The following is a 461,373-nucleotide window of genomic DNA, read 5'->3' on the forward strand; positions in this document are numbered from 1 at the left end:
CTGTTAAAGCGGCTTTTCCAGAGTACCGAAAAGACCCGGTTTTTTATGGATCTTGATAGTGGCATGAAGGCAGCCTATCTATCTGCTTTTCGTGAGATGGTTGCCGAAGGTAATTCGGACGGTTTTCTGATCCGAGCCGCGAAGAACAAAACTGTTGATGAAAAAGAAAAGATCGTCGCCAGATTCCGGAAAATGGTTTCGGTTATGTCCGGGGTGCCACTTCGTAGCCTGACCTATCAGGATATCGTTGATGTTTCGAACAACATCATACTGGAGCGTCTTCAAAAACCGATTCGGATTCCAAAGTCTCCTGAGAAATGGATTGAGCATCCAGGTGCCTCGATGGCAGAGCCAGAAAAAATGGTGGCAGCAATCACTGATGTTGAAAGGCTTGATCGTGAGCACCAGGCAAATTTATATAGGATTGCGACGCTGGCACCGGTTGATCGCTTTTTCATGAAGATTCGTCGATTCTCGACATATTTTGAGAGACCTTTCACTTCGGGAACCAGCAAAGGCAGAACCTGGTATGGCTACTCAGCCTACGATCCCACCATGTATACCATGATTGGTGAGATTTTCCGGGTCTACTACAACTACTGTAGCGAAAAGAAGACAGGTCAAACTCCAGCGATGAGGCTTGGGCTCGCGAGAGGTCCAGTCGAAGTGAAAAAAATCGTTTATCTCAATAACCGGCGTTAGACAGGGATTTATTCTCAAGATATGTTCAGAAATTTTGACAAAAAAAGAGCCAGTGATTATCGGTCACTGGCTCTTTTTATTTTGGCCGCCCCGGAAGCGAGCACCACTTAAGGTAAACGGCTTGGCTTGATCTCCCGTTTTTCAGCCCAGGCTGACAGCTTGCCGCTTATGTACTCAGGTCCGTTGTCACAGCGGATAGAACGCGGTTTACCCCGCCACTCAATGATCTGCTCCAGTGATCGGATAACCCGCTCTGCCGGAAGCGAGAAGTCCACTTCGATGCCAAGCCCCTCGCGGTTAAAGTCATCGATCACATTCAGCAGCCGGTAACTGCGTCCGTCGTTGAGCTGGTCGTGCATGAAGTCCATCGACCAACTGTCGTTGATCATTTCCGGCACAGCCAATGGTTCCGGCTTTTCACGAACCAGACGCTTCTTGGGCTTGATGCGCAGATTCAGTGTAAGCAATGGGATGGACTCCTCCTCACCTCACCGGCATCTACGTGGCAAAATGGTGAGTGATTAGCCAACCATCATGAAGATGAGGAGAAGCCCAAGTGAACATTATCCGTGTCGGTGTTGATATTGCCAAATCAGTTTTCCACGTGCACGGCGTAGACCGTCACGGCCAAACTCGATGGCAAGGCAAGTATTCTCGCAGCAAGTGGCTTGATGCCCTCAGCCGAAAAGTACCGGCCGGCGCCGAGATTGGTATGGAAGCCTGCGCGTCATCACACCACTGGGCTCGGGAACTCCAGAAGCGGGGGTATCATGTTCGGTTGATTGCCGCCCAATTTGTCAAACCTTACGTCAAGAGCAACAAGAACGACCGAGTAGACGCGGAGGCAATCTGCGAAGCCATGAGTCGCCCGAACATGCGATTTGTCGCTCCAAAGACGGTCGCTCAGCAGGATATTCAGGCTGCACATCGGATCCGGGAAGAGCTTGTGGGGCAGCGCACGGCCAAGGCCAACCAGATCCGGGGTTTAGTGGGCGAGTACGGTATTGTAGCGCCAGTGGGCATCCAGCAGCTGCGCCGGGCCTTACCAGGCTGGCTTGAAGATGCTGAGAGCGAGCTTACCGATAGTTTCCGCATTCTGCTCAATGGGTTGGCCGAGGACCTCCGGCATCTTGATGATCGCATCACAGCCCTTGATGACCGGATCACTGAGAGTGTCAGGCAGGATCCTGTAGCAAAGCGCTTAATGACATTACGCGGCGTGGGGCCGCTCACAGCCAGTGCCTTGGCAGGTGCCCTGGGCGACGGGAAGGCCTTCCGCAAAGGACGAGACTTTGCCGCTTCTCTTGGATTGACACCTCGACAGCACAGCACCGGGGGACGGGATCGTCTGTTAGGGATCAGCAAGCGCGGCGACAGTTACCTGCGCAAGCTGCTCGTTCACGGAGCACGGGCCGTGTTGCGTCATGTTGAGAGCAAAGACGACGGACTGAGTCATTGGCTCAAAGCCCTTGCCGCCCGGAAGCATGTCAATGTGGCAACGGTGGCATTGGCCAACAAAACAGCCCGTATTGCCTGGGCGCTGGTACACAACGAGGAAGCCTATAACGAAGGGCTCTCAGCGGCAGGAGTTTGAGTGGGTAGCTGCAAGGCTGAGTGTGCCAGGGTAACAACCGGCAACTTTTCAGGAGACGTCCAACACCACGATTGCATGGCATTTTGATTGATGGCGAACAGGTCGAACCGGCGCTGGGAAACCCCTAATGAACGTGGAGCCTTGAGCTCGTGTAAGCGATTGGGAACCAGTGCGCGGATAGCCCATCAGGGTCCGATGCCTACAGGGACGGCATCATTAAAGAGACCGAATACACGTAGGCAGTCGTACCTTAGTCGCGATCAGACAAAGTGCTTGCAATAGAGGAGGAGTCCATACACGTTCATTCCACGACGTAGTTGACCTACTTCACGTCACGCAGTGGCCTCATAACTCCGGCGAGACCTTGTACTGTTTGGTGCCGTCCTCGGCTAACACGATCACACTCTTGCGGTTGATCTTGGTGACGATGCCCAGCACGGGTCCGTCCCGGCCCTCGAAGGTCACTTTCAGGCCCACCCGCAACTGGCTCAGCGCCTGCAGATTTTCCTGATCCCACAGTTCGTCGATGCGCCGGCAGATGTATTGGTTCAGTTCCAGCAACTGGTCGATGCTCATGTCTTCAATGCGCATGAACGGCCTCCGGCTGTTTGCTCTGTCGGCCAGGATGGCGCGGATCGATCAGCGCCCGTAGCGGATTTTCGGCAAACCGAGTTTTCCAGAGTCGCGGTGTCAGATCCACCACTTCACTGGCCGGATGCTGGCTGATGCGTTGCAGCACGTCCACCAGGTAAGTGTAGGGGTTAATATCGTGCAGCTTGCAGGTGCTGATCAGGCTCTGGATGATGCCCAGGTGTTCCGCGCCCAGTTCGGTCCAACTGGCTGTTTGCGGGATCACTGCGCAGTGGTCAACGGGCAGCTGCGGTCATGACACTGATCCAGTCAGCCAAGCTGAACGGCCATGATCCCTATGCTTACCTGAAAGATGTGCTGACCCGCCTTCCGACGCAGAAGAACAACGCCATCGACGAGCTATTGCCCCACAACTGGAAGCCGGCTATACCTGACAAGGTGTGATGGGCGGCCGCTTAGTACGCCAGGAAAAGCTGGCAAAAGATAGTGGGTGAAAGTCCCGCACGGGGTAAGGCCTAGCCAGCTGCCCCGGCCCCGAGTCATGCGCACCCGATCGCGAGGTCGCGTGTGAAGTGTTGACAGGGGAAACCATGGGCTCGGTATTGAGCTGCGAAACCCAATTCTGGAGAGCGGATGTTGTTAAGCGAAACAGAAGGCAACAATCATCTCAGCGCGATGGCAAGCTGTGGTGGCACTCCACGCAGTCGTAGACCCGGTGCACGTGGTGACGTCTTTTGTGCGGAACCTGGGAGGTCTCACCCACCCCGGCATAGCCGAGGCGACTTACCGAAGGGTAACACCGCAGGATGAGTATGAACGTGGGTGAGAAGTCGGATCCGGTCGTAGTACCTGAGAAGATCTCGAACAACGGTGCGAAGGTACCTGCGGAGAGATTGGAGGAAAGGACCGGACCCAAGGGAAACGGTCAGCGAGCCGCCGCAGTCTGGACTCAGAGCCAGGTCGCTGCGTCGCCCGGTTTGCTGACCGTGCGCCAGGCGGCGCAACGGAACAAAGAAACTCGCTTCTCTGCGTTGCTACATCATGTTGATATTCCGCTGTTACACCAAAGCTACTTTGCGCTCAAGCGCAGATCGGCCGCTGGTATAGACGGAGTGACATGGGAAGCGTATGGGAGCGAGCTAGATGCGAGGTTAGAGAATCTCAACCGCCGTATCCACAAGGGGAGCTACCGAGCCAGACCCGCAAGGCGGGTTTACATTCCGAAGGCGGATGGTTCGACAAGGCCCCTTGGCATCCAGTGCCTGGAAGACAAAATTGTTCAACAGGCAGTGGTGTTCGTCCTGAATGCGATCTACGAGCCGGACTTTATGGGGTTCTCCTATGGTTTTCGGCCGGGTCGAGGACAACACGACGCACTGGATGCGGTACAGGCGGGACTTTATAGGAAGAAGATCAACTGGGTCCTGGACGCAGACATCCGTAAATTCTTCGACAGCATGTCGCACGAATGGATGATGCGATTCCTGGAGCACCGTATCGCGGACAAGCGCTTATTGCGCTTGATTCGGAAGTGGCTCACTGCCGGAGTGCAGGAAGATGGGCAGGTAATCAGAAGTGTGAAGGGCACTCCGCAGGGAGCTGTCATATCACCGGTACTCGCCAACATCTACCTGCACTATGTCTTCGACCTATGGGTCGATACCTGGCGAAAGAGGAGAGCGTATGGCGATGTGGTGGTCATACGCTACGCTGACGACACAGTGCTGGGATTCCAGTACGAGCGTGATGCGTACACCTTCAGGCAAGCCCTTGCTGGCAGGCTAGCTAAATTCGGTCTGGACTTACATCCCGATAAAACCCGGCTGATCCAGTTTGGCCGTTTTGCGTCGGCGAAGCGTCGGCAAAGGGGGTTGGGGAAGCCGGAAACTTTCGAGTTTCTGGGCTTTACTCACTATTGCACCCGATCTCGCCAAAATGGCTGGTTCAAGATTGCCCGCGTAACGTCGCGCAAGCGACTGCGGGCGCAGTTGCGGGCGGTAAAAGACGCCCTGCGACGGCGAATAAATCGGCCCATTGGCGAAACCGGGCGCTGGCTCCGCCGCGTAATCCAGGGGCACATGAACTACTTCGCCGTCCCTGGAAACGGGGAGAGGGTGTCGGGGTTCGTGTTCCGGGTATCTCGGCTATGGCTCAAGATGCTCCGGCGTCGAAGCCAACGCCACCGAATGCCCTGGTCACGCTTCGCTGCGATCCGTAACTTCTTCTTTCCGAAAGTCCGTATCTTGCATCCACAACCGTTGCATCGTTTTGACGCCAGAACCCGAGGGAGGAGCCCAGTGCGTTAGCAGCGCACGCTGGGATCTGTGCGGGGGGTGCTGAGTGATCAGCATTCCTACCGCGACCGTTTGTCAGCCATGCAGTTCTGCAAGCAAGACCATATCGGCTACGCCAGTTTCTGCAACTGGCGCAAGCGCCTGTCCGATCCGTCGACTGATGAGTCGTCAGGTTCCGCTGAAGCCGGTTTTCTGGATGTCTCATAGTTGGTGGGCAGGTCTCCATCATCCGGTCCGGGCTGGAACATTGTGCTTAGCCTCGGCAACGGCGCCAAACTGCGGCTGAGCCAGCACGGATGATCGGGCTCGATAGCCAGGCGCGCATCTGGCTGTGTGCCGAGCCCACCAACATGCGCAAATCGTTTCGGGGCCTGAGTGCCCTGGTCCGGGCGGCGACAACTTCGCCAGCACTGCTGCTTTACGCTCATCGGAATAACGAGGCACTATCAACACCTGAACCGCCAAACTGGTTAAAAATTAAGTAGTGCCAACTATCCTGCCAGAGGGGGCATGGCTGAATGAGGTGGGGGGCTGGTTTGGTCAGCTGGAACGTCGTGCTTTATACCGTGCATTTTCACAAGTGTGGGCGAACTCAAAACGGCGATTCGTCGCTTTATCAAGACTCATAGTGAGAAGTTGGCAAAGCCGTTTCGCTGGCACAAGAGTGCAGAATCGATTATGACTTCCGTGGCGCGAGCAAAACTGAGTGTTATTGATAATAAATAAACGGATTACCCAGACAGATCACTAGTACGTTAATGACGCTGCCGTACGATTTAATTGAACAGAAGATGCAATACAAAATCCAGCCTTTGCAATCCTAGGATAAAGAGTGCACTCACTGGATAGTGATTCCCGGGACGGCCCTTCAATATGAAATCATAAAAAGGAGGGTGGTCCATGCACAATAATCTGATAGCAAAAGTAGGCGGTCTAATCGAAACCGATGAAGAAAAAGGCCTGTATCGTGGTCGTCGCGACATGTTCACTGATCCCGAGTTGTTCGAGCTGGAGATGAAGTACATCTTCGAAGGCAACTGGGTATATTTGGCGCATGAAAGCCAGGTTGCAAACCCAAACGACTATTTTACTGGTTATATCGGACGTCAGCCCATCGTCATTACCCGCAATAAAGATGGTGAGCTGAACTGCTTTATCAATGCCTGCACCCACCGTGGCGCTGTTCTTTGTCGCAAAAAAAAGGATAACAAGGCGGTTTTAACCTGCCCTTTCCACGGCTGGAGCTTCAATAACTCCGGAAAGTTGGTCAAGGTCAAGGATCCCGACAATGCCGGCTATCCGGATTCCTTTAACTGCGAAGGCTCTCATGACCTAAAAAAGGTGCGTCTGGAAAGCTACAAAGGCTTCCTTTTTGGCTCGCTGAATGATTATGTCAAACCGCTGACTGAACATTTGGGCGAAGCCGCCAAAATTATCGACATGATTGTAGATCAGTCGCCGGAAGGTCTGGAGGTGTTGCGTGGCTCATCGACTTACGTCTATGACGGCAACTGGAAAATGCAGGCCGAGAATGGTGCTGATGGGTACCACGCATCTGCTACTCATTGGAACTACGTTGCCACGGTGGCTCGTCGTAAGGCCGGCATGTCCACTGATGATGTTAAGGCGATGGACCTATCCACCTTTAATAAGCAAACCGGTGGATTCTATGCCTTCGAACATGGCCACATTCTGCTGTGGATGGACTGGCCTAATCCGGAGGATCGCCCATTGTACTATCGCCGAAACGAACTTATCGAAAAGTTTGGCGCTGATCGTGCCGACTGGATGATAGGCAAGTTGCGTAACCTTTGCCTGTACCCGAACGTATTCCTCATGGATCAGATGAGCTCCCAGATTCGTCACTTCCGTCCAATCTCCGTGGACAAGACCGAGGTCACCATATACTGCATCGCGCCCAAGGGGGAAAGTGCTGAAGCGCGTACCCACCGCATCCGTCAGTATGAAGACTTTTTTAACGCTTCCGGCATGGCGACTCCGGACGACCTAGAAGAGTTTCGTGCATGCCAGGAAGGTTTTAAGGCCATGAAGCAACCTTGGAATGACCTAAGTCGTGGTGCTGAACACTGGATCGATGGGCCGGACGAAGGGGCGAAGAGTATCGATTTGCACCCTATGATGAGTGGTAAGAAGTCTGAAGATGAGGGTCTGTTCATTGCTCAGCACCATTACTGGCAACAAATGATTGCCGAAGCGGCGCGCAAGGAAAAGGGAGAGCAACCATGACAATCAGTTACGACGAGATCCGTGATTTTCTGCATTCTGAGCAGCGTGCGCTGGATGACAAGGATTATAATCATTGGCTTGAGCACTACGATAAGAACTCTGAATTCTGGGTACCATGTTGGGATGTGGACGGCGGGCTGACGGAAGATCCGCAGTCAGAGATGTCGTTGCTCTATTATGATAAGCGGGATGGAATTGAGGATCGTGTTTTCCGCATCCAGACAGAGCGTTCCAGCGCCAGTTCGCTGCCGGAGCCACGTACTCAGCACATGTTGAGCAACCTGGAGGTGCTCGCTGCATCGTCCAATGATGCAGAAGTGCGCTACAGCTGGATGACCCACAGCGTACGTTATAACAACGTAGATACCTATTTCGGTACCGCGTTTGTTACGCTGATTCGTGGTGAAGACGGCAAGCTGAAGATTAAGCGCAAGAAGGCTGTGCTGAAGAACGACTACATCCACCACGTTGTGGATATCTATCACCTTTGAATTCGTTCCGATATATTAGCCTCGTGGTTATTTCTGTCAGTCAGCATACAGCAACCACGGGGCTTTCAGCCGATATTTCCAGATCTGAATTACCCGGTTTAATAACAAGCGCCTCTCGGTGTGTCGTCGGCACCCTTGAAGGGGCCTGAGGTAGCAAACAGTGTATAAAGTAGCGCTCAATTTTGAAGATGATGTAACTCGATTTATTACCACGCTACCGATGGAAACGGTGGCCGATGCCGCTTATCGTTCCGGAATCAATGTTCCGCTCGACTGCCGTGACGGTGCCTGTGGAACCTGTAAGTGTCACTGCGAATCGGGCAGCTATGAGATGGATGGCTATATCGAGGATGCGCTGTCCGATCGGGAAGCCGAACAGGGGTATGTTCTGACCTGCCGCATGATTCCGGAGTCGGATTGTGTCGTTACCGTGCCGGCCTCGTCAGAAGTCTGTGTGCGCAGCCAGAAGGCCGACGTGCATGCCAGGCTGACTGAGATTAACCGTCTGTCTGACTCCACCCTGTCCTTTACCGTTTCCGGTGATCAGGTGCGGGCCATGCATTTTCTGCCGGGGCAGTATGTCAATGTACAGGTGCCGGGGACTGACCACTGGCGTGCCTACTCCTTCAGCTCCATGGTCAATCAGGCCGATGAGTCGGTGTCTTTTCTGATCCGGGTGGTGCCCGAAGGCTTGATGAGCACCTACATGACGGAAAAGGCCAGCGTGGGTGACAGCATAACTCTGCGCGGTCCCTTTGGCAGCTTTTACCTGCGTGAAGTGAAGCGCCCGGTACTGATGCTGGCTGGGGGAACGGGGCTGGCACCCTTCCTGGCGATGTTGGAAAGCATTCAGCAGGACGGAAGCGCCTATCCGATCCACCTAATCTTCGGCGTTACGCACGACGTTGATCTAGTCGAGCTGGACAAGCTTAAAGCTTTCGCCGGGGCCATCGACAACTTCACATTTGGTGTCTGCGTGGCCTCAGACGAGAGCAGTTGGCCGCAGAAGGGTTACGTCACAGATCATATTGAACCTGGCCATTTGAATGATGGCGATGTCGATATCTATCTGTGTGGTCCGCCGCCGATGGTCGAAGCTGTTAGCAGCTTTGTGCAGGAAAGGGGTAGTCAACCGGCCAGCCTCTACTATGAGAAGTTTACGACCAGCAAGTAAGGAAAGCTAAATGAGAGGTGAACGTTTTGAAAACCGCGTCGCTATTGTGACTGGAGCTGCCCAGGGTATCGGTCGTGCCGTTGCCCTGCAGATGGCCGCCGAAAAAGCTAGCCTGCTGCTGGTGGATCGCTCCGAGATCGTCAAAGAGGTGGCAGAGGAGGCTCTGGCCGCCGGTGCGGCAAACGTCCAGACCAGCATCGTCGATCTGGAGCAGTACGCAGGTGCCTGCAAGGCAGTAGATTCGGCGATAAGTCATTTTGGCCGTATCGACATTCTAGTCAATAACGTCGGCGGTACGATCTGGGTTCAGCCCTATGAAGTCTACGAGGAAGTGCAGATCGAAGCCGAGATTCGTCGCTCCTTGTTTCCGACCCTTTGGTGCTCCCATGCAGTTCTGGCGCAGATGCAAAAACAGCAAAGTGGAGTGATCGTAAATGTGTCATCCCTCGCAACTCGAGGCACTAACCGTGTGCCCTATGCTGCGGCCAAGGGGGGCGTAAATGCTTTGACCGTGTGCATGGCGTTTGAAAATGCCAAATACGGCATCCGTGTCAATGCAGTAGCACCGGGTGGCACTGATGTTGGCGAGCGGCGGATTCCGCGTAATAGTGAAACCATGAGCCAATTGGAGAAGGAGTGGTATCAGGCCATCGTTGATGAGGCTACCGAATTGAGCTTCATGAAGCGCTACAGCGTTCCGGAAGAGCAGGCCAATGCCATACTTTTTCTGGCTTCAGACGAGGCCTCGTATGTTACAGGTATGGTACTACCGGTGGGCGGCGGTTATCAGGGGTGACCCTTTTTTTCCAATCAGGAGTCACGCACGGATTTCGTCTGTGGTTGGGTAGTGCGCGTTCGCCTTAAGAAGGTAGTTTCGGGCAGTAGCCTGTTGGACTTAATATGGAAAAACTCTCGGCAGCGGCTGACGGCGCGGTAGACAGGCGGCGCTCGGCTCTGTTCAAGAAGATTTGACCAGGAGGTAGCATGGCCGTGTTTCAGGTAGTTAACCGCACGACGGGAGACCACTTTACCTGCCAGGAGGGCCAGAGTGTGCTCAAGGCCATGGAGCAGAGGGACCTGAAGTGTGTTCCCGTGGGCTGCCGGGGTGGTGGTTGCGGATTTTGTAAGATTCAGGTTCTGGAAGGGCATTTCGAGTGCGGCAAGATGAGCAAGCGGCACGCCCCGCCTGAAGCCGTTGAAAAAGGGGAAGTTCTGGCCTGCCGGATCTACCCACTGACTGATCTGATCATTGAGTGCGTGCCTCTGCCTGAGGCGGCACCTGCGAAGCAAACAACAAAAAACCGTTGAGGTAACTGTCATGAAAAAAGGTGTAATGCGTCCCGGCCACGTTCAGATCCGTGTTCTCGATATGGATGAAGCTGTCAAACACTACACGGACCTGCTGGGCATGATCGAAACCGACCGCGACGACCAGGGCCGTGTCTATCTGAAAGCCTGGACCGAAGTGGACAAATTTTCTGTGGTTCTGGTGGAAGTCGACGAGCCGGGCTGCGACTTCATGGGCTTCAAGGTGGTGGACGAAGCCGCCCTGAACCAGTTGGAAAAAGACCTTGTGGATTACGGTGTTGGGGTTGAGCAGATACCGGCGGAAGAGCTGAAAGACTGCGGTCGCCGCGTTCGCTTTACTGTGCCCTCCGGGCATGCCTTTGAGCTTTATGCTGACAAAAAGTACACCGGTAAGTGGGGCGTATCCAGCGTCAACCCGGAAGCCTGGCCCCGTGGCCTGCAAGGCATGAAAGCCGTGCGTTTTGACCACTGCCTGTTCTACGGTCCCGAGCTGGCCGCCGTTTACGACATCTTCGTCAACGTACTGGGCTTCCATCTGGCCGAACAGGTGCTGGACCCTGAAGGCACCCGCGTAGCGCAGTTTCTGACCGTCTCCATGAAGGAGCACGACGTGGCCTTCATCCACCACGAGGAGAAAGGCAAGTTCCACCACGCCTCTTTCTACCTGGATACCTGGGAAGCCGTGCTGCGGGCGGCGGATCTGATCTCCATGACCGATACCTCCATCGATATCGGCCCGACCCGCCACGGTCTGACCCACGGCCAGACCATCTACTTTTTCGACCCGTCCGGCAACCGCAACGAAGTGTTCTGTGGCGGCGATTATTTCTACCCGGATCACAAACCGGTCACCTGGAAGACGGAAGAGCTCGGCAAAGCGATCTTTTATCACGACCGGGCACTGAACGAACGTTTCATGACGGTTCTGACGTGATCTCGAACGGATGAAACAGGACTTAGCAGCAATGAAAGACATCAAGCACTACATCAACGGGCAGTACGTTGGCTCAGCCAGTGGCAAGCTGTTCGAGAACGTCAATCCCGCCAACGGTAAAGTGATCAGCAAGGTCCACGAAGCCGGAAGGGAAGAGGTTGACGCCGCAGTGCAGGCCGCAAAGGCCGCATTGCGGGGGCCTTGGGGCAAGATGACTCTGGAACAGCGTACCGCCATTCTCCATAAGGTGGCGGACGGTATTAATGCCCGTTTTGATGAGTTCCTGGAGGCGGAATGCCTCGATACCGGCAAGCCCAAATCTCTGGCAAGCCACATCGACATTCCCCGGGGCGCCGCCAACTTCAAAGTGTTCGCGGACATGATCAAGAATGTTCCGACCGAATCTTTTGAAATGCCCACGCCGGATGGCACCGGTGCACTGAATTATGCCGTTCGCCGCCCCAAAGGCGTGATTGGCGTGATCAGCCCCTGGAACCTGCCTCTGCTGCTGATGACCTGGAAGGTCGGACCAGCCCTGGCCTGCGGGAACACGGTGGTGGTCAAACCCTCTGAGGAAACTCCGACCACGACCGCCCTTCTTGGCGAAGTGATGAAAGAGGCCGGTGTTCCGGACGGTGTCTATAACGTGGTCCATGGTTTCGGCGGAGATTCTGCCGGTGCCTACCTCACCGAGCATCCACTGGTCGATGGCTTCACCTTTACCGGCGAGACCGGCACCGGGGAGGTCATTATGAAAGCCGCCGCCAAAGGTATCCGGGATATTTCCCTGGAGCTCGGTGGCAAGAATGCCGGCCTGGTGTTTGCGGACTGCGATATGGACAAGGCTATCGAAGGCACCATGCGTTCCGCGTTCGCCAACTGTGGCCAGGTTTGCCTGGGTACTGAGCGGGTTTATGTTGAGCGGTCGATTTTTGACGAGTTTGTCCGCCGCCTGAAAGAAGCGGCGGAGGGCCTGAAGATCGGCCCTCCAGACGATGCGGACGCCAATATGGGACCGCTGGTCAGCCTCAAGCATCGTGAAAAAGTCCTTTCCTACTACCAGAAAGCCGTGGATGACGGGGCAACTGTCGTGACCGGTGGCGGCGTTCCCGATATGCCGGCAGAACTGGCCGGTGGTGCCTGGGTGCAGCCGACTATCTGGACCGGACTGGCTGATGACTCGGCGGTGGTTACCGATGAGATCTTCGGTCCCTGCTGCCATATCCGTCCTTTCGATACCGAAGAGGAAGCGATCGAGTTGGCTAACAGCCTGCCCTATGGGCTGGCCTCTGCGATCTGGAGCGAAAACATCACCCGTGCGCATCGGGTTGCGGGTCAGATTGAAGCCGGGATTATCTGGGTGAACAGCTGGTTCCTGCGGGACCTTCGCACGCCCTTTGGTGGTAGCAAACAGTCGGGCATCGGACGTGAGGGTGGCGTTCACTCTCTTGAGTTCTACACCGAAATGAAAAATATCTGCGTGAAACTGTGAGCCGATTTATGACTACACCTGAAAATAGCCCGGAAATCGGGCGTGAGATAACCGCCGCCGGCTACCGCACCAACGTGCATGACCACGGTGCCGACAATGCTAAGAGTGATGTCCCGGTCATGATGATCCACGGGTCCGGGCCAGGTGTTACTGCCTGGGCCAACTGGCGCCTGGTGATTCCGGAGCTGGCGAAGAATCGCCGTGTGGTGGCCCCGGACATGCTCGGCTTCGGTTACACCGAACGCCCGGAGGACAACACCTACAACCGTGAACGCTGGGTGGCCCACGCCATCGGTGTTATGGACGCGCTGGACCTGGAGAAAGTGAATCTGGTGGGCAACTCCTTCGGTGGCGGCTTGGCTCTTGCCCTGGCCATCGAGCACCCGGAACGGGTGCGTCGTCTGGTGCTGATGGGCTCGGTTGGCGTCAGCTTTCCGATTACCGAAGGGCTGGATGAAGTCTGGGGCTACGAGCCGTCCCTTGAAAACATGCGCCGCCTGATGGACGTGTTTGCCTTCAACAAAGGCCTGCTCACCGATGAACTGGCCGAGATGCGCTACCAGGCCAGCATCCGGCCTGGTTTCCAGGAGTCTTTTGCGGCCATGTTCCCGGCTCCGCGCCAGCGCTGGGTCGACAACCTGGCCAGCAGGGAAGAAGACATTCGGGCACTGCCTCACGAGACCCTGATACTGCATGGTCGTGAAGATGAAGTTATCCCTCTGGAGGCATCACTCAAGCTGGCAGAACTGATCGACCGCGCCCAGCTTCACGTGTTCGGTCGTTGTGGCCACTGGACCCAGATTGAACATGCCGACCGTTTCGCCCGGCTGGTCAACGACTTTCTGAACGAAGCCGATCAAGCGGCGGAAGGAGCTGAATAATGGAACAGTCACGAATCCAGGCGCTTGGCGATGAGCTTTACCAGGCCATGCTGAGTCGGGAGGCGGTAGAGCCGCTGACCAGCCGCGGTGAGGACATCAGCATCGACGATGCCTACCACATTTCCTTGCGCATGCTCGAACGACGTCTGGCGGACGGGGCATCCATCATTGGCAAGAAGATCGGTGTTACCAGTAAGGCCGTGCAAAACATGCTCAACGTTCACCAGCCAGACTTCGGTTATTTGACCGACGACATGGTGTTCAACAGCGGCGAAGTCATGCCCATCAGCGATCGCCTGATTGCACCCAGAGCGGAGGGTGAAATCGCCTTCATTCTGAAGAAGGATCTGATCGGCCCGGGCATCACCAACGCCGATGTGCTGGCCGCCACGGAGTGCGTTATGCCCTGCTTCGAGATTGTCGATTCCCGCATCCGCGACTGGAAGATTGCCATTCAGGACACGGTGGCCGACAACGCCTCCTGCGGCCTGTTTGTACTGGGTGATCAGGCGGTGTCTCCCCGCAAGGTGGATCTGGTGACCTGCGGCATGGTGGTTGAGAAAAACGGCAGTGTACTCAGTGCTGGTGCCGGTGCAGCCGCGCTGGGGTCCCCGGTGAACTGCGTGACCTGGCTGGCCAATACCCTGGGCGAGTTTGGCATTTCCCTGAAGGCTGGCGAAGTGATTCTGTCCGGTTCTCTGGTACCGCTGGAACCGGTCAAGGCAGGCGATTACATGCGGGTGGACATCGGTGGTATCGGGAGCGCCTCGGTGCGCTTTGCCTGATCGAAAAGAGCAATGAGGAATAGGCAATGAGCAAAAAACTGAAAGCAGCCATCATTGGCTCGGGCAACATCGGTACCGACCTGATGATCAAGATCTTGCGCAATGGCAAGAACATTGAAATGGGGGCCATGGTCGGCATCGACCCGGAATCCGACGGTCTGGCCCGCGCCAACCGCATGGGCGTGGCCACGACCCACGAAGGTGTGGACGGACTGGTGAAAATGCCGGAATTCGCCGACATCGACATCGTGTTTGATGCCACCTCCGCCAAGGCCCATATGCACAACGAAGTGTTCCTGCGTGGCCACAAAGAGAATATCAAGATCATTGATATGACGCCGGCGGCCATCGGTCCCTACTGCGTGCCGGTCGTGAACCTGGAGCAACAGCTTCAGGAAGGCAACGTCAACATGGTCACCTGCGGCGGCCAGGCCACCATTCCCATGGTTGCGGCGGTTTCACGAGTGGCCAAGGTGCACTACGCCGAAATCGTGGCGTCCATCTCATCGAAGTCCGCCGGCCCCGGCACCCGAGCCAACATTGACGAATTCACCGAAACCACCTCCAAGGCCATCGAAGTGGTCGGCGGCGCCCAGAAGGGCAAGGCCATCATCATCCTGAACCCGGCCGAGCCTCCGCTGCTGATGCGGGATACCGTGTACGTACTTTCGGATGCGGCAGACAAGGCGGAAGTTGAGGCTTCCGTGGAAGAAATGGTGAAGGCCGTGAACAGCTATGTGCCGGGATATCGCTTGAAACAGAAAGTGCAATTTGACGACATTCCGGCCGATCAGCCCATGAACGTCCCGGGCCTTGGTCGCTTCAGCGGCCTGAAGACCTCCATTTTCCTGGAAGTGGAAGGTGCCGCCCATTACCTCCCGGCCTACGCCGGCAACCTGGACATCATGACCTCTGCAGCACTTGGCACCGCTGAGCGCATTGCCGAATCGCTGGTCAACTGAGGAGGAAAAAACGATGACTTTTAATCCTGGCAAGAAACTCTACATCTCCGACGTGACCCTGCGCGACGGCAGCCACGCCATCCGCCACCAGTACTCCATCAAGAACGTGCAGGACATTGCCCGTGCCCTGGACCAGGCCAAGGTGGATTCCATCGAAGTGGCCCACGGCGACGGCCTTCAGGGCTCCAGCTTCAATTACGGCTTCGGCGCCCACACCGATCTGGAATGGATCGAAGCGGTGGCCGAAGTGGTGACCCACGCCCAGATCGCCACTCTGCTGCTGCCCGGCATCGGTACCGTCCATGACCTGGACAACGCCTACAACGCCGGTGCACGAATAGTGCGAGTAGCGACCCACTGCACCGAAGCCGATGTGTCCAGACAGCACATCGAACATGCCCGGAAGCTGGGCATGGACACCGTCGGTTTCCTGATGATGAGCCACATGCAGACCCCGAAAGGTCTCGCGGAACAGGCCAAGCTGATGGAAGACTACGGGGCTACCTGCCTGTACGTGGTCGACTCCGGCGGCGCCATGAACATGAACGACATCCGCGACCGCTTCCGGGCCCTGAAAGACGTGCTGAAGCCGGAAACCCAGACCGGCATGCACGCTCACCACAACCTCGCCCTTGGTGTGGCCAATTCCATTGTTGCCGTCGAAGAAGGTTGCGACCGGATTGATGCTTCCCTTGCCGGCATGGGTGCCGGTGCCGGCAACGCCCCGCTGGAAGTCTGTGTGGCCGCCTTTGACAAGATGGGTTGGGAGCACGGCACGGATGTCTACGCCCTGATGGACGCGGCCGACGATATTGTTCGCCCGTTGCAGGACCGCCCGGTACGGGTGGACCGTGAAACCCTGGCGCTGGGTTACGCCGGTGTCTATTCCAGCTTCCTGCGCCACTCCGAAGTGGCGGCGCAGAAGTATGGGCTGAAGGCCGTGGATATTCTGGTTGAGCTTGGCCGCCGCCGTATGGTGGGTGGCCAGGAAGACATGATCGTGGATGTGGCGCTGGATCTGCTGGCCGCCCAAAAGGAGCAAAACGCATGAGCAAAACATTGAGCCGCGAGCAGATGCTGGCCCTGGCCGAACATGTGGAAAACGCCGAACTGCAGGCCCATGACATTACCAAGGTCACCAATGATTACCCGGATATGACCTTCGAGGATGCCTACGACGTTCAATGGGAAATTCGCCGCCGCAAGGAGGAGCGGGGCAACAAGATCGTTGGTATGAAAATGGGGCTAACGTCCTGGGCCAAAATGGCACAGATGGGTGTCGAGACCCCGATCTATGGTTTCCTCGCCGATTATTTCAGCGTGCCAGATGGCGGCGTGGTCGACACCAAAGAACTGATTCACCCGAAAATCGAGGCCGAGATTGCCTTCGTCACCAAGGCACCCCTGAAAGGGCCAGGGTGTCACATTGGCCAGGTTCTGGCAGCGACCGACTTCATGATTCCTGCTGTGGAAGTGATCGATTCCCGTTATGAGAATTTCAAGTTCGATCTGGTGAGCGTGGTTGCCGATAACGCTTCGTCGACCCGCTTTATAACCGGTGGCCAGATGGCCGACGTTGCGGACGTGGACCTGAAAACCCTGGGTGTGGTGGTCGAGAAGAACGGCGAAGTGGTCGATGTGGGCGCAGGCGCTGCCGTGCTGGGCCATCCGGCCTCCAGCGTGGCCATGCTAGCGAACCTGCTGGCCGAGCGGGGCGAACACATCCCTGCAGGCACCTTCATCATGACCGGTGGTATCACCGCCGCCATCGCCGTGGAACCCGGTGACAACATCACTGTGCGTTATCAGGGACTGGGAACCGTTTCCGGACGATTCATCTGACTCTGACAAGGAGGCGTTATGCCCATTGCTCAGCTTTACATTATTGACGGTAGAACGGACGAGCAGAAAGAAACCCTGATCCAGGAAGTGAGCGAGGCCATGGCCCGCTCCCTGGATGCCCCCATGGACCGTATCCGGGTAATGATCACCGAGATGCCGAAGCAACACTTCGGTATTGGTGGTCAGTCGGCCAAAAAACTGGGGCGGTAGACAGGTGAGCAAACTGCCAGTGCTGTACCTGTCCTGCGAAACGGAAGCCCTGACCGGTCCCAAGGGACAGGAGAGTCTGCGCCGACTGGTACCGCGGGATCAAGTCGTGGACAGCGTGGCTTTTATCACCTCAGAGGAAGGCGGCGCACAGCCGAACATACTTCACCAGTGTGGTGAGGGCGTTCTGGCCAGGCGCCTGCAATCCGACATGAAGGCGCGGGGGTTTGAGGTTGCCGTCAATGGTTCGCGGGAGCCCGGCCTCAAGCTGCTTGCCGAGAGCATGATACAGCTGGTGCCCGCGGAGGTGATTGAATTGCGCCTCAATACCGGGATGGCCAGTGAGCATTATCGGGAGATCGGCCACTGCATTGAAGCATTACGGGATCAGGGTGTATTACTGATTTGCCTTGACCGACTGGACGCCAATGGCAATAACGCCAGCTATCATCAGCCCCACGACAGCTATATCCGGAACCTGATCCGGCAGTGGGAGGATGAGCAAAGGTGGGTGAATGCGATGTCGAACTCAAGCCTCAGGGGAGGTGGTTCGTACGCCACCAATGGCAGCCCCGTGGCAGAACCGACATTATGTATCCTCAATACCGCCTTCAGCCTGGGCGGAATGAAAGCGCCCCAGCGCCTGTTCGGGTTTTCCCTGAATCAGAACAGGCAGTCCCTCGCAGGTTATGGTTGGATGCAATAAACTACGGAAAAAACAAAGGATTCCGTAAATGCTCAAACTGTTGATGGTGGGTGCCGGCGGCATTGGTGGTTACTACGCAGCAAGGTTTCTGGAAGCAGGGCATCAGGTTGTACTTACAGCCCGCGGGGCTCATTTGCATGCGCTTAAGCGGAGCGGCTTGACAGTCCACTATGAAGGTCGCGAGCCGGTCCATATGGCGGCTGCTCATGACCATCAGGAACTTGTCACCCGATATAAGTCTGACGAGTTTGACCTTATCATCATCACACTCAAAGCCACGGCAACAGTTTCGGTGGTGAGTGAGCTCGGCGACTGGCTGAAGCAGGGACGGGCACCCGTGCTTTCCTTGCAGAACGGAGTCGATAATGAACCACTGCTAGCGAAAGCAGTTGGTGCTGAAAGAGTCATCGGTGGACTTGCGGTCCTTATAGGAGGACACATTGCGAGGCCGGGCGTTATAGAAGCCGAGGGCCTCGCGCAAATCGTGATGGGGGAATGGCCCAAAGTCAGCGGTAGGCAGGATTCCCGAACTCCGCTACTCAAGATCCTGGTTGCCGCTTTTAATGATGCCGGTATTCCAACTAGGTATTCCGATAACATTAACTATTAGCTCTGGCGTAAACTCCTGATTAATAACGGGGTTAACCCACTCTCTGCCCTTACTGGCTTGGATACTCGAAGCCTTACCCATCACCCCGGATTCAGAAAAATCGTGTATGGAATGATGGCTGAAACCGTCGAAGCCTCAAAGGCAGACGACGTGAATCTCGGAAAGAAGGACCTGGGCGAGATGTTTGAGCTGATCAGTAGCTTCAATGCGATCAAGACGTCAATGCTTGTCGATAGGGAAAGAGGTCGCCCGCTGGAACTGGATACCATTGCCGGGGCGGTACTGCGACGCTGCGAGCGTCTGGGGATTAAGGCTCCCTATACTGAGGCAGTCCACACATTATTGATGCACTCAGGTGATTGAAACCTTGGGATGAATTCATTGACGGGCGGGCATTGAAGCAACCGGAGGCTTGCCTGCGCTCGCTATTTGAACCTGTCCCAGTACGGAGGTTCGCCGAAAAAACTGTCGATAAAGTCGACAAAGCTAGGAACCTTGCTTGCCAACAACTGCCGGTGTGCATATACCGCATAAAGTACCATGGGCTCTGGTTCATGCTCTGGCAGGACGACCTTCAGTTTTCCTTCCCTGATCGCCGCCCCAGCAATGAAGGTGGGCTGCAGGGCGGTGCCGGCTACGGCAATCGCCGTTTCTATCAATACGTCACTGTTATTGCTGATCATCTCCCTAGTTTCGTCGCGACCACTGCCTTGTAGCCACTTCTGTACCGTGTGATCTGCATCCAGGGTAAGTAGTCGCCCCTGAAAAATAAAAACCTGAGTAAATGCAATTATTTACCGTGAATCTGGGGTATACAATCCACCATAAATTTACCCGTTTCGCTCAAAAACCGGGAAAATGCCCATGATCCGTAAGCGGCCGATAATCCCATCTTGAGCCAGGCGCTGCCGCCGTCAGGATAGTGTCCACTTATTTTCTAGTGGACACTTAACATGAACGAAGTAAGCGTAACCAAGCCCTACCAACGCCGTCGCCGGTTTTCCGGGGAATTCAAAGCCCAGATTGTTGCTCAATGCCTGGCACCTGGTGCCTCCGTTTCCCGGATCTCCCTGGATAACGTCCTCAACGCCAACATGGTCCGGCGCTGGATGAGTGAAGCGCAGCGAGCGGATAAAACACCGGAATTTGTACCGGTCAAACTGCCAGCGGCAACCTCAGCACCGAGCAACCCGTCGGTCTCGGACAAGCGTAGCACCATCCGCATTGAGATTCCCCGCGCCGGCGGTGCGGTCGTGGTGGAGTGGCCTGCGGAGCAGGCTCACCAGTGTGCTGCCCTTTTGCGGGACCTGTTGGGATGATACGCATCGACGAGATCTGGCTGGCCACTGAGCCGCTGGATATGCGGGCGGGGCCCGACAAGGCCCTGGCCCGGGTTATTCAGGTGTTTGGTTCAGCCAGACCCCATTGCGCCTACCTGTTCGCCAACAAAAGGGGCAACCGGATGAAGGTACTGATCCACGATGGCCTCGGCATCTGGCTCTGCGCCCGCCGGCTGAACCGAGGCAAATTCCACTGGGGCGAAACCTGGCGCGGTGAGCAACTGCGCCTGACCGAAGAGCAGTTGTCCGCCCTGGTTCAGGGCCAGCCCTGGCAACGCCTTGGGGCCGACGGCGTTATCTCCATCCTGTAACCACAAGTGCCGTGATGCCGCTATAGCCAGAACCGCGAATCGCTTGCCGCACAGGGACTTGGCATATTAGGTGGCATGACTCAGCGCCCCGACATCAACCAACTCTCTGCCGATCAGCTCCGTGCCCTGGCGACGGAACTGATGGACTCTCTGGACGCCAAGGATCAAGTCTTGGGCCTGAAGGAGCGAGAGTTGGTGCGCAGCAACGCCATCATCGAGAAGCTGACCCACGAAGTAGCCATCCTCAAGCGTCACAAGTACGCCAGGCGCAGTGAACAACTCGATGCGGATGGTGCTACGCTTGTCCGAGACCGATTGGTTGCCCGATAAAGCAGTTGCCACAGGCAGATTAACCGGAACAAATCCCGGCGTTCCTGGTGTTTTATTCGCTCGCTGCGCGCCCTTCATCCAGCGCCGGACCATGTTGGCGTTGAGACCGTTATCCAGTGAGATCCGGGAAACCGAAGCACCGGGTTCCTGGCACTGGGCAACAATCTGAGCTTTGAATTCCCGAGAAAACCGGCGACGGCGTTGGTAGGGTTTGTTTACGCTTAATTCTGCACTTCCCCCAATACGCATGACACACACGACCCATCTGAGTCTTGCGATCCTTCCGATCGCTCACCGGATCGGGCCCTTGAAAAAACCACAAAACGGAAGTTCGGTGAGGCTTTGGCCCTTGTCTTGGCGAAGCTGGCGAATTCTGAGATTTGATCGGCCGTCACCTTCTCGTCGGGGCCTACCTCTACAGTGCCCGCTGACAGAGATACCAGTGGAAAACGGCAGGGCTGGCCGTTTCGGTCTTCGGATTCAATAAACCCGCTTTTCAGTATGCAATCGCTGTAAAAGCGCCGGCTTCGTTCGGCGAATAGTGACTGTACGGTACCAGCATTATAATTAGCTGAGGACGAAGAGCTGATGACGACAAAATCGTCCCCACCTATGTGCCCGACAAAGTCATCACTGGCATGGAATACCTCTTTCAAAAGCTCAGCCAGCAAAACTATTACCTGGTCACCAACCCGGTAGCCGAGGACATCGTTCAAAGGTTTGAACATGTTGGGGTACTAGGGATTTTCCGTCCAAAAACGACAAAAATCGCTGAAAGCCCCGCCATCCGTGGCCTCTCAGGGAGTATTACTATTACCGAACCGGTAAATATCCCTCGATTGTGCGCATCAGTTCCTCCAGATCCGGTAACTTTTCACTCAATTCGAAGGTATAGATACCCTTTAAGTTGATGTTATACCAAGCCACTGGAGAAGCCTGTTTGACTATCTGTATTCGTTTATCGTCATTCTGATATTCGAAGCTGGTAAGCAGCTGGCTGAGTATGCTGGAGTTAAAATAGATGATGGCGTTGGTGACCAGACGTGCACATTCGTTCCAAAGTTGGATTTCTTCATCAGAGCTACCCCGGAACTGATCCCCATTGACGTTACTAATCGCTCGACGCAATTGGTGATAGGCCTCCCCCCGGTTAAGGGCGCGCTGAACATAGTTGCGCAGACTGGCATCATCGATGTAGTTAAGCAGGTAATTCGCTTTTACCAGGCGATTGTACTCGGTCAGGGCCTCCAACAAGGGATAGTTTTTCTTGTATCCGGAGAGTTTCCGAACCAACGTGGCCTGTGTTGTCTTTCGTTCTTTGAGTGACACTGCGATTCGTTGGATAGTGTCCCAGTGCTGCATGATACGTTTGGTGTTGATGGGCTTTTTCAGGTGTAGCTGGATTCTCTGATCCTTCCCTTCCTTTACATCAAACATCTCATTGATGACGCGGCCAACCTGCGCGTAGCGCGGCGCAAAGCTGTAACCGAACAGATCCAACAGAGCGAAGTTGACGTGATTGACCCCATGGGTATCGGTAGAGAGGACATCCGGAATGATCTCGGAGCTGTTGTTCATCAGCAAGTCAAAGATGTGGTGGGATTCGTGTTCATTCGCACCGATCACCCTGGCGTTAACGGCAGCGTGATTGGCGATTAAGCTCATGGCCGAGACGCCTTTCTGAGTGCCAAAGTACTTCGATGAGTAGCGCGTTTTGAAGGTTTCGCGCCGAGCCTCGAACTTTTGGCCATCGGCACTGGCGTGGATAATATCCTCTTGGATGTTGTAATGCTTGAAGATGGGCAGCTTGGCCGTCGCGTTGTTGATGTTATCGCTGGCTACATTCAAAGTTTCCAGTCGTAGATAGTTTGCCTGGATGGTGCTGAGTTGATCATAGGTGCGATCGGAGATTTGAGCCATGCCGTAGATGCCTTGGTTTGTCGCATTTCCCACCAGAATCGCTAGCAGGTCATATTCGTGGACTCGGCTCTTGGACTGGGAACCCATTACATGTTCAAAGCAATCAATGAACCCTGTGTCGCGGTCAACCATGCGCAACACATCGGCGACGCCCGTCGTCGGTATCTGCTGGAAGAAGGGGTTGTTGACCAGGTACTTTTTACTCGCTGTCGGTAACCGCCATAAGCGCTTACCCTTGGGATTGCGCAGGATGATATTACGGTTATCATCTTGTTCCAGGTAATCACTGACCTCATGAAAACGGATCTCCAGATCCCTGGCCATTTGCTCGATCAGTTTATGCGGTTCAGCGGTCAATTTTGGTAGCTGGGTTTGATCCAGCAACTCAGCCTTTTCTCTTTGCCAGCGTCCTCGACTCACCAGATCAGCCTCCAAAGCCCGGTATTTAACGACATTCGGCAAGGTCAGTTGCCCATTCAATCGGTCAGGGATTTGTAGATACAGGTACCATTCGTAGCGACCTGGGTTAAAATTTCCGCCCTCGTCCTGCAAGAAAGGCAACTGTTTTTTGGGTGGCAGCCGGCCGTCTATATTTGCCGTTGAGATGACTCCTGGGGCTGAGAAGTCAAGTCGGGCGTGATCCAGTACTGCTGCTAGGCGTTGAGTGCCCTCACTGCCTTCGAAGCGCAGGCAAAGAAACAGCTGCCGGAGCAAACCTTCCCTTAAGCTATCTCTCTGGTCATAATACTGCCACGTAGCTTCTTCAACGGAACGCTTTTGTTCATTCAGAAACAGACAGACGGACTCCAGGTCTTTCTCCGCAAGAAGCTTCAGGGCTTTCTGCTTTACCGACCCAAACGGTTGCTGTTGATCAATGCTGCCATCAATGAATAGGTGCAGAACTTCTGCCGCCTTGCTGACATTTTTAGCAGCTTTTTGCCAGTCCTTATAAACTGCTTCCTGCGCATAGGTCTTGGCTTTTTGCTTGATCTGTCGGACATGATGAACAAAACCATCAGCTATGCGCTCCAATGCCTGCTGCCAGCGGGACTGCAGATAGCACAGGAGATAAAGCCGCTGATTGCCCACAGACTGCCGTTTCATCTTGGCACCATAGTAGTCGACCCGCTCAGCAAGATGTTGTTGATTTTTCTGGGACAACGATAGTCCGCTCAAGAGGGAATTCACTTCCGGCATCCAGTGCTGGATATGGAAATGTACGGCCAGCTCCTTCTCCAGCTCGGTACCAGTAAAGTTACGGGCATATTGACGCAACTGTCGTAATGTAAGCGTTCCGTCACCATTTACAAGGGTGGCCAATGCTTGTTTTAAATCCGGAGACAGCTCAAATTCTACGTGGGTAATCAGCCGTTCTTGTTCCTGACCAACAACCTGGCTGATGATTTTTTGCAGTGTGCTGTAGGCTGGGATCGCAATTTTCTGCCCTGACAAATACTCAATGGCTGCATCGAAGAGGTATCTCGGAGCAGACCAAGCTTTGGCCTGCTTGATTAGGTGGGCTACCAAGGCAGATTCATGGCCTTTAGAGCTCCAGCGCTGGTATTCACAGAGTTCGAATATCCGCTGGTAAATCCGCTCGTTTTCTTTCTGAGATAGATTGAACGGCCTAAAGCCCGGTCCTGGTAGTACTGTTTGGTGGACGTGCTTGAGATCATGTTTTATCTGATGAAAACCAAGGTTTAGCGCGACAGGCTTAGCCTTAAAATAACCCAACAACAAGAAAAACATGTAGCGCTGGCCACGATTTCGGAATTTATTGCCAACTGCCAGTTCCTTGTCGTTAAGAGAGAAAAAGAATCGTTGATCGTTAGATGTGAAAATTGGGGGGCCGTAAAAATCATCTTGTTCTGCATCAGACAGGATCTGAACACGTTCTTCATATGCCATATTTTTAGCCTAAAAAAGCTAAATTTTAACCAAAATCGGTGTAAATATGGACTTCAGAGAAAGTAATACCATTTGGGAGACTACGGATGGCGGGGGCTACAGCGTTTTTTGTCGTTTTTGGACGGAAAATCCCTAGTACCCCTTATGCGTTAAGTAAGCAAACACTTCTAAAGTTACTTCCGATATTGCCGAAACGAACATAAGACAGGACAGACTATAACAATTTATTGTACCTATTGGCACCGCAGGCCTTTTGACGCAGCATTTTACAGCGCGCTCGCCAGTTTATAGAGAAATTCAGCTCTAGTGGGCCTCACTTGTTAACGAGAAGGACAACGGTTTCTATGTATCTGGAGCACTTCGGACTAAAACGCTTACCTTTTTGCATTACCCCGGATGCCAGAGCCTTCTATCGTGGCAGCGATCGCGGTGTTGCACTTCAGGCCCTGTGCTTTGCCATAAGCCGGGGGGAGGGGATTACCAAGGTTGTAGGCGAAGTGGGTACCGGTAAGACTATGCTCTGCCGTATGCTGCCTCTGGCTTTGAAAACCAAGTTTGATTGGGTTTATCTACCTCATCCCAGTCTGTCACCAGAGCACATCTTGCACACCATTGCCTATGAATTGGGTGTCAATATAGGCGACCGAGACGACAAGTTAGCGGTGATGCGTAAACTGCAAAAGACCTTGCTAGTTCGCCATGCTAAGGGCCGGCACGTGGTTGTGCTGATCGAAGAAGCCCAGGGTATGCCCATCGAAACCCTGGAAGAAATTCGCTTGTTAAGCAACCTCGAAACAGATCGCCACAAGCTGATACAAATAGTCTTGTTTGGCCAGCCCGAACTCGATGAGAAGCTTTCGGCGAGCCATATCCGTCAGTTGAAGGAGCGAATTTCGTACAGCATACAGTTGCAACCGCTGTCACAAGCCGAGGTATTGCAGTACGCAAATTTTCGCCTGCGGGCTGCCGGTTACCGTGGCCGAAACCTATTCGACCGACGTAACGCCAAGCTCCTGTACAAGTACTCTGGTGGCTTAATTCGCCGGATAAACATCCTGTGCGACAAAACGCTGCTGAGTGCCTATGCCCATAACCGGTTAGAAATAGCCGGTCAAGACATCCGTTCGGCAGCCCAGGATTGCCGTTACAAGCCTCGCTGGTATTGGATGCCGATGCTCCGGGTAGCAGTACTCGCTGCTTGCTGCATTTTAGGAGGTGAATATACGGGTACAGGGATAGATCGGTTAGGAGAAATGTATGATCAAGCCGGTTAACGCCGTTGGACTTGGTGCGCTTTGTTGGTTGCTAACGGCCTGCCAATCTATACCGCCAACACAAGCCAACAGTACGACAACTGAGCCAGCTAAAACACCAAATGCTGCCATTCCGCAACCTGTTCGAGGAACCCCCTCACTGCCAATTCCGGCATCCAAGCCGGATATCTCTGAATCGATACACACCGTGGTTGTCAGCGATGTGCCCTTGCGTGAGTTGCTGTTTTCATTGGCCAGAGACGCCAAGCTTGATCTGGACTTGGACGTTGCCGCCAAAGGTCTAGTGACCATTAACGCCATAAGGCAACCGCTATCACTTATTTTGGAGCGTATTGTTGCCAGCAACGATCTACGCTATAGCATCAAAAATAGCGTGCTAAAAATTGAAAAAGACACTCCGTTTATTCGAAACTACGCAGTAGACTACCTCAATATCACGCGTAGCGCGGTGGGCAAGGTCAGCGTTTCCACCCAGATCAGCGCCACCGGCCAAGGTGCCGGAGATACCGGCGGCGAGTCGGGCAGTGGTGATAACAATTCGTCCACCAAGGTAGAGAATATATCTGAGCACAATTTCTGGCTTGCTCTGGAAAACAACATCGCTACGGTACTGGGCGCTACATACGAAGGTGAAACCCACCCGGATATTTTTCTCAATCGCGGGGCGGGCCTTGTCGGCGTACGTGCTAACAGTCGCAAACACCGCGAAATTCAACAGCTTATCGATGAGATTCAGAACAGCAGCCAAAGGCAGGTTTTAATTGAGGCAACTATCGCTGAAGTTACCTTGAATGATAGCTTTCAAGCGGGCATTGATTGGTCTCAAGTCTCTCAAGATGTCGGCGACGCTTGGTCGCTAAGCCAAAATATGACCGATATTTCACTATTCGATCGACCGAGCTTTAATTTCACGGTAAATCGAGATAAAAGTAACGGCGATTCTTTGCAAGGTACGCTGAGTGCGCTGGAAACCTTTGGTGATGTTCGAGTTATGTCCAGCCCCAAAATCATGGCCATGAACAACCAAACTGCACTACTAAAGGTTGTAGATAATCTTGTGTACTTCACGGTAGATGTGAACATCGACGAGGGCGATGACAACTCCGGTAGGTTATACACCTACGAATCCGAAATTCATACTGTACCTGTAGGTTTTGTTATGGGTGTAACGCCGTTTGTCAGTGAGGCTGGCGAGGTTACGCTCAATGTACGCCCCACCATTTCTCGAGTTATCGGCCAGCAAAGAGATCCAAACCCGGCCTTGGCGGAAGCCAATGTTGTGAGTGAAATTCCGATTATTCAAGTTCGCGAAGTGGAGTCTATATTAAAAGTTAACAGTGGTGATGTTGCTGTTATCGGCGGGCTAATGCAGGACGAGAAAAAGAAGACCTCTCGAGGAGTTCCGGGCATCTCTCGCATTCCCTATGTAGGTTCATTGTTTAAATACCAAGATGACAACAAAAACAAGACAGAGCTCGTTATATTTATAAAGCCAGTGGTTGTGAGGCAAGCCAGCATAGATAAAGATCTGCGTGGCTTCCGAAAATTCTATAACGAGATCAGTGCGCACTAGGTTGGATTAACAATAAATCGTTTCCTACGATGGGAGTTGGGCCGAGCATGCTGTATCAGGAAGACAACTAATCTACGCGTTAATGCCTTATGAGTTTATTATTGGAAGCCCTAAAGAAAGCCGCATTGGAGAAGCAGGAGAAAAACCAGCTAACCTCCGGCAATACAGCGCTACAGACTGAGGAATTTAAGCCAGAAGATCTTCAACTGGCTGACTCCTTGGGTGAGTTGTCGCCAGAGTTTGAGGCCGCCAAGCAGTCGGTAGAGGAAAGCCTAAATAAAGCGGAAGGCTTTACCCAGCGATTAACGCTGGCCGCACAAGCGACACAAGGCACAACCCGAGCGCTGAGTGATACACCGCAATTAGATATTGATATAAACCATAGCGAGTCCTCTTTATCGCTGGACCCTACTGAGTTCGAGATTTTAGAGGATCTGCCGCAAAACACACAGACGGATGTCTGTGAACAATCCATAGGCTCTGAGCTAACTTCGATCGCGATCGAGCAGCATAAATTCACCGTTAGTGAAGGAGAACTCGAAGGCAACGTTGAAACAGAGCAAGAGTCCAAACAGGAAAATACACAATTCCAAGTAACCCAAACAGATCGAAAGTTTGAGCCGAATCAAGACGATGCTGCGCAAACCGTTGGTGGCGATTCAACCGATCAAGATGCTTTGGCTGCCGTCGACGATCTTGAGCGGGCAGGTGATGCAGTCGAAAAACCGTTGCCGGATCACCAAGATGAGTTCGGTAACCTAGATGGTGTAAATCCCGACCCTCGACAGGAAAAACTGGCCCGCATACTCCAGCTTACTGAACACGCCGAGACCAAAAGACGTCAAAAAAAATGGCTATTATCGGCCGCCGTGGTGTGCGCCTTATCAGGCTCCGTTGCCTACTATAGCTTGGAGCGTTATAAAGAAATTTCTACCAGCGTGTTAACACCTCAGCTTGCGATAGATTCAGCCGCTCAAAATCAAAATAATGAAAGCTTGGTTAAGCCAGAGATTACAGAACCGACTCAGCTTAAGCAACAGGATGTCACCTTTCAAGAATCTACCGTTCTGGAATCTACCCGGCGAGAATCTACTCAGCAAGAATCCGCCCACCAACAAACCAATGTACAGACTGCCGTGGTTGCTGAAGGAGATCGGCCAGCGATTAAGCAGAACACCGGCAAGATTTCGCACTCTTTATTTGACGATAGAGCGCCCAAAAGACCTGCTACCAAAGCCCCCGCGGGTGCTTACCAAGCGCATTTGGCAAGGCACCACGGGATACAGCTCTCGGCTACGGCTGTCGCCACCTCAACACAATTCAACAGTAAAAAATCGTTCACAGCAGCGAAGGACAGTACAGCTATTTCGACAGTTAATCTACCAGCCTCTAACGCTCCACAACAGACTTTGGCTGATACTATCAGCGCCGGTTATTTGGCTTGGCAACAAGGTAATTGGACCAAAGCTGAACAAGCTTACGATTACGTTCTGGAACGGGCGCCAACTTCCAGAGACGCCCTATTAGGCGCCGCGGCGGTAGCGCAGGAATTAGGTAAAGAAGCGAAGAGTTTAGCCTATTACCAACGAAGACTGGAAATAGCGCCAAAAGATGAATACGCATTAGCTGGTCTATTAAACCTGGCCAATGTCGGCGTGGTTAATCATCGATTCGAAAGTGAATTAAACAATCTAATTGCGGAATATCCATCCGCTGCGCATTTGCATTTTCTCAAAGGCTCTCTCTACGCGTCCAAGCAACAATGGTATCCGTCCCAACAAGCCTTTTTTAATGCCTGGAAATTAGACGGCAAAAATCCCGACTACGCATTTAACCTTGCGGTGTCAATGGATCATTTGGATTTACCCTCGGAGGCGTTGGTTTATTATCGAACCGCTTATGAGCTCGCCCAACATAATCGCCACAACTTCGATACCAACCATGTACAGCAGCGAATTGAGCAGCTAATCGAGTTACGCTAATGACCGGAAAGGTAAAAAAAAGGCTAGGGGATCAGCTCATTGACAAAGGCTTGGTAACGAAGGACCAAGTCGAGATCGCCATCACTGAGCAGAAAAAGCAAAACAAGCAACTGGGTAATGTACTTGTAGAGCTGGGCTTTGTTACCGAGGCCGTCATTCGGGATTGCCTAGGTGAAGCGCTGGGAAAGGAAAGTATCGATCTTTCTCAAGTGGTGCCAGACGAAACCGCGTTAAAGTTAATTACCAAGCAGATAGCCACTCGTTACACGGTGTTACCTGTACATTTTTCGGAAGAAACTAAACAACTCCAGCTCGCCACTACCGATATCTACGATGTTATTGTTCTAGACAGAATACGAGCCAACCTGCCACGAGAGATTCAACTGGTTCCGCTGCTGGCAGCTGAAACCGAAATACGCCACGCTTTAGATCAATTCTACGGCTATGAGCTGTCCGTAGACGGCATTCTGCGAGAGATTGAAACCGGAGTTGTCGATTACCAAAGCCTGGATGCAGGTGGTGAAGAATACAGCCAGCCTCTAGTGCGCCTGGTGAACTCTATTTTATCGGATGCTGTAAAGCGTGGCGCATCAGACATACATTTTGAGCCAGAAGCCGCATTTTTAAGGCTACGCTATCGAATTGACGGTGTATTAAGGCAAGTTCGTTCACTGCACAAAGACTACTGGTCCGCGATTGTTGTCCGCATCAAAGTTTTGGCAGGGCTAAATATCGCCGAAACACGATCGCCACAAGATGGCCGAATCTCTTTAAAAGTGGGCGGTAGAGCCATTGATTTCCGGGTGTCATCTCAACCCACTACCCATGGCGAAAACCTTGTGTTACGTGTGTTGGACAGAGACAAGGGCATAGTGCCACTGGAAAAACTCCAAATACATGAGCAAAACCTAGACCTATTAAAATTACTGATGGGCCGACCCGAGGGCATCATTTTGGTTACCGGCCCAACCGGTAGCGGAAAGACTACGACGCTGTATTCCATGCTGAATTACCGCAAATCAGTAGAGGTCAATATCATGACATTGGAAGACCCGGTGGAATACCCAATGGATATGATCAGGCAAACCTCTATCAATGAGGTGTCGAAAATGGACTTTGCCAGTGGTATTCGTTCCTTAATGCGGCAGGACCCAGACATTATTTTGGTCGGTGAGGTACGAGATGAATCCACCGCAGAGATGGCACTGCGAGCTGCTATGACCGGCCACCAAGTGTTTACCACGTTACACACAAACTCGGCTTTGGGGGCAATACCTCGGCTAGTTGATATTGGAGTAAAGCCAGAAATAATGGCGGGTAATATCATTGGTATTCTTGGTCAGCGACTCATTCGCACACTGTGTAAACACTGCAAACAAGAAAAGGTCTCCGAGGATTACGAAAATATTATTCTAGGCCAAAGCCAATCGGTAACCCTGCACGAAGCCGTAGGCTGCGACCATTGCAACAACACCGGATACAAGGGGCGAGTATCTGTACTGGAAGTGCTTAAGTTTGACGAAGATCTGGATGAATTGGTTGCACAACATGCCTCAATGCGGGACTTAAAACGCCACGCGGCAGAAAATGGATTCCGAACCATGGCTGATGATGGCGTTGAAAAAGTATTAGCCGGCATAACAACCATTGAAGAACTCAGCCGGGTAGTGGACCTTACCGCTAGGTTAGCGCTCTGATGCCAAAATTTAAATATACAGCTATAGACGCCACCGGTAAAAAAGTCGTCGGCACTATGCAGGCCAACAATCTATTGGATGTCGAATATCGATTGGACAACCTAAAGCTGGATTTGGTCACGTTAAAAGAGCTGTCTGCCGGCGGGCAGACACTGCGTGGTGGCAAACTGTCACGTAAAGATATCATTAATATGGTGTTTCAGCTGGAGCAACTGACAAAGTCCGGGGTGCCTTTACTCGATGGCTTAGCCGACCTACGAGACAGTACGCCGGCGGGATATTACCACGACATACTAACCAGCATTATGGAGAGTATTGAGGGCGGTAAAACCTTTTCTGACGCCCTAGAAGGGTTCCCCAATGACTTTGACCATGTGTTTGTTTCATTGATTAAGGTCGGTGAAGAATCTGGGGAACTAACCAAGATACTGGGCGATATGTGTCAAACCCTTCGGTGGACAGACGAGTTGGTAGCCAAGACCGTTAAAATATTAATGTATCCTGCCATCGTTGGCGTTGTTGTAATGGCGGTTACTACCTTTCTAATGATCTATTTGGTGCCGCAAATTGTGCCATTTGTGAAAGACATGGGCTCCACAGTTCCCAAGCATACGGAAATTTTGATCGCGGTGAGTAATTGTTTTGTCGCCTATTGGTGGGTGATCATACCAACACCTGTGGCAATATTTTACGGATTGAAACTGTTATCGGCTAACAACAGAAACATAAAATACAAATTGGATGCGCTCAAACTTAAGCTGCCTATTTTTGGCTCTATTACCTACAACCTAAAGATTGCCCGCTTTGCCAATTACATGGCATTGCTCTATTCCTCCGGTATAACCGTAATCAACTCTTTAGATATCGGAAAAGAGCTGGTGAACAATCTAAAAATGGCCGATGCCATTGAGGAAGCCAAAGCCAAAATATCCGACGGCACCAGTATCAGCGAGAGTTTTGCAACAGTGAATATCTTTCCCCCCTTAGTCATACGGATGCTCAGAGTGGGCGAAAACACGGGCAATCTAGACGAAGCTTTAATCAACGTACGTTACTTCTACGACAGAGAAGTACAAGAAACCATCGATAAGATTGAACCAACAATCAATCCCTTGTTAACAGCCGTTATGGGCCTGTTACTGGGCTGGATTATGCTGGCTGTGCTTGGGCCAGTTTGGGATGCGGTAGCATCGGTGTCTTAATATGGAAAAGATTTTTTATATCTCCACAGACGGTATGAAGGTCTACGAATGGCGCAACAATAAGCTAGTCGATACCGTAATGTTCTACAAAAATTGCGAAGATGTGGAATTATTAAAGCAATATCTATCCTTTGGCGTAAAAAGGCCTGTAAGGCTTATTGTTGATTTAATAGAAGAGGAATTTAAAACCGAACGAATACCCCAGCTAAGAGGTAGCGAACGTAGAAATGTAGTCAATCGGCTATTAGATCGACACTACAGAGATATCGACTACATCACCGTACGTTCCAACGGGCTATTAAAAGCGGAAAGAAAAGAAGAAGAGCTACTTATCTGTTCGTTGGTGAACTCAGACAATGTCCACTATTGGCTAAATATACTGGAGGAATATGAAGTTCCGATCTCCGGCATATTCTCCGCGCCACTGTTGCAAATAGATGCCGTTCGGCAACATACAAAAGCAAACAGCAACATGTTATTGGTTTCCAGTGACACGGCTTGGTGCCAAAGAGAAACCTTTTTTAAAGCCGGTCAGGTTAAGTTTTCACGTTTAGAAAAACTCGAGCACAACTTACATCAATCTGATAACGCTGAATTAATCGTGCAAAACCTGGTCCGCGGCACCGAGCAAATTCGCCATTATCTCACCAACCAGAGAGTCTTAGGTTTTACCGACCAATTAACCGTGATTTGCGTTGTCGCTAAGGCGGCAAAAGAAGAGTGCAAACGGCTGCTTGCGCAGCATCAGAGCGATTTAATCAACTATAGCACTATAGACGATAGTAGTTTGATCAACAGCGCAAAGGCGCCCCTTCGCATCGGACAAGGTAACGATACATTACTCGCTTGGTGTGCCTCTAAAAAACCGGTACTGGCTAATGATTACGCAACCTACACTAACAAAAAGCGGTATTTTAGTTATGTGGTTGATTCTGGCATTCGGCACGGCGCAGCGCTGGTTTGCGTAGGCCTGTTGGCATTTGCGGCTATTCTAGCAATAGATGCCTACACTATTACTCAGAAGACCGAACAAGTCTGGCAAGAACAGACTCGATTAATTAATGAATACGATGATGTCTACGCGCCTAAAGAAGAGAGTATTGCCATCGCGCCTCGGATTAAAGACAGTATTGAATTAATAGAACATTATAATATCGCCGCCGAAGTGCGGCCACAAGCGTATTTTCCAGTCATCGCCGATGTCTATAGTGAACCTCTCTTTAAACACATACGTTTAGATAAGGTCGCCTGGTCAAAACACGCCGCATCGTCCATACCAGAATTGGTTTCTATGGCATACGGGGTTACAAACTCATCCGATAGCGTAGCGGACGATGACGAATATACAGAAGGAACGTTTCATGACAACGCAAACGATACCGAGCTTCCTGTATTGCGGTTATCCGGTGTGTTCAAAAATCAAGAACAGGCCTATGGTACAACCGTCTCTTTAATGGAACAGTTCATCGAGGCTATATCCAGTATTAGTGAAGTAAAAGAGCTTCATTTGATCTCTACTCCTGTGGAAATACGGCCCGAGTACACCTTTAGTGACAAAGTAGGTACACAGGTCGTTAAAACTACTGCCATTAACAACTATGAATTCCTCCTAGTGCTTAAGCCGGAGGTTAAATGGAACATCTAACCAAAGCGGCTGGCGATCTATTTAAAACCATTGATTGTCGTAAGCACAGAAACAGTTTAATTGCCTGTGTTGTCTGCAGTGTTATTAGCATTGTATTTCTTCTGCTAAAATCTAACGCAGCTGATAATTACACTGCGGCCATGTCGGAAATGCAGGTTCAAGCCGATATTAACGAAGAAGCTAAGCTCAACTTAGAGATGTACGAGGTATACAATAAACTACACCTAAGTTATATCAACCAAGGGGTAGTGGGTAAGCCAGATCGATTACAGTGGCTTTCGCTGATTCAGCAATTAAGTGATCAGTTGGGAATGGGGTATGTCGACTATACGTTAAATCCATCGGTTAAACATACAGACCCACTGAGTGATACGTTCTATGAGCCAATCGCGGGGCACCTAACCGAATTGAATATTATATTTTCGGTGACCAATGAAGTCGTGTTTATGCAGTTTTTAGAAGCCATTCGCCTAAACGCCAAAGGCGTATTCAGCTTAGAGAGCTGCACACTGGAAAGGAACAGTATCGATCAGCTCACAGATGAAAACGAGGTTGGTTTCAGTAGTAACTGTCTCCTAGTCTGGCACAATCTGGACAATGTAACTGTTTCACAACAATCAGAGACTGAAGATGTTTAACGCTCGCTCCGCTCTATTTATTTGTTTACTGCTTGCCACGTTTCGCTGCTCAGCAGAGCTAGCCATTCCAAACATCGAGATCGGGCGGTTAATGACAACACCGGAATCTAGGGCGGCAATAGTGGCCGCGAAAAAAGTCTCAACCGAGAGAAAAACGGCCGTGAATGAAAAAGCCGGCGGAGAATCCGCCCGTAAGAAACCATTGAAGGTTTTTGGTGTTGTAACCTCCGACAACGGAGATCGCCACGTTTGGATTAACCAGCCCGGTACCTGGCAAAAAAGTAATAAAGACACAGCGACTGCATTAGCCCATACCGAAGACTCGGTATTAATATCAACTTCCCAGGGAAAGGTTCAGGTAAAAGTAGGGCATACTTTGAAATCAAACCTAACAACCGTAGAAAGCTATTTAAATACAAACCAATAAGACCAGACCTATAAGCCAGAGGCTATAAACCAGAGTTAATAAACCTAAAACTTAAAACTTAAAACTTAAAACCTAAAATCTAAAATCTAAAATCTAAAATCTAAAATCTAAAACCTAAAACCTCGAAGCTAGAAATCTATAGGCGATGGAAAATTCAACTCAAACCAAATTAGCGACTAACGTAAAGCGCCAGTCAGGAGCGGTATTGCTTTTAATGCTGTCCGTGGTGTTAGTCATCGCCACAACGGCGGCTGTTGGTAGAGTTTCTCTGTCGGAGATCAAGCTACACAGGATAGCCAATAACAGCTTGAGCATGTTGAATGCAAAACAAGCTCTACTCGGCTATGCATTAAAAGAAACTACCATTGGTGCCTTACCTTGCCCAGATACAGACTTTCCCCCTGACGGCCTAGAGAATTTAAGTTTGGGGCAATGCTTCGCCTTGGTAGGCTGGTTACCCTACAAAACGTTAAATGTACCACCACTTTATGATGCCAGTGGAACACTGTTTTGGTATTCCGTGGGCGTTGATTTTACCACCAGCACATCCATCAGCGTGGCACAGCCGTTAACCATTAACGGAAGTAGAGCGGTTGCAGCAGTTATATCCGCAAATCAGCCTTTACCGGGGCAGCCTAGAACAACATCTGGGATTAGGCAGTATCTTGAGGGTACCAACAGCAATGGCGATATTACTGTATTTGAGCAAGCGCTATCTGACACAAACAACGACCTTGTGTTAGCAGTTGTAGAATCCGATTACTGGCCGGTTGTTGAACAGTTTAACCTTGCTTCCCTTGCGTCACTTTTATCGGCATACAAAGATGCCTGCGGGACCTATCCGTGGGCAGCGAATTTTTTTGCCAGCACTGGCGACAGTGTGGATGGGCTATTTTCAGGCAGTTTCCCAATGGATAGCGCGTCACCCAATGATTGGGGCGAGGGCTGCGCTACTGGAATTGAGCCAACACAGTCTCAAAAGGACAAATGGCGCAGCCAAATATTGTATTCCTTTTGCGCACCAACCAACGGAGACTGCCTTGAGGTGTCTGGCAATGGCGGTCAATTTGCCGATGCCATGCTGGTGTCGCCGGGCACGCCTTTAGTGGGGCAAGTACGCACAGTTACAACGTTAAGTGCCTATTTTGAAGGCAATAACGCAAACGCATCTACTCCGTTTTCATATCTACCTGCAAGCCAGCATTCATCTTTATACAACGACGTGACCTATTTCATCGATGACTAAACACCCACTGCAATCCGGTTTTTCCTTAATCGAAATCGCCATCGTATTGGTTATTGTTGGTGTTTTACTGGGCGGCATTATTACACCGATGGCCAGTCAGCATCAGCAAAAAAAGATAAAGGAAGCTGAAACGCAATTGGAAGACATTTATAGAGCCTTACTGGGTTTCGCCATTTTGAATGACCGCTTACCATGCCCAGCAACAACCGCCTCAAACGGCCTAGCGGCACCTAACGGGGCCACGACCAATTGCACCCAAGAGCACGGATTTATTCCTGGCAATACCTTGGGGTTTGACGCTTTACAAAATGCCAATTCGATCACCACGGATCCTTGGGGTAATCCAATCCGGTACAGCCTAACCAATTTCGACTCTGGCGCCTTCTCAGATCAAATTACAGTCAATCAATCTTCTGGCGATTATACGGTTTGCCAAGCCTCTTCTTGTGCCGCCGATGAAGTAATTACGGACAATGCCACCGCAATTATTTGCTCCTTGGGCAAGAACGGAGCTCAACCCATTAATTCTCAAAATCAACGCGAAAACACGGATGCAGATATTCGTTTTGTACGTGCCGAATTTTCAGAAGCCGCTGGTAGCGAATTTGATGACATTTGTCGCTGGATATCGCCAAATGTACTCGCTTTAGAATTATCCCGTGTAGGTAAACTATAATTTTAATACTCAAATTCCTCGGTTCGTTTAACCATAAAAGTGCCGTTTTATTAACAACACCAACTAGAATTGCAGGTAACGTAAATGCGACATAAAAACCCCACTAAGCAATCCGGTTTTACCCTTGTGGAGATTGCCATTGTTCTCGTCATCATCGGACTGTTGTTGGGTGGTGTATTAAAGGGTACCGAATTAATTGAAAACTCCAAGGTGAAACGCGGAGTTAACGAAATCAACGGTATCAGTGCGGCTTATTACACTTATATTGATCGGTTCAATCGGGTTCCTGGTGATGATGGAGGCACGGCGCGATTGCGAACGCGAGGAGATAATTGGGCAAATGTTGATCGTTCCGGAGATAGCAACGGGATGTTGACGGCTAATCGCAATACAACTTGGGCGCCCACAGGTGAAGCTGAAGCTTTCTGGCAACATTTACGTGCTGCAGGGTTTATCACCGGTGAAGTAGGGCTACGTGGAGCGCAGGCACTACCAAGAAATGCCTTTGGTGGTTTAATTGCGGTTGTATCCCAGCCAGTTAATGGCGGCTTACAGGGCTTAAAGGTGTGTTTAAGCCAGGTGCCCGGGAAATCTGCACGTGCTATAGATACCCAAATGGACGATGGTTTAGGTGCATCCGGAAAAACCCGCGCAACCCAAGGCAACGGTAATCGTAACCCTAATAATTCAGCTTTAGCCACCGAATACAGCGACGATTTAAGTTACACCGTTTGTACTCAAGTGTAATCCCTCAATATCCTAAAACGGCAGGATGCCGTTTTAGGATTCTCCCAGTCACTTCTTAAAAATTTACGTTCAAACGCAAGCCATAGGTTAACGGCGCACCGTAGGTGGTCATTGCCATGCCCATAGGGGAAGCCTGTGTTGCTTCAATTCTGCGTTCGTCTTCTAAATTAAGGCCGTACCCAGTTACACTCCATTTGCCTGAAGTCGCCTCCAGCGTTAAAGAAAGGTCGGTGGTTGTGTAGGCCTCTATACGCTCATGCTCAAGGTTCCAGAACCCTGTAACTTGGTCATCTACCCAACGTGTGTTTAGGCTGGCGATCAAGTCAACGCTGCCCAGATTTACAACCTGCTCAATACCCAACCCTAAAGTCAGCTCCGGTGAAAACACAGCATCGTTGCCTGAGCAGTTAAAATCCAACGTTGGTGTTCCGTCGCTGGTCGCACCAGTGATTGTGCTAGGGCAGTTAATGTTGTCTCGCGGCGGCGCCGATTCAAAGTGTAGATCGTCGTAGGTTGCGTTTAAGTACTGAGCTTTAAAATTCAACGTTGTTGCTTCGGCCACGGCCCAAATTGCATCAATGTCCACACCTTTGCTGGTGGCGCTGCCCACATTATCCGTTAGGTTTTCCAATACGCCGTCAGCCAACGTGAAATAGCTGATTTGCTGATCTTCATACTGCCAGTAGAATAGTTCGGCGTTGAGTTGCAGGGTATTGTTAAAGAAGCGGTTCTTAGAGCCAATGGTAAATGCATCTAAATACTCAGGGTCGTAGGTGGGGGCAGCAGCCAATTGGAAGCCACCACTGCGGTAGCCAGTCTCATAGCTGGCGTACAGCATGGAATCTTCTCCTACATCCCATTCCATGGCTAAACGATAGGTAAACTCGGATTCGCTGTAGGAGTCATCGGTTTCCGTATTCACATGCAAAATGGTACCAACACCGGTGGTCAGCGGAATAACCGTAACGTGATCGTTTACCGGTATAAACGCAGCAGCCCAACCCTCATCGGCCAACCAGTTATCGGCTTGTGCCACTGTGTCTAAGGTTGGATAAACTGGCAAATTACCCGATGTGGCACAGCCCAAAGCGAAAGAGTCCGGCGGGGTTACCAGCCCGGGCGGCGGTGCACCACAGAAAGTAATGTAGTTATCAATAGCGCCTTGCATGGTTTTTTCGTCTTTGGTGTAGCGGGCACCGGTTACCAAACGAAGATCATCCGCCAGGTGCCAAGTAAACTGACCAAAGGCTGCTAAAGATTCTGAATCTTGAGAGAATTCTTGGAGTGGTAACACATATTCCTGGTTAAAGGTGTTATCGCCCTTAATACTTTCTTCTATGTAATAGGCTCCAACGATATAATCAGCGGTTTCCCCAATACTGCTGCTATATCGCACTTCCACCGACGCTTGGTCGTCCTCTTCGGTAAACCAACCACTGTTAAAGCCGGGCACCCCAAATTTTGAATCCTGCTCGCTTTTTCTCCACGCGGAGATTAGCGTCAGTGTGCCACTGTCCAATTCATAGGTTATTTCAGCGTTAACACCAAAAAATTGGTTATCAACATACCAGTTATCTTGGATGGGATTTAAAAAGCCAAAGCCTGGAGCGCCCAATAAGGTTGTACGATAGGCGTTAGCTTGTGCGGTATTCATGCCGGCATCAATATCCAAACCCGATTCCACCAAAGCGTAATCGCCAAGTCCCTGGGACATGTAATTGCCCGTATAGGTAGCGCCGCTACCAACACCGCCGATATCTGTGTAATCAAAACCAATGCGTATTGACAACGCATCACTGGGCTCGGTTAACAGCTGCGCACGAAAAGACTGGGTATCGTCGTCAGAGGTACCATCATCATTGTAGCCATCGCGTTCTTTATTGTTGCCCGCAAAGCGCAGAGCGGTGTTATCGCCAAGGGCGATATTGATACCCGCTTGGATCTGAGTGTTGTTAAAATTACCGCCTTCTAAGGTAGCAAAACCAGAGGTCTCACCTAAAACCGGTTTGGCAGGCAGAATATTAATGGCGCCGCCTGTGGCGTTGCGGCCATAGAGTGTTCCTTGGGGGCCTTTCAGTACTTCTACACGTTCCAGGTCATAAAAACTGGAGCCGCTGGCCGCAGAGGCGCGGCCCATAAATACGCCGTCGTAGCTCATCGCCACCGCCGGGTCTATGTATGCGCTATTGGTTCTATTGCCAACACCGCGAATATACAGCGCCGAAGCGCCACCACCGCCATTATTGATCGTCAGTGCTGGCACGGCCTTACTAAGTTCGTAAGCGTTGGTGATACCACTTTTTTGAAGTCCTTGCCCGGTAACGGCTTCAATGGCAATAGCAGCATCTTGTAATGATTCCGCCTTACGTTGTGCAGTAACAACAATTTCTTCTAATTGAGATTCCGCCTGAATGGCAACGCTTAGCGGTGCGAACACCATCGATGCCAAGGTGGTGGAGATGGAGCGGGGCTTGCAATGCATGCTGATAAACCTCTTACTATTATTTTTAGTATGTCGTAAGCACTTTTGAGGGATAACAATTACCTGCAACAGCGTTTACTGAGGCGTTCAGGTTATCAGCTCATATTCACCGTCAATAATTGTTCTTACAAATACCGGCTATTCAATGCCCTTATAGAGCTTCGACGCGATCCCCTCAAAAACCTACTTCTGCACAGCGGCATAGACGCTGGCCATGAAGCAATTAGCACACTTAAGCCATTGTTTTTATTAAATATTGTGGCCGAACTTTTACTAACCACCACATTGCCTTCTATTTATGGCTAGCCATTCATTACGCCGATGTGGCGTATTGATGGTAACTATTTGTTAACCGCCTGTTGCCTACTTAGACTGCGCAGGTAAGCACATTAAAAACCATAAAGCGGATAATTAGTGATGGAAATAGTCGGCCTAGATTGCCTAGTTTTTGGTGTCGAAGACACCGTCGCCTGCAATGAATACCTACAAGATGCCGGACTTATCGCGCAGGACGTCTCGGAAAGCGGTGGTGAATTCGCAGCTTTAGACGGCACAAGCGTAATGATTCGCTCCGTAGATGACCAGAACCTTCCTAAACCCTTAGCCACCAATAGCTCCCTTCGAAAAACCATTTACGGTGTTGCTGACACTGCCACACTGCAGGCTGTTTATGATGAGTTATCGAAAGACAGGTCTGTTGAACGACTTGCGGATGGCTCAATTGAAACCACAGATGACAGCGGCTTTTGCCTTGGGTTTCGAGTGACTGTTCGTAAAAAATTACAGCTAAACGGCGAAAAAATTAATTCTCCCGGAGCCATTGGTGGCCGGGCAGTAAACGAAATCGGCGCAGACCCAGATGCCGGCACACCGACTCCTATTACGTTATCTCATGTTGTGTACTTTGTCCCCGACGTTAAAAAAGCCGAGAGTTTTTACATAGATCGTTTAGGTTTTCGTGTGGCAGATCGCTTTACTAATTTGGGGCCATTTCTACGCCCACAGGGTACCTTGGATCACCACTGTCTGTTTTTGATCGAAACACCGCCAGAAATGCAAGGTGTAGAGCACTTCACCTTCCATATGGCCGGCCCCAGTGAATTATTGCGGGCGGGCAAACAATTCCAAGATAAAGGCTACGAAACCTTTTGGGGGCCAGGGCGACACATCTTTGGCTCCAATTATTTTTGGTATTTTAATAGCCCAATGAATGTGCACTTTGAGCTGGATGCCGATATGGATCTACACGATGATAACTGGCAGCCGCGAGCCGTTGATGCCGCTAAGGATACATCGCAGATCTTTAATTTTACTCTGGTAGAAAATTGGCAGCCCGGCGGCGATCCGCACTAGCACGGTGGATAAAAAAATAAAGCTTGGCTTACTCGCCGATATACCTATCGGCGACGCCCGGGGTTCCGATCCACTTAATACCGGTAAAGATCAGCTCTTTGTGGTGAGGCAAGGCAACACGTATTTTGCTTACCTAAATGCTTGCCCACATAAAGGATATGAGGGCACATCCCTTTGCTGGAAAAAGGATCGATTTCTAAACCCGGACAAAACCAAGATTGTCTGCAGTGGCCATGGTGCACATTTTTCAATAGCCAATGGCCAATGTGTGGCCGGCCCCTGTAAAGAACAACAGCTCACCAGCGCAACGGTTATTAATGACGATGGCGTACTGTACTGGCTAAAACAATAAAAAGTTGTGGAGTATTTGAATGAGTATACCGATCAAAAGCGCCTTAATTATCGGTGGTGGTTTTTCTGGGATGTCGGCGGCGATTGCACTGTCTCGCATCGGTGTTGAAGTCACGCTAATAGAGATAGACCCAAATTGGCGTACGGATGGCGCTGGCATTACCGTAAGCGGCCCGTCCATGAGAGCCATCGAAGCACTGGGATTGCTACCGGTATTCTTACAAAATGGCTGTCTTCACGAAGCGCTAGACGTGTTTGACGCAAAAGGCGACTTATTAAAGCAGATACCCATGCCTAAGGTCCCCGGCAGCGATATCGTAGGCGGTGGCGGTACCATGCGACCAGCCTTTGCCAAAGCCATGGGTGAGGTTGTTCGTTCCATGGATATCTCTGTAAAACTGGGTGTTACTTACACCAGCATCAGTGATGGTGAAGACCAGGCAAGGGTAACCTTCAGTGATGGAAGCGACGACAATTTTGACCTGGTGATCGGCGCCGACGGTGTGTTTTCCAGTGTACGGAGGGACTATTTCCCTGGAGCGCAGGAGCCTAAATACACAGGGCAGGGCGTTTGGCGGGCAGTGATTCCACGGTTTGGTGTCAAAAACTCCATGCAATACCTCGGTAAGAACAGCAAATTTGGTTTTACGCCGGTGTCGGAGGACGAAATGTACCTTTACTACACCCAAGCCCGGCCAACCAAAGAGCGCATACCAGACGACCAACTTTTACCGCAGTTGAACGCCTTGTTGGCAGAATATACCTCGCCAATAACGCGAGATATTAGTGCGACGCTTACCGATTCCTCTCAGATTCTTTATCGGCCGCTTGAGGGCATGTTAATGCCAAGGCCCTGGTATCGCGGCCGTTTACTGCTTATCGGCGATTGTGTGCACGCAACCACGCCGCACCTGGCATCTGGCGCGGGCATGGGCCACGAAGACGCCGTGGTATTGGCCGATGAGTTAAGTAAGGGAGGCGAGTTAATCAGCGGATTGGAACGGTTTCAAAACCGGCGCTGGGAACGCTGCCGCATGATTGTTGCTAACTCTCATCGCTTGGGAGAAATCGAGATCGAAGGCGGCTCGCCCCAGGAACACACCCAAATTATGGCCCTAACCATTTCAGCACTGTTAGCGCCGGTATGACCAATAATCTTAGCGGCAAAACTGTTCTAGTCACGGGTAGCTGCGGTGGTATCGGCCGAGCCGTCGTCCAAGATTTACTGGCAGCGGGTGCCTGTGTGATCGCAACAGATCAATCACCAAAAGATCTAACCAGTCTACGTAATGACCTGGTGAACAACGGTGATTTCCCCCAAGATAGACTGGTTACTTTCGATGCCAATTTGGCCGATAAAGAATCGATACAAAGATTAGTCGATGTCACATTTGAGCAATCCAACTCAATCTACGGTTTGGTATGTTGTGCGGGCATGGAAGGGCACGTTGGATCACTGCTGCAAGTGAGCCAGCAAAACTGGCAAAAAACACTGGATGTCAACCTGAGCGCCAATTTATGGCTCACCCAAGCCTTGGCGCCGGTAATGCAGGCTAATCACGATGGTGTCATTTTATTTGTCGGTAGTATCGCCGGGCAACGCGGTAACAAAGCCATTGGCGGTTACGGCGTTACCAAAGCGGCACTGGGGCAGTTAGCGAGAAACCTGGCCGTGGAGCTTGGCCCAGACAATATTAGAGTCAACACCATCGCCCCTGGGCTTATTGAAACACCGTTGTCTAAACATCTGCTGGTGGATGAGGACTTTATGGCACGGCGCTTGGCCATGACGCCACTAAGGCGTGTAGGGCAACCAGATGAAATTGCAGCATTGGCGGTATTTTTACTGTCACCAGGTGCCGCTTTTATCACCGGGCAAACCTTGGTAGCAGACGGTGGCACACTAATTACCGATGGAAACTAGGTAAAAAAGCCGATTAACCTCAAACTTAGAAGCTGAAAACGGCTCAATCATTAGTTACGGTAATTGTTTAACAAGGAACCAACCATGCGCCTAAATCGCCTGGATCTGAATTTATTAGTGGCTTTAGATGCGCTTTTATCCGAGCGCAGCATCACCCGAGCTGCCGAGCGTATGCACCTAAGCCAACCGGCCACCAGCGGCGCGCTGGCCAGGCTGCGAGATTTTTTTGATGACGAGCTGTTAGTCCGTGTGGGCGCGCAGATGATGCCAACTCCCTTGGGAGAAAGCCTACAAGCACCGGTGCACAATATTTTGCTGCAAATTCAAGCTACCGTAGAGCGGCGCTTAGAATTTAACGAGGCTGAATCCAACCGTAATTTTCGCTTATTAATGAGCGATTACACATCCACCACTTTCATGGCGGGCATGGTTGAACAACTAGCCAACGTGGCGCCAGGTGTGTGCTTAGAGTTTTACGCTCCAACCAATAATCCCTGGGAAAAACTCGAACAAGGGGAGGTGGACTTTTTAATCATGCCAGAGCATGTGCTGTCCAGCAGCCACCCAACGCAACACCTGTTTGATGAAGGGTTTGCGTGTATTGCGTGGGATAAAAACTCAGCCATAAACGACTCTATTTCCGTTAAACAATTCTTGGATTTAGGCCATGTTTCGGTGCGCTTTGGTTCACAGAGAACACTGAGCCAAGACCAGGTGATATTAAAAGAACAGCACGGGCTTGAGCCCAACGTAGAGATCGTTGCCTCAACCTTCGGTGCCATACCGCAATACTTGGTGGGCACTCAACGAATCGCCACGGTTTACCGCCACCTTGCCGAAACCTGGACAAAATATCTGCCGTTAAAAATGGTACCGACACCGGTGGACATGCCCACCATCCCTTGGGGAGTGCAGTGGCATAAATTCCGAGATTTAGACCCTGGCATACAGTGGTTAAGAACGAAAATTATTAACCACGCCGAGCAATTTAATGGAGCGTAGAGTTGGTTGAGAGCGTATTTGCACAGATCACTGTCGATCACCAAGTGCAGTTGGTACAACAAGAGATAGGGCCACCAGCACCCGGCGAGGTACAAGTTAAAGCACTGTACAGCACCATTAGTGCAGGCACTGAAAGTGAACTCATCGCTGGCCACATACTGCCTTTGCCGCAGCCACTGGGTTACAGCCTCTGTGGCGAAATTACACAGATTGGTGAGGCTGTACGGGGTTTTTGTGTTGGCGACAAAGTCGTGGCAACGACCACCCACGCCAAAGTGCAAAACCTCGACCATCGAATGCTTGCTAAGGTGCCTAGCGGCTGCCCAGCAGACGCGGCAGCCTTTTTTAATTTGGCTCACACCCACTGTACGGAATACGGCGTACTAACCTTACACTGGGCGAGCCCTGCGTGATTCTAGGCCAAGGCTTGGTGGGCTTACTGACAACCGCGCTGGCTAAAGCCATCGGTGCTGGCCCCATAATCTGCAGCGATTTCGACGATAACCGGCTGGCGCTTGCGCGTAGCCTGGGCGCAGATTGCGCAGTTAACACCGCCTCTTCACATCAGGCCCTAACCCAAGCACTAAGCGATTACGATTTAGCCACTATACCCGTGGTATTTGAGGCAACCGGTGCCCGCCGAACCCTAGAGCAAGCCGTGGAATTACTGGCTGAACAAGGCCGGCTAATGATGCTGTCCCAGGGTGACGGTGAAACCCTGCCCAACATTGCTCAAGGTTTGATGATGAAAGGGGCCACGCTTATCGGTGGTTATGTAAATTCCAAGCCCTACGCGCTCTTTAGAAGCGATTTAAAAATAAAACAGCGGTGGCCACCTCAATATGATGGTGATGTCAATAAAACAGAGAGCCATCAATACAACACAAGCTTGGATGACATAACCACCTTTTTAAAGCTCATATCGCTTAACCGTATCGACCTAGCGCCACTGATAACTCACCGGTTTCAATGGCAAGACCTACCAAAGGCCTACCAGCAAGTCACCGCACGCGACGCCAGTTTGGTGGGCGGTGTTATTGATTGGAGCAACCCCTAACATTCGCCTACGCAATAGGGATAATTCACCAAAACAAATATCTGTCTAATACTACCCGCTTTAAAATAACAATGATAATAATCAGCAATACTGAGGAGTAGAATATGGCAAACAGTCACACCGGAAGGGTGGCAGTGATAACCGGTGCTGCCGGCGCACTGGGTAAAGCCTTCGCACTGGCGTTGGCTAAGAATGGTTGTGATGTGGCGATAGCCGACATCAACGATGCGTCCTCTGTGGTAGCAGAAATTCAAACCCTAGGCCAAAAAGCGTTCAGTGAAATCTGTGATTTGAGCGACGCTCGTGCCATCGCCGTTTTTGCCGATAACGTGCTGAGCCGTTTTGAAAGGTGCGATATCTTAATTAATAATGCGGCCTTTATGCCGGTTATCCCTTTTGCCGAACTCACCTTAGAGACCTTTAGAAAATTTGAAGCCATCAATGTTGAGGCCGCTTTTTTGTTGGCTCAACATTTTACGCCCGGTATGCAAGAGCGCAAATACGGCCGTATATTACAAATTGCTTCCAGTACCACTGGCTCACCAATGCCAGGCTTTACCAGTTACGTTACCACCAAAATGGCCGGTATTGGATTAACTCGGGCCCTGGCAGCGGAGTTCGGCAACGACGGCATTCTCTGCAACGCGTTATCCCCGGGCTTAACCAAAACCCCGGAATCCGCCAAAAACTTGCCCCCAGAATTGTTTGATGCTGTTCGCCACCAACAACTTATCAATACCACGGAAGAGCCAAAAGACCTGGTAGGGGCAATGCTTTTTTTAACATCAGAGGCCTGCGGCTTTGTAACCGGGCAATCCATCAATTGCGATGGCGGTATACAATTTTAGGATTATAAAAATGAAACTAGCGACTTTAAACAATGGCACGCGAGACGGACGCCTGTTAATTGTATCCAAAGACTTGACCCAAGCTGTGTACGCAAGCTCTATAGTCGACACCATGATAGAGGCTATCGAAAACTGGGCCGATGTAGAAACTGCGTTAACTCAAAAATACAAACATCTAAACGATGGCAGTTTGAAGGAGTCCTTCAAATTTAACCCAGAAAAAACCATGGCTCCCTTGCCGCGCTGCCACCAGTTTGTGGATGCGTCCGCGTTTTTAAATCACGGCAATATCATGGAGCAAGCCTACGATCTGGACGTAAAAAAGACGCCAGGCATCCCAATTATTGTACAGCGCCAAAGCGACGATTTTTTAGGCCCTCATGAGGATTATCCTTTTCCCAAGGAAGAAGACAACTGCGATTTTGAAGGTGAATACGCGGTCATCGTCGATGATGTACCCATGGGGCTAAGCCCGGAAGAAATAGAGCCACACATCAAGCTTGTTACCATCATCAATGATGTCAGTATGCGTGCGCATTTGTTTCGCGAACTGGAAATGGGCTTTGGTTTTATTAATGCCAAGCCTGCTACGGTTTTTGCACCGGTTGCGGTAACGCCGGATGAGCTGGGCTCCTCTTGGAGAGATGGAAGAATTCACCTGGATATGAACGTACAGCGTAACGGCGAATGGTTTGGCAACCCCAATGGCGCCGGTATGGATTTCAGCTACGGTGAGATCCTTAGCCACTTATCCTACAACAGAAACCTGGGGGCTGGCACCATTATCGGCTCTGGCACGGTGTCTAGCAAAGATTGGAAAACCGTTGGCTCCGCATGCTTAGCCGAACGGCGCGCGCTGGATATCATCGAGTTTGGCGAATGCAGAACGGAATTCTTGAAGTATGGCGAGCGCATGCGTTTTGAGGTGTTCGGTGAAGACGGCGGCTCGGTGTTCGGGGCAATTTATCACAAGATGGTGCCCTGTTCTAAATGATGTTCTACATCAAAACCAATAACGGAAAAAGGCCTTCAGTTGAAGGCCTTTTTTAATGGGTTACGATCTGGGTTCTTCCACAATTTCTATCAAGTTGCCCGCACAGTCTCGTATAAAACAGCCTTTGCCAAAATCCTCCCGGACGATAAACGCTATATCGGCGTTTTTATTTTCCAGTTCCGCAATCGTCGCTTCAAAGTCATCCACCTGAAACGCCACGTGTTTATTACCACAGGTGTTTAAGTCTGTTATTGGCATACGGCGCTCGTCCGGCAGTGGACGAGAATCGGGCTTGCAGAATATTTCGAACCTTAAATCACCGTTTCTTACTATGGCCACTTTTGCGTTGGCCGGCGGTATCTCAAAGGTTCTTTCAAGCTCAAAGCCCAGTACCTCGCGGTACCAGGTAATCGCTTGTTCGAGGTTTGGAACGTTCACACCGCCGTGATGAAATCGTAAATCCATTAATCCATCTCGTTAAAGGTAGCAGCACACCAGTCGGCTATGTAATCTCGCATACCGGTGCCGTTATCCGCGCCACAGTGCTCAATTTCAAAGTCTTTTTTGGTAAAAATTCTAAGGTGCCTTTTGCTGCTGTTCACGGCTTGATCGTAGGAACGATGGGCATTGTTTACCGGGATTTGTCGGTCGCCTTCGCCATGGGTAACAAGGAAGGGCATGGTCATCTTCTCGATTTGACCGTCCAAGGTTACCTTGTCCATATCGGCCATAAAGCTGTCCATGTTGTCTTTACCCCATACCCATAAAACGTGATCCCAGTAGTGAGGTACGGGGTTTTCACCTTCACGCTCTAAGCGTTCGTGCTGGCGCTGGCCCCAAACATGGTTGGCGCCCATAACCGCACACAGGGCAAAACGAGGTTCATTGGCCGCGGCGCGCGGCGCGTAGTAGCCACCAAGGGACAAACCGAACATGCCAATTTTATTGCCGATGACGTCGCTGCGTGTTTGCAAATATTCTAGCGCCGGCGTTGCCCAGGCTTCGGTATTGTACACTGCGGTTAATTCTCTTAGACGCAGCGCCTCGCCGGTTCCTGGTTGATCAATAAACAACGTATTGATACCGCGCTCAAGGTTAGATTGGCCGTGACCTCCCAGAATGATTTGTTCCTTCATGGAGTCCAGACCGTTGCAGGACACCAGAGTTGGCCTGGGGGTACCGCTACCATCGTGATAAAACGAACCAGTGAACGAGGAATCACCGTAGGGGATCTCAACAAAGTCAACATGCAAGCCGCGGCATTTAACGTACTTTTTAAACATGTCCAGGCCTTTGGCGTAGGCTTCCCAGCGTGGCGCGTAATCACGAGATTGCATACGTTCTGCGGACAGATAATAAGTACAGGCGCGGCCGTATTTGGTACCCGCTGAGAGCTTGTATCCCTCTTGTTCATCTGCCAATGCGTTAGCTTCAACCTGCTGGGCCACCTTTAGCCAGCTATCAAACATGACTTCGGTACCGGCATCATCACCATTCTTAGCGGCATCCATAATAGGGCGATTAGCTTCGTCCACTTCACCGTGGTTGCCACCACAAATCAGAGTCAGGTTGGTTTGTAAATTCCAAACATAATTGCCGGGAAAGGGCTCAAACATTGTTTACTCCAGTATTTTTTATATCAGCTATTCGGCGGTCCAGCCGCCGTCGATAAGTAGTGTTGTTCCAGTCATCAAGGCAGAAGCATCGCAGGCCAGAAAAACAACCGCGCCCATCAGATCTTCAACCGTACCCAACCGACCCAATTTTATTTTAGCCAATACCGATTGCAGGAACTCCTGGTTTTCAAAAAAGGGTTTGGTCATCGGCGTTTCAATGAAGGTTGGCGCAATAATGTTGCTACGGATTCCGTGTGCCGCAACATCTAACGCTAGGGCTTTATTGAAACCCTCTAACGCCCATTTTGATGCACAGTAGAGGGTTCTATTGGGGCCGCCAACGTGGCCCATTTGTGAGCCAATATGAATGATCGAAGCTGCCTTTTCGATGGCAACCATTTTTCTAATGGCTGCTTGGGTGGTGAATACCAGGCTTTTCAGATTTAAATCTAAAACTGCGTCGTAGTCGTCTTCGGTAACCTCTAGTATCGACTTTGGGCGGTTGGTCCCGGCGTTGTTCACCAGAACGTCGTAAGCTGGCTCTTGCTCAAAAAACGAAGCGACAGCCTGGTGATTGCTGACATCCAGTGTCTTGTAATCGGCTAGGCCACCACTGCTGTTTATTGCTTCGGCCAGCTTGGCTATTTCTGGTTCTGTTCTCGCCACGAGGGTCACTTGAGCACCGGCCGCAGCCAGTGCAACGCTTAACCCCGCGCCAATACCTCGGCCGGCACCGGTTACCATGGCGCGTTTACCGTAAAGCGAAAAAGAGGGTGTTTGCGGAAGAGTACTCATCGTTGTGTCGCCTAAGCTTTTGTCCCGGCGCTCGGTTCGGCAGTACCGGCGTAAGGTACTTCTCTATGGCCATAGCGACGAACACGGATATTGGCTTGTTCGCCATGACCGGCAAAGCCTTCCAGGCCACACAGCCGTGAGCAATACTCGCCCACCAACGCCGAAGCCTCATCGGTGTTCACTTTTTGATAGGTGCAGGTTTTAATAAATTTGCCTACCCATAGGCCACCGGTGTAACGCGCGGCTTTTTTGGTTGGTAATGTATGGTTGGTGCCGATGGCTTTATCGCCGTAGGCGACGTTGGTTCTTGGGCCAAGAAAGAGTGCGCCATAGTTGGTCATGTTGTTTAAGAAGTAGTCTGGGTCTTTGGTCATCACCTGCACATGCTCAGAAGCGATGTCGTCGGCAATTTCCACCATTTCTTCGTAACTGTCAGCAGCGATGACCTCACCAAATTCCATCCAGGCGCGTCGTGCGTGGTCGGCAGTAGGTAGAATTTCAAGCAGCCGCTCGATTTCTGCCATGGTTTCTCTGGCTAGTTTTTCTGAGTTGGTTAACAAAATCCCTGGGCTATCTGGGCCATGCTCAACTTGGCCGAGAATATCGGTAGCGCACAATTCGGCGTCCACGCTTTCATCAGCGATCACTAGGGTTTCTGTTGGCCCGGCAAAAAGGTCTATGCCCACTCGGCCGTACAGCTGACGTTTTGCCTCAGCCACAAATGCGTTGCCCGGTCCTACCAGTATATCCACTGGGTCTATGGATTCGGTACCCAGCGCCATGGCGCCCACGGCTTGGATACCGCCTAAGGCGTAAATAGCATCGGCGCCGGCCATATGCTGCGCAGCAACAATAGCGGGTGCAGGTTTGCCATTAAAAGGTGGCGCACAGGTTACCACGCGCGGTACACCGGCAACTTTAGCGGTTATCACCGACATGTGAGCACTGGCCAGCAGAGGATACTTGCCGCCAGGCACATAACAACCGGCAGAATTCAAAGGAATGTTTTTATGCCCCAACACGACACCGGGTAAGGTTTCCACTTCGACATCTTTCATGGAGTCTCGTTGAATCTGGGCAAAGTTTTTAACTTGTGCCTGGGCAAATTCAATGTCTTTTATATCCTGGGCTGATAGGGTATCCATACAAGCCTGAATTTCTGCTTGGGATAGTTGGTAATCCTCGCGATCCCAGTTATCAAACTTTATAGATAAATCACGAACTGCTGCGTCGCCTCGCTGCTCAATATCAGCTAAGGTTGATTCTACAATTTCTCTTACTTTTTTGTCCGCATCGGCTTTTACAGAGGCCTCAGTACCTCGTTTTAACCAATTCGCCATGTTGTCACCTCAATGTGGTAATAATTAAAATGCGTTGAATACGTGCTCGGTGTGAACCACCTTAGGTGGGGCGGCAAAAAAATGGCTTGCCAATTTACGCCACTGTTGGAAATTATCCGTTGCTCTGAATAGTTCCATATGGTGGCGCACAGATTGCCAACCGACAACCAGTAAATAGCCATTGTCTTTTTCTGCGATTTTATCCAACCTAAAGCTCAAACAGCCTTCAGCGGATTGGAAGTAGGGCGCAGCTTCAGCCACGGCTTTTTCAAAGTCGATATGTGAGTTAGGTATAATTTCTATTTCAGCTAGTTCGTAGATCATCGTCGAGTTCCCGGGTGGTTTGGCCACACTTTTTATGCGCCAACTTTGCACCACCGGGGGAAATTGGGTCAAGCTTGGGCGCATTCGTTGTTTGGAAGTTGTCTATTGATAAATTCGATGGCAATCAGTGAGTTATCATTTGGTGCCATGTTTCGATTCCATTAGCATGAGGTCACTGCACAAACCACAATTCAAGAATAAGGAGTAAACCCGTGCGTGTGACTGTAACTGGAGCCAGTGGATTCGTTGGCCAGGCACTGTGCAAGCAAATTTTAGCAAGCACTGATTGGGCGCTGACCATGGTGGATTTGGATCTGACCTGGGCAAAAAGCCTGGATTACAATCAATTAAAGCTCGTAGAGGGTGCACTGCAAAGTGAAGAGGTGCGGCAGGCAGCGGTCGGGGCTAGCGTTGATATATTATTCCATCTAGCGGCCCTTCCAGGTGGCGCGGCTGAACAGAACCCGGGTTTATCAAGGCAAGTAAACTTAGACGCCACATTAGATTTGATTGATCTCGCTGCCAGCAAGGGTAATAAGCCGAGAGTGGTTTTTACCAGCACAATAGCCGTGCTGGGTGCGCCGCTTCCGAGCCCAGTGAATGACCAATGTCGATTGGCGCCGGCAATGATCTACGGCACACACAAGGCTATGGTGGAAATGGCTCTAGCCGATCTGCACCGGCGCGGCCAGGTTGATGCGGTTTGTATTCGACTACCCGGTATCGTTGCCAGGCCGGCAGTAGCCAGCGGCTTAAAATCCGCTTTTATGAGCAATGTTTTCCACGATTTAAAGGCAGGCCAAGCCTTTACCAGCCCGGTGGGGCCAGATGCTACCCTGTGGCTAATGTCCGTTAGCCAATGCGTGGCTAACCTTGTGCATGCTGCAACGGTTGAGTCAGGCCGCTTACCTTCTAACCGCGCCGTGACTCTACCAGCATTACGCCTGACCATGACAGACTTGATTGAAGAGGTGCTTTTACAAACCGGTGCCAAAAGCGATTTGATCACTTATGAGAAGCAGCCAGACCTACAAGAACACTTTGGTACTCATCCACCACTGATTACCGCCGCCGCCGATCACGTGGGCTTCAAGCACGACGGTGATGTGCAGGCGTTAGTCAGATCGGCTTTGTCGAGTATCTAGCGCGTATTTTTCGCAATCGGAGCTGTAAAGTAAGGAAGCTTTTATGTCAGTGGTATTTGTACTCTAGATAGCCAATATTCATTGATACAATTTGTCGCCCTGGTCCTAGGGCGGTAACCTCAACCTTCACTCTATAAATCAAATTCTTATAAAACTAATGTTATGTCTCATAAAACAAAATCACTGCCCCCCGTTCGGCGCCTAGTAACAGGCCACAGAAACGGCCGCGCAACCTGCATTAGCGATGCGCAATATGAAACCAATCTAATCCCAAGCGGCGATGCGGAGATGGCGCTAATCTGGACGGCGCCAGACCTACCAGTGGACAACAACGATAGCGTTGATGGTCGCGAACGCGACGCCGGCGTTACCTTAAAAGGCGGCTCTGTTATCCGAGTCGTGGATATGTTGCCGGGCGCAGCATCGCCTATGCATCGCACAAACAGCTTAGACTACGGTATTGTGATGTCTGGGCAGTTGCAATTAGAACTAGACGATGGCGAAATCCATAGCCTAAAGCCTACGGATATCGTGGTTCAGCGTGGCACGATCCATCGCTGGGTAAACCCGAGCGATAGCGAAACCTGCCGAATTGTATTTGTGCTAACCGAAGCTACTGCAGCCATCGTCGACGGCGCTCCCTTGGAAGAAGTCCATCCCTAGGCGTTAGTTTTAAATCGACTACTCACACCAGTCCTGGTGCCGACTGCCGGTTAAAAACCAGGCTACAACGCTACAATCATTCTCTCTTTGCACGGATATTTCCGTGCTTTTTTATATTCTCAGTACAACATCCTATTTTGGGTATTAGCTCAACATCAGTGTTGATCTACAGAACATTGCCATTCGGTTCGAACCATCACCCCACGCAATAATCGCTATTTGATATCACGATTAGTAACCACAGGGTGGTTTCGATAAGATTCTAGTTTAAACATAAATAATAAGCGTTTGGAAAGAGGTTATCGGTGATGTCCGAGTACGATATCGTTGCAATGGGGGCCGGGCATAACGGCTTAACTACCTGTGCTTATCTGGCCAAAGCCGGTAAGAAAGTGCTACTACTGGAGCGCAATTGGTACCCCGGAGGCGGCGTTTCCACACAAGAAATCCTAACCCCGGGCTACTTCCATGATCTGCACTCCAGTGTGCATATTATGATTCAGGGTAATCCAATGATCACCCAAGATGAGCTGGGCTTAATCAGCCAACATGGGCTGAAATATAAATATTCAGATACTCCTCATGTAACCATTTTCCCGGACCAAGATGTCTTGGTTACCTACAAAAGATATCGACAAAACCTGCGAAAGCATTGCCAAGTTGTCGGCCAAAGACGCTGAAAGCTACCGCACGTTTGTGGCAATGAGCCAAAGCGTTTTACCGCTTTTTGTGCCCGGTTTATACAAACCAGCCCCGCCATTGGGGCAACTCATGGCCATGTTAGACAGCAACGATGAAGGCCGTTTGATGCTGGATTACATGCAGCGCAGCAGTATGGATATCTTAAACCACTGGTTTGAAAGCGACCGTCTCAAAATACACCTTTCGCGTTTGGTGTCTGAAAACCTCCAGCTACCCGATGAACTGGGTACCGGCATGGGCATGTTACTGATGCCGGGTATTATGCACACCTACGGAGTGTCTCAACCCTATGGCGGCAGTGGAAAATTAACCGAGGCATTAATTAAGTGCGTTGAACACCACGGCGGTGAAATCCGCCTTAACGCTGAAGTTAAAAAGATACTCACCTCCGGCGGTAAAGCCGTGGGCGTTGAGATGTCTGACGGCGAAAAAATAATGGCTAAGGATGCCGTTATTGGTTCCATGCATCCACACAAATTAAGGCAGTTTGTCGATGGTGTGGAAGAGCCAGTTTTGGCACGCGCAGAAAAAACCACCTTGGCGCCGTTTAGCTTATTCGTTTGCCACTACGATCTAAAACAAAAGGTAGAATTCAAAGCTAAAGACCCCGCTGTAAAACAGGCCATTATGTTGACGTTGGCGGCAACAGATAACATGCGAGAAATGCAAGAAGACTACGACAGCCTAAAGCAGGGTAAAATTTCTAAGCGACGTTTATTAGCCGGTAATGACGAAAGTCACAGCGATCCGAGCCGCGTACCACCCGGAAAAGGAATGTGGCACAGCACTGGCTTTGCGCCGTTTAGTTTGGCAGAAGGCGGTTCTAGCCGCTGGGATGAATTCTGCGAGGAATTTGGTGAATTACAACAAGCTGGCTTCCAAAACTTTTTGACCAATCTCACACCGGACAATATCGTCGCCCGTAAATTCTGCTCGCCAATGGATATGGTAAGAGATTCGCCCAACAGTTTTGTTGGCGGCGACGTGCACGGCTTAGCGCCATACTTTTATCAATCCGCCGGCCACCGTCCAACCCCCGATTTGGGCCAATTTAAAGTCCCCGGTATTGAATCACTCTATCTGGTAGGGCCGTTTATGCATCCTGGTGGTGGCGTATTTGGCGCTGGGCGAGCTACCGCAATGGTGATGTTTGAAGACCTAGGTATGAATTTCGACAGCACCGTGGGCGGTCAAGTGGATGCAGATTTGCCCGCCACAAAAACCCGTCCGGCGGCACCCAAAGATAATATTATGCGTTTATACGATGATCAAAGCGATGAGATCATGGCGGTTAATAGCATCGACACCCAGGGTGATGAAATTGTTATTAAAGGCAAAACCTTCGGCACCATGCCATTGGTAGCAAGGCTCGGTCCTGCGGATTTAAGAAAAGCCTTAAAACTGGCCTTAAGCCCGAAAAAATTGGCCTCAATTGTATCAATGCTGTTTAAGAGGTAGCGCTCGCTATCGAAAACGTACTGAGGTAACTGATTAAAAGCCAAATAAATCGAAAAGTACAAGCCCAATCAATAAAGGATAAGAAAATGGGAACAGGTAAAACAGCAGGTAGTCTACAAGGCGTTATGTTGATATTTCCCATAACGCTTACCGTCATGGGGGCGGTGTTACTTGCCCCTATCGTACCCCAGTTAATGGCGGAATTTGGGCACGTGCCCAATGCCAATTATTGGGTACCATTGTTATTGTCGCTACCGGCAATTTGCATCGCACTGGGCGCTCCAGTGGCTGGCTGGCTCGCCGACAGGGTAGGCCGCAGGCGGTTATTGATAATGGCAATGGCGGTTTATGGCGTGTGCGGCGTCGCACCTATACTGACCAACAGTTACTGGACTATCTTTGGCCTTCGCATTGGTGTTGGCGTGTGCGAAGCCATCGTCATAACCTGTTCGACAACCTTAATCGGAGATTATTTTAAGGGCGATCAGCGCGATAAATGGCTGGGCAGCCAAGCGGCTTTGGCGTCGTTCAGCGCAATGTGCTTGTTCCCAGTGGCTGGATTTTTGGGTCAAAATTTTGGATGGAAAGGCCCGTTTGCGCTTTACGCAACCAGTTTTATCTTTATGCTCGGTGTGGTTCTGTTTACCTGGGAGCCAGATTCCTCTCTCAACCCAGAAGCTGAGAGCAGCGCCCCTAAGGAACCGCTACCCTGGAAACATCTACTGGTTGTTTGCTTCTTTACGGTGGTTGGCGGAATACTGTTTTATATTCTGCAGTTCCAGATGAGTTCCGCTTTGGCACAGTTTGATATACAAAGCGCAACCACCACTGGGCTATTATTGTCTTTGGCCAGTATCGGTGTTCCCTTGGGGGCCATTTTCTACCGCTTCGCCCATCGCAAACTCTCCACAAAAGCCTTGTTAACGTTGGAATTTGGAATTTTAGGCGTTGGCTTTATTTGCATGAGCCACGCACCCAACTACCCAATGTTTGTCGCCGCCGGGTTAATCAATCAATTTGGTGCCGGTATGTTATTACCTACCTTACTCACTTGGGCGGTTTCTCCGTTGGCGCATTCCATTCGTGGAAAGGGTACGGGCATTTGGCAGTCGACCTTCGCCTTTGGTCAATTTGCGACTACCTTATCGTTTGCCTGGGTGTTTTCCATGGTCGGTCAGGACAATATCTTGGCCACCTTCCAGGTCTTCGGCGCAGTTGCCATCGTAGTCTGTTGCATCAGCTTTTTACTGCTACCAAAGCAAATCTCTTATGCGCCACTGGCAACCAGTGGCCATCACTGAGTAAACTGAAGTGGGGGCCGCAAAGGCCCCCAGGTTTTAGCTCTAGGTACACCTCACTAGATCACAACCGTTCAGATAACCACTCACTAGATTGTCAGCACTATCTCAGGGTAACTTCTCTTCAGCTCCACAATTTGGTTCATATTTGAACTTTTCCCACACAATTCTCTTGTGCCCAAATCCCCACCGCTCTAATCTTTACCTGTTTTCCCTTGTTATGCACTTTTCACTGTTTATTCTCTCTGGGCACAAACAGTGGTTTACGACACAACAATAATAAATAGGCTAGGGGGCTCGTCTTGAGCGATTACGTCATTCCCAATCTCAGTAATGCCTGCCGGATTCTGCGTCTATTGGTGGACACCGGCAAAGGGCTATCTCGCGATGAGATTGCCGATCTTATCAATATCCCTCGGTCCAGTACCTACAGAATTCTTCAAACCTTGGTAACGGAGAACTTCGTAGAGCATCGTAAGCGTCGATATCACCCAGGTGCAGGTCTGTACACATTGGGTATGCAGCTTAGCTCGGTAGACAGGCTGCGCCCGTTATGCCGACCGGTTTTACACAGCTTATCGCAAATTACGGGGTTCACGGCCCACATTGCCATTCCCAGTGGCTACCAGGTACTGCTATTGGAGGTTTGCGACAGCCCTAATTTGCTCCGGGTCGCTTCCAGAGCGGGCGCTGTTGCACCCATTCATGTGGCGGCTACCGGTAAAATATTCTTGTCCTATTTATTTGCCGATGATTTGGAAACCATTGCGAACGAAATAGGCTTTGCACGCTTCACCGACCGCACGTTGACCAGCGTTGAAGAAGTCCACAAGGAAATAAACGCCACCTTAAAGCGCGGCTATGGCATGGACGAGCGCGAATACAATGACGATGTGCGCTGTCTGGCTACGCCCCTATTTGACGCCTCAGGAACGGTTATCGCAGCTATAGGCGTAACTTCACCCATATCTCAATTTCCAAAATCCGACATTCAGGAGGTTGCCAAAACCGTCAAGGAGCATGCACTGCGCTGTTACAAACTGCTTAAAGGAGAAGAGGTAGGGGCGGTCTAAACCACCGCCGAGGGCTCAACCGGTTTGGTTTGGTCCATATTTGAACTCAATTAAAAATACACCGGCTTCTACCCCGCCGTGCTGATGACACCGCTAAATCAGCCGCGTATAACATTCAATAAAAGTGTTGCTAGCAATTTAAAACGCTTGCAACGCCCAACAATAATAACAATAGAGTGTTTTATGGATCGGCGAAGTTTTATAAAAAACGGCGGGTTAATAGCAACAGCGGTACCATTAGGTATGGCGGGCAGCAGCAAAGCTGTTCAGCGCGAAACAGCAAAACGTACCCCCAGCGAAAGCCTGGTATGGCTAGATACTCAACCCAATGCAGAACTCAACCGCGGTGCTGTTTGGGGTATGCCCTGGGCCCAGGGTGAGCTCGATACCGAACACGCGTTGATGCTGATAAATGAAAGCGGTAAACCAGCACCCATGCAAACCTGGCCAATGGCCTACTGGCCAGACGGCAGTGTTAAATGGACGGGCCACGCCGTCTGCAAGGCGGCTGATTTAGGGCCGCATTTTAGCATTCGCCGTGGCTCGGCATTGTCATCAATGAAAGAGCTATCAAACACAGACCCATCAAAAACAGAGCCATCAAAAACCGAGTTAAGTATACATTCGTCGGCCGATCAGCTCGTCGTTAATACTGGCTCAATCCAAGCCAGCATTCCGAAGCAAGGCAATTTTATTATTGGCGAGGTACAACGAGAAGGACAAACCATCGCTAAAAACGCCATCTTTGTAGGCAGTGTACAAACCGAACCAAACGGAACCGATAGTGCAAACAGTATTAAATTCAAATCTGACATTAGCGCCGTAGAAATTGAACAATCCGGACCGCTGCGAGCAGTCATTAAAGTCACCGGCGAACACCAACGTGAAGACCAATCCCAATGGCTGCCTTTCACCGCACGGCTAATTTTTTTCGCCCACAGCGATGAAATCCAAATCAATCAAACGTTTGTGTATGACGGCAACGAGCAAGAGGAGTTTATTACAGGGCTAGGCCTGCAGTTTGTTGTTTTACAACGCGACCCTCTGTACAACAGGCACGTTCGATTTGTAGGTGGTAATAATGGCTTATGGGCAGAGTCGCCCAAAGGGATTACCGGTTTGCGCCGTGACCCAGGAGCAGACGTTAGAAGGGCGCAGATAGAGGGCCGAACTACTCCCCCGCTTGAACAGTGGAACCCAAGAGTGAAAGACGGCTTGCACTGGATTCCCACATGGAACGATTACACGCTAACTCAATTGTCCGCCAACGGATTTGTTATTCGCAAGCGCACGAAAGAAGGCCACGCCTGGATAGACGCCGATCAAGGCCACCGCGCTGCAGGGACGGCTTACCTAGGGGGAAGCAGTGGTGGTGTCTTGTTTGGCATGCGCGACTTTTGGCAACTGCACCCGGTACAAATAGACATTCGCGGGGCGGGCCAACCGGAATCGGAAGCAACACTTTGGTTTTGGTCCCCCGAAGCGCAGCCCATGGATTTACGTTTTTACCACGACGGCCTAGGGCAGGACACCTACGAGCAACAACTGGATGCCCTAAACATAACCTATGAAGACTATGAACCAGGTTTTGGTTCGCCCGTTGGTGTCGCTAGGACCACAGAAATTACCTTAAAAATCACCGGCGCCACCCCGTCACGCAGCCATGTAACGCAGTGGGCACAGCAAATTAGCCAGCCACCTCAAGCCGCCTGCCAACCAGAATATTATTTAAACGCCGGCGTATTCGGCGGTCTATGGAGCCTGCCGGATAGATCCACCGCAAAAAAAGCTGCCATTGAAGACCGGTTAGATTTTCAGGTGGATTATTACCACGGCCAAGTTGACCAACGTCATTGGTATGGCTTTTGGAATTACGGCGACATAATGCATACCCTAGACATAGACCGCCATGTTTGGCGCTACGATGTGGGAGGCTATGCTTGGGACAATTCTGAATTATCGCCAGACCTATGGCTGTGGTATTCATTTTTGCGCACGGGTAGCGGCAAAACGTTTCGGTTGGCGGAGGCCATGGTACGTCACACACGTGATGTGGACATCTATCACCTCGGCGACTTTAAGGGTTTAGGTACACGCCATAACGTGCAACACTGGGGCTGCAGCGCGAAGCAATTGCGCATCAGCACAGCAGCCTACCGCAGGTTTCATTATTACCTCACCGCCGATGATCGCACCGGTGACGTGTTAACAGAAGCCACACAAGCCGATAGCGCACTCAGTACAGTGGACCCTATCCGAAAACTCCCCAACACAGAGGCAATGCCAGGCACTGATCGGATTCAAGTGGGTACAGATTGGAGCGCTGTGGCTGCTAACTGGCTAACCGCTTGGGAGCGTACCGGAGACCCAAAATACCGGCAATGGTTAACCCAGGCTATGCAGGCCATTGGCCAGCATCCACAAGGGTTTCATGCCGGCACCTTTGGCTACGACATCAATCAACACAGGTTGTTACCGGCACCGGATTCTGGGCCCAAGGTATCGCACCTAAGCGCCGTTTTTGGCTTGGTGGAAATTAATGCTGAGTTAATCCAATTAATCGACATTCCCGAGTATAAAGCAGCTTGGTTGGAATACTGTCGTCTCTATAACGCCAGCGCCGAAGAGCAGCAAGCCTCATTAGGGGAAGTTTTCAACAATCATCTACGGGCGCCTCATTCACGTTTAACCGCGTACGCCGCGGCACAAAAGGATTCTAAAGCACTAGCCAAGCGAGCCTGGCAGGAATTCAATGCCCAGCAAGAGTTTGCCGGTTTATGGCAGGGTGAGCCCTGGTTGGTGCAACAATTGAGTGGGCCGGATGTGCTAAACCCAACTACGGAAGTGCCTTGGTTATCCACCAACGATGCCGCGCAATGGGGATTAGCCGCAATCCAGAATTTAGCTCTGGTAGGCGATTACCTAGATTGATAGCCCGTACAACAACATAACTTTGAATAAAGGAAGTAGCATGCCTAATTTGGTAAACAACATTCCAAAACAACAGGTAACCAACGCAATTAATAACCTGGTTGATAATTTAATCAACATAAAAGACGAAACCGGCGAGTTTTTATTAAAGTTAGAAGACGGCCGCGTAATAGATACTAAAGGTTGGGCGGGTTGGGAGTGGACCCATGGCATTGGTTTATACGGGCTATTAAAGCATTGGGACATCACCGGTGATGAGAGCTCAAAGAACATCATAGAGCAATGGTTTAACGATCGACTGGCCGAGGGCACGCCTACTAAAAACGTCAATACCATGTCGCCGTTTTTAACCATGGCCTATCTTTACGAGCGCACCGGTGAACGATCCTACTTACCTTATCTAGATGTGTGGGCACAATGGGTAATGCGAGACATGCCTCGCACCACCGAAAATGGCCTACAGCACATCGTTTATAATTCTGAAAATTACCAACAGCTGTGGGACGACACATTAATGATGAGCGTTCTACCGCTGGCAAAGATTGGCTTACTCCTCGATAGGCCACATTACGTGGAAGAAGCTAAGCGCCAGTTTATGCTGCACGTAAAATACCTGAGTGATCGTAAAACTGGCTTGTGGTTCCATGGCTGGACCTTCGACGGCAACCATAATTTCGCCGATGCCTTGTGGGCCCGCGGCAATAGCTGGGTAACCATTTCAATCCCCGAATTTATCGAACTGTTGGACTTACCCCAAGACGACGGCCTGCGTATGTTTTTACTGGAGACACTAGAGGCTCAAGTAAAAGCTCTCCAAAAAACACAACACGCCAATGGCCTGTGGCATACCTTGTTGGACGACCCAGACAGCTATTTAGAGGCATCGGCCGCCGCCGGCTTCGCCTACGGTATTTTAAAAGCCATACGCAAGGGCTACCTAGGAACTGAATACGAAGCCTGTGGAATACGTGCGGCCCAAGCGGTGCTCGATAACATCAACCCCGATGGTGAACTGCTCAATGTGTCCTTCGGCACACCGGTATTCGACACCTTACAGGGCTATAAAGATATCCCGTTAACCTCTATGCCCTATGGTCAGTCCATGGCCATTTTGCTGTTGGTGGAGTTACTAAACTATTACATCTAGTAATTCTACTAACAAAACGTAGTAAACCGTTTGATCTTCATAAAATGGCAGGGACGCTGTTTAAACCATAAAAATAACCAGCCTCGGATCTTATAATGATAAAACGCGAACTAAGACCTATCAATTACCTAGCCTATGGCCTAAACGATGTGCTGGGAGCAGGCTCCATGGCCGTGATAAGCGGCTGGATTTTGTTTTTCTACACAACGTTTTGTGGTTTAAGCACGGTACAAGCGGCCTCTATTTTTGCCATTGCCCGCATACTGGATGCAGTGGCCAGCCCGCTGATAGGTCATATAAGCGATGGCTTAGGCAATACGGCGTTGGGCAAACGTTTTGGTAGAAGACGTGTTTTTCTTTTGTTTTCCATACCTCTGCTACCGAGCTTTGCGCTTATGTGGGTTTCTGGGCAGGAGTATCTGTACTATTTGATCACCTACGTATTTTTTGAGCTGGTTTATGCGTCGGTTATTATTCCTTACGAGACACTCGCAGCAGAGATGACCGATGACTTTAAAAAGCGCGCAAAGCTTGCCGGCGCACGAATATTAACGGGTCAAATAGCGGCCATATTCGCCGGAATCCTACCTGCCTGGATTGTTAGTGTGGTTGGCGGTAAAGATTCAGCCAGTACGTTTTTGATCATGGGTATCATCTTTTCCGTCACTTTTATGGCCATGGTGTTTATGGTGTGGTTCTTTACCTGGGAGCGCCCGGCAGAAGACGCACACACTCCCTCGCAAACGGTTAGCAATAGACAATGGACACTACTCGGCACCTTAACCACGTTATTTAAAAACCTATCATCCACATTGAAAATTCGCGCCTTTCGCCTACACCTAGGCATGTATCTGGGTGGTTACATCAGCCAAGATGTTTTTAACGCTGCGTTCACCTACTTTGTTGTGTTTGCTATTGGCGGGAGCGTGGCCGTAGCCTCGCAGATGATGGGGCTAACCTATTGCGCGCAGTTGGTCGCCGTAGCGGTAGCCATTCCCTTAGTCATCCGGTTAGGGCCAGCGCCAAGTTATCGTATAGCGGTAGGGTTTTATATCGCCGGTATTTTTGCGCTACTGGGGTTATTTTGGTGGGTAGCCGAATTTAATTTCTACCTTTTGGCTGGGGCTTTGGTCTTAGCTGGCTTCGGCCGAGGCGCACTTAATTATATCCCGTGGAATACCTATAACTACATGGCCGATGTGGACCAAATTGTAACCGGCAAGCGCCGTGAGGGAAGCTTTGCAGGGGTTATGACCTTCGTAAGAAAAGCCACCCAGGCTGCTGCAGTCATGTTTGTGGGTATCGTATTGGAAGCAGGCGGTTTTGCTAGTGGTGCTAGCGAACAGTCGCAACAGGCGATAACCACCATCGTCGCAACGTTAGTCATTGGGCCGGTAATCGTGTTACTACTGGGCTATTGGGTATCCACCAAATTTAGAATCAATAATGAAACGCACACGGTTTTGATGGCTGAAATAGAGCGCTTTAAACAAGGTGTCATATCCCAACCGAGTGACGAAAACAAGCAAATCGTAGAAGATTTGTCGGGTTGGCGATACGAGCAAATGTGGGGCAATAATGACCTATGCGAAGTCGAACCGTCGATAGAAACCAATAGGAATCGCAATGAATATAAACCAACTGTTTAGCTTAGAAGGTAAAACGGCGCTAGTAACCGGAGCCAGTCGTGGCTTAGGTAAGGCCATCGCTGTTGGCTTGGCTCAAGCGGGCGCTGACGTTATTTGCTCAAGTTCGAAACCTGGGGGTACGGCAAAAACACGCAGTGTTATTGAGCAACACAACCGTAAGTGCTATGAGGTCGCTTGCGACCTTAGCAGCCCAAGCGACGTTATCGCGTTGGCGCAAGATGCCCTCAGCTTAACGGGCACTATAGATATCTTGGTCAATGCCGGCGGCACCATAGCGCGAGCCCCTGCAGCGGAATATTCCCTGGACCAATGGCAAACCGTTATTGATACTAATTTAACCGCAACGTTTGCGCTTAGCCAGCAAGTGGGCAGGGCGATGCTTAAGCAATCCTCCGGCAAAATTATAAATATCGCGTCCATGCTTTCCTACACCGGTGGAATTACCGTACCAGCGTATACCGCCAGCAAACACGGTGTGGTGGGTGTTACCAAGGCACTAGCCAACGAATGGGCCAACGCCAACGTGCAAGTCAACGCTATCGCTCCGGGGTATTTTCGCACCGATAACACCCAAGCCCTGCAGGATGACCTCCAACGTAACGCAGAGATACAAAAGCGGATTCCAGCAGGGCAGTGGGGTTTGCCGGAACAACTTATTGGCGCCGCTGTCTTTCTAGCGAGCCCCGCCAGTGACTATATCAACGGCCACGTTTTGGCGGTTGATGGTGGTTGGTTAGCGAGATGAGGTATTAGGATGGAAAAAATCGCATTTGTTATGCAATTAAAGGCTGGACATGAACAAGAGTACCAGCAGCGCCACGACGCTATCTGGCCAGAGTTGGTAGTGGAATTAAAAAACGCCGGGATACACGACTACACCATATTCCTACACCCCACCACCTTGCAGTTATTTGCCGTTTTAAAACGCAGCCCAAGCCACACCATGGATGATCTTCCCAGCCAACCCATTATGCAAAAATGGTGGCAAGCAATGGCCGATATTATGGAAACCAACGCTGACGCGAGCCCAATAGCGACGGATTTAACCAACGTCTTCCATTTAGATTAGTAGCCGCTGTGAACTATCAATCGGTTAGGTTGCCAGTCCTTGGCTTGTTGCTGTCAACGCTGGTGTTGATACTGCCCGACACGCTGTTGGCCGCGTCGCCTTGGTCAGAAAAAGGTACTCTTTTGTACCAATCACCGATGAGATCACCCGAGGATCTTAAAGGGTGGATTATGGAGGGGCCAGGGGTCGCGCAGTTTAATAAAGGTTGGATGGAGCTGTTGTCGCCAGAAGAATCCGGCCATCACGTTTACTGGTGCCCTTATTCATTCCCCAAATCATTCGTCGCCCAATGGCAGGTGCAAAACCTGGCGCCTGAAGCCGGGTTGGTTATTGTTTTCTTCGCCACTAGTGGGCTAAAAGGCGAAGACATATTTGATGCGTCCCTTATGCCCAGGGACGGTACATTTGATCAGTACACCCTAGGTGACATTAAAAGCTACCACATTTCATACTATGCCAATGCAGCGCACAACCCGGCCAGAGGCCACGCCAATTTAAGAAAGAACAACACCTTCACACTGCTACAGCAGGGCAAAATAGGTATTCCAACCCAATCCTTACAAGTACACGACATTACCCTGGTGAAAGACGATGCCCACATTAGCCTTTTTGTCGATGATCGACTGGTCATTGATTACACAGACAATGACGGGGCTAACGGCCCCGCACTAAGAAACGGTAAGATCGGCTTCAGGCAGATGAAATGGACTCATTTCCGCTACCGAGACTTTAAAGTGTTTGCCTTAAAGCCTGGTAGCGCAAATTGAGTCGGTTTTGACTGCTGCAATAGCAGCTGTTAGTTTAATTAACGCACCTTAGTTGATATTACTGCTGTACGACAAAGATGGCTTTCAGCTCTTTTTCTGTCGCTGTTTTAGTTGCTTGGCTTTAGTTGCTTAGCATACGGCTGCTCATACAACCTGGTTCCCGTAGCTTTGTATAGTGCATTTGCCAGTGCCGGAAAAACAGGTGGGAAGGGCGGTTCGCCAAGTCCCGTCGGATCCACCAGATTCTCTACAAAGCTAACGTGAATTTCCTTGGGCGCCTCCTTCATTCTGATCATCCGGTAGCGGTCGAAATTACTTTTATCCGGCACGCCATCGGTAAAGGTCATTTCACCGAACAAGGCATTGCCGACACCATCGATTACAGCACCTTCTACCATATTGATGGCAGCATCGCGGTTGACAACGATGCCGCAATCCATCGCACTGAAAACCTTGTCTACCGCTAGGTTATCATCGACGATGATAACTTGAGCTGCGTAAGAATTATGACAAAAATACGCGGCCACGCCTTTGTTAACGGACTTCGGAAGTTTATCCCAGCCTGAGCTTTCACGGGCTAACTTTAAAACCCCCGCATAGCGCTCTGGGTCGTAATCATTTTTCTCACCCACGGGGTTATCCTTGGCCCGCTTTAAAAGCTCTAGGCGGAAATCAATAGCATCGGCACCCGCCAATTCAGCTATTTCATCCAAAAACGATTGCTCCGCCGAGGCCATAAAGTTAGACCTTGGTGCGCGGAAGGCACCCGTCGTAATATTGGAATCTATGGCTTTGGCTTCTGCGAGGTAATTATCTACTGCACCAGCAGGGAAGCGATCCGCTGCGATGCAGTGTTCAGGAATGCCAGTGCCGCTAACTCGATAGGCTACCAATTTGTTGTTTTTTAATGCACCCTTAATTTTTACCGAATAGGTAGGGCGGTAAATACCCCCTGTCATATCGTCTTCTCGGGTGTACATTAACTTCACAGGAGCCTTTACGGCTTGCGAAATAGCAGCAGCCTCAACCAGATAGTGTGAATAAGCCCGGCGACCAAAACCGCCCCCCATACGGGTAAATTCTATTTCGATATTATCCTGTGGGATATTTAGCCTTGCCGCTAATGTGCCCTGGATAAACACCGGAGCCTGTAACGGGCCGGCCACATGTACTGAAGTACCCTTCACGCTGGCGTAGAAATTCATCGGCTCCATAGTGTTGTGAGCCAGATAAGGGGCAGTGTAAGTGCGTTCCAGCACTGTGTCGGCAGTATCAAACGCTGCATTGATATCTCCATCCGCACGCAATACCTCCATATCGCCGCCATTTAATACGGCCTGCATCTGCTGGGTATGGGAAGTGGAACTCTCCAGGCCTTGCGGGTAGAACCTTGGGGTTTCGGTTCCAAAAAGTCTGATCGTCTCATTAATGGCTGGCCTCAACGACCATTCGGCCGTCAATGCTCGCTTGGCTTTGAGAACCTGCCAGGTTTTGAGCCCGACTATTGCGACGAGTTTGGGGAAAGCGTTGCTATCGAAGTAATTGTTTTGGTAATCCGGTTTTACCGTTTCGAAGGAAAACGCATCAACGATGCCATCCATTTTTTTAATGGCCGCAAGATTAGCGCTAGCTAACTCTTGGCCAAAGGCCGGTGGGTGCACAATCATGGCAACCAGTGTCCCCTCGGTTTTGTAGTCCAGACCAAACAACGGCTTGCCAGTGACGATATCCTCACCCACGGTGTTTTTCTTGGAGTTACCAATCAATTTAAAGTCGGCTTTGTCTTTTAAGCTAACCTCCTCGGGAGTACTTAATTTAGCGGCGGCACTTGCCATAGCGCCATAGCTACTTTGTTTACCACTGCTGTGATGCCGTAAAACGCTTTGTTCAGTTGATATTTCACTGGCTGGCACCTGCCATTGCTGCGCTGCCGCTGCCACCAACATTTGCCTAGCACTGGCGCCTGCTACCCGCAAGCTATTCCACGCCTGGTGGATAGACTGACTGCCCCCGGTGAACTGGCGGTCATAGGCTCGCGCATCATAATTAGCTTGCTTAGCAATTACACGCTGCCAGTCAGCGTCCATTTCCTCAGCCAAAACCATGGGCATAGACGTCATCACGTTTTGACCAAACTCTGGGTTGGGAACCATGGCCGTAATGTCACCTGACGGTGCAATAAGTAAGTAGGCGTTGAGTTTTAGTGCTTGCTCATCGGGTTTATTGCGCTGTTTGAATTCTGTTTTATCTGTCATGTCTGCTGACCAAGCAAAATTTATCATCAGGCCGCCACCGGCAGCCGCACCGGCTTTAAGAAATTGCCGTCGGCCTACGGCTGTTTTGATCGTCGTAGTCATTTCGCTTCCCCACCGGCAAGTGATTGAATCGCGGTTTTGATTCGGCCATAAGTACCACAACGACAGATATTACCGTTCATAGACTCTACGATTTCGTCTTCACTGGGGTTAGGATTTTTTGCCAGCAGGGCGGAGGCGGACATTATTTGACCAGCCTGACAATAGCCACACTGAGCCACATCGTGTTCCAGCCAAGCTTTCTGAACAGGGTGACTAGCGTCCTCGGACAGCCCCTCGATGGTTGTTACCTTGCTTTCGCCTACCGCGGAAATAGGTAAGGAACAAGAGCGCACCGCGCTGCCATTAAGATGAACAGTACAAGCACCACATTGAGCTATGCCACAACCAAACTTTGTACCTACAAGGTCCAAATCGTCCCTTAACACCCACAATAGCGGAGTGTCTGCATCCGTAGTAATTGTTTGTTTTTCATCGTTGATATTCAGTGTATAGGTAGGCATTGATACCCTCGTTGTTATTGATATTGGCTGAGCGTTATCATTTTATTAGGCTCTGCACGGCATTGAGCTTTTAAATTACGTAAGTTGTTAAAGCAATGGTTTGTAAAAACACAGTAAAAGAGCATGGTAAACGGCCAAGCCGCATACAAACTATTAGAGCCATTCATAGCAGTTATGAACGAGGCTAGCGGGTATAATCCCGATCATGAAATTACACTGGCCACTTTCTTACTTACTGCATTAGCAAGTCAGGCTTATAACGAATCGAAGCTCTGGTATTGCTTAGGCAATCGCAGCTCTAACAAGTTAAAGACGAGGCTATGCTATCAGCCCAGGCAAGACAACACTGCAACCAACACTCAATAGGAATGGGCAAGAATTGGGGAGGATCAGCCAATAGCCGGTGAATTGGCTTATTGCATCAGATATTGGCTGAGTTGTTCGGCGGCGATTTGCGCGTTCAATTGAGCGCCGGATTGGCTGGTATGGGTGTGCTTGTCAGCAAAGAGAGCCTCTACGGCCGTTATGCCCAGTCTATCGTATTGGTTAGCCACTAATCCGAACAAATCTACCACGGGAACACCTGCGGATTCTGCCACGGATGTTGCCCAATCGGGATACGCGCTTTGATCTCGCTGTATTGTGTTACTGTCACTGCTCCACAGCTTACGCGGCACCGGCGTGATAACAATGGGCGTTACCCCCTTAGCCTTTGCATCACTTATGTATTGCCTTAGGTAGTGGCCGTAGCTGTAGACTGTTTCTTGCTGCCCGGTGAGCAGATTAAACACGGTTTGGACCTGTGAATCTATACCGTCTAAGCTTCCCCGAGCTCTGCGAGTGTCGTTAACAGGCGAGGCATCGTTATGGCCGAATTGGATCGCTACATAGTCACCAGGGCGCATCATATTCAGTGATTTGTGCCAATGGTTGCCGGTAATATAAGTTCTACTGCTAAACCCACCGATGGCACGGTTTACAACATTAACTGGAATGCTGGCTAAGTAATCTGCTAAAAAACTACCCCAGCCCCACTCACCATTACTACCATCGGCTGTACCATTTCTCACGGTGGAGTCACCAACCAGAAACAACGTAGGCTTTTGTTTGTCTTGGATAACAGGCAAGCGTAGAAATGCCCAATGATTACTAGCGACATCTTGCCCCAATGCCGAATAGCTGTCACTGGGTAGAGTAGGGCGCAAGCCCTTCACCCAATTAACAATCGTTCGTGCATGAATGTGTGCTCCCGTTTCATTAAAGTGAGCGTAGTCTTTTTCGTATATCGTATCGGTTAGCTCTTTACCCAGGTGTTCGAAAATATCCGCGGCTTCGTTGGTTAGGTCTATATAATCAATACCGTTAGTGGCCGCTAACGAATGTAGCCAAGCGCCGTACTCCCCAGAACCTCGCTCTATACGATTATTCTGCCAAAGATTTCTCACCGTTAATGATATTAAAATTGGCCGGGCCTGCTTTTGTTTGACTTCGTCAATCATCTTTTGGATATAGTGGCCAAAGGTATACACCACCTCTGGCTCACCGGTGAGCATGTTGTCGATCTGTCGGCTCTCTTCACCCAACCCAGGCAGGCTTCCCCTAGCCCTGGTAGAGTCATTAACTGGGCTGGCATCGTTATGGCCGAATTGAATTACCACAATATCACCGGCGTTAACATCGGTGATTAATTTCTGCCAATGGCCCTCGGTCATAAATGTGCGCGAACTCCTTCCACCGCGGGCGCGGTTATCGATACGCACTTTATTAACTTCAAAATACTCTTGCAAAACCCCACCCCAACCTTGTTGTTCTTTGTTATCGTAGCTGGCTGCGGTTGAATCGCCGGCGATAAATAGAATAACCGGCACTTTGCCGTCGGTTGAGTCTTCTGCTTGGCTTGTCGCTACCATGCTTAAAACAGTGAACAGAGCGAATAGTAACTGAGTTTTCAATGGCAGTTTCCCTCAAGCGGTAATAAGGTAAGGTCAGAAGTAGACTTTAACGTGTCTTCGAGCAGGCATAGGGTATTGTTGCTAGCCGTTATTTCTTCTGTTTTATTTAATAACCGTACATCCAATGTAAGCTCGTCTCCCACAGTCTCTGATGGAAGCTCAACAGCCACTACTTGGGAATCTTCCCCGTTTTCACTCATGGCCTGCATGGGTTTCAGTTTAAATTGTTGCAACTTTTCGCCGGCGCTGTTTTTGATTAACAATAGCCCCGGAGGTGTTGGTACTGAACCAAGGCTATGAATTGTTACGTCGAATGCAAGTCGGCCATTGGCCCGGTCAATGTTGTTGATATCGCCGGGCTCTATGCCGATATCCGGGTAACTGTTCACCGGTGATAGAGCAGATTGTCGTTTTAGGGTAACCATTTGTAGTTGATGTGGCGGCAGACTAATGTCTACTGTACGGGCTCGGCCGAATTCAACGCTCGGTGCTTGCCTTTCCGTATCTAGGCCTTGTTCTCGCGCGTTTGATGTCACTGACCATATGCCATGCTCGACATCCCACCCCGTGGCTGATGCCACAATCGGTGTGTCTTTAAAATTATAAGCCAAGAAGGTCATTTCAGTTGGTTTGTTGATGGCAAATAAAATAGCCACATCCTCACCCGACACTTCAACCTGCCGCCAGCTCTCTGTGTTGTTTTTGAGATCGTTCTTCTGGTTAAACTGCCAAGACACCAAGTTACCCGGGTAATAGGCGTTTCTCAGGTGCGCCACACCTCCCAATCGACTTCTTTGCAGCGATTCCGTTGGCATTGCCACCCTGTCAGTCCACGCCTCGGCCTCGGTTAAATACGGCAGCCTGGTTTGTTGCATGGCCAGCTCGCGCTGGTGTAACTGTGCAATGTTGTTGGTATCTCCGGTGGCTTGCCAACGAGCGAAATCCACCAAGCTCTGTGAGTCCATTCCACCCAGATTAGCATCAATGTAATTTTGGGTACCGGAGATTTCACCGCTGGAGATCTTATGCATTAGCGATTCACTGGCTCCTAGCTGACTAAGAATATTGGCATTTAATGCCCCAATGGTTGTTAAATCTATTGACTCAATTAGTCTGATGACGGGCGCTAGGTAACGCTGATTGTTAGTCCAGCGATAGGCGGCCCAAAAATTATGTAGTGCCAACCCAGCACCACGGCCCTGGCCTTGATCCGACCGCCAGAGGATAGTTTTAGGCAGCGTGCCCTGGTCACCAGCATGTGCAAGCCAACCATCTAGTGCACTGAGTAAAAGACTACGGGTAGCAGGGTGGTTGTTATAATCCACCAGTAACAAACCTGGGTGCGTTATTAAAAAGGACCGATCAGTCTGTTTATTGTATTTTTCGCTTTGATCGATATCGCTGGCGCTAAAGTAATTCGAAATAAAATGGCTGTGGCCCTGAGTATTTTTTTGTATCAACCTTGGGTAGTTCTGTGCTACCGCCAAAGCCTGGTGAATTACCGAGGGTGAACCCCAATTTAATTGTAGTGCCTGGGCAACGGCGTTGGTACCTTCCTCATAGGCATGCAGTTCGTCTGTTTTTAAGGTGTTTAAGCCTTGTTGCCATAAGCCGTTATTGTAACTGGCTTGCAGTAGCATTCGTTGAGATCGCCGTATTTTTTCATAATTTACCCCCATTAAGGCCAGGCCAACCCAGTGATTGGTTAGATCGGTGTCATCGGCTATACCACCGCCGAATTCACCCATAGCCGGGCCGCTGGTAAGCTGCCGGTGATCTATCCACCAATTTACAAACGCTTTATACAGCTGTAAATACTCGCGTTGAAGGACAGCCCAAGCAGGTGCACCAGAACTAGAAGGCTTATCAATAAAGCCAGTAGGGCGTTGCTCTGGATTTTTCTCGTACCACAGTGATCGGCCCAATGGGTTGGTCGGGTCAACCTTTAGCAGCTCGTTTATATCACGCTCAAATCGCTCCCATAGGGGGAACAATCGCACATTGGGTTGCTCTTCCACAAGGTTGGCCAGGTTATCACGTGCCTGTTCCAGCCGAAGTGCCCGGTGGGAGGCAATTGCATCTTTATAGGGTTTAAACCTTAGGCTAATTTCCATGCCCTTGAGTAGCTGGCTGTTAAACGCCGGTTGATTGGACGCCAAGGTTAAATACAGCGGTTTACCGGTTGGTAAAATGATGTCCTGGCTGTCCAACCAGACAGTCTGAGGGGAACCTGGCGCTATGGGGAGGGTTATATCAATGAGATCTCGCGCCGGCCAGTTAGGGTCTTTTAGTCGTATGTTTATCGGTATGACGCCATAGTCTTTTGGTGTCCCATTGTCGTTTAGTATCCGACTGTCGTTTACTATCAAAGGCAGAGCAGGTAGTGACAACAGCACGCCATCTAAGCCGGCGTGCAGATTCTGCCAAGTATAAGAAAAACGAGTAGGGGCGCCGCCTGTTGCCACCGTACGAAAATCTGCCGGCAATACCACATGCACCAATGGTAAACCTGCGTCGTGCGGCTTTGAGGGCGGAGACACCTTGGGCTGCTGTCGCAGATTCGCTGCTTTAGGGAGGGCTACTAATAGATTTTCCCGTTCCCGGGCTAGGTATCGCTGTTCAATAAATGTCTGCAGAGGCGCTAAATTTGCAAACTGCGAAATATCGCCCGTAGGAATGGCTTGGTAATTTAACGCTATCCCATGCTTGGGCAACGCTACTGCTCCAACGTGATAAACACCCAGTTCGTTGATCGGAACACCTGGGCTGTCATTGACTAATTCTAAGTTGCCTCCGGTACGGACTCTGCCCAAATTAAGACTGGTTTTTGGCAATGGAGTACGGTGCTCTACTAACAACTGCGACCCATCGGTTTGCCTCGTTTTAAAGACGCCTTGGGCGCTGCCAAAAACCTCAATCCAATTCCAAGGCTCGTTGGCTAAACTAATTTGGTATTCGCTACCGGACGATGAGTAGAGATTCCAATCTGGCAATATAAAATAATCGCTCCTGCCTGGTAATTTAGAGCGGTTATACATTCCCGGCCAGGAGGTTTCTCGAATCCCATCTACACCTTTAAACACTGTCTGCTTATTATCCCGCGCGTCTAAAGTTGCTACTTTTTTAACCCCTATAACGTCGTTGGGTTTAATTAAAAGGGGTTGGTTGTAGCCTTCAAACCCTTGCTGTGTATTCCAATGGCTGAGCAGTAGTTGATTGTTTAATGCTGGTTGCGGTTGAATACTCCTATTATTAAACAACCGCTTTACGTTGTTGTCTGACAACATGACATCAAACGTTTTTACGTCATCTAACATACCAGTGCGGTCAAAACTAAAACCAGACTCGACCTTCCAGGGGGCTATTATGCGTTGCATAGGCCCCATGCCCCAAAGCTCTTGATCTAGATGGGCAAGCTGCTGTTTTTCAACTAACAATTCGCCGTTGAGCCATAGCTTTATTCCCCATCGTTCGTCCCAAGCAAAGGTAAGATGCTGCCAAGTATTTAGCAACGTTGGCGATAGTACCGCGGATTTAATTCTAATCCGAGCTTGGCCAATATCAGTGACGAAGGCTTCAAACCCGTTCCCGTTCCAATCAATTCTCAACCAATCAAAATCCCAGGTTGAACTGTCCGCACTGCTCACCCTGAAAATGGGCATGGGCGAGTTTTGATGATCTTCTTGTGTTCTAAAGAAAAACGCTAAGGTGCCTTGTCGGGCATAAAGGTTGCCACCGGCCGGCCAAGATAGGGCCAACTTTGATGAAAGATTAAGCACCGAGCCTCGTCCGACGGCCTCAGTTACATTAACGCCGCTTGCAAAGATAGGGTTTAGCCTTCCAGAAGACGTTATTGCTTGTAGCCCACGCTCACCGTCAATGCGCATTAATTCGTGAGCCGATAGCAAAGGAGGCTGCGCATCAGCGCGGACAAAAGCGGTGAAAATTACTAGCACTGCACACAAAGTTCGTATTGCTAACATCTCGTTTACCAAGTATTTTTATTCTTATTCAGTCTTCATGTTAAACAACCAGCGTTGCAAAAGCCGTTTTAATGTCAGGTGTCATTATACTGCTTGATTTAGTGCCTTAAAAACTGATCACAGGTGATCTTATATGCTTAATTTCAGGCCCAGCATTGTTGTGTTGGCTATTGCGTTTGGTGTAATGGCCATTACAACCTCAATCCAAGCTGGCGATACAAAAGCCAGCGCTAATTACAAAAAGAATAAAATCCTACAGCCAGGGCGCACAATCGTAGACTGCGTTCCAAGCACTTACTTTAATGGCATTAATGACCAGCTAGTGCTGAAAAACGAATTATTGGCGCAGGCGGCGGAATTCACAGTTGAAGCCATTATTTACCCCCTAAACGCGTTTAAAACCAGCCCACAGCCCAGATTTGTGCATCTGGAATCTCCAACCGACCCCAGTCACCGCTTAACCATGGAGCTCAGAATCACCGATAATCGTACTTGGTATTTCGATACCTTTATTAGCTCACCAAAAGGTGAGTTGGTGTTAATCGATTCCAGCAAAACCCACCCGGTGGACCAATGGCATCACATCGCTATTAGTTACAAAAAAAGGCGTTTAACCAGCTATATTGATTACTCTGTTGAGTTACAAGGAGACACTGCATTTAAACCCTTTACCGAGCCACAATGGGTATCCGTCGGAGCTCGTCTAAACCAAGTGTATTGGTTTAACGGCTATATCCATAGGATAGAGGTTACTCCTAAAGCACTATCTTCCCGCGACTTTAAGCTGTCTATACCGCACTGTTAATATCGTGCACTCCGCACGTTACCCAGGTGAACTTCACCTAAGCCATTACTGCCATTTATATGCACATCACTAGCATCTTCAATTACCAGCCAATCGGCCTGCGCTTTCGGTTGCGTATTGACCCGCTGCACGCTCACTGAGTGTGTTTTGGCAAGGTATACACCGGCGCGGGTATCTTTGTGATCATTACTGATTTCAACGTCACTCAGGTTAATACCTTTACCATGCAGAATGTAAGCGCCGTAGGCCGGTAGTACGCCAAACATGCTCGGCTCAGGGTAACCTGCAGCAGCTAGGTATTCGCCCTTACTGTGCAGATACTTTTGTTTATCAAAGAAAAAGGGGTTAACCAAATGATCCGGTTGATCTTCAACGTCCGACCAAGTCAAACCGCTATTCGGTTCAATACGAATATCCTTCAAAGTAACATTTTCCACCGGCGATCCCGGTAACCCGGCGATGATTACCGGGTAGGTACTGTTAACATTACTGGCTATCACATTACTGACTTTGACGCCGCTGATTCGCCCGGGCGCAATGCCCGTGGGGCCGCGTAACCGAGCCCCCAGGCGAATAAATATGGGGGAACTGCTTACGTCTCGCATAGTGAGATTGCTGGCTACCACATTGGTGATTGAACCACCGTCTACGGTTTCTATAGCCAACCCTCTTGAGCGATCAAACACAATATTATTCAGTGTAATATTGTGAAAGCCACCATTGGACTCCGTACCCAGTTTGATGCGCCCCGTAGGGCCGTCGCCATCCGGCGCGCGGGTTGTGGTAGTTTGATAGGTTCCATCTAGAACCGTACCCACATCGTAGCCACTAACAATACTGTTGCTTATGGTGACGTTTTCAGTAGGGATTGCTGCGCCTAACACAAAGGAGCTTTTGAGAACGATTGCGTCGTCATTGGGAGAATTAACCACAACATTGTTGATTCGCACATTTTTGCAAACATCGATATCGATACCATCACGATTGCTGTCAATGATTACACTATCAATTAGCAGGTTGTTGATTCCTGTTGCCAGCACGGCGAAATGGCCGCCGCGCAGTATATTAATATCCCGCAACGCGATATTTTTTCCGCCCTTAATAGCAAGTGTTTTATTGCCCGGCTGCCGGCTGGGCTTCGGCCCTAAGGGTGGGTAAAGCCCTTTCCACAAACCACTGCCGTCAATTAGGCCACCACCGGTCAATGTAAAATGGGAGATGTCCTCGCCCCAGATTAAACTGTTGCGAAAGTGACTGTGACCAAAATCTTGGTACTTGTGGGTATCCCCCCAAATATTGGGCTCGGGCGCATGGTATCCCTGTGAATGTTCGTTTGGATTGGCCGCCAACAAGGTTGCGCCAGGTAAGATTTTAAGAGTGATATGGCTAAACACCTGCAGGCTGAAACTTAGGTATACGCCACTGGGAATCCAGACCTCTCCGCCACCAGCCTCATTAGCAGCGTCGAGGGCGGCTTGTATTGCTGCGGTATCCAACCTTTTTCCATCGCCAATTGCACCAAAATCCATGACGTTATAAACAGCATTATTACGGCTAACATTGAGCACTTTTTTACTCTGGTGGTTGGGTTGTGCAAGCAGAGGGGCTGAAGTGCACAGAAGCAGTAAAAGGCAGGAAACTCTGCTTGCGAACAATCTCATTTAGATCACAATCTCACTCGGGCTTATAGTTTGATAATAAATAAGAGAGAACCACCAATGCGGTGCATCGGTGGTGATAGCTTTTTAAACTGAATTACATTGAATAAGTGAAGCCTGCGGTAAGCTCACGGCCGGAGTATCGGTTCTCACTTAAACGACCGGGACCATTCAGGTAGACATTGCCTTCCTCGGTGAGGTTACGAGCATCAACATAGAACTTAAAATTCTCCAACGCACCTTGAGGCCTAAAAACAACTTTCGCATCTAGGAACCCAGCATCGTCCACATACACTGGGTTACCGCCACGGTCTGCGGGGATGTGCAAATAGGCATCGCGGTAGTTATAGGCCAGTTTTACACTGAGCATATCCGTTTCGTAAAACAAGGTGATGTTGTAGCTGTCTTCAGACTGAGAGGGCAACGGTAATTCTTCATTGGTTAGCTGATTAAACAGCCCGGTGTCTTCGCCCTCGAGGTGGGTGAAGTTGGCACTAACGCCGGTATTTTGCAAAATGCCAGGTAAACTACTGAAAAAAGTCGAAGCTGTAAGCTCGTATCCTTCCGTAGTTGCTCCGGAACCATTCACCACCTGAGTGACATCATACAAAGTGCCGTCGTTAAAATAGTTAACACCGAATTGCTCGTCTCGCTCCAACACCCAGGTATCCAGCTCTTTCTTGAATAACGCCGCAGACAAGAAAGTGTCTTCGGTTGCGTACCAGTTTATGGCTAGATCCAGCTGTTTGGCTCGATAGGGATCCAATCTAGGGTTACCAGCACTACAGGTATTGGTGTATCCCAGGTTGAGGGACTCCGTATCCAACCGAATAAGACAGGTGGCAGCGATATTTAAGTCTTTACCTTTTGGGTGAGCCATCACTTTGGCAGCGCCGGCGTACAAGATCAGTTGGTCCGGAATGATTCCGAGGTTCACGTTTAAACTGGGTAAAAAGTCGCTGTAGTCGTTGGAGAGAGTACGTTCATCGTTATAGGCCATTGGGTGATTCGGGTCTAAAACGTTACCCAAGGACGGGTCTGATGGATCAACATCCACTTGAACCTCAACCAATGCATTACCAGAAGTATCGGCTTCAGTACGAACATAGCGCGCACCTACGTTACCCCATACAGGCAAACCCGCGACCTCCGTGGCAAAATCCAACTGTAAATACAGTGCCTGGATATTTCGTTCAACATCGTAATAAGATACTTCAGGGATGGCGAGTTCATCAGCGGAAATATTACCCGCATGGGTGGCCAAGAAATCGTTATAGAAACCAGCGGCATTAAACCCTAACCAGCCATCAATAACCGGTACGCCGGCATCGTAGCTGCCCAAGAAGTTATCTAGCATATAAGAATTACGGCTGATTAGCGCAGCGTTTTCTTCCAGCGTCCAGGTATCACCGCCGTAATCGTTACCAATAATACGTGTTATGCGTCGGTCCGAACGGGAGTAACCGATATCTTCTTTACTGATCCTAAATCCAGTTCGCAGTTTTGTGATAAAACCGTCGTCGAAGTTGTAGGTAAGGTCCAACTTAGCCGTGGTTAGCTCATCTTTGGTTTCTATGGGTTTGTCGTAAATACGCGAGTAAAACCAATAGGACTCTGGCTCGTTCATAGTGAACGTTTGTGATGGGTCTGCACTGTTTAGTCCGGTATCTAAATCGTAAACCGGTGAACCATCGCCAGAGAACTCCGCCAATACGTTGCCCACGCCATTGGCATTAACCCGCGACTCACGTTGATAAATCTTTTGATCCTGTGTGGAATGACCAATTGAACCTTGTATATTGAGGTTACCGGCATCAAAATCGAATCCCGCATCGAATATACCCGATTCTAGCTTCCAATCGTTATGCACCGCACGGTTAACAATGGTGGCTTCTTCGGTAACGAACGACGAGGCATTGTGGTTAGCGCCCACGGTAAAGCTGTTAGGGTCCAAATTGCTTTCGCTGGCTACCTCTAGTTGCATGTTGCTGTCTACCTGTACAAAATCCCGAGTATTGTAGGTGTAACCAACGTGAGCGGATAACGAATCCGATAACTCAAATTGCAACATGCCGTTAGCGCTTAAACGATCTTCGTCTCGCTCCCATATACTGGTGCGAGGAATACGCGCTCGGAAGTCGTACCACTGTGCTTCACAGGTTGAGTCTGGGCAATTGGCTACGTCGGTTATGTTAGCGTAATCTGGGTCTTCAAAGGTTTTATCTGGCGAATTATCGTAATCCGCTTGCCGAACCCACTCTGTGTTACGCAAGGCATGGTAAGTGCTCTGCCGATCAGCCATGGTAACGTTTAATAAGCCACCCACTTTTTCAGTAAATTTATAAACACCGGTTAAGTTGTACTTTTGGCTGTTCGCCTCCATCAGATCGTTGTACTGGTTCTCAGCACTGAGTTGAAAATAGTGCTCGTCAAAGTCGTTCGGTTTGCGCGTGACCACCTGAATGGTACCGCCGATGCCGCCCTCGGTAAGCCTGGCTTCTGAACCTTTGATCACATCCAACGCTTTAACCAATTCCGACGCCATGCTGGCAAAATCCACCGAGCGCCCGGCGCTGGCAAATGGGTCTGATGCTCCGATGGCGGCTTGCCCATTGACCTCTACGTTCACTAACTGCGGTTCTACACCGCGAATACTAACGCTGGTTCCCTCGCCAAATTCACGGCCTATCTGCACACCGGTGACCCTTTGCAAGGCCTCACTGACGTTTTTATCAGGAAATTGGCCGATGTCTTCAGCCACAATGGAGTCTGTAGCCGTGCCGGCAGCTTTTTTGCGATCGATAGCACTTCGCATACTGGCGCGTATTCCAACCACCTCAACTTCTTCAATGGCGGCAATGGGCATAGACTCGCTTTCCGCTTCGTCGGCGGACTGTGCCAAAACCGCATGGGCACCCAATGCTAGGCTACCGGCTAGCGCACAGCGAATGCCGTAAGCAAGCCCGGATTGTTTTAGCATTAGCGGTAGAGAAGGGGTATAAGCAATTGATTTAACGATGGTTTTATTCATACAGGATGAACCTCTCAGCAACCGGTTATTAGTTTTTATAGTGCTGCCGTGCGGTTGTATTTGAATGCTTGCCTGAGCAGATTTGCACGCAAATGACGTTTTTCGCCGCCGGTTGATCAAAATATCCCACAGCTCAATCATTGCGGCAAAGTCTAAATGAATGGGAGTTCATATATGAACCAAAAAGCGTTTTTTCGTCGTTTAACGCTGGTGTTTAAGATAGCGTAGCTACCATAAATGAACTGTTTAAATTCTCTTTTCAAATAAAAGGATAAAAACGTGATTGATTTTTTTAAAGCCGACCAACATCCGTACGAAGACATAGGCGGAGGTCTATCTCGTAAGTTGGTCGGTCACACCAACGAATTAATGGTGGTGTACGTTCAATTTGCAAAAGATGCCATCGGCGAAGTACACCACCATGAAGATCACGACCAAATTGCCTACGTTTTAAAAGGCAGTTTCAAAGTACAATTGGCGGAAACCATGGAATACTTAAAAACAGGGGATGCTTTTGTTGCGCCAAAAAGGGTGAGCCATGGTGTTGTTTCACTGGAGGAGGGCAGTGTTTTACTGGATATATTCTCACCAAGACGCATGGATTTTCTGATTAATCCGCAAGCATCCCAGAAGCATGCGAAGCGTTAATATTTACGGGCTAAAATTTAGATAGTGCGCACTACGCGCACATCATTCATATCATTTACTACAAGCCAAGCCATGCGCTAAAATCTTTTCCCAAGTCGTGAAAGCCCCTCCAAGTAGCGCCGTGGACGGTAGATCTCAGAGTTAAAATACTAATAGAATTTTTTCAATAGAAATCTCATAACTTTACGCTACTCTATCGAAGCTCAAGAATGGCTAATCACCTAAAATACGTCTTAATTTAGTGATGAACACTTCGGCCAGTGGCGATGTTTTTTGTGCTTTGAGCTTTGCAATATAAATTTTTGTTAATGGCAATGGCATGTCGCGAATAGTTATTTGGCACATGCTACCATCATTGAGTTCGGGCAAAACAAATGATTCAGTGAAGATAGCAATCATGTCGCTGTTAATGACGGCTTCTTTTACAATATGGTAATTATCACAAATAAGCTGGTTGGAAAGGCTAATATCGTTGAGTACCGCAGGTGCAACCGAGCTAGCCCAAGGAAACCCCTCCAGATCTCTTTGAAATATTTTTTTGCATTCGAGTAACGGATGGCCTCGCCGGCATGCACAAACGGGTTCTAACGCACCTATGGTTTGAACGTCCAGATCGTCACTGGGCTCTATATAACTTTCAGGGTAAGCAATAAGTTCTATTTCGTCGTTAAAAAGGCTTTGAATCAATGCGTCTCCTGGCCGCACAACTGATTGCAAAGACACTGGCTGAGAACCCATAAAAAAATCACCAGCCAGGCGGCCCAGAACTTGGCTTGCTAAAAGTGGCGCAATACCAACTGATAAAGCGCCGGCAAGCCCTGCACCAAATAACCTAAAGTTTTTGTCTAATGCTTTTAAATGCTGAACTGCGGGGCCGGACAGGTTAATAATTTGCTTACCCGCAGAGGTCAACTGAACGCCCCGGCCCATTCTGTTGAACATCTGAAAGCCGTAATAATCTTCAATCGCCGCAATACTCCGGCTCAGCGCAGGCTGACTGATATTGAGTTCTTCTGCAGCTTTAGAAAAACTACCGGTTTTGGCCACGGTGAGCAGCTGTTGTAATCGCCCAATAGATATGTCCATATTGCATACTTATCTCTGTATTTTGCATTGGACAGCATACCATGTCGGCCACATACTCAATCAATTGGGGCCTGTATACATAAGCTATTTCCAAGTGGCTCTTACGTCCCCGTGCGGTCAACTGATTAAAAGGCGCTACATTTAAGTAATCGCATTTAACTATAAAAACGCATCTATAAAAAAGAGGGTAGGCGTGTTTAAGCAAATTTGTTTTTTTCGAAAGAACCCCAACATGAGCGCTGAGGCGTTTCTTGATTACTATGAAAACCAGCATTCTCAGTTGTCAAAGCGGCAGGGCAGAGCGCCTTCAATCCCCAATGCCGTTCGTTACGTAAGACGCTACCTAGTGCCAGAAAAGAATCCCGTCACCAACGAAATTCATGATCCCGGTTACGATTGCATCATGGAAATTTGGTGGAAGAGCCGAGAAGACTTTGAAGCGTCTCAAAGGGTGATCAGCTCTCCAGATCGCATAGATTTTGTTAAAGAAGATGAAGCCGTTCTGTTCGCAAGCCATGCCAACCCAGTGTGCAGTGTGATTGAATACGACTCACCCATGGGACCAAACGGGGAAAGCACACACGTTAAAGTAGTCCATCTGTGATATTCGAACCAAGGCAAATAACACTGGGTGCTATTTATAATAAGAGGAATAAGTAATGAGTGACGAATCCGCCGCCGCAATCTCCGCCACTCGTAGAGACTGGGTTACAGAACACCGAGAAATGTATCTTAAATCCGGCGGTAGCCAAGGTCATATAGTCGACATCACCGCCGTGGGTGGCCGGCAGTTTGCTACACACTGCCTCATCAAGTACCAAGGCCGAAAAAGCGGTAAAACGTTTATCACCCCGCTTTGTTATGCTGATATTGGCGGTGAAGTTGTAATCTGCGCCTCAAAAGGCGGTGCAGATCATCACCCCGCTTGGTACCTAAATTTAATCGAGTTGCCGCAGATAGAGTTTCAAATTGCCACTCAGGCGTTCCGCGGCATCTGGCGAGAACCCGAGACTAAAGAACGAGAACGAATTTGGAATTTCTTCACTGACTGCCATCCGTTTTACAGCGACTACCAGGAATCCACCGATCGAACTCTACCGCTGGTGATGTTTACCGCCCATGAAGAAATACCGGTGTTTACGCTGTCCGATGCCACAGGCGTACGTAACATTTAACGGATCTCACCGAAACTCATATTTTCAGGCATCACTTTTACTAGCGTAGGGCTCATTCTATGTCGAAGACATTAGACACCTCCGATATCGACCAGTATTTGGGGCACGAAATAGACCCCTCACCAATACGTGAAGCAATTAGCAATAATGACATACGCCGATGGGTTCATGCGATGCATTACGCCAATCGCTTACATTACGACCCTCAATACGCCTTGGAGAGTCGATGGGGGAAAATAGTAGCACCCCAAAGCTTTGCTATCACTGTTGATGATGGACATGGCGCCGCGCCAGCTTGTGTTGGTAAAATACCAAATTCGCACCTATTGTTTGGTGGTGACGAATGGTGGTTTTACGACACTCCCATATGCGCGGGGGACTTCATTTACAACAAACGAATACCCTTTGACTATGTTGTAAAAGATACCGGGTTCGCAGGCCCAACTTGTTTTCAGCGTGGCGACAACCATTACTCAAATCAACATGGCCAGCCAATTGCGAAGCAACGATCAACCGCTATTCGTTATTTAGCAGAAGCTGGCGGTGAATCTGTGGATGAAAACAGTTTTGACGAGCCGTCTTGGACAGAGCAGTCGCTAACAGATTTAGAAGCTAAAAAATTCAGTTGGATTAAAATGCTCCATGACCTAGGCCACAAGGAGCGTTGGTGGGACGATGTAAATGTTGGCGATACGCTGCCCCAACGCGTATTTGGCCCTCATTCAATTGCGAGCTTTACAACTGAATGGCGCGCATACCTTGTAAACACCTGGGGTACTTTGGATTTACGGCACAATGACTTGGAAGCGCTTGGTTTCACCAAGGAAATGGCCGGATACGAAAACGACCCTGAAATGCAGCTGATAAACCCAACACTAACCGACGGCGCTTACTACGGGCCGTCCCGTGGGCATTTATTCCCAAACTGGGCTCGCCGCATTGGAATGCCACGCGCCTATGGCTACGGTGCTTCCATGGGCTCGTGGGTAACGGATTATTTATCTGGGTGGGCCGGTGAGTACGGAAGGGTAGTGCATTCCATTGCTAACTATCGAGGTCCAGCTTTATCCGGCAACACCACAGAACAAACTGCAGCGGTGGTTGATAAGTTCGTGGATACTGATGGTCAGCATATTATTCGGGTCAAACACACTATGACTTGCCAACGTGGAATCGTCATGTGTTCGGGTATCGCCGAAATACAGCTACCAAAGAAAAATCTATGTTAGCTACCATATTGAGCCACTGCAGACTCCTTTTACTAAATGGTGCGCGCCACGCAGTTAAATCTCCTCCATAAAATCCAAGGTGCCCTGCTGACGAATAACACGCCGGTGCTGGGCCCACAACTCACGGATACGCTCTTTATTTAGTTGCTGGCGATCCACCAGTACCCGTGTGTTTAACTCGCCCACAGGGGTAGGGCTAGGCACTTTAGCAAAAACGAATTGGTTGCTGATTAAATCCAAGAAGGGGCCCGCTTTACTCGTGGGCATAATAAAAATCAGCTGCAAACCTAGGGTTTCGGTGAGGTAGCCTATTACCTCACGGGAGCGAGTCTCGTCCATGTGCATAAAGGCTTCGTCTACGATTACCATGCGCAGGTGGCTATCACCTTCATTAAAACGAAAGGCGCTGGTGATCGCGGCCGCTCGGATAATATAAGCTGGCGTTTCCAGTTGGCCGCCAGAGCCGGTGCCATACTGGCTTAGGCGTATTGGGGCCTTGTTAGCAGGGTGCTTTAAAATATCGTAGCGACGATAACGCCGGTAATCACTGATGCGCTCCAATTCACGTAACGCCTGCTGTTCGTCGCCATCCAGCAACAAGCTGAGCAGGCGGTCCCTAATCTGAACGGCGTCTTTTGAAAGGGTACTATCGAATAAACTGGCGCCATCGCCCAGATTGGGAATGTCTATGACCTCTCGAAAGAAATCCCAATATTCTTTAAATTCCGGTAGCCATTCCCACTCAAAGGTAAAATATTCCCGGTCAGCACCAAAGCGGTGGTGTTGTAATTCCTGGTTGAGACTTTCTAGTAAACGCTCACCATCGCGTATGGCTTGGTGGATTTCGTTACATAAATCACTTACAAAGGTGGTATTGAAGGAGTCGCGTAGGCTGGCCAATTGCTCTTGCTTGGCTAGCAAAACGTTGTTGTTGAGCCTGTTGTACAAGCTGTCCACCTGCTGCTGCAATTGGCGGACATGGCCAAAAAAACCGGCACTGTGGAGGTCTTCAGCGGAATCCGCCATTAATTGATCGGCAGGCTGGGCTTGCTGATTGTAGTGTTCCAGCACTTTTTGCAATTCAACGCAGGCTTTATTGAGGCATTTGGTCAAAAACTCCTCTTGCGCGCTAAAGTCAATTTCCGAATGAACTTGCAATAGCTGATCGTCCATTGCCTGAATACAAGGCATCACGTCCAAGCCAGGCCAATATTGCGTTGTTGCTAGCAGGTAGGCCTCTGCATTGTCTTTATCTTCCAGTAACTGATCTCTACGATTGGCGAGCTTGTCGATGGACTGGTTGCAGCTACGCAGCTGTTCATCCAGCTTACCGCTTTCAGTATCCAAGGCTCGGCGTTCGCTATCAAGATTATTGAACTGCGCTTGGATTTCATCTCGCTGTTGCTCCAACGCCTGGTGGTCGCTTAGGTCCAAGTTAGCAATTTCATTTTCTATCGCTTCCAGCTGTCGCTGAGTATCCAGCAAGCCGCTAAAACAAGTCGACCAAGCCAAGGGCTTAAAGCGCGCTGCCTGGGCAGATAATTGCTGTACTGATTGATAGGCATCGTTAGCCGTTGTTAATTGCTGTACGGCATCTTGTAGAGATTGCCTTTGGGCTTGCAAATTACGCTCACGAGCGGCCTCGCCAAACACTAATTGGCTGTCGGCAAGGTCACAGCGAAACAACGCGTAGTTGCCAGAGCCCATACCCTCGGCGGTAATACCGCGACGGGTTTTGCGCAGTTGTTCGGCGTCGTCCACTTGCACAACACTGCCATAGGAGGCCTTTAGATAGTGCTCTGCGGTGCGGTGGCTAAAGCGCATGGCGTGAAAAATGGAGTCGGCCGGTAACGATTGCTGCGCGGCATCTTGCTTGGCTTTGTTGCCCTGAATGACGCGGGCACTGTTGCGCTGTTTGACCTTAAGGCGCCGCACGATGCTGATGGCCTCTGCTTCGTAGTCTTCCTCCACTAAAATGCCGAAGCGAGCGCCGCCGATATAACCTTCGATAGCCATTTGCCAATCGCTGTCGAGTATCTCTACGTGGTCGCAAAGCACCCGTGGGTCGGCCTGAGGGCATTCATTGCGAATAGCCTGGACCGCGTCCTCTACGTAGCGTGGGTAATTGACCTGGTTAGCCTCAAGGTTGGTAATGCGCTGCTGAATCAGTCGCTCTTGCTGCTCTAACCCTTTCAGGGTGTTGGCTCGATCATCCACCAATCGATCCAGTTTGCGGTTTAGAGAGTCTGTCGCTTCGCCGGTTAATTGCTGCTCAGCATCGTGTAGCAAGTCGGCGAGGCGGTTGTGCAACTGCTCTTCCTTGTGCACTCGGCTTTGGCCAGCCTCCAAGGGCGACAAATCGATCCAGTCACGCCCAAACACCTGATTTACATCGGGCAGTTCACTGGCGTCCAGCGCTTGCAGCTCTTTACTGGTTTGGCGCCAAGCGTTGCTGGAAAATTCTTTCAGTTCCAGCTCAATACTGTAGCGGCTCAATAGAGATTGAATGTTGCGCAGTGCATCGAGATTGGTATTGCGTTGTTGATCCTGCGCCAACAACGGGCCCACGCCTTCAGTGAGTTGGTTTGATAAAGACTCTTTTTTCTGCTCCATCTCATGTTTGTTACGCAGAGCAGGGATGCCTTGAATTTTCGCCTCTAAAGAAACCAGCTTTTGGTGGCTCTGTTCAACTCTCAGGTCCAATTGCGCTTTTTGCTCTTCAACGGCCCGCAAACCTTGGTTGAGTGTTTTTTGGTTATCTTTCTCGGTCAAATACTGCTTTTGATTCAACTGGTATTGTTGCGACGCAGCGCCATAGCTCAGAGCCGTTCGCTCTAACCATTTATCGAGATAATCATTGGCCTGTAATTTTGCTTGCTCCAGCAGTTGCACGCCTTGGCGCAACTGATTCGCCTCTTGCTCCATGCCATGTACCGTGCGCAATAAATCCCGGATGCGACGAATGGTGTCGCCCATATCGTGGGCTTCCAGCACCTCAGACGCCACAAACTGATCAATGGATTCCACGGGTTTATAGGCCATAAAGCGTGCGAAGGTACGCGCGGCGTTTTTAGCATCTTGCTGAGAAACGGCATCACGCTTACCTCTTAGGGCGCCATAAAGCCGGGCCAAGTAAGCGCCTTTTTTATCGTAGGTTTCTACCGATTGTTTGCCAAATTCTTTGCGCAGTAATTTGGGCAGTTCCGTGATGGGGGTAGTGTGCTTGCCGTCAGGATAATCACGCACAAAGTGAGACAGGCTGAGCATTTCATCGGGCACAATCATCAGTAACAGCTCGTCCTGCCTAGCCTGATTGCTGGAGCCGGCGCGGTCGAGATGGGCGCGCACACCAATCACCGCGGTAAAGGCTTCTGCGGTTTCTCCCTTGGTAGGGTGAAATACGCCCGCTATATAGCCATCGGTATCCCAGGGGCGAGAAAAGGCGCCATCGTCACAGCCAAGCACATAAGATGCAAGGGTTCTAACTTGCTTACCGCCACGACCTTTTTGCGTGGTTTCATCCTGGCCGGGGTTAAAATTAAACAAGTTATCAAACGCAGCTGTCATCAGCGTTTGCAAAGCATCGGCGGCGGTGGTTTTGCCAGACCCATTGCCGCCGGAGAATAAATTCACAGGCCCGTATTCTAGCTCTTGGGCAGGTAGGTTGCCCCAGTTAACTGTGATAGATCGTTTTAAGTACATAATTTAAGTCTAGAAAATTTACTCAGGCGGGTTTTCTGGCAGCTTATTGAAAAAACTGCTCTCGTCTATATCGGTAGTAGATGGCTGATCTATCTCACTACTAGGCTCTTGCTCGGCCGGAAGCGTTTCTTCAATCAACTGCGCCAGTATTTTATCGGTGACTAAAGTGGTGATATCCGGGCGAATGGTAATCCAAGCTTCTGCGTCTTCCATAGCATCATCGTTACCACTGCGAATTAACCGCAGCTGTCTCAGCTTTCTAAACAGGGAACGCCGGTCTGTGGTTGACTCCGGTAAAGGACGGTTGAGCAGGTTTTTGCAGGCTAGGTTAAGCGCCTCCATTGGTAGCACAACCTGGCCTTGTTCATCAATCTGACCTTCGCGTAACGACTTATCGTATTCAGCGCGTAACACCAAAATAGTGGCAACTTCCTGTTGCGAAAGTCGCTGGCGTAGGCCGGTGTTAAAGCTGTCATCGCAGTCACTAAGACCTGGAACATCAGCCCCAGGCGGAAATAATCTCACGGATTGAAAACGCGACTCATGCAAGATGCGAATGTGTAAAACTACCAGATATTCTTCTACTAAATCGTGCACTTGCAGATAGCGGTCATAAAGCTCCGCTTCTTTTTTGCTTTCGTTACGGCACAGCACGGTGTGATCCAGCAACCGAATCATCAGCTCAGAAAACAAGGGTAGGGTGGTGCCTCGTGCTTCCAAGGCGGTGTTAAGAGGTTCAGTGATTATCATCTTGTTCCAGTGTTAACAAAAAGCCATCACGGCGGTCAAAATAGTGCTCATCGGTAATGGGTTCACTAGGTTCAATGCGCAGTTTAAATCCGGCTGCGCAATGGTCGGCGCCGCCCAATTCAATAATGTGGCTTAGCGCTAACAGATCGGTGGCACTGTTGATAGGAAGGTTGCGGCTGTCGATATGGTTACCGGCATCCAGAGCGTTGCGCAAATAATCTCGCATGGCACCGCCATTAATATTGAATGCTTTTTCCAGTAACTGTTGGACGGCTAACTCTCGTCGAATTTGGTCATCAGGAGCATCCAATTCATGGATCTGGCTCTGCACCGTGCGTTTTGGTGCTCTTTCACGCAGGAGAACCTGTGCAGGGTCTATCAACCCAAAACTGACGCCGGCCATTGCATTACCAGCGGTTTCCATGCTGCGCTGGAAGTCGGTTTCATCCAAGTCCGATAATTTTCGGCACAAACCCACTAAGTCGCTGTGCTGTTGGTTGTGCAGGTAGCTCAGCTGCTGAATGATGATTTTGGCCCGCCGAGTAAAGCCTTGCAGGGCTCGGCGCAACGCCGGCAACATGATCTCAGCGGCGTTACGCATACGAGTTTCGATGCTTTCGAGCAGCTGGAACAATACCGAGCTATCCTGGCTAACGATTAGCTCCGGCGCCACCCGGCGCAGCTCAAGCTCGGCGTTTCTTTTCCACGCTTTGGGCCGTTTTCTAATCTTATCGATGGTGCTCTGAATGCGATCTCGGTGTTTTTCGACGCTGTCTGCCGACATCCTTACGGCAACGTCTGGCTGGAATCGTTTTTCCATAAAGTCGAAAAATTGATCACTGGCTTGCTGCACCAGCTGCTGGGCTTCCACCTCTTTCACTAGCTCGCGCTTGCGTTCCTCCAGCTCTGCAATAATGTCGGAAAAATCTGAAATAATGCGCTCTGAATGCTCGTGGGCGTCGATGAGATCGTATACCTCTCCACGGTCTAGGAATGCCACTAAGGAATTCAGGGTATTACGAGTGTTACGGTGGCGAGTGCGAACACTGCGGCCATCCACCTCAACCAGTGTTTGAGTGAACAGCCGGCCAGTTCGGCTAAAGGGGTAGGTGGACTGAAAGGAGGCTTCGTCCTTATCGCGCTTTAACCAGCCATGCTCCACCAAAGAATTGAGAATCCAGCCGGCTTGTTCGCGGTTACCGCTAAATCGGCCGACGTCATCGTTGCCCTCAAGCACTGGCGCACGCTCCAAGGCCTCCACAAACACATCCAGCACCTGATCCCGTTTCAGGGATTCACCATAGTCGGCCTGGGAGCTGTAAAGCCGTTCGTGCAACAAACGTAGGCATTCCACCACTTGTTCACGGTACTTGCCGGTGAGAGGCCTAAACAGTTGAGACCGATCGTCGCTGAAAAACATGCATTCTCTATCACATTCAACGGCTGCCTATTCAGCCGGGGCTGAACTTTATCACCAAATGGTGCAGAAAGGTGGCGGATATAACGCACAAGGAACTTCACCCAACCGAACCTTTACTAATTGCCATTAAGTAAAGAAAAGGGTATCTTTACTGAACCCATCATAGTAAAGAGGTGTTCCATGCCAAAAGTTAGCGCTAAAAGACAGATTACCCTGCCAATTGAGCAATGCAAAGCAGCAGGTATAGAGCCGGGCGATGAATATGATAGCTACGTGGACAACGAAGGCCACATTACTATCGTGAAGAAAGTTGCAGGATCTGCTAAAGGTCTTTTGAAGCGGATGACCGCTGACAAACGGTATACCGATGAGCAATCCTTACATAGTGGCCTTTCTCAATGATTGCGATCGATACCAATATTTTATTGCGGTACCTGCTCGATGACGACAATGCTCAGTCGACGCTCGCAGCGGATCTGATTCTCGGCGACACCACGGTACTCGTTACCGATGTAGTGTTGGCAGAAACTATCTGGACGCTTAAGGGCAAACGCTACAACGCGGACAAAGAGGCTATCATCAAAGTCGTACATTCCCTGTTCGAAGAACCAAACGTCGTCTTTGAAAGTAGGCAAACAATTTGGCGAGCGGTAAACGATTTCAAAAATGCAAAATCAGTTAAGTCTGGCGGTAAGCGTAAAGAGGCTGATTTTCCCGATGCCCTGATTATCAATAAAGCTAGGTATGTAGCGAGTGAAGCGGCAACAGAATTTGAGGGAGTCTATACCTTCGATGTTGCTGCACAACAGATACCAGGCACGAAGAAGCCATAGCTGTAAATCATCACATGGGGAGATAGTTGAAATAAACAAGAGTGATCTAATGTAAATACCATTCAAACTAGTTGCCTTTTTAGAGTAACTAGGGCCTGTTGACACTAATTTGGCACCACTGCTGGAGACTTTCTAATGGTCGGTGGTTCTGACTGCTTGATGAGTGAATTTCGTTGATGACTTGCATAAGTAAACGTCTTTCTACTTAGCTAAGAAAAACATAGGCCGCGATGGTATGTGTAAACAAGCCCCCCCCAATATATCCTATACTCTTTAGTATTGGACATAGCGTAATGGTGGCTAGGGAAATCCTAAACAAAACTTCAAAATCCACCATAGCGGGGTACTAGGGATTTTCCGTCCAAAAACGACAAAAATCGCTGAAAGCCCCGCCATCCGTGGCCTCTCAGGGAGTATTACTATTACCGAACCGGTAAATATCCCTCGATTGTGCGCATCAGTTCCTCCAGATCCGGTAACTTTTCACTCAATTCGAAGGTATAGATACCCTTTAAGTTGATGTTATACCAAGCCACTGGAGAAGCCTGTTTGACTATCTGTATTCGTTTATCGTCATTCTGATATTCGAAGCTGGTAAGCAGCTGGCTGAGTATGCTGGAGTTAAAATAGATGATGGCGTTGGTGACCAGACGTGCACATTCGTTCCAAAGTTGGATTTCTTCATCAGAGCTACCCCGGAACTGATCCCCATTGACGTTACTAATCGCTCGACGCAATTGGTGATAGGCCTCCCCCCGGTTAAGGGCGCGCTGAACATAGTTGCGCAGACTGGCATCATCGATGTAGTTAAGCAGGTAATTCGCTTTTACCAGGCGATTGTACTCGGTCAGGGCCTCCAACAAGGGATAGTTTTTCTTGTATCCGGAGAGTTTCCGAACCAACGTGGCCTGTGTTGTCTTTCGTTCTTTGAGTGACACTGCGATTCGTTGGATAGTGTCCCAGTGCTGCATGATACGTTTGGTGTTGATGGGCTTTTTCAGGTGTAGCTGGATTCTCTGATCCTTCCCTTCCTTTACATCAAACATCTCATTGATGACGCGGCCAACCTGCGCGTAGCGCGGCGCAAAGCTGTAACCGAACAGATCCAACAGAGCGAAGTTGACGTGATTGACCCCATGGGTATCGGTAGAGAGGACATCCGGAATGATCTCGGAGCTGTTGTTCATCAGCAAGTCAAAGATGTGGTGGGATTCGTGTTCATTCGCACCGATCACCCTGGCGTTAACGGCAGCGTGATTGGCGATTAAGCTCATGGCCGAGACGCCTTTCTGAGTGCCAAAGTACTTCGATGAGTAGCGCGTTTTGAAGGTTTCGCGCCGAGCCTCGAACTTTTGGCCATCGGCACTGGCGTGGATAATATCCTCTTGGATGTTGTAATGCTTGAAGATGGGCAGCTTGGCCGTCGCGTTGTTGATGTTATCGCTGGCTACATTCAAAGTTTCCAGTCGTAGATAGTTTGCCTGGATGGTGCTGAGTTGATCATAGGTGCGATCGGAGATTTGAGCCATGCCGTAGATGCCTTGGTTTGTCGCATTTCCCACCAGAATCGCTAGCAGGTCATATTCGTGGACTCGGCTCTTGGACTGGGAACCCATTACATGTTCAAAGCAATCAATGAACCCTGTGTCGCGGTCAACCATGCGCAACACATCGGCGACGCCCGTCGTCGGTATCTGCTGGAAGAAGGGGTTGTTGACCAGGTACTTTTTACTCGCTGTCGGTAACCGCCATAAGCGCTTACCCTTGGGATTGCGCAGGATGATATTACGGTTATCATCTTGTTCCAGGTAATCACTGACCTCATGAAAACGGATCTCCAGATCCCTGGCCATTTGCTCGATCAGTTTATGCGGTTCAGCGGTCAATTTTGGTAGCTGGGTTTGATCCAGCAACTCAGCCTTTTCTCTTTGCCAGCGTCCTCGACTCACCAGATCAGCCTCCAAAGCCCGGTATTTAACGACATTCGGCAAGGTCAGTTGCCCATTCAATCGGTCAGGGATTTGTAGATACAGGTACCATTCGTAGCGACCTGGGTTAAAATTTCCGCCCTCGTCCTGCAAGAAAGGCAACTGTTTTTTGGGTGGCAGCCGGCCGTCTATATTTGCCGTTGAGATGACTCCTGGGGCTGAGAAGTCAAGTCGGGCGTGATCCAGTACTGCTGCTAGGCGTTGAGTGCCCTCACTGCCTTCGAAGCGCAGGCAAAGAAACAGCTGCCGGAGCAAACCTTCCCTTAAGCTATCTCTCTGGTCATAATACTGCCACGTAGCTTCTTCAACGGAACGCTTTTGTTCATTCAGAAACAGACAGACGGACTCCAGGTCTTTCTCCGCAAGAAGCTTCAGGGCTTTCTGCTTTACCGACCCAAACGGTTGCTGTTGATCAATGCTGCCATCAATGAATAGGTGCAGAACTTCTGCCGCCTTGCTGACATTTTTAGCAGCTTTTTGCCAGTCCTTATAAACTGCTTCCTGCGCATAGGTCTTGGCTTTTTGCTTGATCTGTCGGACATGATGAACAAAACCATCAGCTATGCGCTCCAATGCCTGCTGCCAGCGGGACTGCAGATAGCACAGGAGATAAAGCCGCTGATTGCCCACAGACTGCCGTTTCATCTTGGCACCATAGTAGTCGACCCGCTCAGCAAGATGTTGTTGATTTTTCTGGGACAACGATAGTCCGCTCAAGAGGGAATTCACTTCCGGCATCCAGTGCTGGATATGGAAATGTACGGCCAGCTCCTTCTCCAGCTCGGTACCAGTAAAGTTACGGGCATATTGACGCAACTGTCGTAATGTAAGCGTTCCGTCACCATTTACAAGGGTGGCCAATGCTTGTTTTAAATCCGGAGACAGCTCAAATTCTACGTGGGTAATCAGCCGTTCTTGTTCCTGACCAACAACCTGGCTGATGATTTTTTGCAGTGTGCTGTAGGCTGGGATCGCAATTTTCTGCCCTGACAAATACTCAATGGCTGCATCGAAGAGGTATCTCGGAGCAGACCAAGCTTTGGCCTGCTTGATTAGGTGGGCTACCAAGGCAGATTCATGGCCTTTAGAGCTCCAGCGCTGGTATTCACAGAGTTCGAATATCCGCTGGTAAATCCGCTCGTTTTCTTTCTGAGATAGATTGAACGGCCTAAAGCCCGGTCCTGGTAGTACTGTTTGGTGGACGTGCTTGAGATCATGTTTTATCTGATGAAAACCAAGGTTTAGCGCGACAGGCTTAGCCTTAAAATAACCCAACAACAAGAAAAACATGTAGCGCTGGCCACGATTTCGGAATTTATTGCCAACTGCCAGTTCCTTGTCGTTAAGAGAGAAAAAGAATCGTTGATCGTTAGATGTGAAAATTGGGGGGCCGTAAAAATCATCTTGTTCTGCATCAGACAGGATCTGAACACGTTCTTCATATGCCATATTTTTAGCCTAAAAAAGCTAAATTTTAACCAAAATCGGTGTAAATATGGACTTCAGAGAAAGTAATACCATTTGGGAGACTACGGATGGCGGGGGCTACAGCGTTTTTTGTCGTTTTTGGACGGAAAATCCCTAGTACCCCCGGAAGACCGTCAACAGGAACGCGAACAATTCCGTACAACCAATCAGCAGATGCAGGATCAGCTTCAGGAGTTGCGTGGCCATCTTGCACAAGCAGAGATTCGATTATCCGAACTGACTGAAACTAATAGACGACAGCAACAACGCACCGAGGAACTCGAACAGATCAGTACAGGGTTTAGTCGTGAATTGAGCGAAAAAGCCAGGAACATCGAGAAATTGAACAACGAGCTTGAAGTGGCACTATCGAAGAGCCTGGAGCATCAGCAGCAAAAAGATAAACTAACCGAACAGTTAACAGCGATTGAACGCCAGAAAGCAGCTGCTGATAAAGAAGCAGCTTTACTATCACAATCTCTGGAAACCGCCAAAGCTACACTGAAAGCAGCCCAAGATAAAATGATGATCCTTACCGACGAAAACAAGCTAATCCTTCAGGAAAAGGCAGTCGTACAGGGGCAATTTAAGCAGCTACAGTCTTCGCTTTGATCCCGAAATTGTACTGCGCAATAGGTTGCATTACCTGTAATATGCGTAATTGTAGTTTTTTCAAGTAGGCAGGCTTATGATATTAATCAGTTCGATAGACAGTACGCGGCAGAAGAATGTCATCATATCTTTTTATTATCAATAGGTTATCTGCAAAGTGGCCAGTTTCAACGCTTTTACCGGCCGGACCTCAAATAGTTCAAATAAACGTGACTTTTAAAGACTGATAATGCACTCGCCTAGTCGGATAATATTATTAGTCTTCTGCTAGTAGATCTTAGCTTCCCCTGGTGGGCGGTTCTTGAAGCGCCGATGTACCCACATATATTGTTCAGGGGCGCTGCGTATTCCCTCTTCTATCAGGGCATTGATCTTCGTTGCGTCAGCAATGTCATTACCTGAAGGAAAGTCATTAACAGGTAGGATTTCTATACGGTAATGACGACCTTCATTTTCCCGATAATGGTGAATCATTAATACTTTGGCCCCCGTGATTTTTGCAATAGTTGATGTTCCCGTCACCGTTGCCGCTGACAATCCAAAAAAGGGAGCAAATACAGCGTTTTTTGTTCCATAATCTTGATCGGGTGCGTACCAAACCACATAGCCATCGCGTAAACGGCGTATTAATTTTTTAAATTCTTTCTTTTCTATCGGCTCACCATAACGAGAGCGTCCTTGAGTCAGGAAAAAATCTAACACTGCGTTATTATTTTTTCGATACAGAACATCCATTTGACTAAAATTGGTAAACAACACACCGGCGAAGTCTAAAGTTGTAAAATGAGAACCGACTAATAAAACCCCTCTTCCATTAGATTGTTCTTGCTCTATATATTCAAGCCCAACAACACTCACCAAATGTTGTAAATCAGTCGGATTTTTAAACCATCCAGAAATCGTTTCCAATAAACCGATGCCTTGATCTACCATTGTCCGATAAACAAGTTTTTTTTGCTCATCATCGCTAAGTTCGGGAAAGCAAAGGCGAATATTGGTCTCACAAATATGACGACGGCGTTTAATCAATCGAAAAGCTAGAGATCCGGCTACTTTACCAAGACGTATAATGACCCGGTGAGGTAGAAAGCTTGATGTGGAAAGCACTCCCAAAATCAGCCAGCTGGACCAGTGGCGAGGGTGCAACAGCTCTTTGGGTATGCCTTTAATGTTCATGCTAAACTTCGACCTTATCTTTTGTTTAGAAAAGGTCAGGATAGATTCCGTGTTATGTACGGAGTCAAGCGCTTAATGAATGATGGCAATATTTAGCAGACGACTATTATGGTTGTAATGAATCAATGATGGGGCAATGGCTGTCATCCTGATTGCTATCACACTGCTCTACAAGCTCGGTAAGAGCACTTTCCAAGCGCTGTAAATCGGCTAGCTTTTCTTTTACGGTAGCCAATTTATGTTCAGCAACTTCCTGAACCTGGTAGCACGGGGTGTCATTTAGTTGAATCAAATTGGCGATTTCATCTAAGGTAAAACCCAATTCTTGTGAACGCTTTATAAAACGAATCCGATTTATGGTCTCTACAGGATAATGACGATAACCTTTTTCAGGCTTGAAGGGCTGCTTAATTAAACCGCGTCGCTCATAAAAGCGTATGCTTTCGATATTGACGCCAAGCTCTTTGGCGACTTTGCTGATTGTTCTTGTCACTTGTTGTGTCCTGTGGTCACCCATATTCCTGCTAGAGAATGATTATTGTTTGTCTTGATAAAATATCGTAAAGAGAATTTATCAAAATACAGTCAGCATTTGTTTTTTCATATTTTCCAGAACTTTTCTAGCGAGACAAACAGAGATCTGTCTGCCATCAGCCCAGAAAAAGACGCCATTGCTGCTTCAAAATTACTTAACCAACGTTGGAAATGCATTTCCTCAAATGCGTGAACAGCGTTAATTGTCCTGTGTAGCTTAATCAAGTGGTTATTATACTGAGCGTTTCCGAAAAACATTTTCTGCCAATACAAACTAATAGTTTGCAATTGCTCATTAATATCAATTAATGCATGTTCCAAAAATACGGGTGCCATAACACTATCATCAAGCAATTTCCCATAAAAAGAATGCGCGAACCTATCAATATTTTTTACGGTATCAAATTGTGTTGATTCATTGAAGTACGTCAATGAATCAACAGCACACGCCTAAATAGGAGGCTAACCCAATAACACCAGCAAATGCCAGTATCATCATTACTGCTTCTATACCATCTTTTCGCCTTAGGTACGCATTTCTTATTGCTAACATTTTGTCACCTTGAAATTGAAGCTTACTCCCGTACTATAAAGGCCGTACCATGATACGGTGTCAATAAAAAATCGAGACAATAATCGTCGGGCAAAGTGCTGTTAACAAATACTGTTGTTGCCATATTTTTAACTTCCAGGCTTGACGCCGTACCGTACTACGGCTGATAAAATTCTCACAATTTAGACCACTAACTATAAAACCGAAATACCGAGGCTGATATTCATGAGTAATTGCTGTAGCAAACCTAAAACAACCAAAGCGAACTGTCCGAGTTGTGATGTAATACAAAAATCTGTTGCTTTTGAGACCTTGTTACACCATGTTTCTTCTCCCTTAAACCAAGAAATTCAACCACAAACTTATTATTTCTGCTCCAATCCGCAGTGCAAAACGGTGTATTTTGGAGAGGATGGTCAGCTTATTTCTGTAACACAAGTACGAGGTGTTGTAGGTCAAAAACAAAAATTAGAATCACGACCAATTTGCTATTGTTTTGATGTAACAGCCCAGCAGGTGCTTGATGAAATTACCACCACTGGCAAAAGTACATCGAAAGCCTTTGTCATTGCTCAGACTAAGGCGAAATCTTGTGCTTGTGATATTCGTAACCCTTCAGGCGCCTGTTGTTTGGCAGATTTTCCTACCTAAAATAAAAGGTCGTTGCTGTTGTGAACGTTATTTAGAAAGAAGCGGTAATCTGAAGCCGGATTTAGATTAGTTACAGAACGAACACTTACGAGGATTAAGTTATTGGAATTACAAATAGGAGAACAGCAAAATTGAAGCGTTCTCTATGAGTCACCACGGTAAGTATTGTTAAAAGCAATTAACTATCGATAAATGACGCGGTCATATATGTGTAAGCATCATGGGACGGAATTAATCAAAATTATTAGGAATAACGAACATGCTGTCTCTGGCATCTACATTAAGTTTTGCTCTTGTCGCCGGAATGAGTATACCTGTAGGGGCATTGATCTCGACCAATAAGAGGCTAAGATCTTACTGTTGCCAACATGAGATTGACAGTTATGTTTCTTACTTTGGTGGTGGAGCGCTGCTAGCTGCAATAGCGCTTGTACTTGTACCTTACGGTATAGAACACACCACAATTCCTGATGCCACAGTAGCATTTTTGGCCGGAGGAATTGTCTTTTGGCAACTTAGTTCATGGATGAGGCGTAGACGTAATACCATATCTCAATTTCTTGGAATGATATTGGACTTTATCCCGGAGGGAATAGCGTTAGGCGCAGCTGCGGCAACAGGCTCGAATACAGGGTATCTGCTCGCTGCGCTGATAGCACTACAAAACATGCCGGAAGGTTTTTCAGCATATCATGAAATGAACTCGGGCGGCGTAACAAAAATAAAACTTTGGGTGATTTTTCTTACGGTTCCAATAGTGGGGCCGCTCGCGGCATGGTTGGGCTATACTTGTTTGTCAGCAAGTAATCATGTTCTGGGATTGATCATGCTATTCTGCAGTAGCGGTATCATTTATCTAATTTTTCAGGATATTGCTCCAGCGGCTCATCTAAAAGATCAAGACTTCCCAGCAATGGGTGCCGTAACTGGTTTTTTACTGGGCATGATCGGAACTATGCTAATACACTGCTGTCCCGTTAACTTTCATATGAGCGCCATCTGATTTATATCAGGCAGGCTATTTGGCGGTGTATCGCCTCTCAACAAGGCCATTAGGTCTCTTTTATCAAAAAGATTAAGCTGTAATAGGCGCAGTATCTGCTGCATACTTCTTGTAAGCTTCGACTGAAACTTTAAAAAGGCAATGAGCAAATAAACACACATTGCGACCCAGATTTGAGTCATTACAGCGTTCTTGCTCGTACCAATAAACGATGTTACTTTTAAGTTCTGCTTGATCCACTTAAAGAACAACTCTACCTGCCATCGGGCTTTGTAAATATCGGCAATGGTCTTGGCGGCCAATTTGAAATTGTTTGTTAAAAATACATAGTGCTTACCCGTCTCCGCATCTTTATACCCCACCCGTCGTAATTGAACGGGGCATTTTTTGGAGACATGAGGGCCGGTGAACTCGATCGTTTGATCACACGTCAATCCTTTGCCTTTCAGTACGGATCGACGTTCAATAATACGAAATTTCGCATTGCTCTTAAGCCGGGTGACGAAGAAAATCTCCTTATCTGTCAACTGCTTATACCAAGCGTAATCATTGTACGCTTTATCAATCGCAACAATACTCCCCTTAGGGAAGTTGAGCATACGACCTACCGTGACATCGTGTTTCTTCCCTTCCGTGATGGTCACAAACTCGGGTAAGTAGCCGGCATGATTCAAGCCAACGTGCAATTTCACCGCGCCTTTGGTGGTGCGAAAGTCAGCCCAGGGAAACGCTGACAAACACAAATCGATGGTCGAGGCATCCAGCGAATATAGCGGGTGGTTAAATTTGAAATTATGATCAGGCACCACGCTTTGGCAGCGCATTAACAGCTTTCCAAACAAAGCTTCGTACAGGGCATAGGGCTTATCTTCATTGATGCGCGATAGGTTAGACCGCGACAGCTTGGCGCTGCCCAGATGGTAAAGGCGATGCATTTGCGCCGACATATTATCCACGATATCGCGCAAGCTGTTTCGACCAGACAATTGGGCCATCGTCAGTGACACAAACTGCGACCAGCGAGAGGCTTTACGGAAGGCACGGCCTGAATGATGTTGTTTGGCAAGGGTCTCAAATTCATGTCTCGGAACAAGTTTTAGTATTTGTGAAAGAATGGTATTACAATGCGCCATGGTCTGGTTCCCCCTATTAATACGCTGTTTTCTAAGCAATCTCATTGTATCAATTGCGGCGGAATCAGACCTTCTTATTTCTCCTTAACGGGACAGCAGTGATGCTAATACATTGATTTTCTACTTCAATCCACAGTGCGAAAGGGTTTATTTTGGAGAGCAAGATTGATGTCCGACCGGTAAAAGCGTCAAATCTAGCCAATCTACCAAAATGCTCAGTGTGGTATGGAGAAAATGCAGCCATATGCTCCCGAGTGATGTGGTGCCCTTACGACTTCAATTGATTAAATGCCTCTGTCATCGCATTCACGTTGTACAAGATTGCAAACAAAATGGTTGTGCTTAACAGTTTTACTTTGCCCATGTTTCAAATTAGCTGGTATTTTCCCACCGTTGGCGAAGAACAGCCAACGAGCAAACTCAATGAACTCTTCACTTTTACAAGTAGCACCTGGGGTCTGGCGATCATCTGCAGGATTTACCGATGAGGAAAAATAAATCCCGTAGAGATGATCGCCAGACCCCAAATAGAATAATTTTTTTTGCAAATAACTGATATCTGCTGGATGCGTCAGCGGATTAGTCTTGAAAGACTGAATCAATGATTGGACTTCATTCCATCTTTCACCGTTTTCCAGCAGAAAAATGAACAGTTGGTGGAAAACATGGCAGTGATCACCACTCAGAAAGCAGAAGTGGAGAAGCAAGTGGCTGTGTTATCCCAGGCATTGGAGGTCGCCAAAGCTGAACTAAAAACCTGCCGGGACAAGATTGTATTTCTGACTGACGAGAACAAAATAATAATTCAGAAAAGGTGATGATTCAGGGGCAATTCAAGCAACTACTGGCTCGCTATGATCGCGTTAGAGCCAAACTTGCCAAATTTGTCGGTTCTTCCACAGGCCCCCAATGAGTTCCTGAAAAAGCGGGCGAGTCAGCAAGCCCAGCAATCCATCAATAGAACCTGGGTGGCACTCGATGATGAAATGGTGGATTTTCATCCAACGCCAATAGTTGGGTTTTACACTCTAACCAGTTGTACGGTGGCTCATACAGACATCCAGGGGAACTATCCCCACTACCCATTACCCGCTTTTAAGTTAGCCTGGTTCGGTGTTCATAATGAATATCAGGGCACTCCAATGCGCGTTGGTGAAGAACTGCTAGTAGAGGCACTGCTTCAGTCTTGGGAGCTCTTTACCCACACTCAACTAGGTGTTGCCTTAGTTGTTGACCCGTTAACCCAGAAAAGTGAAGACTTTTTCCGGAAATACGATTTCCAGGAAATTGGGCGCTCTTTCCATGGTCAAGAAACTCTCTATTTGCCGATGAGAAAAATCCGACAGATGATTGAAGCGGATCTGCTTCTGGGGGCCGAGGAAAAGTTTGGCTCAAGAACGAAAGCTGAACGTTGGTTTGATACACCTGATTCACTGTTTGGTGATCTCTCGCCTCGAAAGATGATCGATGTAGTCGGTGGCGTCGGCATTTTGGAAGATGCGATCTATGAGAGTTGAAGGCGGCGCGCGTCAGCTCTGATTCTTGTTTACAGATCAGTTTCAGCTTCCTGAGCTGTTTTTACGCTATCGGGGGGAATGACATGCTCAGCGCCTGGATCAAGTTTCGAAACCAGGTTGTGTACCAGTTTTCCCTCCACTTGGCCACGTGATCTCCTGTGTCACAGACGACATGGCCCGCTTACCAGCAGGCAATAGCAGTGCCAGAGCCAGAACCTTTCGTGCCCCAGTAAAGGCCGCCATCGTATTGAAATTGGTCGTAGCGAGTCGGAAGTTGTTCGATTGGGCCTCGGTGCTCCATCAAAAGGCTACGCGGGCACCATTGAAAAATTTAAGTTGAACTGCCTGGGCTAATAATCAGATTTCCATTTAGTAGCACAATGAATTCAGACTATCCTTAATTTATCTCGTAAAAACAATGAGTTAAAATATTATAGATTAATAGAATAGGATTTTTATTTGCAATAGCCTAGAGTGATCAATGGTAACTGGATCCAGATGGGAAGATGCGTATGTCGATCAATGACCTTCTGAAACGTAGCTCCTCCCATGGTACGGAGGAAGCAGAAGTAGCTTTCTTCTCAGCTATAGAGGCTTGTGGCCTGTTCCTGAATCAGTGACTCTACGCTTGAATATACTCACCCGGGCAGGACTCAAGCCAATTTTCCCTGGAATCTAGCCAAAGCCGGTTTGTTGATGGCGGAAATGCCTAGGACAGGTTCGGTCAGCTGCCCGAGATTGATTATTTTGAGACCGGAGCCTGATGTTCCTACAATACCCGATTGCCCCGGCACAGTTTCCGGGTGATCCCAGGGTGAAGGCCGTTATTGAGCTGGCTTATCCGGAGGCTGATTCGCTAACACGGTGTCACGTCTCAAGACGAGGTGGCTGCAAGAGCGCCAAGATTGGCGTCGCCGTGAGCTGAGAAGAAGCGCTCATCTACTGGTGGACGGATGGTGTCTACAGCAATGGTTGTCTAGATGACAGGCTCTGCCTGTTGGTGATCATAGGAGTTACCGAGTATGGCCACAAGGAACTGGTCGCGGTTGAAGATGGCCATCGGGGGTCTGAAGCCAGCTGGCGAGAGCTGCTCACCGGCTTGCGGGAGCGGGGCCTGGATTATGCCTCCAAGCTGGCCGTAGGCGACAGGGCTCTGGTTTCTCTATCTGGCGAAGACCCGTGAGGGCGCTCACAAAGCCTTTGACAGCACCTTGAAGCGATTCCGGGACAAGTACCCGAAGGCCATGGAAAACCTTGAAAAGGATCGGGATGAACTGCTCGCCTTTTACGACATCCCGGCAGCGCACTGGATTCATTTGCGGACCACCAATCTGATTGAGTCCACCTTCGCCAAGGTAAGGCTGAGTACAAAGCGAACCTGGTCCTGTGGCAACCCGACACCACGTTATCGATGGTGTTCAAATTGCTCCATTCCGTTCAGAAACGCTGGAAGCGGATCAAGGGGTTCAACCAACTGAAGCTGGTGGTGAACAACGTCCAGTTTCGGGATGGAGAACGCGTGGATGATCAATCAATCTGGCAGAGACGCCGCCTTATGGCCATTTGCCAGATTTGATAATAACTCCAGATAGTGCGGATTGATGTGTAATCAAAAAAAGGGGCGTTGCAACCCCTCCCAAATTTACCCATAATTAAAGCGTTGACAATAATTACAACATACGGTGCAAGCCATGTTATCAAACGTGCTCAGTAATGCCGTGGTTTTTGCTCAGGCACACCCGCTAGAAGTATCCGATTACTTCAGTCGTCATGTCGGGCACCACATACTGGAATTTGCGGATCGGGTTTGCAGTCGCACGCAAGCCTCTCGCCTCAATTACCGTGATTTCGCTGGCCTCGGGCTGTCATCCATCAGCTACGGTGATAAGGTGAATGTTCGTTGTCCCGAACCTCGAGAGATCTACCATTTTCAGTTTGTGGCCCGAGGTGAATGCCTTTGGCGCTTCCCGGACAAGAACATTCGGCTGTTGCCTGGTCAAGCACTTATGGTTAATCCCTATGATCAAGTATCGCTAACGTATTCTGCTGATTGCGAAAAAGTTATTGTTACAGTGCCTCCAGCGCTGATCAACGAAATATGCCTTGATCAGGCAGGCTCATTGCCTCGTGAAGGGGTTAAGTTTTCATCTGATGTTATAGACTTGAGTGAATCGGCATGTTTCCTGAGGTTGCTGGATGTGCTGTTAGCAGAGGCCAATGGCAGCGAGTTGGGTCTGGAGCATGTGCAGCGGCCCTATCGCGAAATTCTGATCCGCAAGCTGCTGCATCAGTTCAGCAGCAATATTGCCTCCGAGCATGACCTACACGCCAATGATCCCAGTTTTTGCCACCTCTTGGCTTACATCGAGACCAATATCCGCGCTGACCTGAGCGTTGAAGAACTGGCGCAGGTGGGGAATGTGAGTACCCGCACCGTCTACAACTTGTTTGCCAAGTATTTTAGTGTGACGCCGAAGCTGTTCATCAAGCAAGCCAAGCTGAAAAGCCTGCGTGAAGATTTGGCCGGTGGCAAGGCTATTCGCAATGTGACGGAAGTTGCTTTGGACTACGGCTTTACCCACCTTGGGCGTTTTTCATCCGACTATCGCAAGATGTTTGGTGAGCTGCCGTCGGAAACGCTGCAGCGCAGGCGCTGAAGCCACTGAATGCCACCAAGTGGTAGCTCACTCGGTTAATATGAGCGGCACGCCTGATTTAGGCGTGCCGTTTCAGTTGTGGCTGACCGCAGATCTCATCCGTGACCTTCTGTACGCAGGTTATCAGCTGTTGCCGTAGCGGTGAACCCGAGGTGATGTCGGTGTCGCAGGCCATCCCTATCAGGCTGACGGCCGATGAGATGTGGCCGTTGATATCGTAAATGGCGCTGCCCGCCACGTTCAGGTCCGGTAAGTAGTCGCCGTAGAAACAACACAGGTTGTCGTTCCTAACCTGAAGCAGGTGTTGTCGAAACTGTTCGCGCTCAAGGGCACGGCCGCCATGACGAGGCAGGGCCGGTGGATGCTGGAAAAACTGCTCCAGTATCTCTTCACGGCGCTCATGGGGTAGGCTGGCAAGGAAAATTCGGCCTGACACTGAGAAGAAGGGAGACAGTTCCAGCCCCAACCGTATATTGACAGCGACGGGAGAGGTGGAGTCCAGCCATTTGATTACCAGCGGCGCATGGCCGTTCCAGATTGTCACCGATACGGTCCTGTTGCTGGCCTTATTCAGCTCTTCAGCCGCACTGAAAACCAGTCGAATCGGATCGATGCGGCGAATGGCTGCTACTCCGAGTGTCAGGCAGGATCTGCCCAGCGTGTAGCCGTTGCCGGTGTCATGAGCGATATGGCCCATGCGCAGCAGGCTGACCAAGTACTTGTGCAGTCGGCTGGGCGAAAGCGACAGCCGGTCGGACAGGTTTTTGAGGGTCACGGGCCTGGGTGACTCTGCAATGGTATCCAGAATTCGCAAGCCGATCTCAAGAGAACCGATCCCTTGACGTGGGGGGTTGGCATTTTTTTCTATTTCTGCAGTCATAGGCGGGGTCCCTGTAGTGCTGCTTGGATGGGGGATTGTACTCGTAACCGATCCGGATCGGGTGGCAAGTAAGTTGTTCAGACAGCGAGGTTGGACTCAACCTCGTCCAGCCGTGCCATCAGCTGCTCGGAATTGTCACTGAATATCAACCTGCCTTGGTCACTTGCCGCCATATATCGCTCATTTCACTGAATGCTTATCCGGGACTCTGGGAATAATTCAGGCTGTTGCTTTCGGTGTTGTTAATAGTGTGATGCATTCCAAAATATAACATTTGCAGTACCAGGACAAAGAATGCGCTGTCCGGATAGTCACCCCAGGGGACTTATATCATTATCAAGAAGAATAAAGGAATCCACGCAAGGCAATCGAATGGCAAAAGTAGGCAGCGTTATCAAAGACTACGACGAAAAACACCTTTGTCGTGACCGTTGGGGCATGGTTGTTGATCCTGAGTTGTTCGAGCACAGACGAAGAATGCGGGGGGGATAGTAACGTCTGTCTGGCGCATGGAAACCAGGGCACAATTTTAACAGTTAGTCCAAGACGCAATCTGGTCAGAAGGTTAGGCAGTAGTGCGTTCTCGTATTCCGCTTGACTCCGGGGTCGGAATGTATTTGATGCGGGCGCAATAATCAATAACTATTAAATGTCGAGGGGGAGTGATGCAGCAAGAAAGAAGAGAGGCCTCTATTTGGTCTGGAAAAGTGTTCAGCTCTGGGTGGGTAGAAGCGCGGGGTGGTGTCTGTGATGTTACCGATCCATCCAATGGCGATCTGCTTGGCGTTACGGGCATTGCAAATGGTGAGGATGTCGCCGCTGCTGCGCAGACAGCCAGGCGAGCTCAAAAGGGGTGGGCTGCAATACCCTTCAGTGAAAGAGCCGAGATTGTACGAAAGGCTGCGGAAAAACTGAAAGAGCGCGAAAATGAGTTCGCCGATTGGAACGTTCGGGAATGCGGCGCGATTCGACAGAAAGGCTTGTGGGAGGCCGGGATTACCTATCAGCAGATGCATCAGGCTGCGAGTTTGGCGTTCTTGCCTGATGGTACGTCGTTTCCATCGGCCGTTGCAGGGCGGCTGAACCTTTGTCAGCGAGTTCCAGTTGGCGTGGTCGGTGTGATTGCACCGTGGAACTTCCCGCTGTTCCTGTCTATGCGTTCGGTAGCGCCAGCGTTGGTGCTGGGTAATGCCGTAGTCTTAAAACCCGACCCTCAGACTGCCATCACTGGAGGCGCGCTCATTGCTGAGATATTTTCCGAGGCGGGTTTGCCAGATGGCGTTCTCCACGTCCTTCCGGGGGGGGCAGAAGCGGGGGAGTCAATGGTGGCGAGTCCAGAAATTGACATGATTTCTTTTACCGGGTCGACCCAGGTGGGTCGGTTGATTGGAGAGAAATGCGGGGGAATGTTGAAAAAGGTTGCGCTTGAGCTCGGCGGAAACAATGTCCACATCGTTTTGCCTGATGCAGATCTTGATGGAGCCGCCAGTTGCGCTGCATGGGGCACATTTTTACATCAGGGCCAAGTGTGCATGGCCGCTGGGCGTCATCTGGTGCATCGTGACATTGCGCAGGAATACGCAGAGAAACTTGCGCTACGTGCTCGGAATCTGGTGGTTGGAGATCCGAAAACGGATCAAGTACACCTCGGTCCTCTTATCAACGATAAACAAGTGGCACACGTCCATGCTCTCGTAGAATCTGCGCAAAAGGCCGGCGCAAAGATCTTGGCGGGAGGTGCCTATCAGGATCGCTACTACCAAGCTACCGTGCTCATGGACGTAACGCCGAAAATGGATGTTTTCAAGTTGGAAACTTTCGGCCCAGTGGCACCAATCACAGTTGTCGACAGCGTAGAGGAAGCCATCGAATTGGCAAACAGTTCGGAATATGGCTTGGCTGCGTCTATTCACACTAAGTCCTTGGCGACGGGTCTGGAGATTGCGAGGAACTTAAAAACAGGGATGGTTCATATCAATGACCAGCCGATCAACTGTGAGCCACATGTTCCTTTTGGAGGAATGGGAGCCTCGGGTAGCAGTGGAAGGTTTGGCGGACTTGCGAGTATTGATGAATTTACTCAGTCTCAATGGATCAGCATGGTTGAAAAGCCCTCCATTTACCCCTTCTGACCTGGTTGGATAGGTCAGGTTAAACAAAACCTTTGATGATTAATATATTTGATAATCCGTTATTACAATAAATAAAAGGAGGAAAATATGGATACCATTCGTTACTACCTGATTCCACTTGTCAGCGCTTGCGGGGCATTGGGCTTTTATTATGGAGGAGATTGGGTTTGGCTCGGGGCTGCAACCTTTCCCTCGCTGATGATACTGGATGTTTTGTTACCTAGGGATTATGAAGAGAGAAAGGTAAGTCCTTTTTTTGCAGACCTTACTCAGTACCTGCAATTACCATTAATGATTGCTATGTATGGGTTTCTTATTTTCGGCGTCAGGGAAGGAAGGATTGACCTTGGTGAACCCGTGCAATTTCTGGGAAGCATTCTTTCTTTGGCTTGGCTTAGTGGGGTACCTACACTTCCAGTTTCGCACGAATTGATGCACCGGCGGCACTGGTTGCCGCGGAGAATGGCGCAATTATTGGCAACCTTTTATGGTGATCCAAACCGAGATATTGCTCATGTCAACACGCATCACCTAGAGCTCGACACGCCGCTGGATAGCGATACCCCATTCCGTGGCCAGACAATGTACAGTTTCGTGGTCAGTGCAACGGTTGGTTCCGTCATGGATGCAGCAAAAATTGAAGCTGAGACCTTGCGTCGAAAAGGAAAGTCGCCGTGGCATTTGTCAAACAAAATGTACCAGTATGTCATGCTCCTGATCGCTCTGCCTGGCGTGGTAACTTATTTTGGAGGGGCAGAGTCGGGACTGGTTACAATTATTTCAATGCTGATTGCGAAAGCGATCGTTGAGGGCTTCAATTATTTTCAACACTATGGGTTAGTGCGCGAAATCGGCCACCCTATCCTCCTGCACCACGCTTGGAACCACATGGGAATGATCGTCCGCCCGCTGGGATGCGAGATCACGAACCATATTAACCATCACCTTGACGGCTATACACGGTTCTACTACCTGCACCCGGAAAAGGAGGCTCCCCAGATGCCCTCACTATTCTTGTGCTTTCTGCTTGGACTTGTTCCGCCTCTTTGGGAGAATCTCGTTGCAAAGCCGAAATTGAAGGATTGGGATCTGCAATATGCCACGCCCGGTGAGCGAAAGTTGGCCATGGAGGCTAATAAAAATGCCGGATGGCCACAGTGGATACCAGAGGCAGCTTAATAATTTTATTAAACTGATGGCGGTTCATGTCTAGCAATCTCGACTGAAAGCATTGGGATTGCTAGCACTTGATTGGGAAGAATGGCCACGAGGTTAATAGCAGTCAACGTATAGAATTTTTTTGATGTTGGCCGTAGAAGCCTATGGAGCAAAATGGCTCTACGGCCTTTTTTGTCAAAAGAATTTGTGTGCCGGCGGACGCATCATCTCCCTGTTGCCATAAACGCCTGGAACAAAGATATCGTTCTGGTATTTTCACAAGTAATGACCACGAAATTTTAATGATGGACGCTTGAATATGTTTGAGAAAATCATTGGCCTATTTGCGCCTTCTCGAGAGCTAACTGTTTCTGTGAGAGGGCAAGGAGTGGAATTTAAAGTTCCACGAGGTCAGACGATTTTGGAAAGTGCACTGCATCATGGCCTGGCGTTTCCACATGATTGCAAAGTCGGAAGCTGTGGTTCGTGTAAATATAAACTGGTCTCGGGGAAGATAAGCGAACTGGCATCATCTGCTATGGGACTAAGTGGTGATTTATATCAGTCTGGGTATCGGTTGGGTTGCCAGTCTATACCTAAAGAAGACCTGGAAATTGAACTGGATTCAGAACTCGGAAGGGCCATTGTTCCGGAAGAGACGATAGCCTTGATCAGTGAACAGAAAACTCTGGCACACGATGTAATCGGATTGACTCTCATGCCAGAAAAACCAATAGCTTTTAATCCTGGTCAGTATGCTGATATTGAATACACAGAACTGTCTGTTGTAAGAAGTTATTCATTTTCGACCCCCGCCCAAGCTGACGGCAGCCTGAACTTTCATGTCCGCCTAGTGCCAGGAGGCGTTTTCAGTGGTTGGCTATTTGGTGGTGATCGAACTGGGACCACCGTTACGTTGCGAGGCCCGTACGGACAGTTTGGGTTCCATGAAAGCGACGACGTGATGGTCTGCGTGGCTGGTGGAACGGGGCTCGCACCCATTAAATGCATTTTGGAGAGCATGACCGGAACCCAACGCGAGCGTGATGTTTTCTTATTTTTTGGGGTGCGGCAGCAGCGTGATTTATATTGCCTTGAACAAATTCAAGCGCTTCAACGGGATTGGGGTGGACACTTAGAGCTTATTCCAGTGTTGTCCGAAGAACCGGCGACATCCTCCTGGAAAGGGAAACGAGGCATGGTGACTGAATATTTTCAAGAATATCTGCAGGGGCGGTCGTGTGAAGCATACCTCTGCGGGCCACCGCCGATGGTTGACGCGGCTGAGACCGAGCTTCTTCGACTTGGTGTGGCGCATGGATCGATATATGCAGATCGTTTTTACAATCGAACCGCTGCGACCGCGCAATAGTGCCAGGAGTGTAAGGGGGAATTACCTTTTTGGTTAAGCACATCCGGAAAAGAGTGTGTTGAGCTTGGCGAGAGATGATGAGTGGTTTTTAAACTGTGTGATGATTCAAAAACGGAGACCAAAATGAAAATAAAAGCAGCAGTTGTTCGTCAAAAAAGTGGTCCATTTGAACTCGAAGATTTAGTCCTTAATGAGCCTGCTGAGGATCAAATTCTGGTTCGAGTGGTTGCGACGGGAATGTGTCATACCGATCTGATTTGTCGTGATCAGCATTACCCGGTTCCTCTCCCGATGGTGTTTGGGCATGAGGGGGCTGGCGTGGTTGAGAAGGTTGGATCTTCTGTCAAAAAAGTACAACCGGGCGATCATGTTGTTCTGACTTTTTATACTTGTGGTGGTTGTGAAGCATGCCTTTCCGGTGATCCCACAAGTTGTGCCAACTCTTTCGTCCCCAATTTTATGGGGCGCTCAGTTACCGGTGAGTGCACCATTCACGAACACAATGGAGAGGAAGTTGGGGCGAGTTTTTTTGGGCAGTCTTCCTTTGCGACCTATGCTTTGTCTTACGAACGCAACACTGTGAAGGTCACTAAAGACGTCCCACTTGAACTCCTTGGGCCGCTCGGGTGCGGCATTCAGACGGGCGCAGGGTCTGTTCTTAATGCACTCAATCCTCCTGCGGGCTCCGCTATCGTGATCTTTGGTGCTGGGGCCGTAGGTCTTTCTGCAGTGATGGCTTCCGTCGTGGCCGGATGTACGAAGATTATCTCCGTCGATGTCAAGGAAAATCGCCTGAAATTAGCTCATGAGCTTGGGGCGACCCACGTGATTGATGCAACAAATACTGATCCAGTTGAGGAGATCAAGAAACTGTGCGCTGATGGGGCTCCGTATGTGCTGGAAACCAGCGGTTTGCCTTCCGTGCTGTCGCAAGCGATCTTGAGCTCCGCCGTAGGTGGTGAGATCGGTATTGTTGGTGCACCACCAATGGGGACCACAGTCCCTGTTGATGTTAATTTTTTACTATTTAACCGTAAGCTCCGAGGAATTATTGAGGGTCAAGCTGTTTCGGATATCTTTATTCCAAGATTGGTGGAGTTGTATCGCCAAGGAAAGTTTCCGTTTGATAAATTAATTAAATTTTACTCATTTGATGAAATTGATCGAGCTGCGGAAGATTCGGAAAAAGGAATAACACTTAAGCCGGTAATTTGTATCGTTTAAAGGGATAAGAGTTCCTTCAAGCCTCGGTGCGCTGTTCTTACGGATAGCGTACAACCTCCTAATAAGTCGAAAGGCTTATAAATCCAGTTTTATGCCGTTTATGCTAAAAGGAGGCATGATCGGTTGATAAGCTGAAATCATGGTTCATTAAACAAAAATAAAAAGGTGGTGAAAGGATATGCGATTTAAAATATTCAATAAATGCATTATCGGTCTGGTTCTGTATGTGATCTCATGCTACGCGGTAGCGACGGAGGGATTGTTTCTAGAGGGATTTGGAGCGATTTCCAGGGGTATGGGAGGAACGGCCGCATCTCATTATGTCGGGCCTGCGTCAATGATGGTTAACCCGGCGACGATGGGTTTGTCCGATACGACAGGTGAAGTGTTGCTAGGGTTCGACCTGATTACTACGGATATTAGCGCGACGAATCTTGGCACAGGTGAAAAGGTATCATCGAGTACGCACTCACATAATCGAGGGCCATATGTAGCCCCTCAGATTGCTTTCACCAGTAAAGTTTCAAATTGGACCTTTGGTGCGGGCATGTTTGCTCAAGCTGGAGTGGGTGTTGAATATGGTGAATCTAGCTTTTTGTCGCGCGGCGATATTGGTGAGACGGGCTATGCTGCCGGTGCTGATACGGGGCTCGAGAATGCAAGTCGTCTGTTTATTCTCGACATACCGCTTGCTGCGAGTTTTAAGGTTAATGACGATCTCTCCGTCGGTGCAACCCTGGATGCAAAGTGGACAGGTTTGAATCTTGATTATTTGTTTGGAAGTAAACAGTTGGGTAGTCTCATTGGGGATGGCCGCGCGTCCGGGTCGCTACTGGGATTGGTCGGGACTTTACCTGATCCACGCGGAGTACACATAAGCGTCAGCAAAAACAAAGAAGTCTCAAGTGGTGTTGATGGTTGGGGGTACTCGGGTAGATTAGGTATGGCGTACAAGGTGACGCCCAAAACAAATTTGGGCATTTCCTACATGTTCAAGAGTAAAATGAACGATTTGAAAGGGAACGGAACGGTCACTGCGGTTGACGGTATCGTGGGAAATATACCTATTGAAGGACAAGTACGAGTTTTGGATTTTAATAGTCCTGCCAAATTGGATGTAGGGGTGAGTCATCAATTCACTGACAAATTCCTGGTCGCTTTAGATCTGTCTCGGGTTTTCTGGAAGGACGCCCTGAAGGATATTAAGGTGGGGTTTGCCAGTGACGCCGGAGATGTTGATCTGAAGCTTCCTCAGAATGCCAAGGATCAAACGATAGTGGCGATTGGAGCGTCGTATGCCGCGACCCAAAATTTAACGTTGCGGGCAGGATACCGTCAGGCTACGCAGCCATTCAATGATGAGGGGTTGTTGGCCCTGATTCCAGCAGTTCTGAAGAGGCATGCAACCTTAGGCATTAGCTACCAAGTTTCAAAATCAGGCAGGTTCGATGCCGCATACTCTCGAGCCTTTGAGCATAGCATGACCAACCAATCGGATTTTAACACCTCATCAGCTGTCAGGTCGTCCATAGCGCAAGATAATTTTGTTTTTGGCTATACCCATTCATTCTAATTAGAATTTACTACTTCGTGCGTAAGTAAGCGGGAATGTTTATGCAGGTTCGTCCGAAGCTTCTGGAAGTATTGGTTGGCGCACTTCCAAGATTCCGTTAAAGCACCAGATGAACGACCTGCTGAGAGATCAAAACTAGAAGACACTGTTGTCGTGTGCGGTTGAAGAACCGCAATCATCCCGGCACCATTCCCAAAACTACGCTCCACGCGGAGAGCAAAAATTTCACCATAACTCAGACCATCGGAGTGATAAGCCAGGTTCTCAAAGCCTCGGAACCGTTTGCAACGCGCTCAGAGAATTCGACAGAGGACTCTGCGTCTACGGAAGCGTCGGACTGACCCTTGCGAAGAGCCCAGAGGGGTCGATAATGGTTATGAACGGTTTTGTCGATGGGATCGACTCTAACGATTTCAAGATGAAGATAGTGTCAGCGATCCGATGCGGCGAATCAGTGATGACTGAGCGAATCGATGATCTTTGCGACGCAAGTGGCAAAGTCTTGGCCGGCCTGCGTCTGATGAGTATTTTCCAAGTCAAAGACAGAAAGATTACCGCTTGGCGTGACTATTTCGACACAGCACCATTCAAGGGCTGAGGTATTTTTGCTCGTTTATAGGAGGACGGCTATGGTTGTGCGCTGATGGACCTTAGCCGCGCTTCGTGTCCCAAAATGGCGTGAAACGCGATTTAGTTACGGAGTCGGTCACCCCTCGTTTCTACGCTGTATTGTGCGATAGGGCGGGGTGTTTGGGGGCGGTCAGTTCTGACCGTCATTCTAAAAACATTACAAATTGAGGATGAATCGATGGAACTTATACAGTGGGCATTCTGGGTGCTGGCTGCTGCTGCTGCGGGCGGGCTGCTGTTCGCGCTGCTGTCGGCAATGAAGGTGCGTTATCCCTCATGGTTCGGCGTGGGGCATGGCGTGCTGGGCTTTGTCGGTCTCATAATGCTGGGATATGCCTTGTATACCGCCGGACCCGACGCCACGATTCCGCAGACCGCATACTGGGCGCTCGGCCTGCTGGGCGCGGCGTTTCTGGGTGGGGCGTTGTTTTTTGGCGTGGTGTTCCGCCAGGCCAAACCCTGGTGGGTGATCCTGAGTCACGGCGGCTTGGCGCTGGCCGGCGTCGTCGTGCTATTTTTTGCCGCTTACTGAGGTGGGGCGCGTCCCTTCCTGGCGACTTGCACCATTACTGAGCCTCCGGGCCGTCGACGTGAGCAACCTGTCGTTTTCGGGGTATTGCGAAAAGGTAATTCCCCCATTTTTAACGGAGTTCAAAAGTAGACCTCAGGCCAGCATGGCCAACTTCTGTTGAGGAGTAATTCCTCCGAGTCCCATATTGGGTCGTTCGTGATTGTAGTGCCAGAGCCAGCGAGTGGCATAATCCTGGACTTCTTCGGTGCTGTCGAACAGATATTGTGCCAGCCAATCGTAACGGACCGTTCGGTTGTAGCGTTCGATATAGGCGTTCTGCTGCGGCTTGCCCGGCTGGATAAACGCCAGCTTGATCTCAAGCCGTTTACCTTAAGTGGTGCTGGCTTGGGTGACAAGGCCGACGAAAGCGCTATACTACTGGATATCCAGACAGTATGGCGCTTTTTTTATGGGTTCGATATCTGGCCAGCAGCAACATCCCCGCATCCCTCTTCCAGTGGCTGGCATTCAGGTCAATGGGTGCCGCAATCCGACATGTGAAAGCTTTTTGGCACTGACTCCTGTCAAAAATTCTGATGGAGCAGTTGAAGTTAGCCTCGGCGCTTACGAGAAAGGGAGTGGTCTCTTTCAAGTGTCCGGAACCGGTAAAGGAACCTCATCGATTTTCTGTTTAAAGTGCCGTGAGAAAAAGCGCGATGGACTTGAGGTTGGCGCAATTTCTACCTCACTGAAAAGCAATCAGGCTGTGGTTGAAGAGTTAAACCGAATTTCACGTCATTTAGATCCAAAGATGCCTTCTTGTCCAAATGCCGACTGTGATAGCAATATAGGTAACGTCGCCGGATCAGTCAAAAGAAATGGCCGAACGGCATCCGGCAATCAGCGCCTGAAATGTGGGGTTTGCGGCAAAGGTTTTACATCGCGCCCAAAAACCCGGAAGCATTCCAAGCCTCACATTGACATCCAGATACTTAAGCTTCTCGTTAGCAAGGTTCCTATTCGCAGAATCGCGTTCCTCTGTGACATATCCACGAAAACTGTTTACGACAAGATTCGGTTCCTCTATCGGCAGTGTCAGGAATTTTCAGCCGGTAGAGAAAGGGATCTTGAGAACAGAGCGTTCAGGAGAATGTATTTTTGCACGGATCGTCAAGTTGTGGTGAGCAACTGGACCAAGCGAGAGGACAAACGAAATTGCGATATCTACGGGATTGCTACAGCGTGCAAGGATACCGGTTACGTATTTGCCTTTAACTTTAATTTCGACGGCAGTGTCGATGCAGAAGAAATTGAGAAGGACGCTGAGGCGATTGGCGAATATGAAACCCCTCGACACCACCGAAAGTACGCCCGTGTATGGCTACGGCAAGAGTTCAATGAGTATTTGAAAGGGCTCCCTTCGAAACAGGACCTCCCAGTTGGAGGAAGCTTGAAGGATGAGGTCCAAATAAGGACTCTTGCCGACCAGAAATTGAATCTAAGTGACTCATCGGAACACTTTGACCGCACCAATATTCTTCCGCCCAAAGGTGTGCTGATTCACAATGAGTACACGATGATGGCACATTTCTTTCTGTTAAAGCGGCTTTTCCAGAGTACCGAAAAGACCCGGTTTTTTATGGATCTTGATAGTGGCATGAAGGCAGCCTATCTATCTGCTTTTCGTGAGATGGTTGCCGAAGGTAATTCGGACGGTTTTCTGATCCGAGCCGCGAAGAACAAAACTGTTGATGAAAAAGAAAAGATCGTCGCCAGATTCCGGAAAATGGTTTCGGTTATGTCCGGGGTGCCACTTCGTAGCCTGACCTATCAGGATATCGTTGATGTTTCGAACAACATCATACTGGAGCGTCTTCAAAAACCGATTCGGATTCCAAAGTCTCCTGAGAAATGGATTGAGCATCCAGGTGCCTCGATGGCAGAGCCAGAAAAAATGGTGGCAGCAATCACTGATGTTGAAAGGCTTGATCGTGAGCACCAGGCAAATTTATATAGGATTGCGACGCTGGCACCGGTTGATCGCTTTTTCATGAAGATTCGTCGATTCTCGACATATTTTGAGAGACCTTTCACTTCGGGAACCAGCAAAGGCAGAACCTGGTATGGCTACTCAGCCTACGATCCCACCATGTATACCATGATTGGTGAGATTTTCCGGGTCTACTACAACTACTGTAGCGAAAAGAAGACAGGTCAAACTCCAGCGATGAGGCTTGGGCTCGCGAGAGGTCCAGTCGAAGTGAAAAAAATCGTTTATCTCAATAACCGGCGTTAGACAGGGATTTATTCTCAAGATATGTTCAGAAATTTTGACAAAAAAAGAGCCAGTGATTATCGGTCACTGGCTCTTTTTATTTTGGCCGCCCCGGAAGCGAGCACCACTTAAGGTAAACGGCTTGGGGCGAACCCGGTTTTTTAGGAGGCGGCTTTGGCTTACTGAGCAGCCAAGTAGGTTTCCAACTGGTCGGCGGTGCCAATCAGGTTGCCGTCGATAAATACCTGTGGTGTGGTACCGGCACCGGTGACCGCCATCAGGCTGGAGAAGCTGACGCCGGCCTTGCCCAATTCGATCTCTTCGTATTTCAAGCCTTTTTCAGTCAGCGCATTTTTAGCGCGGGTGCAGTGTGGGCAGCCGGGCTTGGTAAACAGAGTCACACGCTTGGGTTGCTCCGCTTCTGGGTTGATGTAGTTCAACATGGTGTCGCCGTCAGAAACCTCGAAGGGGTCGCCGGGCTTTTCTGGCTCGATAAACATTTTCTCGATAACGCCATCTTTGACCAGCATGGAGTAGCGCCAGCTGCGCTTGCCAAAGCCAAGGTCGTTTTTGTCCACCAGCATGCCCATGCCATCGCTGAACTCACCGTTGCCGTCTGGAATAAAACGGATGTTTTCAGCGTTCTGATCCTTCTGCCAGGACTGCATAACGAAGGCATCGTTCACAGAGATACACACAATGTCATCCACGCCGTTGGCTTTAAACACCGGCGCCAGCTCGTTGTAGCGCGGCAGGTGAGTAGAGGAGCAGGTGGGGGTGAAGGCGCCGGGTAGGGCGAATACAATTACGGTCTTGCCGGTGAACAGCTCGTCACTGGTGACGTTTTCCCAATCGTTGCCTGAGCGTGTGCGGAAGGTGACGTCAGGTACTTTTTGGCCTTCGATATTCTTTAACATGATTTTCCCTCGGTTGTTTGATGTTGTTAGTTACAGCGCCGTGGTGCGGCCCAGCTAGCGGGTGAGTGCTACTGGGTGAGTGCGCTGCCATGGGTGTCACATTAACGACAGGCGGTCGTTAATTAAATTCAATTAAAAATATTGCCTCGATAGTTTGTTTAAATATATCGAAATGTGGCGTTTAATTGTGTGGCTCTATGGTGTTTCTTGCGGGTCAACATCCAGGCTCCAGCGCAGGTCTTTGGGCACCTTTGCTGAACTCAAATAATGTACGGCCACGGGCAGTACTTGGTGCAGTAATTTACGCTGGCTGCATTTCAGTTGCAGTACATAACGGAAGCGTTTGTTAACGCGCTCCATAATGGCCGGCATTGGCCCCAGGTACTGATTGTGTGGGTTCGGGGCAAAGGCGTGTTGTAGGGCGTTCTTTAGCCCTTCGAGCAATGCCGTGGCCGGCTGTGGGAAACTGGCTTCCACTTTGATGATGGCCATATAGCTAAACGGTGGCATGGAAGAGCGCATGCGTTCCTCCATCAACAAATCGGCGAAGGCACGGTAGCCGTGGCTGAATAATTGAGTAAACAGTGGGTGGTCCGGGTGGTGGGTTTGAATCAGCACGCGGCCGGGGTGGTCGCCGCGGCCGGCCCTGCCTGCCACCTGCAATAACAGTTGGCCGGTGCGTTCACTGGCGCGAAAATCGGCACCAAAAAGGCCGTTATCTGCGTTCAGTACCACCACCAATGTCACATTGGGAAAGTGGTGCCCCTTGGCCAGCATTTGCGTGCCAACCAATATGCAGGGCTCACCGGTATGGACTTGCTCTAGAAGTTGGTCGAAGGCGTTTTTGCGGCCTGTAGTATCGCGATCTATACGTATGACTTTGCTGCGCGGGAAATGCTCGCTAAGCATTTGTTCTGCTTTTTCGGTGGCAGCGCCCAGGTAGAGCAGGTTTTGGCCGAAGCACTCCGGGCACTGCGATAGCGGTGGCCGCTGGTAGTCGCAGTGGTGGCAGCGCAGGTGAGCTGGATGGTTGTGGGCCGTTAGGTTGCTGTCGCAGTGTTTGCATTGGGCCTGCCAGCCGCAATCGTGGCACAGCACCGTGGGGGCGAATCCGCGTCGATTCACAAACACCAGGGCTTGCTGGCCGGCGCCCACGGTTTTGGCAATTTCCGTGAGTGCGTGCTCGCTGAAACCATCGATTAAACTCTCTTGCTTAATATCGAATAATTCGATGTCGGCATGGCTGGCACCACCGGGGCGGGCGTGCAGCTGCCAGTGGGTGAAGCGGCCGTGATTGATGTTGCTGAGCGTCTCTAGGGAGGGCGTGGCGCTGCCCAAAATCACCGGAACATCGGCTTTTTGAGCGCGCACAATGGCCAAGTCCCGAGCTGAGTATCGCAGGCCATCTTGCTGTTTAAAGGAAAGGTCATGCTCCTCGTCGATGACGATCAACCCCAGTCTGGGCAGGGGCGTGAATACCGCCGAGCGGGTACCAATTACGATATCGGCATCTCCGGCGCGGGCACGCAGCCAGTGCTGGGCGCGTTCGGTATCGTTCAGCCCCGAATGCAGGGCGACGATGTTGGCTTTGAAGCGTTGATGGAAGCGAGCCAGTGTTTGTGGGCCTAGGCTGATTTCTGGGATGAGTACCATAGCCTGTTGCCCGCGCGCCAAGACCTGGGCGATGGCCTGCAGATAGACCTCGGTTTTGCCGCTGCCGGTAGCGCCCTCCAGCACGGCCACGGAAAATGCGCCATAGGCAATTTGCGATACCACCGCCGCCTGCTCGTCGGTGAGCGGATGCGGTGCCGGCTTGGCCTGCGGTTGGCCGGCGTTTGGGGGTGTGTCGGTCAGTTCGGCCAAACCCTTCTGTGCCAGGTTCCTAAGGCTGTCCCGGCCTAGGCCGTGCTCGGCTAGTTGGTCATCGGCAATGGTGCCCCGGGCGCGCAGTTGTTGCAGTGCTAGCTGTTGCTTAGGGGCGCGCTTTAGGCCGTCATCCGGCAGGCCCTTGCCTTGGACGGTGAGCTGCCAATGCTTGGGGTAAGTAATGCTTGCCTGCGCACCTAGGCGCAGCTTTTTTGGCAGGCAGGTAGCAATGGTCTCGCCAATGGGGTGTTGGTAATAATGGCTGGCCCACTGGCAAAGGCTTATGAAGTCGGCATCGAGCAGTGGCTCGTCGTCCAGCACTTTATCGATGCGCTTGAGTTTGGCGGGCAGCTCTTGGGTTTGGTGGCGTTGGCAGACGACACCTACGAGGATGCGGCCGTTGCCCCGGCCAAAGGGCACCTGCACCCGAGCCCCCACTGCGATCGGTCCGTGGCCTTCTGGCGGCAGATAATCGAAGAGGGTACGCAGTACAACAGGCAGGGCGATGGAGTAATAAGCGGGCACGAACGAGCCAATCAAAAAAATTGTTTAAAAGTTATACTTGCCAAGGTGGCGGATTCTGATACCATGCGCCCCCTCTTTGAAAACGCTTAACATTAACCGTTGTGCGGTGCCCAACACAAGCTTGGGTGGCGGCACAAAAACGAGTGAGCTAACGACTATGAAAGCCGATATCCACCCAAATTACAGCGAAATCACCGCCACTTGTGGTTGTGGTAACACCATTAAAACCAAGTCTACCTTGGGCAAAGACATCCACTTAGATGTTTGCTCTTCTTGCCACCCTTTCTACACCGGTAAGCAAAAAGTGGTAGATACTGGCGGTCGTATCGATCGTTTCAACAAGCGTTTTGGCGGCCGCATCAAGAAGTAATCTTGATTGCCTCCAAAATCGAAAAAAGCGCCATTCGGCGCTTTTTTTTCGCCTGCTGTTTGCCCGTTGGGGCAATACAACTGGCTGTTTAAAACAGCTCTTCAATGGAGTCGGCCACCTTGGAAGTGCCTTGGTTGCCTTCGATGGCGGCGGGTGCCATTTCTTCTCGGAAGACTTCAAAGATAGCGTCTGGGTCTCCGGGCAGGGCTCGCTCGCCGGTATCGGGATTAATTTTTACGGAAACAATGCCATCGGGTTGGCGTGGTAGATATTCGGGAACTCCGGCCAGGGCATCGCGCATAAAGTCGATCCAGATGGGCAGCGCCGCCGAGCCACCGAACTCGCGCGTGCCTAGGTTTTGGTTTTGGTCAAAGCCCAGCCAAGTGGTGGCAACGAGGCTGGCGTTGTAACCCGAGAACCAAGCGTCTGTGGGGCCGTTGGTGGTGCCGGTTTTGCCCGCTAAATCGCTGCGTTTTAACACTTTTGCCTTGCTGCCGGTGCCGCGGGTGATGACATCGCGCAGCATGGAGTTGATCAGGTAATTGGTGCGCTCGTCCATCACCCGCTCTGCTTCTGGTAGGGGCTGTTGCAGAAGCTCTTCTTCAGTCAGGGCGGCGGCTTCTTCGGTTGCGCTTTCTTCCAGGGTTTGCGCGTAAAGCGGATCGTCTTGTTCAACCTTAACTTCCGAAATCTCTTGGTTGAGTTGGCTTTCGGCTTCGGCCAATTGTTTTTGCTCTAGGCATTGTTCATCGCACACAGTGGCAGGGCGAGCTAGGTCAATTAATTGATTGTCGCGTAACACGCGCTCAATTAAAAATGGCTCAACGCGATAGCCACCGTTGGCCAGAATGGCGTAACCGGCGGCAACTTCCAGTGGCGTTAGTGCCGAGCTACCCAGCGCCAGTGATAGATCGTGTGGGAATTGGCGCGTGTTAAAACCAAATTTGCCCAGTTGCTTGATGGTGGTACTAACACCAACGCTGCGCAGAACTCGAATTGAAACCAGATTGCGCGAGTTGTACAGGGCTTTACGCAATCGTGTTGGGCCATAGAATTTGCCGGTGGAATTTTCTGGCCGCCAAGTATCTTCAAGATTGGCATCGTCAAAAACGATTGGTGCGTCGTTAATCACCGTGGCAGGCGTGTAGCCGTTTTCCAGTGCAATACTGTAAATAAACGGCTTAAAGTTAGAGCCCGGTTGACGGGTGGCTTGCACGGCGCGGTTGTAGTGGCTTTGGCCGAAGTCGTAACCACCCACCATGGCGCGTATCGCTCCATTTTTTGGGTCCAGGGCAATCAGTGCGCCCTGGGCCTGGGGTATCTGCGAGAATTGCCATTGGTCGTTTTCTCGCTTAACGCGAATAACGTCACCTGGGTTTAAAAATTCCTTCAGCGTTTCGTAGGCCGGACCGCGTCTGTTTTCGTTGATAAACGGCCGTACTTTTTCCAGCCCTTGGGTTTTATCTAGGCGAATTAACTCATTGTTACCCAGTAAAGCTTCGAGATTTTCGTCGCCCACTTTGGTGATCACGGCCGGGTAGCGGTCGGCGTAGGTGGGCAGCGCCTGTAACTGTGCCACCCAGTCTTCCAGCTCGTAACGCGCGGACTGAAACGCTACCAGTGTCTCGTCGTCGGTGCTTGGTCGCTCGGTGCCGGCATCGATGGCGGTGCTGGCTTGTTCGGACTCTGTTTCCAGCTTGGGGGCCAACGTGCTGAGTGCAATTAATTCCTTGCCCACGGCCTGAGGGGTAAAGCTGGTTTCTGGGCCACGATAGCCGTGTCGCACATCGTAGGATTCTAGCCCGTTGATGATGGCCGCTTCAGCGGATTTTTGTAACCGGCTATCTACGGTGACAAAGGCTTGATAGCCATCGGTATAGGCGGCCAAACCGTAGCGGTTGATCATTTCTTTGCGCGCCATTTCTGCCACGTAGGGGGCGTCTGTGGTGATGATGGAGCCGTGATTTTCTGCGGTAATAGGCGCCGCCACGGCCTCTGCGTATTGGTTCTGATTAATGTGACCTAAGTCACGCATGCGCGAGAGAATCCAATCGCGGCGGATCAGTGCGCGGGATGGGTTGGCAATGGGGTTGTAAGCAGAGGGTGCTTTGGGCAAGCCGGCGATCATCGCAAATTGCGCTAAACTCAACTCATTGATGTTTTTGCCGTAATAAATCTGTGCGGCTGCTTGAATTCCGTAGGCGCGGTTGCCGAGATAAATTTTATTGAGATACAGGGATAGAATTTCTTCTTTTGTGAGTTCCCTCTCAATTTGCAACGCCAATAAGATCTCGTTGAATTTTCTGGTAAATACTTGATCACGGGTGAGGAAAAAATTTCGAGCCACCTGCATGGTGATGGTACTGCCACCGCCTTGAATTTCACCGGTTTGTACCAGTTGCGTAACGGCGCGTAACAAGCCTTTAATGTCGACCCCACCGTGGGCATAGAATCTGTCATCCTCGGCGGACAATATGGCGTCTATGAATGGCTGAGGGATTTCCTCGAAGGTGATTGGGCTGCGGCGCTTTTCACCAAACTCGCCGATCATTTCGCCGTCTTGGGAATAGATGCGCAGCGGAATTTGATAGTCGGTGTCCTTGAGGGACTCCACCGGCGGCAAGTTGGGTGCCAGGTAGAGATACATACCGGCCAAAGAAATACATAGTCCGCCGATAACAGTAAGGGCGGACCAGAAAAAGAAAGAAAGTACTGACTTGGCTCGAGGCATGAGTGACTGGCGAAAAGAGTGAATTGAGTGGTTAAACGTGAGTTAGATCATTATAAGAGCTTTTTGTTTCATTAACTATTGGTTCTTATATTGCACCTTCATTTTAAAGTGCTATAACATAAATTCTAGCTAAGTGGCGGAAATAGATAGGAAAATGGGTATTCTCGGTATCTTTGAAAGCAAGCCAAAACCGGTGCTGGGGCTGGACATCAGCTCCACCGCCATCAAGCTTGTAGAGCTAAGCCGGCAAGGAAGCGGCTATCGTGTAGAAAGCTACGCGGTACGCCCATTGCCGCCCAATGCTGTGGTGGAAAAAAACATCAACGAGGTGGAGGCCGTAGCCGAAGTGCTGCGCAACCTGGTGGTGTTGGGTAAAACCAAAATTAAGAATTCCGCAGTGGCGGTATCTGGCTCGGCGGTCATCACTAAGAATATCGAAATGCCCAGTGGCTTATCAGACGATGCGCTGGAAACCCAGATCACCCTAGAAGCCGACCAGTACATTCCATACCCCTTAGAAGAGGTTGCCTTGGACTTTGAAGTTCAAGGCTCCTCGGCCACCACCGAAGGCCAAGTCGATGTGTTGCTGGCGGCCTGCCGCCGTGAGCACGTTGATTTGCGAGTTGAGGTTTTGGAGCAGGCAGGCTTGGAAGCCAAAATCATCGACGTTGAAGCCTTCACCATGGAGCGTGCCTTTGGCCTGATCGCGGATCAGCTTGAGGAGCATGATGATCAAGTCATCGCCATTGTGGATGTGGGTGCCACCATGACCACCCTCAGCGTGCTGGTAAGCGGCAAAACCGTGTACACCCGCGAGCAGTTGTTTGGTGGTAAGCAGTTGACTGAAGAAATCCAGCGCCGCTACGGGTTATCCACCGAAGAGGCCGGCTTAGCCAAGAAGCAGGGCGGCCTGCCGGATGACTACCAGCTTGAAGTATTAGAGCCTTTCAAAGAGGCGGTAGTGCAACAGGTTACCCGCTCACTGCAGTTCTTCTTTTCCTCCAGCCAGTATAACGACGTTGACCACATTGTGTTGGCCGGCGGTGTTGCTACCTTGGAAGGCTTGGCCGACTTGGTGGAGGAGAAGCTGGGCACTCAAACCACCGTGGCCAACCCGTTTGCCAAGATGTCGGTGTCGTCTCGGGTGAACTCCGTCAATTTAGCCAACGATGCCCCGGCGCTGATGATTGCCGTTGGTCTGGCTTTGAGGAGCTTCGAATAATGGCAAAGATTAACCTCCTGCCCTGGCGCGACGAGCTGCGGGCAGAGAAAAAGAAACAGTTTTACACGGTGCTGGTGGCTGTAGCCGCCCTGGCCGGGGCCGCAGGCTTTGGCTGGATAAGTTTTGCAAATGGTCAGATTGACGCGCAAAAGTTGCGCAACGATATGCTCAACCGAGAAATCGCCGACCTGCGCAAACAGGTAGATGAAATCAAAGAACTGAAAAAACAGCGCAACGCCTTGGTTGATCAGATGCAAGTCATCCAAGACTTACAGGGTAACCGGCCACAAATTGTGCGCGTGTTTGATGACTTGGTGCGCAAAGTTCCGGATGGCGTCTACATCACGGAATTAACTCGTCGAGGCCCTAAAATGTCGTTCACCGGCGTGGCCGAGTCCAATAACCGAGTGTCGTCTTTGATGCGCCAGCTGGATGAGTCCCCTTGGTTTAATTCGCCTAATCTGCTGAGTGTGAACAAAATTCGCCAAAATGGCGATGACTCCAGCCCCAACCGTTTCAACATGACGGTAAAAATTTCCACGCCGAAAGCAGCTGAAGAGGAGGGCGCATAATGGCACTTTCCGATACCCTAGATCAGCTCAAAGATTTCGATGTTAACGATCTCGATTTCGAGCGCATCGGCTCCTGGCCGCTGGCAGGCCGTATCTTCATTTGGGTGGTGGCCTTCGCCCTAATTGTGGGCGGTGTTTACATGTTTAAGGTTAAAGACCTCAACATGGAGCTGGAACGCAACCAAAAGAAAGAACAAGAGCTGCGCACTACCTTTAATCGCCGCGCCCACGAGGCCGCCAACCTGGAAGCCTACCGTGCGCAAATGGCGGAAATGAATCAAGCCTTCGGTGCCATGCTGAATCAGTTGCCGAAAGAATCCGAAGTGCCGGGTTTGTTGGAAGACATCACCGATCGTGGCGCCACCGCTGGCTTAGAGATAAAAAGTATTAAGCTCGAAACCGAACAAATGAAAGAGTTTTACGTAGAGCTGCCGATATCCATTCATGTGGTTGGCACTTACCACCAATTGGGTGCCTTTGTTAGCGGTGTTGCAGGCTTGCCTCGGATTGTTACCCTGCACGATTACACCATCAAAAAAGCAGAGCGCGGCACCTTGGATATGACCATCCAAGCCAAAACCTACCGCTACAAGCCGCAAGAGTAGGAGCGCTGGAAATGGATATTACCGTGTTAAAACAGATTGTAATGGCGCCTACCCAGGTTCGATTGCCGGTTGTGGTTACCCTGGCGGCACTGTTGGTGTCGGGCTGTGGTGGTGATAGCAATGCCGATCTTAAGCAGTTTATCGACGAAACCAAACGCCGGCCGGCGGGCGCCATCGAACCCTTACCCAGTTTTCGACCCTACGAAGCGTTTACCTATTCGGCATCTACCGAGCGCAGCCCCTTTGAACCACCGGTTAAGGCGCTGGATTTGTATTACGGGTCGGGTAACAGCAACATTAAGCCGGATTTAACTCGGCGCAAAGAATACCTGGAAGATTTTCCATTGGAGTCCTTGCGCATGGTTGGCACTTTGGAGTTAAACAAAACCCTTTGGGCTTTGATTGACGATCGCCAGGGTGGCATTCATAGAGTGCGCAACGGCAATTATTTAGGACGTGATCACGGGAAAATCGTTGCCACTACGCCGGGGCAATTGACCGTGGTCGAAATTGTATCCGACGGTCTCGATGGCTGGGTGGAGCGGCCTCGTACCTTAGAGCTTTCAGTGCAGGAATAAACTATGTTTAAGTTAAACTTATCTGTCGTAACGAGACTGTGTGGCGCGCTTGTCGCGTTGGTCGTCGCCAGCATGAGCCACGCACAGGGACTGGTATCGTTAGACGACATTCAGTTTTCTTCCCTGCCCGGGCAAAAATTTGAAGTTAATCTTCAATTTAACCAGCCGCCGGAAGACCCTGTGGGTTATATCATCGAACAGCCGGCGCGCATTGTGTTGGATTTCCCCAATACCGCCAGCAAGCTGGACAAAAAGCGCTATCCCCTGGCCTTTGGCAATGCCGAAAGCGCCATTGTGCTTACCGCTGAAGACCGCACCCGTCTGATTTTAAATCTGACCGAGGCCTCGGCTTACTCAACGCAAAAAGACGGTGCTAACTTCTCTATCATTGTGGGTTCAGAGGGCACCAGTACCACCACTGCGCTCACCAGCACCGCAGGCAACGTTGAGGCGGCGGTAGCGTCACCTAAGCCCACCTACGCGGTGGGCCAGGTGAACATTACCGATGTTGATTTCCGCCGTACCGAAGCCGGTGAAGGCCGCGTGATCATTCGTCTGTCTGACCCGGCCGTAAATGTTGATGTGGAAGAGACCGCCTCGGGTATTGAGGTGAGTTTCTTAAACGTTAACCTGCCGGATGAATTCCGTCGCCGCTTAGACGTGACCGATTTCGCCACCCCGGTGAGCTTTATTGACACCGATAGCCAGGCGGGCATCACCAAAGTAAAAATCGACCCTCAGGGCGAGTACGAGTACTTGGCCTACCAGGCCGACCAAGAGTACGTGATCAGCGTCAAGCCGCTGACCGCTCAAGAGGAAGAAGATCGACGCACCAAGTTCCAGTTTGTGGGTGAGAAGTTATCGCTTAACTTCCAGGACATTGAGGTGCGTGCCGTATTGCAGTTGATTGCCGACTTCACCGACCTTAACTTGGTGGCAAGTGACACCGTATCTGGCCGTATTACCCTGCGCTTGGAGAACGTGCCTTGGGATCAGGCGTTGGATATCGTGCTGAAAGCCAAGGGCTTAGATAAGCGCCAAATTGGTAACGTGCTAATGGTTGCCCCAGCCCAGGAGATCGCCAATCGCGAGCGCCAGGAACTGGAAACCCGCAAGCAGTTGCAAGAGCTGGCACCCTTGCGCACCGAGCATATCCGTATTCTGTATGCCAACGTTAAAGAGCTGTTTGAGTTATTCGATGTAGGCCAAAACGGCCGCAACGGTAACGGCAGCAGCAGTAGTGGTCGCCGCAGCGAGACCGCCACCGCCAGTATTCTGTCCGAGCGCGGTAGCGCCATCATTGACGAGCGTACTAACTCGGTCATCTTGACCGACACCGAAGACAAAATTGCCGAATTCAAAGTGTTGATCAGCCAGATCGACATCCCAATTCGTCAAGTGTTGATCGAAGCTCGTATCGTTACCGCCAGTACTGACTTCTCCCGCGACCTGGGTGTGCAGTGGTCCACTGGCTATCTGGACACCAACGATAAAGGCAGTGCCTACGTCGGCGGTAACACCGCGCAAGATTTGGCCTTCGACAGCGGCGTGCTCAGCGGTGACTTTGGCGCTGTGGACCTGGGTGCTACTGGCCCGGCCGGCGACATCGCCTTCGGTTATGTAACCGACAACTTCCTGGTGGACTTAGAACTGTCGGCCCTAGAGTCCGAAGGCTTTGGTGAGGTCATTTCTCAGCCTAAAGTGGTTACCGGTGACAAGCAAACCGCTACCATCCGCTCGGGTTCCGAGGTGCCATTCCAGCAGGCTTCTTCTAGTGGTGCTACCACCACGGCCTACCGTGAAGCCACTTTACGCTTGGAAGTAACGCCGCAAATCACCCCGGATGACCACATTATTTTAGATTTGGCGGTTAACCAAGACGCCATCGGTGAGGTGGTTGCCTTCGGTGCGAGCAGTGCGCCAACCATTGATGTGACCGAAGTAATTACCCAAGTGCTGGTAAAAAATGGCGAGACCATCGTGTTGGGTGGTATATTCCAGTCCGTAGAAACCAACTCAACCACCAAGGTGCCGTTGTTGGGTGACATACCAGTGGTCGGTAACCTGTTTAAACGTAAGCAGCGCGATACCGAGAAAAACGAACTGCTAATCTTTATTACGCCTCGTTTGCTGGAGCAGCCCGTGCACCGCCAGTAGGCATAATAAAGTAGCAGTGGACGACAGCAGTAATATCATCCTAGTAGGGCCGATGGGGGTGGGAAAATCCACCATCGGCCGATTAATAGCCCAAGCCACCCGGCGCCAATTCAAAGATACCGATCAGGAAATTGAAGAGCGCTGCGGTGCCGATATACCCTGGATTTTCGATATTGAGGGTGAAGAGGGCTTCCGCAACCGCGAGGCCACGGTGCTGCGCGATCTAATCGCCGAGCCGGGCTTAGTGCTGGCCACCGGCGGTGGCATCGTAACCCGCCCCGAAAACCGTGAACTGCTGCTGAAAAACGGCAACGTGGTTTATCTCACCGCCAGTATTGATCAATTGGTAAAACGCACCCGCAAAGATCGCAAGCGCCCTCTGTTACAGGTGGATGATCCTCGGTCCAAGATTGTCGAACTGATCAAAGCCCGTGGCCACTGGTACGAAGAGGTGGCCCAGGCCAAAGTCATCACCGACCACAAATCGCCTAAAACCGTAGCGGATTCCATCCTTTCTCAGCTAAAGTTGGGCGAACGCGTCTAGGCTGAGCTGCATCTCCCGGCCGTAGTATCAAATCAACCGGCCCTAGATTAGTGTCAATAGGCTGTAGGGCCTGTTGACGCTAATTTGGAGCCTCTGTTGAGTCAGGAAATAGTCCAATCTAGGCGCGAACCGCGAAGTTTGGTGGGCCCAAATAAGCGGTGAGCAACAACGAGTGGGCTATTTCCTGGCTCAACCCGAAGGGCTAGGGCTGGGCGCCCCCGACCCGCTTCCCGCTCAACGTTGTTGCCAATCGCTTATGTAGGCCCACTACATTTCACTCTTGGCGCCTAGTTGAACGATAAGCTACCCGGGGCGCGTAGCCTCTAGCAGTGGTGCCAAATTAGTGTCAACAGGCCCTAGTATGATAGATTCCCCGCTACGAAAACGGGGGTGTCCTACCATGAAGCAACTCAACGTAGATTTGGGTGAGCGCAGTTATCCAATCTATATTGGCTCGGTGCTGAAACAAGACGGCTTACTGGCTAAACATATCAAAGCCAAGCAAGTGTGCGTGGTGTCGAACACCACGGTTGCGCCCTTGTACCTCAAGCTGATCCGCAACAGCCTGCCTGATCATTCAATCATCACCATCAACCTACCGGATGGCGAAGAGCACAAAGATCTCACCACGCTCAACACCATTTTCGATACCCTGCTGACCAATCGCCAAAACAGAACCACCACCTTAGTGGCTTTGGGGGGCGGCGTTGTGGGTGATATGACCGGTTTCGCTGCGGCCTGTTATCAGCGCGGTGTGCCCTTTGTGCAGGTGCCCACCACGTTGTTGTCCCAGGTGGATTCCAGTGTGGGTGGCAAAACCGGCGTTAATCACGCCCAGGGCAAGAATATGATCGGGGCTTTTTACCAGCCCCAAGCGGTGCTGGCTGATACCGATGTGCTGCTAACACTGCCAGAGCGGGAGCTTTCCGCCGGTATTGCGGAGATCATCAAATACGGTTTGATCTCCGATGCCGAGTTTTTTGCCTGGCTTGAAGATAATATGGATGCCCTGCTGGCGTGTGATAAACAGGCTCTAGGCCACGCAATTCACCGCTCTTGTGAGATCAAAGCCGAAGTGGTGGCCCAGGATGAACGCGAAGGGGGGATTCGCGCCATCCTAAATTTAGGGCATACTTTTGGCCACGCCATCGAAACCGCCATGGGTTACGGTGTTTGGTTGCACGGCGAAGCCGTTGCTGCCGGCATGTTGATGGCGGCGGATCTGTCTCGACGTATGGGTATGCTGGATCAATCCGTGGTTGATCGCACCCAGGCATTGTTGCTGAAGGCCAAGTTGCCCGTAGTAACACCGGCCGAGATCACCGATAAGCAATATTTGAGTTTGATGTCGGTGGATAAAAAAGTATTGGATGGCAAAATCCGATTGGTATTATTGAAAGGTTTGGGGGAGGCGATGGTCACCAGTGAAGTGCCCAAAGTCCTGTTGCACAAAACCATTCAGGTTAGCCGTTTGCCGGCCGAGCAAGCTCGCCGGTAATTGAAGGCGCACATCAACAACGAGAAAAAACCTTTCATGTCCCACGACCCTGTGGTTAATGATGCCCTGACAGAATTGGGACTGTCGGGCTCGCCGTTTACGCCTGGTGACTGCGCCAGTGCAGATTTCATATCACCCTTGCGCGAAAACCAAGTGCAGCGGGCGGCCCACCTGTGCCGCTACGGTGATCAATTACTGGTGGTGGTTGGCGGTAAGGGTGCGGGTAAAACCTTCTTTTTAACCAAGTTGTCTTTGGATTTAGCTGAAATACCTCAGCTGGTAATGATGGATGCGGCGGATTACGCCGAAGCCGAGGACGAGTTTTGGGCTGCTCTGGTAGCGCAATTGGGCGCGCAATCTCTGTCCATGTCCGACAGCGTTGGCGCGCAGATCGCCGCCATTCGTAAGCACTTAGCCCAATGTGAAGACCCGCCGGTTTTGTTGTTGGATAACGCCGAGGCATTCAGCGATCAAGTGCTGGCCGTTTTACTCAGTCTGATGTCGTCGGGGGCCCAGGAGTCGGCGTTAAAGTCGGTCTTGGCTGGCAGCAGCAAGTTGGTGGAGCGTTTGGATGCGCTCAACAACATCGAGGTCATGATCTACGACCTCGAATTGGCCGTGGTTACCGTGGAGCAGTGGCAAAACTTTTGCGATATTCAGCTGCGCTTGTATGGCTTGTCCGGTGACAGCCCCATAACCGAGGATGTGTTAGAGGGCATTATTAGCGATGCCGGCATTAACGTAAGAAAGATATTTGAGCAGCTGGATGACCAGTTGCGGGAGGAAAGAGTGACATCAATACCGGAAAAGGGAAGTCTGGGGTTGCCGCCAATGCACTTGGCTTTGATCGTTGGTTTGGTGGTGTGCCTATTGTTGATGGTATTGGTGGGCGAGCGTCTATTTGGCGGTGAAGAGCCGGCTACTGCGCCCACCTTTGAGAAACAAGCCGATGTGGTGGTGTACGATTCCAAAGGCTCTGCAGCCCAGGCCGCTAACGAGGCCAAAATAGCCCAGGACATGGCCAGCGATATCACCAAGCAGGATGCCAGTAACCTGGATTATGATGCCAATGGCTCGGACAGCGTCCAGCCGATTATTGCCAATCGTGCAGCAGAGGCGGAACCGCAAGTGGCCGCAGAGGTGTCCCAGGCGATTACCGAGGCCATTAACGAGCAGTCCGAGGCGGTTGCTGAGCCCTTGGTGACCGGTCAGGCGCAACAAGGTACGCCAATTGCATCTGGAAATGCGACAGAGGCGACACCTGAGCAAGATATTCGGTTGGTGCCGCCAGAACAAGCGCAACCGGTGGAGTCGGCACCGGCGCCGTCGGCTAGGGCGCCAAGCTCCATTAATGATCTGCCTGATGGTCGCTACGTATTACAGATATTAGCCGCCTCAAAGGCCGAGGGTTTGCAGGCTTTTGTGGATGATCAATCTAACCGTGATTCACTGCGTATCGCAGAGATTAAACGCGGCTCTGGAAGTTGGTTTGTGTTGCTGCAGGGCAACTATGCCAGCCCAGAAGCGGCGCGATCTGCAGTGAAATACCTGCCAAAAGACCAACAAAAAGACGGTGTTTGGCCAAGAAAGACCGAAGATATAAAGCGGATTTTGATTGAAAATCAGTAAATTTCAGCCTTAATCGGCGAAGATCAAGACATTTAAACGTTAACTTCTGCTTGGTGATTGCCATGATCGTGCCAAGCGGGTAACATCGTGCGCCCTTACGCTACTGGCCCCATTCTTTTTGGGGCCTTTTAGTCTGGTGCCAGCGGTTCGGGAGGCTGGCACAGGCCCGTCCTGCGCTATCTGGTAAACCACTTGCATTAGCGTCGCCGACGACCGTCGTTCATTCCCGTAGCAACAGCGAGAGACCGTCCTATGAGCCATGGCCTCTATAACATAGATGAGTTTAAGGATAACTGTGGATTTGGCCTTATTGCCCACTTAAAGGGCAGAGCTAGCCACAAGTTATTGCAAACTGCCATTGAATCCCTCACTTGCATGACCCACCGTGGCGGTATTGCCGCCGATGGGAAAACCGGTGATGGTTGCGGCCTATTATTGCAAAAGCCAGATGGCTTTTTGCGCCAAGTTGCCCAGAGCGACTGTGGCCGCGAGCTGGATGCCAGCTACGGCATCGCTTCTTTGCAGGTCAACCAAGACGCTGCCAAGGCAGAGCACAGCCTCGCGGTAGTCGCTGAAGAGCTGGCCGCCGTAGGCTTGAGCGACGTATTTTGGCGTGACATTCCGGTGGACCCTAGCTGTTTGGGACCGCTGGCATTGCAGTCGATCCCTGTGTTTAAGCACCTGTTTATTCAGGCCGGTGATCTCGACAAGCAGCACCTAAACGCCAAGCTGTTTATGGCTCGCCGTAAGGCTGAAATTCGCCTGGCGGAAGACGCCTCGTTTTACATTGCCAGCCTCAGTGAGAGCGTGCTGTCCTATAAAGGCCTGATGATGCCGGTGGACATCGACAAGTTCTACCTGGACTTGGCCAATGACCAGATGGAAACCGCGATTTGCGTGTTCCACCAACGTTTCTCTACTAACACCTTGCCGCGTTGGCCGCTGGCCCAGCCATTCCGCATGATTGCTCACAACGGTGAAATCAACACCATCATGGGTAACCGCAACTGGGCGGTGGCGCGTACGCCTAAGTTTGTCAGTGAGCTATTGCCAGACCTTGAAGAAATTACCCCACTGGTAAACCGCGACGGCTCTGACTCTTCTAGTTTGGATAACATGCTAGAAGTCCTGGTCACTGGCGGTATGGAGCTGCACCGCGCCGTTCGCATGCTGGTGCCGCCGGCATGGAACAACGTCGAAACCATGGACCCAGCCCTGCGTGCATTCTACGAGTATAACTCAATGCACATCGAGCCCTGGGATGGCCCAGCCGGTTTGGTAATTACCGACGGCCGCTACGCCGTGTGTACCCTAGACCGCAACGGCCTACGTCCATCGCGCTGGGTAATCACCAACGATGATCACATCACCGTGGCCTCGGAAGTGGGCACCTACAATTACGATCCTAAAGACGTGGTTGCCAAAGGCCGTTTGGGCCCTGGCCAAATTTTGTCTGTGGATACCGAAACTGGTGAGTTGTTCCACACCGAAGACGTCGACAATCAACTGAAAAACAGCCACCCCTACAAAAAGTGGCTGCGCTCCCGCGCCCTGCGTTTAGAGTCCACACTGAATGCCGAGCCAGAAGAAAAATACCTGGATACCCAGGGTACTCATGTCGCCATGAAAATGTTCGGCGCCTCCAGTGAAGAGCGTGACCAGGTACTGCGACCCATGGCCGAAGGTGGCCAAGAGGCGGTAGGCTCCATGGGGGATGACACGCCCATGGCAGTGCTGTCGGCCAAGGTACGCACGCCCTACGATTACTTCCGCCAGCAGTTCGCCCAGGTGACCAACCCACCCATCGATCCGCTGCGCGAAGCCATTGTTATGTCTCTGGAGACCTGCATCGGCCGCGAGCTATCGGTGTTTGAGGAGTCCTCCGACCACGCCGACCGCATCATCTTAACCTCTCCGGTATTGTCGCCGGCCAAGATGCGCGCACTGGAAGACAACAATCGACCGGGTTACCAAGCCCAGCGTTTTGGTCTGAACTACAACCCCGGCGAAATTGGTCTTAAGGCTGCCATTGAGCGCCTGTGCAAAGACGTAGAGCAGGGCGTACGTGGCGGCACGGTTATCGTGATTCTGTCCGATTACGGCGTAGAAAAGGGCCAGTTGCCCATCCATGCGTTATTGGCCACCGGCGCGGTGCACCACCATCTAACTAAGGTGGGCCTGCGTTGCGATGCCAACATTATCGTCTCCACCGGTACCGCCCGTGACCCGCATCAGGTAGCGGCTTTGGTAGGCTATGGCGCCACCGCAGTATTCCCTTACTTGAGCTACCACATCCTCAACGATTTGGTGCACACCCACGAAGTACTGGTGGACATCGACACTTCGTACAAAAATTACCGTCGTGCCATCAACAAGGGCTTGATGAAAATCCTCTCTAAAATGGGGATTTCCACCGTCGCTTCCTACCGTGGTGCGCAGTTGTTCGAAGCTATTGGCTTGGCCGATGAAGTGGTCGACCTATGCTTCACCGGTACGCCAAGCCGTATTAAAGGCGCCGAGTTTAGCGATATCGAAGACGATGCCCGCCTAATGGCCGCCGATGCGTGGATCAACCGCAAGCCCATCGCGCCCGGCGGTATCCTGAAATACATGCACGGCCAGGAATACCACGCCTACAACCCGGATGTGGTGCACGCCATGCATAAAGCGGTGAAATCCGGCGATTACAACGCCTGGCGTGATGTGGCCACTCTAGTAAACGAACGACCAACCGCAACCTTGCGTGATCTGCTGACCTTTAAGCCCGGCTTGCACTCTGTTCCTTTAGAGGAGGTGGAGCCCGTCAGTGAAATCGTCAAGCGCTTTGACTCGGCAGCCATGTCCCTGGGTGCCCTGTCACCGGAGGCCCACGAAGCCCTGGCCGAAGCCATGAATACCTTGGGTGGCCGTTCTAACTCCGGTGAGGGTGGTGAAGACCCGGCCCGCTATGGCACCATTAAAAGCTCCAAAATTAAGCAGATCGCCTCTGGCCGATTTGGTGTGACACCGCACTACCTGGTGAACGCCGAAGTACTGCAAATTAAAGTGGCCCAGGGTGCCAAGCCCGGTGAAGGCGGCCAACTGCCCGGCGGAAAGGTCAACGAACTAATCGCCAAGCTGCGTTATTCCGTGCCCGGCGTTACCCTAATTTCGCCACCGCCTCACCACGATATTTATTCCATCGAGGATTTGGCTCAGTTAATCTACGATCTTAAGCAGGTTAACCCTAAGGCATTGGTCTCCGTAAAGTTGGTATCTCGCCCCGGCGTCGGCACCATCGCCGCCGGAGTGGCCAAGGCCTACGCCGATTTAATTACCATCTCCGGTTACGACGGTGGTACTGCGGCCAGCCCGTTAACCTCAATCCGTTACGCCGGTTCGCCGTGGGAGCTGGGTCTAGCTGAGACCCACCAAACCCTGCGCGCCAACGATCTGCGTGGCAAGGTTAGGGTACAAACCGATGGCGGCTTAAAAACCGGTCTGGATGTGGTTAAAGCGGCTATTCTAGGTGCAGAAAGCTTCGGCTTTGGTACCGCGCCTATGGTAGCTTTGGGGTGTAAATACCTGCGTATTTGTCATCTCAACAACTGCGCCACCGGTGTCGCTACCCAGCGCGATGATCTGCGTCAGGACCACTACATCGGTACCGTGGAAATGGCCAAGAACTTCTTCACCTTCGTAGCCGAAGAAGCCCGTGAGTGGATGGCCATGATCGGCGTGCGCAGCATCGGTGAACTGACCGGGCGCGTAGAGCTGCTCGAAGCCATTGAAGGCAATACCAAGAAGCACGGCAAGTTGGATTTAAGCCCCATTTTGCACACCGACGACTTCCTAAAAACCAAGCCGCAGAGCTGCCAGGTAGAGCGCAATGTGCCGTTTGATACCGGTGCCAAGGCTGAAGAAATCGTCGCGGCAGTACTGCCCGCTATCGAGTCTAAATCCGGTGGCGAATTTAACTTCCACATCACCAACTGTGACCGCTCCATCGGTGCCCGGGTGAGTGGCGAAATCGCCAAGCGTTATGGCAACCAAGGCATGGCCAATGCGCCCATTAAACTGAACTTAACCGGTGTGGCCGGCCAAAGTTTTGGTGTGTGGAACGCCGGTGGCTTGGAGTTGTATCTGGAAGGCGACGCCAACGATTACGTGGGTAAAGGCATGGCTGGCGGTAAAATTGTGCTGCGGCCACCCGAGGGTTCCAGTTTTGCCAGCCGTGAAACCAGCATTATGGGTAACACCTGTTTGTACGGTGCCACTGGCGGTAAATTGTTTGCCGCAGGCCGCGTCGGCGAGCGTTGCGGTGTGCGTAACTCCGGTGCCCACGTGGTAGTGGAGGGTGCGGGCGATCACTGCTGTGAATACATGACCGGCGGTGTGATGACGGTGCTGGGTGAAACCGGTGTTAACTTCGGTGCCGGTATGACCGGTGGTTTCGCCTACGTACTCGACCAAACCAACACCTTCGTGGATAAATACAACCACGAATTAATCGAGATCCAACGTATCCACAGGGAAGCCACCGAGGGCCATCGTCATCACCTACGTAAGGTGATTGAAGAATTTGTCCAGGAAACCGGCAGCGCGTGGGGTCAGGAATTGTTTGAGGACTTCGAAGACTACCTCGGCAGATTCTGGCTGGTTAAGCCCAAGGCAGCTAACTTGGCTGGCTTGCTGAACAGCGTGAAAAAGCGCGGCGAATAAGCCGCCAACCACGCCCAAGAATTCGGAGGTACTAACCGTGGCAGAACGTCTAGATAACAATTTTCAGTTTATTGAAGTGGGTCGTGTAGACCCACACAAGAAGAACATCCATACCCGCAAACACAAGTTTGTGGAAATTTACGAGCCCTTCTCGAAAAATCAGGTAGAGAACCAATCACACCGCTGCTTAGCCTGTGGTAACCCCTACTGTGAATGGAAGTGCCCGGTACACAATTTTATTCCTAACTGGTTAAAGTTGGTAAGCGAAGGCAACTTGTTTGAGGCCGCCGAACTCAGCCACCAAACTAACTCCTTGCCGGAAGTGTGCGGCCGAGTATGCCCACAGGATCGCTTGTGTGAAGGCGCTTGTACGCTGAACGACGGCTTCGGTGCAGTAACCATTGGTAATGCCGAGAAATACATCACCGATACCGCTTTCGCCATGGGTTGGAAGCCGGACATGTCCAAGGTGGTGCCCACCGGTAAGCGCGTGGCTATTATTGGCGCCGGGCCGGCAGGCATAGGCTGTGCCGACGTACTAGTACGCAATGGTGTGCGCCCGGTGGTGTTCGATAAATACCCAGAGATCGGCGGCCTGCTAACCTTTGGTATTCCAGAATTTAAACTGGAAAAATCGGTGATGACCCGCCGCCGTGAAATCTTCACCGCCATGGGTATCGAGTTCCGATTGAATACCGAAGTGGGCAAAGATATTGCCATGCAAAAACTGCTCGACGACTACGACGCAGTGTTTATGGGTATGGGTACTTACAATTACATGAAAGGCGGCTTCCCCGGTGAAGAACTGCCCGGCGTGTACGATGCGCTGCCGTTTTTGGTGGCCAATGTAAATCGCAACCTGGGCTTTGAAAAAAGCCCGGCCGATTTCATCGACGTAAAAGGCAAGCGTGTTGTGGTGCTCGGTGGTGGCGATACCGCCATGGACTGTAACCGTACCTCCATCCGTCAGGGCGCCAAAAGTGTTACCTGTGGCTACCGTCGGGATGAAGAAAACATGCCGGGTTCCAAACGTGAGGTAACCAACGCGCGCGAGGAAGGCGTTAAATTTTTATTTAACCGTCAGCCCATTGAAATCGTCGGCGATGGCAAAGTTGAAGGCGTTAAAATGGTCACCACCCGCATGGGTGAGCCCGATGAAAACGGTCGTCGTCGCGCAGAGCCAGTGCCGGGCAGTGAAGAGGTCATTAACGCCGATGTGGTATTGATTGCCTTTGGTTTCCGCCCAAGCCCAGAAAAATGGTTTGATGACCACGATATCGAAGTCAACGATTGGGGCGGCGTGGTTGCAGAAGAAGAGCAGCAGTTCAAGTTTCAAACGACCAACCCCAAAGTATTTGCCGGTGGTGATATGGTGCGTGGCTCCGACCTAGTGGTAACCGCCATTTGGGAAGGACGCCAAGCCGCAGAAGGCATACTCGACTACCTAGAAGTGTAAGCACTTCAGCGCACAAAAACACAGGGCTTCGGCCCTGTTTTTGTATGAAATAAATGAGGCCCGTAAAATTGTACTGGCCATGATCACAGCAGTGAGTTCAGCATGAGCGAATTAAAAAACGACCGATTTCTCCGCGCATTAATGAAACAACCCGTGGACGTTACCCCCGTGTGGATGATGCGTCAGGCCGGCCGCTATTTGCCAGAGTATCGCGCCACCCGCGCCAAAGCCGGTGATTTTATGAGCCTGTGCCAAAACGCTGAGCTCGCCTGTGAGGTAACTCTGCAGCCGCTGGCGCGTTACCCGTTGGATGCGGCAATTTTATTTTCCGATATTTTAACCATCCCCGATGCCATGGGCTTAGGCTTGTATTTTGAAACCGGGGAAGGCCCCCGCTTTAAAAAAGCCGTGACCAGCGTGGCAGATATGGAAGCGCTGCCGGTGGTAAATGCTAAGGCCGATTTGGGCTACGTGATGGATGCGGTGAGTTTGATACGCCGAGAGTTAAACGGTCGAGTACCGTTAATTGGTTTTACAGGTAGTCCATGGACGTTGGCCACCTACATTTTAGAAGGCGGCTCTAGTAAAGATTACAGAGCCACCAAGGCAATGATGTACAACGAGCCGGAAGCCTTTACCCGTTTGCTGGATAAACTGGTGGTTTCCATCATCGATTATTTAAATTCGCAAATTGCTGCTGGTGCCCAGGCGGTACAGATTTTTGATTCCTGGGGTGGTGCGCTGTCCCACGCTGCTTACCGAGAATTTTCGTTAAATCCCATGCAGAAGATTATCGCGGGTTTAACCAAGCATAACGATGGCCGCGACGTGCCGGTAATTTTATTTACCAAAGGTGGCGGCCAGTGGTTGGAAGCTATGGCAGACAGCGGCGCCCACTGTTTGGGTTTGGATTGGACCACTGACATCAGCCAGGCCCGGGCCAGAGTGGGTGACAAGGTTGCTCTGCAAGGCAACATGGATCCAGCCATCCTATACGCTAAGCCCGAGCGCATTCGCCAGGAGGTGGGTAATATTCTCGCCGGTTACGGTACCGGAACCGGCCATGTTTTCAACCTAGGCCACGGTGTTACACCTCAGGTAGATCCGGCCCACGCCGGTGCGTTCTTTGACGCGGTACACGAGCTTTCTGGTCAATACCATAACGTTTAATCAAATCGCCGGCCGTTACTTCCACGGGGCCAGCGTATTCTTTAGTCGCCTCGCGGGTTAGGAACTGTTAATCCGCAGGTTACTCCCTTCGCGCTGCTTTTGCTTACCCTGCCAGAGCACGTCCATTTACAGCCGCGCACTTAGTCGATTTCGTTGTTGATTGTTAACCTTTTATAAATCATCCACAGGGTCGCCTCTTTAGTGTTAACATTGTGCATATTAGTGTTAAGTCATGTGTTAACCGTTTGCCCATTATTTAGCCGCTCTTGTCTTGGGAGAGTCTTCGTTATCCAGGGAAGCCGGTACTCTATAGTGTGTATAGGGCGGTGTGCAGCCGATTTGTTGCGTAAGCACAGCGTTGTTACAGCGGGTTTTGGCAGCGCAAGGACCAAGCTGAATCTATTGCTAGTGGGTGAAATTTTTGGGTGTAAAGCAGGTTAAGGTCGATGTGAACGAGTTGTTGGTGGGCATGTTTGTGTCCGGCCTCGATCGCCCATGGAGCCAAACCCCCTTTCCGTTGCAGGGCTTCTACGTCCGTGACTTGGAAGAGATCCGCGAGTTAAAAGCCCATTGCCGCCATGTCTACATCGATATGGTGAAGGGTAAGGGGCCGGTGGAAACTAACCTCAAAACCCTGGCACCGCGTAATGGCGGGGTTAAACAGCCGCTGTCTCGGGCCGGTAAAAGCGATCGCTCCAAAATTGACGTGGGGCCGCTAAAAATAAGGCGCAACGCCTATGGCCCGGTGGAACAGCCCCTAGGCTCGGAAATTAACAACGCCAAACAATTACACTCGCGTGTGTACCATGCGGTGACCGAAGTGGTATCACAAATTGGTAACGGCGATTCCGTTCCCATCTCTGAAACAAAGCGCTACGCCAGTGATATGGTAGACAGCGTGCTGCGCAACCCAGACGCCTTTACTTGGTTAACCCGTGTCAAAGAAGTCGACGAGCACACCTACGCTCACGCCGTGCGCTCGGCGGTTTGGGCCATTGTATTTGGCCGCCATATCGGTTTATCCATGAATGATTTGAACACCCTGGCCATGGGGGTGTTGCTAAAAGATGTGGGCAAAACTCGGGTAAACAAAAAATTACTCAGCCGCGCCGATCTCAACCAAGATGAACTTAAAGAGTTTGAAAAGTTCATCGACCATGGCGTAGAAATCCTACGCACTACCCCCAACGTTGAGCCGCGTATGATCAGCGTGGTTAAAACCCACTGCGAGCGTATTAACGGCAGTGGTTTTCCACAGCATTTACGCGGCGATAAAATTCCACTGTTGGGGAAAATCGCCGGCATCGTTACCTACTACGACAGCGTGGTAAACGCTCGCGGCCAAGCCCAACCGCTGGCACCTTCCAAGGCCGTGGCGAAACTGTATGAAATGCGCGACATCGAATTCCAAGAAGAACTAGTAGTGGAATTTATTCGCGCTATTGGTCTTTATCCAACGGGTACCTTGGTTGAATTATCCAATGGTGAAATCGCCGTGGTGGTGGAACAAAATTTTGCCCGCCGGTTAAAGCCCAAGGTTATGGTGGTAATGGATGCGCTGCGCGAGCGGTTGGATAATCCTCGTTTACTGGACTTGGCCGAGCTTGAAGAGCGCCATAAAAAAATGGTGGAGTCCTCGCGCACGCTGGTGGATGTTGAAGTGGTGGAAATCGCCCGGGATTTAGAGCCCGGAAAATTCGATATCGACATCGCGCAAATTCGTGACCAATATCTCTTTAGACAAGTGGGTAAAACTAAAAAGAGCTTGTTTTCCTTTCTTAAACGGCAAAAATAACGCCGTATTTATTGCGTCTTCGCAAATTGTGCTCGGTAGCCCGAGGGCGAAATCCCCAAGATTTTATTAAAGTGATGACGCAACGTAATCGCGTTATTAAAGCCGGTTTGCTCGGCGATTCGGTCCAGTGGCAAGTTGGATTCTTCCAGCCTTTGTTTGGCCATATTAAGCCGCTGCATAATCAACCACTGGTTGGCCGATAGCTGAAAACTGGCTCGAAATTTACGATCAAAAGTTCGGCGAGACATGTTGGCCTTTTCTGCCAGACGATCGATATCAATGTCGCGATCCAAATTGGCCAGAGCCCAATCCAAAGTGGCACTGAATTTAGACGGTGTTTTTTGCATGGGTGTTTCCACAAATTGACTTTGCCCGCCTTGGCGCTGGGCGGAAATTACCAGGCGCCGGGCGACTTGGTTAGCAATTTGATAACCGTGGTCTTGGCGAATAACCTCTAGCCCCAAATCTAAACCGGCGGCACTGCCCGCTGAACAACCAATTTGGCCGTCAAACACGTACAACACATCCTTGGCGAATTGCACTTGGCCGAATCTCTGCTGAAACCGCTCGGAGAAGCGCCAATGGGTGGTGGCCTTTTTGCCGTCTAATAATCCGCACTCGGCCAATAAAAACGCCCCGGAACAAAATGAAATAATTTGGCAGCCGGCGGCGGCGGCTGCTTTTAGGTGGCGGTGAGCCGGGCTGTTGTGGTGTGGTTTTTCTGCCGTGGACCAGTGCGGCACGACGATTAGATCGTAGCCTGAGAAATCGCTCACCGTGTGTGCGTGAATGCCCACGCCGGCGGTGTAATTGAGCGGGCTGCTGGCCAAGCTAATCACTTGGCAATGGTACCAATTGTCAAACTCCGGCCGGGCTAGGCCAAACAATTCCACGGCACTGCCTAGCTCAAACAGGGCGCCGTTGTGGCTGGCCAAAATGCCGACTCGCTTGTTGTAGGCGGTTTGCTGTGAACACTCCTCTGGCGCGTATTGAATTGGGCTATGTATTGGCATATTGGCCTCGGTTGGTTGTGGTTCTGGCTTTCGCCTACCGGAACTGATTGGTGGACACAGATTAAAAGGTGAGTTGAGGTGTGTCTGCGGTTTGGGTAGGTATTGGCTCAATATTATCGATAGTTGTCAAACAAGCCAATATGATCGCCAACACAGAACCAGCACAATGCCCACATCGATTACGAACAACCGATGATTAACAAAAGAGATATTCAAGGAGATTACCATGCCATCTGCCGTTGCCAGACCTGCCGCCGCCCCCAGCCCAGAAGCCTTAGCCCACTATGAGAACCTATTGCGCTTTGAGACTGACTGTTGGGATGTAAACCACGCCGTGAGCAATAGCCGACAGGACTTCGTTTTGCTGGATGTAAGAGGTGAGGCGTTGTATGAGAATGGGCATTTACCGGCTGCAATCAACATTCCGCATCCGCAGTTAAGTGAAGCGCGTTTAGCGAGCTACCCAGCGGAGACTTTATTTGTTGTCTACTGTGCTGGGCCCCATTGCAACGGAGCCGACAAGGCCGCAGTGCGCCTAGCTAAATTGGGGCGCCCAGTGAAGAAGATGATTGGTGGGGTGACCGGTTGGTTAGACGAAGGTTTCGAGCTTAATCAGCCGGTAGTTTAAGCCAAAGTTGAAAAGCGGAAAGGCTGCCGTTTTAGAATAATAAGCTAGTTAGCAGAGGCCGTATCGTTGGTGATAGGCATCTCATCGGCGGGCAGCGCAGGCTGGGCCTCAGTGCGTTTGTTAGAGGGCTTAATGGCCCTCAGGTAGTAAGTGCTCACCCAACCGTGCTTGGCCGGTGCCGGGTCGCTGCCGGGGAAGTACATGATTTTGGTCCAGTCGCCTTGTGTCTCAACCACGCCTACCACGGTATAACGTGGTAGTGACACCACCACAGAGCCCTCTGGTGCTATGCGCACATTCAAGGCGGTGGCGGTGGTTTGAGCCAAGGGTAATGCATAGGTCGCTTGGGCCAAGATCAAAAGCACTAAAGTCGCTAAAATCCGTTTCACGTTGTTCTCCAAAATAGTCGCCATTGGAAAGTTTGATCTGGTTCACAATTCGCGCATTCTACTCCGTTTAGCGCGTAATAAAACCTCAAACTGTAAAAAAAGTATGAGCTGCCAAAAAAAGCGGATATTTGTCAGGAATTATAAAAACTGACTGGAATTAGCCGCAGTATTTTTATGTGTAAATTCTAATAAGCGACTGTTTTATAAGGGCTTTCTCAAGCATCGGCGACGGGCATTGGCATCGCGTTAAGTTCGATTCCATCACAGTAGTTAACGTGGGTGCAAGTGCCAAAAAGTCGTAATCTAGGCCAGTTGGGCTATTTTCCGACCAGTGGTAGGGTGTCCTGTGCATTTAGGGTTCCAGCGCTCTAGCAGTGACTCATATGAGTAATTGTTCGAGTAGCCGATGCCGTGTATGGTTTTCGTCCCGAACTACAAAACGAAAGACCTGCCGTGAACGAATCTATACCCCTAATGCTGGCCTTGATCGGCCTAATTGGCTTTGCTTGCCAGTGGATTGCCTGGCGCGTGCGATTGCCCGCAATTTTATTTCTCCTGGCCGCAGGCATCATCATGGGGCCCTTTACTGGGGTGCTCGACCCAGACGCTCTATTTGGTGATCTGCTCTTCCCGCTTATTTCACTGTCCGTTGCCGTGATTCTATTCGAGGGCAGCCTTACCTTGGATTTTGACGAGATCCGAGCGCAGAAGGGCGTGGTGCAGCGGCTGGTTATAATTGGTGCCGGAGTGAGCTGGGTGTTGGTGGCCCTGGCAACCCATTACCTGTTTGGTCTAAGCTGGGAACTGAGCGTGCTGTTTGGTGCGCTCACCGTGGTTACCGGCCCCACGGTGGTGGTGCCCATGTTGCGCACGGTTCGGCCCAATGCCGCCATTGCTAACATTCTGCGCTGGGAAGGGATTCTCATCGACCCCATCGGCGCGCTGTTTGTGGTGGTGGTTTATGAGTTTATTATTTCTCAAGGCCAAGCCAGCGGTTTTAGCCACAGCCTAGTGGCGTTTTGCAAAATTATCGGCGTGGGCTCCGTTTTGGGCATCGGCGGTGGTGCCGCTCTGAGTGTGGTACTTAAGCGCTTCTGGGTGCCGGAGTATCTGCAAAATTTGGCCACCCTGTCTTCCGTGTTTGTGGTGTTCACCGTAGCCAATGCCTTGGCCCATGAATCTGGTCTATTGGCGGTCACGCTGATGGGCATGTGGATGGCCAATCAAAAGAATCTCCACATTTCCGAAATCCTCAACTTTAAAGAGGATTTAACCGTGGTGTTGTTGTCCGGTCTGTTTATTCTACTGGCGGCAAGGCTGCAATTACCGGAAATTCTCGCCCTGGGTTTTACGCCATTGGTGTTGTTGGCCGTTATGCAATTTGTGGCTCGGCCTGCATCCGTGTGGGCATCCGCCGTGGGCAGCGATCTTACTTGGCAAGAAAAATCTCTCCTGTCTTGGATTGCACCGCGCGGTATTGTTGCCGCTGCGGTATCGGCGCTGTTTGCCATTCGTTTGGAAGATGCCGGCCTAGAAGACGCGGGTGTTTTGGTGCCGCTCACCTTCATTATTATTGTCGGTACCGTGGTGCTACAAAGCGCAACGTCTCGGCCAATCGCTCGCTGGTTGGGTGTATCCGCCAAACGCCCGGAGGGCTTTATTGTGGTCGGTGCCAACCCCATTGCCCGTAGAATTGCCCAGGCTTTAGGCAAACACAAGGTGCGGGTTCTGCTCACCGACTCCAACTACGAAAATATTAAAAACGCCCGCATGGATGGGCTAGAAACGTTCTACGGCGATCCGTTATCCGATTTTGCCGAGCAGCGCTTGGATTTGGATGGCATCGGCCGCCTGCTGGCGTTATCGCCGGAGCGCAATAAAAACACCGTTGCGGGTATGCACTACCGCAATGAGTTTGGCGCTACAAAGATTTATACCGTCCAAACCAGCGCCGAAACTAAACTGTCTGAAAAACATCAGCAGGGCACAGAGAAGCGTGGCTACATTGCTTTTAACGACGAGCTAACCTACGGCAAATTGGCCAGCTTATTGGCCAGGGGCGCAGAGATACGCTCCACTAAAATGACCCAGGAATTTAGCTTTGACGATTTCAAAGCTACCAACGCCGGCAACGTTATTCCAATGTTCAGCGTCGACCCAGAAGGCAAAGTGGAAGTGTTTGTGGACGAGGGTCACTTTGTTCCCGAGCCGGGTTGGAATGTGATCAGCTTGTTTAAAGAAGTGGAATCGGTAGAGGAAGCCGCCAAAGCAAAAATGGCTAAAAAAGCCGAGAAAGCTGAAAAGGTTGAGAAAGCAGAAAAGGCTGAAAAGGCCGAGAAAACCGAACACACTGAACAAGGGGATAAGCCCAATCCCTAGGGGGTGTTGGCCGTTCCCAGAGGCTGGTGTGAATGGCCTAGCCACTTTAATCAATTAACGGTTACCGAGGATTGTGATGCGTCAAGGAACGACTAAACCCGCTCTGAACAGCGCCTTGGATTCCCGCCAAGCCGAGGACAACACTCCAAGGTTGCAGCAGTGGGCGGCCGCGGTGGTGGCCACCGGATTTACGGCATGTGTCGTTACCCTGGGCGCTTTATTGATCACCAGCGTGGGGCAAATACAAGACATACTGGTGCAAGTGGATCAATCCACCCATTTATTACACCGTATAGGTTTGGTGCTGGCGGGCTGCTGGTTTTCTATGATTTGCTGGTGGTCGGCGCGCTTTGTGTTCGAAGCCATGGCCAAGGCGCAGCCCGGTAATCAGTCGCAATTGGTCACCAAATCCGTGGTGATTGTACTACCTGCCGCGCCCGGTATTTCGTCTACTATCACCCGGTATCTGCCGCGTTGTTACGCCGCCATTTTGCCTTTGGTGATCGCCGTGCAGTCGGCTCGTAACGGCCTTTGGCAGGTGTTTACCATCAATCTATTGGCGGTATTAATTCCGGTGATGGCGCTGGTGATTTATCGGCGCAAACTCACCCAATGGTTAGAGGCTCGGTATTTTCTCAGTAGCCGAAGGGATTGGCACCACGAAATAATTAACCCCTATTTTTGGGGCTGGTGCGCCATGGTTTTGTACGGTGCCGTGGCCGTATGGGCTCTGGCCAACCCCTATACTATCGGCCATGCCTTAGGGGCCTTTTTTGTGGTGTATTGGGGGCTGGGCAGTATTTTATTCCAACTGGTGGTGGCCATTTGTGTGGTCTTGCCAGCGGCTCTGGCGCTTGGCAAAAAATTGCTCACCCATCTATGGCCGGAACAAGCAACACGTTTACAGCGTTGGTCACAGCACCGTTGGTTAGCACCTCCCTATCCTGTATTGCTGGTAGTAGCACTGTGCGCTGGAGGCAGTGCCGTTTTCTTCGATACTGACAATCATCATGTTAGGCGCATGGACAGTAGCACTGGCTATGCCTACGCCGACTTTGATGCCGCCTGGCAACACTTTACCCGCAATTTAATCCAGCAGGGCTTGCCCGCCGCAGGCAGTGAGGACCGAGTTTATCCGGTATTTTTTGTGGCCAGCCAAGGCGGTGGTTTGCGGGCTGCCTATTGGGCGTCCCAAGGGTTGGCGGCGTTAACCAGCGAAATTCCCGGCATCAGTAATAACTTGTTCTCCTTGGCGGGGGTGTCCGGTGGCAGCGTGGGCAATGCATTTTTCGCGGCTGCCCTGGCTGGCCAAACCCAGCCGGCGAATTCGCACTGTGACCCGCAAACTGAGCGCTTGCCCTGTTTGTTGGGGTTGGCCGTGGGGCAGGATTATCTATCTCCGGTGTTAACGTCGTTTTTGTACAACGACATGCTGTACCGATTTTTTCCAGTGGCGGGCTGGCCATTTCTCGCCCGTGACCGAGCCGCGGTGTTGGAAACATCCTGGGAAAATGGGTTTGCCCAAATATTTGGTGGCAACCAATTGAGCCAGCCAATGCAACAAATTTACCGCCAGCAGACGCGTTGGTTGCCTCTGTTGCTGAGCATGGGTGCCCATCAGGAAACCGGTGCCCGGCTGATAACCGCCCCCTTCGATATCGACCCCACTATTTTTGTCGACCACTACAACACCTACCGTTTAATGGGCTGCCATAGCGATGCTGGTTTGCAGTGCGATGTGCGGGCCAGTACCGCAGCATTAAACTCCGCTCGTTTTCCCTACGTAACCCCCGCCGGTACCTTAGCCACCAGTACGCCTTGGCATCAAAAAGACCACATTATTGATGGCGGCTATGTGGAAAATTTTGGCCTCATGGCCACCCAGCAGATGATTCATTATTTGCACAGAACCCAAAAGCTGGTGCTGCAAAAGGATGGTAATACAATTACCTTGATGCCGGTAATTTTGGTATTCAGTAACGATATGGACACAATGCCAGCGCTGCTGAATCATCGTCGAACCGTGCCGTACGTTAACACGGGTAGCTTTGCCTTTAACGAACTCACCAATCCTATTCAGGGTTTAATTGCCAACCGAACCGCGCGTTCCGTGCAGAGCCTTACCCAGGCTATTGCCTGGCAACAACACTACAGTGAGCAACAGTATTTTGCCGAATTCTCCTATCCTCAACCCGATGACCAGGAGCACTCGCTACTGCGAGATTTTATCGTGTTGCAATTGCAGCCCGATCGCGATGGGGACGTGGATACCTTAGTGCCCCTAGGCTGGTGGCTATCGGAAAATAGCCAATCCTTTATGGCAAAAAAGCTGCGTGAGCCTGACTATCGCCCCTACCAGTTAATTCAACAAATAAAGCAACATTTGGTGCCAATGGAAGAGGGTTAAAGCTTTTTTATACCGGCAGGGCTAATAATAAAAACGAGACCTGGTGCCCAAAACCGATGAGATAAAAACCTTCCAAAGTGCACTTAAATTCCCATAAACCGTGATGCGGTAGTTGCTTTGTAAAAAGCGGCGTTTTGCAATTGTGTGTAAACGCTCTGGGGAACGATATGGAAATCCGTCAACGAAGGTACCCGTCTCGCAAGTGTATTAATGTCTCGCCATTCTTTTTATTGGTGACAGCAGCCTGTTTGGTTGCGGTTTCTGTATGTCAGCCGGCCTGGGCGCTGTCGTCTAAAGAGGAGCTGGCTGCGTGCAAGGCATTACTTAAATCGGGCTTGCGGCCGGTGGCGGAGGAACGCAGCGAGCGGTTCCAGGGAAAACCTGGTGACGACGCCCTGCTATGTCGAGGCGGTGAACAGGCTATGGTAGGCAAGGATTTCCCATGGGTGGATTGGTCAAATTATTGGGCCACGGCGGATACCAGTTCCAAACAGGATGGCCGAGAAGCGCGAACCTTTATAGGCGAACATTTAAAGCCCAACGGGCGCGGCATCGACGGCGCTTTAATTGACTTAGAATACCAACGTATCGAGTTAATTAAGTTTAATTTATTTGATAACGCTACCTACCGCGACTACCTCATTCAGGATGCCAGCGGCGAAGGTGTGGTGCGACGCCAATGGGATGCCATGCGTCTGCCAGCCAGTGATCCTAATTACCAGTCCGTTGGCGGAGACGGCAGCCAGCAGTGCTCCGGTGAGCTAATTCGCGGTCGCACTTTGTCTGGTATTTGCAATGACCTGTGGAACCCCAAAATGGGCGCTACAGGTATGCCCTTTGCCCGCAATGTGCAGTTTGAATCTACCTTCCCGGACGCCTATTTAACAGAACTAACCCGCAATCGTCACAGCGACGCTGAAAATGGCCAGCGCATTGGCTTACTAAAACCCGATCCGCAATTAATTAGCCGAACGCTGTTTTCCCGAGACCAGAGCCAACCAGAATTGTGCAACCAGGGGCAAGGGTTGGCCTCCGACCCTTCCGCTGCTCACTGTGATTACCAAAAAGCACCGTTTTTTAATGTATTGGCGGCTTTTTGGATTCAGTTTATGACCCACGATTGGTTCTCTCATATGAGTGAGGGCCGAAACGCAGCAGAAACTATGGCCGTGGGTTGCGACAGTGATGAGGCGGTAGCGGCGGGATGTCGGCCGGGCGATGTCGCCGAGAAATCCTTAGTCGCAGAAGAGGGCATGCCACCGCAGTACCACACCAAAGGTGAAACCTATTGGACCCGTGCGCCTAAAACCACGGCCAACACCGTTACCGCGTGGTGGGATGCCTCGCAAATATACGGCTACGACTTGGCCTCGGAGCAGCGCGTCATCCGAGACCCTGGCGACCCAGCCAAGCTGGCGCAACCGGAGGGTTACTTGCCGCTGTTGGAAGCGTGTCGCGAGTGCCCCAGCCAACCCCAGTGGCAGGGCCAGGAGAGCGCAGCCTTTCCGGATAACTGGAGCATTGGCATGAGCTTTTATCACAATGTGTTTGTGCGCGAGCACAACCAGTTTGTGGATGCATTTCGCGCTCGTCAACGACAAACACCGGATCGGGACTCGGGCCTACGCAACCCCAGCAAACCCAATGCGGTGATCAGTTACGCCGCAGCCAGCGACCAAGAGATATACCAAGCGGCACGCTTGGTGGTGTCCGCCATGATCGCAAAAATCCACACCATTGAGTGGACACCGCAATTGCTTTACGGCGAGCCATTGCAGCGGGCCATGAACGCCAATTGGGATGGGCTATTTGATCATCAAGAAAATCGTGTTTCCAAGGTGCTTAACCGTATTTTAGACCGCGAGCAGAATTTTCTTAGTCGTGCCACCGCCACGGTCGCCGGCTGGTTGGGGCAGCATGGTCAAACCGACAAGGCCAATAGCTGGTATTCGGTGTTGGCCTCAGGGGCGGGTATTTTTGGCCTGGGCAATCGGCAAGAGACAGGATGGTTGTGGTGGCGACGGGACGCTTGGGACATTGCAAACCCCGAGCACGTCAACGGTGGCGTAAACCATTTTGGATCGCCGTTTAATTTCCCGGAGGAATTTCCCACAGTGTATCGATTGCACCCACTGGTGCCGGATTTAATAGAATTTAGAGAGGTAGGTGCGCCCAATACCATCGCGCAAAAAATTCCTGTCATCGATACCTTCCGTGGTAAAGCTAGCGCCGCCATGCGCGAGCTAAAAATTGAAAACTGGGCGTTGAGTATGGGCCGCCAGCGGCTAGGCCTATTGCATTTAAACAACCACCCCATGTTTTTACAAAATCTACCCATGCCACATTTACAGTCGGAAACCGGAAAATTGGATATTGTGGCCTTGGATATTATCCGCGACAGAGAGCGCGGTGTACCGAAATTTAATGAGTTTCGTCGTCAAATTGGCCTGCGCACGCTCACCAGTTTCGATGACTTTATTAATCTAACGCTGCCGGAGGATTCCGCTGAACGAGCCCAGCAAGAAGGTGTGGTAGCAAAGTTGCGAGTAATCTACGGCACCCATCTGTGTGATCAGAGCAAAGTAATTAGCGTGGTGCAAAACGACGGTAACGGCAAACCCATTAACGACTGTTTTGGTCAACCAGATGGCACCCGGGTGGATAATATTGAAGACGTCGATACGGTGGTGGGCTGGCTGGCGGAGTACACCCGGCCCCACGGTTTTGCCATATCTGAAACGCAATTTCACATTTTTATTCTCAATGCTTCTAGGCGCTTATTCAGCGATCGATTTTTTACCTCGAGTTTTCGGCCGGAGTTTTATTCGCAGTTGGGCTACGACTGGGTTATGAACAACGGCTTACTTGAGGACTGCCCCTATCCGCTGGAGGGCGATAGCCAATGCCTGGAGCCGGAGTTATCCAACGGCCACAAGGTTACCGTGTCGCCTTTAAAGCGGTTGCTGCTGCGCAATCTGCCAGAGCTTAGCGAGGAGCTAATGCCCGTGGTTAATGCTTTTGACCCCTGGGCTAGGGACCGAGGTGAGTATTACTCCTTGGAATGGAAGCCCATTGCCGGGGCTGAAAGCGACCCTGCATTTAATTAACCACCTCAGGTGCGCTGTTTGTGTATTGGTGTTGTGGCGGGTATCTAACACCGGGATTAAAGAAATTCTCAAAGTGGCGAGTAACACACTGTTAGAAGGTTGCCACATCGACAGATAAAACGAAAAAAAATTGCGGTATGAAAAAATTTCTAGCCATTTTATCAACTTTACTATGTTGCGCCGGGTGTCAGCCAGATTTGCCACTGTTGCCTTTGGGCGAAGAAGGGCCGGGTGCGGGCGAGGCCAAAATTACCGAGGCGCTGATTGCCGCAATTACTGAAGCCAGTAAACAACAGGCCGGTGCTGACTTTATGCCCCGGTTTAACCAAGTAAAAACCCACGCCTGTTTGAATGGCGTATTTTGGGTCAGTGAAAACCTACCCAGTGAATTTCAGCAGGGCCTATTTCAACCCGGAGCGCGTTACCCAGTCACAGCCCGCTTTGCCAATGCCAGAGAATGGGATGACAGAAAAAAAGATTTTCGCGGCTTGTCATTAAAGTTAACCGGTACGCCTGGCCAACCACTGTGGGGGCAGCCCGGTGAAACCGACTTTTTACTAAACAGCTACCCGCAATTGTTTGCGGCCACACCGCAACACTTTTTGGCTTTTGTTCAAGCGTCGGTAGATGGCAAGCCCTGGCGCTATGTTGTGAATCCATCGCACTGGTACTCGTTGCCCATTATTTTAAAGGGGCGGCAAAAAGTAAATAGCGTGTTAGAAACCAGTTACTACAGTACCACCCCTTACCAGCTGGGGCAGGGAACACGTCAGGCGGTAAAATACGCGGTATCGCCTTGCGGAAGCCAACCCATTATGGGGTTTGATGCGCGCGATAAAGATTTTTTGTCCGCCAATATCGAACGGCACCTGGACATACAGGCAGCCTGTTTTCGATTTGGAGTGCAATTGCAACGAGATAGCCGAAAAATGCCCATAGAAAACGCCTCGGCCCTGTGGCGGGAGCAAGATTCACCCTTTAGGCCTTTGGCGACCATAACCTTTACCAACCAAAAAATCTTTGGCGAAGCATTGTACCAACGCTGTGAAAATATGAGCTTTAATCCCTGGCAGGCCAGCGCCGATCACCAACCGCTAGGGGGAATTAATCGGGTACGAAAAGCAGTTTACAGCGAGATAGGAGAGTTAAGACTACAGCACAATATGTCCAATCAAGGGCATTAGCGTGGCAACCATTCTTATAACGGAGCACGGACATGCACCCCACAATCGCCGCATGGTTGGAATCGTCGCCGAAGCAACTAGACGAAATCTACCGCACAGCATCGGCAGGCAATATTCCTACGGGGGATACTGCCGGTACCGCTATTTTGGCCGGTAAAGGCCAGGTCACACAGTGGGTAGCAAAGTTGGCAGCGTGGCTTTTTTGGCGCGGTAAAATATTCGATATGTTCGCCGACGATGGCGAGAAGGGCATTTTGGTCAACAAAGTAAGCTGGTATAGCGTAAGCTTAATCGTTGCTAAAGTGTACCGGCAAAATAGCTGGCTGGACGGTGCGCCCTGCATTGTTATTGACTACGCCAGCACCTCGCTCTTAGCCCGTAAAATTCGCGATGAAATCCGCGAGGTTGAACCCGGTGTTTGGCTGGGCAATGTTTGGTGGGGCAAAACCCACATACTGAACTTTGCCCTCAGCCAAAAGACCGTGCAAGGCTAACCAACATGGCCATGGGTGAGTTGCGGGCGGTTAAAAAAACTCTGCGCTGGCTTAGCTATACCGCCTTGGCTCTCATTGTTATAGCACTGGCTTACGGTGTTGCGCGATTTGCGCCTAATCATCCACAAAGCACCTCTTCCGCCGAAGAGCATTTTAAATACGGATCCCTGGGTGGCGATCAGTTTACGGGTATCCCTGTAAAACTTTGGCAGGCCATGCCGCTGGTTTGTGCTAACACCTTGCACGAGCTGGCCGGCGGCAGGCTACCTAAGGACTACCTGGACCGAGTGGCGCAATACTATGGCGACGAGCGTGACCACAAATCTCGTCAACAACTCGCCCGAGAAGGCTACAAAGCGCTGGGTTTTATTTATGAAAAAACGCCCAGTGGTGAGGAACGCGCTTTACCCGTAGGCATGAGCCGACGCCACAGCCTGGGCCTGGATAGAACCTACTTAAATTGTGCCGTATGCCACACCAGTACCGTGGTGCCCGAGGTCGGCGATGCAGCCCAACTGGTATTGGGAATGCCGGCAAATTTATTTAACTTGTACGATTTTGAGCAGTTTATGATGCGCTGCATGGCCGAGGGCAGTGGCAGCCGAATTGTCCAGTTGGATTTTATCGCCGAAATGGAAAGCCTCTACGGGCGCTTAAATACGGTGGACAAACATATCGTTTACCCGTTGGCCATTTGGGCGTTGCAGGACACCATGCACTTTTTGGCCAACGTGGCGGGTTTTTCTCAACTTCAGCCACACTGGGGGCCAGGCCGTAACGATACCTTTACCAACAATAAAGTCTTCTTATACGGCTACGACTGGCGCAGCCGCATACCCGATTGGCACAGCACGGGGCGAGTAAACCCAGACGATATCGGTATCGTGGATTTTCCGTCGACCTGGTTGCAGGGCAAGCGTCAGCATCGCGACGACGGCCAGCCCATGCAATTGCATTGGGATGGTAATAATAGCAAGGTCGAAGAGCGAAATTTAAACGCTGCTGTGGCCACGTCTTCCCTGCCGGCCACTATTGATTATGCTGCGTTGGAGTGTATAGAGCAGTGGATGGAAACCTTAGAACCTCCGCGCTACCCGCTGCCGGTGAACCAACCACTCGCCGCGCAGGGCGAGCCGATATACCGCCGATATTGCGCTGACTGCCACGGCGCCAGTGGTCGGGATTTTAGTGGCCAGTATGTGGGCCACGTTACCCATATTGATGAGATTAAAACCGATCGCTATCGGTTGGACAATTACACCCCAGAGCTGGCCTTAAATATGGCCACCACCTACGCCGATACCGTGCGCACAGCTCGCGACCACACTTGCCCTGGTGGCGATACCTACCAAGCGGATAGTGCCGAGCGCAATTACCGCTACACCCACTACCGAAAAACCCGAGGCTACGCCAATGCCCCGCTTGATGGTGTGTGGGCACGGGCACCTTATTTGCACAACGGCTCTGTGCCAACCTTATGGCATCTGTTGCAGCCCTCGGCGTTGCGGCCAAAACAGTTTTACCGAGGCAACAATTTATTACACCCAACCGAAATTGGCTTTGAATATCGCTTCGCAACTAACAGCCAAAATCAAACCCTGTTTTTATTCGATAGCGCCATACCCGGTAATGGCAACTGGGGCCATGAGGGTAAAGCCTACGGCACGGAACTAAGCGATAGCGAAAAATACGCTTTGTTGGAGTATTTAAAAACGTTTTAACACTGAGCTGTATTATTTTAATGTGCTTCCACCCGTAGGGACGTTGGCCCAGAAAACAGTTAGCTCAGAAAACAGTTGGCCCAGAAAACAAACGTTAGGAGATAGCATGGCAACTTTAATCAGCGTGTTAAAACAATACCGCTATGCTATAGCAGGCTTTCTACTCCTGGTTTTAATTTTAGGCTACGTAGCTTGGGACCGTGGCTTTCGCCAATTGCCTCAGCCGGACTGGGTGTTCGCCGACGAAGACACCCGTTACAAATACGGCTCCATTGGTGCTGAGTATGACGCGGGAATTCCCTACTGGATTTTTCAAGTGCTACCGCGGGTATTTCCGGAGAAATTACCTGGCCCTGGTGGCTATGCTTCACTTGGGGTACCCTGGGAAGAGGGGCACGAACTGCCTATAGGCTTTGCCAAAAAAACCATCGGCTTTGCCCGGGTAGGCAACAACTGCGCTGTTTGCCACACCGCACAATACCGTTTAAACGGCGAAGATAAACCTGTCTTTGTACCAACAGGCCCCGGCCATACCAGTAACGTAGAGGGGTTTTTTACCTTTCTAATTGAGTGCGCCAAAGACCCGCGCTTTAACGCGGAGAATATTTTGCCGCAAATATTACTCAGCACTAAACTCGATTGGATTGATACCCTGCTGTACAAATATTTTATTATTCCCATCACGCGCAAACGATTGCTGGAAATGGAATATCAATTTACCTGGATGTTTAATCCAGAGTATCCGCACTGGGGGCCGGGCCGTGACGACCCCATGAATCTCACCAAATATTTTATGATTGGCGTAGAGCCTCCGGACGACGGTACCCATGGCCCTACTGATTTTCCGGCAATATGGCAGTTGGCAAAATACAAAAACGCTCCAAACACCGACAACCCCAAGCGATTAAACTACGCCGGCGATACCTGGGATGCCGAGTCTGTGGTGATTGATTCTGCACTGGGGATTATTGGTGCCGAGCCAAAAGACCTAAACCAATTTAATGCCACCATGGTGTGGTTGGAACAATATCTCAGCGCTTACCCGGCGCCAAAATACCCACTGCCCGTTGATGCAGACAAAGCCGCACTGGGCAAGGTTATTTATGACAAGGTCTGTGCCGCTTGCCACGCGGCGGTTGGCGATAAAGTAGGCAGACCGTTGCCCATAGCCGAGGTGAACACCAGCCCAGAACGATTGGCTACCTGGGGTAAAGACTACGCCATTAAGGCTAACCGAATTGTTACCGAGACGGGGATCGCGCGGCGCGGGTTGGTTGAAGAAGACCCCATTGGCTACAAGGTGCCTTATTTATACGGCCTCTGGCTAAGAGCCCCCTACCTACACAATGGCTCCGTGCCAACCCTGCGCGATTTACTCACACCGGCGCAGCAACGGCCCACGTCGTTTTATCGTGGTTACGATGTTTTGGATGCTGCCAACGTCGGCTTTGTAACCTCCGGTGCCAAGGCCGAAGCGGCGGGCACTTACTTTGATATTCAAGGTAAAGGCAACTCCAACCAGGGCCACGAGTTTGGCACCGACTTACCAGAAGAAGAAAAGAACCAGTTGTTGGAGTATCTCAAAACATTATGATTCTGTTAGTCAGAAATAAGTTCCAAAGCTAAAAAAGAATAACTATTTAAATTTCGCTTATTAATCCTACGCCTGGGCTTGCTGTAAAAAGGTTGCAAGTTTCATTCCCCCCAAAATATTGGTTTTTTATTTCAAAAAAACAATTTTACACAGGCTTGTTGTCATCAAATGCCTGAGATTTATTGTGAGCAGCCACCACAAATAAAAAGACAATCGCCAAGACAATTAAGAGGGTAGGTTTATGAGTGACAAAGAAAGTCCATTTCATTTTGGTATGTTCACAAGTGATGACGTAAGAACCGCGCATATTTCCGGGCCCACCTTCTCCAATAAAAAGGTTAGCTATTGTGTGGTGGACGGGCGTTGTTATGTTGAAGGTTGCATTGATATAGGCAGTGTAGAGGAAGTCGCAGCTCAAGAGCGGAGTCTTGCGGTACAGGATAAATCTTCATTAGAAAAAGGCGTCGGTCGTAGCGGAGATGAATATCGTTGGCCGAATGGTCTAATTCCCTACCTCATAGACAGCACATTGCCATCTCAGTCCAGAGTAACCAGTGCCATTGCGCACTGGGAAACCAATACGAAGTTTCGCTTTATTGAGCGCACAAGTACTAACGCCAGTAGTTATCCTAATTACATTCGATTCCGACCATCTACCGGATGCAGTTCCAGTGTTGGTATGCGAGGTGGTGAACAATTTATTAATTTGGCCAGTGGTTGCAGTACCGGAAGTACTATTCACGAAATTGGTCACGCGATTGGCTTATGGCATGAGCAGAGTCGGGAGGATCGCGATAATTACGTGACCATTAATTGGGATAATATCGAAAGCGGGAAAAGCCATAATTTTGATCAGCATATAACTGATGGTGACGACCTTGGTAGCTACGATTTCGGCTCTATCATGCATTATAGCGAATACGCCTTTTCTAAGAATGGTGAGCCAACCATTACCACAAAACCAGCAGGCCAAGCTATCGGTCAGCGCGCAGGGTTGAGTGCGGCTGATATCGCAGCTGCCCATGCGTTGTATAAATTTTGGTATTCGAATACCGCGGTTTTACAAACCTACAGTACCTACCATTCAAAAAATGCGTGGGGATATTTACAGGGATTGGGTTGGCGAAAAATCTATCCAGACAACGCATCCGCTGTGTCTAATGTTTTTGTAGCTTTGTGCGAGGCCAAAGCCAACGGTCGTAACACCAATGTGTACGCTGATGGCGAGCATATTTATCGCGCGTATTTAAACTAAGCAGTATTGTGAGGGAAGCAGGGAGCTAATTAAGATCGGCGGTCGTTCCTCATGGATGTGGGTTGTCGCCAATAAATCCTATATTAATCTGGAGAAATCCTATGTGGACTAATAACGTAGTTGTAAACCAAACCTATTGCACTCATCACGCCGAAAATTGCTGGGCTAGCATTGCCGGCAAGGGCTGGATAAAAATTAAAACCGGTAACAGTGACGGTGTGACCAATACTTTTATTTTACTAAGTGCTGCAAAGGCCAATGGCCGAAATGCCAGCGTCTATATTGTGGATAACTTAATTGAGCGTGCGTACTTACTTTGATGTGGCGCCTTATGGGTGAGATTCCATTCAAGATTGCAACCCAACCTAGCAAAAAGGAGTTCAACTATGAATCCAATTATTCATATTAATATGTACGCCGATGGCAGTGTATCGACCAAGAGCATAATGGGGGGTGGCGGCGATGCAACGCAAGAGGTTCCGCCTCCACCTTCCAATATCGATGTGTCCAATGGTGCTACGTCGTCTATTGATGCTGCTCCTGCCCCAACAGCTTTTCCGGAGCAAGCTGCGAGTACAGTAAGCACAGAGGCGCCGGGCCCCGAGACTGATATGGTGCAGAGTTCTGCACAGATCGATTCTGCGCCGCCACCGGTCGAAGTGGAGCGGCGCAACGATGATATCAACAGTGCGCCACCACCAGACTTCATGGCAAACAAGATGGCTGTCAATTCGGTAACGCAGGAACCGCCTGGGCCAGAGTTGTGATTTGGTAACTCCAATAACTGTAAAGGAGTAAAGTATGTGTCACGAACAATGTTTGTGTGTGGTGCCTCCCAGTCCTAAGTTGGAAGAGGATATCTACCGCGCGAAGAAATTTAAAGATCTCAATAAGGTGCTGGACAATTCATTCAGCTTTGATGTACTTGATTTGCGCAGTGCTGAGGCGATATTTTCTCGCCCAGCGAGAACGCGAGCTCATACCTTAATTGCTGCTAACGTCGACAGGGCACCAATTACCGGCACACGCAGAGCGCTGGTGGTGATGGTAGATTTTAATGATCAAGTGGCCACTCAAGCGCCGCAGCATTACTCGGATATGCTGTTTTCTGCCGGCACATACGCCACCGGCAGTATGCGGGATTTCTACCGGGAAGCCTCGTATAACCAGTTGGACGTAGTTGGGTCCGTGCATGGGTGGTATCGAGCACCACAAACAAAAGACTATTATACCAATGATGATTATGGCTTTGGCGCCTATCCTCGTAATGCGCAAAAGCTGGCTGAAGACGTCATAGACCTAGCAGCGCCCCACGTCGATTTTTCTGATTATGATAACGATGGGGATGGTATTGTTGAGGCTCTGGTTATTATTGTTGCCGGTTCAGGCGGCGAGGTGACCGGCGACACTGGGGATATCTGGTCGCACAAGTGGGGTATTAACCCCAAAAATTATAATGGCGTTTCCATTCAGACCTATTTTATGGCGCCAGAAGATGGCAAAGTCGGTGTGATGTCCCACGAGCTTGGACATCTATTAATGAAGTGGCCAGATTTGTACGACACCGATTATTCTTCTCGGGGTACCGGTCGCTGGGATTTAATGGCTGGTGGTAGCTGGAACAATGGTGGCGATACTCCCGCCCACCCCACGGCTTGGTGTAAATTAAAGGCCGGTTGGATCACTCCTAAGGTTGTGTATGACACTCAACAATCGGTAGAGATAAAACCTTATCACAGCAGTGGTGATGTCTATAAATTACCGGTGGGTTCAGAAGACAGCAAAGAATATTTTCTGGTTAGCAATCGCCAGCAATCCAGGTTTGATACGTATTTACCGGGCGGCGGCTGTATTATCGAGCACGTGGACGATAACCAAAGTAATAACTCCGATGAGTCGCACTACCTGGTGGATATTGAGCAGGCAGATGGTTTAGCCCAGCTCAATAGCAACGCAAACTCTGGTGATGCCGGCGATGCATTTCCGAACGGTGGCAACACTGTATTTGATAAAAATAGTACGCCCAGTAGTAATGCGTATTCTGGTGCGGGCAGTGACGTTTCCGTCTCAGAGATCGCAATTGATGGCGATTTGGTTCAGGCCATTATTAAAGTCGGTAACGTGACGAACACTACCAAGACTTGGCACAACTTTATCGAGGTTACTTCGGTTTACACTACCTATCACAGTCAAAATTGTTGGGCGGAGTTCGCCGGTTTCGGTTGGCGGAAGGTAGAAACTGGTAATGCTGCTGGTGTTACTAGTTCGCTGGCAGTATTGTGTGAGGCAAAGGCCAACGGTTCTAGAGTAAATGCGTATTTAGACGACGAGAAAATCTATGGGTTGTATTTAGTCTAGATATCCACAGCTTAAGAGTTATTGCATGCCCTGCAGTCTATTGACGACAAACTAGGCGATCAAATGTAATGCTTTCGCCCATATGGCTGCTAGCTTTATGGGCATTTTTTTAGATTTCAAGCCGTGGCATAAACCGTTGCATGAACTTCCCGCTTAGGTTGCGAAGCTTGAGATGGTTATACTTGAAAGATGAAAAAGACCGGAATGTGGCCCGCCGATGTAAGATGCCTCCGCGTCTATCACTGTGCCTGTATCCAGCTGAACGGTGGGATTAAAAGTAAATCCATCCACCACCGAGCCAAGGTAGCGGCTAACAAAATCAGGACCGTCCAAACTTACTGTCTGGGTTATCACCAGGGATAGCTCCCATTTGTCAGCAAATGCTTTTGCTGGATGGGCGGACTCTATACGCGCTTTAATTCGTGATAGGTTGGGCGCTGCGGGTGTGTTGGCCGGTGTCATATGATATCCAGTATCAATGGTTGAATGTTGCTTAATAGGTTTGTGATAGATGGGTATCAACTATCGCACTTCGATCATTGATATTACGGCTTTTATAAGTCTATCAGTACTTAAAGTCCTATGGTTTCTAATGTTTGTTTCGTTTCTATGAATAGGTGGCGAGTGTAATTGCTGCCAAATCTATTCAGGAGTAAGCCATGAAAGTAACCCTCGTAGGATTAGGTCATGTGGGCAAAAGCTTGGCCTTTGAGTTGGCTACCAGTAGTTTTGTGGATGAGTTGGTATTGATGAGCCGCAACCAAGAAGCGGTGATGGGCGAAGTGTTGGATCTGCGCCACGGCCAATTGTTCGTAGAAAAACCCACGCGTATTATCGCTGGCGGCGACGAGGATTCCGCCGGCTCGGATATTTTGGCCATATGCGCCTCAGCGCCCACGCCCCCGGGTATGAAAGATCGGATGCAGTTGGCGCCTAATAATGTGGCGCTATTGCGTTCGTTACTGCCACCGCTGGCCGGTTTATCGCCCAAGGCTAAAATCGTGATGGTTTCTAATCCCGTGGATGTGTTAGTGCATTACGCTTTGGAAATTACCGGTTTTTCACCTCAGCAGGTGATGGGTACCGGCACGCTGGTGGATTCGGCGCGATTTCGGCAACTGCTGGCCGATGAAATCAATATCCACATGGAAGACATCCGAGCTTACATATTAGGTGAGCATGGCGACAGCCAATTTCCGGCCATGAGTTGCGCCGACGCCGGTGGCGAACCCTTGGCGCCCACACCGGCGCGCTACGCGCTGTTTGAACAGGCATCAAAGGCGGGGTTTGAGGTGTTGCGGCGTAAGGGCTACACCAACTACGCCATTGCTTTAGCGGCGGCCAAAATTATTGAGTGTATTGCACGGGATACCAAACACACTCTGCCCATCAGTATTGCCGTGGACGGCTTTTTGGGCGTTAACGAAGTGTGTTTAAGTTTGCCCGCGGTGGTGGGCAGAGGTGGCGTAGAGCAGATTTTACACCCATTGCTGGATGCCAAAGAGCAGGCCGATTTTCGGCACAGCGCCGAGCTGGTGAAAAAGGTGATTGACGCTTGCCGGTGAACAGGCAAATGGTCTGCGGCCTAAATCAAGCGTTGAGCTCCAAGCAATAAGCTCAGGCCTTGCTCGCAATTCCCGTATTACCTATCACCTTCTCTTTTCGGCGCCCTCGGACGATAAGTTTATGGGTTATGTCGAATTAATTTAACCACATGTCGTCTTCGGCGGCGCTGCACCAGTAATGCTGGGGGTAGCACCGCTGGGAAAAATCCGCCGCCAATTGCTCGGCGGTTTCGCGGTGCAAGGTGGTAATCATTAATTGATTGCCATTGGCGTCTCGGCGCCACACTTGCCACTCGGTGAGATCTCGGGATGTGCTGTCGTTGTATGAAGTCATAGTCAGTTAGAGCTATTGTATTGTGCGAAAACTTCGGCGCCCGTCATGTCTTTAGTGCTATTCGCAAAGTCGTAATACGCGGGCTTTTCATCAATAAATATCTGGTGGTCAAACGCCACATCAGACACCGTAAATAAACCGGCTGGGTAGACGTAGTGCTCGCTGCCCAACAGGTGGTAGAACAAGTGCGTGCCGCAGTTAGAACAAAAGCCGCGCTCGGCCCACTCGGAGGACTGGAAACGCTGTACGTTGGCTTCGCCCTCTATTTTGCTATCACCGGCAGGCGTCAGTGCCAAAAATGGCCCTCCGCCCCATTGGCGGCACATGCTGCAATGGCAGGCACCCAGTTGTGTATTCAGCGTAGCGCTGATGCTCACCTTGCCGCACAGGCATTGGCCTTGGGCGTCAATGGTTTGTCGCGCTTCGGAGTTGCTGCAATCGTCTGTGGTGTTATTGGCATCACTCATTACAGCGTCCTTCTGCGTTAGTGGCCTTTATTTACCATGGTCTTAACGAGAGTTTACGCAAATTGACTATTACTTGTCACTAATGTGGACGCCAAAAAACGGCAAAAATTTGACTTAATATTCGTGCCGCAATCGGGTTGACTAGATTTTCGCCATTTTTTTGGCTGCTAGGCTTAAAAGCAAAGAAGTCGAAGGTGGGAATAAGTCGAGGCAGTGCTGAGTAAGGAATAGGCTGAGATAATGGCGAGTAGAGAATGGGTGCGTCATTAATAAGAATGAGCGCGCCACTTCCAGGGGCGCTTAAAGCAAGAGAGCTAAAAGCAACAACGCGGCCGAAGCCGCGTTGTTAAAAGCCGCCAAGAGCGATTAAAACTAGTCTTTTACTTGGAACTGAGCCGGGTCAAAGTAGCTTAGACGCATGGTGATCTCGCCGGACTTTTTCAAATCCATGACAATCATCATGACATTCAAAAAGCCTTTTACCCGCACACCGGCGGGGATATCAAACAATACCGAACCCTGGTTGTCGGAACGGATGCCCAGGTCTTGTTTGGCGCGCAGGCGAGGCCCGATTTTTTTCACCAATTGGTCTACCGAGGCGCGGAACACATCGCTGTTAAAGCCGGGGCCGTCGTAGGCGGAGTAATCTAAAGCCAGGTTCAGTGTAATTTTGGCTTGCTGGCCAATGTTAATGGCACCTAGGGCGATTTTATCGCCAGCCTTCAGGCGTTTAAACAGGTTTTTGGCGTTCTCTTTTTTGGCCTGCAATACCAGTTGTACCAAAATGCCACAACCTAAATCCAACACGCGGGGTAGGTCTACGCGTACTTGGTTGGGTGCATTCACCGTACTGCTGTGCTTGATTTCAATGTTAGAAAAGTCTTGCTCGCCGGCGGGTGCTACTGCGGCTTCGGGGTTGCCTTGTGAAGCTTGAGGTTCTGGGCTTTGGTTTTCTGCGCTCATATTGTAAAAGCTGATATTTATGGTGTAAGAGTGCGCCGCAGGTCAGCAGCGCGTGGATTAATAGAAGTGAACTCGCTTACTTGGCGCGCTCTTCCAGTACCGCAACGGCGGGTAACACTTTGCCTTCTACGTATTCCAAAAAGGCACCGCCACCCGTAGAAATGTAGGACACCTTATCGGCGATATGGTATTTGTCCACCGCCGCTAGGGTGTCGCCACCGCCGGCGATGGAGTAGCCGAGGCTTTCGGCAATGGCCAAAGAAACCGCTTTGGTGCCGGCGCCAAATTGATCAAATTCAAATACGCCCACCGGGCCATTCCAAATAATGGTTTTAGCGGTTTTGATCATCTCAGCCAGGGCATTGGCGGAGTCTGGGCCAATGTCAAAAATCATATCGTCGTCGGCAACGTCGTCGGTGGATTTTAGCGTGGCTGCAGCGGATTCAGAAAACTCTTTACCGGTAACCACATCGGTGGGTACGGGGATGGAGCACTTATCCATAAGAGCCTTAGCGGTGCCTACTAGATCGGCTTCGTACAAGGATTTACCCACTGGCTTGCCCGCGGCAGCCAAAAAAGTATTGGCAATACCGCCACCCACGATTAACTGATCGCATTTTTCCGATAAGGTTTCTAGCACTTGCAACTTGGTAGAAACTTTAGAGCCACCCACGATGGCGAGCATTGGCCGGGCCGGGTTGGCCAATGCGGTTTGTAGAGCGTCTAGTTCGGCAGCCAGCAGTGGGCCGGCGCAGGCCACGGGTGCAAATTTAGCGACACCATGGGTAGAGGCCTGGGCGCGGTGGGCGGTGCCGAAGGCGTCCATAACAAAAATGTCGCACAGAGCGGCGTACTCTTTAGCCAGTGCTTCGTCGTCTTTTTTCTCGCCCTTATTAAAGCGTACGTTTTCCAGCAGTACCAAGCTGCCCTCGGCCACATCCACACCCGCGCGGAAGTCTTTAATCACGGGTACATCGCGGCCCAATAGCTCGGCTAGGTGATCAGCAACAGGCGCCATGGAGTATTGCTCTTCGTACTCGCCTTCGGTGGGGCGGCCCAGGTGGGACATCACAATCACTTTGGCGCCGGAGTTCATGGCGTGTTGGATGGTGGGTAGAGCGGCGCGGATGCGGGCATCCGAGGTTACCTTGCCGTCTTTGACTGGTACGTTTAAATCTTCACGTATGAGTACGCGCTTTCCGTTTAGGTCGAGATCCGTCATGGATAGTACAGTCATGGTATATCTCCAATTAAGTGCTTAGATTTGTATTCGGTTCAACGCTTAGCTTGCGTCAATCTGTTGTTGTGTTGGTGCAAGCCGAGTGCGGTATTGCTGTTTTTTAATGCCACTGGCGGGCCCAAAAGCAGGCTACGTCAATCATCCGGTTGGCGTAACCCCACTCGTTGTCAAACCACAGATGCAATGCCAGTAATTTGCCTTCAGCCACGCGGGTTTGGCTGGCGTCCACTATGCACGAGCGCGGGTCGTGATTGAAGTCGCAAGAGGCAACCGGTTCATTTACATACCCCAACACGCCAGCAAAACGCTGTTGTGCGGCGGACTCTAACACTTGGTTTACCTCATCGGCAACGACCTCGGTGTTGAGTTGCAGGGCGCAGTCGATGGCGGAAACGTTCATCGTTGGCACGCGCATGGCCAAGCTTTGAAATTTACCCGTAAGCTCCGGCAAGAACCGTTCTATGCCTTTATCCAGGCCAGTGTCCACCGGGATGATGCTGGCAAAGGCGGAGCGAGTTTTGCGCAGATCTGTGTCGTGGTAGGCATCCAGCACTGGCTGGTCGTGCATGGCCGAGTGAATGGTCCAGGTGGTGCCGGCATTAATGCCAAAGGCGCGGTGTAGGGTATCCACCACCGGAATCAAACAATTGGTGGAGCATGAACCGGTGGAAATCACCCGCTCCAGGCCGGTGAGAGTCTGGTGATTAAAGCCGTACACAATGGTGGCGTCCACCTCGGCGGTGGCCGGGTGCGAAAATATAAACCGCCTGGCGCCTTGGTTGAGATGAGCCTCGGCCAGGTCGCGCTCATTGCCACTGCCGGAGCAATCCAGCACCAAATCGATATCCAGTTCGGCCCAGGGCAGTTGGCTTATGTCGGCCTGGTGCAGCAGGGTAATGCCCGGCTCGTCGTTTATCCAGAGTTTGCCGTCACGGGCCTGCGCGCTGCCTTGGAAGGGGCCGTGGGTGGAGTCAAATTTGGTGAGGTGGGCGATGGTTTTGTCGTCGGCCAGTTCGTTAATGGCGACAATTTTTAGGGGGGTATCGGTGGTGCTGGAGTGAGTTAGGCCGCGTTGGTATAGGGCGCGCAGTACGCAGCGCCCTATGCGGCCGTAGCCATTGATCGCTAGGCGGATGGTCACAGAACCGCGTTAACCGCCGCAACGACGTTGTCTTGGGTGAAGCCAAAGTGCTCCATTAGCACGCCGCCAGGGGCGGATTCACCAAAGGTGGACATACCCACTACGCGGCCATTTAAGCCCACGTACTTCCACCAGAAATCCTGGTGCAGGGCTTCAACCGCTACGCGGGCAGTGATGCTGGCGGGTAGTACGGCTTCTTTGTACTCGGCGCTTTGGGCTTCAAAGGCTTCGGCGCAAGGCATGGATACCACACGCACTGGGGTGCCGGCATCGGTAAGCTGCTTGGCAGATTGTACTGCTAGGTCTACCTCGGAGCCGGTGGCAATGATAATAGCCGCAGGCGCTGTGGCAGGCTCAACCAATACGTAGGCACCTTTGGCAACGTCGGCCAGCTGGGCTTCATCGCGGGCTTGTGGCGCCAAACCTTGGCGCGAGAACACCAGGGCACTCGGGCCATCGCGGCGCTCAATGGCGGATTTCCAAGCCACGGCCGATTCCACGGCATCACAGGGGCGCCAGGTTTGCAGGTTGGGGGTGGCACGCAGGGCAGTGACTTGCTCTACCGGTTGGTGGGTAGGGCCGTCTTCACCCAAACCGATGGAGTCGTGGGTGTAAACAAAGATGCTCTGCTGCTTCATTAATGCTGCCATGCGCACGGCATTGCGGGCGTATTCCATAAACATTAAGAAGGTGGCACCGTAGTTAACAAAACCACCGTGCAGGGCGATGCCGTTCATCATGGCGCTCATGCCAAATTCGCGCACACCGTAGTACAGGTAGTTGCCGCTGGCGTCCTCGGCGGTTACGCCTTTGGCGCCTGGCCACAGGGTAAGGTTGGAGCCGGCCAAATCGGCAGAGCCGCCCAGTAGCTCGGGCAGTACTTCGCCGTAGGCGGCGATGGCGTTCTGAGAGGCTTTACGCGAGGCGATCTTCTCGCCCTTGGCTTGGCACTCTTTAATAAAGGCATCGGCTTTCGCGGCAAACTCGGCGGGCAGATCTTGCTTCACTACCCGGCGTTCAAATTCCGCAGCCAGCTCCGGGTGGGCAGCGCGGTAGGCGTCGAATTTGGCCTGCCAGTCACTCTCTGCCTGGGCACCGGCTTTTTCAGCGCTCCAGCCGTCGTAGATATTCTGTGGAATCTCAAACGGGGCGTGTTCCCAGTTGATGGTTTTGCGTACTAGAGCGATTTCGTCGTCGCCCAGTGGCGCGCCGTGGCAATCTTCTTTGCCCTGCTTGTTGGGTGAGCCAAAACCAATCACGGTTTTACAGCAAATTAGGGTGGGTTTGTATTGCTCTTCACGGGCGCTTTCGATGGCGGCTTTAATAGCGTTGCTGTCGTGGCCATCTACGCCGGGGATTACCTGCCAGCCGTAGGATTCAAAGCGTTTGGGGGTGTCGTCGGTGAACCAGCCTTCGACTTCACCGTCGATGGAAATGCCGTTGTCATCGTAGAACACAACCAGCTTGCCCAGGCCAAGGGTGCCGGCCAGGGAGCAGACTTCGTGGGAGATGCCTTCCATCATGCAGCCATCGCCCATAAATACGTAGGTGTAGTGGTCTACCACATCGTGGCCATCGCGGTTGAACTGGCCGGCCAAAATCTTCTCTGCAGCTGCCATACCCACGGCATTGGCAATACCCTGGCCCAGTGGGCCGGTGGTGGTTTCCACACCCGGCGCATAGCCGTACTCGGGGTGGCCTGGGGTTTTAGAGTGCAGTTGGCGGAAGTTCTTCAGCTCTTCGATGGGCAGTTGGTAGCCAGTGAGGTGCAGCAGCGAGTAAATCAGCATGGAGCCGTGGCCGTTGGACAGTACAAAGCGGTCGCGGTTGGCCCAATCCGGGTTGGCGGGGTTGTGCACCATGTAGTCGTTCCACAGCACCTCGGCGATGTCGGCCATGCCCATGGGCGCGCCAGGGTGGCCGGAATTCGCTTTTTGGACGGCGTCCATACTTAAAGCACGTATGGCGTTGGCGAGTTCTGTTCGGGATGACATGTGGAGCGGCTCCTGTAAATCTGTGTGTAAAAATTGCCCGGATTCGACGCGGGCGCCATTTTCCCTTAGCTGGCCCAGGAGGTAAACCGCTAATTTGGCTAAAACAGCAATTAAGTCCAGCGATTGGCGCGCCTGTAGCAGGCTTTGGGTTGTATAAACACCTCCTTATATGACAGGCGCAGGTAACCCGCTGTTTGGCTTTGATGGTATCGGTGGGGGAATGCGGATTATCGCTTGCTTAGCGTTGGAGCACACGCCAGGGGGGCTCAAGGCAGTGACCTTAAAACTGCCTTAGTTGGAAGTTGACCCCGTGCGGGGGTTAGGTGGCAGTGACGCCCTAAAGCTGATTGTTGGCACCCGCTGACCTTTATCGTTGAGCGAAGGTTAGCCAAATTTTTGTGATCCTATTTAAATACGTGACCTTGTTAGCGTTATCGAGTCGGTCACACAAATCCTATTTGCTTTTCTAATCCCATTAATCTGTGAAGCTGTTTGGTTTATGGCTTGTGAAACTGGTTAACATCGCCATCAAATTCCCAGACGCAAAAATCTTTTTTCGCGTTTTCTGAGTGTTTCTTCAAATTAATTCTCAGCGTTTTGTTGTGCTAATAAAAAGAATTATTCGTCACCGAACTCGTTGTTTTCTGAGCGTGGCGGGACACGTAAGTCACATAAATTGGTGTTTTTTGTCATTTTAAGGAGGGGTAATGCTTTTTGGTAAAGAAAGACGTCGTACTTTTGGGTTGGCAGCTTTAGCGTTTTTAACGCTACCGGTAAACGCCGATGTGCCACCATTAAGTGTCAGTGGTAATCAAGTTCTCAGTGGCGGTGAAGTTGCCAGCTTTGCCGGCAACAGTTTCTTTTGGAGCAACACCGGCTGGCAGCAAGAAAAAATGTATAACAGCGCCGTGGTGCAGTGGCTCAAACAGGATTGGAATACGAAGATTGTGCGGGTGGCGCTGGGGGCAGATGAAGGTGGCTCCTACTTGGAGGACCCGGTGGGCAATTTACAGCGTATACAAACCGTGGTCGACGCTGCCATTGATAACGATTTGTATGTAATTATTGACTTTCACTCCCATCATGCCGAAGACAAAAAAGACGTTGCCATTAACTTTTTTACTCAGATGGCTGAACGTTATGGTGACAATAACCACGTTATCTATGAAATCTACAACGAGCCCCTGCAGGTAAGTTGGTCCCAGGTGATCAAGCCCTACGCTCAAGACGTGATCTCAGCTATTCGTGCGATTGATCCGGATAATCTTATTGTTGTGGGTACGCCTACCTGGTCGCAAGACGTGGATGTGGCATCGCAAGATCCAATCGACGGAACCAATATTGCTTATGCGCTGCATTTCTACGCCGGTACCCATGGCCAATTTCTGCGCGACAAAGCCCAAACTGCGCTCAATAACGGCGTTGCTTTAATGGTAACTGAGTGGGGGGCGGTGAACGCCGATGGTAACGGTGGTGTTGCCCAGGCCAGCGTAAATGAATGGATGTCTTTTTTAAGTGCCAATAACCTAAGCCACGTTAATTGGGCGGTGAGTGATAAAAACGAAGGTGCATCCATTATTTACCCGGGGGCGAGCCCCACCGGTAACTGGAGTGCGGCGGATTTGACCCCTTCCGGTACAGTGGTAAAAGGCATTATTTCTAACTGGGCGGGCGCCGGCGACGATAACGGTGATAACGGAGCTGGAGGCAATGGCGGCGGGGCAGGTACCGGTGGCGGCGGTGATAACGGAGGTGGCGATAATGGCGACCCCGAAGCAGACGTTACTTGTGAGCACTTGTTGGTAAGCCAATGGCACGGTGGCTTTCAAGGCGCTGTGCGCATCACTAATCACAGCAGCAGCCCGATTAATGGCTGGCAGGTGCATTGGAACTACAGTGACAACACTATCATCACAAACAGTTGGGGCGGAAATGTATCCGGTAGTTACTCGGCCAGTAATGTCGATTGGAACGCAACCGTTGCACCGCAACAAAGCGTAGAAGTTGGCTTTATCGCCAGCGGCTCGGGGAATGTGAGCGAAGTAACCGGTGAAATTTGTGGTGCAGCCACAGGAGGTGGTAATGAAGAGGTTGACGATGACTTACCAGCGACGGATAAAGAGGCAGAATCCGCTGTGCAGCGAGATATCACCAATGATTGGGGAAGCGGTTATTGTGCGGACGTGACTGTAAGCAACCCAAGCAGCGCGCCATTAATCTGGTCTATTGAGTTGCCCGTGGATGGTGTGGTGGATAACGCTTGGAACACAACCTGGTCACAAAATGGCTCGCTTTTACTGGCCTCTGGTGTCGATTGGAATGCAGAACTGGCCGCTGGTGAACAAACGCAATTCGGTTACTGCGCGCATTATTAATTGGCTTTAAAGGTCCGAGCACGCTCGGACCTTTCCTGCTTTTTAAAAAATAATTATTGGCGAATCAATTCAAACACCTGGTTATTGTTACCACTGATGCATTGCCACTGCGTTACATTGGCACCATCCTCGGTAGATAAGCCGGCTACATCCGCGCACAGCTCGCTGTTTCTGTTAATAATGCGCCACTTGCCAGAGCCAGCACTTTGAAATCTAAACTGCTGGTTGTAGCCGCCCCAGTAATGCCACAGCATTAAATTTCCGCCGTTTACCGTTGAAAAAGAATCCACCTCCAAACTGGAATTCGGAGCGCTAGCCGGGGATAGTCTGTGCCAAACACCATCCACCGGTGTGATCTGCCATTGCTGGCAGGCGTTATTCAGCCATGTCCACTGTTGAATATTAGTGCCATCCGCTGTTGCGCAATTGGCAACATCAATCGTCTTACCGCTGTGCACTGGCTGAATACGATAAAGCCCATTAACGGTGCCATTGTTGTCGTTGCTACCAGGAGGAGTGCCCACCGCGTCACAGCCGCTGACTCGCAGGCTGGAGTTACTGGTGCGCACCAACTGGCAATTGGGGTTGCCATTACTCACCGAACCAGACAACACATGGGTGTTGTCGGCATCTTCCAAAAATATGCCTTGTTTGAAGCTGGTATCGATATCCACCGAGTTCACCGTGGTGCCATGGCTACCGGAAACACTAAAAAAACCGCGGCCAGAATTACGAGAAATCACTCGCTCTACATTAACGTTCGGGCCGTTGTTATTGGCCACGCGGAAAGTCGCATAGCCGCCACCCCAATTGTTGTTGTAACCATTAACCGTACCCACAGAGCCATTGCGTGAATCATTTAACAGCAGGCCACTGCCACCGGAGTTGGTTACGGTAACATCCCCGATGCTAAAACCATCCACGCTGTAGGTTTCGATGGCATGGCCAGCTGAGCCATTGACGTTAATAGTGCCTCGTAGGGTTAGGTTAGACGCCGGGCCGGTAGAGGCATCCACGCGTATGCCCAGGCCCACCGGGTTGTTGTTATCCAGATCCATATTAATGTTCTCAAACACAATATCGGAACAGCCCCTAAACCAAAAGCCATAGCGGGGATTGCCCGTAACGGATAGGTTGCGCACGGTGACATTGTTTTTGCGGTCGCAGTAGATGGGCACCACCAGCTCGCCCCCGTTGGCGTGTATTTGATGGCCGTGAAAATCCAAAGTTTGATTGGAATTTGGCCGTATACCGTAAACATTACCGCCGTCCGGCCCGCTTTCACCGGAATTGCGGATATTAATGACACCGCTGCCTGCGTTATTAATGGCTGCATTCATCGCATCAAAAAACCGATCGCCTTGGTAAACTGCATTACCCTCCACCCGTGCCGACCAAGAGCCATCGCTTAATTTACTCACCTCTGCATCGGCACTGGCTTGGGCGTGCCAGGATAATAGAATTAGCAAGACAGAGCTTGTTTTAATCTTCATATAGTTTTCCTATGTTTGTTTATATGGTCCTCGTATGACTAGTGCCGGTGTGGTGAAGTGGTCGAAACCACTTTTATTCTTTTGTTATAGTGCAGTGAAAGGCCCGGGCGCGTTAATCCTCTCGCGCCAAAACCGCCCAGAGCACTTATTGCTCTGGCGAGCCAGTTTTATCATTAAGCTATTAATTATTATCGTACAGAGTTGGCAATGACTTGCTTTGAGGAAGCGGATTTAGCGTTGTGAGAACAAGTGCTCAGGGAGTTTATCGTTATTTAATTGTTTTCGATTAAGCTAGGCGCATGCTTGATGTGTGATGTTAATGCATAATTAAGGCTGGCTTTCAGAAATTGAGCATGTTGTTCGAAGATGCTGATAAGTTTAGCCGGCATTTGTATGTGAGGGATTTAGAATGTTCGAAGGAAGTTGAGATTTACAGGCCAATTCTCAGGGCGTGTGTATTTGGCCTCTGCTCACCTGGCCTTTGTGTTTTATCATCATTAAGGTATGTCCCAATTGATCGAGGGATGGTTCATTCTTTACGCAGCCGATTTTTGCCAAGCTAGCTAAATCCTTCGCCTAAAATAGTCAATAAATTACGCTAGCTCAGCAGTGATTGCGTTATTGATCAATAGTAAAACGAATACGTTCTGTTACGACATGGCTTTCTACGGGTTGGCCATCTTCGCTCATCGGGCGATAGCGCCAACCTTCCACTGCCTTAATCGCGGATCTCTCGAATACGTTTTCAGGGTCGGCTGCGACCACTCTTATATTTTTGGTGGTGCCAATGGCGGTAACCACAAATTGAACATCAACGTAACCTTGGGTTCCCGCCGCTAAGGCCCGGCGAGGGTACACAGGTGGTACCATAACCTGTTTTACTAGCATGCTGTTGTTAAAGGTAATGGTCTCATTATTGGGTGGGGTAACCGTTGGCTTAGTTAGGTTCATACCCGTGCCTTGCGGTAAGGACTGTGGCGTAACTTGTCTATCCACCGTTGGCGGTGGTGAGGTTTTGATCTTTCTGGGAGGTTCAATAGTGGTTTCAATGGGGGCTGGTTTGGGTAGTACGATCTCCGCTATCTTTATCGGAGGTTTTTCATCGGGCAGCTCGTATTCGCGAGCAATTAATAAATACATGCCTATGAATAAAGCCATAGTCAGTGCCCCTGCTAGTGGCAAAGAAAGCGCGTATTTTGAAGCTTCCAGAGGCGAGAATTGAGCAGTTAATGTTGACATAGGTATTTCCTTTTATTGGTTGGGGAGGGGGCGATTGAAAAACCTAAATTCAAATATCTGAAGTAAGCAGTTAGCCACTACAGGTCTATTATCTAGCAAAATGGGTTTAAAGCGGCTGGATTTAATCGCGGCTATTACGCTGTTTTCAAACAGATGTGCGGGATCTGCGTTTACTATGGCTATATTGGTTGCGTGGCCAGTGATATCAATGGAAAAACGCACTTCCACTCTGCCGGATGCACCCATTTGCGCTGCTTCTTCTGGGTAGTCTGGCATTACCTGTTTTTCGGCCAGCCAGCCACGGATGGTGATGATTGGTGCTGGCCAGTTATGACCACCGAAATTTTCTGGTGAAACCGATCCTACAACATTTATTTCCTCTTGCAATGGTGAGGGAAATGTTAATTTTAGATTCGGAATTGGTGACGGTGTTTTGGCGGGTAGGTAGTTATCCCGTGTTAACTGGGTGGGCGGTCGATTTATGGATATTCCGACCGCGGCCGGCATAGTTATCGATGCATCGGGTTTAAAGGGGATCCACTGCCAATGGATCAGTACCATTGGCGCTAACCAAATTGCGAGCAGCAGCCCGGTATAATTTCTCTCAATAGGTGTGAGTCGGCTATGGTTATTGAGCGTTGCCAATACGCTGTTTAACCTGTCGTAAAAATGGCTGCTGGCCGCAGCTTGTACCGTGGTTGTTGCCTGAGATGCCGTTTTAATCGCCAACAATAGTTCGGCGTATTGAGCGGGTAATAAATGATTGCGCTCAAAGTCTAATAGATTTAATGCTATGTCGTCGGCTGCACGTTCGGCGCTGGCCTGTATCGATTTTAGCCAACTCCACACCGGGGGAAGAGGCCAAAAGATACAACAAACCGCAAAAGCACATTGTTGTGTTAGCCAATCTTGCCGGTAGCAATGGGCACACTCGTGCGCGAGAATAATTGTTTGTTGCTCTTTATCCAGTTTTAAAAAACCTTGCGTTACCACCAAACGGTGCTCACCCCTTAGGGATGGCCGCCAAACATAGGCTGATACACTGGCTGTCGGCGCAACCAAATACTTACTTCGTCCTATTCCAAGCGAGTTTTGCAACGCGGCCAAGTTGTTAGCCAAATTTGTAGGGGCTAGCTCATAGTTTTGTTCAGAGTTATATAACGCAACCAAGCTAAGTACGCGATAACACAGGCAGGTTAGGGCAACGCAAGTATAGAATGCGAGCAACAACAAAAGCGCTTGCCAGCTCATTGGTTGGAATAAAAAACCAGAAATTGGCACCGGTGTTGGCAACGTTAGCCCGGGTAGAAAGGCGGAGAGTAGCACTAGGGGAAGTAGTAACAATAGCCCGGTAGAATAGAAGTTCTGCCAACTGGCTGACTCCCGGCTAAAATTGTCGGTAACGTATTTTCCTACGATGCACAAAAGCAAAGGCTTAATCACTAAAATAAGTAGTAGATCGAGCGGTATCATAGGTGTTATTCACTTATTTATTATTGTTTTTTATTGCGTCTATTTTAGCTTGGATCTCGTCCATTTGTTGAGCGGAAATTGCGTCCTTCTCTGCCCCAAGAAGCGCTGCTACAGCGGCACCGGGAGATCCGTTAAAAAAAGTATTTATCAGTTTTTTAAGGGCGGTTTGTGCAGCCTCTTCTCTTTCCGTTATTGGGCTGTATACGTATTTGTTACCTTGGCGCTGATACGCCACTTGTTTTTTTTCGACCATGCGATTGAGCAAGGCTCGAACAGAAGAGTAGCTCGGCGCCTGGTCGAGATGCGCTTGAACATCAGCCACAGAGCCACTGCCCAACTGGAACAGTATTTCGATAATTTGCCGTTCACGGCGGCTCATTTGCTTTAACGTATCTTTGGTCATGACTTAGTCCGAATATACAAGATGCTAAATTTGTAGCATGTGCTAAAAATTTAGCACTTTGGCAGGTAATGTCAAGTCCCGTAACAGGTGTGCGTGAAGGGGGGCGTTGATCGGCGTTAGTAAGAAGAATTTATCTTGGTTGATTTACTGCCAATGCGCTAAGCACTGATTGCATGTATCAATTCCAGTCTTCACCATGTTTGTAGTGTGCGCTAGCACATTGTTGCGGACCTCCCTGAGCGTTTGAACTTGCCAATAGGAGAAGCTGATGAGTTATAGCAATAGTTAAATGGGAGGACCTTAGAGTGTCCGAACTACGCAGTATGACAATAGGCATACGTCGTGGGTGAGCATAACAGCCTCTGATGTGCCGTTTAGAAACTGTATTCCAGCTCCAACTGGATTAACTTCTGTGGCGCGCCTTCAAAGTCTTTGGTCCTTGAGGCTTCTAAAATACCGTACAGCGAGCGCCACAGGTTGGCCTGGTAGGCGAGGCCGATCAGTTCGCTATCCATATACAATTGTTCGGCATTTTGGCTTTGGCTCCACAGTAGTGCTAGTGCGCTTTCCTCGCCGGTATCCAGGCCAATTTCGATGTGCCAGGCACTGGGTTTCGCAGGCCAGGTGATGTCGCCATCCAGGTCACCTTCTTCTAAATGTTTTAACGCCTGTATGTATTCAGCGCCTAGCCACCAGCCGTCGCCTTCGTAGCTGGCGTAGGTTGCCAGGCCGGGGATGCTGCGTAGGCCGTCGTGGGGGATAAACGGGTCAGCGTCGGCGATATGCGATACCCAGGAAATACCCAAGTAACCGTCGTTACCGTTGACAGAAAAGTCGACGCCATAACGATTTTTTTCATAGATCAACTCTTCGTCATCGTCGTCATCATTACCTTCGATGTAATCGTAGGCCTCGCCGCGATAGCCAAACACTCGTGCGCTGAGGTTGTTGGTTTCTGCCGACAGCATCAGCATTTGGTCGCTGCTGAGGCTACCCAAATCTTCGGTTAACGCGATGGACAATAAATTGGTATCGTAGGAACCAAAATAGGCGTACTGACTGCCGTAACTTAATTGGATGTTGTGGCGTTTGTTGAGTATCCAGTAGGCGTAATATTCATCGAAGTCCAGCTGGCTTTCGGTATCTTGCCATAGTGTGGTGTATAAACCGAAACGTTTAAATTGTGCGGTAATTTCTGAGTAGAAATAGGGTTGGTCGGAATCCAGTCTGCCGCCGTCGGCGGCCGAGCCCTCCAGCACAAAGGGCGCTACCAGGCCACCAGAGATTGCCAAGAATGTGTCCTGATTGGGCACGGGTATTGGAGAGTCTGTTTCTATTCTCGCACGGTCTATTTTGGTGGCAGTATCAGCACTGGGTGTGACGCGTTGTTGCCGAGTTGCCACCAAAGTGGCTGGGGTTTTGGGTTGGAAACGGTTAAATACCTTTGGTGGCGGTATGGGCTGCGGGGCATTGGAGGGTAGTTTGATGTAATCGTCGGCGTGACCAGTGGCCAGGGTGCTAGCCGAGGCTAGGCACCCTAAGATAAGCGCGCAGGCACGCTTACATTTAACACCACCGCGAAAAAACATTAGCCGTCCAAGGCCGTTCGGGCCACCAAGTCGGTTTCTTTGGGCGGGGGAGGCACCGAAACATCGGTGAGCGTGGCTTTTGGCTTTTTAAGCTCGCGATGTTGGTATTGCGCTGCCTGCTCATTAAGCAGTGCGATGGGCTCCGCCGGATTACCGCGCCATGCGGTTTGGTGGGTTAAGGTTTCCCCTTTCATAACAAAGGCATCGGCGCCGGCCAAAATGTTGTTCTCGGTGCGCACGCCATAGTGTAAAAACGCTTGCACATCCAGTACGCATTGGTGGCCTACTTTAATATGGTCGGATTTGAAAATACCGTCTTCCAAGGAGTGCGACTGCATAAACGAGTGCGCGTTAAGGTTGCAATAATCGCCGTATTCCACCAACGTTTTTTCCGAGATGCCAACGCCGTCGTCAAATACCATTTTGCCCACTTTAATACCCAGTGCGCGGTTAAGGAGGTTACGCATTGGGGTGCCTTTCCACATCCGTTTCAATGGCGTTTCACTTAATTTCCAATAGCGCTCCACCGACCAATAGCGTGGGTCGTAAATGGATACCAGCATGGGCTGCATTCGGCCAAAGCCCAAGGCTGCGCGCTCAACAAAAATAAACCAGGCTAGGGTAAATGCCAACTCTGCCATTAGCGCCAGCAGCCAGACGCCTGCGCCGTACATGTTATCCACCACGGCGGCTACGGAGGCTATTACCACCGTGCCGTACATGGCCACTAAATTGGAGCCTAAAAACAGCAGCATGCTAATAATATTGTGGCGATTTTTGGCCCCCAGACGCTGTTCTCTAAGGCGCGATTCCGAGGCAGTTTCGATGCCCTCGGCGGATTCCACTGCGCGGGGGATTTCAAAGCTGGGCGAGCCTAACAAGCCGGTATTTTCTTTGATTTTACCGTCTATGGGTAACATCACTTTGGTGGCCAGCAGGCAGTTATTGCCCACCTGCGCCTCTGCTGGGTAGTAGAGCGCGTTGCCCATAAATAAATCTCGGCCAATGTTCACCGGCTGTAAACAAAACGCGGTGCTGGACTCTTGAAGGTTTAAGATTTTTAAACCGTCGGACACCATGGTGCGTTCGCCAATGGAACACAGTAACGGGTTATCTTGTTGCTGGTTTACGCCAAAGTTGGAGCCGGTTTGGAATACCTTGCCCAGCTTGTAGCCCAGCCACTGCATGTAGGTGGTGACGTAGGAGCTATCGCCAAACAGTGTGGTGTAAAACGGGATATTGCTTACCCGTTTTATATACCGAGCCACGGCGTAGTGAACGCCATACATCACATACTGCTTACCCGGTTTAATAAATCGGTTAGCAATACGGGTAAAACAAAACGTGCTGGCAAGCCCTGCGATAAGGGTGCCAAAAAATAACACGGCCACCTCGTCGAAAAGGGTGATAAACGACGTTGCCGATAAATTTTCGAACTGCGGTAATGCCAGCCAGGATGCGAACCACCACAGGACCACCACAAAGGCCGGCGTTAAAATCCAAAATGGCAAAATCAATTGCGACAGTGAATACAACACCAATCGGCTGCGGCTAACCTGCTCGCTGCCGCCGTAACGAAAGTTAGACTCTGTGGGGCTGGCTGGGTTGCCGTGGTAGCTGGCGTTGGCACAAATGGCTTGGCCCTCGAGCAAACACGAGGCGTGGGCCAACTGCGCGTTGTCGCCCATGCGGGTATTGATATCCAAAACCGATCCCTCGCCCACTACCACATTACTGCCAAGTTCAATGGTGCCGGTGATTAAGCGATTTGAGCGCGCTTTGTAGGTGGCCAGTATGGAATCCTGCCGCACCACGGTGTGATCGCCTATGGCAATCAAATCGGTACATAGGGGCATTTCACGGCACTCTATCACCACGTTGTTGCCGATTCTTGCGCCCAGCATGCGCAGATACACGTTGTACAGCGGGGTGCCGCGAAACATCAACATAGGGCTCATTTGTACCAGTAACCGAGCCAGCCAAAAACGAAAGTACTGACGGCTCCACAGGGGAATTTGCTGTTGCTGCCAGCGGCCAATTAACAGCCATTTGGCGGCCACGGAGAAAGCCGTCCAGCCGATAAAGGTGGCGCTTCCGGCAGCGGCAGTGCGAGTAAATACGCCAACCGCAGAATCTGCTTCAGTAACCCAGCCAATCACCGGCCAGCCCAACGCCACCGTGGCTACCATTACCGTGAGATACACGGCCATTTGGGCACAGCCGCACAGCCAGTAGGCTATTCGTCCGGGCGTATACCAAGCCTCTTGGTGAACGCCCAGGTTGGCATCGGCTTGGCTGCTGTTCAGTGTCTCGGCCAAGGCGGCCACCGTGGGGCTGGTGTAAAAATCTTTAATGGCGATGGCGTGTTGCGGTAGGCGCGCACGCAGTGTTGCGCCCAGCTTGGCCATAAGCAGTGAGGTTGCGCCCAGGTCATCAAAAAAGTGATCCTGCACCGAGACTTTATCCAGTTGCAGTAATTCGGCCAGGGCATGGCAGATTTCTCGCTCCAGCTCGGTACTGGCTTCTACGTGTACCCGATTACCGGCGTTCATGCGCTGCCCCTGGGGTTTGGGCAGCGCCTTGCGGTTGGCCTTATCGCTGCTGAGCATGGGTATGGTGGCCAAGGGCTCGTAATACGCTGGCACCATGTAAGCGGGCAGCTCTGCTCGTAAAAACGCGACTATTTCGTCTTGGCAGGGTGGGGCATCACCGTTGCCCGCAGTGTAATAGGCCACCAGTTCTTTGGCCCCCGGCATGGGCTCAAAGGTATCTACCACGGCCTGGCCAATACCGGGTAGGCGCAGCAGTGTGGATTCGATCTCTGTCAGCTCTATTCGATAGCCGCGCACCTTAACCTGCAAGTCAATGCGGCCACGATATTCTACATCGCCCCTGGGGTTGATTGCGCCCAGGTCGCCGGTGCGATAGATCATGCCACTGGGGTTGTTGGGCACGTTGATGTGGTCTGGGATAAACGCTTTGGCCGTTTGCTCGGGCCGATTTAAATAGCCCTGGGCCAGGCCAATGCCGGCAACACAGATTTCACCCTCCTGGCCCATTGGCAATAAGGCTTGGGTGTCTGGGTCGAGCACCAAAACAGTATAGGTGGGTAAGGGTTTACCAATAGTAACGGCTTCGCCCGGTTGGGAAAATTTTAAGGTGGCGGTAACGGTGGTTTCTGTTGGCCCATAGGCGTTTAAAATGGCGCGCTGGGGCGACCACCAACGTTCGATTAAATCCCTGGGGCAGGCCTCGCCGGAAACAATCAGCAGCCTGAGTGCTGGCAAATCTTGGTCGATGGTTTGTAGCAGCGTGGGTACACAGCACATGGCCGTGGCTTGGTTGGTTTGCAAAAACGTGTGTAGGTCGTCACCCAGAAGACTGCTGCCGGTTTGATTGGGCAGCAGGGTGGCGCCCACGGCCAAGGGTACCCAGATCTCTTCAACGGCAAAATCAAAGGCGATGGTTAACCCTTGGTAAACTCGATCGTTGCTTTGGTAGCCATACACCTCGCAGGCCACGGCAATAAAATTCACTATATTGGCCTGGCTTATGGGGACGCCCTTGGGTTTACCCGTGGAGCCTGAGGTATAAATAATATAGGCCAACTGCGAGTCACAGGCTGCGTTGGCCAACGCCGGGCGCAGGCTAGAGCATTGGGCTAAGGCCTGGCTTATGTCATCCAATGCGATTACTGCAATGTCGAGCTCAGTGAGCGGCTCGCCAAATTGCTTCTGCGTTAGCAATAATCTGACCTTGGCGTCTTCTACAATGAAATCGATGCGATCTTGCGGAAAGGATGGGTCTAGAGGTACGTAAGCGGCGTGTATTTTTTGCACCGCCAGCATGGCGATGTAACTCCAGGCGCTCTTATCCAGCAATAAGGCGATAACATCACCTGGGCCGTAGCCTTGTTGCATTAGCCAGTGAGCCAATTGATTGGCCCGTGCGTCCAACTGCGGGTAGGTGAGACAACCCTCTTGGCTATCCACCGCCAAGTGATCACTCTGGCCGCTGCCGATGAACTCATCCACTTTCGTCTCAAATAAATGGTGCATGCGCAGGCCCGGCTGCCAGCGCGAGTGGTTGTTAAAATCGGTTTGTACTAGCAAACCACGGGTGGCCATTTCGGCATCGAATTGGTTGAGTGAGGTCATAATAAAGTGGGGCGGCCTGCTGCCGCCCAAATATAAAAAGAAATGAACTACAAAAGAGTGACGTTAATAAGCGCTTGTTACAAATTAATGGCGCTGGCGAGCGCTACATCGTTACGCTGAGTGTCGAGATCTACTTTGATAGGGCTAACCGAAGGCCGTTTTCCGGTAACTTGGCGCACGCTGCGCTGCAATATTTCTAAGCCGTTTACCAAAGTGGTTTCAGGTGTGTTGAGTGGCGCCAACACCTTAACCACTTCATCATAGGGGCCGCTGGTTTCAATAACTAAGCCGTGGGCAAAGCACTGCTTGGTTATTTTACTGGCAAGTTGGCCGCAGCCAACGTCGATGCCATTCATCATGCCTCGTCCTTTTAAGCGGGCATTGGGGATAAGATCAATCAAATCTTGCAAGTGACTGCGTACGATTTCACCGTTGCCAGAGATTTGCTGTTGAAACACATTGTTTGACCAGTATTTCTCTAGGGTAACCTGGGCAGTAACAAATGCGTGGGTGTTGCCACGGAAAGTACCGTTATGTTCGGCTGGTTGCCATTGATCCAGCTCTGGTTTTATCAACACCAGAGCCATAGGCAGACCGTATCCGGAAATAGATTTCGATAGGGTAACCATATCCGGTGTAATGCCTAGGGTTTCAAAACTAAAAAAGCTGCCGGTACGGCCACAGCCAGCTTGTATGTCATCCACAATCAATAGGATGCCATGCCGCTGTGCGATTGCTGCCAGCTTTTGTAGCCAGGCAGCGCTTGCGCAATTTAAGCCGCCTTCACCTTGCACGGTTTCTAAAATAAACGCGGCAGGGGTTTCCACACCACTAGAGGGGTCGGTAATCAGTTTTTCAATCATTACCGTCGTGTCTATGTCGTCACCATAATAACCATCGAACGGAACCCGGGAGACCCCGTGCAGAGCCTCGCCCATTCGGTTGTACTTATTACCTGTGGCCGCTAAAGCACCCAAGGTAACGCCATGGAAACCATTGGTAAACGACATTACCGTGTTGCGGCCGGTTACTTTACGAGCCAGTTTCAGTGCAGCCTCAACCGCATTGGTGCCGGTTGGGCCAGTAAATTGCACTCGATAATTCAATTGGCGCGGGTCAAGAATTAAGCGCTTAAAGCTCTCAATAAAGCGTGCTTTGGGTGTACTGTAGAGGTCGAGACCCGCCGATAAACCACTGGTTTCAATGTGATTTATCAACGCGCGGCTCATGTCAGGGTCATTGTGGCCATAGTTTAAACTGCCGCAGGCGGCTAAAAAGTCAATGTATTCGCAGCCATCGGTATCGGTAAGGATTGCGCCAGAAGCAGAAGCAAACACAGTATCAAAACTGCGGCAATAACCACGCGCGTCTGATTCGGTGTTATTTATAACATGTCGACCATCGTTGGTATCCATAACCTTCCCTCGGTTCTCTTATCAAGCGTAATGTGGTTGGCTTCTTACCTCAGGTATGGGTAAGAGGTTTATAATTAAGTTTGCTTATTTTTTGTTGCAGGTTTTTTTAAGCAGAGCCTATCCAACGAAGACAGGGATAGCCTTGTGGTTATAACTAAAAATTTAAGAGTTGGCTTGTGCCTTCGAAAGGCGGGGCGAATTTAACGCGATTTATTTTAAAAGCCTAATTTTTTTCTTATTCTTAATCATTCTTAACTAATGAGCCTGGGCGGCCAAAAAAATTAAGGGGGTTTTTATCAGAGCTTTGTGAAAAGATTGTGTCCGCCAGGTTTGCGCTGGCAAAAAAAATCTGTTTTGCAGTGACATCTGTTAGATGGCGATTTATCGTTTGGTTATTCCGTATTCAAATAAAATGCGCCGTTTATAAAATAAAGCGGCGCATAACGTTAAAAATCACGTCGTAATGTAAAATATTTATGCAGTATTACTTGCTTGCGAACAATGCAAAAACAAAAAAATACAATTGCTGACAAACTTACCCGTCAATTAAACTTTTAACATCGGCCAAAGTCAGGGCTTTGCCACCAACACCCCACTGACTATCGTTAACCTCTTTAATAATTACCCAGGTAACTTCTCGTAGCTTTTCGCTGGTGGTCTCTGTTACGGATTGCGTAATCCTTTCAATAAGCAGTTCAGATTGCTCTGCGGAAAGCTCGTTCTTAAAAGTAGTAACTTCTATCAATGGCATTGTTTGCCCCTTTTTATCAAAGTGTTAACTGGATTTTCTCTTGGTCTAGTAAAGCGCTTGCAGGCTGCTTTACACCGAACGTATTCAGTGCGCGGCGGCTGTGAATTGCTCCGCAGTTTGTTTCGCTTGGCTAATCGCCGCCTGCTGTTGGGCAGCCGGGTCTTCCGTTAGCAGCGACGGTTGGTAGCGAATGGGTTTTACATCTGTGATACCAATGGTTCCTAACCACCAGGCAAGGTAAGACGATTGGAAATCACTGCCGTACTTGGCCGGGGCACCCGGAGCAAACACACCACTGGTGTACACCACGGTGGCTGTTTTGTTTTCCAGCAGGCCAAAATAGCCCTGGGCTGGATCGAATCCAAACAACAGGCCGGGCTGTGTGATCAAGTCAATATAGTGTTTCAGTTTATAGGGCACGCCACCGTTCCACATGGGCACAGAGATGACGTACTCATCGGCCTGTGAAAAGCGCTCGCAAATAGCCACTACTTGGTCCCAGGCTGATAAGCGTTGCTGGTCCATTTCGCCAACCCCGAAAAACGTCATCTTGGCGGCGGCTTTGTCGCCGTCGAATTCGGGTAACGGGGTACGCCACAAATCCAAAACATCCACTTTAATTTGCGGGTCGATTCGTGTTCTGGCTTCTATGTAGGTATTGGCCACCTGGGTGGATTGCGAATCCGTACCTCTTGGTGAGGCGATGATTTGCAGAATGTTAGTCATGTGATTACCTGCTGATAGTGTGTAGGGTGAGTTGAGCAGAGAGTTAACAAGTAACCCCCTAAGTTGGTTTACGCAGGTTATAATACGTAGGCGTGTGGCAAGGGTTACCGAGCCATGTGGCAGTTTTCTGATTTCATAGAAAGACGGGAGAAACTTGTGAGAAATACCGAATTATGACGACAGGTAATCAATTGCCGCCGCCATTTTTCATTGCTGACCACCCGGCCTTGGATTTTTTGAACAGTGTCTGTGCGCCTTGGGGGGAAGACATAGAATGGCTGGCCGATGGTTTGGCGTTGATAGCGTGGATGCAGGCTGCCGGTGTGCTCGGCCTCGAGGCTGGGGGGACATTGGTGGATCATCACCCGCCAGCCAGCTTAGACCGCACAGCCGTGCAAGCGCGCCGGCTGCGAGAGCAATTTAGGCAGGTGGTGGAGACCAACGCCGGTGCGGTGTTCCCCTCGGAGCAGCTATCGTTATGCGAGCCGTTTAATCAACTGCTCGCTGACGACCGCCAACACCTACAATTGGTTGATGCCGGTACCGATGGCGTCGCGTTACGATGGCAGCGTGAGTGGCAAACACCTACCCAGTTACTGATGGCGCTGTCCCAGGTCTGCATGCAACTTGTGGCATCCTCCCAACTGGCTCAAGTAAAACAATGCCAAGGGCAGGGATGTACGCTTTGGTATGTCGATAATTCGAAGAACCAACAGCGGCGTTGGTGTTCAATGGCGGTGTGCGGTAATCGAGCCAAGGCGGCTGGCTACCGGGCGCGGACACAAAAGGAATAGAATGCATGAAAACAATTGGTCTGCTGGGCGGCATGAGCTGGGAATCCACCGCCAGCTATTACGCAATCATTAACACGGCGGTTAAAGAATCTTTGGGTGGGCTACACAGCGCCAAAATCTGTTTGTACAGCGTAGACTTTGCCGAGATAGAGGCGCTACAAATGGCGGGTGACTGGCAGCAAGCAGGGCACTTGCTTGCGCAAGCGGCAAAGAATATCGCCGCCGCAGGCGCGGAAGGCCTGCTGATCTGTACCAACACCATGCACAAGGTGGCAAACCAAATTGAGGCGGCTATCGATATCCCTTTGCTTCATATCGCTGACGCCACCGCCGAAAAGCTGCTAACCGATGGAGTGCAGAAGGTGGGCTTGCTGGGCACGCGCTTTACCATGGAGCAGGACTTCTATAAATCCAGGCTTATGGAAAAGTACGGCATTGATGTGCTGGTGCCAACTGAACCAGAGCGGCAGTCAGTGCACGATATTATTTATACCGAATTATGTTTGGGGAAAATTAACGTCAGCTCTAAGCAGCGATATCTAGAGGTGATAGCACAATTACAGCAGCGCGGCGCCGAGGCCGTTATCTTGGGCTGTACCGAAATTGCTCTGCTGGTTGAGCAGAGTGATACTTCGATGCCTTTGTACGATACCACCCGCATTCATGCGCTGGCCGCGGTAGAGTGGGCGTTGGCCAATCAGTAGTGTTGCCATCCCGCCACATTAGCCTCCGCCATTAAAACCCATTCGACTATTAAAACCTCAAAACCTATATCAAAATATTTTGATATAGCCCTTGGGGCAGTGCTACACTTGCCCCCATATGAGCGCAAAAACCCCGGAATTCGACCCCGCAGACGGCCTGGCCGCTTTCCTTAAGGCCGCTGGAGACCCTCTGCGAGTGCAGATCTTGCGCGTTTTGGCGCAGGATTCCTTCGGTGTGATGGAACTGGCTAGCCTGTTTGACGTGAAGCAGTCCGGCATGAGCCACCACCTCAAATTGCTGGCCCACGCGGGCCTGGTAGCTACCCGGCGCGAGGGTAACTCTATCTTCTACCGGCGTGCGTTGGCAGGGGCATCGCCCTATGCCGCGTTACAAGAGTCGCTCTACCGCCAAGTGGATAGCCTGGCCTGCGAGGCCCCGGTGCTGGCGCGCTTAGAGCAAATCCGTAGCGAGCGGGTGATTAGCTCCCAGGCGTTTTTTAGTGACAACAGCGATAAGTTTCGCAGTCAGCAAGATTTGATCGCCAGCTACCCGGTATACGCCGAGCAAGTTACCGAAATGCTGCAGCAGGTGATTGGCGATGCCCGCCAGTCGGCGCTGGAAATCGGCCCAGGCGAGGGTGAGTTTTTGTCCGTACTCAGCCCCTTGTTCGAGCAGGTTTGGGCCATCGACATCAACCAAGCGATGTTGGACCAAGCCGCCAAGCGGGTTGAGCAAGAGCAGCTAGCCAATGTCACACTGAAATTGGTGGCAGGCGAAAACCTAAGCCAAGCGTTGGCCGGCGGCATTGATATGGCGGTGGCCAACATGGTGTTGCACCACGTGCCATCGCCGGCCACGGTGTTTCAGAGCTTGGCCCAAGTACTGCGCGCTGATGGTTCGTTTATCGTTACAGATTTGTGCCTGCACGATCAAAACTGGGCGCGAGAGGCCTGCGGTGATGTTTGGTTGGGGTTCGACCCCGACGAACTCAGCCAATGGGCCGAGGCGTCCGGTTTTAGTGTGGGCAAAAATATTTATTTTGCGTTGCGCAATGGTTTTCAAATACAAGTTAGACAATTTATTAAATGCCGGTGATTGCACCGAGTAACGAGGAATATTTTTAATGTCTGAATACGCAATCTTTACCTCCGAGTCGGTATCCGAAGGTCACCCCGATAAAATGGCGGATCAAATATCCGATGCCGTATTGGATGCCATATTAAAAGACGACCCAGATGCCCGCGTAGCGGTAGAAACTCTGGTAAAAACCGGTATGGCCGTGGTGGCTGGTGAGGTTCGCACGCACACCTATATCGATTTAGAAGATTTAATCCGCGATGTGATTTTAGACATCGGCTACAACTCCAGTGACGTTGGCTTTGACGGTGCCAGCTGTGCGGTACTTAATGCCATCGGCAAGCAATCCGTGGATATAGCCGTGGGTGTTGATGAAGCCGAAGACAAAGACATGGGTGCTGGTGACCAAGGCCTAATGTTTGGCTTTGCTACTAACGAAACCGATGTGCTTATGCCAGCGCCTATTTACTATAGCCACCGTTTAGTAGAGCGCCAAGCGTTATTGCGGAAAAATGGCACCTTCCCCTGGTTACGCCCGGATGCTAAAAGCCAGGTAACTCTACGCTATGAAAACGGCAAGCCAGTGGCAGTGGATGCCGTGGTGCTTTCTACTCAACACTCTGAAGATATTAAACTGACGGAACTGCGCGAAGCTATATTAGAAGAGGTGATCAAGCCGGTACTGCCACAAGAATGGCTGCACGCCGAAACCCTTTACCACATTAACCCCACCGGCAATTTTGTTATCGGTGGCCCCGTAGGCGACTGCGGTTTAACCGGCCGTAAAATTATTGTGGATACCTACGGTGGTATGGCTCGCCACGGTGGTGGCGCTTTCTCCGGTAAAGACCCATCCAAAGTGGACCGCTCCGCAGCCTACGCCGGTCGTTATGTGGCGAAGAATATTGTTGCCGCAGGCCTGGCCGATAAATGCGAGATTCAAGTGTCCTACGCCATTGGTGTGGCCGAGCCCACGTCTATTTCAATCAATACCTTTGGCACCGGCAAGCTCAGCGATACCGAAATTGTTGCACTGGTACGCGAGCACTTTGATCTGCGCCCGCGAGGCCTGATTCAAATGTTGGATCTTAAGCGCCCCATTTACCGAGACACCGCCGCCTACGGACACTTTGGCCGCGAGCTGGATAATTTTACGTGGGAAAAAACCGATAAAGCCGACGCTTTGAAAAAAGCCCTCTAACAAACTGACTCGCTGGGGTTTGCGTACAGTCTTGGCAAACCCAGCCTACGACCCAAACACATTCGGAGTTACAGCATGAACGCGATACAAGATTTTACCGACTACAAAGTTGCCGACATTAGCCTAGCCCAGTGGGGCCGCCGCGAGATAGAAATCGCCGAAGGCGAAATGCCCGCATTGATGGCGCTGCGCGCAAAATACAAAGCCGAACAACCCCTGGCCGGTGCTAAAATTATGGGTTGTATCCACATGACCATTCAAACCGCCGTGTTAATCGAAACCCTGGTGGATTTGGGTGCCCAAGTGCGTTGGTCCTCTTGTAATATTTTCTCTACCCAAGATCACGCCGCCGCTGCCATCGCTGCTGCGGGTATTCCTGTATTTGCTTGGAAGGGCGAAACAGAAGACGAATTCAACTGGTGTATTGAGCAAACTATTTTGTCCAAAACCGGTGGCAGTGAAACCTGGGATGCCAACATCATTTTAGATGACGGTGGCGACTTAACCGCCATGGTGCACGACAAGTACCCACAAATGTTGAGCACCATTCATGGTATCTCTGAAGAAACCACTACCGGTGTACACCGTTTATTGGAAATGATGGAAAAAGGCGAGCTTAAGGTGCCCGCCATTAACGTTAACGATTCCGTTACCAAATCCAAAAACGACAACAAATACGGTTGCCGCCATTCACTAAACGATGCCATCAAGCGTGGTACTGACCACTTGCTGTCCGGTAAAAAAGCGCTGGTTGTTGGTTACGGTGATGTGGGTAAAGGTTCTGCTGCGTCTTTACGCCAAGAAGGTATGATCGTAAAAGTCACCGAGATCGACCCAATCTGTGCCATGCAAGCCTGTATGGATGGTTTCGAAGTGGTATCGCCTTACATCGATGGTAACAACACTGGCGACGTAAGCTGCATCGACAAAGCCTTGCTGCAGAATACCGACCTGGTAGTAACCACCACCGGTAACGTCAACGTGTGTGATAAAAACATGCTGCAAGCACTTAAGAGCGGTGCGGTGGTTTGTAACATTGGCCACTTCGATAACGAAATCGATACCGCCTACATGCGCGAAAACTGGCAGTGGGAAGAGGTTAAGCCCCAGGTACACCGCGTGGTTCGCAACGCCGATACCAACGACCACTTGATTTTATTATCCGAAGGCCGCTTGGTGAACCTGGGTAATGCCACGGGTCACCCATCGCGCATTATGGATGGTTCATTCGCCAACCAAGTGCTGGCGCAAATTTACTTGTACGAGAAAAAATTCGCTGACCTGCCAGAGGCAGAAAAAGCCGAAAACATCTACGTAAAAGTTCTGCCTAAAAAATTAGACGAAGAAGTTGCTGCCGATATGGTGCGTGGTTTTGGCGGTGTGATCACCAAAATGACCCAAACCCAAGCCGATTACATTCGCGTGTCGGTAGCCGGCCCATTTAAGCCAGAAGACTACAAATACTAATTGGTAGGTTTACGTAAATAAATGGGCCTTGTCTGCCTTTTAGGTAAGGCCCAGTGAGAACATCATGACAGACGACATTCGCATCAGTTTTGAATTTTTTCCGCCCAAAACGGAAAAAGGTCGAAACAACCTTAATAATCTGCGCGACGCCCTGGCGGCCTACAAACCGGAGTTTTACTCGGTAACCTACGGCGCCGGTGGCTCCACGCGAGATAACACCAAAAGCATTGTGTGTGACTACAACCAGCTGGGTCACAACACCGCGCCGCATCTATCCTTTGGTGGCGACAGCGAAGAAGCCATGCTGGATTTAATTCGCGAATACCGCGATGCCAATGTTAACCGCATTGTGGCCCTGCGCGGCGATCGCCCCTCCGGTATGGGTGGTGCTTACAATATGGTGTACGCCAACGAACTGGTGGCGTTTATCCGCGAGCATTTCGGCAAGGATTTTCACCTCGAGGTAGCCGCCTACCCAGAGATTCATCCAGAGGCGAAATCCTACAGCGAAGACATTCAATACCTCAAAGGTAAGTTCGACGCCGGTGCCGACAGCGCCATTACCCAGTATTTTTACAACCCCGATGCCTACTTCTATTTTGTCGACCAATGCTTGGCCGCGGGTATCGACAAGCCCATCGTGCCCGGCATTATGCCTATCACCAACTACGCCAATCTGGCGCGTTTTAGCGATGGCTGTGGCGCAGAGATTCCCCGGTGGATGCGCAAGCGGCTAGAAGCCTTCGGCGACGATACCGACAGCATTAAAGCGTTTGGTATCGATTTGGTATCCGATTTGTGTGAAATGCTGCTGGATAACGGCGCGCCGGGTATTCACTTCTACACCATGAATCAACTCGAGCCCACCCAAACTTTACTGAAAAACCTGGGCCTGGAACCTGCCTAATGCGGCTGCCTAGGCTGTACAGTGCCGAGCCCATTAAGGGCACCGGCACGCACCTACTGGGCGCGAACAGCGCCCATTACCTGGCCAAGGTGTTACGCATGGGCGTTGGCCGCCCCCTCATTATTTTTGACGGCAGCGGCGGCGAATACAGCGCAGAAATCACCGCGCTGGAAAAAAAATCCGTTACCCTCAGCGTAAACGAATTCTTCCCTGAAACCCGCGAATCCAATCTGCCCATAGAGCTAGTCATTGGCATATCTCGCGGTGAACGCTTTGATTGGGTGTTGCAAAAAGCCACCGAGCTTGGCGTAACCAAAATCACCCCCCTGTTTAGCGAACGGGTAGAGGTAAAACTCAGCGGCGAGCGGCTAGAGAAAAAGCTCGACCACTGGCAGCAAATCACCATCAGCGCCTGCGAACAATGCCAGCGCACCATCCCCCCCTTATTTAATACACCGCAAACGTTGCACCAATGGCTTAGTGAAAACCAAGCTCAGCTACGCTTTGTGCTGCACCACCGCACCGACCAACCGTTGAAAGAAATAGCCCCGCCGCCGCAGTCAGTATCCATCCTGGTGGGCCCAGAAGGCGGCTTAAGCGAAACGGAAATCGAACAAGCGGTGGCCGCGCAACACAAACCCCTGCGCCTAGGCCCCCGAGTTATGCGCACCGAAACCGCTCCGGTTGCGGCGCTATCGCTGCTGCAGTTTTTGTGGGGTGATTTGGGTTAAACTGAACCCGGACCTTTTAGTGGGGCCTAGCAAGCCTTGAGCTAAAACATGGTGAAGTCATTGAATAAAAGGATTTTAAAGTGAAACGCCTCAACAGTTGTGTCTTGTTAATCTTGGGCATCTCAGTGCTTCTATCCTGTGACAGTAAGTATTACCCGGGCTTTTGCTGTGCTAAACCGGTGCCTGATGCTCGCATTGAAATTAGACTCAAAGAGCCGATGTTATTTGCAGAGTTATACCCTAGATACGCGAAAGCGGCGTCGTCTGCCGGTTTTAATTATTTAGAACATTATGACAGTATTCTAACCCTAGAAGATGTTACTAAAGAATATTACGCTGGAAATATCAACACAGGAATAATGAAATGGTGGGTGGTACCGGCTGAAAGTATTCGTGCTAATAGAGATAAAAAACCTCCACTTCGTAAAAAGATGCCCTCCTACCGCGTTTCTTTTATGGAATATTATTTAGTTAATGGAGAAAGGGATTTAGCTCAGAGGCTAGTTTCATCTATTACCTTTGTTTTTAGAGCGGGGCGGTTAGATGGCTTTACGATTGATCATTGGGCCGTAATCTTTAAATTCTATCGTGAATCGATACCTGATTCCTTTGAGGGGGTATATTCTGATTTGAGCATATCCCGTCACCCCGCAGTCTTCACCGATGATGAAACTCTCGCTCAGATACAGAAAGAAACAGATTTCGATATCCCGGTCAGATATTTAGAGCGAAATGAAGAGCCTTAGATTCGTTCGCGAGTACTAGGTCCGCTCAACCTATTTAATACATGATGGCGTCAATATCGTCACAGCAACTGATCGCTATTTTCCAAGTAGCAGCCATAAACCATACTCATGTACACCATTGTCTTGTATTGGCGCCCATTCTATTAGAAGCGCTGTCGATGCGTTGAGAACTATTCGGTGTATTGAGGTTGCGCCAGCATCTGCCTCAAACTACTAACACGCAAGTACGTTCAGTCGGTTATATAACCTCAAGCACATTTGTGACGTATAAATTTCCACAGTCTGTAGGAATTGCTGCATCCCTCTGCTCCTGTGCTACGCTTTATTGCATAAACAGCCGACAATCCAGCGAGATCACGCCCTAGGCGATTTTTATAACTAATTTTACTATCGTATTACACGTGATGTTGTTCGGCGCTGCGCGTCTTGTGCTATTGAGCGTTATTTAGCTGCTGGGTAAACTATTTGGGATAGGCCATGCAAAGACCCGTGTTAGCGTTTGTCGATGATGAAAAAAATGTCATTGATGGCTTGCGACGACTATTGCGCGGATATCGCAAAGAGTGGGACATGCGTTTCTATACGAGCGCCGATGAAGCTTTAGCCGACATGGAGGGCTCGCATTTTGATGTCGTGGTCAGTGATATGAGAATGCCAGGTATCAATGGCGGCCAGTTTTTAAAAGCGGTACAAGCGCAATCTCCGGATACATTTCGTATAGCCTTGTCGGGCTACGCAGACTCCGAGCTAACCCTAGCGTCCATTCACGCTATTCATCAATTCATTAACAAACCTGCATCGGCAGACACAATCGCTAAAGCACTGCAGCGTGCATTGTTTACCTGCAGTTGGCTGTCTAATCAAACACTCAAAGATGAACTTGGTGCAATCGAAAATTTGCCGGCATTGCCCAGTGTTTACAATGAATTGATGGCGGATATTCAATCCGAGAATAGTACAGCTAACAGCTTGGCAGTAATCATTGAACGAGATCTCGCCTTAACGACAGAGATATTGCGCATCGTTAGCTCATCATTTTTTGGATTGGTTACCCATGTGGCTAGTACATCCCATGCGGTGTCTTTGTTAGGCCCTGAGGTAATAAAAAATATCGCGCTCGTCAGTAGCGTTATCAAATCATTACCTTGTGATGATCGCAATATCGATCGGCTGGCCAACATTAGCACTCGCGCACACAGTAGCGGTGTGTTGGCAAAAAAGCTCATACGAGCTTTGGATGCGACGGTTAAAGATCAAGACCATGCCCATCTTGCGGCGATGTTGTCTCAGCTGGGCGAGTTGGTTCTTCTACAATACCGAAATCCCCCTAGTAACGACGTCGATACGCCGTTAGTCGGTGCGTATTTATTAAGTGTTTGGAATTTACCTTTCGCCATTATTGAAGCCGTTAGGTGGCATCAAAATCCCGGCATTAGTGAGTTTAAAGCCGATACTGTACTCGCAACCGTGCACGCTGCGTGGGCGTTTCACCAGTGCATGGAGGATCACGGGCGTATCTGCCCGGATTACCCCCTGTTAGACACTGAATATATACAATCCAGCTTTGGTAGCGAGGTATTGGAAACCTGGTTGGCCGAGGCCAATGATTTTTTCACAAGTGAAGGTTGACATGGAAAAAATCCTATTTGTAGACGATGAAGATAAAATACTAGAGGCCTATCGACGAACACTGCGTAAAAACTTTAAGGTTTATACCGCGCTGGGGGCCAAAGAGGCCATGGCCGTCTGTAAAAAAAGCGGTCCCTTTCCGGTAATTGTTGTTGATATGCAGATGCCTGAGGTTAATGGTGTGCAATTGTTACACCGGATAAAAACCAAATATCCAGAATCCGTTCGAATAATGCTTACAGGCAATGCGGACCAGCAAACGGCGATAGATGCCATCAACAAGGGCGATATCTTTAAATTTTTAAATAAGCCATGCCCGCCGGATAAAATGGTTACTGTGCTATCAGAAGCTGTTAATACCTATCGCGCTAAGCGGCTGGAAAAAGACCTACTAGAAAGTACCGTCAAAGGCAGTATCGCCCTGTTGGTTGAAGTACTGGCCGTTGCAAACCCAAAAGTATTCGGTAGATCATTACGTATCCATTATTACGCTCGGCGGTGCCTGCAGATATTAAAGCGAAACGATACGTGGGAAATAGAAGCCACTGCTTTATTATCTCAGGTGGGTCTTATCACCTTGTCAAATACCGTGCTCGATAAGGTGTTGGTTGGCTCTCCTCTAACGGAAGAAGAGCAGGAAGTGTACGACCAACACCCTAAAGTGGCAGAAAAAATAGTCGCCAAAGTGCCTAGGCTGGAGAACATCGCAAGCTTAATTGGTCGATCTGAGTTAATAAAAAGTAGGGATACATCAGTGGAGTCGGGTATTCCCATCGCTCTCAGGATGCTTGCCATAATAATAGATCTAGTGGCCGCTGAGTCGCGTGGTGTTAGCTCCGTTGAGGCTATATCCATATTACAAGCTAGCGAGGCAAAGCAATACGATGTAGAGGTGATGCGGGCATTAGCCCTAGTGGTTGAGTCGCAGGAGGAGCGCAAAGTCGTTGAGATCAATGTCGCTCAGCTCGAAGAAGGTATGATCATAGCGAAGTCAATCAGTACCCATGCGGGGGCCTTGTTACTGGAGTCAGGCCAGATGGTTACCGACTCTAATATCACTCGGTTGCTCAATTTTGCTAAGAGCCATGAAATACCGAGAAATATATTTGTTTCCATAAGCGAATGACGTCTCAACGAAAAAATAGATAGTGTGTAGCAGACAGTTGCTAGGTATAAAACAATGAACAGACTGTGGTGGGGTCAGATTCAGAACTTTGACGGCTACGTCGAATTAGTTGGAAGCTACAACCTCAGCTTGGTCGTGCTATCGGTGCTGGTGGCTTCTCTAGGAGCCTTCTCCGGTCTTATTATTAAAGATCGTATAATAGCCAATGGTAGTCGGCAAACGTCTTCCATCTGGATTAACTTTGGCGCCTTGGTGCTGGGCTTGGCTGTGTGGTCCATGCATTTTACGGGTATGCTGGCGTTTGTTTTACCCGTGGAAATGGCATTCGATCCATTCATAACGTTTGCTTCTATTATTCCTGTATTGGTCGGTGCAAATTTCTATCTTCGCATTGCGGTGCTGAATAAATCGGGTTTTTGGTGGATTCAGTTGCAATCGCTGGTGTTTGCCTTGGGCGTCGGGTCCATGCACTACATCGGTATGGAGGCCATGAAGATGAACGTCATTATGGTCTACAGTTTGCCGTTGTTTATTAAGTCGATTTTAGTTGCCCATATTTTGGCCGCCATTGCAACTTATACTCATAGGGTATTTAACACTGACGAGACCTCCAGTTTCATAAAACGAGCTATCGTGGCGGTGATAATGGGGGCGGCTATATCCGGCATGCACTACACCGGCATGAAAGCATCAAGTTATTTTGTAGCGGAGGGAGACCTAGCTGCCTTACACAATATGGGTCATCAGCATTGGGAGATGGCATTTTTTATTGTGATTGTGGTGGTTATATTTGTAGGTATCAGTGTGATTGGAACAGTGATGGATCGCAATTTACAAATAGCGATTGAGTCAGCCGATATCTCTAAGTTGCGAGAAAAGACCGTGGTCGATTCGCTTTCAGATGCGCTTTTAGTCGTCGACGATCGAGGCCTCGTAGAAAGTGCAAACAGTTCCGCCATCGTTCAATTTGGTTTCGATGACATACGTATTGAAGGTCAACCACTGCGGGCGCTGTTACCTCAGTTTACATACGCAACGTTACTTGAGGATGTGCGCGCTAGTTCTCCCCAATTAATTGGCACGCCAATTGAGACCCAAGGTATACGTAAAGATGGGGTGGAATTCCCTGTGGATGTGATTTTTTCCACAATGGCGTCTGGCACCACTGTTTTTTTTAATGCCGTCATTCGTGATATTTCAGAGCGAAAGCAAATTGAGCAAAGGTTGATGCAGTCACAAAAACTAGAAGCCATAGGGCAGCTGTCCGCCGGTGTCGCTCATGAAATCAATAGCCCGGTTCAGTTTATTTCAGATAATACCTATTTCTTAAAAGATGCCTTCGAGGAAATGTCTGATGCTATACGGGCGATTAGTCGTTTGGCCAATACGGGTGAAAGTCAAGCTGCCCAAGAGTCAATAGAGCAAATTCTATCAGTTATCAGCGAACTGGACTTTGATTACCTTGACGAGGAAATACCTAAAGCGCTGTCTCAATCACTGGAGGGAGTGGAGAGGGTGTCGACGATCGTCGGTGCGATGAAAGTGTTTTCCCACCCGGGTGAAGTTGAAAAACAATTGAAAGACGTTAACGCTATTGTCGAGTCCAGTGTCACACTATCGCGCAGCGAATGGAAATATTGTTCTGAGATGGAGCTCGATCTTACAGAGGATCTGCCTACGGTTGAGTGTAATCACTTAGAGATCAGTCAGGTAATTATTAATATTATCGTCAATGCTGCCCACGCAATTGAAAGCTCTCTAGAGGGCACAAAGGATAAGGGCAGTATCAGAATTTCCAGTTCGCTACAGGGCTCTCACGTAGTGGTTGCCATCACTGATAATGGCGGCGGTATGCCAGAGCATGTTAAGCGGCGAGTATTCGACCCATTTTTTACTACCAAAGAAGTCGGCAAAGGTACCGGTCAAGGTCTAGCGATTTCCTACAGTGTCATAGTCGAAAAGCATGGTGGTGAGTTGGTTATTAACTCTACCCTTGGGCAGGGCTCGATATTTGAAATTAAACTGCCGGTAGGCAGTGTGTAGAGCGATTGTGTTGACCTTTTGTAAGAAAATTGATCACCAGACAGTATATCAATCCTTGGGGAATGTAGGGCGTGAAAGCGTTGGACTGGCAATATCTTACATTGTAACTCAGGTATAAATCGGCTTAGTTACAATAAGATAATTCTGCTTCCATCGGCAGCGAGGTTCGTAAAAGGGTGTCTCACGCCATAAATTATGGCATTTAACATTACTTCCATTCATATCGAATCATAAACGTTCCAGTTGAATAGCGCATGACGACCTATTATTCCAATCATCAGTCCTCTCTCAGCTGGTAAGTTAGACGTTCACTGAAAGCGGGCTAGCCTTTAATTTTAATCTATCTTACTGTGCAGCCCGGCCTGCGAAATATATATTTTCTGTACTTATAGCAGTGTTCATCAGTGTCTGGCCAGAAGGGGGCAAGCGAAATATAAAAAATTTCCGCTATGTTGCGTAAATTGCGAGTTCTACGTTTACGAATGAGGCGAGGTTAGTGCTCCCCGATTGTAGCAGGGTGGTTATCACACTGATTGTGGTGAGACGGTGTTAACTTAGGAAATCAGTAATATTTTTCTGCACGCCCACCTTTGTATTATGCGCTATACAACTTTGCCTTTGCAGTGCTTTCATTGCTATTGTGTTTGTAAAATGATCTAACTCGAAAGAAAGCTAGGAACGCACATTGTCGGCTAACTCTGGAGTTAGAACGAATCCGATAGTAGGATGTGAGCTAGTCTCATAGAGGATTTATTTTTATGCATCCTGACGAAATTCAGAACGTATTTCCGTTTCACGAAATTTACACAAAGGGCCTTTGGCCCTCTCTAAACTCGAAAGACAGGTCCTTCGAACCTTTATCGCTTGGGAAAGAGCCCTCTCCGGGCGCCAATATTACGGTTCTGCAGCCTACTCCAGAAGAAAAGGACTACCTTTTTAGTAATCTGTGTCGCTTTAAACCGATGCGGTTACAGTGTGATTTTAGGTGCGATCAGAAAGCTTTAGAGTCCATCACTCAGGCCAGTTCGCTGACGGGGTTAGAATTTGGCGTTGCGTCAACCTTTTGTGATATATCGTCGATCGCTAGGCTATCTAGTTTAGAAGAGCTTTATTTTTCTACGGCGAACAAAATTAGTGATATAAGCTGTCTTTCGCAGATGGATCATCTAAAAAACTTGGCGTTTCAAGGGGCATATAAATCTGTGGCGGATTTCGCCAGCGTCGAATTGCCTAGAAATATACAAACTTTGGTCTTTTCAGGTGGTGATACGTCTAAGGTCGCAGTTAGTAATTTAGAGTTTATTGGCCAGTGTAAAAAATTACGATATCTGGCTCTTGTTCAACTTAAAGTTCGGGGCCGGGGACTCAGTTCGTTGATTGAGTTACAGTCACTTGAATATCTTTACCTAGATTTTTACCGGCTCAGAGACTGGTCTCTTAGTGACTACCGACTTTTATACGAAGGTTTGCCAAACCTCAAAAGCGATTTTGTTCGCCTAGCGGCTACTGACACGGAATTTCAGAAACTTCACAAAATTAAATGATAAAGCCAAGTGTTAGTCTCAGTTTGCCCCGAAGAAGGTTTAACCCAAGTGTAAATAGTATGCTGGCGCGAGCTAGCGCGAAAAAAATGACAGGGCCGTGTTTCAAGAAGGTTTCTCGGCTAGGTTTTTGATTGTATGGTTGAAATGGTGTCTTGCCTTCCCTTCCCAGTGGTCTATTTGGCGTATGTGATGACAATACAGGTTTGAGTTGAGTATATATTGTGAAACAAAGTGAATATAAATACTGCGCGGAAAAATTGCATGAAGCCTACTGTTCCTATCCTGATATGGAGAAGACGTGGGCCTACCCAAAAATAGGTTCGGGCGATAGCGTGTTGCATGAAGGTGTTGATGTATCTACGTTGACGAAAAATCTATTCTTTTCAATGCCACTAAATAAAAAGCATTTGCCTTGTATGTTGGAAATGCTGAGGGAAATTAAGCCAAAGAGTTTATTTTGCAAGCAGCGTTTTGGTCAGGCGGTATTTGATGAGTTTATGAAAGTACCTTCGTTAGAGCAGGTCTGTTTTCGTTCGCCGTTGTCAATCGACAATATTGAGGGACTCTGTGAGTTGCCAAATTTAAAACTATTTAATATGAGTGGTGCGAATAAGCTCCTCAGTTTTGAGCCTTTGGCTAAACTTAAGCTGAAGAAGTTAGCGCTCAATGGCACCTACGCCTCTATAGAGCAGCTGTCTTCAATCAAACTGCCAGAGGGCCTAGAGGCTCTATCTTTTTCGGGCACCGGTAATAAGAAATCAGTAATTGAAGATTTGGAGTTTGTAGCAGAATGCGCTTCTCTAAAATTCGTTGCACTATTTCAGTTAACAGTAGTAAACGGCGGTTTGAAGCCCTTGGCTCGGTTAAATAATCTAGAATATCTGTCCCTGGACGATTATCGTTTGAAAGACTGGTCTTTAGAAGATTATAAATACATTCACTCTAGGTTACCCCAACTAAACCCCATTACCATAAAACTTGCTGCTACAGACGAGGAGTTTCAAAAACACCATCGGATTCGGTAATCTGCTCACGCGGTTTTCAATGTTAACGATTTACCCGCTGTCTTCTGAGAAATGTTTAGTCGATCGCAGCGTCCCTGCCGCGTGTAAAGTGTACTAACTCAAATGATGTACTTCCTGCAGGCCATACACCGGCGTGTTTAGTCCCTCCATTCGCGCCTTAATTTGCATGGATAAATACAAGCTGTAGTGGCGGCTTTGGTGTAGGTTGCCGCCGTGGAACCAGAGGGCCTGTTGTTGCGTGGGTTTCCACATATTGCGTTGTTCGCCTTCCCAGGGGCCTGGGTCTTTGGGTGTGTCGGAGCCCAGCCCCCAGCATTTACCAACTTTGTCCGCCACCTGTTGCGAGATCAATTCCGCTGCCCAGCCATTCATGGAGCCAAAGCCGGTTGCGTAGACTATGAGGTCCGCCGGTAACTCGGTGCCATCGTCCAAAACCACGGCGTTTTCTGTGAGATGCGATATCTGGCCGCTGGCCAGTTTTATGTCGCCGTTGGCTACCAGCTCGCTGGCACCGATATCGATATAGTAGCCGCTGCCTCGGCGTAAGTATTTTAAAAATAAGCCGGAGCCATCGGCGCCCCAATCCAGTTTAAAGCCGACGTTTTCCAAGCGTTGGTAGAACTCCGCATCTTGCTCGCGCATTTGATCGTACAGCGGAATGTGCCACTGGTGCATAATTCGATAGGGCAGGGAGGCGAAGATTAAATCGGCCTTTTCGGTAGACATGCCGCCTTGCACCGCCTCTTCTGAATACAGTGAGCCCAGGGCAATTTTCATTAGGCTATCGGAGCGCACAATATGGGTGGATGAGCGTTGTACCATGGTTACATCAACATCGTTTTCCCACAGTGCCGCGCAGATATCGTGGGCGGAATTATTGGAACCGATAACCACTACTTTCTTACCTTGGTAGGCATCGGGGCCGGGGTGGCGGGAGCTGTGTTGTTGTTCGCCGCGGAAGGTGTCCTGGCCTGGGAAGCTGGGGATATTGGCTTTGCCCGACATGCCCGTGGCCAGGATCAATTGTTTGGGGCGCAGGGTGACGGGTTTGCCATCACGTACGACATCCACCAACCATTCGCCGGCTTGTTCATCGTAGTGGGCATTTTCGCAGCTGGTGCTGCTCCAGTAATTTAGCTCCATTATTTGGGTGTACATTTCCAGCCAATCGCCCAATTTATCTTTAGGCGTAAATACTGGCCAATTGCTGGGAAATTTTAAAAAGGGCAGGTGATCGTACCAAACCGGGTCGTGTAAGCAGAGCGACTTATATCGGTTGCGCCAGGAGTCACCGGCGCGGGGATTTTTCTCAATGATAATGGTGGGAATATTGAGTGCTTTTAACCGTGCGCCGAGAGCGATACCGCCCTGGCCTCCGCCGATGATCACACAGTAGGGTTGCTTGGTGTAGCCCAGCTCGGCGGCTTCCTGTTGTTTGTCTTCCAGCCAGGTGGTGCGCTGTTTGTCATTGCCGTGCTTGGCGCCCATGGGGCGATTAAAAAACGTGGGTGACTCAAAGCCTTTAAGCTCCTGCAGTGTTGTTAGCAGTGTCCACACTTTGCCGTCCCGCAGGCGCACTAAACCGTAACCACGGCCGGCGGCGGTTTCAAAATTAAACCAGGCTTCGATGGCACCATCGGTTTCGGTAACGGCTTCGTGTTCCGCCAAACTGAAGTTTTTTGGTTGCACGGAGGGTAATTGCGCATCGAGCATATCGCGCACGGCAGCGGGGGATTCAACGGTTTTTAAATTCCAGGTAAAGGCAACTAGGTCTCGCCAGTAGCATTCTGGATGGAACAGTGCGGCTACGGCTTCGGTATCACCGGCCTGTAGCAGTTCGCTAAAGTTTGCAAGAAAAGTATTCGCCTGTTGTTCGATCATGGTTATTGTCCTCTAGAGTTATTATGTTGGCCGTAGTGGGCGCGGTTAATACGGCTAACGGGTCTAGAGCAACGCCTGTGCCCAAAGTAAAAAAGTGCGTAAATAGCTGATTTTCTTAGCTTCTTTGACGCTGACTTGTTTTGAAGAGCGTGGCAGGGTGTGGCGCTGGCTGTGGCATGCAACACGGCTTGCCACAGTTTTTGAGTCTTAATTGGTGGGGTTTTTACGGCGCAGGTGGCGGTAGATGGTTGAGCGATCTACACCCAGCTTTCTGGCGGCGGCGCTGACATTGCCATCGCATTCAGCAATGGCTTGTTCAATACTGCAGCTTTGCTGGCGTTGAAGCCCCTGGGGCACTCGGCGCAATAAACGCTCGGGTAACTGCGCGAGCGTTAGCCTGTGGTCGTCGCTTAGCAGCAGGGCAAAGCGCAGGGTGGTGTCCAGCTCGCGTATGTTGCCGGGCCAGGCATACTGCGCAAAAAACTCGGTTACTTCCGGGCTAAGCTGGGCATTGACGGCATGCTTTTGCGCCAATACTTGAGCCAAAGGTAAAAGGTCCTCTCGCTCGCGCAGGGCCGGCAGCCAAAATTCCGCACCCGCCAGGCGGTGATATAGATCGTTGCGAAAATCGCCGCTGGCCATGCGAGACTCTAAATTGTGTAAAGTGGCCGATACCACGCGGATATCCAGTGGCGTAGCGCTGGTGGCGCCCACTCGCAGCACTTCCCCCTCGGAAAGAACCCGCAGTAAACGGGCCTGCAGGTTACTCGGCATATCGCCAATCTCATCTAAAAACAGCGTGCCGCCATTAGCGGATTCAATCAGCCCTGCGCGGCCTTTACTGGCGGCGCCGGTGAAGGCCCCGGGGGCGTGGCCGAATAATTCTCCTTCGATTAACGACTCTGGAATGGCGGCGCAGTTTACCGCCACAAACGCTCCCGGTCGGCCAGATGCCGTGTGAATGGCCTGGGCTAAGCGTTCTTTACCGGTGCCGGTTTCGCCTTGCAGCAACACCGGCAGGTTGGTTTTGGCCACGCGGCTGCACTGCTGTAGCAATGCCGCCATGCGTTGGTCGCCCCAGTGCAGCTCGGCAAACGCCGGGTGCGGTTCTGCGTTGTTGCTGCGTGTGCGGCTGGGCAGGCTAAGGCTTTGGTTTAGAGGCGTCCAGTCCGGCCCCTGGAGGCGCGCGTACCAGCTGCTGTTGTCAGTGGCCAGCAGCATACGCTGGGCAGGCTCTCGGTTGCGTGCCAGGCGGGCTAGGTGTTCGGCATCGGTTTGGAAGAACCGGCTAATGGGTTGCCCCAGTAGCTTCCGTGGTTGCCGCCAGGAGCAGCCCATCAACGCGGCTAGCTCTCGGCAGGCGCTGTGGGTCATGCCCACCAGGCGGCCATCGGCATCCAGGGCAATAGCGTGCTCTGGGTCTACGTCTAAAAAGGCCGGCTGGCGAGAAAAGCACAGTACCCAGCCGCGCCGCTGTTCGTGCATGAGGTTGGCCAGCTCAACGTGGCGAGCAGACTGCCGCACTAGGTGCAGTGCAAGATTTTGGCTGATTTTGGGGCCGGGTGGCCGCAATAGGGATATGTCTAATACCGCTGCCAGATGCCCGTCCGGATTGTAGATGGGCGCGGCGGTGCAGCTTAAGGGCATGTGGGCGGAGTCAAAGTGATCTCCCTGATGGATGGTCAGCGCTTCTCCGGTGACGATGCAAGAGCCGACACCACAGGTGCCAGCTCGGGCCTCAGACCACTCCGCGCCTAGGTACAAGCCTGCTCGGCGCAGCTCCGATTCAAACCGGCTATCGCCAAAGTAGTCGATGGTTACGCCTTCGTTGTCTGCCAGCAACAGCACGTAATCGTGGCCGGCCACCTGGCGGAATAATTCGTTCAGCCCGTGGCGGGCAATATGAATTAGGCGTTCGTTGCGCTGGCGGTGCTCGCGCAGGCATTGCGGCGACACAATATGCGCCGGCACCTGTTGTGACGGGTCCAAACGGTAATCGGACACGCAACGAATCCAGGAATTAACCACGGTGGCATCGCGCTGGGATTGCTGCCCATCGAGCACCTGCTCGATTTCCGTGACGTGACGAACTTGGTTAGAAACAGCCATAAGCACCTCGTGCTTAGGACAATCGCCATACAGCCGGTCGATAATCGCTATTATTTGTTATTGTTATCCTGAAACAGCATCTTTGATGTTTCGCGGAGCCGTTAATTCTCTTTTTATTGCTAGCCAATTCAATCACTTGGCCATTGAAACTAGAAGCACTTCTTAGTTCCAACGCCGTGCGGGGCCCGTTGGCCGGATTTTATTTGTGCGCGGCATTTTGCCGGTACTTACGCTAATGGCCACTATAACGAGTGGGGTTTGTTGCTGTCAAAGTGGCTGCTGGTGGTGATCTGTTGTCTAGGGATGCGGCGATTTACGCTCTGGTGTGATTATCATTGGTTCAGTCAGTCATTAACTTCTGATTCGATCTGTAGGCTTTTAGGAAAATGTGAGTTTAACTGAGGTGAAAAATGGACTTATCCAAATTCTTTAAGCGATTGATGCCACAGCGGGATGTGCCGGGCGAGAAAGAGCCGGATGACGAAACTAAGAATACGACTGAAATGCTACATCAAGCCATGGATCTTGCGGGTGACGAAAATTACCTTGCCGCAATAGATTTGTTGTCAGAAGTGATTTCCATCGACCCTAATAACGCCCAAGCTTGGTTTGAGCGGGGAATGGCAAATCTCGAATTGGATAATGATAATTCTGCTCTGAGCGATCTAGACCGCGCATTAGAAATTGCCCCAGATTTCCCCGGCGCGCGCGAGTGGCGTGCTCGATTATTGAGTTCTCTTGGTCGCTTCGAAGAAGCGGCCCAAGAGCAGAAAGCAATTCTTGAGCGCAGTGCCGGTGCTAAGGAATCGGCTGGTGTTAATCCTCAGGCTTGGGCGGATTGTGCCTCGTCGTTTATTGCCGCACAAAACAACGAGCAGGCGGTAGCGCTATTGGAGTCGTATTTTTCTCACCACAGTGCTTATGTAAGCACCTATGCAGTTTACGAAACCGCTCCGATGCGTGCGCTTTCCAAATTGTTAATTCAATCTGGCGATTTTTCTAGCGCTGTGGAGTTTGCTCAGAAGGCGTACGAAAGTGAACATCGCGTGCCTGCTGATATTCTGGCCTACGCACTAGCCTTAGAAGCAGCGGGAGATAAGCAAAAGGCGAGAGTATACGCAGAAGAGGCAATGGGAATTAATGATCAGATGCCGGGATGCAAAGAGATCTACGAGCGATTAAAAAACTAAACCGCATTGGAGCGGGTTTAAAACACGGGGGACGTATTTAAACCCCGCGGCGGTGGTTGCTCGCCACGGGTTTATGCTACGTTTAATCGCTACATTTGCTCGAGATGGCGTTAGCGGTTTAACAATTCTCGCTCAATGCGCTCACGAGCCTCTACCGCTTGCACAGCCATTTTCTCCGGGAAGCCAAAGTAAGACACGCAAGAAATAGCATCGCCGCCCACTTTAAAGGTTTTATTGGCAAAGTTCATATCGCGTAGGGTGGCAAAGATCTCATCAAAGTTAACGTCACCTTCGCCCATGGCCAAGTGTTGGTGCACGGTAACGTCAGCCTTTCCTCGGCCGTTTAACCACGGTGGGTTGACGATGTAACGGCAGTCCAGTTCTTGGTTAAAAGTGTCGGCAAACAGTACGTGGGAAAGTTCGTCGCCGGCGTATTCCAACATGGAGCGCACGTCGCCCTTACCCTTGTCGTAGAAGAAGCCGTGGGCTGCGGAGTAAACGTAGGCCAGGTTATCGGAGCGGAAAGATTTCACCATGTCGCAGGTTTCGTTATTGAGCTCGCAGAAATCGTAGGGGTGAGATTGAATCTCTACCCGAATGCCTTCTTTTTCAAATAATGGCAGTAACTCTTCCATGGAGCGGAACCACATGCCATTGCAGATTTCTTCCTGGTTAGGGTCGCCGGAAAGCTCGGTGTTAATGACTTGCACATCCATATCCACGGCAATTTCGATCAACCGCTTCCAGTTGGCCACGGCGTGTTGGCGCTGCTCTTCACTGGGGCCAGACCAACGATACACACAAATAAACGAGGAGATTTCTACGCCGGCCTGGCGCAGGGCTTTTTTGTATTCTGCTTCGCACTCGCGGGAAAACAGCGGGTGCTTATAAAATGGGTTGATGCGTGGGTGCGGCGATTGCTCAATGTACTTGTAGCCCCAATCCGCCACCTGGTGCACCATATCGGTAATGCTCATTTGCTTGGCTAATACATCCACATCGAAGGCGATTTTCATGAGTGTCTCCACGTTATCGTTATTGTGTTGGGCCGAGCATTGCCACAGCCAATTCAGTGCATCAGCCGGTATGGCTGCTTGTTTTATTCACGGTGCTTTGCCGGTGGTCTCTTTGACTTGCAAGCGCTACTTACTCGCAAGTGCTTCGCGGGCAAATGGTTTAATGGCATTGCAAAACCACCAATGAAACAAATAGTTCAAAATAGTAAAACGTAGAATATACGGTTCATTTGGCGTTTTCAAACGGAAATTGCGAATGCCGGCAAATGCCCCAGAGCAAATGCCACAGCGGGCAGGCGTTACACGGATCGATATTCACAAAGAGGCCGCTATGAAAGACTTCTTCCAGTACTATCACCGAGTCAGCGACGGCCAGGCAGCAAACTGGGTAGTTGCGCAGTGCACCGGCCCGCGCCATAGCTTACATACCGTGGTGCCTACAGGGTTTGAAGCCTACGCACGTATTGAACACCCCTACTGGCGAGTGCCAAAACCAGCTGGGCCAGGTAACAGTGTAGAACAGCTGATTGCTGTGCCCTGCTCGGAGGTGCCACCGGCTGCCAAGGCCGCGCTCTATCCGGGGTGTGGCTACGCCTATGATGGCATAGAGCCGCCTTTGGAGGGTGAGCTGTCACCGGCCGCGGTGCAAAGCGTGTTTGCCGTGCTGGGGCAGGCCAGTACCGCAGAGCAACCGGTGTACTGCGGTATCTGGGAGGGCTTCGGTTACTTGCGCGGTGAGCAGGGCATCGCCCAGTTTGCTAGCACGCTGGGGCAGGAGTATCTGCTTTTCCAGTCCACCTTAGCTGAGGTAGAGCAGGCCTGGCAGGCCGCCTGGCGGGAGAGCCAAGCTGCGGGCTTTTTGGGTGTATCTGGGTTTGTGCCCAATGCTCTGTGGCCAGCGGATAGAGCTTGGTATCTAGCTGTACCTTTTCAAGCCACGCGTTCGTATTTGGCTGGCTCGCAACAGTTGGTGCAGGCGCTGTATAGCGCTGCGGATTTGGAAGTGTCCCAGGCGGAGCCTTTGGAGGAATTCTTCTAGCGGATCTGAGGGCTTAAAAAGATCTGACAATTGTCACCTCACATCAATGACTGACCACACTACAATAGCGCCCAGCTTGGTTTCACAATCTTTCTAAATTCACAGGAGAAAGAGGATGAAACCAATGAGTCTTAAAAAGTTTGAGCAAAGCGATTATTGGCGGCGAGCGCTCAGTTCGGAGGGTGCAGCCGGGGGAATTTTATTAATGGGTTGTTTTGCGTTGGGCTTTTCACAATTTGCTCTTTCGCAGCTAAGCCTTTCACAGCTAGATCTTTCACAGCTAGGCCTTTCACAAATAGACAGCGGACAGCTAACATCGCTACAGCAGATGATATCGCTTTGGGCAGTAGTGTTCGGTGAGCCTAACGGGCTTGCTTTTTTGCTAACCCTGATTTCGGAAACAATGACCGGTAGTATGACAGACGCAGTGGCAGATACCTTGGTAGCCTACCTACAACAGGGTGTAACGGAGCTACAAAGCCTGTTGCCAAGCACAGTAGCCTTTTGGCTAGGTGTGGCAGCAGCTAATGTGTGGGAGGTGTAGATAATGAGCTCACTCGACATAACAAATTATACTGCCCCTGCGATCAAAAATAGCCCGGCAGAAAAGTGGAACCTTATTTCCGCACTGTTTACGTTATTTTATTTTTTTACGCTGTACGCAAACTGGGGGGAATATTCCAGCGCTTTCAAAGTGTTCGCTTTCGTGGTCTATGCAGCTTACATGGCGGTGTATTTTTATACCTTGCGTGTAAGCGGAAACGACGCGGTAGTGCCGGTGGCAGCATTGCTGGCCATTGCTGTGGTGGGCACCTGCTTTTATTCCGGTAGTTATATTCTTTACAGTTACGCAGCATTTTTTGCTGGCTATTATTTTAAGCGCAACCACGCAATAGCCTTTTTGGCGCTTACAGTGGCGTGTTTGCTGATTGCGGCAACCCTGTTGGAATTGTGGCACTGGTATTTTATGGGGCCTGCGTTGTTGCTTACGGTGGGATTATTTTTATTTGGCCGCTTTAGCTTGCAGGAGGCATTTCACGATTACGTAAAAACCCAACAAAGCGAAAAGCTAGAGCAATTGGCCGCCATTGCCGAGCGAGAGCGCATTGCCAGGGATATGCACGATTTATTGGGCCATTCGTTGTCGTCCTTGGCCTTGAAGTCGGAATTGGCCGATAAACTGATCGCTAAGCAAAAAATAGAACAAGCGCAGGAGGAGATTCGCCAGGTGGCAGAACTTTCCCGCGCTACCCTATCGGAAATAAGAGCCGCCATCACGGGGTTAAAGCTCGAGGGTTTGGCCGGCGTGGTTGATACGTTAAGCCAACAATTAAAGCAACAGGGTTTTGATGTTAAACAGACGGTAGAGTTGCCGGCACTATCGGCTAAGGTCGAATCCGCATTGATCTTTTTGTGCAAATCCTGGGTGACCAATATTCTGCAACACAGCTCTGCCAATACCGTAGCCTTAACCTTGCAGGCAGAAGGCGAATCGATTGTGTTGAGTATTCAAGATGATGGCAAGGTAACCAATATAACGCCGGGCAACGGAATCTCCGGTATGCGAGCGCGGGTAAAAGCGCTGGCCGGCGAGATGACTCTCGATACCCATCACGGGGTAAAGGTGTCAATCACTTTGCCTTTATTGGCCCAGGGCGAGGTGTAAACCATGAACGTGTTGGTGGTGGAAGATCAGGCTTTGGTGCGCGGTGCTATTGGCAGTTTGCTGGGCTTGGAAAGCGGAATCGACGTGGTGGGCTTGGCCGAGCATGGCCAGGCAGCGCTAGCCCTAATAGCCAACAACCCGCCGGATATTGTGCTCACCGATATTGAAATGCCAGAAATGACCGGCCTGGAGTTGGCGGCGGAAATCCAACGCCATCACAGTCAAATTCACGTGGTGGTGATGACCACGTTTTCTAAATCCGGTTATATCAAACGGGCATTGGATTTGGGGGTAAAAGCGTTTATTTTAAAAGAGCAGCCCACCGAGTATTTAACCTCGGCATTAGCGGCGGTGATGCAAGGTAAGCGAGTGATTGAGCCGGAGTTGGCATTGATGGCGCTAGACGATAACGACCCGTTATCCGACAAAGAACGCCAAGCCATTCGCTTGGCCGGGGAGGGCATGGCCACCAAACTCATTGCCCAGCGCCTGTGCTTATCCGAGGGCACGGTACGCAATTATTTATCCGAAGCCATTGCCAAACTCAACGCAACCAACCGCATTGATGCGGCTCGTATTGCCAAGCAAAAAGGTTGGATTTAGCCGTCGCTTTCCAATGCTTCAATATCCGGCTCGCCATCTTCAACGTCAACACAACCCAAACCCTGCCCATAACCCATTAAATAGGCTCGGCGCACGTTCCCTCGGCTGGCGGTTTCGGCTTTTATGCGGTCTTTTTCATCGGCGTTGGTGGCGGCGCGGACGGACTGGATCACCGGTTGGAATGGGCCTTTGATGGTTTCTACGGCCATATCTTTAAAATAGCTGCCCAAACGCTGCATGGCCGTGGCTTTGGCTTGGGGTGGGGAGTCTTCGGCTTTTTCGCCCAGGCCGGCGTCGATCATGGCGATTTCTGCATTGATCTTTTCACAATTGCCGATTTTCTCTGCTGCCAGGGCCTCTTCGTTTAACTCAGCCGTGGAGTTGGTCGCGCTTGCTTTGGCGTCGCTTTGGTCTTCCGTGGTGTTTTGCGCGGTTTGGGTTAATAGAGTTTCGTCACCTGGGGTTTCTGCAGCCAATTTATCTGCGGCTAGGGTATCGGCGGCCAAGGTTTCGGCAATAATGGCTTCGGTGTTATCAATGCTATCGGCGTCGGCTGCCAGCTCGGCCTGTTGGATGCCGTCTTGAAGTTTGGCTACGGCCTCGCCGATGTTGTCATCTGCGGTGGGCGAGCGATATAGGCTGGGGATGTCCTGGGGCTTGAGGGTGACTTTGTTTTTAAGCCCCAGATGCTGGCTACTGGAGCAGCCAGCTAGCGAAAAGAAAACCGAGAATAAAACAACTGTGCTGAGCGCAGCCTGTGTGTAATTGCGATTCATTTGCCACCTCACTATCAAAACTATGAGGGCACTATAACCATATTTGCGCCAAATAAATGCGGCCAGTGGTTATTTTTTGGCGGTATTTGTAAATTGAGTGCTAAGGCGGGCGCGTCTCTGGTGGTTAGTCCATATCCAACTCTAAAAAAGCGCGTTCCAAGGCTGCGAGATCGGGGATGATGGCTTCTTCGGCGGCCATGGCTACGTGCATTAAATCGTAGGCTTTGGTTTCTACGCCTTCTACCTCGTGGACATGGGCGTTTTCTACCTGGGCTAGACGAGGAATGCCCTGGGTGAGTATGGCGATATAGGGCAGGTCGTCGCTTACGCCGGTGGTGTTTAAAATGCCGATGCGGCTGCGCGAAGCCACACCTGGATAGCTGCCGCCATTGATCATTTCATAGCAAACCAAAGGTATTAACGTGTTGCGCCAATGAACCTCGCCCTGGTACCAGTCTGGCCCGCGGGAGCCTCTGGAAGGCAGGCTGTAAGGAATCATTTCCGCCACCGACACGGTAGGTAATAACAGGTTTTGGTCGGCCATGGGTAGCAGTAAACAAGGTAGGGTATCCAGGGCTTCTTGGTCGGTGGTTGTAAGGTCGCTCATAGTGCTCTCTTGTCGTTCTGCTGCTGGCTCTGGATTGAGAAGCAGCACGTTGTTATCTCGAATAATCAGTCTGTTGGTTGATGCGCGGCTGTGATGGCTTATCAGCGTAATTGTGCTAATGGCTTTCAGGGCAACGGTTAAACCGGGCCAATCGTTAAGCCCGACCCACCGTCTCGGCCAACTTGGCTGCCAGCTCTGACGGCGTAGCACTGTAGCTAGCACAGCCGCTAGCCCGCACCGCCTCGGGCATGGCGTTAACTACGCAGCTATCCGGTGCTTGCGTCCACACCGTGCCGCCTTTACTGGCATATAGGCGGGCGGCGGCAGCGCCGTCGTTGCCCATGCCAGAAAATACAATGACCCCGCCTAAATGCCTTGGCCTGCGGTTAAATTCCACTGCGATGCCGTCCAAGGAGGGGTGATAGCGCCCGGGCCAAGGGTGGGCTTCTATCAATAAGGCATCATTGGCCAAAATAGTCAGCCGTTGGTCGCTGGGGGCGATAACGATGTCGCCGCGCTGCAAGCGTGCCCCGGTTTTGGCAGCTCGAGCGTTAAATCCATTGCGGCCGTTTAGCGTTTTCACCAAATGGCTTTCAAAGCCAGGATTAATGTGCTGGCCGTACAAAAAGCCCACCGGGCACTGGCCGGGTAAAGCACTGATAAATTCAGCCACAGCCTCGGGGCCGCCGGCGGAACCCATCAGCAACCACACTTGGTCATTTGACACCCCACCCGGGATGGTGACCTCGGCCAACATGCTGGCCACCTTCAACGCGATTCGTCTGAGCCAGTGCGCTCGTTGGTCTTCGGCTTTGGGTAAGGGGCTGTCTAGGTATAGTGTGGGCATGTCCCCCAGGCTGTGCAGCCAGTGGTCAGTGGTGTCACTGTCCGCTTCCAGGCTCAAATCCACCAGCGCCAATTGGCAGTTGGCCAACTCCGCTGTAAAACCGGGCCAACCGCTGCTGGTAACGTTGGGCGCCACCAGCACGCCAAATCCCAGACCGGTGACGCAAGCGGTCAGTGCTCGGCGAACTTCGCCCTGTTCGCTGGCGATGACTATGACTGTTGGCATCGCCATACCTAACTGTGCTCGTTAACGGCTTTGGCCGATACTCACCGGTGGGTTACCGGCGCGCCGCTAAGCAAGGGTCGCGGCTTGATTGGTTAATTCTTTAATGCTGGCCAGCAATTCGTCCTCTTGGTAGGGCTTACCCAGGTAATTATTTACTCCGAGCTCGTAGGCTCGCTCTCGGTGCTTACTACCTGTACGCGAGGTAATCATAATAATGGGCAGATCGCCCATATGGCTGCTGGTGCGAATATTTTTGGCCACTTCAAAGCCGTCCATGCGTGGCATTTCGATATCCAATAACATCACATCGGGAACGGTTTCCTGTAGTTGCCGCAGGGCGTCCACACCGTCTTTGGCGGTGATCACGTTGAAGCCCTCGCGCTCCAGGAAGCGGCTGGTGACCTTGCGCACGGTTACCGAATCATCGACGATCATTACCGTACGAATGGGGTCTTTTTCGGGGGTAATGTCAATCACTTCACGCTGGGATTCTTGTTGCGGCGCTTCGATAACAAAGGCCTGAGCCACTAGGCGGCGTACCAAGGCCAGCATGTCTAAAATTACCACCACTGAGCCATCACCCATCACGGTGGCACCGGCTAAGCCTTCCACATTACCAAACTGCGGGCCGATGCTTTTCACAACAATCTCTCGGCTGCCCAGGAGAGCGTCTACCTGCAGGGCAACGGAGTATTCTTGTGAGCGAACTAATAAAACTGGCAGTGGCAGGGCGTGGCCGTCCAGTTGTGGTTGGTAACTTTCGTCCACCAACGAGCCTAGGTATCGCACTTTGTATTGCTGGCCGGCGTATTCAAAGCGGGAATCCGGGGTCGCGTAGTAGTGGTCTAGCTCGTAGGGGCTTACCCGCACAATACCTTCAATGGCGTTTAGCGGCACGGCATAAACATCTTCACCCAGAGTTACCATCAAGGCGCGGTTTACGCTGAGGGTGAATGGCAGGCGCATTTTAAAGCTGGAGCCTTTACCCTGTTTGGAGTCGATACTAACCGCCCCACCCAATTGTTTGATCTCTGAGTTCACCACATCCATGCCCACACCGCGACCCGATATGTGGGTAATGGCCTGGGCGGTGGAGAAGCCCGCGGTCAAAATAAACTGCATGATGTCGTGGTCGGATAACTGCGCATCGGCGGCCATTAACCCACGTTCTACGGCGGTTGTTCTGACTCGGTCGATGTCAATGCCGCGGCCATCATCGGCCAAGTGCAATACGACTTCACCGCCGTCACGCTCCAAGGCCAGGCGAATAATACCGGTTTCGTCTTTGCCCATGGCAACCCGCGCCGAGGGCATTTCGATACCGTGGTCGATGGCGTTACGCACCATGTGTTCCAGCGGCGCGATCATGCGCTCCAGCATGGTACGGTCGAGTTCACCTTCGACGTTGTCCAATTCCAGTACGACGCGCTTACCCAGCTCGGAGGATACCTGGCGCACAATGCGGCGCAGACGCGGCACTAGGCGTGAGAAGGGCACCATGCGTGAGCGCATTAGGCCTTCTTGTAATTCGGTATTAATGCGCGACTGTTGCAGTAGCAGGGTTTCGGTGTCGCGGGTTTTATCAGACAGGGTGGATTTTAAATCCAGCAAGTCGGACGCTGATTCCATTAACGAGCGGGACAGCTGCTGCAGCGACGAGTAGCGGTCCATTTCTAGCGGGTCGAAATCTTCGTGTTGCTCCATTTGCTCCTGGCGGAACAAAATTTGGGCTTCGGTTTCGATGTCGAGCCGGCGCAGCTGCTCTTGTAGGCGCTCCAGGGTGAAGTCCATTTCGTCGATGGTGTGGCCGATCTCGTTCATTTGTTCTTCCATCCGCGCTCGGGAGATGGAAGTTTCACCAGCTAGATTAACCAGTTCTTCGAGCAGTTCAGCGGCCACTTTCACCGATTCTTGGGCGCCGCGCTGGGTGACCTGGTTCCTGGCAAAGCTTTGCACCGGCGGCCCACTGATCACCTCGGTTTTGGTAATGGGGGTGAGCGGCATCAGTGGCGTTTCTTCAATGGTTTTACGCGGCGCAAAGGGCACCACGTTGCCTTGCTCTTCGCTGCGGGCGACTTGAATGGCGGTCTCGGTGGCGGAGGATTCCGGCGCCTTATTATCGGCCATATAGCCGGGTTCTGGCTCGTCGTTGTCGCCTGCCTCGGGGATCAATTCCAGCTCGGATTCGGCCTCGTCGGTTGGTTTCTCGGTCGCCGCTGCTTCTTCGGAGGAACCTTCTTCCAAGGAGATTGTTGCTTCTGGTTCTACTGCTTGTGTTTCTTCATGTTGTGGTTGTTCAGCTTGTGAGCTGTCAGCGGTTTGCGCTTGGGCGCCTTTATTCGCGAGGTTATAGGGGTTTTTATCTAAGCCGAGTTCGCCGGCACTGATCAGCTGCGCCAAATGCGGTGCGGGCTGATGCCGCAGGTGTGCGTTGATTTCTTCGGTACCGGTAAACAACAGTTCGTAGTAGGCGGTTACCTTGTCAAAGAAGCTCTGGCCCAATTCGCCATTGCCTTCAACGGTGAGCAGTGTTTCAAAGTCGTGGGCAACTTCACCCAAGCCCATAACGCCGGCCAGCCGGGCGCTGCCTTTATAAGTGTGCAGGCAGCGTTGCAGCTCATCCAGGTTTTGGGTGGCTTCCCAATCGCTGGTCCAATCGTGCACGGCGTGGTCGATTTCTTCTAAGATTTCACCGGCTTCCTCGGCAAACAGCTCAACAATTTCAAGGTCGAGCTCGTCATCGGCAACAGCATCGGTGCTGGCGTCGATGGTGGTGGTAGTGGCGGCGGCCAGTGGCGCGGCAAAGGAGTCACCGGTGGCAGGCTCTGCCTCTTCCGTGGTTGGGGGGCTGTCTTCGGTGCCTGTGGCCGTGTAGGAATTCGCTTCGTTGTCCTCAGCAGATTCCTCAGGTTCAATATCGGTGACAGCTTGGCCGGTTATATCTTTCTCTTGGGTTGGCTCCAGCGCAAACTCTTGTTCGGCTTCGGCTTCGGCTTCGGCTTCGGCTTCGGCTTCGGCTTCGGCTTCGGCTTCGGCTTCGGCTTCGGCTTCGGCTTCGGCTTCGGCTTCGGCTTCGGCTTCGGCTTCGGCTTCGGCTTCAGGCTTCTCTTCGGAGCCCCATTCTATGCTGGTGCCGTCTGATTCGGATTCAGACGCTACTTCTGTTTCTACTTCTACGGCTGTGGTTTCTACATCAATGCTGTCAGTTTCGGCGGCTTCATTAATGTCTTGTGCCGTTGCATGGGCGTCAGAAGCCTCGGCTTCTGTGCCGTCACTATTAGCATCACTAACGCCATCAACTTCATTGGCTTCAGTGTCGAGAGCAGTGGCTGCGACACCGGCCGCTGCGGTGCCCAGGGCGGCAGCATTGGTAAACCATCCCATGTCGGAGCCGCCATCCTGTTCTGCTTGCGGATCAGAGGCTTGGTGGGTACCTGGCTCAGTAATGTTGTCGCTGTGGGAACCCTCAAAGGCTGCTGCTTCAGCGGTGAGCGTCCCATCCACTTGTGCGTTAGCATCGTTGGCATCGGCATCGGCATCGGCATCGGCATCGGCATCGGTTAGAGCTTGGTCGTCAGCCTGCTCGGGCTGTTGATCCGGCTCATCCGGCCACTCCGCCATGGTCTCGTTGTGGTCGCTGATATCGTAGGGCTGCTCTGGGGTGGCTGCTGGGCTTTCTTCGGTGGCACAGGATTCCAACAGCAGTTCGATATCGGCGCGCAGTTGAATGGCTAGGCTGGGCACGCTTTGGCCGGCGGCAACGCAGTCCACCATGTCCAGCAGGGCATCGTGACTGCGCAGCAGTACATCAAACATACGCTGCTGATTGGGCACGCGCTCGGCAATTGCGGCAGTGTATATTTGCTCAAGGAAACTGGACAGCTGCTCCATCTCTGGGTGGTTGGCGTGGTTGGCGCCGTTTTTAAGCAGTTGCACTTCGCTCAATACGGCGTTCATTTCCAACACGTCGATGCCTTCCAATTGCCAGCGGTTGATCAGCTGGTCGGCATCGAGCAGTAGGTTCATTTCTTCGGCCATAAAAATGGCCAGTAATTCTGGGTCTACCGGTTTGTGTTCGCCCGCTTGGCCATCTTGCTGGCGCTGAATCGGTACCATGGTGCGTTCGCGCAGTTCTTCCACGCGCGCGATGTATTGATCCAGCTTGGGAATCTGCAGCGCTTCGTCGTCAGCAATTTGCTGTAAAACGATGTTGGTGTATTCCACGCCGTCTTTGATCAACTGCAGTAAATCGTCATCCAAAATAATTTGGTAGGTTCTCAGCTCTTTAATGAGGTGTTCCAGCGGCGTGGACAGCTGAGCTACGGGCTGCACATCGGCCATATGTGCGCCGCCTTTTAGCGTATGCAGGGCGCGCTGCATGGCGTCACTGGGGGTGCCGTAGAGTGGTCGCGCACGATCCATCTGGGCAATAAATTCGTTGATGACTTCCAGATGGCCGGTGGCCTCGGCGCTGAAAATCTCCCACAGTTGGGCTTGATCCTCATCGGCATCACTTTGGTTGTTTTCGTCATCAAGCGCCTGGGGCTGAACCGCCTCTGCACCGTCGGTAGCTGCCTGGGATTCAGCGGCTTCTGTCTCTGCTGGTTCGTCATGGATGCCTGGGCTAGCGTTATTCAGCGCAGTGGGCTGCTCGCCTCGGGCGATTTGTTGGGCCGCTTCCATGTAGGTGTTGGTCAGCGCAGGCTCTGGATTGGGCTGGCGTTGCTCGAAGGCATCGGTTAGCGCCGGCAACAATTGCATCACTTGGTCTACCAGGCCGGCTTGGTTGGCATCGGCAGTGATGGATTTGTCCATCACTTTGTTGAACATATTCTCTATGCTCCAGGCCAGTTCGCCGATATCGCTAGCGCCTACCATGCGGCCACTGCCTTTTAAGGTATGGAAGGCTCGACGAAGCTCCGTGAGGGCCTCGTTATCTTCCAAATTGGCAGCCCAGCGAGGGAAGTATTCGTCGATGGTGGCGGTAACCTCTTGCGCCTCTTCCACGAAGATTTCCAAAATTTCTTCGTCGATGGGCTCTTCTTCTTCCGCTGTTTGCTCGGCCTCAGGTGCTAACTGTTCTACCGAGGTGGGAGTTTCAGAGACCTGGTTTTCAGAGACCTGAGCTTCAGAATCAAACGCAGGGCTGGTGTCGGTTTCGGCTATCTGTTGATCGGTATCGCTGGTTTCTACTGCTGGGGCTTCGCCGGATTCTGGGCCAACTTCGGTTTCTATCTCAGAGGGCTCAGCGTCTGCACTTGGTTGCTCAGAAATGAGAGGTTCTGGCGCAAGCGTATCCTGCGCAGGAATCTCCGCATCTGTAGTGTCTGAATGTGCAGTTACTGCATCTGAAATCTTTGGCTGAGTAGTTTCAGCCTCAATCTCTTGCCCTATTGTTGGTTCTGTTGCTGGGGTTTCGGTGGTTGACTCGTCGGTGACTTGGCCGTTAGCCGAGACGCTTTCATCAATCTCTTCATCGGCGGGCGATGGGTCGCCCTGCTCGGTGTTGGTTTGCTCGGGCTCAGCGGCGTCATGGATGGGCGCGGCAATGGCGTCAATGGGGGTATTCGGTGCTGGCGAAGTGTCGCTGTCTGGTGTTAATGGCATAAAGCCTTGCTCGGCGGCTAGGGCACCGGCTTCGGTGTAGCCTTGCAGTTTACGCACGCTGTCTTCAGCCACCATCAACAACATTTCGTCGTTGTTTTGGTTATCTTGGCTGCTGAGGTGTTCTAAATAGTATTCGATACTGGCGATGGCATCGGCCAAGGTATCCAGGGCGCCCCATTCCGGCACCATGCCTTCGGAGAGTAATTGCTCGTCAATGTACTCGGCACAGGCACCCAAAACGGTGGCAGCACGAGATAACGGCACCATGTCCAATCCGCCGCGTATTTCGCGCAGCAGTTTGGGAACGTTGATCAAATGCCGGCGATCCCACTGGCTGGCAATGTATTCAATGATGCAATCTTTGGTTTGTTCCAAACCGTTGCGCGATTCCGCCAGCACCACCTCTTGGGCAATATTGAGTTGCTGGGCTTTTTGTTGTTCTAAGTCATTGCGGGCCGTGGCCACGCCGCGGCTTAGGGCATCTAAGCGGCCTTCGATATCGATTAAATCGCTGGCAATAACAAACAGTTGTTGATCGGTGTATTGCCCGCTTCGGGTGATTTCTTCCAGGGCGTCTACCTGGGCTAGCATTTGTTTGCGAATGTCTCCCACACCCAAAATTGCCAGGGTGTCGGCCACCCGTTGTGCGATGGGCAGGGCGTCGTTCAGACTATTGATGGTGGAGTCGGAGGATAGGCAGTCGTCCAAGCTCAGCTTAATGGAGCGCAGCTCTTCTTTTAACGCCATCACCACCGATCGAATGGCTTCTGGGTCGTGTCCTAGGGACAGTTCGTCTTCGTCGCCGTCGCCCAATAGGTTGGCGTCTAGCTGGTATTTTTCTCGGATGCGGGTAACCGATTTGCCATTGCTGGTGGCAATGGCCACGTAAAACAGCAGGTTGCGCAGCAGCTCTTGGTCGCAGGGTGATTCCAGTACGGCAACGCCACGGTGCAGTAAAATTTTTAGCTCGCGGTTGAGTTGGCGCAGCAGCAATTTAATGGCTGGGCTCAGCTCCAAGCCGTTTTCGGCCAGGGCTTCAACCACGCCAAGCGTGACATCCCACAAGGCTTGGTTGGGGGTGCCGGAGGTGAGCTTGTATTGCCGGGCAATGACCTTGTGTAAGTAGAGGATGTTCTCCCGCGGTTTTACGCCGCGCACAATGGCGGCAGCGGCAAACTGATACATCTCTTGCAGTTTTTTCTGCAACGATAGGTAGTGGCTTTGGTCGCGGTTAGCTTCAATGCGCTGGCTTTTGATATTTTGCGCCGGGCGCAGGTCGGGATTAAATAGGCGCGATTCCGACATCAAGCAATCGCCGCGTACCGAGCGCAAATCGTTCAGCAGTGGCAGTAACACTGCGGGTTGATCTCGGCGCTGGGTTTTGATGCGATCTAAGTACACCGGCAATTGCAGTATACCGCGCATTAGGGCTTCTTGCGCTTCCACCACATATTGCACGCGCTCGTCACACAGGGCTTGCGCCAGGTGTTCCAGTTCTTCGGCCAGCAGCGCTGCACCGTAAAACTCCACCATCTGCAATGAGCCGTGTACCTGGTGAATATGAGCCAGGCAAAAGCGGATTTTGGAATTGTCGTTGGGGTCGTTTGCCCAAGCTTCCAAGGCTTCACGCGCGTGGGCCAGGGTCTCGTCAATTTCTTGCGTTACCCAGTCTAAGGCTGCGAAGTTTCTCGTTTCTCCCATTGCGGAGCTGTTCCTTTAGTCTAGTCGTTGCGCTGTTGTGCTCGTGTTATGTTGGTATGCTTGGCAAATGCTTCAGCGTTACCGAGTTCAGTGCCGTTGATAGGCCTGCACGCCACCCAGGTTAAGGGCGGTTAAATGGCTATTTTGCCAGCCCGGTAATTCACCGGAGCCAATAATGAGCAGGCCACCGGGTTTGAGCCGATTGACCAGCTGGTTTAACAAAGCACGCCGGCGCCAGCGGCGAAAATAAATAAGGACGTTTAAACAAACGATTACGTCCATTGGCACGGCGACCACAGAATCGATATCACACAGGTTGCCCCGAATAAACGTGACGCGATTTTTGATCGCCTGCTTAACCCGAAACTGTTGTTGCTCCGGGTCGAAAATAGCGGCGATTTCTGCCGCTGTTAACTGTTGCAATCGGCTCTTGGGGTAAAGGCCTGCGCGGGCGGTTTGCAGTGCCGCTGCGCACAGATCCACACCCGTTACCGAATAATAATTGCCGTGGCCGGACTCATTAGGCTCGGCCAGCGCTTGCTGCAAACTGGCGGCTAGGCTGTAGGCTTCTTCGCCGGTGGCGCAGCCCAGGCTGCAAACGTCAATGCCAAACCCCTGGGTTTGCGTGGCCAGCTTTTTCCGCACAAACGCTTGAATTCCTGCCAGAGCTTCGCGATTGCGAAAGAACTGGGTTTCTTTTACCAGTAACCGCGCCAGTAGCGATTGCCACTCCGGTGGCGAGGAACACACCTGGGCGTAATAGCTGTCGGCGTCTTCCAGCCCAAGGGCCTGCATGCGCAGTTTAATTTGGCTGCCTAGCAAACTGGCTTGTAGCGCGCCTAAATGCACGCCGGTGTCTTGTTCCAGTTTGTTCGCCCACAGCGCGATTTGTTCAGGTTGCAGTTGCACGATGGGGGCTTTTTCACCTAGCTCATTAATGGAGCTTGGCGGTTAAGCGGTGGCTCCGGTTTTGTGATCGTTATTGTCATCGCTGTCTTCGGAGGGCGCGTTGCTGCCGTCATCGGAGATTTCGATTTCATCGTCGTTGATATCGAGCTCTTCGGTGAGGGCATCAAATTCATCGTCAGCAGCGATTTCTAGGTTGTCTGCTTCTTCGGCCATTTCTTGAGCGGTTTCGCCGTAAGGGTCGATTTCATCGATGGCCAATTCTGCGTCGATGTCGTCTCCGGGCAGCGTGAAACCGGCAACGGATTCACGCAGCTCTACTGCCAACGCGGCCAGGTTACCAATGTTACTGGCGGTGGTGTTGGTACCATCGGCAGTTTGCGAGGTGATTTCTTGGATAACGTTCATCGTGTTGGAGATGTGGCCGGCCGAGGACGCCTGCTGGCGCGCAGCGTTGGAGATGTTTTGAATCAGGTCGGCCAGCGATGTGGACACGTTTTCGATCTCTTCCAGTGCCACACCCGCATCCTGTGCTAGGCGGGCTCCTCGCACTACCTCGGACGTGGTTTGCTCCATGGAGATAACCGCTTCGTTGGTATCGTTCTGAATGGTTTTTACCAGCGCTTCAATCTGCTTGGTGGCCGCCGCGGACCTTTCTGCCAAACGCTGTACCTCATCCGCAACCACCGCGAAACCACGGCCTGCGTCACCGGCCATAGAGGCCTGAATGGCGGCGTTAAGAGCCAGAATGTTGGTTTGGTCGGCAATGTCGTTAATCAGCGATACGATGTCACCAATCTCTTGCGAGGACTCACCCAAGCGCTTAATTCGTTTGGAGGTGTCTTGAATCTGTTCGCGAATGGTGTCCATACCGTGGATGGTGTTCTGTACCACTTTGGCGCCGTTGTTAGCGATGGATACCGCTCGTTCTGCCACCGAGGCAGACTCAGAGGCGTTGGCGGATACCTGGTCGATGGTCACGGCCATCTCGTTAACCGCCGCCGAAGCACCGGCAATTTCTTGCGCTTGGTGCTCGGCAGCCTCGGCCAGTTGCAAGGCTGTTTGTTGGGTTTCCTGGGACGAGCTAGCCACGCCCACGGCGGTTTCGTTAATGCGCGATACCAAAACCCGCAGTTGGTCGATGGTGTAGTTAATGGAGTCGGCGATGGCACCGGTAAAGTCTTCGGTTACCGTTGCTGTGGTGGTGAGGTCACCGTCTGCCAGGTCGGCCAGTTCGTCCAGTAAACGCAGAATTGCGTTTTGGTTACGCTCGTTGGTTTCGGCGGTTTCCTGCAGGCGACGGCGGGTGGCGGCCAACAGTTGAATACCGATCATAATCAGCACCAGGGCAGCCAAGGCCGCAAGAATGCCAACGGTTAAAGGGTTGAAGGTGCGGTTAGCGCCAAGGCCGTCAATTTTTGCCGATAGGGTGGTTAGGCTCTCTTGTAATTCCGGTGCGTCATCCAGCAGAGCGTCGGTGGCTTGGCGGGCGGCGAACAGCGAGGGTGAGGATTCAAAAATGTCGCGTACTTGGGAGTTTACAAAATCAAACAAGGCGCTGATTTCGTTCAGGCTTTGTACCGCGTCGCGGTCGGTAATTTTGGAGATGCCCATGGGCGCATCGCCCTGTTGCATGCCGTGCAATACTTTACCGAACAAGTTGGCGTCGAGGTTAAACTGATCGGCAGCTTCGGTGGCATCGCCACCACCGCGCAGCATTTTATCGACGTTTCGACCAATACGTTCTGCCCGCCAGGATTGCATTTGCGCTACCGATATTTGCTCGCCAGGGGCGTTGTTTTCCAGCAGAATTTCAACAATGTTGGTGTGCTCGGCCTGTAGCTCTGGCAGAGATTGGTTAAGGCGGTTGGCAACGTTGTTCAAAAACAGAATGGTGTCTTCGTTGGTAACAATTACCTCGGCGTTGCCGCGTACTCGCTGCCAAACACCGGCCAGTTCGGTGAAGTCACGGCTGAGCGCGGTACCCTGGTTAGCGCCGGCCTGAGACATGGACTGCTCACTGGCAGACATGCTGTTGATCACCTGGGACAGCTCGGTGAACGCTGCTTCCTCGCCGCCGGTGGCCTCGCGGGCCAGAGAGGTTAAACGATAGGATTGGGCCCGCATATCGGCCACTACCTGAAGCAATTCTTGGTCTTTTTCGGCATTCTGGTTGATGCTGATCACGGCGAATGTGATAGCACCCAACAGAAGTACCAGCGCGAGGACCAATCCAGCCATCACAGGGTTGGATTTCAGTGACGCCAATAAATTGTTGGAGTCTGTCTTCATTTAAGCTCTCCCGAACGACATTCCGTCTGTTTTGAGTCTGTGTAACTGTTGCGAATTAAGTTGCCAGCGGCTGTTTCTTACTTGTTTTAAAACTACTGTCCTAAAACGAGTGTCTTGAAACGACATCCCTTCCGCCTCAAGGTCTGGAAATAAAAATCAAACGTTTTATTTCTCTTAAATTCAATAACTTATAGTTAGCGAATTTGGTGGCACATCCCTGTGCCGCATAAAAGGGATGGGGCAGGACGATCCTAGCCGGCCATTTGTGTGCGTGCCGCAGACATAAACTGCGGGCTTTCCATTAAGTTCACCATACTGAACACGTGCCAGATGGTGCTGTCGCTTTTGAAGTTACCGAGCAAAAACGGCTCTACATCGGCGTCCCCCAAACTGTTTTCCATTTGGTAAGCCTCCGATAAAAAGTGTTGTATGCCGAACGATTGATCAACCAACAGGCCGCAGTATAAGTCGTTGGCCTCCAGCACCAGCACGCGCTGCAGTTTTTGTGGATTGTGCAGACGATGACCTAAAAAAACTGCCAAGTCATAAAGCGGTAGCAGCCGGCCGCGGACATTGGCGACACCTCGCACCCAGCTCTTAACATTGGGTAGGCGGGTGTAATTGGGCACCTCCAGCAATTCACTGGTTTGGCCCATGGGCACGACAAAATTTTGATTGAGTAGCCGAAACCCAATGCCACTCCACTCCTGGCGAGTTTTCTCGCGGGCGGGCAGGCCGAGAGCGGAATCTCGGCTGCGATTGGCCAGGTTTACCAAGGCTTGGAAGGCAGGTGTCTGTTCCATTGTTGTCCTATTTACGACAGTCTTAATGAAGGCGCGCAGGCCAAAAAGCGCTGCATCAATTCATCACGCTGGAGATAGTGTCCATCAGCTGTTTTTCCGCAATGGGCTTGGTCAAATAGGCCTTCGCCCCCTGGCGAAGCCCCCATACCCGGTCGGTTTCCTGATCTTTCGTGGTGACGATAATCACAGGAATGTGCGAGGTTTGGTTGCCTTTGGCTAGCTGCCGGGTGGCCTGAAACCCGTTTAGGCCGGGCATAACGATATCCATCAATACAACATCGGGTAGATTTTGTTTCGCCTCGGCGACCCCGGCCTCGCCGGTTTTCGCAGTAAGTACTGAATGCCCATTTTTTTCGAGAATTTTGGTCAACTTGTGGGTTTCAGTTGGTGAATCATCGACGATGAGAACGGTTGCCATAAATTACCCTAATCGTTTATACACAATCGCTAATATTTGGAGGTTCTTAATTGACCTCTATAGTTTTAGCGCATAAATCCAAGTTTGTTTAGGTGAATTAGTGTGAATAGGCCAAATATTTCGGCCTATTGCCGCATCCTACTGCCGGTAAAGCCCAGCTGGCTTACTCGACAGGAAGTCTGCGGCGGCGGCCGCGGCGCGGGCTAATGGTACAAGTCTTTAGCATTTACTAATACCTTTTAAGCTGCCCGGTGTCGGCTGCCGACAAGCTTTGCTTGTTGTGTCTTGCTTTTATTGGTTTACAACGTGCCCTTAGAGGGGCTGGCCTGCCTAAATATTCGGCACCACCCGGCTAGATATCACAGGGTTATATAGAACTGTAGACGTCTGGGTGGTGCCGCGGTATTTAAGACGCTTGAGCGGAACCAACGTGGGTCTCAATGGCACCGAGTAACTCGCTTTTGCTAAAAGGCTTGGTTAGGTATTGATCTGAGCCAACGATGCGGCCTTTGGCTTTATCGAATAGCCCGTCTTTGCTGGACAGCATAATGACGGGGGTAGATTTGAATTCGCTGTTGTTTTTGATCAGGGCGCAGGTTTGGTAGCCGTCTAGGCGAGGCATCATGATGTCAACGAAGATGATGTCCGGGCGACTGTCGGCGATTTTAGCCAGGGCGTCGAAGCCGTCGGTGGCGGTGACAACCGTGCAGCCGGCTTTTTGCAATAAAGTTTCTGCGGTGCGACGAATGGTTTTACTGTCGTCAATCACCATGACTTTTAAACTTTCCAATTTTACTTCCATAGCGTGGCCTGATTTATGAAGTCGAACCAGATGAGATGGCTCGACACGAATTTGTGAGTGCACTAAGGCGTTAGGGCGGGTGCGCTCGGGGTAAAAGCAGCGAGACGTGGCGCACAAATATGAAGCACAGGTTTGTACCACAACCACCAGCTTTAATCTATAAACCAACATTATATGACATTTCTGGGGTATGCTTGCGGGAATGTTAAAAGATGTCCTCAAAATATGCCGTAAGTCACGAATTAACACCTGACTATTCGGCATTCACTGGCTGGAAGGCAACACATGAGTAAAAAAATTGGCGTTGTAATGGACCCTATCGAGGCCATTGCCTACAAAAAAGACACAACTTTGGCGCTTATGCTTGCGGCCAAGGAGCGTGGCTGGCAGCTTGAGTACATGCAGCAAAAAGATTTGTTTTTACGCCAGGGCAAAGCCTATGCCCTCGGCCGAGCGGTGGATGTATTTGCCGACCCCAACCACTGGTATGAGTGCGGCGAAGAGCGCGAGCTGGATCTCAGCCAGCTAGACGTCATCTTAATGCGCAAAGATCCCCCTTTTGATAACGAATACATCTACAGCACCTATATCCTAGAAGCAGCCGAGCGTGAGGGTGTGTTGGTGGTGAACAAACCGCAGTCGCTGCGCGATTGCAACGAAAAGATCTTCGCTACACAGTTTCCCCAGTGTTGCCCGCCGGTGTTAGTGAGTAAAAGTCACCGCTTGTTGCGCGCCTTCCACGCCGAACACCAAGACGTAATATTCAAACCCCTGGACGGCATGGGCGGCAGTGGCATATTCCATGTGCGAGAGGACGGCCGCAACCTGGGTGCCATTTTGGAAACCCTTACTGGGCATGAAACTCAACAAATTATGGCGCAAAAATACCTGCCGGAAATTAAACAGGGCGACAAGCGCATTTTAGTGGTGGATGGCGAGGCGGTGCCCTACGCCCTGGCGCGAATTCCTGCCGCCGGCGAAACCCGTGGCAACTTAGCTGCCGGTGGCAGTGGTCGGCCGCAACCTTTGAGCGATCGAGATTGGTGGATCGTCGAGCAGGTGGCGCCCACCTTGGTAGAAAAGGGGCTGTTATTTGTCGGCCTGGATGTGATTGGCGATTATCTCACCGAAATTAACGTCACCAGCCCCACCTGCGTGCGCGAGATCGATGCGGCCTACGATACTGCCATCGGCGAGCGTTTAATGGCGGCCATTGCCAAACGTCTGGCTTAACTCGCGCATCTTGCAAACTGCATCACAAAGTTTGTGGTGCAATGCCGCGTGCAACCTGTCCGTGGCGACTAAAATGGAACAGTGCATTACAACCGCTCCGCAGCAGCCGATGAGCCTTGCTGCAAAGAGCAAAGATACGGAATAGATTTAACCGGTTATGGCCACAACTGCCTACACAGCGCCGAGCACCGAACGGCTGAGCTTTACTCTGTTTGTCGCGGCGCTGGTCCACGCCCTGCTTATTTTTGGTGTTACCTTTAATTTAATGGTGAATAAAACCGCCAGCCCCAAGTTGGAAATTACCCTGGCCACCCATCAATCCGATGACGCCCCGGAAGAAGCGGATTTTTTGGCGCAATCCAACCAGCAGGGCAGTGGCACCGCCGAAGAACCCAAGCAAATCACCACGGAGCAGGTGGCAGAGTTTAGCTCCACTGAAATACAGGAGGTACGCGAGGCGCAGATCGCCCGCACCCAAGCCGAGCTACCCGAGCGTGAGCTGGTGGCAACCGAGGCGGAAAGCACCGTCGAGGCTGCCATAAAACCGGTGGAAGAAGAGCAAACCGAGCAAGCGGTGGAAGGTGACAGCGAGCGCACGGTGCCGGTAAGTGAGCAAATAGCCAGCCTCAAAGCCAAGTTGGATAAACAGCGCGAAGCCTACGCCAAGCGGCCGAGAATTCGCCGCCTCACCTCGGTGGCGGCCAAGGCTTCTGTCGATGCGGCCTACTTGTATCAGTGGAGCCAAAAAATTGAGTTTATCGGCAACAAGAATTTCCCCCAGCAGGCGTTGGATCAAAAGCTCAGTGGCAAATTGCGCTTGCTGGCGGTCATCGATAAAGACGGCACCTTGCTGTCTGCGGAGATTTTGCATTCCTCCGGTTACCGGGTGCTGGATGACGCCGCCGTACAAATTGTGCATATGGCGTCGCCGTTTGCGCCGTTTCCCAAGGAAATCGCCGAATCCGCCGACCGCCTAGAGATCATCAGAACGTGGAATTTCGAAATCACTGGTTTGTCCACCGGCAGCTAGTGCCTGTCAACAGCCCCCGGTTTTTGGCAGCTGATTTTGGCAGTTTAAAACAGGCGTGCGATGGGCTCACTAAATGGGGGTGTTGGCGATCAAAAAGCTGGCGCGCTCTTGTTTTATAGTGTTTTAGCCCCATAATGAAGTCATGACATACAATATCACCCAAACCGACCTCAACACGGGAAATTTGGTTAACCACTTCCTAATTTCCATGCCGGGTTTGTCGGACCCGAACTTCAGCCACTCGATTACTTACATTTGCGAGCACAGCAGTGAAGGCGCAATGGGCTTGGTAGTGAACCACGGCCTAAGCATTCACTTCGACGAAGTGCTGGAGCAAATGGGCATTGAGGATCGTGCCAGCGTGGGCAGCAAAGAGGTGCTGGCCGGGGGCCCGGTACAGGTTGGGCGTGGTTTTGTGTTGCACAGCAACGACCGCTGCTGGTCTTCCACCTTGAAAGTCACCGACGATATTTTTCTCACCGCTTCCAAGGACATAATCGAGGCTATCGCCGTCGACGACGGCCCAGAAAGCAGCTTGGTGATTCTTGGCTACGCCGGCTGGGAAGCGGGCCAGCTGGAGCGAGAAATTGCCGAAAACGCTTGGCTTACAGTACCCGCCGATAGCCGTGTGCTGTTCGGCACCGACACCGCCCAGCGCTGGCAGGCCGCCGCCGACCATATGGGCGTGGACCTAAACCTGATTTCTTCCTGCGCCGGCCATGCCTAACTCGCTTGCGGGTTAGGTTCGCCAGTTGCGTCTAACTCCACTCATCATGGCTAAGCGACCATGTCCCACGTACTTAAGTTTCATACATTCCATGCTCCAGCCGTATAAGTTTCGAACGCTCCATGTCTCAAAAACCTAGTCAGCGCCCCCAGCGCGGCACGCTATTGGCGTTCGACTACGGCTTAAAAAACATTGGTGTTGCCGTAGGCGAGGCGCAGTTTAGTAGTGCCAGTGAACACGGCATATTAAAAGCCCGAGATGGTGTGCCCAACTGGGATCAGCTGGGCGCCCTGTTGCAAGAGTGGCAGCCGGTGTTGGTGCTTGTGGGTAAGCCGCTCAATATGGACGGCAGCGACAGCGAATTGAGCCGCCGGGCAACCAAATTCAGCAACCGAATTAACGGTCGCTTTAATGTACCGGTGGAGCTTGTAGATGAGCGCCTCAGTTCCCGCGAGGCAAAGCAGGAGGCTGCTGAACGCAACCATCGTGGCAAATACGGTGACAACCCAATCGATGCCATTGCTGCGCGAATTATTTTAGAAACCTGGTACCAACTGCGCGCCGATGATTAATACAGTTTGGTTCGATCGGAGTCGTCGCTCTCTAGGCTGAGCTCATCTGCAGCGTGGCCCAGATATTCGGCGTCTGTTTCCGAAGCCAGTTTGATCATTAAGCGCAGGTCGTTGGGTGAGTCGGCGTGGGAGAGGGCATCTTCATAGGTGATTTCCCCCCGGTCGTAGAGCTCAAATAGCGCCTGGTCGAAGGTCTGCATGCCGATTTCGCTGGATTTTTTCATCAGTTCTTTTAATTCCGACACCTCACCCTTACGAATTAAATCCGACGCTAAGGGCGAATTCAGCAGCACCTCCAAACAGGCGCGGCGGCCCTTGCCGTCGGGCGTTGGAATTAATTGCTGAGCAATAATGCCGCGTAGGTTAAGCGACAAATCCATCCACAGCTGGCCGTGACGATCGGCGGGGAAGAAGTGGATGATACGGTCCAAGGCTTGGTTGGCGTTGTTTGCGTGTAAGGTACACAGGCACAGGTGGCCGGTTTCGGCGAAAGCGATGGCGTGCTCCATGGTTTCACGGGAGCGCACCTCACCAATCAAAATGACATCCGGCGCCTGGCGCAGGGTGTTTTTTAGAGCAATCTCAAAGGATTCGGTGTCCAGGCCCACCTCGCGCTGGGTAACAATGCAGCCCTGGTGCTGATGAATAAACTCGATGGGGTCCTCAATGGAAATAATATGGCCCTTGGAATTGCGATTGCGGTGGCCAATCATGGCCGCCAACGAGGTGGATTTACCGGTGCCGGTGGCGCCCACAAACATCACCAGGCCGCGTTTGGTCATGGCCAAATCTTTGATGATGTCGGGCAGGCCCAGGTCATCCACTTTAGGAATTACGGTTTCAATGCGGCGCAGTACCATGCCGGCCAAATTGCGCTGATAAAACGCCGAGCAGCGGAAGCGGCCAATCCCGCGGGCGCTAATGGCAAAGTTAAGTTCTTTCTGCTCCAAAAACTCCAACCGCTGTTTTTCGTTCATTACGCTAAGCACCAGTTCGCGGGTTTTTTCTGGCGACAGTGGCGTGGTGGTAACCGGGGTGACCTTGCCGTGCAGCTTGACCGAGGGTGGAACACCTGCGGTGATAAATAAATCCGAGGCCCCTTTATCAACCATCAGGGCCAGCAGGCGGTCAAACTCCATGGTGCATCTCCAAGTTTTTCAAATTTCGTGCGGTTATTAATCGAGGTTGTTCGCTAGCAGGGCTTAGAAAGCATCCGGCGATTTGGCTTTTTCGCGCGCCACTTCTCGTGCTACTAGGCGCTTGGCCACCAAATCCTGCAGGCACTGATCCATGGTTTGCATGCCTAGTGAGCCGCCGGTTTGGATGGCGGAGTACATCTGGGCGACCTTGTCCTCGCGGATCAGGTTTCGGATGGCCGGTGTGCCGCGCATAATCTCGTGGGCAGCCACCCGGCCGCCGCCGACTTTTTTCATCAATGTCTGAGAAATTACTGCCTGCAGTGATTCCGAAAGCATTGAACGCACCATGGCTTTTTCGTTGGCGGGGAATACATCCACTACCCGGTCAATGGTTTTTGCCGCCGAGGTGGTGTGCAAGGTGCCGAACACTAAGTGGCCGGTTTCGGCCGCGGTGAGGGCCAGACGGATGGTTTCCAAGTCTCGCATCTCACCCACCAGAATAATGTCCGGGTCTTCTCGCAGTGCCGAACGCAGTGCCTCGGAAAAGCCGTGGGTGTCACGGTGCACTTCGCGTTGGTTCACCAGGCATTTTTTCGATTCGTGTACAAATTCGATGGGGTCCTCAATGGTGAGGATATGCTCGTATTTGTTGTTGTTGATGTAGTCCACCATGGCCGCCAAGCTGGTGGATTTACCGCTACCGGTGGGGCCGGTTACCAGCACCAAGCCGCGGGGGCACATGGCGATGTCGCGAAACACTTGGCCCATGCCCAATTCTTCCATGGTTAAAACCTTGGAGGGAATCGTACGGAACACAGCGCCGGAGCCACGGTTTTGGTTAAAAGCATTGACCCGGAACCGCGCTACACCTGGCACCTCAAACGAGAAGTCGGTTTCAAGGTATTCTTCGTAATCCTTACGTTGCTTGTCGTTCATGATGTCGTAGATCAACCCGTGCACTTGCTTGTGCTCCATGGGCGGCAGGTTGATGCGGCGCACATCGCCGTCTACACGAATCATGGGCGGAAGGCCCGCCGACAGGTGGAGGTCCGAGGCGCCTTGTTTGGCACTAAAGGCGAGTAACTCCGTAATATCCATAAAAAACCTTATCGTTAGTTAACCGGCAGCACGGCGAATGGCTGGCGGCATTATTGTTTTGCAAACCAATACAAATCAAACCGGCCTAAGTGTTAAACTTTAGCACTCGTTTGGTCATCTTACCGAAACAATATGTCTAATCTTGCCGGCAATTTTGCAGTGCTTGAACAAAGAATAGAGCAGGCTTGCCAAGAGCACCATTGCGCCAGGCCGCTTTTGCTAGCGGTTTCAAAAACCCGTGTTGCAGATGAATTGCGCCAGGCCTACCAGCTGGGTTTACGTGCCTTTGGCGAAAATTATCTGCAAGAGGCGTTGGCCAAACAACACGAGCTGCACGATCTCGCCATTGAGTGGCATTTCATCGGCCCCGTACAATCCAATAAAGCGCGCGCCATCGCCGAGCACTTCGCCTGGGTGCACAGTGTGGATCGGTTCAAAGTTGCGCAAAAACTGAGCGCCGCACGGGCCGAAAGCGGCGAAGGGCAACCGCTGAATATTTGCCTGCAGGTGAATATCGACCGTGCACCCAGCAAATCCGGCGTGCTGCCCCAAGACCTCCAGCCATTGCTGGCCCAGTGCTCTGAGTTGCCCCATCTTCAGGTGCGAGGCTTGATGGCCATCCCCGATGCCATGGCCACCTTCGAGGCGCAATATCAGCCCCTGGCGGATTTAGCCGCCTGCCTGCATGGCTGTCAGCAAGCCTTTCCTCAGCTGCCCTTAGATACTTTATCCATGGGTATGTCCGGTGATTTAGAAGCCGCCGTGGCTGCGGGCAGCACGATACTGCGCATTGGCACTGACCTATTCGGTGCCCGGCACTAAACCCAAGCGCCCGATCAATTCAAAAACATTCCTAACGAATACATTAAAGAGAAGCAAAGTGACTCAAAGCCAAGCAAACAGGGATCTGAAACTTGCGTTTATCGGAGGCGGCAATATGGCATCGGCCATTATTGCTGGTTTGATAGACGGCGGTCATAAACCGACCACCATCAACGTCAGTGACCCCAGTGTTGAGCAGTTAACCCGTCTACAACAACAATTTGGTGTTCTTACCAGCACAGATAATCTGCAGGCCGTGGCCGACGCAGACGTGGTTGTGCTGGCTGTGAAACCCCAGGTATTAGCCCAGGTGGCAACCGACTTGGCTGCGGCATTGCAGCCGGAGGCCCTAGTTATTTCTATTGCCGCCGGAATCGATTGCCGTAGCTTGTCGGCCTGGCTGGGGCAGGGCACGGCCATTGTGCGCTGTATGCCCAATACTCCTGCATTAGTTAACCTTGGCGCCAGTGGCCTCTACGCCAACCCGCAAACCACAGCGGCGCAAAAAGTCCAGGCCGAGGCCATTCTAGCCGCGGTGGGAATTGTGGTGTGGCTCACCGACGAAGATCAGCTGCATGCGGTAACGGCGGTGTCTGGCAGCGGCCCGGCGTACTTTTTCCTTTTTATGGAAGCCATGATCGAAGTTGGCGTGGCACAGGGCTTAGCGCCAGATTTGGCGCGCTCGTTAACGCTGCAAACAGCGCTAGGAGCGTCTACCCTTGCCAGTAACAGCGAAGAAGGGCCGGATGTTTTACGCCAGCGGGTGACCTCGCCCAATGGCACCACGGAACAAGCCATTCTAAGCTTTGAGCGCGATGACACACGGGCGGTGGTGAAGCGCGCCATGGCCGCCTGCGCGCAGCGCTCGGTGACACTGAGTGAGGAGCTAGGCGCCAAATAGGCGCGGCTGAGACCTCACTGAGGTGCTCGTTGAGCCAGGTTTTACACCGTTGGCAAATTAAAACGTTGATATAAACACTACTTGCCACCATTTAATGGCAGAATCGTTGTTTTAATTTTCACTGCTATGCCCGCTGCTTAATTGTGGCTATTAACCATTAGGAATACTCGATGGACCCGTTAGCTCAGATCGCAACCTTGGTTATCCAAACCGTTGCCTCTATCTACCTCTTTTTTGTGGTAATCCGCTTTTTGCTGCAGCTTGCCCGTGCTGACTTCTATAATCCAATCTCCCAGGCTGTAGTCAAAGCTACCAACCCGGTTCTTATTCCACTGCGCAAAATCATCCCAGGGTTATTCGGCATCGATATGGCGGCTCTGGTGCTGGCGGTAATCGTGGGCTTTGTGGCCATCGAACTCAACGCCCTGGCCGCCGCGCAAACCATCATTAACCCGGCTCGGGCCTTGTTTTGGGCCATTATTGGCGTGCTTAAATTGGCCACCATGATCGTGTTTGTTGGTTTGATTATCACCATTATCGTCAGTTGGGTAGCGCCCTACAGCAGCCATCCGGCTCTTACTTTGCTAAATCAGCTGATGGAGCCGGTGCGTGCGCCCTTCGCTCGAATTATTCCCCCCATGGGCGGCCTTGACCTAAGTCCAATCTTTATCTTCTTAACCGTACAAGTGATTTGGATATTGTTAGATTGGGCGGCGATGAAAGTCGGTCTTGTTGGCGGATTGGCGCAATTTGTGCCCGGTTATTAACGCGAGTGCTAAGCAGGGGAGCTTGTTAGACCAAGGGCGTCCTATCTAGTGGCATTTTGGCTGCTAATATTCATTACAAATGCAGCAGGGGCGTTTTGCTTGCACCCAGTTGTGGCACTGATCGAATAAATGCTTTTTAATGTGCACCGCCACGTCTTGGTAACCTAAGTTGGTAATCTAAGATTCGCGAGCACAACAATAAGGACAATGTAAAGATTGACGTAGGCGTGGTGAACAACCCTGTTCTAGCGCCCCGCGAGCAACTGAAACGAACCTAAGGAAGACAAGCCGTTAACGCATAAGCGTATCGAGTGCCCAGCAAATAAGGCCTGCTCCCCAGCTCCTTTTCCCTACGGTTCGCGTTGGCAACTGCCTGAAGCCGCAGATGCCGGCGCCACCAGCCGATGCGTTATCTTAAGTAAGGATATGCCCCTAAGGTGAACTTAAACAGTCTCCAGGTTCAACTGCACGAATGTGAACAGCGCCGCGTTGATATGATCAATGCGTTGCTGTCCTTCAGTCATTGGTTTGGAACCAGCGGCCTGCACTGCCCCGAGGCTGAAAACCTCATCGGGCGAGCTGTAAGGCGTTTGCGTGAACACACCTTCACCGTGGCCTGCGTGGGTGAATTCTCTCGTGGCAAAACTGAACTCATCAATGCCTTACTGTTTGACCAATTTCAGAGCCGCATTTTGCCATCTCGGCCCGGCCGCACTACCATGTGCCCCACCGAAATCGGCTACAACGCCAATTTGCCCGCCAACAGCATTCAATTACTGCCACTGAACACACGTCGTGGCGGTATCAGCGTGCGCTCTTTCAAGGCCATTCCCAAGCATTGGGTCAATGTGCAATTTGATGTTGAAAGCCCGGCCTCATTACAGGATGCCCTTGGCCGCTTAGCTGAACGTCAGTACATCTCCGAAGAGCAAGCCCGAGATTTGGGTTTTAATTGCACCCAACTCAACCGTCACCCGCAAAACATCCACGAGGTGGAAGTGCCGGTGTGGCGTTACGCGCACATCAATTTAAAGCATCCGCTTCTGGCCCAAGGCCTGCGGGTGGTTGATACGCCAGGGTTAAATGCCTTGGGCACCGATCCTGAAATAACCCTAAACACCATAGCCGATGCCGACAGCCTGATTTTCTGCTTATCCGCCGATGCTCCGGTGTCCGCCACCGATCGCTGCATTTGGCGCGATTACATCAATGCTGAAGACAACAGCAAAACTCTGGTGGCTATCAATAAGGTTGATAGCCTATGGGATGATCTGGTCTCGGCGCCTTCAGAAGATACCACCATCAGCAGCGTGCGCACGGACACGGCCCTGGCCCTGGGCTTACCACTTCAGCAAGTGGTGCCCATGTCTGCAAAGCAAGCTTTGCTGGCCCGTGCTCGGGGCGATCGAGAGCGGTTGTCCAAGAGCAATTTCCAGCAATTTGAAGCCTTGCTCATCGCACAGCTAAATGATCGCCTTAAACAACTGTTTAAACACAGCGATGTGGAAGATGCCTTGGCCCTAGTGCGGCAGACCCACCAAATTATGCAAGAGCGGCTGCTGGTGCAGGGTGAAGTACTGCAACAGGTGCGATCGGCGCCGCCGGCGGATATTGGCAATGCCTTACATGCGGCGCGCAGCGATTTAAAAGACGCCCATCGCCGGGTGCATCAAATCTCGATTTTGCATCGCTCCTACGAGCGGCAGGTGAACCAAAGCTACCAAGCCTTGGCGGCGGTGTTTGGCCAAAAGCAAGTGGAGCGCCTGCTGAGCTACCTCACCACTGCCGCGGCGGACCCTGAGCCCATGTTGCGGCCGGCCCTAAAAGCCACGCTAAAACAAATTCAATTGTGCCTGCGCAAACTGGCCATTGAAGCCGAGCTGGCCAACCAAGCCCTGGCTGCAATTTACGCTGAACCTGAAACCGGAAGCGGCCGCATGCGCCTGTCTAGCCGGCGCTTACGCTTGGTTAAGCGGCAGCAGAAGTTCTCCGAGTTCAAGCACCGCTGTGAGCAATTTCTGCACAGCGCCGAGCAGGCGGGTGTTTCCGATAGACCGCTCATTCGCCACTTTCTGCTCAGCTTAAGCCACGAGGTACGCAACTATGTGGAGGACACCAACACTTTGCTTGAGCGCTGGCACCAAAATGCGTTAACCCCCGTTGCCTACCCCAACGAATGCAGCAAGCAGCTGTTGCAAAAAGAGCTGATGTCCATGTCTCGTCTCGGCCGAGCCGATGACGCCGCCGCCAGCGCCGACCCAGGCCAAGTGTTAGCGACATTGCGTCGCGACCTCACAGAAAACGAAGACCATCTCTTCACTTTGAGCCAAGTTCTAGAGCGTATTGATCGTTTTGAGCCCATCACGCACACCTCGGATAAGGTGGTGCCATTGAGCTTTGCCCGCCGCAAAAGCTCCTAATCCCAGCCCTTTATATCGCTTTGGCCCCGGGTTACGCCCGAGGCTGCAAAGTGGTTTATAATCGCGCAATTTTTCAATTGGACGCACGCCAAAATGCCTGAGCAGCTACCTGCCGACAGTGTCGGCCTGGTAACCCCCATTACCCAAACGTTTAGCGAGCCGCTGTTGTTGGCTTGCGGCCGTACCCTGCCCAGCTATGACTTGGTGTATGAAACCTACGGTGAGTTGAACGCCCAGGCCAGTAATGCCGTATTGATTTGCCACGCCTTATCTGGCCATCACCACGCCGCCGGCTACCACAGCTTAGACGATCGCAAACCTGGCTGGTGGGATAACTACATTGGCCCGGGCAAAGCCATCGATACCAATCGCTTTTTTGTGGTTTCGCTGAACAACTTAGGTGGCTGTCACGGTTCCACCGGCCCAGTCAGTATCGACCCGGCCACGGGCAAGGTCTACGGTGCCGATTTTCCATTATTGCGCGTGCGCGATTGGGTCAGTAGCCAAGCTCGGTTGGCCGACCATCTTGGCATTACCCAGTGGGCCGCCGTGGTGGGGGGTAGCCTGGGCGGCATGCAGGCCATGCGCTGGGCGCTGGAGTACCCCGAGCGCATTCGACACTGCATTGTGATTGCCTCGGCGTTAAACCTCACCGCACAAAATATTGCCTTTAACGAAACCGCACGCCGAGCCATTACCTCGGACCCGGATTTTCACGATGGCGATTATCTGGCCAAAGGCACCTACCCCAAACGCGGCTTAGCGTTGGCGCGTATGGTGGGCCACATTACCTATCTGTCCGATGACGGCATGGATGAAAAATTCGGCCGAGAATTACGCGCGGGCAGTTTTGTGCTGGGCAGCGATGAGCTGGTGGAGTTTCAAATTGAAAGTTATTTGCGTTATCAGGGCGATAGCTTCTCGGGCAGCTTCGACGCAAACACCTACATCTTGATGACGCGGGCATTGGATTATTTTGATTTAAGCCGTGAATACAACGACAACCCCGTGTCCGCGTTTAGCCATTCCCAGTGCCGGTTTTTGGTGGTGTCGTTTTCCAGTGACTGGCGTTTTTCGCCCCAACGCTCGCGGGAAATTGTCGATGCCTTAATTACCGCCGGCAAGCCGGTGAGCTACGCCGAAATTGAATCCAAACATGGTCACGATGCCTTCCTAGTGCCGGATCAACGCTATCGACAAGTGTTCAGTCGCTACATGAACACCATAGAGGTGTAATCGCCATGCGTAACGATTTAAGTATTATCAGCCAGTGGATAGAACCCCAAAGCCGGGTGTTGGATTTAGGCTGCGGCGACGGCGAACTATTGCACTTGCTTACCCGCGATAAAAACGTCAGTGGCTATGGTCTTGAGATTGACCACGATCGTATCAATATCTGCGTTGCTAAAGGGCTCAACGTAATCGAGCAGGATTTGGACGAGCGCGGTTTAAGCAATTTTACCGACGGCAGTTTTGATACAGTGATTATGACGCAAGCTCTACAGACCATGCGCTACCCCGACAAAATGGTGGAAGAAATGCTGCGTATTGGCCGTGAGTGTATCGTCACTTTTCCCAATTTTGGCCATTGGAAAGCGCGCTTGCACCTAGCTATAAAGGGCCGCATGCCAGTGTCGGATTTGCTGCCCTACGAGTGGTACGACACACCCAACATTCACTTTTGCACCTTTAAAGATTTTGAAGTGCTGTGCCACCAGCGTGGCATTGCCATAAAAAAACGGCGGGTTGTTACCCACAGCAGTACCGACGCAATTGGCGCTAAATGGTTGCCCAATGTGTTTGGTGAAACCGCCATTTATCACCTCGGATAACACAGGTATTGAGCACATGGTACAGGCAATAAAATTACTGGTGGGCGGCTTGCTGTTGTCGATGGCGGCCGGCTTTACTAGCGCCCAGGACGGTATTTCCATAGAGCAAGACGGCTACCGCATTTTTTACAGCGTGTTTAACAGCACCATGATTACGCCTAAAGTGGCTCAGGCCTATGCGCTGGAGCGAGACAACGACCTGGCCTACGTCAACGTGGTTATCACGCAATTGGAAGGTAACAGCCAGAGCCTGGGGGTGCCCGCTAAAATTGCCGGCGATGCCAAAAATTTAATGCAGCAGGTGCAGAAGCTGAAGTTTCAAACCATCCAAGAGCAAAACACCGTCTATTATTTGGCGCCGGTGAGCCACGGCAACGAAGAGGTCTATCACTTTGAGATGACCGTTCGGCCAGAGACTGCCCAGCGCAGTATTGATATCGAATTCACCAAAAAACTTTATGTGGAGTAGCGGCGTGCAGCGAATGGTTTTGGCCAGTGGTAACCTTGGTAAATTAAAAGAATTGCGCACTATGGTGCAGCCGCTGGGTTGGGATGTGGTATCGCAAAACGACCTGGGCGTAGCAGAGGTGGAAGAAACCGGTTTAAGCTTTGTGGAAAACGCCTTGCTTAAAGCTCGCAACGCCGCCGCGCAAACTGGTTTGCCCAGCTTGGCCGACGACTCCGGCCTAGCGGTGGATGCCCTGGGTGGTGCACCGGGTATTTATTCCGCCCGTTATTCCGGTTTGGGCGACGCCGCCAATAACGAAAAACTGTTGCGCGAATTAAACGGCGTGGCTAATCGCCGGGCGCAATTTATTTGTGCTTTAGCGTTGGTTAAACACGCCAAAGACCCAGTGCCGCTGATTTGCCTAGGACAGTGGAGCGGCGAAATTCTCACCGCTCCCCAGGGCGAGCAGGGCTTTGGTTACGATCCGATTTTTAAACCCGACGATTGCGATTGCTCCTCGGCGCAGCTTAGCCCCGAGCGAAAAAGCGCGCGCAGTCATCGCGGCCTAGCCATGCAGCAATTATTGCAACAAATTGCCAGTCAACAAGGTCAGTGATCACCCTCTCACCACTCAGCGTTTACGTTCATATACCTTGGTGCGTGCGTAAATGCCCCTACTGTGATTTCAATTCCCACGCCGCTGGCAATGAGTTGCCGGAGCAAGCCTACCTGGCGGCCTTAAAGCGCGACCTATTGGCAGAACAGCCCTTCGCTCAGGGCCGTAAGGTGGCCACGGTATTTTTTGGCGGTGGCACGCCTTCGTTATTTTCTGCCCAGGCCATTGGCGAAATCATTACGCTGTTGGATCAAACCCTGGGCTTGCAAGCCGATGCCGAAATTACCCTGGAGGCCAACCCCGGCACCTTTGAGCGGCAGAAGTTTCGCGATTATTTGGCCGCCGGAGTAACCCGGTTATCGGTGGGCGTGCAGAGCTTCAACGGCCAGCACTTGCAAAAGTTAGGGCGCATTCACTCCGGCGATGAGGCGCACAGGGCCATCGTCACTGCCATGGAGGTGGGTTACCAACATATCAATATCGACCTAATGCATGGCCTGCCGGAGCAAAGTGCCGCCGATGCCATGGCCGATTTGCACACCGCTACCCAGTTCGGTGTGGATCATATCTCCTGGTACCAGCTCACCATTGAACCCAACACGGTGTTTTATTCCAAGCCGCCGACTCTACCGGTGGAGGACACTCTGGCCGATATTCAGGAGCAGGGCGCAGACTGGTTGGCCCTGCAGGGCTATCAACAATACGAAGTTTCGGCCTTTGCCCAGGCCGGTGGGCAATGCCATCACAACCTGAATTATTGGCGTTTTGGCGATTACCTGGGCATCGGTGCCGGTGCTCACGGCAAGGTCACGGATGCAGGGTCTGGCTTGATTCAACGGCGCCGAAAAACCCGCTTACCGGAACACTACCTGCAAGCGGTAAGCCCCCTGGCCGGTGCTGTGCCTGTGGCCGAGCAAGAGCAGCTGTTGGAATTTGCCATGAACGCTCTGCGATTGGTCTGCGGGGTGGAATCGCAACTGGCCGCCCAGAGGCTGGGCCAAGCACTGCCTTGGCCGCGTTTGCAGCCAGTCATCGATGCTGGTTTGCTTCAACCCCAGGGAGAGCGGTTTGTCACCACAGACTTCGGCTTTCAATTTTTAAACGAAACCCTCGCCAGAATTGACGATTGTTTTGAATAATCGTGTAAAACCTCTTAGATTGGCCCATTTAATAGGTATCTAGCCATCGTTTTTTTTAGCCAATGGTGTAAGCTTGAGCAAGTGTTCACTTCCACGTATGGCCAGAGCGTCCATCACTTAATGCCCAACCAAAAGTTGGCGAATTCAAAAAAAGAACACAAACCAGTTTGCTGAAAAGTGCGATAACCACAGTCCAGCGTTTGCCGCGTAGGGGAATTCTGCGTTGGCAAAAGCGACCAAGGCACAGGGCCCCAGCATGCTCGACCCATACACCAAACAACACCGCCGTTCCCTGGCCATTAAATTACTGGTCTTGGTGCTGCTCACCACCCTTACTATTGCTGCGGTGGGTGGCGTTATTGCCGTTTGCCTGAATTTTCAGCAAGACCGCTCCATGTTGGAAAACCGCCTGGACCAAATTCGCGCCAGCGCCTTGCCGGGCATGAGTTCCAGTTTGTGGAACTTTGATGAAGAGCAGTTAGAGCTGCAAGTAAACAGCTTGCTGGCGGTGGATGACATTACTCGGATTGAAGTGCACTGGCGCGATTGGAACGATGAGCCGCGGCTGCTAATCCGAGAAGAAGCCCATAGCCAAGAAGATATCGTCGAGCGTTCCTATCCATTGGTGTATTCGGCGCCGGGCCTTGCGCCGCAAACCTTGGGTGATTTAACACTCTACGCCAGCCTCGATTCAATCTACCAACTGGCCTCCTACCGCACACATTTGATGGTGCTATTGCAGGTTATCCAAACGCTGTTATTGGCGGTGTTATTGTTGTGGCTGGTGCGTCATTTGTTGACTCGCCATCTGGAGAGCATTGCCGATTACGCCAACCATTTAACGCTGAATAATTTGGACCAGGCACTGCAGTTGAAACGCGGCGCCTCCAGTACCAACGCCTGGGATGAGCTAGACGATGTGGTGCAAGCGTTTAACCATATGCGCACTACCATGCTAGAGGACTTAGCCACCCGCCAGGAAATGGCCGAAGCACTGCGCGCCGAAAAACAAGCAAAGCTGGAGTCTCGCCGGCAGAAATCCGCCGCCGAGGCCGCCAACCAAGCTAAGAGTTTATTTTTGGCCACCATGAGCCACGAAATTCGCACGCCCATGAATGGTGTGATCGGCATGGTGGAATTGCTGCGCGATACCTCCCTCAGTGAAACCCAGCGCCACTATTTGAATGTGATTCATCGCTCCGGTATCAGCCTGTTGGATATCATCAACGATGTTCTAGACTATTCCAAAATTGAAGCCGGCAAGCTCACCGTTGAAAACAGCGAATATCACCTAGAAACGCTGCTGGATGACTGTGCGCAATTGTTCGGCGTGCGCGCCAACGACAAAGGCGTGGAGCTGATCAGCTGCCTACAACCCGGTGCGCCAAAGCGGGTGCGGGGCGATATCACCCGCGTGCGCCAAGTACTTATTAATTTAATCGGCAACGCCTTTAAATTTACTGAACGCGGACAGATTGTGGTGCGAGCCTGCCAATCGGCAACCGCCGCCGGTGAGCCCTGCCTTACGTTCTCTGTGGCCGATACCGGCATTGGCATCAGCCAGGAAAGCGCTGAAGCCATATTCGATTCCTTTAACCAAGCCGACAACAGCACCACGCGAAAATACGGCGGCACCGGCCTGGGCTTGGCCATCAGTAAGAGTTTGGTGGAGTTGATGGGCGGTGAAATCGGCGTTGACGCCAGCCCTCCCGGTGGGGGCGCACGTTTTTGGTTTAGGGTGCCCTTCGACCCAACAACGGCGCATTTTCAAGACGCCGGCGACGACAACGACCGCCGAGTGCTCAGTGGCAAGCGGCTGCTGCTGGCGGCGCGTAACCCGGTTTTACTGGCCATCCTGGACAGACACGCCAGGGATTGGGGCATGGACGTGCATTGCGCTGCTAATCAGATTTCGGCCCAGCGCACCGTGGAAGTGAGCCGCAGCCAGGGCCATAACTTCGATTACCTGGTGGTTGATTACGATCTGGCCAGTGGCGACGCCTTTAGCCTTACCCAGTACTTTGCCAAAGCCGCAGGCAACGATTGCCAAAGTGTGGTCTTTGCCCGCAATGACCTGGAGTTCTCGCCCAGCTTATTGGCTCGCAACCACGTTGAGGCTAGCCTGCGCAAACCACTGACACCACGCCGATTGCGTCGGCAATTGGTGGCGTTGGCGGTGGGCGGTGAGCACAACGTTGCCCCCCAGGTGGAAGCCGCTGCGCCCCTGAGCGTGGATATCTCGGGTTTGAATATCCTGGTGGCCGAGGACAACAGCGTCAATCGCATGGTGATACAGGGATTGTTGGCTAAGGCCCAGGCGGCGCCGGATATCGTTATCAACGGCCTGGAAGCTGTGGCGGCGGTTAAAGCCCGCGCCACCGGCTACGATCTCATTCTAATGGATTGCGAAATGCCAGAGTTAGACGGCTTCGATGCCACCCGGCGGATTCGGGATTTTGAGCGCCAGCAGGGCAGGGATGCTACGCCCATTGTCGCGCTCACCGCTCATGCCCTGGAGGAACACCGCGAGGCGGTGTTTGCTTGTGGCATGGATTATTACCTAAGCAAACCCATGACCTTTGAAAACCTCACCGACATGCTGCAAAACCTCGGCTTAATGGTATCACCGCACCGCTACTTCAAAACGCCCACTGCGGTGGGTTCAGCCTAGCGCGTAGTCCTCATTACGGCGCCACAAAACTGTCATATAGTGTTCGGCTTTGCCGTGCCATAATGCAACCTTGCTCCAGCCAGTCGCTCTGGCTAGTCTATGGCCCAAAGCCGCCCTTCGCGCGGCGATTTACATCAGGTTCCCGTTTAGGTTGCTCCGTTATGCCCAATGATCTCTCGCTCAACACCGGCGACAACATCGTCGAAAACTTCGACAACCCCGATTACTACATCAACCGCGAGTTGAGCCACCTGAAGTTCAATATGCGGGTGCTACACCAAGCCCTGGACACCAGCCACCCGCTGTTGGAGCGGCTAAAGTTTTTGTTGATTTTCAGTTCCAACTTGGACGAATTCTTTGAGATCCGAGTCTCCGGTTTATTTGAGCGTATCGAGTTTGGCCAGCAGGAGGGCACAGGCCCCGATGGCAAAAGCCCAGAATCCCTGTTGCAAGAAATAAGTGCCGCCTGTCATCCCTTGGTGGAGCAGCAATATCAAATCCTCAACGAGCAGCTGATTCCTCAAATGGAGCAGGAAAACATCCGTTTTATTCGACGCGGGGATTGGACCGAGGCGCAAAAGGTTTGGGTTGAGGAATTCTTTAAAAACGACATTGTGCCGGTGAGCTCACCCATTGGTTTGGACCCAGCACACCCCTTTCCCTTGCTGGTGAACAAAAGTCTGAACTTTATCGTCTCCCTAGAAGGTAAAGACGCCTTTGGTCGTGATACTGGACTGGCCATTGTGCCGGCGCCGCGCTCACTGGACCGCGTGATCCGCATACCCGATGAATTGTGCGATGGCGGCGATAACTTTGTATTTTTGTCTTCCATGATTCACGCCCATGTGGACACTCTGTTCCCCGGCATGAAGGTAAAGGGCTGTTATCAGTTCCGCATCACACGTAACGCCGATCTAGACGTGGATATGGAAGGGGTCGCCGACTTGGCGTTGGCGCTGAAAGGGGAGCTGGCATCCCGCCGCTTTGGCCGCGCTGTACGTTTGGAAGTAGCCGACGACTGCCCGCAACCGTTGATCGATATATTGCTGCGTGAGACCAAATTGGACGAAGCCCATCTGTACCAAGTGAATGGCCCGGTAAACCTAAAACGGCTGATGCGCGTGCCAAGCTTGGTGAGTCGGCCGGATTTGCTTTACCCCTCGTTTACCCCGGGCACGCCCCGTGCCTTGCGCGAGCGCAAAGAAATCTTCAAGGCTGTGGCGCGCAAGGATTACCTGCTCTTGCACCCGTTTGAATCCTTCCAGCCGGTGGTGGACTTCCTGCGCCAGGCCGCGGTGGACCCTGATGTACTGGCCATTAAACAAACGCTGTATCGTACCGGCGATAACTCCCCCATTGTGGCCGCTTTGCTGGACGCGGCCCGTAACGGTAAAGAAGTTACCGCCGTGGTTGAGCTGCGGGCACGTTTTGACGAAGAAGAAAACCTGGCCCTGGCGGCGGAGTTACAGGCCGCCGGCGTCGTGGTGGTGTACGGCGTGGTGGGCTACAAAACCCACTGCAAAATGATGCTGATCGTGCGCCGGGAGGGCAACGAGCTAAAACGATACGCCCACCTGGGCACCGGGAACTACCACGCAGGCACGGCCAAGCTGTATACGGATTACTCACTGTTAACCGCCGACGAAAACCTATGCGCCGATGTTCACAAGGTGTTTCAGCAGCTCACCGGCATGGGCAAAATTGAGCGGGTTAAGTGCGTGCTCAATGCCCCCTTTACCCTAAAGGGTGGCCTGATTGAGCTCATCGACCAAGAGATCGATGCGGTTAAAAAAGGCAAGTCCGGGCGCATTATCATGAAAGCCAATGGCCTCACCGAATCCGAGGTGATCCGCGCCCTCTATCGCGCCAGTCAGGCTGGGGTCAAGGTGGACCTGATTATCCGTGGTATGTGCTGCCTGCGCCCGGGAATCCCTGGTATATCCGACAATATTCGGGTGAAATCCATCGTTGGCCGCTTTTTGGAGCACACCCGAGCCTACTATTTTGCCAACGCTTCGCCCTCCATCTATTGCGGCTCTGCCGACCTTATGGAGCGAAATTTGAACCGCCGAGTAGAAGTTTGCTTCCCGCTCCACTCCAAAGGGGTGACTAAGCGCGTAAAAGCCGATTTGGAGCTTTATGTGGCGGATGAAAGCCAGAGCTGGGAGCTTCAGCAATCCGGTGATTACCGAGCCAACAACGCTGGGCCGGCCGAACAGTCGGCACAGATGGTGCTGCTGCAGGAGTTAAAAAATTAAACCTATCGTAAAGGTTTGGGTGAAATTGGTTCGACAGGGGTTGATTTTGGTGATTTGGTAACCATCTTAAGGGCAATTGGGCTGGCATATGGGCCATTAGTTAAAGACTATGGTCACAGCTCTTGTTCTAGGCTGCGGCGTTTCTTATCATGCTTTGCCTAGAAACCTATTATTTCTCATGGAGATCATGCAATGAGTGAAGCGATCGTACACGTCAGCGATGACAGTTTTGATGAGGAAGTTGCCAAGGCCCAAGGCCCTGTATTGGTTGACTTTTGGGCAGCTTGGTGTGGCCCTTGTAAAATGATCGCACCGATCCTGGATGAGCTGGTAGGCCAATATGAAGGGAAAATCAAAATCTGCAAAATGGATGTTGATGCCAACAAAGAAACCCCAGCTAAGTTCAACATTCGTGGTATTCCCACGCTGATGATCTTCAAAGATGGTAACTTAGAGGCGACAAAAGTGGGTGCCTTGTCTAAAAGCCAGTTGGTTGAATTCATCAACGCTGCCATCTAAATCTGCTTTGCGAATTGGCTTGGCGGTTTACCCTCGCCAATTCGATCAGCCCAGGCGCCGCGGCGGTTGACCCTAAACGGCGGCTCCCCAGCGATGGCCCCAGACAGTATTTGGGCAGGCGCGAGCAGTGAGTTCTACAGATGGTTTTGATTTGAAGGTCTTCTCGAGCGTATAGTGCATACCAAAACCGGGGTTGTTAAATCCAACTCTAGTTAAACGATAAAAAGATTGATGCAAAGTGCCCCGGCTCTGAACCAAGCTCAATTTAAACGTTCAAAAGGTAAGGTCTATCCCCTGGTAAACCTGCACACGGCAGCGGATCGCAAATCCTCCGGCCGGCCTTAAAATTGTGAACCAAACCTCGCTTTTAATGGCCACCAAGAAAAATTTCCGGTCTATTTTGCACAAGCCAGAATTTGCGGCTATACTTCACGCATTGCACACCTGTTCAAAGCATGTTCAAGTCCCGTCTGCCGAGAACTAAGCGCCCCAGCCATTGATGGTTATTGGGCACTCTCAATCCCGTAGCGTACCTCAAACAGTTAAAACGCTAGGATTATCGGAGTTTTAGTATTGTCGGGCGAGAGCCCAGTGCAACCGATCCAGGGTTTCCACCCTGCCAGCGCGATACCACTGCCCCGCAACCAATTTTTGGCCAAAGGTAATTGGTTTTATCTATCGCACACCACCCATGGATGTATTTGTTCGATTTTTGGTGCTCGGTATTAAACGTTCGGTTGTGCAGTTGGGAATAAATGCGGATATTGAGCTGGCTGGCGCTAACAGAAGGGCCTAAGCACAAGGGCGAATTGTCATAGGCACAAGAGCATTGCCAGCGGCAGAAGGCAGGGTGGAGCAGCCGGTGCCGGTTTTTGACGGTGACTGCTAAGCACCAGTGCCAGCCAATAAACACGGCGCCTATTTATTGCTTTCGCCACCGGCGCTTGTTATCGATACTGACAAATTGCCTTGGCGCTACATGACGAAGAAAACGAAATTAAATCGTTGCTAATAACAGTTAAACAGTTTTTATTTGAAACCGACGCAGACTCTGGGTTGTTTTCATTCTCGGAATCAATATCGATCTTGCTTAAAGTCCATAACCAATCCGCTGTCAGCACTCTCCTGTGCGCTGATGCCTGACTTACCAATCATCTAATCAAACCTATGAATTTAACCGATCTCAAAACAAGACCAATAGAAGAATTAACCAATATCGCCACCGATATGGGCCTGGAAAACATGGCTCGGTCGCGCAAGCAGGACATCATCTTCAATATCCTCAAGCGGCACGCCAAGGGTGGTGAAGACATCTATGGCGACGGTGTACTCGAAATTCTACAAGACGGTTTTGGTTTTTTGCGCTCTGCCGACAGCTCCTACCTGGCAGGCCCCGATGACATTTATGTTTCACCCAGCCAGATTCGCCGCTTTAACCTGCGTACGGGCGACACCATTGCTGGAAAAATTCGCCCGCCAAAAGACGGCGAGCGCTACTTTGCGCTGTTAAAAGTTAACGAGATTAACTTTGATAAACCGGAAAAGCTGCGTAATAAGGTTTTATTTGAAAACCTAACGCCATTGTTCCCAGACGATCGTTTGGTGCTAGAGGCCGGTAATGGCTCCACCGAAGATTTGACCGGTCGCATCATCGATTTGATTGCTCCCATCGGTAAAGGTCAGCGTGGTTTGATTGTGGCACCGCCTAAGGCCGGTAAAACCATCATGATGCAGAATATCGCGCAGGCTATTACGCGTAACAACCCAGAGTGCCACCTAATCGTTTTGCTAATTGACGAACGTCCGGAAGAAGTTACCGAAATGCAGCGTTCCGTACGTGGCGAAGTGGTTGCCTCTACCTTTGATGAGCCACCTTCGCGTCACGTACAAGTCGCCGAGATGGTCATCGAAAAAGCCAAGCGTTTGGTAGAACATAAAAAAGATGTTGTCATTCTGCTGGACTCCGTAACCCGTTTGGCTCGTGCTTACAACACCGTCATCCCTTCCTCTGGTAAGGTGCTTACCGGTGGTGTGGATGCCCACGCCCTAGAAAGACCAAAGCGTTTCTTTGGTGCTGCACGTAATATTGAAGAAGGCGGCAGCTTGTCCATCGTAGCCACAGCGTTGATCGATACTGGCTCCAAAATGGACGAAGTTATCTTTGAGGAATTTAAAGGTACGGGTAACCAAGAATTGCACTTGGATCGGAAAATCGCTGAGAAGCGGGTCTACCCAGCTATTAACGTGCGCCGTTCCGGCACCCGCCGCGAGGACCTGTTAATGAAAGAAGACGAGTTACAGCGCGTATGGATTCTGCGTAAATTACTCCACGATATGGAAGATGTCGCTGCCACTGAATTTTTGGTGGATAGACTCAGAAACTTCAAAACCAACGACGAGTTTTTCTTGTCGATGAAGCGCAAGTAAGTTCGCTGTTGTCAGTAGGCGGCCTCTAATGTGTTAATGATGGCCGCCGGTTTTATTGTTTAAGCTGGCTTTGAAAATACTCCAGCGCGCGCACTATGGCTTTTTGCCGGCGTACGCGCTGCTCTATGGTGGCTTGCGCTTCGGCGTGTTCAGTACCAGACATGCCCTTCGCATTTTCCTCTAAGGATTTAATTTCTTCGTTAATCTCTTGCAGGCTGTCTTTTAAATCTTCTAATTGTTGGGCTCGCTCGGCCTTATCAAATAAGGTCTGTTCTGGTGTGGTGTCTTGCTCGCTTTGAATGGGGTGCAGGTGCGCAGCAGGAATTACCGGGCCGGGCACTTGGCGTTGATTCATAAAATTGGGCGATACAATTTCCACGCCGGCTTCGTGTAATGTGTCGAGCATTTTGCAGCGCAGGTTAGAGCGCGCTGAAATCAACGTTTTCACTTCCGCCAAAAATCCGCACACGCGGTATTCCACCGAGAAATCGCCAAGGTTGGTAATTAGCACAAAGCTGTCGCTTAAGCCGGTTTCCTCGGCGGCGGTTTTTAACAGTGCTTGGGCATGCTTGCGCTGCACGTCGTAACCCAGTGTAACCGTGGCGGTGACGATGGTGCCGGTGGCGTGGATAACCTTCACCGGGTTGGCAGCCATAAACAGATTGGGCAGTGTGAGTAGGTCGCGGTCCTCGGTTTGGATTTCGGTGTGAAATAAATTCTGCTCGGTAACCCGGCCAAAATAATCGCCCACGTGGACGAAATCTCCAGGGCGATAACTGCTCAAGAGGCGCAGCATTAACCCGGCCATGGCATTGCCGGCGATGCTGGTGGAAGACAGCGTTAAAATGGCGGTGACTACCAAGCCCAATAGGGTGAGCAACTGGTTGCGCAGGGACTCCGACACCGGCAGTGTCGCAATAAAAGCCACCGCGCCACAAAAGCCAACTACCAGACCCGCCAACTGAAATTTATAGCGATTTTGCGAGTGGTTGGCGGCGTTTTTACTGAGCCAGCGCAGCACCAAAGCCGTACAAAGCAGCACGATAAATAATCCCGCCACAGACGGTATTTGCTGCCAGAGCCAGGGGCCCAGTTGATCTAATTGCAAAGCCGTAACCTCTTTTTATCTGTGTTTCAGCAACATACTTAGGGCAGGGTGCTGTGGTAAAGTCCCCCACTGGATAAATGATGAAAGAATTATGAGCAACGGTAAACACTCCTACAAAGATTTGCGGGAATTCTTACAATTCTTAGAGAGCCGCAACGAGCTGGTAAGAATTAGCCAACCCATCGACCCCAATTTAGAAATGACAGAAATCGCCGACCGCACCCTGCGTGCCGGTGGCCCGGCGCTGTTGTTCGAAAACCCCATTGGTAGTGATATTCCGGTGCTGGCAAATCTGTTCGGCACCGGACAGCGGGTGGCCTTGGCCATGGGGGAGGACGATGTGAGTGCCCTGCGCGAAGTGGGTAAGTTGTTAGCCTTTTTGAAGGAGCCCGAGCCGCCCAAGGGCTTAAAGGATGCATGGCAAAAGATGCCCATTTTTAAGCAGGTGCTGAATATGGGTCCCAAGTTAATCAGCAAAGCGCCGGCCCAGGCGGTGGTGCTTACCGGGAATGACGTCAATCTCGATCGGCTACCCATACAAACATGCTGGCCCGGAGATGCTGCGCCGCTGGTCACCTGGCCCCTGGTGATTACCCGTGGGCCTGAGAAAGAGCGGCAAAATTTGGGTATCTACCGCATGCAGAAAATTGGCCGCAACCGGCTGATCATGCGTTGGCTGTCCCACCGTGGCGGCGCCCTGGATTTCCGTGAGTTTCAGTTAAAAAATCCGGGCAAGCCCTACCCGGTGGTGGTGGCTTTGGGAGCGGACCCGGCTACCACACTTGGCGCGGTGACGCCGGTGCCGGATACCCTCAGCGAATATGCCTTTGCCGGTTTGTTGCGCGGCTCCAAAACCGAACTGACCAAGGCCCTCAGTTGCGACCTAGAGGTGCCCGCACACGCCGAGATTATTCTGGAGGGGGTGATTGAGCCGGACGACTTCGCCGATGAGGGCCCCTTTGGTGACCACACCGGTTATTACAATGAGGTTGATCGTTTCCCCGTGTTTACCGTGACCCACATTACCCACCGCAAAAATCCGATCTACCACTCTACCTACACTGGTCGGCCACCGGATGAGCCCGCCGTGTTGGGTGTGGCGCTGAACGAGGTATTTATTCCTATTTTGCAGCGTCAGTTTCCGGAAATCGTCGATTTCTATCTGCCGCCGGAGGGTTGCTCCTATCGCCTAGCGGTGGTAACCATGAAGAAACAATATCCCGGCCACGCCAAACGCGTGATGATGGGGGTGTGGTCATTTTTACGCCAGTTTATGTATACCAAATTCGTCATTGTTACCGACGACGACATCAACGCCCGGGATTGGAAAGACGTGATTTGGGCCATCACCACCCGAATGGACCCAATCCGTGACACCACATTGGTCGACAACACGCCAATCGACTACCTAGACTTCGCCAGCCCAGTATCCGGCCTGGGGTCAAAAATGGGCCTGGATGCTACTAACAAATGGCCCGGAGAAACCGAGCGCGAGTGGGGCGAGGCCATTGCCATGGACGAAACGGTAAAACAGCGCGTGGATGAGATGTGGGACGAGTTGGGTATTTTTTAATCTTTTTTTAGTGCTGAGTCTTGTCTTTGACTGATATGGTGTTATAGTTTTATATAACACCAACACTCTTTGCCGAGGTCTTCTCATGTCTGCCGCTTCGTTCACCCGTATTTTTTGCCTGTGTGCCGGGTTGTTGTTAGTCGTCATTAGGGCCCCGATGATCCAGGCTGAAGACGAGCTGTACAGCAAAACCATTCCAGTTTCCGGGGTAACCGAGCTGGAGGTGCACCAGGGTTTTCGCGTGGTGATCAGCCAGGGAGAGGAAGAATACGTGCGCGCCGTGGCGCACCCCGATGCCCTGTCTCACATCGTGGCCGAGTTAACCGATAATCGCTTGCGTTTGGGCTCCAGCACCAATGCGCCCCTGCCTGTGTTGTTTGAAATTCAATTGCGCAACATCAACCGAATCAGCTTGATGGACGTGGCCGAGGCCAATATCGATCGCTTAGATGTGGACGATTTACGTTTGTCTGCCCAAGGCGCCGGTGAAATAGCACTTGGGGTTATTCATGCCCAGCAATTAGATCTCACTTTTATCGGTACTGGCGCAATTGCCAGCCGCAGTGTTGATGCCCGTCAGGCACAATTTCGCTTGGCTGGCTCCGGATCGATCTCCGTGGATAATCTCACCGTGGGTGAATTGGAGTTGGACTTATCGAGCAGTGCTGGTGTGCATTTGGTGTCTTCCGGTTCCATCGATTCTTCTAGTATTCATCTATCCGGCACGGGGATTTTTAACGCCGCCAACACGGTCACGCGCCAGGCTGAAATTGACATCGCCGGCTCCGCCAGTGCGCTGGTAAATGTTACCGAATCGCTGGATGTCAGTACCTCCGGTTCCGGTACTGTGACCTATTATGGCAATCCCAATTTAGATACTGGTATCTTTGGTTCCGGCCTGGTAGAGCAGGCGCTTTAATTCATGGCCATGCACGACAGCTGGAACGACCAGCAGCCGATTTACCGCCAGTTGCGCGATCGCGTGGCGGCATCGGTACTGGCTGGCGCGTTTAAAGAAGGTGAGTCAGTGCCTTCGGTTCGGCAGGTTTCCAGCGAAGCCAAAATTAATCACATAACCGTAAGCAAAGCTTATCAAGAGCTGGTGGATGAGGGCGTATTGGAAGTGCGCCGTGGCCGAGGAATGTTTGTGGTGGCTGGCGCCAAACAATTATTACTGGCCCAAGAAAAACAAAAATTTATTGAGCAAGAGCTGCCAGCCCTGGCGGCGCGTTTGCAGCAATTGGATATTGCTCCCAGCCAACTTCTCGACTTATTAAAGGACAGTTTGTCGTGACCGAACCCGTCATCAGCATCAATCAATTACAAAAACGCTATGGCCGAGATACGGTGGTGGATATACCTCAGTTGCAAGTGGAGGAGGGCAGCATTGTCGGCCTTATCGGCCCCAACGGAGCCGGTAAAACCAGCGCTTTACGATGCTTGTTGGGCTTGGCCAGTTATCAGGGCGAGGTGCGTGTGCTGGGTAAAGATCCTTACCATCAGCGCGCAGAATTAATGCAGAACGTTGCCTTTATTGCCGATACAGCGGTGCTGCCGGCCTGGATAACGGCGACGCAGTTGTTAGATTACATGGCCAGTGTGCATCCGAATTTTAATCGGCAAAAAGCCGAACGGTTTTTATCGGCCACCAACATCAAGGCCAACAGCAAAGTAAAAACGTTATCCAAGGGGATGACCACACAGTTGCATCTGGCCATGGTGATTGCCATTGAGGCCAAGGTGTTATTTTTAGACGAGCCGACACTGGGTTTGGATATTATTTATCGCCAGCGATTTTACGAGCAATTGCTGAACGACTACTTTGACGAAAGCCGTACCATTGTGATCACCACCCACCAAGTGGATGAAATTGAACACATTCTTACCCAACTGATTTTTATCAATCACGGCGAGATAGCCTTAAATGCCTCCTTGCACGATATAGCCGAGCGGTTTGTGGAACTGGATGTACTGCCAGAACACCTGGCCGCGGCCGAGGCGCTAAACCCTATTTATAGCCGAACCAACCTGGGCAATAAAACATTGATGTTTGAAAATATTCCCCAGCAGCAGCTCATACCCTTGGGAGTGGTGCGCACGCCCAGTATTGCTAATTTATTTGTTGCCAAGTTGGATCGCAGTGCGGGAGGTGCCGCGTGATGGTGAATAATGTGGCCACCCAATTGCGTCGCGAATATTGGGAAAACCGAACCTGGCTGTTTGTATTGCCGATTATTTTATCGGTGCTGCTCATTGTGTTGTCTTTGCTGTTGGCAAAGTACATCACGGCGCTGGGCGTGGGTGAGCGTGAGTTTTTGATTTTTCAGGGCGAAGAAAACCGAACCCAAATGCTGGATTTCAGTTTGGGCGCGCAACCGTTGAGCGAGGCCGACAACACAGGCGAGCCCGCGCAGCCGTTAACCGAAGAGCAACAATTCCATCGCGATTTAGAAACCAGCTTTGATGAAACGCCCTTGGCCATGCTAGCGGTTTATATTGCCAGTGCTTGGCTGGTGAGTTTTTTCTATTTTGCCGCCTGCTTGTATACGGATCGGCAGGACAACAGCATATTATTCTGGAAGTCACTGCCCGTCACCGAACATGAAAATGTGCTGGCCAAGTTGTTGTTTGGCGCCTTTGCCTTCACCGGTGCTGCGCTGGTGATTGGTTGGTTGTGTTGGTTGGTGATTGTGTTGGTAGCCTTGGTATCGCCGGGCGGTGAAATTTTGCTCAAAGACATGACCGTCGGCGGGGTGCTGAGTGCCGTATATATGGGGCCGCTGTTGATTGTGTTGGGTTTTATTCGCGGGTTGCCCATCATCGCTTTGCTGATGTTGTTGTCCGCCGTGGCCCGGCGATCGCCATTAATGATGGCCGTGGTGATTGTGGCCGTGGTGCTGTTGGCGGAAAAACTGCTGTTTTCCACGGCCTTTGTCTATCAATGGCTAACCTGGCACCTGCCGCTGTTGCCGCTAGACACCGAAGTGGCAGAGGGTGGGTCGCTGCTGTTTTATCATGTGAAGGATCTGTTTTCTCAGCCGTTGATGTTAATCTCCGGTATTGTGATCGGCATTGCGGCTTTGGTCGCCGCGATCTGGTGCCGAGAACACCGTTTTGAGATTTAACATGAGTTGCTAAGCCGACTCGTGGTTGACGAGTTGGAGAACACAGTGTCGCAGTTTTTGTCCGAGCGCTTTTTGGTGGCTCAAATCGCGTTGGGAATCATCTTAGGGGTGGCTTTGGCCGTCATTTGGCCGAGCTTGGCGGTGCATACCGAGTTATTCGGCTCGCTGTTTGTTGCAGCGCTAAAAGCGGCGGCGCCGTTGCTGGTGTTTGTGCTGGTGATGGATGCCGTTGCCAACCACAATCGGGCCGGTGACGCCCGTTTCTCGCCTATCATCTGGCTTTACCTGGCCGGTACCATGAGCGCTGCCTTGGTAGCCTTGCTGGTCAGCCGCATGTGGCCGCCGGAAATAACCCTGCTGACATCCAGCACCGATTTAACACCGCCCCAGGGCTTGTCCTCGGTTATTTCTGGCCTGGCTTTGAAGGTGGTGGATAACCCCATCAAGGCTCTAGTGTCGGGTAATTTTATCGGTGTACTGGCCTGGGCTGCGGCCCTGGGCTTTGCTCTGCGCGGAGTGGCGTCGTCGACGCTTACCGCACTCAGTGATGTGTCCGCGGCCATGACGCAATTAGTGCGTTATATTATTCGCCTGGCACCCATTGGTATTTTTGGCCTAGTGGCAGCCACCACCGCCAAAACCGGTGCGGCGGCGTTGCTGCAGTACGGCCATCTTATCGGTCTGTTGCTGCTGTGTATGGTTACCGTTGCACTGGTGGTTAACCCGATACTGGTGTTTGCCTTGACGCGATCCAATCCTTATCCGTTGGTGTTAACCGCGCTGCGCGAAAGTGGTGTTACGGCGTTCTTTACTCGGTCATCGGCGGCCAATATTCCGGTGAACCTGAATCTGTGTAAACGCCTGGAGCTCAACCCAGATATCTACAGCGTGTCCATCCCACTGGGGGCGGCGGTGAATATGGCCGGTGCTGCCATCACTATTACCGTGATGACCATGGCGGCGGTAAATACCCTGGGTATAGAAGTATCCCTAGCCACGGCACTGTTGCTGTGCATCACCGCCAGTTTGTCGGCCGGTGGCGCGGCTGGCGTGGCTGGCGGTTCGCTATTGTTGATTCCCCTGGCTTGTAACCTGTTCGGAATCAGCGGTGATGTGGCCATGCAGGTGGTGGCGGTGGGCTTTGTTATTGGCGTGGTTCAGGATTCCGCAGAAACGGCCCTAAACAGTTCCACCGATGTGGTATTTACCGCCGCTGTTAGTCGGTCTTTTGGTGAGTGAGTGCTTACTCAGGCTTCACTCTAACCATCCCTTCTTGGGCCGTGGAGGCGATAAGGTTGCCTTCACGGTCGTAGATACGGCCAAAATTTAAGCCTCGGCCATTGCCCGCCCACGGGCTGTACACCTCGTACAGGATCCACTCATCCATGCGGAACGGGCGGTGAAACCACATGCTGTGGTCAATGGTGGCGCTGCGTAGGTTGGGAGAGATAAAACTGACGCCGTGCGGACGCAGGGAGGTGGCCAGCAGGTGGGTGTCCGAGGCGAAGGCCAGCAGCTGTTGGTGCACCGCCAGTTCATCGGGTACCTCGCCGTCGGCTCTGATCCAAATGGCGTTGCGTGGCTCGCTGACTGGGTTCTCCTGGCTCCAAATCGGGTTGGTTTGCCGGTATTCCAGGGGCCAATTGGCCAACTTTATGGGCAGGTTGGGGATAGATTCGAACAGTTCCCGGTCCGATTTTAAGCCCTCTGGCCCCGGCGGAAAGGTGGTTTGGTGCTGGTGGCTCAAGCCTTCTTCTTCGGGCTGAAAAGAGCATTGGCAGCTGTAAATGGCGTGGCCATGTTGGCGCGCGGTGACGCGGCGCGATAAAAAGCTGCGGCCATCGCGGATGTTTTCCACATCGTAGATCACAGCCCGCCCGGCCTCACCTGCGCGCATAAAATAGGAATGGAACGAGTGCAGATGGTAGCCTGGTGCTACGGTATATTGCGCAGCACTGATCGATTGCGACATCACTTCGCCGCCGAATAAACGCTCGGTGGCCTTCCAGGTGTCAAAGCCGCGGAATAGGTTGTCGTCCAGCCGTTCTAGGCGGTTGGCTGCCAGTAGGAGTGTGAGTGATTCGGACATGCATTCCTCTATCGTTGCTGCTTTAGGATGACTACTGATGTGCGCCTAGCAAAGGGTGTTGCGAAGGCGCTAATATAGCGGCCATTGTGGTTACGGCGTAAGCTCAAAGGTCTGCCTTAACCGGCTGCCGTTTTGAACTGTTGAGACTCAAAAGGCTATTTTTTATTCCATACAAATTCAATGACTTAAGTGATTAAATTTGAAGGTTGGCTTGGGGCGGGGTAGCGCATGGGCCGAAAATTCGCGGATGTCTGATCATGAAGATAATCAATCAGTAAAGCACACCTTGAAGTTATTATGGAGTTAGGTCGCTGTTTATGAAAGCGTTGGAGTTGTTTCTAGAGTCAGTTATTTTCCGCAGTCGCTGGTTGTTAGCGCCGTTTTTCTTAGGCCTGATCGCGGCCACTGTGGCGTTGATGTTGAAGTTTTTCAAAGAGCTTGCTCATCTGTTGATGGATTTGTTCGCTATGACCGGGCCGGATGTGATCGTCTCCATTTTGTCGCTGGTGGATACCACTCTTATCGCGGTGCTGCTGTTCATCATTATTCTTAGCGGTTACGAGAGTTTTGTATCTAAAATTGACTTCCAAGGCCATGAAGACCGCCCGGCGTGGATGGGGAAGGTGGGTTTCTCTGAGCTAAAATTAAAGCTCATCGGCGCCATAGTGGCCATTTCCGGTGTTGAACTGCTCAAGGTATTTATTCAAATGGATAGGTATGATTGGGTGGATATTGGCTGGAAGATCGGCATTCATATGACGTTTGTTATATCCGGTGTACTATTTGCACTGACCGACTTCATCAACTCCCGCAAGGGAGGTGACCACTAGGTTGTTATAAATAGGGGCAGGCCGGCGAATAGCGCTGGTAAGATTTCAGGCAAGGAGCCGATCAGCCCCGTACAAAGCACACAGAGAACGCAAGAAACATGATCAAACCACTCCATAACAGACTCTGGGCGGCGCTTGTGGGTAAGTCACGCCTGTCTATTCTGGCGGCCAGCGGTGCGCTGGCGGCTGCGTTGGTGGGCTGTTCTGGCGGTATTATCCCCAACTATCAGTATTACCAGGACCTTTCGGTGGAAGAAATAGCCGCCGATTTTAAATACTACTCCAAAGACGAAGAAGACATCTGGCTGTCCGCGCCCTGGATGGTAGAGCTGGTGGGCTGGCTCAACGAGCACCAAATTGTCGATAACCAAGCGCAAAAGCTCAGTGCCGATTACGATCCACAAGACCGCCGCCTTAATTTGCATGCCCAAGTGGAGTACGCCTACACGGTTGGGGCTAAAAAGGTCTTTGAGCCCGCTGTATTCGACCGGGTGCGGGTGAATGACGGCGCCTTGCTGCAGGTAAATCCGGCTCCGGTGGATGTCGATTGCGACGAAAACGAGTGCACTTACAGCCAAAAAGTGGTGGTGCCGTTGACCGTGGCAGAAGTAGTGGGGAGCCGTTACACCGGGTTAACCATTCAGCTGATAGACCCAGGCAAGCCCGCCATGACCTTTCGCATGCCAGAAACCTATGTGCGCGCTTTCAGTGAGCAGGTGGGTAAAAAGCTGGGTGAGAACTATATGGATTACGATCGAGTGGTGGATGCCAATGCCCGGTTGGACAACACCTTTGGCCGAGATCAGCTCACCGTGGAAGATATGGCTCGTGAGTGGCAGTGTGACCGCACTACCGTGCAAGCGTTGGAGCTCAACGGCCCGCAGTCGTTATTCCAGGTGGAGTGTGGCGATGACAGCTATCGCTTGGTGCGCTGCGAGTGGGGTGAGTGTACGGCCGAGGGGCCTGAGGTTCAGTAGCCGCATGCTAGGCGTGTTTTACCCGGCAGGGTAGGGTTGCCGGGCATCGAGCTAATTAGAGCGCGTCTTGCCGGCGCCGCACCCCCCTTTCTTTTTCGTCGCTCTCGGTTTTATCTCCTAGGCTTTTTCTTTCTTATCGTATCTTTGGTTAAAAAGCGCCAAAGTGGTTCTATTTTGCACTGATCTTCAGCTTTCTTAACAGCGCTCGCAGTTGGTCATAGCTTAGCCCCAGATGAGCTGCGGTTCTGCCCTGGTGGTGGTCGCAGGCGGCCAAAGCCTGCTGCAGCTGGGTTCTTTCCCAGTGCGCTCTTGCCTGTTTAAAGTCCAGTGGCTCGCTGCTTGTTTGTTGTTCTGGAGGTTGTTTTGTTGGTGATCGGCTTGTTTGTGAATGTTGCGCCGTAATTGACTCTGTTGCGGGGCTGTCTTGATCTTGGTGCTCTGTCCAGGGAGAGGCTGCCCAGGGTGGTGTAAATGGGTCTATCACCAATTGCGCGATGGGGTCTGCTTGCGCGCCACTGCGAAACAGCGAGCGCTCCACCACATTTTTCAATTCTCGAACATTTCCGGGCCAGCTGTGCTGCAAAATTTGTTGTTGGGCTCGCTCGGCAAAGCCCGGGAAATAATCCCACCCAAGGCCGCCGATAAACGCCACGGCAAAATGCTCCGCCAGTAGCAGGGCATCGCTGTCGCGCAGGCGCAGGGGTGGCATGTGCACCACATCGAAGGCCAACCTATCTAGCAGGTCGTGCCTGAAGTCACCCGCCGCCGCCATAGTGGCCAAATCGCCGTGGGTAGCGGCCACCACTCGAGCCTGAGTAACTAGGGTTTTTTGCCCGCCTAGGCGCTCAAACTCTCCGTATTCCAACACGCGCAATAGCTTTTCTTGGGTGCGTAACGATAGCGTAGCAACTTCATCCAAAAACAAGGTGCCCGCCGCCACTCGTTCAAAATAGCCAGTTTGGGCTTTGGTGGCGCCGGTAAAAGCACCGGCTTCATGGCCGAAAAGTGCCGATTCCACCAAGCTTTCGGTGAGGGCGGCGCAGTTAAGCTTAATAAACGGCTCATCCCAGCGAGGCGATAAAAAGTGCAGTCGGTGAGCGAGTAGCTCCTTGCCGCTGCCGCGCTCACCCAGGATCAGCACTGGCCGGTCTAGGTGGGCCAGCTGGGAGGCGTGGTCTAGGGCGTTCAGGTACAAACGGCTTTCACCAATGGCGTTTCGGTTCGCGTTTTTCTCGGCCATAATAACCAATAAATTAACCAGTATTTGGCATATTAAGCCAAATGTTGGCGTTGTCGGGCAACTTAATTTTAGAGAAAATGTTAAAAATATAATAAAAACAATATGTTACGAATTCTGGCACGGCCCGTGTAATAGCTATAGGTGTAAGCAACAACGACATTCCGTGATGCCTGCATCACCCTTAAGAGTTAGGAGAGAAGAACATGGGCATATTTTCACGCTTTAGTGACATCGTCCAAGCCAACATCAATGCCATGCTAGACCATGCGGAAGATCCGGAAAAAATGATCCGTATGATGATTTCCGAAATGGAAGAGACTCTGATAGAAGTGCGCACTACCAGTGCGCGCATCATCGCCGATAAAAAAACCGCTGAACGCCACCTGGACCGTGTGCAAAAAGACCTGGATGAGTGGGAGCGAAAAGCGAAACTGGCCATTGCCAAGGGGCGTGAAGATCTCGCCCGTGCCGCCTTGCTTGAAAAACAATTGGTGGCGGAAGAGAGTGCAACCATCGCCGGAGAGTTGGCTAACTTGGACGAGCATTTGTCGAAATTAGACGAAGAAATCAACCAGCTCCAAGCCAAGCTTACCGACGCCAAGGCCAAAGAAAATACCTTAAAAATGCGACAGCAAACCACCAGTGCCAGGCTGAAAACCAAGCGCCAAACCGAGCGAGCCAACATCGAAGATGCCTTCGCCAAGTTTGAACGATTTGAGCAGCGCATGGATTATTTTGAAGGCGAAGTCGAGGCCATGGATCTGGGTAAGGAAAAGCAAACCGGCTTAAAGCAGCAGTTCGCCGATCTAGAAAACGACGATAAACTTAACGCCGAGCTAGAGCGTCTTAAAAAGGATATGCAAGCCGGCGCCTGATTCCCGCAGTGGCACAGGGAAGTGCTTAGAAGGGAAATGCTAGAAAACGAAGTTAGGCGCACCGTTTACACCACACAATTAAAGGAATCCTGTAATGTCATTTTTCAGTTTTTTATACACGCCAGCTATTTTATTTATGGTGATCGTTGCGCCACTTTGGATCATCTTGCACTACAAAAGTAAAAAACGTTCTGAGGCAGGCCTGAGTGAGCACGAGCGCCAACAGCTGGAAGATTTATTGGTTAAGCTCGATAAAATGTCAGAACGCGTTGAAACCCTAGAAGAAATTTTGGACAGCCGCCACGGCAAATGGCGCAGATCCACCGAAGAGGAGCGTTATCAGAATGGCCGCTAATAAACACAAATTTAACGAGAACTATCGGGGCTGGACGGCAAACAAAAAGAGCGGTTACAACCGCAACCTGTTTCGCAACAAGCGAGATGGCAAAATCTCAGGTGTGTGTGCAGGCTTAGCCGATCACCTGTGTATTGATCACTGGATTGTGCGCATCGTTTTTATTGCCATGATCTTTGTAGTTGGGCCGGTCATGATTTGGGCCTATATCGCAGGCATTATTTTGTTATCCAAACGCCCGGTGGAATTTGAACCTAACGTTGAATACGACGAAGACCGAAAGCGCTACCGAGAAAAAACCATTTTTAAGCACAGTAAACCAGCACCCGAAAGGTTGCGCCTGGCGCGGGAAAAAATGGATAAAACCTTGTCCCGGATAGAATCCATGGAGCGCTACGTCACTTCCTCGCGCTACGACCTGGACCGGCAATTTGCCGATTTAGAAAAAGGCGGTAACTGACCGCCGTTGTAATAATGAAAGATTTAACAAGTAACGTTAATCACTAAGCACCATAACTAAAAAGCTAATTAAAAAGGACACCACCATGAAACCCACGTTTGTTTGCCTACTGTGTTTGGCGTTGGCAGGCCCTGTTAGCCTGGGCAGTGCCAGCGAAGTAAAGAAGGTGAGCATTGGCCCAGCGGCAGGTATCGCGCAGCCCGCGGTTGAACAGATGGAGACATTACACGTTGATCAACCGGTACTGCAGCACGCGGTGAAACCGAAAGTAACCAATAATCACATTAAGTTGGATCGCGGTCTAACCCAGGGGTTGGGCTTCGGTTTTAATTTGGTACTCTAGGCGAGGATGATAACCATGACCGCCGCAGAAATTGGTATCGCGTTTGTGTTGTTGGCTGTGGCGGTGGGAAATTGCGGCTGCGCCGGTCAGCGCAGTGGTTTACAGTTCGATCTGGGCTTGTTGTCTGTCACCGTGCACCGAGCAGCCTTGGCAGACGTAGACGATGCTCGGCAGCAAAACAACCCAATCCGATTTATCATACAGTAACTGTTGGTTTCAACGCTTGGTGAACGCCCTGAAACGGCGAAGATGCCGTTTCAATGACTTTCCGCTCTATCAATTCCTCTCTATCAATTAAGTTCTGGCAGTTGCCCCACTTTCACCAACATCTCTGTTACTACCTGCAAATCCAGTAGGAACTGATCCACGGTTTTAAATTCATTGGCGTTGTGGCCGGTATATTTAACGCCGGGCATGGACAAACCGAACTGCACGCCGTTGGGTAAGTTGTGTACCGAGGTTGCGCCAGAAGAAGCAGCGAACTCTCTTGGTAGACCAAGGTTGGCGCTGGCAACGTCCAGCAGTGCATTCACCCAGGCGCCTTTGGGGTTGCGGTACATGGGTTCGGCAATGGTAATGTCTAAATCAAAATTAACCCGGGTGGATCGCTTCCAATCTTGCAGTTTTTGTTCAATTTCTTGTTTAAGTTGGGCGGTGGGCTTGCCTTCGGGCACCCGCAAATTAACCGCCAATTGCAGGCGTTCATGGTTTAAATTAACCAGAGTAATAGCGCTGGTCAGCGGCCCCATAAACGGATGGCTAAAGTCGACGCCGAGCTTCTCTGCGTAGAAATTTAAGCCCCAGTTTTGCGCGGCGTAGTGGGCTGCAGCAGTGATGTGGTTTTGCTGTGCGCCGCCGCGTTGGTTGATTAAATCAATAAATAATAGTAACCGTGCTACCGGGTTTACACCGGAGGCTGGATCGGAAGAGTGGGCCGAAACGCCGGTTACTGTAATCAGCAACTGCTCGTTTTGCTCGGTTACATCGATGCTGAAATTGCCGCCGTGCTCCAGCACAAACTGCTGGGCTGCCCCGCGCAGCATGGCCGCCGAGTTTTCCAAATCAGGGCTATTAACCAGTGCCGTGGCGACCTTTGGAATTTGGTTGGATGCCAAGCCACCGGTGAGGCCGACAAACTCCAACCCCAGTCCTTGGCCACTGCGCACCGGAAACTCTGTCATGACTACGCCATAGCCTTTTTCGGCAATCACCACGGGGTAACCGCCGTCCATGGCTAGGTTGTATTCCGGCGTTGGATTGCGCTCAAAATAGTAGGCAATGGCGCCGCCGGAGGTTTCCTCCGTGGTGTCTACCAGCAACTTGAAGGTGCGTTGTAGAGGCAGGTTTTCTTCCAGAATAACGCGCATGCCGTAGAGCGTAACCACAATGCCGTTTTTATCGTCCTCGGTGCCGCGGCCATACATTTTGTTGCCGATTTTGGTGACTTTAAACGGGTCCAGTTTGGTGCCGTTATCCAGTACCCAGTTGGCCGGGTTCACGGGTACCACGTCGGCGTGGGCGTGTACGCCAATCAGCTCATCTGTGGCGCCGGGCAGGGTAATCTCGTATACGCGGTCGTCAATGTTGCGAAACGCCAGCCCAAAGGCTTCGGCCTTGGCTTGGATGGCCGCCGCCATTTTTTTAAATTCGGGGTTCTCGTGCTGGGGTACACCGTCCTGACGATAGGTGGGAATGGCTACCCATTGTTCCAGTGTCGCCATGGCTTCGTCACCGTATTTAGCCACGCTATAGCGGCCCAGTTGGTGCTGCACCACGTTTTGTTGTTCTGGGGTTAGGCTCTCGTCGGCCAAAAATCGTTTGATGGCTTTTTTTTCGCTGCGCGGTAGCGATTTGCTCTGTTGGGCAAGGTAGGCCTTAAAGCTGTCTGTATTAGGGCCTTGCCAGGCACATCCGGCCAGTACCAGCGCTGCAATGGCAAAAAAAGGTACTAGCAAATGGTGCGCTCGGTGTTTGAGTGAGGGCTCGGAAGATGGTGCGAAAGAGCGAGTCATAGTTTTTCTCTTGGCAGTAATTGTAGGGATAGCCCGCGCAGCCTACGGGTAGGCGGCTTAAATTTGGCTGAATGTTTAAAACGAGTGGCGCCGGTTAGGCCTCAAGATTCACTTGGCGTTGGCGCAGCCGTGGCTATTGAGCACCCGCTGCTGGCTGGGTGGGTTGTTCGCCAGCAGCGCATCCGGGCGAATGGGGCGGGGTACCAGATTGCCGCCGCAGTTGGGGCAGGCGTGTTGCAGGGCGTGCTCGGCGCATTGGGCGCAAAAGGTGCACTCAAACGAGCAAATGCGCGCGTCGGTGGCGTGTGGTGGAAGGTCTTTATCACAGCATTCGCAGTTGGGTCTTAGGGCTAGCATGGCGGTTCTCCTAAGTGGGTTGGGCTTTACGGTGTAAGCAGGCCCACGCTTTGGCCCATGCGTACCGGGCTGCCGGCGCTTAGGCTGGGTTCGAATTCGGCGGCGCCAGGGGGCAACAGCATCACCACGGTGGAGCCCAGCTTAAAGCGGCCCATTTCTTCGCCACGGGCAAATGCCAAGGGCTGGGCAGCGGCGTAGTTCCAACGTTTAATTTGGCCTTTCTCCGGGGTGACCAAACCGGCCCACACGGTTTCGATGCTGGCCACAATCATGGCGCCCACCAATACCATGGCCATGGGGCCAAACTCCGTTTCAAACAGACACACCACACGCTCATTGCGGGCAAACAGGCGCGGCACGTTTTCGGCGGTGGCTTGGTTAACGGAGAATAAATCCCCTGGTACGTGGATCATTTGCTGCAGGGTGCCGGCCACGGGCATGTGCACGCGGTGGTAGTCCCTGGGTGATAAATACACCGTGGCAAAGAGACCATCGGTAAACGGCTTGGCCAAGGCTGGGTCACCGCCGAGCAGTTCCAAGGCGCTGTAACGGTGGTGCTTGGCCTGGAATATCTGCCCGGCTTTGATTGGCCCCATTTCACTGATGGCGCCATCGGCGGGGCAGAGTAACGCTTGTGGGTTCTCATCCAGCGGGCGGGCGTTGGCGTTTAACGCGCGGGTAAAAAAATCGTTAAAACAGCTAAAGTCTTCCGCGTTGCTTCTTTCCGCCTCGCTCATATCCACTTGGTACTGTTTGATAAACGCATTAATCAGCGGGTTTTTAATGGTGTCGATTTGCGTTTCTGCCAGCCAGCCGGCCGCGCGGGAAAGCCCTGTTTGCGGCAGTAAATATTGCAGTTTGGCGAACAGTCGATCTTTGGTGGACATGCGGTGGTCTCAATTGGCTGTGATTAATAAGGTGTTTAGGGAGCATCGATGGGGGTGTTTGGATCATTACCCCAGTCGCCCCAAGAACCGTCGTAGCCGCGGATGTTAAAGCCTAATGACTTGCCCGCTAGGTAGGTCAGTGATGAGCGACGGTGGGCTTGGCAGTGGGTAACAATGCGTTGGTGTTCGGTGAGTCCGTGTTTGGCTAAATACTCTTTGGCGTCTTTGCGTATGCGCAGGTTTTGGCCTGGATCCAGCAGATTGGTCCACTCGACATTAATCGCATCGGGAATGTGGCCGCCGCGTAGGGCTTGCACGTTCTCACCGCGGTATTCGGTTGGGTTGCGCGCATCCCACACAGCAAAATCGCTTTGGCCCAGCTCGGCCAAGATGTCGTCCTTGGTGGCGCGTGCGGCAAAGTCCCACTGATATTGGTTGCGCGTTGGCTGCGGTTGGTTGGGCTCAGTTTGCAACGGTAATCCGTCGCCGGCCCAAGCGTGCAAACCGCCGTTGAGGTAGCTCATGTGGGGGTGTTTGATTAAGTCCAAGGTCCACAACAGGCGCCCGGCGTGGCCGCCGCCATCATCATCGTAAACCACCACGTGACTCTGCGGCGTTATGCCCAGGTGGTCGATGACTTTCTCTAGTTGATCAGTGTTGGCCATTGTTCCTGGTGCTGGCGGCGCGCCGCTGACCAGCCAAGCATAGGGCAGGTGAATCGCGCCGGGCACATGGCCCCGGGCGTAGTTTTCGGCGGAGCCAACGTCAATGATGATCAGCTCCGGCGCAACTGCGCCGTGTTCAATTTGTTGGTAGAGCACAGCGGGCTCAGCCAAATACGGGAGTTTGAGGGTGCTCATAATACGGCCCAGATAATTCGTGGGTAGAAATGGCAACCATAAATGGCCGGGCGCAGACTGTAAATAAGACCCAGCTAAAATTGGCTAAAGACTGTGGATAATATGCCGGTAACTGGCCAGTCGCTGGGCGCCGATGGTGCCTTGCTCGGCGGCGGCCAATACCGCGCAGCCGGGTTCGCTCTGGTGGCGGCAATCGCGGAATTTGCACAGGCCGGTGAGCGCTGCCAGTTCGGGAAAGCCAGCAAACACTTCCTCCGGGCTCATGTGCCACAGACCAAATTCGCGGATCCCGGGCGAGTCGATTAAATCGCCGCCGGCTGGGAAGTGAAATAACTGGGCGGTGGTTGTGGTATGGGTACCCTTTTGAGTGGCCTCGGACAGTGCCCCCACTTTCAAATCAACACCGGGTAAAAGTTGGTTGATTAACGAGGATTTACCCACGCCGGATTGGCCCACGAAAACGCTGATGTGGCCCGCTAGGGCTTGTTGCAGTTCCGTCATGCCCTGCTGGGTCTTGGTGGATACCTGCACCTGGGAGTACTCCAGTCCGCGGTAAATGCCCAGTAGGTTTGTGATATCCACTTGGTTGGTGTCATCGATACGATCGACTTTGTTAAGTAGTAGTAACACAGGAATGGACAGGGCACTGGCGGCCACTAGATAGCGATCAATTAAGTTGCCGTGGGGCTCCGGGTAGGGCGCAAACACCACCACAATTTGATCGATATTGGCCGCCACTGGGCGGGTGTTGCCGTGCGCGTCTGGCCGGGATAATTCGCTGCTGCGCTCCAACCGGGCCACCACGACACCGGTATTGGTTTCTTTATGGTGACGCCAAACCACGCGGTCGCCGGTGACCAGGGAGCCCAAGTTGGCGCGCAGATGGCACCGAATGCGCTGGCTGCGGGTGCGGTCGTCTGCGGCCACCAATTCAACCTGGGTGCCAAAATGTGCGGTAACCAAACCCTGCTGCTCGGGGCCCAGCTCGTTGTCATCCAGCAACTGATTGGCCTGGCTGTCTTTTTTGGCTGCACGTTCGGCGCGTTCCTGTTGAATTTTTTCCACTCGCCAGGCCTGGCGTCGGGATAATTTACGACCAGCCATTAGCGCTTGTGTCCGCCCATGGGTTTTCCTTTCAGGTATTAGGGTAAGCTACAATGTTGGCAGGCATTTTAAATAGGCAGCACCAATAAAGGAAACGCAAATGACGATAAACGATAACAACCTGATCTGGATCGATCTGGAAATGACTGGCCTGGACCCAGATGCCGACGTGATTATCGAGATTGCCACCATCGTCACCGATGCTGATCTAAACCCTTTGGCGGAAGGGCCGGTGTTTGCCATCCAGCAGCCTAAGGCGGTGATGGACGCCATGGATGAGTGGAACACTCGCCAGCATGGCGGCTCCGGTTTGACTGAGCGAGTGCTCAACAGCAGCACAACCCTGGCCGAGGCCGAACAGGCCACCATCGAGTTTTTAAGCCAGTGGGTGGGCCAGGGTAAGTCGCCCATGTGTGGCAATTCCATCTGCCAGGATCGCCGTTTTCTCGTGCGCGGCATGCCCGACCTGGAGTGCTATTTTCACTACCGCAATTTAGACGTAAGCACCCTAAAAGAGCTGGCCCGCCGCTGGGCACCGGAGGTATTGGCCGGCGTTACCAAAAACGGCAGCCACCTGGCGCTGGATGACATTCGCGACTCCATCGCCGAGCTACAACACTACCGCCGCGAGTTCATCAAAGCCTAACCATCCCTAAAAAATCAATGGGGTCAGAGCGATTGATCGCGATCAATCGCTCTGACCCCATTGATTATAGCGCTATAAAGGCAGCTCTATGACTGGCTGCCGCGCTGCCACCATGGCGAGTAATTTCTCTCGGTTATTGACGGCCAAATCGTAGACCGCCGCCGGCATCCTTACGCCGTCGAAGGTGGCGCAGCACCATAGACCAAATTCAATCAGGGTGGGTGCCAGTTTTAGTCCGGCTTCGGTTAACTGGTAACGATACTTTTTGCCATGGCTGGGATGCTGGCTTTTGTCTATCACGCCGGCGGTTTGCAACCGCTCCAGGCGGTCACTCAATATGTTGGTGGAAATGCCCTCACCGGCGTGCAGTAGGTGGCCAAATTCGCAGCGATTGGTAAACAGCAAATCACGAACAATCAACAACGACCAGCGATCACCGAGGATCTCTAAGCCATTGGCAATGGCACAGGGCGAACGCTTGATTGGTATCTGTGCCATGGACAATTCCTGAGCTACTTGCAATTTAAAAGTATAACACGTACGGTTTGCTGGGTTGTGCTTGCAAAATGCAACTAACTTTTCAGCTCTCCGCTTTTGGTCTCTTGTTTCATTAACACTAACAGTCAACTTCACATAGGCCCACACCATGAAGATCTACAGCTTTGCCACGTTTAACCTCACCAAGCTGCTGTACACCGCCCAGGAAGTGGGGCAAACGTACGAGCTAGTGCTCTATTCACCGGAAAAAATGCAGCACAAGAGTCCAGAGCACCTGGCTCGCCACCCCTTGGGTAAGGTGCCTGCGGTTGAGTACAACGGCCAAACGCTATTCGAGAGTAACGCCATTTGCCGGCTGATGGCCGAACTGAACGATAATAAATTGTATGGCAGCAGCCCCATGGCGCGGGCCAAGGTCAATCAGTGGGTGGATTTTATTACTCTGCACTACCTGCGACCGCTCTCTACTTTTGCCTGGGAAGAGGGCATTCGCGTGCATTATTTTGGCCAGAAGACAGATCAGCAGGCCTGCCAAGCGGCGCAAAAAGAGCTGGATGAATTGCTGCCGGTGCTGGATCGCCAAATCGGCGACAATGCCTTTTTTCTGGGGAATGATATCTCCCTGGCAGACACCGTCGGCTTCGCACTGCTGCAAATCGAGAGCTTCACCAGCTTGGATATCTCCGCTAATTTAAATTTACAGCGCTGGTACCAAGCCATGGCCCAGCGGCCATCGGTGCAGAAGGCTCTTGAACAATTGCCCGGGCGCGGTATATTCAGCTTTACGGCCAAATCTTAAACGCGCTTCTAGCCGGCGACGGCGATTGCTACACTAGGCGGCGTTAATCAGCAGCAGCGCCGTTCTCACCATGCCTACCATCGCCTCAGACGCCACGCCCCTAAGCGAGCTACAACAACTGCGTAATCAGTTGGACGGCTTCGCCCGTGACCAGGGCTTTCAGGCGGTGGGGGTGGCTGATTGTGACCTTGAGCCAGAGCGCCAGCGTTTTCAGCAATGGCTGGCCAAGGGTTACCAGGGCGAAATGCAGTGGCTGGTGGAGAACCTAGAAAAGCGCTTGGATCCAAGCCAGCTGCACCCAGGCACAGTTCGGGTGATTTCCCTGCGCATGAACTATTTGCCGGAAGACACCGATCAGATAAAAGTGCTTAAATCTCCAGATAAAGCCTATATCTCACGCTACACCCTGGGTCGTGATTACCACAAATTGATTCGCAAGCGCCTGTCGTTGATTGCCAAACAGCTGCAGCAGTCGGCGGTGACTCTGGGTTTGGCCGAGCCCAATCAGCGGGCTTTTGTGGACAGCGCACCGGTGCTGGAGCGGCCCCTGGCTGAAAAGGCCGGCCTGGGTTGGGTGGGCAAACACACATTGGTAATCAACCGAGAGGCCGGGTCATGGTTTTTCTTGGGTGAAATCCTAACCAGCCTGCCTCTGCCGATTAACACCGGCCAAGCCGAAAACCGCTGTGGTGAGTGCATCAACTGCCTCAAAGTGTGCCCCACCGATGCTTTCGTCGCGCCCTATCAATTGGATGCCCGGCGCTGTATTTCTTACCTGACCATTGAGCACAAAGGCCCCATTCCAGAGCCCCTGCGTGAGGCCATGGGCAACCGCATTTTTGGCTGCGACGATTGCCAAGCCATCTGCCCCTGGAACAAATTTGCCCATCACAGCCAAGAGACCGACTTCCAACCACGTCACGGGCTAGACCACCAAGCGCTGGTGACGCTGTTTATGTGGAGTGAAGATGAATTCCTCACCCGCACCGAAGGCTCTGCTATCCGCCGGGCCGGCTACGAGCGCTGGCTGCGCAACATTGCTGTGGCCCTAGGCAATGCTCCCAGTAGCGCTGAGATTATCCACGCTCTGCGGGCACGTCTGGCGTTTCCTTCGGAGCTGGTGCGTGAGCATATCCAGTGGGCGTTGGTTCGCCAGTGTAGTCCTGGCAAGCGCAGGCGCAAGGTGGCAGGGCACAAGTGGGTGTAGGGGTTTCCCCCGTCAAGAGAAAGTAGTTAGAGAAAGTAATTAAAGACGCAGATAATTAGTGGCCCACTGGTTAGCCCAATTAGACAGTCAGCACTGGCAATGTCTTGGTGTAATTAATAAAAACACGACCTTCGTCTACCGTATCCTACGTCTAAATCTTCCTCTGCTATAATTTCGCCAAATTCCACTTACTAACGATGTTATGACTTCGAAAAACCTACCTCAGAACCTGTACACAGCAGACAGTGTGCGGGCTATGGATGCCTGCGCAATAAACGATCACCAAATTCCTGGCGCCGTGTTGATGAAACGTGCCGGGCGGGTGTGTTTTGGGGCTTTACAAAGCCATTTTCCCTGCGCACAAACCGTCACCGTGTTCTGTGGCGGTGGCAATAACGGCGGTGACGGCTACGTTGTGGCTGCCCTGGCCCAGGCGGCCGGAATGGCGGTGCAAGTAATTTATCTGAGCGAACCCATGGAGCTCACCGGCGACGCCCAGCGAGCTTATCAGTACGCCTTGCAAGAGGGCGTGGCCTGCCGGGCGTTTACCAGTGACTACGCCATGCCCATCCAAGGCGTGATTGTCGATGCCTTGCTGGGTACTGGTTTGCGGGGTGAGGTACGCCTGCAAATGGTGGAAGTGATCAACAAAATCAACGCCGCGGGTTTGCCGGTGTTGTCGGTGGATATTCCCAGCGGTTTGTGCGCCGACACCGGCCAAAGTCTGGGGGCGGTAGTGCAGGCGGATGTGACCTGTACTTTTATTGGGCTAAAGCTTGGCCTGCTCACCGGCGATGGCCCCAGCCTGTGTGGCCAAGTGGTGTTCAGCGATCTGGAAGTGCCCAATGCGGTGTTAACCGGTCAGCCGGTGGTAGCCCAGCGTATTCTATTGGAAATGCTGCTAATGCAGGTGCCTACACGCCGCAAAGCAGCCCACAAAGGCGATTTTGGCCACAGTTTAATTATTGGTGGCGATATCGGTTACGGCGGCGCCGCCTTGATGAGCGCCGAGGTCTGCGCACGCATGGGCTCTGGTTTGACCAGCTTGGCCACGCGCCCAGAGAACGTCACTGCTGCCAACGTGCGCGTACCGGAGGTGATGGCTATTCCCATCACTGCCGGCGTAGATGTGGAAGAATGGGTTAACAAGGCCACGGTCATTGCAGTGGGCCCCGGCTTGGGCAAATTTGCCTGGGGCGAGCAGTTATTGTTGGCCGCGCTAATGGCACAAAAACCTTTGGTGATCGACGCCGACGGGCTAAACCTCATTGCCCAGGGCATTGGTGGCCGGGTGTTAGCTCAGCGCGATGTTAATATCCCTTTGATTTTAACGCCGCACCCCGGCGAGGCGGCGCGATTGTTAAAAACCAGTAACGAAGCGGTGCAGAACGATCGTGTAGCCGCGGTAAAAGCGTTGGCTGATCAGTACAAAGCCACAGTTTTGCTTAAAGGCGCTGGCAGTTTGATTGCTGGGCCGGGTACCCCGGTAACCCTGTGCAGCGATGGTAACCCAGGCATGGCCAGTGGTGGCATGGGGGATGTGTTAACCGGTATTATCGCTGGCTTAATGGCACAATCGCTGGCACCCTTAACGGCTTTGCAACTGGCGGTAACCTTGCACGCTGCGGCAGCAGACCGACTAGCGCAACGCCACGGCCAGCGCGGTTTGTTGGCTACCGATTTAATTCAAGAGGCAAGGGCACTCATTAATGGCAAGTGAAGGCGCGCAAGGCCACCACTTTTATTTGGCCAACGCCGAAGACACCCAGGGTTTTGGCCGCGCCATGGCCGCCGCTGCCAATGATGGTGGTGAACAGCCCTTGGTGATTTTTTTGCAGGGGGATTTGGGAGCGGGTAAAACCACCTTATCCCAAGGATTTATTCGTGCGGCCGGGCATACAGGCGCGGTTAAGAGTCCCACCTATACCTTGGTGGAGCCCTACGAAAACCTGGCGACACCGGTCTACCATTTTGACTTATATCGTTTGGCAGACCCAGAGGAGCTAGAATTCCTGGGTTTTCGTGACTATTTAGAAAAACGTTGTATTCTATTAATTGAGTGGCCCAAAAAAGGTGAAGGCTTTTTGCCCCCAGCGGATATAACCATCAACGTGCGAGTAGCCAAGCGGGAACAAAATCAAGTCACAAGTGTGGGCAGGCAGGCGTCAATCGTGCCGGCAAGCCCGAGAGGCGATCAACTGCTGCAAACTCTGCTAGGTTTGTGGCAAAACCAAAACAAGGCCTAAGGTATTCCCAGGCCGCTAGGCGGCCCCGTTGCCGATAATTTCATAACGTGCAGTTAGTGATGCGGATGTACCGGTTTAACTTAAAAACTCTTTGCCGTGTGCTCGGTGGCCTCTTGTTAATGGTACTTACGGTGGCCCAGGCTCAAGCGGCGGCCGTGGATGGATTTCGCTTGTGGCGCGAAGCCGGTAACACTCGCCTAGTGTTGGACCTGTCCGGCCCGGTGGAACATCGCCTGTTTGAATTAAAAAATCCCTACCGCGTGGTCATCGATATCGATAATGCCTACCGCGCCGGTGCCGCCACTTTACCCAGCCTGAGCAAATCCCCCATCGGTTCCATTCGCACGGCCAAACGCAACGAAACCGGGCTGCGTGTGGTGCTGGATATGAACAGTGAAGTCATGCCGCGCAGTTTTAGTTTGCGCAGTAACGCCGGCAAGCCCGACCGCCTGGTTATCGATTTATTGGATGAAGCCGCGCCTACGGTCAAAACCGCCGAAATTCTCAACACCAGTAGCAATAGCCAGCGCGATATTATCGTGGTGGTTGATGCCGGCCATGGCGGTGAAGACCCAGGGTCTATAGGGCCGAGAAATCTGTACGAAAAAGACGTGGTGTTGGCCATTAGCCGAGAGCTAGCCCGGCGCATCAACGCCGAACCCGGTTTCAAAGCGGTGCTGTCGCGCCAGGGCGATTATTTTGTGCCCTTGGTAACCCGCCGGGATTTCGCCCGCGAACAGCGCGCCGATTTATTTGTCTCCATCCACGCCGATGCATTCCATAAGCCACACGCTCGCGGGGCCTCTGTGTTTGCTCTGTCGTTCAGTGGCGCGTCGTCCGAGACGGCTCGCTTTTTGGCGGCCAAAGAAAACCAGGCCGATTTATTGGGCGGTATGACCGACATTGTGCTGGACGATAAAAGCCCCGATGTGAAATCGGTGTTGGTGGATTTGTTTATGAAAGCCACCTTGCAGTCGAGCTTGGACGTTGGCGACCACGTGTTAAAAAGCATGGGGCGCATTGCCGCTTTACACAAAGACCACGTGGAGCAGGCCGGCTTTGTGGTGCTTAAGTCTCCGGATGTGCCTTCCATCTTGGTGGAAACCGGGTTTATTTCTAACCCCGGCGAGGCCAAGCGCTTGGCCACGCCGGCGTTTCGTAAAAAGATGGCCGGCCAAATTTTTACCGGCATTAAAAGTTACTTTTACGACACGCCACCGGTGGGTACCTACGTTGCTTGGCGCAAACAGGGTGGCGACCGAGACTATGTTATTGCCTCCGGCGACACCCTCTCCGAGATCGCTAAAAAGCATAATATTTCGGTTTCCGCTATCCGCGCTCACAACGGTTTAAAAAGCGATAAAATCCGCGTTGGTCAGCGGATTAAAATTCCCGCATCCTAAGCCGCCCAGCGCGGCTTGCCTGCACCGCGTAAATCATTACACTGCTGCTTTTGCCTTCACCCCAGGTAGCCTGCTGTCACCATGAACAAAATTCATCAACTGTCCCCTCGTTTAGCCAACCAAATCGCCGCCGGCGAAGTGGTGGAACGGCCCGCGTCGGTGATTAAAGAACTGTTGGAAAACAGCCTGGATGCTGGTAGCCGCAATCTGCAAGTGGATTTGGAGCAGGGCGGCGTTAAGTTAATGCGCGTGCGTGACGATGGCAGCGGCATCGACAAACAAGATCTACCTCTGGCGCTTAGCCGCCACGCCACCAGTAAAATTGTCCATTTAGACGACCTCGAAGCCGTGGCCAGTTTAGGCTTTCGTGGCGAAGCCTTGGCTTCCATCAGTTCCGTGGCCCGCTTGAGTTTGATCAGCAGCACCGGCGCTGAGCACGCTTGGCAGGCCCGCGCCGAAGGCCGCGATATGGAAACCGAAATCTCACCGGCGGCACACCCTCAGGGCACCACGGTGGAGGTGCGCGATTTATTTTTTAACACTCCGGCTCGGCGCAAGTTTCTGCGCACCGAACGCACGGAATACACCCGCATTGAAGAAGTGGTTAAACGCTTGGCACTGTCGCGCTTTGATGTTGGCTTTGGCCTGCGCCATAACGGCCGCCAAATTCACTCCTGGCGGCCAGCGCAGTCGGTGCCGGAGCAGGAGCGACGGGTGGCGCAGATCTGCGGGCCAGAGTTTATGAAAAACGCCCTGGCCATTGATATCGAACGCGTTGGGTTGCGCATTTGGGGGTGGGTGGCGCTGCCGGCGTTTTCCCGTAGCCAGGCGGACTTGCAGCATTTTTACGTTAACGGCCGTGCCATCCGCGATAAATTAGTGTCCCACGCCGTGCGTCAGGCGTTTCAGGATGTGCTGCACCATTCTCGTCACCCCGCCTTTGTGTTGTATTTGGAATTAGACCCAGCCTCGGTGGATGTTAACGTGCACCCGACCAAGCACGAGGTGCGTTTTCGCGATGGCCGCAATGTGCACAGCTTTATTTTCAGCAGTTTGCACCACGCTCTGGCCGAGGTGCGGCCGGGCGGTAACCGCGACGATGATCACAGCGAAGTCGAACCGGTATTAGAGCCCCAGGTGCAACCCCGCGGCGTGGATGTGGGGGAATTTGCCGGCCAGTCCACCATCGACTTGCGCGCCGCACCGGACCCAAACCCATCCATAGCGCCCTCGGCGTCTGTCTCAGCCGAGGCCGCGCCCTCGCTGTTCAATCGTCCTGGCGCCTTTACCGGGCAGCCTAGCCCTGCGGCGGTGGCGCAGTCTAAGGCGCGGGTGGCAGAGCAAATCGCCAATTATGGCCAGTTGCAGCCCACTGCTGGTGGCTTGCCCAGTGGTGGTGAGGGCGAAGAGGTACCGCCTCTGGGCTACGCCATTGCCCAGCTCAAGGGGATATATATTTTAGCGGAAAACGCCGATGGCTTAATTGTGGTGGATACCCACGCCGCCCACGAGCGCATAACCTACGAGCGTTTAAAAACCGCGATTAGCGCCCAGGGTGTGCAAGCCCAACCGATGTTGGTGCCCGAATCCGTAGCGGTGAGCGAGGCCGAAGCCGATTTGGCTGAACACCAAGCCGAGGTTTTTTCGCAGCTGGGGTTTGAGCTGCAGCGCTGCGGCCCAGAGGCTGTCATGGTGCGGCAAATACCGGTGGTATTGGAGCGCGCCAACGTGGCGCAATTAATCCGCGATGTGCTTTCGGATTTAAAAACCTACGGCAGTAGTCAGCGCATTCTTGAGCACATAAACGAAATTCTATCCACCATGGCCTGCCACGGCTCCGTGCGTGCCAACCGTAAGCTAAACCTGGCAGAAATGAACGCGCTGCTGCGCGATATGGAAGCCACCGAGCGAAGCGGCCAGTGTAACCACGGCCGTCCAACCTGGGCCTTAATGACCTTAAACGAGTTGGATAAACTGTTTATGCGCGGGCAATAGCATGGCCGCGGTCGCTCCCCCCAAACCGTTGGTTATTTTTGTTATGGGCCCCACGGCGTCGGGTAAAACCGCGTTGGCTATAGCACTGCGGCAGCATTTGCCGGTGGAGCTGATCAGTGTGGACTCGGCTTTGGTGTATCGCGGTTTGGATATTGGTTCGGCCAAGCCCACTGCGCAGGAGCAGGCGCAGGCACCCCATCGTCTATTGGATATCCGAGACCCGACCGAACCTTACAGTGCGGCAGATTTTTGTGCCGATGCTAAGCGCGAAATTTCCGACATCACGGCCCAGGGCAAAATCCCACTTTTGGTGGGTGGCACCATGATGTATTTTCGGGCACTGTTAGATGGCCTGAATAATTTACCAACCGCAGATAGCACGGTGCGCCAGCAGGTGGAGGCAAAGGCCCAGGCCGAAGGCTGGCCCGCAGTGCACGCTTGGCTGGCACAGGTTGACCCAGCCAGCGCTGGGCTAATGCATCCTAACCACTCCCAGCGCGTGGGGCGGGCGCTAGAGGTGTATCTGCAAACCGGGCAGCCGATGTCGGAATTGTTAAAGCAGCAGAAGCAATCGGGCCTGGAGGAAGATTACCGGGTGGCACAGCTGGCCATCGTGCCGCGGGAGCGTTCCATTTTGCATGCCAGAATAGCGCAGCGTTTTGCGCTAATGGTTGAGCAGGGGGTGGCGGCTGAAGTACAGGCGCTATACCAGCGCGCTGACCTACACCCAAATTTACCGGCGATTCGGGCGGTGGGCTATCGCCAGCTCTGGAACTATTGCGCAGGGGAATGTTCTTTAGAAGACGCCATCGAGAAAGCTATTATAGCGACTCGTCAGTTAGCCAAGCGCCAATTAACTTGGTTGCGAGGTTGGAACGAGCCGCTAGATTGGATTTATACGGAGTCTGAGCAGGGTGCACGCCTCACGGAAGCAGAAATTATTTCCCAGGCCTTGATACATCTTAATAAATACCCCGTATAATGATCCGGTGGTAATACACACGTTTGTCGTTTAGCTTGTAATCAAACTACGCATTATTTGGTGACAGTGGTGAACATACCCGCCAGTTGATTACGTTTATCTATTTTTATTTGGAGAATAATTATGTCAAAAGGGCATAGCCTACAAGACCCTTACCTTAACGTTTTACGAAAAGAACGCATCCCTGTTTCAATCTATCTCGTAAACGGCATCAAATTGCAGGGTCAGATTGAGTCTTTCGATCAATTCGTTGTACTGCTTAAAAACACCGTGAGCCAGATGGTATACAAACACGCTATTTCCACCATCGTGCCCTCTCGTCCTGTGCGTGTTCCCATGCTTAACCCTGCTGGTGAGGGCGAAACTGAAGAGTCCTAACCTAGCAGCGGCGCACCGCACAGGTTGCGGTGTGCCTGGTCTATATCAGCGAGGTTTCTTTCCGATTGTTTTTTGAACGTCCTAAATCGGGTGAGCTGGCGGTATTAGTTCACATCAAATTCAGTCAACAGTCCGAACCTGAAGACCTCCGCGAATTTGAAGAGCTTGCTTTAGCCGCAGGCGCTGACCCACTTACCTTGGTTACCGGTCAGCGAGACAAGCCTGATCCCAAATTATTTGCAGGCTCCGGCAAGGTCGAAGAGCTCGGCCAGCTTGTGCGCGATAATAACGTCGAGCTGGTGATCTTTAATCACAGCCTATCTCCCAGCCAAGAGCGCAACCTAGAAAAAGTCCTGGAGTGCCGTGTGCTAGACCGCACCGGCCTTATTCTGGATATTTTTGCCCAACGCGCCCGCACCCACGAAGGTAAATTACAGGTGGAGCTTGCGCAGCTGCAGCACATGTCTACCCGGTTGGTGCGTGGTTGGACGCACCTGGAGCGGCAGAAAGGCGGCATCGGTCTACGCGGCCCGGGTGAAACTCAGCTCGAGACCGACCGTCGTTTGTTACGAGTACGCATCAAGGCTATTTCTTCTCGGTTGGACAAAGTCCGCAGAACCCGCGAACACGGCCGTCGTGCTCGGACTCGCAATTCGGTGCCTACTGTTTCGTTGGTGGGTTACACCAACGCCGGCAAGTCAACCTTGTTTAATGCGGTCACCGAAGCTGGTGTATACGTAAAAGACCAACTGTTCGCCACGTTGGACCCCACCATGCGACGGGTAGAGCTGGATGATATCGGTGCCTGTGTGCTGGCCGATACCGTAGGTTTTATTAGCCATTTGCCGCATAAGCTGGTTGAGGCCTTCCGCGCTACCTTAGAAGAAGCCGCCAGCGCCGATTTATTGCTGCATGTGGTGGACTGCGCTGACCCAGAGCGTGATCGCAACATTGATGAAGTGAACAAAGTATTGGCGGAAATCGGCGCGGAGGAACAACCTCGGCTGATGGTGTACAACAAAATTGATTTGCACGAATACAGCATTCCACGCATCGACCGCGACGACCAGGGCCGGCCAGTTGCGGTGTGGTTATCGGCGGCTACCGGCGAGGGTGTGGCGCTTTTGCCGCAGGCGTTAACTGAGCTGTTGGCGCAAGATTTAGTGGACGACACTCTGGTGTTAACGGCGGATGAAGCGGCTTTGCGGGCTAGGTTTTATCAGCAGCACGCTGTGGTGAGCGAGCAGTTTTTGGATAACGGCGGTAGTGAAGTACACCTACGCATCCCAAAACCGGATTTGTTGCGTATTTTAAGCCATAGTAACTATCAGTGGTCGCAGCTGCGTTGGTTGGGCGGCAATGCCAATCAATCCGCAGGCTCCGACTAGCTCCTCGGCTGAACTATCTTGACGTAATAAAGGTTAACCCCAGCGGTTGGCCTTGATAGAATCCGCCTGCAACCAATATAGAGTGCGAAATAGCAGCTAAGCTAATAGGCACAGCAAGTATTACCGAATGGAGAGAATTTATGGCCTGGAATGAACCGGGTGGCAACAACCAAGACCCCTGGGGGGGGAAGAAAGGTGGTGACGGGCCGCCGGATTTGGACGAAGCGTTAAAGTCTTTCCAGGATAAGATCGGCAAGATCTTTGGCAGCAGCAAAGGCGGTGGCAGTGGCTCCGGTGGCGCATCCATGGGCAGGTTACCTATCGGCATATTGTTGGTGGTGTTGCTGGTGGTGTACTTTGTGGCCGGTTTCTATAAGGTAAACGAACAAGAGCGTGCCGTTATTTTGCGTCTTGGCGTCTACAAGGAAACCAAATCGTCTGGCCTGCATTGGAACCCCGCTTTCATTGACGAAGTCATTCAAGAAAACGTCACTCGCAAGCGTTTCCACAGCACCCAGGGCACCATGCTCACCGAAGATTTAAACATCGTTGATATCACCCTGTCGGTGCAGTACATCATCAGCGATGCGCGCGACTTTGTGCTCAATGTTAAAGAGCCGGAGGTGAGCTTGCGTCAAGCCACGGATTCTGCCCTGCGTCACGTGGTGGGCTCCAATGTCATGCACGAAGTCCTCACCGAGGGTCGTGCTGCCATTGCCGTGGACGTGCAACAGCGCTTACAGCAATACCTAGATGCCTACACCACCGGCATTTTGGTGGATACGGTGAATATCGAAAACTCCGCGCCTCCGCGTGAGGTCCAAGCCGCATTCGATGACGTCAACAAAGCCCGAGAAGACGAAGAGCGCGTTAAAAACGAAGCCCAAACCTACGCCAATGGCATCATCCCTGAGGCCCGCGGTCGCGCCCAGCGCACCATTGAAGAAGCCAACGCCTATCGCGACCGTGTCGTCGCCCAGTCAGAGGGTGAGGCCAAACGCTTTGAGCAGCTACTCACCGAGTACAGCAAAGCGCCGGAAGTGACCCGCGAGCGCCTCTACTTAGATGCCATACAAGACGTTATGGCCAACACCTCAAAAGTGATGGTGGACGTGGAAGGCGGCAACAACATGATGTACCTGCCGCTGGATAAAATTGTTGAACGCAGCCAAGCCAATCTCGGTGGTAACCGAGTGGAATTATCTCAGCAGGTGATTGACCAGCTGGTGGACCGCACCACCGAGCAGGTTCGCCGAGAGATTATGAGCAGCAGCCGCAACACAACAAGGAGTCCCCGCTAATGAGTGGCCGTAATTTAGTTTTGTTAGTCGTCCTAGCGGTGGCGGTGTTGATTGGCTACAACAGTTTGTACATCGTCAAAGAAACCGAGCGCGCCGTTATGCTGGAATTTGGCCGCCTGGATCAAGCCGATATTGCGCCGGGTTTGCATTATAAAATCCCGTTGGTGCACGAGGTGCGCATGTTTGATGCGCGTATCCTAACCTTTGATGCGCAACCAGAGCGTTATCTCACAGTGGAGAAAAAAGCCATTATGGTGGATTCCTTCGCTAAGTGGCGCATCCGTGATGTAAACACCTACTACACCTCCACCAACGGTGAAGAGACCCGCGCCGAGCGCCTTTTGGCTCAGCGTATTAACGAAGGTTTGCGAAACCAGTTTGCCCAGCGCAGCTTGCTAGAGGTTGTGTCCGGTGAGCGCGACCAGCTCATGGTGGACCTGATCGAATCGCTAAACAGATTCACCAATACAAGCCTGGGTATCGAAGTGATAGATGTGCGAGTTAAGCGCATTGAACTGCCAGAGGATGTTAGTGGCTCGGTATTCTTGCGTATGACGTCGGAGCGCGAACGTGAAGCCCGAGAGCATCGCGCTAAGGGTCGTGAGCAGGCTGAGGTCATCAAGGCCGATGCCGATCGTCAGCAAGCGGTTATTGCTGCTGGAGCCTACCGCGATTCCGAGTTAATTCGTGGTGAAGGTGACGCCAAAGCAGCTGCCATTTACGCGTCTGCATTCAACAAAAACCCGGAGTTCTACAGTTTTGTGCGCAGCCTTAACGCTTATAAGGAAACTTTCAGCGGCGCCGGAGACTTTATGCTGGTAGACCCAGATAGCGAGTTCTTCCGCTATTTGAAGGACCCCAAGGGTGAAACCAGTCAACCTTAAGCAGGGCTAACCCTCCGCGAGATAATCGTGGTATCATCCGCAAAACCGGGCGTGGCCCGGTTTTTTTGTGTCTGTACGCTGCAGCCATTGGCTAACGCGAACTAACTCGTAACAAGCTACCTATGTCGCATACTTTGCTTCAAGCCCTTTGCCTAGTGTTGGTTATTGAGGGTATTTTGCCGTTTCTGTGCCCTCGCATTTGGCGCCAGGCCATGGCCCAGGCCGTGGTATCTCCGGACAGGCAGTTGCGCATTATCGGTTTGGTGAGCATGTTAACGGGTGCAGGCGCCCTTTATTTGCTTAAGTTTTAACACCAAATTCGGTAAGAGATGCGGTTTATGAGTTACGCCGACCGTTGGCAATTGCCCGATGGGGTAGAAGAAATACTGCCTGACGCCGCGCTGCGTATCGAAGCGCTGCGCCGCCAGCTATTAGATCTGTACCAGTGCTGGGGCTATGATCTGGTGATCCCACCCATGATCGAGTACACCGACTCACTGTTAATCGGCCTGGGTCAAGATATCGACCTGCTTACCTTTCGGTTAACCGACCAGCTCAGTGGCCGCATGATGGGTATCCGCGCTGATATTACACCGCAAATAGCGCGTATGGATGCTCACAGTTTTAAACGTGAGGGCACCAGCCGCCTGTGCTATGCGGGCCATGTACTGCACGCCAAGCCAAAAACCCCCTTGGCCACCCGCTCACCGATTCAAGCCGGTATTGAGCTATTCGGCGAGTCCAGTTTAAACGCAGATATCGAAGTCATATCCCTGTTGCTGGAGTCGTTGGATACCGCCGGCATGCCCCAGCTGAACATGGATTTAGGTCACGTAGCGGTTTACCGATCGCTGGCACAAGCGGCTCAATTGAGTGCCGGTCAAGAGCAAACTTTTTTTGATCTGCTGCAGAAGAAATCCGCCGCTGATATCCAAAACTGGATTAGCACCCACATTAGCGACCAGCAACACGCTACCTGGTTTGCCGAGTTGCCCGAACTGGCCGGTGATATCGCCGTACTGGATCGCGCCCGCAATGTATTGGCCGGTGCACCAGCGGCAGTATTCGGTGCCATTGATGACATGGCCGCGATTGCCCAAGTGGTGCAAAAACGCTGGCCCCAGGTGCAACTGCATTACGATTTGAGCGAAGTACGCGGTTATCACTATCACACCGGCATTGTTTTTGCGGCGTTTGCGCCTGGCTTTGGTGGTACCATTGCTCGCGGCGGACGCTACGATAGCATTGGCCAGGTATTTGGCCGAGCCCGGCCGGCCATTGGTTTCACCGTGGATATTTCCACCGTTAACCGGTTGTTGGTGGCCAACAAAGGTGTCCTGCCGCAACAACCGGTATTCGCGCCATATTCGGATGACCCAGCTCAATGGCAAGCCATACAGGAGCTGCGTCAAGCTGGCCGCAGAGTGATTTGCGCCCTAAACCAACAAGAAGTTGCACCTTCCGAGTGCAGCCATCGTCTCGCCCGTGCAGGCGAGCAGTATCAGCTAGTTGAACTTTAGTGCTTAAGCCACCGCTTTGGGCGGTTAGCTGAGCAAACACACTTTCACATGGCCCAGTTGCGCTGGGCCCCGGTAGCGGAGAAGTAAAAGACAAGCCATGGGTAAGAACGTTGTTATTTTGGGCACCCAGTGGGGTGACGAAGGCAAGGGCAAGATCGTTGATCTGCTCACCGATCAGGTTTCCTGGGTAACTCGTTTCCAAGGAGGCCACAACGCTGGCCACACTTTGGTGATCAACGGTGAAACCACCGTTTTACACCTGATACCGTCCGGTATTTTGCGCCCTGGCGTGCGCTGCCTGATTGGTAACGGGGTAGTGTTATCGCCAGAAGCCTTGTTGAAAGAGATGAAAGAGCTCGAAGATAAAGGCATCCCCGTGCGAGAACGCCTGTTATTATCGCCTGCTTGCCCACTGATCTTGCCGTACCACGTTGCCTTGGATCAGGCCCGAGAAGCCGCCAAGGGCGATGCCAAAATTGGCACCACCGGTCGCGGCATCGGCCCTGCCTACGAAGATAAAGTTGCCCGCCGTGGCCTACGCTTGGGCGATCTTCTCGACCCGAAAGGCTTTGCCGAAAAACTGGCCGAAGTAATGCGCTTCCACAACTTTGTGTTAAAAGAGTACCTCGGTGCCGAGCCGGTGGATTTCCAAGCCACCTTGGACAGCGCCCTGGCCTGGAGTGAAGAACTAAAACCACTCATCGCCGATGTTACCGGTTTGCTGCACGAGGCTCGTGAGAACAACGAAAGCATTCTGTTTGAAGGTGCTCAAGGTTCTTTGTTAGACATCGACCACGGAACCTACCCGTTTGTAACCTCCTCCAACACCACCGCCGGCGGTACCGCTACAGGGTCCGGCTTTGGCCCGCTGTATTTGGATTACGTCCTAGGTATCACCAAGGCCTACACCACCCGCGTGGGCTCTGGTCCTTTCCCCACTGAATTGGCCTGTGAGATTGGCGAATACCTGGGCAAAAAAGGCCATGAATTCGGAGCCACCACCGGCCGGAAGCGCCGCACCGGTTGGTTTGATGCGGTAGCCGTGAAGCACGCCATCCGCATTAACTCCATCACCGGCATCTGCCTTACTAAGTTGGATGTACTGGATGGCTTGGAAGAAGTAAATGTTTGTGTGGGCTACCAAGATGCCGATGGCAATGCCATGCCTGTGCCTTGCGATGCCGACGGCTGGGCTAGTGTGAAGCCCGTGTACGAAACATTGCCAGGTTGGTCCGAAACGACCTTTGGCGCCAAGTCACTGGATGAGTTGCCCCAGGCCGCCCGCGATTACATCAATCGCTTGGAAGAGCTGATTGGAGCGCCGGTTGACATCGTTTCAACCGGGCCAGACCGGGTAGAAACTATTGTCCTGCGCCACCCATTTGAGCAAGCCTAATACGCGCTAGGCCATAGCTTCAGCAAGCCCTCGAAGGAAACTTCGGGGGCTTTTTGCATTGGGGGGTTAAATTTAGGGGGGGTAAATTTAGAGCAAAAAAAACCCGCTGTTAGGCGGGTTAACATATTTTTGCTAGCGGGAGTGACAAACTCTCATGGCCGATCAGTTCGGCCAAACTTGAATCTCAGCAGGTTCAGCTGCTGCGACATATCGATTCACGTTGGAAGTGATATGTGTGTAAGATTAGTGCGCGCAACCTTATTCCGCAAATGGTATATTTTCCGACGCAAGATGAATATAATTCATTTTAGTTGACGGTGATGTAACCGTTCGACCTCATACTTTGGTAGGAATGTGGATCTCAAAACGCTGGCCCAAATCGACCTAAACCTGTTAGTGGTTTTGCAAGTGATGCTAGAGGAGGGCAGTGTCTCTGGGGCGGCAAAACGCCTATTCCTAACGCAATCAGCGGTCAGTAAGGCGCTGGGTAGGCTGCGCGACCAATTCGACGATCCGCTGTTTACTCGCACCAGTAATGGCATGGTGCCCACGCCCAAAGCCTTGCAATTAAAAGAGCGCCTGCCTGCCGTACTCACCGCTATGCAGGGTTTGATTACGCCAGACATATTCCACCCAGAAAAAACCAAAGCAGTGATTCGCGTGGCCATGGGTGAGCACGCCGGTATCTTATTATTGCCACCTCTGATCGAGCTGCTACAGCGTCACGCCCCAGGGGTAAAGTTGCAAGCTCTAAACCGTGTGGAACACCAGTTAGACCGCCTAGCCACAGGCGAGCTGGATTTTGCCATCCATATGCAACACCAGCGTTACCCAGCCGAGTTTAAACCGGCACAGCTGTTTAAAACCTCGCAAGGGCTAATGGTGAGGGAAGGGCACCCGTTGGTTGGTCGGCGGCCAGAAGATGTGGATATGAAGCAGCTCAAGTTTGTGCGGCTGATATTGCCCGATGCCAATGAATTGGAGTTTTTGGCCAATATAGATGTGGCTAAGCGGCATATCGCCGAGGCCAACACCGTATTTGAGACGTCTCACGTGGCTTCTGCCGTGGAGGTGGTGCGGCGGACAAACTGCGTTTTGCCTATCCCAGAAGTACTCTCGCTGGATGCCATGATCACCCGTGGCACAACTTGGTTACAGTTCAATCCGTTTGGTGATTTTTCTATTAACTATGCCTTGGTAAGCCATCTTAGAACGGAAAGTTCGCCTTTGCACCGGTGGGTGGCCGAGCAAATTCAGACGGTTACCGCCCGTATTATTGGAACCTAACGCTTACTTCTTTTATGTCGAGAAAACCAAAATTAAAACGTGTGGCCGCCTTGCTTTTTCACAATTTTATTCAGTAATTTCATCAGTTGGTCGAGCTCATGGCCATCTAGGCAGTGATGTAAATGATGATAGTAACTGCGATCCAGCTCGGAGTTTACCAATTCGTAGAGTTTATTGCCTTCTTCGGTAAGGGCTAACCTTTTGCTACGCTGGTCGGTTTCGTTTTGCCAACGATTCAGCAGGCTTAACTTTTCTAACTTAGCAACTAGGTGCGATAAGCTGGGGCCGAGAATGCAGGTCATTTTTACCAGCTCGTGGAAACAGCAACCAGGGTGCTCTTGCAGGGCTTCAATAATGCGCCATTGCTGCTCGCTTAAACCAAAATCCTGTAATGCCGTGCGTAGGTGTGGCAAAAAACTACTGCGTGCGCTCAGTAGGAGGGTGGGTAGTTTCTTGGGCTTGTTCATTTTCTCGCTTAAGCTGTCGCCATTGATCTGTGAAGTGTTTGCAGTGCTTCGGTTAAGGGATAATTCAATTGCATTGTTTGGCATATCGTTTTAACCACAGTTTGTTTTTTTATTGGGCGCTAAAAAGAAGTAGGTAATTATTTTGCCGTGGCAGTATCTGCAGCTAAGAGGTATTTTCTGCAGACGGCAGCTAGCATGCTCCGCGTAAAGCAATAATCGTTGGGAATTTGAGTGTAATGGTTCTGTAAGAATGGTTGCGTCCCTGCCTGTAAAAGTGAACTACCGCTCTGCGTAGTTTGGTTGCTCGGTATTGTCCTGCTGAACTCCGGTATTCTGTATTTGTCTTTTTAAGCGAGTTGTTTGGGCCTTAACGCGGTCTGTTAGCGAAAGCCTAAACACACATGCCGCCGAAATGGCTTTTGATATTCGGGAATCAATTGCTTATGCAATTGCGTTTTATTCCGGTAAATTTTCTATAGCTGTTTTGCTGTTTTGCTGTTTTGCATAATTACATGTTTGCGCCGCTGAGGCGTCGTCGAACAGCGCCTAACCTTTAAAAGGCTGGTCTAACGCGAATAATACAAACGTACAGAACAAACAACGTTATTGGCAATAAATTTTAAGCTTTATCACTCGTAAGTATTAACAGTGGATAAGTCATTTACTTTTCTAGAACAGGCCGGTTTGTCTATCAAAGTCGACATTTTAATGAGTAAAGTGAGCGTTTGCTCACGCTAGGGTCTTAGTCAGAGGAGCCAGCCAGTTGCTGAGATCTCTCCGGGGCCTATTTTCGACGGGCATGGGTATAGTGCCCGCTAAATATGTTGTTAATACGCACGAACAAGCGGATCATATCAGGCTCTAAGAAAAACACCGCCTCAGGGTAGACAGTTTTTACATTTTGGTTACATTACCTTGAGGTTAACCGGTTCAACGAGGCAGATAACTGTGCTCTAGTCGCAGTGTCGAACATCGTTGACCACTGACGCCCCTCGGACGAGCAAAAGAGGTGATCGTGAGCGATCTACAATACTGGCAATCACAGGCAGAAGCCATATTGATTCCAAACCGCATTATTATCAACGCACAAAGCCGCCACGCATTGAGCGGTAAAACCTATGATTGCATCAGTCCCATTGACGGCAAAATTTTGGCCGCCATTCCCGATTGTGATGAGCAAGACGTCAACCAAGCTGTGGCCAATAGCCGCGTTGTGTTTGACGAAGGAAGCTGGGCTATGTTGGCCCCGGCCAAGCGTAAAAAATGTCTGCTGCATTTTGCCGAGTGTGTGAGTGCTCACGCCGAAGAATTGGCCTTGCTAGAAACGCTGGACATGGGTAAGCCCATCAGCGATGCCCTGGCGGTAGATGTGTCGGCAAGTGTGCGATGTATACGCTGGCACGCAGAGGCCATAGATAAAGTCTATGGCGAAGTGGCACCTACGGCCAACGATGAACTCGGCATGGTAACCCGCGAACCACTAGGCGTTATTGCTGCCATCGTTCCGTGGAATTTTCCGTTGTTGATGGCGTGCTGGAAAATCGCTCCAGCCTTAGCCACGGGTAATTGCGTGGTATTAAAACCTTCGGAAAAATCACCCCTCACCGCGTTGAGGCTTGGTCAAATTGCACTGGAGGCGGGCTTACCGGCTGGCGTACTCAATGTAATTACCGGTTACGGTAAAACCGCCGGCGAACCGTTGGCCCAACACCCCGACGTAGACGGCTTGGTGTTTACCGGCTCAACCGCGGTGGGTAAGCACTTACTCAGTGTGGGCGCGCTGAGCAATATGAAGCGTACCTATGTGGAATGCGGTGGCAAAAGCCCCAATATCATATTTCCCGATGCGCCGAACCTCGATAAAGCCGCCAAAGCAGCGGCCAGTGCCATCTTTTTTAACCAGGGTGAAGTGTGCACGGCTGCGTCTCGCTTACTGGTGCACAACAGTATTAAAGACTCGTTTATGGCGAGTGTTGCCGAGGCAGCGCGTGCCATGGAACCGGGTAACCCATTAGACCCAGCCACACAAATGGGGGCGCTGGTGGACGAAAGCCAAATGCAACGAGTGCTGAACTACATAGATGTGGGTAAGCAAGAGGGTGCCGCGTTATTGCACGGTGGCGCACAGTCGCTGGTGGATACCGGAGGTTTCTACGTACAGCCCACCATTTTTGATGCCGGCACAAATAAGCTCACCATCGCTCAGGAAGAAATCTTCGGCCCAGTGTTAACTTGCATTGGATTCGACACCGAAGAAGAAGCGCTGGCCATCGCTAACGATACGCAATACGGTTTAGCCGCTGCCGTGTGGACATCCAATTTGGCTCGCGCCCATCGCGTGGCAAAAGGATTAAAAGCCGGCTCGGTTTGGGTGAATTACTACGACGGCGGCGATATGACCGCGCCTTTCGGCGGCTTTAAACAATCCGGCAACGGGCGTGATAAATCCCTACATGCGTTGGAAAAATACACCGAGGTTAAAGCTACTTGGATCAACTTGGCGGATTAACGTTACAGGCTAATTCGGCAGGCAGGCCTCAGGTATAAGTATGCGGATAAAAACCGTACTAGTGGCCGCCGCTGCTTCACTGCTGGTGGGTTGTTTTACGCCTAAAAGCCAATGGCTGGCCGTACAGCAACCCGGCGCTCGCTCGCCGGGGGATTATTCTGGCTTGGAGTCATTTTTAGCAACTCCCAAGCTGGTAACCGCAGGCCAAGTTAAACGTTGGTGCCGGCAAAAATCCCCTGTGCGTGTGTTGATTTGGGGGCAGAGTATTGCGGAGCAGTTCTCGGCCGAGGCCATTAAACAGCAGCTACAAAGTACTCGCGATGGTTGTGAGTTTGAGGTGCGCAACGCCGCGCGCGGTGGCTGCGTTGCGCAATGCCTCACCGGTGAAATTCCCTGGCGTGCCGGTGGTGTTGCACAGCCGGTGGATTATTTTGCCAAAGACGTAATACCCTTTCGGCCACAGCTGGTAATTTTTCACGTCTACGGCAGTCATATTGCCTACAATGAATTGATGGCTCGGTTTCATCAAGAAACCAAAGCCCGGGTGCTGCTGTTAACCGACCACATCAGTGCACAGCCCGACACTCAATCCTGGAGCGATACCATGGCCTGGCAACATCTGCCAGCAATCGCTGCGGACCACGGCTTTGTAATCGCCGACAGCCGCCTGGCTTGGCGGCAATATCTTTACGAAACAAATCTACCGCCCCAAGCGTTACTGCGCGATAAAGTGCATTTAAACCAAGAGGGCGAGGCGCTGTATTTGTATTTTATTTCTCACGCACTAGTGGGCGGAAAAAACAGCAGCGTAGCAGTGCGTTTGTCGATGCCGCTGCTTTCATTGAGCTCCTACCACTAAAAATCGCGTTTACTAGCTATCATCAAAGTTAGAGAAATAAATATCCTTTCCTAATTCAAAAAAGAGTTTTTCTAAGTAGCGGTGAAAATAATTTGGTGGTTTAAAACAGCTCAGTCATTGTTTCTTTTTTTGTTTTGTCGCTGGTTTGCCTAGCGCCGTAGTACCGCCAGCCAACGCCCAAGGTTTAATAAGCTCGCCAGGGAGGCTGCCACATAGGTTAGGGCAGCGGCTTTGAGTATTTTGTTGGCGTGGGGTAGGTCGCCTGGGTGGAGGTAATTGCCTTGTTTTAACATTGGCAGCGCTTTGCCAAAGCTTGCGTCTAGTTCTACCGGTAAGGTAATAAAGTGAACCAGCGTGCTTAGTAACATGGAGCCGATGGCAATGGCTAAACAAAGTGCGCCTAAAGCGGGTGAGCGGGCCAGTACCGTAACCACCGGTGCAACCAGTATTACTGCGCTGCCCACTTTTTGCCCGGTGGCGGCCAGTTTTGCCAGGCGCAGTCGGTTGCGGAACAGGTGTTCGTTGCGGGCATGTTGAATTGCGTGGCCAACTTCGTGTGCGGCTACGGTAATGGCCGTCAGTGAATGGCCATGGAATTTGTCTTTGGTGAGGCGCACCGTGGTGGTCAGTGGATCGTAGTGGTCGCCCGTTTCGGTGGGTTCTACGCCAACGTGCTGCAAATTATTTTGGTCCAATAAATGGCGGGCCAGCTCTGCGCCGGTGCCCTTATCGGCATAGCGATCTTTCGGGGTGCTGTATTTGGCCAGTATCCGTTTCACCCACAGGCCGGGCAAAATAATAGCGGCGAGAACAATAAGGGCGATTACAACAAATATCATAAATTTTAATCGAGCAGTGTGTTATTGCTGGGGCGTAGCTGCGGTATTGCTATTCTATGTCTAGCGCAAACGGCGCCGGTTTGCACTCTGGCTTTTAATTAACTGACGATTGCCACCTAGGCGATACGCACTCACGGCAAAGGCGGCTTACTCTCAACGGCGTAGCTCCCAGCGGCCTGTGTTCACAGCACCGCGCTTTATGCTGGGCTTACCGGCTAATTGGTATAAATCGCCGTTGCGGCCGTTAAGCTGAACCGGCACGCCCAATTGTTTTGCCAGTGCGGCATGGGCATCTAAGTGATGCGGCTCACCGTGAACCGGCAGGGCAATGCTGGGGTTTATCCATTGGTACATGGCTTTTAATTCATCGCGGGCGGGGTGGCCGGAGGCGTGGATGGGTGGCTCGTTGTCTTGTTCGTGAATCACCGTAACGCCCATGGCGGTAAGTTTTGCGTCCAGCACGGCCAGCTCGCGCTCATTACCGGGGATAACACGAGAGCTAAAAATCACCGTGTCACCCGGGGTGAGGTCCAGATCGGGGTGGTTGCCGTTGGCTAGGCGGTACAATGCCGAGCCTAACTCGCCCTGGCTGCCCGTGGCAATGGCCAGCACTTCGTTGGCCGGCAGGTAGCCCAGATGGGCTGCGGGCACCGGCTCACGCTGGGCGTTCCAAAGGTCTGCCGCCCGCGCTGCGCGGTAATAATTGCCCAGCGAGCGCCCCAATAATGCTGGATAGCGGCCGGCCGCCATGGCGATGTGCACCAGAGTTACCAGCCGCGCCACATTGCTGCCAAAACAGGCCACAACCACCCGGCCTGTGGCTGCCTCTACCTTAGTCAATAGCTCGCGGAATAATTCACCCTCGCTGGGTGAATGGCCTGGCACGGTAGCATTGGTGGAATCACACACCATGGCCAAAATGCCGCGCTTGCCAATGCGTTGGTAGGTGGCGGCGTTATAGGCCGGGCCGACTATTGGGTCGGGGTCGAGTTTCCAATCGCCGGTGTGAAATACCGACCCCAGGGGCGTGCTGATCACCAGCCCCTGGGATTCTGGGGTGGAGTGGGTCATGGCTACCCATTCGGCCTCAAAATTCCCCAGGGTGATTTGACTGCCGGCGTTGACGACGTGTATCGGCACACGCTCTAACAGTCCTGCCTCGGCCAATTTGCGGCTGAGAATAGCTTCAGTAAAGCGCGTGCAGTACACCGGGCAACGCAGCTCTGGCCAGTGCTCGGCCACCGCGCCCACGTGGTCTTCGTGGGCGTGGGTGATGAGTAACCCGCGTAACCGTTCTCGGCGGGCGGCAATAAAATCGGAGTTGGCAGTGATAACCCGTTTGCCGGCCACTTCTCGGTCAAAGCCGATGCCGCAGTCCACCATCAGCCACTCACCGTCGTGGCCATAAAGGCTCATATTCATACCAATTTCGCCGCACCCGCCCAGGGGTAAAAACCAGAGGTCGTTGTTGGTAGGAATCATAGCGTCTCTTTGCTTGCTCTCTTGCTAATGTGGTACTGGTAAATCCCACACCATAACATTTCCTTGTGGGGGAACGTAGTTGGGGATTGTCTTTCTATCCATGGACGTTATAAGCGATACATGGGGCGGTTGCGACAATAACATCTGTTGCTGAGCCGTGGGCCAATAAAAGAGGCATCAGCGCCGCGCGGCTTGTTAACGCACGTGTAAGCCCTTAATGTGCGCAGGGAGTTTGTGCTTAAAAAGGGTAGCTAAGCAATGGCAGTAACACTTGGCCGCCAGAGTGTGTGCAGAAGGATTGAATAAGGAGTTAGTGTAAATGTCATGGGATCACGGGTCTTACTACCTGTACCATATTTTGCTGATCAGCGGGGAGTTGCTGATTCTATCTACCTTACTGCACATGCTGTATCAGCGTAGAAACCCGGCCAGCATGGTGGCTTGGTTGTTGTTTATGGTGATGGTGCCCTATGTGGCGGTATTCTTGTACTTTATTTTTGGCCGCCGTAAACAGGCCTCGCGCTACACCAAATCCGATGTAAGCCTAGGGGCCTTATCCAATAATGCCAATCATCAGGCGGTGATACAGGGCCTATTAACGGGCGAGCAACAAAACCTTCCTCAGCAAAGCGTTACCTTTTATACCGACGGCCAACAGGCTTACCAAGCGCTAACCCAGGCCATAGTCCAGGCTCGCCGACAGATTAACTTTTCCACCTACGTTTTTAAAAACGACGACGTTACCCAGCAGTTATTAGAACTGCTTACCCAGCGGGCTAAAAGCGGTGTAAAAGTGCGCTTACTGATTGATGCATTAGGCTCCCCTGGCGTGTACTTTTGGCAGCGGCCGTTTAAGGCCCTGCGAGAGGCCGGAGGGGAGGTGGTGTTTTTTATGCCGCTGTTAAAAATACCGTTTCGTAACTACATCAACCTGCGCAACCACCGTAAAATCTATCTAATAGACGAGCACAAAGTGTTTAGCGGCGGCATGAATCTGTCCTCCGAATACCTTGGTCCCACCGCCGACAACAACCGCTGGCACGATACTCTATTTGAGATCGATGGCCTGGCGGCCCTGGGCTTCAGTAAAATCTTCGCCTCCGATTGGTTGTACGCCGCCAAGGAAACGCTCACCGTGAGTGATGAATCGGCCATTGAGTGCGTGGGCGATACCCGGGTGCAAGTGGTGCCCTCCGGGCCAGACCTTAAAGGTGATGTGCTCTACGAGGCGCTGCTAAATGCCATATTTGATGCAAAAAAGCGGCTTTGGATAGTCACACCGTATTTTATCCCCGATGAATCTCTCTCCCGGGCATTGGTGATCGCCCAAAACCGCGGCGTGGATGTGCGTATTATTACCCCTAGAACTTCTAACCACCTGGTGGCAGATTTGGCCCGCGCCTCATTTATGAGTGAACTGTACGAGCACAAAGTAGGTCTTTATTTGGTGGAGGGCGTAATGGTGCACGCGAAGGCAGTGTTGTTTGACGATCACGCCGCCTTGCTGGGTAGCGTTAATTTGGATAACCGCAGCTTATTTTTAAATTATGAGGTGGCCACCTTTGTGGCCTCGCCACGGCTGGTGGCAGAAGTCGATGAATGGATGGCAGGCCTAATGGCCGAATCCGCAGAAAAAATACCCTCCCGCAGTCACCTGCGGCGGGTATTGGAAAATCTAATGCGCATATTTGCTCCGGCGTTGTAAGCCAACGCCGGGCCTGTTTTTTGTTTGTGGTGCCGCTGTGTATAAGCCCAAAAATTATGAAAACAAACTGCACCTTGCCCACCAAGGGCAGATCTTTCAGCCACAGCTAACGGTGGTATGCTGGAACGTTGCAAAACTATCCCACACTGTAAGCTGTGCTAACCTATTAAATCACTGGTTAGATCGCTCGGCCTCCAACCTGGTGTTGTTCCAAGAGTCCCGCTACCAGCCAGAAATGGTGGAACCCTACTGCGATTTATCTTGGGTGTTCTCTGCCAACATCGAAACACCCCGTCAACACTTTGGTGTACAAACCTTGTTTGACTGGCAATGTGACCAATCCACCGGCCTTATTACCCAACGTCAAGAACTGGGTTTGGCAACCCACAAAACCACCCTGTTTACCACCCACGCTCTGGCCGGTGGGGAGCCGCTGTTGTGTGCCAACATCCACGCCATTAACTTCGTGCCCAATGCCTATTTCTACAGCGAAATTGCACGAGTGTTGGAGCAAATAAAACACCACACAGGGCCAATCTTAGTGGGCGGCGATTTTAATACCTGGAACGCAGCGCGGGTACGATTTATAGAGCAGCAAATGGCCTTGGCAGGGCTGCAGGCAGTAGAGCACAGAGAGCCGCATTTTATTAAACGCTTTGGCCGCCATAGGTTGGACCATTTGTTCTACCGGGGCTTAACGCTGGAGGATGCCTGGGTGGTGAATACGGCTAGGGTTTCGGATCATAATCCGTTGATTGCGCGGTTTGGTGTGGAGTAGGGCTGGGCACCCTTAGGCGGTAAGGTAAAAGCCCCAAGGCGTTTCTAAGTAAAATCACAAAAATATGCTGATCAATAGATCCTAAAGAGCTCTGCTGGTTTAAGTTGGTCGTACCAACAAACTGAGACTGAATTTAGTAACAGCGGTTATGCTTGCGAATAAATAATTTCGCAGGCTTTTAAAGTTAAAAGATGCATACCCGCTGCGAGCCTAGCGGCCTTGCTCAACTTCTCAGCAACCTCGCGCGAAAATTTCGGCCTTTCAGTCTACCTTCCGTGAGCTTGTTTAACGCCGTTTTACCCAGCTTTAACTCAACGGCGACAAAGGCCTTTGTCGCCGTGACGTGAATTTTACCGATTTGATTGGCCGAGAGTGTGCCGTCTTTGGTGAGCGCGCCGACGATATCCCCTGGGCGCAACTTGTCTTTTTTACCGCCATCGATAAGCAGTGTCGCCATTTGCGGGCGTGCAGGTGTTGAGGAGGAAGGCCTTGGTAATGTGGCGGCTGTAATGGGCTCACCATTTAGGTCTTCTAGTTTTTCTATTTTTATCCGATCTTTGTCAGTAAAAAGAGAGCAGGCCAAGCCCATTGCTCCGGCACGGCCGGTGCGGCCGACTCGGTGCACATGCACGTCGGTATCGTGGGCCAGTTGATAGTTAATCACGAGGTCTACGTTGTCGATGTCCAATCCTCTGGCGGCGACATCGGTGGCAATCAAAATGGTGACGCTTTTGTTGGCGAACTGTATCAGGGTTTGGTCACGCTGCTTTTGTTCTAAGTCGCCGTGTAGGCTGGCCACACTAAAGTCGCGGTTACGAAGATCATCGCATATCTGCTGAACTTCCCGTTTAGTAGTGGCAAAAACCATCGCGCTGGTGGGTTCTTCGGCCAGTAGTAAAGTCTCTAACGCGGTAAAGCGCGCATCGTTATTGTCGCAATGGTAATAGCGTTGCTCAATACTGCTGCTGTCGTGTGTTTCTGCTACGGTGACGCTGACCGGATTGCTGAGGTAGCGCGCGGCAATGGCGTCGATTTCCGGCGGATAGGTGGCGCTGAACAACAGCGTTTGCCGTTGGGTTGGCGCCTGCTCAACGATGGCATCCAGCGCAGGCTGAAAACCCATATCCAGCATGCGATCGGCTTCATCCAATACAAGCTGGTGCACATCCTTCAGGGTAAGGTTGCCTTTGGTTAGGTGTTCTAAGATTCGCCCAGGTGTGCCCACAACAATATGAGCACCGTGCTCCAGCGAGCCAATTTGCGGCCCGAAGGGCTGCCCACCACACAGCGTAAGCACTTTAATGTTATGAATTCCTCGGGCCAACTTTCGTACCTCGGTGGCTACTTGGTCTGCCAGTTCTCTGGTCGGGCAGAGCACCAGCGTTTGCACACGAAACCGATCCACTTGCAGCTTGTTAAGTACACCCAAAGCGAAGGCGGCGGTTTTACCAGAGCCGGTTTTAGCTTGGGCGATCAAATCCCGGCCCTGCAACGTTTCTGGCAAGCTTTGCGCCTGTATGGGCGTCATGGAGCCGTACCCCAGCTCTTTTAACGTGCTGAGTAATTCTGGGCGAAGGGCAAGGGTTTTAAAGAGAGCTTGTGTCAAAGGTGGCTACCTGGTGGTGAGAGGCTGTAAGCAATGGCGGTGATTGTGGCGTAGTGGTATACGCCGGTGGCGCTATGATAAGGGATATGGTGCTAGGAAAACAGCCGCCCGATAGCCTTATATCTATCTACCTGGGCGGAGTTTGAGTGCGTAGGATTCTATGGGTTTTCTAAAACTACTATCAAAGCAGACAGATGTGGAAAGCCCTGCCAAATGGAAACGGGCCCTCCGCCCAATGAAAATACGTCGTTTTTAAGCTTTGGGAAAAAATACATTTGATGCACCGGTGAGGATTTTAGCTGGCCATCGCGGTAGATTTTATTGTTTGGAGACATCATATAGACCAATGCCGCCGATTCCGACGTGGGCAACTTGCCCGAGGCAAAAGCGGCTTTCAGTAATGTATAGGTTTCATCGTAAGACTTTCCCTCATACAGTGATTTCATGTGTAGTTCATACGCTGGTAATATGGACCTAACTGCTTGCTCATTAAAGCACGATGGCTCATACCTTCCATTTGGATCGTGTATTACAGCGCAAGTAAAATTATTTGAGCCTCGTTGTACGAGAGTAAATTTGCCATCTTCAAATTTAAGAAAAGTAGCATCTTTAGTAATGTGGGGTGGTGCGCCTTGCGCGGCTTTCTGTATTTCTAAACGATCAGTTTCGCTTAAAGCAAAACACGTCGCGCAAGTTAGGTTTAATAAAACCAACATCAAATATTTCATTTTTGATAAGACTTCCTCTGTAAGGTGGGTTGGTGGTGTGCCTTATTGTTTCAGAAGTATCTGTTCCTTGGCTTGTGGCTGTCAACTAATAGGCCAAGGAGAAAGATACAGTCGTAAAAGTTGTTTGCTATCACTATTTTAGCTCGTAGCACACTTGTACCCATTTTTAGATCTTGAATTAAGCAGGGTGACTACGGCGAATCATTAAGTTTGATATGAATAAAGTACACGGTCGTCGCCATGCCCGCGATAAGTAAAACAAAATAGCTGATACTGGCAAAAATGGGCGGAGCAAGAGTTACGCCCCTTTCTGCAAGCATCGCGGTGATCTGAGCATTGCCTTCTGCAAAATAAAGGCTAGTAGCGACAATTGCCATTGAAGACAATAGATAAAGCAATGTCACTAACCACTTTATTTTTGCTGTTAACAAACTCCTGCCTGCGAATAACGCAACAATCGTCGAAAATGAAATAGTCAGCCAAACTTGAAACTGAGTTGAAATTGCATCCTCATTAATGCGAATAAGCTGTATAGCTTCGTAAATCGTGAGTTGTTCCATTATGCACCTAATGCAGGTTAAGTGGGCTGTTAGTTTGTGGGCTGAGGTTAATCGGAGGCTATCTTACAGGCGGTTTAGGTCGCGTAGCCTAGGTATCCAGCAGACACACAATTACTAGCGGTCGTAACGATTATTAACTTAATCCGACCAATAAGCTATTCAGCTCTGTATAAAAAAGTATTTGGTTTAGAGTCCCAGTGTACCCGAATATTGCCAACCAGTTATCTTTTGTCGATTGGTATATGTAGTGTATATTTATATAGTGCTGGATTTATAACCACTATTGTGATCACCATGACTCGCCCTAGAAATACTCAAGTCTGTATAGAAGAAACGCCCTATTATCATGTCGTCTCGCGTTGTGTGCGGCGAACGTACCTGTGTGGCGTTGACCATGGCACTGGCCGCAGCTTCGAGCACCGCCGCGCTTGGATTGAAGACAGGATTCGCCTGCTGTCATCGCTCTTCAGTATCGATGTTTGTGCCTATGCCGTTATGTCCAATCACTATCACATCGTAGTAAAGCTCAGTCCTGACGAGGCTCAACATTGGTCGGTAGATCAGGTGTTAACACGGTGGACAAGCTTATTCAAAGGGCCAACACTGGTACAGAAATACATGGATAATCAAGATCTTAGCCCAGCCGAGTTAAAATCAGTAAGCGACAGCGTTGAGATCTATCGTAAACGTTTGGCCAGCCTTAGCTGGTTTATGAAATGCCTTAACGAGTCCATAGCCCGCCAAGCCAATAAAGAAGACGACTGCACAGGCCACTTTTGGGAATCACGCTACAAATCGCAAGCGTTACTAAGCGAAGAGGCGCTGTTGTCAGCTATGTGCTACGTTGACCTAAACCCTGTGAGGGCCGGCATGGCCAATACGCCAGAGGCGTCCGACTACACCAGTATTCAAGAGCGTATTAGGCCAAAGTTCAACGTAGAAAAAGCCGTTACAGAACAGATAGAACTCGGTTCAATCATTAGGTTTGACCAGCCAGTAAAACCCTTAAAGCCGTTTAGGGAGATAATAACGAGCGGCATTCAAACTGACCTACCGTTTACTTTTGTCGATTATATAGAATTGGTCGATTTCACCGGCAGGGCAGTGCTTGCAAATAAAAGAGGCGCTATCGGTAATGACCTGCCACCGATTCTACTCCGCCTAAATGTTTCAACCGATAGTTGGCTTAAAACTGCCACACAATTCGAAGCCAGCTACCGATTCCACTTCGCCAAAAGCCCGCCAATGATTCAGCAGTCGGCTTAGCGCAAAGACAGCTTCACTTTTTCCTATCCTCTAGGTTGGTCTAGGTAGATGGCCTGTGCTTGCCTAGCCCCTTTTATACCCTGCAGTTTTTTGTGTGTGGCTGCTTTATATCTGAATTTTATTGATTGGCTGTTAGCGCGGAATATTATAATTCTTGTTGATCGGGCTTTATTTGTCTAAATTCAATTTTAGGCCATTTTTTTAAAAGTGCCTGTCCTTTGATGATATAGGCCATTTTTTAAAAAGTGCCTGTCCCTTCAGTTTCCGTAATTTTATAATTCTTGTGGATCGGACTTTATTTGTCTAAATTCAATTCTAGGCCATTTTTTAAAAGCATTTTTTAAAAGTGCCTGTCCCTATGGGGCTGGATCCACCGGCTTTCGGTCGCCTTGCTTCTTATTTCGCTTTTTCTTTTTCATGACAGTGAACCAAAGTCCATACGGATGCCTAACGCCGCTATTACCGGCGAGTTGCAGTTAATTGGATTCTTGTGCTATTCAAGTAAAAAAACCAAGCGACGGAACGGAGTCCGGTAGATAGCTTTGTTAGCTGCATATGGCCGACTTAGATTTTAAATACATTAAGCTTTCACTAAGAGGATTACGAAGGAAAAAATAAACCGCTACTAGCCCTATTGCTATAAAGATCAATGCCGATGTATTCGAACGCATAAAAACTGACGCTAGCGTAAAATATACAAGGAACCCAAAAACAGCCATACCGACAAGAAAAGCCAATGAAAAATAATTGACGTAATTCCAGCCTCTAACATTCTTAGACTGATTTGAATATGCGTAGGCATAAAATTTACCTGTCTTATCTTTTTGTCCAGCTATAACCAACACATCGCCAACATCCATTACCCATGATTGATCTATGAACAGTTCAAACACCCCATCTTTCGCCACAAGCTCGAATTGAACTCTGTTTTTAGTGACAGATGTATACTTTTTTACTTTGCCTTCTACAACTTCCATTTTATATCCAATATTTGATGGCACTTGAGATCAGATAACATTCTAATAGCAGTATGGAGTGCAATATTGCACTGTCGGTATATTTTTACTGAGCTGGCACTCACTAACCCCACCAGCCGCCAAAACCCGCAATTCAGTACCCGTTAATATCTTAACGTTTTCGATAAGTGCCATATATCCCCGTTCGACCAACGTCCTCAACCGCCTGATTTACTAAAGTTTTGTCACGCTTAATAACGAACATACCAGATATACGATTCTATGTCGCTTTTTCACACCTAATGCTAAATAGGGGGGGATAAAGGGGGTATGAGAGCTAAACGTGTTGGGTGGGCCTTGAAACTCGAGGATTATGTTTTTAGAGTTGGGATCAAGGGGGGTTGAGCATGAGAGTGGACGGGCTTGGTCATGGTAGGTGTCGCCAGGCATAGCATAATAAGGTAGCCTCTGCCTTTTAAAGTGCCTGTCCCTATGGTTTCGATGCACTTCATGCTTTATTTGATAATCGCTTGCCAGCTTTTTTTAGGGAGTGTGCTTAATAGTTACGGCAGTTTTAGCTATTCGCCGCCTTTTTCAAGTTCGTTTAATTTAGCTTTTAGGCTTTTATTTTCTGCGATCAATTTTTTATTTTGCGCATTAAGATCAAACCAAATAGCTACGAAACACAAAATTACTAAAACGCTAAAAACCGTACCATATTCTAACCCGAGCGTTTTATCGATAGATGGGAAAACAACCATCATAAGCAATACAATAAAAGCAACAAAGGCCGCAGCAATTAGCCTTTGCTTAGTCTTAGATAAATTGGCTAGTTTGTTTTCCTTCATTACGCGATAGCCTTTCGGCGTTGTTCAGTCGAAAAATAAGCAAGTTTTCGCTTGCCCTCATAGTCGTCGTTATAGATGGCTGGGTATGCTCTTATAATGCTCGCCGCCTCGTCGCTGTATAATTCGTGAACTTGCATAAACGTTAGTACGTCCTCGGCGCGATTCTCGCGAAGGCGTCGCCCGCGTTGCATTTGGCCGCCCTTGGATCGAAGGCTGTTTTCATTACGACAATTCTCACTTTTCACGATTGCAACAAATGCCGAACCAATACAAGCGCCGCCATAATACGAACTACTGACTGCAGCTATAACTAAACCCTTTTCCATCAAACCTGTAGCGCCTATAAGTTCCATTAAGGTAGCGTTGGCGCCAAACTTGCGGAGCGCGCGAGCCATAATGCCTAATTCAGTTAATATTATCGCTTTGGATGTTGGTATATCGTCCCAAGTCTTCAACCCAATTGCCCGCATATTTTCATTAAAGTAGTACCCAAAAGTATCGCAAGCCATCCTATAGCCCTCGCTATGTAATTGAGCGGATAATATAAACGATGTTTAAAGGCAAGGAACGACGCGCGCCGGCTTAAAATCGTGACGCGCGTCTCATTGGCGAGAGAAAAGCGGTATTAATACTTGCAACTTGGCGCGTTAATTTGCTCCGGCGTCATCGTTATGCACGGCCGTAAGCTCGGGCACGTTGCTTTGCTTGATAAGCTTATCTAGCAAGTTGCTTACTTCCCGGTATGACTTTTCGGTTAATAAGTTAAGGCAACTCTGATTAATTCCAGAATTCTGCGATAATAGGCCATCCCACTGATCATGGTAATTGACGGCATGAAACAGACATCGCTTACAGACAGCTTCGAGAAATACCGCAAGAAAACACGTAAAGAGCAGTTTCTTGAGGATATGGAAACCATTATTCCCTGGAAAGAGCTCTGCGAAGCCATCGAGCCGTTCTATCCAAACCCTGCTGGGGCTGGGCGACGTCCAATTGGCATTGAGCGAATGCTGCGCATCCATTTTCTTCAACACTGGTTCAATCTTTCTGATCCAGCGGCCGAGGAAGCTTTGTACGATTCCCGTTCCATGCGCCAATTTGTTGGTATCGACTTGGGTGAAGAACCCGCCCCCGATGAAACCACGATCTGTAAGTTTCGCCATTTGATGGAAGCGCATAACCTTGGGGGTCGTTTGTTCTACCTGGTCAATCAATACCTTAAGGAAGATGGTTCGAAGGTAAGCCGGGGCACCATAGTCGATGCTAGCATCATCAATGCGCCGAGCTCTACCAAGAACAAGAAAAAGCAGCGCGATCCGGATATGCATCAGACAAGAAAAGGTAATCAGTGGTACTTCGGCATGAAGGCTCATATCGGAGTCGACAGCAAAACCAAGTTGATTCACTCGGTTGTGGCTACGCCCGCTAATGTCCATGACTCGGTAATTCTGGGCGATCTTCTTCACGGTGATGAAAGCCGTGTCTGGGGTGATTCGGCTTATGCCGGTCAAGGCGGCGTGATTGCTGAGCATGCTCCGCGGGCTAAAGACTTCACCAACAAGAAAGGCAGTCGTAACGTAACACTCAGCGACAGGGACCGCGCTAAAAACCGGAACAAATCGAAAGTGCGAGCCAAAGTCGAACACCTCTTTGGTGTCATGAAGGGCCAGTTTGGCTTTACCAAAGTGCGGTACAAAGGATTGGACAAAAATGCCCATCATTTATTTACATCGTGTGCACTGGTGAATTTAGTCATGGCGAAAAAAACTCTGTTACGAAGACAACGATTATTAATACAGGCGTAGTGCGCCTGCTACATGCCCATCGAGCCGGAATTAGTGGCTTGATGGATAAACGTGGCCTTGTTTAGGGCCAAAACTAACGAAAACGGCGAAAGTTCTGCTCAAATTGAAGATAATGTTGTTTTTGCTTTCAATTGTTCAGACCTTCCTTAAATTTTAACAACCCTTTCATCTGCTTTTGGCTCAATTTTGGACCGCCATGACCGGATAATGAACTCCAATAACAACTTACATAGACCTCGTTGGATGCTTCAATGACCCGCTGCAATTGATTTTCTTTACCTTCTAATTGATTAAGCAACCAATCAATATGGCGGCGAGAATCCAATGATGAGACATGCCCCTCACTTGATAAGAACCACCCATTCAATATTTCAGGCTTCTTTCTACCTTCCGCGACCTTACCTTTTATCAGTATATCCGAGGGATCAATTCCTAAGATTTTCGTTACAAAATCCGGCGCCATTTCACCCGTGTAAACTCTTAGAGTTACATAAGTGTTTTCACATGTTGGATAGTCATCGATGTAGTTCATCTGTGTGTACACTTAACGCCGCTGTATGGGGCATTTTTTGTGTAGTGGAGTTTTGGGGTAAAGTGGCGCAGCCACCCCAAAACGGAACGAAGCAAAAAATGTCCCTATGACAGCTTTGTTATGCATTGCTTGCCTTACTTTAAACGCCATAGATCTTTGCGCATTGCTTTGGCTACAGAAATTCGAGTTTGCTCAGATGGTTCTTTTATAAAACCCTCTAATGCCTGAATAAATTGTGTAGACGCAAATAAATAGCTATTAACCAGTTCGGCCTCCAATAGATCATCAAGATCTTCGATATCCGAGACATTGTAGCCATACTGATTTAATACTTTCTGATTCTTTTCAAAATTTAGCTTCGCATGAAGCAACATGATGATGCATTTATAGCGTGTCTCTTTGTAATCTTGATGCTTGCGCTTATCTTCCTGACGATTTTTCCAGAGCAAAGTAAGATAGCTTGATAGCAAACCACCAACTCCGAGAGCGCCAACTATTTGTAGAATCTCATTCATAGGTTTTTATGCATAACGCCGTGTTAATGGGCAAATTGCAGCGGAGCAAATATGCGGTATAATGAGCAACGCGAATTGCATATTTGTGCAGCGTAAATTTGTGATCTTCCCCCGATAAAATGGACACCTCATTTTTTATGCTGCCTGTCGCTCATATTCCATGGGTGACAAGTATCCGAGAGCCGAGTGTAGCCTGACTCGATTATAGAATCCATTGATGTACGTAGCGAGTGCTCTCCTTAGTTGTTTTGCTGACTTGTACACTGACTTGCGGATTAATTCGCCTTTCAGTGTATGAAAGAAGGATTCCATAAAAGCGTTGTCTGTACACTGGCCCGCACGGTTGAAACTCTGCTTTATACCGTGAGCTTTAAGTGCATCACGATAGTCATAACTAAGATATTCAATCCCTCGATCCGAGTGAAATATAAGGCCAGGGTTAGCTCCTCGCTTTCTAATTGCGCTCTTGAGAACCTTAATCGTTAATGATGCTTTTCGGCCAGTCGACAGTGACCAAGCGACTATGCGTCTCGAGTATAAATCCATGATCGTTGCTAGATATTGCCACTTGCCATTTAGCTTTAGGTAAGTAATATCACCAACCCATACCTGGTTGCATGAATCGGGCTTCACCATATCTAACAAAAGGTTCTGACCGTCTTTCTGAAAGGTCTTAAGTTTAGGCATTCGTCGGCAGACCTTGACGCATCTAGCAACGAGCCCAGCCTGCTTCATTAAACGTTCCACTCGCTTGCGACCAATTCTAAAACCTTCGTTTTTAAGGGCGTTAAAAACACGTGGGCTGCCATAGCGACCTTCACTTTGCCAGTATATCTTCGTAATATGTCGTAGCAAATCTTCGTCTTCTACCTCTCTTGCAGAGGCCTGTCGATTACACCAGCTGTAAAAACCGCTAAATGACACGTTTAGCCATTGGCAGAGTCTGACAACACCTAAATGTCGGTATCTTTGGATGAATCCAAATCGCTCTGATGTTGTTCCGCAAGATACCGTTGCCACTTTTTTAGCAGTTCATTCTCCTGCTTCAATTTGGCGTTCTCTTTCTTCAGTCGTGCAACATCACTCAACTGTTTGCTGGTGGGCACCTTTTTCTTTTTAGTCACTGTAACTCTCCGCTGACCGTCAGCCTTAAGTTTGCCGTCCCGGAATTCTTTACGCCAGCGTGAAAGCATAAATGGATGAATATCTAATGCTTCCGCAACCTGTCTTACCTTAATGCCTTCTTGATACGATAGATTGACTGCTTTGACCTTGAAGTCATTTGAATACGCCCAGGTTTTCCTGGGCTGGGTATATTTGGGCATCTACTACCTCCTGAGTTATCAAGAGGTGTCCTAGAAAGCGGGGGAACTACACGGTCGGCTGGATTGACTTGTTAGCCTTTTTCTCTATCAGTATTGGTGAAGTACCTATGTCTTTGTATTCATAGATAGCTTTTGCTCTTTTAACTAATCTCTTATCCTCTGACAAGATTGCAGAGCAGTATGCTCCCATACCAATATGACCGGCATCACTTCTCACATTGTGAACTTTACTTATTTTCCGGCACTTCTTTTCTGCTTGAAAACCCAATATATCCATAACTGCATTGCATCCAACTATACCAAGATACAGGGGCCACAATTCATAACCTTGCTTATCGATGGGATCAAACCCAAAAAACTGATCGCAGCTAATACCTGTCTCTTCCATTGTTGGAGATATTAGGCCCCAAATTTGGGCAACCTGATGTTCCCCAGAGACACTACCAATAGATCCTTTTTCATCACCAAACGCAGCTCTAGTCTTTTTTATGTCGTTTCCGTTCGAAATCAAATCGTCAACCATCGAATCAAATTCAGGTTTGATAGCGCCGATTTTGTTAGTCATTTCTGTTGTGTCGTATGGCAAATCAGATGTTAGTTGTAAAACTTGATTCGCTAAATTATCTGAAAGTTCTTTTAACGGCCCCTCATCTCCACCGCCGTTAACCCACACTTGAAATGGGTCAAATATGGTTTCATCAAACTCAACGTCGCCTATTGCCTCAATATAGTTCTGATAATTTTCAAATGGAGTAAGATCTTCGATCAGTCTTGCTTCACCAGTAATTTTCCAATTTTCATCAATTATAAGGTCCAACATTATTGCGCCAATCTTATTTAGCACATCTAAATATATTTCTGGGTCATCAGCTCGCTTGATTTCCGCAAAGTGTTCCTTTGAATAGACCCATTTCAAGTCATCTCTTTTACTAAGGTTAATATGCCCTTGCAGCTGGAGACCTATAATGTTTTGATCGATGTAAACTAGTGGGATACTCATAAATCTCCGAGAAGGCTAACGCCGCCAACAGCGGCCGAGCGTAGCGAGGTCCAGCCCCGAAGGGGCGATGCTGCTTGGCCTTGTTAAATTCATTGCTTGGCACTGCCTTTGACATTGAAGTTTTGTGTTAGCTTACGCTCATTTGGGATATTGAGATTCTCTGCATAATAATTTTGATCAATAGTTAGAACCCAAACTTCACCACCAAGATTAACCGTTGCCTCTAATGGGAAGGTAGCTGAAAACAGTGTAAGGATAGCCTTCGACTCATCACCATTTTGTGGCAATGCACCGGTTAATAATTCGGGCTCGCCTGTACATTGTAACTTCAATAGTTGCGACCCAGGCTGCTGTTTATATAGCTCGCCTTCAACATCAGAAACCACAAATTTGCGGTAATCTTTACCAAGACCTAGCCATTCGATCATGTGCACACTTTTTTCGGCACAATCAAAGCCCGATATTTCAATGGATTTTCCCTTGTTTATTGACTCCATTGACTCGGCCATGGCCTGAACTCCTAATAGCAAGATTATTATTGATGTAAGAATTCGTAGCACGATATCTCCAAGAATTTAACGCCGCTAGCATGGGCCGGAGCGTAGCGGAGGTCCAGGCCACAACGTGGCCGTACATGCCTGGACTTGTATGGTTGGAATAACACGATTTCCCTTCCTGTTATCTAAGCGATAAAGTGTGGCCCATGTCTGCGGCAACAGACATTCAGCACGGTAGCTCGATGGCTGAAAGGCACCGGTATTACCGAGTCCGTTAACAAGCCGGAGCGCCGTGCTGACCCTACTTTTAACTCGAACAGTCGAAGGGGCCACGAGCCCGAATGTAGCAAGGGTGAGTTATGAACACAACCTCTAGAGCGAACATCAAACAAGAACGAAATATTGGTATCGATGTGGGTAAAACTTTTCTCGATATTCACATTTTGGAGTGTGATCGTTATTGGCAAATTCACAACACAGAAAGTGACATTAAAAATCTTATTAAAACTTTACGGCGTTATAACTTAACCCGAATCGTTGTTGAGGCCACAGGTGGATATGAGCGATCGCTCGTTGAAGCTTTGGCAGACGCAGACATGCCGGTTGTCGTTGTTCAACCTATGAATATTCGGCAGTTCGCGAAGGCTCAAGGAGTGATGGCTAAAACGGATAAGATTGATGCTCGAATCATTGCTCAATTCAGTGCGATTATGAAGCCTGAGGTAAGAGCAATAAGTAGCAAAAAGGTACGCTACGTCAAGGACTTACTGGCGAGAAAGCGGCAGTTGATCGAAGCTAGGACTCAAGAGCTTAATCGGCTTCACAAGTCAGTAAACAGATTAGAGAGATCGCACGCTAGACTAATTAAGGTTCTGGACAAGGAAATAGATTGGGTAAACGTTCGACTTACGAAAGCTGTGGCTGAAGTGGCGGAATGGCAATCTACCTATGATCTCTTGTTGAGCGTTCCTGGTGTAGGTCCAGCGGTAGCGCATACGCTCTTAGGAGAGCTACCAGAACTTGGTTCATTGAGTAGCCGACAAGTCGGCGCGCTTTGCGGCTTAGCGCCCTACAATCGAGATAGTGGGAGCATGCGAGGTAAACGAAGAATCAAAGGTGGCCGAGCACCAATTAGAACGGTTTTGTATATGGCAATGATGAGTGCTATTCAATGTAATCCAATCATGAAAAACTTCTTCAACAAGTTGGTTGAATCAGGAAAGCACAAAAAGGTAGCGCTCACCGCCTGCATGCGAAAAATGATGACCATTTTAAATGCCATGGTGCGTGATGGCAGTCGGTGGCAAGAGGCTTAATAAGCTAAGAATTGCTTGCGGTAGACTTGACTTGGAACCACAGTCGCTTGTTAAGCGATTGCTCGCTAGAAAACAACAAAGCACACTAAAACTTGCACTCGCCCCTATATTTTTACCGACACTATTTTTTAAATTACGTTTTTAAAACTTCACACGCAACACGAATAGTACCGAATTTATTACGCTATTTACTTGCAGAGCCGCAATACCACGTTACTTTTTGAATACAACGCTTACTCAATACTCGCTTAACTTTTATACCTTAGACTACTTTAACTTTGACACGAGGCGACACACATAACTTTGCCTCGCTACAAAGGACGTTTTGCAAAAAACTAGAACGCCGCTATTAAACTTGATTTACGATCTTTTACGCTTAACGCCTTGCTCACCGGCACATACTGCGGAGAGCGTTTTTGTGAAAAAATGAAGCGCAGCGGAATTCACAAAAACGAGCGTAGCAGTATGTGTCCGCGTGGAGCAAATTGTTATGTTTTTGTATTGAAAACATTAGACCATGTGCCATTCGATTTGAATTGTAATTCATGTGTTTTGAAAACCCACCAACCTCTCGAGACTACCCTTGTACTATTTGATAGAAAATTATCAGCTACTTGCCATGTATAGGCAATAAACTCAGATAGTGGATCTTCCATTATTTCGTACCAATCCGAATAATAGGGCCTATCGTCTACGGTAAAGTCCAAGAAAAATTCACCCACCTCAAAAGGAGTAGTAGTTACCACTCTCTTATTACCGCTAGATAAGATAACTTTATAGGCTTCGCCTTCTTCGGAAATACTCTTTTCAAAACCACTCCAAGAATTTAAGTATTCGAAAACTGCTTGCTTATTTAACTCTTGGGGCATAATCGACTCTTAAACATAACGCCCGCTTAAGCGGTGCAAATTGCTTGGCTAAAATTAGCGAGGAACGAGCGCAAGCCAAGCTGTTTGCATCCGTTCTTAAGGCGTTTGTTAGGCATTATTCTCCAACCGGAGGCTCCCAAAGCTCTACCTTATTTCCCTCAGGGTCTATTACCCAACCGAATTTGCCAAATTCTGATTCGTCGGTTTCATCCAGCACATTACAACCTTCGTCGCGAAGTGCGGTTAATAGCTTACTTAAGTTGGCAACTCGATAATTAACCATAAAAGATGAGTTGCTAGGCTTAAAGTTTTCGCCGTTTCCAATCATCCAAGCTGTCGTTCCAGCGTAGGGCTTTCCTTCGCCGTCAACCCACTTAAAGGATGTTCCTCCCCAAACCTGAACATCTATACCAAGATGTTTTTTGTACCAAGTTTGGAGCATCTCTGGGTTTTTGGCTTTTATAAAAATACCACCGATTCCTGTTACTCTCGTCATGTTATCACTCTCAGTTTGAATCCTATTGTTCGTCAATTCTTCCGCATTTGAAAAAGCCGAAATCACGAATGTTGAAATCGCACAAAGCAATATTTTGTTCTTCATTAAATCCATCTCCAGAAAGTTGCGGACAACTCATTGACTGCCTAACGCCCGCGTAATAGGCGCGAGCTTGCGAGCGTCCTAATTGACGCGTTTGTTAACTTATATTTTATCAAGCATCTCATCCATCACAGCCTGTCTCTTCAATCTATCATCGGTTAAATCTTCCACTGATAACAATATCTCAACGGCTTGCCGAAATGGTGCCTTTAGAGCGTCCCCGTGACTCGAGCAAGCATCAATAATTTTTTGACAGTACTGCTCCATCTTATTCGAGTTGAGTTTAGGTATTTCTTTCCCTGCTATTATCGCCCTAACTAGAACAATCAAATGCCATTTGTACTTCCTAACATTCTGGGGTATGTCAGCGCTTGCCACGAGCAAGTGAAGTCTATAAAGCGCGAGACATGACGTATAAAAGACTACCTCTTTTGTGTCATTTGAATAAATGTCCTCACTAAATAGCTCATACATCCGCTTCGGGTATCTGTATGCCAAATCTGGCCTCTGGAGAAACATAGATGTCACGCACTTCGTAGCAACATTAATATTAAACGTCCTAACGATTGGAACATCTCTTCCAACATATTGCCTATCACGTCTTTCAAAATATAACCTTCCATCATGCCCTTCATATGTATTGAAGTAATCTTCAATTCTTCTTACCACTGGGCGCAATGAAATGAACTGTGTTTCTTCTACCTTTGACTGGCTATTTGTGGCTCGAACAAGCTCTGAAAATACATCTTCACTCGATGTTTCTACAACTTTTAGATTTACCATCACAGAATCATCTAAACTCTCTCGACACTCGAATAGAACATTTGACGTCTGGCAACCATTAACTATTTGATAATTTTCCAAATGCAAAATATTGCCTTGGACTCTTACATCCGGGCTAACAATTGTAATTCCGTTATTCAAAACCGGAAATCTCGTTGCTTTTTCATTCTCAGAAAGAGTCTCTGATATAGATTTATTAACTGGATTATCAATACCAAGAAACGCTCTTACATTTTCTTCAAAGACATGACTTCGAAGATTTCCATCGTCAGTCTCTAGAAGGTTGGACACTAAATCTTTAGCTTTAACGACAGCAAGATATGCTTCATCAATGCCATGAATAGACGGTAGAGGAGCATTACTAAACATCGGTAATTCTGCAGAAATAGATGAATAGGTACTCACCCACAAATTTGTAATCTCATCTCTTCCAATAAACTGAATGTCAACTTTACCAAAGTAACCAAGCTCTTCTATTTGCGCCCTAAAGTCCTTAATTGCTGCTTCCAGAGCCTCGGGCGCTCGATAAACTCCTGTTGTCACGAACCTGGCAGTCAAGTCAGGTTTTCCACCTCTTATTTTTGGAACATTTTCAATGCAGACATCGAATATCTTTCTTGCATTTTGTTGCACGGCATCAAGGGCAGTGTAATTTTCTGAGTTTATGAATCTGAGAACTGATTCTTTAAACTTTAAAAAATCTCCAAGATCGAAAGAATCTCCTCGCTTTGCTTGTATAAATAAAGCTTCTACATCATTGTTCTTTCTATCGGATGAAAACATTGATGTTGCATCTTCGTCGGATACGACCACCTCTTCGTTGACGATTATTGACACTCCATCCATGCCATCATCACCTTCTCCCGTAGTCACATCCTCAATGTCGAAATCTGATCCTATCCTAGATCGCAAAATTGAATAATTGGCGAACATCTCAAATTGTACGCTTTCATCAAGCTGTTCCAATCCGAAACTTTTGGTAAAGCTATCTAGGTGGGACTTTACTATTCTATGCATGACATTCCCTATTTAATGTTTTCCACGATCTGCGTATAGAAGTTAACGCTACCAGCACAGGCCGGAGCTGTGTTGTTTGGTTTGTGCCAGCGTAGCGCTAAGGCACAAACCGAGCAACGCAGCGAAGGTCCAGCCAGCTTGCTGGCGATTGTGGCTGGTATTGTTATATGTGGTGGCCAAGTTACGCTACCTGCTATTTAGTTTATGTTTGGCTCGGACACAAAGTGCGGGCCACGGTTTTGCAATTGGGTGCTTTGTTGCGCGGGCTGCCGAGAACGAACGGGAGGAGGGTGTGTCGTTGGTGCTTACCTTCCGTTGGTGCCACTTAGCTGCCTTGCGATTTCTGTTTTGGTGCTATGCCTAAGTTTACCACCGTGGAGGGTTATTGCTACTTTGGCTGTGCAGTGTTGACCAAGCCCCGGGGTTGAGGTGTTGCACGGATACTTTGCGGAGATTCACTGCGATGGTTCAGATGGCTAACCCAAAAACCACCGCGGACTTATAACGCCTTGCTCACTGGGCCAGTTGCGACGTGCTGCCATGTGGTAGAGTGAGCAAAGCGAGCCACATGGCGGCGCGACGTAGCTGGCTCCACGTGCAGCAATTTGTTATGTGCAATTCACCAATGAATCAAATTTCGCTCTTGACCGTCATTAAGTATCGTTGTTGTACCACATGATTCACAACGGTATGCTGTAGCACATTGATTGTTTTTTATGACAGCCACCTTATAATTTGGACCTGCATCTTTCGGTTTGTAGAATAAATGCTTGTAAGAAGCCCCGAAAAAGAAAATACCCCAGCCAGTATATCGGACAGCTGCTTCTCCCAACTCCATTTTATTACCACATTTGCCACAAAGCATAGATTGGGTACTTGTTACTTATATAGTATTGATACAACATAGAAATACTAATTTTGGTGGTAGCTCAGGGCTTTTTCCACTATTTCTTCGAACGAGCTATTCCTGTTCTTATCTAACTGGATTATTTATTTTTCTCCGATTCAGCGCTCACATAACGCTATGCACAGCGGCGTTTGGTGAAGCGAACCGATTGTGCTATCAAGCGCAATTGGGGCGCGTAACCAGACGTCCAACTGATGCTAATTGTTATTTTGTTCCTCTAAAACTTGCTCAATACCATTTTCAAATACCAGCCAGCTCTCGTTAGCTTGAGACAGCCAATGCTGTTTGCTGCCAGATCTACCCGCAGCTTCACTTGAGTAATTCATGGCTTCTGTTAGCTTTCCCAAAAGGTAGGGATCAATTTTTCCCCTTAGCGATCCTATTCGCACTCTTAGCTTTGTCAAAGGAGCCTTTGCCTGCGTCTTATTTAGAGAGCTTGCTACTTCTTCGATCAGGCTTTTTATTTCATTAAGCTCGTTAGATTTCATCTATTCTTGCTCTCCTTCATTACTGAGAAGAATTGAGTGTGGTCTCCTCGCTCACACACAAGGTTCAATACCTATAGCTATGATACGATGGCCTCTTCACTCAAATAACGATTAGATAATGGGCGAGATTCGCCCCACAAAAAAAAGACCCCACTCGATCTATCGCGAATCTTGCCCTTTAATCTACTTGTTAAGTTCGACGCACTCGGTCTATGGGGATTCGTTGTTGTTTTCAAGATGGTTAACGTATCAATCCAATTACGATTGATGTCCGATACTATTCTTTAATCCTTTCAGCTTGTCGGGCAGATTCGTCAATTCCCACACCTTCTCACCACAGATCCACACTCCGTGTCTTCATGCAGCATCCTTCCTTTGAATTTTTCCGCCGTGCATAAGCGGCATTGAGCAAGTTGCACAAGTCGGTTCCCAACCTTTGGAGCCAAGATATTCCTGCCATTTCAAAGTCGGCAACTCAATCAAGGCTGATTGCCCAAGCTGTCTTCTCGCCTGATTTAGCTTCTTGCGGGCGGAATTCGCATACAGTCCAAAATACCGTAAATTAGGCCTTCCCGCTACCGGAACGTGCTGTGCGAAGCGGACCAAAAACTGGCTTGCAGGCAATGTCATGACAGCTCTTCGTTGTTGAGCATGAGAGTAATACCGCAGACGTATCAATCCATCTTTCTCGCTCTGACTTAACTGCTGATTTCTTATAGGCCCACCTTTTATGTATCGAGCAAGGTATCGTGCTACACCGCGGGCATGATCGTAACGCTTGGCAAAATATACAACCCAATCCTTACGCCCCAGACGATTACACAGCCCCATTAAATGATGCTTTTCCCTATCTCTCGGAATCACCATCATCTCCGTTTCGATAGCCCGTCTTATATTCGCCAGTAATTTTCCTCGATAAACTTGCATGACTGGCTTCTGCGGAAATAGAACTGCTTTCTTCGGTTCCACCCACTGACCGGATGAATTAATACCCCCATGACTCAATAGAACATGCAAATGCGGATGGAGGCTCAGGTTTCGCCCCCAGGTATGAAGTACCGCCAGGATTCCTGGCGTCGCATTAAGATATTTTGGATCTGAAGAAAATACCTTCAGCGTTTCACGGACGGCATCAAATAAAATTCCCGACATCACATCCCGATTGTAGGCCCATAGCTCATTGAGCTCATCCGGCAACGTGAAGATTACATGATGATGCGAACAGGAAAGCAGTTGCTCACTCATTCGATGCAACCATTGTTCTCTGGCTATACCTCTACACTGTGGGCATGCACGATGTTTACAGGAGTTGTACCATACTCCGTTTAAATGCCCTCGCTGACAATATTGTGCGTGGCCCCCGAGTTTCGCTGTTCGGCACTCGGATAAACTTGATAAGGCTTTTCTCTGGTCGTAGGATAACGGCAAGCTTGCGCTTGAATCTGAATAATATTCCCGAATTAATTGCTGCACCGTCGTCTTCATCTACACGTTCCATGTGAAAAATATTATTCAGGATTTATTAGAACCTCGGTACATTCGGATGGCTAAATCATCTCCGGGCAACGCCCGGCGAATTTAACGTTCGTAACATGGGCACATTGTAGCAGAGCGAAACCGTGATACATTCGCGCAGCGAATCACGGTTTATGCGCCGCGAAAATGTGTCCAATGCTTACGCTGGTTAAAGAAATGCCACTTATATAATTGTTGAAGCCACCACGGAGCCAAGTAGGATTTATAGCACTACGGGCTATCTATTGGCACCGCTTTTCGTGGATGAAACCACTGTCCTTCAATCTCGAACTGGTGCTGGTTAAAAGCACCAAGGAAAGAGCTAGAGCGTATCGCAACCAGCTTATTACCTTAATGGCACCGGGAACAACGCTGAGAGCCCTATTCCATACACAGCATTCAAAAGTGCCAAGAGGAAGAGATCATCCCAAGCTATTAGTCTTCCCGGAGCAGGCTGATGGCACCGGAGAAGAACTCACGCCTAGAAGAACAATCCGACTTCTCTTACGCTAGCACGACTGACAGTGCTCGAACTCGAACCTTGCTACGGCCCAAGCTATTTAAAGAACGGAAACTTTAACGCCAAGTGCAGGGGAGGCAAAAGTAGTGCGCGGCGCGCGCTGCTTTTGGCTTCCCCTGACACGCCTGGTTATGTTCCATTTACTAAGCCCCAATTGAGCGCTTGTTCTTGATCTTGGAATATTGCCATCGCAGTGCTCATGCGCATAAAACCAAGCTTTTTGTAAAAAGACTCTTTGCCGGGATATGAGTAGAGCACGATTTTTTTGTGCCCGTCTGAAAGCTCGACAAGCTTAGAAACAACAGCGCGCCCAAGGCCAGACCCCTGAACCTCGGGATGAACAGCAACATCACAGAGATACGAGCAGTCAACGCCGTCTGCCAGGGCGCGACCTACCGCAACAAGCTTTCCATCACCGTAGACGAAGCACTTAAACATGCTGGCTCCGAAGGCTTTCTTTAAAATATCGGGCTTCTTTTCGCCTAGCGGAGCGATCCTATATAGCTCGGATAGTTCATTCCAATCCAGCTCTTCTTCCGAGTACTTCCATTCAAGGTCCAATGTTCAATCTCCGTAAAACATAACATTTTAATAGATGACGGGCGTTCAATATGCACGTGTCATATATCTTTTCCTGAGCTGGCACTTACTTACCTCGCAGCGCCCAATTTCAATAACTTCGGCAATTGTTAACATCATAATGTTTTGACAACTGTCATATATCCCATTCTGCGCGCAATCAGCTAACCATCTGATTTTTCTACGCTTAATAGCTGTTGGTAACGAACATACCAGATATATGACACAGTGTCGCTTTTTACGCGCGATTCTCGGCAAATTAACGTGCCATACGGTGGTACGGTAAGACAAAAAGGTAGGTTGAATGTTGTTGATCTAGTTCAAAACCCACTTCTTGTAGCTATTAATTAATTGGCGAAAAGGCAGAGTCGGCGCAATCAATTACCCCGATCAAACTATCCATTCAAAGCCGGCTCCTGCTGAGTAACACAATGAATATTCCCACCCCCTAACACCAGAACACTACAATCCACAGCCACAACCTTCCGATCAGGAAAACACCCCTTAACCGTCTCCAATGCCGCACTATCATAATTATTCAACCCATAACAGGGCATCACAACCCCGCCATTGGCAATATAAAAATTAATATAGGATTTACCCAGCCGCTCGCCGTTGGCCCACTCGGAGGGTGGTTGTTCTATGGTGGTGATTTCAAATGAGTTGCCTTTGGCATCGGTGCTATTGCGCAGCACTTCTAAATTGGTTTGCAGTATTTCGTAATTGGGGTCGCTTGGATCGCTGGTGGATAATGCCAGTATGTGCCCGGGTTTTGTGAAGCAGGCGAATTGGTCTACGTGGCCGTCGGTGTGGTCTTCGGCCAGGCCTTGGTCGAACCAAATAAAATGTTCTACGCCCAGGGCTTGTTTTAATTGGTATTCCACATCGCTTTGGGCCAGGGCGGGGTTGCGGTTGCCGTTTAGTTGCACGTTGCGGGTGAGCATTATGGTGCCTTCACCGTCCACGTGTATGGCACCGCCTTCGTTTACCAATGGGCTGGCAAAGCGTTCTAGGTTTAATTCGTTTAATAATTTGCGGGCTAGGTGTTGGTCTTGCTCGTGGGGGAATTTGCCCCAGCCGTTAAAGGTCCAGTCTACCCCGGCCAGCTCACCGGTGCGTTTATTGATTACAAAGGTTGGGCCGAAGTCTCGCATCCAGGAGTCGTCCAGGGCCCAGGGTTTAAGATGAATTTTTTCGGCGGCGATTTGCTCGGCCATTAGGGCCAGTGCTTGGGCGTGTTGGTCTGGCCGCACCAGCATGACTACCGGTTCAAAGTCGGCAATGGCATTGGCAATGGCGGCGTAATTTTTTTCCGCCTCGCTTAACGCGCCAGGCCAGAGTGATTCGTTACTGGGCCAGGCCATCCAACAGCGATTGTGGGCTTGCCATTCGGCGGGCATGTAGTAGTCACTCATTGTTTTCTCCCGTTAACTGCTTTGGGCAATTTTTATTGCCATGTTTTTTTACGGCAATAAATCCTTTAACCGGTAGTAGGCCATGGCCAATACCAACGCCGGCGTGCGTAATAGTCGGCCGCCGGGGAAGGCCATGTGCGGTATGCGAGTAAATACATCAAATTGCTCGGCGGTGCCGGCGATTGCGTCGGCCATTAATTTGCCGGCAAGGCCGGTGGCGGCTATGCCGTGGCCAGAGAACCCCTGGGCAAAATATACGTTATTGGCCAGGCGGCCAAAGTGGGGTGCGCGGTTTACGGTGATGCCCACAAAGCCGCCCCAGGCGTAATCGATGCGGGTATTGTGCAGTTGTGGGAATACCGCGCGCATGCGCGCGCCCATGGCGCGGGCTAGGTTGGCCGGTGGCACGGTGGAGTAAGACACACGCCCGCCAAACAGCAGGCGGGTATCGTGGGACAGGCGAAAATAATCCAACACAAAATTAATATCGGCCACGGCAATATTATTGCGGATCAGCGCCTGGGCGCGCTCCTGGCCCAGTGGCTGGGTCGCGCAAATGTAAGTACCCACGGGCATAATTTTATTGCGCAAGGCATCGCCCACGTTGGCCAAGTAAGCGTTGCCGGCCAGCACCACAAATTGGGCTTTGATGCTGCCCGTGGCGGTGGTGATGGTAGCGGGGCCAGCAGGCCCTTGTGTGTGGTCGATGGAAAGGGCAGGGCTGTGCTCGTAAATGCTAACCCCAGTGGCGTTGGCGGCTTGGGCCAAGCCCAGGGTGTAATTTAACGGGTGGATGTGGCCGCTGTTGCCATCGTAGAGCGCGGCGCAATAGCGCTGGCTGTTGATCTCTTGCTGGGTGCGTTGCTTATCCCAAAGTTCCACCGGGTAGTGGTAGTGGGTTTGCAGGTCGTCGGCCCAGTGTTTTAGCTCGTTGATGTGGCGCGGTTTTATGGCTACGTGGGCGTGGCCGGGGGCGTAGCTGCAATCGATGTTGTGTTTGGCAATGCGGCCGCGCAGTAGGTCTAAGCCGGCCAGAGATGCCTGCCAAATTTTCTGCGCGTCTGCTTTGCCCACCAGCTTTTCGATGCTGGGTTGCTCCGCCGCCAGGCCAAAAATCATTTGCCCGCCACTGCGGCCACTGGCACCAAAGCCGACTTGTTGCGCCTCCAGCACCGCCACACGGTAGCCTCGTTCGGCTAAGTGCAGGGCGGTGGTTAGCCCGGTAATGCCCGCGCCCACCACACACACATCCACGTTTTCGTTGCTGGTGAGCGGCGGGTATTGGGCGTTGCTATTACGGCTGGCTTGATACCAGTTTTGGTTGGCATCGTTCATTAGATGGATTGCAAATACCAGTCGAATTCCAAGGGGGTAATGGTTTGGTTAAAGTGGTCGATTTCCGCCTGCTTTAATTTGGCAAACACCGACTGAAACTCCCGGCCAAAGTAGTCGGCGATCCAGTCGCTTTCAGCGAATAAATCGATGGATTGCTGCCAGTGGTAGGGGTTGCTGGGTTTGCGCTTGGCGTAGGCGTTGCCGGTAATGGCTTCATCGCAGGGAATTTGCTGGCACAGGCCGTAATGCATGCCGGCCAATACCGCGCCCACCACCAAGTAGGGGTTGGTGTCGGCGCCGGCTAGGCGGTGCTCCACACGTTTGTTTTCTGGGCTGCTTTTGGGGATGCGCAGGGCCACGGTGCGATTGTTGTAGCCCCAAGAGTTGTTTAGCGCCACGTAGGAATCTTTGCGGAAACGGCGGTAGGAGTTGGCGTGGGGGGCAAACAACAACATGGCCTGGGCCAGTGTTTGTTGCATGCCGCCAATGGCCCAGTGCAGGTGGTTGTCGTTGTCGGCAAAAATATTATCGCCTTGTTTGTCGTAACAACTTACGTGCACATGGCTGCCACAGCCCGATTGGTCGGGGTAGGGCTTGGCCATAAACGTGGCTTGGAAGCCCATGGAGCGCGCAACATGCTTTACCGCCCGCTTTAGCAGCAGGGCATCGTCACAGGCTTTGATGATATCACCGGTGTACAGCAGGTTAATTTCAAACTGGCCTGGCGCGCATTCCGATACCGTGCCATCGGCCAAAATATTTTGTTCGGTGCAGGTGTTTTGAATGGCTTCCATGAGTTCGCCGTAGGCGTCTAGGTCGTCCATGTAGTACACCTGGCTGCTGCGCTCAGTGGTGCCAGTAAAGGGGTTGATGGGAGGCTCCGGCGCGTCGATAAACTCTTGGTTTATAAGGTAAAACTCCAGCTCCACCGCAATTTTAGGGAAGAAACCATCGCCGTGAATACGCTGCACAATGGAGCGTAAAACCTCCCGCGGGTTGATCATAAACGGGGTCTGGTTGGGGTTGAGCATGTTTAGCAGCACCTGGGCGCGGCGCTCGGCCCAAGGTACCGGCGTAAGGGATGCTTTGATGGCCGGGCATTCGTAATCGGCATCGCCGGTTTCAAAGCCCAGGCCAGTTTCTTCGCAGGGCTCGCCACTGACATCACTGGCAAACAACGAGGCGGGGAAGAGCACGCCCTCGGTGAACACTTTGTCCACCGCATCGGCGGGTAGGCGCTTGCCGCGGATAACTCCGTTGCAGTCGGGTAGGAGTACATCTAGGTGGTCAAAGTGTTCGCTAAAGTTGGCTAACAGCGAGTCGGGATTGGTTATCATAGAGGCGGCCTTAAGTGGACCAAAAGGGAGAAAGCAAAGCACGCCTAACAGTGATAAAAATAAAACTTTTTAGGTTATAGCCATGCTTGTCGAATTGTGTCCATAATATTAATCCTAACCTGTAGAGCTCTACAATATGGCATTTGCACAACGTGTGTTTAAGCCCCAATATTTGAGCCTGCATTGCGAAACCCACCCAACCGGTGAGAGTACCCTATGGTGGCAACCGTTGGCTTTCCCGCCTGCCGTAAATTGATAGCACCGCATTACTTTCACTGTGTGGGGGAAAAGTACATCCATGCGGTGGTGGATGTGGTGGGCGCCGTGCCACTGTTGTTGCCCGCGGTAAGCGAATCCAAGGGCCACCGTATTAGTCACAACGACCTGCTCGATAACATCGACGGCCTACTGCTGACTGGCGCCTATTCTAATGTGCAGTCTTCATTATATGGCGAACCCTTGGCCTACGAGGGCAGTGAAGCCGACCCCGCCCGGGATCACCTCACCCAGGATTTAATCCGCCAAGCGGTTAGCCGTGGCATTCCGGTGCTGGGTATTTGCCGGGGCATTCAAGAAGTGAACGTTGCTTTTGGGGGCAGCTTGCACCAACAGGTGCACGCCGTGCCAGGCTTGCAAGATCACCGAGAGAACAACACCCAACCCCTGGACCAGCAATACGGCTTTAGCCACAGTATTGCCATTCAGCCCGGTGGCGTGTTGGCCCGCATTTGGCAGGAGGAACAAACGCAGGTCAACTCCCTGCATGGCCAAGGTATTAAAAGCTTAGCGCCGGGATTGTCGGTAGAGGCCGTGGCCCCGGATGGTTTGGTAGAGGCGGTATCTCTGCCGGGCAAACCCTTGTTGGCGGTGCAGTGGCACCCAGAGTGGAAAGTTACCGAAACCCCATTTTATTTAGCCATTTTTGAATGGTTTAAATCCGAAATAGACCAATACCGTGCGGCACGTTTGGTTTAACCAGCAACCTAAGGCGTTTATGAACAACGAAACCGACCAGCTTAAACAATGGTTGAAAGAAAAGGGCATTACCGAAATCGAAGCCTTGGTGCCCGATATGACGGGCAATGCTCGCGGTAAAATTTTGCCCGCTAGCAAGTATTTAAACAGCGAAACCACCCGCCTGCCCGAGGCCATTTTTATCCAAACGGTAACCGGCGACTGGCCGGATGACGATGCCATTGAAGATTTGGTGCATCCGGCGGATGTGGATTTGTATTTACAGCCAGATACCTCCAGCGTGCGAATGGTGCCCTGGGTAGAAGAGCCCACCGCCCAGATTATACACGATTGTTACACCGCCACAGGCGAGCCGCACCCCCTGGCACCTCGTAACGTATTAAAGCGGGTGTTGGCGCTGTACGAAAAAGAAGGCCTGCAGCCCATTGTGGCACCCGAGCTAGAATTTTATCTGGTGCAAAAAAATACCGATGCGGATTTCCCCTTGCAGCCACCGGTGGGACGTTCTGGCCGGCCCGAGCGCGCGCGGCAGTCTTACAGCATTGATGCGGTGAACGAATTTGACCCGCTGTTTGAAGAAATGTACGACTTCTGCGAAGCCATGGAGTTGGATGTTGATACGTTGATACACGAATCTGGCGCGGCGCAAATGGAAATCAACTTTGAGCATGCCGATCCACTCTCCCGTGCCGACCAAGTGTTTTTATTTAAGCGCACCATTCGCGAGGTGGCCATGCGCCACGATGTGTACGCCACCTTTTTGGCCAAGCCCATGCAAAATGAGCCGGGCAGCTCCATGCACATTCACCAAAGTTTACTGCGGGTGGGCAGTGGCGAGAATGTATTTGCTACCCCAGATGGCGAACTTACCCAAACCTTCAAACATTACCTGGCCGGTTTGCAAACCTACACCCCGGCGGCCATGTTGTTTTACGCCCCCAATGTGAATTCCTACCGGCGTATTTTATTTGGCGATGCCGCGCCCAATAATACCCATTGGGGCTTTGATAATCGCACGGCGGGGTTGCGCATACCCATTTCTGCGCCAGAGGCCACCCGGGTAGAGGCGCGTTTTGCCGGCTCTGATGTAAACCCCTATTTGGCCATTGCCGCCACTTTGGCCTGCGGTTACCTGGGTATGAAGCACAAACTGCAACCCACCGAGCCGGTGCTGGGTGATGCCCACGAGCTGGGTGCTAATTTGCCCAAAACCTTGGAGCATGCCCTGAGTTTGCTACAGCAACCCAGCGAGCTTATTGATATTTTGGGCGAGAAGTTCGTCCAGGCTTACGTGGCAATTAAATACAAAGAATACGAAACCTTCTTCCAGGTGATTAGCTCCTGGGAGCGGGAATACCTGTTGTTAAACGTGTAATACGGTTGGGCGCAAAATATGTCTACCACTTCGAAATGGCAAGTTTCCGATGCAGCACACCATCTGCATCCTTTTACCGATCACGGCGCGTTAGCCGCCAAGGGCACGCGGGTGATCACCCGAGCAGAAGGCATTTATCTGTACGATTCTGACGGCAATAAAATTCTCGATGGCATGTCGGGTTTGTGGTGCGTTAACCTGGGCTACGGCCGACAAGAGCTCATAGAAGCAGCACACAAACAGATGCAAGAGCTGCCTTACTACAACAGCTTTTTTCAGTGCACCACGCCGCCGGCCATTGAGCTGGCCGAGTTACTAAGCGATATTGCACCCAGCCACATTAACCACGTGTTTTTTACCTCCTCCGGCAGCGAGGCCAACGACACGGTTATTCGCCTGGCCCGTTACTATTGGGCCTGCCAGGGCAAGCCCGAGAAAAAAACTATTATTTCGCGTTGGAATGGCTACCACGGCTCTACCATCGGTGGCGCCAGTTTGGGCGGCATGAAGCCCATGCACGGCCAGGGCGATTTGCCCATCCCCGGTATTTGCCACATTAACCAGCCCTATTGGTTTGGCGAAGGTTACACCGAAGACTCTACCGCATTTGGCGTGCGGGTAGCCCAGGAGCTGGAACAGAAAATTCTTGAGCTGGGCGAAGACAAGGTCGCCGCTTTTATTGCCGAGCCTATTCAAGGTGCGGGTGGTGTGATTATTCCGCCGGATTCCTACTGGCCTGAAATCAACCGCATCTGCAAAAAATACGACATCCTGGTGGTTAGTGATGAAGTAATTTGTGGTTTTGGCCGTACGGGGCAGTGGTTTGGCAGCGATTATTACGGCGTCAAAGCCGATTTAATGCCCATTGCCAAGGGATTATCCAGCGGCTATATGCCCATTGGTGGCGTGCTGGTATCAGACCGCGTAAGCCAAGCCTTGAAGCAATCCGGCGAGGATTTCAACCACGGTTATACCTATTCTGGCCATCCCACTGCGGCCGCTGTGGCCGTAGCGACACTAAAAGTCATGCACTCGGAAGACTTGGTAACACGGGTGCGGGATGAACTCACCCCATACTACGCCCAAGCCTTTGGCAGCTTGGCGGATCATCCCTTGGTAGGAGAGGTAAGAACCACGGGCTTGTTGGGAGCCATAGAGTTAATGCAAGATAAAGCCAGCCACTCCTTCTTTGCTGAGAAGGGCGCGGCCGGCAATTGCTGCAGAGACTTTAGCATTGCCAATGGCTTGGTCATGCGCGGCGTGGGCTCCACCATGATCACCTGCCCGCCGCTGGTGATAACAAAAAGCGAAATCGATTTACTGGTGGAGCGGGCCCGAAAAACCCTGGACGATACCGCGGCTCAATTGTTATAGGTAAACCTTTAACGAAGAGTTTCGAGTTAAGAAATACAGATAGTTGGCTAGTGTTTTATTAAATGTGTCGTACTTAAAAGTGTCGTACTTAAATATGGCTTATTAAAAAGAACACTAGCCAAATATCCATGATTACTTTTTTAAATGGCCATTGCGCCATCATTTTAAGGGGAGTGAAATGACTCTAAATCGTTGTTCAATCTTGGCGCTGGCTGTAGCCGGTGTAGCGCTAACTGGCTGTAGCGAATCCGAGCCCGAGGCCGTGGTGCAAGAAGCCGTGGTAGAAACCGTGCAAAAAGTTAACGTCTATAACTGGAGCGATTACATTGGCGAAGAAGTCATCGCCAAGTTTGAAGAAGGCACCGGCATTGATGTGAGCTACGATGTGTTCGATTCCAACGAGGTGTTGGAAAGCAAATTGTTGGCAGGCCGCTCCGGTTACGACGTGGTGGTGCCAACCAGCGATTTTATGGCCCGCCAAATTGAGGCTGGTGTGTTTTTGCCCTTGGATAAATCCAAGCTTACCAACTACGACAAGCTCGACCCAGAAATGATGGCCACCTTGGCCGACCTGGACCCTGGCAATACCTACGGAGTGCCGTACATGTGGGGCACCACTGGCATTGGTTTTATTGAATCCAAGGTTAAAGAAGTGCTGGGCGAAGACGCGCCGCTGGACTCCTGGGATTTAGTATTTAAACCGGAGAACCTAGAAAAGCTCAAAGAGTGCGGTGTCTCGTTTTTGGATGCCCCAACAGAAATATTTTCCGCCGCGCTGCATTACTTGGGCAAAGACCCTCACTCCTTTGACCCAGCCGATTACCAAGGCGAAGCCAAAGAAATGCTAAAAGCACTGGCGCCATCGGTAACCTATTTCCATTCTTCCAAATACATTGATGACTTGGCCGCCGGCGAAATCTGCGTGTCCATTGGTTGGAGTGGCGACATTGCCCAGGCCATGGTGGATGCTGAAGAAGCCGAAAACGGCATCGAGGTGAGCTATATTATTCCTAAGGAAGGCGCTCTGATTTGGGTGGATATGCTCACCATTCCTAAGGATGCCAGCAACCCAGATGAAGCTCACGCTTTTATCGACTTTTTAATGCAGCCGGCCATCGCTGCGGAAAACACCAACTACATTTGGTACCCCAACCCCATCCCGGCCTCTAAGGTAATGATCGACCAGGAAATCACCTCGGATGAATCCATCTACCCGCCGGAAGATGTTATGGCCAAACTGTACCCTGCCAAGGTGTTGCCGCCGGAGATCGACCGTGCGCTGAACCGAGCCTGGACAGAAATCAAAACCGGGCAGTAGGCCAGTTTTATTGCCCCCGCAGGCGGCTACTTAGGTAGCCGCTTAAGCCCGCCCCCTTTTTGCGAGATTTATTCGTGGCAACCGCATCCCCCTCCAACGCCGAAATCGTAATCCAGCCCGACGACTACCTTAGCCTACACAAAGTAAGCAAACATTTCGGCGCTTTTACGGCGGTGAGTAACGTGGATTTAAGCATTAATAAAGGTGAGATCTTCGCGCTTTTGGGTGCATCCGGTTGTGGTAAATCGACGCTGTTACGGATGCTGGCTGGGTTTGAAAATACCAGCAGTGGCGACATTTTACTGGATGGCAGCAGCATTAATGGCTTGTCGCCGCATCAACGCCCCATCAACATGATGTTTCAGTCCTACGCGTTGTTCCCCCATATGACGGTGGAGCAAAACCTAGCGTTTGGATTAAAACAGGATAAAACCCCCAAGGTCGATATAAAGCAACAGGTGGCTGCGATGCTGGAGCTGGTGCAAATGCAGCATCTCAGCAAACGCAAACCGCATCAGCTATCTGGTGGCCAGCAACAACGCGTGGCGCTGGCACGGGCGCTGATTAAAAAACCAAAATTATTATTGCTGGATGAGCCTATGGGCGCGTTGGACAAAAAACTGCGCTCACGCATGCAGCTAGAGGTGGTGAATATCATCGAAAGCCTCGGTGTTACCTGCGTCATGGTTACCCACGACCAAGAAGAAGCCATGACCATGGCCGACCGCATTGCCATTATGGATGCTGGTGAAATTAAACAAGTGGGCACGCCGGATGAAATCTACGAGCAGCCCAACAGCCGTTACACCGCCGAGTTTATTGGCTCGGTGAATATCTTTGACGGCGCGATTGTTGATGACGAAGCAGACCACGTTACCGTGGTAAGCGAAGATTGCCCCGAACCCATTTACATTGGCCATGGCATTACCTGCTTTGAAGGCCAAGAGGTAAGTGTGGCACTGCGGCCAGAGAAGGTTGCCATTAGTAAAGAGGTGCCGGCACAAGGCCACAACCGGGCCCAGGGCAAAGTCAAAGAAATCGCCTACTTGGGGTCGCACTCGGTTTACCATGTGGCCCTGGCCAGTGGCAAAATTGTGTTGGCTACCGAGCTCAACGCCGAGCGCTGGGCGGGCGAAAAAATCACCTGGGAAGACGAGGTATGGGTGTACTGGTCCGAGCACGCCGGGGTGGTGCTCACCGCATGAATCACCCAGCGCTAAAAAAAGTCATTGCTTGGCTACCGGGATCCCGCTTTTGGCTGATACTGCCTCCCTATTTATGGTTGCTGCTGTTTTTTGCGGTGCCGTTTTTAATTATTTTTAAAATTTCTTTATCCAAAATAGCCCGCAGCCAGCCGCCCTATACGCCGCTGTTTGAGTATGTCGATCAAAAACTCAATGTGGTGCTCAACTTTGGTAATTATTTATGGCTGTTCAGTGATTCGCTGTACATCACCGCCTATTTAAGCTCCATAAAGATTGCTGCCATCTCCACTGCCTTGTGTTTATTAATCGGCTACCCCATTGCCTATGCCATCTCGCGCATGCGTGGCTCGGCGCAAAGCTTGTGTTTAATGCTGGTTATTTTACCTTCCTGGACCAGCTTTTTGATTCGCGTGTACGCCTGGATGGGGATTTTAAAAAATAACGGCATTATCAATAGCGCGCTGCAATCCTTGGGGCTGATTAATGAACCCATCCGATTATTGAATACCGAGCTGGCAGTGTACATTGGCATAGTATATTGCTATTTGCCGTTTTTGGTGCTGCCGTTGTACGCCAACTTGGTTAAATTAGATAACCGTTTATTGGAGGCCGCCGCAGACCTTGGCGCGGGCCCCATTAAACGCTTTTTTACCATCACACTGCCGCTATCGCGCTCCGGTATTATTGCCGGCTCCATGTTGGTGTTTATCCCGGCGGTGGGTGAGTTTGTGATTCCTGAATTATTAGGCGGTGCGGAAATTTTAATGATAGGTAAGGTGTTGTGGGGCGAGTTTTTTGGCAACCGCGATTGGCCGGTGGCATCCGCAGTGGCCATTGTTATGCTACTGCTGTTGCTGATTCCTATTATGCTATTTCACCGCTATCAATTTAAACAGCTGGAGGACAAACGCTAATGGCTCAGTACAGTGGCGGGGTGTCTCTGTTTAATAAGGTGTTGTTGGGGCTTGGCTTTTTCTTTTTATACGCGCCCATGTTAGTGCTGATTGTGTATTCGTTTAACAGCTCTAGCCGGGTGAACATCTGGGCTGGGTTTTCCGCCAAGTGGTACGGCGAGCTGTTCCGCGATGAAGCCATGATGTCGGCCCTGGGCGTAAGCCTAAAACTGGCGTTTGCCAGCGCCAGTACGGCGGTGGTGCTGGGTACCTTGGCGGCCATTGTGTTAGCTCGGGTGGGCCGCTTCCCCGGTAGAATGTTGTTTGGTGGCATGGTAACGGCGCCCTTGGTCATGCCCGAGGTCATCACCGGGTTATCACTATTGTTATTATTTGTGGGCATGGCCAACGCCGTTGGCTGGCCGGCGGAGCGTGGTTTTCTCACCATTTGGATTGCCCACGTTACCTTTTGTATGGCCTTTGTGACGGTGGTGGTGTCGTCTCGCCTAGGGGAGATGGACCAATCCTTGGAAGAGGCGGCCATGGATTTGGGGGCCAACCGCTTTAAAACCTTTTGTTTAATTACCCTGCCCATAATTGCGCCGGCGTTGGTTTCCGGTTGGTTATTGGCGTTTACACTGTCGTTGGATGATTTGGTTATCGCCAGTTTTGTGTCTGGCCCGTCGTCCACCACGCTGCCCATGATTGTGTTTTCCAGTGTGCGCATGGGCCTAAGCCCTAAAATTAACGCCTTGGCCACGTTAATGATTGCCGTGGTTTTTATCGGCGCATTGATTTCCTATTGGTTGCTGCTGCGGGACGAAAAACAGCGCCTGGCGGCCAGCCAATCGAGTTCATAATTCATGAATCCCACAAGCTCTCAAGCGGTTACCGTGGCGGCCACGCAAATGGCGTGTACGGCTTGTAAAGCCACCAATCTACGCAACGCAGAGGCGTTGGTCGAGCAGGCGGCGCGGCAGGGAGCGCAAATTATTTTGTTGCAAGAGTTGTTTGCCGGGCCATATTTTTGCAAAACACAAAACCCGAGTTACTTCGACTGGGCAGAGCCGTTGGCCAGCAGCGATACCATCGCTTATTTTGCCGAGCTGGCAAAGCGATTACAGGTGGTGTTGCCCATCAGCTATTTTGAGCGCGCCAATAATGCGTTTTTTAATTCTTTGGTGGTGATTGATGCCGATGGCCAGGTGTTGGAAAACTACCGTAAAAGCCACATTCCCAACGGCCCAGGCTACCAAGAGAAACACTATTTTTCCCCCGGGGACACGGGCTTTAAGGTGTGGCAAACCCAATACGCTCGCATCGGAGTTGCCATCTGTTGGGATCAGTGGTTCCCCGAGGCCGCCCGCGCCTTGGCGTTAGCAGGTGCTGAGGTTTTATTTTACCCCACCGCCATTGGCTCTGAACCCCAAAGCCCGCACTACGATTCCCAGCCACATTGGCAGCGCGTTATGCAGGGCCACGCCGCCGCCAACATGCTGCCGGTGGTTGTGAGTAACCGAGTGGGAGTAGAAACAGACGATGATGTCAGCCTGACGTTTTACGGCAGCTCGTTTATCACCAGTGAAGATGGCGCCATACTGGCGCAGTTAAATCGGCAGCAAGAAGGTATTATTTGCCAGCGGTTAGACCTGCCCGCCATGGCAGAAAAACGCCGCGCTTGGGGCTTGTTTAGAGATCGCCGCCCCGATTTATATAAGCCACTCTTAAGCTATTAAATATCCATCACACCCTGCATTTTGAGCCATTGCTTTAGTTGCGGCAGCGGCATGGCGCCGGAACTGCGGGCGATTTCTTTGCCATCTTTAAACAACAATAGCGTCGGTATTGAGCGAATGCCCCATTGGCTGGCCAGGTTGGTTTGCGTTTGGGTATCCACTTTGGCCAAGCGTAGTTTTGGCTCTAGTTCTTCGGCGGCCTGCTCAAATATGGGGGTAAAAGTTCTGCATGGGCCACACCAGGGCGCCCAACAGTCGATTAATACCGGAGTGTAGTTGTTGGCCAACAACTTTTCGGCGGACTGCTGGGTGAGCGGCATAGGGGTGCCAGAGTAAAGTGGATCTTTACAAGCTCCGCAGATGGGGTTGTCTTGTAGGCGATCCACCAACAAGCGATTGGTGGCCGTGCAATTGGGGCAAGTAATATTAATTGTGGGCATGGAATATTTAACCACAGCTGAGCTGAGGTTCGCAGACTGTGGATTAAAGTGCGTAATAGCTCGCGCTCTCATGGCGCGTAAATTTGCAAAGTATATTAGACATGAATACCGCGCTACGCAATGGTGGGATGCGAAATTTAGTTGAAGGGATAGCCGTTACAAACAGCTGGGCTAGTCAATACAGTTGCTCACGATGCCGCTAAGGATTTATTTTTACTTGAGAGAATATAGATTCATTTCATATGCCAGTTTAGCTGACGCGTACGGGAGGTGCTTCTTACCTTCTTTTCTGGTGAGGCCAATGCATTTTAGAAAATGCATTGGCCGTTAGCTTTGCTTATTGGCTAAATTAAAACAGCCACGTAATGCGGCTGTATTCGATGTTTCTAAGCTCGATGTGCATTATTTTGATTTTACTTATATCGATACCACTTATATCGATGTCATTTATATCGATAGTCTGGGGGGGCAGCACAGTGTGCCGTTGGCGATTACGCCAGCAGCGTTTTGCTGAGGTTTTCGATTTGCTCTTGTGCTTTGGCTAGGCCGTTATCACGTTCCGGCGTGGCCAAACCTTCGGCGAAGACAAAGCTTAGTTGATTGTAACCAATGAATCCCAACATGGATTTTAAATACGGCGTTTGGGAGTCTGCATCGGTGCCTTGGTAGAAGCCGCCACGGGCACAGACCACTGCCACGGGTTTGGATTCTAACAGGCCAACGGAGCCTTGTTCGGTGTATTTAAAGGTGACTCCGGCTCGCGCTACGCGGTCAAAATACGCTTTTAGGGAGCTGGGGATACCAAAGTTGTACATAGGTACAGCAAAAATAATGGCATCGGCTTGTTTTAATTCGTCGATCAGGCCGTCGGATACTGCGGCTAAATTGGCTTGCTCCTGGCTACGCTCTTCTGCAGGTGTAGCCCATGCACCCATTTCTACTTGGGTGAGGTGTGGCAGATTTGTTTCGGCCAGATCGCGCAGTTGAATTTTGATCTCCTGGCTTTGGCTAAGCTTGTCTAACAAGGCGTTGGACAAATTGGTTGAAGTGCTGTTGTCTCCCAACAAAGACGATGTGACTAACAATACGTTTTTCATGTGACCTCCTAAGTCCGAATATGGGTGTATCTTCGGCTAGGGGCGGTGTTAAAGAAAGCGACGGAAATTGAATAGAATGTTCCAATAATCCGATGGATTTTGGTGAGGGTTTTTGAGTGGGAAGGGCAGGGCGCTAATGGAGCAGGCAGGCCGCTCTTAGCGGCGGCCAAAAAACGAGCCCCATAGAATCACGGGGCTGAAAAGTGGGAATTTAGGCGCCGATTAAAATACCAACATAATTTGCGCATAAGGGCCGTCGATGGTGATGTCGGCTTGAATGTCGTCTTCGTCCAGTTCCAATTCAAAGCTGCGGAAGCCGATTTCAAAATCCAAGTCGGCCAAAAATGGTATGACGTCGGTGGAGTAGCCGATGCGGGCGTTGTAGTCGATCAGCGAGCTGTCCCCAACCGAAAGCGCGTTACCTTCGGCGCCGACGTAAAAGCCGGTGAGGGGCAGATCTATGCGCACATCGGCAAACAGCATGGGTAAAGTAACGTCGAGGTCGACGGTTTCAGATTGGTTGGCTTGTTCCGACACCACTGAGGCCTCGCCGCTGAAGCTGCGAATATTTAAGCCGAGATCAACGTCAATGATCAGTTCCGGTAAGCCCCAGTATAGGGTTACGTCGGTGTGGCTTAGGTCGACGTCGGTCAGTACGTCGGTGTTCACGGTGAAGGTGGCGTCGTCTAGGGTGAAGGTCTCACTCAGTACCGTGTCGCCTTCGTAATCCAGCTCGGTACGTTTTAGTTTGATATTGGGCAGTACAGGCACGGGGTGCTCAAAGGCGATACTGAAAAACGTGCTGTTCTCTTCTTCCAGGGCCAGGTCTTCCACATCGGTGGAGGTTTCGCCCAGGGGGCCGCTTGGAGTGGCTTGCCACACGCCGGCAGCAATTTTTAAGTCAATTAGTGGCGCAGCAAAGGCGCTGCTGCTGCCCATCATCAGGGCCGCGAGTAAAAGCTTCTTGGTCATGGCTGTGTCCTAGGTGTGTCCTTTGTTTGCGCTGGTTGCGCGCTTCAGTTGCGCTTTGGTAGTGCGTCCTGAGGTTGTCCGGGCCAACTGCCGCAATTGTGGGTGGCGTTGCAGGGCTCTAGCAATGGACTTGTGCCCAGTTGCCGACAATCCTATTGCTCTATCAAAAATGCACTTCAAACAATGCATCTTAAACATAGTCGATTTAAGGAATAGCGCACGCTGTTATTTAATATTCGATAATGTTTAATACTATTGGCTGCTAATGCGCCGCTTTAGTAAAGCACACGGCGGTTAACCGTTTGTGAATGGCCTTACAACAGTCATTACTACAGGCACAAAAAAACCGCCCGAAGGCGGTTTTTGAAAGCGACCTTGTAAGGGTACGCTTATTTCTTGGCTCTACGCTCTTTCTCTTCGGCGATGACTTGCTCGGCAACTTGGTTAGGACATGGCAAGTAGTGCGAGAACTCCATGGAGAACTGGCCGCGACCGGAAGTGATGGTACGCAGGTGGCCAATGTAACCAAACATCTCAGCCAGCGGTACGTCGGCTTTGATGCGCACGCCGGTGGTGCCAGGCTCTTGGTCTTTGATCATACCGCGACGACGGTTGAGGTCGCCGATAACGTCACCTACGTTGTCGTCTGGTGAGAATACGTCCACTTTCATGATCGGCTCAATCAGCTGTGGGCCGGCTTTCGGCATAGACTGCCGGTAGGCGCCTTTAGCAGCGATTTCGAAGGCTACGGCGGAGGAGTCAACGGCGTGGTAACCACCGTCGTATAGGTCAACGTGTACGTCTAGCATTGGGAAGCCTGCCAGTGGGCCCTCTTCCATCATGCCGCGGAAGCCTTTCTCAATGGCAGGGAAGAATTCTTTTGGTACGTTACCACCAACAACGGTAGATTCGAAAGTAAAGCCTTCACCTGGTTCATTAGGACGGATGCGGTAGTCGATTTTACCGAACTGACCAGAACCACCAGACTGCTTCTTGTGGGTGTAGCTGTCTTCAACTGGCTGAGTGATGGTTTCGCGGTAAGCCACCTGAGGCGCGCCCACTTCCAGCTCTACACCATAGGTACGCTTAAGGATGTCGACTTTAATATCCAAGTGCAGCTCGCCCATACCTTTAAGGATGGTTTCGCCGGAATCCTCGTCGGTTTCAACCTGGAAGGAGGGATCTTCTGCAACCAGTTTACCGATCGCGATACCCATTTTCTCGGTGGCGGCTTTGTCTTTTGGCTTAACCGCAATAGAGATTACAGGCTCTGGGAAGATCATTGGCTCCAGAGTACATTCGTGGTTCGGATCGCACAGGGTGTGACCGGTTTGTACGTTCTTCATGCCAACTACCGCGATGATGTCGCCGGCTTGGGCAGTGGAAATTTCGGTACGGTCATCGGCGTGCATCTCAACCATACGGCCGATACGCTCGGTTTTGCCGGTGGCAGAGTTCAGGATGGTGTCGCCTTTTTTCATCACACCGGAGTAGATGCGGATAAAGGTCAGGGCGCCGAATCGGTCATCCATAATTTTAAAAGCCAAGGCGCGCAGAGGCTCTTCGGCAGATACGATGGCTTTTTCGCCAGTAGGTTCACCGGTTTCTGGGTCGGTAAGGTCTTGTGGATCAACCTGAGTTGGAGACGGCAGGTAATCGGTTACCGCGTCTAATACCAACTGGATACCTTTGTTTTTAAAGGCAGAACCACAGTAAGTTGGGAAGAAGGTTAGGTTGTGAGTACCTTTGCGGATACAGTCTTTCAGCTGCTCTTCGGTGGGCTCTTCGCCTTCCATGTAGGCCATCAAAAGGTCGTCGTCTTGCTCAAGGGCAGTTTCGATAAGCTGTTCGCGGTATTCGGCGGCCTTTTCAACCATATCCTCTGGGATATCAGTTACTTCGTAGTTTTCTGGCAGGCCAGTATCGTCCCAAACGTAGGCTTTTTGGCTCAGCAGATCAACTACACCTACGAAATCGTCTTCGATACCGATAGGCAGGGTCATTACCAGTGGGGTAGCGCCCAGTACTTTTTTCACCTGGCCAACAACGCGGTAGAAGTCCGCACCCATGCGGTCTAGCTTGTTAACGAAGATGATACGAGAAACTTCTGAGTCGTTAGCGTAGCGCCAGTTGGTCTCTGACTGCGGCTCAACACCACCGGAACCACAGAATACACCTACGCCACCGTCGAGTACCTTCAACGAGCGGTAAACTTCTACGGTGAAGTCGACGTGCCCGGGAGTATCGATGATGTTCAAGCGGTGGTCTTTCCAGAAACAGGTAGTAGCAGCGGACTGAATGGTAATACCGCGCTCGGCTTCTTGCTCCATGAAGTCAGTGGTGGCTGCACCATCGTGTACTTCACCGGTTTTGTGGATTTTACCGGTCAACTTCAGAATACGTTCGGTAGTCGTGGTTTTACCAGCGTCTACGTGGGCGAAGATACCGATGTTGCGATAGTGAGATAAATCAGTCATTGGTTTACTCGTAGGTTTAATATTACAAAGAGACGCAAGCTATATTGCCCGCGTCTCGGGTAAATTCCGATCGATAAATAACGTTTTTGCGCTCGAATGCCGCACCGTGCCTGGCTAGCAAATGGCTGCTGGCTGACTGTGGGCGGATTCCTGTCGTTGCCAGGGGCTCGACTCGGGTGGAATGAGCTAAGCATAGCAATTATCGAGATTTCGAGCGTGGTGGCCGCAGAACAGCGCGCCAGATTAGACTCGACATCAAAAAACGCGCGCAAGTATACAGGAAGAGTGACTTTGATTTGAACAAAAATTTGCCAAATAACCGCCCCAGCTAGGCCGATTTGGCTCGGTTGGGGAATTTAGGCCCTTCCGCTATGGCCGCAGGCGATAAGAGAACCCCAAAGTGGCCGCTTGTTCGGTAAAACTGAAGCCTTCTGCATCGGAGTCGCGCTCGCGATAGGTCAGTTCAAGGCGCACCTGCAAACGCTCGGTGGCGAAGTAGTTGGCGATGGCGTTATAGGCTGTGGTGGTGTTCTCCAGCGCGCCAATGCGATCGAAGTTTGCTTGGCGCAGACGCATATTGAGCGATGCGTCTAAGCGATTATTGAAGCGATGGCCTACTTCCGCCAGTAAGCTGAGGTTGGTTTGGTCCAGTGCTGGGCGCTCTTCGTAGTTTTCGTCGGCGATTTCAAAGCGGGCCGCGGCGAAGGTGCGGTCGTTGAAGGTGTGCTCGATACTAAAACGGTTGGAAATGAGCGTATAGCGGTCAACGGAGCGGGCATCACCGCTACCGATCTCGCTGGCATCGGTATCTAGGTTGAACTGGGAGCCGGCCAAATTACCGCGCGAAGAGTCTGTGATAAAATACTGTGAAAAGAACCCTAAAACTGTGTCGCCGGCGGTGTAATTCAAACCTAAAGACGCCGTAGGTGCAGTGAGGGTGTCCAATCCGTCGGTTTCTACCCGGTTAACACCCAAGGACGCCGAGTAACTCAAACGGCGCAACTCGGCGCTGTAAAAGCCGACCAAGCTGGAGTAGGTGTTGTCCTCAAAGGTGTCTTCATCGTAGGAGGCAGTAACCTGTTCGATGCGCAGGCCGGCGGTATCCACTCCAGATAACTCTCGCTCAGCCGTCAGTGCCACCCCGGTGGTTTCGTTGTCGATGGCGGTAGTTGGGCCATCGGACAGGCTGTCGTAGCTCACCTGGGTGTACAGGCCAGACAGATAGATTTGCTGGCGGCTGTTGTTCTGCAAGTACAGTATTGGAGTTACAGACGCGGTATCGCGGATTTGCTGGTTGGTGGGCAGATCGCGTGCGCCGGGTTGCACATACATGACTCGGCGGTCGTGATTGGCATCCAGAGCGACGCGTTGACGCAGGGCAGTGCCGTAAAAGTGGGTAGCACCGGCAAGTTCCGATTGCTCTGGGTAAAAGCCAAAATCTACGCCTACTTCTACGTTGGTGTAGCGATAGCCGGCATCCAGTTGCCAGTTTTGCTTTTCAACATCAACGGCAGCTTCAATCCAGGAGCGGTGTTCGGTTTTGTCGGTGGTGTTGTCTTCGACAAGATACGCGTTATCGCTGATTTCGGAGTTATGGCCGACATCAACGGCGAGTTCTGCCAAGCTGTGCAGTGGCAACAGTGCCAGTGATGCGCTCACCAGCCTGGCCAACCTATTATGTGTTCTCATGAGTATCCGGTGAGCCCTTTTAAACTAGAAGCGGCTCGGGCTTATGCGGGCGGCCTTGGTGCCGGCCGCACATTTTCGGCGGTTAGTCGGTTTCGCTAAATACCACGCCTGCAACTTTATTCTGCCCGAGCAACTCGATCGATTCATTGATCTGATTTGGCGTTGTCTCTTTGGATGGTACTACCAATACTGCCATGTCAGCGATGTCGGCCAAGATGGATGCCTCGGAATAATGTAATACCGGAGGCGTGTGAATAAAAATAAACACGTGGGGCAGAGAGTACTTAATTTCGTTAAAGATTCCACCCAGGCGGGGGTGGTTGAAAAACTCTGCTGCGGTGTCGGTATGGCAGCCGGTGGGGATGATTTTTAGGTGCTCTACGCCCGAGGGGTAGGTGGCGTCCGCCAGGGAGATATTGGAATCTCGCAGGTGGTCGGTGAGGCCAAAGTTGAACTCACGGATGGCCAAATCCTGGCGATCTTCAATGTAGGGGTCGCAATCAACGTAAATCGACGATTTGCTGGTGTCCATGGCGAAGGCCGTGGCCAAGTTAAACGCCACCTCGGAGTTGTGGCTGGACTTGCTACCAGCACTGGTCACCAGGGTGATGGAGCTAGAGCCGCCGGATTTACGCAGTAATTTGGTGCGTAGCTCGCGGTAGGCGTTGAGCACTTCCAGGTTATCCATACCCTGGTAGATGACACGCTTCGCGGCCATGGTTTCTGGTTTCCAAAGACGCTTACGCTCTTCTTTGGTCAGAACCATATCGCCGGCAATAAAGCGATTAACGAGATCGTGGCTAGTTGGGCTCGGCTCTTTGGTTGCAGTAACCGTAGTGCGGCTGGCCACTCGTTTGTCAGTGATGATTTGTTTTAACTTGTCCACAATATTCCTTTATTCGGCCATCAGCCAGAATGAGGCTAGGTAACCATACAAAATCAACGCTAAAACGGTCACGAGGATCAACATCCAGTTTGTCCTTGACTGGAAGATATGGAACGTTTCTTTCTCATATGCGGGTATGTTGACCACAATATCGATGCCATCAGGCAATCTGGACCGACTTAAGGCGCCGTAGCGTAGGCGAGGATCCGCCAGTACATATGCAAAGCATAGACCGATTGGCAGTAAAGCTGCAATAAATGGTGCTGCAGCGATAAAAACAATGGGTTGCGGGCCCTGGGACGTGAGAGGAATCACAGGGGTTTCCTGGATTCGATAGGTCATTCCTTGACCTTGTTGGTCAATGTTCATGGACAACTTAGCGTTTTCCCGACGCTGAATCATCTCTTCGTAGATGTCTTTGGTTTTGTCATAGTCGCGGGTGAGTTCGGCCAACTTAGCTTCATCCAAGGCGGCTTGGTCGGCACGGCCACTTTCACGGGCAAGAATACGTTCCAGAGACGTTTTACGGCGAGCCAAGGTCTCGGACAGCAGTTCAACTTCTGACAAGTTAGCGCGCAGATCTTCGAACAGAGAGGTCTCTTCCGAGGTGTCCGCAGGCAGATCGGGGTAGCGGGCGCGAAGGTCAGCCAGCTCGGTTTTCAACTGGAAGATTTGGCTTTTGGTGGAAATGATGTCTGGGTAGTCGTCTTGGAAGGACAGCTGTAAGTTTTGTAGGTTGGCCTCCGCCTCGCGCAATTGAGAAACCAGGACGTTTTGGTCGCTACGAGCGGACTGTAAGCTGCCTTCACGCTGAATTTGCACGCGCAGAGAACCGGCTTTGGCGCTGGATTCATCAATGGCGATTTCGATTTCTTCTAACTCAGCGCGAAGTTCGGTTATTCGTTTGAAGGAGCCACTCTCGGTGCCGTCCATATTGTCGATTTTGTAACGTGACAGGCGCTCTTCGGCCTCAGACAGTTGCTTTTTATATTCTTCAACTTGCTCGCTGATGAACCGATAGGCCTCGGCGCTCTCGGCTTGTTTCTCGGCGGTGGAGTTCTGCAAGAACACATCGATGATGGTGGTCAATGCGCGGTGGGAGTACTCAGGAGAAGGTGAAGCAAAGGATAGACGCAGTAATTTTTCGTCCACTACTTCGTAGGTGAGGAAGTTGGACAAGCGCGTGCGCGCCAGTTCAATTTCAGCACCGGTGGATACGTCATCAATAACACCCAAGTCGCGGGCCGCACGCTCCATGATGGTGGGCGAGTACAGCGTTTCGATAACAATGCTGGTGGGGCTGTTCATTTTGGTCATCGAAGCGCGGCCTTCCAGCAGCGGCTGGATGATCGATTTACGATCGGCCTGTATCAGCGCGGTGCTTACGTAGCTCTGCGGCAGGTTGATACCGATGAAGAAGATCAAAAAGGCGGCAAAGATCGCGGCCATAACGGCGGCGACCTTATGATGTACCAGTTCTTTGAATGCGTGCTTAAGTAAGCTTAAGATTTCTCTTAGTTCCATGAGAATTCAGTCTCGTGTACGGCTAAAACAGCTTAGTCCAATCCCTTGGCTGTCGGTTTAGAACAACCGCTCTGGCACAGAGAGGACGTCGGAGGGCTGTAAAGGATAGTTAGTTTCAAGTTTGCCTTTGTTAAGCAGATGGTCAAGGTTCACGGGATAAGCGGTCACTTTACCTGCCGATTTACGGTACAAAGTAGCGTTTTGGCCAGCCGCGAAATCGTTCAAACCATTGGCTAATAATACCAGGTCAAGAACGGTCATGCCTTCGCGGTAGGGCAGTGAAACTGGGGTATCAACGGCGCCAGTAATGCGTACACGACGCTGGAAATCTGAGCTGGCAGGGTTGGTAACAATAACAGTAACCTGGGGGCCTTTCAGAAAGTTGCTCAGCTTACCGGTGATATCGTTGGCCAACTGCATCGGGGTTTTGCCTGCGGCCATCATGTCGCCGGCCAAGGGCACCGATACTTTACCGTCTGGGCGCACGGGTATTTCAACGGAGAGGTCTGGGTTGCGCCAAACACTGATGGACAACTGATCGCCGATACCGACCATGTACTCGGTGATAGCATCCTGGGAAACCGTGGGTGCGGCGACGCTTTTGGATTTAGGCGCAAAGGTGGAGCAAGCGTTCATCATCATGGCGCCGGCGGCGATTGCTAAAATAGTTGCTAAACTTCTGGTAGCGCCGTTGGGGGTGGTCGGCTTGGTTTTGATTCCTGAGGCATGTTTCGCCGGGTACATTCGTTCACTCCATTCTATTATTTCAACGTTGCCGGTCTTGCGGGCGGGTCCATTCGGCCACCAAAATGCGGAAGACGCTAACTAGTGTAATTGTCTCATGCAGTAAGGGCCAGTTGTATTGGTGACTTTTCACCCGAACTGCGTGATATCTTAGATGAAAGTTGTGAGAAATCTCTGACAAAGGAAGGTTATTTTCAATAACTGTGACAACGATATCGTAAAATTGTCGTTGCTAGGTTAACTGTTTGGTTATGAAAGCCGGTACCATACTAACAAATTCATATATATTCACGCTCATCGATGGTCGGTGGGCGTCTCGTATACGGCCGCGCACGGAGTAGCAGGGATGAGTTGTAAGGTCGGTGTAGCAATCGTTAATTATAAAACCGCGCCTTTAGTGGTGGAGTGCTTGGCGGCACTTGCCGGTGCCGGCAAAGAAGGTGCGGCGATATCGGTGTGTGTGGTTGATAATGCTTCACCGGATGATTCGCTTAGTGTTTTAAATCAGGCGGTGGCCGAGCACAACTGGTCTGCTTGGGTAGATGTTATTGCCGCGCCTAAAAACGGTGGCTTTGCCTACGGCAACAATGTAGCGTTCGATCATCTCGCTAGTCTGCACTGCAGCCATTATTGGCTGTTAAATCCGGATACTCTACCCGGGCCGGATTCTCTGCAGGTGCTATTAGATTATTTGGCGGCACACCCCGAGGTAGGGTGTGTTGGCAGCCAGCTCACCGACGACGACGGTAGCGGCCAGCTTTCGGCATTTAATTTCCCCCGGCCGTTAGGTGAGTTTGTCGCCGCCAGCTCCATTGGGTTATTAATTCGTCTGCTGCCTAAGTTGGTGGTCGCAAGTCACACTATGAACCAGCGCGGTTCGGTGGAGTGGGTTGTGGGCGCGTCTATGCTGATGCGCGCCGAGGTGGTAAACCGTGTAGGGCATATGGATGAAAAGTACTTTCTCTACTATGAGGAGGTAGATTACTGCCGCAAAATTCACCAGGCCGGTTTTGATGTGCACTTTGTGCCCGAAAGCCGAGTGGTTCATCACGTAGGCGCCGCCACGGGCATTTCCGATTTGCGCCGCAAACAGCCGCCGCGCCGTCCCAGTTATTGGTTTGAATCTCGCCGCCGCTTCTTTCGTAAAAATTATGGCCTGTTCGGCGCGATTGTTGCCGATGTCTGTTGGGTGTTGGGTTTTAGCTGTTATCGCCTTAAATCGTTAATCACCGGTAACGGTTTCCCAATGCCGCCTAAATTCTTCACGGATTTTCTTTCACACTCGGTGCTCAATCCACTCAGCTACGGAAACGCCTAACGTCATGTCTGATATTTCCTTGTGGCGGCAAATCCAAGAAGATTGGATTGCCCACGAAAAAGACTGGACCAAGCCGGGTTTTCGCGCTGTTGCTGTGCATCGATTCGGTGTCTGGCGCATGTCGGTGCAGCCTAAACTGGTGCGAGCGCCGCTCAGTATGATTTATCGCGCCATGTATCGCCGAGTTAGAAACGTATACGGCATCGAGTTGCCCTATACCGTTAAACTGGGTCGCAGGGTGGTGTTTGAACACCAGGGCGGTGTGGTCATTCACGGTTACAGTGAAATCGGCGACGACAGCATTATTCGCCAGGGTGTTACTTTGGGTAATCGGCATTTGGATTGCCCTTTAGATGCGCCGGTTTTAGGTTGCAAGGTTAACGTTGGCGCCGGCGCCGCGATTATGGGCAAAGTGGTTTTGGGAGATGGCTGCGCGGTAGGTGCAAATGCCGTGGTCATCCATGATGTTGCAGCTGGCGATACCGTCGTGGGAATTCCTGCGCGCTCCATTAATCGTGCATCAGCCCAATCCAAGCCGCAGGTGTCGAATTCAGATGCCGTGGTTGATGAAGTGATCGACGAGGTGATCGATGGCACGGTTGCTGAGACACAATCCAGCAGCATACCCCAGCCATAATAGGTAAGCGAGGGTGTGGTTAATAGCCACAATTGTATGGTGTTTTGATGGAAAGAGATGGAGGCTCAGCGCGGCGATTGTGTGCTAATCTTGCGCCATGCACTTGAGTGATTTGCCAAGATCATCGGCGTTGAAAATTGCGCAGTTTGTGCCAACCTTAACTTACATGACGTATCTGGCGCCAAGGGATGATTCGCGCGGCACGTTTGCCCTGGCGGGCGTATAAACTCAACCATCTTTCACAGATTCTCAAACAGGGATCAATAGGCCGGTTTCGGCGTCATAATTTAAACGCTGGCGTCTGTTAAATTACGCAGACATGGCTTTAATTAAATACGGCGACGCAGTGCCTAATTAATAAGCAATACAGGAGTAGAGAATGAAACCGCGGAATAATCCAACGCCCTATGAGCAGTTACCCATGCTCAATGCTGCAGTGGATAATATTTCTATGCGGGAATTGCTCATGGAATTTAATGAAGGCATGCTCCTGACGTTGAACGTGGAGATGTTGGCGAAGTTGCAGTATGACCGCGAGTTCTACGATTTACTGCCCCAGTTCGATTACATCACCTGCGACAGCCAAATTATGTATTTCTACGCAAAATTGGTGGGTATGCCCATCAAGGAGCGTGTGTCTGGTTCTGACTTTTTTCCTGTATTTTATAACCACTATAAAGATAACCCTGATGTTTCCGTTTTTATCTGCGGCGGTGCCGAGGGTGTGGCCGAAACGGCCCGTCAAAATGTGAATGCCAAGGTTGGCCGAGAATTTGTGGTGGGTACGTCTTCACCGCCCATGGCTTTTGAGCGAAACCCCGAAGAACTGGACAAAGTCATCGATGCCATTAATGCCTCCGGCGCTACTGTGCTAATGGTGGCCCTGGGCAGTGCCCGGCAAGAGAAATTTATGTTTCAGATTCGCTCACGGGTACCGAAGGTTAAAATGTTTTTACCGCTGGGCGGCACGGTGGACTACGAAGCCGGTACCTTCCCGCGGCCATCTCCCTGGGTGACCAACGCCGGTCTGGAATGGTTGTACCGCTTGGTTAAAGAGCCCAAAAAGCGCTTTAAACGCTATGTGATTCAACAGCCGCCGGTGCTCTGGTTGCTGCTCAAGCAGCGTTTGGGAATTTACCGAGACCCGTTGGACGATGGCGAAGTGACGCGCGAAGCGTCCTAAGTCTACTGGGAACAGGTAACCCATGAGCAACACAATAGGCGCGGTCATCATCGGTCGTAACGAGGGTGAACGCCTTAAAAAATGCATACAGTCCATGCTGTCGGCCACGGATACTATGGTCTACGTAGATTCCGGTTCCAGCGACGACAGCGTGGCCTATGCCCGCGCCAACAGCGTACTGGTGGTGGAGCTAGACACTTCCATACCATTCTCCGCCGGCCGTGCTCGCAATGAGGGCTTCCAAACGCTGCTGCGAGCGACCCCTAACCTCGATTACGTTCAATTCGTCGATGGTGACTGCCAGCTATACCCAGACTGGATTGCCACTGCGGCGGAATTTTTGGACGCCAACCCACATTGCGCCCTGGTATGTGGCCAGCGCAAAGAAATCTACCCGCAAGCCAGCGTTTACAACACCCTGTGCGACATAGAGTGGAATACGCCGGTGGGCGAGGCTTTGGCTTCGGGCGGCGACTTTTTAGCGCGGGCCAATGCGCTATCCGAGGTGGGCGGCTTTGACCCAACGGTGATTGCTGGTGAAGAGCCGGAAATGTGTTTTCGTCTGAGAGAAAAAGGTTGGAAGATTTGGCGCATCGATTGTTTGATGACCCATCACGATGCGCAGATGACGCACATTAAACAGTGGTGGAATCGAGTAAAGCGCTGTGGCCATGCCTTTGCCCAGGGGGCTGCCATGCACGGCGACAGCCCAGAGCGTTACTACCGGCGCGAAGTGAAAAGCGTTATGGTGTGGGGCGGGTTGGTGCCGGCGGTGATGCTGTTGTGTTTATTGCTGTGGTTGGCCGGTGGTCCGCCTTGGCTGCTGCTCAGCTGGCTGGCGCCGGGGTTACTCTGGCTGAAAACCTTTCGGTGGGCGAAAAACGACCGCCAGTTGTCGATGAAGTACGCCGCTGTATACGCCTTTTACATTGTTTTGGGTAAAGTACCTGAGTTGGTGGGCATTCTTACGTACAAGCGCCGGGCCCGTAAAAAGCAAAATCTCACGATTATTGAATACAAATAGCTCCATTGTTTGTCCTTCGAACTGCTGTCATCTTTTTTGGGTGATTTGATTTACAAAAGCTCAGTCCGAGATCAAGAGGGAGGCAGTAACTGGCGTAGGCATACGCGCAAGGATCAACAATGCCCAATGTGTTAGTAAATTTTCTGTGGACCTTCTTCAGCCTAGCTGGCTCTCAGGGGGTTCGGTTAGTCTCCAATCTCTTTCTTACCCGCCTGTTGGCGCCCGAGCTATTCGGCTTAATGGCTGTGGTGAACAGTATTGCCATGGGCGTGCAGCTGTTTTCGGATATCGGTATACGCAACTCGGTTATTCACGGTTCCGCTAGCAAAATTGAGCGTTTCGACGATGTTGCCTGGACTGTCCAGATCCTGCGCGGCGGCTTAATTTATCTAGTACTAGCCGCCGTGGCCCACCCCTTTGAGCAATTCTACGGTAATGCGCAGCTCTCTGAGGTGTTGTTAATTTTGGCTTCTACCGCGTTGTTGCATGGTGTTGTACCCACCAAGGTCTACCACCTAGAACGCAACGTGCAAATGAAAAAGGTGGCCGCTATTGACTTCACCGCTCAGGTGTTGGGCAGCGTGGTTATGGTACTAGTAGCCTATGTGACCCGTGATATTTGGGCGTTGGTGGTGGGCTCTATCGTGATCGTCGCAGCCCGTATCGCCGCCTACTATGCATTTATCCCTGGCCCTAATAACCGTATGCACTGGGATAAATCCGCCGCAGTTGAAATTTTCAGCCGTGGACGCTGGATATTTCTGTCATCCATGGGGCTTTTTTTGGTCTCCCAGGGCGACAAGTTGGTTATGGGCAAATTATTACCACTGGAGTTTGTGGGTATCTACGCGGTGGGCGTCACCTTTTCAATGTTGATTGGTGAGCTGGCCAACAGCCTTTCCGCGAAGTTTTTGTTTCCTCTCTATCACAAGCTGAAAGACTCGGATAATAGCTTGTTGAGAGTGCGTAAAATGCGAATGCTGGGCTATGCTGTGGCCGCTTTGGCAGCTGCTCCGTTAATGTTTCTGGGCGATTGGATTATTAAAGTGCTCTACGATGAGCGCTACATTGCTGCCGGATGGATCTTGCAATTGACCGCTTTGGGCTCATTGTTTCAAACCTTAGATGCTAGCCTTCGCCCCCTGCTATTGGCCAACAGTGACTACTTCCGCATGATGATCTACCAATTTGCGAAAGGGATTATCTATCTGACACTGCTAATTGGTGGTTTTTATGCTTACGGCTTAGCCGGCTTAATTGCGGTGATCGTATTCTCACCGCTGATCAATCTAATTATCTTGCACGGCCTGGTTCGCAAGTACGGCTATCGTTGGGCCAGCTTAGATTTGGTGGTTTGTCTGCTATCTATTGTAGTGGTGGGTGCCGTATGGTACTGGGGCTGGAGTGATCCGGTAAGCCAGCTTACCCAATTTGAGTTGGCTGAGGTGTCAGTAGAGCCATCCAATCCCTAATTTTTGTTGATACCCTTACCTATAAAAGGGTGAGTTTGCCAAAGAAGGAACCCATGAATCATGTCTGATGCACCCTCGGCGCAGAACAGATTGCCAGACTTTTACATCATTGGCGCCGCAAAGTGCGGCACTACCACCTTGTATAAAGAGCTGGAAGCCGACGGCCGAATCTTTTTTTGTAGCCCTAAAGAGCCGTGTTTTTTTGATTCCGATGTGGCGTGGGATAAAGGCATAGATTGGTACCACTCGTTGTTTGCAGACGCTACTGCCGGCCAGCTTTGCGGTGAGGCTTCCACAAATTATACGCGCTGGCCACAAGTTGAGGCTGTACCGGAGCGTATCCATCAGTACTCGCCTGATGCCAAGTTGATCTACATAATGCGAGACCCGGTGAAGCGGGCGCACTCTCACTATGTACACCGTTGGACAAAAGAAACCCACCGCCACAAGCCTTTCACTATGGGTGTGCGAGAATATATAGAGCAGGATCCCATGTGTTTCGACAGTGGCCGTTATTGCGACCAAATTGAGCAGTATTTGCGGTATTTTCCTCGCGACCAAGTATTGCTATTGGTGTTCGAGGACATGCTGGCAGACCAGCAAGCGTGCTTGCACCGGGTATACGAATTTTTAGGTTTGCAATGGCAAGAGCCACAGCAACAAGATTTAAAGTCCGAGAATGTCAGCGCTGATTTTCGCTACCATCTCAAACGCCACCAGATGATGGAAAAGTACAAAGCGCTCAAATTTATGCGCAATTTCACAAAGCTGCTGCCTAAGTCAACGCGGGATTTTCTTTATAACAAAGTGGTTGATAAACTCCCTGGATACAAATCCATCGATGCCGGCTTTGAGCCTGTGCCTTTATCTGAGGGTGATCGGCAGTGGTTGGTGGAGCTCTATCGGCCTCATAATCAGCGCTTGAGCCAGCAGTTCGGTATTGATGTGAGTCGATGGCAGAACTAGCGCCTCACCGATACCATTGCCATCATTTCAAATGGATTACCTTCGCCATACACATTCTGTTTGGCAACCTATCGTTCGGTTTACCCAGCACCGCTCACGGATTAAGGGAGTAGCTTGTGCAATTAAAAAGACGAAATTTGCTCAAAGGCGTACTTGCTAGCGCGGCAGCGCCGCTCACTGCAACCGCCGCTGATAGAAAACTATCAAACAATGCCCGAGTGGTGAAACTCCGGCCTGGCTATTACAGCGTAGATGGCTGGGTTGTTAACGAGCAAGAGCTAACCCAGCTGCGTAAGGATGGCTTATGTTAACGGATTTAAGCGCTCTCAATGGTCAGGCGTTTCAGCCAGATACTTACGATGTAGTGATTGCTGGGGCAGGGCCTGCTGGTATTACTTTGGCGCGCAAGCTGTCCGCGGGTGGCAAACGCGTGGCTCTGCTTGAAGGTGGTGGGCTTTCCTACACCCAGGAATCCCAGGACGTATACAGCCTGTCAGAGCAATCCAACGAATTTACCCGCATGTATTTCGCCTCTACCCGGCTGCGCTTTTTTGGCGGTACGTCCAATCACTGGGCCGGTCGCTGCAGCCCAATGCGAGAGCTGGATTTCACCGAACGAAGCTCAGCCTATAAGGAATCCGGTTGGCCTGTTTCTTTGGCGGAGATTCAGCCTTATTTGGCGGAGGCGCGGGATATTTTGGATGTTAGCACGCCGGAGGAATTCCCTATTACGCCGGGTACTGTGCCAATGGCTAAAGGCTTTGAGCCCGACGTTGCCATCATCAGCGCGCCCACGCGCTTCGGCACCAAGTATCTGGATGAGGTACAAAATAACAGTAATATAGATTTGTTCATCAACGCTAACTTGGTGGACATCCGATTGACCGATGACCTCACCGCCACCGCCGCCTACCGAGTACGCAATTACGCCGGTGACGAGTACGATTTTACCGGCCAAGACTACATCCTGGCGCTTGGGGCTATCGAAAACGCCCGCCTAATGCTGGCCAGTAATTCTCAACTCAGTGATGGCGTGGGTAACGCCGAAGGCATGGTAGGCGCCTGCTACATGGACCACTACAACATCACCATGGGTGAGTTTGTGGCCAATTACTCGGCTTGGGGCGACGCCAATCGCATGTCGTATTTCACCACGCGGCAGTTTTCTGAGGCTAACGACATAGGCAGCTCCAACGTCACTATCAAGTACGGCTCGCCGATTAAAACCTACGGTAATTTTGCCGGGGTGAAAAAGTTTTTAGCCACTCAGTCCTGTCGTATGGGAATGGAAGGCGCCATGCAAAAATTGTTTCCCTTCCACTGTTCGGATACAGGGTTAATTACCACGTTAACCGAACAAGAGCCCTCCCGCAGTAACCGGGTGGTGCTCACCGAAGAAACCGACGCACTGGGCTTGCCCAAGGCTAAGGTGGAGTGGTCGCTCACCGACTTCGACCAGCGTACCATCCGCGAAATCGCCAAAGAAATGGCCGTCCAAATGACCGAGGCGGGTCTTGGCCGGGTGCAACTGCCGGAGTTCATCACCGACGAATCGCTGGAGATCCCATTCTATGGCCACGCTCATCACCTGGGCACCACCCGCATGGCCCAGGATGCCATCGATGGCGTGGTAAACACCGACTGCAAAGTGTTTGGTAACGATAACTTGTACGTCGCAGGCTCCAGTATTTTCCCCCGTGGCGGCGGCCATAACCCAACCATGCCGCTGGTGCAGTTTGCTCTGCGATTGTCCGACCACTTGTTGGCCGTGGACGAATCGCCTGCCATACTAAATCCTAGTTAAGGCCGTTTGGCCGAGCCACGCAGGGAGATCGGCTCGGCCCTTTGGCACCAAAATGTCGCCGCTGAACTTGCGTTTCTGGCAATTTGCGGCTTAGCTAAACACTTCTATAAGTTGTTGGCGCTGGTGTAAGCTTGCAGGTAATCCGCGCGCTCAAGGTCATTAAGTGGCCTGCATCCGCCTTAGCTCATTACAAAATACAGGGACGACCTTGCAATCTGTTAAACTCCCCCACAAATTCACCGTGTTGAGAGCGATTTAGTCTCAATGTTACTGCCTGCTTTTGTTTACCTGATTCTGATTGCCGGTTTTGCTGCGTATATTTACCGCACGCAACTGGATGAGCAGGATGCCTATAAATGGCTAATATGCGTTGGTATTTTTACCGCAGCGGTTACCTTAAACCGCAATGTGTGGTTGCTCTATGCTGCAGTTATTGGCGTTGGTTGGTATATAGTCCCCAAAGACCCCGAAAAACGCATTTTCTATTACTTAACGTTGTTTTGTATCCTGCCGCGCCTGTCCTACGAGGTACCGTTCCCTGGCGTCAATTATTTGATCGTCATGGAATACCCGTTTATTTTGTCCTTGGCGTTGCTACTGCCGTTGTTTTGGCAGTTTCGCAAGGCCGGAGTGCCGCATTCCAAATTTGATTTATTAATCGCGGTGTACCTCGTTTACGTGACCTACCGTGAATTCTCCTTTGACGACTCCTTCACTTACTGGGCACGTTTGGTCCTGGTTAATTTCTTTAGCGTTTGGGTGCCTTACTACGTCATCGCCAACGCGCCTGGGGATTTAAAGCGTTACATGGTGGCGCTGCTGTACGGTGGTATTTATCTCACCGTGGCCGCCAATGTGGAGTGGGCGCTTACCTGGCAAATATTCGCCAACATTACCCAGTATGTGAACGATATTGTGTTCAGTCGGTTATCCACTGCTTACTATTTCCGTGGCTTGGGTTTGCGTATCAGCAGTTCGTGGATGAACCCCATTTCCTTCGGCGTTTTTGCCGCCGGTACTTGCTATTTGTTGTTGATGCTGCAAAAGCTGGGTAAAAGCCGCTCCATGCTGACTTTTGCCCTGGCAGGTTTGGCGTTGTCTGCCACATTGTTCACCGATTCTCGCGGTGCCTTGCTCACCATGATTATCGCTTTGGGCGTGCAGGCGTATTTTTATTCGCCCACCCCGGTGTGGAAAAACACATATAAACTGTGTTTTGTGGTGGCGGTGTTATTGGTGGCCATGAATTTCCAGACATTTATGGATCTCGACCCCTCCGGTACCTTCCAGTATCGGGCAGACTTATTGGTGTATTCCAAGGATGCCTTTTTCGCCAACCCGATATGGGGTGACGTTAACTTCCGAGATAACTACACACTTTCGGCCAATATGACCCAGGGCCAGGGCATCGTAGATATTGTTAACCACTACCTAAACGTTGCGCTACGCTACGGTGCCGTGGGGTTGTTTCTGTACCTGTTAATTTGGACCAGTATCATTGCGCGGATGATCAGCCGGGTGTCGCAACTGCAATCCTTAGGCGATCACCGTTACCACGCTGGCAGCATCTTGGTGTCGTTAATGGTGGGTGTTGCCATTGTGATTTACACCGTAAGTTTGGTGGGTTACTTGCCAGAATACATCTTTATGTTGATGGGCTTGGCCTCCGCGTATTTAAAAAGTACCGGCGACCGGCCAAAAACCAAGGCGACGGCCATGGCCGCTCATACCGATCCGCCGGTGTTTACCGGTCGCAGGTTTAACTGAGGCAGTTGTCCAATCTCTTGTTTAAACCACTTGCTTAAAACACTCCAATTGCGGTGGGCCTAAATAAATATCCCTTTTGGTGCCACCGGCATTGGCGTGGGCTTTTCTAAACGCCTCTGATTGCGTCCAATCTTTAAACGCTTGTTCGCTTTCCCACACCGAGTGGGAGGCAAACAAGGTGTACCCCTCGTTGTTCGGCCCTTGCAGTAGTTCAAACGATTTAAAACCCGGCACCTCGGCTAAAAAGGTATCGCGGTTTTGCCAAATTTCGATAAATTCTTGTTCCCGACCGGAGGCGACTTTAAAACGGTTCATTGCCAAATACACAGTGATTCTCCTGGATGTGTGGATAGGACGCATAATTAGAACGGCGCCGGTTAAAAACACCTGCCATTGACGTTGTGGTAATGGCGAATAGTAAATGCCGTATTGTTCTGACCACACCAGTCGGCTTCGGTGCCGCTGCGCTGACGAACTTAAGGCGCACCAAAAATGGCGCGCAATTGGAAAATAAAATCTCGCATTGTAAAAAGCTCATAATATGCACTGCTGCAACTTTTCTGTCATAGCGCCGGTGGTATAGTCGCAAACTTTTAAAAGTGACAAACTTTTGGCTGGCCCTTGGGTGTTGCCGTGAAAAGTTCACCAATGGCGGTATTGTTATGTCTCATCACACTTCGGCAGGCGAAGCTAACCCGTTTCAGATTCCTCGCTTGGCGCGCTGGTTGGCTGCACCGATGGAGTGGGCGACGGGCTTAAAAGCGCTAGCCCGCCTTTATCGGGCCCGGCCGGAAGAAGCGCGCGGGGCGCAGCAATACCACGAGTTTTTATCGTTCGCGTTAAAGAGCTTAAAAGCCGGTTTGGAGCCCGACGACTACGGCGCCTTGGGGCACATTCCAGCCCAGGGGCCGGTGATATTTGTGGCCAATCATCCCCTGGGTGCCCTAGAGGGCCTCGCCATGACCGATATGTTGTTGCATATCCGGCCAGATACAAAAGTACTGACCAACGAATTACTCACCCAGGTGCCGGAACTGCAATCGGTGTTTTTTGGGGTGGATGTGCTCAGTGGCAATGCCCAAGCTGCCAACACCCGAGGCATGCGCAGTTTATATAAGCATTTAGGTACCGGTGGCGCGGTGTTGATTTACCCCGCGGGGGAGGTCTCTGGCTTTAATACCCATAGTGGCCAAATTCAAGACCCGGCCTGGCAACCCCTGGTGGGGCGCCTGGCCCGGCGTTACCAAGCGGCCTGTGTACCGTTTTGGGTGCAAGGCCGCAACAGTTGGTGGTTTTACGCGTTGGGGGTGGTGCATCCGTTCCTGCGTACCTTGCGGCTGCCTAAGGAGCTGCTTAACAAACGCGGCACCCGTTTTAAACTGCTGGTGGGCAAGACCATTGAAGCCCAGCGCTTGGTCGAGTGCGCCAACGACCGTGCCGCCACGGCCTATCTGCGCCACTGCTGCGAGCTGCTGGCTCGCAAAGCCGGGATTAAACCGGCCGGAATCCGGGTGATGAAGGTAAAGAAAGGCAGTACCAGTGTGGAGCAAAGCGACATAGCGCGGGGCAAATAGTCACCTTGCCCAAGCAAGATACCGCGTTGGCGCATTTGCATTCCGCACATTTGCATTACAATAGGCGCAATTCTGTATTTCGCCACCGCAGTAGGTGGCCGCGAGAGTAGCACTATGCCCGTTTCTTTGCCCCCCGTTAAACGCCTGCACGATATCCTACCGGAAGAGCCACTACTGATGATGGGCGCCGGCCCTGTGCCCATTCCTGCGCCCGTGGCTGCGGCCAATGGCATCGTGATCAATCACCTGGGCGACACCATGTCGCGGGTGCTTGAGCAGGTAAAAACCATGGGTCGATACATCTTCCAAACCGAAACGCCCTGGTTGATGGGGGTGGCAGGGCCCGGTTCGGCGGCCATGGAAATGGCAGTGATTAACCTGGTTTCCTCCGGTGACAGGGTGCTGTCGGTGTGTAATGGCTTTTTCTCTTCGCGTTTGTCAGAAATGGCCCATCGAGTCGGCGGCGAGGTGGAGCGTTTAACCGTGGCCGATGGCCACAGCGCCGACCCCGAACAAATTCGGGCCGCCATGCAGCGCTTTAAACCTCGGGTGATCACCCTGGTGCAAGGCGAGACCTCCAACACCACCTGCAACGTTCACCTACCAGAAATCGCCAAAATCGCCCGTGAACACGACTGCTTGGTGATAGTGGATGCAGTGTGCACCCTCAGTACCATGCCATTGCCCATGGACGAGTGGGGCATCGATGCCGTAATCACCGGCGGCCAGAAAGGGCTGTCTTGTATTCCGGGTATCTCTCTGGTGGCATTTTCCGAGCGGGCCTGGGAATGCATTAACAACCGGCCACAACCGGTGGCCCATTGGACCTTAGATGCGACCTTGGCCACAAACTTTTGGCACAAAGCGTCCTATCATTACACAGCGCCGGTGTCGGGGTTGTTGGCCCTGCACGAGGCCATGCGGTTGGTGTGTGACGAAACTCTAGAGGCGCGCTATCAGCGCCACCGCCAGTGTTCCAACGCCTTGCAAGGTGCTATAGAGACGCTAGGCTTAACCTTATACGTGCCCGAGGCGGCGCGGTTAAATTCGGTGGTGGGTATTGCGCTGCCCGAGTCGCTGACCTCGGCCCAGGTATGCCAGCACATTTCTCACCATTACCGGGTGGAAATCGCCGGCTCGTTTGGGCCGCCCATCGTCCGGATTGGGCAAATGGGCGAGCAGTGCCGGGCGCACAACTTGTTCCGTGGGCTGCACGCATTGGGCTCTACGTTTAAAGATTTAGGGGTAAAGGTGGATGTACCCGCAGCCATGGCAGAGCTGGAAAACCAATTGCAAAATCAACGGCAGCACTCGCTGTAAGGTAGCCGTTAAGGCGCCGGGCGAGGTGTCTTCATTATGGATAGAAGAGATTACAACGTAATGCGAAAAAAGGGATTTTTATGCGCGCTTGCCGGTGCCACAACGGTATTGTTAACGGCTTGCGGTGGCGTCGGAGGTGGCGGCAGTAACAACGCCAGTACCTCGGATCCACTGGCTTGGGAGCCGGGCGTGTTCAACGACCCGGCCACCTATAAATCTTATTGTGAAAATCCGCGCAGCGGCGCCAGCGCGGTCACCGGTGAAGTGTTCGATGACCGCGTGGGCTCAACCCTGGAAGAAAATCACTGGCTGCGCGCTTGGATAAACGACAGCTATCTCTGGTACGACGAGGTGCCCGACCTCAACCCTGATAATTACGCCACCCTGGATTACTTCGCCCTGTTAAAAACCGACGCCACCACGGCCTCGGGTAAAGAGAAGGACGAATACCACTTCACCTACAACACCGCCGATTGGGAAGCGCGTTCCCAAACCGGCGTGAGTGTGGGTTACGGCATTGATTTTGTGTTGCAATCCAGCGCGGTACCGCGGGAAATCGTGGTGGCCTTAATAGAGCCCGGCAGTGACGCAGACATCGCCGGTGCTGTGCGCGGCGACCGCGTGCTGACCATTGATGGCTACGACGTTGACACCGACAGCCAAGCGGGGATTGACGCACTAAACCAGGGGTTGTACCCGGACAGCGACGGCGAGCAACATCTGTTTGAGCTGCAGCAAACCGATGGCACGGTAAAAACACTGGCGTTAGTGGCCGGCCCCGTGGCTAAAACCTCGGTGCGTGATCTGCAAATTATCGATACCACCACCGGGCCTGTGGGATACATGCTGTTTACCACCCACAATTCGCCCGCAGAGCGGCTGTTGGTGCAGGCCTATGAACAGCTGGCGGCGGAGAACGTCACCGATTTGATTTTAGACCTACGCTACAACGGCGGTGGTTATCTGGCCATTGCTTCCCAGGTTGCTTATATGACTGCCGGCGCAGGGCAAACCAGTAACCAGGTATTTGAACACCTGGAATTTAACGATAAATATCCCAACTCCAACCCAGTCACCGGCGGCGCCAACGATCCCATCCCGTTTTTTGATGAAACCCTGGGCTTCTCGTTAAGTGAAGGCCAGTCTTTGCCAAGCTTAAACCTGCCCCGAGTGTTTGTGCTCACCACCAGTAACACCTGCTCGGCCAGCGAATCCATTATTAATGGCTTGCGTGGTGTGGGCGTTGAAGTGATACAAATTGGCGGCGCAACCTGCGGCAAACCCTACGGCTTTTACTCCACCGATAATTGCGGCACTACCTATTTCAGTGTGCAATTTCAATCGGTAAATGCCCTGGGTTTTGGCGATTACGCCGATGGCTTTGCCTCAGAGCAAGAAGACGCTCCGGGTGCTGTCAGTTTGCCGGGCTGTATTATGGCCGACGACTACGACCATGCCTTGGGGGATTTAGACGAGGCCATGCTGGCCACGGCTCTGGGGTATCGACAGGATGGCTCTTGCCCGCTAAATATTTATGCAACAGGCCAACTAGCCAAACCCGAACAGCGCACCAGTGTCAAAGCGCCCATGGTGCGTGGCCCCTGGGAAAGTAACCGTATTATGGAGTTGCCCCGACAGTGAAATTAACCGTTAGGCACTATAACTTACTTTGATGGAGACCAAAGCGCCGCCCAGGGCGGCGCTACCCACCCGCAGGTGGCCGCCATGCAACTGGGCGATTCTATCCACCAAAGCCAAACCCAAACCGAAGCCTTTTTTGTTGTTATGGTCGGCTTGGTAAAACGGTTTTACCACTTGGTTTTGTTGCGCTTCGGCGATGCCGGGGCCATCGTCGGCCACGCTTAATTCAAATCCTTCCGCACTGTGATTCAGCGTAATTTCGATTTGGTTTTGCGCGTAGCGCTGGGCATTGGCAACCAGATTCGAAAGCGCCAGTTCTAGCCAGTAGGGGTCGGCCAAAATAGAGGTACTGTTGGCGGCGGCCGTTAATTCGGTGGTTAATTGCAACGGTTGGCAATGGCGCTGTTGTTTGTCGGCGTATGAGTGCAGCCAGTAGTTTGCCTCTAGGGTTTGCACTTCGATGGCCATGTCTGGGTGATCTAATTTTGCAAACTCCAACATGGCTTGGGTGAGTTGCTGTAGTTCGTTGATATCCTGATCGATACCGGCCAGCTCATTGCGTTGTTGCTGGCTGAGTTGTTCGTTAGAGCTCAATAACGCCAGACTGAATTTCACCCGTGACAACGGCGTACGCATTTCGTGGGACAGCACGTTACTCAAATCTTTTTGAGTTTCTATCAAATGGCGAATTTTCTCTGCCATGCTGGCGATGTTGTTGGCCAGTGGCTTTAAATTGGAGCTGTTTTTCAATTGCGGCAGTGGCGCGCGGTAGTCGTTTCTAAAATCGTTTACCGCATGAGAGATGCGATCCAAGTCTTTTAGCAGCGGCTGCAGCCATAAGCTCACCAAAATAAATAAAGAACCGTAAAAAATCCACGTAGGCCAGTCTGGCGGCAGGGCGGCTGGCTCCAGCGGGCCAAACTGCACCCAGTGTTGACCGTTGCGGCTGGGCCAATTTAAAAAGCGTTGGCCCTGGTCATTACTGGCCACACTGTAGGGTTGTATATCATTGGCGGCTTGCTCACTGTGCACCGTTTGCGCTGGCAAAATTCGCAGCGTGTAGCGGCCTAGGATGTGTTCTTGAGGGGGGGTGGTTTTATTTGCGGTTTTGTTTTGGTCGTTGCCGTCATTGTTATTTATTGGCTCGTTGATGTGGGCTTCTGCCACGGTGTTGGCAAGCTGGTACAGAGCATCGTAGGTGCGTTGGGACTCTTGGGTTTTAACCCACGGGTAAAACACCAAATCTAAAACCAGCGCCACGGCGGCAATGCCAAAAATAATGGCGAAATAATAGCGCAGCAGCAGCCGGTTGTTGGCTGAGGCTCGGCGCAGGGCCGCTAACCAGTTTTTTACCATGCGTCGCGCGGCAGCAGGTAGCCTTTGCCCCAAACGGTTTTGATTTTTTCTGGCGCGGTTGGGTTGTCATCAAAGGCTTTGCGCAGGCGAGAAATATACACATCCACGGTGCGATCTTGGCCGTCGTATTCAATGCCGCGTATTTGTTTGAGTAAATCATCTCGGCTCATGATGCAGTCGGCGTTGATCACCAAAAACATCAGCAGATCGTACTCTTGGGAGCTCAGTGTGACGGGGTTTTCTTGGTACCACACATCGCGGGAAAACCGATTGATCCGCAAGCCGCCCAAGCAAATATCCCGGGGCGCGGTTTCTGGGTTGAGGTCGGCGGGCTCATGGCGGCGCAATAAATTGCGTATGCGGGCCAGCAATACCATGGGTTCAGCGGGCTTGCACAGGTAATCGTCGGCGCCGGTTTCCAGGCCCACCACCTCATCCATATGCGTATTGCGCGCGGTCAATAAAATAATGGGTACGTTGGCGGTTTGTTTTAATTGCTTGCACAGGGTTAGGCCATCGGTGCCCGGCAGCATGATATCCAATAGAATTAAATCCGGCCGGCAGCGGTGAAAAGTCGCCAGGGCGTTGTCGCCATGGTGTTCTACCACCACATGGTAATTGTGCTGCTGTAAATAACGCTGGGTAAGTTCCGCCAAGCGCTGGTCGTCTTCAATCAGCAATAGGTTGGTGGGTGCTGTGCTCACATTAGGCTCCACACGTGCTTGCGGCGGCGGTTGCGTCGGCGATCTTCGGTGTAGGTAGACAACACTTCCACGGCGGCCTCGGCCAAGGGGCGGGCTTGGCCGTCTTCGGTGAGCCAAAATAACTCTTGGTCGTTTACGGTTAACGTACTTTGCCACTGGCCCTGGTCGTCTTGCTGCCAGCATTGCAGGGGTGTTTGCTGAGCTTTTTGTACCAGGCAATAGTTGCCTAAATTATCGGCGTGCCAAGCGAATTCCAGCGGCAGTTCGCAGGTTTTATCGGGCGAGTCGGTAATGCATAAGGTGGGTGTTAGGGTAAGCTCGTTGGCCAGGCTTACCTGTGCGAGCACAACACTGAGCAGCGCCAGGATTAACGCTCGTGGGCGGGCAGGGTTACGGACACAAACACAGGCACAGTTACGGGCACATTCATAGGCACTGGGGGCAAACACAAACAGGCGCATCCGGTAGCTCTTGGGTGGCGAGTGGTACGGCAAAGCCATTACAAAACCATTAAAACGTGTACTTTACACCGGCATAGGCAGTTGTGATGTGGTCGTCAGTCACAAACGGGCTATCGGCAATGGCATCGCTCAGTGTCTCATACTCCAACACCAAGCCTAGGCTCATCGATTTGCTGAGATAGTACCGCAGTAGGGTGCTGGCGTGGAAATTTAGCCCGTCATCGGCGCTGTAACGGGCGTAACCGGCCACCGCCTCGCCGGGCAGAATGCCGTAATAGTAGTCGTTCAGCTGCTGGCTGCGGTAGCTGAGGCCCGCGCTGGCCGTCCAGGTAAAGCGTTGCCAGTGGCCGCTGCGGCCCAGGCTTAGGTTGGCCTCGTAGCCATCGTGCTTGTTGCTGATATCGTGTACCAGGCTGGCCTGGGCGAAGCCCCAGGGGCCGTCGGTGAGCACTTCAAAACCGGCTTCCAGGGCGTAATCGCGATCGGGGATATCGAACTCTGTGGTGCTACCGCTGCCGCCGTCGCTTGGGGTGCCGCCGGAGCCGTCTGAGTCTAAGCCGTCGTTGCCATCGGAATCCACGCCACCTTGCTGCAGGCCATCGCCGCCATCGGAGCCCAATTGATCACTGCCGGCGAAGCTCACCAGTAAACTGTTGGTGTTTTCAAAAAACAGCCGCTCGGTATTCACCCGGGCGATGGCGTTGAGGGTAAAGCGGTGGTTATCGACCAAGGTGAAGCCTACATCGCCATTATCAAAAAACCAACGCTCACCGTACCAAGAGAAATCCACCACGGCGATTAAATTGAGGTTGTCGGCATCCACCAACGGGTTACTGCGCTGGCCATAGCCTAGGGTAACCCCCAGCTGCCATGGGCGTTGATCTGCCCGCGCGGTGTCGTTGAGGGAGGCGGCATGGCCTAGGCTACTGACTAGCAGGCAGCAAGCTGCTAACAGCGGCGCCAAAGCTGGCCTAATTGGCGGCACCCTCGATGGGTGGCGGAGTTTTATCATGGGGTGTCTGCGTAGTTGTGTGCTTGCGCCGGGATTCAAATTGCCGTGTTAATTAACCGTTTCCTAAAGCTTAACCGCTTATCCGATTTGCGGTAGCCAGAATTTGTGAACAATTGTGAAATAAAATCCGCCTTTTATTGTTTGGGGTGCTGTGGCGCTCGGCTGGGGGCGGGGTTTAACTCCAAAAAATGCAGATTTTCGCGGGTGACTAATAGGCCCAAATAATAATCCTGTAGACGGCTTTTTTTAAACCTTTTAGCTATCCCGCGGGTATTTACAGGCGTTCACAATTTTAATCATTTCCATTACAGAAAATTCTTTGGGTGCCAGGGTATTCTGCCGCTCACCACAATAAAGCTGGTTGCTACCGGCTGCTGACATCCACTGCTCTAATCTTATAATGGTGAGCCCATGAGTTTATTTCCCAATGCGCACTGCAACCGCTCAGTGACCGTGAAAGCAACTGCAGTGATCGGTGTAATGGTTCTGATGACCGCCTGTGGTGGCTCAGGCGGAGGTAAAAGCGCCGAGCCGGTAGAGAAATCACCGAAAGTAAATCTAAAGCCTTCGGCATCGGGCCAAGAGCTGGAATCCTACCTAAAAGCCGGATTTGCTTCGCTCAATCAACTGAACTTGGTCAGTTACATGGATGACTCGGTGGCCGTCGAGGATGCAGGCGCAGATGCCAGTAGCACCAACACCCAGGTGGCCGGCGTGGACGAGGGCGATTTTTGGCAATACAACGGCCACCACTTTTATTATCGCAACCCCACCCAAACGGGTGTTGTTTCGGTGGTAAAGCCTGGCGATGACCCGGCCATTATTGGCGACATCGACCTGGGCTTTAACATCAGCGAGCTGTATGCCTCGGCCACCCACTTGGTGGCACTCAGCCCGGTTAGTTACCCCAGCTACTGGGGTATGCCCACGGGGTATGATGGTAGTAACCAAGGCGAGCTGGCGGTGTGGGATATAAGCCAAGTAAATGCCTCCACCGATAGCGCAGAGGCGGTGTTATCGGTGCAGTTGCAAGGCGATATGGTCAGCTCACGCAAAGTGGGTGACGAGCTGTATCTGGTCACCCGCCATACGGCTTACCTCAAGGATTGGATAGACTACCCTCAATCCGACGCAGACATTGCGGCCAACCAACGTTTGTTAGACGCCGCCAGCCTAGACGATTTTCTGCCCACGATAACCGTCAATGGCCAAGGCCAAAGCTTGCTTCAAGAGGCGGGATGTTATCTGGTGCAGGACGAAGCCAACGGCTATCCCACGCTGACCTCCCTCACTCGCATTAATACTCTCACCGGAGAGTTCACCAATAATTGTGTGGCAGGCCCGGTGGACGGGTTATACATGAGCCAAAACAGCGCTTATTTATTTAGCTCCGCTACGGATTTTTCTGACTTTATTGATAGCTCGGTGGTGGATGAATTTGGTGAGCCCACCGAGCAGACCCACATTCATAAATTTGCTCTGAACGCAGACTTGGATTATCTGGCCTCCAACGTGGTGGCCGGTTACGCATCGTGTAACGAAGCGCGCTATTGCTTTGGCGAATTGGACGATGGCTCTTTGGCGGTGGTAACCACCTACGGTTGGTGGCAGGACATTGAGCACCACCTAGCGATTTTAAACCCTGGGGATTTAGCGGTGCAGGCCAGGCTGCCCAATGAGTCTGCCCCGGTGGCCATAGGTAAACCCGGTGAGAGATTGTACGCCGCCAGAATTCTAGGCAACCGCGCCTATTTGGTCACCTTCAAAACCATAGATCCACTCTACGTGCTGGATTTATCCAACATCGCCAGCCCGGTGATGATGGGTGAGTTAGAAATTCCCGGTTTTAGCGATTACCTACACCCGATTAACGATTCACTGCTATTGGGCATAGGCAAGGACGTCGCCACCGACGAATTTGGCAATGCCTTAGAGCAGGGGGTGAAGGTGGATTTGTTCGATGTATCCAATATGTCGCAGCCCGCTCAGTTGGCCAGTTTTAGCCTAGGTAAGCGCGGCTCCAGTACGGAAGTTTCCTGGGACAGCCACGCTTTTACGTCGCATTGGCAGGGCAATCAGTTCCGCTTTGTCATTCCTGTGGACATAAGTGAGGTGAGCATCAACGACAGTGACCAAAGCCAAGATCCGTCTTACCACCACCCTCATTCCTACACTGGCTTCCAGGCGTTCGAGGTAGACATCGCGCCCGGCACCAACGCCAATATTTACGCGCTGCCCGCCAGCAAAATCCCTGGCGACTATTCGTCCAATCAATGGGTGATGGGATCAAGGGCCACGATAATCGGTGATGACGTGTATTTATTTCAGCGCGGGAGAGTGTTTGTGACCCATTGGGAAAACATCGAAAGTCTCCAAACCGTGGACTAAGCACACCGGAAACCAATGGGGTAAATCAATGGGGTCAGAGCAGTTTGATAAATCAATGGGCTCAGAGCAGTTTGATCACCCACAAAAAAGGCCGCTAAACAGAGCGGCCTTTTCTACTAACATCGCGCGGAGACGGCGCAACCAAACGGTCTACCGGGTGCCAAACACCACCATGGTTTTGCCTTTCACCGATACCAAACCCTGATCTTCCAGGGTTTTCAGTACACGGCCAACCATCTCACGGGAGCAGCCCACAATACGGCCGATCTCTTGGCGGGTGATTTTGATTTGCATGCCATCTGGGTGGGTCATGGCGTCTGGCTCGTTGCACAGGTCGAGCAGAGTGCGTGCTACGCGGCCGGTAACGTCCAGAAAAGCTAGGTCGCCTACTTTGCGAGTGGTGTTGCGCAGGCGCTTTGCCATTTGCTTGCCCAGGGCGTAAAGGAACTCTGGGTGGTCGCCTGTGATTTCGTGGAACTTGGCGTAGCTGATTTCGGCTACTTCACATTCGGTTTTGGCCCGTACCCAGGCGCTGCGCGAATCGTGTTCGTCAAATAAGCCCATTTCGCCGAAGAAGTCGCCGTCGTTTAAATAGGCGACAATCATTTCGTGGCCTTCGTCGTCCTCAATAACGACGGTGACCGAACCGGAAATGATGTAGTAAAGAGAGTCACTCTTATCGCCCGCGTATATCAGCGTACTTTTAGCTGGATAGCGGCGACGATGGCAGTGACTGAGAAATTGATCCACGTTGTCGATATGTGGTGTTAACGATACGGCTACCAAACTTGATCCCCCTGGCATTGTGGCCTTACTTTCTACCTCGACCGCAGGCCAATGACTGTGCGCACGCAAATGTGCTTCAGTTCACAGTCTAGCTGCTAAACTCGATAATTGTTATTCGGGCAGAAGATTATGGCTTTCTTAGTGCTATGGCCAGCGCTAGCCGCCGTTTTTGTATCACAAGGCGTCAAAAATGTGATGTGCGTACCGGCGAGTGTCGGCTTGTGGCCATGTTGGTAAAGCGGGTTGTACAGTCGGCCAACTCTACGGTTTGTGATAATCTGTGCGACCCGTTAAAAGGGCTTAAGTTTCAATTCCTGGAGTAAAAAAATGCAAGCAACCGTGAAGTGGGTGGATGGTGTCCAGTTTCTGGCTGAATCCGGCAGTGGCCACAGTGTCGTAATCGATGGCCCGGAAGATCACGGCGGCCGCAATATGGGGGTGCGCCCTATGGAAATGCTGCTACTCGGGGTTGGCGGTTGCGCAACTTTTGACGTACTCACCATCTTAAAAAAATCTCGCCAAGCGGTAGTGGATTGCCGCTGTGAGTTACAGGCCGAGCGAGCTGATGCTGTGCCTGCGGTATTCACCAAAATACACCTAAAGTTTGTTGTAACTGGGCAAAAACTGAAAGAGGCGCAAGTGGCGCGAGCGGTTGAATTGTCCGCCACCAAGTATTGCTCGGCTTCCATCATGATGACTGGCGCCGGCGTGGAAGTGAGCCACAGCTATGAGGTGATTGAGCAGGTGTAATCGGCCTGCCCCGTTAAGCCGGTTAAGAGAAACAGAACCGGCTGGTGCCAGCGTTCCCGGTAAAGGCTCAGGCTACAGGCTCTGACAAAAGGTTCCGACTAAAGATAAAAGCTGGTTTTGGTCATCACGTTACTCACCAGCGTCATGACCTTTTTCACCGGTTTGGGAAAGTCGGTGCCCCCAGAGGCCAGGGCATGGTCGGCGTGGAGTTGCTCGTCGGCCAGCATTTGCTGCACAATTTCGCGGCTTTTGGCATCGGTTTCCGGCAGTTTATCCAGGTGGCTGCGCAGATGCTGGCAAACTTGATCTTCCGTGGCCGCCACAAACCCCAGGGAGAGTTTATCGCTGACCAAACCCGCACCTGCCCCCAGTGCAAACGACATTCCGTACCATACCGGGTTAAGTAAGCTAGTGCGGCTGTCCAGCTCCGTGAGGCGTTGCTCGCACCAGGCCAGGTGATCCAGTTCTTCCAGCGCAGCGTTTTCCATATCTTCTCGTACTTCCGGCAATTTGGCCGTGACGGCCTGGCCCTGGTACAAACCTTGGGCGCACACTTCGCCACAATGATTTACCCGCATCAACCCCGCAGCCTTGCGGCGCTCGGCCTCGGACAGCTCGGCTTCGCTTACCTTAGCGCCGGGCGAGGCTTTGAACACCGGTTTGTTGCCGGGGGTAAGGGTACGCAGGGCACGGTCGGCCTGGCCCAGCGCATGGTCTAATAGAGATAAATTGCGAAAGCTCATAGTAGGTTCCTACAGGTGATGCTGCCTATGCTACGGCAAGTTACGCAGTGGGTTCAAATGTTGGATTGAGCCAAGGCTGGGACTATAGTGAGGAGATAATTCAGAAAGGAACTGGGTAAATGGATGATTTGCTGGTTGCGCTAACGGCTAAGGTGCCGCTGGTGGTGATCGAAACCGACGACGAGAAACGCGCCTGCGAGCAACTGCTGGACTGTGCTCAGGGCCTCAATAAACCCTGCTATCAATGGACGGTGAGCGAGGGTGTTAAAACCCTTAGTAAGGGCCTGCGATTGATTGAGCAGGGCCAGCATTGCGAACCCGAAGCCGTGTTACGGCACATAAAAGAGACCGCCACGGCCGGCGTGTATGTGCTGTGCGATTACCACCCCTATTTAAGCGATAACCCGTTGCTGGTGCGCCTGCTAAAAGATATCGCGCTCAACCAAGATGTTATCGACCATGTGGTGGTGTTGGTATCCCATGAGTTGCCAGTGCCGCCGGAATTACGTGGCCAGAGCTTGCGGGTGAGATTGCAGTTGCCCAGCGAGCGAGAAATCAGTGCCATTGTGGGGGAAGAGGCGCGCCGTTGGGCGGAGCTGCGCGGCGGCAAGGCCAGCAGCGATCGCCAGGCGCTACAGCAATTGGTGCGCACCGTGCGCGGCCTCGGCCATCAGGATGTGCGCCGTTTGGTACGCACGGCCATTTTTGACGACGGCGTTATCGACCACTCCGACATTCCCGCGGTGAACAAAGCCAAATTTGAACTCATGGATATGGAGGGCGTACTCAGTTTTGAGTTTGCTGTGCAGCCTATGGATGAAGTGGGTGGATTGGAGAATTTAAAGGCTTGGTTGGCCCAGCGCCAAGCGGTGTTTACCCACCACCAAACTAGCGATGATCTGCCCAAAGGAGTGATGCTGGTTGGCGTGCAGGGCGCGGGTAAAAGTTTGGCCGCCAAGGCCGTGGCAAGCTTGTGGCACTTGCCGTTACTGCGTTTGGATTTTGCGGCTTTGTACAACAAGTTTTTTGGTGAAACCGAGCGCAATTTGCGGCAATCCTTAGCCCAGGCGGAATTGATGTCGCCCTGCGTTTTATGGATCGATGAAATTGAAAAAGGCCTCGCCACCGGCGACAGCGATAACGGCACCTCCAAAAGGGTGCTCGGAACCTTGCTCACGTGGATGGCGGAGCGTAAAGAGCGCGTGTTTATGGTGGCCACCAGCAACGATATATCTCGCCTGCCGCCAGAATTAATGCGAAAAGGGCGCTTTGATGAAATCTTTTTTGTCGACCTACCCGGCGAAGACGCGCGCCGAACCATTTTCACCATTCATTTAAATCGCCGAAAAATCAGCGCCATCGATTTTGATTTGGAACTGTTGGTGGAAGCCAGCGATGGCTTTAGCGGTGCTGAGATTGAACAGGCTGTGGTTTCTGCTGCGTTTGCCGCCCGAGCCCAGGAAGTGCCGCTCAACGATCAGCTTTTATTGGCGCAGGTGCATCAAACCCGGCCACTGTCCGTGGTGATGGCCGAACAAGTAACCGCGTTGCGTGGTTGGGCCGACGGCCGCACGGTGATGGCTTAAGCACGAAATGCGCTGGATTTAAGTGGCCTAGTCTTTTCGGCTAGTGCCTTTACTGTGCTACGAGCGTAACCTGTTGCGCTAACTCTGTCTTGGTTCCAACCACTTTGCGCGCAAGTATTGGCTCACTTTGTCACACTGGCGCAAAACGGTAATATCAGCCAGCAACGGAGTGCAAAATGGTTCAGCCTTAAACCTTTTCAACCCCATCTCGATTAAATCCATCACCCACGCTCAGTGTTTCTTCCTCTCCTATCCTCGTTCATAGGGTTCAGCCTACAGAGACGTTGTCGTAAATCGTTGCGAATTTTTATGATGCTCCCTACGGAATATCGGACTATTAAAAAGCGCTCACCCTAATTCAATATGTCAACCCGGAAATTACCGACCCAAATCGAATTTACCCAGGGCAGCTAATTCGCTTGTACGATTTAGCCCAAGGGGAGTTGGCCTACTGCCCTGTGGAAGAAGCAAACGCATGGAGTTTGGCCGCGTGGCGATATTCAGATAAGCGCTCCGAAATCGATTCTTGGCTGGATAATCACGCGTTAATGTTGCCCACATTGGAAGCCTACCAACATCACATGACAAAAGATGCCGCAGAGCAAGAAGCCTTTTCTCTGCTGGCATGGGGGCACCAAAACTATGGCTTGTTGAGTGTCGTTGGCGTGACAGGGTTTAATACTTTTGATGGAATATTGAGCTTGGCCAACCGTGCTTTCATCGCTGAAGTTAACGAAGCGTGGTCACAATACCAAGCCGGTCATATCAATAAAAACCAGTATGACTACGGGCGTAAGAAGGCTTTGGAAGCCTTTGCGAGACAGGTAGGGCCATTTGAAAAGCTCCTTTTTAGGGGGGGAACTACGAAAGAAGCTATTCGCATTACTAGGGCCTGTTGACACTAATTCGGAGCCTCTGTTGAGTCAGGAAATAGTCCAATCTAGGCGCGAACCGCGAAGTTTGGTGGGCCCAAATAAGCGGTGAGCAACAACGAGTGGGCTATTTCCTGGCTCAACCCGTAGGGCTGGAGCCAGCTTCCCGCTCAACGTTGTTGCCAATCGCTCATGTAGGCCCACTACATTTCACGCTTGGCGCCTAGTTGAACGGGAAGCTGTCCGGGGCGCGTAGCCTCCAGCAGTGGTGCCAAATTAGTGTCAACAGGCCCTAGGCAAAAAGCTGTGCCGGCCACGCAGAAAATAGATGCGCAGCTTGGTCGTTTGTCGCGTTTGGCTAAGTTGTCAAAAAATGGCGGCATACTGTTAAGTGCGGCTGGTGTTGCGGTGGGTTGCCGTTAAATTGCTCATACCGAAGATAGGCAAAAGAAGAACGAGTTTTTTGTCGAGACAGTGGGTGGAACAGCCGTTGGCGTAGCGGCTAGTGTTGGTTTGGGGATATTATTTGCTGCTACACCGGTGGGTTGGGTTACCGCTTGGTGGCGCTGCCGCATACGGTAGTTACAAAGCGGGTGAAGGATTGTCTGGTTTATATAACGCACATGGCAACGAGGTCGATTTGGTAAGAATGTCAGGAACCGATCGCATATGCCGGTAACAGCGCATTTGGTTTTTCTTTTTATATTCTGGCTGGCTTTTATTGGAACTAGATGGATTCCAATCGCGTGGCTATTGCTAAGTGCCTTTACGCCAAAATCATTACTGGGTAGGTATTTTAAGGAGCCTCATTTTACACTGGCCGAAACCTATATCATGCGTGAGTTTCCCGGTAGTTTGATTAGAACCACCATTTGGGGATGGCTGTTAGTAATACCTAAGGTGGACCGAAAAAGAAACATCAAAGATGTGCGATCTTACATCCCTCTGTGGTATGCGGTGGGGTTGCGAGTTTTTATAGTGGGTACTGTACTAACGGGAGTCGTTTTTGGCTGATGGTGTTTTTGTTGTTACTGCCAGAGGCTTACAGCCAGGGCAAACCCTTGTTCACATTACCTTGGCCAGAATAGAATCGATGACGCTAGAAATCAAAAGGGCCAGAGCGTTTGAAAATTAAAAATCAATCGCTCTGACCCTTTTGATCCAGCCTGCTTTTGTTTTGCGGTTTCACTCGGGCCAGAGCCTGAGCCAGTTGGGCTCGTTCCAGAGGTTTTGCCAAGTAGTCGTTCATGCCTGCAGCGAGATATTGGTCTTTGTCACCGGCCATGGCGTTGGCAGTGAGGGCAATAATGGTGATGTGGTTGTTGGGTTCAGGGAGTTCTCTGATGGCCTGGGTGGCCGTTAAGCCATCCATCACCGGCATTTGCACATCCATCAGCACGGCGTCGTAATGCTGCTGCGCCAACGCCTCTATGGCTTCCAGGCCGTTGTTTGCAATAGTCATAGTGTGGCCCAAGGATTTCACCATCGCTTTTAATACTTTTTGGTTAATAATGTTGTCTTCCGCCGCCAGAATGTTCAGCTTGTGCTTGGGTTTGCTATTCCAATCAACTGCGCCCATCTGGGCGTTTTGGTTTTCTGGTTGATTTGCGGCCACCCTGGGTAGCCGAACCCAAAAGGTGCTGCCCTTGTTGGCGGAGCTAGTAACGCCAATTTCGCCCCCCATGAGCTCTACCATTTGCTTACAGATCGCAAGGCCCAAGCCACTGCCACCGTATTGGCGAGTGGTGGACGAATCCACTTGGGAAAAGCGTTTGAACAGTGTTTTCAGCGCCACATCGGGAATGCCGATGCCGGTATCACTGACTTCTAAACGCAGGTAGGGCAGGCCTGCGTGCTGCTCCGGGAACAAAGTTACGTTGATGTGCCCTTGGTGGGTAAATTTTACGGCGTTGGAAAAGAAATTGGTGAGTATCTGGCGCACTCGAGCTTCATCACCGAGCACCGACTTGGGGGTGGCGTAGTCGATGGCAACTTTGATACTTAAGCCCTTGGCTTCTGCCTGGGTTTGGTACAGGCTGGCAATCTCCTGGACCAGTGCGACCAGCGAATAGGGCTCAGATTGCACCTGGAATTCACCGGCCTCCAGTCGCGAATAGTCCAACACATCCCCCAGCACATCCAATAAGCTGTGTGCGGATTTATGGGCAATCTCTAGGTTTTGGCGGCGTTCGGGGTTGGGCTCGTCGTGCAGAACCAGCTCCAACATGCCCAGCACGCCATTTAATGGGGTGCGAATCTCATGGCTCATGGTGGCCAAAAATGTGGATTTAGCTTCGCCGGCTCTTTCGGCAGCACGCAGTGCGTCAGCCAATTGCTCCTGTGTTTTCAGGCGCTCCGCCCGGTCGAAGGCCAAGCCGATTAGCTCTGCCACCGAGGCCACAAAGGAGCTTTCTTCTAACGTCCACTGGCGTATCTGATGCACATTTTCGCAACACAAAACGCCACGCACTCCGGCGGCGGAGGGGACGTGGGCGTCGAGCAAAGAAAAAATATTCAGCGGCTTTAAATAGGCTTCGGTAAACTCCGAGGTTCGCTTGTCGGAGCGGGCATCCTGCACCGTAATTACCCGGTTTTGCGATATGGCCTCGAAGTAACGCGGGCAGTCGCTCATGTGCAGTACTACGCCGGATTGACGGTTAAACGAAGTGCCCTCGTACAGGCAATCGCAAAGGATACCGTCGCGATTGGCGTTGTAGCTCCAAACACTAACTCGCCGTACGCCCAGTGCCTGGCTAACCGTGCGAGTAGCTTCCAACAGCAATTGATCCAGTGTCGTGTCTGAGTAGAACTGCATGCGCATAAGCCGATCCAGCTCGGCATTGTAGGCCCGCATACGTGCCAACACGGTGGTGGCTTCGTGGATGCCTGGTGCGGGCTCTCTTTCAGCACTAGCGCCTTGGGCGTTGGCAGTGGCGCTGGTTTGTTCTGCCTTATGACTCAATCGAACCTCGGTAAAAAAGTATCAATACTCATTTAAATATATCATCTAAATAAAATCCTGCTTGACGCCTGAGGCCCTAATTTGTGCCCTCTGTGGCTTACTATGGCGCGCCAAGCGACACCAAAAGATTTCGCAAAAGAAAAGAGCCATTCGTAATAAAGTCTATGACGCATTTAGAAATATGTTGACGCAAAAAGCCACAAACGGCGCAGCAGTAACGAGGCGTGCGTCAATAGTAGTAGAAAACAGCGTGGATTAATGCCACTGACAAATCAATAGTGGCGCTTAAATCGCTTTGCTATGAGGCGGGGCCGTATTATTCGGCGGAGGTGGGGTCGATGATATTTTTGACTTCGGCAATACTGTTAGCGGGGAAGCCACCCATCTCTGCATGCTGACGTACGCTGGCTTCGTCCGGGGCGATGTACACGCAATAAATTTTGTTGTCAGTGACATAACTTTGCAGCCACTGTACCTGAGGTCCGAGCTGGTTTAGCACCCCGCAGGATTTTTGTGAAATAGCTTGCAGTTCTGCCGTGGTTAAATCGCCGGCGGCGGGAATTTCGCGTTCAATGACGTACTTGGGCATAGTGAGCTCCTGTTGATCGTTTTTATGTTTGTACAACGGGTAAGGCGAGCTAGGCATTTATGCTAACAGCCGGCGTTAGCTAGGTCGCGCACAGGGGGCGTTACTTTAGTATTGCCAAAGCTTACTTTGGTACCGTCCTCCCCAGGGTGGATTAGGATCAATGGGGTCAGAGCGGTTGATTTTAAAATCAACCGCTCTGACCCCATTGATTTTTTTACAGAAGGAGTGAGTTGTGACGATGGAATATCGGGTGAGTTGTCACCCGGATGAGATCGATTTTGATTTTGTGCACGGTTTTATTGCTGAATCTTATTGGGCGGCGGTATTGCAAAAGCTACACAGCAAAAAGCCATGGATAACTCTCTGTGCTTTGCCCGGGTGATTACCGATAAGGCAACTTTCGCCTATTTGGCAGACGTATTTATCGCGCAGGGACATCGTTCGGTGGGGTTGAGCAAACTGCTAATGCGATCGGTGCTAGCTCACCCCGATTTGCAGGGCTTGCGCCGAATGTTATTAGCCACCCGGGATGCCCACGGTTTGTATGGGCAGTTTGGTTTCACCGAATTGGCGAACCCAAATACGTTTATGGAATTATGGCAGCCCGATATTTATCAACCGAGCTAGCGCGGTCGCAATTGATATAGGGCAGGCTTGCTGTGATGGTTTGGGGGTGACGGTGACGGTGACGGGCGACAAGGCGCGGACGTTAGCTTCCGTCCGCCATTGAGAAATACTGTTCGAGCTGTTGTTTTAGTTCCTGCAGATCTTTGTCTATTTTGTCTTTTTCTGGCCCGTCGCACTGCAGGTTTTCCAACAGAATTCGCGACAGTTTTTTATTCACCACCCGCAGCGGGCTTCTTAGCAAACTGTACTCTTTTGGTAAGGGGGTTTGCTTTTCATTTTCTTCAATGGCCGCCGCTATGCCACCTTGCTTCACGGCCTTAACGATATCACGGGTTTCTTTAACGGTTTTATCGGCAATGAGGGGCAGGACTTCTTCTTGTGTATCTTTATCCAGCTCAATAATCACGTTGGTTTGGCTGGCATTTAACTCGCCATTGCCGCGGGCTTTTTTTACCGAATCCGAGGCCAGTTCATCGCGCTTAATGGCGCTTCTAATCACTGAACGGGACAGGCCGGTTTTCTCAGCCGTTAATGCGGCAAACGAGTTGGTATCTTCTTTGTCGATTTCCTGCTGTTTGGCTTTTTCAGTGGCATCCGGGGTTGCCGCAGACAAGTTGACCTTAATGGCGGTGGGGTTGAGTTGCTCGTAAATCTCCCTGCCGCGATTCAGGCAGCGCTCCAATTCAAGTTTGTTGAGCGGTGCGCGCACTAGGTTTTCGTCGATGGAAATCAGCTCTTGCTCTAGCTGCACCCGGTCAACCAGATGCACGCTCACCTCGGTCCAGCCCAATTCGGTCACCGCCTGAAAACGACGGGCGCCGGCTAACAACTCGTTTTTTTCATTAATTGTTAGGGGGTTGATTAATCCGACGTTGGCAATGCTTTTTTTAAGCGTTTCGACGTCGGTGTCAAAACGCAGATATTCACTGTCGGTGGTTATTTCGGACAGTTTGCGGGTTGCTAATTTCACACCAAATTCTCTGATTTTGAAATCAAGGCCGGAAATCCACGGGCTAAATCAATGGGGTCAAAATCAATGGGGTCAGAGCCATTGATTTTAAATTTTTTAAAAATTCAAACGCTCTGACCCCATTGATCGGCGATAGCGGGATGGCCTAGGCTTGTTCTTCTCGGGCAATGGCTCGGTAGGCAATGTCTTTGCGGTAGAATGCGTCTTGCCAATTGATTCCCGCAGCCAATTGATACGCGCTTTCCGCGGCGGCTTTTACGCTGGTGCCTAAGGCTGTGGCGCAGAGCACGCGGCCGCCGCTGGTGAGTACGTCTTGGCTGGCAGACAGTTTAGTGCCGGCGTGGAAAACTTTTTGGCCGTCGGCTTCGATTTTTGGCAGGCCGTTAATCACGGCGCCTTTATCGTAGCTGCCTGGGTAGCCACCGGCTGCCAATACCACGCCCACGGCTGGGCGCTCGTCCCATTTGGCGGTGGCGCTGTCGAGTTTTTGGTCCAGGGCTGCGTTACACAAGGCCACCAAATCTGACTGCAAGCGCAGCATAATGGGTTGTGTTTCCGGGTCGCCAAAGCGGCAGTTGTATTCGATCACCTTGGGTGCACCGTCGGCGGTGATCATCAGGCCGGCGTATAAAAACCCGGTGTAGTCGTTGCCCTCTGCGGCCATACCTTCAACGGTGGGTTCAATCACCTCTTCCATAATGCGTTGGAACACTTCTTGGGTAACCACGGGCGCGGGGGAGTAGGCACCCATGCCGCCGGTGTTGGGGCCGGTGTCGCCGTCACCCACGCGTTTGTGATCTTGGCTGGTGGCCATGGGCAGAATATTTTTGCCGTCTACCATAACGATAAAACTGGCTTCTTCGCCGGTGAGGAATTCCTCAATCACTACTCGGCAACCGGCGTCGCCAAAGGCGTTGCCAGACAACATATCGGTCACCGCGTCTTCGGCTTGCTGCAGGGTTTCGGCAACAATAACGCCTTTACCCGCGGCAAGACCATCGGCCTTAACCACAATGGGGGCGCCTTGGCCGCGCAGGTAGGCCAGCGCAGGCTCGACTTCGGTAAAGGTTTGGTAGGCCGCGGTGGGAATCTTGTGGCGGGCTAGGAAGTCTTTGGTAAACGCTTTGGAGCCTTCCAGTTGGGCTGCGCCCTTACTGGGGCCAAAACAACGCAGACCTTGCTGGTTGAAGTAATCCACTACGCCGTCTACCAGGGGCGCCTCTGGGCCAACGATGGTGAGGTCCACATTATTGACCTTGGCAAAGTCCGCCAGGGCCTTAAAGTCGCCGATATCAATGGCGACGTTTTCCAATTTGGGCTCCAGAGCAGTGCCGGCATTACCAGGCGCTACAAATACGGTGTCTACTTCTGCACCCTGGGCTGCTTTCCAGGCCAGGGCGTGCTCACGGCCACCACTGCCAATGACTAAAATATTCATTTCTATGTCCTCGATTTCGCGCGGCTAGGCCTTAGTGGCGGAAGTGACGCATGCCGGTAAACACCATGGCCATGTTATTTTCGTCTGCGGCGGCGATGACTTCTTCATCGCGAATGGAACCGCCGGGCTGGATCACGCAGCTTACGCCCACTTTGGCAGCGTTATCGATGCCATCGCGGAAGGGGAAGAAGGCGTCACTGGCCATGCAGCTGCCAACCACTTCTAAGCCTGCGTGCTCAGCTTTGATAGCCGCGATGCGGGCAGAGTTCACTCGGCTCATTTGGCCGGCGCCCACACCGATGGTGCGTTGGTCTTTGCCGTAGACAATGGCGTTGGATTTAACCATCTTGGCCACTTTCCAGGTGAACAGTAAATCTTGGATTTCGGCTTCCGTGGGCTGGCGTTTGCTCACCACCGTGAGGTCGCCGGCGCCAACCATACCTAGGTCGCGCTCTTGCACTAACAGGCCGCCGTTAACGCGCTTGTAGTCAAAGGCTTTTTGGCTGGCGGTAAGTTCGCCGCAGACCAGAAGGCGGACGTTCTTTTTCGCTGCGACAATGTCGCTAACGTCGCGGGCGACAGTGGGGGCGATGATAACCTCAACAAATTGCTTATCGACGATAGCCTTGGCGGTGGCGGCGTCCAGCTCGCGGTTGAAGGCGATGATGCCGCCAAAAGCGGATTCTGGGTCGGTGGCGAAGGCTTTTTCGTAGGCGGCCAACAAGCTGTCGGCACTGGCCACACCACAGGGGTTGGCGTGCTTAACAATGACACAGGTCGGTGCGGTAAACAGGCGTACGGTTTCCAAGGCGGCGTCGGTGTCGGCGATGTTGTTGTAAGACAGCGCCTTGCCTTGCAGTTGCTGGGCGGTGCTGATGCTGGCCTCGGCGGGTTTGCTTTCAACGTAGAATGCGCTGTTCTGATGCGGGTTCTCGCCGTACCGCATGTCTTGTTTTTTCACAAACTGGGTGTTGAAGGTGCGCGGGAAGTCTTCGGTGCCACCTTCTACCAAGCGGCCAAAATAGTTGGCAATGGCGCCGTCGTAGCTGGCGGTGTGCTCGTAGGCTTTAATGGCCAAATCAAAACGGGTGGCCTTGCTGGTGGCGCCATCGTTGGCTTGCATCTCTTCGATTAGAGCCGGGTAGTCGCTGGCGTTCACCACAATGTTGACGTGGGCGTGGTTTTTGGCCGCCGCGCGGACCATGGTGGGGCCGCCGATGTCGATGTTTTCGATGGCGTCTTCCAGGCTGCAATCCGGCTTGGCAACCGTGGCTTCAAACGGGTACAGGTTCACCACCACCATATCGATGGGGTTGATATTGTGCTCGGCCATCACAGCGTCGTCCTGGCCGCGGCGGGCCAAGATACCACCGTGGATTTTGGGGTGCAGAGTTTTTACTCGGCCGTCCATCATTTCCGGGAAGCCGGTGTAGTCGGCCACCTCTATCACTGCTATGCCGTTGTCTTTGAGCAGGCGGTAGGTGCCGCCGGTGGACAGGATCTCAACGCCTTGGTCTGCCAAGGCTTGGGCAAATTCAACAATGCCGGTTTTGTCGGATACACTGATCAGTGCGCGTTTAATGGCGATATAGTCGGTGGCTGATGTCATGATGGCGGAAGCTTTTAGTGGTGAATGTGAAGGTTTGGTTAGTACCACGGGCGCGGGTTTTGGCGCGATTGGCTCGGCGTTAGTATAAACCCTGGGCGGGTTGGCTTGGCACTGTTGCCGCCGTGGAGGGCGGGCTTGCGGCCTGGCTTGGTGCAGGCCGCGGGCTCGGTGTTGGCTTAGAGTTGGCCGTACTGCTTTAACTTTTTGCGCAGGGTGCCACGGTTAAGGCCCAGGATTTCGGCGGCCTTGGTTTGGTTGTGGCGGGTGTAGCTCATGACGACTTCTAACAGCGGTGCTTCTACTTCAGCCATAACCAGTTCGTAGACGTTGGCAACGTCTTGGCCATCCAAATGCTTAAAGTAGTTATCGATGGACTCTTTAACGCAATCGCGCAGGGCGGTGTTTTGTACTTCCGAGGTCGTCGTGAAGCGCTGTGGTTCCGCGTTGGTTTCTGGTTGTTTTGCGTCGATAGTAAAGTCTGCAATCGCAGTTTCGATTTGACTCATGCCACTTGTTCCCCATGTATGATCGACTGTTCGAAAAAATGCTCGATACAGTCAACTTGCTCTTGAGTGCTATGTATTTGATTGAAACGAGTGCGCAAAACCTCGCCAAAGGCAAGGTTTTGCACGTACCACCCTGTGTGTTTGCGAGCAATACGAACGCCTAGGTAGTCGCCGTAAAACTCATGAAGAGCTTTGATGTGGTGCATCAAAACCCGTTTAATTTCTGCCAATTCGGGCTCGGGGAGCTGTTCTCCACGGGCTAAATAGGCCTCGATTTGGGCAAATAACCAAGGGCGGCCTTGCGCTGCTCGGCCGATCATAACGCCTTGGGCGCCGGTATAATCGAGTACGTATTTGGCTTTTTGTGCGCTGTCGATGTCGCCATTGGCAATCACCGGCATATGAACACTATTGACCACTTCCGCGATGGTGTCGTATTCGGCCTGGCCTTTAAATCGGCAGGCTCGGCTACGACCATGGACGGTCAGTGCCGCAACGCCGATATCCTCGGCCATGCGGGCGATGGTGATGGCATTGCGGGTTTCGGTGTCCCAGCCTGTGCGTATTTTCAACGTAACAGGCACCGATACGGCGCTAACCACCGCTTGCAGTATGCGGGCTACTAAGGGTTCATCGCGCAGTAGCGAAGAACCAGCCGCCTGCTTACAGACTTTTTTGGCCGGGCAGCCCATGTTGATGTCCACTACCTGGGCACCCAGAGCTACGCACTCTTTGGCCGCGTGGGCCATGGCATCGGGCTCGGCACCGGCAATCTGAACCGACCGCAGGCCACTTTCACCTTGTTGGTTAAGTCGGGTGGAAGATTTGCGGCTGCCCCACAGACGGGTGTCGCTGGTCACCATTTCCGACACCGCCAAGCCTGCACCGTAACTTCGGCACAATTCCCGAAACGGCTTATCGCTGACGCCGGCCATCGGTGCGAGCACCGTGGCGGGGGCAATGTTATATGGGCCTATGGTGAGCACAAAACCGTCCGCGGATGAATCTGTATTTTGCCATTGCTCAGTGGCTAACCGCGCTGCGCAATGGCGCCTATTTCAACCACATTCCGGCGGCTAGAGGCAACTTCACCAGTTGAACCATTGGCCGGGAGGTGTCGAAAAAGGGCGCTTATCATACTGTTATGGTTGCCAATGGGAAAGTGGAAATTCTGCAATTTGGCGAAAAAATGTGCCATTTTACACCGGCCCCCACGGCTGCCTCAGGGAGCCGAAAATGGCAAGTGATTTTTGGTCATAAAAAGCATCGGCCTATGGAGTATATGGCAGCTCCACTCCTTAGGCGCAGGTGTTGTGGTTTACTTAAAGGAGGGTATGTAGGCGCGATAGTTGACTGCGGATTGGCCGGGGTCGGCCAGCTCCAGGCGGATTTGCACCGGCTGGTTGGGAGGTATCTCGGTGCTGCCGCTGAGCTCGCCGCGCAGATATTCGCTGGGCAGGAATACCCGCTCTGCAACTACTTGGTCGTTGATGTCGCTAAAGCGCAGGGCCAGGGGCGGAAATGGCTGATTAAACTCGGCGCTATTGATCAAAATAGCATCGGCCTGTAATACCGCGCTATTGCTTGGGTCGGCCCGCACCACCAGGGAGATTTTAATCTTGTTAAAGTCGTCCACCGCCGGCAGGGTACAGCCAAACATGGGGCAGGCTAGGGCGTACCATTGGCGGTAGGGCTCTATTCGGCTCCAGCTATCAAATTTGATGTAGCCCACCTGAAACACCAACAGCAATAGCAGTGCGATGTTACCCGCCAGCCAGCCGAAGCTACTGACCCAACGGCGGGTAGCACTGGCCTCGTAGGTGAGTTCCAGGGGTTCGGGCTCAAAGGCGTTGGTCAGGGTGTAGGAGGACGTTGGATTGCCACCCGGCGGTTTGTGTGCCGGTGGTTGCTGAATCATGTGCTTGCTGAGCTTAGCGTCGTCAAAATCGCTCAGCCGGTAGCGGCCGGTGTCTTGGTCTAGGGCGGGTTTGTCTTCGATGGGGGTGTCGCTGATGTATTTGTCAAAGTCGGCGTCGAATTCTTCTTGTAACACATCAAAGCTGCCGGTTTGGCGGCCGTCGAAGCGGTTGTCGATTTCTCGGCGCAGCTTCTCGTTGGGGTCTTCGTCGGCATCGGCCAAGTCGGCGTCGAGTTCTTCCAGCAGGGCGTGGGCCCAGGATTCGTCTATTTCTTCGCTGTTGTCTAGGTCGTCGTCGATTTTGCTGTCGCCAAAGCCGGTGGAATCTTCTTGCGCGCTTTGCTCGCGGAACTCGGGTGCCAGCTCGCCCAGATCTATTTTGCTTTCCAGTGGGTTTTCGACGGTTTCGGTCTCATCGAAGTCTATGGTGAGGTCGTCGTCGGCGTTATCCGGCAGCTGCATGTCATCGCTGATGAGAAAATCGTCGCTTTCCTCTGGCTCTGGTTTTGGCTCTGGCTGCACGGCGGCTGTGGCTTGTTCGGGTTCAGCAGCTTGTGGTTTTAGTGTGGTTTTTGTCTCTGGTGTGGTGGTGGCTGCGGATTGGCTTGGCTCGGGGCTATCAATGGCGGGTTTGGCCGTGGCAAGTTGGTCGGCGGCTTTGAGCTCGTCTTTTGGTGCCGGCTGGCTGGTGCTCAATTTAGGGCTTGGCACTATCGCGTCATTGCCGTTGGCCTCTTCTTCGGCGGAGATAAAATTGCTGCGGGCATCAAAAACATGCAAGCAAGATCCACAGCGCACTGCCCCCTCGGCACTATCCAGTTGGGTGGTGGTTACCCGAAACGATGTTTCGCATTTGGGGCAGCGGGTAATGGCGTGGGACATAGGTGAATCGGTCTCTCTGGTACAGCCGCAGTTCCAGTGCCGCTGTTTGGGGGCGCCAAATAGGCTGCAAGGTAAACAATTCTCGTAATATATTGCAGCAAGACTTTGTAATGCTTGGGGATTTTAGTGTGTTCGCCGCCACTCGACAATTGCTGAACAGGGCCACCGAGCGATTTAGGCCACAAATTTCTTATTTTTTGCCTGGTTTTCAGCGGATTGCGCCGCGAGCCGGGCCTAGGATTTCTTGCGCCCGGTAATGCGGCACCATTCTTGTTCGGTGGCGACTGGGTCAAAGTCAATCCACTGAGCATAAGCGTCTTTCACGGTTTCAGCTTGAATGGCCAGCACGCCGGATAAGCAAATAGAGCCGCCTGGCTTTAACCTTTGGGTAATGTCTTCGGCCAGCTCCACCAATGGCCCGGCCAAAATATTGGCCAGTACGATATCGGCGTGCCCAGTTGGGGCTTTGGGAGGCAGGTACACAGGGAAGCGCTCGGGCGCGAGATGATTGCGTTTGGCGTTATCCAGGGTGGCCAATAATGCCTGTGGGTCTATGTCCACGCCCAGGGCAGAACCGGCTCCCAGTAGCAGGGCGGCAATGCCTAAAATGCCAGAGCCGCAGCCATAGTCGAGCACGCTTTTGTGTGTGCAGTCCAGTTGGTCTAACCACTGCAGGCACAAAAAGGTGGTGGGGTGTGTGCCGGTGCCGAAGGCCAGGCCCGGGTCTAACATCAGGTTAATGGCGCTTGGGTCCGGCGGTTGTGTCCATGAGGGGCACACCCACAAGCGTTGGCCGCATTGAATGGGATGGTAGTCGTCCATCCAGGCGCGGCTCCAGTCTTTATCTTCGAGCTGTTCCCAACGGCTGTGGTCGGCTGGGGCTAGTTTTGGCGCCAGTTGTTGGTCCACCAATTCTGTTTCTATATCGGCCTCAAACAGGGCGATGATTTGCGTCTCACGCCACAGCGGTGTTTCGCCTAGGGCGGGCTCAAGAATGGGCTCGTCAGCGTTGTCTTTTAGGGTGATCGATAGTGCGCCGGCTCTGGTAAGGGCAAATTCGATGGCGGCGGCTCGCTCGCGGGAGCTGTCGATTTTCAGTTGCAGCCAGGGCATGGGGGGGCCTATAAAAAAATGCCCGGCTAAAAAACCGGGCTGGTATGGATTACAGTCCGAGTTTTTTCTCTAGGTAGTGGATGTTGACGCCGCCTTTGCGGAAGCCTGCATCGCGCACAAGATCTTGTTGCAGCGGAATATTGGTGCGGATACCGTCCACCACCAGTTCGTCCAGGGCGACACGCATTTTGTTCAGCGCTCGCTTGCGGTCGACATCGTGGGTGATGACCTTGGCAATCATGGAATCGTAATTGGCCGGTACCGTGTAATCGCTGTACAGGTGAGAATCCACTCGTACGCCTAAGCCACCCGGAGTGTGGAAATTTTTAACCTTACCGGGGCAGGGGATAAAGGTTTTTGGGTCTTCGGCATTGATGCGGCACTCAAAGGCGTGGCCGTTCACTTTGATGTCGCTTTGTTTAATGGAGAGTTTTTCTCCCGCGCACACCAAAATTTGCTCGCGAATCAAATCGATGCCGGTAATCATCTCGGTAACCGGGTGTTCTACCTGGATTCGAGTATTCATTTCAATAAAGTAGAAGCGGCCGTCTTCGTACAAGAACTCAAAGGTACCAGCGCCCTTGTAACCAATCTCGATACACGCTTTGGTACAGGATTCATACACCTCTTGGCGAATGTCATCGGGGATGCCGGGGGCCGGAGCTTCTTCTAATACTTTTTGGTGACGGCGTTGCAGTGAGCAATCGCGGTCAAATAGGTGAATGGCGTTGCCCTGGCCATCGGCCAATACCTGAACTTCCACGTGTCGTGGGTTTTGCAGGAATTTCTCCATGTACACGGTATCGTCGCCGAAGGCTGCGCCGGCTTCACTTTTGGTAACGTGAATGGAATTATGAAGGGCGGATTCGGTGTGCACTACACGCATGCCGCGGCCACCGCCACCGGCGGCGGCTTTAATAATAACGGGGTAGCCGATGTCTCGAGCGATGGCCATGCAGGCTTCTTTGTCTTCTGGCAGTGGGCCGTCGGAGCCCGGCACGGTGGGCACACCGGCTTTTTTCATGGCTTCAATGGCCGAGACTTTGTCGCCCATTAGGCGAATGACGTCTGGGTTGGGGCCAATGAACACAAAACCGCTTTTTTGCACTTGCTCGGCAAAGTCGGCGTTCTCGGCCAAAAAGCCATAGCCTGGGTGGACGCCGGCGGAATCGGTGATTTCCATGGCGGAAATAATGGCCGGGATGTTCAAATAGCTTTTGTTGGACGGGTTGGGCCCGATGCAGACGGATTCGTCGGCCAGGCGTACGTGTTTTAAATCGCGGTCGACGGTGGAATGCACTGCCACCGTCTGAATGTCCAGCTCTTTACACGCACGCAATACCCGCAGCGCAATTTCGCCACGGTTTGCGATGAGTATTTTGTTGATCATGTTGGGTCAGCTCCAAATGTTGGCATTAAAGGTGTGAGTTGCTGACTCAAACGATGGTTACCAGAGGTTGGTCGAATTCTACGGGGTCGCCGTCTTCCACCAAAATGGCTTCAATTACGCCGGCTTTGTCGGCTTCAATTTGGTTCATCATCTTCATGGCTTCAACAATGCAAAGCACGTCGCCGGCTTTTACGTGTTGACCTACTTCGATGAATGCTGGGGAACCTGGGCTTGGTGCGGCGTAGTAGGTGCCTACCATCGGTGACTTAACAACGTGGCCATTGGTTATTGGCCCGGCGGCTTCTTCGCTGGCGGTCGGAGCAGCAGCGGGTGCTGCGACAGGAGCTGCGGGGGCAGCGGCAACCGGAGCGGCGGCTGGAGCGGCAAACACCTGTGGTGCAAAGCTGCTACCACGGCTGATGCGAACAGACTCTTCGCCTTCTTTGATCTCGATTTCGCCGATGTCAGATTCCTCAAGAATTTCGATCAGCTTTTTGATTTTGCGGATATCCATGAATGTTTCTCTATGTCGGTTTGTTAGAGCCTTGAGGGCTCATTTATTTTGCTATATGCGTGCACTTCGGGCCTTTTTGTAGACCGTATTCGGGCTCGGCCGATTTGGCTGTGCCGCCTCGTTAACAGAGGCGGGCTGTGCCCATGTGCAAACGCGTTCGACAGATGCGCTCCTTATATAGAAGCTGGCACCATATTGGGTGCCCTGTAAGGCCGCAATGATCGCTGGGGCCCCACCGTTGGTAGTGATGTGTTCAACCCTGTGCCTGAGTAATTGTTCCCTCAATTTATCCCTTTGTAGGCGGATTGGCTCGACTACTTAGGTAAAAATACCGCTCACCTATTTTGTCTTGGCGCCTAGAAGTTGCGAGGCGGGTAAATACAAAACAGCAGGTGCCAGTTGGAAAATTAGCCGGAGGTGTTGAACGAGCCGTAGAGTGTGCCTGAATCGCCTAGGCCTGTCCATTGTCGACTGTAAATTACTGAATAATTTGCAGCAAATGCCCGCACGTTAGCGGCATTTAGCGCAACTTCGTAAGCGGTTAATTTATCGGCAGTGGATTGAACGATGAATTTGAGGCCACGATAGGCGCATTTATCGGCTTGTTAGCGGAAGTTTAGCCTAAAGTTTGGGAAATTCTACAAATAACAGGCTAAAAACCGCTAATTTCGGCAATTTCACCTTTATCGTGTTTTGTAAAGGTGTTCAGAACAATATCTGGGGTAAGAAGTTGGGGTAGAACCACGGCCTCGGCACTGGTGCTGGCTGGAAAGTACAGATAGAGCGGCACACCTGAGCGCCCGTACTGGTGCAGTAATTCGGTGATCTGCGGGTCGGCGTTGGTCCAATCGCCTTTGAGCCCCTGAATATTATGCTCAACCATGGCTTGGCGTACCGCGTCTGTGCTCAGTGCGACTTTTTCGTTAGCCAAGCAGGTGATGCACCAGGCTGCGGTTAGGTTAACCAATGTTGCCTGCTCGTTGCGGCGCAGTTCAGCCAGGCGCTGCGGGCTGTAACTTTCCCACAGTGGATCCACTGTGGCGGGTTTGTAGCTGGCGGCTATGTACACTGCCACGGTGGCCACCAAGGCGGCGCTGGCCTGCCCGGTGCGCCGCCACAAAGTGCGACTGGGCAGGTGTTGCAGCAACCACAGAGCGAAGGCAATGGCCACTAGGCCAAGCCCCACCATGGCCAGGTGGTTATTGCTGGTTTGATTGGCCAGCACCCACAGCAGCCAAACGCAGGCGGCGTACATGGGGAATGCCAACGCTTGCTTTAGGGTGTCCATCCATGCGCCGGGTTTGGGCAGTAGCTGGCTGGCGGAGGGCACCAGTGTAATCAGCAAAAACGGCGTGGCCATGCCCAGGCCTAGGGCAGCGAATACTGTGAGAGCTACGGCCGACGGTTGGGTGATGGCAAAGCCCAGTGCTGCGCCCATCATCGGCGCCGTGCAGGGGCTGGCAACCACGGAGGCCAGGGCTCCGGTAAAAAACGAGTGGTGCAATTTGTGCCCCTGGGTGGCGCCCTGGCCAAGGCCCATAAAGGAACTGCCCAGGTTAATTACGCCGGACAAGCTGAGCCCCAATATAAAGAACAAATACAACAGGCCGGCAATCACCACCGGCGACTGCAACTGAAACCCCCAGCCAATGGCCGCGCCCCCGGCCCGCAGTGCCAGCATGACTGCGGCAATGGCAATAAACGTAGCCACGCAGCCGGCGGTGTAAGCCCAGCCGTGTTGGCTCAGTGCGCGTTGGCTGTGGTGAGAGTTTGCCAGGCTCAAGGCCTTGATGGACAGGACTGGGAATACGCAGGGCATCAGGTTGAGAATTATGCCGCCAATAAAGGCAAAAATTAGGCTGGCAACCCAGGTGCCCAGGCTAAACGGTGGTTCGGTGTTTGTGCCATTAGTGCCGCCGCTGCTGGCGCCGTTTCCTCCGTCGTTACCACCACCATTTACAGGTGCGTCGGCCATCTCAGCGATGGGGTTGGTGCCATCTACCTGAAATGTCTGTTTGTACGGTGGGTAGCAAAGGCCGGCATCGGCGCAGCCCTGTGAGGTCACCTGCAGGGTGTAGGGTGGTGCAGGAAGGTCGGTTAAAATCACCCGCGTGCTGTCGTGAAATATTTCTAAGTCTTCTTGAAAGTATTCATCGTACTTGACGATACCTTGCTCGTATTCCGCGCTGGGGGTTTGCCCATTGGCTTTAAACGCAAAGTTGTCACGATACAGGTAGTAACCTGGGGCGATTTGCCAGTCCAGGGCCAGTTGATTGTCGCCCTGTTGGGTAATAGTGATCTGGTAGGCCTGCTCAACTCGCAAAAACGACTCCTGGCTGGTGATGCCCAGGCTGCCGGCGGCTTGGTTGGTTTCTAGCCCCAGGCTGCTTTGTGCGCTCAGCTGGGCGCTCCCCCACAGAGCAAAACAGCACAACAGAAGGGTGGCTAGGCGTCGGCAGGTAATGGAATTTGGCGTCATAGCGGTACAGCGTTTTGTTTTAGTGTTCGGTGTTGGTTTACAGGGGCACAGAAACGCGGCTTATGAGCCGACTGGCGGTACCCACTTAAAGCACGGGAGCTGCGCTTTTTACGTTTTATTGTGGCTGTGATTAGAGAATTCTTGTCTATGCCAGTATGATTCACTCGGCCACGTTGCTCGGCAGAGTAATTATGAACCCAAAATCTAGGTTTATCTCCCGGCAATGGCCAGCATTTGATGAATTTGCGGAGCGTGTAGTGAAAAACAGCGTTTTAGTCACGGCACTCGCCGGTACGCTGGTGGTGAGTTTGCTGCAGGGGTGTGGTGCCGGTCAACAAACCCAAGCACAAACGCAACCAAGCGAGGCACAACTGGCGTCTGAGGCAGAGCAAAAGCGGCGTTGGCAGCGGCAGCGGGCGGACAATATCGCTGCCTTATTGAATCAGGCGGAGCAGGCGTTGGCCCAGGATAAATTGACCACGCCGGTGCACGACAACGCCTTGGATCGCTACCAGGCGGTGCTGTTAATGGAGCCTGGCAATACGGCTGCAAAAAGCGGCATTGACCGCGTGGCCCAGCGCTATTGCCGGTTGGCCTACGGGGCCATCCAATCGGGCCGCTTGCAGCAGGCTCAGGCCTATTTAACCAAGGCCCAGGGGATTAACCCTAAATTGGTGGCCATAGCGCCGCTGCGCAAACAGTTGGCGGCGGCGCGGACCAAGGCTCGTCAGCCTAAGCAGCCGGTTGGGCCTATTGAGTTGCAGGCCAACAGCAATAAGGTGAGCCTGCCGGCTACGCCCTTGGGCCGCCGTAGCGAGGCTTTGGCCGACGCTTTGAAAACCCTGGCGTTACAGGTAAAGGAACAAGACGCCTACGTGTTGATCGTAGCGCGCAATGACGCCGAAGGGCGTTGGGTGTACCAAACCATGAAATCAGCGCTACCGGGCTACCGGCTGCGCGGTAATATTGAGTTGGGGCAGGTACCACAGATTGAACTGCAAGCGCCTCTTTAATAGCGTGTTTTGGCTGATTTTTTGGCCGATAGCACAGAGTCGCTTGGATTGTTTCTACCGTAGGGCGGCAAATTGCCGTTTTAGGTTAAAAACTAACTGGAATTCATTATGGTTGTTAAAGCAGTGGTGCGCCCGTTTGCGCGCACTAAAGGATGGTTTAGAGAAATGAGTGAAGCAAGGCAGGGCCGCTTTGGTTGGTTGCGTGGCATATTTTGGTTGGCGATTGTTTATTTGGTGGCCTCCGTATTCTTGGGTGTTTGGTGGAGCTGGGGCGCCAGCGAGTTCGACGTCAACACCGCCACTGAAGAGCGCCTATCGTTGCTCACCGATACCGATCAAACCTACACCGGTAGTTACACCACCGCCACGCTCATCGAGCTTGGCGATATTCTGCTCAGCAAGCCCGGTGGCTTTCTAAGTAACGACATGACGCCCCCCGGAATTTGGTTGGATAACCAGCCCAATTGGGAATACGGCATGCTGATTCAAATCCGAGATATGAGTAAGGCCCTGCGCGAGGCCTTTAGCCGCTCACAATCGCAATCCACAGAAGATCAACAATTGGCCCGGGCGGAGTCCCGTTTCAATGTTGACCATAACAATTGGATTATGCCGGCGGCGGAAGATGAATATGAAAAAGGGATTGCCGCGCTGGAGGATTACCTAGCCCGCTTGGTGGATGCAGATTCCACCAACGCCCAATTCTACGCTCGCTCCGATAACCTGCGTTATTGGTTAAGAACCGTAGAAACCCGCTTGGGAAGTTTGTCCCAGCGTTTGAGTGCCAGTGTTGGTCAGCGCCGGTTAAACACCGATTTGGCCGGCGAGAACGAAGCATCGCAATCCACCGCCGCGCCCAAAGAACTTGAAGTTAAAACCTCTTTTTGGGAGCGTGACGATGTGTTTTACGAGGCCCGTGGCAGCACCTTCGCCATTTTGCATTTAATGAAAGCCATTGAAAAAGACTTCGGCTCGGTGTTGGATAAGAAAAATGCCCGCGTGAGTGTGCAGCAAATTATTCGCGAGCTAGAAGGCACCCAGGAATTCGTTTGGAGCCCAATGATTTTAAACGGCAAGGGCTTTGGTTTTGTGGCTAACCATTCACTGGTTATGGCGTCTTATATTAGCCGCGCCAACGCCGCTTTAATTGATTTGCGCGAGTTGCTGGCACAGGGCTAAGTTGACCGCATCACACCCTTCCCCGGCCGCATCGTTGGCCGGGTTTATCCTTTCCCGCCACTGGCACGACACCAGCACCGGCATTGAATTGGAGTACTGGCTGCACACGGCCCAAGGCCCTGTGTGTGTGCGAGTGCCAGAGCAGGAAAGCGTGTTTTTTATTGCCCAGGAAAACGTCGCCCAGCTGCCGCCCTTGTTGGGGTTACAGCGTGGCTGGCGAGTGCAAAACCTATCCCTGGCAAGCCCAACCAACCAGCCCATCGCGGGGGTGTATTGCACCAGTTATAGACGTGCGCGAGAAATCAGTACCATTTTGCGCCGTGCTATGCCGGTGTGGGAAGCGGATGTTCGCCCGCCAGAGCGCTTTTTAATGGAGCGTTTTATTAAATCCAGCGTTAGCGTTGTGGGTGGCCAGTGGCACAGTGATGGCACTCAGGTGCCCCAAGTGACCGCGCCTGGGTTACGGCCGGGCGACAACAGCTTGCCGAACTTTACCGTTGTGTCCTTAGATATCGAAACCGATATGCGGGCCGCACAGTTATTTTCCATCGCTGTTTGGGGTAGCGAAGCGCGTCACGTTTTTATGGTGGATGAGACTTGCGGCGGCCAGCGTTCACTAGAAGGTTTTACGCTGCACAATTGCGCCAGTGAGACGGCCTGCCTGGAAGCATTTTTTAACTGGCTGCACGATTACGACCCGGACATTTTAATCGGTTGGTCTGTGGTGGGCTTTGACCTGTGGGTGCTGGACAGAATCTGCCGCCGCCTGGGGGTGAATTATGCCCTGGGCCGGGATGGCCGCCGGCCCACCTGGCGGCAAGATATCAACGACCGCGATAAACGTTACATTACGATTCCGGGCCGGGTAGCGTTGGACGGCATTGAATTGCTGCGCATGGCGTTTTACCACTTTGAAAGCTTTTCTTTAGAATTTGTGGCGCGTGCGTTGTTGGGTGATGGCAAATTATTAAAGGGCAGCGGCCGGGGCGAAGAAATCACCCGTCTCTACCAAGACGATAAACTACAACTGGCGCGCTACAACCTAAAAGATTGTGAGTTGGTGTGGGAGATATTTATCGCCACCCAGCTGATTGCCTTTGCCAGTGCGAAAAGCCAAATGACGGGCTTGCCGCTGGATAAAATTGGCGGCTCGGCGGCGGCCTTTGAATTTTCTTATTTGCCGCGCCTGCACCGCTTGGGCTACGTGGCGCCGAGTATTGGCGATTGCGCCATTGACTTCGCAAGCCCCGGTGGCTACGTTTTAGAATCGCAACCGGGGTTATTCAAACAGGTGCTGGTGTTTGATTTTAAAAGCCTGTACCCCAGTATTATCCGCACCTTTAATATCGACCCCGGTGCGTTTTGGGTGGCCGAGCATAAACAATTGCCCGCCGAGCAGGTGGTGGCTGGTTTTCATGATGCCGCCTTCGCCCGGGATTGCGCCATATTGCCCAATTTAATAACCGAGTTATGGCAACAGCGCGACGACGCCAAACGCTCTGGTGATCAGCCGTTATCCCAGGCCATTAAAATTATCATGAATTCGTTTTACGGCGTGCTGGGTTCCAACCTTTGCCGTTTTTACGACCCCCGCGTGGCCAGCTCCATAACTTTACGCGGTCACGAAATTCTACAAACGACCCAGCAGTGGTTTGACGAACAAGGCTTTACCGTTATCTATGGCGATACCGACTCGGTATTTGTGTGGCTGGGCGACGATTTTGACCCGCACCAATGTGCCACCGTGGGCCAGTCACTGGCGCGCAAGCTCAACGACTTCTGGCAGCAGCGGCTAGCGCAGCAATACCAAGTTCCCTCCTATTTAGAAATCCAGTTTGAAACCCACTTCAGCCGCTTTTTTATGCCCAAAATTCGGGGCCAAGAAACCGGCAGTAAAAAACGCTACGCTGGTCTGGTGCAGCGCGGTGAGCAATCCGAAGTGTTGATCCGTGGGTTGGAAGCCGTGCGCAGCGATTGGACGGCTTTGGCGCGGCAATTTCAGCGCGAGGTATTTGGCCGGGTATTTTACAATCAGCCCGTGGAGCAGTATGTGCTGGACATTACCGCACAATTACACGCCGGTAAGTTGGATGACCTGTTGGTGTATCGCAAACGCTTGCGGCGGCCGCTGGAGGATTACGAAGCCATAAGCCCGCCACACGTGCAGGCGGCCCGCGCACTGCAGGCCAATGGTGACGATATCCGTCGCGGTGATTGGGTGGAGTATGTGATTACGTTGCAAGGCGCGCGGCCCAAGAGTTTATCGTCGGGCTTGCTGTTGGATTACGCTCATTATCAAGAAAAACAACTGGCGCCGGTGGTGGATGGTTTGTTGGCCACCCTGGGTACCAACTATCAGCAGTTGGTGGATCGGCAGTACGGGTTGTTTTAACCGCTGTATAAAATTTTTGGTTTTTCTTTTCCGTTTTTAATATTTCCTTTTTCTTGCTTCTTGGCGGCAATAAATTCTTTTGCGGCTGTTTAAAATTAACTGCGCCTGAAATTTGCGTATTTCAGTTTTTGTTGTGAGATCTTCTTTTTTTAATTTGCACATCTATATTGAGTTTGAGTCTGCTGGTTGGTTTTTTGTTCGGGTGGGCCTAAATCATCGCCTGTTTTCTAGTTGCGGTCTGCGCCTTTTAGAGTCAGGTGAGGTTTCAATTTTCTTGTAACGAGTTTTGAATTCATTAAAGGTGTGAGTCATGAATTGTGTACCTAAATTTTTTGCTAGTAAACATGGTGGTAAGAAATCGCGTTTAATTGGCGTGGCCAGATTAACGGCAGTTGCCGGTTTGATGGTCAGTTTAACTGGTTGTTATCTTACCAGTCCTATCTGGGGTGAGAACTTCGATGAGCGCGGCGATACGATTCGTTTCCAATCGTGGACAACGGATAAAAATAAATCCGTAGCGATTCAGTGTGCCAAAGCCACACATTACGGTTTATACACTGGCGGTGGCGACCCCGAATGGAATGTGGTCACCAATATAACACCTACCTCGCGACCTTCGTATGACTCTACCACCGCAGGTGTTAATCTTTACAGTGCTGGCAAGACAGCGGTGGTTCCAGAAAGCTGTTGGCATTACGATGGTGTTTATAACAAATGGGTGACGGCCATTCGTGCTCAGCAGGGCTCTTACGCACCGCGCGGGTTTGATGCCGCAGGCTTAGAATGTTTAGGCCGAGAGGTGGGTAAAGCGCGCAGTTGGTTTGGCTTTCTTAACAAAGGCTGCGTGCTGACTTACAGCAATAGCTCAAACACAATTCCCTATACCCGAATTACAGCTGACAGTTAATTTAGCGTAGGAACCGCCCCATTCGGGGCGGTTAACTTTTTTATCGAGATAGAATTATGAATAAAAAAATATGGTATTGCGGTGGTGCAGGCGCAGTTTGTTTGGCTGTGGTCTTTTATTTAGTGCCGACTCAAGTAGATAAAGGTTCGACATCGGAATTAAACTCAGTTTCGACGTCGATGACTACGCCGGTTGGTACGCAATTAACATTCAACTCCACTCCTACTGAAATCTCAGCGGCCGCCTCTGAAGCACAAGAACCAATAGCGACTACAGCGGGAGTGACGTCGGAAGCCCAGGAGGATGTTTTGGCGAAAGAGTCGCTGCCCATGCAGCACGAATTTTTGCTACCGGTCGAAGAAGATGTGGCCTACACCGAACAGCAAATGCGATCATTAGAAATGAATTTCGAAACAGAAGCATACGACGTCCAGTGGGCACCAGTGGAAGAAGAGGCTGTATGGAACGACTTTGAGCAAGCGCATTTAGACAACAGCCACTTGGCTAGTGTGGATTGTCGAACGTCTACCTGTCGCATAGAGGTAATGCACATAGATGCAGCGGCAGAATCTGAGTTTATGGTGGCGTTAATGCAACAAGCTAATGTACGCAGTGGCTCGATTCATCGAATACATAATGAAGACTCACTGGCAACCTTGATTTATACATCGCGTTAATTGTTTAACGGGTTTGTTACTTGCTATACACAGTCACTTTGACGTGAAATATTACGTAGCCAATAAGTTATCACGCTCCAAAAGCGGCAAGGGTGCCACTTATAGGTCATCACTTTCCGCTATAAAATTTTATAAAGGTGATGCCAGGAGCCAAGGTTAGGCGCCAAGCCAGCTCGTCTTCTCGGCTAAACGCGGCGTCTTGTTGGTAAAGCGCATCCATTAGGCTGTCCAGCCAAACGTCGAACAAATACAACGGAATCTTGTGCCCTTTGGGGCCGTGGGCATGGGCTAGCTTTTGCATTTCTTGGCTGACGTGTTTGGTGCGCGAAAATTCGATCAGCGTATCCAGCGAATCGTGCAGCATGGTTTTTTGCGCGCTCATATTGGTATTGGCAAACAGCGCGGCGATGGCGTCGGATTTGTGAATAAAAATGCGATAAAAGTCTTCAATAAGGGCCACGTTATAGGCCCCTTGGCCAACCAGTTTGGCGACGCTGTCATTGAATCGTTGCTCGTAGGTGGGGTGGGCAATTTGGCTGCTGGTCTGATTCACGGTCTTACCTATGCGCGTCTGCTGAAGACGCAGTTTAGGTTAGTCCGGTCAGGTTAGTTTTGGCCTAAATCAAACAGGCCCCGTGCAATTGATTGCATTGCTGTCTGATTGTTTGCAGCGCCGCCAATTCCTTAACCTACGCTTCAGTCAACTACCTCTCCTTCCACAACTTCTCCTTCCAGGGTGATGGCAAAACGCTTGCGGGCGGGTTTGCCGGCCAAGCGGGTGAAAGGCAGTTGCATTAGGTTCAGCGTAAGGTTCTGTATGATCTCATGCAGGTTTTCCTCTGCCTCCAGTAGGCGAGTGCGAGCCAGCAGCTGTTTCTGCTCCTGGCTCAGCGCTGCCCCCTGCAAAGCTTGTATCTGAGTCGCTAGCACCTGGCTCAGGTCGCGCCCCTCTACCAAGGCGTGTTCGACCTCGGCGCTTATGTCGTCCAATAGCCCCCAGGTTAGCGTATTTAAAAACTGATATTGCATGGCCATACCCGCCTGCATGGGCCCAAGCCAGTAGTTGGCAAAGGCCATATTGCTGGGGTTAAACCAGGTGCCATAAGGCACGCTACTGCTAAATTGAGCAAAGATCACGGTCGGGCCTCCTGATGGATTTCGGGGTTGAGATTACTGGCGTGGTGTTAAAATTGTAAGTGTGTATTGTCAACATTGCGTGCAACCAGCGCGCCAAGGCTTGGCCAAATCTGCTATGCTGCGCACCACAAAATAACTCCCTCAAATCGCCCATGGTTGTGGCTTTACTTACCCAGTGGGTTAGACCGCGTTAGCCTGTTTTAGTGGCGAGATGTTGTTAGGAAGCAAAACATGAGTAAGCAAACGGCTCTTAAGCGCGCCGGCAAACAGTGTGAGCTGTGTGGTGCCCCCGGTTATCCTCAGGAGTACACCATTCCGTTTTCGGAAGGCATTAAGGAAGATCAAGCCAGTGTGGCGGTGTGCGAGCGCTGCATGTTAGAGATCAACCGTAACCCACTGAACACCGACCACTGGATGTGCCTGCAAAGCAGCGCCTGGAGCCCCCACGCGCCAGTGCAAGTATTGGCCTACCGAATCCTCCGGCAGATCGACGACGAAGATTGGTCCCTCAACCTGTTGGATTCCATGTTTATGGAGGCCGATACCAAAGCTTGGGCAGAGCAGGGCGAAAACGAAGAAGCCAGCAATTGTGCCGATTGCAACGGCAACCCATTGTACGCCGGCGATACGGTAACGGTGGTTAAAGACCTGCCGGTAAAAGGCACCGGCTTTGTGGCCAAACGCGGCACCGCGGTGCGGGGTATCTCGCTCACCAATAACCCCATGCACATTGAAGGCAAGGTCAATGGCACCCGGGTAGTTTTACTGACTAAATTTGTTAAAAAGCAGAATTAATCGTGGCCAGAATCAACGTTATTTACGCCCGTTCTCTCAACCACTGTATTGGCAAGGGCGGTTCTTTGCCTTGGCATCTGCCCAAGGAGTACGCCCATTTCAAAAAAACCACCCTGGGCCACCCCATCATCATGGGCCGCAAAACCTACGAGGATCACAAATCGGTTTTACCGGGCCGTTTGAATATTGTGATCACTCGGCAAAAAGATTACCAAGCGCTACCGGGCATTGAATTGGTGGCAAGCCTAGAAGAGGGCATCGAGCTGGCTAGGCAGCACAGCGACGATATTTTTATCATCGGAGGTGTGCATTTTTTCACCCAGGGTGTCGCCATGGCCGATAGGGTGTACGAGACGGTGGTGGATGTGGAAATCGACGGCGATGCTTACCTGCCCAATTTCGATTTTAGCCAGTGGCGTACCGAAACCTTATTGACTCACGAGCCGGATGAGCGCAACAAGCTCAAATTTACCGCTTACCTGCACCAGCGTTAGCCGGTGGCCGCCAGCTGCTTTGAGCGCAAAAAGGTTTGTTGAATCACCAGGGCATCGGTGCTGGCGCGGTGCCGGTCAACCTGAAGCTGCTCAATCACCTGGGCTTTGGTGTTATCCCAGCAGTTGATTTGCGCCTCTGGCATCAGCGCCTCTATGGGGCTGAGGGTAAAAGTGGGCCGAATTCTGGCGTGGTAGAACAGTTTATCCAGCCAGGGTTTATCCACCACCCAACCGTCGGAATAGGCCTGGCAACTGCCCAAAAAAGCATTTAGGCAGTGGGCCACCTCAACGCCACTTTTGCCGCCTTCCGCCAATAGCTGGCGGCTAATATTGTGCACTGCCTGGGCCTCATCAGACCAATAGCACCATTCTGGGAAGGGTGTAATCAAACTGGAAAAGCGCCTGCCATCAGGCAAAACAGCGCCGATTTCAATCGGATAGCTCTCTGGCCCAAAGCCCGAGGCCTCTATGTCGATGATTGCAGGTGCGCGTAGCATGGTGGTCTCTGGTGGTGCGAGTTCTTGTCTCTTTAGTGCCAATTGGCGCTAACGGTAAACCTACCCGTTACTCAAGAGCGGTTTCAGTGTGCTTAAGGCAAAAAACGTCCCAAGGCGCCACCGCCATTGGCAGCACCTTATTTAGTTATAGTTGGAATATTCATTTTGGGGAGCGATTGGCCCAAATTAAAGCCAATGAGGTGGGGTTTGGCGTAAGATTTTACGCTTTTTCTGCGTCGGCCTATTTGGGGCAATGGGCGGCATTCACTTCTTTTGATCACTAGTTCGCACTCATAAGGTGAGCTCGTCGGTGTTGCCTCTCGCCGCTTTATATTATTTTTGAATAATCAATCAGGGAGGCGGATATGAATACATTACTAACTAGTGCTGAACGCGCAAAGCTGACAGTTCAGTGCTCGAATATGCTCAATTGGAGTGACGGCGGGCATTGGCAGGGAGCAGGACCAGCTCCTAACTGCCATGTTAAAGAGCGTGCGACCTCAACCAGCTCGCATACTTATAACTTTCCTACAGATGAAAGTGCGTCAAGGTGGAATTCGGATTGTGAGGCAGCCATCCGCCAAGTCGGGCATTTGGCAACAGGTGCGTTAACGGTAGGAACTACTATGGCTACCAGTGGTTTTGGAGGTATTGCTGTCGCTAGTCTTCTAGCCATAACAAAAGACGAAATTCAGGCAAGAATTCCTTATCCGCGTATGGAGAGGGGGTGGAGCTATAAAGTCCAATTCACCTATGAGTTTCGATACAGTCCTATTCCTGGGTTTCCGAAAGGGCTTGTGCAAACAATTGAAACGGAATCGAGAAATCATGTGCGCGAAATTGTAGATCAAACCCACAGAGTACTTAAGTACCACTTGGACCAACTTCCTGACGGGCTAGCTAGGTTGCTCGCGACAAAGCCAGCAAGTCATACTGAGTCTGATTACTAATTATGGTGCCATTACTGTTATTTACTTTTCTTTAAGCGTTTCTGCACCACCATATGGTCATAAACTATAGCGAACAAGAATAGTATGTAGGTTAAGACAAGTGTCGTTGTATCAGATACCGCAAACCAGCATATAGCGCCGCAGAGCAAAGCAATAAAGCATAAAAGTAGGGTTCGCATTGGCATAGTAATTCTGTGTAGTTAGATTCCGTTGCTCAGCCGCTTTTCACAAGGGGCTATTCTTAGAGATAGGTTACCTGTAACTGAAGTTTGGTGCGATGTAAGTTGTGGTAGTTGTGACACCCATCGCGCCTTTCTCGTCACGCTTTTCTTAGGTGGCTTATGGTAGGCGAGCTTAAGAGAGTTATACGGCCAATTTCATCTCAGCCATAGCGGCCATGATTTCCTGGTAGGGATTCTCTACAGTTCTCATTGCTTTTCCGGTAATCGCCTCGGCCATATCGGTATAGGTTTTAGAAACCGCCGCAAACAACTCCGCCGGTAGTTCTGTGTTGCGCGCCAGTTGCTCTCGCTCTGGCATGCGATCTTTGTTTAGCAACACGTCGGCATCGGGTACAAAGTTGATCAGTGCCTGGCGGAAGTATTCTTTCGAGTTCTCCACAATGCGCCCTTCGCTGTAGGCGCTGGCGTCCCACAGGCGGGATGAATCCGGCGTTCCCACCTCGTCCATATAGATCATCTGCTCTTCGCCGTCGCTGTTGGTTACGTAGCCAAATTCAAATTTGGTATCGACAAACAGTTGGCCAATTTTGGCCAGGGCGTCGGAGATTAGGCTAAAGCCTTGGCTGAGCAGGGTTTCGTAGTGGGCGATGTCGCTGTGCTTGCTGAAGTTAAAGGCGGCGTAGTTATCCACGATGTTCTGCTTGGATATGTTGACATCGTCGGCGGCGGGTACGCCGGGGATGCCGTGCAGAATGCCCTTGGTGGATGGCGTCATCAGCAGCTCGTCCAGGCGCTGGTTTTGGCCCAGGCCATCGGGCAGGGTTTGGCCACAAAATTCCCGGTCGCCTTTGCTGTAGGCCCGCCACATAGAACCGGTGATGTACTGCCGGGCGATGGCCTCTATTTTGATGGGCCGCGCCTTTTGCACAATCCACACCAGTGGGTGGGGTACTTCTAATATATGGCTTGGCGCCAGACCTTGGCTTTTAAACAAGTCAAACCAGTGGCTGGCAATGGTGTTGAGGGCCGCGCCCTTACCGGGTACGCCGGCTAGGCCACCCTCGGCATGCCACACGCAGTCAAACGCTGACAAGCGATCACTAATCACCATCACCGCCAGCGGAGCGTCCGCCGGTACTGGGTAGCCCCGTTCTTGTATCAACCTTGCGCTATCTACCTCGGTAAGCCAGTACACCGAGCGCACTTTACCGCTGTGCACGGCGGAGCCGGTGCGAATGGGCAGGTTGTCGTTAACGGCCAGAACGGTATCCGCAATGCTCATGGAGGTTCCTCAACGGTGCTTGTGAAAGTGGGCGGGCGGGGGCGGCATTCTAGCAGATGCCGTGCAGATCTCGCTATGAGGCTGGGTTTTGGGCAGCGGTTTACTGGCTAAGCACTAATATTGAACTAGTATTTAAAAAGTAATGAGATGTTAACGCCATAAGAGACACAATGTTATTGCCATTGGGATCATATTAGTATCTCAAGTGTTGACAATGGATAATCATTGTATATACTTTTTATCAATGCACGCTGAAACGTCCAATAACCACCGTGGTGAGGCCCGCCTGAAACTTGGGCAAATATGTGGTTAAGACGGCGATATTAGCCCTGGGCGAGCACTATCAGTGCAGTGTGTAGACCTTAAACCAGTACAGGACTCCTAACCCATTTCCCGGTGTATTCGCCGGCCCGGTTTGGAGCTCCCGAGGCAAAAGACGGAGAAAGAAGAATGAGAAAATTAATTCCATCGTTGCTGTTTGCAGGTGCGCTTGTGGGCTTCCAACCGACTATGGCAGAAGAGCGCCATAGCGCAATCAAGGCTGATTTCAGCAATGTGGCTTCCATCGAAACGGTTAAAGATGTTGCCCCCGCGTTTCCGCGCTTGGCCGTGCGCACCGGTGCCGAGGGCCATGTGGTACTGTCCTACAATCTAGACGTGAACGGCAAGCCCGTTGATGTGAAAGTAGTTGAGGAGCACCCTAAGCGTGTTTTCACCTCCAGTGCCGTTAAGGCGCTTAAAGCTTCGCGCTTTTCGGTGACCGACGACGAAGGTACCTCATACGCAGTGAAAGGCCTGGCCCGTCGTTATGACTTTCAGCGCCCAGAAGCGGAGCTAAACCGCACTGCTCGCAACTAAGCCTTGCTCGCTAGCAAACACCAAAAAGCCCTGGATTCCAGGGCTTTTTGCGTTTTGAGTGCGGTTTAAGCATAGCTTGCTTGAGCTGACTTATTCAGATTCGGGCGCCGTATTCTCATCCGATTCGGTTTCGGTGTCATGCTCTTTGATAAAGCCGCGGATGAAGTGGCGTATTTCACGGGCGGCGCTTGTGTCTAAGTGTTCACACAGGTTGATAAACTGCTCGCGCTCTTCCGTGTTGATGCGAATAATCAACTGGCTGTCTTTCTTTTTGGCCTTGTGTTTTTTGCTCATGGTGAAACCTAGATGCTGGGGCTTGGGTGATAGGGCTTAGTTTTACGGGTAGGCCTGTGGAGCCTAATATAGGCTGTATATACACTGCATGATACATTCCCCGCCAAAAAAGGCAACCGGCGTCCTTAGGCGCAGAGCAAAAGTACTCATCTATTCGTACAATTGCCAGCGCCGAAGGTTTGTACGTTTAGGCCAAGCTGCTAATTTTGGCTTTTTGATCGTTTAATTTAGCCAGTGAGGTTTGGTAATCCGCCAGCTTTTCGCGCTCTTTGGCTACCACGGCCTCGGGCGCATTGGCGACAAATTTATCGTTGCCCAGCTTGCCGCTCAGGCGCTTTATTTCGTTGTTAAGCTTGCCGATTTCTTTGTCTAAGCGCGCCATTTCGGCCGTCACATCAATTAACCCTGCCATGGGCACCAGTATTTCCATATCACCTGCCAGGCCGGTGGCGCAGGGAGGGATTTCATCCCCGGCGCTAAGCCATGTTACCGATTCCAAATTGGCCAGCTTAATTAAGAATTGGCTGTTGGCGGACAGGCGTTGTTGGTCATCTGTGCTTTCACCTTTGCACAAAACCGGCAACTTGGTGGCTGGCGAGATATTCATAGAGCCGCGAATATTGCGGATGGTGGTGATCACCTCTTTCAGCCATTCGATATCGGCAATGGCTTGCTCGTCGGCCTTGCTGGCATCGGCTTGTGGGTAGGGCGCGTACATAATGGTTTCGCCACTGGCGCCGGCCAAGGGGGCTACGCGTTGCCAGATCTCTTCGGTAACGTAAGGCAGGAACGGGTGTGCCAAACGCAGCACGGTTTCTAAGACACGCACCAGGGTTCGGCGGGTACCCAATTTTTGCTCGGCACTGTAGTCGTCGCTGTTAAGTACCGGCTTACACAGCTCAAGGTACCAGCTGCAGTATTCTTGCCATACAAAGCTGTACAGGGCCTGGGAGGCCAAATCGAAACGGTAGGTTTCAATGCCTTCAATCACCGCGGCTTCGGTTTGCTGCAGGCGGGCGATAATCCAGCGGTCGGCCAGGGTTAGTTGGTATTCACTCTCGCCATTTTCGCCGCAGGGCTTGCCCTCGCAGTTCATTAGCACGTAATTAGCGGCGTTCCAAATCTTGTTACAGAAGTTGCGGAAGCCCTCAATACGGCCCACATCAAAGTTGATGTCGCGCCCAGTGGAGGCCAGTGAGTAGTAGGTAAAACGCAGGGCATCGGTGCCGTAGGCGGCAATACCGTCTTCAAATTCAGCCTTGGTTTGTTTTTCGATCTTGGCTTTCAGTTGCGGCTGCATCATGCCAGCGGTGCGTTTTTCCAGCAGTGGTGGCAGCTCAATGCCATCAATCAAATCGATGGGGTCCAGTACGTTGCCCTTGGATTTGGACATCTTTTGGCCATGGCTATCGCGTACCAAACCGTGCACGTACACCGTTTTAAACGGCACTTCTTTGCGGAAGTACAGGGTGAGCATAATCATGCGCGCCACCCAGAAGAAAATAATATCGAAACCGGTTACCAGCACCGAGGTGGGGTGGAAGGTTTTTAGGCGCTCGGTTTCTTCCGGCCAGCCCAGGGTGCCAAAGGTCCACAGGCCAGAGGAGAACCAGGTATCCAGCACGTCTTCGTCTTGGCTTAGGGTGATGTCGCCCCCCAGGTTGTGTTTGGCGCGCACGTCGGCTTCGCTTTTGCCCACATAAACCTTACCGTCGGCATCGTACCAAGCGGGGATGCGGTGGCCCCACCACAACTGGCGCGAGATGCACCAGTCTTGAATGTCGCGCATCCACGAGAAATACATGTTCTCGTATTGCTTAGGCACAAACTGGATATCGCCACCTTCAACGGTTTTGATGGCCTCATCGGCCAGGGGCTGAGTGCGCACGTACCATTGATCGGTAAGGTAGGGCTCAATAACCACGCCGCTGCGGTCGCCACGGGGTACCTTTAATTTGTGCGGCTCGATTTTTTCCAGCAGGCCGGCGGCTTCGAAGTCTTCCACCAATTGCTTACGGGCGGCAAAGCGTTCCATGCTCTGGTATTTTTCCGGCACCTGATCGTTGAGGTGGGCGGTGTCATCGAAGATATTGATCATGGGCAGGCTGTGGCGCTGGCCCATTTCGTAGTCGTTAAAGTCGTGGGCGGGGGTGATTTTTACGCAGCCGGTACCAAACTCAGGGTCGACATAATCATCGGCAATAATGGGGATTTCACGGCCTACCATGGGCAGAGTAATGGTTTTGCCGATTAAATCTTGGTAGCGCTCGTCATTGGGGTTAACTGCAACAGCGGTATCACCCAGCATGGTTTCTGGCCGGGTGGTGGCCACAATCAGGTAGCGCTCTGGGCCGCCATCGGCCTCAGACAGCGGGTAGCGTAAATGCCACAGCTTGCCGTCTTCTTCCTCGCTGATAACTTCAAGATCAGATACCGCCGTTTTTAGCGCTGGGTCCCAGTTTACTAGGCGCTTGCCGCGGTAGATAAGGTCGTCTTCGTACAGGCGGATAAACACTTCTTGTACGGCTTCGTAGAAGCCTTCATCCATGGTGAAGCGCTCGGTGCTCCAATCCGGCGAGGCGCCTAAACGGCGTAACTGGCGGGTAATTTGGCCGCCGGAGTGCTCTTTCCACTCCCACACCTTTTCAATGAATTTCTCACGGCCCAGGTCGTGGCGGGTTTTGCCCTCGGCGCCCAACAGGCGCTCCACCACCATTTGCGTGGCGATACCGGCGTGGTCGGTGCCCACCTGCCACAGGGTTTGGTCGCCCTTCATGCGGTGGTAGCGAATCAGACAATCCATGATGCTCTCTTGGAAACCGTGGCCCATGTGCAGGTAGCCCGTCACATTGGGTGGCGGAATCATCACACAGAAGGGATCACCGTCGCCGCGCGGGGCAAAGTAGCCTTTGCTTTCCCACTCCTGGTAACGCGGTTGTTCAATGTCCGCTGGCTGGTAGGTTTTGGCCAAAGAGCCGCCCTTGGCAGCATCGCTGTTAGAAGCACTGGTGTTGTCAGACATAGCTGTGCAAAACGCCTTTAAATTGAAAAGTCAGAATCGGCCTCAGAGCCAATGCGGCGGGCGGTTTAAGCCCAAATGCGCGCCATTAACCCTGGGGCGGAACAAAAAGGCGGGAATTATAGCGCGGCTGCTACTTGTCTAACAGGCGCTTTAGGCTCTGGCGCAGACGTTGTTCAATTTCGGGCAGATATTGCGCCACCAGATCGTCCACCAACCGGTCAATGGCCTGGCTTTGGTCGGCCTTTGCTCGGGTTGGCGTGCTAGTGGCAGGCGGCTTTGCCGCAGGGGTTATCTCGCTCACCGTGCTGGCCTTGGCTTTAGCTGCTTTGCCAATGACCCCGGGCTTGCTGCGCAGGGGGGAGAATAAGCTTGTGCGAGCCGCCGCCGGTGAAATGGAGCTTTTGCTGGGGCTGCTGGCTATCTGGGTGCTGTTGGCGGTGGTAGAACTGGCCGATTCTACTTTTGGCTTGGCATCTGGCGTGGGCTCTGTCGCCGTGGGCGGCGCAAGTAATTCAGCGGTTTTCGGTTCAGTGGGGCTTGCTGCGCCTTTGTCTTCTGTAACCTTGGAGGAAAATTGCAATCCGCCCGATGGCGCCTGGGGGGCGCCGGCTACAGAGCCCTGGGCCGGCGTGCTCTTGGGTGTAGTCTTAGGTGCAGTGCTATTAGGAGATGCGCCATCCTCACTATCTGCCTTGGGCTTTTTAGCCTCGGCTTCCGCCGGCTGCCCGCCTTCCAGGGTGTCGCCAAACAAGTCGTCAAACAAACAGGTTTGCACTTCTTTGAGTCCACGACGGTAGGCTTTGGCAGAGTTGGATTTCACGCTGGTTAAAACTGTGTTGGTTGACGGTGGTTGAGTGGTTGTGGGTGCTGTTAGGGTGTATTGCAGGGCTTCCAGCTCCAGCAGTACCTGCTGGGTAAAAGCGGACTCCTGCAGGGGCTTATCGGCAAAGGCCAAATCCTCCGCCGCCGCTGGTCCACCAGCCGGTTGGCCCAGCAAATCATGCACACGCCCCAACTCAGAAAAAATAATCTCTTCCGAGCTGGCGGTTGGTTTAGATTTGTTCGTACCGGTCATGTCTGTGCAGCCTGGACGATGGAGTACAACCCAGGCCAAAGTATGACTGCAGAGCGGGGGTGGGCACAAGTGGGTAAGGGTAGTTCATCGGTGTTCACTACTGCGCAATGCCATTGTCTGTGCTGGCCAAGGGTTGTTTTAGTGGTTGGCTGGGCGCTTGTTGGATGGGTATTTTCTACTGATTCTCGGCGCTAAGTTTCGCCTCCACCGCCGGTGGTGGAGGAAAGTCTTCGGGGGCTTCCCAGCTGTAGTTTCTTAAGTCGTCTCTGGATTGGTAGGCCCATGGGTGGTCTTTTTCCCACTGCGCGGCTCGTTGCTCAGCTTGTCGAATTTGCTCTTCTGTTAGCTTAAAGTGATCAATTAAATAGCCCTGCGAATTTTCTACTATCTGAGCGAGCACGCCCGCAGAAACGGAATTTTCGTAGCGATTAAGTGCCAGTTGATTCCACTTGTAAGATTCAATGGGGTCTTGTTCTACGCCATTACCTAATTTGTACCATAGCCCCAGTGCTCTTTGGGCGGTGGCTCGGCCCTGCTCTGCAGAAATGGTCATCCACTCGGCCGCTTTTGCCCAATCTAACTGCACCAGGAGATTCTTGCCATTATGGTATAGGTCCGCCATTGATGCCTGTGCGGCCGGGTGGCCCTGGTCAATGGCCTTCTGTAGCCAGTGCAAAGACTTTTGGTCGTCCTTGAGATTATCTTGACCGCGGTTGTTTTTGTCGTAGAAGATAAACAAATCGTATTGCGCATCGGCATACCCTTGTGTGGCTAGGTCTGTGAGTATGGGCAAGGCTTCTTCATACAGTTTAGCGGCTAAAAAGTGGTGTGCTTCGGCGTACTTGGGGCGGACACTAGGGGCCTCAAACGCCAATTTCATGGCTGCTCGTTGGTCGGCAGACCTTTTGGCCACGACGGTAAGTTCCGATATAGGCCGTTCCAGTTTGGTTATTTCCCAATAGGGTCGATTAGGGCTCTTATTTGTTTCGCTATTTTCTACAGCTTCTTGGTCGCAGCCGCATAACAGAACTGCACAGAATAGGGCAGCGAGCAGTGTTTTAGGCGCGGCGCTGTAGGTAATGCGTGTTTGTTGTATTAAATCCATGGTCGGTTAGTGGGTTATGCCTGCGCGCTGCTTGTGAAAAGTCTGCGCCAGGGCATCTACCGTACCTAGGTAAGAGCTGGCTAAACGGTCTTCGACGCTCACGCTGCCAACGGCGCTGGGCTTTGCGTAGGTGGTATCCAAACAGGGCATAACCGCTTCGTAGTCTAAGTGTGCGGTCTCCAACGCATAGGCGCTAGCGTACAAGGCGGCCATGGCGGCTTGGTTGTTTGGATCTATTCTGGTAAATCCTTCCGGCGTTTGGTAACTCGGTGTCCTTGGAATGCTGTGGCAACTGGCGCTGCTAATCGCCGCTTTTACCGGCAGAATTTGCTGGGTGCTTTGCGCAACAAACAGGAGCCGGTTACTTTGTGCGCCTTTGTGTAAATGTATCAACTTATCACTTACGGTTTTTAAATTGCTTTCAATGACGTTTTTTATTTTATCGTAATCGGTAACGATTACCCCTGATTCCGCGATTAGATTACGCAACTCTCTTCGCCACTCGTCATCATTTTGGTATTCGACACCATCATGCAAATCTAAGATCGCGCTTTTCACTTGGCGATAGTACGTCGTACCCGTGAAATTTCTTTCTGCTTGCGTAATTCCGTTGATGACCTGGCTACTAAACTGCGAGTAGGGTTTGTTCAGTAAATCGTATGCGTTATTCATTTCGCGATCGTAGTGCTGCCGATAATATTTTTGGGCGCTACTGGCCAACCATAGCGGTAGGGCGGCTTTTCCCGCTACAAATGCGATACTGGGTAACAAATTCCTGCCGGCATCCAGGCCGAAGTTAAACCATATGGCAGCTTTGAGTAAGTTGTTGTTTTTGGGAAGCGGGGGAAGGGTGGCGTTACCTACCGCCTGGGCGGCGTAGTTGGACCAGGTTCTGATTTCTTCTTGTATTGCTTGGTACACAAGTGGTTCTGAGATTTTCATATAGTCGTCCTTAACCTTCTTAACCATTGGATAATCGGTTTTAGCCCGATCACCCTTTTTGTGAGTAATTATTCAAATTTGCATCGAGTATGCAGTTACAAGCAATGGTGGTAAATCAATTGAGCCGATTTTTGTGCGCTGCGTCTTGTTGGCTTTGCTTAAATCGGATTCGAAGTAATGAGCTTGCCCACCTAGTTGAATGGTATCAATAGCGCTGGCAGGTTGCTGGGCGAATAAAAAAAGGACGGTCAAAGGCCGGTTACGCGAGGGAGCGCATTTAAATTAAACATCCAAACGATGGGTTCGGATGGGGTAGCTGCGTGCTTTATAAAATTGATAGGCCTCACGGGTTTGGGCGAGGATGGAGGGCTCTTGCACCACGATTTCTACCACGCGGTTAAAGCGTGAAAAGCAGTGTTCCAGTAAGGTATCGGTAAGGTTAATTAACACATCGTGGCAGTGTGCCGGTGGTGTGGTTTGGCACACGAGCACCGGGTCGTTTTGTTGGCTAGTTTCGTCCACTAAGCTGTGGGCGATAAACGCATCCGGGCGCAGGTGCCATAGTTGTTCGCTCAGTTGCTGGCCGAGGTCTGCGTTGGGGGTGGCGATCACCAGTTGGTGTCGCCCGTTGAGTATCTTTTCGCCCAGGCGCGCGGCAAAGCCTAAACGCGCCTCTATGCTGGCGGCTGATAACACATAAAAATCAACCTGGGTCACAGCTTATACTTTGCTCAGTAGGTACTCGGTGAGTAGTGGTACTGGGCGGCCGGTGGCGCCTTTGGCGGCACCGCCGGAGTGGTGAGAAACACCGGCGATGTCCAGGTGGGCCCAGGTGAATCTTTTGGTAAAGCGCGATAAAAAACACGCCGCGGTAATGCTGCCGCCGCCGGGGCCACCAATGTTGGCGATATCGGCGAAGTTGCTGTCGAGCAGCTTTTGGTACTCGTCATCCATGGGTAGGTGCCAGGCTTTGTCGCACACTTCTTGCGATAGATTCTCCAGCTCCGCCGCCATGGCGTCGTCGTTGCTGAATAATCCACAGCGTACTTTGCCCAGGGCCACAATGCAGGCACCGGTTAGGGTGGCGATATCAATGACAGATTGTGGTTTGTAACGCTCGGCGTAGGTGAGGGCATCGCACAATACCAAGCGGCCTTCGGCGTCGGTATTTAAAATCTCGATGGTTTGGCCAGACATGGAGGTAACCACATCGCCGGGCTTGGTGGCGTTGCCGTTGGGCATGTTTTCCGACGCTGCAACGATAGCCACTACATTAATTTTTGGCTGCAGCTCCAATAGCGTTTTTACCGTACCAAATACGCTGGCGGCACCGCACATGTCGAACTTCATTTCGTCCATGTTGGCGCCGGGCTTTAGGCTGATACCGCCGGTATCAAAGGTTATGCCTTTACCCACAATCACATGGGGCTTGGTGGATTTGGCCGCACCCTTGTATTCCATAACGATTAAATTGGCTTCTTCCACGCTGCCGGCGGATACCGACAACAATGAGCCCATGCCCAGTTCGCGCATGTCTTTTTCTTTGAGGATTTTTACGCTCAGCTTGGTTTGGCCGCGGGCCAAGGTGCGCGCCTGGCCAGACAAATAACTGGGTGTACAAATATTGGCCGGCAGGTTGCCTAACTGGCGGGTAAAGTTCATCCCGTTGCCCACCGCTTGGCCCTGGGCCAGGCCTTTTTTGATGGCCGGTAGGGCGGCCTTGTCATCGGTCACATAAATAACGCTGCGCAAATTATGAGCAGGCTTTTTGGTGGAGAGGGTGGCATCGTATTGGTAATCGGCCAGAACTACAGCGCGGGCCACAAGGCTGGCCTGCCAGGCACTATCGGCGCCGGTTACGGTCACATCACCCAGGGCGATGGCGGCGGTTTTGATGTTTTTGTGATACAGCTTACCCGCCACAGCGGTGCTAAGCTTTTGGAATTGATCGCGCGTTAATTCGTTGGCTTTGCCCAAGCCCACCACTAAAATGCGCTTGCCGCTGATGCTGGGCGCAGGCAGCAGTACCGTTTGGCCCAGGCCAGTTTTTAGGTCGCCCGCGCTGGACAATTGGCTCAACAGCCCCTCTAATTGCTGGTCTATTTGGTTGAACGCGGCGGATTGTTGCTTAGCCTCGCTCACGCCGAGCACTATGCAGTCGGCTTTAACTTGGCTGAGATCAAAGGCTTTAGCTTGAAAATTCATGAGCGGTCTCGTGTTGTTGGCAGGTAGTCGGTTACTGCTTGGGCGAAAAGCCCAAAGTATAAACCCAGTGTAGCGGCAAATATAGGGCTCGTGTTGGCGCGCGGAGTGGCCACTGCCGGCTCTAAACAGATGAACAGAAGAGAATATTGTTGATTATTTTTCGGTATCTAACCCGCGAGATTTTAACCAGCACGCTGGCCGTGTCGGTGGTTTTGTTGCTGGTGATTGTCAGTAGCCGCTTTGGCCGTTATTTGAATGAGGCGGTGTCCGGGCGTATTTCTGCCGATGTCTTGTTCTCGGTGATTTTGTTGCGTATCCCCTCCATTATGGAGCTGGTGGTGCCGCTGAGCTTTTTTATTGCGATTTTATTTGCCCTGGGGCGGCTGTACATCGACAGTGAAATTACCGCCTTAAATGCCTGTGGCTACAGTCGCAAGCGAATTTTGGGCAACGTATGCGGCCCGGCCTTAATTGTGGCGGGGTTTGTGGCGCTATTAAGTTTGTGGCTAAGCCCGTTGAGTTTGGATGCCTCTAACAGCATCTTAGAGCAAGAAAAAGCACGCAGCGAATTTGAAACCCTGGGCGCCGGTGAGTTTCAGGTATTGGGTGGTTCCGGCTCGGTAATTTTTACTGAATCCATCAGTGGCGACCGCAAACAGTTAAATAATGTGTTTGCCGCAATTGCCAAAAAGGCCACGGAAAACGACGCCGTGGATTTAGGTTCGGAATCCGGTACCCGGGCGTTGATTAAAGCGCAATCCGCCGAGCAGGTGTACGACAGCCAATATCAACGTAAGTATCTGCGCATCAACGATGGCCAGCGGGTGGAAGGCGAGCCCGGCCAGCCAGGTTTTAGAGTGGTGGATTTTCAACGCTACGAGCAATTAATAGAACAACCTGAGATCCGTGTTAAAGCTGCCCACGACCGGGTGCCCACGTTAGCGTTGTTCGGAAAAGATGACGCTGCCTCCCAGGCCGCACTGCACTGGCGTTTGGGTTTGCCAGTGTTGGTGCTAATGCTGGCGTTGTTGGGTGTGCCCCTGGCCGCCACCGATCCACGCAAGGGCCGCTACACCAAAATGATTCCCGCCATTGTGTTGTACATGATGTATCTGGTTGCCCTCAACGCCACCCGCGGCGCCATTGAGGATGGCAAGGTATCGGCCCTGGCACTGTGGGCCGTGCATATAGCTGCAGCGGTAATTGGCCTGTTTTTATTCAATGCCCAGGCCCTTGGCCGGCGTAAGGGGCGGCGCAAGCAAAAACGCGGAGGGTTAGCCAATGCGTAAGCTGGCCTGGTATGTCGCTCGCTCGGTCATTATGGCGATTTTAGCCGTGCTGATCATTATGCTGGGGTTGGATACCCTGTTCGGTTTAATAGAAGAGTTATCCGATGTGAACGATGGCTACCGTGCCGCGGATGCTTTTCAGTTTGTGTTGTTAAGCATTCCCGGCCGGGTTGTGCTGTACGTGCCTTACAGTGCGCTGGTGGGCTGTTTAATTGGTTTGGGTATGTTGGCCGGCACCAGTGAGCTGGTTGTGATGCGAGCGGCGGGTATTTCGATATTTCGCATCAGTTGGCTGGTGTTGCAGCCGGTGTTGGTGATTGTGGTGGCAGCCATGCTGCTGGGCGAGTTTGTTACGCCCAAAATCGACCAGTACGCGCTTGGCCAGCGGTCCCTCGCCCAGGGTGGTCAACAGTTAGAAACCGAACACGGCTTTTGGAGCCGGGACGGCCGCGAATACGTGCACATAAATGCCGTCACCAACGATGGCCAATTGTTGGGCGTAAGCCGCTACCAATACGATGAAGACGGCCGCTTGCAGGCCAGCAGCTTTGCGCAAACCGCCGACTACCAGCAAGGCACTTGGTATGAGCGTAACGTTGCCAGTACCCAATTAACCGACGACCACAGCCAAACCCAAGCCATTGAGCAGCGCCAATGGCAAACCCACCTAAAGCCCAAGTTGCTGGATGTATTAACCATCAGCGGCGAAACCCTGGGCGTTATGGATTTATTTTCCTACGCCAGCTTTCGTGAAAACCAAGGTCTAAAAGCCGATAAATACTGGTTGGCATTCTGGGAGAAGGCCCTGCAACCCTTGGCCACCATCAGTTTGGTGTTGGTGGCTATTTCGTTTATTTTTGGCCCGCTGCGCCAGGTAACGCCGGGCTTTCGCGTATTTATTGGTGTGATGGTGGGGGTATTGTTTAAAACGGCCCAGGCCATTTTAGGGCCTTCCAGTTTGGTGTTTGGCTTCTCGCCTTTGCTGGCGGTGGCCATTCCCATTGCGATTTGTTTAGCCGCCGGGTTTTGGATGATTGGCCGCTATCGTTAGCCGGGGAATTTGTTAGCCGGGGAATTTATTTTTTGGCTTTGGGCAGTAGCAGTATTTGGGTATTGCTTAGTCGGTCGTGCAGGGTGAGTTGTTGTTTATCCAACAACTGCCACCAGTAGCCCAGGCCTAGCGCAAATAAAGAAACCGGCGCTACCAAAGAGCGAATTAAACAGGCTATTAGGCTGGGCTTGGTCATTTCTCTGCTTACCAGTCGCAGGCGCCAGGCGCGCATGCCGATGGTTTGCCCTCCGCGCTGCCAAAAAAACCAATAAAACGCTGCCATTACCAGTACCCAACCGATAAATCCGCCCAGGCCCAGGTTGGCCTTTTCTCCGTCTTCCAGAGCGTAGCCCAGTAATCTTACTTTGAGTGTTAATGTCAAGCCGCCGTAGGCCATGCTCAGCGCGGCCAAAATTAATGCGTCGTAAACCAGGGCGGCAAGCTTGCGCCACAAAGGGGCTTTGGGTAGGTCGTTAAGTGTGTGCATGGCGGCATTCTACCTGGAAGCGTGCAGGTAAAAAACCGCGCGATGAGCGGCTTAAAATTGGTAGATAAAAAACAGTTCTAGGGAATCGCTGGTTAAATCCATATCGTAATCCACACTGCCGCGTCGCTCCGGTAGGCCTGCGGCCCGGCGTTTGGCTTCTCGGGCAGCCATCATATTGTCCCAGGCGGCGCGGGCTTTGGATTTTAAATAGGCGGTAATAATGCTGCTGCCACGTTCCCAGCGCACTTGGTGGGTCTCTACGTAGAGCCAGTATCGATTCATTTCGCGCTCGGTGGTGGCCATAGAGGTGCGGCTAAGCTCTGCCGCGGCTCGTTCTAAGGCGCGGTTGTCCAGTCCGAAGGCGTTGTAGTGGCGGGTGCTGTATCTTTCATTACCCACCCGCAATGACTGCAGTTCCATTTCCGGGGCCAGGTAGTTGGGGCGAAATTGATCGAAATACATTTGTTCGATCTTCTCTTCGCTGGCATTGCAGCCCATAGCGATGCCGCACAGTAATAGTAAGGCCGCTGGCAGCCGCCAACCGATGTGAATGGTTTTAGTCTTCATAAATCACCCGAACTTCGCCGCTTCCCTTGGGTATTTCCTTTTACAAGTCGATGAATTCGCGCTTCGCCTAGGCCAGTGGTTAAACCGTTGTGCTGGGGCTTGCTGCGTGCATTAAGTATGGTTCAGTTTTAATGTTTTGAAAGTTGGTTCAGGATGGGCGGTTATAACGATTCATTATTGATCAATGTGCTACCGGGTGAAGAGGCTCACAGAGTGGGCGTTGTGTTGTGGTAGCGCGTTTGGTGGGGGATTTTGGGGTGAGTAGTTACTAACTTTTGATGGGGTTTTGGATGCCAGAAGGCGGCAGGGATGATTGGCTTACGAGTGCAGCGGGCCGATAAACGGTAAGGTTGCTGGCAGCAGCTCCGTGTGGGAGCTGCCGCCGACAATGGACTCAGGGATTAACCCTCGGCGTGGTAACGCTCTACGGATTCCTGAATCTCTTTACGGGCTTCTTCTACATCGCCCCAGCCTTCAATTTTAACCCACTTGCCTGGCTCCAAATCTTTGTAGTGCTCAAAGAAGTGAGCGATTTGATCCAAGGTTTGCTTGGGTAGGTCGTCAATGGATTTAACGTCTTTATATAGCGGGGTGATTTTCTCGTAGGGTACAGCCAGGATCTTGGCGTCTTCACCGCTTTCGTCGGTCATTTTTAATACGCCTACAGGGCGGGCGCGTAAAACAGAACCGGTTAGTACGGGCAGTGGCATAACCACCAAAACGTCAACAGGGTCGCCGTCGCCACACAGAGTGTGAGGTACGTAACCGTAGTTGCATGGGTAGTGCATGGCTGTGCCCAGCATACGATCAACGAAGATGGCGCCGCTATCCTTGTCGACTTCGTATTTGATTGGGTCTGCATTCATAGGAATTTCGATGATGACGTTTAGATCGTCAGGGAGGTTTTTTCCTGCAGGGACTTTATCAAAGCTCATAATGGGATCCAGTGTTGGTGATTTCCTGGTTGCGGATTCTAACACATTGAATTTACCGAACAATTAGCCATAAGTTGGGCTAAATTTGCCGCGCTGGCCAACAAATGACAACCGATTGTCGCCACTGCGAAAATTAGGCTGCCATCCACTGGCAGATGTGGGTTTGTCCACTAAGCTTAGGGAACAGACACATTCTTAGTGAGAAGGTAGGCTACAAACGTCATGATGCCAGAATTAGAGTCCATAGATTCCAACGCGCCCCAAGTAGAAAAGCTACTCAAGTTGTTAGCCCACCGCGGCCGCTTGATGGTGCTGTGCAACCTGATGGAAGGCGAGCGCTCCGCCGGTGACCTAGAATCGGTTGCCAAGCTGAGCCAGTCGGCCCTGTCGCAGCACCTCGCCAAACTGCGCGAGGAAAAAATCGTCGCCACCCGCCGCGATGCCCAACGTATTTACTACCGTCTGGCAGATCAGCGAACCCGAACGATATTGTCCTGCTTAACCCAAACCTTTGCCAACGAGCTCGGTGCCCAACAACCTCCGGTTGATCAGTTGTCCGAAAGCCCCGCGGCACCTCACATGAGCAAGTATTCGGCCTAACCCGCCCCCACTAAGAGTAAGCCTGTAAAACCCCGTGGTGTCTGTGCCATGGGGTTTTTTTGTGGGTGCGATTAGTGAGGGTGTGGTTTGTTGCCTTAGTTTAGCGGTTAAACGTTCAGTTTGGCGGCGTCAGACTCAAGCGCGCCTTTGTGGGCGTCCAGCAACACTTCTATTTCGTTCTTAGAACCCAGCGCCACAGCCACACGTTGGTGGATTTTGGTGGGTTGCATATCCAAGATATTGCCATAGCAGGTGGTGGCCAGGCCGCCGGCTTGCTCTACCAGGTAGCTCATGGGGTTGCCCTCGTACATAAGGCGTAGCTTGCCTGGTTTGGCAGGGTCTCGGTTGTCCCAGGGGTAGCTGAAAATACCACCGCGGGTGAGAATGCGATGCACGTCGGTCACCATGGCGGCAATCCAGCGCATATTGAAATTTTTGCCGCGCTCGCCATCACTGCCGGCCAGTAGACCTGCCACATAGCTTTGCATCTCTGGCTGCCAAAAACGTTGATTGGCCATATTGATAGCAAATTCTTTGGTGTCGGTCGGGATGGTCATGGCGCTGGCGGTTTGGATGAACTCGCCGTTGTTATCCAGGCAATACTGCTGCACACCGCTGCCGGTGGTCAAAACCAGGGTGGTTGCCGGGCCGTACAGCACGTAACCGGCGGCCAATTGCTTGCGGCCGGCCTGCAAGTAGGCGCGTTCCTCGCCACCATTCATACCGGCGGGCACCTCCAATACAGAGAATATGGTGCCAACAGAGACGTTAACATCAATGTTGGAGGAGCCATCCAATGGGTCGAACAGAATTAAAAAACGGCCCTCTGGGTTACCGGCCACGGGCAGGTCTTCTTCTTCACTGGCAATACCGGCCACGATGGGAAGCTTCAACAGAGCCTCTTTGAGGTTGTCATTGGCAATTACATCCAGTTGCTTTTGGGTCTCACCCTGAATATTGGTGTCTTCTAGCGCTCCCAGGATGCCGGTGAGGGCGCCCAGTTGCAGCTGGCCAGCAATGCCCGTGCAGCAGGTGCAGATGGCGCTGATAAGGTCGGTTAATTCTGGATCTGTGGATCGAGCAGAAAGGTATTCTGTAACGTTAGGCATTTGGGCTTCCTCTTTCCAAATAATTCAACCTTGATGTCAATGCAGACGTTGTAAGCTCGGTACGGGTCTGGTTTAAATGGCATATGGGTTGGTGTTGTGCGGATAAATAAACAAACAAGAAAAACAAAAATAAGAAGACACTCAACGTGTATTTGCCGGCTTAGGCCGGTCTGGTTGATCGGTTTTCCGATTCTTAGGCGCCAGTTTGAGCGGATTCAAGCTGGCAGTATAGTGGCACAGGCTCAAGTGGGCAAAACCCTGGCTCTGCGGTAAGCTTCCACAGCAAAAATTGGCATTACAGGATGACTATGCACGTACATATTTTGGGGATCTGCGGCACCTTTATGGGCAGCCTGGCCCAGCTGGCTAAGGCCCTCGGGCACCGTGTCACCGGCAGCGATGCCAATGTTTACCCGCCCATGAGCACCCAGTTGGAGTCTGCTGGGATTGAGATTTTTCAGGGCTTTGGCGAAGAGCAGTTTGTCCAAAAACCGGATTTAGTGGTGATTGGCAACGCCATGAGCCGGGGCAACCCTGCGGTGGAATACGTGCTGGAGCGGGGCCTACCGTATACCTCCGGCCCACAGTGGTTGAACCAAGCGCTGCTACCTGGCAAATGGGTGTTGGCGGCTTCTGGTACCCACGGCAAAACCACCACCGCCAGCATGATTGCCTGGGTGTTGGAGCATGCCGGCTTTGAGCCCGGTTTTTTGATCGGTGGCGTGCCGGGTAATTTTGAGCATTCCGCGCGCCTGGGTAAAAGCGACTTTTTTGTGGTTGAGGCCGATGAGTACGACACCGCCTTTTTTGATAAGCGCTCTAAATTTCTCCACTACCAACCCCGTACGCTGGTGATTAACAACCTGGAGTACGACCACGCCGATATCTTCCCCGATTTAGCCGCCATTCAAACCCAATTCCACCACGTGATTCGCACGGTGCCGGCCAGCGGCACCATCATCTACCCCGAGGGTGTCACCGCCATTGACGCGGTGCTGGCCAAGGGGTGCTGGAGCCAAACCGCGGTACTGGGCCGGGATTGGCAGGCCCAGGCATTGGCACCCAGTGGCGCCAGCTTTAAGGTATTACACAAGGGCGAGCCGGTGGGCGAAGTGCACTGGCAATGCATTGGCCAGCACAATGTGTGCAACGGCTTGGCCGCCATTGCTGCCGCCCACAGTGTGGGTATTGCCCCGGCGGATGCCTGCGCCGCGCTCAACCAATTTAAAGGCGTGAAGCGGCGTATGGAGTTGCTGGCCGATGTTAACGGCACCAAGGTGTACGACGATTTTGCCCATCACCCCACGGCCATAGCCACCACCCTTGAGGGCCTGCGCGCCCAGGTCGGGAATGAGCCCATCACCGCGGTGGTGGAGTTGCGCTCTAATACCATGAAATCCGGCGTGCATAATCGCGTGTTGGCGCAATCCTGTTGTGCCGCCGACCGCGTGTTGTGGTACCAGGCCGGTGGCGACGACAGCGTAAGCCTTGATGACCTAGTGCATCACAGCTGTGTGCCGGCCAAATTGTGCCAAAGCTTAGACGACATCATCACCACGGTGACGCGCACCGCCCAGGCGCCAGGCCACGTGGTGGTCATGAGTAATGGCGGCTTTGGCGGCGTGCATCAGAGCTTGGTTGCCGCCCTGAAAAACCGCTAATTGACCGACAAGGAAAAACCATGACCAAAGCCGTAACCCTGGCGATTACCGGCGCCTCCGGGGCGCCCTACGCCTTGCGTTTAATTCAGTGCTTGGTGGCCGCGCAGTGCCGCATTGAACTGCTGATCTCCAGTGCCGCCGAGGTGGTAATCGACCAGGAAACCGAACTTAAGCTGCCACCGGCAGGTGAGGACGTACAGGCCCAGCAAGAATACCTCTGGCAGCAGTTTCCCGGCTCAGAGGGGGTATTGCGCCTCTATGGCCGTAGTGATTGGTTTTCACCGGTGGCTTCGGGCACCAGCGCGCCGCGGGATATGGTTATCTGCCCCGCCAGTGGTGGCACCTTGTCTGCCGTAGCCCACGGCGCCAGCAATAACTTGATTGAACGCGCCGCCGATGTCGCCCTCAAAGAGCGCCGCCGTCTGATTATGGTAACGCGGGAAGCGCCGCTATCCACGGTGCATTTGCGCAATATGTTGACGCTCAGTGAAATGGGGGTAGTGATACTGCCGGCCAGCCCTGGGTTTTATCAGCACCCCAGCAGCGTGGAAGACATGGTGGATTTTATTGTGGCGCGAATTTTGGACCAGTTACAGCTGGAGCAAACCCTGCTGCCGCGTTGGGGGGAGTCCTAAAGGTCTTTCCCTAGAAGCCTGTTCAAGAAAAGAACACCAAGTAAATCAAATAGCCAATGCAGCCAGCCGTGAGCGTGGAGGCGGCAATGGTGAACGCCTGGGGTCGACGTTTGCGGCCGGGCTCCAAGCGGTTGCCGGGCGACGTTGGGCGGGTCATTTTGACCTTGACGATTTTGACAGCGGATTTTTTGGCCGCAGCAAAGGGTGTTTTTTTCGGCCGGCGGATGATGGTTTCTTGGCCTTCGTGGGGGCCTTCCACCAAAAAGGTGAAGGTATCGAAACGCAACTGGTCGCCGTGTTTGATGGGCACTTTTTTAACCCGGTTGCCGTTCACAAAAGTGCCATTCATAGAGGCCATATCTTGCAGCATTACGGCGTTACCAGTGCGCTGCAGTTGTGCGTGGCGGCGAGACAAGTGATTGCTGGGCAGAGTGATGTCGGCCTGGGCGCTGCGGCCAATGGTCAGTGTGCCTTCTGAGATATCGTAGCGCTTACCGTGCATCCAACTGCTGTTGGCGACGATTGCCCACTGCTCAAGTGACCCGTTCCTAGACTGCAAAACAAAACTCCTTTTCGTTCATACTACAATGCTCACTGGGGTGCTCTGTGCTCAGTTTGGCCAGCGGCCAAATAGGCGGTCAAAATAGCATCGACCGAATTTTTTGTAAATCCAGCGCCGTTTTGGGCTGCGTGCCGCCGGCCGGTTTTACTCTTGGGCAAAAAGTTTGTCACTGTTGTTGTGAAAATTACGGTTTTATTACGCCTGGGCCGCGGGCACACTGCCGGCTGGCGATACACACTATGCATTATGGGGGCTCTGTGTCTGCACTACCCACTGTTACTATTACCTACTGCACACAATGTCGCTGGCTGTTGCGCTCGGCGTGGTTGGCGCAAGAATTACTCACCACCTTTGAATCCAGCCTGGGGGCGGTGACTCTGGTGCCGGCCACTGGGGGTGTGTTTCATATTTATGTGGATGATATGATGCTGTGGGAGCGCAAGCGAGATGGCGGTTTCCCCGACGTCAAGCTGCTTAAGCAGCGAGTGCGGGATGTGATCGACCCCACCAAGGATCTGGGTCATTCCGAAGCGACGCCCTAGGGCCTATTAAAAGGCCTACGGGTGTTATCCATCGATATTTTTCGCCAGGCTGCAGTTTTGTCCGCAGCCGCCATTGTTGTGGGCCTCGCTTAGGCGACGCTCTGATTGGGATAAACGCTACCACGCTTGGGGCAGTTGAGCGCAGGCGGCATGGATTGAGAACAACATGACAAACAAGATTGCAAAACTCTACCGCAGTACGGTAATTGGCCACCCTAAAATCACACTGTTAGTGGTATTACTGATTACCCTGTTAATGGCGTTGGGTTTGCCGCGAATAAAACTCGACGCATCAGCCGATGCCCTCACCTTGGAAGCCGACCGTTCCCTGGACTACAACCGAGAAATCAACCAGCGATACCAATCCGGTGATTTACTGGTAGTGACCTACAAACCCAACGGCGAACTATTCCAAGACAGCTCATTGGAAAACCTGCGCAATCTGCGCGATGAGTTGGCCCAGGTACAAGGCGTGGCCAGCGTGCTGAGTATTTTGGATGTGCCTTTACTGTACAGTCCACTGCAATCCATCCGCGAGATAACCCAGGGCGTGCGCACACTGGAAAACAGTGATGCTAGCTACGACGACGCCAAACAAGAATTTCTGACCAGCCCCGTTTATAAGAACCTAATCCTCGGCCCCGACGGGGAAACCACCGCTATAGCGCTTAACCTAGCGGTGGATGACAAATACATTGAAATGGTGCGTGAGCGCGACGCCCTGCGCCTAAAACGTAAGCAAGAAGGGCTGAGTGCCGAAGAAGAAAAAGAGTTGGCAGCGGTGGCTCAGCAATTTTTGGATTACCGCACCCAAACCGAGGCCGAATCCCGCGAGCGGGTAGCCAAAGTGCGCGAAATCACCGATCGCTATAAAGATAATGCGCAAATATTTGTTGGCGGTGTCACCATGGTGACCGCCGATATGATCAGTTACATCCGCAGCGATTTGGTGGTGTTTGGCAGCGCCGTGGTGGTTTTTATTATTGCCTTGCTGGCGATCATCTTCCGCCGTGTTCGGTTTGTGATTTTGCCGCTGTTAACCTCAGTGCTGGCCATTGTCATTATGCTGGGCTTTTTGGCTTGGATTGATTGGCGCCTCACCGTTATCTCCAGTAATTTTGTGGCGTTACTGCTGATTATATCCTTGGCCATTACCATCCATTTGGTGGTGCGCTACCGCGAAGAGCACGCCAAACATTCCGATTGGACACAACAACAGCTGGTCTCGTTTACCACCAGCGCCATGTTTAAACCCTGCTTTTACACCGCGGTCACCAGTATGGTGGCGTTTACCTCCTTGGTGGTGAGTGGAATTCGGCCGGTAATTGATTTCGGTTGGATGATGACCATCGGTTTGGTGCTAAGTTTTGTGTTGGTGTTTGTGGTATTGCCCGCGGGGCTGATGATATTGCCCGCCGGTAAAGCCAGCGATGACGTCGCCACTGACAGCCCATTTACCTTGAAGTTTTCGCGCTTTACCGAGCGCCACGGCAGCGCGGTACTGATCATCAGCCTGGTGTTGGCCGTAGCCAGTGCCGTGGGCATCAGTCGCCTGCAGGTGGATAACCGGTTTATTGATTACTTCCACAAAAGTACCGAAATTTATCAGGGCATGAAGGTCATCGACCAAAATATGGGCGGCACCATCGGTTTGGAGATTGTGCTGGATGTGGAATCCAGCGAGCCAGAACCGGAAGCGGCTAAAAGCGAAGCCGAGTTGGCCAGTTTGGAAGATAAACTGGGCGGCGAAGACAGCCCCTTCGGTGAAGACGACCCCTTTGCCGAAGGCGATGCTTTTGCGGCAGATGAACAAAGCGTGATGGACAGCGACGCCTTTGCCGATGATGCCTTTGGTCAAGATGCGTTCGGTGAGGATGCCTTTGGCGATGATGCATTTGGTGTCGACCCAGGCGGCAAGCAGCCCGCCCGTGAGCAATCTTCCTACTGGTTTACGGTGGCGGGTTTAAGAGACATTAAAGGTGTGCAGGATTATCTCAATGGCTTAACCGAAGTGGGCCGAGTGGATTCCCTAGCTACCTTGTACGAAGTGGCCCGTGATCTTAACGGAGGCTCACTGAACGATTTCGAATTGGCAATAGCGCGCAACAGTTTGCCAGCATCCATTGAGGATATTCTGGTGAAGCCCTACCTAAACGTAGAGCACAACGAAACCCGTATTGCCATGCGCATTAAAGAAACTGATCCGAATTTAAAACGGCTGACGCTGATTGATAAAATTCGCAGCCATATGGTGAACGAACTCGGTTTTAAAGATGAACAAATTCACTTTACCGGCGCGTTGGTGTTGTACAACAACATGCTTCAGAGTTTGTTTAAATCGCAGATATTAACCATCGGCGCCGTGTTTTTCGCCATTATGCTGATGTTTATGGTGTTGTTCCGCTCGTTGAAAGTGGCGGTGATTGCCATTATTCCTAACCTGTTGGCGGCCAGCGTTGTGTTGGGAGCAATGGGCTTGGTGGGCATTTCGTTGGATATGATGACCATTACCATTGCCGCCATCACCGTGGGCATCGGGGTGGATGGCTCCATCCATTACATTCACCGGTTTATGCGCGAAATTGAAGTTGATGGCGATTACGTAGCGGCTATGCACCGCGCCCACGCCTCCATCGGCAGCGCCATGTACTACACTTCGGTAACGATCATCGTCGGCTTTTCGGTGTTTGCGTTATCCAAATTTATCCCGTCGATTTATTTTGGATTACTCACCGGGCTGGCTATGTTGGCGGCCAGTTTGGGAGCCTTAACCTTGCTGCCTAAATTAATCATTACCTTCAAACCTTTTAAAGCCCAGGCCTAGCTGCCAGGGCCTTTATACCGGCTTAGCACGCTATGGAATTTTTGTGGATCACAGTGGCGTTTGTGTTTGGCTTTTTGGCCAGGCAAATTGGGCTGCCGCCGCTGGTGGGTTATTTGATCGCCGGGTTTGGGCTCAACACCCTAGAAGTTGAGCCCTTTGATGGCATTAACCAATTGGCGGATTTGGGCATTACGCTCATGCTGTTCACCATTGGACTTAAACTCAATCTGCGAGAACTGGCCAAGCCCGAGGTTTGGGGCGGTACCACCGTGCACGGCTCGGTATGGTGCCTATTGTTATTGATGGTTGGCCTAGGGGCGGCGTTTTTTATCCCCGGCCTCAGCTCCGATTGGCACCTTGTGGCGGTGGTGGCTTTTGCCTTGAGTTTTAGTAGCACCGTGTGTGTGATGAAAATTCTGGAAGACAACGCCGAGCTTAAAACCCGCCACGGTGATTTATCCATCGGCGTGTTGGTTATTCAAGACATCATCGCCGTGGTGTTTTTGGTGATTGCCACCGGCGTTACACCCAGTGTTTGGGCGCTGGGCCTACCGTTGTTGTACTTTGCCCGGCCCTTGCTGGCGGGTTTGCTGCGCAAAAGTGGCCACGGTGAGCTGTTAGTGCTGGTGGGGTTTTTTATCGCCCTGGGTGGTTACGAGCTGTTCTACGCGGTGGATGTTAAAGGCGATTTAGGGGCCTTGATGCTCGGTATGTTGGTGGCGGGCATGCCCAAGGCCAACGAGCTGTACAAATCGCTGATGAGTTTTAAAGATTTATTTCTGGTTGGGTTTTTCCTCAACATTGGCTTTAGCGCACTGCCCACCCTAGAAATGCTCGGATGGGCGCTGTTGTTTGTCGCCTTGTTGCCGGTTAAGTTTGCGCTGTTTTTTGCCGTGTTTATTGCCTTTAGGTTGCGCGCACGTACTGCGTTTTTGGCCGCCCTGGCCTTGGGTAATTTTTCCGAATTTGGCCTTATTGTGGCAAGCCAAGGGGTTGAGCAGGGCTGGATGTCGGAAAGCACCATGGTGGTGATTGCCTTGGCCGTGGCTATTTCCTTCGTGGTCAGTTCGTTTTTATATCGGCAGGCGCACTCGCTGTACGCTATATACAAAGCCTTTATTTGCAAGTTTGAACACCCCCAGGCGCCGGCACGCAGTGGCTACCAAACGCCCTACGGTGCAGAGGTGCTCATCTGTGGAATGGGGCGGGTAGGGTCCGGTGCCTACAAGGCTTTGCATCCGCGCTTAAAAGAAAAGGTTTGGTGTATGGAGGCGGATGAGGCGCGGGTAACCAAAGCCCAGGCTCAAGGCATCAACGTGGTTGTGGGTGATGCCGATGACATCGACTTTTGGGAGCAGATCGATTTATCCAAAATCCGCTTAATTATGCTGGCCATTCCGTCGCTGTTGGAAATGAAAAATATCATTGTCCAGTTAAAGCGGGCGAATTTCCCCGGTCGCATTGCCGCCGTTGCCCGCTACGATGATGAGCGGCGGGAGTTAGTGGCCTTGGGTGCGGATGTGGTTTTTAACTACTACGCCGAGGTCGGCGCGGGTTTTGCCGAGGAGTGTTCGCATATCATTGAGCCAGCTATGCCCGCGATGGAATTGGCAGCTCAATCGTAAACTCAGCGCCACCAAAGTGCGATTCATCCACCGTTAACGAACCGCCATAGCTGGATAAAATATCCACCACTACCGCCAAGCCGATACCCTGGCCAGACTGCGCCGTATCGGCACGGGCACCGCGCTGTAAAATGGTGGCTCGTTTGTGTTCTGGTACACCGGGTCCGTCGTCGCTGATGTTAATCACCAGTTCTTCTGCCTGCTCGTAGGCGGCTACATGCACTTGCTGGTGGGTGTATTTACAGGCGTTATCCAATAAATTACCCAGCATTTCCATAAAGTCGCTTTCATCACCGGCCATCATGCACGGCTCGGCCAAGTCGGTGGTGATGGTGAGGTTTTTATCACGGTAAACTTTGCCCAGGGCGGTGAGCAACCGCTCAATGATGGGTTTTAAATCGCATTGGCGCTTAACCGAATTGCCGCTTTGCGACACCGATCGCTGCAGCTGATGCCGGACGATATCGTCCATGCGGGTAATTTGCTCGTTCACCACCGAGCGCTGCAATTCGCCACTGCTTAAATTGCTACGAATCACCGCCAGGGGCGTTTTTAAACTGTGCGCCAAATCACCCAGAGTATGGCGATAGCGGTCGCGCTGTTCGCGCTCGGCCACCAGTACCTCATTAAGGTTTTGGATAACCGGTTTAATTTCTGCCGGGTAATTTTCGCTGAGTGTGAGGTTCTCGCCGCTGTGTAATTTGCCCAAATCGTCGGCCAAACCTTTTAGCGGGCGCAGCCCCCACAGTTGAATGGCCCATTGAATAACGATTAATAGAATGGTCATGGAGCCCAACCAGCGCCATAGCTGGCGTTGATAGCTGGCGCGTTCAGCGGTCACGGCGGTTTGATCGTGGTACACCTCAAAACGGTAATTTTTTTCTAACCCATCTTCGGTGTCCCATGCCACGTCAAAGCTCAATGCTTTGGCCGCTTTATCGCCCACGGTAGTGCTCCAGTAAATTTCTTGACCCGTGAAAAGTGGGCTAGCATTGCTTTCTGGAAAAGTAGTCATCAGAGCAGATGGTGATTGCCACAGGACTTGATCATTGCCGGTAACCCGAGCGTACAACCCAGATTCTGGCTGGTTAAAGCGAGGCTCTTGTAGTTGGTCTGGCAACCAAATTTGGCCATCAAAGATCTCCGCAGCACCTAGCAGCAAATACACCTGCACGCGCATACGCTCTAGCTCGGCAACTTCCTGGCTGCGGGCGAATGAGCGGTCCAGGGCGACACCACTCATTAATACGAAGATTGGCAGCACCAATACCGAGGCAATAATCAGCCGGCCGCTGAGGCTGTCGAAGTTTTTAACAAACTTCCAATTCGGCCGGCGCGGTTTTTTCAACGCCAGCACGTGATTAGGTTCGCTCTAGGGTAAAGCGGTAACCTTGGCCACGCATGGTGGCGATAGGCTTTAATTCACCGTCTGGGTCGAGTTTTTTACGCAGGCGACCAATAAACACTTCAATGGTGTTGCTGTCGCGGTCGAAGTCTTGGTCGTAAAGGTGCTCGGTGAGTTCGATTTTTGAGATCACCTTGCCGGCGTGGTGCACCAGGTATTCCAAGGTGTTGTATTCAAAGCTGGTGAGTTCCAACACCTGGCCGTTAACGCTGACGGTTTTAGCGGCGGTGTCCAAGGCAATGGGGCCGAATTCCAACACTGGGCTGGCGTGGCCAGTACTGCGACGAATCAGCGCATTAACGCGGGCGCGCAACTCTTCGTTGTGAAACGGCTTCACAAGATAATCGTCGGCGCCGGCTTCTAGGCCGGAGACTTTATCCTGCCAGTTACCGCGCGCGGTAAGAATTAAAATAGGATAGCTTTTTTGTTTTTGCCGAACCTGTTTAATCAGTTCGATGCCGTCGATTTCTGGCAGACCCAAATCAACAATGGCCAAATCGTAGGGGTGTTCCTCGGCGAGGTATAAGCCCTCTTTGCCGTCGGCGGCGGAATCGACAACATAGCCTTGTTGCTGCAAAAACAAGCACAGGCTTTCATTCAGTTGGGGTTCGTCTTCGATGACCAGTAAGCGCACTGGATGCTCCTTTCTGTGTCTAACTGTATAACGTTAGTTTTGTATTATTTGGCCGTCTACGCCAACCAAAATGTAGGTAACTTTACCCGAGGGTAATAGCATTTTAATGCGATGACCGGTTTGGGTGGCGTGTACCCGCAGCACTTTGCCGCCGGCGTGTTGTTTGGCAATAACCGCAGCTTGGCGCGAATTGATGCCCGTGGGGGTAGGGCGCGCGCGCAGATTAAACTTGTTGCTGGTGGCGCCGGCTTCGTTATCATTGCTGGTGCGCGGGTTGCGATCGGCTTGTTTGGCTGGGGCGTCGGTGTCGGTATGGCTGTCGGCGTCGGTTTGGGTATTCTGGCTAAAGGCCGCCATGGGCGTGCACAAGCACAGGGCTGCTAGCCAGCAGGGTATTCGACGGAAAAAGCGAGCGCCACGATGGCAGTGATGCAACAACACACTCATGTGGGCATCAGGGCCATAGGCGTAGGGTGGCCAGCCACGGCGTATGGTGTGGGGCAGTTGGCTGGCGGTTGTCAGTGTTGCGCTCTGTCATCTTACGTCGATAGCGTTTAAGCTTTTAACCTGTTTATGGGTTGGCGGTGCCCGGCAGCACCGTGCTGGCCGCAAATTTTGCTGAAAAATCAGCCAGAAAGTATCGTCACATCTGACTGAATGGGCGCTGAAGTGTACTGCAGCCGGGCAGGCCAAGCCTATTAGTTGGCCGCTTTTTAGTAGGCTAATTCAACACTAATAGCCGATGCAGTAACCAGATCGCCTATCTGTTAGCTAAAGGCTGTCAGTTAGAGACTGTTAGCTAAACGAATGTGCAGCCACAAACCGTATTTTAAACCCGATTTAACCCACAATTGTACGTTGATAAGCCATGGTTGAGACTTTACCCCTGTTTCCGTTAAACACGTTGCTTGTGCCGGAGGCTACCCTGCCACTGCAGATATTTGAACAGCGCTACCTGCGCCTGATCAAACAATGCCTGCGCAGCCAACAAGGGTTTGGCATTGTGCCCATTCGTGACGGTGGCGAGGTTGGGGCGCCAGCCATGATATACCAGGTAGGGGTTTTGGCCCACATCAGCGACTGGAACCAAGGTAGCAATGGTTTGTTGCACATAAAAGTAGTGGGCAGCCGCAAATTTCGCGTATTAAGTACCCAGGTGGAAGACGACCAACTCATGACCGCCGAGGTAGAATACCTACCGGAGGAAGACCCGCTGGACATCCCCGATCAGTTCAGCGGTTTGCAGCAATTACTAGAAGAGCTGCAAGAGCACCCTCAGGTAGCGGCGCTGGAGTTGCCCTTGGCGCACACCGCCAGTGAGTTGGGGTGGTTGCTCATATTATTGCTGCCGTTAACCCGGTCGGAGCAAGTGGATATGCTGGCGCAAAACGACCCCATAGAGCGTCTGCAGCACATAGCCGAATTGGTGGATCGGCTTAGCAGCGATCCGGAATAAACGATCAATACCAAGCTTTAATGCCAACTGGTTAAAAAGTGGCTACAATACGCGCCCTTTTTCGCAGCCAGCCGGATTTCGGTCAATTTTAGCAACCGAGTAGGTAGACGATGAACGTACAAGATTACATGGTACAACTGGGCCAACAGGCCCGTGCCAGTGCCAAGGTGATGGCCACCGCCACCACTGAAACCAAAAACAACGCTCTGTTGGCCATTGCCAGCGCCCTGGACAGCCAGCGGGAGGCCATTATCAAGGCCAACCAGCAAGACATGGCCGCCGGCCGGGATAACGGCTTGGATGCCGCGCTGCTGGATCGCCTAGAGCTCAACAGCAACCGCATCGACGGCATGATTGAGGGCCTGCAACAAGTGGCAGCCCTGCCGGACCCCTGCGGTGAAATCAGCGACATGTGCTATCGCCCCAGTGGCATCCAGGTAGGCAAAATGCGCGTGCCCTTGGGCGTGATTGGCATTATTTACGAATCCCGCCCGAACGTAACCATTGATGCCGCCAGCCTGTGTTTGAAATCCGGTAATGCCACGGTGTTACGCGGTGGTAAAGAGGCCTTGCACTCCAACCAAGCCATTGCCGAATGCATTGCTCACGGCCTGCAAGCGGTGGGTTTGCCCGCCACAGCGGTACAGGTGATTAACACCACCGATCGTGCCGCCGTAGGCCATCTAATCACCATGGCGGAGTACATCGATGTGATTGTACCGCGCGGTGGTAAGGGGTTAATCGAGCGCATCGCCAACGATGCCCGGGTGCCAGTGATCAAACACCTAGACGGCATATGCCACGTCTACATAGACGACCGCGCCGACCCAGAAAAAGCCTTTAATATCGCCTTTAACGCCAAAACCCATCGCTATGGTGTGTGCAACGCCATGGAAACCCTTCTGGTGCACGCGGCAGTGGCCGAGCAAACCCTGCCTCGTTTGGCCCGAGCCTACACTGAGACGGGCGTGGAACTTCGCGGTTGTGACCGCACCCAGGCAGTGATTGAGTGCCAAGCGGCCAGTGAAGAAGACTGGAGCACGGAGTACCTGGCACCGGTGCTGTCCATTAAGGTGGTGGATGACATGCAGGCGGCCATGGATCATATTGATCGCTACAGCTCCGGCCACACTGAGGCCATCGTCACCGAGGATTACACCCGCGCGCGCCAGTTTTTGGCGGCAGTGGATTCCAGCTCGGTGATCATCAATGCTTCCACTCGCTTTGCCGATGGCTTTGAATACGGCTTGGGGGCCGAAATTGGTATCTCCACCGATAAAATCCACGCCCGTGGCCCGGTGGGGTTGGCAGGCCTAACCTCGCAAAAGTGGATCGTGTTTGGCGATGGCCATGTCCGCAAGTAATCGACGCCATGGGTAGTGCCCCATACAGGATGGCCGCATGACGCGGTTGGGCTTGTTTGGCGGCACCTTTGACCCTATTCACAACGCGCACCTGCGCCTGGCGCTGGAGCTCAAGCAACTATGCCAAATAGACGATATGCGGCTGGTGCCAGCCCATATTCCGCCCCACCGCAGCACCCCGCATTGCAGTCCCCAGCAGCGCTTAGCGCTACTACGCCGTGCCGTGGAAAATTGCCCGCAGTTGGGCATAGACGAGCGCGAGCTGCATCGCCACACGCCTTCGTATACGGTGGATACCCTGCAAGAGTTGGCCGCTGAGGTGGGCTCGGAGGTGTCGCTGTGCTTGTGCATCGGTGGTGACAGCCTGGTGAATTTACCCACCTGGCATCGCTGGCAGGAGGTCTTTGAGCTGGCCAATGTCATCGTTGCGGTGCGGCCCGGCTACGAGCTGCCCAGCCAGGGGCCAGTGGCGCAGTGCTTGGCCCAGCGGCGCATTGACGTGGCGCAATTAGCGCAACATGAGCGGGGTAAGATTGCTATCGCCGACTCGTCGCTGCTGGATATATCGGCCAGCTACATCCGCCAGGAGCTGGCCGCCAGGCGCTCGGCCCAGTTTTTAGTGCCCGACTCGGTGTGGGCCGCCATTGTGCAAGATGGCCTGTATATGCCGACCAAAAACACCAAAAAATAGTGAGTTTACAGAAGCTTGCTAAACTTAAACGCAAACACACAGTGAAATTGCATGACAGATCTAAATAACATTGTTCTCAACGCCCTCGACGACCTAAAAGCCAAAGACGTAGTGCGTCTGGAGGTGGCAGAGCTAACCGACGTAATGGACACCCTGATCGTCGCCAGTGGCACCTCTAATCGGCACGTTAAATCCCTGGCCAACAACGTGGCCATGGAAGCCAAAAAGGCCGGCATTATGCCCCTTGGCGTGGAAGGCGAGGGGCCTGGCGAGTGGGTGTTGGTGGATTTCGGTGATACCGTGGTGCACGTCATGACCCCGGCCACCCGCAGCTTTTACGACCTGGAAAAACTCTGGTCCCAGGCACCGAAAAGCCGCCTGGACCAAGCCCAGGACGACGGCAGCCCAGCAGAGTAAGTGCTGTGCGTATTAAGGTGTTGGCGGTGGGCAAAAAAATGCCCGGTTGGGTACAGGCCGGTTGGGCCGAGTACCACAAGCGCTTGCCGAAGGAGGTTAAGCTTGCGCTAATAGAAATAGCGCCGGGTAACCGTGGTAAAAGCAGCAGCGCTGCCACTGCCATGAAAGAAGAAGCCGCCCGAATGTTAGCGGCGATAGAACCGACCGATACCGTTATTGCGCTGGATGTAAAAGGTCGCAATTGGAGCACCGAGCAGCTGGCAGAAAACATCGCCAGCTGGCAAATGGATGGCTTGCAAATTGCGCTGTTAATTGGCGGCCCAGATGGGATCGCACCGGAGCTGTTAGCCCAGGCCAAGCAGCGTTGGAGTTTTTCCAATTTAACCCTGCCACACCCCTTAGTGCGTGTGGTTTTGGTGGAGCAAATTTATCGCGCATTTTCGCTGTTAAATAATCACCCGTACCATAAATAGACGATTCATGAGCCATTTTTTGATTAAAACTACGAATTCCGACACCGGATTGAGTGCTCGTGCTTGCAATCGCGCCGCCTTCGCTTATGCTGTCGCAAAATTAAGCGTTACCCCCCAGCACCACCCCTATATTTACAGGCTAAACCGCCATCGATGAGTGAACCACAAACGCTAAAAGATCACTTTCGCGAGGCGAGAATTTTTCGCCACCGCGTGGCCGTGATCGTGCTGTTGATGGTGGCCCTGTTTGCGTTGTTATTAGCGCAATTTTATAACCTGCAAATTGTTCACCACGGCGATTACGTTACCCAATCCGATCGCAACCGTATTCATGTAAGGCCCTTGGCGCCCACCCGAGGATTAATCTACGACCGCAACGGAAAATTACTGGCCGACAACCGCCCCAGTTATACCTTAAGTATTATTAAAGAGCGGGTGGATAACCTTGATGAGACCTTGGATATCCTGGAAGATCTGGTCGCCCTAAGTGACAACGACCGCGAAAAATTCAAACACCGGTTGCAACAGCGTCGGCGTCCGTTTGAAAGCGTACCTCTGCGCTATCGCCTCGCCGAAGATGAAATTGCCCGCGTGGCGGTTAACGAGTTTCGGCTACCCGGTGTTGAGGTTGAGGCGCAGTTGGTGCGCTATTACCCCTACTCCAACTTATACGCCCATTCCGTGGGCTACGTGGGGCGCATTAATGAGCGCGAGCTAAAAGGCTTTAGCGAAGAGCAATACCAAAGCTACAGTGGTACTTATACCATCGGCAAAATTGGCCTAGAGCGAGAGTACGAATCCCTGTTGTTGGGTGAAGTGGGTTATCAAAACGTTGAAACTAACGCTCGCGGCCGAGTGCTGCGCGTGGTGGAGCAAACCGACCCCAAACCGGGCCAAAATCTGCAGCTGTTTTTAGACAGCGAAGTGCAGCAGGCCGGGCTCAAAGCCTTGGCTGGCCGGCGTGGTGCCATTGTTGCCATTGAGGTGGACACCGGCGGCGTGGTGGCCATGGTCAGCTCACCCAGCTACGACCCCAACCTGTTTGTTACCGGCATTAGCCACAAAGACTACAACAGTCTTACCCGCTCACGGGATTTACCCCTGTTTAACCGCGCCATTCAGGGTGAGTATCCGCCCGGCTCAACCATCAAGCCCTTAATTGCCTTGGGTGGTATGCACTACAACGTAGTTGATCCCTACAAAGCGGTATTCGACCGAGGCTTTTACCAGCTAGAGAACGAAAAACGCCGCTACCGCGATTGGAAAAAAGCTGGCCATGGGCGAGTCGATATGCGAGTGGCGATTCGCGAATCCTGCGATACCTACTACTACGATCTGGCTTATAAACTGGGCATTGATCGCCTGCACGAATTTGGCAATTACTTTGGCATGGGCCAGTACACCGGCATCGATATTCCCAGTGAGCGCAAGGGCAATTGGCCCTCGCGTCGTTGGAAGCGCGATTACCGCGGTTTGCCCTGGTTCCCTGGCGATACTTTAAACGTGGGCATTGGCCAGGGTGATGTTTTGGCCACGCCGCTGCAATTGGCGGTGATGACGGCAACTCTGGCCAACCGTGGTAAGCGCGTAACGCCGCGTTTGGTGCAGGCACGCAGCCCCCAGGCGACCAGTACCAGCCTGCAGGATGTACCCGACCAACAGTGGGATTTGGTAATCTCGGCCATGGAAGAAGTGGTCCACCATCGTTCCGGCACCGCCTATAAAGCCGGCCGGGGCATGAGCTTCCGTATGGCCGGTAAATCCGGTACTGCCCAGGTGGTCGGCATCGCCCAGGATGAAGAGTACGACAGCGAAGCCCTGGCCGAGCGTCATCGAGACCACGCCTTATTTGTGGGCTTTGCGCCGGTGGAAGACCCGCAAATCGCCGTGGCGGTGATTGTAGAGAACGGCGAGGGCGGCTCCTCCGAGGGGGCGCCGGTGGTGCGCAAGGTGATGGAGCAATACCTTAATCAGCCCATCGATTTGGCGGTAACCACCTTATCCATGAGCGGTGAGGGCCATGTCGAGCACTGATTTTATTCGGCGCATGCCTTCGGCGGCGTTGGATTTACGGCGTCCAATTAATTTTTGGACCCGCATGCACATCGATGTGCCCTTGGCCGCATTGTTGATTGTACTGACTCTCTACGGCTTGGCGGTACTCTACAGCGCTGGCGGTGGCCAGTGGTATTACGTCAAGCGTCAGGCGGTGTTTTTCTGCATGGGCTATGTGCTGATGATCGCAGTAGCCCAGGTCAACCTCGCCTTCCTAGAGCGCTGGGGTTGGGCACTTTACCTGTTTGGCTTTGTGTTGCTCATCCTAGTATTGGTGATGGGGGTGGGGGCCAAGGGCGCCCAACGCTGGCTGTCACTGGGGGGCTTTCGGTTTCAGCCCTCGGAAGTCATGAAGCTGGCCGTACCCATGATGGTGGCGGCCTACCTAGCGCGCCGTATGTTGCCGCCGTCGCTCAAATACATCGTCGCCTCCCTGGCCATGGTGATCGGCCCGGCGGTGTTAATTCTCAAACAGCCAGATTTAGGCACTGCCATCTTAATTGCTATGTCGGGGCTGATTGTACTGTTCTTCGCCGGTTTGCCCTGGCGCTATATTATCTCTGCCGGGGTTATGGTAGCGGCCAGCGCATGGCCGGCGTGGCACTTTCTGCTGCACGACTACCAGCGCACTCGCATCCTGACGCTACTCAACCCCGAGGCCGATAAACTGGGCGCTGGCTGGAATATTATTCAGTCGAAAACCGCCATTGGCTCCGGCGGCTGGCCCGGCAAAGGCTGGCTCAACGGCACCCAATCGCAATTGGATTTCCTGCCCGAGAGCCACACCGATTTCATCATTGCCGTACTGGCCGAAGAGTTTGGTCTAAAAGGCGTGCTCCTGCTCATGCTGCTGTACGGGTTGCTGTTGGTGCGCGGGATTTTTATTGCCATGAACGCCCAGCATACCTACGGCCGCTTGCTGGCGGGGAGTATTATCTTCACCTTGTTTGTGTATATATTTGTAAACATTGGTATGGTTGCAGGCCTGTTGCCGGTGGTGGGAGTGCCCCTGCCGTTTTTCAGCCACGGTGGCACCGCGCTGCTAACCTTGATGATCAGCTTTGGCCTGTTGATGGCGGTCTCCACCGAGCGCCGGAGGGTGTTGAAAAGCTAAGTTGGCTGGAACCTTTGGTGGCCTTCGGGATTCATAGCCAGGGTGCCGAGCAGCTCAACAACGAGTGCAGCGAGCAGTGCAAAAAGCATCGCTAGCAACCGTTCAACAATAAGCCTAAGGGCAAACAACGATAAGTAAGTGAAGTCCAGGAGTCGAAGTGAAATTACCTATTCCTAACCGTATTGCTAAGTGTCTGTTAACTGCCCTAGCGACTACCGCCGTGGCGGCGGCCAATGTTCAGGCTGACAGTTACCAAGCTCACCCGCAAGCCAAACAGTTCATTGATGAAATGGTTAAAGAGCAAGGCTTCGACCGGGGACAGTTGGAGGCGTGGTTTAGCCAAGCCGAACGCAAAGATTCCATCCTCGAGGCCATTGCTAGGCCGGCGGAGCGGGTTAAATCCTGGAAAGATTACCGTAAGATCTTCGTAACCCCTACCCGCATCGAGCAGGGCGTTGTGTTTTGGAAAGAAAACGCCGACATTCTGGCCAAAGCTAGCGAGCAGTTTGGCGTGCCGGAAGAAATCGTCGTTGCTATTTTAGGCGTAGAGACCCGCTATGGTGCCCACAAGGGCAGCTACCGAGTCATAGATGCGCTGTCGACCCTGGCCTTCGATTATCCGCCGCGCTCCAAGTTCTTCCGCAAGGAGCTAAAAGAGTTTTTGCTGCTGGCCAAAGAGCAGGGCAAATCGCCCATGGATCTCACCGGCTCCTACGCCGGCGCCATGGGTTATGGCCAGTTTATGCCCTCCAGCTACCGCGCCTACGCCTACGATTTTAACGACGACGGCTTCACCGATATTTGGGCCAGCACCACCGATGCCATTGGCTCCATTGCCAACTACTTTGTGCGCCACGGCTGGAAGGCCGACCAGCCCGTCGTAGTGCCATTGAAAGCTGAGGCCAAGCACGACACCAAGCTCATCGATGACAATCTAAAACCCAGCCGCAGCTTAAGTGAAGTTACCTCGGCCGGTTACCTTCCGCTGGTGAAAATGGCGCTGCCAGACCCGGTGCGGGTCATCGAACTGGATGGCGCTAACGGCAACGAGTACTGGTTGGGGATGCATAACTTCTATGTCATCACCCGTTACAACCACAGCACCATGTATGCGCTCAGCGTGTTCCAGTTGGGTCAGGCGGTGGCCGAGGCCTACCAAGCCGAACAGGGCTTGGCCAGCACCGGCGCGGAAGGATAATTACCGTGGTAGCGTGGCGAGGATGGTGTATCAGTGCTTTGGTGCTTGGCGTGGTTGGTCTGGGCGGTTGCGCCTCTTCCGGCGATAAGTACCAAGCCTCACGTTACTCCCAAAAACACGACAGCGCTCCCAGCCTGGCGCCGTCGGTGGACCATGTGCAAGATGCCGTGCCCATGCCGGAGATACGCACGGCCGCCGGCAACAAGAGCCCCTATGTTGTGCTGGGCAAAAAGTACCGAGTGTTAGAATCAGAAATCGGCTACAAGAAGCGCGGCGTAGCCAGTTGGTACGGCTCTAAATTCCATGGCCACGCTACGTCCAATGGTGAAATCTACGATATGTACGCCATGACAGCGGCGCACAAAACCCTGCCCATTCCCTCCTATGTGCAGGTCAAAAACCTGGCCAACGGCAAAACAGTGATTGTGCGGGTAAATGATCGCGGGCCTTTCCACGGCAATCGCATCATTGATCTAACCTATGCCGCCGCTAAAAAGTTGGACTATCTCGGCCAGGGTACCGCCCAGGTGGAGGTTACCGCCATTGACCCGGTAGCTTGGCAAAAACAAAACGCTGCGCGCTTGGCGGCAGCTGAAGCTCGCCGACCCGCCCAGGCCAGTGCGGTTAACGCTCAAACAACCAGCGCCAGGGTGGCCAGCCTGCCAGCCAATACCTACCTGCAGGTAGGAGCCTTCAGTAACCAGCAGGCGGCGGAGCACCTGCGCGATCAATTAATACAATGGCTAGAGCACCCGGTACGGGTTAGCCCACCCGGTGCTGCTACCTCACTGTACCGCGTGCGTGTTGGCCCGGTGGCCGATACCGGCCAGGTAAGCAAAATTCGCTCTTTGTTGGCGAGAAACCGGCTGGCTGCTCCGCACCTGGTGTACGAATAAGAATCGCCAGATGTTCAGCGAAATTTCACACAGGCTGATATAATCTGCGCGCTTTTAAAAGCGCAACCTGCCCGTAACGCCTCGGGCTCATCACACAGATAACCCATTCAATCACTTCAATCCAGCGTTGATAATTTTATGCACGGCTCTCACAAGCACCCCTTTCTTTCATGGATGTATACACTGGTTTTAGTGGCCAGCTCGCTGCTGGCGATGCCGGCCCTGTCGGCGCCCAGCATCATCCCTGCACCACCACAGTTGGCGGCAACCAGTTACCTGCTGGTGGACGCTGCCACCGGCAAAGTACTGGTGGAACACAATGCCAATGAGCCGCTGCCTCCGGCCAGCTTAACCAAAATGATGACCAGTTATATCGTGTCTAATGAGATTCACGAGGGGCACATCAATGGCAGCGATATGGTGCCCATCAGCGTTAAAGCCTGGCGCATGGGCGGCTCTAAAATGTTTATCCGCGAAGGCACCCAGGTGCCGGTGAACGAACTGCTGCGCGGTGTGATTATTCAATCGGGCAACGATGCCTCGGTGGCGCTAGCCGAATACGTAGGCGGCAGCGAGGGCGCCTTTGCCGAGATCATGAACCAGCAAGCCCAGGTGTTGGGCATGTACAACTCCCAGTTCAAAAACGCCACCGGCTGGCCGGCGGAGGGGCACTATACCACGGCCTTCGATCTGTCCTTGCTGGCGCGCGCGCTGATCAACGATTTCCCCGAGCACTACTCCATCTACGCCGAGCGCGAGTTTGCCTACGGCGCGCCGGGGGAAGAGGTGATTACCCAATCCAACCGCAACCGCTTGTTGTTCCGCGATAAATCCGTCGACGGCATTAAAACCGGCCACACCGAAGCTGCGGGCTATTGCCTGGTGGCCTCTGCGGTGCGTGACAACATGCGCCTGATCTCCGTGGTTATGGGTACCCGTACCGAAGCGGCCCGGGCCGATGAATCGCAAAAATTGTTGGCCTACGGATTCCGATATTTCCAAACCACCACGGCATTGGATGGTGGCACTGAGCTTGCCAGCCAGCGCGTATGGGGTGGTAAGGCAGATCAAATATCTCTGGGCGTGCCCGACGATATTCAGCTGACCATTCCCCGAGGCAGCGCTGATAAAATCAAAATCGAAACCCTGCTAGAAAAAGACACCAAAGCCCCCATCGAGCAATATCAGCCGCTGGGCCGTGTAGTGCTAACTTTGGAAGACGAAGTGCTGGCCGAAGAGCCATTGGTTGCCTTGGTGGCGGTGGACGAAGCCGGTTTCTTTGCCCGCATGTGGGATAACGTACAGCTGTTTGTACTGGATTTGTTCTCCAGTTAACACCGCCCCACAAGGCAAATAGAAGAAACCTAAATGACGGACATCTAAACACCTACATTAGAAACACAGCGCGAAACGGCAGGGAGGCTGTTTCTGCTTATCAACCAAGCTTCGGAGCGATTGTGAGCGACGATCCCAACAAACCGCCTAAAATAGAGTTCCCGTGCCCCGATTACCCCATTAAGGTGATGGGCACCTCCGGGCCGGAATTACACACCCTAGTGGTGGAGGTGTTCACTCGCCACGCCCAGGATTTTGACGCCCAGTGCATCACCGTGCGGGACAGCTCAAAAGGCACGTTTCAGTCGCTCACGGTGACCATTGAGGCCACCGGCGAGGCGCAGCTACAAGCCATCTTCGACGACCTCAAAGTCAGCCCCTTAGTAAAAATGGTGCTGTAGGCGGTGGCGCCAGCGCAAACCGCCGACAATGACGGCAGCCCCGAGGTGCCCGATCTTGTGGTACGACGTGTTGGCCTGGTGGATTACGCGCCGGCCCACCGCGCCATGTTGGATTTTACCGAGCAGCGCAGTGCCAACACCGCCGACGAGTTCTGGCTGGTGCAGCATCCCCCGGTGTACACCCAGGGGCAGGCGGGTAAGGCCGAGCATTTGCTCAACCCCGGTAACATTCCCGTGGTGCAAACCGAGCGTGGCGGCCAAGTGACCTACCACGGCCCGGGGCAGATTGTGCTCTACCCGTTGTTGAATCTTAAACGCCTTAAAATCGGCGTGCGCGATTTAGTAACCGCACTGGAAACCAGCATTGTGCAGTGCTTGGCCCACTACGATATTGAAGCCTACCCAAAAGCCGATGCCCCCGGTGTGTATGTGCAGCGGCAGGGGGTAGAACATAAAATCGCCTCTTTAGGTTTGCGCGTGCGCAAGGGCTGTAGCTTGCACGGCCTAGCGTTGAATACCGACATGGATTTGGCCCCGTTTTTAGCCATCAACCCCTGCGGTTACGCCGGATTACCCATGACCCAGGTTGTGGATTGTCTGCCTGGTGAAAAAAAAGCCAGTTTTGACGACGTACAAGAGCATCTATGGCAGAGCTTGTGGCGTAATTTGCGTTACAATGGCTGGCAAGAGGCCAATGGCCTGCCTAATTTGAACCAATAGGCCGCCGCTTTGAGTCAGTGGTGGCCCGGGCACAGGGAAGTGCCGCCAAACTCAGCGCGATTACGCCTGGGTTTGTAGGGGCAAAACCGCATTTTTTGCTCCAACTGCGCCAACGCGGTTCAGGATAAATACCAATTAGAGAGACATAATGACCAGCAAACCTGAGATAGAACCGGTCAAGCGCACCACGCGCCACCGCCAGGGCGAGAAATTACGCAACGCTGATAAGGTGGAGCGTATTCCGGTAAAAGTGATAGCCACCGATGACATGCAACGCAAACCGGATTGGATTCGCGTGCGCCTGCCTGCCTCCCCGGATGTGGAGCGCATTAAAAAGATTTTGCGCAAAAACGGGTTATCCAGTGTTTGTGAAGAGGCCAGTTGCCCCAACTTGGGCGAGTGCTTCAGCGGTGGTACCGCCACCTTTATGATCATGGGCGATATTTGTACCCGTCGCTGCCCATTCTGCGACGTGGGTCATGGCAAGCCCAATCCGTTGGACGAAGGTGAACCCGAGCACCTGGCCCAGGCCATCGCCGAAATGCGTTTAAAATATGTGGTAATTACCTCGGTTGACCGAGACGACCTGCGCGATGGCGGGGCCGGTCACTTCGCCGAATGTATCCGTCTGTCACGTAAGTATTCGCCCAGCCTGCAGGTCGAAATTCTGACTCCGGATTTTCGAGGCCGTAAAGAAATAGCCCTGGATATATTGGCAGCAGAGGCACCGGATGTGTTTAACCACAACCTGGAAACAGTCCCCCGTTTGTACCGCCAAGCCCGCCCAGGTGCCAACTACAAGTGGTCTTTGCAAGTATTGAAAGAGTATAAAGCCCTGCGCCCGGATGTAAAAACCAAATCCGGTTTAATGGTTGGCCTTGGCGAAACCAAAGAGGAAATACTGGCCGTCATGCAAGACATGCGCGATCACGATATCGACATGCTCACCATCGGCCAATACCTACAGCCCTCGCGGGATCATCTGCCGGTGGATCGTTACGTTCACCCAGATGAGTTCCAAGAGTACACCGAGCGCGCCGAAGAAATGGGCTTTGTCCACGCTGCCTGTGGTCCGCTGGTGCGATCTTCCTACCACGCCGACAAGCAGGCCCACGGCGAAGCCATATAACTTAGAACCGGTGGCGGGCTTGCCCGCTGCCTGCACACTGCTTGTTCGGTATTATGGTTAAGCTGCCTTGCTCCTTCTCTTTACTGCTGTTGTTGCTGTGCCTAGCGGGGTGCCAACCGAAAGAACCGGTGGACGCCATGTTGGCCGACTACCAAGGTCGGCTGGCTCGCACTCTCGACGTAGATTCGTCCCCCGTTGGCGAACACCCCCTGCCACGCTACCCCTCTCGGCGCGAACTGTCCCAAGCGCTTACCCCGGTAAAAATCGATTTATTGGAGTTTTTACGTCTCAGCCAATGTGATTTGCAGCGCTTGGTGGGCAGCCGCAACGCCAGTCTTGGCCGGGTGATGAGCCACTCCCAGCGTTGGCTCTACGAGGCCCGGTTTTTAACCACCGGCGACCTGTGCCTACAACTATTACTGCGCGACCCAGAAAAAGTAGAGATGCAGTCGATACTGCAGCAGGCTCTGCAACAGAAGCGGGCCGAGCGCCAGCGAGTCACCTGGAACGCCACCTTTGCCAGCCTTGAATTCCAATCGTTGTTTTCCGCCGCGGGCCAACCGCTGCCGTTGCTCAGCCAGCGCCCCAGTGAGCTGGTGTCGGCGCTGCAGCAGTTGCGTTGGCAGGTGCAGCGCTGGCACAGCACCGACGTCGCCCCAGAGGCGAATTTTGAGCAGCTCTACCAAGTATTGGGTGCCGATAATTGGCTGGGCCAGCTCGCCTTAACCCTGGTAACCGTTAATAACCGGCTACAGACGCTGAACACTATTCAGCAGCAGCGGTTACAGGGCAGGGCGCTGTGCTTTAATGCGCGCTCCAACCCCGATGCCGAAGCCATGAATACCGTGTTCTTTAAATACTATATTGGCCAGGTGCAGCCCTATTTGGCGCGCGTCAGCCAGTATGGCACCGCGGTAATCAATGAAATGGCCGGCCTGGCGGCGCTGTCCGCGGACGATTCTGCCGAGCAGCAATTGTGGCGGCAGTATTGGCAGGCCGTATTCGACCCCACTGACGACAATAGCCAGTGGTCGCAAATGCAACGGTTGCTGGCCCAGCACACCAAACACTGGCAGCAGCAATTGCAGCAGTGCGGTTTAATGCCTACGCGTTAAAAGATACTTGCTTGCTAAAAAATCTCCACGCGGTAATGGGTATCTAAAAATTTATACGATTTTAGGAGGTAATATAAGCTGCGTTGCAATATTACGAAAAATTCTACGCCACCCCGGCTGTGAATCATCCATCAACCAACCAAGGGCCTTCCATTTTTTCAGTTTTCGCGTAACTTAGGCGCACTAAAACAGTGAGTGTGGGTGCCTGTGTTAATTTCGGCGCCGGTTTTTCACGCCGGCTCAGCGTGCTAAAGTTACGCGGACGGCAAAATAATAAAAGGACGATTTTACGGGGGAAACGGAGCGCCCTGCGGCAACGACTACCCTATGATTAGCAGTATTCAACTAATCAAGTAACAAAACACCCACCCGCATAGGTGTCAACACGGCGGCAAGGGTTGCAGGAAATACGGCAGGTATGATTTCTCCGATGAACGTTCTAGCTGAACAAACCAGCCCCTATTTACGTCAGCACAAGGATAATCCTGTCAATTGGCAAACGTGGGGCCCCAAGGTGCTGCAAGCTGCCGTCCAAGCCGATAAACCCATATTCCTCTCCATTGGCTACAGCACCAATCACTGGTGCAAAGTGATGGCCAACGAAACCTTCTGCCATCCCCACGTGGTTAACGAACTCAACGAGCATTTTATCTGTATTAAGGTTGATCGTGAGGAGCGGCCCGACCTAGACGACATTTACCAAACCGGGCATCAGTTGCTGTGCGGCAGTGCCGGCGGATGGCCGCTGTCAGTATTTTTATGCCCGCACACGCAAATGCCCTTTGTGGTGGGTACCTATTATCCGCCGGAGTCCAACAGCGTACAGTTGGGCTTCGTCGATCTGCTTGATCGAGTGTTGAATTTTTACCACGGTGACCGCGAACAATTTAAACTAATGATCGACCAGGTGCGCCAGGGTTACCGCGAGTTAGAACAGCCGCCTAAGTTTGCCGAAAACGTGCCGAGCCAACCGTTACAGCCGTTTAAGCAGGCGGTAGAAAACATTTTAAACGAAGCCGACCGTCGTTACGGTGGCTTTGGCCCGGCCCCCAAATTTGCCTTGCCCTTTAAATTGCAGCGGCTGTTGTCAGTCAGCCGAGAGTCCACCGGTTTGGCTCAACGAGCCCATCGGCAATGCCATTTAACCCTGATGATGATGGCCCGTGGTGGCATTCGCGATATCGTTGTGGGCGGCTTTTTTCGCTACGCCACGGACAACAGTTGGTCCATCCCACATTTCGAAAAAATGCTTTACGACAACGCCTCGTTATTGCCGGTGTACGCCGAAGCGTCCCGGGTGATGCAATCCTCCATGTACGCCAAAACCGCCCGTGGCATTGCCCATTGGATGTGTTCCGAAATCTCTAACGGTGAAGGCGCATTTTTCAGCTCCCTGGATTCCGACAACGCCATGGGCGAGGGTGCCTACTACTGTTGGCAGACCGATGAGCTGCGGCAGGTATTGACCGACCGGCAGTTCGAGGTGATGACCATTTTATGCAAGTGGCAGGGCATGCCCAATTTTTATGGCCTGTGGCATCTGCAATTGGTTGGCCGCGTGAGCGAGGCGGTGGAGCAACTGGATATCACCACCGAAGACGTGCAAGTGGCCTACCGAGATGGCATTGCTCGCTTAGCGGCGGAGCGCCGCAATCGGCCGCAGCCGGCCCACGATGAGAAGATTCTGGCCTCCAGTAATGCTTTGGCCGTGCGCGGCTTGGCCATTGCAGGCCGACTGCTGAATGACCCATTGATGATTAGCGCCGCCCTGCGCTGCGTGGATTTTATAACCCACCATTTGTGGCAGGATAATCGTCTCTACGCCACCTGGTGCGATGGCACTGCCGGTGTACTGGGCTTTTTAGACGACTACGCCTACACCATGATTGCCTTGCTGGAATGCCTAGAGGCGCAGTGGCGAGAACAAGATTATCAACTACTGATCCAAATCGCCGATACTCTGTTGGCGTTGTTCACCGACGAAGTCGAAGGCGGGGCACTGTTCTACACCAGCAACGAACACGAAGTATTGGCTCACCGCTCCAAACCCATCATCGACCGTGTTATTCCCGCCGGCAACGGCGTTGCTGCCCAGGCGCTGGCCCGGCTGGGATATTTGGTGGCCAGTGATGAGTACCTCAACGCCGCAAAGGCCATTGTTGAACATCTTTGGCCCTCGGTGCAGCACCAGCCAGACTTGCACGATAGCCTCTTGCGAGCCCGTGAGGAATTGGATTTCCCATTGCAGGTAATGCTCACCGGCCCAGATGCAGGCCAGTGGCAGGCGGAGTTAATCGCCCGATATATTAATCGCGTACATTGCTTTGCCGTGGTGGAGGAGCCCTGCGACGACGCCCCCAGCCAAATAGAAACCAAGGCCTTGTTCTGCGTCAGTGATGCCCAGCTACAGTTTGAAACCCTGGCCGATCTTACCGCCGCCATCGATATGGCATTGATGGAACAACCGGTGACCACTGGAGACACTGCGTCGCAGAGTTAAGTGTTTTTCGCGCGCTAACTTGGCAAATTTATGACACTGAATTTAAATCCTTTTTTCGCCTCGCTAATGTGACAACGTAAGTTATCCAATAAATTTACTGGGGTAGTCGGTAAATATCCCGTCCACTCCCATGTCGGCCAGCTGCGCAAAATCGTCTGCCTGGTTCACGGTATACACCCAAGCGTTAATGCCTTTTTTGTGGCAGTCGTCAATCAAAGCTTGGCTGATAAATTCCAAACTAAACCCTAAGAATTGGCACCGCAGTTGTTCTGCCTGGTGCGCAAGGTCTGCGGGTATCCCGCAAATTAATAACCCCCGTGGCAACTCTGGAAAATGATTCAAACAGTACACCAATTGTGGTTGGTCAAAACTAGATACCACAAAATCCTTGGGCACGTTTGCGCCTGCGTTAACGCGCTGTTGCAATAATTGGCACACCGCCGTGGCACAGCCGGGGCCTTTTAATTCAATATTTAACAGAGCCTGGCCATTAATTAATTCCATAATTTCCAATAGCGTGGGCACTTCAAAGCCGTGGGTGTCGGCCTGCTGTTTTAATTCGGCGACAGTGCAGTCGGTTATTTTTTTGTCGTTGTTCGTAAATCGGCTTAGTCGTCTGTCATGAAATACAATAAGTTCGTTATCCACCAGCCATACGTCAATTTCGAACGCCTGTGCCCCCTGGGCCAAACTGTTTTTAATGGCGGCGAGCGAATTTTCCTTTTTAAAATCACCGGCGTGGCCGCCGCGGTGCGCTATGCACAAGGGTTTGCTGCGTTTCATATTTATCCTGCAGATTGATCGTTAAAAAATTTATGCATTAAAAAATACCGGCCTCAAGGCCTGCGGCAAAGGTGGTGCCCAGGGTTTCGCACTGGCTAGAAAAATCGCTTTGCCAGGGGCCTCGGCACAGAGTGGTTGGCAGCACAAAATTCCATTTTAAACCGGTGCAGATGGTGTCTACGGCGCGCTGGGTGCCGGTGCCGTCGTGGCCGGCGCGAATATACAGCGCGGCGGGTTTACCCTGGCAAGCTTCTAAGCATGGGTAATAAATGCGGTCAAAAAAATCTTTCAATGCGCCGCTCATATAGCCCAGGTTTTCGGTGGTGCCCAAGATAATACCGTGGCACTGTTTTACCGCTTCAGCATCAGTGTCAAACGGAGACAACCATTGGCATTGAATGCCACTGATGCCCGGATGCTGGCAGCCGCGTACTACGGCTTGGGCCATAGTGCGGGTGTTCTCTGAGGGGGCATGTGCAATTAACAAAATGTTTTTCATAACTAATAGTTAGTTTGGGTAGCTAAAAAAGTCTAAAAATTGCGCAATTTTGCGTCTAGGCTTGGTTATAAAGCGAAAATCATAGTGCTAGACTAGCCGCTATTACATATGAGGCCAAAAGTATTAACCGCTGCGCCACTGGCAGGGTAATGGCCTTATTTCGGAGAACAAAATCATGATCGACCTAGATATCAAACAAGTCAACGAACGCCTACGCGGCGCGCGGCCAGAAGAAATTGTACGCTGGGCATTGTCGCTGGATCGTAAAACCGTGCTGACCACCAACTTTGGCCCGTTCGAAGCGGTGCTGCTAAACATGGTGTACGAGCAAGCGCCGGGCATGCCAGTGATTTGTATCGATCACGGTTACAATACCGAGGCCACTTACCGCTTCGCGGCGGAACTCTCCGAGCGCCTGAAGCTAAATACCTTGTACTACACGCCCAAGGTCACCGCCAAGCGTCGTGAAGTCACCATGGGTGGTATCCCGGATATCAGCGATACCAAAGCCCACGATGAATTTACCCACGAGGTTAAGCTCGAACCTTTCGCCCGTGCCATGGGCGAGCACCAGCCCGAGGTGTGGTTGACGGCTATTCGTAAAGAGCAAACTCCGTTTCGTGACTCGCTGGACATCGTTACCGTGGATGGCAAAACCGGCCTTATCAAGGTTGCGCCGGTGTTCTACTGGAGCGAGCTCGATATGGAAGAGTATCTCTACGAAAAAGACCTGCGCAACGAAGACGACTACTTTGACCCAACCAAAGTGCTTAAAAACCGAGAGTGTGGTTTGCACGTGGGCTAAATTTAAGTTAGCTCCAGAGCAAGAAAACGGCGGCCATTGGCCGCCGTTTTGCGTTTGGCGCTGGGAAATCCTTTTGTTACTTAGGGTAACAAATTGGTTTTTGAAGTATCGGTTGGGGCTTGTGATTGGTTTTGGAACACCGCCAAAACACTCTGATTAAGAAAAAAAACTACAAAAAATCGAGGTTGTTCCCACCTTCAAAATACCGAAAATCCTTATTTTTCATGGCATTAGCAGTTATTTTACCGCCGGCCATCGAAAACAAACGGTATTTTTATTGACTTTTTTGATTCTCTAGCTGGCGGGATTGGCATTTGTGTAGTAAAGTTACAAACGTAATCACAATTTCCTTGGGGCGGCGCGATTTGCATAACCGAACTTAAGGGTAGGGATTACGCCATTTGTCGTTTACTCCGGGCGGTTTGCCCGCACTTTTATCGCTCTCACTTTGAGGAATCCATTATGAAAAAGCTAGTTTTGGCTTGTTCTTTCGTGGGCTTGGCCCTGTCTTTCACTGCTTCTGCTGAATCCGATTTCTGCGCCGTCTCTGCGGTAGATACCCCAGAAATCCCAACCTATGTTGAAACCGGTGAGCAACTAATCACCTTGCACGAGCAAGTAACCGAGTACATCGCTGACTCCGAAAAGCGTTTAATTTGTCAAAAGAGCACTGCCAGCTACAACGCCATGGTAGACTCCATGCACTCAACCGCTGACAAATTTAACAAGCTGTTGAGCGACTACAAGCGTAGCGCTAGCCTGTAAGCCGTTATATCAAATAGATCCGCAGGTGAATGCAGTACCTGCGGTTTGTGAGAAAAGGTTTTATCCCGCGACGGCAACGATGCCGTCTCGCACACTCGTAGAAATCCCCTTTTAGTATTATTTGATACAGACCTGTGCCGCGTTAGGGATTGCCGCTGCTGCCCTACAGATTAGTGTAGGCGTAAATTACCGCGTCTTCCCGGCCCGATCCCAACGGGTAATAATTTCTTCTCTCCCCCACGGCGTTGAATCCCAAGCTTTCGTATAGCGCGATGGCGGCATGGTTTGAGGCCCGTACTTCCAGAAAGATCGATTCAAAGCGCAGTTGGTTAAGCCCTTGTTGCAGGACTTTTTTACCCAGGCCTTTACCCTGAAAGGATGGGTTGATGCTGATAGTAAGCAACTCCGCCTCGGCGCCTACCGCAGAAAACACCATGTAGCCAATAAAGGTTGGGCCTAAATACGCCGCCCAGGCGGTGCGGTTGGGATTATCGATGCTGCGCTGGAATTCGGCTTTGGGCCAAGGGCTGAGTTGAGTCTTTTGCTCTACCGCCATCACCTCTGGCAGGTGGTGGGGTCGCATGGGCGAAAGCGTAACGGCACTCATTGGAGCAATGGTTGGATGGCTTGCCAAGTGACTCTTTTCAGAGATGGGTCTTGCAAAATGTTGGATAAACTCGGCACAACAATGGCGGTGAGACCGAATTCGTCGATCACAAATTGCTTGCCCAGTTGCTCGCTAAAGTCGCTGCTGTGATTTAATAGGTAGCGGCTGGCGTCTTCACCCATCAGCAAAATATGTTTGCCGGGGTTTAACAAAAACAGCTCATCCATAAAACCGTGCAACGTATCGCGTGCCGCATCTTCGCCCTGGTCTTGGTGTGGGGCGTCCATCATTGGCCAAGACAGGGCATCCACTTTGGGTAGTTGGCGTGGGTAGCCCAGGGCAAACAAGATGTTGTTGAGCAGTTTCTCCACCGGTAAAGCCAATTCGCTGTGGCGAGAATCCACCACCATCAAATCCTCCGATACCCGCCAAAAGCTCAGCGCAAAATTGACCTTGTCGCCGCCCCTTGTGCCGGATTTTGCAGCGCCCTTCGCGTTGGGTTGGGCCACCGCTTTATCGGCCTGATAATTTAACGGTTTGCTGCGGGCATCGGCAGGCCCCGAGGGCTGCTCTGGGCCGTTGGCAGGAGCCACCGGCTGCGGCGTCGGGCTCGGCTCGACCAGTGCCTCTAGCTCAGCAATGGGCGCTTTTGCGGCCGGGTTTAGAGGCGCAGGGTTTGAAGACGTAAGCCCAGCAGGGCTAGAGCTTGCAGAGCCAGCGGCCGGAGGCTCAGCCGGCGCTGTAGAGCCGGGTTGGGCTACCGGTTTGGCCGGCGGCGTACCCAAATCGCGATTCAATACGCTGGCCGGTGCCGCCGCAAGCTGCCAACGGGGCATGTAGTTGGTGATGCCCAGGGTGCGCAGGTAATGTAAGCGTGTGATCTCTTGCATTGAGGGTGGCGGCCAAAGTTAGAAAGGCTACATCCTAATCCTAAGGGGTAGAAAAGCAATAGTTAGGGCTTGGGTTTTTGGAGGACGCAGTCGCTGTGTAGGAATGCTGTGGCGCCGAGCAAGGGTAGTGTGTGCGTTGTCCGCGTTGCGCTTTTGTCGCTTCGCCGTTAATTAGAGATTAGTATTGTAGTTAGCATGATTTTTTTCTTGCGATAAAATTCAAGCGTAAACTTCAGATGTTGTTGCCGTTCTTACTACGTGCTAGAGGTTGCGGTCTTCACTTTAGCCGGTGCTCCGATTAGGTGGGAGTATGGCGCAGTAAATTCAGCTAGTGAATTCTAGCTCTCTAAACCCGATCAAGGCGTTATGCCAACTTGATACTCTTTATTAAAATGTGCCCTAGAAGAAGTTTCATAATTTAGCTGCTTAGAATCGATCTTTGTGTCTCGATGCTAGCAATATCCTCATGATGTATAAAACCCCTTCTTTAATCTAACGGCTTTGAAGGCACAAGATTGCGCTTATATTAGCGTCGAGCGGCGTGAGAGCCCTGGTGAGATTATTGGTTCGGAGAATTACTTTTTACATGGTGGAGAGATAATTTGGTGTTGAACGGGTATTACTGTCATGTTTAAATATAATGTCAGACTAATATATTGATTTAAACAAAGGTCAAGAAACATCGGAAAGGAGCTTATAAGATGAATATTAAACGTTTGTTGATGCTGATACCATTCATACTGGTCTCCCAGCAGACATTGGCTGAAAAGCTATATATCTGCGATTTGAGTTGTGACAGTTCTGGCAAACTCGCTAGACAAATCGCTCCCAAATTGAAAGAGGGAACAATATTTTCTGTGGTTAATATCATCAACTATACGGCTAATACCTACAGGGTGAAAGTAGTAAGGAAACCACACGGGATTGAGCTTTATACTTACCAAATCGTGGCTACTACAACCAAGTCTCGCAGTGCGATTGCAGATATAGAGAAGGCAGCAATTCAATTTTTGAAACCTTATGCAATACCAAGCTCAGTCACCCCTTCTGCCTATGATATGTTGCAAAGTAGTAGTAGTAAATATGGCGTTGCGCTGCATCTGAGAAACAACCTTAGCCTTGCGGACAGGTTGAAATCTTTTTCTTCGCGTATCGCCAATAGAACTGGAATTTCTGATTTTGACTCGAAGATTGAAGTGGAATTTGGAGATGGTACTGTTGCTGAATTTGAGTTTGATGGCTTAGATTCTCATAAACGCTGGAAGTTTAAATATGTGCCTGGGTCTTCTAGGGATTATGAGGGCAATGAAGTTCCGGAACAAAGACAGAGTGTCCCAGGTGTGTATCAGTTTCCGTCCTATTCGATACAAACCTCTTTTATACGATATGTAGATAGAATGTTTGGCATCAATACTTTAAGTCCAACAGCATGTTCTGGATCATATGTTGTCGAATGTTCCTTTGAGTCTAACGGCGAAATTAAATGTGTTGCGAAATCATTCTGCCGATAATTTCTAAAGTCATAATTAAGCGCTAAAGGCTGGGAGAAATGTAGAGAAAGCTCTTGGCATGCATACTTTTTAAATGTAAAAAGTACCGGAGTGGTTGGCTGTTGTATCGGTCGTTTATATTCCTCCAGGTACGCTTATAGTTGGAATCATTACGGCTTGGTAATTTACTTGTGGTGAACATGGTTCGATCATTCGTTAAATTTTCTCTAGGTCATAGCGTCAAGCTAATGCTCCATGACTTTTAAGTTTATTCGGCTTGTTATGCTCTCACTAGCTGAGAGCATAATTAAATCTCAACTCAAGGAGAGCTAATTGTTTGACTTAGTAAATGTCGGCTTTAATTTAGTTACAAAGTGGCGATGTTTCATCGTGAGCCACAAGGTCTTTAGAGAGACTGCTGATTGCACAGAAGCTGACAATGCGAGCTTGGTAAACAATCTGTGCAATAGGTGAATGCGATGTCGCTAACTTGGCTTAACGTATTGGTTGTAACCGATTGTATATGAGTGTTTATAAGGCTATTCTTTTACATCTGAAGTTTACCCCGGCCAACCCTTCTTTCAGTGGCCGCAGCTTGGACATGGCGGTCATTACTTTTAGGGCAGCTTTACATTGGCGAGGCGGACAATAAAGTCTGTGTGTATTCAGACTTTGGATGATGCCAAACATTCTCCACCAGCCCTTGCTCCATCAGCACTCCGTGTTTTAGCACGATCACTCGGTCGCACAGTTTTCTCACCACGCTTAAATCGTGGGAAATAAACAGCATGGAAAGGTCGTGTTTATCCACCAAGAATTGCAGCAGCTCCAAAATTTGCTTTTGGATGGTGACGTCCAAGGCTGAAACCGGTTCGTCGGCGACGATAAATTCCGGTTTGGTGGCCACGGCTCGGCCAATGGCTATGCGTTGGCGTTGGCCGCCGGAAAACTCGTGGGGATATTTGCGAACAAAGGCCCGGGCCAAGCCCACATCATCCATTAACTGCAATACTGCTTTATTCAGCTCAGCACCTTTGGCGATGCCGTGCAATTTTATGGGCTCGGCCAGTGTGTCGTAGATGGTCATGCGGGGGTTGAGCGAGGCGTAGGGATCTTGGAAGATCATTTGCATTCGGCGGCGGTAGGGCTTGAATGCCTTGGGGGATTTGCTGTTGATTTCCTCGCCGTGGAAAACAATGTGGCCCTGGGCCGAGGGCACCAGATTTAAAATAGCACGACCAATGGTGGATTTGCCGGAGCCGGATTCGCCTACCAAGCCAAGAATTTCGCCTTGGTGTAAATCAAAACTGACGTGATCGACGGCGCGAAAGCTTTCGCCTTTGGAGTGGAAATCCACGCACAGGCCATCCACTTTAAGCAGATTTTTCGGCTCATCTGGGTTGTGCGGATTGTCTTTAGCGCCCTCAGGAATGGCGGCCAGCAGTTTTTGGGTGTAGGTGTGCTGGGGGTTGTCAAACACCACCTGGGTGTTGCCGGTTTCGACCACCTTACCTTTTTCCATAACGATAACGTCATCGGCCAAATCTTTTACCACGGCCAAATCGTGGCTAATAAAAATAACGCCGATATTGCGCTTTTGTTGCAGCTCTTTAATTAAGACCAATATTTGCTTTTGGATGGTGACATCCAGCGCGGTGGTGGGCTCGTCGGCGATTAACAGTTTGGGCTCGGCAATTAATGCCATGGCGATCATCACGCGCTGCCGCATACCGCCGGAAAACTCGTGCGGCCAAGCGCTGTAGCTGGCCTCTGGGTTGCGCAGGCCAACCTCGCGTAATAATTCTATGGCCTGAATTTTGGCTTGCCCCCGGGCGATGCCTTTGTGATAAATAAGCGGCTCAATTAATTGCTCACCAACGGTGAGGTAGGGGTTAAGGCAGGTCATCGGGTCTTGGAAGATCATGGCGATTTGGTTGCCACGGATTGTCCGCTTGTGGGCCTCGCTGGCGGTGATTAAATCGGTACCTTCAAAATGTGCGCTGCCGCCGTCTATGCGCCCGGGTGGCATGGGCACTAAGCCCAAAATGGAGTAACAGCTTACCGATTTACCAGAGCCGGATTCGCCCACAATAGCCAGTGTTTGGCCAGAGTCTACGGAAAAACTGATATCGTCCACCGCCTGGGTTACGCCATTGCGGGTATGAAAACTGATGGATAAATTGTTTACGTCTAACAGTGCCATAAATCGCTCGCGTTAATCTTTGGAGGCTCGTACATCCAAGGCGTCGCGCAGGCCATCACCCAGGAAATTCAGCGAAAATAAAACTAAAGATAAAACCAAACCGGGGAAGATTAGCAGCCAAGGGTATTCTTCCATGCTCTCTACCCCAAGCGAAATCAACACGCCCCAGGAAGACTGCGGTGGCTGAATTCCCAGGCTAAGGAAGCTCAAAAAGGCTTCTAGCAACATAACATTGGGAATGGTTAGGGTGGTGTATACGATCACCGGCCCCAAAGCGTTGGGGATAATGTGCCGCCAAATAATGGTCCGTTGTGGTAGGCCAATGGATTGCGCGGCTTCGACAAACTCCAGCTGTTTTAGGGTTTGTACCTGGCCACGGACGATGCGCGCCATGGTTAACCATTCCACTGCGCCAATGGCCAAAAACAGCAAAAATAATGACCGGCCAAATACCACCATTAATAACACGATAAAAATCATAAAGGGCAGGGCGTAGATGATATCCACCAAGCGCATCATTACGGTATCTACCCGGCCGCCGGCGTAGCCGGCAACAGCGCCGTAGGTGACGCCAATTATCAAGGCTACTGCGGTGGCGATGAGCCCGACCATGAGCGACACTCGGCCGCCGTACAGAATACGGGTTAATAAATCCCGGCCCAGGGTGTCGGTGCCCAGCCAGTGTTGCGCCGAGGGGCCGGAGGCACCCAGGGCTAGGTTTTGCTCCTCGTAGCCGTAGGGGGCAATCCAGGGGGTTATTAAACACAAAAAGGTAACGCACACTAAAACAATTAAACCAAAAATGGCCAGTTTGTTGCGGCGTAGGCGTATCCAGGCATCGGCCCACAGAGAGGTGCCGGCTTCGTATTGGTCTAGGCTGAGGGTTTCACTATTCATTTGCCTTTCACCTCCGCACGTAGGCGTGGGTTCAGGTAAGCGGCCAGCACATCGGATAGCAAATTAAACAGCACAATCAATCCTGCTAAAAAGACGGTGGTGCCCAAAATAAGGGTGTAGTCGCGGTTAAATGCGGCTTGCACATAAAGCCGGCCCAAGCCGTGTATTTGAAACACCGTTTCGATAACAAAGGAGCCGGATAAAATGCCGGCAAAAGCCGGCCCAAGGTAGGCGACCACGGGTAGCATGCCGCCTTTTAAACCGTGTTTTAGCACTACCATGATTTCTGGTAGGCCCTTGGCGCGAGCGGTGCGGATGTAGTCTTGGGACAGTACTTCTAACATGCCACCTCGGCTAAGCCGCGCCACATAGGCCGCATAGGCGGCACCCAAGGTAAAGCTGGGCAGAATTTTATCGCCGGGTAAATCGCCCCAGCCGGAGACCGGCAGCCACTCCAGCCAAATACCAAAAATCAGCATTAGCACCGGCCCCAATAGAAATGTGGGCATGCAGATGCCAATCATGGCGGTGGACATGGGTATGTAATCCTGGGCGGTGTTGGGCCGCAGTGCGGCGATGATGCCGGCGGTGCCACCCAATGCCAGGGCTACTAAAATGGCGTATAAACCCAGCTCGGCGGTGACTGGCAAACCGGATGCGATCAGTTCGTTAACGCTGCGGCCGGGGTATTTAAACGAGGGGCCGAGGTCGCCGGTAAATAAATCACCCAGATAAGAAAAATACTGCACAATCAAGGGTTGGTCTAGGTTGTATTGCGCCTCCAGTGCTTTACGCACGGTTTCTTCAACCTGCTTTTCGCCATCAAAGGGGCCGCCGGGGGCAAAGCGCACTAAAAAGAAGGTGACGGTAATCACCACTAAAACAACGGGGATGGCTTGTAACAGCCGTATCAAAAAAAAGCGGAGCATGGTTTAGTTTCCGACGCTGACGTATTTCCAGTAGTACTTGTCCAAATAGTTATTGCTAAAGCCTTTCACGGAGGGGCTGAGCAAATATTTGGTTTTGTAGGTGTAAACCGGCACAAAGGGTAGATCGGTCATGATCATGGTTTCGGCCTGGTAGAAATTCTCAAAGCGTTCGGCTTGGGTTTTGCTGCCAGGTATTGTATGCAAAATGTAGTCGTCGTATTCTGGCCGTTTGTAGCCGGAGCGGTTGTTGCCGTTGGTAGAGAGCCCCAAATCCAAAAAATTCATGGGGTCGACCACATCGCCAATCCAGCCTGCGCGGGCCATGTCGTACTGCAGGCGGTTGCGGCTGTCGATGTACACCTTCCATTCCTGGTTGGTGAGGGTGATATCAACATTCAAATATTTTTTCCACATCTGCTGCACGGCCACGGCAATTTTGCGGTGGGATTCGTTGGTGTTGTACAGCAGTTCAACGTGGGGGAAGCCTTTGCCTTCGGGGAAGCCGGCTTCGGCCAGCAAGCGTTTGGCCTCGTCTGGGTCAAAATCAATTAAAACCGGGGGCTCATAACCGGCAGCGCCGGGAGGGGTTAGTGTGTAGGCGGCATCCACCACGCCGTACATCACTTGGTGTACCAGAGCTTCGCGGTCAATGGCCAAGGCCAGGGCGCGGCGCACGCGCACGTCGTCAAACGGCTTGCGGGTTACATTAAATTGGTAATAGTAGGTGCCCAGGTAAGGGTTATTACGCAGCAGCTCCGGGTGTTCTTTTTTGTAATCGGGGAATTTATCCAGCGGGATTTCAAAGGTTTTATGCAGCTGGCCAACGCGGAACATGCGCTCTTCGGTGGAGAAGTTTTCTACTGGGTAAAAGTAGATGGCGTTTAGCGCAACGTTATCGGCGTCCCAGTAGTGCGGGTTTTTTTCCAGCTTCACGTAGTGGTAGATTTTCCATTCCGCTAGGCGAAAAGGGCCATTGCTTGCCATATTGCCGGGGCGAGTCCAGTCGGAGTAGCGATCGGTCATTTCACCGTATTTAAGCACTACGTGTTTGGGTACGGAGTAATACGAATGGTGATCCAGTAGCTGCAAGAAATAGGGCGTTGGGTTCTCCAGCTCGACCTCCAACGTGCGTTCATCGATTACTCGGATACCCACTTGGCTGAAATCGTCCAATTTGCCGGTGCCGTAGGGCTCAGCGTTTTTGATGGGGAACATCATGTAGGCGTACTCGTTACCCATTTTAGGGTGTAGAGCGCGTTGCCAAGACCACTGATAATCGGCGGCGGTGATGGGTGTGCCATCCGACCACTTGGCGTTTTCTCGGATATAAAATCGATAGGTTAGGCCGTCCTCGCTGATCTCCCAGCGCTCGGCCATGCCCGGGGCCGGAGTGAGTTCTTTGGGGTCTGCGCTGACCAGGCCCTCAAACAAGCCCATGGAAATATTATTTTCGGGCACCCCGGTGTGCACTTGCGGGTCCAGGGTTTGTGGCTCGGAGCCGTTGGCGGCGTGAAATTCGCCCAGCCGGTTGCCTTCTTCCACCCGGGTTTCGCCCGGGCTGCAGGCGGCCAGTACAAAACTGGCTAGGCACAAGAAAACCCATTGCCAACAGTATTTAGAGTTGCGATGCGGTCGGCCAAAAAGGCCCGAATTGTTAAGGTAGTTTGGGTTCATAGGCGATTGATGGTTGATGAAACTCACAGTAGTAATCCGTGCCTTAAAGCCCAGGGTTTACTGGCAGGCAAGTTTGGTTGGCTTAACAGCAAGGGGGATGAGCGAGTAGGGCAGTGAATAAGCCTGTCATATTGGTTGATAGTGGTTGAGATAATCACTTCCGCACAATGCGGCCCTTTATGGTGTTAGTTGCAGTGGACGAGGTCGCAATTGCGTCTGGCCACGGGTTTATTCTGGCTAAAGACAGGGGCGTCCACAAGGCACCGCCAGTAAATAGGCAAAATTATGGACGGCTTCTTTATAATAAATGCCTAATATGGGGCGCATGCAAATAGGTAGCCGTTTATACACTGGCTCGGCGCTTAGCGTGGTGCAAACAAAAGACGAGCCAACGCTTAAGCCCTTCATTATTAATTGCCGTAAACGCTTGGCGATGGGGATATTGTGGATTTATATATTAGTTTTTTCCTGGCCAGCGTACTGCTGGCGATAACACCGGGGCCAGATAACATCTTTGTGTTGGTGCAGTCCTTGGCCCAGGGTGCCCGGGCGGGAATCGCTATCACACTGGGGTTGTGTACCGGGTTGGTGGTGCACACGTCCTTGGTGGCCTTTGGCGTGGCAGAATTTATTTCGCAAACGCGGTTGGCTCTGCCCATCTTGGCCTTGTTCGGCGCGGCCTACCTGGGGTATTTGGCCTGGATGAGTTGGCATGCGGGTCTGGTGCAGGTGAATGCCTCCTCCGACGGTCAGTCAGCTTCGGTCAATGGTTGGCGCTTGTATGGCCGCGGCGTGGTGATGAATTTAACCAACCCCAAGGTGTTGCTATTTTTTTTGGCGTTTTTACCGCAGTTTGTGCAAGGCGGCGTGGCGGTGGCGCAGCAAATTTTTGCGTTGGGCGGGGTGTTTATCGTGGCGGCTTTGTTGGTGTTTTGTGGCATAGCGTTAGCTTGTGCCAAGGTGCAGCCGCTAATTAATCATCAGGGGGTGGGGCAGGTTTGGCTCAACCGAGCGGTTGCTTTGGTGTTTGCTTTATTAGCAGTGCGGTTAATTTGGGTCGCGGTAAATTTGCTTACCGCAACCCAATAGCACGCCCATCGCATTTCGATCGGCGTTTTCTTTTAACGATTAACGATGACCGCTGCGACGGTTGCCGCGGTTATCGTCAAACTTGCGATTGCTGGCGTTATCGCGGCGTCGTTTGTCGCCATCGTTACGGCCGCGTTTTTCCTGGGGCGCGTGGTCCAAGTCGGTTTTTTGCAGTTTCAAAGGCTTGTTGCGTACCCAAACCTTACTCAATAAACGCTGGGTGTCTTCGCCCAAACCAACCGGCAGTTGCACAAAGCTGTGACTGTCATTGATGGTAATGTTGCCGATGTTGCTGCTGCGCATGTTAGCTTCGTTGGCGATGGCGCCGACTAAATCGCCGGGTTTAACGCCGTCTTTGCGGCCCACTTCCACACGGTAATAATCCATGGGTTGGTTGCTGCGTTCTTTGCGGCCCCCGGAGCGTTTGTCGCCACGGTCGCGGTCGCGGCCACGGTCGTTACGCACGGCAATTGGCTCGTCCAACAGTTTGTCTTTTTCCACAAACAGAGGGTGTGATGACTGTGCCATGTAGGCTAAGGCCGCAGCGATTTCGTCGGAGCTAACATTGGCCTCGGCTTGCACTTCTTCCACCAGCTTGGTGAATTCCGATAAATCCTGTGAGTCCAAGGTTTCCAAAATACTTTCGCGGAAACGCGTAACACGGCGGTTGGTTAGCTCGTCCGATGTGGGCAGCTTGCCTTCCTCGATGGGCTGGCCGGTGCTGCGCTCAATGGATCGCAACAGGTGACGCTCGCGTGGAGTAACCAGCAAAATTGCTTTACCCGAGCGGCCGGCACGGCCAGTGCGGCCAATTCGGTGTACGTAGGCTTCGTTGTCGTGTGGGATATCGTAGTTCACCACGTGGGTGATGCGAGGTACGTCGATACCACGGGCGGCAACGTCGGTGGCAACCACCACATCAATTTTGCCTTTTTTCAGTTGCTCGATGGTGATCTCGCGCTGCTTTTGGTTGATGTCGCCGTTGAGAGCGGCGCTAGAATAGCCGCGCGCTTCCAATTTTTGGGCCAGTTCAACGGTGGCGGTTTTGGTGCGCACAAACATAATCAGCCCGTCGAAGTCTTCGACTTCTAAGATGCGGGTTAAGGCATCAATCTTACGGGCAGGGCTGACCATAACGTACTGCTGCTCAATGCGATCCACGGTTTTGGTTTTCGCTTCAATTTGAATGCGCACCGGGTCGTTGAGGTAGTTGTTAGTGATTTTTTTGATGGCCGGTGGCATGGTGGCACTGAACAACGCCACTTGGCGCTGATCTGGTGTGTGATCCAAGATCCACTCTACGTCGTCAATAAAACCCATGCGCAGCATTTCGTCGGCTTCATCCAACACCATCATGGATAGGTTGGCGAGGTCCAAACTGCCTCGACGCAGGTGGTCCATAACGCGCCCTGGGGTGCCTACCACGACGTGCACGCCGCGCTTTAACTGGCGCAATTGGGCGCGCATGTCCTGGCCACCGTAAATGGGCGCAATGTGAAAGCCATCAATGTTCGCAGCGTAGCTTTGGAACGCTTCGGCTACTTGAATCGCCAGCTCGCGGGTTGGCGCTAAAACCAGCGCTTGGGGCGAGTTTTGTTTTAGGTTAATACGCGACAAAACGGGCAGGGCGAAGGCTGCGGTTTTACCGGTACCGGTTTGCGCCAAACCTAAAAGGTCTTTGCCTTCCAGCAGGCTAGGAATACTTTGCGCTTGAATGGGGGAAGGTTGCTCGTAACCGAGGTTTTGCAACGTTGCGCACAGGGGCGCAGGCAAACCCAGCGAAGCAAAATCGCTGGTTTGAGAATCAGACATAGCTTGGGTGCCTATATGTGAACAGAAACTAAAAAAAGGACCCAAACCAAGAATGATTTACACATACACAGATGAATGCGAAGCAAGGCGCAGGGCACTTGCCAGTAACTCACAAACTCGACAAGCCGAAATCTTGTCACAGAAATAAACCGCAGAAGAAGGTGCAGTAAGGCGTGTTTAACAGATTTTAGCTCGGTGACCGGCGGATACGTTGGCTGGGGTCGGCAAAGCGCGGAAGTATAGAGTAGCTGGGCGCTAAACTAAATGGTTTTTTACGCTAAATTGAGCATTGTTTGCAACTATTGGCTAGCGCTTAAGTAGATAGAAATTGGCTGACTATTCATTTCACTAGGAGTAACCCTTTGATAATTTGGCTTTTTACCATAGTCGCTACCACGATGGTTTTCGGATTAGTGCTGTGGCTGTTGTTGACGGTAAAGACGCCTCGCTATCGCGTCACCAAGCAACAAGTACAGCAATTGTTGGAGCAGGTGGTGGTTGGCCAGGCCTCTGGTAACGATTGGGCCGTGTTTATTGGCTATCAGATTCGCGATAACCCAGAGTTGGAAAAAATTCGCGCCCAGTGTGTGGTGATCGATGAAGAAGAATATCGTTCCCACGGCCAGTATTTACTGACCGCCCGTGGCCGTGACCGAGTGGAGGCCTTGCTGCGCGGGCTGATGAATAACCGCCATGTAATCGATTAGCGCCTGAGTCTAAGGCGCGGGCGCGTTAAATTGGCCCCTATTCGGCGGCTGCAGTAGGCCACAGCGCCGTCGCAAGCTGGTATAATCACGCCAATTTTTACAGCAAGCCCCCATAAACGGGGAAAGGAGTCTCAATGTACAAGTTGGTGCTGGTTCGTCACGGTGAAAGCCTGTGGAACAAAGAGAACCGTTTTACTGGATGGAAAGACGTGGAGTTGTCTGAAAAAGGCAAGGCAGAAGCGGTTGCCGCTGGCCAGCGTTTAAAAGCGGAAGGTTTCGAATTCGATAAGGTGTACACCTCTGTACTGACCCGCGCCATTAAAACCGCTTGGTCCATTATGAGCGAGTTAGACGCCTGCTACCTGCCAGTTATCAATAGCTGGAAGTTAAACGAGCGTCACTACGGTGGTTTGCAGGGGTTAAACAAAGCCGAAACCGCCGAGCAGCACGGTGAGGAGCAGGTGTTGGTGTGGCGCCGCAGTTACAGCACGCCGCCGCCGGCGTTGACGAAAGACGATGAGCGCTACCCGGGCCACGACCCGCGCTACAAAGATTTAAGCGAAGCCGAAATCCCCCTCACCGAGTGTTTGGCGGATACCGTAGCGCGAGTTATCCCGTACTACGAAGAAACCATCGTGCCGGATATCAAAGCCGGCAAGCGCATTATGATTGCCGCCCACGGCAACAGCCTGCGCGCTTTGGTGAAATACCTCGATGAGATGAGCGAAGAAGCCATTATGAAGGTGAACATTCCAACGGCGACGCCGTTGGTTTACGAGCTGGATGAAAATCTGAAGCCCATCAAAAACTACTACCTTGCCGATGAAGCCGCACTGGCCGAAGCCATGGACGCGGTAGCCAAGCAGGGTAAAAAAGGTTAACGAACTAACCTTGGCATTTGTTGTCATGCCAATACCGATAACGAAAAAGCCCCGACATCGGGGCTTTTTGCTTTTCAGACTTTAGGGAAACACTATGAAAGTACTAAAAATATTTCTGGGCTTGATTCTCGTTGTGCTGCTGTTGTTGGCCGTGGGAGGCTACTTTTTGGCGAAAAACCTCAACGGCTTAGTTGAGCGTGCGGTGGAAGACTTTGGCAGCCAGGTCACAGAGACCCAGGTGGAGCTAGGTGCGGCCGACATTACTTTGGATATGAACCAAGGCCGTGGTGAATTGCAAAATCTTACCATTGCTAACCCTAAAGGTTTCAGCAACGCCAACTTGCTCACCGTAGGTAAAGTAGCTCTGGCAATTGAGCCTAAATCGGTGCTCAAGGATGTGATCGTGATCGATGAGATTACCCTGTCCGGTGTCAATATTCTGGCCGAACACACCGGTGTTGCAGACACCAACCTACAGGCATTATTAAATAACATTCAGTCCCAAGCGGGCACTAGCAGCGAGCCTGAGGCAACCGAAGAGACCGGTGGCAAAGAAGTTTTGCTGGCCGTGAAAAAGATCGACTTCGCCGATAATTCCATGTCTTTGAAATCAGAGAAGCTGGGCAATTACGATTTGAAAATCCCCAGTTTTACCGTCACTGACCTAGGCTCTGCCGAGAACGGGCTCACGCCAGAGCAACTTGCCGCTGCTGCCATCAAGCCACTGTTGGATCGAGCTAAGCGCCAGGTTGAAGAAAAAGTACAAGATGGCATCGAGGACAAAGCAAAAGAAAAGCTTATGGAACACCTAGACGATGACCAAAAAGAAAAGTTAGAGGGCCTTAAGTCGTTGCTGAAAGGTAAGGACTAACCGTTAAATCGTGTTCGACTGAAACGGCATCCTTGCCGTTTCGCCGCTTTGAAATAAAAAGTCCGAGCGTTTACTGCTCGCAAATCGAAAGTTTGAGCCTTTAAATTACTGCAATTTAAACTCAACAGGCACGGTGAAGGCGTAGTCTTCACCGGGCTCATCCACAGGCGGTGCTGGGAAAGGCGCTGCTTCCTTTACCGCTTTTTCGGCGGCTCGATTTAAAATTCCGTATTGGGATTCATCCAGTGTTTGCAATTCTTTCAACGCTCCTTTTTGATCGATAACCACCTGTAGGGTAACCCGGCCTTGATAATTGCGGTCTATTGCGCGGCGTGGGTATTTCACCTCGCGGTAAACGCGCCCTAATAAGTCGGAGTGATACAGCTGCTGTTGTAACAGCGTTTGTGCCGTGATTGGGGCGCTGGTTTGGTCGTCTTCATCCTCTGTGGTGGCTGCCAAGCGCTGTGCTGGCGCTTGCGCCGGTTGCGGTGCTGGTTCTGGCAAGGTGGTGGTCGCGCGTTGCGGCTGCGCTTGGGTAGGTGCCTGCTGTGCCGGTGCTGGGATAGCAGGGGCAGAATTGGTCGTCACAGGGGTGGCAGGTGGTGTTAATTGGCTGGCCAAGGTGCTGCGCCGCGTTGGTGGCGCGGGTTCTTCCTGGGACTGGGGTTGCGCTTGTGTAAGCTGGCTTGTGTTACTTGGTTCTCGTTCCAGCGCACCATCTTTAATAGAGGCGGCCAAGGTCTGAGCAAAGGCTGTGCGTTCTGGAATCGGCCGCAATTGGCTAAAACGATTGGATAAATCCTGGTCGACATCGCCGGCGGCGAGTAAATTTGCCCTAAAGGCAGATGACAGGGGCACCGAACCAATCCAAGCGCGCAGTAGAACATCAAAGATACCCGGCGGTTCGATTTTGCCCAGCTCGACATCATTTAACAGTACCGCCACCGGGGCATCGTTAGGGGCGTCAATTAATAAGCGGTCACCGGGCTTGAGCGGTACGTTAATCAGTTGAGTAAACGCCACCATGGCGTCGGCGTAATCTTTTAATACCGCCGTTGGGTTGTTAATGGCGGCGCCTTCAATCCAGGTTTTAACGTGTCGGCGTGCACTAAAATTATTGGTGCAGCGTATTTCCATCTGGCGATGCTGTTGCAGCTCAAATATTGCGTCGGCTTCGGTGGCTGGGCTGTCTAAAAACAGCGCGGCGATAAATCGCTCCTTGCCGAGGTATTCGTACGAGGAAACACCGTTCAGCAATGGCGCCGCTGTACTGCTGTGGCTGATTAGCCCGGCGGTGATTATTGCCAGCAAGTAGCCAAAGGCTGCGGCACTGTTGCGGCGGGTCGTTCTGGTTTTTTCTGCTTCAAACACCGATATCTCTCTTTTTATTGTGCTTTGTACCCAGGCGTATTGTCCGGGAAGGCTGGATTGTCTACAGAGAAGAAAAACGCTACTTAATGGATGTCCACTCGGCGCAACTGGCGGTGACTCTGCCGCGATTAACTGTGGGTATGTTGCCAGAGCTTGTTGGCTGGTGCTGCTGGTTGGCTTTTTAGCCCTACTTATGTGAAGTGCATCTGTGCATGACTTCGTTATTGTTGTACCGACATCGCCCGTCGAAAGTCCAAGTGTTGGCCGCGCTGGCCGACGTCTCGGGCAAACGGCACCGCTTTTTATCCGTGCTGACTAATATTTAGTCTAACGAGTTTTTGGCGCCGTGCAACACATTCCCTAGTTGCTCTTAAGAATAGTTAACTGCGTCAATTTTGTGGTGGCCGCGGGCTCAGTTGCGAGGTTATTGCGATGACCGGCAGGCTCGGGCTGGCAATAGCGTTAGCCAATTCTCACTTTCAATAAATACTCGCTTGGTGTGGGCGAAATCGTTCAATTTTACAATTGCGCAATAACTAATACACACCCTACACTCGCGGCAGTGTACTAGGTGGGCCCACGCAATCAACTGCCATTTTCGTTTCTTTCTAGCTCCTTTGCGTCAAGCCAGTTTTTTGCGCGCTCGAAGAAGGACTGCACCAAGAGATTTACCAAGGCGGCCAGAGCGCCGCCGTTTCATTTTATCCGTGAGGGAGTCCCAACTATGCGACTGCAGCAATACGGCGGCTTAAGCCATTCGGAAATAAAGCAAAAGTTGCTCTATATTCCATTATTTCGGCAAATCGAACAGTATCGGGCAGATCAATTAGACTTATTATTGGCCTGCGCACAGGTGCAGCAAGTTGCCTCTCAAGGCTTGGTGTTGAGATGCGGCGATCGCGATGATCGGGTGTATTTTTTACTGCGAGGAAGCCTGAATGTCTGTTTGCCAGGGACGACTGGTGCGGTGGTGTTACGCCAGGTACAGCCCGGTGAAATGTTTGGTGAGCTGGCTTTCTTGCTGGGCCAGGTGCGCTGCGCCAACGTTGAAGTGGCTCCCGAGTGCAAGCAAGCTTGGGTTTTGTCTTTAGAATTTGAGCTTTTCGACTTGTATAATTCGTGCGGTTTGCTGGATTACACCGGTTTGAACTTCTTCTACCAAAACTTAGTTCATCATCTGCGTTTTAAGTTGGATCTCCTGCGTAGCGAACATCCTAGCCACCCGTTGGCGAGTCTGCATCGAAAAATTAACGTCGGCAAAACCTCTGTGCAGCCCCTGGATAACCTGCTGGCTTTGCAAAAACAAGCGCGGGCCATGGCTGAGCTGCTTACGCAATGGAATCCCGCGTTGCAGCTATTGGCCTAGCAATTGGCTGAGTTGTTTGCCTAACGATTAGCTTGATCTGCTAAGAAATAAAGCGCAGGGCGGCGTGGTACTGGCCGGCAAACGTTGGTCTACACTTTAGGTGGACACCCGTTCTGCAATTGCCCCAAGGATCGCCTGCCAATGAAAAACCTCAGCACCACTCGTCCACATGGTTATCTGCATCGCACGCTGGTGTTGGGAGCGTGTTTAGTGGCTGCGCAATGGGGGCAGGCGCGAGACGTCAATCTCTGGTTGCCCGGCCGGTACAAGCAGTACATGCCGCAACTGGAAAACGCAGTGGCTAAAGTGGGTGCGGAAGAAAGCTGCCAAAAGGTTGTGCGCGGCGAGCTTATGGAATCCCAATCCAAGGCCGAGCAGCCGGTGTTCAGAATTATTTGCCGCGATGACAATCTTAAAACCTACGCCACTTTGATGAATGGCCTATCGCTGGAGGTGTTACATTCCAGTGGTGAAACGCATATAGAACAAAAAAAACGTCATTTGCCTCACTATGCCCGGGTTTGCTTGAAAGATCTAAAAGCCAAGGCCGAGCGTTTGCGAAAGCCGCGCTTTCCGGAAGGGGCAGGCCTGAAGCCAACTCTCTTTACCGGCCAACGGGTGGAGTTTGAGGTGGATTTCTCGTCGCAAAGCCTAAGCGGCAACGATTTGGAATACCGAGGCTACTGTGCCTTTGAGGATATGGCCAATTATGAGACGGAAATCCGCCCTCGGCCAAAGACGACAAACACTGAGCCTGAATCGGCTCCCTAGTCGAGATTTTCTGCCAGATAAGAAAAAGGCCGGTAAAAAACCGGCCTTTTCTGTGCGCTAGCTGATTAAGCTTTTGCTTTTGGTGGACGACCACGACGCTTTTTAGGCGCGGCGCCGGTATCCGCTGGGGTGGCAGCTTTAGCAGCGGCGGCTTTTGGTGGGCGACCGCGCTTCTTAGCAGGTGCGGCCTTTGCCGGAGTGCTTTTAGCAGCGGTTTTGGGAGCGGCTTTCTTGGCAGGGGCCTTTTTACTAGCGGCTTTGGCTTTAACCTTGGCCTTAGCAGTTTTGGCTTTAGCCTTAGCAGCGGCCTTTTTGGCAGCTTCTTTGGCTTTAACAGCAGCTTTCTTAGCAGCGGCTTTAGCTTTAACGGCGGCTTTCTTGGCGGCTGCTTTCTCTTTAATAGCAGCTTTCTTGGCAGCGGCCTTAGCTTTTGCAGCGGCTTTCTTAGCAGCTGCCTTCTCTTTAGTAGCTTTGATCTTAGCTACGCGAGCCAATTCTTTGCTCTCGGCTTTGGCCAAAGCGTTGGCGGCTTTGTTGGAAGCTTTCAGGTCACGCAGTTCTGACTTGGCCTTGTCGGCAGATGCTTTGGCTTCAGTAGCAGCTTTAGCAGCTTCAGAAGAAGCGGTGCGAGCAGCGGCAACAGCTTTAGCAGCGGCTGGGGTTTTCTTCTTACGAGCAGCAGCCAGTTTGGCTTTAGCCTTTGAGCTAGCAGTAGCCGCTTTTTTAGCAGCAGCACTTAATTTGGTGACTTCTTTAGCCAGGTCGGACTCTTCTTTTGCGCGAGCCTTGGCCAATTGAGTTTTAAGAGCTGCTAGTTCCTGTTCCAGTTTGGCAACAGGGTCTACAGCGGATGCAGTGCGTGGGGCCATAGTCAGTTTCCTTTATGAGAATAAATTTCAGTGCAGGGGGTCTGCATTAAAGCGACATAAGTTAAGCATTTACAGAAAAAATTCAAGCACTTTGCATGAAAATAGACCAAATTTTGAAAAATGAGAACAAAAAGAACGAAAATTTAATAAAAAAGCCGATATTTTTTTTGTTTTGGATAACTTGGCGGCAAAAGTTTCGGATTTTTAAACAGACTAAAGCGAGGCGATGTGACCAGTTTGAATGAATAAACTGGCTGACTTTGGCTTCCAATTTCTCTTTTTAGACCTACGCAAACTCGTTGGTCGAACATTTCCTTGCTCGTTATTGAGATAAAATTCGCCAGCCGATTGGGTTTTCTTAAAGTTGGCGATGGTCGGCGTCACTGGCAAATGCCGGCCCGAGGTGGCGAATACCACACAAACTTAAAAGCCATACAATATCAAAAGTCACACACTGGAATTCTAGTAGCCGTACCCGACGATCACATTTCACCTAATGGCCATATTCAGGCTGATTGGTCCATCGACGAAGAAAAGCAAGGCCTTATTGTTTATGATTGGCCCAACGCTGGCCGCCGAGCGTATTTTAGTGGCGATTAGCAGGGAGGGGTTCTGGCTGCTGGGTCGACCCTAACTCGGGTACTCCTTTTGCGAGTGCGTGACTGTTTACGAAAAAACAACCGGCCAATACCATTGCCGCCATTATCCTCGTAGCTATTTTCGATATTTCATTGCCTATGCAGCGCTGCCTGCATAATCGAAGCTTGTGTAGATAAAGCCTTTGTAGCCATAAAGTTGGCAACCGTTATCTATACAACTAATCCGGGTGGCATTTCACGCAGGGTTGCCGTTCGAAGCGTTTTGCGGCTCACAGTAATGGCCTGCGCTTTTGAAAGGACAATTTTGCGAGATGGGCGGTTGCGCTTCGGTGGCTGTTTGCCGGATATCTCAGCCGCAGTTGCGAATACGCTATTAAATGACTGGGCAAGCGCAGAACGTTGGCTCCCGTTCAGGTTAAATCATAACTCTACGAATCGGCGCTTTGTGACCGGGTAATTGGGGGCAGGTATCGAGAGGGGCGTCACCCCGCCGCCGATTGAAATTGGTGTTTACTGCGATTTAATCGAATGTATTGCCGAAACGGCGTCTCTATTTGCTTATTGCTTTGCTTTTTCAAAGCCCTGTTGTGTTTTGGCGCTTGTTCTTTCGTTGCTACTTGGCTTGCTGTTTCTTAATTCGTTATTCCACTTGCCCAGCCCTGGCTTTCATTCTTTTTAATCCCGGATGTGGGTAAATCACACGTTTCCCGGTTACTTGGGCACAATGGTTACAGGTTGAATCTAAATTCAATGGTTGGCTATTGTCGTACTCAAGTTTTAGCACTTTTGGTCACGTATCGGCGCTACCAAAATCACATGGCCTACCAAAATAATGTGGTTTGTCTCCAAGTAAGGGAATCACTAGGCCAACACCTGTTTTATAAATTTGGCTTCGTATGGTACTGCATGTAAAAGGCCTCATCCCGCCAGCGGTCTCTTTCACGTACTTCAGATCTTTCTGCCAGGGTAATTGAATGGCTTGCAGGTCCCGCTTTTTACTATGCCCGCTGACTGTAGCTGTAAAAAAAATGACCGAGTCTCAGTCTGCAGGCCGACCACTGTACTGGAGTTGCGGGTTGTGCGCTGCATACGTTTTAGCCGTTAAAAGGGGTTAGGTTCCCTGTCTTTACTCAAGTGTTTTTAACCTAATGCCTTTACCACAGCGTCTTTATGCAGATCTCTTTACTAGGCGTCATCAGTAAGCGTCTTTACGTTAGTTGACGATCGGCGAAGTACTGCAGGCGGCTGGATTGAGGCTGGCTAATCATCGGTGGATTCTTTTGAGCGGTTTTTATTTCTAGCGAAAAAGGCAGCTTATGATCATTTGGCCCAGCGGATAGGGTAGCAACCAGCTCGCGTAGCATCATTTGCAGCGCTCTTAAGTTGTTGTTCTTCGCTGCTAGGCGATCGGGTTCGGCGGCGAACTTGGCCAAGTTCGGTCGCCGGCCAAGGGTGATAGGGGCATCTCTGGAGTAATTCAATAACTATTTGAGATGTGTAGACCATTATATAATAAGTAAAACGAGGTGGCGGCTACTTCTCTTGTGTTTTGATTGTAAAACGTCCAAGCTTTCCGGCGCTTTAATTGTTTTATAGCCGCCAAGGTTGTTTCTACGGTTGGCAAGTCATGGCTCCAAAGCTGCGGCCAAGTTGCGGCCTTAGCCGAGCCTGCCGGCCACCTAACAACAACTGCGTTAGACTTTACGTATCGAACCTAAATAAAACACATGGGCTGTAAAGCTCTTTCTATATTAAGTGAGGTAGTTATGGAAAACCGTCAAGTATATTTGGTCAATGGTGCTCGCACCGCCATTGGAGATTTTTCTGGCAGTCTTAAATCCATTGCTCCGACAGAGCTGGGGGCAAAAGTCGTTGCAGAATCGGTGAGTCGAGCCGGGGTTGACCCGAAGGACGTTGATCATTGTGTTATGGGTAACGTAGCGCACTCCGATCGCCGTGATATGTATTTAAGCCGAGTCGCCGGCATTAATGGTGGACTGCCATACACCGTTCCGGCGCTCACGGTGAATCGTTTGTGTGGCTCCGGTTTGCAAGCCATCGTCAGTGCCGCGCAAATGATTCAAACCGGCGATTGCGATACTGTGGTCGCGGGTGGGGCGGAGTCGATGAGTGCATTACCTTATTGGTTACCGAGCGCTCGTTTCGGCGCCCGCATGGGCGATGCTCAAATGGTTGATGTTATGACAGGCGCACTGACCTGCCCAATCGAAAATGTTCACATGGGCATTACGGCGGAAAATATTGCTCAAGAGTGGAATATTTCTCGACAACAACAAGATGAGCTGGCGTTGCAAAGTCACCAACGCGCGGAGAACGCCATCAGATCTGGTTATTTTGAGCAACAAATTTTGCCCATTGAATTGAAGTCTCGCAAAGGCACTACAATTTTTAAGCAGGATGAGCATGTTCGGTTCGACGCAAAACTAGAAGATTTCTCAAAATTACGGCCGGTATTTAAACCCGATGGCTCGGTCACTGCGGGTAACGCCTCGGGTTTGAACGACGCAGCGGCGGCGGTAGTGTTGGCCAGTCAATCCGCGGTGGATGCCCAGGGCTTAAAACCCATGGCCAAAATAATCGATTATTCTCTCGCCGGTGTAGAGCCTAAATTTATGGGAATGGGGCCGGTGCCAGCCATCGATAAAATATTGTCGCGCACGGGTGTAGCGGTGGAAGAGATTGATTTTTGGGAGGTTAACGAAGCGTTTGCCGCCCAAGCCCTGGGTGTGGTTAACGCGTTGAAGTTGCCGTTAGATAAAGTCAACCCGAATGGTTCCGGAATTTCCTTGGGCCATCCCATCGGTGCCACCGGGGCGATTCTGGCCGTTAAAGCCATCCATGAATTACAGCGAACCGGCGGACGTTACGCCATGGTTGCATTGTGTATCGGTGGTGGCCAGGGTATCGCCGCTTTATTAGAGCGAGTGTAATCTCGCATCCGCAAGCCCGATTGGCGTAGAGTAAAGATCGACGTGCGAACTGTGCGTTGATTGGCAGGTACGCTCTGTCGGTGCAGATGCCGATCGGGCCCGGCCCAACGTAGACGATCATAGGAACTGCATCCAATTAGCGATAGGCGCCATGCGCAATGAGTGCAACCGGCGGTGAGCACCAGATGGTGACTCTGTAATAACGCAAAATAGTGAAGATACCGCTGGGGTCTGGCCACTTTCGTGGTCAGTGTTCTTGCTGAGCTGAACATAAATGAACTACTCAGGCCAGGTTTGCTCTAAGTGGGCGGATTTTTGGGGCGCATAGGTTTTGCATCGTCTCAATTAATAAGCCAAAGCCTGCGCTTAAGTTGTTAGGCGCCACGCTGGCAGTTTGAGGTGTTTATGACGAGGTATTGCTACCTTGTGCTAAACAGTGTTGTTGGGTATTGGGTTGTCCTGTTTTCAACTTAGTTTGGATAAGCAGGTCATCATTTATCGGCACCAAGCAGATGTGCCTTCGGGTTATTGCTTGGGGTAAGCATTTTTTTCTATATAGTCGGTTGTGTTTCGAATTTGTAGAGGACTTTTCCGCCAAAGCTGATAATATGTTGGCCCTGGTTGCTCCGGCGGCCACTCAAGCAACGATTTTCGTGGAACATAAAAAACAAGAGGGGAGCGACTGTGAGCCGAAGAAGACGTCGCGGTGAAGCAGAAGACAAGGCCGACATTGACTTAACACCGATGCTAGACGTGGTGTTTATCATGTTGATCTTCTTTATTGTAACAGCATCATTCGTTAACGAACTGGGCATCAACGTAAACAAGCCTGATGTACCTGAGAACCAGCCACCACCGCCAGACAACCAAAAGGCTGATATCCTGGTGCAGGTTAGCGGCAACAACGATATCTATATGGATGGCCGTCGCGTGGACGTGCGCTCTGTACGCTCAATTATTGCGCGTATGTATGCCGAAAACCCCAAGGCATCCGTAATCGTTAAAGCGGACATCAACTCTGACGCGGGCACCTACGTTGCCATCGCAGACGCCGCTCGCTCAGCCAACGTCTCCCAGATATCCCTGGTACCCGACGAAAGCTAATCGCACTGCTTAGCCGGTCTTAGCGCTGGCTAGAGCACATTAAAAAACCCGCTGCATGCAGCGGGTTTTTTTATGCTTGACGCCCCGGGGTCCGACGCCCTGCTTGAGGCCCAGGCTCAGCCCAGGTTTGTTACAGGGCTTGCCTTGGGTATCTTGGGGGTGTTCTAGGCCGCTTTTTTGGCCCCTTTCTTGGTCTTCTCGCTGTCGGTTTTCTTCATGGCGGCCTCTTTCTTAACGTCGAAATAGGTGCGGAAGTAGTCGCGCAGGCGTGGCTGGATTTCGGTGCGGAAGCGTTTGCCATTAAACACACCGTAGTGGCCTACACCGGGCTGAATATAGTCGTACTGCATGTCCTGCGGGATGTTTTCACACAGATCGTGGGCGGCTTGGGTTTGGCCAATGCCGGAAATATCATCATTTTCACCCTCCACCGTCATCAGGGCCACGTCGGTGATCGCCGCAGGTTTAACCAGGCGGCCGTGATGGTAGAACTCACCTACCGCTAGGCTGTGCTTCTGAAACACTTCATCGATGGTTTGTAAGTAGAACTCTTTGGTCAAATCCAGCACGGACATGTACTCGTTGTAGAACTCGCGGTGCTTCTGCACGCTGTCGCAGTCGCCTTCAATCAGGTGATTAAAATAGTTCCAATGGGCATCCATGTGGGAGTCTTTATTCATGGAGATGAACCCGGTGAGCTGTAAAAAGCCCGGGTAAACTCGGCGGAAGGCGCCCTGGTAGTTCATCGGGACGCTGTAGATAACGTTGTTCTCAAACCAGGAATATGGCTGGTTTTTGGCCAAATCGTTGGGCACCGTGGGAGACTTGCGCGTGTCGATGGGGGAGCCCATGTAGGTCATGGTGGCCGGCAGGCAAGGGTCTTTATCTTCAGACATCAGTGATATGGCTGCTAAGACAGGCGGCCCTGGCTGGCAAATGGCCATGACATTGGCGCCTGGGCCCAGGTGTTGCAACATCTCAATGATGTAGTCGATGTAGGTGTTAAGGTTGAACTCGCCTTCGTACAGTGGCACGTCACGGGCGTCGGTCCAATCGGTGATAAACACCTCGTGCTCTGGCAGAAATGCTTCCACAGTGCCTCTGAGCAGGGTGGCGTAATGGCCGGATAGCGGCGCAACGATCAACAGACGAGGGTCGTGGTGCTCTTTGCCGTAGGCTTTGGCGTAGTCTTGTTCGTTACGTTTGAAGTGCAACATGCGGCAAAAGGGCTTTTGCCAAACGACTTCTTCCTCAATGGCCACGGGTTGGCCGTTAATTTTGGTTTCTTTTAAACCGAATTCAGGTTTGCCATAGCGGCGGGTCACGCTTTCGAACAGATCACAGCTGGCAGTCATCAACTTAGCTGGATAAGTATCACTTATGGGGTTGAGTTTGGATTCTAGTATTTTTTTGCTAAACCCGGCCACTTCCCGCAACGGGTGTAGGACCGCGTGATTGAGTTCGTACAAATGATAAAGCATAGGTATCTCCACTGGCAGCGATGCCGTAATGGGCGGCCCGATTTGCAGAAACCCTACATGCAAAATTCCAATCGCAGAACGCGCAGGCGTGGATACACCAATGCTTGCGCAGCGAATAACATTGTTAGCTACCTAGGACGTTAGCTATCTGAGAATCAGGCCACAGTACGGCGTCGTTACCGTTGTTATTGCCTTCAAATACGAAGGTATAAGACAGTGTAGCTATTAGATCGCTTATTGACCAAAATGCTGCATTGCACAAAATTATTATACCGGCTGCAGGCACCGTAGCAATGACATTTTTGATCGTTTAAGGCAAAAGAGCGCGCAGTATAACAAAATTTTGATGCGGTGCAGCTAAAAGCTGTGGCTTATTTAGGCAGGCAGTTTAAAAATGAGGCAGGGAGATTAAAAAGGCACCAGATAAGGGCGAGTGGCCCGCCGCAGGGGCGGCGGGCCGGTGGGGTTAGCTTGAGATCGCCTTGAAGACGGCGTTCAAGGTGTCGTTGGCATCGCCAAACAACATACGAGTGTTTTCTTTGTAAAATAGTGGGTTATCTACGCCAGCGTAACCGGTGGCCATGCCGCGTTTGAGTACCACGGTGGTCTTACCCAGCCAAGGCTCCAATACCGGCATACCGGCGATGGGGCTGTCTGGGACTTCTTTTGCGGCCGGGTTAACGATATCGTTGGCGCCAATCACCACGGAGACATCCACATCTGGGAAGTCTTCGTTGATTTCTTCCATTTCAAATACGATGTCGTAGGGCACCTTGGCCTCGGCCAGTAGTACGTTCATGTGGCCCGGCATACGACCAGCCACGGGATGGATACCGAAACGTACGTTTACGCCTTTATCACGCAGAGCCTTGGTGATTTGGAAAACGGTGTGCTGGGCCTGCGCCACAGCCATACCGTAACCTGGAATAATCATCACTTCTTTGGCATCGGTGAGCATCTCGGCCACTTCTTCGGCGTCCACTGAGGTGATATCAGATTCACTACCGGCCGGTCCTGCATCGGCGGAGCCGCCGCTGCTGCTGCCGGTACCAAAGCCGCCCAGGATCACGTTTAAGAACTTGCGGTTCATGGCGCGGCACATAATGTAGCTGAGAATGGCACCGGAGGAGCCCACCAGAGCACCCACCACGATGAGCAGATCGTTAGACAGCATGAAACCCGTGGCGGCCGCGGCCCAGCCTGAGTAGCTGTTGAGCATGGATACCACGACTGGCATATCGGCGCCACCGATGGCCATAACCATGTGCACACCGAAAGCCAAGGCTACAATGGTCATAATCAGCAGAGGGCCAGTGCCACCGCCGGCTGCAGCTTGGTCAACAAAGGCAAAGCACTGCCAAATGGCGATCAGCAATAGGCCGAGATTGAGCCAATGACGGCCGGGTAGCATCAATGGCTTGCCACCGATTTTGCCAGACAACTTACCGTAGGCAACGATGGAGCCAGAGAAGGTCATGGCGCCGATAAGAATACCTAGGTAGGTTTCTACATCGTGGATGCTCTTCTCTACACCCATCAAGACGGTGCTGTGGTCCATAAAGTTGGCGTAGCCCACCAAAACCGCTGCCAAACCCACACCGGAGTGCAGGATGGCCACCAGCTCTGGCATTTGCGTCATGGCGACTTTTTTAGCCAGTTGGAAACCAATCACTGCGCCGGCCACTACGGCCACAATCAGCAAGAAGTAATTGGTGGTGACGATACCGACGATGGTGGCAAACAGGGCCAAGCCCATGCCAATCATGCCGAAATAATTACCGCGACGTGCAGTTTCTTGTTTGCTCAGCCCGCCCAAAGCGAGGATGAACAGAATGGTAGCGCCTATATAGGCGATATTGATCATACCTTGAGACATGGTTCTTCCCCTTATTTTCTAAACATGGCAAGCATGCGTTGGGTGACGGCAAAACCGCCGAAAATATTGATACTGGTGATGAGTACAGCGAAAGCTGCGATCCACATCACCCAGGTGCTGGGGGAGGAAATCTGAATTAAGGCACCAATAATGATGATACTACTGATGGCGTTGGTGACGCTCATCAAAGGGGTATGCAACGATGGGGACACGTTCCAAATCACCATGTAGCCTACGAAGCACGACAGCACAAACACGGTGAAGTGAGACATAAACGACGCCGGCGCGTAGGCACCCAAAAACAGCAGGGCCAAGGCACCAATGGCAAACCATACGATACCGCCGGAGGATTTCTTCTCCTCGGGTTCGGCCACTGGCACGGGCTTGGGCTCGGCTTTCTTTTGCGGCGCTGCAGACAGCTTAGGTGGCGGAGGTGGGAAAGTGATTTCGCCCTCTCTCACTGCGGTTACGCCTCGGGCGACTTCGTCTTCAAAGTTAATGGTGAGTTCGCCGTCTTTCTCCGGCGTCATATCGGTTAACAAGTGACGCAGGTTTGTGCCGTACAGCTGACTGGCTTGAGAGGCCAGGCGCGAAGCCATATCGGTGTAGCCAATAAGGGTAACGCCGTGCTTGATGACGGCCTGGTCTGGCTCCACCAGCTTACAGTTGCCGCCTTGTTCGGCTGCTAAATCGACGATCACACTGCCTTCTTTCATGGATTCAACCATGTCCTCGGTGATCAGCTCGGGCGCTGGCTTACCAGGGATTAGGGCGGTGGTAATAATGATATCCACTTCTTTGGCCTGCTCACGGAACAAGGCCATTTCAGCGTCGATAAACTCTTTAGACATGGTTTTGGCGTAACCGCCGGAACCGGAGCCGTCTTCTTCAAAGTCCAGGAATAGGAATTCGGCATCCATGGACTCTACCTGCTCGGCCACTTCCGGGCGGGTGTCGAATGCGCGCACTATGGCACCCATGGATTTGGCGGCACCAATGGCGGCAAGGCCAGCAACACCACCACCAATCACCAGCACCTTCGCTGGGTTTACTTTACCCGCAGCGGTGATTTGGCCGGTGAAGAAACGGCCGAAATGCTGGGCAGCTTCAACCACCGCACGGTAACCGGCGATGTTTGACATGGACGACAGGGCATCCATTTTTTGCGCACGGCTGATGCGTGGCACCATATCCATGGCTAACGCGTTAACCTTTTTGTTGGCTAGCGTTTCAAGCAGGTCGGGGTTTTGTGCGGGCCAAATAAACGAGATGAGAGTTTGCCCTTCACTGAGCAGGTCAATTTCGTTGATGCCCAGATCGGGGTGATCCAATGGCGCCCGTACTTTCATGATGATGTCTGCGTTGGCCCACAGCGCGCGGGTGTCGGACACAACTTCGACTCCGGCGGCCTCGTAATCGCTGTCGCGATACTTGGCCTTTTCGCCGGCACCGCTTTCAATGGCCACGGTATAGCCAAGCTTTTGCAGGTGTTGTGCAACCTCTGGAGTCGTGGCGACACGGCACTCCCCAGGCTTCACTTCCTTGGGTATAGCAATTTTCATTTATATGTTCCCCAACTGTTGTTCAAGAGACCGACCCGAATGTCGGTCAGTACCAATGCCGTTTTCCGGCTTATATTTGTATAGGTGGCAACTTATATAAGTGTTGCCATCACCGCGTTGTCAGGAGTAGCCCTGCGCATGCCTCAATTATTAGCAAGTTGCCCTCCGCAACCTACTAGCTGATCAGCTAGTCACCAATTAATCGAGACAAAGCGCCCTGAAATTATCAGGGTGGTCGCCAAGGGTACTGTTAAAATGAATTTTGTACCATTAAAGAGATTAATTAACGGGCTTCACCTAATAGAAATGGCTGGGTGGGAAAGGCCTGAAATGTACATGCTTGTGTGACCAACGTTGGCATATATGGCCCGGGGGGTGTTTAATGACCGGCTTAGCTAATAGGCGTAGCCGCCGAGGACCCGCTATGGAAGAAATTCTAAAAGGTGTAAAAAAATTCCAACAAGAAGTTGTACCCGGGCGTAAAGAAGAATTCGCTAAGTTGGCCTATGGGCAGGAACCTGAAGTTCTGTTTATTACCTGTTCCGATTCCCGTATCGACCCCTGCCTGCTCACACAAACCGTACCGGGTAAACTTTTTATCTGCCGCAATGCCGGCAACGTGGTGCCGCCGCACAGCAATCAAACCGGAGGCATGACAGCCTCTATTGAATACGCGGTGGAAGTGCTCAAAATTCGCGACATAATTATTTGCGGCCACACCCACTGCGGCGCGATGCAGGGGGCCATTCAACCCCAGGCGTTGGATGGCATTCCTCATGTGAAAGAGTGGTTAGGTCACTGCCGCGCAGCCAGTGCGGTGGTAAAAGAACGACACGGTGATTTGAATGCAGATTACTTAGATGAAATCACCAAAGAAAACATCAAGCTGCAGTTGCAGCATATTCGCACCCATCCCAGTGTAGCGGCCAAGGTGGCCACCGGGCAGGTGCATTTACACGGTTGGATGTATGAAATCGAAACTGGCCAAGTGCAAGCGCTAGACCAAGACAGCGGCGCATTTAATCCGCTCTAAATTGGGCAACTAAACCAACCAAGTACGGATAAAGGCAATGGCAATCATTGCTGCTATCAACCACAGCAGCGGCAGTTTAAACAGCCGAACGGCAATTAAGCCGGCGATGGCCACGGCGGTGTCTACACCGCCGGCCACTGCGCTGGTGAGCACAGGCTGCATAAATGCAGCGAGCAACAAGCCCACCACCGCCGCGTTTATTCGCGCAAAAACATCACTGTATACTGGGTTTGTTGGTGCCTCAACCCAACAGCGTTCAAATCCTAATACTAATAAAAATCCCGGTAAAAACAGCGCCAACGTGGTTACCATGGCGCCCAGCCAGGGCGAATGTCCAAACAGCGCTGCACCCAAAAAGCTGGCGAAGGTAAACAGCGGTCCAGGGATGGCTTGGGCCCCGGCATAACCCAATAAAAATTGTTCGCTACCCACGGCATCGCCAACGTGTTGCTGTAGTAGCGGCAACACCACATGGCCGCCACCAAACACCAAACTGCCAGACTGATAAAACCCAGCCCAAGCCTGCAGCAGAGGATTGCCAAGCCATAACAGTAGCGGGGTAGCAACAAATAATGCCGCAAACAAACCCAAGGCGACGGTTGGTCGGCCGGCAAAGCGATGGCGCCAGTTAACCTTGGACAGGGTGGATTTCTCCGGTACGTCACCGGCCAACCCGGCCACCACAATAACGGCCAACTGCATTAATGCTGAGGGTGCAACCAGGATAACCAGCAATGCCACCGCGGCAATGCCGCGCTGCAGGGGCGTTTGGCAAAAGTTTTTGAACATGGTGAGGCAGGCATCGGCCACTACTACCACGGCCGTCAACTTAAGGGCGGATATAACAATTTGGCCCCAGGTTTGATCACTGGGGGCAAAAATCGCTAGGCCCGCCATTATCAGAAAAGAGGGCAGGGTAAAGCCAAGAAAGGCGGCCAAGGCGCCGGGAATACCGCCGGCACGCAGGCCAATGGCAAAGCCTAACTGACTGGACGCCGGGCCGGGCAATAACTGGCACCCGCTGGTAAGCCGCATAAAGGTTTGCTGGTCGAGCCATTGCCAGCGCTCAACAAAGGCTTTTTGAAAATAACCAATATGCGCCACCGGGCCGCCGAAGCTGACCAGCCCTAACGACAAGAAACGCCAAAATATTTCAATAAAACCGTGGTTGGGAGTATGCATAGCGGGCAGTGTAAGGTGTGTGGCTGAGCAGCGCAAAAAATAGCATAGACAAATGACGCTTAGCTTACGCAACAACCTCGATTTAGGATTGCCATGGTCTTTAATGACCGTAGACCGATGAATACGAGGAGATAATTGGGCTCGGCCCTACTGCCACGCTGCCCGAACATGGCAGTAGGGCTGGGAAAAGACGGCTTGCCGAATTAGGTTT

Annotated in this window: 400 protein-coding genes and 7 pseudogenes (2 of these 407 cut by a window edge); 246 read left to right on the plus strand and 161 right to left on the minus strand. The window is 51.6% G+C overall.

The genetic code is table 11. From position 1 onward, the window contains the following. On the plus strand, positions 1-702 hold the 3' end of the coding sequence (locus ACGHM3_RS01395) for a hypothetical protein (RefSeq protein WP_342630632.1). The gene continues 1,125 nt to the left of window position 1, outside the view; only the last 702 of its 1,827 coding nucleotides appear in the window; its start codon lies off the left edge, out of view; its stop codon occupies positions 700-702. A gap of 125 nt (positions 703-827) precedes the next feature. On the opposite strand, the pseudogene ACGHM3_RS01400 reads toward ACGHM3_RS01395, so the two are convergent. Continuing rightward, positions 828-1,166: pseudogene (locus ACGHM3_RS01400) on the minus strand (DDE-type integrase/transposase/recombinase); the annotation flags it as partial. 92 nt (positions 1,167-1,258) lie between these two features. Between ACGHM3_RS01400 and ACGHM3_RS01405 the strand changes: the two are divergent. Beyond that, positions 1,259-2,296 carry an IS110 family transposase gene (locus ACGHM3_RS01405; RefSeq protein ID WP_200205258.1) on the plus strand — a complete coding sequence of 346 codons (1,038 nt, stop codon included), beginning with the start codon at positions 1,259-1,261 and terminating at the stop codon, positions 2,294-2,296. A gap of 345 nt (positions 2,297-2,641) precedes the next feature. Here ACGHM3_RS01405 and ACGHM3_RS01410 read toward each other — a convergent pair whose 3' ends face one another. Together ACGHM3_RS01410 and ACGHM3_RS01415 are read right to left on the minus strand one after the other, a co-directional pair. Continuing rightward, positions 2,642-2,887, minus strand: coding sequence for a hypothetical protein (locus ACGHM3_RS01410; protein ID WP_246864569.1), 246 nt, complete (start codon positions 2,885-2,887; stop codon positions 2,642-2,644). After that, a pseudogene (locus ACGHM3_RS01415) lies at positions 2,877-3,131 on the minus strand (transposase domain-containing protein); the annotation flags it as partial. The gene ACGHM3_RS01410 and the pseudogene ACGHM3_RS01415, both read right to left, overlap by 11 nt. Between ACGHM3_RS01415 and ACGHM3_RS01420 the strand changes: the two are divergent. The 20 genes and pseudogenes from ACGHM3_RS01420 to ACGHM3_RS01515 form a co-directional block, all read left to right on the plus strand. Then, positions 3,125-3,331 (plus strand): annotated as a pseudogene (locus ACGHM3_RS01420) (transposase domain-containing protein); the annotation flags it as partial. The pseudogenes ACGHM3_RS01415 and ACGHM3_RS01420 overlap by 7 nt on opposite strands. Before the next feature lie 362 nt (positions 3,332-3,693). Then, the gene (gene ltrA, locus ACGHM3_RS01425; protein ID WP_367114518.1) at positions 3,694-5,193 is read left to right on the plus strand and encodes a group II intron reverse transcriptase/maturase; all 1,500 of its coding nucleotides are present in this window, start codon (positions 3,694-3,696) and stop codon (positions 5,191-5,193) included. Positions 5,194-5,262: 69 nt separating this feature from the next. Continuing rightward, positions 5,263-5,388 (plus strand): IS66 family insertion sequence element accessory protein TnpA, encoded by a 126-nt coding sequence (tnpA, locus tag ACGHM3_RS01430; protein ID WP_390518210.1) that lies wholly within the window; start codon positions 5,263-5,265, stop codon positions 5,386-5,388. 301 nt (positions 5,389-5,689) lie between these two features. After that, a pseudogene (locus ACGHM3_RS01435) lies at positions 5,690-5,907 on the plus strand (IS630 family transposase); the annotation flags it as partial. 174 nt (positions 5,908-6,081) lie between these two features. Next, a complete protein-coding gene (gene benA, locus ACGHM3_RS01440) occupies positions 6,082-7,428 on the plus strand; it encodes a benzoate 1,2-dioxygenase large subunit (protein WP_168450413.1) in 1,347 nt (448 codons plus the stop codon). After that, positions 7,425-7,919, plus strand: a complete 495-nt coding sequence (locus tag ACGHM3_RS01445; protein WP_168450414.1) for an aromatic-ring-hydroxylating dioxygenase subunit beta — start codon at positions 7,425-7,427, stop codon at positions 7,917-7,919. Before benA ends, ACGHM3_RS01445 begins: the two co-directional genes overlap by 4 nt. 160 nt (positions 7,920-8,079) lie before the next feature. Continuing rightward, complete coding sequence (gene benC, locus ACGHM3_RS01450) at positions 8,080-9,093, plus strand: benzoate 1,2-dioxygenase electron transfer component BenC (protein ID WP_345426429.1); 1,014 nt, start codon at positions 8,080-8,082, stop codon at positions 9,091-9,093. Between the two features lie 10 nt (positions 9,094-9,103). Further along, complete coding sequence (locus ACGHM3_RS01455) at positions 9,104-9,889, plus strand: 1,6-dihydroxycyclohexa-2,4-diene-1-carboxylate dehydrogenase (RefSeq protein WP_168450415.1); 786 nt, start codon at positions 9,104-9,106, stop codon at positions 9,887-9,889. A gap of 188 nt (positions 9,890-10,077) precedes the next feature. Next, positions 10,078-10,401, plus strand: a complete 324-nt coding sequence (locus ACGHM3_RS01460) for a 2Fe-2S iron-sulfur cluster binding domain-containing protein (protein ID WP_168450416.1) — start codon at positions 10,078-10,080, stop codon at positions 10,399-10,401. Positions 10,402-10,411: 10 nt separating this feature from the next. Then, on the plus strand, positions 10,412-11,335 hold the full coding sequence (locus ACGHM3_RS01465; protein ID WP_345426425.1) for a catechol 2,3-dioxygenase: 924 nt from the start codon (positions 10,412-10,414) through the stop codon (positions 11,333-11,335). A 31-nt stretch (positions 11,336-11,366) separates the two neighbouring features. Continuing rightward, positions 11,367-12,827, plus strand: a complete 1,461-nt coding sequence (locus tag ACGHM3_RS01470) for a 2-hydroxymuconic semialdehyde dehydrogenase (RefSeq protein ID WP_345426423.1) — start codon at positions 11,367-11,369, stop codon at positions 12,825-12,827. Positions 12,828-12,835: 8 nt separating this feature from the next. Further along, positions 12,836-13,708 carry an alpha/beta hydrolase gene (locus ACGHM3_RS01475; RefSeq protein ID WP_345426421.1) on the plus strand — a complete coding sequence of 291 codons (873 nt, stop codon included), beginning with the start codon at positions 12,836-12,838 and terminating at the stop codon, positions 13,706-13,708. Continuing rightward, positions 13,708-14,493: a 2-oxopent-4-enoate hydratase gene (gene dmpE / locus ACGHM3_RS01480; RefSeq protein ID WP_345426419.1), complete on the plus strand. Its 786-nt coding sequence runs from the start codon at positions 13,708-13,710 to the stop codon at positions 14,491-14,493. The genes ACGHM3_RS01475 and dmpE overlap by 1 nt, the downstream gene beginning before the upstream one ends. A 26-nt stretch (positions 14,494-14,519) precedes the next feature. Next, entirely contained in the window at positions 14,520-15,455 is a 936-nt protein-coding gene (locus ACGHM3_RS01485) for an acetaldehyde dehydrogenase (acetylating) (protein ID WP_291948261.1), read from the plus strand. A gap of 13 nt (positions 15,456-15,468) precedes the next feature. Continuing rightward, positions 15,469-16,506, plus strand: coding sequence for a 4-hydroxy-2-oxovalerate aldolase (dmpG, locus tag ACGHM3_RS01490; protein ID WP_168450422.1), 1,038 nt, complete (start codon positions 15,469-15,471; stop codon positions 16,504-16,506). After that, positions 16,503-17,297, plus strand: a complete 795-nt coding sequence (dmpH, locus tag ACGHM3_RS01495) for a 2-oxo-3-hexenedioate decarboxylase (protein ID WP_168450423.1) — start codon at positions 16,503-16,505, stop codon at positions 17,295-17,297. Before dmpG ends, dmpH begins: the two co-directional genes overlap by 4 nt. Before the next feature lie 18 nt (positions 17,298-17,315). After that, complete coding sequence (locus ACGHM3_RS01500; protein WP_168450424.1) at positions 17,316-17,507, plus strand: 2-hydroxymuconate tautomerase; 192 nt, start codon at positions 17,316-17,318, stop codon at positions 17,505-17,507. 4 nt (positions 17,508-17,511) lie between these two features. Next, a complete protein-coding gene (locus ACGHM3_RS01505; protein WP_291948268.1) occupies positions 17,512-18,210 on the plus strand; it encodes a hypothetical protein in 699 nt (232 codons plus the stop codon). Between the two features lie 28 nt (positions 18,211-18,238). Next, positions 18,239-18,820 (plus strand): ketopantoate reductase family protein, encoded by a 582-nt coding sequence (locus ACGHM3_RS01510; RefSeq protein ID WP_210425234.1) that lies wholly within the window; start codon positions 18,239-18,241, stop codon positions 18,818-18,820. Between the two features lie 15 nt (positions 18,821-18,835). After that, a complete protein-coding gene (locus ACGHM3_RS01515; RefSeq protein ID WP_210425251.1) occupies positions 18,836-19,183 on the plus strand; it encodes a ketopantoate reductase family protein in 348 nt (115 codons plus the stop codon). A gap of 62 nt (positions 19,184-19,245) precedes the next feature. On the opposite strand, the gene ACGHM3_RS01520 is transcribed toward ACGHM3_RS01515, so the two are convergent. Then, positions 19,246-19,614, minus strand: a complete 369-nt coding sequence (locus tag ACGHM3_RS01520) for a LysR substrate-binding domain-containing protein (RefSeq protein ID WP_082040614.1) — start codon at positions 19,612-19,614, stop codon at positions 19,246-19,248. A 159-nt stretch (positions 19,615-19,773) separates the two neighbouring features. On the opposite strand from ACGHM3_RS01520, the gene tnpA (ACGHM3_RS01525) reads away from it, so the two are divergent. Next, positions 19,774-20,139, plus strand: a complete 366-nt coding sequence (gene tnpA, locus ACGHM3_RS01525; protein ID WP_168450425.1) for an IS66-like element accessory protein TnpA — start codon at positions 19,774-19,776, stop codon at positions 20,137-20,139. Continuing rightward, positions 20,136-20,471 carry an IS66 family insertion sequence element accessory protein TnpB gene (gene tnpB, locus ACGHM3_RS01530; RefSeq protein ID WP_168450426.1) on the plus strand — a complete coding sequence of 112 codons (336 nt, stop codon included), beginning with the start codon at positions 20,136-20,138 and terminating at the stop codon, positions 20,469-20,471. Before tnpA (ACGHM3_RS01525) ends, tnpB begins: the two co-directional genes overlap by 4 nt. Before the next feature lie 66 nt (positions 20,472-20,537). Here tnpB and tnpA (ACGHM3_RS01535) read toward each other — a convergent pair whose 3' ends face one another. The 3 genes from tnpA (ACGHM3_RS01535) to ACGHM3_RS01545 form a co-directional block, all read right to left on the minus strand. Next, the gene (gene tnpA, locus ACGHM3_RS01535; RefSeq protein ID WP_210425235.1) at positions 20,538-21,050 is read right to left on the minus strand and encodes an IS66-like element accessory protein TnpA; all 513 of its coding nucleotides are present in this window, start codon (positions 21,048-21,050) and stop codon (positions 20,538-20,540) included. Then, positions 21,023-21,529: a diguanylate cyclase gene (locus tag ACGHM3_RS01540; RefSeq protein ID WP_168450427.1), complete on the minus strand. Its 507-nt coding sequence runs from the start codon at positions 21,527-21,529 to the stop codon at positions 21,023-21,025. Before ACGHM3_RS01540 ends, tnpA (ACGHM3_RS01535) begins: the two co-directional genes overlap by 28 nt. An 85-nt stretch (positions 21,530-21,614) precedes the next feature. Continuing rightward, on the minus strand, positions 21,615-24,629 hold the full coding sequence (locus ACGHM3_RS01545) for a Tn3 family transposase (protein WP_168450396.1): 3,015 nt from the start codon (positions 24,627-24,629) through the stop codon (positions 21,615-21,617). A gap of 344 nt (positions 24,630-24,973) precedes the next feature. Between ACGHM3_RS01545 and ACGHM3_RS01550 the strand changes: the two genes are divergently transcribed. From ACGHM3_RS01550 to ACGHM3_RS01600, 11 genes are all read left to right on the plus strand, one after another. Continuing rightward, complete coding sequence (locus tag ACGHM3_RS01550; protein ID WP_345426867.1) at positions 24,974-25,903, plus strand: AAA family ATPase; 930 nt, start codon at positions 24,974-24,976, stop codon at positions 25,901-25,903. After that, entirely contained in the window at positions 25,887-27,476 is a 1,590-nt protein-coding gene (mshL, locus tag ACGHM3_RS01555) for a pilus (MSHA type) biogenesis protein MshL (protein WP_345426865.1), read from the plus strand. The genes ACGHM3_RS01550 and mshL overlap by 17 nt, the downstream gene beginning before the upstream one ends. Before the next feature lie 89 nt (positions 27,477-27,565). Next, a complete protein-coding gene (locus ACGHM3_RS01560) occupies positions 27,566-29,458 on the plus strand; it encodes a tetratricopeptide repeat protein (RefSeq protein WP_345426863.1) in 1,893 nt (630 codons plus the stop codon). Beyond that, a complete protein-coding gene (locus ACGHM3_RS01565) occupies positions 29,458-31,155 on the plus strand; it encodes a GspE/PulE family protein (RefSeq protein WP_345426861.1) in 1,698 nt (565 codons plus the stop codon). Before ACGHM3_RS01560 ends, ACGHM3_RS01565 begins: the two co-directional genes overlap by 1 nt. Beyond that, entirely contained in the window at positions 31,155-32,357 is a 1,203-nt protein-coding gene (locus tag ACGHM3_RS01570; protein ID WP_345426859.1) for a type II secretion system F family protein, read from the plus strand. Before ACGHM3_RS01565 ends, ACGHM3_RS01570 begins: the two co-directional genes overlap by 1 nt. A 1-nt stretch (position 32,358) precedes the next feature. Then, positions 32,359-34,002, plus strand: a complete 1,644-nt coding sequence (locus ACGHM3_RS01575) for a hypothetical protein (protein WP_345426857.1) — start codon at positions 32,359-32,361, stop codon at positions 34,000-34,002. Continuing rightward, entirely contained in the window at positions 33,990-34,640 is a 651-nt protein-coding gene (locus ACGHM3_RS01580; RefSeq protein ID WP_345426855.1) for a hypothetical protein, read from the plus strand. Before ACGHM3_RS01575 ends, ACGHM3_RS01580 begins: the two co-directional genes overlap by 13 nt. Before the next feature lie 160 nt (positions 34,641-34,800). Next, positions 34,801-35,067: a hypothetical protein gene (locus tag ACGHM3_RS01585; RefSeq protein WP_345426853.1), complete on the plus strand. Its 267-nt coding sequence runs from the start codon at positions 34,801-34,803 to the stop codon at positions 35,065-35,067. 145 nt (positions 35,068-35,212) lie between these two features. Then, positions 35,213-36,313 (plus strand): hypothetical protein, encoded by a 1,101-nt coding sequence (locus tag ACGHM3_RS01590; RefSeq protein ID WP_345426851.1) that lies wholly within the window; start codon positions 35,213-35,215, stop codon positions 36,311-36,313. Continuing rightward, positions 36,306-36,989 carry a prepilin-type N-terminal cleavage/methylation domain-containing protein gene (locus tag ACGHM3_RS01595; RefSeq protein WP_345426849.1) on the plus strand — a complete coding sequence of 228 codons (684 nt, stop codon included), beginning with the start codon at positions 36,306-36,308 and terminating at the stop codon, positions 36,987-36,989. The genes ACGHM3_RS01590 and ACGHM3_RS01595 overlap by 8 nt, the downstream gene beginning before the upstream one ends. An 84-nt stretch (positions 36,990-37,073) precedes the next feature. Next, positions 37,074-37,736: a prepilin-type N-terminal cleavage/methylation domain-containing protein gene (locus ACGHM3_RS01600; protein ID WP_345426847.1), complete on the plus strand. Its 663-nt coding sequence runs from the start codon at positions 37,074-37,076 to the stop codon at positions 37,734-37,736. Positions 37,737-37,791: 55 nt separating this feature from the next. Here the strand turns inward: ACGHM3_RS01600 and ACGHM3_RS01605 are convergent, their stop codons facing one another. Next, a complete protein-coding gene (locus ACGHM3_RS01605) occupies positions 37,792-40,218 on the minus strand; it encodes a TonB-dependent receptor (protein WP_345426845.1) in 2,427 nt (808 codons plus the stop codon). A gap of 417 nt (positions 40,219-40,635) precedes the next feature. Here ACGHM3_RS01605 and ACGHM3_RS01610 point away from each other — a divergent pair, with 417 nt between their 5' ends. The 9 genes from ACGHM3_RS01610 to ACGHM3_RS01650 all read left to right on the plus strand — a co-directional run bounded on the left by ACGHM3_RS01610 (position 40,636) and on the right by ACGHM3_RS01650 (position 47,747). Then, positions 40,636-41,571 (plus strand): VOC family protein, encoded by a 936-nt coding sequence (locus ACGHM3_RS01610; protein ID WP_345426869.1) that lies wholly within the window; start codon positions 40,636-40,638, stop codon positions 41,569-41,571. A 4-nt stretch (positions 41,572-41,575) separates the two neighbouring features. Beyond that, positions 41,576-41,923 (plus strand): Rieske 2Fe-2S domain-containing protein, encoded by a 348-nt coding sequence (locus ACGHM3_RS01615; protein WP_345426842.1) that lies wholly within the window; start codon positions 41,576-41,578, stop codon positions 41,921-41,923. 19 nt (positions 41,924-41,942) lie between these two features. Continuing rightward, positions 41,943-43,070: an FAD-dependent oxidoreductase gene (locus ACGHM3_RS01620; RefSeq protein WP_345426840.1), complete on the plus strand. Its 1,128-nt coding sequence runs from the start codon at positions 41,943-41,945 to the stop codon at positions 43,068-43,070. Then, complete coding sequence (locus ACGHM3_RS01625) at positions 43,067-43,846, plus strand: glucose 1-dehydrogenase (protein WP_345426838.1); 780 nt, start codon at positions 43,067-43,069, stop codon at positions 43,844-43,846. Before ACGHM3_RS01620 ends, ACGHM3_RS01625 begins: the two co-directional genes overlap by 4 nt. An 84-nt stretch (positions 43,847-43,930) precedes the next feature. Next, complete coding sequence (locus ACGHM3_RS01630) at positions 43,931-44,848, plus strand: LysR family transcriptional regulator (RefSeq protein WP_345426835.1); 918 nt, start codon at positions 43,931-43,933, stop codon at positions 44,846-44,848. 2 nt (positions 44,849-44,850) lie between these two features. Then, the gene (locus ACGHM3_RS01635) at positions 44,851-45,261 is read left to right on the plus strand and encodes an alcohol dehydrogenase catalytic domain-containing protein (RefSeq protein ID WP_345426833.1); all 411 of its coding nucleotides are present in this window, start codon (positions 44,851-44,853) and stop codon (positions 45,259-45,261) included. Next, entirely contained in the window at positions 45,258-45,905 is a 648-nt protein-coding gene (locus ACGHM3_RS01640) for a zinc-binding dehydrogenase (RefSeq protein WP_345426831.1), read from the plus strand. Before ACGHM3_RS01635 ends, ACGHM3_RS01640 begins: the two co-directional genes overlap by 4 nt. 104 nt (positions 45,906-46,009) lie before the next feature. Beyond that, a complete protein-coding gene (locus tag ACGHM3_RS01645; protein ID WP_345426829.1) occupies positions 46,010-46,753 on the plus strand; it encodes an SDR family oxidoreductase in 744 nt (247 codons plus the stop codon). Between the two features lie 10 nt (positions 46,754-46,763). Next, complete coding sequence (locus tag ACGHM3_RS01650) at positions 46,764-47,747, plus strand: fumarylacetoacetate hydrolase family protein (RefSeq protein WP_345426827.1); 984 nt, start codon at positions 46,764-46,766, stop codon at positions 47,745-47,747. A 60-nt stretch (positions 47,748-47,807) separates the two neighbouring features. Here ACGHM3_RS01650 and ACGHM3_RS01655 read toward each other — a convergent pair whose 3' ends face one another. The 5 genes from ACGHM3_RS01655 to ACGHM3_RS01675 are packed head-to-tail and all read right to left on the minus strand — an operon-like array spanning position 47,808 to position 51,822. Continuing rightward, a complete protein-coding gene (locus ACGHM3_RS01655) occupies positions 47,808-48,212 on the minus strand; it encodes a VOC family protein (protein ID WP_345426825.1) in 405 nt (134 codons plus the stop codon). Then, positions 48,212-49,363 (minus strand): alpha/beta hydrolase, encoded by a 1,152-nt coding sequence (locus ACGHM3_RS01660; RefSeq protein WP_345426823.1) that lies wholly within the window; start codon positions 49,361-49,363, stop codon positions 48,212-48,214. Before ACGHM3_RS01660 ends, ACGHM3_RS01655 begins: the two co-directional genes overlap by 1 nt. Positions 49,364-49,390: 27 nt before the next feature. Then, positions 49,391-50,158, minus strand: a complete 768-nt coding sequence (locus ACGHM3_RS01665; protein ID WP_345426821.1) for an SDR family oxidoreductase — start codon at positions 50,156-50,158, stop codon at positions 49,391-49,393. 11 nt (positions 50,159-50,169) lie between these two features. After that, entirely contained in the window at positions 50,170-51,498 is a 1,329-nt protein-coding gene (gene hisD / locus ACGHM3_RS01670; RefSeq protein ID WP_345426819.1) for a histidinol dehydrogenase, read from the minus strand. A gap of 24 nt (positions 51,499-51,522) precedes the next feature. Beyond that, positions 51,523-51,822 carry an antibiotic biosynthesis monooxygenase gene (locus ACGHM3_RS01675; protein ID WP_345426817.1) on the minus strand — a complete coding sequence of 100 codons (300 nt, stop codon included), beginning with the start codon at positions 51,820-51,822 and terminating at the stop codon, positions 51,523-51,525. 212 nt (positions 51,823-52,034) lie between these two features. Here ACGHM3_RS01675 and ACGHM3_RS01680 point away from each other — a divergent pair, with 212 nt between their 5' ends. From ACGHM3_RS01680 to ACGHM3_RS01735, 12 genes are all read left to right on the plus strand, one after another. Next, positions 52,035-52,967 (plus strand): NAD-dependent epimerase/dehydratase family protein, encoded by a 933-nt coding sequence (locus ACGHM3_RS01680; RefSeq protein ID WP_345426815.1) that lies wholly within the window; start codon positions 52,035-52,037, stop codon positions 52,965-52,967. Between the two features lie 162 nt (positions 52,968-53,129). Further along, complete coding sequence (locus ACGHM3_RS01685; RefSeq protein WP_345426813.1) at positions 53,130-53,630, plus strand: cupin domain-containing protein; 501 nt, start codon at positions 53,130-53,132, stop codon at positions 53,628-53,630. A 308-nt stretch (positions 53,631-53,938) separates the two neighbouring features. Continuing rightward, a complete protein-coding gene (locus ACGHM3_RS01690) occupies positions 53,939-54,310 on the plus strand; it encodes an FAD-dependent oxidoreductase (RefSeq protein WP_345426811.1) in 372 nt (123 codons plus the stop codon). Next, entirely contained in the window at positions 54,237-55,790 is a 1,554-nt protein-coding gene (locus ACGHM3_RS01695; RefSeq protein ID WP_345426809.1) for an NAD(P)/FAD-dependent oxidoreductase, read from the plus strand. The genes ACGHM3_RS01690 and ACGHM3_RS01695 overlap by 74 nt, the downstream gene beginning before the upstream one ends. 86 nt (positions 55,791-55,876) lie before the next feature. Continuing rightward, a complete protein-coding gene (locus ACGHM3_RS01700; protein WP_345426807.1) occupies positions 55,877-57,091 on the plus strand; it encodes an MFS transporter in 1,215 nt (404 codons plus the stop codon). A 299-nt stretch (positions 57,092-57,390) separates the two neighbouring features. Next, positions 57,391-58,161 carry an IclR family transcriptional regulator gene (locus ACGHM3_RS01705; RefSeq protein ID WP_345426805.1) on the plus strand — a complete coding sequence of 257 codons (771 nt, stop codon included), beginning with the start codon at positions 57,391-57,393 and terminating at the stop codon, positions 58,159-58,161. Positions 58,162-58,344: 183 nt separating this feature from the next. Then, complete coding sequence (locus tag ACGHM3_RS01710) at positions 58,345-61,092, plus strand: hypothetical protein (protein WP_345426803.1); 2,748 nt, start codon at positions 58,345-58,347, stop codon at positions 61,090-61,092. 40 nt (positions 61,093-61,132) lie between these two features. Then, the gene (locus ACGHM3_RS01715) at positions 61,133-62,239 is read left to right on the plus strand and encodes a glycoside hydrolase family 88 protein (protein ID WP_345426801.1); all 1,107 of its coding nucleotides are present in this window, start codon (positions 61,133-61,135) and stop codon (positions 62,237-62,239) included. Between the two features lie 95 nt (positions 62,240-62,334). Beyond that, positions 62,335-63,888, plus strand: coding sequence for an MFS transporter (locus tag ACGHM3_RS01720; RefSeq protein ID WP_345426799.1), 1,554 nt, complete (start codon positions 62,335-62,337; stop codon positions 63,886-63,888). Next, entirely contained in the window at positions 63,866-64,633 is a 768-nt protein-coding gene (locus tag ACGHM3_RS01725) for an SDR family oxidoreductase (protein ID WP_345426797.1), read from the plus strand. Before ACGHM3_RS01720 ends, ACGHM3_RS01725 begins: the two co-directional genes overlap by 23 nt. A gap of 9 nt (positions 64,634-64,642) precedes the next feature. Next, positions 64,643-64,957, plus strand: coding sequence for an L-rhamnose mutarotase (gene rhaM / locus ACGHM3_RS01730; RefSeq protein WP_345426795.1), 315 nt, complete (start codon positions 64,643-64,645; stop codon positions 64,955-64,957). Between the two features lie 8 nt (positions 64,958-64,965). After that, positions 64,966-65,724, plus strand: a complete 759-nt coding sequence (locus ACGHM3_RS01735; RefSeq protein WP_345426793.1) for a DUF1961 family protein — start codon at positions 64,966-64,968, stop codon at positions 65,722-65,724. Positions 65,725-65,831: 107 nt separating this feature from the next. On the opposite strand, the gene ACGHM3_RS01740 is transcribed toward ACGHM3_RS01735, so the two are convergent. From ACGHM3_RS01740 to ACGHM3_RS01755, 4 genes are all read right to left on the minus strand, one after another. Then, positions 65,832-68,081 carry a molybdopterin cofactor-binding domain-containing protein gene (locus tag ACGHM3_RS01740; protein WP_345426791.1) on the minus strand — a complete coding sequence of 750 codons (2,250 nt, stop codon included), beginning with the start codon at positions 68,079-68,081 and terminating at the stop codon, positions 65,832-65,834. Further along, on the minus strand, positions 68,078-68,542 hold the full coding sequence (locus ACGHM3_RS01745; RefSeq protein WP_345426789.1) for a (2Fe-2S)-binding protein: 465 nt from the start codon (positions 68,540-68,542) through the stop codon (positions 68,078-68,080). The genes ACGHM3_RS01740 and ACGHM3_RS01745 overlap by 4 nt, the downstream gene beginning before the upstream one ends. A 413-nt stretch (positions 68,543-68,955) precedes the next feature. Then, the gene (locus ACGHM3_RS01750; RefSeq protein WP_345426787.1) at positions 68,956-70,494 is read right to left on the minus strand and encodes a rhamnogalacturonan acetylesterase; all 1,539 of its coding nucleotides are present in this window, start codon (positions 70,492-70,494) and stop codon (positions 68,956-68,958) included. Beyond that, on the minus strand, positions 70,491-74,477 hold the full coding sequence (locus tag ACGHM3_RS01755) for a LamG-like jellyroll fold domain-containing protein (RefSeq protein WP_345426785.1): 3,987 nt from the start codon (positions 74,475-74,477) through the stop codon (positions 70,491-70,493). The genes ACGHM3_RS01750 and ACGHM3_RS01755 overlap by 4 nt, the downstream gene beginning before the upstream one ends. Before the next feature lie 133 nt (positions 74,478-74,610). Between ACGHM3_RS01755 and ACGHM3_RS01760 the strand changes: the two genes are divergently transcribed. Next, a complete protein-coding gene (locus tag ACGHM3_RS01760; protein WP_345426783.1) occupies positions 74,611-75,282 on the plus strand; it encodes a LamG-like jellyroll fold domain-containing protein in 672 nt (223 codons plus the stop codon). Here ACGHM3_RS01760 and ACGHM3_RS01765 read toward each other — a convergent pair. Both ACGHM3_RS01765 and ACGHM3_RS01770 read right to left on the minus strand, forming a co-directional pair. Continuing rightward, a complete protein-coding gene (locus ACGHM3_RS01765; RefSeq protein WP_345426781.1) occupies positions 75,279-76,850 on the minus strand; it encodes a glycosyl hydrolase family 28 protein in 1,572 nt (523 codons plus the stop codon). The two genes, ACGHM3_RS01760 and ACGHM3_RS01765, sit on opposite strands and share 4 nt — an antisense overlap. A gap of 187 nt (positions 76,851-77,037) precedes the next feature. After that, on the minus strand, positions 77,038-79,971 hold the full coding sequence (locus tag ACGHM3_RS01770; RefSeq protein WP_345426779.1) for a TonB-dependent receptor: 2,934 nt from the start codon (positions 79,969-79,971) through the stop codon (positions 77,038-77,040). Between the two features lie 279 nt (positions 79,972-80,250). Here ACGHM3_RS01770 and ACGHM3_RS01775 point away from each other — a divergent pair, with 279 nt between their 5' ends. After that, complete coding sequence (locus ACGHM3_RS01775; RefSeq protein WP_345426777.1) at positions 80,251-80,619, plus strand: cupin domain-containing protein; 369 nt, start codon at positions 80,251-80,253, stop codon at positions 80,617-80,619. 213 nt (positions 80,620-80,832) lie between these two features. Here ACGHM3_RS01775 and ACGHM3_RS01780 read toward each other — a convergent pair whose 3' ends face one another. Further along, positions 80,833-81,705: a LysR family transcriptional regulator gene (locus tag ACGHM3_RS01780; RefSeq protein ID WP_345426774.1), complete on the minus strand. Its 873-nt coding sequence runs from the start codon at positions 81,703-81,705 to the stop codon at positions 80,833-80,835. Positions 81,706-81,937: 232 nt separating this feature from the next. Here ACGHM3_RS01780 and ACGHM3_RS01785 point away from each other — a divergent pair, with 232 nt between their 5' ends. Genes ACGHM3_RS01785 through ACGHM3_RS01795 form a run of 3 tightly spaced genes read left to right on the plus strand, consistent with a single transcriptional unit; the run spans position 81,938 to position 84,109 of the window. Continuing rightward, entirely contained in the window at positions 81,938-82,309 is a 372-nt protein-coding gene (locus ACGHM3_RS01785; RefSeq protein ID WP_345426772.1) for an EthD domain-containing protein, read from the plus strand. Between the two features lie 55 nt (positions 82,310-82,364). Beyond that, positions 82,365-82,880 (plus strand): nitroreductase/quinone reductase family protein, encoded by a 516-nt coding sequence (locus ACGHM3_RS01790; protein WP_345426770.1) that lies wholly within the window; start codon positions 82,365-82,367, stop codon positions 82,878-82,880. Positions 82,881-82,939: 59 nt separating this feature from the next. Next, positions 82,940-84,109 (plus strand): MaoC family dehydratase N-terminal domain-containing protein, encoded by a 1,170-nt coding sequence (locus ACGHM3_RS01795; RefSeq protein ID WP_345426767.1) that lies wholly within the window; start codon positions 82,940-82,942, stop codon positions 84,107-84,109. A 54-nt stretch (positions 84,110-84,163) separates the two neighbouring features. Here ACGHM3_RS01795 and ACGHM3_RS01800 read toward each other — a convergent pair whose 3' ends face one another. From ACGHM3_RS01800 to ACGHM3_RS01810, 3 genes are read right to left on the minus strand one after another with little or no spacing between them, the layout of a single operon-like run. Further along, the gene (locus tag ACGHM3_RS01800) at positions 84,164-87,811 is read right to left on the minus strand and encodes an SbcC/MukB-like Walker B domain-containing protein (RefSeq protein ID WP_345426765.1); all 3,648 of its coding nucleotides are present in this window, start codon (positions 87,809-87,811) and stop codon (positions 84,164-84,166) included. 18 nt (positions 87,812-87,829) lie between these two features. After that, positions 87,830-88,561 (minus strand): DUF4194 domain-containing protein, encoded by a 732-nt coding sequence (locus tag ACGHM3_RS01805; RefSeq protein ID WP_345426763.1) that lies wholly within the window; start codon positions 88,559-88,561, stop codon positions 87,830-87,832. Beyond that, positions 88,548-89,981, minus strand: coding sequence for a Wadjet anti-phage system protein JetA family protein (locus ACGHM3_RS01810; protein ID WP_345426761.1), 1,434 nt, complete (start codon positions 89,979-89,981; stop codon positions 88,548-88,550). The genes ACGHM3_RS01805 and ACGHM3_RS01810 overlap by 14 nt, the downstream gene beginning before the upstream one ends. A 180-nt stretch (positions 89,982-90,161) precedes the next feature. On the opposite strand from ACGHM3_RS01810, the gene ACGHM3_RS01815 reads away from it, so the two are divergent. Together ACGHM3_RS01815 and ACGHM3_RS01820 are read left to right on the plus strand one after the other, a co-directional pair. Next, a complete protein-coding gene (locus ACGHM3_RS01815; RefSeq protein ID WP_345426759.1) occupies positions 90,162-90,383 on the plus strand; it encodes an AbrB/MazE/SpoVT family DNA-binding domain-containing protein in 222 nt (73 codons plus the stop codon). Beyond that, a complete protein-coding gene (locus ACGHM3_RS01820) occupies positions 90,380-90,814 on the plus strand; it encodes a type II toxin-antitoxin system VapC family toxin (protein ID WP_345426757.1) in 435 nt (144 codons plus the stop codon). The genes ACGHM3_RS01815 and ACGHM3_RS01820 overlap by 4 nt, the downstream gene beginning before the upstream one ends. Positions 90,815-91,236: 422 nt before the next feature. On the opposite strand, the gene ACGHM3_RS01825 is transcribed toward ACGHM3_RS01820, so the two are convergent. After that, complete coding sequence (locus ACGHM3_RS01825) at positions 91,237-94,251, minus strand: Tn3 family transposase (RefSeq protein ID WP_168450396.1); 3,015 nt, start codon at positions 94,249-94,251, stop codon at positions 91,237-91,239. Positions 94,252-94,323: 72 nt separating this feature from the next. Here ACGHM3_RS01825 and ACGHM3_RS01830 point away from each other — a divergent pair, with 72 nt between their 5' ends. After that, on the plus strand, positions 94,324-94,881 hold the full coding sequence (locus ACGHM3_RS01830) for a hypothetical protein (protein ID WP_345426403.1): 558 nt from the start codon (positions 94,324-94,326) through the stop codon (positions 94,879-94,881). Positions 94,882-95,148: 267 nt separating this feature from the next. Here the strand turns inward: ACGHM3_RS01830 and lpxL are convergent, their stop codons facing one another. From lpxL to ACGHM3_RS01845, 3 genes are all read right to left on the minus strand, one after another. Further along, on the minus strand, positions 95,149-96,057 hold the full coding sequence (lpxL, locus tag ACGHM3_RS01835) for an LpxL/LpxP family Kdo(2)-lipid IV(A) lauroyl/palmitoleoyl acyltransferase (RefSeq protein WP_345426401.1): 909 nt from the start codon (positions 96,055-96,057) through the stop codon (positions 95,149-95,151). A gap of 106 nt (positions 96,058-96,163) precedes the next feature. Further along, positions 96,164-96,550, minus strand: a complete 387-nt coding sequence (gene merR, locus ACGHM3_RS01840; protein ID WP_345426405.1) for an Hg(II)-responsive transcriptional regulator — start codon at positions 96,548-96,550, stop codon at positions 96,164-96,166. A 107-nt stretch (positions 96,551-96,657) separates the two neighbouring features. Then, positions 96,658-96,927, minus strand: coding sequence for a hypothetical protein (locus ACGHM3_RS01845; RefSeq protein ID WP_345426399.1), 270 nt, complete (start codon positions 96,925-96,927; stop codon positions 96,658-96,660). A 442-nt stretch (positions 96,928-97,369) separates the two neighbouring features. Between ACGHM3_RS01845 and ACGHM3_RS01850 the strand changes: the two genes are divergently transcribed. Together ACGHM3_RS01850 and ACGHM3_RS01855 are read left to right on the plus strand one after the other, a co-directional pair. After that, positions 97,370-97,795 (plus strand): putative iron-sulfur cluster-binding metallochaperone, encoded by a 426-nt coding sequence (locus ACGHM3_RS01850; RefSeq protein WP_345426397.1) that lies wholly within the window; start codon positions 97,370-97,372, stop codon positions 97,793-97,795. A 259-nt stretch (positions 97,796-98,054) separates the two neighbouring features. Then, on the plus strand, positions 98,055-98,798 hold the full coding sequence (locus ACGHM3_RS01855) for a divalent cation transporter (RefSeq protein ID WP_345426395.1): 744 nt from the start codon (positions 98,055-98,057) through the stop codon (positions 98,796-98,798). Here the strand turns inward: ACGHM3_RS01855 and ACGHM3_RS01860 are convergent. Together ACGHM3_RS01860 and ACGHM3_RS01865 are read right to left on the minus strand one after the other, a co-directional pair. Next, positions 98,780-99,931, minus strand: a complete 1,152-nt coding sequence (locus ACGHM3_RS01860) for an IS4 family transposase (protein WP_345426393.1) — start codon at positions 99,929-99,931, stop codon at positions 98,780-98,782. The two genes, ACGHM3_RS01855 and ACGHM3_RS01860, sit on opposite strands and share 19 nt — an antisense overlap. A gap of 284 nt (positions 99,932-100,215) precedes the next feature. Then, positions 100,216-100,533: a hypothetical protein gene (locus tag ACGHM3_RS01865; RefSeq protein WP_335660905.1), complete on the minus strand. Its 318-nt coding sequence runs from the start codon at positions 100,531-100,533 to the stop codon at positions 100,216-100,218. Positions 100,534-100,536: 3 nt separating this feature from the next. Between ACGHM3_RS01865 and ACGHM3_RS01870 the strand changes: the two genes are divergently transcribed. The 4 genes and pseudogenes from ACGHM3_RS01870 (at position 100,537) to ACGHM3_RS01885 (ending at position 104,105) form a co-directional block, all read left to right on the plus strand. After that, a complete protein-coding gene (locus ACGHM3_RS01870; protein ID WP_335660904.1) occupies positions 100,537-100,749 on the plus strand; it encodes a hypothetical protein in 213 nt (70 codons plus the stop codon). 36 nt (positions 100,750-100,785) lie between these two features. Next, the gene (locus ACGHM3_RS01875) at positions 100,786-101,448 is read left to right on the plus strand and encodes a hypothetical protein (RefSeq protein WP_345426387.1); all 663 of its coding nucleotides are present in this window, start codon (positions 100,786-100,788) and stop codon (positions 101,446-101,448) included. A gap of 855 nt (positions 101,449-102,303) precedes the next feature. Beyond that, positions 102,304-103,024, plus strand: a pseudogene (locus tag ACGHM3_RS01880) (transposase); the annotation flags it as partial. A 115-nt stretch (positions 103,025-103,139) separates the two neighbouring features. Next, complete coding sequence (locus ACGHM3_RS01885; protein WP_342632596.1) at positions 103,140-104,105, plus strand: AraC family transcriptional regulator; 966 nt, start codon at positions 103,140-103,142, stop codon at positions 104,103-104,105. A gap of 58 nt (positions 104,106-104,163) precedes the next feature. Here ACGHM3_RS01885 and ACGHM3_RS01890 read toward each other — a convergent pair whose 3' ends face one another. Then, the gene (locus ACGHM3_RS01890; RefSeq protein ID WP_168450401.1) at positions 104,164-104,985 is read right to left on the minus strand and encodes an IclR family transcriptional regulator; all 822 of its coding nucleotides are present in this window, start codon (positions 104,983-104,985) and stop codon (positions 104,164-104,166) included. 665 nt (positions 104,986-105,650) lie between these two features. Between ACGHM3_RS01890 and ACGHM3_RS01895 the strand changes: the two genes are divergently transcribed. From ACGHM3_RS01895 to ACGHM3_RS01925, 7 genes are all read left to right on the plus strand, one after another. Beyond that, entirely contained in the window at positions 105,651-107,117 is a 1,467-nt protein-coding gene (locus tag ACGHM3_RS01895) for a benzaldehyde dehydrogenase (protein ID WP_342632595.1), read from the plus strand. 87 nt (positions 107,118-107,204) lie between these two features. Continuing rightward, positions 107,205-108,296 carry a xylene monooxygenase subunit XylM gene (gene xylM, locus ACGHM3_RS01900; protein WP_342632594.1) on the plus strand — a complete coding sequence of 364 codons (1,092 nt, stop codon included), beginning with the start codon at positions 107,205-107,207 and terminating at the stop codon, positions 108,294-108,296. A 298-nt stretch (positions 108,297-108,594) separates the two neighbouring features. Next, on the plus strand, positions 108,595-109,647 hold the full coding sequence (locus ACGHM3_RS01905) for a 2Fe-2S iron-sulfur cluster binding domain-containing protein (RefSeq protein ID WP_342632593.1): 1,053 nt from the start codon (positions 108,595-108,597) through the stop codon (positions 109,645-109,647). A gap of 123 nt (positions 109,648-109,770) precedes the next feature. Continuing rightward, on the plus strand, positions 109,771-110,871 hold the full coding sequence (locus ACGHM3_RS01910; protein WP_342632592.1) for an NAD(P)-dependent alcohol dehydrogenase: 1,101 nt from the start codon (positions 109,771-109,773) through the stop codon (positions 110,869-110,871). Between the two features lie 178 nt (positions 110,872-111,049). Beyond that, positions 111,050-112,444, plus strand: coding sequence for an OmpP1/FadL family transporter (locus ACGHM3_RS01915; protein ID WP_345426382.1), 1,395 nt, complete (start codon positions 111,050-111,052; stop codon positions 112,442-112,444). A 148-nt stretch (positions 112,445-112,592) separates the two neighbouring features. Further along, a complete protein-coding gene (locus ACGHM3_RS01920; RefSeq protein ID WP_168450407.1) occupies positions 112,593-113,042 on the plus strand; it encodes a limonene-1,2-epoxide hydrolase family protein in 450 nt (149 codons plus the stop codon). A gap of 210 nt (positions 113,043-113,252) precedes the next feature. Next, a complete protein-coding gene (locus ACGHM3_RS01925; RefSeq protein WP_168450408.1) occupies positions 113,253-113,606 on the plus strand; it encodes a hypothetical protein in 354 nt (117 codons plus the stop codon). A gap of 132 nt (positions 113,607-113,738) precedes the next feature. Here the strand turns inward: ACGHM3_RS01925 and ACGHM3_RS01930 are convergent. Beyond that, a pseudogene (locus tag ACGHM3_RS01930) lies at positions 113,739-113,960 on the minus strand (transposase); the annotation flags it as partial. A gap of 94 nt (positions 113,961-114,054) precedes the next feature. On the opposite strand from ACGHM3_RS01930, the gene ACGHM3_RS01935 reads away from it, so the two are divergent. Then, positions 114,055-115,881, plus strand: a complete 1,827-nt coding sequence (locus ACGHM3_RS01935; RefSeq protein ID WP_342630632.1) for a hypothetical protein — start codon at positions 114,055-114,057, stop codon at positions 115,879-115,881. Between the two features lie 158 nt (positions 115,882-116,039). Here ACGHM3_RS01935 and ACGHM3_RS01940 read toward each other — a convergent pair whose 3' ends face one another. Together ACGHM3_RS01940 and ACGHM3_RS01945 are read right to left on the minus strand one after the other, a co-directional pair. Beyond that, on the minus strand, positions 116,040-116,777 hold the full coding sequence (locus tag ACGHM3_RS01940; RefSeq protein ID WP_345419204.1) for a glutathione peroxidase: 738 nt from the start codon (positions 116,775-116,777) through the stop codon (positions 116,040-116,042). 195 nt (positions 116,778-116,972) lie between these two features. Further along, positions 116,973-119,168 (minus strand): primosomal protein N', encoded by a 2,196-nt coding sequence (locus ACGHM3_RS01945; RefSeq protein ID WP_345419207.1) that lies wholly within the window; start codon positions 119,166-119,168, stop codon positions 116,973-116,975. A gap of 157 nt (positions 119,169-119,325) precedes the next feature. Between ACGHM3_RS01945 and rpmE the strand changes: the two genes are divergently transcribed. Further along, the gene (gene rpmE / locus ACGHM3_RS01950) at positions 119,326-119,538 is read left to right on the plus strand and encodes a 50S ribosomal protein L31 (protein ID WP_345419210.1); all 213 of its coding nucleotides are present in this window, start codon (positions 119,326-119,328) and stop codon (positions 119,536-119,538) included. An 88-nt stretch (positions 119,539-119,626) separates the two neighbouring features. On the opposite strand, the gene ACGHM3_RS01955 is transcribed toward rpmE, so the two are convergent. Next, entirely contained in the window at positions 119,627-122,269 is a 2,643-nt protein-coding gene (locus ACGHM3_RS01955; RefSeq protein WP_345419213.1) for a penicillin-binding protein 1A, read from the minus strand. Between the two features lie 154 nt (positions 122,270-122,423). On the opposite strand from ACGHM3_RS01955, the gene ACGHM3_RS01960 reads away from it, so the two are divergent. The 12 genes from ACGHM3_RS01960 to ACGHM3_RS02015 all read left to right on the plus strand — a co-directional run bounded on the left by ACGHM3_RS01960 (position 122,424) and on the right by ACGHM3_RS02015 (position 140,196). Continuing rightward, entirely contained in the window at positions 122,424-123,491 is a 1,068-nt protein-coding gene (locus ACGHM3_RS01960) for a pilus assembly protein PilM (RefSeq protein ID WP_345419217.1), read from the plus strand. After that, complete coding sequence (locus ACGHM3_RS01965) at positions 123,491-124,063, plus strand: PilN domain-containing protein (protein WP_345419220.1); 573 nt, start codon at positions 123,491-123,493, stop codon at positions 124,061-124,063. The genes ACGHM3_RS01960 and ACGHM3_RS01965 overlap by 1 nt, the downstream gene beginning before the upstream one ends. Next, the gene (locus ACGHM3_RS01970) at positions 124,063-124,668 is read left to right on the plus strand and encodes a type 4a pilus biogenesis protein PilO (protein WP_345419222.1); all 606 of its coding nucleotides are present in this window, start codon (positions 124,063-124,065) and stop codon (positions 124,666-124,668) included. The genes ACGHM3_RS01965 and ACGHM3_RS01970 overlap by 1 nt, the downstream gene beginning before the upstream one ends. Before the next feature lie 11 nt (positions 124,669-124,679). Then, a complete protein-coding gene (locus ACGHM3_RS01975) occupies positions 124,680-125,246 on the plus strand; it encodes a pilus assembly protein PilP (RefSeq protein ID WP_345419225.1) in 567 nt (188 codons plus the stop codon). A gap of 3 nt (positions 125,247-125,249) precedes the next feature. Next, entirely contained in the window at positions 125,250-127,403 is a 2,154-nt protein-coding gene (locus ACGHM3_RS01980) for a type IV pilus secretin PilQ family protein (RefSeq protein WP_345419228.1), read from the plus strand. A gap of 16 nt (positions 127,404-127,419) precedes the next feature. After that, complete coding sequence (gene aroK / locus ACGHM3_RS01985) at positions 127,420-127,947, plus strand: shikimate kinase AroK (protein WP_345419232.1); 528 nt, start codon at positions 127,420-127,422, stop codon at positions 127,945-127,947. Positions 127,948-128,347: 400 nt separating this feature from the next. Next, a complete protein-coding gene (aroB, locus tag ACGHM3_RS01990; protein WP_345419235.1) occupies positions 128,348-129,445 on the plus strand; it encodes a 3-dehydroquinate synthase in 1,098 nt (365 codons plus the stop codon). Positions 129,446-129,481: 36 nt separating this feature from the next. Continuing rightward, positions 129,482-131,074, plus strand: coding sequence for an AAA family ATPase (locus ACGHM3_RS01995; RefSeq protein WP_345419238.1), 1,593 nt, complete (start codon positions 129,482-129,484; stop codon positions 131,072-131,074). A 252-nt stretch (positions 131,075-131,326) separates the two neighbouring features. Further along, the gene (gene gltB, locus ACGHM3_RS02000) at positions 131,327-135,775 is read left to right on the plus strand and encodes a glutamate synthase large subunit (RefSeq protein ID WP_345419240.1); all 4,449 of its coding nucleotides are present in this window, start codon (positions 131,327-131,329) and stop codon (positions 135,773-135,775) included. A 37-nt stretch (positions 135,776-135,812) separates the two neighbouring features. Then, positions 135,813-137,231 carry an FAD-dependent oxidoreductase gene (locus ACGHM3_RS02005; RefSeq protein WP_345419243.1) on the plus strand — a complete coding sequence of 473 codons (1,419 nt, stop codon included), beginning with the start codon at positions 135,813-135,815 and terminating at the stop codon, positions 137,229-137,231. Between the two features lie 102 nt (positions 137,232-137,333). Continuing rightward, on the plus strand, positions 137,334-138,401 hold the full coding sequence (hemE, locus tag ACGHM3_RS02010) for a uroporphyrinogen decarboxylase (protein ID WP_345419245.1): 1,068 nt from the start codon (positions 137,334-137,336) through the stop codon (positions 138,399-138,401). A 421-nt stretch (positions 138,402-138,822) separates the two neighbouring features. Next, a complete protein-coding gene (locus ACGHM3_RS02015) occupies positions 138,823-140,196 on the plus strand; it encodes a DUF3391 domain-containing protein (protein ID WP_345419247.1) in 1,374 nt (457 codons plus the stop codon). An 8-nt stretch (positions 140,197-140,204) separates the two neighbouring features. Here the strand turns inward: ACGHM3_RS02015 and ACGHM3_RS02020 are convergent, their stop codons facing one another. Next, positions 140,205-141,209 carry a helix-turn-helix domain-containing protein gene (locus ACGHM3_RS02020; protein WP_345419250.1) on the minus strand — a complete coding sequence of 335 codons (1,005 nt, stop codon included), beginning with the start codon at positions 141,207-141,209 and terminating at the stop codon, positions 140,205-140,207. A 226-nt stretch (positions 141,210-141,435) separates the two neighbouring features. Between ACGHM3_RS02020 and ACGHM3_RS02025 the strand changes: the two genes are divergently transcribed. Then, positions 141,436-141,837, plus strand: coding sequence for a rhodanese-like domain-containing protein (locus ACGHM3_RS02025; RefSeq protein ID WP_345419253.1), 402 nt, complete (start codon positions 141,436-141,438; stop codon positions 141,835-141,837). 44 nt (positions 141,838-141,881) lie between these two features. Here ACGHM3_RS02025 and ACGHM3_RS02030 read toward each other — a convergent pair whose 3' ends face one another. Further along, the gene (locus ACGHM3_RS02030; RefSeq protein ID WP_345419256.1) at positions 141,882-142,226 is read right to left on the minus strand and encodes a hypothetical protein; all 345 of its coding nucleotides are present in this window, start codon (positions 142,224-142,226) and stop codon (positions 141,882-141,884) included. A 453-nt stretch (positions 142,227-142,679) separates the two neighbouring features. On the opposite strand from ACGHM3_RS02030, the gene ACGHM3_RS02035 reads away from it, so the two are divergent. The 11 genes from ACGHM3_RS02035 (at position 142,680) to ACGHM3_RS02085 (ending at position 158,725) form a co-directional block, all read left to right on the plus strand. Next, positions 142,680-144,605 (plus strand): sodium:proton antiporter, encoded by a 1,926-nt coding sequence (locus ACGHM3_RS02035; protein WP_345419260.1) that lies wholly within the window; start codon positions 142,680-142,682, stop codon positions 144,603-144,605. A 76-nt stretch (positions 144,606-144,681) separates the two neighbouring features. Then, positions 144,682-147,012 (plus strand): hypothetical protein, encoded by a 2,331-nt coding sequence (locus ACGHM3_RS02040; protein ID WP_345419263.1) that lies wholly within the window; start codon positions 144,682-144,684, stop codon positions 147,010-147,012. A gap of 167 nt (positions 147,013-147,179) precedes the next feature. Then, a complete protein-coding gene (locus ACGHM3_RS02045) occupies positions 147,180-150,119 on the plus strand; it encodes a peroxidase family protein (protein ID WP_345419268.1) in 2,940 nt (979 codons plus the stop codon). A 137-nt stretch (positions 150,120-150,256) separates the two neighbouring features. Then, a complete protein-coding gene (locus tag ACGHM3_RS02050) occupies positions 150,257-151,303 on the plus strand; it encodes a hypothetical protein (protein ID WP_345419271.1) in 1,047 nt (348 codons plus the stop codon). Between the two features lie 32 nt (positions 151,304-151,335). After that, positions 151,336-151,797, plus strand: a complete 462-nt coding sequence (locus tag ACGHM3_RS02055) for a hypothetical protein (RefSeq protein ID WP_345419274.1) — start codon at positions 151,336-151,338, stop codon at positions 151,795-151,797. Positions 151,798-151,802: 5 nt separating this feature from the next. Next, positions 151,803-153,518, plus strand: coding sequence for a hypothetical protein (locus ACGHM3_RS02060; protein ID WP_345419276.1), 1,716 nt, complete (start codon positions 151,803-151,805; stop codon positions 153,516-153,518). A gap of 106 nt (positions 153,519-153,624) precedes the next feature. Continuing rightward, a complete protein-coding gene (locus tag ACGHM3_RS02065) occupies positions 153,625-155,112 on the plus strand; it encodes a hypothetical protein (protein WP_345419279.1) in 1,488 nt (495 codons plus the stop codon). A 241-nt stretch (positions 155,113-155,353) separates the two neighbouring features. Next, entirely contained in the window at positions 155,354-156,367 is a 1,014-nt protein-coding gene (gene legP / locus ACGHM3_RS02070) for a Dot/Icm T4SS effector Zinc-dependent metalloprotease LegP (protein WP_345419282.1), read from the plus strand. A 101-nt stretch (positions 156,368-156,468) separates the two neighbouring features. Next, complete coding sequence (locus ACGHM3_RS02075) at positions 156,469-156,687, plus strand: hypothetical protein (protein WP_345419285.1); 219 nt, start codon at positions 156,469-156,471, stop codon at positions 156,685-156,687. A gap of 66 nt (positions 156,688-156,753) precedes the next feature. Continuing rightward, positions 156,754-157,134: a hypothetical protein gene (locus ACGHM3_RS02080; protein ID WP_345419288.1), complete on the plus strand. Its 381-nt coding sequence runs from the start codon at positions 156,754-156,756 to the stop codon at positions 157,132-157,134. 34 nt (positions 157,135-157,168) lie between these two features. Continuing rightward, positions 157,169-158,725, plus strand: coding sequence for a M6 family metalloprotease domain-containing protein (locus ACGHM3_RS02085; protein ID WP_345419291.1), 1,557 nt, complete (start codon positions 157,169-157,171; stop codon positions 158,723-158,725). Between the two features lie 153 nt (positions 158,726-158,878). Here the strand turns inward: ACGHM3_RS02085 and ACGHM3_RS02090 are convergent, their stop codons facing one another. Next, a complete protein-coding gene (locus tag ACGHM3_RS02090; RefSeq protein ID WP_345419294.1) occupies positions 158,879-159,187 on the minus strand; it encodes a hypothetical protein in 309 nt (102 codons plus the stop codon). Positions 159,188-159,384: 197 nt separating this feature from the next. Here ACGHM3_RS02090 and ACGHM3_RS02095 point away from each other — a divergent pair, with 197 nt between their 5' ends. Beyond that, positions 159,385-160,290: a lactate/malate family dehydrogenase gene (locus ACGHM3_RS02095; protein ID WP_345419297.1), complete on the plus strand. Its 906-nt coding sequence runs from the start codon at positions 159,385-159,387 to the stop codon at positions 160,288-160,290. A 136-nt stretch (positions 160,291-160,426) separates the two neighbouring features. Here ACGHM3_RS02095 and ACGHM3_RS02100 read toward each other — a convergent pair whose 3' ends face one another. The 6 genes from ACGHM3_RS02100 to tkt all read right to left on the minus strand — a co-directional run bounded on the left by ACGHM3_RS02100 (position 160,427) and on the right by tkt (position 166,429). Continuing rightward, positions 160,427-160,624: a hypothetical protein gene (locus tag ACGHM3_RS02100; RefSeq protein WP_345419300.1), complete on the minus strand. Its 198-nt coding sequence runs from the start codon at positions 160,622-160,624 to the stop codon at positions 160,427-160,429. 2 nt (positions 160,625-160,626) lie between these two features. Next, entirely contained in the window at positions 160,627-161,091 is a 465-nt protein-coding gene (locus tag ACGHM3_RS02105; RefSeq protein ID WP_345419303.1) for a GFA family protein, read from the minus strand. Between the two features lie 372 nt (positions 161,092-161,463). Next, the gene (locus ACGHM3_RS02110; RefSeq protein ID WP_345419306.1) at positions 161,464-162,054 is read right to left on the minus strand and encodes a hypothetical protein; all 591 of its coding nucleotides are present in this window, start codon (positions 162,052-162,054) and stop codon (positions 161,464-161,466) included. Positions 162,055-162,130: 76 nt separating this feature from the next. Further along, positions 162,131-163,291 (minus strand): phosphoglycerate kinase, encoded by a 1,161-nt coding sequence (locus ACGHM3_RS02115; protein ID WP_345419309.1) that lies wholly within the window; start codon positions 163,289-163,291, stop codon positions 162,131-162,133. Positions 163,292-163,394: 103 nt separating this feature from the next. Continuing rightward, positions 163,395-164,435: a glyceraldehyde 3-phosphate dehydrogenase NAD-binding domain-containing protein gene (locus tag ACGHM3_RS02120; RefSeq protein WP_345419312.1), complete on the minus strand. Its 1,041-nt coding sequence runs from the start codon at positions 164,433-164,435 to the stop codon at positions 163,395-163,397. After that, positions 164,432-166,429 carry a transketolase gene (tkt, locus tag ACGHM3_RS02125; protein WP_345419315.1) on the minus strand — a complete coding sequence of 666 codons (1,998 nt, stop codon included), beginning with the start codon at positions 166,427-166,429 and terminating at the stop codon, positions 164,432-164,434. Before tkt ends, ACGHM3_RS02120 begins: the two co-directional genes overlap by 4 nt. 707 nt (positions 166,430-167,136) lie before the next feature. On the opposite strand from tkt, the gene ACGHM3_RS02130 reads away from it, so the two are divergent. Further along, entirely contained in the window at positions 167,137-168,804 is a 1,668-nt protein-coding gene (locus tag ACGHM3_RS02130; protein WP_345419318.1) for a cellulase family glycosylhydrolase, read from the plus strand. Positions 168,805-168,857: 53 nt separating this feature from the next. Here the strand turns inward: ACGHM3_RS02130 and ACGHM3_RS02135 are convergent, their stop codons facing one another. The 9 genes from ACGHM3_RS02135 to ACGHM3_RS02175 form a co-directional block, all read right to left on the minus strand. After that, entirely contained in the window at positions 168,858-170,297 is a 1,440-nt protein-coding gene (locus ACGHM3_RS02135; RefSeq protein ID WP_345419321.1) for an RICIN domain-containing protein, read from the minus strand. A 618-nt stretch (positions 170,298-170,915) separates the two neighbouring features. Continuing rightward, positions 170,916-171,536: a TonB family protein gene (locus ACGHM3_RS02140; RefSeq protein WP_345419323.1), complete on the minus strand. Its 621-nt coding sequence runs from the start codon at positions 171,534-171,536 to the stop codon at positions 170,916-170,918. Positions 171,537-171,548: 12 nt separating this feature from the next. Next, positions 171,549-173,009, minus strand: a complete 1,461-nt coding sequence (locus ACGHM3_RS02145; protein ID WP_345419326.1) for a TonB family protein — start codon at positions 173,007-173,009, stop codon at positions 171,549-171,551. Between the two features lie 13 nt (positions 173,010-173,022). Then, positions 173,023-173,412 carry a BlaI/MecI/CopY family transcriptional regulator gene (locus ACGHM3_RS02150; protein WP_345419329.1) on the minus strand — a complete coding sequence of 130 codons (390 nt, stop codon included), beginning with the start codon at positions 173,410-173,412 and terminating at the stop codon, positions 173,023-173,025. Positions 173,413-173,786: 374 nt separating this feature from the next. Next, positions 173,787-175,001, minus strand: a complete 1,215-nt coding sequence (locus ACGHM3_RS02155) for a hypothetical protein (protein WP_345419331.1) — start codon at positions 174,999-175,001, stop codon at positions 173,787-173,789. After that, positions 175,001-179,158, minus strand: a complete 4,158-nt coding sequence (locus ACGHM3_RS02160; RefSeq protein WP_345419334.1) for a Pls/PosA family non-ribosomal peptide synthetase — start codon at positions 179,156-179,158, stop codon at positions 175,001-175,003. Before ACGHM3_RS02160 ends, ACGHM3_RS02155 begins: the two co-directional genes overlap by 1 nt. A 77-nt stretch (positions 179,159-179,235) precedes the next feature. Continuing rightward, positions 179,236-180,573: a diaminobutyrate--2-oxoglutarate transaminase gene (gene ectB / locus ACGHM3_RS02165; RefSeq protein ID WP_345419336.1), complete on the minus strand. Its 1,338-nt coding sequence runs from the start codon at positions 180,571-180,573 to the stop codon at positions 179,236-179,238. A 535-nt stretch (positions 180,574-181,108) separates the two neighbouring features. After that, complete coding sequence (locus tag ACGHM3_RS02170; RefSeq protein ID WP_345419339.1) at positions 181,109-181,324, minus strand: tautomerase family protein; 216 nt, start codon at positions 181,322-181,324, stop codon at positions 181,109-181,111. 84 nt (positions 181,325-181,408) lie between these two features. Continuing rightward, positions 181,409-182,050 carry an NAD(P)H-dependent oxidoreductase gene (locus tag ACGHM3_RS02175; RefSeq protein ID WP_345419342.1) on the minus strand — a complete coding sequence of 214 codons (642 nt, stop codon included), beginning with the start codon at positions 182,048-182,050 and terminating at the stop codon, positions 181,409-181,411. 173 nt (positions 182,051-182,223) lie between these two features. On the opposite strand from ACGHM3_RS02175, the gene ACGHM3_RS02180 reads away from it, so the two are divergent. The 13 genes from ACGHM3_RS02180 to ACGHM3_RS02240 all read left to right on the plus strand — a co-directional run bounded on the left by ACGHM3_RS02180 (position 182,224) and on the right by ACGHM3_RS02240 (position 197,045). Next, complete coding sequence (locus ACGHM3_RS02180; RefSeq protein WP_345419345.1) at positions 182,224-182,844, plus strand: CGNR zinc finger domain-containing protein; 621 nt, start codon at positions 182,224-182,226, stop codon at positions 182,842-182,844. 5 nt (positions 182,845-182,849) lie between these two features. After that, positions 182,850-183,548, plus strand: coding sequence for an aspartate/glutamate racemase family protein (locus ACGHM3_RS02185; RefSeq protein WP_345419348.1), 699 nt, complete (start codon positions 182,850-182,852; stop codon positions 183,546-183,548). Between the two features lie 118 nt (positions 183,549-183,666). Then, entirely contained in the window at positions 183,667-184,644 is a 978-nt protein-coding gene (locus ACGHM3_RS02190) for a metalloregulator ArsR/SmtB family transcription factor (RefSeq protein ID WP_345419350.1), read from the plus strand. Between the two features lie 28 nt (positions 184,645-184,672). Then, positions 184,673-185,827, plus strand: a complete 1,155-nt coding sequence (gene metK / locus ACGHM3_RS02195; protein ID WP_345419353.1) for a methionine adenosyltransferase — start codon at positions 184,673-184,675, stop codon at positions 185,825-185,827. A gap of 75 nt (positions 185,828-185,902) precedes the next feature. Continuing rightward, positions 185,903-187,294 (plus strand): adenosylhomocysteinase, encoded by a 1,392-nt coding sequence (gene ahcY / locus ACGHM3_RS02200; protein WP_345419356.1) that lies wholly within the window; start codon positions 185,903-185,905, stop codon positions 187,292-187,294. A gap of 64 nt (positions 187,295-187,358) precedes the next feature. After that, positions 187,359-188,201, plus strand: coding sequence for a methylenetetrahydrofolate reductase [NAD(P)H] (gene metF / locus ACGHM3_RS02205; RefSeq protein WP_345419359.1), 843 nt, complete (start codon positions 187,359-187,361; stop codon positions 188,199-188,201). Further along, entirely contained in the window at positions 188,201-188,932 is a 732-nt protein-coding gene (locus ACGHM3_RS02210; protein WP_345419362.1) for a 16S rRNA (uracil(1498)-N(3))-methyltransferase, read from the plus strand. The genes metF and ACGHM3_RS02210 overlap by 1 nt, the downstream gene beginning before the upstream one ends. An 80-nt stretch (positions 188,933-189,012) precedes the next feature. Next, positions 189,013-189,678, plus strand: coding sequence for a hypothetical protein (locus ACGHM3_RS02215; protein ID WP_345419365.1), 666 nt, complete (start codon positions 189,013-189,015; stop codon positions 189,676-189,678). Between the two features lie 477 nt (positions 189,679-190,155). Continuing rightward, positions 190,156-191,307, plus strand: coding sequence for an HDOD domain-containing protein (locus tag ACGHM3_RS02220; protein WP_345419368.1), 1,152 nt, complete (start codon positions 190,156-190,158; stop codon positions 191,305-191,307). A 1-nt stretch (position 191,308) separates the two neighbouring features. Continuing rightward, complete coding sequence (locus ACGHM3_RS02225) at positions 191,309-192,433, plus strand: response regulator (RefSeq protein WP_345419371.1); 1,125 nt, start codon at positions 191,309-191,311, stop codon at positions 192,431-192,433. A 54-nt stretch (positions 192,434-192,487) separates the two neighbouring features. Continuing rightward, positions 192,488-194,476, plus strand: coding sequence for an MHYT domain-containing protein (locus ACGHM3_RS02230; protein ID WP_345419374.1), 1,989 nt, complete (start codon positions 192,488-192,490; stop codon positions 194,474-194,476). A gap of 758 nt (positions 194,477-195,234) precedes the next feature. After that, positions 195,235-196,020, plus strand: a complete 786-nt coding sequence (locus ACGHM3_RS02235; protein ID WP_345419377.1) for a hypothetical protein — start codon at positions 195,235-195,237, stop codon at positions 196,018-196,020. 221 nt (positions 196,021-196,241) lie between these two features. Beyond that, the gene (locus ACGHM3_RS02240; RefSeq protein WP_345419380.1) at positions 196,242-197,045 is read left to right on the plus strand and encodes a hypothetical protein; all 804 of its coding nucleotides are present in this window, start codon (positions 196,242-196,244) and stop codon (positions 197,043-197,045) included. 93 nt (positions 197,046-197,138) lie between these two features. On the opposite strand, the gene ACGHM3_RS02245 is transcribed toward ACGHM3_RS02240, so the two are convergent. Both ACGHM3_RS02245 and ACGHM3_RS02250 read right to left on the minus strand, forming a co-directional pair. Further along, a complete protein-coding gene (locus ACGHM3_RS02245) occupies positions 197,139-198,926 on the minus strand; it encodes an NAD(P)/FAD-dependent oxidoreductase (RefSeq protein ID WP_345419383.1) in 1,788 nt (595 codons plus the stop codon). A gap of 207 nt (positions 198,927-199,133) precedes the next feature. Then, the gene (locus ACGHM3_RS02250) at positions 199,134-201,035 is read right to left on the minus strand and encodes a sigma-54-dependent Fis family transcriptional regulator (RefSeq protein WP_345419386.1); all 1,902 of its coding nucleotides are present in this window, start codon (positions 201,033-201,035) and stop codon (positions 199,134-199,136) included. A gap of 410 nt (positions 201,036-201,445) precedes the next feature. Between ACGHM3_RS02250 and ACGHM3_RS02255 the strand changes: the two genes are divergently transcribed. Continuing rightward, positions 201,446-202,225 (plus strand): tetratricopeptide repeat protein, encoded by a 780-nt coding sequence (locus ACGHM3_RS02255; RefSeq protein ID WP_345419388.1) that lies wholly within the window; start codon positions 201,446-201,448, stop codon positions 202,223-202,225. A gap of 110 nt (positions 202,226-202,335) precedes the next feature. On the opposite strand, the gene ACGHM3_RS02260 is transcribed toward ACGHM3_RS02255, so the two are convergent. Then, the gene (locus tag ACGHM3_RS02260) at positions 202,336-203,241 is read right to left on the minus strand and encodes a sugar phosphate isomerase/epimerase (protein ID WP_345419390.1); all 906 of its coding nucleotides are present in this window, start codon (positions 203,239-203,241) and stop codon (positions 202,336-202,338) included. Positions 203,242-203,497: 256 nt separating this feature from the next. Between ACGHM3_RS02260 and ACGHM3_RS02265 the strand changes: the two genes are divergently transcribed. The 4 genes from ACGHM3_RS02265 (at position 203,498) to ACGHM3_RS02280 (ending at position 206,549) form a co-directional block, all read left to right on the plus strand. After that, positions 203,498-204,280, plus strand: coding sequence for a hypothetical protein (locus ACGHM3_RS02265; RefSeq protein ID WP_345419393.1), 783 nt, complete (start codon positions 203,498-203,500; stop codon positions 204,278-204,280). Between the two features lie 124 nt (positions 204,281-204,404). Then, the gene (locus tag ACGHM3_RS02270) at positions 204,405-204,824 is read left to right on the plus strand and encodes a hypothetical protein (protein WP_345419396.1); all 420 of its coding nucleotides are present in this window, start codon (positions 204,405-204,407) and stop codon (positions 204,822-204,824) included. A 3-nt stretch (positions 204,825-204,827) separates the two neighbouring features. Beyond that, positions 204,828-205,946: a sensor histidine kinase gene (locus ACGHM3_RS02275; protein WP_345419398.1), complete on the plus strand. Its 1,119-nt coding sequence runs from the start codon at positions 204,828-204,830 to the stop codon at positions 205,944-205,946. A 3-nt stretch (positions 205,947-205,949) separates the two neighbouring features. Next, on the plus strand, positions 205,950-206,549 hold the full coding sequence (locus tag ACGHM3_RS02280) for a response regulator transcription factor (protein ID WP_345419401.1): 600 nt from the start codon (positions 205,950-205,952) through the stop codon (positions 206,547-206,549). On the opposite strand, the gene ACGHM3_RS02285 is transcribed toward ACGHM3_RS02280, so the two are convergent. From ACGHM3_RS02285 to pilG, 9 genes are all read right to left on the minus strand, one after another. Further along, on the minus strand, positions 206,546-207,325 hold the full coding sequence (locus ACGHM3_RS02285) for a hypothetical protein (RefSeq protein ID WP_345419404.1): 780 nt from the start codon (positions 207,323-207,325) through the stop codon (positions 206,546-206,548). The two genes, ACGHM3_RS02280 and ACGHM3_RS02285, sit on opposite strands and share 4 nt — an antisense overlap. 124 nt (positions 207,326-207,449) lie before the next feature. Next, positions 207,450-207,932 (minus strand): chemotaxis protein CheW, encoded by a 483-nt coding sequence (locus ACGHM3_RS02290; RefSeq protein ID WP_345419407.1) that lies wholly within the window; start codon positions 207,930-207,932, stop codon positions 207,450-207,452. Between the two features lie 154 nt (positions 207,933-208,086). Continuing rightward, positions 208,087-209,010 (minus strand): chemotaxis protein CheB, encoded by a 924-nt coding sequence (locus tag ACGHM3_RS02295; protein ID WP_390517751.1) that lies wholly within the window; start codon positions 209,008-209,010, stop codon positions 208,087-208,089. 60 nt (positions 209,011-209,070) lie between these two features. Beyond that, positions 209,071-216,312: an Hpt domain-containing protein gene (locus ACGHM3_RS02300; RefSeq protein ID WP_390517752.1), complete on the minus strand. Its 7,242-nt coding sequence runs from the start codon at positions 216,310-216,312 to the stop codon at positions 209,071-209,073. An 87-nt stretch (positions 216,313-216,399) separates the two neighbouring features. Next, complete coding sequence (locus tag ACGHM3_RS02305; protein WP_345419416.1) at positions 216,400-217,221, minus strand: CheR family methyltransferase; 822 nt, start codon at positions 217,219-217,221, stop codon at positions 216,400-216,402. Between the two features lie 42 nt (positions 217,222-217,263). After that, positions 217,264-219,510 (minus strand): methyl-accepting chemotaxis protein, encoded by a 2,247-nt coding sequence (locus ACGHM3_RS02310; protein ID WP_345419419.1) that lies wholly within the window; start codon positions 219,508-219,510, stop codon positions 217,264-217,266. 251 nt (positions 219,511-219,761) lie between these two features. Further along, positions 219,762-220,313 carry a chemotaxis protein CheW gene (locus ACGHM3_RS02315; protein ID WP_345419422.1) on the minus strand — a complete coding sequence of 184 codons (552 nt, stop codon included), beginning with the start codon at positions 220,311-220,313 and terminating at the stop codon, positions 219,762-219,764. Between the two features lie 55 nt (positions 220,314-220,368). Then, entirely contained in the window at positions 220,369-220,731 is a 363-nt protein-coding gene (gene pilH / locus ACGHM3_RS02320) for a twitching motility response regulator PilH (protein ID WP_345419425.1), read from the minus strand. Positions 220,732-221,137: 406 nt separating this feature from the next. Continuing rightward, entirely contained in the window at positions 221,138-221,533 is a 396-nt protein-coding gene (gene pilG / locus ACGHM3_RS02325; RefSeq protein WP_345419428.1) for a twitching motility response regulator PilG, read from the minus strand. A gap of 285 nt (positions 221,534-221,818) precedes the next feature. Here pilG and gshB point away from each other — a divergent pair, with 285 nt between their 5' ends. The 4 genes from gshB (at position 221,819) to ruvX (ending at position 225,095) form a co-directional block, all read left to right on the plus strand. Further along, complete coding sequence (gshB, locus tag ACGHM3_RS02330) at positions 221,819-222,766, plus strand: glutathione synthase (RefSeq protein WP_345419432.1); 948 nt, start codon at positions 221,819-221,821, stop codon at positions 222,764-222,766. 157 nt (positions 222,767-222,923) lie between these two features. After that, the gene (locus ACGHM3_RS02335; RefSeq protein WP_345419435.1) at positions 222,924-223,796 is read left to right on the plus strand and encodes an energy transducer TonB; all 873 of its coding nucleotides are present in this window, start codon (positions 222,924-222,926) and stop codon (positions 223,794-223,796) included. Positions 223,797-223,938: 142 nt separating this feature from the next. Then, the gene (locus ACGHM3_RS02340; protein WP_345419438.1) at positions 223,939-224,523 is read left to right on the plus strand and encodes a YqgE/AlgH family protein; all 585 of its coding nucleotides are present in this window, start codon (positions 223,939-223,941) and stop codon (positions 224,521-224,523) included. Between the two features lie 122 nt (positions 224,524-224,645). Next, positions 224,646-225,095: a Holliday junction resolvase RuvX gene (gene ruvX / locus ACGHM3_RS02345; RefSeq protein ID WP_345419442.1), complete on the plus strand. Its 450-nt coding sequence runs from the start codon at positions 224,646-224,648 to the stop codon at positions 225,093-225,095. Here ruvX and ACGHM3_RS02350 read toward each other — a convergent pair. Together ACGHM3_RS02350 and ACGHM3_RS02355 are read right to left on the minus strand one after the other, a co-directional pair. Beyond that, a complete protein-coding gene (locus ACGHM3_RS02350; RefSeq protein WP_345419445.1) occupies positions 225,092-226,234 on the minus strand; it encodes a PilT/PilU family type 4a pilus ATPase in 1,143 nt (380 codons plus the stop codon). The genes ruvX and ACGHM3_RS02350 overlap by 4 nt on opposite strands. A 63-nt stretch (positions 226,235-226,297) precedes the next feature. Next, positions 226,298-227,332 (minus strand): type IV pilus twitching motility protein PilT, encoded by a 1,035-nt coding sequence (locus tag ACGHM3_RS02355; protein WP_345419448.1) that lies wholly within the window; start codon positions 227,330-227,332, stop codon positions 226,298-226,300. 132 nt (positions 227,333-227,464) lie between these two features. On the opposite strand from ACGHM3_RS02355, the gene ACGHM3_RS02360 reads away from it, so the two are divergent. From ACGHM3_RS02360 to rho, 13 genes are all read left to right on the plus strand, one after another. Next, positions 227,465-228,154 (plus strand): YggS family pyridoxal phosphate-dependent enzyme, encoded by a 690-nt coding sequence (locus tag ACGHM3_RS02360; RefSeq protein WP_345419451.1) that lies wholly within the window; start codon positions 227,465-227,467, stop codon positions 228,152-228,154. 58 nt (positions 228,155-228,212) lie between these two features. Beyond that, positions 228,213-229,055 (plus strand): pyrroline-5-carboxylate reductase, encoded by an 843-nt coding sequence (gene proC, locus ACGHM3_RS02365; RefSeq protein ID WP_345419454.1) that lies wholly within the window; start codon positions 228,213-228,215, stop codon positions 229,053-229,055. A 170-nt stretch (positions 229,056-229,225) separates the two neighbouring features. Beyond that, positions 229,226-229,822 carry a YggT family protein gene (locus ACGHM3_RS02370; RefSeq protein WP_345419457.1) on the plus strand — a complete coding sequence of 199 codons (597 nt, stop codon included), beginning with the start codon at positions 229,226-229,228 and terminating at the stop codon, positions 229,820-229,822. A gap of 437 nt (positions 229,823-230,259) precedes the next feature. Continuing rightward, positions 230,260-232,242 carry a dynamin family protein gene (locus ACGHM3_RS02375; protein ID WP_345419461.1) on the plus strand — a complete coding sequence of 661 codons (1,983 nt, stop codon included), beginning with the start codon at positions 230,260-230,262 and terminating at the stop codon, positions 232,240-232,242. Between the two features lie 93 nt (positions 232,243-232,335). After that, positions 232,336-233,478, plus strand: a complete 1,143-nt coding sequence (locus tag ACGHM3_RS02380) for a homoserine O-acetyltransferase (RefSeq protein ID WP_345419464.1) — start codon at positions 232,336-232,338, stop codon at positions 233,476-233,478. 5 nt (positions 233,479-233,483) lie between these two features. Beyond that, the gene (metW, locus tag ACGHM3_RS02385) at positions 233,484-234,074 is read left to right on the plus strand and encodes a methionine biosynthesis protein MetW (RefSeq protein ID WP_345419467.1); all 591 of its coding nucleotides are present in this window, start codon (positions 233,484-233,486) and stop codon (positions 234,072-234,074) included. Between the two features lie 16 nt (positions 234,075-234,090). Further along, on the plus strand, positions 234,091-234,543 hold the full coding sequence (locus ACGHM3_RS02390) for a DUF4426 domain-containing protein (RefSeq protein WP_345419470.1): 453 nt from the start codon (positions 234,091-234,093) through the stop codon (positions 234,541-234,543). A gap of 13 nt (positions 234,544-234,556) precedes the next feature. Then, a complete protein-coding gene (gene rdgB / locus ACGHM3_RS02395; protein ID WP_345420341.1) occupies positions 234,557-235,138 on the plus strand; it encodes an RdgB/HAM1 family non-canonical purine NTP pyrophosphatase in 582 nt (193 codons plus the stop codon). Next, on the plus strand, positions 235,138-236,277 hold the full coding sequence (gene hemW, locus ACGHM3_RS02400) for a radical SAM family heme chaperone HemW (RefSeq protein ID WP_390518213.1): 1,140 nt from the start codon (positions 235,138-235,140) through the stop codon (positions 236,275-236,277). Before rdgB ends, hemW begins: the two co-directional genes overlap by 1 nt. A 256-nt stretch (positions 236,278-236,533) precedes the next feature. Continuing rightward, a complete protein-coding gene (locus tag ACGHM3_RS02405) occupies positions 236,534-238,948 on the plus strand; it encodes an ATP-binding protein (RefSeq protein WP_345419476.1) in 2,415 nt (804 codons plus the stop codon). Positions 238,949-239,109: 161 nt separating this feature from the next. After that, a complete protein-coding gene (ppk1, locus tag ACGHM3_RS02410) occupies positions 239,110-241,206 on the plus strand; it encodes a polyphosphate kinase 1 (RefSeq protein ID WP_345419479.1) in 2,097 nt (698 codons plus the stop codon). A gap of 192 nt (positions 241,207-241,398) precedes the next feature. After that, a complete protein-coding gene (gene trxA, locus ACGHM3_RS02415) occupies positions 241,399-241,725 on the plus strand; it encodes a thioredoxin TrxA (RefSeq protein WP_345419482.1) in 327 nt (108 codons plus the stop codon). A gap of 1,167 nt (positions 241,726-242,892) precedes the next feature. Next, positions 242,893-244,152: a transcription termination factor Rho gene (gene rho / locus ACGHM3_RS02420; protein WP_345419485.1), complete on the plus strand. Its 1,260-nt coding sequence runs from the start codon at positions 242,893-242,895 to the stop codon at positions 244,150-244,152. Positions 244,153-244,204: 52 nt separating this feature from the next. Here rho and ACGHM3_RS02425 read toward each other — a convergent pair whose 3' ends face one another. After that, positions 244,205-245,260, minus strand: a complete 1,056-nt coding sequence (locus ACGHM3_RS02425; protein ID WP_345419488.1) for a mechanosensitive ion channel family protein — start codon at positions 245,258-245,260, stop codon at positions 244,205-244,207. A 91-nt stretch (positions 245,261-245,351) separates the two neighbouring features. Between ACGHM3_RS02425 and ubiD the strand changes: the two genes are divergently transcribed. The 6 genes from ubiD to sstT all read left to right on the plus strand — a co-directional run bounded on the left by ubiD (position 245,352) and on the right by sstT (position 251,197). After that, positions 245,352-246,833: a 4-hydroxy-3-polyprenylbenzoate decarboxylase gene (gene ubiD / locus ACGHM3_RS02430; RefSeq protein WP_345419491.1), complete on the plus strand. Its 1,482-nt coding sequence runs from the start codon at positions 245,352-245,354 to the stop codon at positions 246,831-246,833. 85 nt (positions 246,834-246,918) lie between these two features. Next, entirely contained in the window at positions 246,919-247,752 is an 834-nt protein-coding gene (locus tag ACGHM3_RS02435; protein WP_345419494.1) for a GIN domain-containing protein, read from the plus strand. Between the two features lie 3 nt (positions 247,753-247,755). Further along, positions 247,756-248,127, plus strand: coding sequence for a GntR family transcriptional regulator (locus tag ACGHM3_RS02440; protein WP_345419497.1), 372 nt, complete (start codon positions 247,756-247,758; stop codon positions 248,125-248,127). Continuing rightward, positions 248,124-248,993 carry an ABC transporter ATP-binding protein gene (locus ACGHM3_RS02445; RefSeq protein ID WP_345419500.1) on the plus strand — a complete coding sequence of 290 codons (870 nt, stop codon included), beginning with the start codon at positions 248,124-248,126 and terminating at the stop codon, positions 248,991-248,993. Before ACGHM3_RS02440 ends, ACGHM3_RS02445 begins: the two co-directional genes overlap by 4 nt. Beyond that, positions 248,993-249,958: an ABC-2 transporter permease gene (locus tag ACGHM3_RS02450; protein WP_345420345.1), complete on the plus strand. Its 966-nt coding sequence runs from the start codon at positions 248,993-248,995 to the stop codon at positions 249,956-249,958. Before ACGHM3_RS02445 ends, ACGHM3_RS02450 begins: the two co-directional genes overlap by 1 nt. A gap of 33 nt (positions 249,959-249,991) precedes the next feature. Further along, positions 249,992-251,197, plus strand: a complete 1,206-nt coding sequence (gene sstT, locus ACGHM3_RS02455; RefSeq protein WP_390518215.1) for a serine/threonine transporter SstT — start codon at positions 249,992-249,994, stop codon at positions 251,195-251,197. Positions 251,198-251,201: 4 nt separating this feature from the next. Here sstT and ACGHM3_RS02460 read toward each other — a convergent pair whose 3' ends face one another. Further along, the gene (locus tag ACGHM3_RS02460; protein WP_345419504.1) at positions 251,202-252,047 is read right to left on the minus strand and encodes an acyl-CoA thioesterase II; all 846 of its coding nucleotides are present in this window, start codon (positions 252,045-252,047) and stop codon (positions 251,202-251,204) included. A gap of 317 nt (positions 252,048-252,364) precedes the next feature. Between ACGHM3_RS02460 and ACGHM3_RS02465 the strand changes: the two genes are divergently transcribed. Continuing rightward, on the plus strand, positions 252,365-252,877 hold the full coding sequence (locus ACGHM3_RS02465; RefSeq protein WP_345419507.1) for a TIGR00645 family protein: 513 nt from the start codon (positions 252,365-252,367) through the stop codon (positions 252,875-252,877). A gap of 137 nt (positions 252,878-253,014) precedes the next feature. Then, positions 253,015-253,854: a hypothetical protein gene (locus ACGHM3_RS02470; RefSeq protein WP_345419510.1), complete on the plus strand. Its 840-nt coding sequence runs from the start codon at positions 253,015-253,017 to the stop codon at positions 253,852-253,854. Positions 253,855-254,023: 169 nt separating this feature from the next. On the opposite strand, the gene pspF is transcribed toward ACGHM3_RS02470, so the two are convergent. After that, positions 254,024-255,094 carry a phage shock protein operon transcriptional activator gene (gene pspF, locus ACGHM3_RS02475; protein ID WP_345419513.1) on the minus strand — a complete coding sequence of 357 codons (1,071 nt, stop codon included), beginning with the start codon at positions 255,092-255,094 and terminating at the stop codon, positions 254,024-254,026. A gap of 203 nt (positions 255,095-255,297) precedes the next feature. On the opposite strand from pspF, the gene pspA reads away from it, so the two are divergent. The 5 genes from pspA (at position 255,298) to ACGHM3_RS02500 (ending at position 257,334) form a co-directional block, all read left to right on the plus strand. Next, the gene (pspA, locus tag ACGHM3_RS02480) at positions 255,298-255,969 is read left to right on the plus strand and encodes a phage shock protein PspA (RefSeq protein ID WP_345419516.1); all 672 of its coding nucleotides are present in this window, start codon (positions 255,298-255,300) and stop codon (positions 255,967-255,969) included. Positions 255,970-256,063: 94 nt separating this feature from the next. Continuing rightward, a complete protein-coding gene (gene pspB / locus ACGHM3_RS02485; RefSeq protein ID WP_345419519.1) occupies positions 256,064-256,324 on the plus strand; it encodes an envelope stress response membrane protein PspB in 261 nt (86 codons plus the stop codon). Beyond that, the gene (pspC, locus tag ACGHM3_RS02490; RefSeq protein WP_345419522.1) at positions 256,314-256,784 is read left to right on the plus strand and encodes an envelope stress response membrane protein PspC; all 471 of its coding nucleotides are present in this window, start codon (positions 256,314-256,316) and stop codon (positions 256,782-256,784) included. Before pspB ends, pspC begins: the two co-directional genes overlap by 11 nt. An 85-nt stretch (positions 256,785-256,869) precedes the next feature. Continuing rightward, on the plus strand, positions 256,870-257,127 hold the full coding sequence (locus ACGHM3_RS02495; protein ID WP_345419525.1) for a hypothetical protein: 258 nt from the start codon (positions 256,870-256,872) through the stop codon (positions 257,125-257,127). Positions 257,128-257,142: 15 nt separating this feature from the next. Further along, positions 257,143-257,334, plus strand: a complete 192-nt coding sequence (locus tag ACGHM3_RS02500; RefSeq protein WP_345419528.1) for a hypothetical protein — start codon at positions 257,143-257,145, stop codon at positions 257,332-257,334. A gap of 83 nt (positions 257,335-257,417) precedes the next feature. Here ACGHM3_RS02500 and ACGHM3_RS02505 read toward each other — a convergent pair whose 3' ends face one another. The 5 genes from ACGHM3_RS02505 to rsgA all read right to left on the minus strand — a co-directional run bounded on the left by ACGHM3_RS02505 (position 257,418) and on the right by rsgA (position 262,347). Further along, positions 257,418-259,139: a dipeptidase gene (locus ACGHM3_RS02505; RefSeq protein WP_345419531.1), complete on the minus strand. Its 1,722-nt coding sequence runs from the start codon at positions 259,137-259,139 to the stop codon at positions 257,418-257,420. Between the two features lie 108 nt (positions 259,140-259,247). Then, a complete protein-coding gene (locus ACGHM3_RS02510) occupies positions 259,248-259,496 on the minus strand; it encodes a DUF1272 domain-containing protein (protein WP_345419534.1) in 249 nt (82 codons plus the stop codon). A 26-nt stretch (positions 259,497-259,522) separates the two neighbouring features. After that, the gene (gene asd / locus ACGHM3_RS02515) at positions 259,523-260,383 is read right to left on the minus strand and encodes an archaetidylserine decarboxylase (protein WP_345419536.1); all 861 of its coding nucleotides are present in this window, start codon (positions 260,381-260,383) and stop codon (positions 259,523-259,525) included. Positions 260,384-260,418: 35 nt separating this feature from the next. Continuing rightward, positions 260,419-261,243, minus strand: coding sequence for a rhodanese-like domain-containing protein (locus ACGHM3_RS02520; protein ID WP_345419539.1), 825 nt, complete (start codon positions 261,241-261,243; stop codon positions 260,419-260,421). A gap of 84 nt (positions 261,244-261,327) precedes the next feature. Then, positions 261,328-262,347 carry a small ribosomal subunit biogenesis GTPase RsgA gene (gene rsgA / locus ACGHM3_RS02525; RefSeq protein ID WP_345419542.1) on the minus strand — a complete coding sequence of 340 codons (1,020 nt, stop codon included), beginning with the start codon at positions 262,345-262,347 and terminating at the stop codon, positions 261,328-261,330. A gap of 100 nt (positions 262,348-262,447) precedes the next feature. Between rsgA and orn the strand changes: the two genes are divergently transcribed. Then, a complete protein-coding gene (orn, locus tag ACGHM3_RS02530; RefSeq protein WP_345419546.1) occupies positions 262,448-262,993 on the plus strand; it encodes an oligoribonuclease in 546 nt (181 codons plus the stop codon). A gap of 72 nt (positions 262,994-263,065) precedes the next feature. Here orn and ACGHM3_RS02535 read toward each other — a convergent pair whose 3' ends face one another. After that, positions 263,066-263,491: a helix-turn-helix domain-containing protein gene (locus tag ACGHM3_RS02535; RefSeq protein WP_345419548.1), complete on the minus strand. Its 426-nt coding sequence runs from the start codon at positions 263,489-263,491 to the stop codon at positions 263,066-263,068. Between the two features lie 148 nt (positions 263,492-263,639). On the opposite strand from ACGHM3_RS02535, the gene ACGHM3_RS02540 reads away from it, so the two are divergent. From ACGHM3_RS02540 to ACGHM3_RS02610, 15 genes are all read left to right on the plus strand, one after another. After that, positions 263,640-264,290 (plus strand): glutathione S-transferase family protein, encoded by a 651-nt coding sequence (locus tag ACGHM3_RS02540; RefSeq protein WP_345419551.1) that lies wholly within the window; start codon positions 263,640-263,642, stop codon positions 264,288-264,290. Positions 264,291-264,360: 70 nt separating this feature from the next. Beyond that, the gene (queG, locus tag ACGHM3_RS02545) at positions 264,361-265,497 is read left to right on the plus strand and encodes a tRNA epoxyqueuosine(34) reductase QueG (protein ID WP_345419554.1); all 1,137 of its coding nucleotides are present in this window, start codon (positions 264,361-264,363) and stop codon (positions 265,495-265,497) included. 202 nt (positions 265,498-265,699) lie between these two features. After that, the gene (locus ACGHM3_RS02550) at positions 265,700-267,217 is read left to right on the plus strand and encodes an NAD(P)H-hydrate dehydratase (protein WP_345419557.1); all 1,518 of its coding nucleotides are present in this window, start codon (positions 265,700-265,702) and stop codon (positions 267,215-267,217) included. Continuing rightward, positions 267,207-267,743: a tRNA (adenosine(37)-N6)-threonylcarbamoyltransferase complex ATPase subunit type 1 TsaE gene (gene tsaE / locus ACGHM3_RS02555; protein WP_345419560.1), complete on the plus strand. Its 537-nt coding sequence runs from the start codon at positions 267,207-267,209 to the stop codon at positions 267,741-267,743. Before ACGHM3_RS02550 ends, tsaE begins: the two co-directional genes overlap by 11 nt. Before the next feature lie 65 nt (positions 267,744-267,808). Then, positions 267,809-269,146: an N-acetylmuramoyl-L-alanine amidase gene (locus ACGHM3_RS02560; protein WP_390517753.1), complete on the plus strand. Its 1,338-nt coding sequence runs from the start codon at positions 267,809-267,811 to the stop codon at positions 269,144-269,146. 81 nt (positions 269,147-269,227) lie between these two features. Beyond that, positions 269,228-271,141, plus strand: a complete 1,914-nt coding sequence (gene mutL / locus ACGHM3_RS02565) for a DNA mismatch repair endonuclease MutL (RefSeq protein ID WP_345419563.1) — start codon at positions 269,228-269,230, stop codon at positions 271,139-271,141. A gap of 1 nt (position 271,142) precedes the next feature. After that, on the plus strand, positions 271,143-272,123 hold the full coding sequence (miaA, locus tag ACGHM3_RS02570) for a tRNA (adenosine(37)-N6)-dimethylallyltransferase MiaA (RefSeq protein WP_345419566.1): 981 nt from the start codon (positions 271,143-271,145) through the stop codon (positions 272,121-272,123). 123 nt (positions 272,124-272,246) lie between these two features. Next, complete coding sequence (gene hfq / locus ACGHM3_RS02575; RefSeq protein ID WP_345419568.1) at positions 272,247-272,501, plus strand: RNA chaperone Hfq; 255 nt, start codon at positions 272,247-272,249, stop codon at positions 272,499-272,501. Positions 272,502-272,566: 65 nt separating this feature from the next. After that, entirely contained in the window at positions 272,567-273,889 is a 1,323-nt protein-coding gene (gene hflX, locus ACGHM3_RS02580) for a ribosome rescue GTPase HflX (protein WP_345419571.1), read from the plus strand. A gap of 140 nt (positions 273,890-274,029) precedes the next feature. Further along, positions 274,030-275,190: an FtsH protease activity modulator HflK gene (gene hflK, locus ACGHM3_RS02585; protein ID WP_345419574.1), complete on the plus strand. Its 1,161-nt coding sequence runs from the start codon at positions 274,030-274,032 to the stop codon at positions 275,188-275,190. Further along, positions 275,190-276,074 carry a protease modulator HflC gene (hflC, locus tag ACGHM3_RS02590; protein WP_345419577.1) on the plus strand — a complete coding sequence of 295 codons (885 nt, stop codon included), beginning with the start codon at positions 275,190-275,192 and terminating at the stop codon, positions 276,072-276,074. The genes hflK and hflC overlap by 1 nt, the downstream gene beginning before the upstream one ends. 122 nt (positions 276,075-276,196) lie before the next feature. Further along, positions 276,197-276,385 carry a DUF2065 domain-containing protein gene (locus tag ACGHM3_RS02595; protein WP_345419580.1) on the plus strand — a complete coding sequence of 63 codons (189 nt, stop codon included), beginning with the start codon at positions 276,197-276,199 and terminating at the stop codon, positions 276,383-276,385. Positions 276,386-276,412: 27 nt separating this feature from the next. Continuing rightward, complete coding sequence (locus tag ACGHM3_RS02600) at positions 276,413-277,594, plus strand: ATP phosphoribosyltransferase regulatory subunit (RefSeq protein ID WP_345419582.1); 1,182 nt, start codon at positions 276,413-276,415, stop codon at positions 277,592-277,594. Positions 277,595-277,691: 97 nt separating this feature from the next. Further along, a complete protein-coding gene (locus ACGHM3_RS02605) occupies positions 277,692-278,990 on the plus strand; it encodes an adenylosuccinate synthase (protein WP_345419585.1) in 1,299 nt (432 codons plus the stop codon). Between the two features lie 354 nt (positions 278,991-279,344). Beyond that, positions 279,345-280,277, plus strand: a complete 933-nt coding sequence (locus ACGHM3_RS02610) for a LysR family transcriptional regulator (RefSeq protein ID WP_345419588.1) — start codon at positions 279,345-279,347, stop codon at positions 280,275-280,277. Positions 280,278-280,309: 32 nt separating this feature from the next. Here the strand turns inward: ACGHM3_RS02610 and ACGHM3_RS02615 are convergent, their stop codons facing one another. Beyond that, positions 280,310-280,828 carry a MarR family transcriptional regulator gene (locus ACGHM3_RS02615; protein WP_345419591.1) on the minus strand — a complete coding sequence of 173 codons (519 nt, stop codon included), beginning with the start codon at positions 280,826-280,828 and terminating at the stop codon, positions 280,310-280,312. 925 nt (positions 280,829-281,753) lie between these two features. On the opposite strand from ACGHM3_RS02615, the gene ACGHM3_RS02620 reads away from it, so the two are divergent. Further along, a complete protein-coding gene (locus tag ACGHM3_RS02620; RefSeq protein WP_390517754.1) occupies positions 281,754-283,253 on the plus strand; it encodes an aldehyde dehydrogenase in 1,500 nt (499 codons plus the stop codon). A gap of 40 nt (positions 283,254-283,293) precedes the next feature. Further along, a complete protein-coding gene (locus ACGHM3_RS02625; protein WP_345419597.1) occupies positions 283,294-284,112 on the plus strand; it encodes a hypothetical protein in 819 nt (272 codons plus the stop codon). Positions 284,113-284,261: 149 nt separating this feature from the next. Here ACGHM3_RS02625 and ACGHM3_RS02630 read toward each other — a convergent pair whose 3' ends face one another. Both ACGHM3_RS02630 and ACGHM3_RS02635 read right to left on the minus strand, forming a co-directional pair. Next, positions 284,262-284,951, minus strand: coding sequence for a zinc metallopeptidase (locus tag ACGHM3_RS02630; RefSeq protein WP_345419600.1), 690 nt, complete (start codon positions 284,949-284,951; stop codon positions 284,262-284,264). A 153-nt stretch (positions 284,952-285,104) separates the two neighbouring features. After that, positions 285,105-286,433 carry a ribonuclease J gene (locus tag ACGHM3_RS02635; RefSeq protein WP_345419603.1) on the minus strand — a complete coding sequence of 443 codons (1,329 nt, stop codon included), beginning with the start codon at positions 286,431-286,433 and terminating at the stop codon, positions 285,105-285,107. A gap of 319 nt (positions 286,434-286,752) precedes the next feature. On the opposite strand from ACGHM3_RS02635, the gene cls reads away from it, so the two are divergent. Together cls and ACGHM3_RS02645 are read left to right on the plus strand one after the other, a co-directional pair. Continuing rightward, the gene (gene cls, locus ACGHM3_RS02640) at positions 286,753-288,138 is read left to right on the plus strand and encodes a cardiolipin synthase (RefSeq protein WP_345419606.1); all 1,386 of its coding nucleotides are present in this window, start codon (positions 286,753-286,755) and stop codon (positions 288,136-288,138) included. A gap of 37 nt (positions 288,139-288,175) precedes the next feature. Next, a complete protein-coding gene (locus ACGHM3_RS02645) occupies positions 288,176-288,916 on the plus strand; it encodes an endonuclease/exonuclease/phosphatase family protein (protein WP_345419609.1) in 741 nt (246 codons plus the stop codon). Positions 288,917-289,139: 223 nt separating this feature from the next. Here ACGHM3_RS02645 and dbpA read toward each other — a convergent pair whose 3' ends face one another. The 3 genes from dbpA to ACGHM3_RS02660 form a co-directional block, all read right to left on the minus strand. Further along, on the minus strand, positions 289,140-290,522 hold the full coding sequence (gene dbpA, locus ACGHM3_RS02650) for an ATP-dependent RNA helicase DbpA (protein ID WP_345419612.1): 1,383 nt from the start codon (positions 290,520-290,522) through the stop codon (positions 289,140-289,142). Positions 290,523-290,680: 158 nt separating this feature from the next. Continuing rightward, complete coding sequence (locus tag ACGHM3_RS02655) at positions 290,681-290,968, minus strand: hypothetical protein (RefSeq protein WP_345419615.1); 288 nt, start codon at positions 290,966-290,968, stop codon at positions 290,681-290,683. A 473-nt stretch (positions 290,969-291,441) separates the two neighbouring features. After that, complete coding sequence (locus ACGHM3_RS02660; protein ID WP_345419618.1) at positions 291,442-291,810, minus strand: hypothetical protein; 369 nt, start codon at positions 291,808-291,810, stop codon at positions 291,442-291,444. Between the two features lie 294 nt (positions 291,811-292,104). Between ACGHM3_RS02660 and ACGHM3_RS02665 the strand changes: the two genes are divergently transcribed. Further along, on the plus strand, positions 292,105-293,076 hold the full coding sequence (locus ACGHM3_RS02665; protein ID WP_345419621.1) for a transposase: 972 nt from the start codon (positions 292,105-292,107) through the stop codon (positions 293,074-293,076). A 545-nt stretch (positions 293,077-293,621) separates the two neighbouring features. Here the strand turns inward: ACGHM3_RS02665 and ACGHM3_RS02670 are convergent. The 3 genes from ACGHM3_RS02670 to ACGHM3_RS02680 form a co-directional block, all read right to left on the minus strand. Then, positions 293,622-294,053: a hypothetical protein gene (locus ACGHM3_RS02670; protein ID WP_345419624.1), complete on the minus strand. Its 432-nt coding sequence runs from the start codon at positions 294,051-294,053 to the stop codon at positions 293,622-293,624. Between the two features lie 557 nt (positions 294,054-294,610). After that, positions 294,611-294,880 carry a hypothetical protein gene (locus tag ACGHM3_RS02675; RefSeq protein ID WP_345419626.1) on the minus strand — a complete coding sequence of 90 codons (270 nt, stop codon included), beginning with the start codon at positions 294,878-294,880 and terminating at the stop codon, positions 294,611-294,613. Continuing rightward, positions 294,880-295,389: a hypothetical protein gene (locus tag ACGHM3_RS02680; protein WP_345419629.1), complete on the minus strand. Its 510-nt coding sequence runs from the start codon at positions 295,387-295,389 to the stop codon at positions 294,880-294,882. Before ACGHM3_RS02680 ends, ACGHM3_RS02675 begins: the two co-directional genes overlap by 1 nt. Positions 295,390-295,713: 324 nt before the next feature. Here ACGHM3_RS02680 and ACGHM3_RS02685 point away from each other — a divergent pair, with 324 nt between their 5' ends. Beyond that, on the plus strand, positions 295,714-296,685 hold the full coding sequence (locus tag ACGHM3_RS02685; protein WP_345419632.1) for an IS5 family transposase: 972 nt from the start codon (positions 295,714-295,716) through the stop codon (positions 296,683-296,685). Between the two features lie 127 nt (positions 296,686-296,812). On the opposite strand, the gene ACGHM3_RS02690 is transcribed toward ACGHM3_RS02685, so the two are convergent. The 5 genes from ACGHM3_RS02690 to ACGHM3_RS02710 all read right to left on the minus strand — a co-directional run bounded on the left by ACGHM3_RS02690 (position 296,813) and on the right by ACGHM3_RS02710 (position 300,566). Beyond that, the gene (locus ACGHM3_RS02690; RefSeq protein ID WP_345419635.1) at positions 296,813-297,217 is read right to left on the minus strand and encodes a DUF4279 domain-containing protein; all 405 of its coding nucleotides are present in this window, start codon (positions 297,215-297,217) and stop codon (positions 296,813-296,815) included. Between the two features lie 134 nt (positions 297,218-297,351). Then, positions 297,352-297,732: a hypothetical protein gene (locus ACGHM3_RS02695; RefSeq protein WP_345419638.1), complete on the minus strand. Its 381-nt coding sequence runs from the start codon at positions 297,730-297,732 to the stop codon at positions 297,352-297,354. Between the two features lie 135 nt (positions 297,733-297,867). Then, positions 297,868-299,057, minus strand: a protein-coding gene (locus ACGHM3_RS02700) for an IS3 family transposase (protein ID WP_345419640.1) whose coding sequence is annotated in 2 segments (ribosomal slippage) — positions 297,868-298,760 and positions 298,760-299,057 — 1,191 coding nt in all. Because the reading frame shifts where the segments join, the coding sequence is not laid out codon by codon here. Between the two features lie 46 nt (positions 299,058-299,103). Next, complete coding sequence (locus ACGHM3_RS02705; protein WP_345419643.1) at positions 299,104-300,057, minus strand: hypothetical protein; 954 nt, start codon at positions 300,055-300,057, stop codon at positions 299,104-299,106. Positions 300,058-300,146: 89 nt separating this feature from the next. After that, on the minus strand, positions 300,147-300,566 hold the full coding sequence (locus tag ACGHM3_RS02710; protein WP_345419646.1) for a hypothetical protein: 420 nt from the start codon (positions 300,564-300,566) through the stop codon (positions 300,147-300,149). A gap of 347 nt (positions 300,567-300,913) precedes the next feature. On the opposite strand from ACGHM3_RS02710, the gene ACGHM3_RS02715 reads away from it, so the two are divergent. Beyond that, positions 300,914-301,870, plus strand: coding sequence for an IS110 family transposase (locus tag ACGHM3_RS02715; RefSeq protein WP_390517755.1), 957 nt, complete (start codon positions 300,914-300,916; stop codon positions 301,868-301,870). 488 nt (positions 301,871-302,358) lie between these two features. On the opposite strand, the gene ACGHM3_RS02720 is transcribed toward ACGHM3_RS02715, so the two are convergent. The 9 genes from ACGHM3_RS02720 to ACGHM3_RS02760 all read right to left on the minus strand — a co-directional run bounded on the left by ACGHM3_RS02720 (position 302,359) and on the right by ACGHM3_RS02760 (position 313,233). Then, positions 302,359-302,739, minus strand: coding sequence for a hypothetical protein (locus ACGHM3_RS02720; protein WP_345419655.1), 381 nt, complete (start codon positions 302,737-302,739; stop codon positions 302,359-302,361). Between the two features lie 115 nt (positions 302,740-302,854). Continuing rightward, the gene (locus ACGHM3_RS02725) at positions 302,855-303,340 is read right to left on the minus strand and encodes a VOC family protein (protein ID WP_345419657.1); all 486 of its coding nucleotides are present in this window, start codon (positions 303,338-303,340) and stop codon (positions 302,855-302,857) included. 99 nt (positions 303,341-303,439) lie between these two features. Further along, positions 303,440-305,137 carry an AIPR family protein gene (locus ACGHM3_RS02730; RefSeq protein ID WP_345419660.1) on the minus strand — a complete coding sequence of 566 codons (1,698 nt, stop codon included), beginning with the start codon at positions 305,135-305,137 and terminating at the stop codon, positions 303,440-303,442. A gap of 1,104 nt (positions 305,138-306,241) precedes the next feature. Then, the gene (locus ACGHM3_RS02735; RefSeq protein ID WP_345419663.1) at positions 306,242-306,532 is read right to left on the minus strand and encodes a hypothetical protein; all 291 of its coding nucleotides are present in this window, start codon (positions 306,530-306,532) and stop codon (positions 306,242-306,244) included. A 357-nt stretch (positions 306,533-306,889) separates the two neighbouring features. Continuing rightward, a complete protein-coding gene (locus ACGHM3_RS02740) occupies positions 306,890-308,017 on the minus strand; it encodes a transposase (protein ID WP_345419666.1) in 1,128 nt (375 codons plus the stop codon). A gap of 679 nt (positions 308,018-308,696) precedes the next feature. After that, entirely contained in the window at positions 308,697-309,128 is a 432-nt protein-coding gene (locus ACGHM3_RS02745; RefSeq protein ID WP_345419669.1) for a GNAT family N-acetyltransferase, read from the minus strand. 413 nt (positions 309,129-309,541) lie between these two features. Next, positions 309,542-310,561 carry an agmatine deiminase family protein gene (locus tag ACGHM3_RS02750; RefSeq protein ID WP_345419671.1) on the minus strand — a complete coding sequence of 340 codons (1,020 nt, stop codon included), beginning with the start codon at positions 310,559-310,561 and terminating at the stop codon, positions 309,542-309,544. A gap of 48 nt (positions 310,562-310,609) precedes the next feature. Further along, positions 310,610-311,896, minus strand: coding sequence for an FAD-binding oxidoreductase (locus ACGHM3_RS02755; protein ID WP_345419674.1), 1,287 nt, complete (start codon positions 311,894-311,896; stop codon positions 310,610-310,612). Beyond that, positions 311,896-313,233 (minus strand): glutamine synthetase family protein, encoded by a 1,338-nt coding sequence (locus ACGHM3_RS02760; RefSeq protein WP_345419677.1) that lies wholly within the window; start codon positions 313,231-313,233, stop codon positions 311,896-311,898. Before ACGHM3_RS02760 ends, ACGHM3_RS02755 begins: the two co-directional genes overlap by 1 nt. A 216-nt stretch (positions 313,234-313,449) precedes the next feature. Between ACGHM3_RS02760 and ACGHM3_RS02765 the strand changes: the two genes are divergently transcribed. The 8 genes from ACGHM3_RS02765 to aguB all read left to right on the plus strand — a co-directional run bounded on the left by ACGHM3_RS02765 (position 313,450) and on the right by aguB (position 322,109). Next, positions 313,450-314,208 carry a gamma-glutamyl-gamma-aminobutyrate hydrolase family protein gene (locus tag ACGHM3_RS02765; protein WP_345419680.1) on the plus strand — a complete coding sequence of 253 codons (759 nt, stop codon included), beginning with the start codon at positions 313,450-313,452 and terminating at the stop codon, positions 314,206-314,208. A 19-nt stretch (positions 314,209-314,227) separates the two neighbouring features. Beyond that, positions 314,228-315,583: a glutamine synthetase family protein gene (locus tag ACGHM3_RS02770; protein ID WP_345419682.1), complete on the plus strand. Its 1,356-nt coding sequence runs from the start codon at positions 314,228-314,230 to the stop codon at positions 315,581-315,583. Between the two features lie 18 nt (positions 315,584-315,601). Continuing rightward, positions 315,602-316,957: an aspartate aminotransferase family protein gene (locus ACGHM3_RS02775; protein ID WP_345419685.1), complete on the plus strand. Its 1,356-nt coding sequence runs from the start codon at positions 315,602-315,604 to the stop codon at positions 316,955-316,957. Between the two features lie 178 nt (positions 316,958-317,135). After that, a complete protein-coding gene (locus tag ACGHM3_RS02780; protein WP_345419688.1) occupies positions 317,136-318,275 on the plus strand; it encodes a polyamine ABC transporter substrate-binding protein in 1,140 nt (379 codons plus the stop codon). A gap of 74 nt (positions 318,276-318,349) precedes the next feature. Next, the gene (locus tag ACGHM3_RS02785; protein WP_345419691.1) at positions 318,350-319,480 is read left to right on the plus strand and encodes a polyamine ABC transporter ATP-binding protein; all 1,131 of its coding nucleotides are present in this window, start codon (positions 318,350-318,352) and stop codon (positions 319,478-319,480) included. After that, the gene (locus ACGHM3_RS02790) at positions 319,477-320,394 is read left to right on the plus strand and encodes an ABC transporter permease subunit (protein WP_345420352.1); all 918 of its coding nucleotides are present in this window, start codon (positions 319,477-319,479) and stop codon (positions 320,392-320,394) included. Before ACGHM3_RS02785 ends, ACGHM3_RS02790 begins: the two co-directional genes overlap by 4 nt. Further along, the gene (locus ACGHM3_RS02795) at positions 320,394-321,233 is read left to right on the plus strand and encodes an ABC transporter permease subunit (RefSeq protein WP_345419694.1); all 840 of its coding nucleotides are present in this window, start codon (positions 320,394-320,396) and stop codon (positions 321,231-321,233) included. The genes ACGHM3_RS02790 and ACGHM3_RS02795 overlap by 1 nt, the downstream gene beginning before the upstream one ends. Before the next feature lie 3 nt (positions 321,234-321,236). Next, complete coding sequence (gene aguB, locus ACGHM3_RS02800; RefSeq protein WP_345419697.1) at positions 321,237-322,109, plus strand: N-carbamoylputrescine amidase; 873 nt, start codon at positions 321,237-321,239, stop codon at positions 322,107-322,109. Here the strand turns inward: aguB and trxC are convergent. From trxC to ACGHM3_RS02840, 8 genes are all read right to left on the minus strand, one after another. Then, positions 322,106-322,549: a thioredoxin TrxC gene (gene trxC / locus ACGHM3_RS02805; protein ID WP_345419700.1), complete on the minus strand. Its 444-nt coding sequence runs from the start codon at positions 322,547-322,549 to the stop codon at positions 322,106-322,108. The two genes, aguB and trxC, sit on opposite strands and share 4 nt — an antisense overlap. A 491-nt stretch (positions 322,550-323,040) precedes the next feature. After that, positions 323,041-323,646 carry an NAD(P)H-dependent oxidoreductase gene (locus ACGHM3_RS02810; protein WP_345419703.1) on the minus strand — a complete coding sequence of 202 codons (606 nt, stop codon included), beginning with the start codon at positions 323,644-323,646 and terminating at the stop codon, positions 323,041-323,043. A 222-nt stretch (positions 323,647-323,868) separates the two neighbouring features. Next, on the minus strand, positions 323,869-324,618 hold the full coding sequence (locus tag ACGHM3_RS02815) for a TIGR04219 family outer membrane beta-barrel protein (protein ID WP_345419706.1): 750 nt from the start codon (positions 324,616-324,618) through the stop codon (positions 323,869-323,871). Positions 324,619-325,007: 389 nt separating this feature from the next. Then, positions 325,008-327,095 carry an elongation factor G gene (gene fusA, locus ACGHM3_RS02820; RefSeq protein WP_345419709.1) on the minus strand — a complete coding sequence of 696 codons (2,088 nt, stop codon included), beginning with the start codon at positions 327,093-327,095 and terminating at the stop codon, positions 325,008-325,010. Between the two features lie 369 nt (positions 327,096-327,464). Beyond that, entirely contained in the window at positions 327,465-328,754 is a 1,290-nt protein-coding gene (locus ACGHM3_RS02825; RefSeq protein WP_390517756.1) for an outer membrane beta-barrel protein, read from the minus strand. Positions 328,755-328,866: 112 nt separating this feature from the next. Next, positions 328,867-329,670 carry a hypothetical protein gene (locus ACGHM3_RS02830; RefSeq protein WP_345419715.1) on the minus strand — a complete coding sequence of 268 codons (804 nt, stop codon included), beginning with the start codon at positions 329,668-329,670 and terminating at the stop codon, positions 328,867-328,869. Positions 329,671-329,679: 9 nt separating this feature from the next. Further along, entirely contained in the window at positions 329,680-331,194 is a 1,515-nt protein-coding gene (locus ACGHM3_RS02835; RefSeq protein WP_345419718.1) for a hypothetical protein, read from the minus strand. Positions 331,195-331,251: 57 nt separating this feature from the next. Next, the gene (locus ACGHM3_RS02840) at positions 331,252-331,938 is read right to left on the minus strand and encodes an XrtA/PEP-CTERM system exopolysaccharide export protein (RefSeq protein ID WP_345419721.1); all 687 of its coding nucleotides are present in this window, start codon (positions 331,936-331,938) and stop codon (positions 331,252-331,254) included. A gap of 346 nt (positions 331,939-332,284) precedes the next feature. On the opposite strand from ACGHM3_RS02840, the gene ACGHM3_RS02845 reads away from it, so the two are divergent. From ACGHM3_RS02845 to ACGHM3_RS02885, 9 genes are all read left to right on the plus strand, one after another. Then, on the plus strand, positions 332,285-333,256 hold the full coding sequence (locus tag ACGHM3_RS02845; protein WP_345419724.1) for a glycosyltransferase family 2 protein: 972 nt from the start codon (positions 332,285-332,287) through the stop codon (positions 333,254-333,256). A 4-nt stretch (positions 333,257-333,260) separates the two neighbouring features. Further along, positions 333,261-333,893 carry a transferase gene (locus ACGHM3_RS02850; RefSeq protein ID WP_345419727.1) on the plus strand — a complete coding sequence of 211 codons (633 nt, stop codon included), beginning with the start codon at positions 333,261-333,263 and terminating at the stop codon, positions 333,891-333,893. A gap of 379 nt (positions 333,894-334,272) precedes the next feature. After that, complete coding sequence (locus ACGHM3_RS02855) at positions 334,273-335,076, plus strand: WecB/TagA/CpsF family glycosyltransferase (protein ID WP_345419730.1); 804 nt, start codon at positions 334,273-334,275, stop codon at positions 335,074-335,076. 22 nt (positions 335,077-335,098) lie between these two features. Further along, complete coding sequence (locus ACGHM3_RS02860) at positions 335,099-336,100, plus strand: glycosyltransferase family A protein (protein WP_345419733.1); 1,002 nt, start codon at positions 335,099-335,101, stop codon at positions 336,098-336,100. Between the two features lie 119 nt (positions 336,101-336,219). Continuing rightward, positions 336,220-337,572 carry an oligosaccharide flippase family protein gene (locus ACGHM3_RS02865; RefSeq protein WP_345419736.1) on the plus strand — a complete coding sequence of 451 codons (1,353 nt, stop codon included), beginning with the start codon at positions 336,220-336,222 and terminating at the stop codon, positions 337,570-337,572. A gap of 60 nt (positions 337,573-337,632) precedes the next feature. After that, entirely contained in the window at positions 337,633-338,538 is a 906-nt protein-coding gene (locus ACGHM3_RS02870; RefSeq protein ID WP_345419739.1) for a sulfotransferase, read from the plus strand. Positions 338,539-338,654: 116 nt separating this feature from the next. Beyond that, positions 338,655-338,849, plus strand: coding sequence for a hypothetical protein (locus ACGHM3_RS02875; RefSeq protein ID WP_345419742.1), 195 nt, complete (start codon positions 338,655-338,657; stop codon positions 338,847-338,849). Then, positions 338,843-340,342 (plus strand): GMC family oxidoreductase, encoded by a 1,500-nt coding sequence (locus ACGHM3_RS02880; RefSeq protein ID WP_345419745.1) that lies wholly within the window; start codon positions 338,843-338,845, stop codon positions 340,340-340,342. The genes ACGHM3_RS02875 and ACGHM3_RS02880 overlap by 7 nt, the downstream gene beginning before the upstream one ends. Positions 340,343-340,606: 264 nt before the next feature. After that, entirely contained in the window at positions 340,607-342,109 is a 1,503-nt protein-coding gene (locus ACGHM3_RS02885; RefSeq protein ID WP_345419748.1) for a hypothetical protein, read from the plus strand. Positions 342,110-342,130: 21 nt separating this feature from the next. Here the strand turns inward: ACGHM3_RS02885 and ACGHM3_RS02890 are convergent, their stop codons facing one another. After that, entirely contained in the window at positions 342,131-342,436 is a 306-nt protein-coding gene (locus tag ACGHM3_RS02890; protein ID WP_345419750.1) for an antibiotic biosynthesis monooxygenase, read from the minus strand. 335 nt (positions 342,437-342,771) lie between these two features. Here ACGHM3_RS02890 and ACGHM3_RS02895 point away from each other — a divergent pair, with 335 nt between their 5' ends. The 3 genes from ACGHM3_RS02895 to ACGHM3_RS02905 all read left to right on the plus strand — a co-directional run bounded on the left by ACGHM3_RS02895 (position 342,772) and on the right by ACGHM3_RS02905 (position 346,644). After that, on the plus strand, positions 342,772-343,683 hold the full coding sequence (locus ACGHM3_RS02895) for a lysophospholipid acyltransferase family protein (RefSeq protein WP_345419753.1): 912 nt from the start codon (positions 342,772-342,774) through the stop codon (positions 343,681-343,683). A gap of 114 nt (positions 343,684-343,797) precedes the next feature. Next, positions 343,798-345,003, plus strand: a complete 1,206-nt coding sequence (locus ACGHM3_RS02900; RefSeq protein WP_345419756.1) for an alanine--glyoxylate aminotransferase family protein — start codon at positions 343,798-343,800, stop codon at positions 345,001-345,003. Positions 345,004-345,039: 36 nt separating this feature from the next. Then, entirely contained in the window at positions 345,040-346,644 is a 1,605-nt protein-coding gene (locus ACGHM3_RS02905) for a S41 family peptidase (protein ID WP_345419759.1), read from the plus strand. Positions 346,645-346,653: 9 nt separating this feature from the next. Here the strand turns inward: ACGHM3_RS02905 and ACGHM3_RS02910 are convergent, their stop codons facing one another. The 4 genes from ACGHM3_RS02910 to ACGHM3_RS02925 are packed head-to-tail and all read right to left on the minus strand — an operon-like array spanning position 346,654 to position 350,177. After that, a complete protein-coding gene (locus tag ACGHM3_RS02910; RefSeq protein WP_345419762.1) occupies positions 346,654-348,000 on the minus strand; it encodes an ATP-binding protein in 1,347 nt (448 codons plus the stop codon). Further along, the gene (locus ACGHM3_RS02915; RefSeq protein ID WP_345419765.1) at positions 347,994-348,704 is read right to left on the minus strand and encodes a response regulator; all 711 of its coding nucleotides are present in this window, start codon (positions 348,702-348,704) and stop codon (positions 347,994-347,996) included. Before ACGHM3_RS02915 ends, ACGHM3_RS02910 begins: the two co-directional genes overlap by 7 nt. Next, positions 348,701-349,204, minus strand: a complete 504-nt coding sequence (locus ACGHM3_RS02920) for a DUF3019 domain-containing protein (RefSeq protein ID WP_345419768.1) — start codon at positions 349,202-349,204, stop codon at positions 348,701-348,703. The genes ACGHM3_RS02915 and ACGHM3_RS02920 overlap by 4 nt, the downstream gene beginning before the upstream one ends. A 10-nt stretch (positions 349,205-349,214) precedes the next feature. After that, positions 349,215-350,177, minus strand: a complete 963-nt coding sequence (locus ACGHM3_RS02925) for a MipA/OmpV family protein (protein WP_345419771.1) — start codon at positions 350,175-350,177, stop codon at positions 349,215-349,217. A 411-nt stretch (positions 350,178-350,588) separates the two neighbouring features. On the opposite strand from ACGHM3_RS02925, the gene ACGHM3_RS02930 reads away from it, so the two are divergent. Then, entirely contained in the window at positions 350,589-352,565 is a 1,977-nt protein-coding gene (locus ACGHM3_RS02930; RefSeq protein WP_345419774.1) for a beta-propeller domain-containing protein, read from the plus strand. A gap of 150 nt (positions 352,566-352,715) precedes the next feature. On the opposite strand, the gene crp is transcribed toward ACGHM3_RS02930, so the two are convergent. Further along, positions 352,716-353,351, minus strand: coding sequence for a cAMP-activated global transcriptional regulator CRP (gene crp, locus ACGHM3_RS02935; RefSeq protein ID WP_345419779.1), 636 nt, complete (start codon positions 353,349-353,351; stop codon positions 352,716-352,718). Positions 353,352-353,678: 327 nt separating this feature from the next. Between crp and ACGHM3_RS02940 the strand changes: the two genes are divergently transcribed. After that, positions 353,679-354,101, plus strand: a complete 423-nt coding sequence (locus tag ACGHM3_RS02940; RefSeq protein WP_345419782.1) for an OsmC family protein — start codon at positions 353,679-353,681, stop codon at positions 354,099-354,101. A 98-nt stretch (positions 354,102-354,199) separates the two neighbouring features. Here the strand turns inward: ACGHM3_RS02940 and coq7 are convergent, their stop codons facing one another. Further along, positions 354,200-354,844, minus strand: coding sequence for a 2-polyprenyl-3-methyl-6-methoxy-1,4-benzoquinone monooxygenase (coq7, locus tag ACGHM3_RS02945; RefSeq protein WP_345419785.1), 645 nt, complete (start codon positions 354,842-354,844; stop codon positions 354,200-354,202). A gap of 119 nt (positions 354,845-354,963) precedes the next feature. On the opposite strand from coq7, the gene ACGHM3_RS02950 reads away from it, so the two are divergent. After that, positions 354,964-356,430, plus strand: coding sequence for an AAA family ATPase (locus ACGHM3_RS02950; protein ID WP_345419788.1), 1,467 nt, complete (start codon positions 354,964-354,966; stop codon positions 356,428-356,430). A 458-nt stretch (positions 356,431-356,888) separates the two neighbouring features. Beyond that, entirely contained in the window at positions 356,889-357,329 is a 441-nt protein-coding gene (locus ACGHM3_RS02955) for a hypothetical protein (protein ID WP_345419791.1), read from the plus strand. 1,111 nt (positions 357,330-358,440) lie between these two features. On the opposite strand, the gene ACGHM3_RS02960 is transcribed toward ACGHM3_RS02955, so the two are convergent. Both ACGHM3_RS02960 and ACGHM3_RS02965 read right to left on the minus strand, forming a co-directional pair. Beyond that, positions 358,441-360,264 carry an ATP-binding protein gene (locus tag ACGHM3_RS02960; protein ID WP_345419794.1) on the minus strand — a complete coding sequence of 608 codons (1,824 nt, stop codon included), beginning with the start codon at positions 360,262-360,264 and terminating at the stop codon, positions 358,441-358,443. A gap of 316 nt (positions 360,265-360,580) precedes the next feature. Beyond that, on the minus strand, positions 360,581-360,853 hold the full coding sequence (locus tag ACGHM3_RS02965; protein WP_345419797.1) for a DUF4242 domain-containing protein: 273 nt from the start codon (positions 360,851-360,853) through the stop codon (positions 360,581-360,583). A 238-nt stretch (positions 360,854-361,091) separates the two neighbouring features. Between ACGHM3_RS02965 and ACGHM3_RS02970 the strand changes: the two are divergent. Further along, a pseudogene (locus ACGHM3_RS02970) lies at positions 361,092-361,480 on the plus strand (GNAT family N-acetyltransferase). An 82-nt stretch (positions 361,481-361,562) separates the two neighbouring features. Here ACGHM3_RS02970 and ACGHM3_RS02975 read toward each other — a convergent pair. From ACGHM3_RS02975 to ACGHM3_RS03020, 10 genes are all read right to left on the minus strand, one after another. Further along, positions 361,563-362,450, minus strand: a complete 888-nt coding sequence (locus ACGHM3_RS02975) for a ParB N-terminal domain-containing protein (protein ID WP_345419800.1) — start codon at positions 362,448-362,450, stop codon at positions 361,563-361,565. 145 nt (positions 362,451-362,595) lie between these two features. Beyond that, positions 362,596-363,888: a phosphoribosylamine--glycine ligase gene (gene purD / locus ACGHM3_RS02980; RefSeq protein ID WP_345419803.1), complete on the minus strand. Its 1,293-nt coding sequence runs from the start codon at positions 363,886-363,888 to the stop codon at positions 362,596-362,598. A gap of 31 nt (positions 363,889-363,919) precedes the next feature. Continuing rightward, positions 363,920-365,497, minus strand: a complete 1,578-nt coding sequence (gene purH, locus ACGHM3_RS02985; protein WP_345419806.1) for a bifunctional phosphoribosylaminoimidazolecarboxamide formyltransferase/IMP cyclohydrolase — start codon at positions 365,495-365,497, stop codon at positions 363,920-363,922. A 176-nt stretch (positions 365,498-365,673) separates the two neighbouring features. Beyond that, on the minus strand, positions 365,674-366,003 hold the full coding sequence (gene fis / locus ACGHM3_RS02990; protein ID WP_345419809.1) for a DNA-binding transcriptional regulator Fis: 330 nt from the start codon (positions 366,001-366,003) through the stop codon (positions 365,674-365,676). Then, positions 366,000-366,989: a tRNA dihydrouridine synthase DusB gene (gene dusB, locus ACGHM3_RS02995; protein WP_345419812.1), complete on the minus strand. Its 990-nt coding sequence runs from the start codon at positions 366,987-366,989 to the stop codon at positions 366,000-366,002. The genes fis and dusB overlap by 4 nt, the downstream gene beginning before the upstream one ends. Positions 366,990-367,321: 332 nt before the next feature. Next, on the minus strand, positions 367,322-368,803 hold the full coding sequence (locus ACGHM3_RS03000; protein WP_345419815.1) for a DUF3426 domain-containing protein: 1,482 nt from the start codon (positions 368,801-368,803) through the stop codon (positions 367,322-367,324). A 234-nt stretch (positions 368,804-369,037) separates the two neighbouring features. After that, positions 369,038-369,916 carry a 50S ribosomal protein L11 methyltransferase gene (gene prmA, locus ACGHM3_RS03005; RefSeq protein WP_345419818.1) on the minus strand — a complete coding sequence of 293 codons (879 nt, stop codon included), beginning with the start codon at positions 369,914-369,916 and terminating at the stop codon, positions 369,038-369,040. A 49-nt stretch (positions 369,917-369,965) separates the two neighbouring features. Next, positions 369,966-371,306 carry an acetyl-CoA carboxylase biotin carboxylase subunit gene (gene accC / locus ACGHM3_RS03010; RefSeq protein WP_345419821.1) on the minus strand — a complete coding sequence of 447 codons (1,341 nt, stop codon included), beginning with the start codon at positions 371,304-371,306 and terminating at the stop codon, positions 369,966-369,968. A gap of 46 nt (positions 371,307-371,352) precedes the next feature. Continuing rightward, complete coding sequence (gene accB, locus ACGHM3_RS03015; protein WP_345419824.1) at positions 371,353-371,820, minus strand: acetyl-CoA carboxylase biotin carboxyl carrier protein; 468 nt, start codon at positions 371,818-371,820, stop codon at positions 371,353-371,355. A 652-nt stretch (positions 371,821-372,472) separates the two neighbouring features. Beyond that, positions 372,473-374,299 (minus strand): protein-disulfide reductase DsbD, encoded by a 1,827-nt coding sequence (locus tag ACGHM3_RS03020; RefSeq protein WP_345419827.1) that lies wholly within the window; start codon positions 374,297-374,299, stop codon positions 372,473-372,475. A 191-nt stretch (positions 374,300-374,490) separates the two neighbouring features. On the opposite strand from ACGHM3_RS03020, the gene ACGHM3_RS03025 reads away from it, so the two are divergent. The 5 genes from ACGHM3_RS03025 (at position 374,491) to ACGHM3_RS03045 (ending at position 380,467) form a co-directional block, all read left to right on the plus strand. Then, a complete protein-coding gene (locus ACGHM3_RS03025) occupies positions 374,491-375,312 on the plus strand; it encodes a hypothetical protein (RefSeq protein ID WP_345419830.1) in 822 nt (273 codons plus the stop codon). Between the two features lie 165 nt (positions 375,313-375,477). Then, positions 375,478-376,491, plus strand: a complete 1,014-nt coding sequence (locus ACGHM3_RS03030) for a DUF2333 family protein (protein WP_390518217.1) — start codon at positions 375,478-375,480, stop codon at positions 376,489-376,491. Between the two features lies 1 nt (position 376,492). Beyond that, on the plus strand, positions 376,493-378,883 hold the full coding sequence (locus tag ACGHM3_RS03035) for a DNA polymerase II (protein ID WP_345419836.1): 2,391 nt from the start codon (positions 376,493-376,495) through the stop codon (positions 378,881-378,883). 310 nt (positions 378,884-379,193) lie between these two features. Further along, complete coding sequence (locus ACGHM3_RS03040; protein WP_345419839.1) at positions 379,194-379,790, plus strand: hypothetical protein; 597 nt, start codon at positions 379,194-379,196, stop codon at positions 379,788-379,790. A gap of 179 nt (positions 379,791-379,969) precedes the next feature. Next, positions 379,970-380,467, plus strand: coding sequence for a hypothetical protein (locus tag ACGHM3_RS03045; protein ID WP_345419842.1), 498 nt, complete (start codon positions 379,970-379,972; stop codon positions 380,465-380,467). 109 nt (positions 380,468-380,576) lie between these two features. Here ACGHM3_RS03045 and ACGHM3_RS03050 read toward each other — a convergent pair whose 3' ends face one another. Beyond that, positions 380,577-381,020, minus strand: coding sequence for a globin (locus ACGHM3_RS03050; RefSeq protein WP_345419845.1), 444 nt, complete (start codon positions 381,018-381,020; stop codon positions 380,577-380,579). 143 nt (positions 381,021-381,163) lie between these two features. Continuing rightward, the gene (locus tag ACGHM3_RS03055) at positions 381,164-381,604 is read right to left on the minus strand and encodes a hypothetical protein (protein ID WP_345419848.1); all 441 of its coding nucleotides are present in this window, start codon (positions 381,602-381,604) and stop codon (positions 381,164-381,166) included. Positions 381,605-381,835: 231 nt separating this feature from the next. Between ACGHM3_RS03055 and ACGHM3_RS03060 the strand changes: the two genes are divergently transcribed. Both ACGHM3_RS03060 and ACGHM3_RS03065 read left to right on the plus strand, forming a co-directional pair. Then, positions 381,836-382,399: a PhnA domain-containing protein gene (locus ACGHM3_RS03060; RefSeq protein WP_345419851.1), complete on the plus strand. Its 564-nt coding sequence runs from the start codon at positions 381,836-381,838 to the stop codon at positions 382,397-382,399. A gap of 2 nt (positions 382,400-382,401) precedes the next feature. Further along, positions 382,402-382,893, plus strand: a complete 492-nt coding sequence (locus ACGHM3_RS03065; RefSeq protein WP_345419854.1) for a dihydrofolate reductase — start codon at positions 382,402-382,404, stop codon at positions 382,891-382,893. Here the strand turns inward: ACGHM3_RS03065 and ACGHM3_RS03070 are convergent. Continuing rightward, entirely contained in the window at positions 382,890-383,390 is a 501-nt protein-coding gene (locus ACGHM3_RS03070) for a hypothetical protein (protein ID WP_345419857.1), read from the minus strand. The genes ACGHM3_RS03065 and ACGHM3_RS03070 overlap by 4 nt on opposite strands. 365 nt (positions 383,391-383,755) lie before the next feature. Here ACGHM3_RS03070 and ACGHM3_RS03075 point away from each other — a divergent pair, with 365 nt between their 5' ends. After that, on the plus strand, positions 383,756-384,340 hold the full coding sequence (locus ACGHM3_RS03075) for a hypothetical protein (RefSeq protein WP_345419860.1): 585 nt from the start codon (positions 383,756-383,758) through the stop codon (positions 384,338-384,340). A 363-nt stretch (positions 384,341-384,703) separates the two neighbouring features. Here ACGHM3_RS03075 and ACGHM3_RS03080 read toward each other — a convergent pair whose 3' ends face one another. Beyond that, positions 384,704-385,804: a phosphoribosylaminoimidazolesuccinocarboxamide synthase gene (locus ACGHM3_RS03080; RefSeq protein WP_345419863.1), complete on the minus strand. Its 1,101-nt coding sequence runs from the start codon at positions 385,802-385,804 to the stop codon at positions 384,704-384,706. Between the two features lie 450 nt (positions 385,805-386,254). Between ACGHM3_RS03080 and ACGHM3_RS03085 the strand changes: the two genes are divergently transcribed. After that, a complete protein-coding gene (locus ACGHM3_RS03085; RefSeq protein WP_345419866.1) occupies positions 386,255-386,662 on the plus strand; it encodes a TonB family protein in 408 nt (135 codons plus the stop codon). 90 nt (positions 386,663-386,752) lie between these two features. On the opposite strand, the gene ACGHM3_RS03090 is transcribed toward ACGHM3_RS03085, so the two are convergent. The 7 genes from ACGHM3_RS03090 to ACGHM3_RS03120 form a co-directional block, all read right to left on the minus strand. Beyond that, the gene (locus ACGHM3_RS03090; protein ID WP_345419869.1) at positions 386,753-386,956 is read right to left on the minus strand and encodes a hypothetical protein; all 204 of its coding nucleotides are present in this window, start codon (positions 386,954-386,956) and stop codon (positions 386,753-386,755) included. A 187-nt stretch (positions 386,957-387,143) separates the two neighbouring features. Then, on the minus strand, positions 387,144-389,927 hold the full coding sequence (locus ACGHM3_RS03095) for a valine--tRNA ligase (protein WP_345420356.1): 2,784 nt from the start codon (positions 389,925-389,927) through the stop codon (positions 387,144-387,146). 181 nt (positions 389,928-390,108) lie between these two features. Next, positions 390,109-391,053 (minus strand): hypothetical protein, encoded by a 945-nt coding sequence (locus ACGHM3_RS03100; RefSeq protein WP_345419872.1) that lies wholly within the window; start codon positions 391,051-391,053, stop codon positions 390,109-390,111. Between the two features lie 175 nt (positions 391,054-391,228). After that, positions 391,229-392,158, minus strand: coding sequence for a tetratricopeptide repeat protein (locus ACGHM3_RS03105; RefSeq protein ID WP_345419875.1), 930 nt, complete (start codon positions 392,156-392,158; stop codon positions 391,229-391,231). Positions 392,159-392,164: 6 nt separating this feature from the next. After that, a complete protein-coding gene (locus ACGHM3_RS03110) occupies positions 392,165-393,100 on the minus strand; it encodes a hypothetical protein (protein ID WP_345419878.1) in 936 nt (311 codons plus the stop codon). 282 nt (positions 393,101-393,382) lie between these two features. Continuing rightward, entirely contained in the window at positions 393,383-393,817 is a 435-nt protein-coding gene (locus ACGHM3_RS03115) for a DNA polymerase III subunit chi (protein ID WP_345419881.1), read from the minus strand. Positions 393,818-393,820: 3 nt separating this feature from the next. Continuing rightward, positions 393,821-395,305: a leucyl aminopeptidase gene (locus ACGHM3_RS03120; protein ID WP_345419884.1), complete on the minus strand. Its 1,485-nt coding sequence runs from the start codon at positions 395,303-395,305 to the stop codon at positions 393,821-393,823. Between the two features lie 146 nt (positions 395,306-395,451). Between ACGHM3_RS03120 and lptF the strand changes: the two genes are divergently transcribed. Together lptF and lptG are read left to right on the plus strand one after the other, a co-directional pair. Continuing rightward, complete coding sequence (gene lptF, locus ACGHM3_RS03125) at positions 395,452-396,594, plus strand: LPS export ABC transporter permease LptF (RefSeq protein ID WP_390517757.1); 1,143 nt, start codon at positions 395,452-395,454, stop codon at positions 396,592-396,594. Further along, a complete protein-coding gene (lptG, locus tag ACGHM3_RS03130; RefSeq protein WP_345419889.1) occupies positions 396,587-397,645 on the plus strand; it encodes an LPS export ABC transporter permease LptG in 1,059 nt (352 codons plus the stop codon). Before lptF ends, lptG begins: the two co-directional genes overlap by 8 nt. A gap of 25 nt (positions 397,646-397,670) precedes the next feature. Here lptG and ACGHM3_RS03135 read toward each other — a convergent pair whose 3' ends face one another. From ACGHM3_RS03135 to ppa, 3 genes are all read right to left on the minus strand, one after another. Further along, positions 397,671-398,132, minus strand: coding sequence for an RDD family protein (locus ACGHM3_RS03135; RefSeq protein WP_345419891.1), 462 nt, complete (start codon positions 398,130-398,132; stop codon positions 397,671-397,673). A 51-nt stretch (positions 398,133-398,183) separates the two neighbouring features. Further along, positions 398,184-398,699 (minus strand): hypothetical protein, encoded by a 516-nt coding sequence (locus tag ACGHM3_RS03140; protein ID WP_345419894.1) that lies wholly within the window; start codon positions 398,697-398,699, stop codon positions 398,184-398,186. 401 nt (positions 398,700-399,100) lie between these two features. Further along, on the minus strand, positions 399,101-399,634 hold the full coding sequence (gene ppa / locus ACGHM3_RS03145) for an inorganic diphosphatase (RefSeq protein ID WP_345419897.1): 534 nt from the start codon (positions 399,632-399,634) through the stop codon (positions 399,101-399,103). A gap of 222 nt (positions 399,635-399,856) precedes the next feature. Here ppa and ACGHM3_RS03150 point away from each other — a divergent pair, with 222 nt between their 5' ends. Then, complete coding sequence (locus ACGHM3_RS03150; RefSeq protein ID WP_345419900.1) at positions 399,857-400,234, plus strand: metalloregulator ArsR/SmtB family transcription factor; 378 nt, start codon at positions 399,857-399,859, stop codon at positions 400,232-400,234. 107 nt (positions 400,235-400,341) lie between these two features. Here the strand turns inward: ACGHM3_RS03150 and ACGHM3_RS03155 are convergent, their stop codons facing one another. Beyond that, positions 400,342-401,343: a class 1 fructose-bisphosphatase gene (locus ACGHM3_RS03155; protein ID WP_345419903.1), complete on the minus strand. Its 1,002-nt coding sequence runs from the start codon at positions 401,341-401,343 to the stop codon at positions 400,342-400,344. A gap of 308 nt (positions 401,344-401,651) precedes the next feature. Here ACGHM3_RS03155 and mpl point away from each other — a divergent pair, with 308 nt between their 5' ends. Further along, positions 401,652-403,004 (plus strand): UDP-N-acetylmuramate:L-alanyl-gamma-D-glutamyl-meso-diaminopimelate ligase, encoded by a 1,353-nt coding sequence (mpl, locus tag ACGHM3_RS03160; RefSeq protein ID WP_345419906.1) that lies wholly within the window; start codon positions 401,652-401,654, stop codon positions 403,002-403,004. 20 nt (positions 403,005-403,024) lie between these two features. Next, the gene (locus ACGHM3_RS03165; RefSeq protein WP_345419909.1) at positions 403,025-403,639 is read left to right on the plus strand and encodes a flavin prenyltransferase UbiX; all 615 of its coding nucleotides are present in this window, start codon (positions 403,025-403,027) and stop codon (positions 403,637-403,639) included. A gap of 22 nt (positions 403,640-403,661) precedes the next feature. On the opposite strand, the gene ACGHM3_RS03170 is transcribed toward ACGHM3_RS03165, so the two are convergent. After that, entirely contained in the window at positions 403,662-404,198 is a 537-nt protein-coding gene (locus ACGHM3_RS03170) for an FHA domain-containing protein (RefSeq protein ID WP_345419912.1), read from the minus strand. A gap of 260 nt (positions 404,199-404,458) precedes the next feature. Here ACGHM3_RS03170 and ACGHM3_RS03175 point away from each other — a divergent pair, with 260 nt between their 5' ends. The 3 genes from ACGHM3_RS03175 to ACGHM3_RS03185 all read left to right on the plus strand — a co-directional run bounded on the left by ACGHM3_RS03175 (position 404,459) and on the right by ACGHM3_RS03185 (position 409,192). Next, positions 404,459-404,743 (plus strand): SelT/SelW/SelH family protein, encoded by a 285-nt coding sequence (locus tag ACGHM3_RS03175; protein WP_345419915.1) that lies wholly within the window; start codon positions 404,459-404,461, stop codon positions 404,741-404,743. A 166-nt stretch (positions 404,744-404,909) separates the two neighbouring features. Then, positions 404,910-407,567 carry an MMPL family transporter gene (locus ACGHM3_RS03180; protein ID WP_345419918.1) on the plus strand — a complete coding sequence of 886 codons (2,658 nt, stop codon included), beginning with the start codon at positions 404,910-404,912 and terminating at the stop codon, positions 407,565-407,567. Between the two features lie 32 nt (positions 407,568-407,599). After that, entirely contained in the window at positions 407,600-409,192 is a 1,593-nt protein-coding gene (locus ACGHM3_RS03185; RefSeq protein ID WP_345419921.1) for a cation:proton antiporter family protein, read from the plus strand. On the opposite strand, the gene ACGHM3_RS03190 is transcribed toward ACGHM3_RS03185, so the two are convergent. Genes ACGHM3_RS03190 through ACGHM3_RS03200 form a run of 3 tightly spaced genes read right to left on the minus strand, consistent with a single transcriptional unit; the run spans position 409,158 to position 411,678 of the window. Next, complete coding sequence (locus ACGHM3_RS03190) at positions 409,158-410,540, minus strand: ATP-binding protein (RefSeq protein ID WP_345419924.1); 1,383 nt, start codon at positions 410,538-410,540, stop codon at positions 409,158-409,160. The genes ACGHM3_RS03185 and ACGHM3_RS03190 overlap by 35 nt on opposite strands. Before the next feature lie 13 nt (positions 410,541-410,553). Next, positions 410,554-411,231: a response regulator transcription factor gene (locus ACGHM3_RS03195; protein WP_345419927.1), complete on the minus strand. Its 678-nt coding sequence runs from the start codon at positions 411,229-411,231 to the stop codon at positions 410,554-410,556. 33 nt (positions 411,232-411,264) lie between these two features. Continuing rightward, on the minus strand, positions 411,265-411,678 hold the full coding sequence (locus ACGHM3_RS03200; RefSeq protein ID WP_345419930.1) for a hypothetical protein: 414 nt from the start codon (positions 411,676-411,678) through the stop codon (positions 411,265-411,267). A 421-nt stretch (positions 411,679-412,099) separates the two neighbouring features. Between ACGHM3_RS03200 and ACGHM3_RS03205 the strand changes: the two genes are divergently transcribed. From ACGHM3_RS03205 to ACGHM3_RS03275, 15 genes are all read left to right on the plus strand, one after another. Beyond that, complete coding sequence (locus ACGHM3_RS03205) at positions 412,100-412,687, plus strand: LON peptidase substrate-binding domain-containing protein (protein WP_345419933.1); 588 nt, start codon at positions 412,100-412,102, stop codon at positions 412,685-412,687. Between the two features lie 110 nt (positions 412,688-412,797). Continuing rightward, positions 412,798-414,051, plus strand: a complete 1,254-nt coding sequence (locus ACGHM3_RS03210; protein ID WP_345419936.1) for a glutamate-5-semialdehyde dehydrogenase — start codon at positions 412,798-412,800, stop codon at positions 414,049-414,051. 37 nt (positions 414,052-414,088) lie between these two features. Next, positions 414,089-414,742 (plus strand): nicotinate-nucleotide adenylyltransferase, encoded by a 654-nt coding sequence (nadD, locus tag ACGHM3_RS03215; RefSeq protein ID WP_345419939.1) that lies wholly within the window; start codon positions 414,089-414,091, stop codon positions 414,740-414,742. A gap of 51 nt (positions 414,743-414,793) precedes the next feature. Beyond that, positions 414,794-415,159, plus strand: a complete 366-nt coding sequence (rsfS, locus tag ACGHM3_RS03220; protein ID WP_345419942.1) for a ribosome silencing factor — start codon at positions 414,794-414,796, stop codon at positions 415,157-415,159. A 5-nt stretch (positions 415,160-415,164) separates the two neighbouring features. Beyond that, the gene (gene rlmH / locus ACGHM3_RS03225; protein WP_345419945.1) at positions 415,165-415,632 is read left to right on the plus strand and encodes a 23S rRNA (pseudouridine(1915)-N(3))-methyltransferase RlmH; all 468 of its coding nucleotides are present in this window, start codon (positions 415,165-415,167) and stop codon (positions 415,630-415,632) included. 153 nt (positions 415,633-415,785) lie between these two features. Continuing rightward, a complete protein-coding gene (gene mrdA / locus ACGHM3_RS03230) occupies positions 415,786-417,666 on the plus strand; it encodes a penicillin-binding protein 2 (RefSeq protein ID WP_345419948.1) in 1,881 nt (626 codons plus the stop codon). Positions 417,667-417,679: 13 nt separating this feature from the next. Next, positions 417,680-418,801 (plus strand): rod shape-determining protein RodA, encoded by a 1,122-nt coding sequence (rodA, locus tag ACGHM3_RS03235; protein WP_390518220.1) that lies wholly within the window; start codon positions 417,680-417,682, stop codon positions 418,799-418,801. A gap of 157 nt (positions 418,802-418,958) precedes the next feature. Beyond that, positions 418,959-419,999: a lytic murein transglycosylase B gene (gene mltB / locus ACGHM3_RS03240; protein ID WP_345419954.1), complete on the plus strand. Its 1,041-nt coding sequence runs from the start codon at positions 418,959-418,961 to the stop codon at positions 419,997-419,999. A gap of 5 nt (positions 420,000-420,004) precedes the next feature. Beyond that, positions 420,005-420,895: a septal ring lytic transglycosylase RlpA family protein gene (locus ACGHM3_RS03245; protein ID WP_390517758.1), complete on the plus strand. Its 891-nt coding sequence runs from the start codon at positions 420,005-420,007 to the stop codon at positions 420,893-420,895. A gap of 174 nt (positions 420,896-421,069) precedes the next feature. Further along, the gene (locus ACGHM3_RS03250) at positions 421,070-422,230 is read left to right on the plus strand and encodes a D-alanyl-D-alanine carboxypeptidase family protein (protein WP_345420364.1); all 1,161 of its coding nucleotides are present in this window, start codon (positions 421,070-421,072) and stop codon (positions 422,228-422,230) included. A 122-nt stretch (positions 422,231-422,352) separates the two neighbouring features. Then, the gene (locus ACGHM3_RS03255) at positions 422,353-422,631 is read left to right on the plus strand and encodes a DUF493 domain-containing protein (RefSeq protein WP_345419957.1); all 279 of its coding nucleotides are present in this window, start codon (positions 422,353-422,355) and stop codon (positions 422,629-422,631) included. Positions 422,632-422,676: 45 nt separating this feature from the next. Continuing rightward, complete coding sequence (lipB, locus tag ACGHM3_RS03260) at positions 422,677-423,351, plus strand: lipoyl(octanoyl) transferase LipB (RefSeq protein ID WP_345420368.1); 675 nt, start codon at positions 422,677-422,679, stop codon at positions 423,349-423,351. Positions 423,352-423,499: 148 nt separating this feature from the next. Next, positions 423,500-424,480 carry a lipoyl synthase gene (gene lipA / locus ACGHM3_RS03265; protein ID WP_345419960.1) on the plus strand — a complete coding sequence of 327 codons (981 nt, stop codon included), beginning with the start codon at positions 423,500-423,502 and terminating at the stop codon, positions 424,478-424,480. Between the two features lie 53 nt (positions 424,481-424,533). Continuing rightward, a complete protein-coding gene (locus ACGHM3_RS03270) occupies positions 424,534-425,595 on the plus strand; it encodes a DUF3080 family protein (RefSeq protein ID WP_345419963.1) in 1,062 nt (353 codons plus the stop codon). 430 nt (positions 425,596-426,025) lie between these two features. Further along, positions 426,026-428,095 (plus strand): thioredoxin domain-containing protein, encoded by a 2,070-nt coding sequence (locus ACGHM3_RS03275; protein WP_345419966.1) that lies wholly within the window; start codon positions 426,026-426,028, stop codon positions 428,093-428,095. 81 nt (positions 428,096-428,176) lie between these two features. Here ACGHM3_RS03275 and ACGHM3_RS03280 read toward each other — a convergent pair whose 3' ends face one another. Then, positions 428,177-428,878 (minus strand): glycerophosphodiester phosphodiesterase, encoded by a 702-nt coding sequence (locus ACGHM3_RS03280; protein WP_345419969.1) that lies wholly within the window; start codon positions 428,876-428,878, stop codon positions 428,177-428,179. Positions 428,879-428,915: 37 nt separating this feature from the next. Continuing rightward, positions 428,916-429,377, minus strand: coding sequence for an NAD(P)H-dependent oxidoreductase (locus ACGHM3_RS03285; protein WP_345419972.1), 462 nt, complete (start codon positions 429,375-429,377; stop codon positions 428,916-428,918). 175 nt (positions 429,378-429,552) lie between these two features. Between ACGHM3_RS03285 and ACGHM3_RS03290 the strand changes: the two genes are divergently transcribed. Further along, a complete protein-coding gene (locus ACGHM3_RS03290) occupies positions 429,553-430,182 on the plus strand; it encodes a phosphoadenosine phosphosulfate reductase family protein (protein WP_345419975.1) in 630 nt (209 codons plus the stop codon). A gap of 462 nt (positions 430,183-430,644) precedes the next feature. Then, positions 430,645-430,947 carry a hypothetical protein gene (locus ACGHM3_RS03295; RefSeq protein WP_345419978.1) on the plus strand — a complete coding sequence of 101 codons (303 nt, stop codon included), beginning with the start codon at positions 430,645-430,647 and terminating at the stop codon, positions 430,945-430,947. Between the two features lie 163 nt (positions 430,948-431,110). Here the strand turns inward: ACGHM3_RS03295 and rimI are convergent, their stop codons facing one another. Together rimI and ACGHM3_RS03305 are read right to left on the minus strand one after the other, a co-directional pair. Next, positions 431,111-431,581: a ribosomal protein S18-alanine N-acetyltransferase gene (rimI, locus tag ACGHM3_RS03300; protein WP_345419981.1), complete on the minus strand. Its 471-nt coding sequence runs from the start codon at positions 431,579-431,581 to the stop codon at positions 431,111-431,113. Then, the gene (locus ACGHM3_RS03305) at positions 431,551-432,444 is read right to left on the minus strand and encodes a hypothetical protein (RefSeq protein ID WP_345419984.1); all 894 of its coding nucleotides are present in this window, start codon (positions 432,442-432,444) and stop codon (positions 431,551-431,553) included. The genes rimI and ACGHM3_RS03305 overlap by 31 nt, the downstream gene beginning before the upstream one ends. A gap of 701 nt (positions 432,445-433,145) precedes the next feature. Here ACGHM3_RS03305 and ACGHM3_RS03310 point away from each other — a divergent pair. Further along, complete coding sequence (locus ACGHM3_RS03310) at positions 433,146-433,955, plus strand: hypothetical protein (RefSeq protein ID WP_345419987.1); 810 nt, start codon at positions 433,146-433,148, stop codon at positions 433,953-433,955. A 607-nt stretch (positions 433,956-434,562) separates the two neighbouring features. On the opposite strand, the gene ACGHM3_RS03315 is transcribed toward ACGHM3_RS03310, so the two are convergent. Genes ACGHM3_RS03315 through ACGHM3_RS03330 form a run of 4 tightly spaced genes read right to left on the minus strand, consistent with a single transcriptional unit; the run spans position 434,563 to position 439,664 of the window. Then, complete coding sequence (locus ACGHM3_RS03315; RefSeq protein ID WP_345419989.1) at positions 434,563-436,137, minus strand: dipeptide ABC transporter ATP-binding protein; 1,575 nt, start codon at positions 436,135-436,137, stop codon at positions 434,563-434,565. A 12-nt stretch (positions 436,138-436,149) separates the two neighbouring features. Continuing rightward, positions 436,150-437,034, minus strand: a complete 885-nt coding sequence (locus ACGHM3_RS03320) for an ABC transporter permease (RefSeq protein WP_345419991.1) — start codon at positions 437,032-437,034, stop codon at positions 436,150-436,152. Continuing rightward, the gene (locus ACGHM3_RS03325; protein ID WP_345419995.1) at positions 437,031-437,963 is read right to left on the minus strand and encodes an ABC transporter permease subunit; all 933 of its coding nucleotides are present in this window, start codon (positions 437,961-437,963) and stop codon (positions 437,031-437,033) included. Before ACGHM3_RS03325 ends, ACGHM3_RS03320 begins: the two co-directional genes overlap by 4 nt. 3 nt (positions 437,964-437,966) lie before the next feature. Continuing rightward, on the minus strand, positions 437,967-439,664 hold the full coding sequence (locus ACGHM3_RS03330) for a peptide ABC transporter substrate-binding protein (RefSeq protein WP_345419998.1): 1,698 nt from the start codon (positions 439,662-439,664) through the stop codon (positions 437,967-437,969). A gap of 417 nt (positions 439,665-440,081) precedes the next feature. Between ACGHM3_RS03330 and ACGHM3_RS03335 the strand changes: the two genes are divergently transcribed. Further along, on the plus strand, positions 440,082-440,726 hold the full coding sequence (locus tag ACGHM3_RS03335) for a LysE family translocator (RefSeq protein ID WP_345420001.1): 645 nt from the start codon (positions 440,082-440,084) through the stop codon (positions 440,724-440,726). Between the two features lie 39 nt (positions 440,727-440,765). Here the strand turns inward: ACGHM3_RS03335 and ACGHM3_RS03340 are convergent, their stop codons facing one another. Next, positions 440,766-442,538: a DEAD/DEAH box helicase gene (locus ACGHM3_RS03340; protein WP_345420004.1), complete on the minus strand. Its 1,773-nt coding sequence runs from the start codon at positions 442,536-442,538 to the stop codon at positions 440,766-440,768. 362 nt (positions 442,539-442,900) lie between these two features. Here ACGHM3_RS03340 and ACGHM3_RS03345 point away from each other — a divergent pair, with 362 nt between their 5' ends. The 3 genes from ACGHM3_RS03345 (at position 442,901) to ACGHM3_RS03355 (ending at position 444,997) form a co-directional block, all read left to right on the plus strand. Next, the gene (locus tag ACGHM3_RS03345) at positions 442,901-443,245 is read left to right on the plus strand and encodes a hypothetical protein (protein ID WP_345420007.1); all 345 of its coding nucleotides are present in this window, start codon (positions 442,901-442,903) and stop codon (positions 443,243-443,245) included. Between the two features lie 134 nt (positions 443,246-443,379). Continuing rightward, the gene (gene gpmA, locus ACGHM3_RS03350) at positions 443,380-444,126 is read left to right on the plus strand and encodes a 2,3-diphosphoglycerate-dependent phosphoglycerate mutase (RefSeq protein ID WP_345420008.1); all 747 of its coding nucleotides are present in this window, start codon (positions 443,380-443,382) and stop codon (positions 444,124-444,126) included. Positions 444,127-444,220: 94 nt separating this feature from the next. Then, the gene (locus ACGHM3_RS03355) at positions 444,221-444,997 is read left to right on the plus strand and encodes a hypothetical protein (protein WP_345420016.1); all 777 of its coding nucleotides are present in this window, start codon (positions 444,221-444,223) and stop codon (positions 444,995-444,997) included. A gap of 105 nt (positions 444,998-445,102) precedes the next feature. Here ACGHM3_RS03355 and ACGHM3_RS03360 read toward each other — a convergent pair whose 3' ends face one another. Next, positions 445,103-446,368 (minus strand): TonB family protein, encoded by a 1,266-nt coding sequence (locus ACGHM3_RS03360; protein ID WP_345420019.1) that lies wholly within the window; start codon positions 446,366-446,368, stop codon positions 445,103-445,105. Between the two features lie 724 nt (positions 446,369-447,092). Between ACGHM3_RS03360 and ACGHM3_RS03365 the strand changes: the two genes are divergently transcribed. Together ACGHM3_RS03365 and ACGHM3_RS03370 are read left to right on the plus strand one after the other, a co-directional pair. Then, complete coding sequence (locus tag ACGHM3_RS03365) at positions 447,093-447,734, plus strand: cyclic nucleotide-binding domain-containing protein (protein ID WP_345420022.1); 642 nt, start codon at positions 447,093-447,095, stop codon at positions 447,732-447,734. 141 nt (positions 447,735-447,875) lie between these two features. Next, positions 447,876-448,505, plus strand: a complete 630-nt coding sequence (locus ACGHM3_RS03370) for a hypothetical protein (RefSeq protein WP_345420025.1) — start codon at positions 447,876-447,878, stop codon at positions 448,503-448,505. A 65-nt stretch (positions 448,506-448,570) separates the two neighbouring features. Here ACGHM3_RS03370 and ACGHM3_RS03375 read toward each other — a convergent pair whose 3' ends face one another. Then, on the minus strand, positions 448,571-449,374 hold the full coding sequence (locus tag ACGHM3_RS03375; protein ID WP_345420028.1) for a hypothetical protein: 804 nt from the start codon (positions 449,372-449,374) through the stop codon (positions 448,571-448,573). A gap of 315 nt (positions 449,375-449,689) precedes the next feature. Between ACGHM3_RS03375 and ACGHM3_RS03380 the strand changes: the two genes are divergently transcribed. Then, positions 449,690-449,974 (plus strand): hypothetical protein, encoded by a 285-nt coding sequence (locus ACGHM3_RS03380; RefSeq protein WP_345420031.1) that lies wholly within the window; start codon positions 449,690-449,692, stop codon positions 449,972-449,974. 1,207 nt (positions 449,975-451,181) lie between these two features. On the opposite strand, the gene ACGHM3_RS03385 is transcribed toward ACGHM3_RS03380, so the two are convergent. Continuing rightward, positions 451,182-451,406, minus strand: coding sequence for a hypothetical protein (locus ACGHM3_RS03385; protein WP_345420034.1), 225 nt, complete (start codon positions 451,404-451,406; stop codon positions 451,182-451,184). 333 nt (positions 451,407-451,739) lie between these two features. Here ACGHM3_RS03385 and bktB point away from each other — a divergent pair, with 333 nt between their 5' ends. Together bktB and ACGHM3_RS03395 are read left to right on the plus strand one after the other, a co-directional pair. After that, a complete protein-coding gene (gene bktB, locus ACGHM3_RS03390; RefSeq protein WP_345420037.1) occupies positions 451,740-452,924 on the plus strand; it encodes a beta-ketothiolase BktB in 1,185 nt (394 codons plus the stop codon). 684 nt (positions 452,925-453,608) lie between these two features. Further along, positions 453,609-454,028 (plus strand): biopolymer transporter ExbD, encoded by a 420-nt coding sequence (locus tag ACGHM3_RS03395; protein ID WP_345420040.1) that lies wholly within the window; start codon positions 453,609-453,611, stop codon positions 454,026-454,028. 164 nt (positions 454,029-454,192) lie between these two features. On the opposite strand, the gene ACGHM3_RS03400 is transcribed toward ACGHM3_RS03395, so the two are convergent. The 3 genes from ACGHM3_RS03400 to ACGHM3_RS03410 all read right to left on the minus strand — a co-directional run bounded on the left by ACGHM3_RS03400 (position 454,193) and on the right by ACGHM3_RS03410 (position 458,947). Further along, positions 454,193-455,509, minus strand: coding sequence for a polyhydroxyalkanoate depolymerase (locus tag ACGHM3_RS03400; RefSeq protein WP_345420043.1), 1,317 nt, complete (start codon positions 455,507-455,509; stop codon positions 454,193-454,195). 466 nt (positions 455,510-455,975) lie between these two features. Next, positions 455,976-457,385, minus strand: coding sequence for a Re/Si-specific NAD(P)(+) transhydrogenase subunit beta (gene pntB, locus ACGHM3_RS03405; RefSeq protein WP_345420046.1), 1,410 nt, complete (start codon positions 457,383-457,385; stop codon positions 455,976-455,978). Positions 457,386-457,396: 11 nt separating this feature from the next. Next, positions 457,397-458,947, minus strand: coding sequence for a Re/Si-specific NAD(P)(+) transhydrogenase subunit alpha (locus ACGHM3_RS03410; RefSeq protein ID WP_345420049.1), 1,551 nt, complete (start codon positions 458,945-458,947; stop codon positions 457,397-457,399). 424 nt (positions 458,948-459,371) lie between these two features. On the opposite strand from ACGHM3_RS03410, the gene ACGHM3_RS03415 reads away from it, so the two are divergent. Next, positions 459,372-459,980 carry a carbonic anhydrase gene (locus ACGHM3_RS03415; RefSeq protein ID WP_345420053.1) on the plus strand — a complete coding sequence of 203 codons (609 nt, stop codon included), beginning with the start codon at positions 459,372-459,374 and terminating at the stop codon, positions 459,978-459,980. Positions 459,981-459,989: 9 nt separating this feature from the next. Here ACGHM3_RS03415 and chrA read toward each other — a convergent pair whose 3' ends face one another. Both chrA and ACGHM3_RS03425 read right to left on the minus strand, forming a co-directional pair. Next, positions 459,990-461,162 carry a chromate efflux transporter gene (chrA, locus tag ACGHM3_RS03420; protein WP_345420056.1) on the minus strand — a complete coding sequence of 391 codons (1,173 nt, stop codon included), beginning with the start codon at positions 461,160-461,162 and terminating at the stop codon, positions 459,990-459,992. Positions 461,163-461,365: 203 nt separating this feature from the next. After that, positions 461,366-461,373, minus strand: the 3' end of a protein-coding gene (locus ACGHM3_RS03425; RefSeq protein WP_345420059.1) for an HD domain-containing phosphohydrolase. It continues 1,150 nt past the right edge of the window; only the last 8 of its 1,158 coding nucleotides appear in the window; its start codon lies off the right edge, out of view; it ends in the stop codon at positions 461,366-461,368.

This window comes from Halioxenophilus aromaticivorans (genome assembly GCF_042850945.1).
Taxonomy (GTDB): Bacteria; Pseudomonadota; Gammaproteobacteria; order Pseudomonadales; family Cellvibrionaceae; genus Halioxenophilus; species Halioxenophilus aromaticivorans.

Bases quoted from the DNA above. Each gene is read 5' to 3' on its own strand.
- ACGHM3_RS03040 (WP_345419839.1), top strand. From the start codon at position 379,194: ATGAATTGTGTACCTAAATTTTTTGCTAGTAAACATGGTGGTAAGAAA.
- purD (WP_345419803.1), bottom strand. From the start codon at position 363,888: ATGAATATTTTAGTCATTGGCAGTGGTGGCCGTGAGCACGCCCTGGCC.
- ACGHM3_RS01885 (WP_342632596.1), top strand. From the start codon at position 103,140: ATGTTATCAAACGTGCTCAGTAATGCCGTGGTTTTTGCTCAGGCACAC.
- ACGHM3_RS01455 (WP_168450415.1), top strand. From the start codon at position 9,104: ATGAGAGGTGAACGTTTTGAAAACCGCGTCGCTATTGTGACTGGAGCT.
- mrdA (WP_345419948.1), top strand. From the start codon at position 415,786: ATGAGTGAACCACAAACGCTAAAAGATCACTTTCGCGAGGCGAGAATT.
- ACGHM3_RS03085 (WP_345419866.1), top strand. From the start codon at position 386,255: ATGAGAAAATTAATTCCATCGTTGCTGTTTGCAGGTGCGCTTGTGGGC.
- ACGHM3_RS01955 (WP_345419213.1), bottom strand. From the start codon at position 122,269: ATGCCTCGAGCCAAGTCAGTACTTTCTTTCTTTTTCTGGTCCGCCCTT.
- ruvX (WP_345419442.1), top strand. From the start codon at position 224,646: ATGTCTCAAAAACCTAGTCAGCGCCCCCAGCGCGGCACGCTATTGGCG.
- ACGHM3_RS02625 (WP_345419597.1), top strand. From the start codon at position 283,294: ATGCGGATAAAAACCGTACTAGTGGCCGCCGCTGCTTCACTGCTGGTG.
- ACGHM3_RS03370 (WP_345420025.1), top strand. From the start codon at position 447,876: ATGAAAAACCTCAGCACCACTCGTCCACATGGTTATCTGCATCGCACG.
- ACGHM3_RS01785 (WP_345426772.1), top strand. From the start codon at position 81,938: ATGAGCGCTGAGGCGTTTCTTGATTACTATGAAAACCAGCATTCTCAG.
- rhaM (WP_345426795.1), top strand. From the start codon at position 64,643: ATGGAAAAAATCGCATTTGTTATGCAATTAAAGGCTGGACATGAACAA.
- ACGHM3_RS01755 (WP_345426785.1), bottom strand. From the start codon at position 74,477: ATGTTAGCAATACGAACTTTGTGTGCAGTGCTAGTAATTTTCACCGCT.
- ahcY (WP_345419356.1), top strand. From the start codon at position 185,903: ATGAACGCGATACAAGATTTTACCGACTACAAAGTTGCCGACATTAGC.
- ACGHM3_RS02340 (WP_345419438.1), top strand. From the start codon at position 223,939: ATGACATACAATATCACCCAAACCGACCTCAACACGGGAAATTTGGTT.
- ACGHM3_RS03210 (WP_345419936.1), top strand. From the start codon at position 412,798: ATGAACGTACAAGATTACATGGTACAACTGGGCCAACAGGCCCGTGCC.
- ACGHM3_RS03305 (WP_345419984.1), bottom strand. From the start codon at position 432,444: ATGCAAGAGATCACACGCTTACATTACCTGCGCACCCTGGGCATCACC.
- ACGHM3_RS02295 (WP_390517751.1), bottom strand. From the start codon at position 209,010: ATGGCGATGCCAACAGTCATAGTCATCGCCAGCGAACAGGGCGAAGTT.
- ACGHM3_RS02065 (WP_345419279.1), top strand. From the start codon at position 153,625: ATGGCAACTTTAATCAGCGTGTTAAAACAATACCGCTATGCTATAGCA.
- ACGHM3_RS01690 (WP_345426811.1), top strand. From the start codon at position 53,939: ATGTCCGAGTACGATATCGTTGCAATGGGGGCCGGGCATAACGGCTTA.
- ACGHM3_RS01905 (WP_342632593.1), top strand. From the start codon at position 108,595: ATGTTTGAGAAAATCATTGGCCTATTTGCGCCTTCTCGAGAGCTAACT.
- purH (WP_345419806.1), bottom strand. From the start codon at position 365,497: ATGACATCAGCCACCGACTATATCGCCATTAAACGCGCACTGATCAGT.
- asd (WP_345419536.1), bottom strand. From the start codon at position 260,383: ATGTCCACCAAAGATCGACTGTTCGCCAAACTGCAATATTTACTGCCG.
- ACGHM3_RS02170 (WP_345419339.1), bottom strand. From the start codon at position 181,324: ATGCCATTGATAGAAGTTACTACTTTTAAGAACGAGCTTTCCGCAGAG.
- dmpE (WP_345426419.1), top strand. From the start codon at position 13,708: ATGGAACAGTCACGAATCCAGGCGCTTGGCGATGAGCTTTACCAGGCC.
- ACGHM3_RS01685 (WP_345426813.1), top strand. From the start codon at position 53,130: ATGTCTCATAAAACAAAATCACTGCCCCCCGTTCGGCGCCTAGTAACA.
- ACGHM3_RS01665 (WP_345426821.1), bottom strand. From the start codon at position 50,158: ATGAGTACTCTTCCGCAAACACCCTCTTTTTCGCTTTACGGTAAACGC.
- ACGHM3_RS02865 (WP_345419736.1), top strand. From the start codon at position 336,220: ATGCCCAATGTGTTAGTAAATTTTCTGTGGACCTTCTTCAGCCTAGCT.
- accB (WP_345419824.1), bottom strand. From the start codon at position 371,820: ATGGATATCCGCAAAATCAAAAAGCTGATCGAAATTCTTGAGGAATCT.
- ACGHM3_RS03075 (WP_345419860.1), top strand. From the start codon at position 383,756: ATGAATACATTACTAACTAGTGCTGAACGCGCAAAGCTGACAGTTCAG.
- ACGHM3_RS02520 (WP_345419539.1), bottom strand. From the start codon at position 261,243: ATGAGCACCCTCAAACTCCCGTATTTGGCTGAGCCCGCTGTGCTCTAC.
- ACGHM3_RS02840 (WP_345419721.1), bottom strand. From the start codon at position 331,938: ATGTACCCGGCGAAACATGCCTCAGGAATCAAAACCAAGCCGACCACC.
- ACGHM3_RS02770 (WP_345419682.1), top strand. From the start codon at position 314,228: ATGAACAACGAAACCGACCAGCTTAAACAATGGTTGAAAGAAAAGGGC.
- tsaE (WP_345419560.1), top strand. From the start codon at position 267,207: ATGGCAAGTGAAGGCGCGCAAGGCCACCACTTTTATTTGGCCAACGCC.
- ACGHM3_RS01970 (WP_345419222.1), top strand. From the start codon at position 124,063: ATGGCACTTTCCGATACCCTAGATCAGCTCAAAGATTTCGATGTTAAC.
- ACGHM3_RS02655 (WP_345419615.1), bottom strand. From the start codon at position 290,968: ATGAAATCACTGTATGAGGGAAAGTCTTACGATGAAACCTATACATTA.
- ACGHM3_RS03270 (WP_345419963.1), top strand. From the start codon at position 424,534: ATGGTTAAGCTGCCTTGCTCCTTCTCTTTACTGCTGTTGTTGCTGTGC.
- ACGHM3_RS02735 (WP_345419663.1), bottom strand. From the start codon at position 306,532: ATGAAATCTAACGAGCTTAATGAAATAAAAAGCCTGATCGAAGAAGTA.
- ACGHM3_RS02780 (WP_345419688.1), top strand. From the start codon at position 317,136: ATGACTCTAAATCGTTGTTCAATCTTGGCGCTGGCTGTAGCCGGTGTA.
- benA (WP_168450413.1), top strand. From the start codon at position 6,082: ATGCACAATAATCTGATAGCAAAAGTAGGCGGTCTAATCGAAACCGAT.
- dmpH (WP_168450423.1), top strand. From the start codon at position 16,503: ATGAGCAAAACATTGAGCCGCGAGCAGATGCTGGCCCTGGCCGAACAT.
- cls (WP_345419606.1), top strand. From the start codon at position 286,753: ATGTCATGGGATCACGGGTCTTACTACCTGTACCATATTTTGCTGATC.
- mpl (WP_345419906.1), top strand. From the start codon at position 401,652: ATGCACGTACATATTTTGGGGATCTGCGGCACCTTTATGGGCAGCCTG.
- ACGHM3_RS03340 (WP_345420004.1), bottom strand. From the start codon at position 442,538: ATGTCTGATTCTCAAACCAGCGATTTTGCTTCGCTGGGTTTGCCTGCG.
- ACGHM3_RS02265 (WP_345419393.1), top strand. From the start codon at position 203,498: ATGCCGGCAAATGCCCCAGAGCAAATGCCACAGCGGGCAGGCGTTACA.
- ACGHM3_RS03100 (WP_345419872.1), bottom strand. From the start codon at position 391,053: ATGACCGGTACGAACAAATCTAAACCAACCGCCAGCTCGGAAGAGATT.
- pspA (WP_345419516.1), top strand. From the start codon at position 255,298: ATGGGCATATTTTCACGCTTTAGTGACATCGTCCAAGCCAACATCAAT.
- trxC (WP_345419700.1), bottom strand. From the start codon at position 322,549: ATGCCCACAATTAATATTACTTGCCCCAATTGCACGGCCACCAATCGC.
- ACGHM3_RS01700 (WP_345426807.1), top strand. From the start codon at position 55,877: ATGGGAACAGGTAAAACAGCAGGTAGTCTACAAGGCGTTATGTTGATA.
- ACGHM3_RS02550 (WP_345419557.1), top strand. From the start codon at position 265,700: ATGACTTCGAAAAACCTACCTCAGAACCTGTACACAGCAGACAGTGTG.
- ACGHM3_RS01825 (WP_168450396.1), bottom strand. From the start codon at position 94,251: ATGGCATATGAAGAACGTGTTCAGATCCTGTCTGATGCAGAACAAGAT.
- lipA (WP_345419960.1), top strand. From the start codon at position 423,500: ATGACCAGCAAACCTGAGATAGAACCGGTCAAGCGCACCACGCGCCAC.
- ACGHM3_RS01570 (WP_345426859.1), top strand. From the start codon at position 31,155: ATGCCAAAATTTAAATATACAGCTATAGACGCCACCGGTAAAAAAGTC.
- pilG (WP_345419428.1), bottom strand. From the start codon at position 221,533: ATGGAAGTAAAATTGGAAAGTTTAAAAGTCATGGTGATTGACGACAGT.
- ACGHM3_RS01470 (WP_345426423.1), top strand. From the start codon at position 11,367: ATGAAAGACATCAAGCACTACATCAACGGGCAGTACGTTGGCTCAGCC.
- ACGHM3_RS02870 (WP_345419739.1), top strand. From the start codon at position 337,633: ATGTCTGATGCACCCTCGGCGCAGAACAGATTGCCAGACTTTTACATC.
- ACGHM3_RS02115 (WP_345419309.1), bottom strand. From the start codon at position 163,291: ATGACTGTACTATCCATGACGGATCTCGACCTAAACGGAAAGCGCGTA.
- ACGHM3_RS01965 (WP_345419220.1), top strand. From the start codon at position 123,491: ATGGCAAAGATTAACCTCCTGCCCTGGCGCGACGAGCTGCGGGCAGAG.
- ACGHM3_RS02855 (WP_345419730.1), top strand. From the start codon at position 334,273: ATGAAACCGCGGAATAATCCAACGCCCTATGAGCAGTTACCCATGCTC.
- ACGHM3_RS03045 (WP_345419842.1), top strand. From the start codon at position 379,970: ATGACTACGCCGGTTGGTACGCAATTAACATTCAACTCCACTCCTACT.
- legP (WP_345419282.1), top strand. From the start codon at position 155,354: ATGAGTGACAAAGAAAGTCCATTTCATTTTGGTATGTTCACAAGTGAT.
- ACGHM3_RS01560 (WP_345426863.1), top strand. From the start codon at position 27,566: ATGAGTTTATTATTGGAAGCCCTAAAGAAAGCCGCATTGGAGAAGCAG.
- ACGHM3_RS01740 (WP_345426791.1), bottom strand. From the start codon at position 68,081: ATGACTACGACGATCAAAACAGCCGTAGGCCGACGGCAATTTCTTAAA.
- ACGHM3_RS01675 (WP_345426817.1), bottom strand. From the start codon at position 51,822: ATGATCTACGAACTAGCTGAAATAGAAATTATACCTAACTCACATATC.
- ACGHM3_RS01995 (WP_345419238.1), top strand. From the start codon at position 129,482: ATGTCCCACGACCCTGTGGTTAATGATGCCCTGACAGAATTGGGACTG.
- ectB (WP_345419336.1), bottom strand. From the start codon at position 180,573: ATGGATACCAACGATGGTCGACATGTTATAAATAACACCGAATCAGAC.
- ACGHM3_RS02755 (WP_345419674.1), bottom strand. From the start codon at position 311,896: ATGAACGATGCCAACCAAAACTGGTATCAAGCCAGCCGTAATAGCAAC.
- ACGHM3_RS01890 (WP_168450401.1), bottom strand. From the start codon at position 104,985: ATGACTGCAGAAATAGAAAAAAATGCCAACCCCCCACGTCAAGGGATC.
- ACGHM3_RS01815 (WP_345426759.1), top strand. From the start codon at position 90,162: ATGCCAAAAGTTAGCGCTAAAAGACAGATTACCCTGCCAATTGAGCAA.
- ACGHM3_RS02705 (WP_345419643.1), bottom strand. From the start codon at position 300,057: ATGAGTATCCCACTAGTTTACATCGATCAAAACATTATAGGTCTCCAG.
- ACGHM3_RS03180 (WP_345419918.1), top strand. From the start codon at position 404,910: ATGACAAACAAGATTGCAAAACTCTACCGCAGTACGGTAATTGGCCAC.
- ACGHM3_RS02725 (WP_345419657.1), bottom strand. From the start codon at position 303,340: ATGAAGAACAAAATATTGCTTTGTGCGATTTCAACATTCGTGATTTCG.
- ubiD (WP_345419491.1), top strand. From the start codon at position 245,352: ATGAGCAACGGTAAACACTCCTACAAAGATTTGCGGGAATTCTTACAA.
- ACGHM3_RS02250 (WP_345419386.1), bottom strand. From the start codon at position 201,035: ATGGCTGTTTCTAACCAAGTTCGTCACGTCACGGAAATCGAGCAGGTG.
- ACGHM3_RS03110 (WP_345419878.1), bottom strand. From the start codon at position 393,100: ATGAAAATCTCAGAACCACTTGTGTACCAAGCAATACAAGAAGAAATC.
- pspC (WP_345419522.1), top strand. From the start codon at position 256,314: ATGGCCGCTAATAAACACAAATTTAACGAGAACTATCGGGGCTGGACG.
- ACGHM3_RS02225 (WP_345419371.1), top strand. From the start codon at position 191,309: ATGGAAAAAATCCTATTTGTAGACGATGAAGATAAAATACTAGAGGCC.
- ACGHM3_RS02335 (WP_345419435.1), top strand. From the start codon at position 222,924: ATGGCCACAACTGCCTACACAGCGCCGAGCACCGAACGGCTGAGCTTT.
- ACGHM3_RS02465 (WP_345419507.1), top strand. From the start codon at position 252,365: ATGAAAGCGTTGGAGTTGTTTCTAGAGTCAGTTATTTTCCGCAGTCGC.
- ACGHM3_RS02085 (WP_345419291.1), top strand. From the start codon at position 157,169: ATGTGTCACGAACAATGTTTGTGTGTGGTGCCTCCCAGTCCTAAGTTG.
- pspB (WP_345419519.1), top strand. From the start codon at position 256,064: ATGTCATTTTTCAGTTTTTTATACACGCCAGCTATTTTATTTATGGTG.
- ACGHM3_RS02880 (WP_345419745.1), top strand. From the start codon at position 338,843: ATGTTAACGGATTTAAGCGCTCTCAATGGTCAGGCGTTTCAGCCAGAT.
- ACGHM3_RS02630 (WP_345419600.1), bottom strand. From the start codon at position 284,951: ATGATATTTGTTGTAATCGCCCTTATTGTTCTCGCCGCTATTATTTTG.
- ACGHM3_RS02380 (WP_345419464.1), top strand. From the start codon at position 232,336: ATGCCTGAGCAGCTACCTGCCGACAGTGTCGGCCTGGTAACCCCCATT.
- ACGHM3_RS01580 (WP_345426855.1), top strand. From the start codon at position 33,990: ATGGAACATCTAACCAAAGCGGCTGGCGATCTATTTAAAACCATTGAT.
- ACGHM3_RS02535 (WP_345419548.1), bottom strand. From the start codon at position 263,491: ATGGCACAGATACCAATCAAGCGTTCGCCCTGTGCCATTGCCAATGGC.
- ACGHM3_RS02775 (WP_345419685.1), top strand. From the start codon at position 315,602: ATGTCTACCACTTCGAAATGGCAAGTTTCCGATGCAGCACACCATCTG.
- ACGHM3_RS03295 (WP_345419978.1), top strand. From the start codon at position 430,645: ATGAAAAAGCTAGTTTTGGCTTGTTCTTTCGTGGGCTTGGCCCTGTCT.
- tnpA (WP_168450425.1), top strand. From the start codon at position 19,774: ATGAACGAAGTAAGCGTAACCAAGCCCTACCAACGCCGTCGCCGGTTT.
- ACGHM3_RS02260 (WP_345419390.1), bottom strand. From the start codon at position 203,241: ATGAAAATCGCCTTCGATGTGGATGTATTAGCCAAGCAAATGAGCATT.
- ACGHM3_RS01855 (WP_345426395.1), top strand. From the start codon at position 98,055: ATGCTGTCTCTGGCATCTACATTAAGTTTTGCTCTTGTCGCCGGAATG.
- ACGHM3_RS02055 (WP_345419274.1), top strand. From the start codon at position 151,336: ATGCACCCCACAATCGCCGCATGGTTGGAATCGTCGCCGAAGCAACTA.
- tkt (WP_345419315.1), bottom strand. From the start codon at position 166,429: ATGTCATCCCGAACAGAACTCGCCAACGCCATACGTGCTTTAAGTATG.
- ACGHM3_RS02505 (WP_345419531.1), bottom strand. From the start codon at position 259,139: ATGACTCGCTCTTTCGCACCATCTTCCGAGCCCTCACTCAAACACCGA.
- aroB (WP_345419235.1), top strand. From the start codon at position 128,348: ATGAAGCAACTCAACGTAGATTTGGGTGAGCGCAGTTATCCAATCTAT.
- ACGHM3_RS02185 (WP_345419348.1), top strand. From the start codon at position 182,850: ATGAAAACAATTGGTCTGCTGGGCGGCATGAGCTGGGAATCCACCGCC.
- ACGHM3_RS01630 (WP_345426835.1), top strand. From the start codon at position 43,931: ATGCGCCTAAATCGCCTGGATCTGAATTTATTAGTGGCTTTAGATGCG.
- ACGHM3_RS02405 (WP_345419476.1), top strand. From the start codon at position 236,534: ATGCTCGACCCATACACCAAACAACACCGCCGTTCCCTGGCCATTAAA.
- ACGHM3_RS02245 (WP_345419383.1), bottom strand. From the start codon at position 198,926: ATGATCGAACAACAGGCGAATACTTTTCTTGCAAACTTTAGCGAACTG.
- ACGHM3_RS03355 (WP_345420016.1), top strand. From the start codon at position 444,221: ATGAAAGTACTAAAAATATTTCTGGGCTTGATTCTCGTTGTGCTGCTG.
- ACGHM3_RS01910 (WP_342632592.1), top strand. From the start codon at position 109,771: ATGAAAATAAAAGCAGCAGTTGTTCGTCAAAAAAGTGGTCCATTTGAA.
- ACGHM3_RS02350 (WP_345419445.1), bottom strand. From the start codon at position 226,234: ATGGAGTTTGACCGCCTGCTGGCCCTGATGGTTGATAAAGGGGCCTCG.
- lptG (WP_345419889.1), top strand. From the start codon at position 396,587: ATGCGTAAGCTGGCCTGGTATGTCGCTCGCTCGGTCATTATGGCGATT.
- ACGHM3_RS01845 (WP_345426399.1), bottom strand. From the start codon at position 96,927: ATGGCACCCGTATTTTTGGAACATGCATTAATTGATATTAATGAGCAA.
- ACGHM3_RS03315 (WP_345419989.1), bottom strand. From the start codon at position 436,137: ATGGCACTGTTAGACGTAAACAATTTATCCATCAGTTTTCATACCCGC.
- ACGHM3_RS02750 (WP_345419671.1), bottom strand. From the start codon at position 310,561: ATGAGTGACTACTACATGCCCGCCGAATGGCAAGCCCACAATCGCTGT.
- ACGHM3_RS01805 (WP_345426763.1), bottom strand. From the start codon at position 88,561: ATGATAATCACTGAACCTCTTAACACCGCCTTGGAAGCACGAGGCACC.
- ACGHM3_RS02720 (WP_345419655.1), bottom strand. From the start codon at position 302,739: ATGCCCCAAGAGTTAAATAAGCAAGCAGTTTTCGAATACTTAAATTCT.
- ACGHM3_RS01975 (WP_345419225.1), top strand. From the start codon at position 124,680: ATGGATATTACCGTGTTAAAACAGATTGTAATGGCGCCTACCCAGGTT.
- ACGHM3_RS02270 (WP_345419396.1), top strand. From the start codon at position 204,405: ATGAGTCTTAAAAAGTTTGAGCAAAGCGATTATTGGCGGCGAGCGCTC.
- ACGHM3_RS03375 (WP_345420028.1), bottom strand. From the start codon at position 449,374: ATGGCCCCACGCACTGCATCCGCTGTAGACCCTGTTGCCAAACTGGAA.
- ACGHM3_RS01810 (WP_345426761.1), bottom strand. From the start codon at position 89,981: ATGTTTTTCAGCGACGATCGGTCTCAACTGTTTAGGCCTCTCACCGGC.
- ACGHM3_RS02150 (WP_345419329.1), bottom strand. From the start codon at position 173,412: ATGACCAAAGATACGTTAAAGCAAATGAGCCGCCGTGAACGGCAAATT.
- xylM (WP_342632594.1), top strand. From the start codon at position 107,205: ATGGATACCATTCGTTACTACCTGATTCCACTTGTCAGCGCTTGCGGG.
- ACGHM3_RS03365 (WP_345420022.1), top strand. From the start codon at position 447,093: ATGCGACTGCAGCAATACGGCGGCTTAAGCCATTCGGAAATAAAGCAA.
- ACGHM3_RS02130 (WP_345419318.1), top strand. From the start codon at position 167,137: ATGCTTTTTGGTAAAGAAAGACGTCGTACTTTTGGGTTGGCAGCTTTA.
- ACGHM3_RS03000 (WP_345419815.1), bottom strand. From the start codon at position 368,803: ATGTCCCACGCCATTACCCGCTGCCCCAAATGCGAAACATCGTTTCGG.
- ACGHM3_RS02310 (WP_345419419.1), bottom strand. From the start codon at position 219,510: ATGAAGACAGACTCCAACAATTTATTGGCGTCACTGAAATCCAACCCT.
- ACGHM3_RS02045 (WP_345419268.1), top strand. From the start codon at position 147,180: ATGGAAATCCGTCAACGAAGGTACCCGTCTCGCAAGTGTATTAATGTC.
- ACGHM3_RS02730 (WP_345419660.1), bottom strand. From the start codon at position 305,137: ATGCATAGAATAGTAAAGTCCCACCTAGATAGCTTTACCAAAAGTTTC.
- ACGHM3_RS02540 (WP_345419551.1), top strand. From the start codon at position 263,640: ATGAAGATCTACAGCTTTGCCACGTTTAACCTCACCAAGCTGCTGTAC.
- ACGHM3_RS02370 (WP_345419457.1), top strand. From the start codon at position 229,226: ATGGACCCGTTAGCTCAGATCGCAACCTTGGTTATCCAAACCGTTGCC.
- ACGHM3_RS01980 (WP_345419228.1), top strand. From the start codon at position 125,250: ATGTTTAAGTTAAACTTATCTGTCGTAACGAGACTGTGTGGCGCGCTT.
- ACGHM3_RS01445 (WP_168450414.1), top strand. From the start codon at position 7,425: ATGACAATCAGTTACGACGAGATCCGTGATTTTCTGCATTCTGAGCAG.
- ACGHM3_RS01780 (WP_345426774.1), bottom strand. From the start codon at position 81,705: ATGGACATATCTATTGGGCGATTACAACAGCTGCTCACCGTGGCCAAA.
- ACGHM3_RS03090 (WP_345419869.1), bottom strand. From the start codon at position 386,956: ATGAGCAAAAAACACAAGGCCAAAAAGAAAGACAGCCAGTTGATTATT.
- ACGHM3_RS03275 (WP_345419966.1), top strand. From the start codon at position 426,026: ATGAACGTTCTAGCTGAACAAACCAGCCCCTATTTACGTCAGCACAAG.
- ACGHM3_RS03310 (WP_345419987.1), top strand. From the start codon at position 433,146: ATGAATATTAAACGTTTGTTGATGCTGATACCATTCATACTGGTCTCC.
- ACGHM3_RS02605 (WP_345419585.1), top strand. From the start codon at position 277,692: ATGGGTAAGAACGTTGTTATTTTGGGCACCCAGTGGGGTGACGAAGGC.
- ACGHM3_RS01565 (WP_345426861.1), top strand. From the start codon at position 29,458: ATGACCGGAAAGGTAAAAAAAAGGCTAGGGGATCAGCTCATTGACAAA.
- ACGHM3_RS02300 (WP_390517752.1), bottom strand. From the start codon at position 216,312: ATGGGAGAAACGAGAAACTTCGCAGCCTTAGACTGGGTAACGCAAGAA.
- ACGHM3_RS03410 (WP_345420049.1), bottom strand. From the start codon at position 458,947: ATGAAAATTGCTATACCCAAGGAAGTGAAGCCTGGGGAGTGCCGTGTC.
- ACGHM3_RS01695 (WP_345426809.1), top strand. From the start codon at position 54,237: ATGTCTTGGTTACCTACAAAAGATATCGACAAAACCTGCGAAAGCATT.
- rsfS (WP_345419942.1), top strand. From the start codon at position 414,794: ATGACAGATCTAAATAACATTGTTCTCAACGCCCTCGACGACCTAAAA.
- ACGHM3_RS02835 (WP_345419718.1), bottom strand. From the start codon at position 331,194: ATGGAACTAAGAGAAATCTTAAGCTTACTTAAGCACGCATTCAAAGAA.
- hflK (WP_345419574.1), top strand. From the start codon at position 274,030: ATGGCCTGGAATGAACCGGGTGGCAACAACCAAGACCCCTGGGGGGGG.
- ACGHM3_RS03135 (WP_345419891.1), bottom strand. From the start codon at position 398,132: ATGCACACACTTAACGACCTACCCAAAGCCCCTTTGTGGCGCAAGCTT.
- hflC (WP_345419577.1), top strand. From the start codon at position 275,190: ATGAGTGGCCGTAATTTAGTTTTGTTAGTCGTCCTAGCGGTGGCGGTG.
- ACGHM3_RS02500 (WP_345419528.1), top strand. From the start codon at position 257,143: ATGACCGCCGCAGAAATTGGTATCGCGTTTGTGTTGTTGGCTGTGGCG.
- ACGHM3_RS02690 (WP_345419635.1), bottom strand. From the start codon at position 297,217: ATGAACTACATCGATGACTATCCAACATGTGAAAACACTTATGTAACT.
- ACGHM3_RS02140 (WP_345419323.1), bottom strand. From the start codon at position 171,536: ATGTCAACATTAACTGCTCAATTCTCGCCTCTGGAAGCTTCAAAATAC.
- ACGHM3_RS02920 (WP_345419768.1), bottom strand. From the start codon at position 349,204: ATGGCTTTGCCGTACCACTCGCCACCCAAGAGCTACCGGATGCGCCTG.
- ACGHM3_RS02080 (WP_345419288.1), top strand. From the start codon at position 156,754: ATGAATCCAATTATTCATATTAATATGTACGCCGATGGCAGTGTATCG.
- ACGHM3_RS01485 (WP_291948261.1), top strand. From the start codon at position 14,520: ATGAGCAAAAAACTGAAAGCAGCCATCATTGGCTCGGGCAACATCGGT.
- ACGHM3_RS01500 (WP_168450424.1), top strand. From the start codon at position 17,316: ATGCCCATTGCTCAGCTTTACATTATTGACGGTAGAACGGACGAGCAG.
- ACGHM3_RS01895 (WP_342632595.1), top strand. From the start codon at position 105,651: ATGCAGCAAGAAAGAAGAGAGGCCTCTATTTGGTCTGGAAAAGTGTTC.
- ACGHM3_RS02095 (WP_345419297.1), top strand. From the start codon at position 159,385: ATGAAAGTAACCCTCGTAGGATTAGGTCATGTGGGCAAAAGCTTGGCC.
- ACGHM3_RS01655 (WP_345426825.1), bottom strand. From the start codon at position 48,212: ATGGATTTACGATTTCATCACGGCGGTGTGAACGTTCCAAACCTCGAA.
- queG (WP_345419554.1), top strand. From the start codon at position 264,361: ATGCCTACCATCGCCTCAGACGCCACGCCCCTAAGCGAGCTACAACAA.
- ACGHM3_RS03120 (WP_345419884.1), bottom strand. From the start codon at position 395,305: ATGAATTTTCAAGCTAAAGCCTTTGATCTCAGCCAAGTTAAAGCCGAC.
- ACGHM3_RS02255 (WP_345419388.1), top strand. From the start codon at position 201,446: ATGGACTTATCCAAATTCTTTAAGCGATTGATGCCACAGCGGGATGTG.
- ACGHM3_RS02790 (WP_345420352.1), top strand. From the start codon at position 319,477: ATGAATCACCCAGCGCTAAAAAAAGTCATTGCTTGGCTACCGGGATCC.
- ACGHM3_RS02145 (WP_345419326.1), bottom strand. From the start codon at position 173,009: ATGATACCGCTCGATCTACTACTTATTTTAGTGATTAAGCCTTTGCTT.
- ACGHM3_RS02315 (WP_345419422.1), bottom strand. From the start codon at position 220,313: ATGGAACAGACACCTGCCTTCCAAGCCTTGGTAAACCTGGCCAATCGC.
- chrA (WP_345420056.1), bottom strand. From the start codon at position 461,162: ATGCATACTCCCAACCACGGTTTTATTGAAATATTTTGGCGTTTCTTG.
- pntB (WP_345420046.1), bottom strand. From the start codon at position 457,385: ATGTCTCAAGGTATGATCAATATCGCCTATATAGGCGCTACCATTCTG.
- ltrA (WP_367114518.1), top strand. From the start codon at position 3,694: ATGAGTATGAACGTGGGTGAGAAGTCGGATCCGGTCGTAGTACCTGAG.
- ACGHM3_RS01715 (WP_345426801.1), top strand. From the start codon at position 61,133: ATGCCTAATTTGGTAAACAACATTCCAAAACAACAGGTAACCAACGCA.
- ACGHM3_RS01960 (WP_345419217.1), top strand. From the start codon at position 122,424: ATGGGTATTCTCGGTATCTTTGAAAGCAAGCCAAAACCGGTGCTGGGG.
- ACGHM3_RS01600 (WP_345426847.1), top strand. From the start codon at position 37,074: ATGCGACATAAAAACCCCACTAAGCAATCCGGTTTTACCCTTGTGGAG.
- ACGHM3_RS02105 (WP_345419303.1), bottom strand. From the start codon at position 161,091: ATGAGTGATGCCAATAACACCACAGACGATTGCAGCAACTCCGAAGCG.
- ACGHM3_RS01460 (WP_168450416.1), top strand. From the start codon at position 10,078: ATGGCCGTGTTTCAGGTAGTTAACCGCACGACGGGAGACCACTTTACC.
- ACGHM3_RS02765 (WP_345419680.1), top strand. From the start codon at position 313,450: ATGGTGGCAACCGTTGGCTTTCCCGCCTGCCGTAAATTGATAGCACCG.
- rpmE (WP_345419210.1), top strand. From the start codon at position 119,326: ATGAAAGCCGATATCCACCCAAATTACAGCGAAATCACCGCCACTTGT.
- ACGHM3_RS03140 (WP_345419894.1), bottom strand. From the start codon at position 398,699: ATGAAGACTAAAACCATTCACATCGGTTGGCGGCTGCCAGCGGCCTTA.
- ACGHM3_RS02220 (WP_345419368.1), top strand. From the start codon at position 190,156: ATGCAAAGACCCGTGTTAGCGTTTGTCGATGATGAAAAAAATGTCATT.
- ACGHM3_RS02100 (WP_345419300.1), bottom strand. From the start codon at position 160,624: ATGACTTCATACAACGACAGCACATCCCGAGATCTCACCGAGTGGCAA.
- ppk1 (WP_345419479.1), top strand. From the start codon at position 239,110: ATGCCCAATGATCTCTCGCTCAACACCGGCGACAACATCGTCGAAAAC.
- ACGHM3_RS02675 (WP_345419626.1), bottom strand. From the start codon at position 294,880: ATGAAGGAAAACAAACTAGCCAATTTATCTAAGACTAAGCAAAGGCTA.
- rodA (WP_390518220.1), top strand. From the start codon at position 417,680: ATGCCTTCGGCGGCGTTGGATTTACGGCGTCCAATTAATTTTTGGACC.
- ACGHM3_RS02845 (WP_345419724.1), top strand. From the start codon at position 332,285: ATGAGTTGTAAGGTCGGTGTAGCAATCGTTAATTATAAAACCGCGCCT.
- ACGHM3_RS01575 (WP_345426857.1), top strand. From the start codon at position 32,359: ATGGAAAAGATTTTTTATATCTCCACAGACGGTATGAAGGTCTACGAA.
- gshB (WP_345419432.1), top strand. From the start codon at position 221,819: ATGAGTAAAAAAATTGGCGTTGTAATGGACCCTATCGAGGCCATTGCC.
- ACGHM3_RS01850 (WP_345426397.1), top strand. From the start codon at position 97,370: ATGAGTAATTGCTGTAGCAAACCTAAAACAACCAAAGCGAACTGTCCG.
- ACGHM3_RS01595 (WP_345426849.1), top strand. From the start codon at position 36,306: ATGACTAAACACCCACTGCAATCCGGTTTTTCCTTAATCGAAATCGCC.
- ACGHM3_RS01940 (WP_345419204.1), bottom strand. From the start codon at position 116,777: ATGTTAAAGAATATCGAAGGCCAAAAAGTACCTGACGTCACCTTCCGC.
- ACGHM3_RS02230 (WP_345419374.1), top strand. From the start codon at position 192,488: ATGAACAGACTGTGGTGGGGTCAGATTCAGAACTTTGACGGCTACGTC.
- ACGHM3_RS02435 (WP_345419494.1), top strand. From the start codon at position 246,919: ATGTCTGCCGCTTCGTTCACCCGTATTTTTTGCCTGTGTGCCGGGTTG.
- orn (WP_345419546.1), top strand. From the start codon at position 262,448: ATGACGATAAACGATAACAACCTGATCTGGATCGATCTGGAAATGACT.
- ACGHM3_RS03020 (WP_345419827.1), bottom strand. From the start codon at position 374,299: ATGACGCCAAATTCCATTACCTGCCGACGCCTAGCCACCCTTCTGTTG.
- ACGHM3_RS02190 (WP_345419350.1), top strand. From the start codon at position 183,667: ATGAGCGCAAAAACCCCGGAATTCGACCCCGCAGACGGCCTGGCCGCT.
- ACGHM3_RS02715 (WP_390517755.1), top strand. From the start codon at position 300,914: ATGAACACAACCTCTAGAGCGAACATCAAACAAGAACGAAATATTGGT.
- ACGHM3_RS02670 (WP_345419624.1), bottom strand. From the start codon at position 294,053: ATGGAAGTTGTAGAAGGCAAAGTAAAAAAGTATACATCTGTCACTAAA.
- tnpA (WP_390518210.1), top strand. From the start codon at position 5,263: ATGCAGTTCTGCAAGCAAGACCATATCGGCTACGCCAGTTTCTGCAAC.
- ACGHM3_RS01545 (WP_168450396.1), bottom strand. From the start codon at position 24,629: ATGGCATATGAAGAACGTGTTCAGATCCTGTCTGATGCAGAACAAGAT.
- ACGHM3_RS01650 (WP_345426827.1), top strand. From the start codon at position 46,764: ATGAAACTAGCGACTTTAAACAATGGCACGCGAGACGGACGCCTGTTA.
- metF (WP_345419359.1), top strand. From the start codon at position 187,359: ATGACAGACGACATTCGCATCAGTTTTGAATTTTTTCCGCCCAAAACG.
- ACGHM3_RS01745 (WP_345426789.1), bottom strand. From the start codon at position 68,542: ATGCCTACCTATACACTGAATATCAACGATGAAAAACAAACAATTACT.
- ACGHM3_RS01510 (WP_210425234.1), top strand. From the start codon at position 18,239: ATGCTCAAACTGTTGATGGTGGGTGCCGGCGGCATTGGTGGTTACTAC.
- ACGHM3_RS01820 (WP_345426757.1), top strand. From the start codon at position 90,380: ATGATTGCGATCGATACCAATATTTTATTGCGGTACCTGCTCGATGAC.
- ACGHM3_RS03185 (WP_345419921.1), top strand. From the start codon at position 407,600: ATGGAATTTTTGTGGATCACAGTGGCGTTTGTGTTTGGCTTTTTGGCC.
- hemE (WP_345419245.1), top strand. From the start codon at position 137,334: ATGAGCGAATTAAAAAACGACCGATTTCTCCGCGCATTAATGAAACAA.
- ACGHM3_RS02940 (WP_345419782.1), top strand. From the start codon at position 353,679: ATGCAAGCAACCGTGAAGTGGGTGGATGGTGTCCAGTTTCTGGCTGAA.
- gltB (WP_345419240.1), top strand. From the start codon at position 131,327: ATGAGCCATGGCCTCTATAACATAGATGAGTTTAAGGATAACTGTGGA.
- ACGHM3_RS02020 (WP_345419250.1), bottom strand. From the start codon at position 141,209: ATGCCAATACATAGCCCAATTCAATACGCGCCAGAGGAGTGTTCACAG.
- ACGHM3_RS03415 (WP_345420053.1), top strand. From the start codon at position 459,372: ATGGAAGAAATTCTAAAAGGTGTAAAAAAATTCCAACAAGAAGTTGTA.
- ACGHM3_RS02155 (WP_345419331.1), bottom strand. From the start codon at position 175,001: ATGTTTTTTCGCGGTGGTGTTAAATGTAAGCGTGCCTGCGCGCTTATC.
- ACGHM3_RS02075 (WP_345419285.1), top strand. From the start codon at position 156,469: ATGTGGACTAATAACGTAGTTGTAAACCAAACCTATTGCACTCATCAC.
- lpxL (WP_345426401.1), bottom strand. From the start codon at position 96,057: ATGAACATTAAAGGCATACCCAAAGAGCTGTTGCACCCTCGCCACTGG.
- rdgB (WP_345420341.1), top strand. From the start codon at position 234,557: ATGGTTTTGGCCAGTGGTAACCTTGGTAAATTAAAAGAATTGCGCACT.
- ACGHM3_RS01725 (WP_345426797.1), top strand. From the start codon at position 63,866: ATGAATATAAACCAACTGTTTAGCTTAGAAGGTAAAACGGCGCTAGTA.
- ACGHM3_RS03105 (WP_345419875.1), bottom strand. From the start codon at position 392,158: ATGGATTTAATACAACAAACACGCATTACCTACAGCGCCGCGCCTAAA.
- ACGHM3_RS02285 (WP_345419404.1), bottom strand. From the start codon at position 207,325: ATGAATCGCAATTACACACAGGCTGCGCTCAGCACAGTTGTTTTATTC.
- ACGHM3_RS01795 (WP_345426767.1), top strand. From the start codon at position 82,940: ATGTCGAAGACATTAGACACCTCCGATATCGACCAGTATTTGGGGCAC.
- bktB (WP_345420037.1), top strand. From the start codon at position 451,740: ATGGAAAACCGTCAAGTATATTTGGTCAATGGTGCTCGCACCGCCATT.
- ACGHM3_RS01770 (WP_345426779.1), bottom strand. From the start codon at position 79,971: ATGAATAAAACCATCGTTAAATCAATTGCTTATACCCCTTCTCTACCG.
- ACGHM3_RS02615 (WP_345419591.1), bottom strand. From the start codon at position 280,828: ATGCCAAACAATGCAATTGAATTATCCCTTAACCGAAGCACTGCAAAC.
- ACGHM3_RS02210 (WP_345419362.1), top strand. From the start codon at position 188,201: ATGCGGCTGCCTAGGCTGTACAGTGCCGAGCCCATTAAGGGCACCGGC.
- ACGHM3_RS01875 (WP_345426387.1), top strand. From the start codon at position 100,786: ATGATCGCGTTAGAGCCAAACTTGCCAAATTTGTCGGTTCTTCCACAG.
- ACGHM3_RS02740 (WP_345419666.1), bottom strand. From the start codon at position 308,017: ATGAAGACGACGGTGCAGCAATTAATTCGGGAATATTATTCAGATTCA.
- ACGHM3_RS01790 (WP_345426770.1), top strand. From the start codon at position 82,365: ATGAGTGACGAATCCGCCGCCGCAATCTCCGCCACTCGTAGAGACTGG.
- ACGHM3_RS01590 (WP_345426851.1), top strand. From the start codon at position 35,213: ATGGAAAATTCAACTCAAACCAAATTAGCGACTAACGTAAAGCGCCAG.
- ACGHM3_RS01620 (WP_345426840.1), top strand. From the start codon at position 41,943: ATGAGTATACCGATCAAAAGCGCCTTAATTATCGGTGGTGGTTTTTCT.
- rho (WP_345419485.1), top strand. From the start codon at position 242,893: ATGAATTTAACCGATCTCAAAACAAGACCAATAGAAGAATTAACCAAT.
- ACGHM3_RS01760 (WP_345426783.1), top strand. From the start codon at position 74,611: ATGCTTAATTTCAGGCCCAGCATTGTTGTGTTGGCTATTGCGTTTGGT.
- ACGHM3_RS02560 (WP_390517753.1), top strand. From the start codon at position 267,809: ATGTACCGGTTTAACTTAAAAACTCTTTGCCGTGTGCTCGGTGGCCTC.
- ACGHM3_RS02495 (WP_345419525.1), top strand. From the start codon at position 256,870: ATGAAACCCACGTTTGTTTGCCTACTGTGTTTGGCGTTGGCAGGCCCT.
- ACGHM3_RS02060 (WP_345419276.1), top strand. From the start codon at position 151,803: ATGGCCATGGGTGAGTTGCGGGCGGTTAAAAAAACTCTGCGCTGGCTT.
- ACGHM3_RS02040 (WP_345419263.1), top strand. From the start codon at position 144,682: ATGCGTCAAGGAACGACTAAACCCGCTCTGAACAGCGCCTTGGATTCC.
- ACGHM3_RS02760 (WP_345419677.1), bottom strand. From the start codon at position 313,233: ATGATAACCAATCCCGACTCGCTGTTAGCCAACTTTAGCGAACACTTT.
- ACGHM3_RS02695 (WP_345419638.1), bottom strand. From the start codon at position 297,732: ATGAATGAGATTCTACAAATAGTTGGCGCTCTCGGAGTTGGTGGTTTG.
- ACGHM3_RS02090 (WP_345419294.1), bottom strand. From the start codon at position 159,187: ATGACACCGGCCAACACACCCGCAGCGCCCAACCTATCACGAATTAAA.
- ACGHM3_RS02965 (WP_345419797.1), bottom strand. From the start codon at position 360,853: ATGCCCAAGTACGTCATTGAACGCGAAATTCCCGCCGCCGGCGATTTA.
- ACGHM3_RS03080 (WP_345419863.1), bottom strand. From the start codon at position 385,804: ATGAGCATTGCGGATACCGTTCTGGCCGTTAACGACAACCTGCCCATT.
- ACGHM3_RS02850 (WP_345419727.1), top strand. From the start codon at position 333,261: ATGTCTGATATTTCCTTGTGGCGGCAAATCCAAGAAGATTGGATTGCC.
- ACGHM3_RS02510 (WP_345419534.1), bottom strand. From the start codon at position 259,496: ATGCTAGCCCTAAGACCCAACTGCGAATGCTGTGATAAAGACCTTCCA.
- ACGHM3_RS01660 (WP_345426823.1), bottom strand. From the start codon at position 49,363: ATGTTTGAGCCCTTTCCCGGCAATTATGTTTGGAATTTACAAACCAAC.
- hisD (WP_345426819.1), bottom strand. From the start codon at position 51,498: ATGGCGAATTGGTTAAAACGAGGTACTGAGGCCTCTGTAAAAGCCGAT.
- trxA (WP_345419482.1), top strand. From the start codon at position 241,399: ATGAGTGAAGCGATCGTACACGTCAGCGATGACAGTTTTGATGAGGAA.
- ACGHM3_RS01860 (WP_345426393.1), bottom strand. From the start codon at position 99,931: ATGGCGCATTGTAATACCATTCTTTCACAAATACTAAAACTTGTTCCG.
- ACGHM3_RS01625 (WP_345426838.1), top strand. From the start codon at position 43,067: ATGACCAATAATCTTAGCGGCAAAACTGTTCTAGTCACGGGTAGCTGC.
- ACGHM3_RS01475 (WP_345426421.1), top strand. From the start codon at position 12,836: ATGACTACACCTGAAAATAGCCCGGAAATCGGGCGTGAGATAACCGCC.
- mshL (WP_345426865.1), top strand. From the start codon at position 25,887: ATGATCAAGCCGGTTAACGCCGTTGGACTTGGTGCGCTTTGTTGGTTG.
- ACGHM3_RS03200 (WP_345419930.1), bottom strand. From the start codon at position 411,678: ATGAGTGTGTTGTTGCATCACTGCCATCGTGGCGCTCGCTTTTTCCGT.
- ACGHM3_RS03325 (WP_345419995.1), bottom strand. From the start codon at position 437,963: ATGCTCCGCTTTTTTTTGATACGGCTGTTACAAGCCATCCCCGTTGTT.
- ACGHM3_RS02860 (WP_345419733.1), top strand. From the start codon at position 335,099: ATGAGCAACACAATAGGCGCGGTCATCATCGGTCGTAACGAGGGTGAA.
- ACGHM3_RS03155 (WP_345419903.1), bottom strand. From the start codon at position 401,343: ATGCCTAACGTTACAGAATACCTTTCTGCTCGATCCACAGATCCAGAA.
- ACGHM3_RS02795 (WP_345419694.1), top strand. From the start codon at position 320,394: ATGGCTCAGTACAGTGGCGGGGTGTCTCTGTTTAATAAGGTGTTGTTG.
- ACGHM3_RS02930 (WP_345419774.1), top strand. From the start codon at position 350,589: ATGAGTTTATTTCCCAATGCGCACTGCAACCGCTCAGTGACCGTGAAA.
- ACGHM3_RS02660 (WP_345419618.1), bottom strand. From the start codon at position 291,810: ATGGAACAACTCACGATTTACGAAGCTATACAGCTTATTCGCATTAAT.
- ACGHM3_RS02925 (WP_345419771.1), bottom strand. From the start codon at position 350,177: ATGATAAAACTCCGCCACCCATCGAGGGTGCCGCCAATTAGGCCAGCT.
- ACGHM3_RS02905 (WP_345419759.1), top strand. From the start codon at position 345,040: ATGGATAGAAGAGATTACAACGTAATGCGAAAAAAGGGATTTTTATGC.
- ACGHM3_RS02050 (WP_345419271.1), top strand. From the start codon at position 150,257: ATGAAAAAATTTCTAGCCATTTTATCAACTTTACTATGTTGCGCCGGG.
- ACGHM3_RS03250 (WP_345420364.1), top strand. From the start codon at position 421,070: ATGTATACACTGGTTTTAGTGGCCAGCTCGCTGCTGGCGATGCCGGCC.
- ACGHM3_RS02390 (WP_345419470.1), top strand. From the start codon at position 234,091: ATGGTACAGGCAATAAAATTACTGGTGGGCGGCTTGCTGTTGTCGATG.
- fis (WP_345419809.1), bottom strand. From the start codon at position 366,003: ATGAGTCAAATCGAAACTGCGATTGCAGACTTTACTATCGACGCAAAA.
- ACGHM3_RS03165 (WP_345419909.1), top strand. From the start codon at position 403,025: ATGACCAAAGCCGTAACCCTGGCGATTACCGGCGCCTCCGGGGCGCCC.
- gpmA (WP_345420008.1), top strand. From the start codon at position 443,380: ATGTACAAGTTGGTGCTGGTTCGTCACGGTGAAAGCCTGTGGAACAAA.
- ACGHM3_RS02280 (WP_345419401.1), top strand. From the start codon at position 205,950: ATGAACGTGTTGGTGGTGGAAGATCAGGCTTTGGTGCGCGGTGCTATT.
- tnpA (WP_210425235.1), bottom strand. From the start codon at position 21,050: ATGCGTATTGGGGGAAGTGCAGAATTAAGCGTAAACAAACCCTACCAA.
- ACGHM3_RS02685 (WP_345419632.1), top strand. From the start codon at position 295,714: ATGAAACAGACATCGCTTACAGACAGCTTCGAGAAATACCGCAAGAAA.
- ACGHM3_RS03060 (WP_345419851.1), top strand. From the start codon at position 381,836: ATGAGTAAGCAAACGGCTCTTAAGCGCGCCGGCAAACAGTGTGAGCTG.
- ACGHM3_RS02355 (WP_345419448.1), bottom strand. From the start codon at position 227,332: ATGGATATTACGGAGTTACTCGCCTTTAGTGCCAAACAAGGCGCCTCG.
- ACGHM3_RS03070 (WP_345419857.1), bottom strand. From the start codon at position 383,390: ATGCTACGCGCACCTGCAATCATCGACATAGAGGCCTCGGGCTTTGGG.
- ACGHM3_RS01720 (WP_345426799.1), top strand. From the start codon at position 62,335: ATGATAAAACGCGAACTAAGACCTATCAATTACCTAGCCTATGGCCTA.
- ACGHM3_RS02025 (WP_345419253.1), top strand. From the start codon at position 141,436: ATGCCATCTGCCGTTGCCAGACCTGCCGCCGCCCCCAGCCCAGAAGCC.
- coq7 (WP_345419785.1), bottom strand. From the start codon at position 354,844: ATGAGCTTTCGCAATTTATCTCTATTAGACCATGCGCTGGGCCAGGCC.
- ACGHM3_RS01915 (WP_345426382.1), top strand. From the start codon at position 111,050: ATGCGATTTAAAATATTCAATAAATGCATTATCGGTCTGGTTCTGTAT.
- ACGHM3_RS01710 (WP_345426803.1), top strand. From the start codon at position 58,345: ATGGATCGGCGAAGTTTTATAAAAAACGGCGGGTTAATAGCAACAGCG.
- nadD (WP_345419939.1), top strand. From the start codon at position 414,089: ATGACGCGGTTGGGCTTGTTTGGCGGCACCTTTGACCCTATTCACAAC.
- ACGHM3_RS02895 (WP_345419753.1), top strand. From the start codon at position 342,772: ATGTCTCATCACACTTCGGCAGGCGAAGCTAACCCGTTTCAGATTCCT.
- ACGHM3_RS02680 (WP_345419629.1), bottom strand. From the start codon at position 295,389: ATGGCTTGCGATACTTTTGGGTACTACTTTAATGAAAATATGCGGGCA.
- ACGHM3_RS01610 (WP_345426869.1), top strand. From the start codon at position 40,636: ATGGAAATAGTCGGCCTAGATTGCCTAGTTTTTGGTGTCGAAGACACC.
- ACGHM3_RS02910 (WP_345419762.1), bottom strand. From the start codon at position 348,000: ATGGTAAAAAACTGGTTAGCGGCCCTGCGCCGAGCCTCAGCCAACAAC.
- ACGHM3_RS03285 (WP_345419972.1), bottom strand. From the start codon at position 429,377: ATGAAAAACATTTTGTTAATTGCACATGCCCCCTCAGAGAACACCCGC.
- ACGHM3_RS02810 (WP_345419703.1), bottom strand. From the start codon at position 323,646: ATGAAAAACGTATTGTTAGTCACATCGTCTTTGTTGGGAGACAACAGC.
- ACGHM3_RS02900 (WP_345419756.1), top strand. From the start codon at position 343,798: ATGCCCGTTTCTTTGCCCCCCGTTAAACGCCTGCACGATATCCTACCG.
- ACGHM3_RS02440 (WP_345419497.1), top strand. From the start codon at position 247,756: ATGGCCATGCACGACAGCTGGAACGACCAGCAGCCGATTTACCGCCAG.
- miaA (WP_345419566.1), top strand. From the start codon at position 271,143: ATGGCCGCGGTCGCTCCCCCCAAACCGTTGGTTATTTTTGTTATGGGC.
- ACGHM3_RS02175 (WP_345419342.1), bottom strand. From the start codon at position 182,050: ATGACTAACATTCTGCAAATCATCGCCTCACCAAGAGGTACGGATTCG.
- ACGHM3_RS02235 (WP_345419377.1), top strand. From the start codon at position 195,235: ATGCATCCTGACGAAATTCAGAACGTATTTCCGTTTCACGAAATTTAC.
- prmA (WP_345419818.1), bottom strand. From the start codon at position 369,916: ATGCCCTGGCTGCAACTGAAAATCGACAGCTCCCGCGAGCGAGCCGCC.
- ACGHM3_RS02450 (WP_345420345.1), top strand. From the start codon at position 248,993: ATGGTGAATAATGTGGCCACCCAATTGCGTCGCGAATATTGGGAAAAC.
- ACGHM3_RS01925 (WP_168450408.1), top strand. From the start codon at position 113,253: ATGGAACTTATACAGTGGGCATTCTGGGTGCTGGCTGCTGCTGCTGCG.
- ACGHM3_RS03030 (WP_390518217.1), top strand. From the start codon at position 375,478: ATGAGTGAAGCAAGGCAGGGCCGCTTTGGTTGGTTGCGTGGCATATTT.
- pspF (WP_345419513.1), bottom strand. From the start codon at position 255,094: ATGGCCGAGAAAAACGCGAACCGAAACGCCATTGGTGAAAGCCGTTTG.
- ACGHM3_RS03290 (WP_345419975.1), top strand. From the start codon at position 429,553: ATGATCGACCTAGATATCAAACAAGTCAACGAACGCCTACGCGGCGCG.
- ACGHM3_RS02950 (WP_345419788.1), top strand. From the start codon at position 354,964: ATGGATGATTTGCTGGTTGCGCTAACGGCTAAGGTGCCGCTGGTGGTG.
- ACGHM3_RS01935 (WP_342630632.1), top strand. From the start codon at position 114,055: ATGGGTTCGATATCTGGCCAGCAGCAACATCCCCGCATCCCTCTTCCA.
- ACGHM3_RS02710 (WP_345419646.1), bottom strand. From the start codon at position 300,566: ATGGCCGAGTCAATGGAGTCAATAAACAAGGGAAAATCCATTGAAATA.
- metW (WP_345419467.1), top strand. From the start codon at position 233,484: ATGCGTAACGATTTAAGTATTATCAGCCAGTGGATAGAACCCCAAAGC.
- ACGHM3_RS02290 (WP_345419407.1), bottom strand. From the start codon at position 207,932: ATGAGCGACCTTACAACCACCGACCAAGAAGCCCTGGATACCCTACCT.
- ACGHM3_RS02665 (WP_345419621.1), top strand. From the start codon at position 292,105: ATGACTCGCCCTAGAAATACTCAAGTCTGTATAGAAGAAACGCCCTAT.
- aguB (WP_345419697.1), top strand. From the start codon at position 321,237: ATGAATCCCACAAGCTCTCAAGCGGTTACCGTGGCGGCCACGCAAATG.
- ACGHM3_RS02885 (WP_345419748.1), top strand. From the start codon at position 340,607: ATGTTACTGCCTGCTTTTGTTTACCTGATTCTGATTGCCGGTTTTGCT.
- ACGHM3_RS02815 (WP_345419706.1), bottom strand. From the start codon at position 324,618: ATGACCAAGAAGCTTTTACTCGCGGCCCTGATGATGGGCAGCAGCAGC.
- ACGHM3_RS01800 (WP_345426765.1), bottom strand. From the start codon at position 87,811: ATGTACTTAAAACGATCTATCACAGTTAACTGGGGCAACCTACCTGCC.
- ACGHM3_RS01645 (WP_345426829.1), top strand. From the start codon at position 46,010: ATGGCAAACAGTCACACCGGAAGGGTGGCAGTGATAACCGGTGCTGCC.
- ACGHM3_RS02110 (WP_345419306.1), bottom strand. From the start codon at position 162,054: ATGAGCGCAGAAAACCAAAGCCCAGAACCTCAAGCTTCACAAGGCAAC.
- ACGHM3_RS02275 (WP_345419398.1), top strand. From the start codon at position 204,828: ATGAGCTCACTCGACATAACAAATTATACTGCCCCTGCGATCAAAAAT.
- metK (WP_345419353.1), top strand. From the start codon at position 184,673: ATGTCTGAATACGCAATCTTTACCTCCGAGTCGGTATCCGAAGGTCAC.
- tnpB (WP_168450426.1), top strand. From the start codon at position 20,136: ATGATACGCATCGACGAGATCTGGCTGGCCACTGAGCCGCTGGATATG.
- ACGHM3_RS01550 (WP_345426867.1), top strand. From the start codon at position 24,974: ATGTATCTGGAGCACTTCGGACTAAAACGCTTACCTTTTTGCATTACC.
- ACGHM3_RS03280 (WP_345419969.1), bottom strand. From the start codon at position 428,878: ATGAAACGCAGCAAACCCTTGTGCATAGCGCACCGCGGCGGCCACGCC.
- ACGHM3_RS01540 (WP_168450427.1), bottom strand. From the start codon at position 21,529: ATGTTCAAACCTTTGAACGATGTCCTCGGCTACCGGGTTGGTGACCAG.
- ACGHM3_RS03320 (WP_345419991.1), bottom strand. From the start codon at position 437,034: ATGAATAGTGAAACCCTCAGCCTAGACCAATACGAAGCCGGCACCTCT.
- accC (WP_345419821.1), bottom strand. From the start codon at position 371,306: ATGATCAACAAAATACTCATCGCAAACCGTGGCGAAATTGCGCTGCGG.
- ACGHM3_RS03025 (WP_345419830.1), top strand. From the start codon at position 374,491: ATGAACCCAAAATCTAGGTTTATCTCCCGGCAATGGCCAGCATTTGAT.
- ACGHM3_RS02460 (WP_345419504.1), bottom strand. From the start codon at position 252,047: ATGTCCGAATCACTCACACTCCTACTGGCAGCCAACCGCCTAGAACGG.
- pilH (WP_345419425.1), bottom strand. From the start codon at position 220,731: ATGGCAACCGTTCTCATCGTCGATGATTCACCAACTGAAACCCACAAG.
- hfq (WP_345419568.1), top strand. From the start codon at position 272,247: ATGTCAAAAGGGCATAGCCTACAAGACCCTTACCTTAACGTTTTACGA.
- ACGHM3_RS01605 (WP_345426845.1), bottom strand. From the start codon at position 40,218: ATGCATTGCAAGCCCCGCTCCATCTCCACCACCTTGGCATCGATGGTG.
- dmpG (WP_168450422.1), top strand. From the start codon at position 15,469: ATGACTTTTAATCCTGGCAAGAAACTCTACATCTCCGACGTGACCCTG.
- ACGHM3_RS02635 (WP_345419603.1), bottom strand. From the start codon at position 286,433: ATGATTCCTACCAACAACGACCTCTGGTTTTTACCCCTGGGCGGGTGC.
- ACGHM3_RS02135 (WP_345419321.1), bottom strand. From the start codon at position 170,297: ATGAAGATTAAAACAAGCTCTGTCTTGCTAATTCTATTATCCTGGCAC.
- ACGHM3_RS02160 (WP_345419334.1), bottom strand. From the start codon at position 179,158: ATGACCTCACTCAACCAATTCGATGCCGAAATGGCCACCCGTGGTTTG.
- ACGHM3_RS02180 (WP_345419345.1), top strand. From the start codon at position 182,224: ATGACGACAGGTAATCAATTGCCGCCGCCATTTTTCATTGCTGACCAC.
- rsgA (WP_345419542.1), bottom strand. From the start codon at position 262,347: ATGGCTGGTCGTAAATTATCCCGACGCCAGGCCTGGCGAGTGGAAAAA.
- ACGHM3_RS03400 (WP_345420043.1), bottom strand. From the start codon at position 455,509: ATGCTTTATCATTTGTACGAACTCAATCACGCGGTCCTACACCCGTTG.
- ACGHM3_RS03150 (WP_345419900.1), top strand. From the start codon at position 399,857: ATGATGCCAGAATTAGAGTCCATAGATTCCAACGCGCCCCAAGTAGAA.
- ACGHM3_RS01410 (WP_246864569.1), bottom strand. From the start codon at position 2,887: ATGCGCATTGAAGACATGAGCATCGACCAGTTGCTGGAACTGAACCAA.
- ACGHM3_RS01465 (WP_345426425.1), top strand. From the start codon at position 10,412: ATGAAAAAAGGTGTAATGCGTCCCGGCCACGTTCAGATCCGTGTTCTC.
- ppa (WP_345419897.1), bottom strand. From the start codon at position 399,634: ATGAGCTTTGATAAAGTCCCTGCAGGAAAAAACCTCCCTGACGATCTA.
- mutL (WP_345419563.1), top strand. From the start codon at position 269,228: ATGAACAAAATTCATCAACTGTCCCCTCGTTTAGCCAACCAAATCGCC.
- ACGHM3_RS02595 (WP_345419580.1), top strand. From the start codon at position 276,197: ATGTCGCATACTTTGCTTCAAGCCCTTTGCCTAGTGTTGGTTATTGAG.
- ACGHM3_RS02360 (WP_345419451.1), top strand. From the start codon at position 227,465: ATGTCTAATCTTGCCGGCAATTTTGCAGTGCTTGAACAAAGAATAGAG.
- ACGHM3_RS02600 (WP_345419582.1), top strand. From the start codon at position 276,413: ATGAGTTACGCCGACCGTTGGCAATTGCCCGATGGGGTAGAAGAAATA.
- ACGHM3_RS03205 (WP_345419933.1), top strand. From the start codon at position 412,100: ATGGTTGAGACTTTACCCCTGTTTCCGTTAAACACGTTGCTTGTGCCG.
- fusA (WP_345419709.1), bottom strand. From the start codon at position 327,095: ATGACTGATTTATCTCACTATCGCAACATCGGTATCTTCGCCCACGTA.